We start from the raw sequence: 461,373 nt of genomic DNA on the forward strand, positions 1-461,373 counted from the left end.
TTGAGCAGCATCGGGAACGCCCCGGCGTAGCCGATGAACGACCCGAACGTCCCGATGTAGAGGAACGAGATGATCCACGTGTGCTTGTTCCGGGTCGCGGCGGCGAACGACTTCGGGTCGGCCTTGGCGGTGGACAGGTTGTCCATGAAGCGCCACGCGAGGAACGCCGCGAGCAGGATGAACGGGATCATCATGAGGCCCGCGCGCTCGAGCGCGACGCCCGCACCGGCGACGATGACGAGCGGCACCGCGAGCTGGACGACCGCCGTCCCCAGGTTGCCGCCCGCGGCGTTGAGGCCCAGCGCCTTGCCCTTCTCCCTCTCCGGGTAGAAGAACGAGATGTTCGCCATCGACGACGCGAAGTTCCCGCCGCCGAACCCGGCGAGCGCTGCGACCGCGAGCATCACGCCGAAAGGCGTCCCCGGGTCCTGCACCGCGACCGCGAGCGCCGTCGTCGGGAGCAGGAGCAGGAGCGCGGAGACCACGGTCCAGTTGCGGCCGCCGAACAGCGGCACCGCGAACGTGTACGGGATGCGCAGCGTCGCGCCGACGAGGCTCGGCACGGCGATGAGCCAGAACTGCTGGTCGACCGTGAACGCGAACCCGGCCGCGGGGAGCTGCGGTACGACGATCGACCACAGGGCCCAGACCGCGAAGCCGAGGAACTCCGCGAACACCGAGATCCACAGGTTGCGCGTCGCGACCCTCCGGCCGCCGTCGCGCCAGAACGTCGGGTCCTCCGGGTCCCAGCGGTCGATCCAGCGGCCCGAACGACGGGCCGGGGCGGCCGTCGTGCGGTCGGCCGTCGTGGCCGTCGTCGGCCCGACGGCGGTCGTGGCCTCGGACGCGGACGTCCCGACGGTCGCGGTGGTCGCGGCGCCGGAGGGGTGCTCTGCGGACTGCTCACCCTCGTGAGTGGTGGGGCTCGTGGGCGCGGACATGGCGGCTCCTTCAGCAGGTCCCGGTCAGTACCCAGGACGCTAGGAACGCCGTGTTTCCCCGGCGCGCGACCACCGTTAAGCCCGTGTGAGGTCTTCCGCACACCACCGGCCCGCCCCTTGTGAGAGGCCGGTGCGCGGTCCCGCGAAGGCGAACCCTGATCGCGCGAGGTAGAACCCTGGTCGGCTGGAAGAAGCGGGGGTCAGCCCCAGACGAGGCCTCGGGCCGGGTCTTCCAGGACCTTCGCGACGTCGGCCAGGACGCGCGCGCCGAGCTCGCCGTCGACGAGGCGGTGGTCGAAGCTCAGGGCGAGCTGCGTGACCCAGCGCTTCTTGATCTTGCCCTTGTGGACCCACGGCTGCTCGCGGATCGCGCCGAACGCGAGTATCGCGGCCTCGCCGGGGTTGAGGATCGGCGTGCCGGTGTCGATGCCGAACACGCCGACGTTCGTGATGGTGATGGTGCCGTCGGACATGTCGGTGGGCGACGTGCGGCCCGCGCGCGCGGTCGCGGTGAGGTCCGCGATCTCGCCCGCGAGGCCGTGCAGGTCGAGGCGGTGCGCGTCCTTGATGTTCGGCACGACGAGCCCGCGCGGCGTCGCGGCCGCGATCCCCAGGTTCACGTAGTGCTTGTAGACGATCTCCTGCGCGGCGTCGTCCCAGCTCGCGTTGATCTCCGGGTGGCGGCGCACCGCGAGGAGCAGCGCCTTCGCCGTGACGAGCAGCGGGGTGACACGCACGTCGGCGAACTCGCGGTCCTCGCGCAGGGTGTGGACGAGGCGCATGGTCTTGGTGACGTCGACGGTGTGGAACACGGTGACGTGCGGGGCGGTGAACGCGCTCGTCACCATCGCCTCGGCCGTGCGCTTGCGCACCGACTTCACGGGGACGCGCGTCTGGCGGCCGTCGGGCGTGACGGCGCCGGTCGCGAGCCACGGTTGGTCGTCGTCGGCGTACGTCGCGAGCGGCTGCGCCTTCGCCTGCTCGTGGTACGCCTGCACGTCCTCGCGCGTGACGATCCCGCCCGGACCCGTGCCCGCGACGCTCGCGAGGTCGACCCCGAGATCTTTGGCGAGCTTGCGGACCGGCGGCTTGGCGAGCACGGGCAGGTGCACGTGCCCGACGGCGGCGCTCGCCGGCGCCGGTGCGGTCGCGCGGGGTGCCGCGGCGGGCACGCTGGGTGCTGCGGGTTCGGGGGCGCTGTGCACGGGGCCCGACGCCGCGGGCGGGGCCGTCGGGGCGGGTTCCGTGGCGCGGCGACGGCGACGCGCCGAGCCCGGCTCGACCGTGCCGTAGCCGACGAGCACCGAGCCGGACCCGCCCGCCGCCGGAGCAGCGCTCGCCGCCGGGCCGTCGACACCCGCGCCGGTCGCGGCGGGCGACGCCGCGCCGTCGGGCCGGTCACCCGCGGAGGGCGAGGCGGGAGCCGGAGCCGCGTCCGCGCCGTCGGGCACGACGCCAGCCGGCGCCTTGGGTGCAGACGGTGCCGACCCCGTGGGGTCGGTGTCCACGACGATGATCGGCACGCCGACCTCGACCGTCGTCCCCTCGGGCGTGAGGATCTCCGTGACGACGCCCGTGTACGGCGACGGGAGCTCGACGAGCGACTTCGCCGTCTCGATCTCGACGATCGTCTGGTTGACCGTCACGGCGTCGCCGACGGCGACGTGCCACTGCACGATCTCGGCCTCGGTGAGACCCTCGCCCGCGTCGGGGAGGTTGAACTTCTCGAAGGTGGGCACTGCGTGGTCCTCCTGGGGGATCCCGGTCGGCGCTGTCGAGGTCGCTCGATGTCGCTACGGCCGCGTCAGAACGCGAACGCGCGGTCGACGGCGTCGAGCACGCGGTCGAGGCTCGGCAGGTAGTCGTGCTCGATCTTGGCGACGGGGTACGGGGTGTGGAACCCGCCGACGCGCAGCACGGGCGCCTCGAGCGAGTAGAAGCACTCCTCGGTCACGCGGGCCGCGACCTCGGCGCCCGAGCCCAGGTAGGTCGGGGCCTCGTGCACGACGACGCAGCGCCCGGTCCGGCGCACGGACTCCACGACGGTCGCGGTGTCGAGCGGGGAGATGCTGCGCAGGTCCACGACCTCGATGCTCCGGCCCTCCTGCTCGGCGGCCGCGGCGACGCGCAGGGCGGTCGCGACGGTGGGGCCGTACGCGACCAGGGTGAGGTCCGTGCCGGGTCGCACGACCTGCGCGCGGTCGAGCACGGTCGAGCCCTCGCCCCGGCCGGAGGCGGCGACGGGGCCCTTCTCCCAGTAGCGCCCCTTGGGCTCGAAGAACAGCACGGGGTCCGGTGAGGCGATGGCCTCCTGGATCATCGTGAACGCGTCCTGCGGGGTGGACGGCGAGACGACGCGCAGGCCGGCGGTGTGCGCGAACAGCGCCTCGGGGCTCTCGCTGTGGTGCTCGACGGCGCCGATCCCGCCGCCGTACGGCACGCGGATCACGACGGGGACCTGGAGCTTCCCGCCCGAGCGGTAGCCCATCTTGGCCAGCTGCGTGGTGATCTGGTCGTACGCCGGGAAGATGAACCCGTCGAACTGGATCTCGCACACGGGGCGGTAGCCGCGCAGCGCGAGGCCGATCGCGGTGCCGAGGATGCCCGACTCGGCGAGGGGCGTGTCGACGACGCGGTCCTCGCCGAAGTCCTTCTGCAGCCCGTCCGTCACGCGGAACACGCCGCCGAGCGCGCCGATGTCCTCGCCCATGAGCAGGACCTTGGGGTCGTTCTCCAGCGACCGGCGCAGGCCTTCGTTGATCGCGCGGGCGAGGGTCAGGGTCTTGGTCTCGCTCATCGGGCCACCTCCGCGGCCGGCTCCTCGAAGGACTGCTGGTAGTCGGCGAACCACGCCTTCTCGCGCTCGACCACGGCGTTCGGGGTCGCGTAGACGTGGTCGAACATGGTCGACGGGTCGGGCGCGGCGAGCGCGCGCACCTCGTCGCGCAGCCGCTCGCCGAGCGCGTCGGCCTCGGCCGCGACGTCGGCGGCGAACGCGTCGTCCCACGCGCCCTCGGCGCGGAGCAGGTTCTCGAGCCGGTCGATCGGGTCGCGACGGCGCCAATACTCCTCCTGGGCCCGCGAGCGGTACTTGGTCGGGTCGTCCGACGTCGTGTGCGCGCCCATGCGGTACGTGAACGCCTCGACGAACGTCGGGCCGCCCCCGGTGCGCGCCCGCTCGAGCGCCTCGGCGGTGACGGCGTAGCACGCGAGGACGTCGTTGCCGTCGACCCGGACGCTCGGGATGCCGAACCCGCCGCCGCGGCGGTAGAGCGGCACGCGCGACTGCTTGGTCGTCGGCTCGGAGATCGCCCACTGGTTGTTCTGGCAGAAGAACACGACGGGCGCGTTGTTCACCGCCGCGAACACGAGCGCCTCGTTGACGTCGCCCTGCGAGGTCGCGCCGTCGCCGAAGTACGTGACGACGGCCGTGTCACGCCCCGGGTCGCCCGAGCCGACGAGGCCGTCGCGCTGGACGCCCATCGCGTACCCGGTCGCGTGCAACGCGTGCGACCCGATGACGAGCGTGTACAGGTGCACGTTGTGCTCCGTCGGGTCCCACCCGCCGTGGTCGACGCCGCGGAAGAGTCGCAGGCGCGCCGTCGGGTCGATGCCGCGCACGTGCGAGACACCGTGCTCGCGGTAGGACGGGAAGACGTAGTCCTGCGGGGCGAGCGCGCGGCCGGAGCCGATCTGCGCGGCCTCCTGGCCCTTCGACTGCGCGAACAGGCCGAGCTCGCCCTGGCGCTGGAGCGACGTCGCCTCGTCGTCGAAGCGGCGCGTGAGCACCATGTCGCGGTAGAGACCGCGCAGCGCGGCGGCGTCGAGGTGGGCGACGCGCTCGCGGTAGGCGTCGGTCTCGGGGGTCGTGACCCGGGCGCCGGCCGGGGTCACGAGCTGGAGCAGGGGGGCGTCGTCGGGGCCGCCGGCGACGTCCGGAAGGTCGGGGGGCGTGCTCACGCCGTCCGCTGCGTCGTGGTGCGTCACGCGGATCTCCTTCGGTGCGCACCTGCCGGTGGCGGCGCGCTCGGGGGCAAGGAGACGCCCGGGTGACCGGGCGTCGTCGGAACCTACGTCTCCGTAGCCTACGCAAGCGTAGGCTACGACACCGTAGGGAAGGCCCCCGACGCGTCGGCCAACGTCCCCCCGGACGCTTTGGAGGGAACCTCCAATCCCGCTGCCCTGCGGCGGCAAGCCCGCGCTACCGCGAGTACGCACCGCCCGACCGCAGCGCGTCGCGCTCCCGGAGCACGGGCCAGCGCGAGAACGCGAACACGAGGAACATGACGACGTTGAGGATCGGCACGAGGCCGACGAGGATCCACCAGCCCGAGTAGCCGGCCTTCTGGATGATCCGGATGTAGGCGATGAAGAAGATCACCGCCACCGCGACGTAGACGACGAGCGCGGCGGTGCCGAAGGCCCAGCCGTACTGGTCCACGAACTGGTCGTACTCCACGTTGTCCATGCCGCGAGTGTTCTCGCGCCGTCGGCCCACGGCAACCCGGGCCGCCCAGGGATGTAGACCAACGTCTACATCCGGTCGTAGCCTGGACGTATGGAGACCGTCGGCACCCGCGAGCTCAAGCAGAACCCGAACGCCGTCATCCGCCGCGTCCTGGACACGGGCCAGGAGATCGAGGTCACGGCGTACGGAACCCCGACCGGTGTCCGACTCGTCCCCGACCGCGGCCGACGCAGCGCCCGGTGGGTCCCGGGGAGCGACCTCGTCGGCGTCCCCCCGATGAGCCCGGCGAACGCCGAGGACCTGGTGAGCCAGATCGAGCATGCACGCGAGGACGACCTCGTCCGCGACCCGTGGGAGGACCGGCCGTGATCGTCCTGCTCGACACGAACGTCCTCGTCGACCTGGCCCGCCACGATCTCGATCCGCAGGCGTCGTACGGCGCGAGCATCTTCTCCCGGGCCGAGCTCGAGCTCGGGATCCGCGCCGCACGCTCCTCCGTCCAGGCGGCCGAGCGCCGTCGGCACCTCAACGACCTCGACGACCGGTTCGACTGGATCGATTTCGATCTCGACTGCACCCGCTCCTACGGCCTGCTCGCAGCACACGCCAAGGGCCGCGTCACCGGCGCCCGGGTCCGCGGCAAGGACGCGCTCATCGCCGCGCAGGCGCACCGGCACGGCGCCGCGGTGATGACCGCGAACCGCGACGACTTCCGCCCTTTCGAAGAGCTCGTCCAGGTCCTGTCGCCGCGTCGGGCGGAGGCCTGACCTACAACCAGGTGGCGCTCACGCGGAGGAAGAGGTCAGTCGCCTCGGGTTCGCCGACGCTCACGCGCAGGCCCTCGCCCGCGAACGGGCGCACGATCGCCCCCGCCGCGCGGGCTTCCTCCGCCCGCTGCATCGTGCGCTCGCCCAGGTCGAACCACACGAAGTTCGCCTGCGACTCCGGCAGCGCCCAGCCCTGGTCGCGCAGGCCCTCGACGAGGCGCGTGCGGTCGGCCACCAGGTGCTCGACCCGCTGGAGCAGCTCGTCGCGCGCCGCGAGCGACGCGAGCGCGGCGCGCTGCGCGACGTGCGAGACGCCGAACGGCGTCGACACGGCACGGATCCCCGCCGCGAGGCGCGGCCGCGCGACGGCGTACCCGACGCGCAGGCCCGCCAGGCCGTACGCCTTGGAGAACGTGCGCAGCAGGACGACGTTCGGGTGCTGGGCGTGCACGGCGAGGCCGTCGGGCGCCTCCGGGTCGCGCACGAACTCGAGGTACGCCTCGTCGAGCACGACGAGCACGTCCGACGGGACGGCCGCGAGGAACGTCTCGAGCTCGTCGCGGTGCACGACCGGGCCGGTCGGGTTGTTGGGCGTGCACACCATCACGACGCGCGTGCGCTCGGTGATCGCGGCGGCCATGGCGGGCAGGTCGAGCCGGCCTGCGTCCGCCCCGGTCCGCAGCGGCACCTGCACCGACGTGCCGCCCGCGACCGCGACCGCGATCGGGTACGCCTCGAACGACCGCCACGGGTAGACGACCTCGTCGCCCGGCCCGACGACCGTCTGGAGCACGTGCGCGAGCACCGCGACGGAACCGTTGCCCACGACGACCTCGTCCGCGCCGACACCCAGGTCGGCCGCGAGCGCCTCCGTGAGCTCGGTCGCGTACATGTCCGGGTAGCGGTTCACGTCCGCGGCGGCGTCGGCGATCGCCGCGACGACGGACGCCAGCGGCGGGTACGGGTTCTCGTTCGAGGAGAGCTTGAAGGCCGCCGCACCGGGGGCGACGCGGGCTCCCGGGACGTAGGCCGGCAGCGCGGCGACGGCGGGACGCAGGGGGACGCGGGGTTCGTGGGCCACGGTCCTCGATCATGCCACCCGGTCGCGCCGGTGCGGGAGCAGCGACGGGCCGAGGGGCGCTCGCCGGGTGAAACCTCGGCCCGGACCGTCCCGCGACGGGAGGTGCTTCGCTCCCTATCATGAGAGGTCCGGACTCGAGGGACGGGGGCGTCGACACGGATGACTGCCACGCCCGAAGGCGCCGCGCTCCCGCCCCGACACCCCGCCCCGGACGTGCCGGGGCTCGCCCGTCCACGGCTCCTGCGGCAGCTCGACGGCGCACGCGTCGCCCTCGTCGTCGGCGCCCAGGGCTCGGGCAAGTCGACGCTGCTCGCGCAGGCGGCGGCGCTCAGCGGTCGTGACGTCGCCTGGGTGCGCTACGGGCCCGACGGCCGCGGGGTCCTGCGGGCGACGACGACGCCGCCCCCGCGGCCCGTGCGGGAGGTCGCCGGCCTCGGTCACGTGACCGACCCGGCGCAGGTCGCGCGGCTCGCCCGCGAGCCGCTCCTCCTCGTCGTGGACGACGCCCACCACGCCATCGGGACTCCCGACGAGGCCGCGCTCGCCAGCCTGCTCGCCGACGCTCCGCCGCAGGTCTCGGTGCTCGTCGCGGCCCGTCGGCCCCTGCCCCGCAACCTCGCCCGGTACGAGCTCGCGCCCCCCGTCGTGCTGACCGACCCCGCGCTCCGGTTCCGGTCGTGGGAGGTGGAGCGCCTGTACCGGGAGGAGTACGGCATCGCGCTGGAGCACGAGGACGTCGCCGCGCTCACGTGGCACACGGACGGGTGGGCGGCCGCCCTGCACCTGTTCCACCTCGCCGTCGCGGACGACCTGCCGGGCGAGTGCCGACGGGCGATCCGCCGGCTGGCGCACCGCCAGCGGTTCGCGTGGGAGTACCTGACGACCCAGGTGCTCGCGACGCTGCCCGTCGAGATCCAGCGGTTCCTCCACACCACCTCGCCCCTGGAGCTGCTCACACCGGCGCGGTGCGACGCGCTGTGCGGGACGGACGACTCCGCGGAGCTCCTGCGCGACGCCGCGCGGGCCACGTCGCTCCTGCGACCCGTGGGCGACGGGTACCGCCTCCACCGCGTGCTGCGCCGCCACCTGCTCACCGCGCTCGCGGACGAGATGTCCGTCGAGCAGGCCCGCGCGGTGCACGCGCACGCGGCCGACGTCCTCGAGCGCGAGGGTGCGCGGACCGAGGCGCTGCGCGCACGCGCACGCGCCCACGACGTCGAGGGCGTGCGCCGCCTGCTGCCCTTCATGACCGTGGGCGCGCTCGACGGGGGCGAGCGCGACTTCGGTCCGACGTTCGGTCCCGACCTCGTCGACGCCGACGGCGGGGTGCTCCTCGCCCACGTGCGCGAGCTCGTCGCCGACGGCCGGGTCGCGACAGCGATCCGCGTCCTCGACGGGGCCACCGGCCGCACGGACGTGGACCCGGTCGACCTCGCCGTCGTCCGCCACGCGATCGTCGGCCTGCACGGCGACGACCCGGCCGAGCCACCGGTGCCCGTCGACGTCGGCGGGCCGCTCACCTGGTCCCAGGTGGTCGTCTCCGCCGCGCTGGGCCAGCCCGCGTCGGCGGTCCCCCACGCGCGGACCCTGCGTCAGGGCGGCGCGCTCGCTGAGGGGGTCGCGCGCCTCCTGGGCGGCGACCAGCGCGCGGGTCGCGAGCTGCTGCGGGAGGCCGCGGGCGACGTCGACGCGGACGCGACGATGATGCTCCTGGCTCAGCTCCTGGCGGCGACCCTCGCGGGCGAGCGACCGCCCGACGGCCTGGCCCCGCATCTCGACCGCCTCCACGCGGAGGCCGAGCGCCGCGGGAGCATCTGGCTCGCACGGATCATGCACGGCGTGGTCGCGGCGTTCGACGGCGACGCAGCTCCGGCGGAGGTGGACCGTGTCGTGGCCGCGTGCGAGCGCGACCAGGACCTCTGGAGCGCCCTGCTCGTCACGGGGGCGCGCGTCGTCGCCCGGGCACGCTCGGGGCACGCGACCCCCGCCGACTGGGAAACGCTCGCGCTGCGGTGCCGCTCGCGCGGCGCGGGCACGCTCGAGGCCTGGGCGCGGGCCTGGCTCGCGGTCGCGGCCGTGGAGGCGGGGCTGCCCGACGCCGGCACGCTCGCCGCGCAGGCGGAGTCTCTCGCGCGCACGGCGGCGGTGCCGGGAGCGCTCGCGGTGGCGTACGTCGCCCTCGCCGGGTGCACGCCGCACGCGCGAGGAGAGCTCCTGCGGCTCGCCTCGTCGACCGCCCGGGAGGCAGGGATGGCGACGGACCCGGGGGCGGGACGGTGGGCACCGGAGGCACCGGAGGCACCGCGCGTCGGCGACGGTCCGCGCCCGGCCGAGCCCGCGCACTCGCCCGGTGGCGAGCACGAGGACACCGTCGGGCAGCACTCGGTCGAGGAGACACGGCCGACGCTCGTCCACCTGCGCGAGGGTTCGTCCGTGCTCACGGTCCGCTGCTTCGGGCGGTTCGAGGTCGCCGTCGAGGGGCGGGTCGTGGACCAGGGCCGGCTGCGCCCGATGGCCCGCCGCACGCTGCGCTTCCTGGCCGTCCACGCGGGACGGGCGGTGCACCGCGAGCAGCTCGCCGCCGCGCTGTGGGGCGAGCGCGACCCGGGGGGCGCGCTGCACGGTCTGCACGTCAACGTCTCCGCCGTGCGCCGCGCGCTCGTGCCCGACGGCGCGCCGCGCTCCGAGGGCCTGCTGCGCCGGGACGGGGAGAGCTACCTGCTGCGGCTGCCACCCGGGTCGGACTGCGACGTGAGCAGGTTCGACCAGCGCGTCTCGCGCGCACGCCGGCTCGAGCGCGAGGACCCGACCGGCGCCGTCGACGCGTGGCAGCTCGCGCTCGACGCCTACGGCGGCGAGCTGCTCCCCGAGGAGGGGACGGCGGAGTGGATCCTGCCGCTGCGCGAGCGGTACGTCGTGCAGGCGGCCGCGGCGGCCGGGGGGCTGGCGGTCGCGGCCGCGCGGGTCGGCGACCCGGGCCGTGCCGCGCACGCCGCACGCCGCAGCGTCGAGCTCGACCCGTGGGCGGACGCGCCGTGGCGCGTGCTCGTCTCGTCGCTCACGGACCTCGGCGACCACGCGGCCGCGGCGCGGGCGGCGCGCGAGTACGCCGCCGTCCTGCGCGAGCTGGGCGTGGCCGACTCGACGGGTCCTACCGACCCCGGAACTCCACCTCCGCGACGGCCACCGACGTCTCGGGCGTCGCCCGGTAGGTCGACACGATCGTGAACCGCACCGCGGCGACGTCGTCCTCGGGCACCTCGACCCGCTGCGGTCCCGGCACGTCGTCGAGCGTGACGCGGTGCTGCGCGGTCGTGCCGTCGGCGCGCGTCACGGTGACGTCGAGCGCACGGGGGCTCGACCCCAGCAGGTACTCCTCCTGCACCGTCGACGTCCCGCCCGTCACGACGACGTGGACGAGGCGGAAGGGCTGGTCGAACGCGAAGTCCACGGTCTGCCCGACGCCGTCGCCCGGCGCCGCGGGCGACCACGCCTGGTCGTTGGTGCCGTCGACGAGCCGCGTGGCGGGTCGGTCGGGCGCCTCGCTCGACGCGGTCACCGTGACGGGGTTGTGGACCTCGCCGCCCTGCAGCCTGTCCTGCACGGTGACGACGCCGCCCCCGACCGTGTCGCGCAGCTGGTAGGCGGCGAACCCGAGCCCGCCGAGGACGAGGACGGTGACGACCGTCTTGGTCGGGAACCGGCGACGGCCCCGGGGGCGGGTCCCGGCGACCGGGCTCGGCCGCGGGTCGGGGTGCCGGAGCCGCTGCCACCACGACCTGCGGCCCTGGACGCGGGCGTCGGCGAGGGCGGCGCCGCAGCGACGGCAGAAGTGCCGGGTCGGCACGTTGCCCGCGCCGCACGACCCGCACACGAGGTCGCCGGCCTCCGGGGGCGGCTCCGCGGGCTCGGCCGTGCGGGGCGCCGGCCGCGCGAGCGGGGCGCCCGGCGGCACGGCGGTGCGGGTCCTCGCAGCGCCCGGTGCGCCCGGGTCCGACGAGGCCGGACCCGGCTCGGTCTGTCGCGGGGCGTCCGGCGGGGTCGCGCCGACCGGCGCGGGCTCCGACGATGCCGGGGCGGTCGCACCCGCGACCGCAGGCGCCGCGGCCGCCGCCGCCCCCGGGGCCGGAGCGGCTGGGACGGCCGCCGCCGCCGTGGTGGGTGGCCCGGATCTCGTGGAGGTCGCGGACGCGGTCGCCTGCGCCGGGTCCTCGTCCCAGACGAGGTAGGTGCCGCACGCCCCGCAGAACGCCTCTCCCTGCTCGTTCGCCTGCCCGCAGGCCGGGCACGTCGTCGTCATCGGTCCTCCACCACCTCGAGCGTGAACGGGACATGGGCCGGGCACGCGTGCGCGACGACGTCGCGCACGCGACGTTCGTCGACGGCCGTCCCGGACGGGACGAGCACCCGGACGTGGAACGCGGGCCCGGGCTCCCCGGGGAGCTCCGCACCGGCCACGGTCGACGCCGTGACCCCGCCGGTGTCGGCGACCTCGACCTCGCCCCCGGTCACGGCCCGGACTGCCTCGGCGACGCCCAGGGCCGTGCCGCGCAGCCGGTGGGTCCGGGCCGCGTGCGCGACGACCGGGCGGCACCGCGCCGTCGGCCACTCCGGGTCGAGGTCGACGCCCACCCACCGGGCGACCCCGTCCAGGTGGTCGCGCGGGGCGAGCCACGGGTCCACGTAGCCGTCCAGACCGTCGAGGGTGAGGAAGACGGGCGCGAGCGCGTCGTCGAACGCCGCGACGAACCGGCCGAGCAGCTCGTCGTCCTGGAGCACGCCCGGCAGGAGCGAGGCGAGCGGCACCGGGCTCGTGAGGCCGGGGACCGCCCCGCGCCCGGTCACGACCCCTCCACGACGCGCACCTGGTGCTGGTAGGAGAACGCGAGCGCCTCGGGCTCGACCTCGACGCGCTGCACCGGGTCGCCCCGGTCCCCGGTGATCGGGTCGGCGGCGAAGAGCTTGACGTCCTCGACCGTCTCGACGCCGTCGACGCGCTGCAGGGCCGCGAACACCTCGCCCGCGTGGATCGCGCGCCCGAACGGCCAGCCCCGCCCGTCGCGCCCGCCGCCCAGCGGGTCGACGTACGTGTACAGGGCGCGCAGCGCCGCGGCCTCGACGGTCGCCCGGCGTGCCCGCGACCGTGCCGACACGCGGGCCACGACGGTGACGCCCTGGTACCGGGGCGGCTCGACGACCACCCGGGCCCCGAGCGTCCGGCGGGGTTCCAGGTGCTCGACCACGCGGGCCAGCAGGTCCGGGTCGGGCACGAGGTCCTCGAACCGGCGCCGCCCGTCGTCGTCCGCAGGCGCCGCCGGGACGACGAGCACCCGCACGCCCTCCGCGACACCCGGGGCGGCGACGCACCGGACCCGCGCGAGGCCGGGCGCCGCCACGCGCGTCAGGTGCTCGTAGTCCTCGGCCGTGACGGCGCGGTCCCGCGTGCGCAGGGCCAGCGGGCCGCGGACGCGCGCCTCGTCGACCGTCTCGGCGTCGACGCCCCCGCGCCCGGCCCGGCGGTTCTCCACCCGGTCGACGAACCCGATGGTCCCGCGCAGCACGCGGATCGCGCCCGCCGCGACGTTCCCCGCGGGGCCGCCGCCCACCTGGTACCGCGGGACGCGCAGGAGAGCGCCCGCGGGGGGCACGGCGCCGTGCAGGACGAGCGTCCCGTCCGCGTCCCGGACCGCGGGCGGCAGGCGGACCTCGCCCGCCGTGCGGTCCACGACGAACACCGCGTCCTGCGGCCCCGCCTCGGCGAAGGACCCGGTCTCGGTCCACGTCTGCCACCCCTCGGCCGTCGCGACCTCCAGCGTCAGGGGGTCCGCGCCGACGACGACGGGCCGGTGGGCGAGCGGGAACGCCTGGCCGGGGACGCCCTCCGACGTGCCCAGCACCTCGTCGGTCACCGTCTCGGCGTGCACGGCCCCGACGGTCCCGCCGACCGTGAACGCGACGACGTCCTTGACGACGGGCGGGGCGCTGTACGCCCGCGCGCCCTCGCCGGGCTCGACGACGCGGCAGCGCAGCCACCCGGCCCGCAGCCCGTCCTCGACCGACGTCGCGTGCGTCGCGGGGACGTGCAGCACGACGTCGCCCGCCCGGTTCAGCCCGCCCGTCCCGTCCGCGTCGACGTCGCACCGCTCCCAGCGGGAGCCGCCCCACGCCTCCCACACGAGCGGTGGCCGCCGCGGGTCGACGCCCACCCCCTGGACGTCGCAGTCGAACCGCAGCGCCACGACGCACCCCGGCGCGGCGTCGTCGAGCCCGACGAGGAGCACGTCCCCGACGGCCGGGGTCTCGGCGAACGCGGGGAACCGCTCACCTGACGTCACGGCGTCGGTCCGGCGCCGCACCTCGCCCTTCGCGCCCCGGGTGCCGAGGTAGGTGCGCTCGCGGGGCGGGATCGTGAGCGTCGCGGTCGTGCGGAACACCACCGCCTCGTCCTGGTCGGTGCGGACCGTCGACACCTCCGTCCCGGCCGGGACCACGACCGGCTCCGGGCGCGGCGCGGAGAGCCGGAAGACGACGTCCACGGTCGCGGCCGTCGCGGGGTGGAGGGTGACGCCGATGAGGTCGAGGAACGCGAGGTACAGCCTGTCCGGCACCCGGTTGAGCCGGTACAGGAGCTGGTCGGTCATGAACGCGAACGTCTCGATGAGCGTCACGCCCGGGTCCGACACGTTGTGGTCGGTCCACTCGGGGCAGCGGGCCTGCACCATCCGCTTCGCGTCGTCGACGAGGTCCTGGAAGCGGCGGTCGTCGAGGTCGGGTGAGGGCAGCACGTCAGGCACCTCCGGCCGTCGTCCCGGGCGCGACGTCGAGCGGGTGGTCGCGCGGGATGACGTAGAACGGGAACACGAGGTTGCGCGGGTCGTTCGTGCCGCGCAGCACGTACCGCAGGTCGATGTGGAGCACGCCCTGGTCGGCCTGGTCGAAGTGGACCAGCACGTCGTGCAGCTCGACGCGCGGCTCCCAGCGGTCGAGCGCGACCCGCACCGCGTACGCGATGTCGCCCGCCGTCCCGGCGTCCGCCGGGGCGAACACGTAGTCGTGGACGGTGCACCCGAACTCCGGGCGCATCGGGCGCTCGCCGGGCGCCGTCGCGAGGATCAGCCGGATGCTCTCCTCGATCTCCTGGGTGCGGCGCACGAGCGCGACCCGCCCCGTGCGGTCGGTGCGCAGCGGGAACCCGATCCCTGCGCCGACGAACTCCTCGCCCACGGCTCCTCCTCCCGGTCTGCTGCCCTGTCCGTCCCGCCCTGCGGGCGTCAGTTGATCTTCACGAGCGACCCCTTGACCGTCGTGACGCCCGCGGACGTCACCTCCGCCGTCGCGCTGCCGTCGAGGGTCGCGGTGGCGCCCTTCAGCGCGAGCTGGGCGTCGGCGCTGATCGCGACCTTCGGTGCCTTGAGCTCGATCGCGCTCGTGCCCTCGAGCGTCACCCGGGTGCCCTTGACCGTGACGTTCCCCGACGTCGACGTGCAGGTCACGTCCTTCGCGGCGGTGATCTCGACCGTGTCGTCCGCCGCGACCGTCACCGGGCCGGACGACCGGATCTCGACCGCGGCCTGCGGCTTCTGCACGAGCACGACCTGTTGCTTGCCGTCCTTGTCGGACACGACGAGCCGCACGTCGTCGGGGGTCTCGACGAACTGCACGTGCATCCCCGTGCGAGAGACGAGCGCGCGCCGCGTCACGGCGCCGTCGCCGTCGCCCACGTACGCCGCGACCCCGGCGGGCGCGGGCGGGCGGTCCTTGCGGTTGAACAGCCCGCCGAGCACGTACGGCTGGTCGAGGTCGCCCTCGGCGAACGCGACCAGCACCTCGTCCCCGACCTCGGGGAGCACGAACAGGCCGCGGTCCTTGCCCGCCCCGGGCTGCACGACGCGCGCCCACCACGTCTCGAGGCCGTCGTCGAGCACGGGGAGCTTCACCGTGACCCGCCCCAGCCCGTCGGGGTCCTTCACACCCGTCACCACGCCCGGCAGCAGGCCCGGCCACGGGTCCCCCGGGCCGGCGCCGCCCGCGAGCACGCCGTGGGTGGAGCGGTCGGACGCGTCCGAGACGGTCAGGTAGGTGCGGTATCCCAGGTCGGCCCCGATCTCGTGCCGTACCGCGCTGACGACGTAGCGCCCGTCGAACGGCTCGCCGCACCCGACGAGCGCGATCGGCCGCCCGACGTCGATCCGCGGGTTCCCGAGCACGGTCGCCTCGATTTCCGCGAAGCCGCTGCCGAGCCGGTCCGCGACCCCCTTCGCCCCCGCGCTCGCCTGCGCCGCGGTCGCGTACCGCGTGCTCGACACGACGAGCGCGGGCGCCGCGACCTTCGCGGCGAGGTCGCCGGGGGCGACGCCCGGTACCTGCGCCCCGCGGGCGGCGGCGCCCGCCCGGCCGACCACGGCCTGCTTCTCCTGCCGGTCCCATCCCCGGACCTCGACCCTCGGCACCTGGGAGGCGGCGGAGACCGTGGCCCGCAGCGCGAGGAGGTTCACGCCCTGCTCGACGACGAACGGGTCGCGCCGTGCGCTCGCGCCCGCCCCGGGCGCGCCGCTCGACTCGGGCGGGAGCCGGAAGTCGAGGCGCCCCTGCCGCACCCCGACCGTGGCCCCGTAGCGGTCGGCGAGCCGCACCAGCAGGTCCCAGTCGGAGATGTTCGGCTGCCACACGTGGTCGAGCACCTCCCCCACCGCGTCGACCGTCCCGACCGTGACGCCCGCGTCGCGCGCGACCTTGCGGACCACGTCGGACGGCGAGACGTTGACGAACGTCGCGGTGCGGCGTCGGCCCACGAGACGGTGCGCCCGGTCGTACCCCCGGACCGTCGTCCGCCGCCCGCCAGGGCCGAGGTCCGCCTCCAGCGACGTGACCTCGCCGGTGAGGAGCGCCGTCGGGCCGCCCGACCCGGCGAGCTGCACGGACAGGTCGACCGTCGACCCGACCCGGATGCCCGCCTTGTCGAGGACGGTCCCGTGCTCGTCCGACAGGTCGAGCACGAACACGGACGGGGCGTCGCGGCGCGCGTCGACGACGGCCGCCGTGAGCAGCGGTGCGACGTCCGCGGCGAGCTCGCGCCCGTCGACCCGGACGACGAGACGCGCGCTGTGCTCCTCACCCGGCACGGCGCACCTCCTGCGCCCGCCGCCCGACCGCGGGGTCGCGCAGGTCCTCCACCGACGGCAGCAGCACCCGGTCGCCCGGCCGCAGGCGGAACGGGTCGTCGATGCGGTTGGCCCGCGCGACCGCGCGCCACAGCGCCGGGTCTCCGTACTCCCCGTATGCGATGCCCGCGAGCGTCTCGCCGTGCACGACGACGTGCTCGCGGTGCGGGACCAGCCCGCCGGACGTCGGGTTCTGCCGCGGCGCCTCGCCCGCGATCTCCTCCAGCGTCACCGTGCACACGGCCCGGATCGGCAGCCCGCCCGACGTGAAGAGCGTGTACCGGACGTCGACGCTGCTCACGTAGGCGAGGAACCCCGTGAGGCTCCCCCACCGGAACAGCACCCACGGGGGCGAGTCCTTGTGCTGGTCGTGCGACGCCGACGTGGGGACGCAGCTCGCGAAGAGCTTGTCCGCGGCCTTGACGACGGCGTCGTCGTGCTCCTGCGACGCGTCGAGGAACATCTCGAGGCTGAGCCGCGACGGCTCGGGGCCCTGGAACTGCGGCGGGCTCGACCGCCGGTTGCCCGGGTTCGTCGGCCGCGTCCACGAGGCCGCCTTCTGCATCGACAGCTCCGTGGGGTTGAACTGGAACGCGATCCGCCCCAGCTCCGGACCCGGCTTCGCGAGCGAGCCGTCCTTCGACGGCTCGAACAGCAGCAGGTACGCGTGCTCGAGCTTCGAGCCGGAGCCCGGCCCCCCGGCCGCGGCGTCGAGACCCACCGGTGCGGTCATGGCCGGATCACCCCGCGGCCTTCGGCGGGACGAACCCGTGGTGCGCGATCTCGACGGACTCCACCACGACGTTCGAGTCCGTCGTCGACAGCGTCGGCCCCGACCACCGCACCGGGACCACGCCCATGAGGCCGAAGCGCGCGACCTCCGTCCCGGACGCCGTCATCGCGTCGATCGTGGCCGTCCCGAACCGGTAGCCGGACGTCACCATCGTCGTGAACCACTCCCCGATCCGGGCGCTGTCCCGGTTGAGCGGCCGCGTCAGGGTGATGTTCGGAAACCGCAGACGCGTCGGGAGCTGCCAGACCGACCCGTTGTTCCCGCCCTCCTCCCGCGTCTCGACCGTCACCTCGGCGCCGAGGCCCGAGCAGGAGCTGAAGAACCCGAGGTTCTTGTCGTCGAGCAGGATCCGGTACCGGATCCCGACGGCGAGCGTGGTCTCGTCGTGGATCGTGCTCATCGCGCCCACCTCCGGTCGATGCGCAGGCCCGTCCGCTCGCGGTCGACCAGCACCTCGTGCCGCAGGCGCCGCAGCAGCGGGCCCGTGAGCCGCCGCGCCAGGTCGTCGAGCTCCGGCTCGCTGAGCGCGCCCCGGGTCGCCGTTGCCGCGCCCGGAGTTCGCGCGGCAGCCGCCGTGACGGAGCCCGTCGCCGCGGCCGACGGCGGCGCGACCGGCACCGCGTCGTGCCCGCCGTTCTGCGCACCGTTCTGCGCACCGTTCTGCGCGGCGGTCTGCGCTCCGGTCGCGTGGACGGCCGGGGTGGGCACCTGCACGCCGGGCTGCGCTCGTCCGGTGCCCGACGCCGCGCCCACGGGGATGCCGATCGCCGCGCCGGGGCCCTGGGCCGGGCGCGGGGACGTCGCCAGCGGGGCGAGCAGCGGCACGGCCGACGACCCGACGACCGGTGCTGCGACGGGCGGCAGCGGCCCGACCGCGAGCGCCGCCGGTGCCTGGCCGGGGGCGAGAGCCGTGGTCGACGTGGCCGAGCCGGACCGGTGCCCCCCGAGTACCGGTCGGAGCCGCTGGGGCGCGCGCCACGCCGCACCGCGGACGGAATCACGCGCCACGACCGGACCCGCCGCGAGAGCCGTGGCGGAGGTCGCCACCGAAGCCGGCCGCCCCGGCGCCGGTGCCGGACCCAGGACCGCGAGGGACGACACCATGGCCTGAGCCGTGACCGTCGCGGGTGGTACCGCGAGAGACGGCGCCACTGCCCGGACCGGAGCCGTCGTGCGCGCCGGGGCCGGGGTCATGTCCGGGTCCGGGGCGGACCGCACCGCGACGACGCTGCCGACGGAGGGCGAAGACGCGATCGTCTGCACAGGCACAGGCATGGATGCGGACCGGAGAGCCGTCGGGAGCGCCGCCGCCACCTGCGCCGTCGCGGGAGCGAGCGCCGTCGCGGGCGGCCCGGCGATCGGGCGGACGGACGCGCCGAACCCTCCCGGCGAACCGGGGTGTTCGGGAGGGCTCGCGACGCCGAGGACCGGCGCGACGACACCGGGATCGTCGAGCCCGCTCGCGGAGCCGAGCGTCGGTGCGCCAGCAACGGGCTGGACGAGACCGTCCGGTCCGCCGAGGGTCGGTGCGGGCGGGCCGGGCAGTCTGCCCGGACTGGACGTCGGTCCGACGGCTCGCGCAACGACGGCCTCGGGTCGGGCAGCGCGCGCGACGGCCTGGGGTCCGGTGGTTCTCTCGACGGCGGCCCCCGGTCCGGTGTCGAGCGCCCCGAGACGCCCGGGTCGAGTGTCGCGCGGACCGAGGCGCCCGGGTCCGGCGGCTCGGGAGGTGGCGATGCCGGGGTCGACGGATCGCGAGACGCCGGAACCTGGCCCAGCCCTCCGGGGTGCTGCCGCTCCCGGGAGCGGACCGCGTCCCGTCGCCGGGGCCGACCCTCCGGCCGGTCGGTCGACCGGTGCGCCCGTGACGGTCGCCCGCGTGCCGAGGGCGCGGCCGGGGTCCGCACCCCCGCGAGAGCCGCTCGGAGCGTGCCAGGCCGGCGCGCCGTCGTCCGACGGTCCAGGAGCCAGGTGTCGCTGCACCGCGAGGGTCCCCGTGTCCCCGGAGTCGTTCGGCCCTCCCGCTGCGCTCCGGTCCGCCACAGGGTCGGGACGAGGACCGCTCCCGGTCGAGGACCGGGACTCGACGGCGGACCCGGAGACACGTGCGGCGGCTCCTTCGTCCTCCGACCGCGCGACCACCGGGAGCGGCCCTGCCGCACCCACCCGACCACCCGGCCCCGACCCAGCCGACACGGACGCCGAAACGGCCTGCCCGATCGCCGAGACGTGAGGATCGGCCCCGGAGTGCCCGGAACCCGGGGCCAGAACTCCCCTCTCGGCGCGTGCCACGTGCGGCGTACCGGTCGGGGCGTCCGACGGCGTCGGGACGGGGCGTCCCGGAGCTCCGGCGGCGAGGGGCGCGCCGAGGCCGAGCCGACGGGTCGCGGGCGGGGGCGACGACTCGAACGGGGGCGAGAGCGAAGACGCGGGCGAGTGCGAGGGCGAGGGCGAGGGAGGGCTGACGGGCGAGGGCAGAACGGTCCCCGGGGCCGTCGCTGGGCGGCTCGGGGACGACGCGACATCGTCGGTGACGCGCTGGACCAGCGGCGCCGCGATCACCGGGAGGACGGTTCCGCCCTCAGCGCCCGCGGACGGCACCGGGACCGGCCCTGCCCCTCGAATCGTGCGCTCCGACAGCGGTTCGCTCGGCGGGGTCGCCGCGACCGGTGGAACAGGGTCCGACGGGGAGACGGAGCCCGGCCGCACCGGGACCGACGGAACACCCGGGACCGGTACGCCGGCGGACCGAGCGGCGAGCGGCGCGGCGGGCGAGTCGATCCCGGCCGACCGTGCGGGGGCCGGGCCGGTCCCGACGGAAAGTGCGGAGGCCGCGCCCGTCCCCGTCGATCGCGCGGGTTCTGAGCCCGTCCCGGTGACCGCTGCGGTGCGCGCGACGGTCAGCAGGACCCCGGTCGCACTCGTCGCCGCGGTCCCCGACGTGCTCCCCGGGGAGACCCGGGGTGCGAGGTCGGGCAGGTTCTCCGGCCGGGCACCGGGGGCGACGGCAGGGACGACGCCACCACCGCCGTCGGGCAGTGCCCCGGGCGCCGGGGCGACGGCGCGGGCGACCACGACCGCGCTGCGCACGGGGACGGCTCTCGCCGAGGTGGACGCGCTCGTGAAGCGGCCCGCGGGTGCTGGGCCCGCCGGGACGGGGAGCCCCGCGACGTCAGGCGCGGCCGGGGTCAGCAACGACAGCTCGTCGGCCGCCGCGACGGTGACCCGCTGGACGTGGCGGTGACCGTCGCCGTCGACCACGCCCGCGGGTGCGCGGGGGTCGACCGCGTGGCTCATCGCCCCGAGGAAGCGGGGGCTCGTCCACGCGGCGAGGCGCTCCGGGAACGTGCGGGGCGCCGTCGTCAGCGCGATCTCCCCGACCGTGCGCTGCAGGGGCGGGACGAACGCCCAGCCGACGGGCGGCGTCGTCGTCCCCCGCCCGGGACCCGGCGCGGGCGGCCCGGCCTCGTCCGCGGACGCCCGGCGGCGCTGCCACGGCCAGCGCACGTCACCCTCCCTCGGACAGGCGCGTGTTGATCTTCGCGATCTCCCGCACGTACCGCTGCCGCGCCCCGTGCTCGAGGTCGAGGATGTCGTCGGGCGCCCAGTGGAAGTGGTAGGCCACGTACGCGATCTCCTCGTACAGCCGGTCGGTCGCGTACGTCACGATTCCCCCAGGCGGCCACCGGCGAGGTCGATCGTGAACCGGTGCTCGCACTCGGGGCACGTCACCGCGGCCAGCGCGTGCCCCTCCGCGTTGACGCGGCGGTAGAAGTCCTGGAGGAACGCGACGTCGGACGCGAACATGTTCTCCACCACGCTGGTCGACACGCTCGACAACGAGCCCAGCGACGTGATGACCCGGCTCAGCAGGACGACGGTGGTGAAGGCCGCGTTCTCCTGGACGCGTGAGTCGTACAGCGGCAGGAGCTCGTCCCGCGCCGTCGCGAGCCGCATCGTGCCGCGCGTGTGCCGCACGCCGTCCGCGTCGACGTACCCGCGGGGCAGCTCGAAGTCGAACTCCGTCCGCAGCGGCTCGGGCCCGACCCGGCCCGGCACACCGCGGCCCTCCTGGTCCCCGCGGTCGCGGTCCAGGGTGTCGAGGGCCGGGCCGCGCTGCATCAGCCGACCTGCATCTCGTCGTACGCGACGGTGAACTTCTCCGTCGCGGGCTCGGTCGCGCCCGCCTTCATCGCGGAGACCTCGACGCTCGACACCCAGCAGTTCGTGAAGTTGTACGTCTGCAGCTTCGTGCCCGCGTAGTCGAGGAACTGGACCGACGCCGTCTTGCGCGACCCCTTCACGTCACCCTGCATGACCGTCTTGAGCCAGTCGGAGATGGTCTTGCTGTCCGTGAGGCCGCGCGTCACGGTGAACTCGCCCGCCTTCGGCCGGCCCATGAGCTGCCGGATCACGTACTTGCCGTCGGACGTCTGCTGCTTGTGCTCGATCTTCTCGACCTCGGCCTTGATGCCGCTGACCTCGATGACCTTCGGGACCTGGATCCCGTCGATCGTCACGATGAAGGCGTTCGCGGTCGAGGAGTCGAGGGCGTCGGGGAGAGGCATGGTGCGCTCCTTCTGTCAGGTGAGGAACCGGTGTGCGTGGGTGCCGGTCGGCGGCCGCTCGGCCGCTACTCGGCGACGAGGCTCGTGCCGCCCGAGAACTGGGACAGCTGGAAGATCACGAACTCCGCCGGCTTGACCGGCGCGATCCCGACCTGGCACACGACCTGCCCCGCGTCGATCCCCTCCGCGGGGTTCGTCTCCTCGTCGCACTTGACGAAGAACGCCTCCTCCGCCGTGAGTCCGAACAGGGCGCCCTTGCGCCACTCGTTGACGAGGAAGCTCGCGATCGTGCGGCGGATGCGCGCCCACAGCGCCGGGTCGTTGGGCTCGAACACGACCCACTGCGTCCCCAGGAGGATCGACTCCTCGATGTAGTTGAACAGCCGCCGCACGTTGACGTACCGCCAGGCCGGGTCGGACGAGAGCGTCCGCGCACCCCACACCCGCACGCCCCGGCCGGGGAACGTCCGGATGCAGTTCACGCCCACCGGGTTCAGCAGGTCGTTCTCCGCGCGCGTGATCGTCGTCGCGAGCGTGATCGCGCCGCGCACCACCTCGTTCGCCGGCGCCTTGTGCACGCCGCGCTCGCCGTCGTTGCGCGCCCACAGCCCGGCCACGTGACCCGACGGCGGCACGAACACGTTGCTGCCCGACAGCGGGTCGAAGATCTTCACGTACGGCCAGTACAGGGTCGCGTACCTCGAGTCGTAGCCCGCGCCGTCCGTGCGCCACTCCTTCACCTGCTGCGCGTTCAGCCCCGGCGGCGGGTCGAGGATCGCCATGCGGTCCCCCATGAGCTCGCAGTGCGCGATCATCGCGAGCTGCACCGCCTGGAACGTCTCCAGGTCGATCGCGCCCTGCTCGAGCGCGGCCACGAGGTCCGGGACGGCGACGATCGTCACGTCGTCGACCGCCTCCAGGCCGCTGAAGCCCGTGCGGTCCGCCGAGTCGCCGATGTAGTCGTCCGCGCTCAGGTCGGCCGTCGACGGGGGCAGCGGCTCCGGCTCCGGGACGACGAGCTCGACCGTCCCCTTCTCCGGGCGCATGAGCGCGCTGCCCTGGGCCACCTCCTCCAGGAGGATGACCTTCGACTCCTGCTTGACCTTCGTCGCGACGTTGTCCGCGCCCCGCTTCGTCGTCACGTTGTCGAACGACTCCGCCTCCTTGCCGTCGACCTTGACGACGAGGCGGAACTGGTCGTCCGACGGCGAGTCCCCGCCGGCGTCCGCGACCTCGACCGAGATCTTCTTCGGCTTCCCCGACGACGCGCCGTCGAGCGCCGTCACCCGGTAGCCGCCCAGGGCCGCCTCCGGCGGGCCTGCTGCGATCGCCTTCGGGGTGTTCTTGCCGCGGCCGGACGTCGGGGCCGCCCCGCCGACCCGCACCACGTAGCAGTTGCCGCCGCCGTTGAGGAAGTACCCGTACACCGCGTGCGCGAGGTACGAGCCGGCCACGAAGTCACCGAACGTCTGCGAGAACTGGGACCAGTTCGACACCAGGGTCGGCTCGTTCACCGGCCCCTTCGCCGCGAGACCGACGAACGCCGCGACCGACGTGCCGACCCCCTCGATGGGCCGCGAGCCGGCCTCGACCTCTTCCACGTACACGCCGGGCGAGAGATACGTCGTCATGTCGTCGTCGCCTCCTAGGGAACACGCTGGTGAGGACCAGCGTGGCCCGGCGACGACCGCGTGCTCAGGGCCGGACGGCTACCTGCCGGGGCAGAGGGTGCTGCCCGATCGGGCCGACGCTCTCGTCCAGGTTCGAGAGCCGCACCATCAGGCCCCGTATCACCGGTGATACGCTTACCCCATGACCGAGACCGTTTCCGTGCGAGAGCTCAGGAACCACGGCGGACGTGTTCTGGATGACGTCGCCCGTGGGCACGCCGTGACGGTCACGCGCGACGGCGAGCCGGTCGCCGAGCTCCGACCGGCAGCGCGTCGTGGACTCGGTGCCGCCGAGCTCATCGCGCGTCGACAGCACCTGCCCGACGTGGATCCAGCGGCGCTCCGCACCGACGTCGACTCCGTCGTCGACATGTCGCTGTGACCGCCGCGGATCCACGGCGGCGCACTCGACCGGCCCAAGGGCTGATCGACACCAACGTCGTGATCCTGCTCAAGCACCTCGACGCGACCGAGCTGCCTGACGAGCCACTGGTCAGCGCGGTCACGATTGCCGAGCTCTCCGCCGGCCCGCACCTGACCGACGACCCGCACGAGCGCGCCGCGCGGCAGGCTCATCTGCAGCAGGCCGAGGCGGACTTCGAGTCGATCCCGTTCGACACCCAGGCGGCACGCGCGTTCGGACGGGTTGCGGCCGACCTCCGGCGTGCCGGGCGCAAGAGCACCGCTCAGGCGCTCGACGCACTCATCGCGGCGACCGCCGTCGCCCACGGCCTTCCCGTGTACACGACCAACGCCGCCGACTTCACCGGGATCGAGAACCTCGATGTGCGCACCGTGGCGCGGCCGCGGACAGACCTCCCCGACGGCTGAGGCACGGACGACGGTGATCGGGGCCCTGCTCGCCGCGAGTCATGCGAAATGGAAGACGAAGAGCGATTCACTCACGTCGATCGTCGCTCCGGTGATCGCCTTGATTGCCAGGAGCGCTCCCTGCTGGAGGACCAGGTGCAGCGCGGCAGCGCCGTTCGCGCTTCCCAGCATGGCGTAGAACAGGTCGCGATGCTGGGCCTCCGTCGAGAACGGCCCGACCTCGGCGCGGGCCGAACGCCCGTACCACGACCTTGCGTACCCCAGCACGACAACTCCGTCGTTCGACACGACCGCTTCCCGTCGCAGCTCTTTCGGGGCAGCCTCAGAGAACATGGCGCGATACGCGGCGAACAACAGGTCGTTGAGTCGGATCTTCTTTCCAGGGCCTTCCCCGTGCTTGTTGTTCGTCGCCACCATCCCTGCGGGACCAACTCGACCCTCGTACTTCCCCGAGTACGCGCCCTCGAATCGCCCGGATCCGCGCGCGTTGGACGGAGCCTCGACCTTGTGGACCAGGGACAAGGAAAAGTCGAACTCACCGTCCTTCGCCGGAGTGAACTTTATTGCTTCGACCATCTCGGGAGGCAGAGTGCCCCGATTTTCCCCGCCGGAGCTCATAGCGAGCAGTTTGCCGTGTCTGAGAAGTCCTGTTTCTACCAGCACAGAGAGGGCCGGCACATTTCCTTGGATTGTGCGCCGCATATCAGGGTCTACCTTCGCCCAAGCCTCCCCCTCCGGCGCCTTTTTGAGGATCGCCACCCTCTTCGCGCGCTCCTCCAAGTCCGCAAAGTTTCTGAAGGTGTACGTTTCCTCCGATGAATGCCAGGCGCGCGCATCCTCTTCCCATGGTTCGTTTCCGAGCTTCGCCAGCCGATGACTGTCGTCCTGCGCGGTGAACGCGACGGTTCTCTGGATCGCGCGTCCTGAGATCCGCCCTCCGGAGAGAACGGTGTCCGCCATCCGCACCGGTACACGCATCACGCGCGCGGCGGTCGCCTCGGCCTCGCGTTCGAACCGGTCACCGGGGTCGGAGATGCTCACGCCGTCGCCGGTCGGCGTGCCGGAGACCGGGCCGCTGCGCTGCTGCACGACATGGGTCAGCTCATGGGCGAGCATCGTGCGACCGGCCGTCGACGTCGTATCGAACTTCCCAGCGCCGAACACCACGTCCCTCCCCACCGTGTAGGCGTGCGCCCCGACGGTTGCGGCGGACGACGCGGCGGTGCCGCCGGTGTGGACGCGCACGTCCGAGAAGTCCGCGCCGAGGCGGGACTCCATGTCTTCGCGCACGTCCGGAGCGAGGGGCGAGCCGCCACCGCGCCCGACGACGTCGAGCACAGGTGACCGGGCGCCGTCGAGGACGCGTTGCAGAGCCTCGTTGCCGAGGTGCCGTTGCAGCGCCGCGACGTCCTCGACGCCGAGTGCTCCGACGTCCACGGTGGCGAGAGTCGCGGCACCGTTCGCCGGACCATTGTCCGTGGTTCGGAGGTCTGGCGGCCCGACAGCCCGGCCGGGCAGGCGCGGGCGCGCTTCGTGGTGGGCGTCGGGCTTGTGTTCGCGTGTCATTGCGTCGTCTCCTTGGAGCTCGCGCCGACCTTCTTCCGTCCCACTCCCCCGGTGCGGCCGAGGATCTCCTCGGGCACGACCTCGTCGATCCGTGCCGCGGTGCGGAAGTCGGAGGCGTCCCGAAAGTAGTAGTCGACGAGCCCCGGGGCGTCGATCCCGGTCCACGCCATTACCTCGCGGATCTCGGTGACGTTCTTCGCGTAGAACTCGCCCGACTTCTCCTTCTTCAGCGCCATGAGCACCAGCGTCGTGACGAGTTCCGTCGCACCCTCGACGAGCCCCGGCCACCCCCGGGCGTCGCCGTCGCCCACGTGCTTGTCCCAGCCCGCTCCCGAGAGGATGTGCAGGGCCTCGTGGATGGCGTGATGTGGCTGGACCACGCCGGCGCGCAGGTTGAGGTGTCGTGGCGCGCCGTAGCGTTCCGCGAACGCGAGGGCGCGCCAGCTCCCCATGACGATCTGGAGCGTCCGGGTGTCGGTGACCTGGACCCCGGGGATGGCCAGCCACTCGGCCAGTCGCAGCCGTGCGAACTCGGCCGAGCCGACGACACGGACCCGGCCGACGAGGGCGGTCACGAGGCGGCCACGTGCGGACTGCGGGAGCCAGCTCACGCCGGCGAGGTCTCGGAGCAGCTCGACCTCCACGGCTCGGCGGTACGCGTCCGGGTCTCGACGCTGCCGGTCCAGTTCGGCCGCGGCGTCGCGGATCTGTCCCTCGAGCTGGAGGTAGTGCCGGGCGTCCGTCTCGACCGTCGCGAGGTCCTTCGCCGCGTCGAGGACCTCCCGGGCCGGGACCGTTCGGCCGAGCACCTCGGACAGGACGCGAGGAAAGTCGAGCACGATCGCGCGCTGGACGTCTTCGGGCAGCGTCTTCACCTCCGCCACCGTCACCGCCCGCTGCACGACGGCACCCGCGGTGGGCGCGAGCGCCCGTGACACCCCCGCGTTGCCCACGTCGTGCTGGAACGCGGTCACCGCGGCGAGGTGCCGCGGACTTTCGTGCCCGTGCGTCGTCGCGTGGCGTGGTGTGCTCGCGGGCGCCTGACGCGGCGAGGCGGGGCGGGGGCGTTCGTCGTGCTCGGTCATCGCTCCACCAGCTCCCAGTACGGTCCGAACTCGGACGGCTGGGTGAGCCGGCCGAGCTTGCGGTGCTCGCGGTGCACCGCGGTGACGAGGTGCCGCATCTCGACGACGCCGGAGCCGGCGGCGGCGAGGTAGGCGGCGGTGACGGCGGCGGAGCGGATGGCCCCGCCGGCGAGCTCGAAGGCCTTGGCGCAGAAGTCGAGGTCGAGGTCGTCCCCGCGCGGGACCGCGGGACCGAGGCACCGGTCCCACAGGAGGCGGCGCGCGGCGTCGTCGGGCACGGGGAAGTCGACGACGACGTCGAGGCGGCGCGTGAACGCCTCGTCGATGTTGGCGCGCAGGTTGGTGGAGAGGATCACGAGCCCGTCGAACGTCTCCAGTCGCTGCAGCAGGTAGGCGCTCTCGATGTTGGCGTAGCGGTCGTGGGCGTCCTTCACCTCGGAGCGGCGGCCGAACACGGCGTCGGCCTCGTCGAACAGGAGGACTGCGTTCACGCCCGCGGCGCCGGCGAAGATGCGTTCGAGGTTCTTCTCCGTCTCGCCCACGTACTTGTCGACGACGGCAGCGAGGTCGACGACGTACAGGTCGAGGCCGAGGTCGTGCGCGACGACCTCGGCGGACATGGTCTTGCCTGTCCCGGACCCGCCCGCGAACAGGGCGGCGACGCCGCGACCGCGCGCGCCGCCGGGCCGCATGCCCCACTCGCCGAGGACGCGGTCGCGGTGCCGGGCGCGCTGCGACACCTCGCGCAGGGTCCGCAGCGGGGCGTCGGCGAGCACGAGGTCGTCCCACCCGACGGCGGGTTCGACGCGCCGCGCGAGGCGGTCGAGGCCGGTCCCGTTCTCGGCGCGCGCGCCACGTCGCACGTCGTCGGCGGTCACGCGGCCGTCGGGCCGCAGCACCGCCTGCGCGACGGCGGACCGCGCCGCCCGCGCGACCTGCTCGGGCCGCAGCCGGAACGGTGCGGTGACGGCGCCGACGTCGACCCCGGACCCGGGTAGCCCGAGCGCCACGGACCAGAGGGTGGTGCGCTGTGTCGTGGTGGTGGCCGGCTCGTCCACGAGCAGCGGCGCGGCACCGGCCCAGGCCGGGTCCCAGGCGCGCTCGCCCACGAGGACGGTGACGCCGGGGTCGCCGGTCAGCGCCTCGACCGCGCCGGGGGTGTCGCACACCGCGTCGACCGGCTCCGCGACGAGCGCGGCCCCGCGCAACGTCGCCTCCAGGACCGCGGCGCGGACGGTCGCCACAGGGTCCGCGCCCGCGCGTCGCAGGTCCAGCCCCACGACCTCCCTCGCGGGGCTTCCGTGCGCGAGCGCCGCAGCCGCCGACGACGCCGCCGCGCCCCCCGCGGGCTGACGGACGTGCACGAGCCGCACCCCGGCGTCGAGCACGGCACGCAGCCGCGCGGTCCCGCCGGTCTCGACGGGCACCGGGTCGGTGAGCGCGTCCGCGAGCGCCGGGTCGGGCGTGTCGTCGCCGAGCAGGTGCGCGACGACACGGTCCGGCACGCGCAGCGCTCGCCCGGGCAGGGGCCGGTCGCCGTCCTCGACGACGACGAGGCCGAGGTCGACGAGTGGCCCGTGCGTCACGCGGTGCCGCGCCGACGCGGACGTGAGCGACACCCCGCACAGCGCGAACCCCGTCGCGACGGACGGGCGGCGGCGCGACACGTCGTCGTTGAGGTAGCCGAAGAGCTGCTCGAACCGGTGGTCGATCTCCCCGGCAAGCGCGACGACGAGCAGCCCGGTGTCGAGGTCGGTGAGGTCGGCGGACCGCGCGAGCGCGCGCAGCCGCACCGTCTCGCCCGCCCTCTCCGCGGCATGAGCCGCGGCCTCGACCCGGGCGGCGAGGTCGGCGGCGACGTCGGGGTCGGCGGCGGGGCGCGGCCCGGCGAGCAGGTGGTCCACGGCCGCGTCGGTCAGGTAGAGGCCGCGGAACGGGTCGTCCGCGGCGGGGTCGCCGACCCGGCGGCGGGTGACGAGTTCGCGCACCTGCTCCTCGAGGACGGCGAGCCGTCCGGCGAGGTGCGCGACGCTCGCCGCGGTCACGACGGCCTCCGGTGCCGCCGACGCCGCGGGTCCGCACCGCCGTCGGGCAGGGTGCTGCTCGCGGCGAGCAGGAGCTCGTCGCGCACGGGCGGCCCGACCTCCGGCCGCTCGGGACGCAGCAGCGGGGCGGTGACGGCGACCTCGACGGAGGGCTTGAGCTCGCCGCCGAGCGACGACCACACGTCGGTGACGCTCCGGTCCTCCGCGGGCGGCATGCCGACGGTCACCGGCACGGGGCCGCCGACCTCCGCGAGCGACCCCACGACGTGCTCCGCGGGCAGCGCGTCCAGGCCGATGAGCGCGGCGAGCACGCGATCGAGCAACCGGTGCTCGTCCTCGGGGCGCTGCGTCCAGGCGGTCACGAGGTAGGACAGCCGGAAGTGCCGCGGCGGTTCGACGCGCGCGACGACCGTGCCGTCCGTGCCGCGGCGGTCGACCAGCCCGTGCGCGCGACGCTTCACGTCCTCGCGCACGTCGTACAGGTAGACGTCGACCGTCGGGGCGTTGCGGCGGGCCGCCCAGTCCTTCGTGGGCGCGTCGAACGCGACGTCGATCTCGCCCAGCGCACCCCGCACGAGCGCGCGCAGCGCGTCGTCCACCTCGGTGATCATCGCGTCATCCCCTCTCCAGGAAGTCGGGCGCGCCGAGGTTCGGCGTCACGACGAGCATCGGGACGTCGAGCTCGCACCAGGCCGGGCCGAGCGTCACCGCCTCGGGCGGCTGCTCTCCCGGGGCCGGTCCGCGCGCGGGGTCGTCGAGGCACGGCGGCGCGACCGGCACGCCGTCGGCCCCCTCGGGGACGTCGACCTCGCGCGGGAACCCGGCGTCGAGCAGCGGGAGCAGGTCCGTCGCGGGGCCGCTCGTGACGCGCAGCCAGCGTTCCCCGCGCAGGTCGTTCGCCACCACGACGACGGGCACGCTCAGCCTGCCGTCGGTGTTCGTCCGGTACGGGCCGGGCGCCGTCGTGATCCCCGCCGACCACGTCAGGTAGACCTCGGCGTCGGGCGGGAAGTCCTCCCCGTACGCGAGCACGACCTTGCCCGGCCGGAGCACCTCGGGCAGGAGGCGCACCCAGGGCTGCAGCACCTCCAGGCCCGCGGAGCCCTCCGCGGTCAGGGGTTCGAGGACCGGCACGGGCGCGGCGAGGTCGCTCGCCCCGCCGGGCGTCGTGGCGAGGCCGGCGAGGCCCGACGGCGCGTCGGGGCCCAGGCCCGGCCCGTCGCGTCCCGTGACGCTCGCCGTGACCGCGCCCATGCCCGCCGGGCCCACGACGTCGAGCGTCGAGACGACGGCGGTCTCGCCCCCGGGCGCGAGGTCCGCCAGCGGGCAGGTCCCCCACGCGCCGCGGCAGTCGTCGGTCGTCGCCACCCCCGGGCTCTCGGCAGCGGCTGCGTCGCCCGGCGGTGCGCCCTCGCCGTCGGCGTTCGGCGGGGCGGGAGCCGACGGGGCGGCGGTCGGCGTCGTGCCGGGCGGGTAGGTGGTGGCGAGGACGAGACCGCTCGCCGTCGTCCCGCCCGTGTTGCGGACCGTCACGACGACCTCGACCTCGGCGCCACCCACCCACGCGCGCGGCTGCGACACCTCGACCGTCACCGCGAGCGCCGCCGGAGTCCCGTCGCCGTCGTCGGGCGCGAGCGCCGTGATCCGGGCCGTCGCGGAGTTGTCCTCGACGTCGTCCTCTGCGCCCGGGTTGACGACGACTGCGGTGACGTCGAGCGCGCCCGCCGCAGTCGCGGCCACGGGCAGCGTGACGGCGACCCGGTCTCCCGGCACGAGGGTGGTGGTCCCCGGGCGGCACGTCACCAGGGTCGTGCCCGCGCCCGCGCCCGGCTCGGCCGCGCAGCCGGTCGGCAGGTCACCGGCGCGCAGCCCCGCGGGCAGCCCGACGACGACGTCCGGCGTGGCGGGGACGCGGCCGGGGTTCGTCACGGTCACCGTGACCGTCGAGGCCACGCCCACGGCGAGCCGCGCCGGTGCCGCGGAGACGGCGACCGCCAGGTCCCCCACGGGCTGGAGGTCGGGCTCGGTCAGGGGTTCGGTGCGGTCGACCACCGTGCGCAGACCGGTCCCGTCCGCGGCGGCCACCGTGTAGAGGTTCCGGTCCGCGGGCCGCCCCACGGGCTGCCCGCTGAAGACGACCCGGGTCCCGTCCGCCGACCACGCGGGGCCGTCGGAGAGCTCGATCTCGTCGCGGCTCGGGGTCGGGCCGGGCTCCGGGTCCGGCGTCGGCGGGGCGGACGGGTCGGGTGCCGGACCCACCGGGGGCTGGGTCGTGCGGACCAGGGCGTCGGCGTCCGTGCCCGTGAGCGCCCGCACGCCGACGACGCGCGGCACCTCCCGGTTCGGGTCCGCGTCGTCGGCCGGCTCGACGTCGAGGATCGCGATCCCTCCCGGCGCCACCTCGACCCCACCGACGCTGAGGTGGGTGACGGCGATCCTCGTCCCGTCCGGCGACCACGCGGGCTCGCGCGCGAGGACCGGCTGGCGGAACACCTCGCACCGGTCCTGCTCGCTGGGCCGGACGCAGTCGTCCACGACGTCCACCGCCAGCGGTTCCCACGTCCCGGTGTCGACGTGGAGCGCGGAGAGCGACGGCGTCACCTCGTCCCCCTCCATCCCCGCCTCGGCGACGACCCACCGCCCGTCCGGGGACCACGACGGATGCAGGGGCTCCCACGTGCCGACGCCGTCGTCGACCGTCCAGCCCTGCTGCCCGTCACCCACGTCGACCCACCCCACGCCGACCCGCTCGGCGGACCCTGAGACCGACGAGTACGCGACCCGTGACCCATCCGGCGACCAGTCCGGGTTGGCCGCGCCGTACGGCACCTCCGGCTCCAGGGACGTGAGCGTGCGCGTCGCCGGGTCGACCACCACGACGTCGCCGAGCTCGACCTCCGGGGGTGGATCGGACGCCGACGGCAGGCCGGAGGCGAACGCGAGCCGGGTGCCGTCCGGTGCGTACGCGGGGGCGCGGTCGTCCGGGCGGTCCTCGCCCGAGGGCGTGAGGACGCGGACGTCCGAACCGTCCGCCGTACGCGCGTCCGCGACCGCACCCGTCCGCTGCGTGACGCGCAGCCGCGCCGCTGCCGGGGTCGCGCTCTCGGCGTCCGTCACGGTCACCCACGCGGGGTGCGACGCCCCGTGCGGCGCCGGCACCGGCCACGCGTCGGCCACGACAGGGGCCTCGAAGCCGTCGAGGAACGCCACCCACACCTGGGCGACGCCCGTCTCTTCGTCGACGACCGTCCAGGCCAGCAGGACGCCCTCGTTCCCGGAACCGAGGTCGACGAGATGGGCCGCGGGCTCGCTCCCCACCACCGGGACGCCTGGATCGAGGTCCACGCACTGCGACGACTGCTCCCCCCAGTTCGGGCACCACGGGTACCGGACGGTGGGCACCGGCGTCAGGTCGTCGCCCGGGTCCCAGTCGGCGTCGAGCGTGAGCGTCGCGATCGACCCCTCGGCACGGAACCGTGTCGTCGTGAAGATCACCAGCACGGTCCGGTCCTGGGTCAGCGCCGTCGGCATCGTGTCGGCACCGGGGTCGTCCGTGAGACGCGCGACCGGGCTCGTGGCCACGGGACCACCGGGACAAGGCGTCGGGGTCGGGGTCGGGGTCGGGGTCGGGGTCGGGCTCGGCTTCGTGCCCCCGTCGTCGTGCCCACCCCGCCGCTGCGACTGCCCGGACGCAGGCTCGGAGGCCGTCCCGGACGCCGGTCCTGACGCGTTCGCGGGGCACTCGGCGTCCGGGTCGAGCGCGACGGCGTAGAGATCGCCGCGCGGGTCGTCCCGGGTCGAGGAGAAGACGAGCACGGTGCCGTCGCGGGCCCACGCGGGCGACGTCTCGTCCGACGTCGGTCCCGGGACGGGCGACACCACGTCGTCTCCCGCGCACCGTTCGCCCACCGGTGCGACGACGACCTCCCAGTCCCCCGAGACGTCCGTCGCGTACGCGACGAGCGTGAGGTCGGGCGAGAGCACCGGGTGCGACTCCTGCGCGAGGTCGCACGTCACCGGGACGACGTCCCAGGTGGGCGGCCCGCCGTCGGGATCCTCCGCGGGGCGGCGGACCTCGACGTCGGTCCGGCCGTCCTCGTCCCTCGTGACGACGGCGTACGCCGCCTCGGTGTCGCGTGGCGCGGGCACCGGGGACGGCTCGCTCTCGTGCAGGCTCGTCCCGGGGACGCGGACCGGAGGGGTCACGCTCGCCTCGTAGGGGAGATCGTCCGGGGGTGTCTCCGGCTCCTCCGGGAACGTGATCTCGACGTCTGCCAGCGCGTCGCGGCCGAGCGTGAACGCGACGCGCGGATCGGCGGCGAGCGCCGTGGGCAGGCCCGCGGGATGGGTCGCGGCGGTCGGGAGCACATCGGTCGCGAGCACGTCGGTCGGGAGCATGTCGGTCGGGAGCACGGAGGGCTGCAGGCCCGCGGCCCCACCGGGCACCGGCAGCCCGACCGCGGCGGCCATGACGACGCACGCCACGACCGACGACGCGGCGACGACCCGGACCCGGTCCACGTCCACCTCCCGTCGCGCGGCACGGCACGGACGCGCCCCGACCGCCCTTCCACGCTCGCGGACGGCACGCCCGGTCCGCAGCGGAATCGGACCCGCCGATCGCGCACCGACCCGTGCCCGAAGGGGCAGATCGGCCCTCTCCCGAGAGAGCGCCCCCGGGACCGAGGACAGCGTCGCCCAGCACCTCCTCTGGGCTCCCGGTGCAGGAGGTCGCTATCCCGCGAGGCCCTCCTGGCTCAGATGAGGCCCTCGCGCAGCGCATACGCGACGGCGTGGACCCGGTTGCGCAGCTGGAGTCGGGACGTGATGTCGTGCAGGACGTTCTTCACCGTGCGCTCCGAGTAGGCGAGGTGGCGGGCGACCTCCGCCGTGTCGCAGCCGTCCGCGATGAGACGCAGCACCTCCACCTCGCGGGCCGCGAGGCCGGAGAACGTCAGCCCGCGGGGCTGCAGCACCTGGCGCTGCAGCGACCCCACCTGGTCGAGGAGCCGGCCCAGCAGGTCGGGCGGCAGGCTCCCCTCGCCCGTCGCCGCGCCACGGATCACCGCGACCAGCCGCTCCGGCGTCGCGTCCGACCGCCGGACCATCCCCACCACGCCCGCCTCGACCGCGGTGACGACGTCCCGGTCGTCGAGGTGCCCCGCGACGAGGACCACCCGCCCCGCGCCCTGCCGGTGGGCCGCCCGCACGAACCGCAGCGCGTCGTCGTCGAGCCTGTCCGCGACGACGACCGTCACCTCCGCGTCGGCCGCGCGCTCGTCACGCCCCTGCACCCGCACCTCGGGCCGGGGCCGGAGCGCGCCGACCACCCCGCCCTCCGAGATCGGGTCCTGCGCCGTCACCGCAACCGTGATCCGTCCCGTGCTCATGGCTCCCCCGCCCGTCGTCCGCCGTGACCCGGGCCTCGTCGCCCGGACGACCAGTGTCCGCAGGTCGCTCACCGGGCACTCATCAAGGACTCAACGGGCACGAGGTCTGCCCGGACGGACGCCCGGCCGCCGCTGCCCACCCCGCGCCGGTCTCCCTAGCGTCTGTGGCATGGGGACGTTGGCGACGGTGGAGGCGCAGGGGATCGAGCTGAACCCGGGCGAGGAGGTCAGCGTGCCGCTGACGGTCCGGAACACCGGGACGATCGTCGAGGCGTACCGGTTCGAGGTGCTGGGCGTCCCCGCCGGGTGGACGACGATCGAGCCCGCGAGCGTCGACGGCCTCTACCCGCAGACCGCCACCACGGCGTCCGTGACCTTCCGTCCGCCGCGCAGCGCCGAGGTCCCCGCCGGGCCCCTCGACTTCGGCATCCGTGTCGTCCCGCTGGAGCACCCGGACGACGCCGTCGTCCCGGAGGGCGTGGTCGAGGTCCTCCCGTTCCTCGACACGACCGCCGAGCTCGTCCCCCGCACCACGCACGGACGCCGTTCCGGGCGTCACCAGGTCGCCGTCGACAACCGCGGGAACACTCCCGTGTCCGTCCTGCTGGCGTGCGCCGACGGGACCGACGAGCTGACGTTCCGCGTACCGGACTCCCACCTCGTCGTGGACCCCGGGACGGCCCGGTTCGCGTCGGTCCGGGTCCGCCCGCGCGACACGGCCTGGCGCGGGCCGGACAAGACGATGCCGTTCGTCGTCCAGGTCGCCGCCGAGAACACGGTGCCCGTCACCCTGGACGGCACGTTCGTGCGGACAGCGATCCTGCCGAGGTGGTTCCTCAAGGCGCTGCTCGCCCTCCTCGCCCTGGTCGCGCTCCTCGCGGTCCTGTGGTTCACGCTCCTCAAGCCGACGATCACCTCGGCAGCCCAGGCCGCGGTGCGTGACGACATCGCCGAGGCCGAGGAGGCGGCGCAGGCCGCCCAGCAGGCAGCCCAGCAGGCGGCGTCCGCGGCGCAGCAGGCCGCGGGCGACGCCTCGGACGCGAAGGTCGCCGCGACCGAGGCCGGGACGACGCTCGCCGACACCGAGGAGGCGGTCGCGGGCTTCGTCCCCCCGTCGGGGACGTCCGTGCCCGTGCGGCAGCGGCTCGACGCGGCGCCCGCCGCCGGTGAGACCGAGGAGGTCCCGTTCGAGGTCCCCGAGGGCGCGACCCTGACGATCGACGACGTCATCCTCAGCAACCCGCAGGGCGACTTCGGCCGCCTGCTCATCTCCCAGGACGACGAGGTGATCCTCGACTTCGCGCTCGAGAACTTCCGCGACCTCGACTACCACTTCCAGTCGCCCATCAGCCTGGAGGCAGGCACGGAACTCGTCATGGCGGTCACGTGCCGCCAGCCCGGCGCGCCCCTGGGCCAGGACCCGCCGCCGGACGCGTGCGACACGTCGATGTACTTCGGCGGCACGCTCTTCACCCCGGACGAGGCCGCCGCCCCGGCCTCCGCCCCCTGATGCCCACGGGTCCGGCAGCCTGCGCCGGCGACCAGGTCGTGTGCCCGCTCGTCGACGGGGTCACGCCGCACGTCGGCGGACCGATCACCCCGGCGGCGTGCGTCCCGACCGTCCTCGTGGGCAACCGCCCCGCCGCGGTCGCCAACGGGCTCGGGGTCGTGTGCGCGTCCCCCGCCCCCAACGGCATCGCCGTCGGCAGCGCGACCGTGCTCGTCGGCGGGCTCCCCGCCGCGCGCGTCGGCGACACGGCCGTCCACGGCGGGAACGTCGTCGGACCGGGCTGTCCCACGGTGATCGTCGGCGGTTGATGATTGGATGGCGGCATGAGCTTCGTCGTCCGCGTCCTCGTCACCGGCCTCGCGATCTGGCTCACGAGCCTGTTCATCGACGAGCACTTCCAGATCGTCGGCTCCGACACCGCCGGCGGGCAGGTCGTCATCATCCTCGTGGTGGCGCTGCTCTACTCGCTGGTGAACGCCGTCATCAAGCCGATCGTGCAGATCCTGTCCATCCCGCTCTACATCCTCACGCTGGGCCTGTTCTCGCTCGTCGTGAACGCGCTGATGCTCATGCTCACCGCGTGGATCACCGAGCAGACGGACTGGGGCATCCGCATCATCGGCGGGTTCTGGTGGGCCCTGCTCGCGGCGCTGATCATCGGCCTCATCAACTTCGCCGTCTCGGCCGTAGTGCCGAAGGCGCAGGAGCGCTGACCGGGACCACGTCCGACCGACACGGCACCGTCCGCCACGGCCGCCGATCGCGACGGCCACCGGCCGTCACCGCGACTCGCCGTCGCCCGTACCGTCGCCCGCGCCGTCCGGGCCCGGCGCGGTGAGGTCGCCGGCACCGGGGCCGCCGGTCGCCGGGAACCCCGGCAGCGCCGGTAGCCCGGGCGACGGCGGCGCCGGCGACGGCACCCCGGGCAGCGGGACGCCGGGCGCGCCCGGGAACGGCGTGCCCGGTAACCACGGCGGCGTGAGCGACCGTGGGATCGCCACGTCGCCGATGCAGAACGTGGTGTCCGGGTCGGGCACCAGTCGCGCCTCGTAGACCAGCGGCTCGTCGGCCTCCCCGTCGAGCAGCGCCTCGAACCCGGTGAGGTGCTCCTCCAGCCCCCGGTCGCCCACCTCGACCGCGGCGTCCAGGACCTCCTGGTGGAAGGGCACGCTGTGCGGCCACTCGGCCGTCGGCCCGCCGCCCGGTGCCACGAAGGCCCCCGTGACCGTGACCTGGTCCGCCGTCGCACGGTTCTCCGCGCCGTCGGTGTCGGAGATCCCCTCCCCCTGGGTCTCGAGGTGCGTGCCCTTGACACCAGGAGGGAGGTCGTGGCCGCCGATGGGCGACCCGGCCGTCACGACGTGCCGCACGTTGTAGGTGCCGACCGTCGCCGCCGCGACCGTCGACGCGATAATTCCCCCCTGGCTGTGCCCTACGAGCACGACGTCGTCGTCCGGAGCGATCCCGGCCTGCCGCATCGCGTCCATCACGGCACGTGCGCTGTCGGCCTGCGCCCGCACCGCCGGGTCGTCGTCCATGAGCTGGTAGTTGGACGTCATGTTGAAGACCGACCTGAGGTTGAAGGGCTGCGTTCCGGGGATCGCGACGACCCACGTGGGCGTGCCGTCGTCCTTGACGATCCTCTGGATGCTGAGCGTGGAGTCAGTCTTGAGTGCCTCCACCGCTCCCAGCGCGGACCGCACGTCCGTGGGGGTCGGCAGGTCGTAGGTCGGGTCGACGAGGCGGACCTCGGGGTCCCGCAGGAACCGGTCGCGCAGGGGCTGCAGCAGCCCGCGCAGCACCGACGCTCCGTTGCCCACCGTGGGCATCTGGTACCACGGGCGGTCCACGTCGAAGACGCCGATCGCACGGCTCAGCGCGCGGATCGTGGCGGGGTGCAGGGACTGCCCCGAGGTGATGAACGGGTACACGGAAGGTCGGCCCTGCTTGAGCGAGACCCAGGCCCCGACCGTCCCCATGGCCAGGAGGGAAGCGACCCCGGCGACTGCCGCCCCGACCGGGCTCAGACCCCCCGCGACCAGGAGCGCGATGTCCTGCCACAGGGCAGTCGCGGCGGCGTCCGCGTCGTCGTACACACGCACGGCCTGGTGCAGTCGCGCTGCGAGGAGTCGCAGTCCTTGCTCCTGCTGCTCCGCGACCCCGATCGCGAGGTCGAACGCCTCGAGCGCGGCGGCGCGCGCGGCACGCACCTCGGCCGACCAGAACGGCGTGGCGTGGACGTCCCAGCCCGTGGTGGCCCGGAGCGGGGCGGGACCCGCGAGGCGGCCCCCGAACGAGGTGGGGCTGGCGGTCACGACGTCCACCGACTCTCGCGCGTCCCGGAGCGCCGCGAGGCTCCCGGCGACGAGGTCCGCTCGCGCACCCAGCGCGACCGCCTGCGCGACGACCGCCGCCGTCTCGACGGCGGTCGCTTCCGCGCCACCGCGCACCACGACCACGGGCGCCGGGCCGGGACCGCTCATGCCAGGCCCGCCGCGGCCTCGGCCTCGATCCGCGCGAGGTCGGCCTCGGCCCGCACCGTGAGCGCGTCGAGCCGCACGAGGCAGCTGTCGAGGAGCATGTCGAGCCGCAGCAGCCCGCTCCGGCGCTCGGACGCGGCGTCGTCGTACGACGCGCGGGCGTGGCCCGCCCACGGCAGGTCGGGCGCGACGAGCGCGGCGCCCGCCCGGGCGACGTCGTCGAGCGCGGACAGCACCTGGGAGCGAGCGGCGGTGACGGCGAAGGGGGCGGCGACGCACGGCGGGGGCGGCGGAGGCGACGAGGACATGGCGGGGACCGTACGCACGCCGCTCCCCCGGACGCGGCGATCCCGTCCGCCGCTGTGGACGGACGCCCTGGAGGGTGGCCCTGGGGACGGCCACGAACCGCGCGACGCCACGGGTCGTCCGCCCGCACCGGACCCCAGGCCGGATCAGCGTGCCCGGACTACGGGAGGCGCGGGCCGCCGTCGGGCACGCGTGGGAGAATCAGGGGCGTGCCCGAGAACCCTGCCGCAGACGCCCCTGCCCGCGTGTCGCTCGCCGAGGTGACCCCGCCGATCGCGCTCGGCCCCCTCGACGGCCGCTACCGCGCCGCGGTCGCCCCGCTCGTCGACCACCTCAGCGAGGCGGCGCTCAACCGCGAGCGCGTCCACGTCGAGGTCGAGTGGCTGATCACGCTGTGCAACGGCGTGCAGGCGGTCGACGAGAACGCGGTCCGCCCGGTCGTGCCCGGCGCCCCCCAGCTCTCCGACGCGGAGGTCGCGTACCTGCGTCAGATCCCCGCGACGTTCGGCGGCGAGGAGATCGCCGAGCTCGCCGCGATCGAGCGCGAGACGGTGCACGACGTCAAGGCGGTCGAGTACTTCGTCAAGCGCCGCCTGGCCGCCGCGCCCGAGGCTCTGGGCGCGGAGACCGTGCTGCCCGGCGTCGGCGAGCTCGTGCACTTCGCGTGCACGAGCGAGGACGTGAACAACCTGTCGTACGCGCTCATGGTGCGCGGCGCCGTCGAGCACGTGTGGCTGCCCGCCGCGACGGCGCTCGCCGACCAGCTCGCGGACATGGCGCGCGACCTCGCTGACGTGCCGATGCTCTCGCGCACGCACGGCCAGCCCGCGACGCCGACGACGCTCGGCAAGGAGCTCGCCGTCCTCGCGCACCGCCTGCGCCGCCAGCTCCGCCGGGTCGGCGCCGCGGAGTACCTGGGCAAGCTCAACGGCGCGACGGGCACGTACGGCGCGCACACCGTCGCCGTCCCGGGCGTGGACTGGCCGTCGGTCTCGAAGCACTTCGTCGAGGGCCTGGGCCTCACCTGGAACCCGCTGACGACGCAGATCGAGTCGCACGACTGGCAGGCCGAGCTGTACGCCGACGTCGCGCGGTTCAACCGCATCCTGCACAACCTCGCGACCGACGTGTGGACGTACATCTCCCTCGGGTTCTTCACGCAGATCCCCGTGCCGGGCGCGACCGGGTCGTCGACCATGCCGCACAAGGTCAACCCGATCCGGTTCGAGAACGCCGAGGCCAACCTCGAGATCTCGTCCGCGCTGCTCGACACGCTCGGGGCCACCCTGGTGACGTCCCGGCTCCAGCGCGACCTCACCGACTCGACGACGCAGCGCAACGTCGGCCCCGCGTTCGGCCACTCGCTCCTCGCGATCGACAACGTGCGCCGCGGCCTCAAGGCCCTCGCCGCGAACGCCGACCTCATGGCAGCAGACCTCGACGAGAACTGGGAGGTGCTCGGCGAGCCCATCCAGTCGGCCATGCGCGCGGCGTCGGTCGCGGGCGTGCCGGGCATGGAGAACCCGTACGAGCGCCTCAAGGACCTCACGCGTGGCCAGCGCGTCGACGCGACCCGCCTGCGCGAGTTCGTCGCAGGCCTCGGCCTGCCCGACGACGTCGCGCAGCGCCTCGCGAACCTCACCCCGGCGACATACACGGGCCTGGCGTCCCGCCTGGTGACGACCTACCTGGACTGACCCGCTCCCCGGAGGGCGCCGGTTCCCCGGCCCCGCGCCGAACACGACATGAGGGTCGTTATCCGCTGGATAGCGACCCTCGTGTCGTTCTCGCGGGCGGGCGAGGTCGTGCTCGACGGCGCGCGTGTCAGACGGCGGTCGGCTCGCCCGGGTGCGGCGCGGCCGGTCCCGGCATCGCACCCACGAGCAGGGCGCGGTGCGTGGCCCGCGACGCGGCGAGCTCGTCGAGACGGTTGACGACCCACCGGGACGCGGGCGTGACGGCGGCCGACAGCGCGACCGCCCCGAGCAGGTTGCCGAGGTTCACGGCCGTGGCGTCGACCGCGCCGGACCAGAAGAGGTCCGAAGAGCTGAGGATCAGCGCGGTGAGCACCCCGGCCAGCACGGGTGCCGCCTGCCGCACGGGGCGGACGGCCACCAGCAGCACCGCCACGCCCGCGAGGATCGCGACGTCCGCCGCGAGCGTGAGGGGGTGGCCCGGGGCCGTGACCCAGTCGCCCTCCTGGAACGCAACGGACGCGCGCTCCGCAGCGACGAGGGCGCCGACCGCGACGACGCCCGCTGCTGCCGCGAGGCAGGCGAGCACGAGACCCGTGCGCCGGAGTCCCGCGGCGAGCGCCACGACCGAGCCGACCCAGAACAGCCAGGCCGGGGCGAGGGGAACTGCGACGAGCACCGTCGCGGCGTGGAGCCACCCCGGCGAGGTGGCCGTCCCCAGCACCGGTCGTGCCGGGTCGTCACCGACCGCGAGCCCCGCGCGCAGGAGGTCCTGGGACGCGGGCGCGGCGCGGACCAGGTCCTACCGCTCGGCGCGGCTCGCGCGCGACTGACCTGGCTGCGCGCCGTCGAGCAGGTGTCGCGGCGAACCTATGCCCAGCGCCCCGCGGCCCGCCATGGTCGTCGAGCACACCCCTGCCCGCGGTCGAGCACGACATGGCGGCCGCCATCCGCGCGAGAACGACCGCCATGTCATGTTCGGCGGGATGGTTCTGGCGGAAACCTTCACAGATTGATGGTTTCATGAAACTATCTGCCACATATTCGACGACCCGGAGGTTCAGCAATGACGCTCGACGGCTCCCCCACGTCCCCCGCCCCGGCGCCGGCCGGTGTCGGACGACGCCAGTTCCTCACGCTCGCGACGGCCGGTGTCGCGGCGAGCACGCTCACCGTGACGGTCGGCTCGCTCACTCCCGCCGCCGCTCTCACCGCACCCGGAGGCGCTGCCCACGCCGCCGCAGCCGGGGGCCCCACGCCCCGCAAGCGCGAGCTGCGCGCGATGTGGATCTCCAGCGTCGTCAACATCGACTGGCCGTCCGCGTCCGGCCTGTCGGCAGACCAGCAGAAGGCCGAGCTCCTCCACTGGCTCGACGTCGCGCGCGACTTCCGGCTCAACGCCGTGTTCGTCCAGGTCCGCCCGACGGCGGACGCGTTCTGGCCGAGCCCGTACGAGCCGTGGTCGCAGTACCTCACGGGCGTCCAGGGCCAGGACCCGGGCTACGACCCCCTGGGGTTCGTCGTCGAGGAGTGCCACCGCCGCAACCTGGAGATCCACGCCTGGTACAACCCGTACCGCGTGTCGATGCAGGCGGACCCGGCGCAGCTCGTCCCGGAGCACCCCGCGCGGCAGCACCCCGAGTGGGTGTGGGCGTACGGGGGCAAGCTCTACTTCGACCCGGGCCTGCCCGAGGCGCAGGAGCACATCAAGAACGCGATCCTGCACAGCGTCGAGCACTACGACATCGACGGCGTGCACTTCGACGACTACTTCTACCCGTACGCCGTCGCCGGTCAGACGATCCCGGACGCGGCGACGTTCGCGTCGCACGGCGCGGGCTTCGACCGCGTCGAGGACTGGCGACGCCACAACGTCGACACGTTCGTGCAGTCGATCTCCCAGCGCATCAAGCAGGCGAAGCCGTGGGTCAAGTTCGGCATCAGCCCGTTCGGCATCTGGCGCAACGCCTCCACGGACCCGCGCGGCTCCGAGACCGGAGGGTCGCAGTCGTACGACATGCAGTTCGCGGACACGCGCAAGTGGGTCCTGGAGGGCTGGCTCGACTACATCAACCCGCAGATCTACTGGCAGTTCGGCCTCGCCGTCGCGGACTACGCGAAGCTCGTGCCCTGGTGGGCCGACGTCGCCGCGCAGTCGGGGACCCACCTGTACATCGGCGAGGCCCTGTACAAGGTGACGTCCGGCGTCTTCACGGACCCGGCCGAGCTGTCGAACCACCTGACCTTCTGCGGCGAGCAGGAGCATCCCGTGCACGGCAACGTGTACTTCTCGGCCAAGCACGTCCCGGCCGACCCGCAGGGCTCGATGACGCGCGTCCGCGACGACCACTACCGGTACTCGGCCCTCGTCCCCGCGATGCCGCACCTGCCGGGCACGAAGGTCCGCACGCCCGTGCTCGCGTGGGCGGGCTGGCGCGACGACGGCGTCCGCGTCCACTGGACCGACGCCGGTGGCCGTCGGTTCGCGGCGACGTCGTTCGCGATCTACCGTGCTGACGGGTGGGTGAAGCACGTGGACACCGAGGACCCGGCGAACCTCGTCGCGACGCAGCGGGCGGAGGGACGGGTGCTCCAGGACTTCCTCGACCCGACCGCGGTGCGGGGGCGCCGCTACACGTACGCCGTGACCGCGCTCGACCGGGTCTGGAACGAGTCCGCACCGAGCACGGTCCGCTGGTCGGTGTGACGATCGTCGTGCCGGGCCTCGGCCCGGCACGATCGCCCTTCGCCGGAACTGGGGCCGCGCGAGGGGCAGCCGACGGCGCGTGGCTCGCTGGGTGCGCCACGCGCCGTCGGGCCCCGGGTGGCAGGGTGGGGGCGTGACGACCCCCGACCTCCCCGACCCTTCCTCCCCCGACGACGGCGCACCCGAGCCCGCGACACTCCCGCCGCTGCGCACCGTGGGGTGGCTGAACGTCCGCGACGGCCGACTGCTCGCCGTCCGGACGACCGGCAAGGACCGCTTCTTCGTGCCGGGCGGCAAGGTCGAGCCCGGCGAGTCCGACGCCGAGGCGCTGGTCCGCGAGATCCGCGAGGAGCTCGGCGTGCGGCTCGACCCGGCGTCGGTCCGGCCGGGCTTCGTCGCCGAGGCGCCCGGTCACGGGCTGGGCGGCCGGATGGTCCGGATGCACTGCCTGTACGCGGAGCCCGCGCCCGGGTCCCCCGAGCCGACCCCGAGCGCGGAGATCGCCGAGCTCGCGTGGCTCACCCCGGCGGACGCGCACCGCGTGCCGCCAGCGGGACGGATCGTCCTCGACCGCCTCGAGGACGTCCTCCTCGCCGTCTGAGCAGAGCATCGCGGGACGCCCCATGGGGACCTCGCCCCATGAGCACCGTGCGACGGGGAGCCGTCCTCGCGCATACGCTCCGGGGGCACGATCCGCCGCGACAGAGGGACGACCATGGGGTTCTACGGTGCCGACATCGCCGAGCTGCGCAGGCTCGCGCAGGCACTCACGACGGCGTCCGAGTCCCTGACGACGACGCGCGGCTCGCTCGACTCGACCGTGAGCGGCGCCCGCTGGGCCGGGCCGGACGGCGACGAGCTGCGCGGTCGCTGGTCGTCCGAGCTGGGCCCGGCCCTGGCCGCCGCCGCCGTGACGCTGCGCGACGCCGCGGACAAGGTGCGCACGAACGCCGAGCAGCAGGAGAGCGCCAGCTCGGACGGCTCGGACGGCTCGGGCGGTCCGGGCGGTCCGGGCGGCGGCAGCCCCGGCGGTCCGGGCTCCGGCGGTTCGGGCGGCACCGGCGGCTCGGGGGGTTCAGGCGGTTCGGGCGGGGACGGCCCGGACGACCCGGGCCCCGGCGGCCCGACCGTGTCGGTGAAGGGGTCGGGCACGGACTCGACCGACAACGGCACACCGGGAAGTCCCGCGACCGAGGGGACCGACGCGAAGGTCGGGTTCGGCGTCTCCCACGACCCGGGCAGCGGCGAGACGACGTACTCGGGGAGCGGCTCGCTCTCCGACTGGATGTCGACGACGAACGGGTCGAAGATCTCCTTCGGCGTCAACGGCGGTGCGGAGTACACGGTCGGGGAGAAGTCCGAGGACGGCTTCACCACGTACACGTCGAAGTCGGACGTCTCGATCGGCGTCGAGGGCGGCGTGTCCAAGGGCGGCACCGGCGTGAGCGGCGGGTACACGACCGGCGTCACGTCCGAGTACACGGTCAAGGTGCCCGACGGCGCAGGCGTCACCGACCCCGGGAGCATCAACCCGTTCGACCCGCGGAGCATGCCGGTCGGCTCGTCGGTGACGATGGACGGCGGCAGCTACTCGGAGACCGAGCTCAACGCGGCGTTCCGCCACATCGCCGTCGAGTCGTCCGTCAAGGACGCCGACGGCGTGACGAGCCTCATCGAGCGCACGGGCGACGACACGGTGCGCGTGACCGCCGGCCCGACCGAGGCGATCGCGAACCACGCGGGCCTCGGTCTCGACTTCGACGCCGTGAAGGTGATGCTCGGCAACACGACGTCGCTCGACGGCGCGTCGTTGCGCAGCGCGGAGTTCGACCTGTCGACGCCGGAGGGCCAGGCCGCGTACGACACCTACCTCGTCACCGGTGAGATTCCCGCCGACCCGTCGACCGGCATCTCCGGCACCACGAAGATCGAGCGCGTCGGGTTCGACTCGACGTCGACCGTCGGCTTCGACACGCCCGTCGGCGGGGCCGAGTGGGAGATCGGCAAGAACACGGGCTCTCTCGTCGCGACGACCAACCCCGACGGCAGCACCGAGCAGCTCATGACGGCGACGTACGGCGAGCGCGGCGACTTCCGCATGTCGCAGTCCTTCGACGCGTCCGGGGCGGAGGACGTGTCGGCGCGCACCTACTCGTTCGACGTGACGGCCGACGACATGTCGTCCCAGTACTTCAACACGGAGGAGTTCTCGGGCTTCTCGCCGTCGAGCGAGGTGTCGTCCGGCCAGCAGGTGACGATGACGTTCACCGAGTCGCAGATGGACCGTCTGATCCACCACGTGCGCACCGCTGCGGAGGACCCCTTCTACCACTCGACCAAGGTCGGGATGATCACGACCGACTACGACATGAACCCGCTCTCGGAGCCCTACCAGCTCGCGACCAGCCTCGCGCGGTCGGCGAGCTCCGACGGCGAGCTCGTCCAGCTCATCTCCGACATCAACGCCGCCGGCGACGGCTCGGTCACGGACCGCTCGGCCGCGCGCTTCCCGGGGACGCTGACGGTCCACGACTGACGCGCGGGGCGACGAGGTCGCCGCGGCTCCCGGCGGCGTATCGTCGCGGCATGGGTGCCGGGACGTTCCTCGCCGCGACGCTGCCCGTCCTGGACCTCGCGGTCGCGTCGGTCGTCGCCGTGCGCGACGCCGCCGCCCGCGCGGGCGGGTTCGACGCCGGGCCGGCGCCCGACCCGGAGCGCGTCGCCGCGGCGTTCGCGAGCGACCGGCTGCTCCGCGTCGACGGCGCGCCGGTGGACGGCTTCGCCCCGCTGTCCGGCTTCTTCCCGTGCACGGACGGCTGGGTCCGAACGCACGCCAACTACCCGCACCACCGCGCGCGTCTGCTCGCGCTCCTCGGGCTGCCCGACGACGAGGCGACCGCTCCGACGCGCGACGACGTCGGCGCCGCCCTCGCCGGACGATCGGCCCAGGACGTGGAGGACCGCGCCGCCGAGGTCGGTGCGATCGCGGTGCGCGTCCGCACCGAGGACGCGTGGCGGGCGTCTGCGGCGGGCCGTGCCGCGGCGTCGGGCGCACCGGTGCAGGTCTCGGTGCGCGACGACGCCGCTCCCCTGCGCACCCTCGCGCCCGGCCCGCGCCCGCTCGCGGGCGTGCGGGTGCTCGACCTCACGCGGGTGATCGCCGGTCCGGTCGCGACGCGCACGCTCGCCCTGCTCGGCGCGGACGTCCTGCGCGTGGACCCTCCAGGGCTGCCCGAGATCGCGGTCCAGCACCTCGACACGGGGCAGGGCAAGCGGTCGACGCTGCTCGACCTCGCGACGCGCGACGGCCGCGCCCGCGCGCAGGAGCTGCTCGACGGCGCGGACGTCCTCGTGACCGGCTACCGCCCCGGAGCGGTCGAGGCGTTCGGTCTGCGGCTCCCGCACGGCGCGGTGCACGCGCGGGTCACCGCGTGGGGCGACGACGGCCCGTGGGCCGGGCGGCGCGGCTTCGACTCGATCGTCCAGGCAGCGAGCGGGATCGCGCTCGTGGAGGGATCACGGGACGGCACCGCGAGCGCACCCGAGGAGGCGCCGCCCGGCGCCCTGCCCGCCCAGGCGCTCGACCACGCGACCGGCTACCTCGTCGCGGCCGCCGTCGTCGACGCGCTCGCCGACCGCGCGACCGACGGCCGGGGCCGGGAGGTCGACGGCGCGCTCGCCCGGACCGCTCACGCCCTCCTCACGGCCCCCGGTCGCGACCCCGCGCACGACGCACCGCGCACGCCCGGGCCGAGCTGCGTCGTCGCGCACCCGGCACGCCTCGACGGCCGGGAGGTCGAGGCGACGACGACGCGGCCGGCGCTCGACCGCCTCGCCGGCGCCCCGCTCGACGACTACCCCGCCCCCGCCCGTCCGTGGGGCGCGGACGAGCCGCGGTGGACGGCGTGAGCGTGGAGCCCGAGGTCGCGGTCCACCTGCGACGGGCGCGTGACCACATGGACGCGCACTTCACGGACCCGCTCACCCTCGCCGAGGTCGCCGACGTCGCGGGCTACTCGCCGTTCCACTTCGCGCGCGCGTTCGCCGCCGCGTTCGGCACGAGCCCGATGGCCTACCTCGCTACGCGCCGGGTGGAGCGCGCGAAGACCCTGCTGCGCACCGCGAACCTCACCGTGACGGAGGTCTGCCACGCCGTGGGCTTCACGAGCCTCGGGACGTTCTCCGCACGCTTCCGCGCGATCGTCGGTGTCACGCCGACCGCGTACCGGGCGGAGCACGTCCGCGCGGGCGGGCCGCCCGTCCCCGGGTGCTTCGCGCTCGCGTGGGGGCAGCCGCAGCCGTCGACCCGGCCGCCGTCGGGCACAGCACGATCGGAGAAGCAGGGCCACGGCGACGCGTCGTAGCGTCGAGAGCGACGGCCGGGAGGGTCGTCGCCCCGCGCCGGGAGACGGCGCCCGAGAGGAGACCCCGTGCTCACGCTGTCCCACACCACCGTGTTCGTGCTCGACCAGGACTCGGCCAAGGAGTTCTACACGACCGTGCTCGGCTTCGAGCTGCGCGACGACTTCTCCATGGGCGCGGACTTCGAGGGCGGCGGCGCGGGGTTCCGGTGGCTCACCGTCGGGCCGCAGGGCGACCCGACGCGCACGATCATCCTGGCCGACTGCGCCATGGGCCGGGACCCCGAGTCGGCGGCGCAGCTCCGGTCGCTCGTCGCCAAGGGCTCGATGGGCGCCGGGGTCCTCCGGACCGACGACTGCGAGGCCACCTATCGCGACCTCGTCGCGAAGGGCGTCACGTTCCGCCAGCCGCCCGCGCACCGCCCCTACGGCGTCGAGGCGGTCTTCGTCGACGACTCCGGCAACTGGTTCAGCCTCACCGAGCCGAAGCCCGCCACCGGCGACTGACGGCCTCGGACCAGGACTGGACCCGATCGACTGGAGCATGCCCATGGCATGCTAGCATCATGCCATGGGCATGCTCCAGGTGAAGAACCTCCCCGACGAGATGCACGCCGCGCTCGCGGCGCGCGCCCGCGCGGACGGCACGACGATGTCCGAGTACGTGACGCGGCTCATCCGGCGCGACCTGGCTCGGCCGACGCTCACGGAGTGGGTCGCCGAGCAGCGCTCCGACGCACCGCGTGCGGAGGTCGACGTCGCCCACGTTCTCGACGAGGTGCGGGTCGAGTACGACGCGACGGCCGCCGGTGCGCACACCCCCGAGCGCTCCCCGGCGCCCGAGGCCCGAGCACGGCGGTGAGGGTTGTCCTCGACGCGAGCGCCGCGGTCGACGCGCTCCTGCCCACCGCACGGCACGACGCGGTGCTCGACCAGCTCGACCGCCTCGTCGCGGCCGAGCTCGTCACACCCTCCCTCGTCGACACGGAGGTGCTCTCGGCGCTCGCGCGGCTCGAGCGCGCGGGGACGATCACCGCGGCGGTCGCGGACGCCGCCGTCGCGCGGTGGTCACGGCTCCCGTGCGAGCGGGTCGACACGACCGCGCTCCTGCCCGACGTCTGGTCGCTCCGGGGTGGCCTGCGCGTGAGCGACGCGCACTACGTGGCACTCGCGCTGCGCCTCGACGCGACGCTGCTCACCACCGACGCGCGGCTCGCGCGCAGCCCGGTCGCGGGGCTCTCGGTGCTCCTGGCAGGGTGAGCACCCCGGGGCGGAGCCGTCAGAAGTGGTCGAGGCGACGCAGGATCGCGCCCTCGCGCAGCGCCCACGGGCAGATCTCGACCTCGTCGACGTCGAGCGCACGCATCGTCTCGACCGCGACGACGCCGCCCGCGACGATCTGGAACGTCCGCTCGGGAGTGATGCCGGGCAGGGCCGTCCGCCCCTCGGCCGTGATGCGCGCCAGGCGCGGCACCCAGTCGGCGAGCTGCGAGCGCCGCATGCGCCACCGGTCGTCCGGGCCGACGGACTCGGTCTGCATCCCCGCGAGGCGCGCGAGCGAGCGGAACGTCTTGGACGTCGCGACGACGTGGTCGGGCGCGGGGAGAGCCTTGAAGGCCTCGACGGTGGGCGCGAGCGTCGCGCGCACGTGCTCGCGCAGTGCCTCGACGTGCTCGGGAGCGGGCGGGTCGTCGGGCAGGAACGCCATGGTCATCCGCCCCGCGCCGAGGGGGACGGACGCCGCGAGGTCGGGCTCCTCGTCGACGCCCGACGCGATCTCCAGCGAGCCGCCGCCGATGTCGAGGACGAGCAGGCGGCCCGCGGCCCAGCCGTGCCACCGCCGCGCGGCGAGGAACGTCAGGCGCGACTCGTCCTCACCGGACAGCACGCGCACCGGCTGGCCCACGCGTTCGCCGATCGCGGCCAGCACCTCGGGCCCGTTGGTCGCGTCGCGCAGCGCCGACGTCGCCATGGGCAGCATCTCGTCGACGGCGGACTCGCGCGCGAGCGCCATCGCGTCGTCGACCGCGGTGAGCATCGCGGCGACGCCCTCGGGCGAGAGCGACCCGTCGGGCTGGAGGTAGCGCATGATGCGCACGACCGTGCGCGCCCCTGCGGCCTGCACGGGGCGCGCCGCGTACGCGGCGTCCACGACGGCGAGGTGCACGGTGTTCGAACCGATGTCGAGGACGCCCAGGCGCGTGGTGGTGCTCACGCGCCGAGCCTAGCGGCGCGGCGAGGGCCGCCGCCGGGCGGGTTGCCCGACGACGGCCCTCGTCCGGTGCGCGGCGCGCACCCGCGGTGACCTGCCGGTCAGTCGCAGGCCAGCGCGTCGTACGCCGCGTCGACCGTCGACGTCGTGCCGTCCGGGGCGACGACCGTGACGGTCGCCGTGCCTGCCTCGACGGACGTGGCGCGCGTCGTGAACGACTGGTAGGCGTTCTTGCCCGGCTGCACGTGCCGGACCGTCCGCTCGCCGAACGGCGTCGTGAGCGTCGCGTCGACAGGCTCCTCGGCCGTGCTGGTCGCTCGGACGGCGACGAACGCCCGGCCGCCGAGGCAGCGCGCGCTCGCGTCGACCGTGACCGGTGCGGGCGGGGCCGCCTCCGAGACCGACGGGATGCGGTCGGCCGCCCCGGTGCCCCACGTGAGGCCCGCGCTCGTGTCGGACAGGTCGAAGTCGAGCGTGCCGCCGTCCTGGAGCGCCGCGACGTCGAGCCACGCCGCGGTGTGCGCGACGCCGTCGACCTCGAGACCGGCGACGTAGCTCGGGAGCTTCTCGTTCGCGCCCGCCGCGTCGATGCGCAGCGTCGCCCCGGCGTCGGTCGTGAGCGTGGCGGCCTGCACCTTGGGGGCGTTCAGCGCGAGGATGCCGGAGCCCGGCATGACGGGCTCGAACCCGAGCGACGCCATGACGTACCAGGCTGCGAGCGTGCCGAGGTCGTCGTTCCCGACGCCGCCGCCCGGGGTGTCCGGGAAGCGGTTGAGGTTCGCGGCGAGCACGTCGTTCGTCTTCCACGGCTGGCCCACGTACCCGTAGAGCCACGCGTTCGTGATCGTGGGCTCGTTGCCCGGGTTGTAGCGGATCGTCGTGTAGTACGAGCTGCCGCCCTTGGCCCACGTGCTCGGCGAGACGCCGGGGTTCGCGGCGAGCGCCGGCTGGTCGAAGTAGTAGTCGAGGCGCTCGACGAAGCCGTCCTCGCCGCCCATGACCTCCTGGAGGCCGGTGACGTCCTGCGGCACCATCCACTGGTACTGCCACGGCACGCCCTCGTGGAAGCCGGAACGCGTGACGTCGGTCAGCTCGGGCAGCGTGACGAACTCGCCCGTCGGGCGCTTCGCGTTGACCATGCCCTGGAAGCCGCCCGAGAGCTCGACGTCCGGGTTCCACAGGTTGCGCCAGTTGCGGCCCTTGTCGAGGAACGCCTCGCCGCCGTCGCGGCCCGTGCGCTCCGCCGCGGCACCGAGGCTCGCGTCGGCGAGCGCGAGCTCGAGCGTGGCGGAGCCGCCGTGACGGTACTCCTCGAACTGGCCGCCGAGGCCGCCCTCGTTCTCGGGGTAGAACGGCACGTGGCCGTGCTCGGCGTAGAACTCGGTGCTGCGTCGGCCGACGGACGCGACGTCCGCGGGGGGCGTCGTCGTGGCGTTCTCCACGAGGTAGTCCCACAGCTCGTCCGCGATGTCGTCGGGGACGGTGCCGAGCGCGAAGTTCTCCGCGAGCCACGGCGTCACGGGGTCGCCCGCCATGATGTTGGTCTCCAGCGCGCCGAGCGACCAGCGCGGCAGCCAGCCGCCCTCGACGCGGTGCTGGTACATCGAGCGCACGATGTCCTGCGCGCGCTCGGGCAGCAGGAGCGCGTGCAGCGTCGCCTGCGTGCGGTACGTGTCCCAGAGCGAGAAGTTCTGGTAGTAGTCCCAGCCGTCGGCCTGGTGGACCTCGAGGTCCATGCCGCGGTACCGGCCGTCGACGTCGCTGCCGATCGTCGGGGACAGCAGGGTCTTGTAGAGCTGGGTGTAGAAGATCCGGCGCTGGTCGGGCGACGCGTCGATCGTGGCACGGCCCAGCTCGGCGTTCCACGCGTCGCGGGCCTCCTCGCGCACGGTGTCGAACGCGACCTGCCCGCCCTCGTCGGTGGCCTCGGCCTCGCGGTTGGCGCGCGCGCCGTCGACGCTCACGAAGGACACGCCCACGCTCACCTCGACGTCGCGGTCGGTCGTGGTGTCGAACACCGCGACGGCGCCGTTGTCGCCGCCCGCGACCTCGCTCGTCGTGGAGCCCGCGACGTAGCGCGCGTCGGTGCCCCACGTGCCGCTCGACGCGACCGGGCGGTCGAACGTCGCGCTGAAGAAGTACCGCTGCTTGTCCGGCGTGCCGCCGCAGAAGCCGCCGTTGTCGACCCAGCCCTCGAGCGTGCGGTCGTCGACCCACGTCACGAAGCTCGCGCCGGCGTCGCGCAGGGTCTGGCCCACGTTGAACGACAGGTGCGACGTCGTCGAGGCGGGGAACGTGTAGCGGTGCGCGCCGACGCGCGTGGTCGCGGTGAGCTCGGCGTGCACGTCGTTCGCGAGCGTCACCTCGTAGAACCCGGCCGACGCGCGCTCCGTGCTCTTCTGGTCCTTGATCGCGATGAAGGAGCGCGACGTGCGCGGGGTCGCGCTTGTGTCCGGCGTGACGAGCAGCTCGCCCGCCGCGGGGCAGCCCGCGCTGTTCACGTGCCGGTGGCTGAAGCCCCACACGCGCCCGGCGTTCGTGCTGTACGACGTCGAGGCGTAGGAGTTCGTGTTGTCCGGGCTGAGCTGGACCATGCCGAACGGCACGGTCGCGCCCGGGTAGGCGTTGCCCTCGCTCTCGGTGCCGACGAACGGGTTGACCTCGAGCGTGAGGTCGTCGCCCGCGGCGCCGGTGACGGTGCCCTCGTCGGCGGGGGCGGCGCCCGCGGCGGCGGGCAGCAGCGTGCCCGGCGCGACGGCGAGCGCGAGCCCCGCGGCGAGCAGGGCGAGTCGTGGTCGTCTCATGCCATGTCCTCTTCGACGTGCGACCGGGCGTCGTCGCCCGGGGTGCCCCGGGTCCGTCGAGCAGGCGCCGCCCGGGCCGCTCGTGGCGGGGCGACGGTTCTCCTCGTCGACGACGGGCGACCGCCAGCCACTCTCCCCCGGCTATGACTGCGCTGTCAATTGGGTGCTTCGGCGAACCGGTCGGGCAGACGGGAGGCGCTCCGTCGCGAGCCGGACGCCACCCCTCCGAGCGGCCCTGCGGTGCCCGACGACGCGCGCCCGGCGGCGCACCGGTCGCACCGAATGCCTGATGTGGCCGATGGCACAGCGACCTGTCAGATAAATAAGGTTAGGCTCCCCTAACGGGCCGCCCGGCCTGATCCTTCGACTCCTGGGAGACCTCGTCATGCCCTCGCGCACCACGAACCGACGCCTCGTGGCCGTCCTCACGGCCGCCCCGCTCGCCCTCGCCCTGGCTGCGTGTAGCTCGGGCGACGAGAGCGTCGCGGGAGGTACCGAGGAGACCGCCGAGTCCGCGCCGTCGACAGTGACGATCGAGGACAACCACGGGTCCGTCGAGGTGCCGGTGAACCCGGAGCGGGTCGTCGCGCTCGACAACCACGTCTTCGAGACGCTCTCCGCGTGGGAGGTCCCGCTCGTCGCTGCGCCGAAGGGCATCATGGGCGACGGGCTGTGGCCCGAGTACACCGAGGACGACGCCGTGCTCGACGTGGGGATGCACCGCGAGCCGAACCTCGAGTCCATCGTCGCGGCGGAGCCCGACCTGATCATCGGCGGGTACCGGTTCTCGGACAGCTACGACGACATCAAGGCCCAGAACCCCGACGCGGTGGTCGTCGAGCTCGCCCCGCGCGACGGCGAGGACCAGTCCTCGGAGCTGGTCCGGCAGATCGAGATCCTCGGTCAGATCTTCGACCGCGAGGACGCGGCCGACGCGATCGTCGCCGACTACGAGGCGGCCGTCGCCGACGCGAAGGATGCGTACGACGGCGAGAGCACGGTCGTCGGCCTCATCACGTCGGGCGGCGAGATCTCCTACAGCGCGCCGGTGACGGGGCGCAGCATCGGCACCCTCTTCCCGACCCTCGGGCTCGAGCCGGCGATCGAGCAGGCCGCCGAGGACACCTCGCACGGTGACGACATCAGCGTCGAGGCGATCGCTGCCGCGAACCCGGACTGGATCGTCGTGCTCGATCGCGACGGTGCGGGCGTCGGCGAGGGTGAGTACCGCCCGGCGTCCGAGCTCATCGGGGGCTCGGAGGCCCTCGCGGGGGTGACGGCCGTCGCGAAGGGCCAGGTGGTCTACCTCGACCCGGACTTCTACCTCACCGAGGACATCCAGGCGTACACCGCGCTGTACGAGCAGATCGCCCAGGCGTTCTCCGGCGCCGCGTGACCTGCCCAGCCGTCTCGTGAACCGCAGCGCCTCCGCGACGCGGGCCGCGTCGGCCGCCGCCCCGGGTCGACCGCACCGGGGGCGGCGGCCGTCGCCCGGCCTGCTCGTCGCCGTCCTCGTGACGCTCGCCCTCGTCGTGACGTCCCTCTTCGTCGGGGTCTACGACCTGGGCGCCGCGGGCGGCGGCGAGATGTTCCTCATCACGCGGCTCCCGCGGACGCTCGCCCTCGTGCTGGCCGGGAGCGCGATGGCCGTGAGCGGCCTGGTGCTCCAGCAGCTCACGCAGAACCGGTTCGTCGAACCGACCACGAGCGGGACGAGCGAGTGGGCGGCGCTCGGCCTGCTGCTCTCCGTCGTCCTCCTGCCGACGGCCGGCATCGCGACCCGCATGGTGCTCGCGAGCGTCGCCGCGTTCGCCGGGACCATGGTGTTCATGGCGATCCTGCGCCGCGTTCAGGTGCGGAGCACGCTCGTCGTGCCCGTCGTCGGCATCATGCTCGGCGCGGTGGTCAGCGCGGTGACGACGCTCCTGGCGATCTCGACGAACTACCTCCAGCTGCTCGGGACCTGGTTCCTGGGCAGCTTCACGAGCGTCGTCCGGGGGCAGTACGAGGTGCTGTGGGTCGTCGCGGCGGTGTGCGCGGCGATCTTCGTCCTGTCCGACCGGCTCACGGTCGCCGGCCTCGGCCGCGACGTCGCGACGAACCTCGGCCTGGGCTACGAGCGGGTCGTCCTCCTCGGGACGGCGCTCGTCTCCGTCGCGTCGGGCGTCACGACCGTCGTGGTCGGGTTCCTCCCGTTCCTCGGGCTGATCGTGCCCAACGTCGTCTCGATGCTGCGCGGGGACGACCTGCGCTCGAACCTCCCCTGGGTGTGCGTGGGCGGCGTCGCGCTCGTCACGGCCTGCGACATCGTCGGTCGCGTGGTCCGGATGCCCTTCGAGGTCCCCGTCGCGATGATCCTCGGGGTCGTCGGCGCGGCGGCGTTCGTGGCCCTGGTCCTGCGGGTGCAGCGCCGTGGTTGAGCTGACGAGCACGCCCCGGCGCGTCCGGCCCGCGACCGCGCCCGCACGGGTGGAGCGCCCGTGGCGCGCGGTCGTCCGTTCGTACGGGTTCCGGCTAGGCGTCGTCCTCGCCGTCGCGCTCGCCGCCGCGGCGGGGATCCTCACCTACGGCAACCCGGCCGCGCCCGGCTCGTCGGGCTTCTGGGTCATCGTCGGCAGCCGCCTCGCGTCGGTCGGGACGATCCTCGTCGTCGCGTTCTGCCAGGGCGTGGCGACCGTCGTCTTCCACGCGGTGACGAACAACCGGATCCTCACCCCGTCGATCCTCGGGTTCGACGCGCTCTACCGCGTCGTCCAGACCGGCCTGGTGTTCCTCTTCGGCGCGGGCAGCCTCGCCGCGACGGACGGCCTGCCCAAGATCGCGCTCCAGAGCCTCCTCATGGTCGGGTTCGCGTCGCTCCTCTACGGCTGGCTCTTCACCGGGACCCGGGCGAACCTGCACCTGCTGCTCCTCGTCGGAGTCGTCCTCGGCATGGGGTTCGGGGCGCTCTCCACGTTCATGCAGCGTCTCCTCACCCCCAGCGAGTTCGACATCCTCTCGGCGCGGCTGTTCGGCAACATCAGCGCCTCGGACGCGTCCTACCTGCCGTGGGGCGCCCTCGTGTGCGTCGTGGTCGGCGTGGTGCTCTGGCGCCGCCGCCACGTCCTGGACGTCGTGTCGCTCGGCCGGGAGACCGCCACGAGCCTCGGAGTCCGCCACCAGCGCGAGGTCATGCTGGCCCTGTTCCTCGTCGCGGTGCTCGTCTCCGTGTCCACCTCCCTCGTCGGGCCGATGACGTTCTTCGGGTTCGTCGTCGCGATGCTCACCTACCAGGTCGTCGGCACGAGCAGGCACACCCGCACGCTGCCGATGGTCGTCGCCGTCGCCGTCGCGACCCTGCTGCTCGCCTACTTCGTGCTGCGGCACGTCTTCTACGCGGCGGGGCTCGTGTCCGTCATCATCGAGCTCGGCGGCGGGCTCGTGTTCCTCGTCTACCTCCTCAGGAAGGGCCTGCGGTGATCACCCTCCACGACGTCACCAAGACCTACGGCGACGTCCACGCCCTCGGGCCGGTCGACCTCGAGATCCCGACCGGTGGCGTCACGGCGCTGGTGGGCCCGAACGGCGCCGGGAAGTCCACGATGCTCACGATCGTCGGCCGGCTGCTGTCTGCCGACGCCGGGAGGGTCACCGTCGGCGGTCTCGACGTGGTCACGGCCCACCCGCGGGCGCTCGCCCAGCGGCTCGCGATCCTGCGCCAGGAGAACCACTTCGTCGCGCGGCTCACCGTCCGCCAGCTGGTGCGGCTCGGCCGGTTCCCGCACACCCAGGGCCGCCTCACACGGGACGACGAGGCGGCGGTGGACACCGCGCTCGGCTTCCTCGACCTCGTCGACCTCCAGCAACGGTTCCTCGACGAGCTCTCGGGCGGGCAGCGGCAGCGGGCCTACGTCGCGATGGTCCTGGCCCAGGAGACGGAGTACGTGCTCCTCGACGAACCGCTCAACAACCTCGACATGCAGCACGCGGTGGCGATGATGGCGCGCCTGCGCCGGGCTGCGGACGAGCTCGGCAAGACCGTGGTGCTCGTCGTGCACGACGTCAACTTCGCGGCGGCGTACGCGGACCGGATCGTCGCGATGACCGACGGGACGATCCGCTACGTCGGCAGCCCCGACGAGATCATGACGAGCGAGGTCCTCACCGACGTGTTCGCGACGCCCGTGACGGTCGTCGACGGTCCGGGCCACCCCCTGGCGGTCTACTACCGCCCCTGAGCGTCGCGTCGCCCGAGCACGACTCGCACCGTCGGACGATGCCCGTCCACACGCCGTGCGGTGACGCCTATCTCGGCAGGGCGCCCGACACCGCGCCGTCGATCAGGTCCTCCGCGTCCGCGACGACCGCGCGCTCCTGCGCCTGCGCGGCCGCGACGGCCTCGGCGCGGGCCTCGACGATCGCGCGGTGCAGGTCGGCGTGGACGCGGCGTCGCACGTCGCGCGCGATCTCGTCGGCCTCGTCCGGCTCGACCGGGTCGCCGTCCGCCTCGCGCAGCCCGACGACGTCTGCCACCTCGAGCGCGACGCGCCGCTCCGCGTCGGCGAGCAGCGCGACGACCGCGGTGTCCGCCGCGCGGCCGAGCCGCGTCTCCTCGAACGCGCGCGTCGCGTCGTCGACGATCGCTCGCGCCTGCGCGACGAGCTCCGACGCGATGGACGGCGAGTGGGCGGCGAGCGTCGCGAGGTCGTAGAGCAGGACGCCCTCGACGTCCGCGACGCGCGGGTCGACGTCGCGGTGCAGCGCGAGGTCGAGCACGACGGTCGGCCGGGCCTCGGGCTCGTCGCCCGCCCGGACGGCGGCGCGCTCGCGCGCCCGGACCACCGCGGCGGCGTCGAGCACGTGCTCGATGGCCTGCTCGCGGCGGGTCGTCGCCGGGCCGTCGTCGCCCGCGAGCGCGCGACCCCGCGCCCCGCTGCACGACACGACGAGGTCGGCGTCCTCGAGCGCGGCGACGAGGTCGGTCACGGCCTCGACCCCGCGCGCGGCGGCGAACTCCTCGGCCCGGCCGGACTGCGAGTAGACGCGCACGTCGTCGCACCCGAGCGCGCGCAGCGCGGCGAGGCTCGCGCCCGCGTACGACCCGGTCCCGATGAGGACGGCGCGCACCTGGTGCCACGGCGGCAGCTCGGCCGCCGCGAGGTCGAGGCCCAGCGCGACGACGGAGCGGCCCGCGCCGCCGAGCGTCGTGGAGGTGCTGACCTTCTTGGACGTGCGCGACGCCGTCTGGAACAGGAGCTCGAGCGTCGAGGAGGTGACGCCGTCGGCGTGCGCGGTCTCCAGGGCGCGCTTGACCTGGCCGGCGATCTCGCGCTCGCCCACGACCATGGAGTCCAGGCCCGACGCGACCGCGAACAGGTGCTCGGCGACCTCGGTCCCGGCGCGCGTGCGGAACGAGGCGAGCGCCTCGGCGGGCGCGACGCCCGACGCGTCGGCGACCATGCGCGCGACGTGCTCGGTCGCGTGCTGCACGCCTGTCCCGTCGAGGGGCGCGTCCACGTCGAGGTACAGCTCGAACCGGTTGCACGTCGCGAGGACGACGGCACCGGTGATCACGTCGCACGCCGCGACCGCGGAGCCGCCGATCGAGTGCGCCCCGGTGGAGAGTCGCTCCAGGGCGTCGAGGTCGAGCTCGTGGTGGCTGGCCGTGAGGGAGAGAAGAGCCACAGTGCCTCCGATTTAATCATTCCACCGGGAGGGAGGCAGAATCGGTAGCTGTGATTCCTGTCGCCCTTTCCCCGGGCCATCCCCTGACCGACGGCCGCACGGACCGTTCGCCGCTCGTGCAGGCCCTGCGCGCGGGCACGACCGGAAATCGCCCGGAAATCACACCGGTGTGGTTCATGCGCCAGGCGGGCCGCTCGCTGCCCGAGTACCGCGCGGCGCGCGAGGGTGTGAGCATGCTCGACTCGTGCCTGCGCCCGGACCTCGCGTCGGAGATCACGCTCCAGCCGGTGCGCCGGCACGGCGTCGACGCGGGCATCTTCTTCTCCGACATCGTCGTGCCGCTGCGGCTCGCGGGCGTCGAGGTCGACATCGCGCCGGGCGTCGGCCCGGTCATGGGCCAGGCGTACCGGACGCGCGACGACGTCGCGCGCCTCGTGGAGACCGAGCTCACCGAGGAGTCGCTGGCCCCGATCCGGGAGGCCGTCGCGCTGACCGTCGACGCGCTCGGCACGACGCCGCTCATCGGGTTCGCGGGCGCGCCGTTCACGCTCGCGGCCTACCTCGTCGAGGGCCGGCCGTCGCGCGACCACCTCGCGGCCCGCGCGCTGCTGCGCGGCGACCCGGAGACGTGGCAGCGCCTCGTCGACTGGGCCGCCGACCTCACCGGCACGTTCCTGCGCGCCCAGGTCCAGGCGGGCGCGAGCGCCGCCCAGCTCTTCGACTCCTGGGCGGGCTCGCTCTCCCTCGCCGACTACGCCGCGGGCGCCGCCCCGGCGAGCACGCGCGCGCTGACCCACGTCGCCGACCTCGACGTGCCGGTCGTGCACTTCGGCACCGGCACGGGTCACCTGCTGCCCGCGATGCGCGACGCCGTCACCGCGGCCGGGGTGCGCGACGTCGCCGTGGGCGTCGACTACCGCACGCCGCTCGACGACGCCGCCCGGCTCCTCGCCGACGGGCACGCCCCCGTCCCGGTCCAGGGCAACATCGACCCCGCCCTGCTCGCCGCGCCGTGGGACGTGCTGGAGGCGCACGTGCGCGACGTCGTGCGGCGCGGGCGCACCGCGCCCGGGCACGTGGTGAACCTCGGCCACGGCGTCCCGCCGGACACCGACCCGGACGTCCTCACGCGTGTCGTCGGCCTGGTCCACGCGCTCGGCGCAGACTGGACGGGACAGGACGACGCGCACGAGGAGGCGACCCGACGGTGAGCACCGAGCCGACGACGTCCCGCACCTCCCCCGGGACCGTCCCCGAGGAGGTGGACGCGGTCGTCGTCGGCGCGGGGGTCGCGGGGCTCACCGCGGCCCGGACCCTGCGCGAGCAGGGGCTGCGCGTCGTCGTGCTCGAGGCCGCGGACGTCCCCGGCGGGCCCGTCCGCGGCGGCGACCTGCCCGGGCTCGACGGCGTGCGCGTCGACCTGGGGGCAGAGTCCTTCGCCGCCCGCGGTGCGGCGGTCGGCGACCTCGTCCGCGACCTCGGCCTCGACGTCGTCGAGCCGTCGGGGGCGGGCGCGTGGGGCTACGCCGCCGGGCGCGCCTACCCGCTGCCGCGCGCGGGCGTGCTCGGGATCCCGGCCCACCCCTGGTCCTCCGACGTGCGCCGCGCGGTCGGCGTCGGCGGTGCGCTGCGCGCGAGCCTCGACCGCGTCCTGCCGCGCCGCGTCACGGACCTGCGCACGCTCGAGACCTTCGCGCGCTCGCGCATGGGGTCGCGCGTCACGGAACGCCTCGTGGCGCCCGTCGCGGCGGGCGTCCACTCCGCCCCGCTCGACCGTCTGGACGTCGCCGCGGTCGCGCCCGGGCTCCGTGAGGCGTTCGAGCGCGAGGGCTCGCTCGCGGGCGCGGTCGCGTCGCTGCGCGCGCTCGCCCCGGCAGGCTCGGCCGTGCGCGGGATCGACGGCGGCATGCACCGCCTCGTCGAGCACCTCGCGGCGGGCACGGACGTGCGCGTCCGCCACGAGGTCACCGACCTGACCCACCGTGAAGCACCCCGTCGAGAAGTGGAGATCCGGCCCGGATCCGACGCGGACAGGGGCGGGAACCCGCGTCTCGGCGGCTGGGTGGTCCGTGCGCAGACGCCCGACGGGCCGGTCGAGCTCGCCGCGCCCCGGCTCGTCGTGACGACCCCGGCGCTCGTCGACGCGCTCGGGCCGCTCGTCGGCACCGCGGCGGACCTGCTGCCCGACCCCGAGCCCGGTGCGGACGTCCGCCTCGTCACGCTCCTGCTCCGCGCTCCCGAGCTCGACGACGCGCCGCGCGGGACGGGCCTGCTCGTCGCCCCGCCGCACCGCGACGCCGGGCGGGCCGCGCCGCCGTCGGACGTCGAGGCCAAGGCCCTGACGCACTCGACGGCCAAGTGGCCGTGGCTGCGCGAGCGCGTGCGCGCCGCCGTCGGCCCGGGCCACCACGTGGTGCGGCTCAGCTACGGGCGCATCGGCGCGACGACGGAGCCAGGGCTCGATCGTGTCGTCGCCGACGCGTCGCGGCTGTTCGGCGTCGACCTGCACGGCCGCGTGCTCGGGCACGTCGTGACCCGCTGGAACGGCGCGCTGCCCCCGCCGACGCCCGCGTTCCGCCGCGAGGTCGCGGCGTTCGTCGAGCGGGTCGACGCCGTCCCCGGGCTCGCGGTGACGGGTGGCTGGATCGCCGGCACGGGCCTCGCGTCGATCGTCGGGCACGCCCAGGAATGCGCGCGCGGCCTCGTCGCCGAGCAGTGAGGTAATCCTTACCGGAATCCCGAAGAATTCCGAGGGCAATTGCGGGCGAATTGACCTGACACATTGTCGGCACGTTCCTGACCGGGCGTCAGGACCGCGTCACTCCCCCGGACATTTCCGCCGTCGTGACGTGCGCATTTCCGTGGACCGCCGAAGTGGGGAGAGACTGGGACCGTGAGCCCTGCAGGTACCCCTCCCCTCCGTGTGGGCACGCGCGGCAGCGCCCTCGCGACCACCCAGACCGGCCACGTCGCCCGACGCCTCGAGGAGCTGACCGGCCGGGAGATCGAGATCGTGCGCATCCGCACCGACGGCGACGTCCTCACCGGGTCGCTCGCCCAGATGGGCGGCACCGGCGTCTTCGTCACCGCGCTGCGCGAGGCGCTGCTCGACGAGCGGTGCGACGTCGCCGTCCACTCCCTCAAGGACCTCCCGACCGGGCACGCGCCCGGCCTGACGATCGTCACGCCCGAGCGCGAGAACCCGCGCGACGTCCTCTGCGCGCGCGGCGGCCTCACCATCGCGACGCTCCCGCGCGGGGCCCGCGTGGGCACCGGGTCGCCCCGCCGGGCCGCGCAGCTCCGCTCCGTCCGGCCCGACCTCGACGTCGTCGACATCCGCGGCAACGTCGACACACGCCTCGCCCGCGCGCTCGGCCCCGACGCGGACCTCGACGCCGTCGTGCTCGCCTACGCCGGGCTCGCGCGGCTCGGCCGGCTCGACGCCGTGTCCGAGGTGGTCGACACCGCGATCATGGCGCCCGCCGCCGGGCAGGGCGCCCTCGCGGTGGAGGTGCGGACGTCGTCGCTCGACGACCCCGTGCTCGCGCGCGCCCTGCGCGACCTCGACCACGAGCCGACCCGCCTCGCCGTCCTCGCCGAGCGCTCGCTCCTCGCACGGCTCGAGGCCGGCTGCGCCGCCCCCGTCGGCGCGCACGCCGTGGTCGAGGAGGACGAGATCGTGCTGACGGCGGTCGTGGCACGCGTCGACGGCGCGGAACAGCTCACGCACTCGGCGCGCGCCGCGCTCCCCGGCGGGAACGCCCCGTCGGCCGCTGCACGGTCGGGACGGGACGACGTCGCCCGCGACCTGGGCGCGCGCGTCGCCGACGCGCTCCTCGCCGACGGCGCCGCACGCCTCGCCCCGTTGCGCGAGACCGGCGGCCTCGCGACCGGGTCCCCGTCCGGCCCGGCCGCCGGGGACGTCACGCCCACCGACGCGGCCCCCTCGTCCGAACGGGCGGTCGAGGCCGCTCGACAGCAGCTCCGCGACGGCGGCTACCGCGGCGAGACCCGATGACCCCGGGACCCCTGCGCGACCCGTCGCGCGGCCCCGCGCCCGTCGTCCCTCCGCCGCCGGCCCGGGCGACCCCGCGAGGCGAGGCCGAGCCCGCCGGACCGGTGCCGCCCCCGGAGGTCGCGGGCAGCCCGCTCGCCGGCCGGACGGTCCTCGTCCCCCGATCGCCCGAGCGCGCCGCCGGGCTCGCCGCGACGCTCCGCGACGCCGGGGCGCGCGTCCTCGTCAGCCCCGCGATCGAGCGCGCCCGGGTCGAGGACACCGCGCCTGTGGACGGCGCCGTCGCCCGCCTCGCGCACGGCGACTTCTCCTGGGTCGTCGTGACGAGCGTCAACGCGATCGACGAGCTCCTCGCCGCCGCCGCCCGCCAGGGCGTCGACCTGGGCGACGCCGCCCGCCGGTCCCGCTGGGCCGCCGTCGGCCCCGCGACCCGCCGCGCCCTCGAAGTCGTCGGCATCCACGTGGACCTCGAGCCGACCGAGAACTCGGCCCGGGGCCTCGTCGCCGCCTTCGCCACGCTCGCCCCGGCGGACCAGGGTTCTCCCTCGGCGGACCGGGGTTCTGTCTCGGCAGGCCAGGGTTCTCCCGCGCGAGGGAGGGCCGGGGTCCTGCTCCCGCAGGGGGACCTCGCGGCTCCGACGATGCACGACGGCCTGCACGACCTCGGGTACGTCCCGCACGTCGTCACCGTCTACCGCACCGTCACGCACACCCTCGACCCCGAGGTCGTCGCGGCCTGGCGCGCGGGTGACGTGGACGCCGTCGTGCTGACCTCGGGGAGCGTCGCGCGCGAGATCGCGGAGCAGCTCGGGTCGCGCGACGACGTCGCGGGAGTCGCGATCGGCGACCCGACCGCCCGCGCGGCGCGCGACGTCGGGCTGCGGCTCGACGCGGTGGCCGAGCGGCCCACGGACTCCGCGCTCGCCGCCGCACTGACCACCGTCCTGTCGGGCGCCCCGGCCGCTCTCCCGACCATCGACCCGACCGACGCTGCCGCGACCGACGAAGGAGATCCCTCGTGACCCACCCGCTTCCCGTCGGCCACCACCGGCCGCGCCGCCTGCGCACGAGCCCGCGCGTGCGGCGGCTCGTGTCCGAGACGCGCGTGCACGCGTCGGACCTCGTGCTGCCGCTGTTCGTCAAGGAGGGCCTGGACGCGCCGCGCCCGATCTCGTCGATGCCGGGCGTCGTGCAGCACACGGAGGCGACGCTCGCGGACGCGGTGCGCGACGCCGCACGCGCCGGGGTCGGTGGCGTCATGCTGTTCGGCATCCCCGCCGAGCGCGACGCCACGGGGACGCAGGCGGACGCGGAGGACGGCATCCTCCAGCGCGGGATCCGGGTCGCTGTCGAGGCCGCGAGGGAGCACGCCGGCGGCGGGCCGGTCGTCATGGCCGACACGTGCCTCGACGAGTTCACCGACCACGGGCACTGCGGCGTGCTGACCACGGGACGTGACGGGGCGATCGTCGTCGACAACGACGCGACGCTCGACCGCTATGCGTCCATGGCCGTCGCCCAGGCGAGGGCGGGCACGGACGTCGTGGCGCCGTCGGGCATGATGGACGGCCACGTCGGCGTGATCCGCGAGGCGCTCGACGCCGCCGGGTTCGACGACGTGGGCATCCTCGCCTACTCCGCGAAGTACGCGAGCGCGTTCTACGGCCCGTTCCGCGAGGCCGTGGACTCGGCGCTCCAGGGTGACCGCCGGACGTACCAGATGGACGCGGGCAACGCCCGCGAGGGCCTGCGCGAGGCGGACCTCGACCTCGCGGAGGGCGCTGACATGGTCATGGTGAAGCCCGCGGGGTCGTACCTGGACGTGCTGGCGGCGGTCGCGGAGATGTCGTCGGTGCCGGTGGCGGCGTACCAGGTGTCGGGCGAGTACGCGATGATCGAGGCCGCCGCGGCGAACGGCTGGATCGACCGGCGCGCGGCGGTCACGGAGTCGGTGCTGGGCATCAAGCGCGCCGGCGCGGACGTGATCCTCACCTACTGGGCGACGGAGCTCGCGGGCTGGCTGGACGAGAACGACGGAAGGACGCGGGCATGACGGACACCGGAGGCTTCGGGACGGCGGAGGCCGTGCAGGCGGAGAACGCGGCGCTCTTCGGCGCCCCGGGCGCGGGCGGGGCGGACAACCACGCCGCGTTCGTGCGCGCGCAGGCCGTGCTGCCGGGCGGGGTGAGCTCGCCGGTCCGCGCCTACGGGTCCGTCGGCGGCGACCCGCGGTTCCTGGCCTCGGCCCGCGGCCCGTACGTCACCGACGTCGCAGGGCGCGAGTACGTCGACCTCGTGTGCTCGTGGGGCCCGGCGCTGCTCGGGCACGCGCACCCCGACGTCGTCGCGGCGGTCCAGGAGGCCGCCGCGCGCGGGCTGTCGTTCGGCGCGCCGACGCTCGGCGAGGTCGAGCTCGCGGAGGAGATCCGCCGTCGGGTGCCCGCCGCGGAGCGCGTGCGCCTCGTGTCGACCGGCACCGAGGCGACCATGACCGCGATCCGGCTGGCGCGCGGCGTGACCGGGCGGGACGTCGTCGTGAAGTTCGCGGGCTGCTACCACGGGCACGTCGACGCGCTGCTCGCGGAGGCGGGCTCCGGCGTCGCGACGCTCGCCCTGCCCGGCTCGGCCGGGGTCACCGAGGCGACGGCGGCCGAGACACTCGTGCTCCCGTACAACGACCTCGCCGCCGTCGAGGCGGCGTTCGCGGAGCGCGGCTCCGAGATCGCGGCCGTCATCACGGAGGCGTCGCCCGCCAACATGGGCGTCGTCCCGCCCGCGGAGGGCTTCAACGAGGGCCTGCGCCGCATCACCGCGGCGCACGGCGCGCTGCTCGTCCTCGACGAGGTGCTCACGGGCTTCCGCGTCGGGCCGAGCGGCTGGTGGGGCCTCGAGAACGCGGCCCTGCGCGGCCAGGGCGCGGACGGGTACACGCCGGACCTGTTCACCTTCGGCAAGGTCGTCGGCGGCGGGATGCCGGTCGCCGCGGTCGGCGGCCCGGCGACCGTCATGGACCAGCTCGCGCCGCTCGGCCCGGTGTACCAGGCGGGCACGCTGTCCGGGAACCCGGTCGCGGTCGCGGCGGGTCTCGCGACGCTCCGCCTCGCCGACGACGCGGTCTACGCGCGCGTCGACGAGGTCGCGGGAGTGCTGTCGTCGGCCGTGGGCGCGGCGCTCGACGCCGCGGGCCTCCCGCACCGCGTGCAGCGCGCAGGGTCGCTCTTCTCGGTGTTCTTCGGCGACCTCGCGGCGAGCGCCGGCGTGCGCGACTACGCGCAGGCCCAGGCGCAGGAGACGTTCCGGTACCGCGCGTTCTTCCACGCGATGCTCGACGCGGGCGTCAGCCTCCCGCCGTCGGTGTTCGAGGCGTGGTTCGTCTCCGCGGCCCACGACGACGCCGCGGTGACGCGCATCCTCGACGCCTTCCCCGCGGCGGCCCGAGCCGCGGCCAAGGCGACCCCCGACTGACGAGTCGCCCACCCCGGTCGGTGGTGGGCCTCAGTACGTCGTGGCGCGGCCTGCCTGCTTGCCGAGCGAGCGGATCTGGAAGCCGAAGGCGATGAGCATGACGCCCCAGACGATCGCGAAGAGCGCGAGCAGCCACACGATCGAGACCAGCCCGGCGTTGACGTTGAACAGCACGAGCAGACCGAAGACGAGGCCGAGGACTCCGGCGAACACGCCCCAGCCCCACCCGCTGCCGGGGATCTTGCGCAGGTCGAGGCTCGCGACGGTCTGGAACAACCCGTAGACCACGGCCCAGAACCCGACGATCCACGTGAGGACGATCGCGGTCTTGCCCGGCCAGACGAGCAGCACGATACCGACGGCCAGGCTGAGGACGCCCATGGTCACGAGGAACGCGGTGCCGCTGCCCGTGCCGCGTCGCCGGATGCCCTCGATGATCTCGACGAGCCCGTCCACGACCGCGAAGACACCGATCACCCAGATGACGACGGCCGCGGTCTTGTCCGGCCACGACAGCGCGACCACGCCGAACAGGATCGCGAGGACGCCGCGGAGCACTGGCCAGTACCAGACCTGCTTCGCGGTGCTGGAGAAGGCGGTGAGGATCGGGTCCTGCGTCGTCATGGTCACTCCCCGTGCCGAGGTGACGGGCCGGCGCCCCGACGGCCTGGGCCGGTGACGCCTCCCGCTTCGCCTCCATGGAACACCCGGAAATCCTGCGTGTCGCGGCGAAGCGCGCGTTTCGCCCGCTCGGGCCGACCGGGTCAGGCGCGCGCCGGACGCGGCGCGAGGGCCGGAGCGGGCGCGCGCCGGCGTCGGCCCGACCAGATCACGAGGACGGCGAGCGCCAGCACGCCCGCGAACGCGAGGACCGGTCCGGCGAAGAAGGGGCCGATCCGCTTGTCGGCGACGACGGCGACCGTCGGCGTGTAGGCGACGTCGGCCGCGGCCGGCGAGAACGTGAAGTCGGAGACGATCTGCGTCCCCGGCTCGGTGAAGACCTGCTCGTGCGACGTGACGAAGCTGCCGGACGCGAGGAGCGCCGCGAGCTCGTCGGACGACACCGACCCCGGGTCGACCCGGCCGGCGAACCGCACGGTCGGCTCCTGCGCCTCGGCGGTGGCGTCGACGCGGTCGACGCGGTGGTCGGCGAGGACGTACGTGCGCGTGCTCTGCGTCTCGTCGGCGACGGCGGACATGCGCATCGGGTAGACGAGCGAGCCGCTCGGGAACGTCACCCGCAGGGGCTGCAGCGTCCCGTCGAACGCGGTGGCCTCCTCGGGCGCGAGCCGGGCCGCGACGAAGGACCACCCCTCGGCGACGTACGGGGCGAGCGCGGTCTGGATCTCCTCGGGGAGCTGGAACCCCCGCTCCGTGAGCCAGGCGCCGAGGGCGGCGGGGTCGGTCGCGCCGAGGGTCGTGACGTCGAGCGGCCCGAGCCGGACCTCGTCGAGGACCGCGACGCCCGCCGGAGCGCCGGCGCCGTCGCTGCCGGCGGTGCCGAATCCCAGCTCGGGCCACCACCGGTGGTCCGTGGCGACGGCGCGCGGCTGCGTGAGGTCGTCGAGCTCACGGAAGACCTGGGGGTCGGCGAGCGCGACCTCGGCCGGTGCCGGCGTGGGCAGGATCAGACCGACCTCCGGCGCGTTCGACAGGGCGTCGAGCTCGATCAGCATCGTCTCGGTCGTCCCGTCCCACTGGAGCACCGCCGCCTCCTGCGAGACCGAGGTGTCGTAGGCGGGTCCGTCGACGAGCCCGCCGCACGCGCACGCGCCGGCGGGCGGCGCCGCGACCACGGCCCCGCCCGCCAGCGCGAGCGTGGCCGCTGCCGCGCGGACCGCCCGTCGTGCTCCGGTTCCCCCGCCCATGCTTGGGAGGTTAGGTGTGCGTCCCCTGCCTCGCGCGCCGAGGACCGAATCGTGATGGTGCTGTGACAGCACCGTGATCCGGCCGCCCGACGAGCCTCCGTCGGCGCGGTGGCGGGCCACGTCAGGCGACGGCCGCGCTCACGCCGAGGTGGACGACGACGCCCAGCACGATCGCCCAGAGGGAGACCGCGATGACGCCCCAGACGAACACGCGGGACCGGGGCGCGCCGAACCCGACCATCGCGGCGGCGGTGACGTGGCTCGGCAGCAGGAGCGGCCCGAGGAGGCTCACGCCGGGCACGCCGTACCGGTCGAACACGCGCCGCATGCGCTGCCGCTTGGGGCTCTTCTCCGCGACGCGGTGTCGCGTGACACCGGACCTCGCGGCACCGATGAGCCAGATCACGACGGCGAGGGCGATCGCGTTGCCCACGATCCCGGCGAGGATCGCGACCACCGGGTTGACGCCGGCGACGACGCCCAGGACCGCCGCACCCTCCGCCTCGACGTAGGGGACGGCGCCGGCGAGCAGCACCCCGACCCAGCGCAGCAGGGGCGGAAGACTCTGGGTGAGCTCCTGGAGCCCGGTGACGATGTCGGTCATGGTGTGCCTCTCGTGTCGTGGTGCTCCTAGCCTCGCGGCGGACCTGCGGTCGGGGCAGTGCACCCCGTCACCGGGTCGGGTGGAGCCGTCACGGTGCGGGCGTGACAGGTGTCATGCCCCTGCCGTGGCGGGAGGCGACGTCGGCGGCCGGCTTGACCGGAATATACCCACTGGGGGTATGCTTGAGGTACCCTGGCGGGGTATCGCGACGAGCGACCGCCGCGGTGGGCGCGACCCCGCGCCGGGACGAGGAGGACACCATGACCGACACCACCGAGGCGCCCGCCGTCGAGCACGAGCACGCGGGCCCGCACGGCTACGCGTCCGACAAGGACGCGTACCTCAAGCGGATGCGCCGCATCGAGGGCCAGGTGCGCGGCATCGCTCGCATGATCGACGAGGACGTCTACTGCATCGACATCCTCACGCAGGTCTCGGCCGTCACCAAGGCGCTGCAGGCCGTGAGCATCGGCCTCGTCGAGGACCACCTGGGCCACTGCGTCGTCGACGCGGCCCGCCAGTCCGAGGAGGAGGGCGCGGCCAAGGTCAAGGAGGCCGCCGACGCCATCGCCCGCCTCGTCCGCAGCTGACCCACCCATCACCCGAGGAGCACCATGAGCACCGTCACCACCCTGGGCGTCACCGGCATGACCTGCGGCAACTGCGTCGCGCACGTCACCAAGGACCTCGAGGCCGTAGCCGGCGTCGAGAACGTGAGCGTCGAGCTGCGCGTCGGCGGCGCGTCCGAGGTCACCGTCTTCTCCGACGACCCCCTGGACGAGGCAGCGCTGCGCGAGGCCGTCGACGAGGCCGGCTACGAGGTCGCGTCGCTCGAGGTCCAGGAGGACGCGCTGGCAGCCCAGTACGCCGAGCAGGCGGCCGAGAAGCAGGAGGCGCACAACTGCGCCTGCGGCTGCGGCACCGCCCCGAGCGGCGACGCCACCCCCGCGACCAAGACCTACGACCTCCAGGTCCCGCCCGTCTCCTGACCCGGTTCGCGACCTGTCAGCGGCTCGCCGCCGTCGAGCGCGAGCAGCCGCTGACAGGTCGCACCACCCCGCGGACCGCCCGCCGACCGTCGCCACCGCGACCCGGGCCCTCCGCGCCGCGCCCGCCCGCACCGACCGGGCGCCCCCGCCGCGACGTCCGCCACCCCGGACCGCCGCCGGTGACCTCCACCCGAGCACCCGTCGAGGAGTCACCCTGATGACCGCCCAGCCCACACCCGCACCGGCCCCGACCGCCCCGCCCGGCGGCGTCGTCGACGGTCGACCGTTCGCCGAGGTCGACCTCGCGATCGAGGGCATGACCTGCGCGTCGTGCGTCGCGCGCGTCGAGAAGCGGCTCAACCGCGTCGACGGCGTCACCGCCACCGTCAACCTCCCGCTCGAGAGCGCGCACGTCGTCCTCGCGTCCGACGTCGCCGACGCCGACCTCGTCGCCGCCGTCGAGAAGGCCGGCTACACCGCCCACGTCACCACCCGCCGCACCCCGAACCACGGTTCTCCCTCGGCCGACCAGGGTTCTACCTCGGTCAACCACGGTTCTACCTCGGCAGACGGGGGCGAGACGGCCGCGGAGGCGGTGGGGGCGGCGTCGGATGCGGAGGGCGTAGAAGCCGCGCTCGAGACCCCCCGGCCGAACGACCACGGCGACGGCGCGGCCAGCCCGAGCACCGACGCCGCCCCCGCCGCCGGACCCGACCAGCGTTCTACCTCGCGCAACCAGAGTTCTCTCTCGCGCAACCGGGGTTCTCTCTCGCCGGACCGAGGTTCGACCTCGACGGACCGGGGGGCCGTGCTGCTGCAGCGCCTGCGCGTCGCGGCCGTCCTCACCGTGCCCGTCGTCGCGCTGTCGATGATCCCGGCGCTGCAGTTCGCGGGCTGGCAGTGGGTCGTCGCGGCGCTGGCGCTGCCGGTCGTGACGTGGGCGGCGTGGCCGTTCCACACGGCGGCGTTCCGGGCCGCGCGGCACGGCGCGTCGACGATGGACACGCTCGTGTCGCTCGGGGTGGTCGCGGCGACGCTCTGGTCGCTGTGGGCCCTGCTGCTCGGCGGTGCGGGCGAGATCGGCATGCAGATGCAGCCGACGTTGATCCCCTCGCGCGACCATATGGGCCCGCCCGAGCTCTACTTCGAGGTCGCCGCCGTCGTCACGACGTTCCTGCTGGCCGGCCGGTACGCGGAGCACCGGTCGAAGCGACGGGCCGGCGACGCGCTGCGCTCGCTCCTGGAGCTGGGCGCGAAGGACGCGGAACGTGTCGCGCTCCGGCCGGACGGCTCTCCCCTCACGGGGCCTGACGGCGCGCGGGTCACCGAGCGCGTGCCGGTCGCGGAGCTCGCCGTCGGGGACGTGTTCGTCGTGCGGCCGGGCGAGAAGGTCGCGACGGACGGCGTGGTGCTGGAGGGGTCGAGCGCGGTCGACACGTCGCTGCTCACGGGCGAGCCGGTGCCGGTGGACGTCGGCCCGGGCGACGACGTGACGGGCGCGACGGTCAACGCGGCGGGTGCGCTGCTGGTCCGGGCGACGCGCGTGGGAGAGGAGACGACGCTCGCGCAGATCGGGCGGCTCGTCACGCAGGCGCAGACGGGCAAGGCGCCGGTGCAGCGACTCGCGGACCGCATCTCGGCCGTGTTCGTGCCGATCGTGCTGGTGCTCGCGGTCGCGACGCTCGTCGGCTGGCTGCTCGCCGGCGCAGGCACGCAGTTCGCGTTCACGGCCGCCGTCGCGGTGCTCATCATCGCGTGCCCGTGCGCCCTGGGCCTGGCCACGCCGACGGCCCTGCTGGTCGGCACGGGGCGCGGCGCGCAGCTCGGCGTCCTCATCAAGGGGCCGGAGATCCTCGAGTCGACGCGGCGCGTGGACACGGTCGTGCTCGACAAGACCGGCACCGTCACCCAGGGCGCGATGGCGGTCGAGGCGGTCGTGACGCCGTCGGGCCGCGTGCCGCTCGACGACCTGTCGGCAGATGGTCGCGCCCCGGCGCGACGCGGTGCTGACAGGTCGGGCCAGGAGGTCGAGGACGCGCGCGACGCTCTGCGGCACGCGGGCGCGGTCGAGGCGCTGAGCGAGCACCCGATCGCACGCGCGATCACCGCGGCAGCGCGCGAGCTGGCGACGCCGAGGACCGCCTCGGCGCCGTCCGGCTCCGACACGGGGGACGCGGCGAGCACGGTGCCGCCCCGGACCGTCGGCGCCGGGACAGGCGTGGGAGCCGACGGCGTCGCGATCGGCTCGCTGCAGACGTTCGACTTCCGCAGCGCGCCGGGCGGCGGGGTCGAGGCCGTCGTCCGCACGGCGCACTCCGGCCTCTCGCTGGCCGACGGCGGCGGGCTCACCGCGCGGCGCGTGCTCGTCGGGCAGCCGTCGTGGCTCGCCCGCGAGGGCGTCGCGAGCGACCCCGCGCTCGACGAGGCGTTCGGCGCCGCCGAGGCGACGGGGGCGAGCGCCGTCGTGGTCGCGTGGGACGGCCGGGCCCGCGGGGTGCTCGTGCTGCGCGACCCGGTGAAGCCCACCTCGGCCGAGGCGGTGCAGGAGCTCAAGGACCTGGGCCTGCGGCCGTACCTGCTCACGGGCGACGGCGAGGGCGCGGCCCGCGAGGCCGCACGCGCCGTCGGGATCGCGGAGGCGGACGTCGTCGCGCGCGTGCTCCCCGACCAGAAGGTCGACGTCGTCGCGCGGCTCCAGCGCGAGGGCCGCGTCGTCGCGATGGTCGGGGACGGCGTGAACGACGCCGCCGCGCTCGCGACGGCGGACCTCGGGCTCGCGATGGGTACGGGGACGGACGTCGCGATCGAGGCGAGCGACCTCACTCTCGTGCGGGGCGACCTGCGCAGCGCGGCGACGGCGATCCGGCTCTCGCGCCGGACGCTGCGGATCGTCAAGCAGAACCTGTTCTGGGCGTTCGCGTACAACGTCGCGGCGATCCCGCTCGCGGCGGCGGGCCTGCTCAACCCGATGATCGCCGGTGCGGCGATGGCCGCGAGCTCGGTCCTCGTCGTCGGCAACTCGCTGCGCCTGCGCCGCGCCGCCTAACCCCCGCCCCCTGCCCCCTGGCCGCCCACCGACCCCCACCCGGCGCCGAGCACGACATGAGGGTCGATATCCCGGGGATATCGACCCTCATGTCGTGCTCGGCGCCTGGCGGGGGGCGCGGGGGGGCGGGATGGGTCAGCGGAAGCGGCGGCCCTCGTCGCGGCGGTAGGCGCCGACCGCCAGGGCGGCGAACAGCGCCGTCCAGCCGAGGAGGACGAACCATGCGCCCGCGTAGGCGGGCTCGCCCGTGAGCGCCTGGACGAGCAGGTCACGGCCGGCGCGCGTCGGCGTGGCCATCGAGATCGCGTCCAGCCACGGCGGGAAGAGGAACGGCGGGAGGAACAGGCCGCCGGCGAACGCGAGCGGGAAGAGGATCACCTGCACGACCGGCAGCGCGGCCTTCGCGGACAGCGAGTACCCGATCGCCATGCCGAGCAGCACGAACGGCACGGACACGAGCAGGACCGTCCCGACGCCCGCGAGGAGCTGGCTCCACGTCACCGTCGCCGACGTGAACAGCCAGCCGATGAGGATGAGCGGCACGAGGCCGAACAGCGAGAAGATGCCGCCGTTGAGCACGCGCGCCGCCATGCGCGGCGTCGGGCCCGCGGGGAGCGAGCGGACGAACGGGTCGAACGGGAGCTGCCGGTCCTCCGCGACGCCGAGCCCGTACGTGAACAGGCTCGCGGAGCAGATCGCGAAGAGTCCGAGCGACGCGACAGCCATCGTCGCGTACACGGGGTTGCCCGCGGTCGCCTCCTGCGGCACGACGAAGAAGAACATCGCGAGCGCGGGGAACAGCAGGTTGCCCAGCACCGCGATCGGTACGCGCACCGTCTCGAGGAACTGGTACTTGAGGTGCAGCCAGGTGAGGTGCAGGGGGCCGGGCAGCGCCGCGGCGGGCGCGGCGCCCCGGGTGGTCGTGGTGGTCATCGTGACCGTGCCTCCGTCGTCGGGGCCGCGTCGCGCGCGACCATCTGCTCGAACGCCTCCTCGAGGCTCGCGCCCCGGATCTCGAGGTCGTGGAAGTCGACGCCCGAGGTGACGAGCTCCCGGACGAGCGCGTCGGCGTCGGGCGTGTACAGCTCCTGGCGGCCGTCGCCGAGACGGTCGGACCGCACGACGCCGGGCCGGTCGGCGAGGTCGGCCGTCGACCCGACGACGACGCGGCGCAGCGACACGCGGCGCAGGATCGCGTCGAGCGAGTCGTCGGCCTTGACCACGCCCTGGTCGATGACGACGACCCGCTGCGCGAGCGCCTGCACCTCCTCCAGGTAGTGGCTGGTCAGGAGGACCGTGCCGCCGTCCGCGTGGTACGCGCGGATCGCGTCCCACAGGGCCTGGCGGGCGCTCACGTCGAGGCCGGTCGTCGGCTCGTCGAGCAGGACGACGCGCGGGCGGCCCACGAGGGACAGCGCCACGGCGAGGCGCCGCTTCTGCCCGCCGGACATCGCGCCGGTCTGGCGACCCGCAAGCTCGGTGAGGCCGAACTGCTCCAGCAGCTCCGCCGTCGGGACGGGGTCCGGGTAGTGGCCGCCGACGAAGTCGACGACCTCCCGCACCTTGAGCGTCGCCGGCAGCCCGGTCTCCTGGGGGGTGATGCCGAGCGACACCCGGCTGCGCGCGTCGCGCGGGTCGCCCCCGAACAGGCGGACCGTCCCGGCGTCGGGCTTGCGCTGACCGCTGATCAGGGAGAGCAGCGTCGACTTCCCGGCCCCGTTCGGGCCGAGCAGGCCGACGAGCTCGCCCGCCCCCACTGTCAGGGACACGTCGTCGAGCGCGACGACCTCGCCGAAGCGGCGGGTCACGTGGTCGGCGACGACGACCGGTCGGGCGGGGTCGGTGCCCGACGGCGCGGGGTCGGGCCGGGTGGCCCGGGAGACCCCGGTGCGGGGTGCGTGGTCGGTGCTCATCCTGCGGCTCCCTTCAGGAGGCTGTTCAGGGCGGTCGTGTAGTCCTCGAACGCTCCGCGACCGCGGGCGGTGAGGGTGAGATAGGTGGCCGGCGTGCGGCCCTCGTGAGTCTTGGTGACGGTCACGTAGCCGGCGTCCTCGAGCTTGCGCAGGTGGGTCGAGAGGTTCCCGGCGGTCATGTCGAGGAGCTTCTGCAGCTTGGGGAAGGACAGCTCGTCCCCGGTGGGGAGGGTGGCGAGCGTCGCGACCACGCGCAGTCGTGCGGGTGCGTGGATGACGGGGTCGAGCTCGGTCTCAGGCATCGGCGGCCCTCTCCCCCACCGCCGGAGCGGTCACGCCCCCGGCGGCGAGGCGCCGCCGTCGGACCTTGAGGACGTGCTCGACCACGGCCATGGTGAGGAAGCCACCGCCGCCGAGCGCGCCCATGACGAGGTAGGTGAGCGGGAGACCGGCGATCGTCGCGACCCCGGCCACGAGCAGGATCCAGACGCCGACGACGTAGAGCCGGTTCTCGCAGAACGCGACACCGCCACCGAGGTACAGCAGGCCGACGACGACGCACGCCAGCGCGTTGCTCGCGAGCGCGATGACCTCCTCCGACGCCCCGGCGCGCGCGAGGCCGCCGAGGATGAAGCCGTAGGAGACGAACCCGAGGGTCCACGACCAGCCGTACAGCGTGCCCTGCCGGGCGCTGACCCCGCGGGTGCCGACCGTCCGCGTCACGGTGTGGACGATCGTGAAGGCGATGGCCGCGGCGATCAGGCTGAAGAAGACCCAGAACGCCCACGGCTCGGGCTGTGCGCCCGCCATGCTCCCGGTACCGGCGCTGCCGTGCACGGCGCTCGTCCACAGGCACAGGTAGCCGACGAGCCAGGCGATGCCCCACGCGAGGAAGAGCAGCCGGGCGTCGGGCTCGGTCGCGTCCCGCGCGCGGTCCTGCTGCTCGCGGATGAGGCGGAGCGTCTCGGCGACGTCGAGCGCGGGCTCGTCGGGACCGTCCTGCTCGGCTGTCCCGTCACGGGAGCCGTCGCCGTGGTCCGTGGTCATGATGTCCCCTTCTGGATTCTGGAAACTACTTTGCGCTGCAAACCTGTTTGTAGGATTCCACGCCGCCGCCGATCGCACAACCCCCTCTTGCCCACCCACCCCCCACCCCCGCTCGCCGAGCACGACACGAGGGCCGCCATCCGGCCGATGTCGACCCCCTGTCGTGCTCGACAGCGAGCAGGGTCGTGGTCGACGGGCCGCGATTAATGTGATATCACTTTGCTATACATCATCGCAGGCGGCCGACGGCCGCACGAGAGGACGGCCCCCGTGACCGAGAGCGCAGCACCCCCGCAGGAGTCCGTCGGCGGTGAGCCGACCGGCCGTCCCGTCGGCCACGACGGCACGCGCGTCGACGTCACCGAGCAGCCCGCCTGGTCGCTCGGCGCAGGCGGGGGCGGCCTCGTGATCCTGCTCCTCCTCACCGCCTTCGCCGCGTCGGTCCCCCTGTTCGCGACCGGCACCCCGGGCGGTGTCGTGCTGGGCGTCGTCGCGGTCCTGCTGGGGTTCTTCCTGCTCACGATGGTCAAGGTCATCAACCCCGGGCAGACGCTCGTCGTCCAGTTCTTCGGCCGGTACCTCGGGACCATCCGGCGCACCGGGCTCGTCGCGACGGTGCCGTTCTCGACGCGCAAGCGCGTGTCGGTCCGCGTGCGCAACTTCGAGACGAGCGAGCTCAAGGTCAACGACGCCGACGGCAACCCGATCAACATCGCCGCGATCGTCGTCTGGCAGGTCGCGGACACCGCGAAGGCGAGCTTCGCCGTCGAGGACTACACCGACTTCGTCCGCGTCCAGGCGGAGTCGGCGCTGCGCCACGTCGCGATGTCGCACCCCTACGACGCCGAGGCCGGCGAGCAGTCGCTTCGCGGGGCCACCGAGGTCGTGTCGGCGGAGATCGCCACGGAGGTCGCGGCGCGCGTGGTCGTTGCTGGCGTCGAGGTCATCGAGGCCCGCATCTCCAACCTCGCCTACGCGCCCGAGATCGCCCAGGCGATGCTCCAGCGCCAGCAGGCCGGGGCGATCATCGCGGCGCGGTCGCGCATCGTCGAGGGAGCCGTGTCCATGGTCGAGGACGCGCTCTCGCGCCTCGAGGCCGAGGACATCGTCACGCTCGACGACGAGCGCCGCGCGACCATGGTCTCCAACCTCCTCGTCGTGCTGTGCGGCGACAGCCGCGTGACGCCCGTCGTCAACACGGGGTCGCTCTACCAGTGACCCCTCGCACCCCGGCCGTGCCCGGCGACGGCGAGCAGCCGTCGTCGGGCAGCGGCGTGCCCAAGGGCGGCGACCCCGAGGTCGGCGCGACGGACGCGCGAGCGACGGACGCCCGAGCGACCGCGGACGCTGCGGACGCGGACGACGGCGGCGCCCGGGCGCGCCGACCGCAGCGCAAGTCGGTGCTCCTGCGCCTCGACCCCGCCGTCCACGACGCGCTCACCCGCTGGGCCGGCGACGACCTGCGCAGCGTCAACGCGCAGATCGAGATGCTGCTGCGCCGCGCGCTCGACGACGCCGGCCGCCTCCCCCGCGACGTCCGCCCGCCCCGCCGCCCGGGCCGCCCGCGCCAACCCTGACCCCGCCGAGCACGACGTGAGGGACGTTCTGAGCCGGATGGCGACCCCCAGGTCGTGCTCGACCGCGCACGACCGCATGGTCGGCGGACAGCGCGCATCCAGGCAGCGTCCGGATCGCTCCCCGCGAGCGGTGCTATAACCGGACGGTGCGCGACCGGACCGATCCCCTCCCCGCTACCCCGCCCGAGCCTGCTCCCGGACAGGGGACGACGACGGCCACGACCACCCCGGACGCCGTCGCCCGCGCGCGCCCGGACCGGGCGGCACGACGCCGCATCGGCGCGGAGATCTGGATCGTCCTCGGCCTGAGCCTCGGCAAGTCGGCCGTCTACGCGATCATCAACATCGTCGCGCGCCTCACCGCCGGGACCCCGCTCGGCGAGCAGTCCGCGAGCCTCAACGTCAGCCGGTCCGCGCGCCCGTACCTCGACCTCACATACCAGCTCGTGGGCATCTTCTTCGCGGTGCTGCCCGTCGCGCTCGCGCTGTACCTGCTCAGCGCACGGGGCAGGTCCGCGGTCCGCGCGATCGGTCTCGACGGCGCCCGGCCGCTGCGCGACGTCGGCTGGGGCTTCGCGCTCGCCGCGGCGATCGGCATCCCCGGGCTCGGGTTCTACGCGCTCGGGCGCGTCCTGGGCATCACGGTCGAGGTGCAGGCGTCGGCGCTCAACGCCGCGTGGTGGACCGTTCCCGTGCTGATCCTCGCGGCCCTGCAGAACGGGCTGCTGGAAGAGGTCATCGCGGTCGGGTACCTCTTCGAGCGCACGCGCGACCTCGGCTGGGGTCGCGTGAAGTTCGTCGTGTGGAGCTCGCTGCTGCGCGGGTCGTACCACCTGTACCAGGGGTTCGGCCCGTTCGTCGGGAACGTCGTCATGGGCGTCGTCTTCTCGTGGTTCTACACGTCCCGCTGGGGACGGCACCGCGTCATGCCGCTCGTGATCGCCCACACCCTGCTCGACGTCGTCGCGTTCGTCGGGTACGCGCTCCTCCCCCTGGAGTGGAAGCAGTCCCTCGGCCTCGCGTGACGTCTGGGCCAGTCGACGGCCAGTCGACGGCCAGTCGATGGCCAGTCGACGGCCACGCGAGGGCCGCCGCGACAGCCGTGTTCAGGCGATCCCGAACGCGCCCGTCTCGAGGTCGACCAGGTGGGTCTCGCGGTTGCCGTAGTCGACGCCCCACGTGGGCGTGGACAGCTCCAGGTAGTGCGGCGTGAAGTCGCCCTCCAGGGAGTCGACCATCGCCTCGGACGTCCCGCCGAGGTGGTCGTCCGCCCAGGGGCTCTCGCCCTCCGCGAACCCGGTCCACTCCTCGTCCCACGGCGAGACCCAGCCGGACTCCTCGTCACCGGGGGCGGTGCCTGCGTTCGGGTCGCCGGTCCTCGGGACGAGGTAGGCCCAGCGGGTGACCGTCATGTCCTCGCCGCGACGCGTGCCGAGCGGCGGGTCCCACGCGTTCTGCCCCTCGTCCGTCGCGACGTGCTCGCCCGCCCGGCGCGTGTCGGGCGGGGCGGGGGTCGGGCCGGCCGCGAGCTCCTGCTCGGTGAGCCAGACCAGGGCGAACCGCTGGCCGATGATGTCGCTGAGCACGAGCGCGTGCGGGTGCTCCTGGGCCGCGCGCAGGTCGACCACGAACGGGTCGTCCGGGTCGCTCGCGTCGAGCTCGTCGGCGAACTGTCCCTCACCGAGGAAGTACGCGATGCCCGGGAGCCCGGGGCCACGGCGCTGGTACTCGGCCGGCAGCCGCAGCGTGACCGCGTGCCGCATCGGCAGCCCGGTGCTCGGGCTCCTCGGCCACGTGCGCGGCTCGATCCCGGGGCCGGCGTCGCCGATCCAGCCCCAGGCCGCCTCGCCCCAGGGGGCGACGGGCGGCGACGCGAGGTCCGTCGTCCCGACGGGCGCCCCGTCCACCGCGTCCTGCGGGGTGAGGCCGAACAGGATGTCGTACGCAGTGACCACAGGTGCTCCTCGTGCGGGACGGACGGGGAGTCACATCCTAGGGTCGTCCGCCCACGGCCCTGACGGGTCAGGCGCCGCGCAGGGCGCGGAGCTCTTCGCGGCGCTCGGCCTGGAGGACCGGGTCGGGGACGGGCAGCGAGGCGAGGAGCCGCCTGGTGTACTCCTCGCGCGGGTTGCCCAGGACCTCCGCACCGGTGCCCTCCTCGACGAGCCGCCCGCGGTAGAGCACCGCGATGCGGTCGGAGAGCAGGTCGACGACGGCGAGGTCGTGCGACACGAACAAGCTCGCGAAGCCCAGCTCGCGCTGGAGCTCGGCGAACAGGTCGAGCACGCGCGCCTGGACCGAGACGTCGAGCGCGGAGGTCGGCTCGTCGGCCACGAGCAGCTCCGGGTCGAGCGCGAGCGCGCGCGCCAGCGACGCGCGCTGGCGCTGCCCGCCGGAGAGCTCGTGCGGGAACCGGTCGCCGTACGACCGCGGGAGCTGCACGGCCTCCAGCAGCTCGTCCACGCGCCCGCGCGCCGCCTGCGGCGACTCCGCGCGCCCGTGCACGACGAGCGGCTCCGCGACGCAGTCCGCGATCGTGAGCAGGGGGTTGAAGCTCGTCGCCGGGTCCTGGAACACGAACCCGATGCGTGGGCGCACGGGGCGCAGGTCGCGCTCCTTGACCCCGTTCATCTCGACGCCGAGCACCCGCAGCGACCCGCCCGTGACCTTGGTGAGGCCCGCGACGGCGCGCGCGAACGTCGTCTTGCCCGAGCCGGACTCGCCCACGAGGCCGAGCACCTCGCCGGGACGGATCGTGAGCGAGACGTCGTCGACGGCGGTGAAGCCGGGACGACGCAGGCGGCCCGGGTAGGTGACGGTCAGTCCCTGCGCGGCCACCACGGGCTCCGCGTCGGCCCAGCCCGCGTCCCGGGCGGACGCGCGGGCCTCGGCGCGTGCCGTGCCCTCGCCGACGCGCGGCACGGAGTCCAGCAGGGCGCGCGTGTACGCGGCCTGCGGCGCCGCGAAGAGGTCGCGCGCGCTCGCCTGCTCGACGACCTTGCCCTGGTACATGACGGCGACGCGGTCCGCGAGGTCCGCGACGACGCCCATGTTGTGCGTGATGAGCACGATCGCGGTGCCGAACTCGTCGCGGCAGCGGCGCAGCAGGTCGAGGATCTCGGCCTGCACGGTGACGTCGAGAGCGGTCGTCGGCTCGTCGGCGACGATGAGCCCCGGGTCGAGCACGAGGGCCATGGCGATGACGATGCGCTGCTTCTGCCCGCCCGAGAACTGGTGCGGGTAGTGGTCGACGCGCGTCTCCGGGTCCGGGATGCCGACGCGCCGGAGCACGTCGACGGCGCGCCTGCGCGCCTCGCGCCGCGACACCTTGGTGTGCGCGCGGATGCCCTCCATGATCTGCCAGCCGACCGTGTACACGGGGTTGAGCGCGGCGGACGGCTCCTGGAACACCATCGCGACGTCGGTCCCGCGGACCTGGCGCAGCCGCTCGCCCCCGAGCGAGACGACGTCGTGCTCGTCCGTCCCGCCCTTGTTCGTCAGCACGACGGCGCCGCGCGCCGTCGCGGTCGACGGCAGCAGCCCGAGGATCGTCTTGGCGGTGACCGTCTTGCCGGAGCCGGACTCGCCGACGACGGCGAGCACCTCCCCGGGCGCGACCTCCAGGTCGACCCCGTCGACCGCACGCACGGACCCGGCGTCGGTCGCGAAGGACACCGCGAGGTCGCGGATCGTCACGACGGGCCGCGCGGCGCCCTCGTCGGCCCGGCGGGTCGTCTGGTCCGTCACGGCGCTCATCGCCGGTCCTCCGTCTCGTCGTGGGGTCCCGCGTCGTCGGCCACGACGGGCGCGGTCCCGGGGACCGCCTCGTCCGGCCCGGCGGCGGGCCTCCCGTCCAGCCCGACCGCGTCGGGGTCGCGGCGCCCGGGGACGGCGGCGAGCTCGTCGGAGCGCGAGCCCGCGCCCTCGATCGCGTCGAGCCCGCCGGGTCCCGCGGTGAGCGTCCCGCCCGGCACGACCGACGTCTCCGCGACCTCGCCCGACACCTCGGCGGCCGCGCGGCGCGAGCGCAGTCGCGGGTCCGCGAGGTCGTTGAGGCTCTCGCCGACGAGCGTGATGCCGAGCACGACGAGCACGATCGCCAGACCCGGGAAGAGCGCGGTCCACCAGATGCCGCTCGTCACGTCGGACACGGCCTTGTTGAGGTCGTAGCCCCACTCGGCGGCCGCCGTCGGCTCGATGCCGAACCCGAGGAACCCGAGGCCGGCGAGGGTGAGGATCGCCTCGGACGCGTTGAGCGTCACGATGAGCGGGAGCGTGCGCGTCGAGTTCCGCAGCACGTGGCGGAACATGATGCGGCGGTGCGGCGTGCCGAGCACGCGCGCCGAGTCGACGAACGCCTCGCCCTTGATCCGCACGACCTCCGCGCGCGTGACGCGGAAGTACTGCGGCACGAACACCACGGTGATCGACAGCGCGGCGGCGAGGATGCCGCCCCACATGCTCGACTGCCCGCCCGAGATGACGATCGCCATGAGGATCGCCAGGAGCAGGGACGGGAAGGCGTAGATCGCATCGCAGACCACCACGAGCAGCCGGTCGGCCCAGCCGCCGAAGTAGCCCGACACGAGACCGAGCAGCACGCCGACCACGATCGAGGCGAGGATCGCGACGACGATGACGAGCAGCGCGGTCTGGGCGCCCCAGATGACGCGCGACAGCACGTCGTACCCGCCGACGGTCGTGCCGAGCAGGTGCTCGGCGGACGGCGGCTGCTGCGCGCCGAACGGCCCGTCCGCGGAGCGGAGCTGGCTGTACCCGTACGGGGCGAGCACGGGCGCGAGCGCCGCGGTGAGCAGGAAGATCCCCGAGATGACGAGCCCCGCGACGAGCATGCCGCGCTGCAGCCCGACGCTCTGCCGGAGCTGGTGCACGACGGGCAGGCGCTTCCACCACGCGACGCGCCCGCGCTCGGGGACGACGGCGGGGGCGGGGCTCCCGGTGCCCGGCCCTGCCGGGACGACGGTCTCCGCGACCATGTCAGTACCTCACCCTCGGGTCGATGAGCGCCGCGATGATGTCGACGAGGAAGTTCGTCACCGCGACGATCACGGCCATGAGCACGACGATCCCCTGCACGGCGACGAAGTCGCGCGCCTGCAGGTACTCGGCGAGCTGGAAGCCGAGGCCCTTCCACTCGAACGTCGTCTCGGTGAGGACGGCGCCCGCGAGGAGCATCGCGACCTGGAGCCCGATGACGGTGATGATGGGGATCAGCGCGGGGCGCCACGCGTGGGCCCGCACGAGCCGCGACTCGCGGACGCCGCGCGAGCGCGCGGCGGTCACGTAGTCGGTGGAGAGCGTCCCGATGACGTTGGTGCGCACGAGCCGCAGGAACACGCCCGCCGTGAGCAGCCCGAGCGCGAGCGCCGGCAGGACGGCGTGCTGGAGCACGTCGCCCACGATCGCCGGGTCGCCGGTGCGGATCGCGTCGATCAGGTAGAAACCGGTGGGGTCGTCGAGGAACTGCAGCTCGATCTCCGCGTCGGTGGACGCCCGCCCGGAGACGGGGAGCCAGCCGAGCCACACGGAGAAGACGAGCTTGAGCATGAGCCCGGCGAAGAACACGGGCGTCGCGTAGGCGAGGATCGCGGAGACGCGCAGCATCGCGTCGGGCACGCGGTCGCGCAGGTAGCCCGCGAGCAAGCCCAGCGGGATCCCGACGACGAACGCCACGAGCAGCGCGTAGGTGGCCAGCTCGAGCGTCGCGGTGCCGTAGGTCAGGAGCACCTCGGTGACGGGGCGGTTGTCGCTGATCGTCGTGCCGAAGTCGCCGCGCACGATGCCGCCGAGGTACTCGAGGTACTGCACCACCACCGGGCGGTCGTACCCGGCCTCGTGGATGCGCTCGGCGAGCTGGTCGGGCGTGAGGCGGCCCCCGAGGGCGGCGGTGATCGGGTCACCGGTCGCCCGCATGACCACGAAGACCGTGGTCACGAGGATGAAGACGGTGGGGATGATGAGCAGCGCGCGGACCAGGATGTAGCTCCCGAGCCCGCCGCCGCCCCCGCGGCGACGACGCGCGCGCGAGGTCGTCGTCGACCCCGTGCCCGCGGAGCCCTCGCCGACGGTGGTGTCGGTGGTGGTGGTCGTCATGTCGTCTCTTCCTCGGTGCCCGGGTGGCGCGGTCCGCGTCCCGGGCGAGCGGTGCCCGGCCCTCCCCGCGGGTCGCGCGGGGAGGGCCGGGCGGAGGCTGCTCGTCAGCCCTTGGACAGCGCCGCGTAGCGGAACTTGAAGGACGGGTCGAGCGTGTCCTCGGCCCCCGCCACGTCCGCGCCGACGACCGCGACCTGCGCACCCTGGAGGTACGGGAGGGTCGACAGGTCGGCCGCGACCTTGTTCTGGATCTCCTCGATGAGCGCGGTGCGCTCGTCGGCGTCGGGCGTCGCCGCCTGCTGGAGGATGAGGTCGTTGACCTCCTGGTTGGCGTAGTGGTTCACCAGGAAGTTCTCCGTGAGGAAGAACGGCGTGAGGTAGTTGTCCGCGTCGGAGTAGTCCGGGAACCAGCCGAGCTGGTACGCCGGGTAGACGTCGGCGGTGCGCTCCTCGGCGTACGTGACCCACTCGGTGGTCTGCAGGTTGACCGTGAAGAGGCCGTCCTTCTCGAGCTGGTCCTTGATGAGCGCGTACTCGTCGGCCGACGACGGACCGTAGTGGTCGTTCGAGTACTGCAGGTTGAGCGTCACGGGCGTCTCGATGCCCGCGTCCGCGAGGAGCTGCTCCGCCTTCGCGGCGTCGGGCTTGCCCGCGCCGTCGCCGTACATCTCCTTGAGCGGCTCGACCGCACCGGTCAGGCCCGCAGGGACGTACGAGTACAGCGGGGTGTAGGTGCCCTTGTAGACCTGCTCCGACAGCTCGTCGCGGTCGACGAGCGACGCGGCCGCCTGGCGCACGGCGAGCGCCTTGGCCGGGTCGGCCTCGGGCGTCTTGGCGCCGAACGGCTGGGTGTCGAAGTTGAACGTGATGTAGCGGATCTCGCCGCCCGGCCCGTCGACGACCTTGACGTCGTCGTTGCCGCGCAGGTCCTCGATGTCCGTCGCGGACAGGCTGCGCCACGCGACGTCGATCTTGCCCTGCTGGATCTCGAGCTTCATGTTCGACGCCTCGGCGAAGTACTTCACCGCGACCTTGTCGGTCTTCGCCGCGCCGAGCAGGCCCTCGTAGCCCTCGTACGCCTCGTAGGAGACGAGCTCGTTGAACTTGTAGCCCGTGATCGTGTACTGGCCGGCGAACGCGTTGCCGTCGACGATGTCCTGGTCCGAGGTGAGCGCGTCGGCCGCGAAGACGTCCTCGTCGACGATCGGGCCGGCCGGGCTGGACAGGATCTGCGGGAAGAGCTGGTCGTTCTCGCTCTTGAGGTGGAAGACGACGGTCGTGTCGTCCGGCGTGTCGACGCTGTCGAGGTTGTACAGCAGCGACGCCGGACCGTTGGGGTCGTTGATCGCGACCTGACGGTCGAACGTGAACTTCACGTCGGACGACGTGAGGTCGTTGCCGTTGGCCCACTTGAGACCCGGCTTGAGCTTGACCGTGTACTCCGTCGGCGAGGTGAACTCGGCCGACTCCGCGATGTCGGGCTCGACGTCGGGGCTCCCGTACGGGGTGTTCATGAGGAACGGGAAGACCTGGTTCATCACGGCGAACGAGCCGTTGTCGTACGAGCCGGCCGGGTCGAGCACCGTGACCTTGTCGGTGGTGCCGATGACGAGCGAGCCGCTCGCGGAGCCGCCCCCGTCGCCGCCGTCGTCCTCGCCACCGTTCGAGCCCCCGCCGCACGCGGTCAGGGTCAGCGTCACCGCCGTGATGCCGGCGGCCGCGGCGAGGAGCCGCTTCTTGGACACCGCTGTCATGTGTCTACCTCTTTCTCGGGTTTCTCGGGGTGCGAGACACCGGTGGCGCGACCTTGCACGCACCAGGACCCCGACCTGTCGGCGGAGTGCCGTGATTTCTAGCACAGCGCCGTGTCGCGCACGTGTCAGGATCGGCAGAAAACCGGACAGAACGCCAGCGTTGTTACCCGGTCGTAACCCAGAGCCTCGGGCAACGATCGTGACGTGAGACACACACACGGCATCTGTCGCACAGGTGTAGAGTCCGCCCCTTTTCGGGCCGTCCGGCCCTGGCGGGACGCACGCCCGTCGAGCGAGGTCAGCGGCCCTCGCGCCCCCCGGCCTCGTCGGCGCCAGGTCCGCCCGAGGCGCCCGGGCCGGGACCGCGCGACGCCAGGTCGTCGTCCGCGAGCCCGCCCGCGCCGGGACCACCCTCGGCCCGGTCCGTGGAGGTCGAGCCGTCCGTGACGGGCGACGACGCAGGCGCGGCCGGGGCGGGAGCGTGCGGGTCCGGCGCGGCCGCGTCGGGCATGGCCGGGTCGGGCACGCCAGGGCTGGGCGCGGCCGGGTCCGGCGCGGCCGGGGAACCGGCGGACGTGCCGCTCACGGCCGACGGCGGCGCGACGACCGGGTGGGCGGCGGGCGCACCGAGCACGGACCCGCCCGTCACGACGACGCCGGCCGCCACGGCCTGCGCGCGCAGGTCGGCGAGCTCGCGGGCGACCGCACGGACCGCGAAGCCGGACACCACGTGGATCGCACCCGTCACGAACGCGTACAGCGCGAACACGACGGTCACGAGCCGCAGCACGTCGAAGGAGTCGAGCGGCCTCGTGACGAGCAGGACCCCGAACAGCACCGAGACGATCCCGACGGCGAGCATCCACGCCCAGCCCAGGTCGCGGTTGCGGACGAGCGCGGCCGCCCCGGCGATCGTCGTGATGCCGAGCACGAGCACCCACACCGCGAGCACGTAGTAGAGCGCGGTCGCGGTGAGGTCGGGCCAGAGCGCCACGACGACGCCGAACACGACGTTGACGCCCGCCTGGGCGAGCCACCACGCCGACCCCACCTGCTTGCGGTGCACGAACCCCTGCACGGCGACCAGCACGCCGTCGGCCACGAGGAACGCGCCGAGCACGACGCGCAGCGTCCCGAGCTCCTCCAGCGGCTCGATCATGAGGAGGAGCCCGAGGACGACGAGCAGGGTCCCCCGCACGACGGGGAGCCACCACACCTTGCGGAACGGGTTGCGCTCCTGGCCCGTCTCCTCCGGCGTCGCGGGGCCGGGTCCCGCCGCGGAGCCGGACCGGTCCGCCGCGCCGCGCGCCGTCGTCGTCCCACGTGCCATGCCGACCTCCCGGGTCCGTCGCTCTGCTCATGCTAGGGAGGCCTTGCTCACACACGCCCGCCGAAACCCCCATCCCCGGAACCCGCGAGCACCTGTCGAGTGCTGGGGTATTTGCCCTCGAAACAGGTCAGGAACGACAAATGGCCAGCACTCACGCGGGTGCTCGCGCCAGGACGAAGCGGGCGAATCACCCGGAGGAATCGGCCAAATACCGCGCTTGCTCGACCCCCCCGACCTAGACTCGCCGCATGGCCTCCCCCGCCCCCGAGCCGACCGAGCGCGACGCTCCGCACGTCGGCGCGGTCGTCGAGGTCGGCTCGCTCGCGGCGTCCTCGCGCGCCGACCCGCGCCCGCAGACCGGGGCGCTCGAGGCGCTGCTCGCGCCACGGGACCGCCACGACGAGGGCACCGTCCGCGTCGTCGACACCGCGGAGCAGCGGGTCCGGCACCCGTTCGACCTCGTCAACCTCGTGCTGTGCGCGGTGGCCGTCGCGGTCGTCATGCTCATGTCGGTCTACGCGCACGGGACGACCGAGGGCGTCGCCGAGGACGTGCAGAACTTCTCCGACGTGCTCGCGCGCGTGCTGTTCCTGCCGGTCGCCGTGCTCGAGGGCCTCATCACGCTCTTCGTCCCGCTGGCGGTGCTCGTCGAGCTGGGGATCCGCCGCCTCGGGCGGCAGGTCGTCGAGTCGATCGTCGCCGCGGCGCTCGGGCTCCTGCTCGGGGTGCTCGTCGTGCTCGCGCTGCGCACGTGGGGGTCGGACGAGCTGATCCGCGGGCTCTCCGCGTTCATCGACGGCTCGTGGCAGCTGACGATCCCCGACTACCTCTACGTCGCCGCGATCGGCGGGCTGCTCACCGCCGCGGGCACCCGCACGCGACGTCGCACGGTGAAGTGGTCCTGGAACCTGCTGTTCGTCGCGATCGGCGTCGTGCTCATCACGGGCCAGGTGTCGCTGCCGGGCATCATCATCACGCTCCTCCTCGGCCGCATCGCCGGCCTCGCCGTGCGCTACGTCTCGGGCGTGCGCAGCGAGCGCGCGTACGGCCCCGACCTCGTCGCGGGCGTCCGACGGGCCGGGTTCTCCCCCACCGCGCTCGTGCGCGTGCGCGACGTCACCGACGACGAAGAGCTCGCGGAGGCGGCGGAGGACCCCATCACGGAGGTCGACGCGGAGGGCCGCATCACCGCCGAGGTGCACGTCGGCGTCCTGCGGGCACCCGGGGCGACGGGCGACGCCGGGACGGTCCTCACCGCCGACGCCGCCCTCGCGGCGCAGCACCTCGGGCCGACCCCCCACACCGACGAGCCCGCACCGTCGAACGGATCCTCCGGCCACGCCCCCGCGTCCGGGTCCCCGGGCGCGCCGTCCGACCCCGCCGCCATCGCTCTCGCCCGCGCGGGCGACAACCGCGTCTACGCGATGCTCACCGAGGACGGGGTGCGCCGCGACGTCGTCGTGCTCGACGGCGACCGGCAGGTCGTCGGCTTCCTCACCCGGTTCTGGCGGTCGCTGCGGCTGCGCGGCAGCGAGGGCCGTGCGGCCATCTCGCTCCGCGCCGCGGCGGAGCGCACCGCGCTGCTCTCCTACGCCGCGCGCGCGGCGGGCGTCCGCACGCCGCGCCTCGTCGGCGTCGCCGAGTCCGCCGACTCGATGGTGCTCGTCCAGGAGCACGCGACCGGCGCCGTCTCCCTGCGCGACCTCCCCGTCGACGACCTCACTGACTCGGTGCTCAACGAGGCCTGGCGCCAGCTCCGCCTCGCCCACTCGGCGGGGATCGCGCACCGCGCCCTGACGTCGGACGTCATGCTCGTGTCGCACGAGCCCGCCACCGGGGCCCCGCAGGTCTGGATCACGGGCTGGGAGCAGGGCGACATCGCGTCGCTCGAGCTCGCGCGCCGCATGGACCTCGCGCAGATGGTCGCGCTCCTCGCGCTGCGCGTCGGGGCGAGCCGCGCCGTCGAGTCCGCCGTGAGCATCCTGCCCGACGACGACATCGCCGCCATCGGTCCGCTGCTCCAGTCCGTCGCGCTCCCCCCGAGCACGCGCGAGGAGATCCGGCAGAACAAGGAGCTCCTCAAGGAGCTGCGAGCCGCGCTCGTCGACCGGCTGCCCGAGGCCGACGTCGAGCCGCAGCGCATCACCCGGTTCGGCGCGCGCACGGTCCTGACCATCGCGCTCGTGATCGCCGCGGTGACGGCCCTGGTCACCTCGTTCAACTTCGAGCAGATCGCCGAGGCGGTGACCGAGGCGAACCCGTGGTTCGCCGTCCTGTCGTTCGTGCTCGGCATCCTCACGTGGGTCGGGGCCGCGCTCACGCTCACCGCGTTCTCGCCGAAGCGGCTGCCGTTCTGGCGCGTCAACCTGACCCAGGCGGCCGGCTCCTACGTCGCGCTGGCCGCGCCCGCCGGCATCGGCCCGGCCGCGCTCAACCTGCGTCTGCTCACCCGGCGCGGCATCTCGACGCCCATGGCCGTCGCCACGGTCGCGCTCGTCCAGGTGTCGCAGTTCGTCGTGACGATCCTCATCCTGGTGGTCCTGTCGATCTTCACCGGCGAGGGTGGCCTCGTCCAGCTCCCCTCGACCACGGTCCTCCTCGCGATCGGCGGCGTCGCCCTCGCCGTGCTCGCGACGCTGCTCGTGCCGGCGGTGCGGACCTGGGCGCTCGCCAAGATCCGGCCGACGATCCAGCAGGTGTGGCCGCGCCTGTCGGAGATGCTGGGCCAGCCCGGGCGGCTCGCCGTCGGGTTCGCCGGCAACATCGTCATGACGCTGGGCTACGTGCTCGCGTTCGACGCGGCGCTCGCCGCGTTCGGGCAGGAGCTCGACCTGGTCGACGTCGCGGTGATCTACCTGGTGGGCAACGCCGCCGGGGCCGCCGTCCCGACGCCGGGCGGCCTCGGCACGATCGAGCTCGCCCTCACCGCCGGCCTCACGGCGGCCGGTGTTCCCGTCGCGCTCGCCACGTCCGCGACCCTCCTGTTCCGCGTCGCGACCTACTGGGCGCGCATCCCCATCGGGTGGGTCGCGATGCGGTACCTGCAGAAGAAGGGCGACCTGTAGACCGGACGGTCGGGCCCGGGTCGGGCCTGAGCCGAGCCTCGGCGTCAGCCCTGCGGGGCGTCGGCGACCTTGACGTCGACGTGGTAGTTCGTCCCGTCGACGTCGGACAGCGTGACGGTCGTGTCGTAGACGTTCCCGGACGCGGGGTCGGTGAGCTCGCACCCGACGACCTCGCCGTCCACGAGGTCGACGTTCCCGGTGCCGCAGTCGACGTCCGCCTCACCGATCTCGGCGAGCGCGCCCTCGGCGTCCGCGGCGATCTTCGAGGCCGGCACGGTGAGGTTCGCGTCCACGGAGCACGCGGCGAGCGCGACGGCGCACAGCGCGACGGCGGGCGCGAGGACGACGGTACGGACGGTGGTGCGGCGCACGGGTTCCCCCTGGGTCGGAGCGGATGTGGCCCCGATCCTCGCGGACCCGGCGCCCGGGGCGCCACCTCGCGCGATGGTGAGAACTCCCCGCTGCTCCGCGGGGCGCGACGAGCGCCGTGCGGGCGAGGCTCGCCCGCTCGGGGACGTTCGGCCCGGGACGGCGGGGGCGGCCCCCGATAGGCTCGCCGCGCACCCGCCGTCTCCGGTCGCGCGGGCGCCCACGATGCTCGACGAGGTGAGGAGCCCGCACGTGAGGATCGGTGTCCCCCGCGAGGTGAGGGACGGGGAGCGGCTCGTCGCCGCGACCCCGCGCACGGTCGGGCGCCTGCGGGCGCTCGGGTACGACGTGGTCGTCGAGCACGACGCCGGGGCGGGGGCCACGTTCTCCGACGCCGCGTACGTGGCGGCGGGCGCCACGGTCGTGGACGCTGCGACCGCGTGGGGGGCCGACGTCGTCACGGCGGTCAACGCGCCCACCGACGCCCAGGTCGCGCTCCTGCGCCCGGGCGCGACGCTCGTCGCGATGCTCGGTCCCGCGAACGACCCCGACCTCGTGCAGCGTCTCGCGGACCACGGCGTGACCGCGCTCGCGCTCGATGCCGTGCCCCGCATCTCGCGCGCGCAGGCCCTCGACGTGCTGAGCACGCTGTCGAACGTCGCGGGGTACCGCGCCGTCGTGGAGGCGGCGGGCGAGTACGGCGGCATGTTCGCCGGGCAGGTCACCGCCGCGGGCAAGACGCCGCCCGCGAAGGTCTTCGTCATCGGCGGCGGCGTCGCGGGGCTCGCCGCGGTCGGCGCGGCGGCGAGCCTCGGCGCGCAGGTGCGCGCGTTCGACGTGCGCTCCGAGGCGGCCGAGCAGATCGAGTCCCTGGGCGGCACCGCCGTCCGCGAGCCCGCCGCGCAGCAGGGCATGTCCGCCGACGGCTACGCGAAGCCGCTCACGCCCGAGCAGGAGGCCGCGGCCCTCGCCGTCTACGCGCGCGAGGCCGCCGAGGCCGACGTCGTCGTCACGACGGCGCTCGTGCGCGGCCGCGCGCCGCGCACGCTCACGGCCGAGGCGGTCGCGGGGATGCGACCCGGGAGCGTCGTCGTGGACCTCGCGGCCTCGGGCGGCGGGAACTGCGCGCTCACGGTGCCGGGCGAACGGGTCGTCACGGACAACGGCGTCGTGGTCGTCGGCTGGACGGACCTCGCCGGGCGCCTGCCCCAGCACACGTCGCAGCTCCTCGGGACGAACGTCGTGCACCTGCTCGAGCTGCTCACGCCCGGCAAGGACGGCGAGCTCGTGCTCGACCTCGACGACCCGGTGCAGCGCGGCATGACCGTCGCGCGCGACGGCGACGTGCTGTGGCCGCCGCCGCCCGTCGCGGTGAGCGCGGCGCCCGCCCCGGGGTCGACCGTGCCCCCACCACCACCTGACCCGGCCCGGGAGGCTGCGGAGCGGGAGCGGGCCGCCGCGGAGGCGGCGTCGGCCGCGAGCCTGCGCCGTCGGCGTCGGACCGTGGGCGCCGCGCTCGCCGCGGTGCTCGTGACGCTCGCGCTGTCGTTCGCTCCGCCGTCGCTCGTCGGACACGTCACGGTGTTCACGCTCGCGGTGATCGTCGGGTACTACGTCATCTCGAACGTCACCCACTCGCTGCACACGCCGCTCATGGCCCAGACCAACGCGATCTCCGGCATCATCCTCGTCGGCGCGCTCCTGCAGATCGGCTCGGACGACTGGGTCGTCACGACCCTCGCGCTGCTCGCCGCGACCGTCGCGAGCATCAACATCTTCGGTGGCTTCCTCGTGGCGAACCGCATGATCCGCATGTTCCGCAAGGACGCCCCGGCGCGCGCGCAGGGGGTGGCCCGATGACCGCGACGTCCGTCGCCCAGGCGGTCTACGTCCTCGCCGCCGTCCTGTTCGTGCTCAGCCTCGCAGGGCTGTCGAAGCAGGAGTCCGCGCGCCGCGGCAACCTGCTCGGCATGGTCGGCATGGTCCTCGCGCTCGCCGCGACGATCGTCCTCGCGCTCGGCACGAGCGCCCGTCCCGTGCTGGTCACGGCCCTGCTCATCGCGCTCGTGCTCCTCGTGGGCGCCGGGGTCGGGGTGTGGCGCGCGCGTCGCGTCGAGATGACGCAGATGCCCGAGCTCATCGCGATCCTGCACAGCTTCGTGGGTGCCGCGGCGGTGCTCGTCGGCTTCAACTCGTACCTCACCGCCCACGCCGCGGGCCACGACGACGTCGCGCACCTGGTCGAGGTCTCCCTCGGCGTGCTCGTCGGCGCCGTGACCTTCACGGGTTCGGTCGTCGCGTTCCTCAAGCTGTCCGGGCGCACACGCTCGGCCCCGCTCCAGCTCCCGGGGCGCAACGTGCTCAACCTCGCGGCGCTCGTCGTGAGCCTCGGGCTCGTGGTCTGGTTCGTCGTCGCACCGTCGATCTGGCCGCTGCTCCTGCTCACGGTCGTGTCGCTCGCGCTGGGCTGGCACCTCGTCGCGTCGATCGGCGGCGGCGACATGCCCGTCGTCGTGTCGATGCTCAACTCGTACTCCGGCTGGGCAGCCGCCGCGGCGGGCTTCATGCTCGGCAACGACCTGCTGATCGTCACGGGCGCGCTCGTCGGGTCCTCGGGTGCGATCCTCAGCTACATCATGTGCAAGGCCATGAACCGGTCGTTCGTGTCCGTCATCCTCGGTGGGTTCGGTGCCGAGGAGGGCGCGGCGCCCGCCGGGGGCGGCGAGGGCCCGCAGGGCGAGCACCGCGAGGTGCGCGCCGACGAGGTCGCGGCCCTCCTGCGCGACGCCCGGAGCGTCGTCATCACGCCGGGCTACGGGATGGCGGTCGCCAAGGCGCAGTACCCCGTCGCCGAGCTCGTCGAGCTCCTGCGCGACGGCGGCGTGGAGGTCCGCTTCGGGGTGCACCCGGTCGCGGGCCGCCTGCCGGGGCACATGAACGTCCTGCTCGCCGAGGCGCGCGTGCCGTACGACATCGTGCTGGAGATGGACGAGATCAACGACGACCTGGCGGACACCGACGTCGTGCTCGTCATCGGCGCGAACGACACCGTGAACCCCGCCGCGCTCGACGACCCCGGATCCCCCATCGCGGGCATGCCCGTGCTGCACGTGTGGGAGGCCAAGCAGGTCGTCGTGTTCAAGCGGTCCATGGCCGCGGGGTACGCGGGCGTGCAGAACCCGCTGTTCTTCCGCGAGAACACCGGGATGCTGTTCGGCGACGCGAAGCAGCGGGTCGAGGACATCGTGGCGGCACTGCGCCTCGGCTGAGCCGGCCCGACGTCCTCGACCGCCTGGCGTCTACGACGCGCTCGCGCAGCGCTCCAGGCGCCCCGGCCGCCTAGAGCGCCCGCTCGAGCGCGCCCGTCAGCGCGACGGGTGTGACCTCCAGGCGGTCGAAGCGCCATCCGTCGGCCGTGCGCCGCGCGCCGTAGCGGTGGACCGCCGCGGCGATCGACTCGGTGTCCTCGTCGAGGACGAAGACGGCGAGGTCGTGCGCGCGCACCGTCGCGGTGTCGCCGTCGATCTCGACGACGAGGTTCCCCTTGTGGTGCAGGGTTCGGGCGTAGCCGTCGTGGCCGCGTCGCACGAGCGCGACGAGAGCGTCGAGCCCGCGTGCCTCGCCGCGCCGCGAGGTGACGACGACGTCGTCGGTGAAGAGCCGGTCGGTCTCGTCGTACCGGTGCTCGTCGATCCACAGGCTGTGGCGGGCGACGAGGTCGGCCAGCTCGGCACGGTCGGCGAGCTCGCGGACGAGCGTCTCGGTCGTGGTCGTGCGCTCGGTCGTGGTCATGTCTCCTCCTCGAATCGTGAGAGCAACTAACGTTTGCTCGCCTCACGAAATCTAGATCGTTAGATCAACTAACGCAAGAGGTAGGATCGAGCCGTGGACACCGAGGACGACCTCCGCTTCGACCGCGGCGACGAGACGCCGGAACGACTCAAGGGCCAGTTCTCGCGCCTCGTCGGGATGACCGCGGCCCAGACCCGTCGCGTCGCCGGCGACGCGCTGCGGAGCGTCGGCGCGCACAAGGACCACTTCGTCGTGCTCGCCGCGCTCGCGGAGCTCGGTCCCGCGAGCCAGTCGACCTTGTCGGACCGCACGCGCGTCTACCGCAGCGACCTCGTCACGGTGCTCAACGAGCTCACCGACGGCGGGTGGGTCCGCCGCTCACCCGACCCGGCGGACAAGCGCCGCAACGTCGTCTCGATCACGACCGCGGGGCAACGTCGCCTCGACGAGTTGGACGCGATCCTCCGCGAGGTCAACGACCGGGTCCTGGCGCCGCTCTCCGCCGACGACCGCGCACGGCTCTTCCGGCTCCTGGAGCAGGTCAACGCCCATCTCGTCGCCGAGGCCGACGTCTCCTGAGGTGCAGGGCGTCGGTGCTCAGCCGGGCACGCGCTCCCGGGCGAGGCCGAACGTGAGCGACGGCAGCATCTCGAGCGCCCCGTGCGCCGCGGCGTAGTCCTTGAGGTCGCCGCGGAACACGACGCGGCCCGGCAGGTCGAGCAACGTCTGCGGCCGCACCTGCCACCGCTCCACACCGAGGTCGCACACCCCGGCGCCGTGCAGCACGTGGTAGACGAACTCCGAGCAGAAGAAGCGGTCCTCCGCCTCGTGCCCCCGGCCGAACCGGGCCCCGACCAGCCCGCGCACGTTGTAGGAGAACGCGTGCGAGTCCAGCAGGAACTCGGTGATCCGCACGCGGATCGCCTCGTGCTGCTCGGGCGTGACGGGGACCTCGAGCACGACCCCCGGCACGGCGTCCATGCCGCGGTAGAGACCGTCGTCGAACCGCTCGCGCCGGAAGCACCCGACGAACGGGTTCCCGGCGCGCCGGCGCCCGAAGCTGAACATGAGGTCGAGTCCCGGGTCGAGCGCCAGGGAGGAGTGCGTGAACTCGTCGCGGGTCGCCAGCGCGATGGTCCGGGAGAGGACCGTACGGCTGCGGGACAGGACGACGTAGACGTTCACGCGAGTGACCATACGATGCCCGGGCCCGCAAGTGGAACGTCCCGGGCGAGTAATTTGTCCGGTCAGCCCTCGGCGAGCGCCCCGAGGACCTGCTCGGCGAGCCGCGGGGGGAACTGCGCCACGGCGTCACGCACGTCGAAACCGAGGTCCTCGGCGTCCCGGAACGCACCGGACGCCCGGGCCGGGTCCGGGAGCGAACCGTCGCCGGTGAGCAGCATGACGCCCGCGGTGAAGGCCGCGCGCCCGTTGCCCTTCTCGCCCGCCGCGAGGTACAGCTCGAGGGCCCGAGCCGAGTCCCGCGGACGACCACGGCCCGTCGCGTGCTCCGCGGCGAGGTTGTAGAGCGCGCGCGGGTGGCCGGCCTCCGCCGCCCGCTCGAGGAGCGCGCGCGAGCGCACCTCGTCCACCGGCGTGCCCTGCCCGGTCGCGGTGAGGACGGACAGCTCGAAGAGCGCGTCGGCGTTCCCCCGGCGCGCCGCCTCGTCGTGGTCGGACACGGCGCCCGCGGCGTCCTGCGCGAACCCGTAGCCGTTGTAGCGCATCCACCCGCGCAGCACGTGCGCGGTGCCGTCGGGGTCGTCCTCGCACAGGCGGTCGACCCGGGCGGCCGCCTCCGACGCGACCGGGAGCCGGCGGAAGTACGCCTCGCGCACCCACGCCGTCGCGGCCTCGCGCGACACCGGGTCCGCGCCACCGGCGTCCGCCTTGCGGTACGTGTCGACGAGCACCTGGCCCGCGTCCCCCGGCAGCAGCCCGATCATGTGCTCGTTGCGGACGAACGCGTCGCGGAGCCCGTGCGCCGCGGCCAGGACCCGCTCGCGGCTCGCGGCGCGGTCGTCGAGCGCGTCGCGCGCGGCCTCGTACGCCACGCTGCCGCGCGGGCGGGACGTGCCCGACGTCGCCGCGCCCGCAGGTGCGTCACTCGCCGTGCCGTCGCCCGCCGGGGCGGGCGCCCCCGTCGTCGGCTCCTGCCGCGCGGCCGCCCGCGCCGCGTCCTGTGCGTCGGCGTCCCAGACGAGCTCGCCGTCGGGATTCCAGATCTGGTTCGTCCGGTTCTTCGCCCACACCGCACGGAAGCCGACGGGGAGCGAGAGGTACCGCACCAGGTGCGGTGCGGAGCGGTACACCTCGTGCGCCGGCACGTCGACCACGCCTCCCCGCGGCTGCGCGGCGGACGGCTTGACGACCCACCCCGACGCGGTGTCGGTGGGTTCGTAGCGGTGCACGTGAACCTCCGGTGCGTCGTACACGCCCTGGAACACCTTGACCGTCTGGACGAACCGGGTCGGCCGCGGGTCGACCTTGCAGAACGCCGCCATCTCACGGGTTCGCCGGTACGCGTCGAGCATCGGGTCGACGTCGCTGGTGAGCGTCGTGACGCCGTCCTTCGTCAGGTCCGTCGCCGAGACCCGCAGGTCGTCGCCGTCCGCAGCCAGGACGGTCCACCAGAACCCGTACCAGCTTCCGCGCCCCGCGGTGACGGCCGCGGGGTCCGTCGACCCGTAGTAGCCGAGGAGATCCGCCGCCCACGGCAGGAGCTCGGGCGTCGTCCGCAGCCACACCCGACGCCCGTGGCGCGAGCGGGTCTCCGCGGTGACCGTCTCCGGCCTGCGTGTCGGGGAGCCGTTCGCCCACCAGCGCACGGCGTCCGCCGCCGGGGGCCATGCCGCCCGCCCGTTCGCGATCGGGTCGAGCGCCTGCACCGACTCGCCGTCGAAGTACGCGACGTACCAGTGGCCCGGCCCGTGCGCGCGGTCGATGCCGACGACGAGGTACGAGCCCTTCCCCTGGGCACGGAGCCGCTCGGCGATCTCGTCGGGGGTCGTCTGCTCGAAGGTGCCCCCGACGAGCTCCGCGAGCTCCGCCTCGCTCGGGCCGGAGGGGGTCGCAGGCTGCGCCGGCTCGCCGCGCAGGATCCCGACCATCGAGGCCACCGCGGACGCCGCGTGGTTCACGGGGAGCGTGGCGGCGTTCGCCTCGTTGCGGTGGCCCGCGGCGAACGCCTCCACCATCTGCGCCTGCGTGAAGCAGGACTCGCGCACGTACGCCGCCCCGTCGAACCCGACGACGGCCTGCGCACCACCGCGGCCCGGGGTCCACACGTGGAACCCGCCCGGGACGACCTTGTTCAGCCGCGCGACCGTGGCGACGTCGACGCCGAGGAGGGCCGCGGCCCGGTCGGCGAGGTGCGGGAAGCCCTCGGTCCAGTGCTGGTCCTGCGGGGCTTGGGCGTTCGCGTCGGTCACGGGGAGAGGGTAGCGGCGGGCCCCCGCGCACCGCACCGCCCCGGCATGGGGACCGGTCCCCATGACAGCGTGCGCCGGGTGCCGGGCGGGGGTCGGCGAGAGGTCGGCCGGGTGCCGGTCAGCCGCGCGCCCGGCGCAGCACGGCCTCCGCGTGGCGCAGGACGGGGCCGTCGACCATGCGGCCGTCGTGGGTGAAGACGGCGTCCGGTCCGCCGGGGTTCGCGGCCGCCGCGTCGAGCAGCGCCCGCGCCACGGCCACCTCGTCGGGCGTCGGGGCGTAGGCGGCGCGGATCACGGGGACGTGGCTGGGGTGGATGCACGCGGTCGCGGCGAACCCCGACGCGGCCGCGTCCTCCGCCTCGTCCTGGAGCCCGTCGAGGTCGCCGACGTCGACGTGCACGGCGTCGACCGCAGCCTTGCCCGCCGCGCCGGCCGCGAGCAGGACCGCGGACCGCGCGTGCCGCGCGACGTCCCGGTACGACCCGTCCGGGAGTCGGCTCGACGTCCCACCGAGCGACGCGACGAGGTCCTCCGCACCCCACATCAGCGCGACGACCTCGGGCCGTCGGGCGAGCTCCGGTGCCGCGAGCACGCCGGCCGCCGTCTCGCACAGCGCGAGGACCCGCGCGCCCGGGAGGCTCGCCGCGAGCGCCCCCAGCGAGCCGAGCAGCTCCGGCCCGGCCTTGGGGACCATGACCGTCCGCAGCCGCGTGTCCGCGAGCGCCGCCACGTCGAGCGCGTGCTCGGGCGTCCCGACGGCGTTGACCCGCACGACCGTCCGCGCCGGGTCGAGCGTCGCGGACGCCTCGACGACCGCGCGCCGAGCGGCGTCCTTCGCAGGCGCGGCGACGGCGTCCTCGAGGTCGAGGATCACGGCGTCGGCGCGGTCGGCGGCCTTGCCGAACCGGTCGGGCCGGTCGCCGGGGCAGAACAGCAGCGCGGGCCCGAGCCCGAACCCGGGCTCGCTCACCACGCGCCCTCCTCGTCGCCGCGCTCGAGAACCGGCTCGTGCACCCCCGCCGCGTGCTCGCCGAACCCGGGCTCGTCGTCCCGCCCGGTGCCGAGCCCTGGGATGTCGCCGGGCTCGGCGGCCTGGGTGACCACAGACCCGGGTTGGGCGGAGGCGCCAGACGACCGGGCGCCGTCGGGCACCGCAGTGGACGCCGCCTCGTGGGCGGCGCGGGTCCAGAAGAGGGCGGTGCGGACGGCGCGCGCGACGAGGACGCCGTCCTGGTTGAGGCCGCGGTGCTCGAGCGTCACGACGCCCTGGCCGGGGCGCGACGCCGACAACCGCTTCTCGACGACCTCCGTCTCCGCGTAGAGCGTGTCGCCATGGAACAGCGGCTTGGGGAACTCGACCTCGCGGAAACCGAGGTTCGCGACGATCGTCCCCTGCGTGACCTGCCCGACCGACAGCCCGACGAGCGTGGACAGCGTCATCATCGAGTTCACGAGCCGCTGCCCGAACGGCTGCGTCGCGGCCCACGCGGCGTCGAGGTGCAACGCCTGGTGGTTCATCGTGAGCGTCGAGAAGACGACGTCGTCCGCCTCCGTGAGCGTGCGGCCGGGCCGGTGGCGGTACACCACGCCCGTCTCCAGCTCGTCGTAGTACAGGCCCCGCTGGACCACCTCGCGCATCGCTGCTCCCTTCCTCGCCCCGGTCTCGACCGGCCGTCCGCCGAGAACGCCCCCACCCGCCGTCGAGCACGACATGAGGGACGGAAAAGGCCGGAAAACGTCCGTCATGTCGTGCTCGGCCTTCACCGTGTTTAACCGTCCAGTCCCAGGCTCCTCGCGATGATCATGAGCTGCACCTCGGTGGTCCCCTCCCCGACCTCGAGCACCTTGGCGTCGCGGTAGTGGCGGGCGACCGGGTTCTCGTTGAGGAAGCCGTAGCCGCCGAAGATCTGGGAGGCGTCGCGCGCGTTCGCCATCGCGGCCTCGCCACCGACGAGCTTCGCGACCGACGCCTCCGCCTTGAACGGCTTGCCCGCGACGAGCTTGTGCGCGGCGTCGAGCCACGCGAGCCGGGCCGTGTGGACGCGGGCCTGCATGCGCGCGAGCGTGAACGCGACGTGCTGGTTCTCCCCGATCGACCGCCCGAACACGACCCGTTCCTTCGCGTACCGCAGCGCCTCCTCGAGGCAGCCCTGCGCGGCACCGGTCGCGAGCGCGGCGAACGCGATGCGGCCCTCGTCGAGCGCGCGCAGGAAGTTCGCGTACCCGCGGCCGCGCTCGCCGAGCAGGTTGCCCTCCGGGACCCTGACGTCGGTCAGCGTGAGGGGGTGCGTGTCGGACGTGTGCCAGCCGACCTTGTCGTACGACGGCCCGACCTCGAGCCCCGGCGTCCCCGCCGGCACGATGATGCTCGACAGCTCCTTGCGCACCTCGCCGTCCTGGCTGACGTGCTCGCCCGTGACAGCCGTGATCGTCACGAGGCTCGTGATCGGCGTCCCGGAGTTGGTGATGAACTGCTTGGACCCGTCGATCACCCACTCGTCGCCGTCCAGCCGCGCGGTCGTGCGGGTGCCGCCCGCGTCGGAGCCGGCGTCGGCCTCCGTGAGCCCGAACGCCGCGAGCGCCCGCCCCGCGAGCAGGTCGGGCAGCCAGCGCTCCTGCTGCTCGCGCGACCCGTGCCGGTAGATCGGCACGATCCCCAGCCCCACGCCCGCCTCGAGCGTCACGGCGATGGACTGGTCGACGCGCGCGAGCGCCTCCACCGCGAGGCACAGCGACACGTAGTCCTTGCCCTGCCCGCCGATCTCTCGCGGGAACGGCAGCCCGAACAGCCCCAGCTCCCCCATCTGCGCGATGATCTCCATCGGCAGGCGGCGCTCGGTGTCGTACCGGTAGGCGGCGGGCGCGACGACGCTGTCCGCGAAGTCGCGCACCACCTGGCTGAGCTTCCGCTGCTCGTCGTCGAGCAGGACGTCGGCCTCGATCATTGATGCTCCCTGGGTGTCGGAGTGGTGCCGAGAGAGCGACGACCGGTCGGGGTAGCGACCGGCGACCGCTCTCTCGGCGGGTGGTCGCTATCTCGGTGGTGCGGGCTCGGGTGTCGGTGCGGGCACGGGACGGACGACGGCGACCACCTGGTCCCGGCGCACGAGGTCGCCGGGGCGCACGCGCACGGTCGCGACGCCGTCGTGCGGGGCGAGCACGGGGTGCTCCATCTTCATGGCCTCGACCGTGACGAGGACGGCGCCCGCGGCGACGGGCTCGCCGTCCGCGACGGCCGTCACGACCGTGCCGGGCATGGCGGCGCGCACCTCGGGGTCGGTCGCGCCGGTCGCGTCGCCCCGTGCTCGACGGCGGTCGTCCCGCGCCCGCGCCGCGCGCTGCTCGCGGTCAGGGGCGGCCAGGGCGACGGTCCGCCCGCTGCGCCACAGCCACACCGTCGCGGGCTCGCCGTCGGCGGACGGCACGTCGAGAGCGAGCCGCACGCGCTCCCGGACGCCGTCGACGGTGACCCACCACGCGCCCTCGGCGCCGGGTTCGTGCTCGAGCGACGCCCGCACCGCCCGCGGGCGAGCGGCGCCGGGGTCCCACCCACCGCCGTCGGGCTCGCGCTCCTGCGGCCACTGCACGACGGCGTCCCCCGCCACCCCGCTGACCCGCACCTCGTGCATGCCCCCGGCGGCATCGACGAGCACGACCCGCCGCGCCGCCGCGGGCCCGTTGAGCCGCCACCCGTCGCCCATCCGCCACGGGTCGCCGGCCGCCGCCACTCCGCCGTCGAGCAGGCGGTCGTGGTCCGTCCCGCCGCCCGGACGAGCCGCAACCACCTGCTCGACGAGGAACAGCGCCGCGGCGACGAACTCGACCCAGTCCGCGCCGTCGGACGGCGAGCGGACCACCGAGGCGAGGGGGCGGGGGGTGTGCGCGCCGTCGTGGTCGGGCCTGGCGGGAGCGCCCGAGGAACGAGGGCGCGGATGGTAGACGGCGCGCACACCCCCCGCCCCCTCGCCGGACCCGACCACAGACCCGACCACAGACCCAGCCCCAGCCCCAGCCCCAGCCCCAGCCGACACGAGCCGGTCGATCAGCCCGGTGTCGAGCCGCCCCGCCCGCACGTCACCGTCCGCGAGCAGAGACCGCAGGAACGCCGTGTTCGTCTCGACCCCCAGCACCACGGTCCGCGCGAGCAGCCCGTCGAGCTGGTCGACGGCTTCGTCGCGCGTCTCTCCCCACGCGACGGCCTTCGCGAGCATGGGGTCGTAGTGCCCGCCCACGACGGCACCGGGGGAGATCCCCGAGTCGAGGCGCAGCGGAGAGGCGCCGGGCCCGGCGGGGACGTCGGCGTCGTCGTACACGAGGACCGACCCGGTGGCCGGGAGGAACCCGCGCTCGGGCGACTCGGCGTAGAGCCGGGCCTCGACGGCGTGGCCGCGGAGCACGACGTCGTCCTGGGCGATCCCGAGCGGCGCGCCCGCCGCGACGCGGAGCTGGAGCTCGACGAGGTCGAGGCCGGTGACCATCTCGGTGACGGGGTGCTCGACCTGGAGCCGCGTGTTCATCTCGATGAAGAAGAACTCGTCCGGGCGCGCGGCGGGGACGAGGAACTCGACCGTCCCGGCGCCGACGTACCCGACGGACCGCGCGACCTCGCACGCGGCCTCGCCCATCCGGGCACGCTGCGCCTCGGTGAGGAGCGGCGACGGTGCCTCCTCGACGACCTTCTGGTGGCGGCGCTGGAGCGAGCACTCGCGCTCGCCGAGGTGGACGACGGTCCCGTGCGTGTCGGCCAGCACCTGCACCTCGATGTGGCGCGGTGCCTCGACGAGCCGTTCGAGGAGGAGCGTGTCGTCGCCGAACGACGACGCGGCGACCCGTCGGGCGGAGGCCAGCGCTCCGGGCAGGTCGTCGGCCGTGTGGACGACGACCATCCCCTTGCCCCCGCCCCCGGCGGAGGGCTTGACGAGCAGCGGGAAGCCGACGGCGCCGGCGGCGGCGACCAGGTCGTCGTCGCCCATCCCGGGCTCGCCAGCGCCGGGCACGAGGGGGACGCCCCGCGCGCCGACGATGCTCTTGGCGGCCAGCTTGTCGGCCATCGCCTCGAGCGCGTCGACGCCCGGACCCACGAACGCGATCCCGGCGCGCTCGCACGCGCGGGCGAGGGCGGGGTTCTCGGACAGGAACCCGTAGCCGGGGTGGACCGCATCGGCACCGGTCGCGACGGCGGCGGCGACGACGGCGTCGACGTCGAGGTAGCTGCGCGCCGCGGGCGCGGGCCCGAGCCGGACCGCGACGTCGGCCTCGCGCACGTGGCGGGCGTCGGCGTCGGCGTCGGAGAACACGGCGACCGACCGGACGCCGAGCCGCCGCAGCGTGCCGATCACGCGGCACGCGATCTCCCCGCGGTTCGCGACGAGGACCGCGCGGAACCCGGGACCGCCGGTCGGGCGGTCCGCCGGCCGGTCCGTCGGGCGCGCGGACGGCTGGTCCGCCGGGTGGGTGCTCGCGCCGTGGGGGCTGTCGGAGGTCATCGGCTCACATCCGGAAGAGCCCGAACCGGTCACCGGTCCAGGTCTCGGCGAGGGGCGTGCGCGCGCACACGCCGAGGGCGAGGCCGAGCACGCGGCGCGTGTCGGCGGGGTCGATCACGCCGTCGTCCCAGAGGCGCGCGGTCGCGTAGTAGGGGTTGCCGTGCTCGTCGTAGTCCGCGCGGATCCCCGCGGTGAACGCGGCCTCGTCGTCGGGGTCCCACGTCTCGCCGCGGGCGGCGAGCTGGTCGCGCTTGACGGTCGAGAGCACCGACGCGGCCTGCGGCCCGCCCATGACGGAGATGCGGCTCGCGGGCCACGACCACAGGAACCGCGGCGAGTACGCGCGCCCGCACATCGAGTAGTTCCCCGCGCCGAACGACCCGCCGACGATCACGGTGAGCTTCGGGACACGCGTCGTCGCGACGGCCGTGACCATCTTGGCGCCGTCCTTCGCGATCCCGCCCGCCTCGGCGTCCGTACCGACCATGAACCCGGAGATGTTCTGGAGGAACAGCAGCGGGATGCCGCGCTGGTCGCACAGCTCGATGAAGTGCGCGCCCTTGAGCGCCGATGCGCCGAACAGCACGCCCCGGTTCGCGAGGATGCCCACCGGGTGCCCGTGGATCCGCGCGAACCCGGTGACGAGCGTGTCGCCGTACTCGCGCTTGAACTCGTCGAACCGGCTGCCGTCGACGAGCCGCGCGATGATCTCGCGCGGGTCGTACGGTGCTTGTACATCGGTCGGGACGGCGCTGTACATGCCTGCGCCGTCGTGGTCGGGCGCACCGTCGGCCCGGGGCGAGCGGGCGCCGTCGTGCCCGACGGCGGGCGGCTCGCCCGGCACGACGACCCACGCGGGCGCCGGGTCGGGCGGGAGCGTCGCGACGATGCGACGCACGGTGTCGAGCGCGTCCTCGTCGTCCTCGGCGAGGTGGTCGACGACGCCGCTGCGCCGCGCGTGCAGCTCGCCGCCGCCGAGCTCCTCGGCCGTGACGACCTCGCCGATCGCCGCCTTCACGAGCGGCGGACCGCCGAGGAAGATCGTGCCCTGGTCGCGCACGATGACGGTCTCGTCGCTCATCGCGGGCACGTACGCGCCACCCGCGGTGCACGACCCGAGCACCGCGGAGATCTGCGGGATCCCCGCCGCGGAGAGCCGCGCCTGGTGGTAGAAGATGCGGCCGAAGTGGTCGCGGTCCGGGAACACCTCGGCCTGACGCGGCAGGAACGCACCGCCCGAGTCGACGAGGTAGACGCACGGCAGCCGGTTCTCGAACGCGATCTCCTGCGCCCGCAGGTGCTTCTTCACCGTCAGCGGGTGGTACGTCCCGCCCTTCACGGTCGCGTCGTTGCACACGACCATGACCTGCCGCCGGCTCACCACCCCGATCCCGGCGACGACCCCGGCGGCCGGCCACGCGCCGTCGTCCACGCCGTACCCGGCGAGCGGCGCGATCTCGAGGAACGGGCTGCCCTCGTCGAGCAGGCGGTCGACGCGGTCGCGCGGCAGCAGCTTGCCGCGCGCGACGTGCCGGTCGCGCGCCGACGCCGGGCCCCCGCGCGCGACGTCCGCGGTGCGCGCACGCAGCTCGTCGGCGAGCGCCCGCTGGCCGGCGTCGTTCGCCCGGGCCGTCTCCGACCCGGGGTCGACGGCGCTCGTCAGGATCGTCATCCGGCCACCCCTCCCTGCCGAACCCGGGATCGCTCCTCACCCGCGGCCGATCCTGGGGAGGGATCCAGGGTTCGGCCGGGCGCGGTACCGCCGCCGGGCGACGAGCCACCAGCCAGGAGCGCGAGGGCCGGGTCCTCGAGCAGCGCGCCGAGGTCGGCGAGGAAGCGCGCGCCCTGCTCGCCGTCGACCACGCGGTGGTCGAACGACAGGCTCAGGGTGACGACGTCGCGCAGCGCGACCTCGCCGTCGTGCTCCCACGGCCGACGACGCACGGCGCCCAGGCCGAGGATCGCCGCCTCTCCCGGCACGAGGATCGGCGTGCCCGCGTCGACGCCGAACACCCCGACGTTGGTGATCGAGATCGTCCCGCCGGTGAGTCGCTCGGGCGTCGTCCGGCCGTCGCGCGCCGTGACCGTGAGGTCGGTGAGCGCGGCGGCGAGGTCGGGCAGGTCGAGGTCCTGCGCGTCGGGGACGTGGGGCACGACGAGCCCCCGGTCCGTCGCGACCGCGATGCCCAGGTGCACGCGACGGTGCCGCACGATCTCCGCCGAACCGTCGGGGAGGTCGCGCCACGCGCTGTTGAGCGCGGGGTGGCGCGGCAGCACGAGGCACAGCGCACGCGCCGCGAGCGCCAGGACGGTGATCCGCTCGCCGCGTGCGAGACGGTGCGTGCGCAGGCGTTCCAGGAGCTCGACGCTGCGCGTCACGTCGAGGGTGAGGAACACCGTGGCGTGCGGCGCGGTGAACGCGCTCGCCACCATGGCCGCCGCGGTGTGCTTGCGCACCCCGCGCACCGGCACGACCTCGGGCTCGAGCCCGGCCCGCGCGTCGGCACCGACGGCCGCCGAGACAGGAGACGTTGCCCCTCGACCGGGCCCTCGCGGGGCCATGGCTCCCCTCTCGTCCGCGAGCGCCGTCGGGGTGGCGGGCGTCGCGGGCATCGCGGTCGACGCGGTCGACGCGGGCAACGCGGTCGACGCGGTCGACGCGGTCGACGCGGTCGACGCGGCGAGCGTGGCGTAGACGTCGCGCGGCTGCCGCACGACGTCGCGGTGGCAGCTCACCGCCGCGAGGACGTCCTCGCGCGTGATGAGGCCGTCCCGTCCCGTCCCCTCGACACGGTCGATGCGCACGCCGAGCTTCTTCGCGAGCGCCCGCACCGGTGGCGTCGACCGCGGCCGCTCGCCGACCCAGCCGGACGTCCCGCCGGCGTCGCCCCCCGTGCCGAGCCCGGGATCCGTCCCCACGATCGGGACCGCCTGAGGAGCGACCCCGGGTCCCGCCGGCTCGGGCCGGCCCCCGGCGCGCCCGGCAGCAGCCACGGGGGCCCGACGGCGGCGCGCGGGCCTGCCCGCACGCTCCGGCGCGGCCCCGTAGCCGACGAGGTTCGGCTCCGGCCCGTCGTCCTCCCCCTGCTCGCCGAGCCCGGGCTCTCTCCTCACGGGGACGGCCGTCTGAGCAGCGACCCCGGGTTCGGCAGCCCGAGGCGTCGGGTGAGGGGCACTGTCCGGGGTCGGGGCGGCGGGGGTGCCGTCGTCGACCTCGAACGTCACCAGGGGCTCGCCGACGGTGACGGTCTGGCCCTCCTCGGCGTGCAGCGACGCGACGACGCCCGCGTACGGGGACGGGAGGTCGACGAGGGCCTTGGCCGTCTCGACCTCGGCGATCACCTGGTTGAGCTCGACGCGGTCGCCCGCGTGGACGTGCCAGCTCACGATGTCGGACTCGGTGAGCCCCTCCCCGAGGTCGGGGAGGCGGAACTCGCGCATCGTCATCATCGAGCCACCGCCTCGACGGTGCGGGTCGCGCCGGGCGACCCGGGAGCCCCGCCCGGCGCCGCGGCGTCGGGCACAGGAGCCGGCACGAACGTCTCGACCCGTCCCAGCACGCGGTCGACGCCGTCGAGGATGCGGTCGAGGTCGGGCAGGTAGTGCCCCTCGAGCTTGGCGGGCGGGTACGGCATGCCGTGGCCGGTGACGCGCACGGGCGCGGCCTCGAGGTACTCGAAGCAGCGGTCGGTCACGGTCGCGGCGATCTCCGCGCCGAGCCCGGCCTGCCGCGGCGCCTCGTGCGTCACGACGACGCGCCCCGTCTTGCGCACCGACGCCGCGACGGTGTCGTGGTCGATCGGCGAGAGGGACCGCAGGTCGATCACCTCGACGGACACGCCGTCGTCGGACGCGGCGACGGCGGCGTCGAGCGCGGTCCCGACGAGCCCGCCCCACGTGACGAGCGTGACGTCGTGGCCCTCGCGCACGACGCGCGCGCGGTCCATGGGCAGCGGGTCCACCGGGTCGAGGTCGACCTCGCCCTTGAGGTGGTACCGGCGCTTGGGCTCGAAGAAGATCACGGGGTCGTCGCACGCGACGGCCTGGCGCAGCACGGTGTACGCGTCCTGGGGGTTCGCGACCGACACCACGCGCAGCCCGGCCGTGTGCGCGAACAGCGCCTCGGGCGACTCCGAGTGGTGCTCGGCCGCGCCGATGCCGCCGCCGACCGGGATGCGGATCGTGATCGGCAGGCGCACCTTCCCGCCCGTGCGCGCGTGCATCTTGGCGAGCTGCGACAGGATCTGGTCGAACGCGACGAACACGAAGCCGTCGAACTGGATCTCGCACACCGGCCGGTAGCCGCGGTACGCGAGCCCGACGGCGGTCCCGATGATCCCGGACTCCGCGAGCGGGGTGTCGAGCACGCGGCGCGGGCCGAACTCCGCCTGGAGCCCGTCCGTCACGCGGTAGACGCCGCCGAGCCGGCCGACGTCCTCGCCCATGACGACCACGCGGTCGTCGTCCGTCATCGCGCGGCGCAGCCCCGCGCCGAGCGCCTTCGCCACGGTGAGGGTGCTCATCGCGCCACCCCCGTCACGCTCGTCGCCGCGCCGGACGCCGCCCGGTCACCCGCCGCGCCCGGCCCACCCGCGCCGTCGTCCCCGTCCTCGCCGTCGCCGAACGACTCGAGGTAGTGCGCGTACTCGGCTCGCTCGCGCTCCAGCGCGTGGTGCGGCTCCGCGTAGACGTGCTCGAAGAGCGACAGCGGCGGCGGGTCGGTGAGCGCGACGCACCCGGCGCGCAGCTCGGCCGCCGCGGCGTCGGCGACGCCCTGCACCCGGGCCGCCCCCGCGTCGTCGAGCACACCGACGGAGCGCAGGTACGCCTCGAACCGCGCGAGCGGGTCGCGCCCGGTCCACTCCTCGACCTCGGCCGCGTCGCGGTACCGCTTCGGGTCGTCGGCCGTGGTGTGCGGGCCCATGCGGTAGGTGACGGCCTCGATCAGCGTCGGGCCGCCGTCGTGCCGTGCGCGGTCGAGCGCCGCGCGCGTCACCGCGAGCACGGCGAGCACGTCGTTGCCGTCCACGCGCACGCCGGGCATGCCGAACCCGCGGGCGCGCTCGGCGAGCGGGACGCGCGACTGGAGCGCGACCGGCTCGGAGATGGCCCACTGGTTGTTCTGGCAGAAGAAGACGACCGGCGAGCGGTACGTGGACGCGAAGACGAACGCCTCGTTGACGTCGCCCTGGCTCATCGCGCCGTCGCCGAGGTACGCGACCCCCACGGGGAGCCCGGCGGACGCGTCGACCCGACCGGCGTCGACGTCGTTCTGCACGCCCATCGCCCAGCCCGTCGCGTGGAGCGTCTGCGCACCGATGATGACCTGCGGCGACGCCATCCCGATCGCGTACGGGTCCCACCCGGAGACCGCGACGCCGCGCCACACGCGCACGAGGTCGACGAGCTCGGCGCCGCGCACGCGCGCGACCGCGTGCTCGCGGTAGGAGGAGAAGACGAAGTCGTCGTCGCGCAGCGCGCGCGCCGAGCCGACCTGAGCCGCCTCCTGCCCGAGCAGCGGGGGCCACAGCGCGAGCTCCCCCTGCCGCTGGAGGGCCGTCGCCTCGGCGTCGATGCGCCGCGCCACGACCATGTCCTCGAACAGCCGCAGGAGCGTCGTCCGGGCGGCCTCGCGCGCGTCGTCGTCGAGTGCCGCGGGGTCGAGGTCGGCGAGCCACCGGTCGAGGTCGGGGTCCGGGAGCCGCGTGCCGTCCTCGGTCAGCACGCGCAGGGTCGGCGTCGACGCGCCGTCCCCCGGGTCCTGCCGCGGCACGTCGGTACGCGCGTCGGCACGCCCGTCCTCGCGCACGTCCTTGCGCACGTCGTGCGCCACGTTCTTCCGGTCTGCTCGTGCGTCGCGCGGGGTTGCCGCCCGGTGACCGTTCTGCGCCTTCGGCGGGGTCGCCGCCGTCGGTCCGGTCCGCACCGCAGGTTCGCTGGGCATCGTCGCCACCTCACCTCGGGGAGCCGGTCCTCTCCGTCGAGGACCGAGGTAGGGCGAACGTAACCCCTGCCGCGCACATGGCTCCACCGACGTCCGACACGCTGTGCAGTGTGACCGCTGTCACTCGGCTAGGGTGAGCACCATGCACAGCGCCGACGCTGTCGACCTCGACCTCCTGCTCGCCCTCGCCGACGACCCGCGGGCGACGATCGTCGCGCTCGCCGACCGCCTCCGGCTCTCGCGCAACACCGTGGCGGCACGGCTCGCCCGGCTCGAGGCCGAGGGCGCGTTCCTCGACCTCGACCGGCGCATCGACCCGCACGTGCTCGGGCACCCGCTCACGGCGTTCGTCGAGGTCCAGGTGCGGCAGAAGGAGCTCGCCCGGATCGTCGACGACGTGGCGCGCATCCCCGAGGTCGTGCAGGCGTTCGGCCGCAGCGGGACCGCCGACCTGCGCGTCACCGTCGCGTGCCGCGACACCGACCACCTGTTCCGCATCGACGCCGCGATCCTCGCGATCGACGGCGTCGAGCGCACGGAGACCTCGCTGTCGATGGGCGAGCTCATCCCCTACCGACTGCGCCCGCTCATCGAGCAGCAGCGGCGCGGCGAGCGCTGAGCGGAGACGACGACGGTCGCCCGCCGTCGAGGGCGAGCCGACCGGAGCCTATGCCGCGCTGCGGGCGAGGAACGCCTTCCGCCGGGTAGTGAGCGCCGTCCGCGGGCAGGCCGTGAACCAGGGCCGCACCCGGGACCCGCGGTCAGCGGAGGTCGCGCACGTACGCCGCGGCGCCGTCGTACGCGGCGATCCGGCGCTCGTAGTACGTCGCGATGATGAGCAGCAGGCCGCCCGCCGCCGCGAGCGTGAGCATCCACGGCCCGGCGGAGATGCGCGTGCCGAGCTGGGACACGAACACGACGAGGATCTCGACCGGCAGCACCGCGACCCCGAGCAGGAACGGCGCCGCGAGGTGCGTGCGGGTCCCGACGAGCACCGCGGCCAGTGCGAGCGCGATGACCAGGACGGCACGCCACGTGCGTGCGTCGGTGTACGTCGCGAGGACCGACGGCCCGAGGAGCGCGAGGATGCCCGGGGCGAGCGTCCGCCACGACCCGGCCAGACCGACCGGCCATCCGGCGAGGGTCGACGTCGTCCGCACCGGAGCGGTGACCCCACCGGCCGTTCCCGCCGCGGCGCCCTCGGCGTCGGGGTTCCCGGCCCCGGTGCCCCGGGCTGACGTCGTGCCGGCCGCGAGCGCGAGGTACCCCGCCACGAGCAGGCCCGCGCCGAGCGGGAGCGAGAAGACCTCGACGCGCAGCTCGCGCGGCGACCAGGCACCGATGGCGGCGGCGAGCGCGAGGAGCCACGTGAACCAGGCGGGCGGGAGGTCGAGCCGCCCGCGGACCGCCCGGCGCACCCCGAGCACGAGGAGCACCAGGAGCAGCACCTCGACGGCCCACACCGTCGCGATGACGCCCCAGACCGGCCGCACGTTCGCGACGGCCCCGACCACGACGAGCACGGCCGCGGGCGCGACGGCCCAGCGCCGCACGACCGCGGTCGCGCGTCCCGACGCCCCACGGGCGGCGACGAGGCCACCGCCCAGCGCGACCGCGCCCGCGGCGAGCGCCCACGCGAACCCGACGAGGAACACGGCACCACCGCCCGCGGCGTGCGCGACGTGCACGGACTCGACGGTCCCCGCCGTCGCCGCGAGCACGCCCGCCCCGGCGAGCCGCAGGGCCGCGGCACGCCGCCACGCACCGCCGGCCGCGTCCGCCCGCCGCAGCGTCGCGGCCACGACGACGCACCCCGCCCCGGCCGCGACCAGCAGCAGCGCCCGCATGTCGCCCGCCCCCGGCGACGCTCCCAGCGCGAGCACCGACGGCACGACGAGCAGCACGAGCCCGGCGCTCGCGAGCTCCCACCAGCGCCGCGACCGGCGCGCGAGCAGGGCCCCCGTGACGACCGCCGCGAGCGCGGGCGGCGCCGTGTACGCCTCGACGAGCCCCACCTCCGCGGCGGCGAGCGCCGTCCACAGGGCGGCGGTGGTCAGGGCCGCGGCGAGCCACCACTCCGCACGCCGGTCCCGGTCGCGCGCCGCGAGCCCCGCGCCCGCGGCGAGGAGGAGGAGGACCGCGACCGCGACGTCCGGCCCGGCCGCGGGTCGGGCGAACGCGAGCCCGACGGCGATCGCCCCCGTCAGCGCAGCGGCCGCCTCGACCGCGACCCGGCCGGCGCCCAGGCCGATCCTCTCGGTGACCGGGCGAGCACCCGCGAGCGCCGCCGCGACGAGCACCGCGACCACGGGCAGGACGACGGGAGACCCGCTCCCCGGGAGGACGAGCGCACCGGCGCCGACGACGGCCACGGCCGCCGTCGGCAGGACGAGCGCGGCGGCGAGCACGCGCAGCCCCGTGACCGTCCCGGGGCGGCGGGAGCCGACGAGCACGACCTCGAGCGCGAGCATCGCGACGCACGCCGCGACGGACCACGCGCTGCGCTCGTCCACGACGGTGAGGACGCCCAGACCGAACGGCACGGCCGTCACGCCGAGCACGGCCCACCACGAGTCCCGGTCGACGCGCGGGACGAGCGTCACGGTGAGCGCCACGAGCGACGCGACGCCCGACACGACGCACAGGACGGCGACCGTCCCGATGCCGCCCCACGCGAGCGTCACGCCGAGCACGAGCAGCGCGTAGCCGTACGCCGTCCCGACCAGGACGGCGTGCAGACCACGCGGCGCGCAAGCACGGGCCGCCAGGAGGAGCACACCGACGACGACCGCACCGACGGTCGCGGTCGGGCGCGCGACCCACGACCCGGCGACGAGGAGCAGCAGTGCGGCGATCGTGCCCGCGACGGCGGCGGCACGCCAGACCCTCCGCTCGGCCCGTCCCACGGGGAGCACGCCGTGGCGGATCGCGGCGCGCGGGTCGGGCAGGAGCCGGGCGGCAGGGCGCAAGACGTGCACGAGCACGCGTCGGACCGCACGCACGACGGCGCCCGGCGCGGACCCGGCGGCGACGTCCGACGCGGTGCCGCTCGGGACCGGGGCCGAGGCCGGGGCCGGGGACACGGCAGGCACGGCAGGCACGGCGACGGGTCGCGCGGTGGCGACGACCAGCGCCGCGGCGAGGACCGCGAGCAGGGCGAGCGACGTGACGCCCGCGAGGCGCGGGTCGAGCGCCAGCGTGAGCACGAGCGCGAGCAGCAGCCACGGGCCGAACGCTCGCCCGGTCCGCACGACCGGCGCGGCCCCGAGCCGCGACACTGCGGGTGCCCAGCCGCCGGGGGCCGGCGCGGACCGGGCACCGGTCGGGAGCGGCACGGGCCGGGCACCGGTCGGGAGCGGCACGGGTCGCACCCCGGGCGGGAGCGGCGCGGGCACCGGCTGCGGCGTGCGGAGCGCGAGCCTCCCGGCGACCGAGACGACCGCGAGCACGGCAGTAAGACCGAGGAGCGTCCCGCCGAGGATCTCTGCGCCGTCGGAGCCAACGCCCAGCCCGTCGTCCCGCGACGCCGCGGTGAGCACCCCGACGCCCAGCGGTGCGGTGCCGAGCTCCGCGTCCGTGCCGGTGGTCGCCGTCATGAGCACCTCCGCGGCGCGCAGCCCGGCGATCGCGACCGCGGGGACCGCCGCCACGATCGCGACGACGGCCCCGCCGAGGAGGGTGTCGGACCGACCCACAGCCGGCGTCGGTGCCGCCCGCACGGCCTGCACGACGCGCGGCGTCGTGAGCGCCAGGACGACGAACCAGGCGAGCGCGGCGAACGCGGGCGCGAGGCCGACCCACACGACGTCCCCGCCCGTCCCGAGCAGCGCGCCCGCGAGGACGGCCGACGCGCCACCGATCGCGTACCAGCGCCGCTCCGCGGTCGAGACGCGCAGCAGGGCGGCCGCGAGCGCCGCCCCGAGCGCGACGGCCGCGGAGCCCGAGCCGGTCGGCAGCCCGGGCGGGGCGGTGACCGTCAGCCCCACGACCACGGCGAGCGGGACGGCGACCGTGCGCACGACGCCGAGGACCGCCTGCTCGCCGCGGAGCGCGCTGCCGACCCGCGCGCCGGAGCGCGCCGCGACGGGCGCGGCGAGCGCCGTGAGGCACGCCGTCGCGAGGAGCGCGACCGCCCAGCCCCAGGGCGCCCCCGCGGCGGGTGCCGCGACGAGCGGCACGAGGGGCCCGAGCACGACGGCGCTCGTCACCCAGGCGCGCACGCGCGCGCGGTCGCCGACCAGGCCGAGTCCGACCACGACCGCGGCGAGCAGCGACGCGCGCGCCACCGCGGTCCCGACGGGGTCGAGCGCCCCGGCGCGCGCCCACGCGCTCAGCGCGAGCTCGACGTCCACGACCGCGAGCACGACGGCGAGCGCCGCGACCGCCTCGGCGGACGAGCGCAGTCCCCGCGACCGCAGGAGCACCGCCGCCCCGACGGTGAGCACCGTGACGACCCCGGTCACGAGGGCGCGCAGGGCGAGGTCGTCGGCGAAGGTGAAGAAGACGAAGACGACCGTCGCGACGGCCAGGAGCCCGGCCCCCGCCCCGGCGAGGACCGGCTGGAGACCCACCGAGCGAGCCGGTGCCGCGCCGGGCACGACGGCACCGGCGGGCGACCCCGCGGACCCCGGCGGGACCGGCCCGACCGTGGCGGGACGGACCGGGACCGGACCGCGAACGGGACCGCGAACGGGACCGGGCGGCTGCGCGACCGGCGACGTGCGCGGTCCGGCCTGACCGCGGCCGGTCGCGTCGAGCGGGCGCATCGCGCGCGGCGGTCCCGACGGGACCGCGCGGACGCCGGGCGGCGCATCGCCGGGCGGTGTCGCGACGACCGCGCGGGCCGCCCACGCGGCGGCCTCGGGCTGGCTCGCGCGCAGGGCGTCGAGCGCGACCTGGCGCCGCGAGAGCGCGTCGGCGGCCTCGGTCGACGCGGCGGCGACCTCGAACGCGAGGGGGCCGGTGAGGTCGAGCAGGCACCGGTCGCAGCGGGAGGACCGCAGCGTCGCGGCGCACGCGGGGCAGGAACGCGTCTCGGGCAGCCGCGCCAGCGCGACGTCGACCCACGGCTCTCTCATGACGGACATCCTGGCGAACCTGTGAGGCCCCTGGGGACGCGTCCACAGGGGGTCACGTGGCGGTCCGGTGAAGGCTCCCGGCGGGCGCGTCCCCGGGTCGCGCGACCGGCGGCCGCACGTCCCGGGTGCGCCCCTCAGCCGCCGAGGCCGGCGACGAGCGCGCGCGTGAGGGGCGCGTCCACGCCTGCCCGGTCGGCGGCGCGGACGATCGCGCCGCCGATCGCGTCGACCTCGAGCGGGCGACCGGCCTCGGCGTCGCGCAGCATCGAGGACTTGGCCTCGGGGGCGAAGCGGTCGTAGAACGTGAGCGTGCGGTCCGGGTCGGACGGCGCGCCGCTCGCCGCGGCGACGGAAGCGACCTCGCGCACGAGCGCCTCGAGCTCGGCGCGGTGGACGGTGCGGACCTCGCCGATCGGGGCGCGGTACGTCGTGGTGAGGAGCGCGAACGGGGCGAGGAAGCCCAGCTTGGCCCACATCAGCGCCGTCTCGTCCGCGTGGACCGTGGTCGAGATCCCCGCCCCCTCCAGGAGCGCGCGCACGGCCTCCACGCGCTCCGGCGCGACGCCGCCGGGCGCGAGGTCGACGTCGACGAACGCGCTCGTGTGCTCGATCTCGCCCGGTGCGACGCGCGTCGACTCGACGCGGATCGTCGCGGGGAGCACGCGCTCGGCCCCGTACCGCGCGCGCAGCACGTCGAGGTGGTCGAGCCCGTTGAGGAACGGCACGACGACGCCGTCGCCGAGCACCTCGGGCGGGACGCGGTCGAGCGCGGCGTCGAGCGCGGTCTGCTTGACCGCCACGAGGACGACGTCGACCGCCCCGTCGAGCCGCGTCGCAGCCCGCGCGGGGACGTGGAGCTCGCCCACCTGGCGGCTGCGGACGTGCACCCCGTGCTCGGTCAGCGCCGCCGCCGTCGCGTCCCCCGCGAGGAACGTCACGTCGACGCCGGACCGCGCGAGCAGCGCGCCGACCAGCCCGCCGACCCCGCCCGGCCCGAGCACCGCTGCGCGCTGACCGGCCTGCCCGCTCGTCGTCCCCATCGTCGTCGTCCTCTCGTCGCCCTGTCGCACGCCCCGGTCGCCGCGTCGTCGCCGGGTCGCCCGCCGTCGTCAGACCGCGGGGGCCTCGACCCTACCCACGGGGACGGACCGCACGGCCGCCGTGCCCGGCACGGTGAGCGCCGCGATCCCGGTCGTGATGGGGATCGCGAGGACGAGGCCGATCGACCCGACGAGCGTGCGCACGACCTCCTCGGCGATCTCCCCCGAGGTGAGGCTCGTCGCGAGGCTCTGGTCCGAGAGGTAGACCGCCATGAGCAGGGGCAGCGCCGCGCCGACGTACGCGAACGCGATCGTGTAGACGGTCGAGGCGATGTGGTCGCGCCCGATCCGCATCGCCCGCGTGAACAGCTCGCGCCGCGTCGCGAGGGGTGCCACGGCCCGCAGCTCCCACACCGCCGACGCCTGGGTGATGGTCACGTCGTTGAGCACGCCCATGCCGGCGAGCACGATGCCGCACAGGACGACGCCCTGGATGTCGAGCGCGGGCGCGTACTGCGGGATCCACAGGGACTCCTCCGACGTGAGCCCCGTGATGTTCGCCGCCCCCGACCCCCACCACCCCAGGAGGGCCGTGAGGGCGAGCCCGGCGAGCGTGCCGAGCAGCGCCGTCGACGTGCGCGCGGTGAAACCGTGCGCGACGTACAGCACGACGAACATGACGAGCGACGACGTCACGAGCGCGACGCCCAGCGCGTCCTGCCCGGTGAGCAGCGCGGGCAGCGTGAACCAGGTGATGACGACGAACGCGCCCGCGAGACCCGCGAGCGCCGCGAGGCCGCGCCAGCGCGCGACGGCGAGCACGACCACGGCGTACGCGATCGCGAGGAGGCCGATGGGCAGCCCGCGCTCGAAGTCCATGAACACGTACGGGCTCGCACCGGCCCCCGCGGCCTCGGCGATGTAGAGGACGCGGAGCCGGTCGCCCTCGTCGAACCCGTAGGCGAGGTACTCGGGCGGCGCGTTGACGGTGATCGCGTCCCCGCCGACGTCCTCGCCGCCCGCGCGCGACCCGGCGTCGAGGCGGGCCGGCACCTCGCTCGTCGCCTCGTCGACCGGGCCCGTGACCGTGGCCCGCAGGACGGAGCTCCCCTCCGCCGCGACGGGGATGCGGTCGGGCACGTCCGCGGACGCGGGCCACAGCGCGGCCAGGCCCGCGAGCGTCACGAGGAGCGCCGGGACGAGGAACGCCGCGAGCGTGAGACGCACGCGCCGCGTCGCCGGGGCCGCGGGTCCGTGGGCGTGGGTGTGGGCGTGGGCACCCGCGGACGGCGACCCGTTCCGCTCGCTCTCGCGGCGCTCCCGGCGCCCGGGGGCCGGGTCGGGGGCCGGCGCGGAAGTGACGGCGGACGACGGGTCGGGGGTGGGCTCGCTCACCCGAGGATGCTGTCACGGCGTGCCGACGGCGCGGGGCGGCACGCGCCGTCGGGCACCGGTCGCGACCCCGGCGGGTGCGCCGCGGGCCCGACGCCGCGCGCCCGGCTCACTCGGGGAGCGTCACGTAGCCGCGGCGCACGCCCGCGACGAGCCGTCGCGGGAGGGTGACCTCGCGGCCGTCGACGACGACGGTGACGAGCTCGGGGACCTGCGCCTTCCACTGCGAGCGGCGGGCACGGGTGTTCGATCGGGAGAGCTTGCGCTTGGGCACGGCCATGAGAGGTCCTTCCGGTGGGTGGAGGCCCAGCCTAGCGCTCATTGAGAACGCTTCTCAAGACAGTCGGAGGAGGCGACGCCGGACGGCGGTAGCATCCCGGGGGCCGCCCGCCCGTCCGCGGCGACGCTGCCGCACCGCCACCACGACGCAACGAGACGCACGAGGAGCCGCCATGGCCACGGTCGACTACTTCCTGTCCGGCGACCCTGAGGTCGCCAAGCAGCACCTGCACGCCGCGCTCCAGGAGCAGGGCTTCGCCGTCACCACCCGCCCGACCGGCCAGTGGGCCGCCGAGCGCGGGAGCAAGCAGAAGACGTTCTGGCTCGGCGCGTTCGCGGGCAAGGCGCAGCACCTCGTCTTCACCGTCGACTTCATGCTCCACGGCGACCAGCTCGTCGCGCGCATCGACCGCCCGACCGGGCACGGCGCCATGGCCGGCGCGATCGGCGTCGCGCGCTCCAACAAGGCATTCTCCGAGGTCGACCAGGCGATCGGCTCGCGCCTGACGAACCACGGCGTCCTCGCGAACGTCGTCCACGCCTGACCTCCCCCCACCCCCTCGCGCCGAACACGCCTCCACCCCGCGTCGAGCACGACGTGAGGGTCGCTGTCGGGCGCAGAACGACCCTCATGTCGTGTCGGCGCAGCGCCGGGGGACGGGGACGACGAAGGCCCGGAGCCCCTCGCGGGGTTCCGGGCCTTCGTGCTGCTGACCGGACCGACAGCGGCCGGTCAGCGAGACGTCACTTGGCGACGGCCTTCTTGAGCAGGCTGCCGGCGCTGATCTTCACGCCGAAGCCGGCCGGGATCGAGATCTCCTCGCCCGTGCGGGGGTTGCGGCCCGTGCGGGCGGCACGCTCGACGCGCTCGACGGACAGGAGACCCGTGACCTTGACGGCCTCGCCCTTGCCCAGCGACTCGATGAGCACCTCCTGGAAGGCGTTGAGAGCCTTCTCGGCGTCCGCCTTCGACAGGTCGGCCTTGCCGGCGATGGCCGAGACGAGCTCGGACTTGTTGAGCGACATGCGAATCCCTTCTTCGGTTCACGACGCGCGGTGGTCACCACCCGTCGTCACGGTCTCAGTGTGCCAGCCGCGAGGCCGTGCACCGGGGACAACACTAGGGAACACGCGGAGTTTCGCGCGACTTCTCGCGGCCTCCGGGCGTCGCGTGTCTGCGCTCAGCCCTCGTCGTGCTCGTGGTCGTGGCCCTCGTGGCCGTCCTCGGCGGGCTCGTCGTGACCGTGCTCGCCCTCCTCGTGGGCGTGCTCGTGGTCCTCGTGCGCGTCCGCCGCGACCGGCTTCCCGGTGACCCCGTTGAGCTCGTTCGGCACGACGTCGAGTTCGGCGCTCTTCCACACCTCGCCGCCGACGTAGTCGACCGCGTGGATGGCGCGGCCGGCCGGGTCGGTGACGTACGCGATGCCGTCCTGGACGAGCAGCGCGGGGCGCGGATCCTGCCACTCCTCGGGCTCCTCCCACGCGTCGACGACCGGGATGGACCGCACGACCGTGCCCGTCTCCGGGTCGATGACGTGCAGCGACCCGTCCGTGCCGAGCACGAGCGCCTCGCCCGCGTCGCCGCGGCCGAGCGAGCGGAACGTGTAGCTCGCGGGCAGGTCGACGAGGCGCAGGCTGGCGTCGCGCGTGTCGATGAGCGAGACGCGCGTCGGCCGCTCGAGGTCCGCGTCGGGGTCGGACTTGTAGTCGCCCAGGACGAAGGGCGACTCCTCGCTGCCCGCCTGGTTGCCGATGCGCCCGTAGGCGTCCGGGGCCGCGACCTTGGTGATCGCACCGCCCGCGACGACGACTGCGCCGTCCTCGCAGCCGATGACGACGGCCTCGCCCGCGGCGACGGCCTCGCCGTGCACGCCGGGGCACTGGTCGGTCGCCGCGACCTCCTCGCCCGCGGCGTCGAGCAGGCGGACTCCTGTGCGCGCGTCCTCGGTGCCCTCCGAGACGACGAGCAAGCCGTCGGACAGCTCGACCGCGACGCCGTGGTGCGCCTCGGGGGTCGTCAGGGTGCGCGCGTCGTCGACGCCGTGCGGGTCGGCGACCGCGGCCGAGTCGAGCACGGTGATCTCACCCGTGCCGTCGTCGAAGAGGGCCGTGCGCCCCTCGTGCACGACGACGTGGCCCGGCTTCTCGGCCGCGTACGTCACGTCCGTGAGGACGGGGTCCGCCGTGTAGTAGTGGGAGTGGTCGCCGTGCGGCTCGGCCCACGTGCCGACGTCGAGCACCTGGAACCCGCCGGACGTGGAGACCAGCAGGTGGCGGCCGTCGCCCGCGGGGTTGAGGCGGTTGAAGCCGGCGAGCTCGAGGTCGTCGACGACCTCGAGCGTCGTCGCGTCGAGGACCTGGACGCCACCGTCGTACGTGATCGCGAGGCGCGGCGTGAGCGCGGCCGCCTCGCTGACGTCGGACGTGGCCGACGGCGCGGGCTCCGCGGGGTCCGCCTGCTCGCCCTCGGAGCCCGCCCCCTGCGCGCACGCCGCGACGAGCGTGAGCGGGAGGGCGAGTCCGAGCGCGAGGGCGAGCGGGCGCCGTCGGGCCCGCGCCCCGGGAGGAGCGTCACCGGAGGGGGGACTCGCCCCGGCGGGATCGGCGTGGGCGTCGGTCGGGTCGGGTGCGGTGTGGTGCATGCGTGGTCGGCCGCCCGGGGCCCGGACGGCCGCTCCTCTCCGGTGGTGGTGGGTGCGCCGGTCAGCCCTGACGGGCCTTCCAGCGCGGGTTGGCCTTGTTGATGACGAAGGTCTTGCCGTGGCGGCGTACGACCTTCGCCCCGGGCTTGTCCTTGAGCGACCGCAGCGAGGCGCGGACCTTCATCGCGCACCCCCGCCCTGCGCGCCGCCCGCGCCGTAGCGGCGGCGGAACTTCTCGACGCGGCCGGCGGTGTCCACGACGCGCTGCGTGCCCGTGTAGAACGGGTGGCTCGCGCTCGAGATCTCGACGTCGACGACCGGGTAGGTGTTCCCGTCCGTCCAGGTCACGGTCTCGCGCGGGACGCCCGGGCCCTGCGGGTGGTCGCCCGCGAGGGTCGAGCGGGTCAGGAACGCGAAGTCCGCGGACTTGTCGCGGTAGACGACGGGCCCGTACACGGGGTGGATGTCCTTCTTCATGGTGGTCTCTCCTTGCTGAGCCGGTGACAGGCCGGGGACGGCCGTGGTCACCAGCTCGACTTCGTGACTCCGGGCAGCTCGCCGCGGTGCGCCTGCGAGCGCAGGCGGACGCGGGAGAGCCCGAACTTCCTCAGGTAGCCGCGCGGGCGGCCGTCGACGACGTCGCGGTTGCGGACGCGCGTGGCGCTCGCGTCGCGGGGCTGGCGCTGGAGCTCGCGCACCGCGGCCGCCGTCTCCTCGGGCGAGGAGGTCGGAGACGCGACGACGCGCTTCAGCTCCGCGCGGCGCTCGGCGTAGCGAGCGACGACGACGGCGCGCTGCTCGTTGCGGGCGATCTTGGACGTCTTCGCCATCAGCGCTCCTCGCGGAAGTCGACGTGGCGGCGCACGACGGGGTCGAACTTGCGCAGGACGAGGCGGTCCGGGTCGTTGCGCCGGTTCTTGCGGGTCACGTACATGAACCCGGTGCCGGCGGTCGAGCGCAGCTTGATGACGGGACGGAGGTCGGTACGGCTGGCCACTAGAGCTTCTCCCCTCGGGCGAGGATCTCCGCCACGACGACGTCGATCCCCTTGCGGTCGATGGTCTTGATGCCCCGGGCGCTGACGCGCAGGGTCACGTGGCGACCCAGCGACGGCACCCAGTAGCGCTTCTTCTGGATGTTCGGGTCGAAGCGGCGCTTGGTCCGCACGTGGGAGTGCGAGATCGAGTGCCCGAACCCGGGGGTGGTGCCGAGCACCTGACAGACGGCGGACATGGGCGGTTCCTCTCAGGGCCTGACTGAGCGACGGAGGCCGACTCTAGATAGTGAGAATCATTCCCGTCAAGACGCTATGCTGACCCGCTGTCGAGAACAGTTCTCAGGAGCAGGTTGTTCCCGAGCCGGTCACGAGGCCGCGCGGGACGCCCCAGACCACGGATCGGAGCGCTTCATGCCCTTCTCGTCGCCCCTCTCACCGGACCCCTCGCAGGATCCGTCGGCCGACCCGACGCCCGGCGACGACCACGACCTCGCCGCCGAGGGGACCAGACCTGCCGGCACCGGCGACGCCCGTGTCGCCCTGAGCGTCCTCGCGACGATCGACCCTGTGCTGCGCGACAGCGCGGTGTTCGGGCTCGTCGTCGGGACGCCGCGCGTCGTCGCGCTCCGGCACGACATCCACGCCGCGGACGGCGCGCTGCGGCGCGTCGTCGTCGACGCGACCGGAGTGATCGAGGACGAGACCGTCCCGCTCGAGCACGCGTGCCTGTCCTGCGCCGTCCGGGAGGACGCCGTCCCGACGCTGCGCCGGCTCGCCGAGGACGACCGGTGGGACCACGTCGTCCTCGCGCTGCCCGTCGCCGCCGAGTCGCTGCCGGTCGTCCGCGCGCTCGCCGCGCAGTCCACGCCCGGCAACGAGCTCCAACGGCTGCGCCTCGCGACCGCCGTCTGCGTCGTGGACCTCGACACTCTCGAGCACGACCTGCTCGACGACGACGGCGTCGACGGGCGCGGCGTCGGGCTCACCGAGGACGACCAGCGCGCGGTCGGCGAGGTGCTCGCCGCCCAGCTGGAGCACGCCGACCTCGTCGTCACGACCGGCGAGCCGTCGGACGCGCCGACCGGCTCCACGCTCGTCGACCGCGTCCGCGGCACCGACTCGCTGCGCCTCGACGGCCTCCACGCGCTCACCGCCGGGCACCTCGCCCGCCGCACCCACGACCCGGTGGCCGGCGAGCGCCGCGCTCACCCGCTCGGGGTGCGCGGTCCGCTCCGCCACCGCCTGCGCGTGCCGGGAGACCGCAGCTGGACGATCGAGCTGCGCTCGTCGCGGCCCTTCGACCCCGAGCGCCTGCTGCGTCGCATCGAGGACCTCGGCACCGGCCGCGTCCGGGCCCGCGGCGTGTTCCACGTCGCGAACCGCCCCGACTCGCTGTGCGCGTGGGACGGCGCGGGCGGCCAGCTCTGCATCGGCACGCTCGGCACGTGGCAGGACGCGACCGACGACATAGGTCTCCCGGTCGAGCCGCGCACGCGCATCGTCGTCGTCGGGGCGACGGACACGGACGGCGACGACGACGAGCGCGGCCGGATCCTCGCCGCGTTCCGCGACGTGCTCGCGACGCCGGACGAGCTCGCCGACGGCGGGCTGCGCTGGCTCGGCCGCACCGACGTCCTCGCGCCCTGGCTCGGGGCGCGCAGCGACGCGGTGTGACCGGCCCCAGCCGGCCGCTCCGAGGTCGTGGAGCCGACTCAGTACGGTGGCCTCGTGGGGGACGACGAGGTGGTCGGGTCGAAGATCGCGCTGATCGAGGCACAGCTGCGCGCTCTGCGCACGATCGCGCTCGCGCAGTCGCGGTGGCGCGAGGTCGCCGCAGCGGTCGCCGCGGGCACGCCGCTGCCGTTGGACGGCCTGACGCCGGAGCAGGAGGAGACGGTCCGCAACCTCCAGCTCCGGCGCCTCTCGCCGCAGGACCGCGAACGGGTCCGCGCCGAGATCGACGCGCTGGAGGCCGCGCTGAGGCGGCTGACGTCGGACGACGACGCTCCGGAACCCGACCGCCCCAGGCCGGACGGAGGCCCGGAACGCGCTCACGAGGACGCGCCCCCGGACGCGAGGTGGTTCGCCGTCGCGCCCCTGTCAGGGACCGTCTTCCGCCCGGGACGCGCGTCCGCGACAGGACTGCCGCGGCCACGGCTCCGCCGTGAGGAGCACGCGCTCCGCCTGATGAACGACTACGCGGCGGACTGGCCGCTGTGGCCCGCGACCTCCGCGACCGCGGAGGAGCTGGAACCGCTCCTCGGATCACCGCTGACCGCTCGGCTCCGCCGATGGGCCCGGACGTTCAACGACCACTACAGCCACGTCGACGGTTGGGACGACCCTGCGGTCGCCGCGGGGCACCGCGCCGAGGCCGATCGTCTGCTCGCCGCGCTCCGGGAGGCCCTCCCGCCGCCGTGGACGGTCAGCCTCGACTACTGGGAGACGACGGGCGACGGCCGCTGAGGCGTCACCCGACGACGCGGCGGACGAGCTCGTCGACGCGGCGCTCGTGGTTCTCGGCGGAGAACCTGCCCGCGCGCTGTAGCGTCGCGACCCCGTGCATCGCACCCCACACGACCTCGGCTGCCGTCCCGACGTCCGACGGCGGCCGGTCGAGCGCGAGGAGCGTGCCGACGATGGCCTCGTACCCCTCGCGCATCGCGCGCGGGGTCTCGTCCGAGGCGAAGGCCGCCCCGATCGGCAGGTGGAACATCGCCTCGTACGTCGCCGGGTGGCGCGCGGCGAAGTCGAGGTAGGCCACGACCAGAGCGCGGACCCGGTCCTCGCCGCGCACCTCCGCGCCGGGTGCCGGGCTGGCCGCGGACAGCGCGGCGGCGAGCTCCTCGAAGCCGAGCAGCGCCACCGCGGTGACGATCTGGGACCTGCCCTCCGGGAAGTGCCCGTAGAGGACGGGCTGGCTGTACCCGATCGCGTCCGCGAGCCGGCGCGTGGTGACGGCCTCCCACCCCTGCTCCTCGGCGAGCACACGCGCCGCCGCGACGATCTGCGCCTCCCGCTCCGCGAGGAGCCGTGCCTTGCGCGCTGCTGCCGGTGTGCTCATGCCACGAGTCTAGCGCCGCTAGATTGTCTGTGCTAGTTTTCCTAGCGTTGCTAGATTCCCTGGACCGAAGGAGCCGGACATGCAGTGGTTGCCGATCGTCGCAGTGGTCGTCCTGGGCGTGATGGTGGGGGTCGAGGTGTCGGTCGCGTTCGTCGTGAACCCGATCGTCGACCGCCTGCCAGGGAACGCCGGACTGCTCGCCCGGGCCGACGGCGGGCGGATGCTCGGGCGGGCGATGCCGTTCTGGTACTTCGGGTCGCTCGCGCTCACCGCCGCGTCCGCCCTCGTGCTGTCCGCCGGCGCGTGGGCGGCCTGGACCGCGGCCGCCCTCCTGGCGCTGAGCGTCGTCCTGTCGGTCGCCGTGCTCGTGCCCATCAACAACCGCGGCAAGACGTGGACCCCCGAGACCGCACCCGCCGACTGGCGCGAGCAGGCCCACCGCTGGGACCGGTACCACCTCGTCCGCATCACCCTGCTCGTCGCGGCGTTCGCGCTGCTGGCCGTCGCGGTCGCGGCCTGACACCGAACGGGCCCGGACGCGGAAGAACCGGTGGCGATCCGCCGCGAGAGCTCCCCCCAGCGAAGCTCTCGTCGCGGACCGCCACCGGTCCAGGTGTCGCCGCGTGACCCGTCGCGACGACGTCCCCCACCAGTGCGAGAGGCGGTGGGCGCATGTTCGGGACGTTCACGAACAGTGATCTGGATCACAGTACGCCGGACGTCGCCCCGACGCCCGGCGGCCCGGTCGACCAGCGGGGCGGCCGGTCGGTCGTCACCGGACCGTCGGGGTCGTCCTCACGTCGTCCGCGCTCGCCGTCGGGCCGCCCACCCGCCCGCGACGCCGACGACGACGGCCCCCACCACGACGGCCGCGACGAGGGGCGCCGTCGGCGTCGGGGACGCTGCCGCGGCGACGGGCGCCGGGGCGAGCGACGCCGACGTCGCGACGAACGTCGGCGCGGGGCGCGCGCCGGACGGGTCGGTGTCCGTCCACGCGTACGACGCGCCCGACGGGCACTCCTGCACCGCTGGGAAGACGAACGCCTGCCCCACCTCCCCCGTGACCCGGACGTCGAGCGTGAACGCCGCGCGCTCGCCGTCGGGCACGGGCTCGCCGGACCACTCCACAGAGTCGGTGCCGACCTCGGACTCCCACCCGTCGGGCTGGCCCGCCGCGAGCGCCTCGACGCCCTCGGGGAGGGTGACGCGCAGGGCGTCGGTGGGCTCGCCGTCGCACCCGTGGTCGAACGTGAAGGTGAGCGTCGACGTGCCGTCGCCGTGCGGCTCCACGGTCTCGATGAGCACGTGCGCGGCCGCGGGGCCGGCGGTCAGCGCGGCGAGCGCTCCGGCCGCGACCGCGGCGAGGACGACGCGCGTGCCGCGCCGACCGGGGCGCGACCGCCGGGGACCGGTCATGAGGACACCTCCACGGGGATCTCGACGATCGGGTTCTCGTACTTGGACGTCCGGACGCTCACGTGCAGGGTCCAGTCGCCCGCCATCGGCAGGTCGAGCGTCGCCTCGTACGCGCCCGTCCCGGTCTGCGTGAGGGGCCGGGTGAACGGCCCGAGCGCGGGGTCGGCGAGCGTCGTGGACAGCTCGGGCACGGCGACGGGCTCCAGGGGCTGCCCGTCGGCGTCGAGCAGCTCGATCTCGAGCGCGTTGACGCCGACCCGGCCGGGGGTGACCCGAGCGCGGAGCGTCCCGTCGCCGAGCTCCTCGACCACCTCGACCGCCGGGGTCGCGGCCTCCTCGGCGGACGGGTCCGTCGCCGCGACCGGGCTGCGCGAGACGAGCACGCCCGTCACCGCGAGCACGAGCACGAGCAGCGCGGCCTCGGCGGCGACCGTCCGGCCGAGCCGACGGCGCGCGACCGCCCCGGTCGTGCCGCCCGACCCGGCGCTCCCGCCACCGGGGGGACCGTCCCCCACGACGGCCGGGACGAGCCGGTAGCGGTTCCAGGCCGCGATGCCGACGAGGCACAGTGCGACGCCGACCTTGACGAGCAGGGTCTGGCCGTAGGTCGTCGACACGAGCGCGTCGAGCGTCCCGAGGATGCGCCAGCCGAGCACGGTCCCGGTGACGGCGAGCGCGAGGACGACCCACGCGCCGAGCGCCGAGAACCGCGCGACGGTGACCGCGGCACGCCGGGCGTCCACGTGCGCGGACGGCGCGAGCAGGAGCGCGAGCCCGACGACGCCGCCGAGCCACACCGCCCCGGCCGCGACGTGCAGGGCGTCCGCCGTGACGACGAGCCACGGCGGGCCGAACGTGCGCGTGTGCCCGACGAGCACGAGCGACCCCAGCGCGAGCGCGGCGGCGCCGAGGACGACCCCGGCGGGCCACGCCGCCCGGGTCTCGCGCGCCGCGCGGGGCGCGAGCAGGGTCGCGACGACCAGCCCGGCGAGCCCCAGCGCGCCAGCGCGCGTGGAGTCGGTCGCGAGGCCCGCCGCCCAGGTCGCCGGGTCGACGAGCGCCCCCAGCCCGCCGCCCGCCTGCCAGGCCGGGGTGAGCGGGACCGCGAGCACGATCCCCGCTGCCGCGACGACGAGTGAGCCGCGCCGCACGCGCTGCAGCCGGCGCCGCAGCACCGGCGCGGCACCGGGCGAGACGTGCAGCACGAGGAGCTCGAACCCGACGAGCCCCGCCACGAGGAACGTGCCCGCGTAGACCGCGGCCTGGTCGAGCGCGCGGACGGCGACGAGCGCCGCCGTCGGCTCGGCCACCCGGGCCTCGACCGACGTCGCGCTCGGCGCGCCCACGGAGAACGTGAACGCGCCCGCGACGGGGTGCGTGTCGAGGGAGACGACGCGCCAGCTCACGACGTACGTGCCGTCGTCGAGCGTCGTGGCCGGGGTGACGACGAGCGCGTCGTCGACCGCGGCGACGTCCACGTCGACGGGCGAGCCGTCGGCCGCGAGGACCGTGGTCCCGCCGGTCACGGCCTGGACGGGCTCGTTGAAGGTGATGGTCAGCGCGTCGGGCGGGGCGTCGAGGACGGTGCCGTCCCGCGGGTCGGTGCCCACGAGGACGGCGTGGGCCGCGGCCGGGCCGCTCGCGAGGATCGCGAGCAGGACCGCGGCCGCGGCACCGACGACGACGGCCACCACCCGGCGCAGGGCCGAGGGGCGGCTCACGGTGTCAGTCCCCGGCGCGGCGCGTGCGCAGGAAGGCGAGCAGGCCGAGCACCAGCCCGGCCGCACCGAGCCCGAGCGCGACCCAGGTCGCGACGGGAGTCGCCGCCTCGGCCGACGTCGCGGCGGGCGCACCGTCCGCGCTCGCGGCCTGAGCGTCGGTCCCGCCGTCCGCCGCCTCGTCCTCGGGCGCGGTCTCGGCCGACGTCCCGTGGCCGTCGCCCTCCGCCGCGGTGAGCTCGAACATCGGCGCCGGCAGCTCGAGCGCGTCGGCGTCCTCGCCCTCGGCGGGGACCTGCACCCAGGCACTCTCACCCTCCTCGCACGCCTGGACGGTCGGGAAGACGAGCGTCTCGCCCTCCGCCTCCGGCAGCTTGAGGGAGAGCACGAACGCATCCCGGTACCCGTCGGGCAGCGGGGTCTTCGCCGTGTAGACGACCTCGGCGACGCGCTCGGTGTACTCGCCGCCGTGGCCGTCGTCGACGGGCTCGGCGAGGTCCTCCATGACCTTCTCGACGTCCCAGCCGGGGTTCACGCTCGGGGTGACCGCGACGATCTGCTCGGGCATCTGGATGGAGACCTTCGTGGTGGACGACTCTCCGCAGCCGTGCGGGACGCCGAAGGTGAGGAGCGCGTAGGCGCCCGCCTCGGTCGTGTCGGGCTTCACGGTGACGTGCGCCGAGGCGGCGCCCGCGCCGACGACGACGAGCCCGGTGGCGAGGGCGGTGGCGCCGAGGGCGCGCAGGGTCTTTCGCATGGTGGTGCCTTTCGGGGAGAAGAGGTGAGGGGGCTCCGGCGCACACGACGGCACGCTGCGGGCACACCCCGGTGCGGCCGGTCCGGGCCGGCCGAGGGGGTGGCGCACAGGTCGCGCGGGCACGCGGGAGCGGACGCCGCGGACAGGTCCGCCGACGGCGTCGGGAGGGGTCAGGCGACGGCGGGCGGACCGCGCCCGGGCGCGGCACCGCGCACGAGCAGGTCGCGGACCGTCGGCAGCGCGCCGACGGCGGGCGGGGCCGCGAGGACGACGAGGCTCCGCGGGCGGCCGGGGACCCGGCGACCTGCGAGCCACCTCCACAGCCGCCACAGGACGGCGTCGCCGTACCGCAGGACGAGCGCGACGACGAGCGTCGCCACGGCGTGCGCGCCGAGCATGGCGAGCGGCGAGGAGGCGTGCGCGTGTGCGGCCGCGTCAGCCGGGGACAGCGCGGCGCAGCGGTCGAAGACCACGTGCAGCACGAGCTGGCCCGCGCCGAGGAGCCCGAGCAGCCGCGGGAGCCCGACCTGACGCCGGGTGAGGGGTCGCACCGCGACGGCGGTGAGGACGGCGAGCACGCCCAGCGGGACGGCTCCCGGGTCGGTGCCGCCGGCGAGGCCGTGGGCGACGACGGACAGCCCGACGACCGCGGCGGCGAGCAGCAGCACCCGCACGCCGCGGAGCACCCCTGCTCCGGGCGACGTCACGGACGCACCCTAGCGGCAGGAGGGGTACGCGCGGGAGGGTCGGCCGCCGTCCTCCCCGCTGCGGGGAGGACGGCGTGGGCCGGCACGGTCAGTCCTCGGGGTCGTGCGGGGTGTCGTCACCCGTCGCGCCACGGCGGCGCAGCACGACCACGACGACGACCGCGGCGGCGACGACGAGCGCGCCGAGCCCCACGAGCACGGGGACGATCGACGAGCCGCCGTCCTCCGCGTCCGTGGCGGCAGGCGTCGCGGACTCCGACGTCGTGTCCTCGGCCGCGTCGGCCGGAGCGTCCTCGGACGCGGTCTCCTCGGGCGTCGCCTCGTCCGTCGTGGGCTCCTCGGAGACCGGCGCCTCAGGCTGGGCAGCGACGGTGAAGGCGAACGTGCCCTCGATGGGGTGGCCGTCGGACGAGACGACGCGCCACGCGACGGTGTACGTGTCGCCGCCGAGCGCGACGGCGGGGTCGAGCGCGAGCGTCGCGGTGCTGCCGTCGATCGTCGGCGCACCCTGCGTGACGACCGTCCCCGCCGAGTCGGACACCACGACCTGCGGCTCGACCGGCAGCGGCTCGGTGTTGAACGTCAGGGTGATCGCCCCCGGGGGCGTCGCGAGCTGGGCGCCGTCGGCCGGGTCCGAGGAGAGGAGCCGGTCGTGCGCGGACGCCGGAGCGGCCGCGAGCGTCGTGAACGTCGCGGTCAGGCCCAGGGTGAGCGCGGCGGTCGCGAGGAGCGCGAGGAGGGCGGTGACTGCCGACAGGGGTCGGCGCAGGGAGAGCGTCATGGGGGTCTTCCGTCCGAGGCGCGGCGGTCGCCGCACGGTGGTGCCCGTGGCCCGGCCGTCGCCGGGGCGGCCTCGTCGGGGGCCGCGTCAGGACGCGGCGAGGGGGCGCAGCAGTGCTCCCGACGGACCGGCGGGCCGAGGCGGTCCGCGGGTCGGGGCGCGGCGCGAGCGCCACCGGGACGCGACGTGCACCGTCCGGACGGGCGCGACGCCGGGGCGCGCCCCGGACCGCACGGGCACGGGGGCGCGGAGGGCCGCGAGGGGGGTCACCCAGGCGAGGAATCGTTCGAGCGCCCGCTCCCCGCGCGCGAGGACGAGCGCGAGCACGACGGTCGCCGTCCCGTGCGCGAGGACCATCCACAGCCCCGCGGTGCCCGACGTCGTCAGGTGCTCCGGGTGCACGAGGCTCGCCCCGCCGTCCGACAGGACCGGCGTGCCGACGGGCGCCGCGCACACGACGTCGCCGACCGACGCGGCGTGCGCGCCGTGGCCGGAGGTCACGCCCGTCGGGACGCACGACGCCCCGGGTGCGAGCACGACGAGCGCCTGGTGCAGCGCGACCTGCGCGCCGCCGAGGAGGACGACGAGCCGGGCGGGCGTGAACCGCAGGCGTGCGGCCGCGGTCGTGCCCGCGAGCGTGAACGCGGCGAGCGCGGCGAGGACCAGCGGGTCCGGGAGGGCTCCCCCGGCGACGCGGTGCGCGAACGCCGTCAGCGCGAGCACGAGGGTCGCCACGAGCGCGGCGCGGGCGACGCGCAGCGGACCGACGACCAGGGAGGGCACGACGGCCACCTTAGCGCGACGCGGGCGCGTCGTCCGGGCTGCCCGCCGCCCCCCTCGTCTCCGGGGACGCCGCGGCGGGCGAACGGTCCGTGTACCGGCCGACGGCGGGGCCGGTGGGCAGGAGCCGGTCGATCCCGACGATGACGAGGCCGAGCACGAGGAAGCCCGCCCCGTACAGCACGACGTTGACGAGCAGACCGGTCCACCCCAGCGCGTCGAGGTCGACGAACCCGTACGGGTACTCGCTGCCGGGGCTGACGAACCCGCGGATCGTCGTGAACGCGAAGTACGCCAGCGGGTACAGCAGCCAGCGCGCGGCGTCGAGGCCGCGCAGGCGCCGGTGGGCGTCGAGCAGGAGGAAGTCGACGAAGACGGCGAGCGGCAGCAGCTCGTGCTCGATCTGGCCGTCGGTCAGGCCGAGGAGCACGGCCGGGGCGTCGGGGTCCTCGGGCGCGAGCACGAGGTTCGCGACGAGCCCGGTGATCGCGGCGAACAGCGTCACGCCGCCCTTGAGCCACCCCGGCGGCTGCCGCCGGCGCAGGAGCGACGCCACACCGGCCCACGTGAACACGACGGCGATGAGGAAGCCCGTCTGGTTCGTGAAGTAGATCAGCCCCTCGACGTCGCCGTCGCGCCAGATGGCGCGCGTCCCGACGAGGGCGAGGACGACGAGGAACAGCCGGAACAGTCCGACGACGACGTGCATGCGAGCTCCTTCGCGCGCGGTGCGGTGGTGCGCTCAGGAGCCTAGTGCGCCCTGCCCACCCCGGCGCTACCGTCACCTCGTCCGTGCCCGGGAACGCCGAAGGGCCGTGCGACTGCACGGCCCTCCGGGACGTCGTCGCCCGCACGGCGCTGCGCGCCGTGCGGGTGGGACGTCAGAGCGACTGGATGTTCGTCGCCTGCGGGCCCTTGGGACCCTGGGTGACGTCGAACGAGACGCTCTGGTTCTCCTCGAGCGAGCGGTAGCCGCTCGAGGCGATCTCGCTGTAGTGGGCGAACACGTCGGCGGTGCCGTCGGAGGGGGCGATGAAGCCGAACCCCTTCTCCGCGTTGAACCACTTCACGGTGCCTGTAGCCATGGTGTCTTCTCTCGTTGATGCGACGGACCCACGAGCGCGGGTCCGGTGGTCGCGCCCCGCAGGGCGCCGACGGTCGTGGGGGCGGGACCCGCGAGGGCCCGCCGGGCGTTCACGCGGGGCGACGAGGTGCCGCTTCGCGTGGTGCAGGTCGGCGACGACGCCCACCGGCCGCGTGTAGCGGTCGTGGACGTGGAAGCCGTCGGGGAGTCGGGTGACCAGACCGGCGTACTCGCCGTCCGCCGTCGCGACCCACAGGTCGCCGTCGGCGCGGCGCAGCACCAGGTCTGGTCCGGGCGTACCCGCGACCGGCACAGCGGTCTCGGGGCGTTCAGATGGGGAAGAAAGGATGTTCTCTGCTCTCGCTCCGCGCTCCGTGGGCGGAGATCTCGACGGCAGCGTCTGCTGCCGGGCGCGCACGGTCGTGCTTCGATGCTGAGGACCGAAGATCGTCGCAGGACCGCGTCCCGCGACCTGAGCGCGACCTCCAGGATACCTCAGGAGCGTCGGCCTGCGGGCGACGGGCCGCGACGACGCTTGCCCGGGGCGATGATGGGGGCATGACGACCTCATCCACCCCCGCACCTTCCTCCCGTCCCGTCCCGCGCACCGCACGCTGCAGCGTCGCCGTCGTGAACGGCTACGTCGTGCCCGTCGCCGCGGAACCGATCGAGAACGGGACCGTCCTCGTCGAGGACGGGGTCATCACCGCGGTCGGGGCGGACGTCGTCGTGCCCGACGGCGTCCCCACCCTCGACGCGCGCGGCCGCTGGGTGCTGCCCGGCTTCGTCGAGGCGCACGCGCACATGGGCGTCATGGAGGAGGCCGAGGGCTGGGCCGGCAACGACACGAACGAGATGACCGACCCGAACGGCGCGGCGCTGCGCGCGATCGACGCGATCAACGTCGAGGACGAGGGCTTCCGCGACGCGCTCGTGGGCGGTGTGACGAGCGCCGTCGTGAAGCCGGGCTCGGGCAACCCGATCGGGGGCCAGACGGTCGCGATCAAGACGTGGGGCGGGCGCACGGTCGACGAGCAGGTGATCCGCGAGGCGGTCTCGGTGAAGTCGGCGCTCGGCGAGAACCCCAAGCGCGTGTACGGGGACCAGAAGAAGACGCCGTCCACGCGCCTCGGGGTCGCGAAGGTCATCCGCGCCGCGTTCGTCGACGCGCAGAACTACGCCGCGAAGCGCGACGCGGCCGAGGCGAAGGGCGAGCCGTTCGACCGCGACCTCGCCAAGGAGGCGCTCGCGCGCGTCCTCGCGGGCGAGCTCTACTGGGACCAGCACACGCACCGCGCCGACGACATCGCGACCGCCCTGCGTCTCGCGGACGAGTTCGGCTACCGGCTCGTCGTCAACCACGGGACCGACGGCGCCGCCGTCGCCGATGTGCTGGCCGAGCGCGACGTGCCGGTGATCTTCGGCCCGCTGTTCACGTCGCGCTCCAAGATCGAGCTGCGCCACCGCGACATCGCGAACCTCGGCGCGCTGGCGCGCGCGGGCGTGCGCGTCGCGATCACGACCGACCACCCCGTCGTGCCGATCAACTTCCTGGTCCACCAGGCGTCGCTCGCGGTGAAGGAGGGCCTCGACCGCGACACCGCGCTGCGGGCGCTCACCGTCAACCCCGCGTCGTTCCTGGGGCTCGACGACCGGGTCGGCGCCCTCGCCCCGGGCCTCGACGGCGACGTCGTCGTGTGGTCGGGCGACCCCCTGGACGTGACGTCGCGCGCCGAGCACGTGCTGATCACGGGTGCCGAGGTCTACACGTGGGACGCGACGGCGAACGAGGGCCGCGGCGCGGGCCGCGTCGTCGAGCGCGGCGAGCGCTTCCACGCCTGACCCGAGACCGGCTCCGCGCACGCTCGGCACCGCTCGCCGGGGAACGGGGGCGCCGCTACCGTTCCCCTGAGGGCGCACCGCGCCCGCCCGAGGGGGCGCCATGTCACGGCAGGACACCCGGCAGGGACCCCGACGGTCCGCGGTCCGCCCGGCGGCCGCGATCACGGTCACCTCGCTGGTCATGCTCAACGTGGCGGCGGTCGTCAGCCTCCGCGGACTGCCCGCCGAGGCCGAGTACGGGCTCTCCTCGGCGTTCTACTACCTCCTCGCGGCCCTGTTCTTCCTCGCCCCCGTCGCGATCGTCGCGGCCGAGCTCGCGTCCGCGTGGCCGGCGGAGGGCGGCATGTTCCGGTGGGTCGGCGAGGCGTTCGGGAGCAGATGGGGGTTCCTCGCGATCGCGATGGTGTTCATCGAGGGCTGCATCTGGTTCCCGACCGTCCTCACGTTCGCCGCGGTCACGCTCGCGTACACCGGGCCGGACGCCGGGCTCGACCAGCAGGTCGCGGACGACCGGGTCTTCGTCCTGGCGATCGTCCTCGTGGTGTTCTGGCTGGCGACCCTGATCTCCCTGCGCGGGGCGTCCGCGTTCGCGCGGACCGCGCGCTGGGGCGGCATCGTCGGGACGCTCGTCCCCGCGGCGCTGCTCATCGGGCTCGGCGCGGCCTACCTCCTCGGCGGCGAGCCGTCGAGCACGCCGCTCACCTGGGGCGCGTTCGTCCCCGACCTCTCGCAGCTCGACAACATCGTCCTGGCCGCCGGGATCTTCCTGTTCTACGCCGGGATCGAGGTGAACGCCGTGCACGTGGGCTCGATCCGCAACCCGGAGCGGACCTACCCGGTCGCGATCCTCGTCGCCGCGCTCGTCGCCGTCGTCGTGCTCACGCTCGGCACCCTGACGGTCGCCGTCGTCGTCCCGCAGGACGACATCAGCCTCACCACGAGCCTCCTGCAGGCGTTCGACCACCTGCTCGCCTGGGCCGGGATCTCCTGGGCGGGGCCGGTCGTCGCGGCGATGCTCGCCGTCGGCGTGCTGGCGGGCGTCACGACGTGGGTCGCGGGGCCCGCGACCGGTCTGCACGCCGTCGCGCGGGCGGGGTTCCTGCCGCGGTGGTTCCACCGCACCAACCGGCACGGGATGGCCACGAACATCCTGCTCGTGCAGGCGCTCGTCGTCACCGTGCTGTCGGTGATGTTCGTCGTGATGCCGTCCGTGCAGTCGGCGTACCAGCTCCTCAGCCAGCTCACCGTGATCCTGTACCTCGTCGCCTACCTGCTCATGTTCGCCGCGGTCGTGGCGCTGCGCCGCAGCCAGCCGGGGCGCCCGCGACCGTACCGCGTCCCTGGCGGTCGCGCCGGGGTGTGGGTCGTCGGCGGCGTCGGCTTCGTGGCGTCGCTCCTCGCGCTGGTCACGAGCTTCGCGCCGCCCGGCCAGGTCGCGGTGGGCAGCCCGGTCACGTACGTCGTGCTCCTCGTCGTGCTGTCGGTCCTCTTCGTCGCGCTCCCCCTGCTCGTCTACCGGGCGCGCACGCCCGGGTGGCGGGACGCCGAGTCGTCGTTCGAGCCGTTCACCTGGCAGACGAGCGGGTCCACGGACGACCCCCGGCAACGACCCGGCGCTCCCGACCACGCTCCGCACGGGCCCTGACCTGCCCCGCTCCCGTGGCGCGATCCGGGACGACGGCGGACCATCGAGTCATGCGCACCCGACCCGGTTCCTCGTCCCGTCGACCCGTACGAGCACCCCTCGCCGGCCTCGTCGTGCTCGCCGGGTTCCTCGCCGCGTGCTCCGGCCCGGGGCCCGGTGAGAAGGACGTGGAGTACGACTCGCTCGACGCGCTCCACGAGGCTGCGACGACCGCCGGGCTGACGTGCCTGTCGTTCACGCCCGAGGAGTCCGGGTCGCCCGACGTCGAGCTCGGTGAGTGCGACGACACGACGCTCCTGGCCGTCTTCGCCGACGGCGTCGAGGAGGACGAGTTCCTCGGCCTGCTGCCGGTCGAGCCGACCGAGGAGGACCAGGCCGCGCTCGCCGGGCCGAACTGGGTGGTCCTCGGCGACACCGGCGACCTCCTGGAGACCCAGGCGGGGATCGGCGGCGACTTCCTGTCCGACCTCTGAGGCCGCGCCTCACCCGCCGTCGCCCGCGTCCATCTGCCGCTGGGCGAAGACGAGGCCGTACGGGAGCGCGGTCGCGGCCATCGACCAGGTGTGCGCCTCGCCGGGCTCCTCGCGCAGCTCGACCGTCTGCCCCTGCTTCTCGAGGTCGGCCGCCATCTGCCGCACGGTCGTGAGGGCCTCCTCGGGCGCGTCCTCGCCGGAGTCGAGGAAGACGGGCATCGGGTGGGTGAACGTCATCGTGGGCAGGTAGGTGGTCGGCGTGTTGGCGTCGATCTCCGCCTGCGTCGAGAGCATCGTCCTCTCGGGCCCCGGCCCGGGGTTCCCGTACGGCTCGATCCCGAGGATCGTCCCGTACAGGTCGAGGTGGCGCAGTCCGACGTTGAGCGCGCAGAACCCGCCCGACGACATGCCGCCGATGATCCGGTGCTCCCGGTCCGTGAGCGTCGGGTACGTCGCGTCGACCGTGTCGACGACCGTCTTCGTCAGGTACGTCTCGACCTGCTCGCCGCCCTTCGTCGAGTCCAGGCACTCGGTGTCCAGGCCGCCGGGGCCCGTCCCGTTGACGGTGGGCGCGACGACGATCATCGGGTCGACCAGCCCCTCCCGGACCAGCACGTCCATCGTGCGCGGCACCCGGCCGGCGGCGAACCAGCTGCTCGGCTCGTCGGGCGACCCGTGGATCAGGTAGACGACGGGGTAGCGCGTCGGCCCGTCCGGGTCGAACCCGGGCGGCAGGTAGACCCAGGCGTCCTGGTCGTCGATCTGCTCGGCCGCCGTGCCCGGGATCGCGAGGGTGCGCACCTGGCCGCGGTGCGCGCCGCCCGGCGAGCGCGACGAGAGGTCGGCCAGCCCGAGCCCGACGAGCTGTACGCGGGCGGCGTCCCACGTCGGCACGTACCCGACGTACGCGTTGACGCCGATCGCGAGCCCCAGCACGAGGGACAGCACGCCGACGACGGCGAGGCCCGCCGTCGCGAACCGGGAGCGCAGGGGCCGGCGCGCGGCCTCGCCGCGCTCCCGCTGCTCCCGGCGACGGCGACGGGCGCGGCGCGCCCGCACGACCGCCCACACGACGACCGCCACCCCGAGCAGCGCGAGCCCGACGGCGACCGGGTAGCTCGTGAGGTACGTGCCCGTCGGCTGGAGGTCGCGCAGGACGTCCGCCGGGAGCGCCGGGTCCGTTTCCGGGGTCGGGAGGTCGGCGCTCACGGTCAGGACCGGCGCTGGGGCTTCACGAACGGGAACGCGAGGGTCTCGCGGATCGACGCCCCGATGATCGTCATGTAGATCCGGTCGACGCCGAGGCCGAGGCCACCCGTGGGCGGCATGGCGAACTCGAGCGCCGACAGGAAGTCCTCGTCGATCTCCATCGCCTCGGGGTCGCCCGCCGCCGCGAGGAGCGACTGCTGCGTGAACCGCTCGCGCTGGTCGATCGGGTCGATGAGCTCGGAGTACGCCGTGCCCAGCTCGGCACCGAACCCGACGAGGTCCCACCGCTCCGCGAGCCGGGGGTCGCGGCGGTGGACGCGCGTGAGCGGCGACGTCTCGACCGGGAAGTCGGTGTAGAACGTGGGCTCGACGGTCTGGCCCTCCACGAGGCGGTCGTACATCTCGTTGACGACGGCGCCGTGCGTCTCGTCCTCGCCGACCTCGATGCCGAACCGCGCGCACAGGGCGTGCAGCTCGGGCTCGGGGGTGTCGGGCGTGACCTCGGCGCCGACGGCGCGCGAGACCGCGTCGTGCACGGTGACGACGGGCCACTCGCCGTCGAGCCGGACCTCGCTCCCGTCGGGGCGGCGCGAGACGGCGTCACCGTGCACCGCGACCGCCGCCGCGACGACGAGCTCGCGCGTGAGGTGGCGCATCGTCGTGTAGTCGCCGAACGCCTGGTAGGCCTCGAGCGACGTGAACTCGGGGTTGTGCGTCGCGTCCGCCCCCTCGTTGCGGAAGTTGCGGCCGAGCTCGAAGACGCGCTCGATACCGCCGATCGCGAGCTGCTTGAGGAACAGCTCGGGCGCGATGCGCAGGTACAGGTCCATGTCGTACGCGTTGATGTGCGTGCGGAACGGGCGCGCGTTCGCCCCGCCGTGGACGCGTTGCAGGATGGGCGTCTCGACCTCGATGAACCCGCGCTCGACGAGCGACGTCCGCAGCGCGTGGACCGCCGCGGACCGGCCCCGGAGCGTCACGGACGCCGTGGTGTCGAGCGCGAGGTCGACGTGCCGCAGGCGCATGCGCGTCTCGGGGTCGGCGAGCCCGCGGAACTTGTCCGGCGGGGCCTTGAGCGACTTGGACGCCATGACCCACGACTCCGCGTGCACGGAGAGCTCCCCGGTGCGGCTGCGCACGACCGTCCCGGTGACGCTCACCTGGTCCGCGAGGTCGACGACGCGCCGCCACAGCGCGAGGTCCGCGGCGCCGTCGGCCGTGAGCAGCACCTGGCGCTCGTGGTTCTCCTCGCGCAGGACGGCGAAGCACACGCCGCCGAGGTCGCGCAGCCGCACGACCCTCCCGGAGACGGACACGACGTGGCCGAGCAGCAGCTCGTCGACCTGCACGAGCCGGTGCGTGCGCGGGACGCCCACCGGGTAGGCCGGCATGCCGGCGGCCGCGAGCACGTCGAGCTTCGCGCGGCGCGCGCGCTCCTGGTCGGTGAGCCGCTGCGTCGGGACGTCGAGAGCGAGGAGCGCGTCCTCCTGCTCCCGCACGGCCGTGCCGAGCTCGGCGTCGGCGGACGCACCAGCCCCGGCCCGGGCGGTCCGCGGGGCCGGCCACAGCGGGACGAAGCCCTCCGCCTGCCCGGCCGCGACCGTCACGGAGGTGAGCTGCGCGGGCGCCGCGTAGCAGAGGTAGCGCGTGCGCCACCGCGGTTCGTACTTCTGGTTGGACCGGTAGAGCTGGTCGAGCTGCCACCACCGCGACGCGGCCAGCACGAGCCGGCGCAGGAACCGTTGCCACGGGTTCGCGGCGACCGACTCGCCCTGCTCGATGAGCCCGCGGAACATCGCGAAGTTCAGGGAGACCCGGTCGATCGCCATCCCGGCGCCCTCGCTCGCCAGCGTCGAGATCATGAGCTCCGTGACCCCGGGGAGCGCGTCCGGCGAGCGGCGCATGTAGTCGAGCGAGACGCCCTTGCGCCCCCACGGCACGAAGGTGAGCAGGCCGCGCGGCTCGCCGTCGCGGTCGTGCGCGGTGACGACGAGGACGCGCGGGTCGCGCGGGCTGCCGAGCCGTTCGAGCGCCATCGAGAACCCGCGCTCGTCCTCACCGTGCCGCCACTCGTCGGCGGCGCGCGCGAGGGCCGCGAGCTCGTCCGCCGGGATCTCGCGCTGGCGGCGCAGCCGCACCGTGTACCCCTCGCGCCGAGGGCGGGCGACGGCGTGCCGCACGGGACGCATCGACGTCGCCGCGAGGTCGAACTCGCGCGTCTCGACGATCGCCTCGTCGCCCATCGTGAGCACGGCGAGCCCCGCGTCGCGATAGGCGCGCGCACCCTTCTCGCTCGCGGACACCACGCCGGGCGCCCAGCCGTTGCGACGGGCGAAGGTCAGGGTCCGGTCGATCGCGTCGGGCCAGGACGCCGGGTCGCCGAGCGGGTCGCCCGCGGCGAGCACGACCCCGCTCACGACCCGGTAGGAGACGGCGGCGCGGCCGTCGGCGGAGAAGATGGCGTCGCGGTCGTCGCGCGTCGCGAAGTACTCGAGCGAGTCGTCGCTCGGGTGCTCCAGCAGCAGGCGACGCAGGGCGAGCTCCTCGTCGGGCGGGCGGGCCGCGTCGCGCGGACCGGTGCGCAGGAACACGACGACGGCCAGCAGGAGCGCCGCCCCGGCGACGAGGCCGCCCACGAGCGCGAGCCAGCCCGGCGCGCTGCCGTCGATGGCGAACGGCTCCTCGTGCGGCGACAGGCCGACCGACACACCCGTCGCCCACCCGATCCGCTCCGCCGGCGTGTCGAGGCTCGACGGGACGACCCACAGGAGCGCGGTGACGATCGCCGCGGCGAGCGAGATGCCGAGCAGGAGGACGAGACCCGCGGCCCACCACGCGCCGCGCGCGATGCGGGCGGGGAAGGCGCGGCGGGCGGCGATCAGCACGACGGTCAGGACGAGGCCGACGGCGCCGCCCGCGTACGCGGTCCAGTGCACGTCGTCGAGGACCCCGGCGGTGGGGTCGGCGCGGTCGAGCACGACCGCGAGCAGCATGACGAGCGCCGACGGGAGCTGCCAGACGAGGATCACGAACCACAGCGCGACGCGCCGTCGGCGCAGGAACCCGCTCGCGACGAGGCCGACGACGACCGCGGAGAAGAGCGACGGGTACGACGGGACGTTGAGGACCGACAGCACCTCCGCCACGGGGCGCTCGGCGTGCCGCGCGACCGGCCGGAAGAGCAGCCCGAGCAGGAGCCAGAGGGCGTAGAGCTGCAGCACCCGCCCACCCCAGCGGGCGACGGCCTCGGCCCACGGCGACGCGCCGTCGGGCCGCTCACGGCGGGTGGGCGACGGTCCGGGACGTGGCGCGTTCGTGACCATGCTCGACCCCCGGTCCGGTCCGCCCGCGGGCGCGGGCCGCTCGTCCGAAGGTACGACGGCGCGACGCGTCCCGCCCGGCGACCCGCGTCCTGGGCGAGGTGACGCGTGGCGGCTCCCGCGGAGCCCGGTCGCGCGCCGCGAGCGGCGGTTCAGCGGGACGCGCACCCGACGCAGGTCCGCGCCGTCGGGCGGGCCTCCAGGCGCCCGACGGCGATCGGCAGCCCGCACCCCTCGCACACGCCGTACGTGCCCGCGTCGAGGCGGGCGAGCGCGGCGTCGGCCTCCTCGACCCGCCCCGCGGCGTCGCGCGCGAGCGCGTCCACCTGGGCGCGCTCGAACGCGATGGTCGCGCCGTCCGGGTCGTGCTCGTCGTCGGCGTTCGAGTCGCGCGAGGCCTCGACGATGCCCGCGACCTCCGCACGCAACGCACGCAGGCGCGCGGCGGCGTCGGCCCGGACGGCGCGCAGCCGCGCGCGGGCGTCGTCGTCCGGGACGGGCGCCCGGCGGTCTGGTGTCGTCATCTCGTACCCCTCAACGTCGCCGAGGGGGTGAATCCGTCCCGGACGGGCAGTCCTGCCCGTCGTCGTCGCATGACATCCGTGGGCGGCGGATGGAAGAGTGGAACCTGCCCGGCCGCCCGGGCCCGCCGCGATCTCGCGCTCGCGGCGTGCGACCGACGTCCGACGACGAGACCACAGGGGGTCCGCATGAGCACGGTCGTCGTCTTCGAGGCCTTCGGCGGGCCGGAGACGCTGCGGGTCGACGACGAGGAGGTCGGGGAACCCGGGCCCGGTCAGGTCCGCGTCGCGAACCGCGTCGTCGGGGTCAACCCCGCGGACCTCAAGCGGCTCGCCGGGTCGTTCGGGGGCCGCGTGCCCGGCGTCCTGGGGTTCGAGGCCGCGGGCGTGGTCGACGCCGTCGGGCCCGACGTGCCCGACCTCGTCCCGGGTGACGAGGTCGTGTGGCACGGGACCGGCGCGCAGCGCGAGCTGTCGCTCGTGCGCGCCGACCACGTCCGGCGCAAGCCCGCGTCCGTGCCCTTCGCGCAGGCGGCCGTGCTGCCGGTCGCCGCGGCGACCGCGTTCTCGGCGCTCGTCCAGGCCGACGTGGGCGAGGGCGACGTGGTGCTGCTGCACGGCGCGAGCGGGGGCGTCGGCTCGGCCGCGGTCCAGATCGCGACCGCGCTGGGGGCGCGCGTCGTCGGGACGGCGTCCCCGGCGAACCACGACTACCTGCGCGGGCTCGGCGCGACCCCGGTGGCGTACGGCCCGGGCCTGGTCGACGCGGTGCGCGGCCTGCCGGACGGCCTGGACGAGGTGAGCGTCGTCGTCGACCTGGTCGGCTCCGCCGAGACGGTCGCGGCGACGGTCGCGCTGCTCGGCGACGACCTCGCCCCGGCGAGCGCCGAGGACCCGCCGAGCGCGGTGACGATCGTCGGGACGGACGCGTCGCGCGCCGCGGGCGTCGTCGACAAGGTCGACGCGAAGGGCGCGCTCGACGAGGTGCTCGCGCTCGCGGAGGACGGGCGGCTCCGCGCCGAGGTCTCCGCGCGGTTCGCCCTGGCCGACGCAGCGGAGGCGCTCCGCCTCGTCGCCGGCGGGCACGTCCGGGGCAAGGTCGTCCTCGACGTCGGGTGACCGGGCCGGAGGTCCCGATCGTTTGTGACGCTGGGCACAAGCTTGGCCGAGGAACGGCGGAATCCCGCCGTTCCCGGGCGGACCGGCCGGGAATCTCCTTGCGCCCCCCGCGCGCGAGAGTGTGAAATCGTTACCATGCGTAAGCTTCTTGCCGCTACCGCGGCGCTTTCCTGTGCCCTCCTGCTGGCGTCCTGCGCCTCGCCGACCGACCCGGCGAGCGACGACACGGCGACCACCCCCGCGACCGAGACCACGACCGAGGCGGCCCCGGAGGTCACGCCGACCGTCGTCGCCGTGACCACCACGTGCAACACGTTCTACAGCGGCGAGTACTCCGCCGAGCGCCTCGTCACCGAGACGACGCCGCTCCTCGCCACGCCGGACGACGAGACCGCCGCCGCCGCGATCTACACCACGCGCGAGCGCCTGGCCGCCGTCCAGAACTTCGCGGACCCGGAGCTCCAGCAGAACCTCAACGGGATCAAGGCACCGTTCGAGGCCGCCGTCCAGGGCGAGACGATCAACACGTCGACGCTCCAGGACTCTCTCGACGCCTTCCGTGCGCAGTGCGTCGAGGCCGGGTACGCGTTCGCGTCCTGACCACCCGCGCCGCGGTCCGAGCGGCCCGTCCCTCACCGAGGGGCGGGCCGTTCGTGCGTCCGGGACCGACCGCACCTCGGCGCACCCTCCGGCGCGGGGCGGGGCGGCGGCGTCCGTGGGAGCATCCGAGGATGCCCGTGGTCGAGTCCTCGCTCGTGGTCCCCGTCGACCCCGCGACCGCGTTCGCGGTCTCGCAGACGACCGGAGTCGTCCGCCTGCGATGGGACCCGTTCATCCGGAACCAGCGCTTCCTCGACGGCGCGACGACGCCCGCGAAGGGCGTGCGCACCTTCACCCGGCACCGCAGCGGGCTGTCGATGGTGAGCGAGTACGTCTCCTACAACCCGCCGACGAACGTCGGGATGCGCATGGTCCGCGGGTCGTGGTTCTTCGAGAACCTCGCGGGCGGGTGGCGCTTCGCCCCCGACCCGTCCGGCGGCACGCGCGCCACGTGGCGGTACTCCTTCCGGTGCCGTCCTCGCTGGCTCGCGCCCCTCGCCGAGCGCGTCGGCTCGTGGGTCCTCGGTCGCGACGTCGACCACCGGATCGCGGGCTTCGCGCGCGGCTGCGCCGACCCGGTCGTCCTCGCCGCGGTGCGCGACAGCCCTCGACCGTCGCCCTGATCGGGCACCGCTGCCGACAGCGACGCGCGTGCTCGCCGCCGCCCGGATCCGTCACCGCGCCAGGACCGCCTCGGCGGCGACGCGCTCGAGCTTGTGCGGGTTGGCGACCGCGAAGAGGTGCGTGATGCGGCCGCCATCGACGGTCACGGCGACCGCCGTGGCCAGCTCGCCGTCCAGCTCCAGCAGCAGCCCTGGCGCACCGTTCAGCCAGACCGTCGCCGCCGTGAGCACGCCCGGGGTCTTGCGCACGCCGCCCACGAGGAACGCCGCGACCCGCTCGGCGCCGACGACCGGCTTGCGTGCCGCCCTGGCGAGGCCACCGCCGTCGGCCACGGCGATGACGTCGGGAGCGAGGACGTCGAGGAGGCCCTGGAGGTCGCCCGTGAGGACGGACGCGAGGAACCGTTCGACGACGCGCTCCTGCTCGGTCCGGTCGACCTGGACGCGCGGGCGCCGCGCGGCGACGTGGCCGCGCGCCCGGTGCGCCACCTGCCGCACGGCGGCCGGCGACTTGCCGACCGCCTCGGCGATCTCGTCGAACGGCACGTCGAACACCTCGCGCAGCACGAAGACCGCGCGCTCGGTCGGGCCGAGCGTCTCGAGCACCGTGAGCATCGCCATCGAGACGCTCTCCGCGAGCTCGACGTCCTCGGCGACGTCCGGGCTGGTGAGCAGCGGCTCGGGCAGCCACTCCCCGACGTAGTCCTCCCGGCGCCGGGCCAGGGTCCGCAGCCGGTTGAGCGACTGCCGCGTGACGATCCGTACGAGGTACGCGCGGGCGTCCCGCACCTGCTCACGGTCGACGTCCGCCCACCGCAGCCACGTCTCCTGGACGACGTCCTCCGCGTCGGCGGCGGAGCCGAGCATCTCGTAGGCGACGGTGAAGAGCAGGCTGCGGTGGCGGACGAAGGGGTCGTCGCTCATGCGTCCGACCCTACGGCCGGAGCCGCCGCGAGCGACCGGGGCGCGAGCGGGGGCAGCCCGCACGACGCCGCGAAGTGCTCGGACCTGATGCCGAGCGCGATGTTGGAGCGTGCCGTGGCGTTCATCAGCCCGACACGGGCGGCGAGCTCGACGAGCCCGGCCGGCCCGAGGTCGTCGAGGAGCGCGGCGGACAGCTCGTCCGTCACGGTCGGGGGCGTCTGGCACATCGCCTCCGCGTACTCCAGCACCCGCCGCTCGACGGGCGTGAACAGCGCCGACTCGCGCCAGCGAGGAACCTCGCGCGCCTTCACCTCGTCCAGCCCCTCGTTCCGGGACCGGAAGTAGTGCAGGTCGAGGCAGAACTCGCAGCCGATGGTCGCCGCGGACGCCATGGCCGCGAACGTCGCGAGGTTCGGGTCGAGCCGGTCCCACTTCTCGGACTTCCGCCCCACCCCCATGAGGTCCTTGAAGACCGCGGGGTGGTGCCAGAGCACGCCGATCGACTCCGGCACCTCGCCGAACATCGAGCGGGTCGCGCGCTTGACCAGGGAGCCGTAGAGCCCGGTGACCTCGGTAGGCGGCACTCGTGTCGTCATGTCTCCTCCTGCGTGTCTCGGTCGTCCCCGCGCCGCGCCGACGGGGTGTCGGGCATGAGACACCGACCGAGGTGCGGGTGTGACATGACGCCGAGAACGACATGGGTGCCGTTATCCCGTGGATAACGGCACCCATGTCGTGTTCGGGCGAGGAATCGCCTGGTCGGGGTCAGGCGGGGGCGCCTACCGGCTCCTTCTCGCCCGACGGCGTGGGCTTCGTGGTCTCGGCCGGTGCCGTGGCCTCGGTGGTCGCCTCGGACGACGCGTCGTCCTCGTCCACGAAGAGGTCCTCGGCCGTGGCGGCCTCGTACTGCTCGAGGTCGAGGATGCCCTCGCGCTTGGCCACGATGGTCGGCACGAGCGCCTGGCCCGCGACGTTCACCGCGGTGCGGCCCATGTCGAGGATCGGGTCGATCGCGAGCAGCAGGCCGACGCCCGCGAGCGGCAGGCCCACGGTCGAGAGCGTGAGGGTCAGCATGACGATCGCGCCGGTGAGGCCCGCGGTCGCGGCGGAGCCGACGACGGACACGAACGCGATGAGCAGGTAGTCGGTGATCGACAGGTCGATGCCGAAGATCTGCGCGACGAAGATCGCCGAGATGGCCGGGTAGATCGAGGCGCAACCGTCCATCTTGGTGGTCGCGGCCAGCGGCACGGCGAACGACGCGTACTCGCTCGGGACACCGAGGTTGCGCTCGGTGACGCGCTGCGTCACGGGCAGCGTGCCGATCGAGGAGCGCGAGACGAACGCGAGCTGGATCGCGGGCCACGCGCCCTTGAAGTAGCTCGAGATCTTCAGACCGTTGGTGCGCAGCAGGATCGGGTAGACCACGAACAGCACGACCGCGAGGCCGACGTAGATCGCGACGGCGAACCACGCGAGCGACGCGAGCGACGTCCAGCCGTACGCCGCGATGGCGTAGCCGATGAGGCCGGCGGTGCCGATCGGCGCGAGGCGGATGATCCACCACAGGACCTTCTGCACGATCGCGAGCGCGGAGCGGTTGAACGCGAGGAACGGGTCGGCCTTCTTGCCCGACTTGAGCGCGGCGATGCCGATGACGAGCGCGACGACGAGGATCTGGAGCACGTTGAAGCTCACCGACGTGCTGGCGCTCGCACCGGCGTCGGTCACCTCGACCTGCGTGCTCGCGCCGAGGCCCAGGACGTTGCCCGGGATGAGGCCGTTGAGGAAGTCGAGCCACGTGCCGGTGCGGCCCGGCTCGGACGCGGCGTCGAGCGAGACCGACGCGCGGTTGCCCGGCTGGAACAGCAGGCCCAGGCCGATGCCGACGGCCACGGAGATCGCGGCGGTGATGGCGAACCACAGGAGCGTCTGGCCGGCGAGGCGCGCGGCGTTGGTGACGGTGCGCAGGTTCGCGATCGACGCGACGATCGCTGTGAAGATCAGCGGCGGCACGACGGCCTTGAGCAGCGTGACGAACGACGAGCCGATGGTGTCGAGCGTGGTCGTCAGGCCGTTGGGGACCTCACCGGCCGCGTCCTGCGGGCCCATCGCGAGGGCGACGGCGCCGAGGCCGACGCCGACCGCGAGGCCGAGCAGGATCTGGACGCTGAACGAGGGGAACCGGCGCTTCTTCTTCGCGGGCGGCGTCGCGGACGACGCGTCGTCGGTCCGGTCGGTGGAGGTCGCCTGCGGCGAGGCGGCCTTCGAGGGTGTCGAGGACACGGGTGACCTTTCGGGGTGTCGCGGGCGCACGAGCGCCCGCACTCGGGAGAGGGGCTCGGGACGTCGTCGCGGGGTGCCGGCAGCAGCGGACCCAGGCAGGCCGGCCGGACGACGAGAGGTCGTCCAGGAGGTCCTGACGGTGCGGGGCGCGCGGGTCAGCGGCTCAGGTCACGAGCGTGACCCGGGTCCTGACGAAGGCTGCGGAGGCGGAGGTGTCAGCGGCGACGGGGGGTCAGCGACACAGCGCGCTGGCGACTCGACGGAGGTCGACGTCGCGGCGCTGGGTGAGCTGCCAGGCAGGCACGCTGACGAACACGAAGGTTCTCCCGGAACGGTGGGTTCTCGCTGAAACACGGGCAGACGGACGCCCGCGGCAACCGATCATACCTGCTCGTACCCAACGACCCGCCCACGGCTCGGTATTCCCCTCGACCCACGCTCGCGCCGCGAGACGGCGACCACCGGCCGAGAGAGCGACGCCCAGCACCGATCTCAGGGGTCGGGATGCTGGGTGTCGCTCTCTCGAGAGGTCAGGCGTTGGGTGCGTCGAGGAAGGCGTGCATCAGGGGGCCCGCGGTGACGGCGCCGCCCTCGCCCGTCTCGACGAACACGGCCACCGCGAGGTCGCCCTGGGTCGCGATCATCCACGCGTGCGACTGGCTGCCGTCGCCGTACTGCGCGGTCCCCGTCTTCGCGCCGGGCTCGCTCGGGAGGTCCTGGAGGATCGACGCCGATCCCTCGGTGACGACGGCGCGCATGAGGCCGCGCAGCGTCGCCGCCTCCTCCTCGGTGAGGGTCCCGGCGGGCTCCTCGTCGGCGACGGTCTGCACGTCCGGGTGCACGAGGACGGGCGACACCGTGCGCCCGGCGGCGACGCTCGCCGCCACGGTCGCCATCGCGAGCGGCGAGGCCTGGACCTTGCCCTGCCCGATCATCGACGCCGCGTGCTCGGTGCCCTGCGCGTCGGTCGGCACGTCGCCGAGGAACGCGGGTGCCCCCAGCTCGGACTCGACACCGAGCCCGAGCGACGCCGCGGCGTCGTGCAGCGCCTGCTGCGTGACCGTGTCCCGCTGCCCGATCATCGCGGTGTTGCACGAGTTCGCGAACGCGGTGCGCAGTGGGACGTCGCCGAGCGCCGCCGTCGGGTACCCCGGGACGTTCTGGAACTCGCGACCCTCGACCGTGATCGTGGGCGGGCACGCGACGGTCGTGTCGGGCGTGAGCCCCGCGCGCAGCATCGCGAGGGTCGTCGCGACCTTGAACGTCGAGCCCGGCGCGTACTGGCCGGTCGTCGCGGTCGAGAGCCCCTCCCCCGCGGTCGAGCTCGCCGCGGCCAGCACCTCGCCCGTCGACGGCTGGATCGCGACGATCGCGCTCGGTCCCTGCCCCGCGAGCACCGCCTCGGCGGCCACCTGCATGTCGGGCCGGAGGGTCGTGCTCAGCGGGGTGCCGTCCACCGGGTCGACCGCGAAGACCTCGGTCGGCTCGCCCTCCGCACCCTCGCCCGGCACGATCTCGATCGACAGGCCCGGGACGCCCCGGAGCTGCTCGTCGTACTGGCGCTGCAGACCGGAGAGCCCGACCTGGTCGCCCGCCGCGACCGCGCCCTCGGACTCCTCGACGATCTCGGCCGTCGCGTCCCCCACACGGCCGAGGATCGGTCGCGCGAACTCGCGCGTCGGCGCGAGCGGCATCTCGTCGTCGACCACGCGGACGCCGTCGACGGCCCGCGCCGCCTCCACGTCGACGCCCGCCGTGTCCTCCGTCCGGACGGTGATCGCCTCGACGAAGGCCTTCTCGCCCGCGCCGACGACGCGCTGCGCGTACTCCTCGGGGTCGAGGCCGACGACGCCGGCGAGGTCCCGTGCCGCCCGGTCCCACGCGCCCGAGGCCACCAGCGTCTTGTCGACGCCGATCCGGTAGACCGGGCGGTCCTGGACGATCGGGACGTCGGCGGCGCCGAGGATGCCCGCCCGCACGGCGGCGACCCGGTTCACGGCGATCCGGTCACCCTGGCCGAGCTCGGGGACGAGCACGTCCGGCTCCCACACGACGTCCCAGGCCCCGGGGCCCTCCTCGCCGCCGGACGCCTCCGCGAACGTCAGCTCCGCCGTCGTCGTGTACTCCCAGGCCTGCTCGCCCGCGACCTCCCAGGTGTAGGCGAGCGTCGCCGTCGCGCGGTCGCCCGCGTCGTCGCCCTCCTCGACCACGTCGACCGCCGAGACCTCGACCGTGCGCTCGAACGGTGCGAGCGGCTCGAGCACCGCCTCGAGGTGACCCTGGACGTCCTTCGCGGCGCCGTTGCGGAACTCCAGCCCGCTCACGTCGCCCGCCTCGATCGCCTGCGCGAGCGCGGCCGCCGCGTCCTTCGCCTCCGGCCGGTCGGGAGTGCACGCCGCGAGCGGCAGGGCGAGGACGGGCGCGAGCGCCGCGGCGCTCGCCCAGCGCACGCCCCGGCGCCGGAGGCGAGGGCGCCCCTGCCTGGTCGTCCGGCCGTGGTCGTGCGCGACGCTGCTCACTCTCTGCTCCCCTGCTCCGTGCCTTTCGGGACGGGAGGGACGCTACCCCACGCCCCGGACGACCCGGACGACCGGGGCGAACCGGCCCGGTTCGTCCCCGGCTTCTTCACGCCCGGGCCGCTCAACCCCGGCCTTCCGGGTCGTCAGTCCGGGGTGACCGGGCTGATCGCGTACCAGAGGCGGATGCTCTCGTCGCCGCCCGGCCCGGGCTCGTGGCTGATCTGCACGGACGTGACGACGTCGCCGTTCGAGCCGTTGATGCCCGTGCGCTCGCGCGTCCCGCCCGCGCGCGAGGCGTCGAGGGACGCGGGCAGCTCGTCGAGCCACCGGTCGACCTGCGACCGCGGGAAGCCGAGGACCTCGGCGTCGGCGACGAGCTGGTCGTGGACCGCCTGCCCGCCGGACAGCGTGCGGAACACGTTGACCGTGCTCACGTAGCCGCGGCGCGGCTGGATCGTCAGCTCCTCGGCCGTCGTCGACCACGTGCCGTCGGGGAGCGTCAGCTCGACCTGCGCCGCGCCGTCCGGCACCTGCACGACGGCCTGCGACTCCCCCAGCCCCACGGACTCCGCGGTGATCGGCCTGCTCACGTCCCAGCGCATGGGCTCGCCCCTCTCGATGTCCTCGATCGTCGTCGTCCCGGCCTCGCCGCCCGACGACGTCCCGCCGGTCGCCGCGCTCGTCCCGCCAGGGCTCGTGGTCGCGTCGTCCGGGTCGCCGAACGTCACCGTGCACGCCGTCAGGACGAGAGACCCGGCGAGCACGGCCGCCGCGACGCCGCCGAGGCTCCGCGCGGTCCGGCGTGCACGCCCCCCGGGCCGGCTCACTGGTCCACGTCCACGTCCCACTCGGTCAGTCTGTCAAGGATGCGACCGATGCGTGCGGGGTTCGTGAGCCGGTAGTCGTCGATCCGGTCGGACACGTCGGTGCCGATGATCTGCGCGGCCTGGTCCGGGTGCTGCGTGACGAGCTCCTGGTAGGCGGGGAGCGTGTCGTTCGCGATGTACTCCCAGCGGGCCCCCTGGTCGGCGATGTTGCCGCCCGGGAGCGGCGTCTCGACCGTGACGGTCCCCTGCACGGGGTTGTCGAACGAGATGCCCGTGAACGGGATGCCGACGTTCTCCGGGCCCGGCGTCTCGACGCTCACCGTGAACGGGTCGTACTGCGCGTACGTGCCGGCGCCGGGGATGGACGGCTCGCCGACGAGCGTCATGACGTAGGTGAAGGCCTCGCCCGTGACCGGGTGGTCGCGCATGGTCTGCCAGTCGTCGGCGATGATCTGGTTCTGCTCGCGCCACAGCAGCGCCGTGTTGCCGTCCGCGAGCGCCTGCGCGTCGCCCGCGCGCCCGGCCTCGATGTCCGCCCAGGCCTGGTAAGCGGCGTCGTCGATGACGCCGGCCTCGAGCAGCCGCTCCATCTCCTCCATGCCGCCGTTCAGGTACGCCTCGTGCATGACGGCCTGGTCGACGAAGATCTCGCGCTGCATCGAGAGGAACTGGTTCTCGTAGAACCCGAGCTCGGCGTCGGACAGGTGAGCGATCGCCTCGAGCGCCGCGCGGTCCACGCCGGGCGGCAGCGCCTGCGCGCCGGTCGCGACCGCCTGCGCGAGCTGGCGCATCTGGTCGAGGTCGAAGAACCCCGCGGCGAACGACGGACCGATCATCGCCGCCATGCCCGCCCACTGCATCCACGGGTTGTCGAGGTACAGCTCGCCGTAATAGGTGTAGACGCCCTCGATGATCTCGCGGTTGGCCGACGCCCCGGCGGACGGGTCCCAGTCGGCGAAGTCGAAGCCCGCCTCGGCGGCGGCGACACGCGTCCAGTGCGCGACGGCGAGGTCGGAGAAGCCGGGCGAGTCGGGGTCGACGCCGAGGCGCACGAGCTGCGCGTACAGGGCGGCGACCTGCTCGTCCGTCGCGTTCGCGAGCCAGTCCGCGCGCTCGCCCGCGTCCATCGCGGCGTACTCGCCCGGGGTGGGCGTGGGGACGGTCGGCTGCTGCCCGCCGGGTCCGGACGTCGGGCCTCCCGGCCCGCCCCCTGGCCCGCCGACGGACCCGCCGTCGTCGCTGCTCGCGGACTCCTGCTGGTCGGCGTCGGCCGCGAGCTGGTCGGCAGCGGTGTCGAGCAGGGTCGCGGCGCCCGCGAGCGCCGGGGCGAGGCTCGCGGTCCAGTCGCTGCGGAACTGCGCGGCGTCGGGCCCGTCCCACCTGGTGGAGCCCTCGACGAGCGATGCCACCTGGGCGCGATGGGCCCGCAGCGTGTCGGCGCCCGACCGTAGGCCTGACGAGAGCGTGCGCAACGCCTGGACGTCGGCGCCCCACATCCCGCTCATGCCGCTCCTCCCAGCGCCCGCGCGTCTCCTCGCGCGCACGTGTCGACAGCCTCGTCGTGACGGTCGCACGCCGACGCTACGCGGAGCGGGCATCCGACGCGATGGGGAGGGCTGCCCATCCCCGGCGCGGCTCCGGTCGACGCGGCGGGCTCCGTCGACGACGCGACCGGGCGTGTGGCTAGGCTGGGCGCGACATGAAGCCGGTCGCCGCCCTCCGCTCGTCCCTCGCCGGACCCCGGCGGGGTCTCGCGAGCGTGCTCGCGATCGCGGTGCTGATCCTCGGCGTCGTGACGATGCACCAGTTGAGCGGGTCGCCGGTCGCCCACGGGTCGCCCGTGACCGTCACCACCGGGTCGGTGGGGACCGCGCCGACGTCCGCGGCCCACGGGGCCGAGGTGGCCGATCCCGCGACCCCGTCCGCCGACCACGGGTGCGACCCGTCCTGCGGCGGCGGGCACGAGATGGCCGCGGCGATGTGCCTCATGGTGCTGGTCGTCCTGCTGACGTTGGCAGCGCCTCGGGCGGGTCTCGTCCGCGTCGCGCACCCTGCGGCGACGGCGGCAGCCGACCGGCTGCGGGGTGTCGTGTCGCGCACGGCGCCCGCACCGTCGCTGCTCGCGCTGGGCATCTCGAGGACGTAGGAACCGACGACCGCCGGCGCGCCGGAGCGCCGACCGTCACGCGGACCCGTGGGTCCGCGCCGTGGGACCTCCACCTTCCTCGAGCACGAAAGGCCTTCTGTCATGAAGCGCATGCTGGTCACCGGTCTTGCCCTGGTCACGGTCGCGACCCTCGCGGCCTGCTCCTCCCCGGAGGACGAGCCGGGCACGGACCCGTCGGTCACGACGAGCCAGGCACCGGACGACGACGCGGAGTCGTCGACCGAGTTCAACGACGCGGACGTGATGTTCGCGCAGATGATGATCCCCCACCACGAGCAGGCGATCGAGATGTCGGACGTCGTGCTCGCCACCGAGGGGGTCGACCCGCAGGTCACGGAGCTCGCGACCCGGATCAAGGAGGCCCAGGGCCCCGAGATCGAGCAGCTCCAGGAGTGGATGGGGGCGTGGGGCGCGGACGGCGCCGGCGACCACTCCGGCCACGGGGGCATGGACGGCATGATGAGCGAGGACGACGTGCAGGCCCTCGACGACGCCGAGGGCGCCGACGCGGGCCGGCTCTTCCTGGAGCAGATGATCGTGCACCACGAGGGCGCGATCGAGATGGCGGAGGTCGAGGTCGAGGACGGCCTGCACCCCGGCGCGGTCGAGATGGCCCAGGCCGTCGTCGACACGCAGTCCGAGGAGATCCGCACCATGCAGGACCTGCTCGCCTCCCTCTGACCGCCAGGCGGTGCGCCGGCGGTCGCGCCGGCGCACCACCTCTCCGGCGAACGACCTCCGACGCGTCCTGCCCTGCGGTCTCAGCTCAGGCGGCGCTCGAGCCGGACCGTGACCGTGTCGCCCACGTCCTTGCCGAGCCGTTTGCGCACGGCGGCGTTGAGCGACAGCATCAGGCCGCCGGAGCCCGTCGGCATGAGCCCGACGTTCCGCAGGGGAACGTCGTCGACGGTCGCGTCGACCCGCACCGACCGGAGCGAGCCGAAGAGGCCGCGCGCGTCGGGCACCTCGACGCAGGGCCACGTGTCGCCCTTCACGTCGACGCCGACGGGCGCGGTGAACGTACGGTCGAGGGCGACGGGGTCGAACGGCACGAGGTCCTCCAGGTGGATCGGGATGCTGGTCGAGGTGGTGACCGTGCGCCTCGCGCGAAGTCGTCGGTCGCTGCCGCGCCGGGCCGTCACCGCCGCCCGAGGGAGGCGCCCATGCGCTCGACGGCCTCCGTGAGCACGTCGATCCCGGTCGCGAGGTTGAGCCGCACGTGCCCCTCGCCGCCGGAGCCGAACCGGCGACCCTCCTCCAGCGCGACGCGCGCGCGGTCGAGGAACCAGCCGCGCGGGTCCTGCGCGGGCGCCGGGCCGCCGACGCCCCCGACCGGGTCGACGCCCGCCACAGCGCCGTCGATCTCCCGACAGTCGAGCCACGCGAGGTACGTCGCCTCGCCGGGGCGGTAGCCGACCTCCGGCAGGTGCTCCGCGAGGAGGTCGGCGAGGAGCCAGGCGTTGCGCTCGACCCCGGCGAGCACGTCGTCGAGCCACGACTCTCCGTGGTCGAGCGCGGCGACGTGCGCGAGCACCGACACGTGCTGCACGCCGTGCCCCGCCTCCTCGGGGATCCGGCGCAGGTCGTCGACCGCGGCCGGGCCGCCGACCGCTGCCGCGGCCTTGAGCCCGGGGAGGTTCCAGGCCTTGGACGCGGAGACGATCGCGACGGCCGACCCCGACCCCGGGACGGACAGGAGCGGCGTGTGGGTCGTGGGCGCCCGCCCGTCGAGACCCGGCCGGGTGAGCGGGGCGTGGATCTCGTCCGCGACGACTCGGACGCCGTACCGCGTGGCGAGCGCCAGTCCCGCCTCGAGCTCGCCGGGCGTGTGCACCGTGCCCGTCGGGTTCTGCGGGTTGCACACGAGCCAGACGGCGCGGCGCCCGCTCCCGGGGCCGCGACCGTTCGCGGCGGCGCCCGTCGCGACGGCGAACGCGCGCTCCAGCGCGTCGAGGTCCAGCCGGCCGTCGGCACCGAGCGGGGCGTCGACGACGCGCCGCCCCTCGTTCATGGTGAAGCCGTAGAACGGCGGGTAGACCGGCGGGTTCACCACGACCGCGTCGCCGGGGGACGTGAGCACGCGCAGCACCTCGACGATCGCGAGCATGACGTCGGGCAGCGTGCGCGACGTCGACGCGTCGAACGACCAGCCCCACCGGCGCTCGGCGAACCGCGCGTACGCCTCGCCGTAGGTGGTGCCGACGTCGTACCCGGTGTCGCCCGCGCGCAGCGCCGCGGTCACGGCGTCGACCACGGCCTCGCACGGCGCGACGTCCATCTCCGCGACGAACAGCGGCAGCACGTCGGGCGGGAAGGCGCGCCACTTCACCGACGTCCGACGGCGCAGCTCGTCGAGCGTGAGGACGTCCAGCGGTGTGGTCATCGTGCTCCTCCCTCGGTGCCGAACCCCGAACGGCTCGTCGTCAGATCGTCCAGCTGGGAGGGCCGGGTTCGGCGGGTCGCCCCGGACCACCCTAGGTGGTCTCCGGCGCCGCGCCCTCGGGTTCAGGATCCGTGGGGGCGGGCTCCTCCGCGGCGGCGTTCGCCGGGCTCGCCGCGAGGACGACGCACCCGCCCACGGCGGCGAGGGTCGCGACCACCGCGGGCACGGCCCAGCCCGAGCGGACGACGTCGCCGAGCACCGCGAGCCCGACCGCTCCGGGGACGAGGACCTCGAGGACGGACACGGTCGCCGCGACCGTTCCCACCGCGCCGCGCTCGAGCGCGCGCAGGTACGCGAGCGCCCCGGCGACGCCCCCGAGGACGATCGCGACGGCCAGCGGCTGGAGCACCGTGTCGAGCAGGTCGCCGGACGCGTGGGCGCCGCGCGCGGCGACGGCGGCGACCGAGTAGCCGAGCCCGCCGAGCACGGCGAGGAGCACCGGGTGCCCGCGCCGATAGGCAGCGACCGTGCCGACGGCGACGGCGGCACCGGCGACGTTGACCCACGTCACGAAGCCCGCCGGCGGGTGCGTCGCGGGCTGCTCCCCCGCGGCGAGCGCGAGCACGACGAGGCCCGCCACGACGACGCCCATCGCCACGAGGTCCGTGCGCCGCAGGGTCGCACCGAGCACGAGCCGCGCGAGCAGCACGACGACGACCAGCGACGCCGCGACGACGGCCTGCACGACGAAGAGCGGCAGGTGGTCGAGGGCGAGGAGCGACAGGAGCCACGCGACGCCGTCGACGAGGAGCCCGCCGATGACGAGCGGCTGCGCGACGGCCGCGAGGCCGTGCGCCCGCCGCGTCGCGACCGCCTGCATGATCGTGCTCGCCGCGTACAGGACGCTCGCGGCGACGGCGGCGAGCAGCGACAGGATCACGAGGCCTCCTCCCGGGGTGCCGTGGGTTCGGCCGTCGGCGCGGCAGGAGCGGCCTCTGCCGGGGCGGCGCCCACCCCGCGCAGGAACCGGCCGATCACGGGGATCTCGGTGACGCCCTCCGCGCCGGCCATGACGAGCGCCTGCACGGCCGCCTGCTCCGCCGAGTCGAGGACGACGTACCGCCGCGTCCAGCCGGGGTCGAACTTGTCGTTGAACGTCGCGAGCGTCTCCACCTGCGTCCCCTCGGAGAACTTCTTGACCACCGGTCGCACGAGCTGGTCGAGCCGCGAGTCGCGCTCGCCCTCCATGAGCTCGCGCAGGACGGCGAAGTTCAGGCCCAGCCCGCGCTCCCCCCGCGCGACGAGCTCCGCGATCGTCGCGACGATCGTCGCGTCCACGAGGCCGTTCGGCAGGTCGGGTACGTCGAGGCGGCGGCGCATGACGTCGAGCGACCAGCCGCCGATGTCGCTCGCGGGCACCCACTGGCAGAACGCGTCGACGCGGCCCTCTGCGGACCGCGTCACGGAGAGCATGAGGCCCGTGTCGTGGGGGTCGAACAGGCGCGAGAGCGTCATGGAGAACCCGCGCTCGTCCTCGCCCCGCCGGGACTCGTCGCTCATCGCGGCGATCTCGGCGCGCAGTGCGGGGTCGAGGGTCGTCGGGTCGTGGAAGGTCGTCGTGTACCCGGCGCGCGCGACGCGGTTCACGGCCTGCCGCAGCGACTTGTGGGCCTTCCCCTCGAGAGAGAACGACGGGCAGTCGACGGTCGCCTCGTCACCGAGGTAGGCGGGCAGCAGGCCCGAGGCCTCGTAGACCGGCAGCCACGGCTCGCCCGCGGCGACGACCGCGACCTTCCAGCCGTTGCGTCCCACGTGGTCGAGGAACTCCGCCCAGACGAGCTCGCGCTCGTCGGCCGGGCACACCGGGTCGGGCGACACGAGGCACACCCCGTTGCGCACCGAGTGGGCGACGACGCCGTGGCCGACGAAGAACCAGTCCTTGTCGTCGCGCAGCGCGAAGTAGTCGAGCGTGCCGCCCCCGTGCGCGGCGACGACGGCGCGCGCCCGCTCCCGCTCGGCGAGGTGCTCGGCGGGGGTCGCAGGGCGGGGCGACCGTGGCGAGAGCAGCCACCACAGCACGAGGACCACGAGCAGGAGGTTGAGCACGGTCGCGACCGCGGCGAGCACCCGCGCGGTGCTCTCCAGCTCGGCGTCGCCCGCGTCGCGTGCCGCGAGCACGACGGCGACGCCCACCACGACGAGCACGAGCGCCACGCCCGCCGCGACGAGGAGCAGCACGGCACGCCGCACCGCGCGCCGGTTGGGCAGCACGGGGAACGCGCGCCACTGCGTGAGCAGCCAGACGACGGCGGCCAGCACGACGACGGCCGGCACCGCGTGGCGGTGGTGCAGGAGGTGGGCGACCGCCGTGATCCCCAGGACCACGCAGGTCACGAGCCACGCCAGCCGGTGCCCGTTGCGCAGCCCGCGCGCCGTGAGGAAGAGGACGACCGCGGCGAGGAGGATGCTCGACGTGTGGCTCCCCGCCTCGACGCCCGGGACCACGTCCTGGTAGAGCGTCAGCCGCGTCCACAGTCCGCGGGCCACGACCCCGACGAGGGAGAGGACGGCCAGGGCCACGACCACGGTCGAGGCGGCCCGCCGCACCCGGACGCGGTGCCGCTGGGCGGCGAGCGGGGAGTGCCGTCCCGTCGCGACGAGCTCGTTCGACGCGGCCCGGGACGCGCCGGACGACGCGCTCGGGGACTGGCTCTCCGGCGCGCTCTCCGGCGCAGCCGGTCGGGGGGTCTCGTCGGGCACGCTCCGATCATCCGCCAGGCCCGCCCCGGCCGCGCGGGCGGACGACCTCGGACGTCGCGGCGACCCGAGCGTCGAGGCTCGGGGGCGCCGGGACCGTCAGGCGTCGCGGAACATCAGGCGTCGAGGAGCGTCAGGCGTCGTCGCGGGCCTGCGACGACGACGAACCGCGGCGCGCGTGGGCGGGGCGCTCGTGGTCGTTCACCCATCGCCAGACGCGCGTCACGACGAACCACACGACCGCGGCGGCGACGACGGCGATGACGATCTTCTGGAGCACGCCCGCGTACTCCTCGACCACGTGCCACTGCTCGCCGAGCGCGTACCCGGCGTACACGAAGATCGTGTTCCAGACCGCGCTCCCCGCAGTCGTCAGCCCGGCGAACTTCCACAGCGGCATGCGCTCGACGCCCGCGGGGATCGAGATGAGGCTGCGGAAGATCGGGATGAAGCGGCCGAAGAACACGGTCGCGCCGCCGTGCTTGAGGAAGAACTGCTCCGTGCGGTCCACGTCCTCGACCTTGACGAGCGGCAGGCGCTCCGCGATCCAGCGCGTGCGCTCGCGCCCGACGATCGCCCCCACGGCGTAGAGCGCGAGCGCCCCGACGACCGACCCGGCCGTCGTCCACAGGATGGCCTCGACGAGCCCGAAGCTCCCCTGGCTCGCGGTGAAGCCCGCGAGCGGCAGGATGATCTCGCTGGGCAGCGGCGGGAACAGGTTCTCGAGCGCGATCGCGATGGCGGCGCCGACCGGGCCGAGCGTCTCCATGAGGCCGACGGCCCACCCGGCGACGCCGTCGAGCGCCGGCTCCGCCGTCGACGCGGTGGGCAGGGCGGCCGAGAGGGCGGCGGAGAGTTCGGTGGGCACGGCTCACGAGCCTAGGCGAGCGACCGGGCGAACGAGGGCCGATGAGTTCGAGACCGTGTGGAGGTCTCGTGGGGAGCGTCGCGTGACCTCAGCCCAGGACGAGCGCGTCGATGCGGCGCACGGTCTCCCACGCGTCCGACTCGGCGTTGCAGACGACGGCGACCGTCACCCCGGGTGCCGCGGCGGGAGGGAGACCGGCAGGGACCGGCGCGCCCGCTTCGGGGTAGTGGCGCAGCATCGCGCTCGACCCGGTGTTGATGCCCTCCTTGTACGCGGAGCGGACGGAGCCATCGGCACGCAGCTCGAACTCGACGCCGAACCCGTAGTGCACGCTCGCGGCGCGCTCCACGCCCTCGGCGTCCTTGTCGTCCGTCTCGTCCGTGTCCCCGTCGTCGTGCTTGACCTGCGGAGTGAGGAACGCGCGCGTGAGATCGGGCGGCAGGAGGTCGCCGCCGCGGACCGCCGCCCAGAACCGGGTGAGGTCGGCCGCCGTGACGTGCGCGCCGCCGTCGGGCGAGCCGACGGGCGGGTAGGAGTAGATGTTCTGCCGCCACCCGGTGATGCGGCCGTCGCTCCGCGGGCCGTCGAAGACGGGCTCCCAGCCCTCGGCGACGTCGGGCTCGGCCTCGTCCATGCGGAAGAACCCGGAGCGGTCCATGCCCGCCCGCGCGAACACGTGCTCGCGGACGTGGTCGCGGTAGGTGGTCCCGGTGACGGCCTCCAGAGCGAGGCCGGCGAGCACGAACCCCACGTTGCAGTACCGGCACCCCTCGCCGGGCGCGAAGTTCGGCTCCTTGTGGACGAATCCGGGAAGGAAGTCCTCCGTGCGCGTCACGGAGTAGTTCGGACGCTCGACCCAGAGCGCCTCGTACGACTCGCCCGCCTCCTCGTCCGCGTCGTCCGCGATGCCGGACGTGTGCGTGAGCAGGTGGCGGATCGTCACCTCGCGCGGGATCGTCGTGCCGACGAGGTCGACGTGGTCGTGGACGCGGTCGTCGAGCCCGAGCCGCCCCTCCCCGACCTGCTGGAGCACCGCGACGGCGGTGAACAGCTTGGTCACGGACGCGACGTCGAACCGCGTGCTCGTCCGGACCGGGACGCCCCAGCGTCGCGACGCGATCCCGTACGCGCGCTCGAAGAGCGCCTCGCCGTGCCGTTCGAGGCGCACGACCCCGGAGAACGCGTCGGCGTCGGCCGCCGCGCGCAGGTGGGTGTCGAGAGTGGTGAGTGCGGCGTCGTCGAGCGTGGTCATGCCTCGACGGTAGGCGCGGCGCCCTGGCCGCGGCCAGGTCTTTGCCGCATCCGCCGGGAGACCTCTCGGGAGGGAGCGCTGTCAGAGTACGGTCGCGGCATGGCGACCTCCACGACGACCCCTGCCCTGGGCGTGATCCTGCCGCGCGAGCTGCCCGCCGACCGGATCGTGCCGTTCGCGCGGCGCGCCGAGGAGGTGGGCCTGGACGAGGTGTGGGTCGTCGAGGACCTCACGTTCCACGGCGGGATCGCCCAGGCGGCGACGGTGCTCGCCGCGACCCGGCACCTCACGGTGGGCATCGGGATCCTCCCCGCGGCGACGCGCGCGCCGTCGACCGCCGCGATGGAGGCCGCGACCCTCGCCGCCCTGCACCCCGGCCGCCTGCACCTGGGGATCGGGCACGGCATGCCCGCGTGGATGCGGCAGATCGGCGTCTGGCCCGCGAGCCCGCTCGCGATGCTCGAGGAGACGACGTCGGCCGTGCGCGCCCTGCTGCACGGCGAGCGCGTGAGCGTCTCGGGCCGCTACGTCGCGGTCGACGACGTCGCGCTGCACGCCCCGCCCGCCTCGCCGCCGCCCGTGCTCGCCGGGGTGCGCGGCCCGCGCTCGCTCGAGATCTCCGGCCGGGTCGCGGACGGGACGATCCTCGACATGCCCGTGACCCCGGAGTACCTGGCCGTCGCGCGTGCCGCGATCGACGCGGGGCGCACGAGCGCGGGCGGCGCCGCTCCGCCGGAGCACCGCGTCGTCGCCTTCGCGGTGGGTGCCGTGCACGACGACGTCGCGACGGCCCGCGCGATCGTCCGCCCGTCCCTCGCCGTGCTGGGCGAGACGGACTGGTCGGCGCAGATCGACCCGCTGCCGTTCGCCGACGACCTCCGCGCCCTGCGCGACGCGAGCGACAGCCCCGAGGCCTTCGCCACCGCGATGCCGGACGCCTGGGTCGACGCGCTCGCCGTCGTCGGGACGCCCGACACCTTCCGTGCCCGGCTCGCCGAGCTCGGCGCGGGCGGGGTGTCGAGCATCGTGCTCCTCGCGACGAGCCCGGACCCGGCCCGCCCGGACGACCCGTTCGCAGCGCTCGACGCGCTGCACGAGATCACCAGGTCTGCACCGAGACCGCGAACAGCGTGACCACGACCGTCAGGGCTCCGAAGCTGAGCAGGACGATCTTTCGGAGTCGGGCCTCGTCGAGACCTGTCGTCAGCCTTGGCAGCGACGTCGACGCGGACCGCAGCCGGCGCTCCGCCACCGACCAGACCGGCGACGTGTCGAGCAGGCCGCAGACCTCTGCGACGTCGGCGAGGACACTGCGCCAACGGCGGCCCGAGCCGGTCGACACGGGCCACCGTGCGTGCAGGAACACCGTGTCCCCCATGATCTCGACGCAGTACCGGCGGCTCAGCCGCGCGAACGCCTCGAGCGCCTGAGCCGTGAGCATCGACCGCACGACGTGCGCCGTCTCCTCGCGCGCGTACACCCGCAGAGCGCTGTCGGACCGCAGCTCGACCCGGTCCTCGGGACGCGGGTGGAACGCGACCCGCATGCCCGGCACGCTCCTCGACGTCATGACGACGTGCGGGAGCCGGGCCGGCAGCCGGACGGCCACGTAGCCGGACTGGATGAGCGGCGCGCGACGGTGACCGATCCTGTACCGCAGGTTGCCGATCTCGACCTGGTAGCCGTGGATCGTCCCCCGGACCACCATGAGACGCTGCTGATCGGTGCCCACCCGGAAGCTGCTCCCGGTGTAGCCCGGCGAGTCCTTGAGCGCGTCGAAGCCGCACCCGTTGTCCTCGGCGAACCGGCTGATCCGAGCCGCTGCCGACCTGCTGACCTGCAGGAGGTTCACGGCGCCCGTCGACGCAGCCACGACGCCCCCGAGCACCAGCATCGTGGTCAGCCTGGTCCACCCCTGCAGCCCGAAGGCCAGCAGCGCCGCACCGACGAGTCCTGCGAGCACGCTGCCCACGACGACGACGACACCGGTGCGGCGCTCCCTGCGCAACGGAGCGGGCAGGGTCACCCGGGAGCCGGGACGACGCCCGGCCTCGAAGGCGCTGAGGTCGAGCTGCGCGGTGCTCAACGGGCGGACCGGGCAGCGGACAGACTCACACGCGCACGATAGCGGAGGGCGCTGTCCCCGTCCGTCGGGGTCTTCGCCGACCGGTGGCCGGTGGGCGCACGACCGTCGTCGCGGCGGGTCAGTAGCGCCACGCGCGCATGTCGTCCTGGTAGGTGCGCTGCACGGTCGGGGACAGCAGGGTCGACGGCGGCAGGTCCTGCGGCGGGTTGTCGGCGGGCAGGTGCGTCGTCGCGGCGAGCGACGCGGCGTCGTGGAACCGCAGCCCCTCGGGGAGGGGCGTGCGCGCGAAGAGCCCGGGGACGTCGTCGGGCCTCTGGGCGCTCCCCGTGACCCCGCCGGGACCGCCCGGGAGCGAGAGCGCGAAGCCCCACTCGCCGAACGACGGCACGTTGACCGTGAGCGGCACGACGGTGCGGTCGGGCGCCGCGGCGCGGACCGTGGAGGCGACCTGCCAGAACGCGTCCGGCGTGAAGTAGGTCGACGTCGCCTGCGTCGCGAACACGCCGCCCGGGCGCAGGTGCGCGGCGACCATGCCGTAGAACTCCTGCGAGTACAGCTTGGCCACGCGCTCGGTGGACGGGTCGACGAGGTCGACCAGCACGACGTCGAACGTCTGCGGGGTGTCCTCGACCCACCGGAACGCGTCGGCGTTGACGACGGTGACGCGCGGGTCGTCGAGCGCGTGCTCGTTGAGGTCGGTGAGGAGCCGGTTCTCGCGCGCGAGGTCGGTGACCGCCGGGTCGAGGTCGACGAGGGCGACCTCCTGCACCGAGTCGTACCGCAGCACCTCGCGCGCGAGGAGCCCGTCGCCGCCCCCGAGGATCGCGACCGACGCGGGTGCCGCGACGGACGTCATCGCCGCGTGCGCGAGGGTCTCGTGGTACCGGGCCTCGTCGACGGAGGAGAACTGGAGCTGGTTGTCCAGGTAGAGGCGGGTGTCGCCGCGGTACTCGGTGACGACGACCTGCTGGTAGGCGCTGCGCTCCTGCGCGACGACCGGGTCCTGGTACATCCCCGCGCTGATGCGCGTCTCCAGCCACGTCGAGGCCGCGAACCCGGTGACGAGCACGACGAGCGTCACGGCGGCGAGGGCGGTCCAGCGCGGCGGGTGGCCCATGCGCGCGAGCATGAACGCCGCGACGGCGACGTTCAGCACCGCGACGGCGAACGCGGTGCGGACGAGGCCCAGGTACGGCAGCAGGAGGAACGGGAACAGCAGCGACGCCGCGAGCGCGCCGAAGTAGTCGAGCGCGAGCACCTTGGACAGCAGCGAGACGGAGCCCTCGCTCCCCCGCTCCTTGAGCACGGCCACGAGCAGCGGGATCTCGATGCCGATCGCCGTGCCGATCGCGAGCGACAGCAGGACGAACACGACCCACGCGAGCTCGGTCTGGGCGTACGCCCAGAACAGCGCGAGCACGGACGTGCCCCCCAGGAGCGAGAGCACGAGCTCGTTGCGCACGAAGCTCATCCCCGCCGTGCGCTGGAGCCGGGGCGCGAGGAGGGAGCCGAGGCCCATGCCGAACAGGGTCAGCCCCGTCGCGACGGAGAACGCGACGACGGAGTCGCCGAACAGGTACGACGCCGCCGTCCCGAGGATGAGCTCGTAGACCAGCCCGCCGACGGCGACGAGCAGCGCGGCGGCGAAGACGGTCGGGCGGTCCAGGCTCCGCGCGCGCCCGGCGGGGGTCGCCACGTCCGGGGCCCGGTCAGCCCCGGGCACGGGACCGGACCCGGGACCGGACGGGGCGGGCGCGGTGTCCTGCCCTGTGTCCTGCTCGACGGACATGCTCAGGAGGTGATGGTCCCCGCGATGATCAGGCCGATCGCGATGGCGAGGCCGGCGATCATCACGCCGAACGCGGTGTTGTGCTCGTCGACGAGCTCGCGGTGAAGGTTCAGGCGGAACACCTTGTTCGCGACGACGAGCGTGAGCAGCAGCAGGACGATGCCGAGCGCGGAGTAGAGGATCGTCGAGAAGAAGGACCAGAGGAACGCGAGCGGGGCGGCGGTGGCGATCACGGGGACTCCCGGGGTCAGGTGGTGGGACGGGCGGACGGGTGGCGGACGGTCGCACGCGCGCGGCCGACGGTCGGGCGGGTCACTTGCCGAGCCCTCCGCCACCGCCGCCGTACACGGAGCGGCGCACGCACGTGCCGCTCTGCTCGGTGGTGACCACCTCGCCGGAGGGCGCGACGGTCTCGACGGTGCGGGGCGTGCAGGACGAGTCGCCCGTGGCGGTGCGGGCGGAGCACGACGCGAAGAAGCCGACGAGCACGACGGCGGCGACCGCGAAGGCGACGAACCGCCCGCCGGGGAACGCGAGCGGGGCGAGGCGTCGCCCGAAGAGACGGCGCTGCTCCGCGGTGTCGAGCCGCCGACCGCGGTAGACGGCAGTCACGGGCCCGAGCGGGCCGGTGGTGCGTTCGACCGAGACGACCGTGCCGTGTGCGGAGAGGTCGGCGTACTCGACCTGCTGGCCGACCACGAACGGTTCGGCGAACTGTCCCTCGACGTGCTCCACGCGCCCCGTGCCGCGCTCGCGCACCGTCAGCGAGTACTGCCGCCCGTCGAGGCGCAGGCCCAGGGTGCGCCCGGTCTGCAGGCTCGACATGTCGACGACGGGGGGCCACGCCTCGACCGGGTGGTAGAGCGTGACGTCGCGCGTGTCGTGGTCGTACTCGACCCACACGTCCGAGCCGTCGTGCGCGAGGAGCTGCCACTCCTCCCACGTGTACGTCGAACCGCCCTGGTTCGTCGACAGGACCGCGACGGCGCGCGGCGTGGCCCGCTGCGGCGGTGCGCCGACGAGCTCCTCGCCGACGCGCATCGCGAGACGGGGGCGGGCGCTCACACGAGGCTCCGCACCGCGACGTCGGCCGCGCCGAGGGCGTCGGCGAGCAGGGCGCGCACGTCGTCGGCAAAGGTCGTGGACGCCGGGGGGCGGCACGTCGTGAGCGTCACGTACGCGGTCCCGTGCTCGGGCCACGTGTGGACGGCGAGGTGCGACTCGGCGAGCAGGATCACGACGCTCGTGCCCTGGGGCTCGAAGCGGTGCGAGGCCTCGCCGAGCGGGGTCATCCCGGCGTGCCGGACGATCGCGTCGAGGCACCGGCGGACGGTCGGGTCGTCGTCGAGCAGGGCCGGGTCTGCTCCCGTCACGTCGAAGACGTGGACGAGGTTGCGCTGCACGCCCGATCCCCCTGTCGTGCTCGTCGGATCGTGGGCCGCACGCGGGTGAGCGGCCCGCGGTCCGGTGGCCCCGCCGTCGGGCCGCGCACACCCTAGCCGATCTGCCGGGACCGGACGGACGAGTCCACCCGACCGGGGGCGAACGAGACGAGTTGCACGTATCGTCGTCGCGCTCGCGGGACGGGAGAACGACCAGGGAGGGCGCGATGGCCGGAGGAGTGCAGATCGAGGACGACGCGCGACGCTGGGTGATGTGGGGCGAGATCGACTTCTCCGTCGCCCACGCGGTCAAGGAGCGCCTCGCGGCGACCGTCGCCCACGGGCCCTGGACCATCGACCTCTCGCGGGTCACTTTCATGGACTCGGGCGGCCTGCACCTCGTCCTCCTCGGGGCGAGGAGGGGGCACCGGCCCCGGCTCCTGCGCACGCCGGAGCACGTGCTCCAGCTCCTCGAGTTCAGCGGAGCTCTCGACCTGGTCGAGCTGGTCGAGACCGCCCCGGAGGCTCCGCACCCGGAGCCGCCGCACGAGCGCTCGGCCGGCTGAGCCGCCCGCCCCTCCCCTCCCCGCCCCCGTCAGGACACCCGACATGACACCCGACAGGACACCGATGAGAGCCTGGACGCCCACGACCGAGATGGTTCGTCAGCTGTACGTCTCCGGACGCGAGGCACGCAGCCCCGCCGAGACGCTCCGCATGCACCCCGACGAGATCGCGGCGGAGTTCGACCGCTGGCTCGCGTCCCTCCGCGAGCCCGGCGCGCGCGTCGCGACGACGCGTGAGGACGACGCCTCGTAGGAACCCGTCCGGCGTGCGAGCCCACGTGACCGCTGACATCCTGGCGGACCTGGGGGCAAAGTTCTTATAGCACGCATACAGGAGGAATCACATGGGTTGGCTGGCATACATCGTGCTCGGACTCGTCGCAGGTCTCATCGCCCGCGCGGTGCTTCCCGGGAAGCAGACGAGCTCCCTGATCGTCACGATCCTTCTGGGCATCCTCGGCGCGCTGCTCGGCGGGTGGCTCGGTTCCGTCCTGTTCGGGACGCCGCTCGGGGACCTGGGCGACTTCCGGACCTGGATCCTCGCGATCCTCGGCTCCCTCATCACGCTGGGGGTCTACGGCGCCGTCACCAAGGGGAGCCGCCGCCGCGCCTGACGCGGAGCGACCGGTCCCGGCGGTGCGCGGCAGGCTCCTGGCGCGCACCGCCACCCGCCCTCTCGAACGGAGGCACCATGGACGACCTGCCGACCATCGCCGTCCCGAGCAGCGACGACGAGATCTCGACGTCCTTCCCGCCTGCGGGCTACCGGCCCGTCCGGGAGTGGGTGCTGAGCACCACCGAACAGCTCTCCGCCCTCCGGTCGGGGGTGGTCCGGGCGCTCGAGGCCGAGGGCGTGGTCACGACCGGGCGGCTGTCCGCCACCCCGGACACGCTCGTCCTCATCGCGTCCGAGCTGGCGACCAACGCGCTCCGTCACGGCCTGCCGCCGACGATCGTGCGGCTCGCTCGCACCGACGAGCGCTTCCTCCTCGAGGTCGCCGACCACGACGTCTCGCACGAGCCCGTCTACGCCGGGCGCCGCATCCCCGGTGCCGGCGGCGTCGGCCTCCACATGGCCCGCCAGCTCTCGCTGGACGTCGGGTGGTACCGCACCGAGACGGTCAAGACCGTGTGGGCGACGTTCGCCGCCTGACCGACGGCTTCCCGCACGGCACGACGCCAGGCCCGCCCCGCCCGGAGAACCGGACGGGGCGGGCCTGTCGTCTGCCGTCAGCGCGTGCGGGTCAGTCGCAGGTAGTCGCGTCGTACGGTGCGACGACCTCCGTGGAGACCTGCTCGCCGTCGACCGTCGCCGTGGCGGGGACGGTCGCCTCGCCCGCCTCGACGGACGTGCCGCGCACCGCGAACGACTGGTACGCGTTCGCGCCCGGGGCCACGGCGGTGAACGCCTTGGTCCCGAACGGCGTGGCGAGGGTGACGTCCACCGGGACGTCCTCGCCGTTCGTCGCGCGCACCGCCACGTAGGCCTTGCCCGCGAGGCAGCGCGTCTGTGCGGTGACCGTCACGTCGAGCACCGGCTCCTCGCCGTCGTCGCCGGCGTAGACCTGGGCGACCTCGGCGTCGGACAGCGCCCGGTCGAAGACGCGCACGTCGTCGATCGTGCCCGGCCAGTAGTCGACGGGGTTGCCGCTCCACTGCCCGCGCCCGATCGTCAGCGGGCCGGACGGCGTGGTGCCGCCGCACACGTCGGACTGGCCGACGAGCTCGCCGTTGACGTAGAGCTTGAGCTTCTGGTCGGCCGCGTCGCGGACGCCCACGACGTGGTACCAGTCACCCAGCACGGGCTGCACGACGTACTCGGCGCGCGGCTCGCCCTCGTAGGAGAAGGCCCACCGGCCGCCCCCGCCGTACTGGAGGTAGAACGCGCTCGAGCCGAGCGACGAGTCCTGGCCGACGATCGTCGACCACGCGCCGCCGGGCGTCTTGTCGAGCTGCGCCCAGGCCGAGATCGTGTACGAGCCGGTCGTGTCGACGACGGGCCCCTCGGTCGTGAACGACTGGTTCGTGCCGTTGAGCCTGATCGCGGACCCGCTGTCGCCGTGGCCGGCGACCCACGTGCCCGTGCCCGACGCCGCGTGGTCGCCGACGCCGTCGGCCGCCGTCGTGCCCTGGCCCTCGTCGAACGACCAGCGGCCCGTGCCCGTGAGGCCCGGGGTGCCCGGGTCGACGGGTGCGGAGCCCTGCTTCGCCGCCTCGATGACCCGCTCGTTGACGTCCTTGACGCGCGCGGCGTCCATCTTGAGCACGCGGCGGTCGTACGTGTAGAAGCCGTTGAGCTCGTTCTCGACGTCGGAGATCTCCGTGTACACCGAGCCGGACAGGTAGCACTGCGCCGGTCGCACGAGCTTCTCCGTGTTCTGCACGTACGCGTCGGTCAGCGCCTCGCTGTTCGCGACCCCGCCGTACGGGTTGGCCGACACGCCCGGCCACATGTGGCCCGGGACGCTCATCGAGAAGCCGCCGTGCTCGCCGTCGATCGCGGCGCGCGTGGCGTCCGGCTTCGGCAGCGCCGGGCCGGTGTACTGGTGCCAGTCGATGATGTCGCCCGTCTTGGAGTCACCCTTGGACGCACAGCAGTTGTAGCCGGAGTGCGTGTTGAGGATGCGGCTCGGGTCGTACTCGTCGATCACGTTGCCGATCCGCGCCGTGTCGGCGAGGTTCCACTCGCCCCAGCCCTCGTTGAACGTGACCCATCCGACGATCGACGGCACCGAGCGGTGCTGGTCGATGATGTCCTTCATCTCCTGCTCCCAGAAGACGCGGGACGCCGGGTTCGTGTCGCCGTTGTTGAACCAGCCGCTCGGGATGTCCTGCCAGATCATCAGGCCCAGCGTGTCGGCGTGGTAGTAGAACCGCGCGGGCTCGACCTTGATGTGCTTGCGCAGCGTGTTGAAGCCCAGGTCCTTGTGGGCCTGGATGTCGAACACGTACGCCTCGTCGGACGCGGGCGTGTAGATGCCGTCCGGCCAGTAGCCCTGGTCGAGTGTCGACATGAGGAACGTCTTCTCGCCGTTGAGCAGGATGCGCTGGACGCCGTCCACCTCGGAGACCTCGATCGAGCGCATGCCCGCGTAGGAGGCCACGGTGTCGGTCGCGCCGCCGTCGGTCAGGGTGACGTCGACGTCGTAGAGGTACGGGTCCTCGGGCGACCACAGGTGCGCGTCCGGGATCTCGACCGTGAGCAGCTCGTTCGCCGCGCCGGTCACGGTGCCGACCTCGGTGCCCTCGGCGTCCCGCACGACGGCGGTCACCTCGGCGTCGTCGGACGCGGAGGCCGACTGCGCGGTCACCGCGAGGACGCCCGCCTCGACGTCGGGGGTCGTGACGACGGCGTCGATCGCCGCGGTCGGGACCGGCTCCATCCACACCGTCTGCCAGATGCCCGACGTCGGGGTGTAGAAGATGCCGCCCGGGTTGAGCGTCTGCTTGCCGACGGCCTGGTTGCTGCCGTCCGTCGTGTCGACGACGCGCACGACGAGCTCCTGCTCCGCGCCCGCGACGAGCGCGTCGGTGACGTCGAACGAGAACGCGTCGTACCCGCCGCGGTGCGTGCCGACCTCCTGGCCGTTCACGTACGCCGTCGCGACGTAGTCGACCGCGCCGAAGTTCAGGCGCAGCCGGTTGTCGCTCCCGACCGCCCAGTCCTGCGGCACCTCGAACGTCCGGCGGTAGAACATGTCGTCCTCGCGGCGCTCGATGCCCGACAGCGCGGACTCGACGGCGTACGGGACGACGATCTCCTCGTCGAGGTCGCGGCCGCTCGGCACGGCGTCGTCGGACTCCGCCGCCTCGAACTGCCAGACGCCGTTGAGGTTCTGCCACGCGTCGCGCGTGAGCTGCGGGCGCGGGTACTCCGGCAGGGGGTTGGTCGGGTCGAAGTCGTCGGCCCACGGGGTCTGGATCCGGAAGTCGGACCCGTTGGTGACCGGCAGGTTGAGCGAGCCGACCTTCTCGCCGCCGACGGTGAGGTCGCCCTCGCCGTCGTAGACCAGGCGGGCGGTCGACGCGCGGTCGACGGGCTCGGCGAGCGTGATGCCGAGGACGTCGCCCTGAGCCTCGACCTGCGCGACGGGCCACGCGAGCTGGTCCACCTGGACCTTGAGGTGGTCGACGAGGCTCGCGTCGACACCGCCCGCCGCGCCCTGGAACGTCACGTTGAGGCTCTTGCCGTCGCTCTCGAGCGCAGCCTGGGCGGGGAAGACGACGAAGTCGTCCGGGTAGGTGAACGCGTCGGTCGGCACGATCTCACGTTGCTGCGAAGGGCTCTGCCACCGCAACCGGAGGTGCGCGCCGCCGGTGTTCTGGAACATCTCCATGCGGAACGCGTACTCCTGGCCCGCCTGGAGCTGGACGGGCGCAGAAGTCTGCTCGACGTCCCAGTCGTCGACCCAGTGGTCGATGACGAGCTGGTCGTCGATCCACAGCCGGAAGCCGTTGTCGCCGATCGCGGAGAACGTGTACGCCTCGCTGAAGTCGGGCGTGATCTTGCCCGTCCAGCGCGCGGAGGTGCGCTCGCCGCGGCCCGTGAGCTCGGCGAACGTCGGGACCAGGTTGGGGAACTCGATCCGCTGGTCGGGGATCGTGGCCTTGAGGTCGGTGAGCGGCCAGCCGGGGCCGCCGGACAGGAAGTACTCGCCCTTGAGGCCGTTGTCGAGCGCGAGGTCCTGGGCCGCGACGTCGGTCGCTCCCGCCTCGTCCGTGGTCGTGGCCGCCGGCGTCGCGCTCGCCCCGACCGCCGTCGCCAAGGCCAGGGGGACGGTCAGCGCGGCGGCCAGCGCCGCCGCGACGATCCTCGCCGGTCTGCCCCGTGGTGGTGCTACCGCTGTCATGGACTGCATCCGTGCTTCCTCCTCGTCGAGTGAATCCAAGGACTGCTCCGACGCGGCGGCGTACCGGGCTCCCGTGTCCGGCGGTCGCCCTCCTTGGCGCACCGCGACGTCTCCCCAGAATCAAACAACTTCCACCAGAAAAAGACAACAGGTAACAGCACACGACATCGCGTGGCGGCGCCCACGGACCCGAGAAACGCCGAACCCGGGGTCGCTCCTCACCTGACGGCTCAGGTGAGGAGCGACCCCGGGTTCGGCGACGGGTGCGGGTGGGTCAGCGGTGGATGAGCGAGGTCCAGTCGGACGGCACGCGGTCGGCCGGCGCGGGCGAGCCCTGCTCCGGCGGGCGCGAGAGCGGCGCGGCGAGGTGCGGACCGTCGAGCACCTGCGACGTCTCGTAGTCCCAGTACCAGTCCTCGCCGGGCTCGAACGAGCGCATGAGGCGGTGGCCGGTCTCCTGGAAGTGCGCCGTCGCGTGCTGGGCCGGCGACGTGTCGCAGCACCCCACGTGGCCGCACGTCGCGCAGCGGCGCAGGTGGACCCACCACCCGCCGGCCGCGTCGCACTCCGCGCAGCCCGTCCCGCTGGGCGGGACCGCCGGGTCCACGGCGGCCCGGAGCTGCGCGCCCAGGGCCTCGTCGAGCCCGTCCCCCGTGACGCTCACCGGCGGCTCACCGGGTCCCGACGGCGGACGGCCGCACGACGGGGGCCCACGACTCGGGGTCGAGCGCCGGTGCGGGCTCGGCGTCGTCCCAGGCCCGGCAGTCGTCGATCGTCGCAGCGAGCAGCGCGCGCAGACGCTCGTCCGGGTCCGGCACGCACGCCTCGGCGATGCCCTGCACCGCCGCGGAGATGATGCTCGGCGCGGCGTCGCGCACGAACCGGCTCGGCCGCAGCCGCGCGCCCTCGCAGAACCGCTGCGCCCAGCGCGCCGTGCGCGGGCAGCTCGCGAGCGCGTCCGCCGACTCGGCGCTCAGCGTGCCCGCGGGGCGGTCGTCGAGGACGTCGAGCATCTTCTCCGCCCCGATGATCGCGACGGCGAGCGTCTGCTGCCGGTCCGCCGGGGCGATCGGCAGCGCCGCGACGGCGGCGCGCAACGAGATGCGCACGTCCCAGTGCGGGTCGTCGCTCGTCAGCCCGATGACGGACGGGATGAGCGGCGCGAGCTTGGGGCGCTCCGGGTCGACCGTGAGGTCGTTCACGGCGCGCGCGAGCATAGCGAGCAGCGGGTGCGTGCACCGTGGATGGTCGCTCCACCGCTCCCCCGCGAGGTAGGACGCGAGCTCCATGAAGCACGCGCCCTTCTTCGGGTTACGGTGCTTGCCACGGCCCAGCATCGGCAGCATGTCGTAGGTGTCGGTCACGAGGTCACCCCCACAGGCGGGTCCGGTCCTTCGTCCAGTCTGCGCCGGGGCCGGGTCGTTGGCAACGGGAAGAGTGACCCCGGTCACGTCGGGCGGCGAGGACGGCTCAGAAGATCTCCGCGGTGTGCGCGGTCGGCGACCACGACCAGGCCGCGGAGGCGGCGGCGACCGCGCCGGACGTGTGCTCGACGACGCGCCCCGCGAGCGCGAGGACGTGCAGCGGCGTGGCGCCCAGGTGGGCCGCGCCGAGGTCGCCGACGTCCAGCGACAGGTCGGGCCGCGCGTCGGTCCGGCGCACGACGGCGGTGCCGCCCGCCTCGGCGACGACCACGTGCCACCGCCCAGCGTTGGCGGGGACGACGTCGTCGGTCACGTCGAGGACGAGGTCGACGGGCGCGGCGAAGGCACGGGCCCCGAGCGCGCGCTCGACGTCGACGACGCGGACCCACAGTGCCTCGTCGAGGCGCGCGTGCATCCGCCGGTGGTCGACGAGCAGGTGGGCCAGCGGGTCCGGCACAGGACGCGACTCGCACACGAGGGTGCTCAGGAGGTCGAGGTCGAGCAGGTAGCGCCAGAGCTGGGCGTGGGTGGCCGGGTCCGTGGCGCTCACCTCCTGGACGGCGACGACGCCCGTCGGCACCAGCCCGGGCTTCCCCTCGCGGACCCGGTACGCCGCGTACCCGGTCGGGCCGTCGGGGCCGATCGCGACGACGACCTCCGCCGGCGGCCTCCCGTCCCCGCCGCCCAGGAGGAACTGCCAGCGGTCCGCGTCGCGCGCGAGGGTCCCGGGTCGCGCGCCCAGGATGCCGTCGTGGATCGCGGTCAGGTGGGGCAGGGCGTCGTCCGGAGACATCAGGTGCAGGCGGGCCGGCGACCGTGCCGCGAGATCTCGCGCGTGCGGCGTGAACGCGGCGCGCGAGAGGTCGACCTCGATCGGCTGCCGCCACGACGCGATCCCGTAGCCGTAGCGTCCGTAGACGCCGGCCTCCGTCGCCCAGAGCGCGGCCACGGCCTCGCCCCCGGCCGCGAGGTCGGCGAGCTGGCGGCGCATCATCGCCGTCATGACCCCGCGACGGCGGTGCGTGGGGGCCACGGTCACCATCCACACCCCGGCGACGGGCTGGAGGTCTCCGCCGGGCATGGTCATCCGCAGCGAGTACGCGCTCGCGGTCCCGACGACGTCGCTCGACGCGTCGACGGCGACGAGGGTGCGGTCGGCCTCGATCGACCGGCCGGCGAAGACGTCGTCGACCGAGTCCTGCCGGTACCCCCACCCGAAGGCCCGCCACACCACGTCCAGGGCCTGGTCGCGGTCCTCCCGCTCCAGCGGCCGGACGTCGAACGAGGAGGGCGCGGGGGTCGTCATGCCCTGGTGATAGTCCGCGCGGGTCGGCCCCGTCCACCGGAATTCGGGGCGCGGGCGTCGACGGGAGGGTCTGGTGCCTTAGTCGCGACGACCCACCTCAGACGCCGCAGGACCGCGGGCGGGCACCGCCTAAGGCCCCCACCCCCGAACCGTGCGCGGTCGTCCGATGCGACGCCCCGGTGCTCAGGACGAACGTGAGTGTCGGACAGGCAGGGTGCCTGCAGAGACGGGGACGACCATGAGCGCACAGTTCGATCCGACCTTCGAGGCGGATCTCACCTACCGCACGCAGCGACTGCGTGACGAGTTCCGGCACGACGAGCCCTCGCTGCTGCACTGGTGGCGTGGACGCCGTCAGCGCCACGACCGCCCGGCGCGGTGACCGCGCCGCCCGACGCCGTCGACGAGAACCCTCTCGTCGGCGGCGTCGTCGTGTCCGGGAAGGTAAGCAGTGGTCACGTGTCGGTGCACGCTGCGAGGATGGGAGCCGTGCCACGCCCCTCCTCGCGCGCGCCCTTCGTGGCCCGCGCCGCCGAGCTCGACGCGCTCTCCGCGGCGGTCGAGCGCGCACGCCGCGGCGAGCCGGGCGTCGTGCTCGTCGGGGCGGATGCCGGGGTCGGCAAGACCCGCCTGCTCACGCGCGCGGCCGAGCTGGCCGTCGGGAGCGGCGCGACCGTCGTCTGGAGCCACTGCGTGGACCTCGGCGAGGTCGGCCTCCCCTACCTCCCCTTCTCCGAGGCGCTGACGACGCTGCGCGCCCAGCACCCCGCGGTCGACGAGACCGTGGCCGCACGACCCGCACTCGCGCGCCTGCTCGACGCCGGCACGCCGGCGGACGACGAGCAGAGCCAGGGCGAGCGCCTCCAGCTCTTCGAGAGCGTCGCTGCCGCGCTCGCCGCGTCCGGGACGGCCGAGGCCCCGCTCGTGCTCGTCGTCGAGGACCTGCACTGGGCGGACCCGTCGAGCCGCGACGTCCTGCGCTTCGTCGTCGCACGCCTGCGGGCGGAGCACGTGCTCGTCGTCGCGAGCTACCGCGCGGACGACCTGCACCGCCGTCACCCCCTGCGCCCCGTGCTCGCGGAGCTGCTGCGCCACCCGCGCGTCGAGCACGTGCAGCTCTCCCCCTTCACGGAGGGCGAGCTGCGCGAGTTCACCACCGCGCTCGCAGGCGCTCCCCTGCTGCCCGACGCGTTCGAGTCCGTCCGGACGCGCTCCGAGGGCAACGCGTACTTCGCCGAGGAGCTTGTCGAGTCGGGCCTCGACGACGAGCTCCCCTGGTCCCTCGCGGACGTGCTGCGCGCGCGCCTCGAGGTGCTCGACCCCGCCGTGCAGCACCTGGTGCGCGTCGCGTCGGTGTCCGGGCGCCAGGTGAGCGAGCCGCTCCTGCGCGCCGCGCTCGCGCGCGACGCCGCGGACGGCGAGACGGCCACCGGGCGCTCGTTCGACGCGGCGCTGCGCGAGGCCATCGCCCACCACGTCCTCGCGGTGGAGGGCGACGGCGCGCGCGACACGGTCGTGTTCCGTCACGCCCTGCTCGCCGAGGCGGTCGCGTCCGACCTGCTGCCGGGCGAGCGCGTGGGCGTGCACCGCGCGTACCTCGCCGCGCTCGACGACGACCCCGCGCTCGGCTCCCCCGCGCTGCGCGCCCACCACGCGCTCGCCGCGCACGACCTCCCGGCCGCGCTCACGGCGTCGCGCGCCGCCGCCCGCAAGGCCGCGCGCGTGCTCGCGCCCGCGGAGGAGCTGCGGCACCTCGAGCAGGTGCTCGCGCTCTGGCAGGCGGTGCCCGACGCCGCGGACCTCCTCGGTGAGGACCGTGTCACCGTCGCGCTCGCCGCGGCCGGTGCGGCGAGCCGCGCCGGTGAGCCGGACCGCGCGGTCGCGCTCGCGCGCCGGGTCGTCGAGGGCACGGCGGGCGACCCGCTGCGCCAGGCGTCGCTGCGCCACGTGCTGTCCCGGTACCTGCTCGGTACGGAGGAGGTCGAGGAGACCCTCGCCCACACCGAGGCCGCGCTCGCCGTGCTCCCGGAGGAGCCGCCGTCGCTCGACCGCGCGTGGACGCTCGCGATGCGGGCGCGCGCCGCGATGAACGCGGACCTGGACGACCTCGCCGCCACGGTCGCCGCCGAGGCGCTCGACGTCGCGCACCGGCTCGACGCCCCGGACGTCGAGGCCGACGTCCTCACCACCATGGCCGTCCTCGAGGTCGAGGACGACGACCGGGCCGCGGTGCTGCTCGCCCAGGCGCGCGAGCGGGCCGTCGAGGCGGGCGACATCCTCACCGAGCTCCGCTGCTGGTACAACATCGCGGCGAACCGCTACTACGCGGGCCGCGTCGAGGAGTCCCTGCAGGTCACGCGCGACGGCCTCGACCGGGCGCGCGCGACCGGCCTCGGCTGGAGCGCCTACGGCGTCGAGCTCCGCCTGTTCCGCGACCTCGTGCGGTACGTCCTCGGCGACCTCACGCCGACCGAGACCGCGGGCGAGACCATGCCGGAGGGGTCCGCCCCGCAGCTCTCGTGCGTCCAGCTCTACGCGGCCGTGGCCCGGGGCGACGCCGATGCGCTCGCCCGCGGCACGGCCCTGCGGCGGGACTGGTTCCGGGACGGGCAGATCGCGCTCATCTCCGGCGGGTGCTCGATCGACGCGCTCACGTGGGCCGGGCGCCGCGAGGAGGCCGTCGCGCTCGCCGTCGAGCTCGTGACCCACCTCGGCCGCACGTGGAGCGACTACTTCCTCGGGCGCATCTGGATCTCGGCTCTCGCCCTCGCGGCGCTCGCCGACGCCGCGGACGCGGCGCGCCTCCAGGGTGCGGCGGGCGCGGCGGAGGTCGTGGACCTCGTCGCGCGCGGCGACGAGCTGCTCGACGCCGCCCGCACCACGGCGGAGCGTGGCCGCCCCCGCGGGGGGCGGCTCGGTCCGGAGGGACAGGCGTGGCTCGCACGCGCCGCGGCCGAGCACTCGCGGCTGACGGGTGACGGGGACCCCGCGCTGTGGGAGGAGACGACGCGCCTCTTCGACTACGGCTACCGGTATGAGGTCGCGCGCTCGCGCTTCCGGTGGGCCCAGTCCCTGCTCGGGTCGGGCGACCGCAACGCGGCCGAGATCGAGGCGGCGCAGGCGCTCGAGGAGGCCGAGTCCATGGGCGCGGCCCCGCTGGCGGATTCGGTGCGCGCGCTCGGGCGGCGCGGCCGGCTCGACCTGCCCGGGGTCCGGCGGTCCACGACGGCGGTCCTCACGGAGCGCGAGGAGGAGGTCCTGCTGCTCGTCGCGCAGGGCCTGACCAACCGGCAGATCGGCGAGCGCCTGTTCATCTCCGCGAAGACGGTGAGCGTGCACGTGTCGAACGTCCTGGCCAAGCTCGGCGCGTCCGGGCGCGCCGAGGCCGTCTCGCTCGCGCACCAGCGCGGGCTGCTCGAGGTCTGACGCGCGATGGTCTCGTCGTCGGACCGGTCCTCGGGAGCGTCGCCCGGACCAGCGGACGGCTCGTCGGACGGCTCGTCCGACGGCGGTGCGGACGGCAGGTCGCGCGGGACGCTCGTGCTCGTGCGGCACGGGCAGAGCACGTACAACGCGGGCGACCGCTTCACGGGACTCCTCGACGTGCCGCTCTCCGACGTCGGGGTCGCGGAGGCCGGTCGCGCGGCCCGGCTCCTCGCGGACGCCGTCGCGCGCGAGCCCGCGCTCGTGCCCCGGCGCGTCGTGACGTCCCCGCTCGTGCGCGCGTCGACGACGGCCGCGATCGTCGCCGACGCGCTGCCCGGCCCGCCGCCGCTCGCCGTCGAGTGGCGGCTCGTCGAGCGCCACTACGGCGCGTTCACGGACAAGCCGCGCGACGTCGTCCGGCGCGACTACGGCGAGGCCGCCTACTGGCGCTACCGCCGCTCGTACCTGCACCGCCCGCCGCCGCTCGCGGCGGACGACCCCGCGCGCCCGCTCGTCGACGACACGCTGCTGCGCCTGCCCGACGCCGCGCGCGCCGCCCTGCGTCCCGACGCGGAGTCCCTCGCGGACGTCGTCGAGCGGCTGCGCCCCTTCTGGGCCGCGACGCGCGAGGCGCTCGCCCGGGGCGAGGCGGTCCTCGTCGTCGGGCACGGCAACTCGCTGCGCGCCCTGTCGGTGCTCGTGGACGACCTCACGCCCGAGGAGGTCCAGGACCTCGACGTGCCCACCGGCCACCCGCTCGTCCACCGCTTCACGGCGGGGACCGACGGCGCCCTCGTCCCCGAGGTCCGCGGCGGCACGTACCTCGACGCGCACGGCGCCGAGCACGCGCTCGGCGACCTCAGGTCGCGCGGGGGGACCTGACCCCGTCCGTGTCAGGCGCGGCCGAGCACCCCGACCTCGGTGGCGTCGAGCAGGCAGCGCCGCCACGCGTCGGCCCGAGGGCCCTCGCCCGTCGGCCGGACGTCGGACGACCACGGGTCGGCGATGCCGCGCGCCTCGAGGCACGGTGTGAGCAGGTCGGGAGCGGCGAGCGGGTCGTCGAGCCCCGCGACCTCCGCGCGCAGCGCGTCGAGCACCGGGTCCGCGGTCACCGTGGGGTAGTCCCGGTCTGCCTCGACGCGTCCCGTCGCCGCGTCGTACCGCACGGCGCACGCCTCGGAGTCCGGCCGGTCCGGGGCCGGCGGCGAGCACGTGGCGTACATGTGCTCGAACTCGGTGAAGCCGAGGTACCCCCGCACGTCGGGCAGGGGCGTGCCGTCCCCGCCCAGCACGGCCGCGTAGACCTCGAAGTCGACGAGTGAGCCGTCCTGCACCTGGGCCGTGGGCAGCTCGAGGGTCGTCGCCCGAACGCCCGCGGTGTCCGTGACCTCGCCGGTCAGGCCGAGGAAGCTGCGGGTCGTCGCCGTCCCGACGAGCGCGCCGTCCGGCATGACGCCGACCACCAGGGTCCGGCCGCTCGCCGGGTCGACGACGACGGAGTGCGAGCCGTCGTCGACCACCGTGCCCGCCGGCCGCCCGGCGCGCAGCGCGGCGAGGTCGTCGTCGTCGCCCACGCGGAGCGTGACGTCGGTCGTGAGGTGGCCCAGGTCGTTCACGACGCCCGCCTCCACGAGGAAGCGGTCGTCGCCGTCCCACGCGGGCAGGCCGAGGTCGAGGACGTAGGTGTCGTCCTCGCGCAGGTATGCCGCGGGCTCGGAGACCGCGACGACCCCCGGCGCGACGTCGACGAGCGTCGCCTCCGCGGTGACGACCTCGTACCCGGGCGACCCGGTGACGACCTCCCGCGCCAGCTCGCGGAGGCCGCCGGGGCCGCCCGCCGTCACGACGCCCGTCCCGACGAGCCCCAGCGCGACGACCCCCGCGACGCCCGCGAACGACCGGCGGCGCCGCACGCCGCGCCGGCTCGACCGGAGCACGACGTCGAGGTCGAGCGTCGAGGGCGGGACGGCGTCGTCGGCCGTGCGGCGCAGCCGGGCGAGGAAGTCGTCCTCGGGCGGGGTCGGCGCCGGGTTCCCGGTCGCGGGGCTCATGGGGTCGTCCTTCCGCTGGTCGGGGCGCCCGGGATCGTCCGGGTGCCCGGTGGGTTCGAGGTGGCGGCGGCAGGCGTGCCGTCCGGCGCACCGAGCAGGGCGCGGAGACGGGCGAGGCCCCGGGACGCCGTGGACTTCACGGTGCCGACGGGCATGCCGAGCTCGGCCGCGACCTCGCTCTCGCCGAGGTCGAGCAGGTACCGCAGCACGACGACCCGGCGCTGCCGGACCGGGAGCGTCAGGAGCGCGCGCACGACGGCGTCGCGGTCGTCGACGGACCCGGTCGCCTCCGTGGTGGCCCGCCGTCCCGGGCGCGTCCCGCCCTCGGCGTGCGCGATCTCGTCCGGCCCGGCGAGCACCTCGCGCCGGGTGCGGCGCCACGTGTCGACGCGCAGGTTCGCCAGCACGCGGCGGGCGTAGGCGAGGGGGTCACGCTCGCGAGCTGCCGACCACGCACGGTAGGTCCGCTCGAGGGCGTGCTGGGTGAGCTCCTCGGCCCGGTGGCGGTCCCCGCACAGCAGGTACGCCATGCGGTGCAACGGGTCGCGCGCCTCGCGCATGAACACCGAGAACTCCTCGTCGCGCGTGCGGCGCGTGACGAGGTCGACCTCGACCTGCCCGGGGCCCTCGGGCACGTCGTCCTCGCGGCCGCCGCGCCGGGGGCCGTCGGTGCCCGCGCGGTCCTCGGCGCCACCCCACGAGGCGACGTCGAGCAACAGCTCGACCCTGCCGGCCCGGTCTGCCGCCGTCACGTCGTCGCCCCGAGCGGGCCGCGCCCGCCGTCGTCCTGTCGTCTCACGAGCAGTACACGCAGCAGCCGCACCCGACGTTCCCTTCCGCCCGATTTCACCCCGTCGGCACGTCCGGCTCGCGCGGCTCGCACTGTTTGACCGGCCTCGTCCTGGTGATACTGGACCATGACCGACGCCCAGGCGATCATCGAGCTCGCGCAGGCGGGTCTCGCCGAGCCCGCGGCGGACGAGTCGTTCGACCGGTTCGCCCGGCTCGTGCACCGGCAGCTCGGGGTGCCGTCGGCCCTGGTCACCCTCGTCCTCGACGGCGAGGCCGTGCTGCCGGGCGCCCTGGGCCTGCCCGAGCCGTACCAGTCGGAGCGTCGCACACCCCTGAGCCACACGTTCTGCCAGTTCGTGACGACCGACGGCCGCCCGCTCGTGGTCGAGGACGCGCGCGTCGTGCCGCGCCTCGCGTCGCTCCGGGCGGTCGACGACGTCGGGGTCGTCGCCTACGCCGGCTTCCCGATCTTCGACCCCCACGGCCGCGCGGTGGGGTCGTTGTGCGCGTTCGACGCGCGGCCCCGCCCGTGGTCCGCCGAGGACCTGGCGACGCTCGCCGACCTCGCGTCGGCGTGCACCTCCGAGCTCCGGCTGCGCCTCGCCCGGGCGCGCGCGAAGCGGATGCAGCGCGTCGCGCTCGCCGCCAACCGGCGGTCACGCCTGCTGCTCGAGCTCTCCGAGTCGTTCGCCGCGGCGACGTCCGTGCGGGACGTCGCGGAGCGGCTCTCCGTGGTCGGCGCCGCGATCGGCGCCCGCTACGCGGGCCTCGCGATGCTCGACCCGAGCGGCAGCAGGCTCGAGTACACGACGCTCGACCACCTGGAGCCGGGCGTCCCCGCGACGTTCCGCCGGATGCGCGTCGACGCGGAGCGCGGCTCGTCGATCGCCGCCCGGACGCGCGAGCCGCTGTTCTTCCGCGACCACGCCGCGTACTCCGAGCGGCTCCCCGAGGCCGCGGCGCTCATCGCGTCCGACGACGTGGAGGCGCGTGCCTTCCTGCCCGTGCTGGCGGGCGACCGGCTGCTCGGCGTCGTCTCGCTCGCGTGGGACGTGGCGCGCGAGTTCGACGACGAGGCGGTCCAGACGAAGACCGCGATCGCGTCGTACGTCGCGCACGCGCTCGACCGCGTCCGCCTGCTCGAGGAGCGGCACCGCGTGGCGACGACCCTCCAGGCCGCGATGCTCACCGAGCTCCCGTCGGTCCGCGCCGCGGAGCTGGCGGCGACGTACGCGTCCGCGACCCGCACCGACCAGGTCGGCGGCGACTGGTACGACGCGGTGGTGCTCGACGACGACGCGTGCGTCCTCATGATCGGTGACGTCACCGGCCACGACATGCGCGCGGCGGCGCAGATGGGCCAGCTCCGCTCGATGCTGCGGACCTTCGCCTGGTGTCAGGACGAGCCGCCCGCGACCCTCCTCCGGCTCCTGGACCGGGCCAACCGCGGTCTCGCGCTGCACTCGAGCGGCACGGCCGCCGTCGTGCGGCTGGACCGCACCCCGGGCGGGTTCGACGTCCTGTGGTCGAACGCCGGGCATCCCTCCCCGCTCGTCCTGCGGGCCGACGGGTCCGTCGAGACGCTCGACGCGCCGCCCGACCTCATGCTCGGCGTGGTCCCGGGGACGCCGCGGCGCGACCACCGCGCCCACCTCGCACACGGGGACACCCTCCTCCTCTACACCGACGGTCTCGTCGAGCGGCGCGGCACGTCCTACGCCGAGCGGCTCGCCGGCCTGCGCTCCGTCCTCGCCGAGCACGCGGCGACGGCGACCTCGGCCCTCCCCGACGCGCTGGTGCGCCGCCTCGTCTCGGACCAGCGCGACGACGTCGCGGTCCTCGCCCTGCGCGTGCGGCACACGGTCGTCCGCGCGCCGGGGCCCGGCCGTCCCGCGGTGCTGACCCGCGCGGTCGAGCACACGTCCACGGCGATCGGCCCCGCGCGGCGCTGGGTGGACGACGTCCTCGAGAGCTGCGACGTGTCGCCCGCGGTCCGCCGTGTCGCGATGCTGCTCACGAGCGAGGTGCTGACCAACGCGGTGCAGCACGCGTCGGGGCCGGTCGAGGCGCGCCTGGAGATCGCGCACCGGGTGCTGCACGTGGGCGTGCGCGACGGGTCGACGACCCTCCCCCGGCTCCGCTCCCCGCGCCCGGAGGAGACGGGCGGGCGCGGCGTGCAGTTCCTCGAGCGCTGCGCCACACGCTGGGGTGTCGAGGTGCACGACGACGCCCCCGGCAAGACCGTGTGGTTCGAGCTCGACCTCGACGACTGACGTCGGCGTCCGCCCCCGCGGGGGGGGTGGGCCCCCTGTGCGGTGTCGGAGGGCGGGGGTAGCGTGTGTGAGGTGGGCCACTCCCCAGGCTCGCACGACCACGTGACCCCTCATGAACCCCTCATGAACCTCGCCACGTCGAGGCCCTCGAGTCCTGAGAGGCAGCATCATGACCGACCTCGCCACCCCGACGAGCCTTCGTCCGGACGCCACCGCGACCGGCCCCGCGCCCCTGCCCGACCGCGCCGACCTCGACGCCGTCCTCGACTCGCACCGACGCGAGATCACCGGCTACTGCTACCGGATGCTCGGCTCGGCGTTCGAGGCGGACGACGCCGTGCAGGAGACGTTCCTGCGCGCGTGGCGCGCGTACGACCGCTTCGAGGGCCGCTCGTCGCTGCGCTCCTGGCTGTACCGCATCGCGACCAACGTCTGCTTCGACCTGCTCGGCACCCGCAAGCGGCGTGAGCGCCCGATGGGGCTCGGGGGGCCGCAGCCCGCGGAGATCGAGTACCTCGGTCAGGTCCTGCCCGAGGAGACGTGGGTCGAGCCCGTGCCGGACGACCGCGTCCTCCCGCACGACGGAGACCCCGCCCAGGTCGCGCTGGGCCGCGAGAGCATCCGGCTCGCGTTCGTGGCGGCGCTGCAGTACCTGCCTCCGCGCCAGCGGGCCGTGCTGCTGCTCCGGGAGGTGCTCCGCTGGCAGGCGAGCGAGGTGGCGGAGCTGCTCGACACGACGGTCGCGTCCGTGAACAGCGCTCTGCAGCGCGCCCGCGCGACGCTCGCGGCGCGCACCCACTGGGACAGCTCCGGCCTGGACGACGGCCGGGACGCCGACGTCCCCGACGACGGGGGCGACGCCCCCGCGCTCGTGACCGACCAGGCCCTCGGCGCGGAGGAGAAGATCCTCCTGGAGCGCTACCTGGACGCGTTCGAGCGGTACGACATGGACGCGCTCGTCGCGATCCTGCACGCGGACGCGACGCTCTCCATGCCGCCGTACCCGCTGTGGATGCGCGGTACGGCCGACATCGTGTCGTGGATGACCGGCCCCGGCTGGGAGTGCGAGGGGTCGCGCCTGGTCCCGGTCGCGGTGAACGGCACGTTCGGGTTCGGTCAGTACCGGCGCGCGGACGGCGGCGGGTACGAGGCGTGGGCGCTGCAGGTGATCGAGACGGACCGCGGGCGCGTCACCGCGATCAACGCCTTCCTCGACACCGCCGCGTGGTTCCCGCTGTTCGGGCTCCCCACGCGGCTGGACGACTGAGCCCGCTCGTCGCGTGCCCTGACGGCCGCTCGTACCTCCCCGGGCCACGCCGCCGCGCCCCGGGGAGGGCTGCGGCGCTCAGTCGAACGTCTCCAGGAGGGTGCTGCGCTCCGCGTCGGTGAGGTTGGTCGCGACGAGCGTGCCGTGCGCGCCGTGGAACCTCTCGCCGACGCGGTCGAGGTCACCGTCCTCCGTGACGACGAACAGCGCGGACGACCCGGGCGTGACGCCCTCCCGGATGCGGCTGAGCTGGTCCTTGTCGATCCCCACCGCGGCCATGGCCTTGGTCGACGCCCCGATCGCGGCGCCGGCCGCAGCGCCGAGGACGGGCGCGAAGAACAGCGACCCGAGGAGCAGGCCCCAGAACGCGCCCCACCCGGTGCCGCGCCACTCGTCCTGGTGGCCGTGGCGCGTCGTCGGCTTGGCAGCACCCTCGGGCCAGGACACGACCGCGGTGTCGATGATGCGGATCGCGTGCTCGGCGGCGGAGTCGTGCAGGATCCGGGACGCCGTGTCGGCGCCCTCGGGAGAGTCGAACTTCCAGACGGTGAACGTGGCCATCGCTCTCTCCTCCTTCGTCAGCCGAGCAGCTTGGCCTTGGCCGCGGCGAACTCGGCGTCGCTCAGCACGCCTGAGGCGTGGAGCTGGCCGAGCCGCTCGATCTGCCCGAGCAGGTCGTCCTGGGCAGGGGCCCCGGCCGGTGCTGCGGCGGGTGCCGCGGGCGCGGGCTGCGCGTACTGGGCGGCGGCCTGCTGGGCCGCGGCCTCGATCCGTGCCTGCTCCTGGGCGGCCTCGGCCTGCTGCGCCTCCCAGGACTGCTGGGCGCGGTTCGCCTGACGGCGTTGCACGGCACCCGCGGTCGCGGAGGCGGTCCCCGCGATCACCGCGGTGCGGGCGGCGGTCCCGATGAGTCCGGGGCGGCCGATGCGGCGGATGGGCATGATGTTCTCCTCGTTCCTCGGTCTTCCGTGCGCTGGTGCGGCCGCCGGAGGCGACCGGGTGCGGCTCAGTCCTCGACGAGCGCGAGGTCCGCGACCTCGTTGACGACCTCGGCGGGGATCCGCTCGCTGAGCAGGACGACGCCGTCGGCGGCGCTCGTCGCGGCGACCATCCCGCGCGCCCACGTGTGCTCCACCACGAGCACGAGGGCCGAGGTGCCCGGCGCGAGCCCGGCCGCGACCGCGTCGAGGTCCTCCTCGCCCGCGAGCCCGGAGGCGGTGAGCTCGACGTCGGTGATCTCGAGCTCGTCGCCGAGGTCGGTCACCTCCACGAACTCGACGTCGCCGTCGTCGGAGCGCCGCACGACCGCGAGGTCGAGCAGCGTCACCGTCCCCTCCGCGAGCACCTCGAGGACGGACGCCTGGACGCCGGCGGGGATGCGGTCGGTCGGGAAGGCGACGGCGACGATCTCGACGGGGCCGAAGGTGGACGTGGCCATGAGCGGGCTCCTTCTCCAGGGAGGTGAGGCGAGCGGGACGGTGGTGCGGGACGGTGGTGCGACGACGACGTTCAGCGCGCGGCGCGCTCGGCCTCGTCGCCGTGGACGACGAGGGCCCACAGGACGAAGACGTCGAGCGCGATCGTCACGACCGACCACCAGGGCGTCACCTGGAGGGTCGTGAACTGCGCGATCGCGTTGAGGACGACGAGGACGATGGCGACCATCCGCGCCCAGCCCTTGCCCGAGAGCAGCGCGAAGCCGGTCAGGACGAGCAGCACGCCGATGACGAGGTGGATCCACCCCCACGTCGAGACGTCGAGGACGACGACGCCCGCGTCGGTGACGCCGACGAGGCTCTTCGGCGAGAACACGGCGACGAGGCCGCTGATCGCGTTGAAGAAGCCGATCGTGACGAGCACGATCCCGGCGAACCAGACCCAGCCGACCCATGCGGTGACCTGAGACGAGCGTGCCATGCGAGTCCTCCCGAGATGCGAGTCGAGCGCCGACGGTCTGCCCGGACCGGGCGTGCGCGTCGATCGTGGCACCGCTCGCGAGGTTCGGCATCCGGAAGCGGCGGCGGCGTGCCCGCGGGCCCTCGCCGGGCGCGCGGCGCTAGGTTCGACCCATGACGACGCCCCGCGCGGCCGACGGTCCCGACACCCCCGGTCACGACGTGCCCGGCGAGGGCACCGCGCGCCCGGCCACCGGGGACGCGCCGCCCCTCGCGCACCGCGACGACCCCTGGTCGGGACTGCCCGACGCCGGGACGCGACCCGTCCAGCACGACTCCCGCCGGCCGCCCCGCTGGGTGCCGCGCGCGCTCGCGATGTCGGTGGTGGCCGTCTTCGTCGGGGTCTTCGCGTGGTACGCCCTGGGCCGCCTGGAGGGCCTGGGCGTCAACGTCCTCATCGCGTTCTTCATCGCGCTCGCGCTCGAGCCGATCGTGGTGTGGCTCGTGCGGCACGGCTGGCGGCGCGGCGTCGCCGCCGGCGTCTCGCTCATCGGGTCCATCGTCGTGGTGCTCGTCGTCCTCGCGCTCTTCGGCAACCTCTTCGTCCAGCAGCTCATCCAGCTCGTCCAGTCCCTGCCCGCGCTGTACGAGCAGGTCCGCGACTGGGTGCAGCAGCAGTTCGACGTCGCCCTGCCGGAGTCCGACGACCTGCTCCGCCAGGCGTTCGAGGAGTTCGGCCAGGACGTGGCGTCCGGCGCGATCCTCGTGGGGACGACGGTCGTCGGGGTGATCTTCGCCGCGCTGACCGTCCTGCTCGTCACGTACTACCTGCTGGCGGCGGGGCCCCGGTTCCGGGCGGCCGTGTGCCGCTGGCTCACGCCGAACCGGCAGGAGGAGGTGCTGCGCCTGTGGGAGATCACGCAGATCAAGGTCTCCGACTTCATCAACTCGCGCATCGTCCTCGCCGCGCTGTCGAGCGTGTTCACCTTCGTGTTCCTGCTGATCGTGCAGACGCCGTACGCGCTGCCGCTCGCGGTCTTCACCGGCGTCGTCTCGCAGTTCGTCCCGACGATCGGCACGTACATCGGCGGCGCGCTGCCGGTCGCGGTCGCGCTCACCTCGCAGGGGCTTCCCCAGGCGTTGGCGGTCCTCGCGTTCATCATCGGCTACCAGCAGCTCGAGAACCTCTACTTCTCGCCCAAGGTCTCGGCGCGCGCGCTCGAGATGAACCCCGCGGTCAGCTTCGTCGTCGTGCTGGCGTTCGGCGCGGTCTTCGGCGCGCTGGGCGCCTTCCTGGCGCTGCCGATCGCCGCGACGATCCAGGCGGTGGCGAACACCTACCTGCAGCGGCACGAGCTCATCGACTCGCACATGCTGCACGACCCCGGCACCGTCGGCACGGACGAGAAGGGCAAGGGGAACGGCAGGGGCCGCGGCAAGGACGACGGCGGTCCCGCGCGCCGCCGGCGCAAGAACCGAGAGGCGAACCTGGAGGCCGAGCGCACGGTCGACGAGCGCCGCGCGGAGGGTGTCGAGTAGCCGCACCGCGCGGTCAGCGGCTCACGAGCTCCGCGCGGCGCCACCACGTCGCGGTCGCCCACCAGCTCGCGGCCGCGACGGCCGGGGCCGCCGCGAGCTGCCAGCCCGAGACGTGCACGTCGGGCCCGCCCATCCCGAGCCAGAGGCTCGGGGCGGCCCACGGGAACCAGGCCCCGGCACCGACCACGGTGAAGACCTGGGTCACGACGACCATCCCCAGGACGGTGCCCACCCCGGCGAGGGCGTCCCGGCCCCAGGTCGCGACGAGCGCGCACGGGAGCGCGAGGAGGGCCGCGAGGACCGCACCGGTCACGGCACGCGTGAATCCCGGCCAGGGTGAACCGGCGTCGGGACCGAGCGCGAGACCGAGGAGGACCGCGACCCCCACGCTCGCGGTGCCCGCCGCCGCGGCCCACCCGGTGACGACGCCGAGCTTGGCCGTCACGACGGCGGCGCGTGAGGGCAGGGACGTGAGCAGCGGCTCGATCGTCCCCTGGGTGATCTCGCGGCCGAAGGTCCAGCTCACGACGAAGCCGGTGGCGAGCAGCGAGGCCACGGTCAGGACCTGGCCCGTGGTCCCGGTGACGGCGTCCCAGCCAGTCCCGGGAACCAGCGGGCGGACCTTGAGCGCGAGGGCGCTCGTCCCGCCGTGCTCGGCGGCGGCGGCGAACCCGACCGCGAGCACGGGGACGACGACCACGATCGCGACCGTCGCGATCCGGGCGACCGCCGAGCGGGCGAGCTTGAGGGCCTCGGCCTCGAGCGCCGCCCTCATCGTCCTGCCTCCGCGGCGGCGTGCACCGTCCGGAAGAACTGGCGCTCGAGGTCGGCGCCGTCCGGAGGCAGGCGGCCGACCACGCGACCCTCGTGCACGACGTCGATGGTCGTGGCGACGCGGGCCATCTCGTCCAGGTGATGGCTCGAGACCAGGACGGCGGCCCCACCCGCGGCGCGGCGCAGCACGCTCTCGCGGATCTCGACGACGCCTGCGGGGTCCAGGGCGTTGGTGGGCTCGTCGAGCACGAGCAGGTCCGCGTCGTGCACGAGCGCGCACGCGAGCTCGACCCGACGCCGGTTGCCGTCGGAGAGGGTCCGCACCCGGCGGCCCGCCCAGCGGCCGAGCGCGAGCGACTCGACGAGCGCGTCGGCGCGGGCCGTGGCCTCGCGTGCGCAGGAGCCGTGCAGGCGCGCCGCCGTGCGCAGGTTCTCCCGGACGGTGAGCTCGCCGTACGCGTGCCCGGAGCCCACGAAGCCGACCCGGGCACGGACGTCGGCGGGCGCGCCCCAGGCGGGCACGCCGAAGAGCTCGGCGGAGCCCGAGCCGGGCCGGAGGAGACCGACGAGCAGCCGTAGGAGCGTGGACTTCCCGGCACCGTTGAGCCCGACGAGAGCGTGCACCTGCCCGGGAAGCACCTCGATGTCGATCCCCCGCACCGCGTCGACGTCCCCGAACGACCGGGCCAGCCGTCCGGCCCGGACCGCGGGCACCGGTCCCCTAGCCATCGTGCGCACCCGACCGTCGGGTGCCGTCGGGCACGAGGACGCCCAGGGCGCGGTCGACGGCGGCCGCGAGGTCGTCGGTCCCGCCGTCGGCCCAGTGCAGGAGGGCGGCGGTCAGCGCGGCGAGCGTCGCCACCACCGCCGCGCGCGCCTCGAGGGGTTCGCACCCGTCCGCGACGAGCCGGGCGACGACCGCCTCCTCCGTGCGCAGGTTGTTCTGCCCGACGGCGCCGCGCAGGACGGGCGTCGCCGCCACGACCCGCGTCCGGCGCCGCACGACGTCGACGGCCTCGGCCGGGATGCCGGACCACGCGGACCGCAGGCCGGCGACGGTACGGACCAGGGCCGGCTCGGTGCGCGGGCGTCTCGCCACGGCCTCCACCAGGACGGGGTCGTACGGGTCGTCGAGGACGGTGCGCTCCTTGGCGGGGAAGTGCCGGAAGAACGTCATCTCCGACACGCCCGCCGCGGCGGCGATCTGCGCGGCCGACGTCGCCTCGTAGCCCTGCCGTTCGAACAGCTCCAGCGCGCACGCGGCCAGACGGGCGTGCGTGCGGGCGGCGCGCGTGGTCGACGTCTCGGGACGGTTCACCCTCTCATGTTAGTCACTAACATGAGTGTCTCGCACCACCCTCCGACCCGCTAGAGCGCCGAGATCCCGTCACCGAGCATCTTCGCGCCGAGGACCAGCAGGAGGACCGCCATGATGACGGCGTTGTTGTGGGTCATCCAGCCCTTGAGCTCGTCGAGCATCGTGGCCGCTCGGGACCCCATGAACAGGTAGACGAAGACCGGCGCCGCGACGCCGATGCTCGCGACGAGCGCGAACACGACCGCGGCGACGACCTGGGCGTTCGTGTCGTCGGGCGCAGCCGACGCGATCGCCGCCCCGCCGGAGACGACGAGCAGCAGGTTCTTGGGGTTGACCGCACCCAGCAGCACGGCGAGCCCGGCGGCCTTGACCGGCGTGAACGCGTCGATCGCCGCCATCCACTTCGGCGCCGGCGGCTCGAACCCGGCGCGTGGGCGACCCCGCCACTGCTTCACCGCGAGGAGCAGCAGCAGGACGCCGAGGACGATCTTGACGATCGCGGCCCACAGGGGCGGGCCCTCGTCGTCCGGCGTGGCGGCCCCCGCGAGCATCGCGACGAGCAGCGTCACCGCGCCGACCGCGACGAACCACGCGGCGAGGAACGCGAAGGCGTTCGCCTTCGCCCGCCCGCTCACGAGCATGAGCACGACCGCCACGATCGGCAGCGGGCTGATGAGCACGCCCACCGCGACGGGGAGGGACTGGCCGATCGCCGCACCCATGGGCGGCCTCCTTCGTGGTCCGGTCCCGGGGCGGGACGACGGGGACGGTGCCGGCTACGACACCGGTGCCGTGACGTGCGGGCGGGCGAGGTGCCCGACGGTCGCGCGTGACGTCGTCGGGCACCTCACCCGCAGCGGCCGGAGCCGTTCAGGCGTTCTCGTCGAAGGCGGCGCGGAGCTTGGCCTCCTCGTCCGCGGAGAGGTTGGTCTGGATGAGCTCGCCGTGGACACCCTCGGCCTGCAGGGCCTCGTGCACCCGGTCGATCACGGCGCCGGACGTGAGCACGAACAGCGCCGACGTGCCCGGCGTGACCTTGCTGCGCACGGAGTCGATGAAGTCGTCGTCGATGCCGACGTCGGTCAGCGCGCCCGCGATGGCGCCGGACGCCGCACCGATCGCGGCCCCGAGCAGCGGGACGAAGAACAGCAGCCCGAAGAGCAGCCCCCAGAACGTCCCACCGAGCGCCCCGACCGCCGTCGTGCTGTTGCCCTGCCGCGTCCTCGGCTTCTTCTTGCCCTCCTCCCAGGACACGACCGCCGCGTCCTGGACCTGGATCAGCTCCTGCTTCTGGAGCGCGAGCAGCGCGTCCTCGGCGCGCTGCGCGCCCTCGGGGGTGTCGAACTTCCACACGGTGAGCGTTGCCACGTCAGACCTCTCGTTCCGGTTTCGTGCGTTCGGGAGCGCGGCGCTGCGCACCCCGGGACGCGTCGAACGTATCCCCGGGCGTCGGGTTCCGCGCGGGGAGCGACGGCGTCCGGATCTCCGGTGGCGGTTCGGCCTGATCCCGGGATGATCGTTCGCGGAGCACGCCGGGACGGACGGAGGACGGTCGATGTCGGGTTCGCGAACACCCTCGGTGCCGGCGGGGGGCCGGGCGCGCGCACGGACCCCGCTCCTCTTCGGCTCGTTGCGCGGCTACCAGAAGGCGTGGCTCCAGGGCGATCTCGTCGCGGGGCTCACCGTCTGGGCAGTGCTCGTCCCGGAGTCGCTCGCCTACGCGACGATCGCGGGCGTCTCTCCGGTGGTGGGCCTCTACGCGGCCGTCCCGTCGCTCGTCCTCTACACCGCGTTCGGCAGCTCGCGGCACCTCGTCGTCGGGCCCATGTCCGCGACGGCCGCGCTCTCGGCCGCGGTCGTGGCGGTGTTCGCGCCGGGGGACGCGGCGTTCTACGCCGCGCTCACGACCGGGGTCGCGCTCGTCACGGGGCTGCTGTGCCTCGTCGCGGGGATCGCCCGGCTCGGGTTCGTCGCGTCGTTCATCTCCGAGCCCGTGCTCAAGGGCTTCATCGTCGGCATGGCGCTGGTGATCATTATCGGCCAGGTCCCGGCGCTGCTCGGCGTCGAGAAGGGTGAGGGCAACTTCTTCGAGAAGCTCTGGACGATCCTCACCGAGCTCGGCACCGCGAACGGCCCGACGGTCCTGCTCGGGCTCGGCACGCTCGCGGCGCTGCTCGCGATCAAGCGGTGGGCGCCGAAGGTCCCCGGTTCGCTCGTCGCGGTCGTCATCGGGATCGTCGCGATCCTGGCGCTGTCGCTCGACGACGACGGTGTGGAGATCGTCGGCCCGATCGACGCGGGCCTCCCCGCGCTCGGGTTCCCCGACATGGACTGGGGCAACTACACGGCCCTGATCGGACCGTGCGCGGGCGTCATGCTCGTCGGGTTCGCCGAGGCGCTCGGCGCCGCGAAGACGTACGCCGCGCGCGAGGGCTACGACATCGACCCCAACCGCGAGCTGATCGGCATGGGCGCCGCCAACCTCGGGTCGGGCCTCGCGTCAGGGATGGTCGTGAACGGCAGCCTGTCCAAGACCGCGGTCAACGGCGGTGCGGGCGCCAAGAGCCAGGTCTCGGGCCTCACCGCGGCGGTCCTCGTCGTCCTCACCCTGCTCTTCCTCACCCCCGTCTTCGAGTCGCTGCCGGAGGCGACGCTCGCCGCGGTCGTCATCGCGGCCGTGACCGAGCTCGTCGACGTCCGCGCGCTGCGCCGCCTCTACGGCCTGCGCACCCCGACCATGCGCCGCCTGTACGGCAACGCGGCCCGCGACGACTTCTACGCCGCCGCGGCGACCACGGCGGGCGTCCTCCTCCTCGACACGCTGCCCGGGCTCGTCATCGGGGTCGTGCTGTCGCTGCTGCTCCTCCTCGCGCGCGCGTCGCGCCCGCACGTCGCGGTCCTGGTGCGCTCCGCGCACGGGCTGTGGGTCGACGCCGACCGTCGGGCGCTCCTCGGGAAGGACGGCGGCACGTCCGTCCCCGGTGTCCTCGTGGTCCGGCCCGAGTCCGGGCTGTTCTTCGCGAACGCCGAGGCCCTGCGCCACCACGTCCGCGACCTCGCCGCCGCGGCCTCCCCGCGGCTCGTCGTCCTCGACACCGAGACCGTCCCGTTCATCGACGTGGACGCCGCCGAGATGCTCGCCACGTTGCGGACCGACCTGGCCCGCCACGGCACGCGCCTCGTCCTCGCCCGCGACGTCGGTCAGGTCCGCGACGAGCTGCGCGCCGCCGTCGGACGGGACGAGCGCCCGCCGGTCTACGCGGACGTCGACGCCGCGATCGCGGCCGAGGGTGCCGGGACCCCCGACGCCCCCGGCGCGGGGGGATAGGGTCCCGCGATCGCGGCCCTCCGTGGAAGGCACGCCGGAGCGGTCTGCTTCACGTCCGGCGCCCCCCACGGCACCTCGGCCGCACCCCCACCGTAGGAAGCCTCCACGGAACTCGCCATCGCTCACCGGGTCGTGCGGGCGGTACGCTCAGGGGGTCGAGTCTGGACCTGGCTCCTCATCCACCGGATATCCGGAGGCCAGTGTGACCGTAGACGACCACGCCATCGAGCAGGCACTCGCCCGTGGCGCGCACCAGCAGATCGGGCAGTACCGCCTCGACCTCGCCACCGGCGTCTGGTGGTGGTCGCCCGAGACGTACCGTCTGCACGGGTTCGAGCCGGGCGACGTCGTCCCGACGACCGCCCTCGTCCTCGCGCACAAGCACCCCGACGACCGCGAGCGGGTCGGCACGATCCTCGAGGAGGCGCGCCGCACCGGCGCGCCGTTCTCGAGCGTGCACCGGATCATGGACGCGCACGGCGGCGAACGCTTCCTCGTCGTGGTCGGCCAGGGTCGCCGCGACCGCGAGACGGGGGAGGTCACCGAGCTCGTCGGGTACTTCGTGGACGTCACGCGGACCGTCACCGAGCATGCGCAGGATCGCGCCCGGCACGACATCGCCGCCGCGGCCGCGACCCGGGGGACGATCGAGCAGGCCAAGGGCGTCGTCATGACCGCCTACGGCGTGCGTCCCGACGAGGCGTTCGCGCGCCTCCGACGCGCGTCCAACGACCGGAACGTGCCGTTGCGCGAGATCGCGCTGCTCGTCGCGGACGAGGCCGCACGAGGCGGCTCGGACGTCCTCGCCCGCGTCGACGCGCTCCTGCGCCGACGCTGAGCCACGCCGGCGAGCCGTCGCGCGGGCCGGCCGCGGTCAGCCCTTGCTCGTGGCCTCGCGGATCCTCTTCTGCTCCTGGCGACCGTCCCACCAGCGGGTGAGGACGAGCCACCCGAGGAGCCAGCCCCCCAGCGCGCCGACCAGCCAGACGACGACCGTCACGCCGACCCAGGTGGCGGCGCCCGAGATCTCGAGCCCGTCCCCGATCAGCGTCGCGACCCACAGCGCGAGGAACGTCGACACGAGGCCGATGCCGCCCAGGATCGCCGACGCGTACTTGCGCGCCACGTTGAACACGAACGGCGCAAGGATCGCCTGGGCCACCGCGAAGATCAGCACGGCGACGACGAACCCCGACGCGTGCACGGTCACCCCGTCGAACAGGCTCGAGGCGAGGAGGAGGCCCAGTGCGGCGAGGACCACGTTGATCGCGAAGCTCAGCAGGAAGCGGATCATGCGGCAACGGTCCCGCCCCCGGGCACCTTCCGCAACCGCAGGAGGGCACCCGTCCCGGTGAGGAGGACGGCGAGCACCACGAGCGCCCCGACGCCTGCCCCGGTCGGCGGGAGGCTGCCCCCGCCGGTGGGCCGGAACGCGTTGGTCACGGTCGCGTCGACCTCGGACGCGTCGCCCGTCGGGACGGTGAACGTCCCGGACGTCGGCGTCGCGTCGTCGGGGTCGACCGTCACGTCGGTCCCGGCGACGGAGAGCGTCACCGCTTCGGCGTCGCCCGCGTCGGTCTCCGCGAGCGTGCACTCGGCCCCCTGGGGGACCTGCTCGTAGACGGCGGTCCAGTCGTCGCCGGCCGAGAGTGTCCGCTCGGCGCCGCCCGGGATCACGACGTCCGTCGCGGCACCGTCGACGTCCCACGTGCAGGCGAGAGTGACGACGAACGCGTCGCCCCGGTGCTGGGACGCGCCCGGCCCGGCGAGCTCCTTCGTCACGACGACCCGACCGACGTCGAAGACGTTGGTCACGGTGACCTGCGCCGGTCCGGCCCCGACGACGGCCGCACCCGGCTCGCCGCCCTCGACGGCGGTGGAGACCGTCGTCGACGACGCCCCGCCCGTCGCGGTCTCGGTGACGACGCACTCCGCGCCGAAGGGAAGGCCGTCGTAGACGGCGACCTCGCCCCCGGAGATCATGCGCTCCGCACCGCCCGGGACCTCGATCGGCTCGCCCAGGAACGTGCAGGCCGCGCTCACCGTGAACGGCCCCCCGCCGAACGCCTCGGCACCGTCTCCGGCCACGACCTTGGTGACCTCGATCGACCCCGCGTCGTAGGTGTTGGTGACGGTGAGCTCGACGGGATCCTGGATCGTCGCCTCCCCGTCCACGACGACCGGGTTCGGGGCGATCGCGACGTCGGTCGCGCCGCCCTGCTCCGTCTCCGTGACGGTGCACGTGTCACCGTCCTGGAGACCGAAGTAGAGCGCGGGGAAGCCGGGGCCGAACCGGCGGTCGGGCCCGCCCGGGATGACCGTCACGGGGGCGCCCTGGTTCGTGGTGCACTCGAGGGTCACCGCGTACGGGAACTCCTCGAACGGCACGGACGACAGGTACTGCTCGAGCTGCTCCAGGAGCGCGGGGAGGTCGGCCGGGTCGATCGGGCCGTCCGGCACCTCGGGCAGCGGCGGCAGCTCCGGCATCGGCGGGGCGAACCCCGCCGCGTCGCCGTCGACCACCTTGCGCACCACGAGGGGTGCGGTGAGGAACGTGTTGGTCACCTGCACGGTCACCGTCGTCGGCGCGCCCTGGTCCGCCGGCGGGACGACGATGCCGTCGACGGTCGTCCCGGCGACCGGCTCGCCGCCGTCGACGACGATCGCGGTCGACGACGCCCCGAAGTCGTCGGTCTCCGTCAGGGAGCAGACCGCTCCGACCGGCAGGCCGTCGTAGACGACGCTCGCACCGCCGTCGATCTCCCGGACGGCACCCCCGGGGACGGTCAGCTCCACGCCCTCGTACGTGCACGCGAGCGTCACCTCGAACGGTCCCGGGCCGTAGAGCGCGCCGATGCCGGCGAGCTCCTTGTCGACCTGGATCGACCCGACGTCGAACGTGTTGGTGATGACGACGTTCGCGACGTCGCCGCTGCCGACCGTCACGGTGTCCGGCACGACGACGACGTCCTCGTCGGGGTTCGTCGCCCCGCCGTCGTCGGTCTCCTCGACGTCGCACACCGCGCCCGTCGGCAGGTTGGCGATCTGCGCGTCGAGCGGCCCGGCGCCGCCGAGCACGACCTCGCCGTCGTAGACCGTGCGCGGCTCGCCCGGACCGTCGCCGTCGTCGTCGTACGTGCAGACCACGGAGATCGTGAAGGGACCCTGGCCGTAGGCGGGGCCGCCCTCGCCGGTGACCACCTTCTGGAGCCCGATCGCCCCGACGTCGTACGTGTTGGTGAGCGTGACGTCGTTCGTGCCCACCCCGAGCACGTCGGGCGTGAGAGTGACGTCCGTCGTGGGTCCCTCGGTGGTCACCGGGTGACCGGGCAGACCCTGGTCCACCGTGATCGTGACCGACGACGCGTTGCCCGTGCCCGACTCGGTGACGGTGCAGACCGAGCCGACGGGAAGCCCCGTGAGCTCGATCGTCTCGCCGTCCTCGATCGGGATGTCGGTCATCGGGTTCTCGGCGTCGTAGCCGTCGGCGTAGACGTCCTCGCCGAGGAACGTGCACGCGACGTCGACCGCGAACGGCCCGAACGGCACGGGGTTCCCGTCCTGGTCGACGGCGTCCGTGACGACCTCCTTCGAGATCTCGATGCTCGACAGCTCGTAGACGTTGGTCGCGGTGATCGAGACGGGGTTCTCCGGGTCCTCGCTGTCGATCGTCACCGTGCCGACGAGCAGCTGGGTCTCCCCGTTGGACCCGTCCTCGGTGATGGTGCACTCGGCGCCGTACGGGAGGTTCGGCACGACGGTCGGCGTCCCGGGGACGACCGTGACCGGGATCGGGTCGAGCGGCGTCTCGAGCCACGACCCGACGGCGGAGGTGCACTGCACGAACAGCGAGAACGAGTCGGGCGCGTACTGCGCGCCCTCACCCGTGACGACCTTGTTCACCTCGAGCGGCCCGGACGCCGTCGCGACGCCGACCTTCTGCCCCTCGGTGGGCAGGAGGTTGTGCATGGTGCCGTCCGACCGCTCGTAGGCCGCCGACACCGCGGCCGAGTTCCACGCGATCGACCGGTCGCCCGCGGCGGGGACCTGCGGCGGCGTCGTCGACGTCGCCTCGACGGCCACGAACTCGCCCGGCTCGAACGGCTGGTCCTCGGGGAACGTGACGACGAACTTGATCGCCGTGATCTCCTCGGGGTTCGTGACCGGCACACCGGGGACGTACGGCTGCCACCCGGTCTCGGCGTCCGCCGGGCAGATCGGCTCGTTCAGCGGGTCCTCGATGTCGTCGTTGCAGAGCGCGTCCGCGGTCGTGTACGAGAACTGCACCTGCGTCCCCGGTGGCGCGTTGACGAGCGTCGGGGGCTGGTCGGCTCGGAGGACCGGCTGCCACGCGGACCCCCGCGGGGACGTGTCGTAGGAGCCCGTGTCGCCCGGGGTCGGGAACTTGTCGTACCCCACGATCTTGGTGAACGGGTTGTTTCCGACGTTGTCGACGCGCACGTGCCACGTCTCGTCGTGCCCCGGGGCGATGACGGGGACGCACGGGTAGGAGTAGAAGCCCTCGGCGTCCGGCTCGCAGACGACCGGCTCGCCCGTGTAGTCCGGGTCCACGAACACGTCGAGCTCGTCGTCGTTCGTCGCCTTGACGAACTTCGACTGGGCGATGACGGCGGTCTCCGTGGGCCGCACGTCGGCGTCCGCCTCGCACGCACCGGTCTCCTCGTCCAGGCGCGTCACGCACTCGTCCCAGGGCCGGTCCCCGGTCACGCCGGCCGTGTTGGCGACGAGCGTGTTCGGCGCGAGCCCGACGCGGAACTTCACGAGCACCGTGATCGTGTACGTCTGGTCCGGCTCCAGCACCGAGCCGGGCGGGAACGAGAACCGCAGGCTCTCGAGGTCCCCCACCTGGTCGACCGTCACCAGCGCCGCGTCCGTGGGGAGGTCTGGCGTCGTCGGGTCCGGGTCGGTACCGCTCAGCGCGTACACGAACGGCTGCTCCGCGTCGGCCAGGGTGAGCAGGGGGCCGAGCGCGTCCGCGGGCATGGGGTCGTCGACCACGACGGGGTCGACGACCGGCCGGTCGCCCGTGTTCGTGATCGCGACGTTCATCGGGATCACCGCGTTCGGCGGCTTGAGGCTCCCGGAGACCACGCCGTCGAAGTCCTTGACGATCTGCACGCCGTTGGTCGCGTGCTCGTAGAGGAGCGACGCGTCCGCGGAGGCCTCCGCGCTCACCGGGACCAGCTCACCGGACCCGGGGTCGACGACGAGGTCCGCCCCCGTCGTGCTGCCCTGCACCGAGTTGCTCGCGGCGCCGGGCGCGGTCTCACCGGGGGCCGGCGGGTTCTCGGCGAGGTCCGGGAGCACCGGGCCTCCCGAGCGCATCTCCTCGCGGCGCTCCACGGACATCGGCACGGTCTGCACTGGCGTCGCCGGGTTCTCCCAGATCGAGCCGTCGGTGCGGCTGAACGTGAACCGCAGACCCTGCACGTCGGCCGGGTCGACGGAGGCCGGGAGCTCGAAGAAGGTCTGCTCCTGGCCGAGGACCCAGGCGCCCCCGGTCACGGTCACCGGGTCGGCCGAGCCCGGGTCGCCGGAGAACGTGCCGCCGACGAACGCGTCGACCCGCACCTGCTGGATCGGCGGGACGAGAGCGGCCCCAACGAACCCGACGAAGTCGTACTGGTTCCAGAACTGCGGGTCGTCGTCCGTCAGCACCATCTCGACGCTGCGCGACGGACCGAGCGGCTGACCGGTGATCGTCATCGTCACCGGGCCCGTCCCGGGCTCGACGATCGTGTCGGGGCTGAACGACTTGCCCACCGCCATGTCCATACCGGCGGTCTGGAGCTCCATGGTGGCGTCGTCGTACGCCTGGCGGTCGTCCTGGCCCGGGACGCCGCCGGGGTCCGTGATCGTGGCGACGGCACCGTTCGGCACGGGGCTGTACCCCGCGACCGTCACCGGGTCACCGGTGTACCGGTCGAGCTCGCGGAGCTGGAGCGTGAGGTCGAGCGTCCCGCTCGCTCCGGGCTCGACGAGCCCGTCGAACTCGACGACCACCCCGACGACGTCGGCGAGCTCTCCGACGGACAGCGCCTCGGCCTCGGCCTCGGTGAAGGTGGCGGTCTCCCCGGCCGCGTCGGTCAGAAGGACCGTCGTGCTCGTGGCACCGTCGGGCGGGCTGACGTCGATCGCCCGCAGCGTGAACGCGTCGAACGGCTTCGTCCCCGGAGCGGTCTGCACGTCGTTCGAGTCGACGGCACCGGGTTCGACGATGCGCAGCTGGTCCACCTTCGCGGCGGACGCGTTCGTCGCCGTGACCACCACGTCCGTCGTCGGGTAGAACTGCGCCGGAGTGCCCGCCGGGGGCACCGAGATCGGCCCGCCCGTCCAGTCCTTGGCCACGGTCACGTTGAGCGGCTGGTCGATGATGAGGACGTCGTCGAAGTCGGTGTCCGTGTAGTCCTCGCCCCCGAACGTGCCGGTCGCCCGTGCGGTGTCGCGGACCAGACCGGCGTCGTCGGGAAGGTTGTAGATCGTCCCGTTCGTCGACCCGAGGACGGGGCTGCCGTCGCTGCGCTTGTAGTCCCGTACCTCGAACGTCAGGTCGAGGTGCCGACCGCTCGAGAGGGTCGAGCGCGCGACGCCGTCCCCGACGGCCGGGGTGGTGGGGTCGCTCGGCGTCGCGCTGCGCGACGGCGACTCCGTGTAGGTGAGCCGGACCGAGGTCGCGGACTCCTGCTCGTCGGCCGACAGCGTGTAGCCGGGGAAGCCCCCGTCGCACGCCTCCGGGCACGGATCATCGGACGCCGGAACCCAGGCGCCGTCGATGAAGAGCTCGACGCTCTCGATCTGGTCGTACTGCATCAGGGGGTCCAGGGTCGCGTCGATCGCCTCGACACGAACCAGGTCGAACGCCTCGTAGAACGACCCGGCGATCGCCGGGTCGTCCGCTGCGACGGCGTCGGCGACGTCGGAGAGGACCAGCGGGTTCACCCCGGAGAAGCCGTTGGTCGACCACGTGATCTGCGCCGTGACCTGGTCGTCGGACCGGGCGAGGACGCTCGGCGGGTCGCCCCCCAGGAAGGTCTTGTCGATGAGGTCGAGGTCGCCCTCGCCGTCCACGGGGAACGGGTCGACGGTGTCACAGCCCTCGGCGGGGGGCGTCGCCGGGACGGTCGAGGAGGTCGCGCTCGAGGCGCCGCAGTTCTCGATCGGGTCGTCGCGGTCGGTGGCGCCCGTGTACTCGGCCACGAAGTTCGGCTGGAAGCTCGTCCCGGGCGGGAACCCGCCGTCCGTCGAGTCGTAGACGAACTGGACGCCCTCCGCGTCGCCCGGCAGGTCGCAGGTCACGGTGTCGGGTCCGGTGTACGGGCCGCAGCCAGGTGCCGGCACCCAGGCTGTGCCGTCCCAGTAGTTGATCGTCAGGGTGGAGCCGGCCGGGACGTCGGTGCTGCGCACCTGGGTCGGGACGAAGCTGTCCGACCACTCGTTCGGCGTCGTCGGGTCCGTCGGGTCGGAGATCACGATCTGGTCGGCGTTCGTCGTCGACCCGTCGGGGCCGAACGGCAGGAGCTGGGTCGGGAGCTGGACGATGACGCTCTGCCCGGGGATCGCGGGGATCGTGCTCGGGGAGATGAGCTTGTCGGTGGTCGTCGCGAGCCGGTCGACGAGCGTCACCAGGTTCGCGGTGGAGTCGGCCGGGTCCGCGCTCGGCACCGTCGCCTCGACGGTGTTGGGGTGCGTGACGTCCTCGACGTCCTGGTCGGGGTCGGTGTCGGCCGTGAACGGGATCGACGTCGTCGCGCCGTTGGGCAGGTCGCCGGTGAAGACGACCGTGAAGCCGAGGACGACGCAGCCGTCCGGCGGGTTCGGCAGCGTGTTGGGTGCCGCCGCGTCGATCTCCGGGGTGGAGCCGTCGGCGCAGGTGAAGGTGACCGTCGCCCCGCTCGCCCCGCTCGGCCACTGCACCCCCGTGCCGTCGCCCGTCGGCCCGAACCCGGTGAACGTCAGCGGGTCGTCGCCCTCGAACGGGTTGGTGGTCCCCGGTGCGGGCTCCGTGACGGTCAGCGTGTCGACGGGCGTGCCGGTGTTCGTCGCGCCGATGGTCACCGTGGTCGGGTCGCCCGCGCTCACCGTCGCGGGGTCGAAGCTCTTGGAGGCGGTCACGCCGGTGTCCGGCGGCGTGACGACGTACGTGTCGTCCGCGGTCGTGGGCTCGGACTCGCCCTGGGGGTGGGTGACGTACGACGAGGTGTCGTTGGTGATCGTCGTGGGCTCGGTCAGGTCCTCGACCGTGTCGCTCTGCTGCACGTCCACCGGGACGCTCGCCGTGGCGCCCGGCTGGATGTCGCCGCTGAACGTGTACCGGACGCCCTGGACCGTCGCCGGGTCGACGGTGTCGTCGAGCGGCTCCCACGAGTCCCCGTCCCAGTACTCCTCGGTGACCGTCGTCGCGTTCGGCGGCAGCGTCACGTCGCCCGTGCTCACGTACTCGAGGTAGGTGAACGGGTTCGGGTCCGCGGTCGGGTCGACCGGGTCCTGGACCACGAGCGTGTCGACCGGGTCGTTCGACGTGTTCGTCGCGCCGATCGTCATGGTCGCGGGCGTCCCCGGGGCGGCGAGCGCCCCCTCGGGCACGATCGTCTTCGTCGTCTCGGAGCCCAGGACGAGCTCGACGTCCGGCGTGATCGTCGCGTCCGCGGTGTTCTGCGGGGCGTTGTCCGCGACGACGGACGCGGTGTTCGTGATCGGTACGCCGTTCGCGCTGTACGGCAGGTCGGGATCGATCTGGACGGTGATGGAGATCGTCGCCTGCTGACCGTTGGTGAACGACGGCCACGTGGCCGTGACGACATCGCCGGTGGTGTCGGCCGTGAGGTTGCCCGTGGTCCCGCTCGGCTGGCTGATGATCTCGGCCGAGACGAGCTGGAGCCCGTCCGGCAGGTCGTCGGTGAAGACCGTGCTCTGGCACGCGGTGCTCGGGTCGGAGCAGGAGATCTGCACCTCGTACGTGACGAGCTGTCCCGGGCTGTACGGTCCGGGCGTCGTCGCCTCCTTGCCGATGCTCCACGTGGCGGCCGAGGCCGGCACGGCGGGCACGAGGACGAGCGGGAGCGCGAGGAGGAACGTCCCGACGACGGCCCACGCCCGGCGCAGTCGTCTCGCGTGCCGCGCGGCCCACGCTCGCGTCCCCCGTGTCGCCTGCGTCGTCCGCCCGTCCGCCATGCCGTCGCCCTCCGGTCATGTCCAGCCCCACGGCGCGTGCCGACGCACGCCCGCCGTCACGACCTTGACACAGCGCCTCGGGTTCGTCGCGGCGAACGGGGACGGCCGTCCAGGTAGGTCCGGGCACGACGACGCCCGCGCCACCGCCGTGCGGCTGCGACGCGGGCGTCGGCAGGCTCAGGGCGTGACGATCGCGAAGTTCTTGTCGCCGGGGTCGAGCACGGCGGCGAGCCGTCCGAGGACCGAGGCGTCACCGGAGAGCTCGATGCCCGCCTGCGCGAGCCCTTCAGCGGTGAGGGCGCCGGTGGCAAGCGCCGGGAGGGCACGCTTGGTCGTGGTGAGCGTGACGTCGGCGTCGCCCTTCTGCGGCGCCGCGCTGTAGGTGAGGACGCCGTTGGCGAGCCGGAGGCGGTAGCGCTCGTCGACGTCGGTGAGCGCGACGTCGATCGAGAGCTTCTCGTCCCACGCCTTCGGGCCGTTCACCGTGATGGCGATGGCGTCGAACAGCATCGCCGGCGTGAGCTGACCGATGACGTCGGGGGCCGTCGTCTCGGTCGGGGTACCGAACTGGCCGTCGCGCAGCTCGGTCGCGCCCGACAGGTAGAAGTCACGCCACGTGCCGTTCTCCGAGCCGTAGCCGAGCTGCTCGTACGTGTCGGCGAGCACCTCGCGTGCGTCCGCGTGGTCCGGCTCGGCGAACACGGCGTGGTTGGCGACCTCCGCGGCCCACCGGTAGTCGCCGGCGTCGAAGGCCTCGCGGGCGTTCGCGACGAGGGCGTCCACACCTCCGGCGAGCTTGGCGTAGCGCTTGGCCCGCTCGACGGGGACGTGCTCCCACAGGTGCGCCGGGTTGCCGTCGAACCAGCCCAGGTAACGCTGGTAGATCGCCTTGACGTTGTGGCTCACCGAACCGTAGTAGCCGCGCGTGCTCCAGGCGTTCTCGAGGGCGGGCGGGAGGACCATCTCCTCCGCGATCTCGGGTCCCGTGAGCCCCTTGTTGAGCAGCCGCAGCGTCTGGTCGTGCAGGTAGCCGTACAGGTCGCGCTGGAGGGAGAGGAACTCGACCACGCGCTCGCGGCCCCACGTCGGCCAGTGGTGGGACGCGAAGACGACCTCGACGTCGGCGCCCCACAGGTCGATCGTCTCGGTGAGGTAGTTCGACCACGCCTTCGGGTCGCGCACGACGGCGCCGCGCAGCGTCAGCAGGTTGTGCAGGTTGTGCGTCGCGTCCTCGGCAGCGCACAGCGCCCTGAAGTCCGGCAGGTAGATGAGCATCTCCGAAGGGGCCTCGGTACCCGGTGCCATCTGGAACACCATGCGGACGCCGTCGACGACCTCCTCGTGCCCCGTCGTCGTGACGAGGTCCGTCGGGGCGATGAGCGAGACCAGACCGATCGACAGCGTCTGGCCGAGGCCCGCGCCCACACCGCCCTGCGGACCTCGCGCGAGCGCGGCGCCGTACATGTACCCGGCGCGGCGGTTCATCGCCGTGCCGGCGTACACGTTCTCGGACACCGCGTGCTCGATGAACCCCTCCGGCGCGAAGATCTTCACCGCTCCGGCGTCGACCTCCTCCTGCGAGACGAAGCCCTTCACCCCGCCGAAGTGGTCGGCGTGGGAGTGGGTGTAGATCACTGCCTTGACCGGGCGGTCGCCGCGGTGCTTGCGGTAGAGCGCGAGCGCCGCCGCCCCCGTCTCGGCCGACAGGAGCGTGTCGATGACGACGACTCCCTCGTCCCCCTCGACGAACGAGGTGTTGGAGAGGTCCATCCCCCGCACCTGGTAGATGCCCGGCACGACCTCGAACAGGCCGTCCGTGGCGGCGAGCGTCGACTGCCGCCAGAGGCTCGGGTTCACCGTGTCGGGCGCCTCGCCCGTCACGAAGTCGTAGGTCGAGTTGTCCCAGAGTACGGTGCCGTCGTCGGCAAGGACCGGAGCCTCGATGGCGGCGACGAGGCCCCGGTTCGCATCCTCGAAATCGCGGGTGTCCGAGAAGGGGAGCGACTGCTTCAGTGCCTGCTGCTGCTGGACGATCGTGGGCGTTGCTGGCTTCGGAGTCGACATGGTTCGGAGCATGGCAGCGCCGTCGGAGGACCGCATCCGGAAGGACGCGCCCGTCGGACCGATCGGTCCGCGGGCTGTGACCCGTAGGTGCCGTGCCGGGCCGACGACCGGACTCAGCCCGCAGGGTCGACGCGCTCACCGACCGTGTGGACGACGACGACCTGCGGGTCCCAGGGGACGAGCTCGTCCACCTGCTCCTGGAGCGTCGCGACGTCGGGCAGGCTCCCGGGGCTGCGCACCTCGACGACGAGGTCCTGCCCCTCCCACCGCACGGTGTCGACGGACGCGTCGTCCGTCCCGGACAGCCACTCCTCCGCGGCGGCGCGCGTCTGGCCGAGCCAGAGGTCCGCGAGCGCCGCCTGCACCGTGTTCGCCACCATGGGGACGGCGACGACGAGGACCGCGACGAGGGCGACGACCGCAGCGACGCGGCGCCGCGGGGCGGGCGCGCCCCGGCGCGCGGCGCGCGCCTCCCGGAGGTACCCGGCGCCGGAGAAGACGACGGTCGCTGCCACGACGAGAGCGACGGCGTTCGAGGCGAAGAGCAGCAGGGCGCCCGCGGCGAGCGAGGGCTGCCCCTCCCCCAGGCAGACCCCGACGACGCCGAGCGGCGGGACGAGGGAGATCGCGATGGCGATGCCGGGTAGCACGTCGCCCAGGTCCCGACGGGCGAGCGCGATCGCTCCCGCGAAGCCGGTCGCGAACGCGGCGGCCAGGTCGCCGACGCCGGGCGACGTCCGGCCGGTCACCTGGGAGTTGGCCAGGACGTCGGTGGTCGCGGGGAGCACGAGGGTCACGAGCATCCCGATCGCGACGACGAGGGCGAGGCCGCCGACGACGTACGCCGCGGACCGCCCGACCTTGCTCGGCGCACCGGCGACGACGCCCAGCCCGACCCCGAGGATCGGCGTGGAGAGCGGGGCGATGATCATCGCGCCGATGACGGTCGCTGTGGAGTCGGTGACGACCCCCGCGACGGCGATCACGCCGGAGAGCACGAGCATGGTCCAGAACGCGGACCGCTTGGCCCGCACGTCGCCGACGTCGAGGTCGAGCCGGTCCGCGACCTCGGCGAGGGGTCGGCGCTGCGCGGCGGGCACGAGCAGCCGGAGCGTGCGGCCCTCGTCACGGGTCGGAGGGTGCGGGACGTGGTCGGTCCCTGGCTCGGCGGGCGGGGACATGGGCGCCTCCAGCGACGTGGGCTCCGGGGCGACCCGGCGCGGGGAAACAGTAGGCGCGCGACCAGGTCGCTGCCAGCGGAGCAGGACGCCGGTCGGGTCCCCGCGAGGCGTGGGTCAGTGCCCGGTCCCGAGCCTGCCCGCGAGCCGGTCGAGGCGTGCCGTGGTGTCGGCGTTCGCACCGACGACGACGACGGACTTGCCCCGGGCCTCGTACCTCGTCCTGATCGCGTCGAGGGTCGCGACGGTCGAGGCGTCCCAGACGTGGGCGTGCGTCACGTCGATGACGACGTGGCGCGGGTCGCCGGCGTAGTCGAACTGGTGGACGAGGTCGTTGGACGAGGCGAAGAAGAGCTCGCCCTCGACGGCGTAGACGCGCTGGTCGTCCTCGTCGGAGACGTCGAGCCGGGTGACGGTGGTGAGGTGGGCGACGCGGCGCGCGAAGAGCAGCGTCGCGACGAGGACGCCGACGACGACGCCGTACGCGAGGTTGTGGGTCCACACCGTGACGACGACGGTGGCGAGCATGACGGCCGTCTCGGACCTCGGCATGCGACGCAGCGTCGTCGGGCGGACGGAGTGCCAGTCGAAGGTGCCGACCGACACCATGATCATCACGGCGACCAGTGCAGCCATGGGGATGGTCGCGACGACGTCGCCGAGCCCGACGACGAGGACCAGGAGGAACACCCCGGCGAGGAACGTCGAGACGCGTGTGCGAGCGCCCGACACCTTCACGTTGATCATCGTCTGGCCGATCATGGCGCAGCCGCCCATGCCGCCGAAGAGGCCGGTGACGATGTTCGAGGCGCCCTGGCCCCACGCCTCGCGGGTCTTGTTCGAGCGGGTGTCCGTGACGTCGTCGACGAGCTTGGCCGTGAGCAGGGACTCGAGGATGCCGACCAGGGCCATGGCGAGCGCGAACGGCGCGATGATCCGCAGCGTCTCGACGCTCAGGGGGACGTCGGGGAGGAGCAGCGAGGGCAGCGAGTCCGGCAGCGCACCCTCGTCGCCGACGGTCGGGACGTGGATCGCCGCGGTCGTCGTCGCGGCGGTGAGGAGCACGATCGCCACTAGCGGTGCCGGGACGACCGTCGTCCAGCGCGGCAGGAGCACCATGATCGCGATGCCGACGGCGACCAGGGGGTACACCGCCCAGGGCACGCCCTGGAGGTGCGGGAGCTGGGACAGGAAGATGAGGATCGCGAGCGCGTTGACGAACCCGACCATCACCGAGCGCGGGATGAACCGCATGAGGCGAGCGACGCCGAGCAGCCCGAGCACGACCTGGATCACGCCGGCGAGGATCACCGTGGCGACGAGGTAGTCGACGCCGTGGTCGCGGGCGACCGGGGCGACGACGAGCGCGACGGCTCCGGTGGCGGCGGAGATCATCGCCGGCCGGCCGCCGAGGAAGGCGATCGACACCGCCATGGTGAACGACGCGAAGAGCCCGAGGCGTGGGTCGACGCCCGCGATGATCGAGAACGCGATGGCCTCGGGGATGAGCGCGAGCGCGACGACGAGGCCGGCGAGCACCTCGGTCTTGAGCCGGCGCGGGGACCGCAGCGCGGCCAGGACGGAGTACGACGCATCGGCCTCCGTCGCGCCGGTCGCAGGTCGGGGCGCCGGAGCAGCTTCGGGCGGGGTGACGCGGTCGTCGTTCGGCACGGCGTTCCTTCGGGTCGGGGGCACGCCCCGAGGACCGGACCGAGCGGTCCAGAACTCTACCCTCACGTTAGGGTAGAGTTCCACCTGCCCGGGCCCGCGCGCCGACGCGAGAGACTTGCCTCCATGAGCGACCGCCCCGCACCGGCCACGATGCATATCGGCGCCGTGGCCTCCCGCACCGGCCTGTCGCTGCGCACGCTGCGCCACTACGACGAGGTCGGGCTCGTGCGCCCGTCGGGGCGTACCGACGGCGGCTTCCGGCTCTACACCGAGCGGGACGTGGAGCGGCTGCTCGTCGTCCGTCGCATGAAGCCGCTCGGGTTCACGCTCGAGGAGATGGCCGACCTGCTGGAGATCTCCGACCGGCTCGCCGCGGGCGACGTCGACGCCCGGCTGCGCGAGCGCCTCGCCGTGTACGTCGAGACCGCCGGGGAGCGCCGGGCCGACCTCGCGCGCAAGCTCGCCATGGCCGACGAGTTCATCGCGGTCCTCACGGCGCGCTGAGGCAGGGGTCCCGGCCTCCCTCGCCCCCCGCCCGCGAGGTCGGGACACCTGCCCCTGGGGCCCGGGACGCCGCCCGGTCGAGCCTGCGGGGACCGCCGCGGCACGTGGCGGGCCCCGGCCGCGGGATGGGCGGCCCGAACGGAAGGTCGTCCCATGCAGGACAGCTCGCTCACCACCCCGTCGCCGCTCGCCGGCGACCCGACCCGCCGCTCGCGCGGCACGACGCCCCGCGCGTGGGCCTGGACCGGCGTCGTCGCCGGGGTCCTGGGCCTGGTCTCGATCCAGTCCTCGATGGCGCTCGGCGTGAACTGGGAGGAGACCGCCGGCGACGCCGACGCGATCGTCGCCGACCTCGCCGGCCGCACGGGGACCCAGATCCTCTTCCACACCGCGACGATCGCGTGCGCGCTGCTCGCGCTCGTGTTCGCCGCGGGCCTCAAGCGCCGGCTCGACGCGCAGGCGCCCGCCGGGTCGCTCCTGCCGACCGTCGCGGGCTGGGGCCTCGTGCTCGTCTCGGTCGCCGGGCTGCTCGGCTCGGGCCTGGACACGCAGTTCCTCTTCGGCCTCGGCGACACGGCGCTCATCGTCCCCGAGTCGGGCGCGTTCTACAGCGACTGGGTCGCGACGATCCCCTGGCTGTGGGTCGGCGCGGGCGTCGCGGGCGTCGCGCTCGGCGTCGCCGCCCTGCGGCACGCCGCCGCGCCGCGCTGGATCGGCGTCGTCGGGTTCGTGCTCGGCGGGATCGCGCTGCTCGCGGGAGTGTCGCCGCTGCAGTACATGGCGGGCTTCGTCGGGCCGGTCTGGCTCCTCGTCACCGCGCTCGGCTTCGCGCTCGGGGACCGGCGCTGAGCGCGACGTGCGAGATCGGCAGCTCCTGGCGAGATCGGCACGTCCGGTCGAGGTCGGCGGTCCGGGCCGCCGACCTCGCGACGGACCGCCGATCTCGCCGTCGGCCGCGGCCGGGTGATCTCCCGCCCGGGCCCTTCTCGCCGCGGGTGCCCCGGCCCTACCGTGGGCCCGTGGCCGACCCCGGGCCCGGCCGCGCCGGGATGCCCCGCACGGGCTGGACGATCGGCGTCCTCGCCTGGGTGCTCGGCGTGTCCGCGCTCGCGCTCCAGCTCACGTCCGGGGTGCCGCTGCTGCTGGGCGACCTGCTGTTCGTCGTCGTCGACGCGACGGTCGCCCTCGTCTACGGGACCGTCGCCGCGGTGATCCTCGTGCGCCGGCCGCACGTCGTCGGGTGGCTCGTCGCGCTCGCCGGGATCGGCGGCGGGGTCGCCGCCCTGGGCGGCGCGTGGCGCAGCTACGCCTCGACCCACCCCGGCCTGCCGCCGCTGACGCCGCTCGCGGACGCCTACGGGTGGGCGTGGGTCCCCGGGACGGTCGGGCTGTTCGTCCTCGTCCCGTGGTTCGTGCGCGGCGGGCGCCTCGGAGCCGTCGCGTGGTGCGGCGTCGCGGGCGGCGTCGCGTCCATCGCCTTCTTCTTCCTCGCCCCCACCGACGACCCGCGCCCGGCGATCGTCGGCGTCGTCGTCATGGGGCTCGTCACCGCCGCCGCCACCGCGTGGCGCTGGCGCCGCGGACCGGTCGAGGAACGCCGCGGCCTCGGTCTGCTCGCGCTCGGGACCGCGCTCATGGCGCTGTCGTTCCTCCCGCTGCTGGGAACCTGGTCGAGCCCCGACGTGATCCTCGCGCTCCCCCTCACGCACCTCGCGTGCCAGGCGCTGTTCCCCGCCGCGATCCTCGTGTGCGTGCTGCGCAACCGGCTCTGGGGCATCGACCTCGTGCTGTCGCGCGCGACGGTCGCCGCGATGCTGGCCGTCGGGCTCGCCGTCGTCTACGCCGTCGTCGTCGTGCTCGCGACGGCGGTCGTCGAGGGCCCCGCCGCGCAGGTCGTCGCGGCGGTCGGGGTGGCGCTCGCGGTGCAGCCCCTGCACACGTGGCTCCGGCACCGGGTGCGCACGCTCGTCTACGGGGAGGGCAACGACCCCGGGCGGGCGGCACTGAGCGTCGGCCGCCACCTGTCGTCCGCGTCGACCACGGCCGACCTCGTCGTGAGCCTCGCCGTCGGCGTGCGGGAGGCGCTGCGCCTGGAGAGCGTGACGATCGAGCGTGCCCCGGACGGCCCGACGGCGCCCGACGCTCCCGCGGACCGGCCCGGTGCGTCGTGGGACGGGCCGGCGTCGCGCCCCACCGGGCAGACGGCCTCGCTGCCCGTCGCGCACGGTGGCCGGGTGCTCGGCCGCGTCCACGTCGTCGCCCGCGCGGGCGAGCGGCTCGACGCCCGTACGCGTGCCGCGCTCGACCAGCTCCTGCCCGTGCTCGGCGCGGGCCTCGCCCTCGCGCAGGGCGCCCGAGAGCTCGAGGAGGCGCGCGACGCCACGACCCGTGCGCGCCTCGCCGAGCGGCGGGTGATCCGCCGCGAGCTGCACGACGGCGTCGGCCCGTGGCTCGTCGGGCTGCGGCTCGGCCTGCAAGGCGCCCGCAACTCGCTGGCCACCGACCCCGAGGGTGCCGCCGCGGTGCTCGACGCCCTCGGCGCCGAGGTCGCCCAGCGCGTCGAGGACGTGCGCGCCCTCTCGCGCAGCCTGCTGCCGCCGTCGCTCGACGAGCACGGGCTCGAGGTCGCGCTCGGAGAGCTCGCCGGCCGCCAGGCGCTCGGCGGGTTCGTCGTGGACGTGCGCTGCGACCCGTGCGACGGCCTCGACCCGCGCGTCGCCGCGGCCGCCTACGCGATCGCGAGCGAGAGCGTCGTCAACGCCGCGCGGCACTCCGGGGCCGGGGAGTGCCGCCTGACCGTCCGGCTCGGCGACCGCTGTGTCGTCGTCACGTGCGAGGACGACGGGCGCGGCATCGCGCCCGACGCGACCCGCGGCGTCGGCTCCCGGTCGCTGCGCGAGCGCACCGACGAGCTCGGCGGGCGGCTCGAGGTCACCGCCGTGCGGACCGACGGCGAGCGCCCGGGCACGCGCGTGCGCGCGACCCTCCCGCTCGTCCCGGCCGGGTCGCTCGCGCACGAGGGCGCGTCGTGATCCGCGTCGCAGTGGTGGACGACCACCCCGTGTTCCGGCTCGGGATGGCGGCGCTGCTCGACTCGTTCGACGGCGTCCGCGTCGTCGGGCAGGCCGCGTCGGCCGCCGAGGCACGCGCCCTGCTCGGGCTGCACCCGGGCGCGGAGGCCGCGCCCGGGGCGGGGCCCGACGTCGTGCTCATGGATCTCGACCTCGGGGGCGGCTCCGGCGTGGACGTGACGCGCGAGCTCGTGCGCGCGGACCCGGCCGCGCGCGTGCTCGTCGTGACGATGCACGAGGACGACGACGCCGTCGTCGCGGCCGTCCGGGCCGGGGCGCGCGGGTTCCTCGTGAAGTCCGCGAGCCCCGCCGAGGTCGAGCGGGCCGTCCGCGCCGTGGCCGACGGCGCGATGATCCTCTCCCCGTCCGTCGCCGACCGGGCCATGGCGTACGTCGTGGGCGGGCGCGCCGCCGCACGCGTGCCGTTCCCGCAGCTCACGGACCGCGAGCGCGAGGTGCTCGACCTCGTCGCGGCCGGGCTCGACAACGCGTCCATCTCGCGGCGCCTCGTGCTCAGCCCCAAGACCGTGCGCAACCACGTCGCGAACGTGCTCGCCAAGCTCGCGGTCCGCGACCGGTCCGCCGCGATCGTCCGGGCCCGCGAGGAGGGCCTCGGCACCGCGAGGTAGAACCCTGGTCGCGCGAGATAGAACCGTGGTCGCGCGAAGTAGAACCGTGGTCGCGCGAGGTAGAACCCTGGTCGCCTCAGGCCTCGTCGTCCTGGATGACCGAGAGCACGTTGCCGGCGGGGTCGGTGAACCACGCGATGAGCGGGCCGCCGCCGCGGAACACGAAGTCGTCGTCCGTCTCGACCGGCGTCCCCGCGTACTTCTCGAACACGACGCCGCGCTCGCGCAGGGCGGCAACGGTCCCGGGGACGTCGGCGACCGGGAAGTTGAGGACGGTGAACGACGCCGGCTCGTGCGCGTCGCCCTTCGGGTAGACGAGCACGCCCGAGTCACCGGTCACCCGGAGCCACAGCATGTCGTCGCCCTCGACGGTGAGCCCGAGCCGGTCGCGGTAGAACTGCCGCGCCGCCTCGACGTCGTCGACCGAGAACCCGCTGAACGCCTTGCCGAGCATGTCGCCTCCTGGGGTCGGGGCGGGCCGGGCGGCCCGCTCTCCCCAGGGTCGACCGGAGAGGGTTCACCCGCTCATCGGTCGAGCGCCTGGTGGCTGCCCTGGCTCGGCCGGTTCACGCGGGTCGCCGCCTCGCCACGGGGAGGCCGCGGGAGTCGAGCAGCCCGACGCCGCGCCGAGCACCTCGACGTCAGGGACCACTCAGAGGGGTTCGACGTCGCCGGGGCGCCAGGTGCCGTCGAACCAGCTCTCGAGCGGGCCGTAGAGACGCAGAAGGACGAACCAGCCCTTGCCCGGCACGGTCTGGACCCAGTTCGCGGCGAGGCCTCTCGGCTCCTCAGGGCCGAAGACGACGTCCACCGAGCCGTCGTCGTTGGGGACGAGGTCGTCCCGCTTGCTGTTCCGGCTCGGGAGCGGCTGGCCCGTCTGGAGCTCCGAGCGGGTCTGGGGGTCGTACACCACGACCGACCAGAAGTCCGCGGCGGGCACGTCGGCCGGGAGCCGGAGCCGGTACGTCTTCCCACCGTCGAGCGGCGCGTCGTCCACGTCCACGGTGGCCAGGGCGTACTGCGACCCCTTGCCGACCATCTTCAGCGCCATCGCGGGCGTGTTCACGGTCGCGAGGTAGAAGAACGTGGTGCGGGCGTCGAGGTAGCGGCCGCCCGCGCCGCCGTCGCGCAGGAACCGGTAGTCGCCGCCGGGGAAGGGGCTCAGCCACCGGCGGTCCTCGTAGAGGAAGAACGCGGGCTCGCGGGACCGGAACGCCATGGCGCGCGCCGTGGCGTTCCCCACCGCGGCCGCGTCGGTGAGGATGCGGCGCATCCGGTCGTCCGGGGCGAACGGCGCGTCCTTGGTGATGCCGATCGAGGCGAGCAGGCCTCGCGTCTCCGGGTCGACGACCCCGATCGGCTCCTTGGCCACCACGTGGGCGACCTCCTCGTAGAACGAGAAGTCGTTCGCGTGGACCGTGTTCACCGTGACGCCCGACAACGACGCCCACTCCATCGCCGGCGGGTCGTCCCGCCGCGACAGGGGGTAGACCCTGACGCCCGTCTCGAACAGCCGCACCGCGGCGTCGGGCCGTCCGTCGACCAGGAAGCCGCGCAGGATGACGAGGTTCACCGCGCTCGGCGACTCGGCGACGAACCAGCCCTCGGGCCGCTCCCCGTCGTAGCCCGGCGGGACGATCAGGTACATTCCGCCGGCGCCCCGGTCCGGGCCGGGCGCGCCGAGGTCCACGACGAACCGGAACCACGCGTCGTCGACCGTACCGGGACCGCACCCCGGCGGCACCTCGATGACCGTCGGGCCGTCGCGCTCGACGTCGAGCATGACGATCGCGTACACCGTGTCGGTGTTGCCGGTGAGGAACAGCGGGTCGGAGTCGAGCAGGCGGTCCGCGATCGCGCCCTGGTGGCACGCCTCCCCCGCGACCTCGACGATCCCCCGGCGGAGCGCCTCCAACGACGCGGCCGGGATGCAGCCGAGGAACGCCTCGACGCCCCGCACCAGGTCGAGATGGTCGAAGACCCGCGACGCCGTCTCCGGTGTGGGGACGCCGTCGACGAACCGCAGCTCGCCGATGCTCGTCGCCACCCGGTCCGGTGTGGTGATCTGGGCCGGGATCGGCGTGTTGTAGCCGGGCCGGACGTCGAGACCCATGCGCGTTCCCCTCTCGTTCCGACGGCACCCGTCAGAAGCCCATCCGAACCGGTGGGTGCACCCCGCGCCATCACGTGATCCGCGTGATCCGCGGCCTCGTCCCGCGCCAGGAGCAGCGCCCCGAGGCTTGCGCGCCCATATAGATGAGTGTCAACATAGAAGGACGTCGATACAAGAGGTGAGGACATGACCACCACCCCCCTGACCGTCGCGAACCCCGACTGCACTCCGCAGGTCGAGTCCCACGCCATCGGCGCGCAGGTCGCCGGCGCCGTGGCCACGACGCTCAAGGCCCTCGCCGAGCCGCTGCGGCTGCGCATGCTCTCCTTCGTCGCGACCTCCGCGGCCGGCGAGGCGTGCGTGTGCGACCTCGCCGCGCTCACGGACGTGTCCCAGCCGACCGTCTCCCACCACCTGAAGGTGCTGCGCGACGTCGGCGTCCTGACCTCCGAGCGGCGCGGCACCTGGGTCTGGTACCGCATCGCGCCCGGGTACAAGGCCGCGGTCTCCACCCTGCTGGAGTCGTTCGCCCCCGCCGCGCTCGACGCCCTGGTCAGACCGCACGAGCTCACCGGGCTGGAGGACGTCGACGCGGCGCTCGACCGCCTCGCGACCGACCTCGCCCCCCGGCACCCGGCCCTGGAGCCCGGCGTCGTGCTCCGCACCGTGCGCGAGTCCTACACGGCCCTGGCCCGCTCGGCCACGGTCTCCGCGCACCTGCTCACCCTCACCGATCGCTTCGCCCGCCAGCGCCTGGCCGACCTCACCCGAGAGGCCGGCGCACGCCCGCAGGTGCTGTTCGTCTGCGTCGCCAACGCCGGCCGCTCCCAGCTCGCCGCCGCCCTGGTCCGCCGATACGCGGGCGAGAGGGTCGTGGTGCGCTCGGCCGGGTCGACCCCGGCCGCGGACGTGCACCCCGCGGTGCGTCCCGAGCTCGCCGCGCTCGGCACCGTCGAGGGCGAGGCCTACCCCAAGCCGCTGACCGACGACGCCGTCCGCGCCGCCGACGTCGTGATCACGATGGGCTGCGGCGACGTGTGCCCGGTCCTGCCCGGCACGCGGTACGAGGACTGGCTCGTGGGCGACCCCGCCCTGGCCTCCCCGGCCGGGGTCGCCGCGATCCGCGACGAGCTCGACACCCGCGTGCGCGCCCTCCTCACCGACCTCCTGCCCGACCTCGACCTGCCCGCCGCCTGAACCACCGCTGAACCACCGGAGACCACCATGACCGAGAACGCCACCCCCACGCCGTCCGCCCTGTTCGTGTGCGTCCACAACGCCGGCCGCTCCCAGATGGCCGCCGCGTACCTGCGCGCCCTGTCCGGCGGCGCCGTCGAGGTCCGCTCCGCCGGGTCCGCCCCGGCGGACCAGATCAACCCCGTCGCCGTCAAGGCCATGCTCGAGGAGGGCATCGACATCCGAGCCGAGCAGCCCAAGGTCCTCACGACCGAGGCCGTCCAGGCGTCCGACGTCGTCATCACCATGGGCTGCGGCGACGCGTGCCCGATCTTCCCCGGCAAGCGCTACGAGGACTGGGCCCTGGAGGACCCGGCCGGGCAGGGCATCGACGCCGTGCGCCCCATCCGCGACGAGATCCGCGGCCGCGTGCTCACCCTCCTCGACGAGCTCGGCGTCGCACCCGTCGTCGTCCCGCGCGGCTGAGACGTCGGCCGCGCGCCGTTCCCGCCCGGGCCCGACGCGCGGCCGAGCGTTCAGCCCTGGTCCCCGTCGCCCGAGCGGCCGTGCACGACGCCGGTCGCGAACCCCACACCACGGGGCGCCCCGACCCCGAGGGTGACGAGCTGCGGCTCGGCGGGTGCGGTGCCGCAGCACGACCCGGCCGCGCTCGCGCCGTCGGCCTCCAGGGCCAGGTCGGTCGAGCAGACGCCGGTCGCGGGCAGGTTCAGCTCGACCGCGTCGGCCGCGGCTCGGTCCCCGGCCAGCGCCGCGGCGATCGAGCGCACCTGCTCGTAGCCCGTGGCGAGCAGGAACGTCGGCGCACGGCCGTAGGACTTCATGCCGGCGAGGTAGAACCCGTCGTCCGGGTGGGACAGCAGCTGCTCGCCGTGCGGCGGCACGGTGCCGCACGAGTGCTGGTTCGGGTCGATGAGCGGAGCGAGCGCCGCGGGCGCCTCCACGATCGGGTCCAGGTCGAGGCGCACCTCGCGCAGCATGTCCAGGTCGGGCCGGAACCCGGTGGCGTTCACGATCTGGTGCACCTCGAGGTTCAGCGCCCCGTCGCGCGCGGTCCCCACCACCTGCACCGCCTCCCCCGCGGGCACGAGACGCTCGATCGACACCCGGGTCAGCAGCGTCAGGCGCCCAGCCTCCACGGCGGCCCGCAGGCGCGTCCCGAGCAGCCCGCGCGCCGGGAGCTCGTCGTCCGTACCGCCGCCGAACAGGCGCCGCGCGGAACCCCCGCGGATCGCCCACGTGATCGTGGTGCTCGGCTCGGACTCGGACAGCTCGACCAGGCTCAGGAGCGTGTTCGCCGCGGAGTGCCCCATCCCGACGACGAGGGTGTCCCTGCCCGCGAACCGGTCACGCTGGGACCCGAGCACGTCCGGCAACGGACCCGTCACGTGTCCGGCGGCCTGCGCTTCGCCGGCGGCCGGGAGCCCGGAGACACCCAGCGGGTTCGGGGTCGAGAACGTGCCCGAGGCGTCGATCACCGCACGGGCGAGCACGTCGGTCACCACGCCGGCCCCGTCCACGGTCCGTACCCGGTACCCGCGACGCTCCCGCCCGAGCGAGCGCGTCTTGTCCGCCCCGTCGCGCGCGACCGCCAGCACCCGCGCCCCGGTGCGCAGTCGCGACCCGATCTCCGGCGTGGCGGCCAGCGGCGTCAGGTACCGCCCCACGAGCTCCCCGCCGGTCGGCAGGGTGTCCAGGTCGGGTTCCACCCAGCCTGTCGGCCCCAGCAGGCGTCGTGCCGCGGCGTCGATGTCGTAGCGCCACGGCGAGAACAGCCGCACGTGACCCCACGACGCGATCGCCGCGCCCGGGCCCTCGCCCGCCTCCAGCACCACCGGCTCGAGCCCGCGCTCGAGCAGGTGCGCCGCCGCCGCCAGACCCACCGGACCCGCCCCGATCACCACGACCGGGAGCTCGTCCCGCACCACCTCGACCATCACCGCTCCTCGCATTGAAGGTTGTCGATGTGAGCATCGTGGGTCACGCATCGACGGTTGTCAATCTGTGGGAGGATGGCGGCATGACGACGACCGCGCTCACCCTCACGCCCACCGACGGCGGAGCCGGCTGCTGCGGTCCCGCCGTCACGCAGGCCGTCGACCCCGAGGTCGCGCGCGAGCTCGCGCGCACCTTCAAGGCCCTCGCGGACCCTGCCCGGGTCCAGCTCCTCGCGATCGTCGCCGCGCAGGACGGCAGCGAGGCGTGCGTGTGCGACCTCACCGAACCGGTCGGCCTCTCCCAGCCCACCGTCAGCCACCACCTCAAGATCCTGGTCGACGCCGGTCTGCTCACCCGCGAGCAGCGCGGCCGCTGGGCGTACTACTCGCTCGTCCCGGGCGCGCTCGCGCGGCTCGCGGGTGCCCTCACCGACGCCACCTCCGACTGAGGAGCCGTTCGCCGCGCGCACCACGCCCCCGCTCCCTACGCTCGGCGTGTCGGTCGAGCCCGCTCGCACCGATCGGTCGGCACCGACGGCCGTGCGACGACGGGCGAGGAGCACCCATGGCCGAGGTGACGGGATCGATCGAGCACACCCCGCGGTCGGGCTGGCAGCGGTTCTGGGACCGGGGCGGGTGGTGGCGCGCACTCCTCTTCGCGGTGCTCTACGTCGCGGTGTACCTCGGCGTCGGGTGGCTCCTGGGCGCCACGGGCCTGGGCCCGGACAGCGGCGAGGAGCTCCTCGACTCGTCGGACACCGTGTTCTTCGGTCTGCTGCTGCCGATCCTCGTCATGAGCCTGCTGCTCGTCGCCTTCCTGTCGACGATGCGCTGGCGGCGCGAGGTGTTCGGCCCGCAGCCGGTCGCGGGGCGTCCGTGGATGTGGGTCGCGGTGGTCCTCGTGCTCGTCCCGGTCGTGCTGCACCTCGTCGCGACGGACTGGTCGTCCTACGACGTCACGGTGGTCCTCACCGTCCTCGCGCTCGGCCTGTGCATCGGGTTCGCGGAGGAGGTCCTGACGCGCGGCGTCGCCGTGACGATGCTCCGCCGGGCGGGGTACGGCGAGAAGGTCGTGATGGTGCTCTCGTCGCTCCTCTTCGCGCTCCTGCACGCGTCGAACCTGGTCTCCGGGCAGGACCTCCTGACCGTGGGCACGACGGTCGTCTACGCGTTCGGGTTCGGCACCATGATGTACCTCTCGATGCGTGTCACCGGCAGCATCGTGCCCGCGATCCTCCTGCACGCCGCGACCGACCCGACGACGATCCTCGCGACGAGCGGCGTCGACACGCACGGCGCGCACGCCGGGTCGGACGCGCTCAACACGTTCGCGGGGACGTTCAACGTCCTCTTCGTCGCCGTCGCGATCCTGGCGGTCTTCCTCGTCTCGGGCCGCGCCGGGAAGTCGGCGGCACCGACGCAGGGCTGAGGGCTCCGGCGGTCTACCGACGCCCGCGCAGGGCGATGACGGGGCCCGAGAACAGCGCGATACCGAGCATGAACCCGACGTCGTACCAGTTCCCGTTGTTGTCGACCTCGTAGATGCTCACGGTGTCCGTGAAGAGCGACACGATGAACGTGATCGGCAGGATCATCCCCTGCCACAGTCCCCACCAGAACCCGTAGCCACCGGGGTTCGCGGCGACGTTCGGCCCGGCGGCGCAGGCCCCCAGGAGCAGGATCACCGCGATGGCGAGAGCCGCACCGGCTGCTCGTCGCGCCGTCGTGGACATGACGCTCACCTCCGTGGACAGGTCGACGGCACCAGTGAACCGCGCGCGCCGCCCGACGGCGAGGGCAGGACAGCGCGGCGCCACGGGGAGCCCCGTGTCGGGGCCGTGCGGCAGGATGGCGGCATGACGCAGAGCACGGACGACGGCGCCCCCTCGAGCCCTCCCGCGACGGCGGGTGGCGAGCTCATGCTGCTCGACACCGCGAGCCTGTACTTCCGCGCGTTCTTCGGGGTCCCCGACTCGATCAAGGCCCCGGACGGGACGCCGGTCAACGCGGTGCGCGGTCTGCTCGACATGGTCGCGACGCTCGTCACCGACCGCCGCCCGTCGCGGCTCGTCGCGTGCTGGGACGTCGACTGGCGCCCCGCGTTCCGCGTCGAGGCCATCCCCTCCTACAAGGCGCACCGGGTCGCGGAGAAGGTCCCCGGGACCACGGGGGTCGAGGAGGTCCCGGAGAAGCTCGTCCCGCAGGTCCCGGTGATCGTCGACGTCCTCGCCGCGCTGGGGATCGCGCGCGTCGGCGCGGCGGGCTACGAGGCCGACGACGTCATCGGCACGCTCACGGCGCGCGAGGTCGCGCGGCGGGCCACGAGCGGGACGACCCGCGACCCGGACGGCCGGGCCGCCGTCGAGGTCGTCACCGGCGACCGCGACCTGTTCCAGCTCGTCGACGACGCCGCGGGCGTGCGCGTCCTCTACCCGACGAAGGGCGTGAAGAACCTCGACGTCGTCGACCAGGCGCGCCTCGCCGAGCGGTACGGCACCCCGACCGGCGCGGCCTACGCGGACATGGCGGTGCTGCGCGGCGACCCGAGCGACGGCCTGCCGGGCGTCCCCGGCATCGGGGAGAAGACGGCGGTCGCCCTCCTCGCGAGGTACGGCGACCTCGCGGGCGTGCTCGCCGCGCGCGACGCCGGCGACCCTGGCCTGACGGCGACGCAGCGGCGCCGGCTCACCGAGGCGGCCCCCTACCTGCAGGTCGCGCCGCTCGTCGTGCGCGTCGCCCCGGACGCGCCCGTCGGGGAGGTCCACGACGCGCTGCCCACCGCCCCCGCGGACCCCGACGCGCTCGACGAGCTCACCGAGCGGTGGGGCCTCGGGACGTCGGTCCGGCGCCTGCTGGACGCCCTGGGCGGCTGAGGATCCGGGCGCCGGGTGCCGGCGAGACGGGACCCGGACTCGTCGGCGGGCACAGTCCGCTCGGTCGGCGCGGTGGCTCGCCGCAGGCAGACTGGGGACGCCGGGCACACGCCGGGCGAACCCGATACCCCGAGACCCGCCGGGAGGCGACACCGTGGCCCTCGTCCGCTGCAGCTTCTACTCCGACGTGCTCGAGGTGAGCACGACGATGACCGTGCTGCTCCCGCAGGCCACGACGACCCAGATCGGCATGTCCGGGTCCGCGAGCGCCCGCGCCGAGGGCGCGCCGGTGCTCTACCTGCTGCACGGCATGAGCGACGACGAGACGATCTGGACGCGGCGGACGTCGATCGAGCGGTACGTCGCGGACCGTGGGCTGGCGGTCGTCATGCCGCGCGTCGAGCGCAGCTTCTACGCCGACGAGGTGCACGGGCACCGGTACTGGACGTTCCTGTCCGAGGAGCTGCCGAGCCTGGTCGACCAGTTCTTCCGGGTGTCGTCGCGCCGCGAGGACACGTTCGTGGCGGGCCTGTCGATGGGAGGCTACGGCGCGTTCCGGTGGGCGCTGCGCCACCCCGAGCGGTTCGCGGCCGCGGCGAGCCTGTCGGGCGTGCTCGACCTCGCCGACGAGTCGTACCGCGAGCGCCGCCTGCCCGACATCGAGCGCGTGTTCGGCGACCGCGAGATCGCGGGCTCGGACGACGACCTGCTCGCGCTGCTGCGCCGGGCCGCCGCCGAGGGCCGGACGACGGACCTCCCGGACCTGTTCCTCGCGTGCGGGACCGAGGACTTCCTCGTCGACGGCAACCGGGCGTTCGAGCAGGTCGCGCGCGAGTCCGGCGTCCCGCTGCGGTCGGAGTTCTCGCCCGGCACGCACGAGTGGGGCTTCTGGGACCGCACGATCCCGGACGTCCTCGACTGGCTGCCGGCCAGATGAGGGTGTCGTCGGTACGCGGCAACAATGGGTGAATTATCAACAAGTCGGGTGTCCAGCTCTTTCGCCGCGCGACCCTGGGACGTAGTTTTCGGGCAGTCGTCACGAAGGAGGACGAATGTCGGCCGCCAAAGCCATCGTCGCGGGTATCACGGCCATCGTGATCGCCGCGCTCGCAGTCCCGCAGATCACCAGGCTGCAGAACGACAGCCCGGTGGACCAGGGAGACCGAGCTCTCCTGGTCTTCTCGAGCCGTGGTAGCGACCGTGACTACAGCCTCCGCGTGCGGTCCTTCGTCGACACCGACGGCTCGTACAGGTTCGTCTTCTACTTCACGAGTCCGGCCACGACCTACGGGGCAGAGGGCAATACCCAACAGATCTCGGCATCCGTGTCACTCGTCACGGCGGACGGCGATGTCGCCATGCGCTGCGGGGAAAGCCTCGACCCGGTACCGAGGCTCGGCTTCGACGACCTCTCGTCGGGCACCCGGCACGCCATCGAGGTGGACGCGAACGAGGGCAGCGGCTCGGCGACGAACTATCGTGCGGCCGGAGCAGTCGCCTCGTCGGCACCGACCCCCGGCGACCTCAGTCCGGACGTCGTGCCGCTCACGCAGACGAGCCATCAGACCTATGCCGTCGACATGTGGCTCAATGACGAGGAGACGGCCTTCTACTCGAGCCGCTCGCAGAACAGCGACGGCGGCGCGATCTGGGCAGAAGAATGCGCTGTCGACCGCACGCTCCTGTGGAAAGGCACGACATCACGGGAGCCTTTCGAACAGCGGGATGCCACCCTGTTCCTCCCCCAGATCAACTGGACCTCGCTTGACGAGGCGACGGACCACCACGACACCCTGACAGTCTCCGCGAACATCCGGCGCGCAGAAGGGGCCACTCTTCAGGAGGCGTATCCGAGCCCCCAGACGTACTCGTCGTACTGGTACTACGAACCGGCGACGTGGTGGTACGGCGAGCGCCGCCAGCCCGGCGGCTTCCTCTACACCGACCAGCCAGTCTTCCTGTTCGCCAATCGAGACGTCGAGCGCCGCGACGAGGTCTATCTCGTGTGGGCAGGACTCGCCCTCGGTGTCGCCGCGTCGTTGATCGGTGTCTCCGTCTCCGCGACGTTCGACTCCCTGGCGAGAGGACGGATCGATCGGCGCCGTCGGGCGCAACCTCCGGGCTGACCTCGCGACGAGCCGTCCGTGTGTCCGTATCACTGGACGCACCTGCGGTCTCCCTACCCCTCGGGGCACGTGTCACACACCGTGCCCGCGCGTCGTCGTGTGGGTGAGCGCACCTGCTGTCGGGAGGCGCGCACACAGCGACGAAGGGGACCACCGATGACCACCTCTGCCACCACGCTCCCGCCCACCGAGGTCGCCGCGCTGCGCGACCGCGTCGCGGGGCGAGTCCTCGCCCGCGGCGACCTGCCCGACGGCGGCCCGACCGCCGCCGAGGTGGTCGCCGCCCACAGCACGCTCGTCACGCACGACCCGGACATCGCGGTGCTCGCCGCGACCGAGGCCGACGTCGTCGAGGCGGTGCGGTTCGCCGCGCTGCACGGACTCCAGGTCCGCGCCCACGCGACGGGCCACGGTGCGGCGTCGCCGATCGCGGACGGCCTGGTCCTCGGCACGGGCGACCTTGCCGGGGTCGAGGTCGACCCGGAGACGCGGATCGCGCGCATCTCCGCCGGCACGCGCTGGAAGGCCGTCGTCGAGGCGGGCGCGGCGCACGGGCTCGCCCCGGTCACGGGGTCGTCGACGGGCGTCGGGGTCGTCGGGTACACGCTCGGCGGCGGGTTCGGCCCGCTCACGCGCAGCCACGGGCTGACGACGGACTGGGTGCGCGGCTTCCGGGTCGTGCTGGCCGACGGTTCGGTGGTCGAGGCGAACCCGGTCGACGAGCCGGAGCTCTACTGGGCGCTGCGCGGAGGCAAGGGCGGGCTGGGCGTCGTGACGCGCGTCGACGTCGAGCTCGTACCGCTGCGCACCCTGTACGCGGGGGCGCTCACGTTCGACGCGCCGCACATCGAGGACGTGCTGCGCGGCTGGGTCGACTGGACCGCGACCGCGCCCGACGACGTCACGACCTCGGTCGTCATTCTCGCCCTCCCGGACCTGCCCTTCCTCCCCGAGCACCTGCGCGGTCGCACGGTGCTCAACCTGCGCTTCGCCTACCCGGGCGACGCCACGGAAGGCGAGCGCCTCGCCGCGCCGCTGCGGGAGCTCGCCCCCGTCCTGGCCGACGCCGTGGGCGAGATTCCCGCGGCCGCCGTCGGGAGCATCCACGCCGACCCGGAGGACCCGGGCCCGTCGTGGGTCTTCGGTGCCGGGCTGCGCGCCGTCGACGGGGAGTTCCTCGACCGGTTCCTCGCCGACCTCGGGCCGGGCAGCGGGGCACCGTTCCTCGGTCTCGAGCTGCGTCACGTCGGGGCGGCCGGCGCACGCGACGTCGACGGCGGGTCCGCGGCGGGTGGCCGGACCGCGGGGTTCCTGGTCACCCTGCTCGGCCTGGACCCGTCCCGTGTACCCGACATGATCGACGCCGCCGCGGCGTTCTCGCGGTGGTCGCAGCCGTGGGCCGCGACGGAGACGAACATCAACTTCCTGCCCGGTCCGTGGACGGACGAGACGCTCGCACGGGCCTGGTCCCCCGAGACGGCGGCACGGCTCGCGTCGGCGCGGTCGGCCTACGACCCGGCGGGGCTGTTCGCCTGGCGCGTGTGACACCGCTGCCTCCCCCGGCGCACCCCGGGGGAGGCGCCCGACCGGTCCGTGCGGACCGGTGCCGTGGCGTCAGGCGGCGAAGAGGGCCGTGAGCCGCGGGAGGCGGCGCGCGTTCTCCTCGTCGTCGTCGAAGTCCCAGTCCTCCCCGGCCGGCTCGCTGCGCGCGTGACCGGTCGACGACGCCTCGCGCGCCGCGTAGTACGCCTCGTCGTCCTCGCGCGTCGCGCGCGACCACGCGTCGCCGACGAGCGAGTCCAGGGACTCGTACCCGAACCAGGCCGACCCGCCCTGGGCCATGGCCGCGACGACGGGGTGGTCGGCGAGCGAGTCCGGGTCGGCCAGCGCACGCTCGAACGTCGCCCTGCCGGCGAGGACGAGCCCGTCGCGGAAGTCCATGAAGCCGTCGTCGCTGCACCCGCCCTCGACGAGGTACGCGGCGCCCCACACGGGCCACGCGTACGCGTCGTGCGCGAGGTCGCCCGCCACGTCGACGAACGCCAGCATCTCGTCGGCGGTGAGCCGTTCGACGAGGAGGTCGGTCAGGACGGCGGGCAGCGGGTCGTCGTCGGGGCCGCGGTCGTCGGCACCCGTGCCCGCCCGGTCGCGGGCGGCCTCGACGATCTCCCAGAAGGTCTCTCGGTCCATGGCCCGGACGGTACGGCCGGGCACCCACAGACCTGTCGGGCGGCGTCAGGGGCGCGCGTGCTCGAAGATGACCGTCGTGCTCGTCCCCGCGACCTCCGGCCGCACGCTGAGCGTCTTGGAGACCAGGTCGCGCAGCGCGTCGGAGTCGGCGACGGCGACGTGCAGGAGGAAGTCGCGGTCGCCGGTGACGAAGAAGACGCCCTCGACGTCGGGCAGCGTGAGCAGGTAGTCGCGGAAGGCCTCGAGGCCCTTGCGCGCGCCCGCCTGGAGCCGGATCGCGATGAGCGCCTCGAGCCCGCGCCCCAGCGCCGCGGGGTCGACGTCGGCCCGGAAGCCGCGGATCACGCCGCGCTCCACGAGGGCGCGGACGCGCGCGTGGCACGTCGACGCGGCGATCCCGACGCGGGCAGCGATCGCGGCGTTCGTGGCCCGCGCGTCGGTCGCGAGGACGTCGAGGATGCGGCGGTCCACGTCGTCCAGGACGGCGGGTCGAAGATCCTTCGGCACGGGGAGCCTCCTCAGCCGGTTCGATGAAGGTCGCGACGACGGTATCGGATCGTCACGACGATCCTTCGGCACATCTTGCCGCACACCGAAGGATCGACCACGCTGACTGTCGTGCGACACCATCCCGTCGCACACCAGCCACGCGCCCGCCTCGCCACCCGCGAGGCGGGCGTCGGTCGAAGGAGCCCGGCGTGAGCACGACCTCTCGTCCCCGTCCCCGCACCCGCGACGCCCGGTCCGCGTCGCCGGTCCGAGCGCCCCGCACGGCGGTCGTCGTCGGCGCCGGCATGGTAGGCCTCGCCACCGCGTGGCACCTGCAGGAGCAGGGCGTCGAGGTCACCGTCGTCGACCGCGAGGGAGTCGCCGCCGGGTCGTCATGGGGCAACGCCGGGTGGCTCACACCCGGCATGGCGATGCCGCTCGCCGACCCGTCCCTGTGGACGTACGGACCGCGCGCCCTCCTCGACCCTGCCGCACCCCTCCACGTGCCGCTGCGGTTCGACCCGCGCCTGTGGTCGTTCTTCGCGCGCTTCATGGCGCACGCGACGCAGGCCCGCTGGGACCGCGCGATGGCGGCCCTCACACCCATCGACCGCGTCGCCCTCGACGCGTTCGACGAGCTCGCCGCCGGCGGGCGCCTCGGGAACGGCGTCGAGGCCGGGACCACGCCCGGGCCGTTCACGGTCGCGTTCGAGCACGTGCGCGAGGCGCGGCCGTTCCTCCGCGAGCTCGAGCACGTCGCCGCGGCCGGGCAGACCGTCCCCGTCCGGCGCGTCGAGGCCGGCGAGCGCGCGCACCAGCTCACCGACAGCGTCTCCACCGTCTACGCCCTCGAGGGTCAGCGGTTCCTCGAGCCGGGACCGTTCGTCCACGCCCTGGCCGACTCCGTACGCGCCCGCGGCGGCCGGATCCTCACCGGGCTGGAGGTGCTCGACGTCGAGCCCGGCCGGCTCGGTGCATGCGTCTTCGCGCGCGCCGTGCACCCCGACGCCGCCGCGCACCCGGCTCTCGTCGGCGCGGCCGGGGGGCGCCGGGAGCCCGGCGCGAGTGACGCCGTCGGGCAGGACGCCGGGGCACCGCGCCGGGCCGGGTCCCCGACCGAGCGCGAGGAGGGGGTCGTGCTGCGGGGCGACGCCGTCGTGCTCGCGACCGGGGCGTGGCTGCCGACGCTCGCCGCGCCGCTCGGCGTGCGCACCCGCGTCCAGGCCGGGCGCGGCTACTCGTTCACCGTGAAGACCGACGAGCCCGTCGAGACCCCGATCTACCTGCCCGCGCGCCGCGTCGCGTGCACGCCGTACCAGGGCCGGTTCCGCATCGCGGGGACCATGGAGTTCCGTGGCCCGGACGAGCCGCTCCAGCCGCGCCGGATCGAGGCGATCCTCGCGTCCGTGCGGCACCTGTTCCAGGGCGTCGACCTCGACGACCGCCACGACGAGTGGGTCGGGTCGCGCCCCGTCACGCCCGACGGGCTCCCGCTCGTCGGCGCGACGCGCACCCCCGGCGTCTACGTCGCGGGCGGCCACGGCATGTGGGGCATCGTCCTCGGCCCGGCGACCGGCCGCGCGCTCGCCCACCTCGTCACGACCGGCGAGACCCCGGACGAGATCCGTCCGTTCTCCCCGCTGCGCTGACCCGCCAGCCCCCTCCCGTCGAACACGGCATGGGGGTCGTTCTCCGGCGCATACCGACCCTCAAGTCGTGCTCGACGGCGGGTCAGGTCGTGGTCGACGGCGGAACCCTCGCGCGGGCGGGTGGGCGCGACGCCTCCGGGCACGCGGCACCTACCCTGGCGCGCATGGACCTCGTGCGCTCGATCCCGCTGTTCGTGCTCGCCGCGCTGCTGGAGATCGGCGGGGCGTGGCTCGTGTGGCAGGGGCTGCGCGAGCACCGCGGGTGGCTGTGGATCGGGGCGGGCGTCGTCGCGCTCGGGCTCTACGGCGTCGTCGCGACGCTCCAGCCGGACGCGAACTTCGGTCGGATCCTCGCCGCGTACGGCGGCGTGTTCGTCGCCGGGTCGCTCGCGTGGGGCATGGTCGTGGACGGGTTCCGACCCGACCGCTGGGACGTCGTCGGCGCGCTGCTCTGCCTCGCCGGCGTCGCGGTCATCATGTACGCGCCGCGCCCGGAGTAGCCGGTCAGGGGCCGACGGCGCCCGGTGCGGCCGTGAGGGGACGCGCCGGGACGCGGTCCTCGGGGCGCTGGGCGAACGGGCGGATGCGCTCCAGGTAGTCGGCGATGGCGTCGCGGTTCTTCTCGAGGATGCGGACGCGGTCCTCCAGGCGCGCGAGCTCGGTCTCCAGGAGCGCGATCTTGTCCGGGTACGCGTTGTGCAGGTGGATCTCGGGAGCGTTGCCGAGGCAGGGCAGGAACTCCTTGATGATCTTGGTCGTGAACCCGACCTCGAGGAGCCCGCGGATCTGGACCACGCGGTCAACGAGGTGCTCGCCGTACTCGCGGTACCCGTTCTCGGCCCGCTCGGGCGTGAACAGACCCTGCTCCTCGTAGTACCGCAGGAGCCGCGTCGGGGTCCCGGTGCGCCGGGACAGCTCGCCGATCCGCACGTGATCCACCTCACCTGGTCGCGTCGCTTGACCTTCACATCAATGTCAGACATCCATGCTAACCCCATGTCCACGACGAGCACACCCACCTCCGGCCCCACGCTCACCGCCGCCGTCCCGGACCCCGGCACCACCTCGGCCGGCGCCCCGACCTCCCCCGGCACCCGCCGCACGGGCGCCCTCCCCGTCGGCGCGCTCCTCGCGCTCGCGGCGTCGGGGTTCCTCACGCTGCTCACCGAGATCCTCCCCGCGGGCGTGCTGCCCGCGATGGCGGCCGACCTCGGCGTCGGGCCCGGCGCCGCGGGGCAGACCGTCACCGCGTTCGCGGTCGGTGCGATCGTCGCCGCGATCCCGCTCACGCGCGCCACGGCGCGGTGGGACCGTCGCACCCTGCTGCTCGTGACCGTCGCCGGGTTCGTCGTCGCCAACACCGTCACCGCGGTCTCCTCGTCGTTCGCGCTGACGCTCGTCGCGCGCTTCGCCGCCGGGCTCGTCGCCGGGCTCACCTGGGCTCTCCTGCCCGGGTACGTGCGCCGGATCGTGCCCGCCGACCGCGTCGGGCGCGCCATGACGATCGCCATGGCCGGTGGCCCGCTCGCCCTCACGCTCGGCGTCCCTGCGGGCGCGGTGCTCGGTGCCGCCGTCGGGTGGCGGTGGACGTTCGGCGTCCTCTCGCTCGTCGGGCTCGGCCTGCTCGCCTGGGTCCGGCTCGGCGTCCCCGCCGCGGCGGGCACCCCGCGGGGCGCACAGCTCGCGATCCGCACCGTGCTCCCCCGGCCCGGGCTGCGACCCGTCCTGCTCGTGACCGGGCTCAACGTGCTCGCCAACACGTCGCTGTACACGTACGTCGCGATCCACCTCGCCGACCTCGGGCAGGGCGCGCGCACCAGCACGCTGCTGCTCGTCCTCGGGGCCGCGTCGGCGGGCGCCCTCGTGCTCGTGGGGGCGCTCATCGACCACCGGCTGCGCGCTCTCACCCTCGGCTCGGTCGTCGTGTTCACCCTCGCGATGCTCGTGCTCGGCCTCGCACCCGCGTCGACGGTCGTCGTCGTGCTCGCCGTCGCCGCGTGGGGCGCCGCGTTCGGCGGTGTCGGCACCCTCTACACGACCGCCGCCGCCCGAGTCGCGGGTGACGGCGCCGACGTCGCCCAGTCCGCGCTCGTCACCGTCTGGAACACGTCCGTCGCGCTCGGCGGCGCCGTAGGCGGGGCGGCGCTCGCCGTCGCGGGCCCCGGCGGGCTGCCGTGGGTCTCCCTCGCACTCATGTTCCCCGTCCTCGCGACGGTCGTCGCGGGCCGGAGACACGCGTTCCACTGACCCACCTCCCGGCCGGCCGCGCTCGGCAGGCCCGCCGACCACGACACCACCCGCTGCCGAGCACGACATGAGGGTCGTTCTCCGTCCGAGAACGACCCCGTGTCGTGTCGGCGCGCGGGTGACCGGGCTTTTCGCCGTCGACGTTCCCTGCCAGGATCGGCGCGTGGCCATCGACGCCCCGACCGGCAGGGGGCCGACGCACGACGTCGGAGCCGGAGAGCTCGAGCCCGTCCTGCCCGGCCTCGGTCCGGAACCGACGCGCGAGGACTACGCGAGCTGGTCCCGCCGCGTCGTCGCCTACCTGCTCGACACCGCGATCGTCGCGACGGTGCTGTTCCTCGCGGTCGGGCCCGCGTACGACGTCGCCTGGCTGCCCGGGATCAGCTTCGGCGTGACCGCGGAGACCGTCGTCCCCGGCGGGACCTGGTGGGCCCTCGGCACGACGGCCGTGCTCGTCGCCCTCCAGGCCTGGACGGGTGCGACGCCGGGCAAGCGGACGGTCGGGATCGTCGTCGTGCACGCCGCCACCGAGCGGCCCGCAGGCCTCGTCCGGACCGTCCTGCGAGACCTGGCCCACGTCCTCGACCTGATCCTGTACATCGGGCTCCTCCGCCCGTTGTGGCACCCGCAGCGTCGGACCTTCGCCGACTCGATCTGCGGCACCGTCGTCCTGCGCCGGGTCCGCCCGCCCGTGCCGTTCCTCGGCCCCGGGACCGGCATCGGCGGGCCGACGCCGTCGCGCGCCGTCACGGGTGCGGCGACGGTCCTGTCGGTGGGGAGCGCCGTCTTCGTCCTCGGCCCGGCCACGTACACCGGCGGCGACGCGTGGACGGCGACGTGCACCCCGGAGGTGTCGGTCGAGTCCCCGCTGACCCTGGGCGACGTGCGGGTCGTCCTCTGGTCGACGCCGGGCACGGTGTCACGGTGGGGTGTGACCCGGACGGCGCCCGCCCCGGACGGGGCCGGCGACGCGCCCGGGCTCGAGGCGTCGTTCCCGGTCGATCTCGACCCTGGTGCCGTGACCGACGAGCCGCTGGACGCCGCGCTGGTGCTGCGGTTCGAGACCTGGCAGGGCGACGACCTCGGCGAGCTCACGTCCCCGTTCCGGGTGGAGCAGCACGCGGACGGCAGCAGCGGGTGGGAGGTCGTCGACCCCACGCCGGACGGTGCGGGTCTCGACCAGGTCTACGTCCCGGCGTCGGCGGTCGCCGCGCTCCCGACCGCGTGGCACTGGGAGGCCTCGGTCGTGGTCGAGGACGAGACCGTCGCGTCGTGCGGGGGCCGCGGCCCGTCCTGAGCACGCCATCACCCGCCGTCGAACACGACATGAGCGTCGCTCTATGGACGACAACGGCCCTCATGTCGTGTTCGACGCCGCACGTGTGGCGCGTCCGTGGGCCGGGAGCTCGGCTGCAACACTGCCGAAACGCCTCGGACGACCAGGGGAAACGTCGCGGTCGCACGATGGGGGTGCGCCGGGCCCCGAGCCCGGCGCACCAGCATCCGTCCCGACCTCGCGGCCGCCCTGCGCGACCGCGGCCCGAGGAGGCCCCCGTGCCGGACAACCGCCCGCTCTTCTCCGCCCCGACGACGACCGGGAGCACGACCGGCCCGACCGCGACCGCCACGTACTCTTCCGCCGACCACGGCGCGACGGTCGACGTGAACGTCCACGGCGAGCCTCGTCGTCGGGCGAACCCCGGCGACGAGCTCACCGTGGACCCGACCGACCGGCGCCGTCGTGCCCGCGCCGCGCTGCTGGACCTGCGCCGCGACGTCATCCGCCGCAGCGCCAACGGGTGGTGAGCCGGGCCTCGTCCTCCAGAGGCACCGCGGTGCCACCGTGGTCGCACGCGCGACGGCGCGCGCCGCGACCGTGCACGCGCCGGACCCGTCGACCGGTTGTCCGCACAACCCCCGCGGGACGACGTGTCCCGTTCACCAGGTCGTCCTCGCCGCGCCTCCGGTGCGTCGACGCCGTCGGGAACGCTCAGGCGGTCACCCGACGAAAGGACGACCATGCGACCACGCAACGGAGCTGCGATCGCGATCGCGAGCTGTCTCGCGGCGATGCTCCTGCCGACGCTCCCGGCCACGGCCGGGACGGAACCCGACCACACGCACGGCACGGAGGAGGCCGGCGGCACGGTCCTCGCGCGTGAGGACTTCGACTCCCTGACCCCCTCGCTACGACCGCGCGTCGACGAGACGCACGTGCCGACCGGCCTGCTCGGCTGGACGCCCGACGCACCGACGGGCTGGACGGTCACGAACGACCCGTCCATGGTCGGCAAGGGCAAGGCCGAGTGGCTCGGCTGGACCTTCGCCACCCCGGACTTCTGGACGGCCGCGCAGACCGGGCAGGGCCGCGAGCAGTTCACCAAGGCTTCCGGCGTGCTCGCCGTCGCGGACGACGACGAGTGGGACGACGGCAACTCCCCCGGCGAGCAGCTCTTCGCCAGCACGCTCACGTCGCCGGGCATCGCCGTGACCGGAGGCTCGACGGTGCACGTGAGCTTCGACTCGAGCTATCGCCAGACCGGACCGCAGGTCGCCGCGCTCGAGGTGTCGTTCGACGGCGACGCCCCGCAGCGCCTGTTCGAGTACTCGACCGCCGTGCTCGGCGACCAGGTCTACCTCCAGGACCGCACGCTGACCCAGCCGGTCGAGGTCCCCGCCGGCGCGTCGACCATGCGGCTCTCGTGGGTCGTCGAGAAAGCGACCAACGACTGGTACTGGGCGATCGACGACGTCGCCGTCACCGACACCCCGCTGCCGGGCACCGAGGCGCCCCTGCCGCCGCCCCCGCTCGGCCCGGCGGACGTCCCGGACGGGATCAGCGACCGCAAGGTCCTGTTCCTCGACTTCGACGGCGTCCGGCTCGACAAGCTGCGCGAGTACGACACCCCGAACCTCGACGCGCTCGCCGCGCGCGGGCAGCTCGGCGTCTCGTACCTCCAGGACAACCTGCTCGGCCCGACGGTCTCCGGCCACGGCCACGCGAACCTGCTGACCGGCGTCTGGGTGGACAAGCACCGCTCGCCCGACAACAACTTCACCGACCCGAACTTTGACGAGTACCCGGACGTCCTCACCCGGCTGGAGCAGGTGAACCCGGGGTTCTCGACCTTCTCGACCGCCGACTGGGTGCCGGTCAACCAGCACCTCATCCAGTCCTCGGACGTGGAGATCACGCAGCGGGGCCCCTCCGCGGCGGCGACGGACCAGCAGAGCGTGGCCGACGCCGTCGAGGTGCTCTCGACGCGCAACCCCGACGCGATGGTCGTCTACCTCCACGACGGCGACGCGACCGGGCACGCGTACACGGCAGAGTCGCCGCAGTACAAGGAGACGATCGAGCGCCTCGACCGGCAGGTCGGCGAGCTCGTCGCGGCCGTCGAGGCGCGCGAGACCTACGCCGCGGAGGACTGGCTGGTCGTCGCCTCCACCGACCACGGCTTCACCGGGTACGGGCACGGCGGTGACCAGCACCTCACGCGCAAGATCTGGGTCCTCGCCGCGGGCGGGGACGTCCCGGTCACGGGCACGGCGCCGCGCGAGTGGCGCGGCGTCGACGTCGTGCCCACGATCCTGCGCCACCTCGGCGTGGAGATCGACCCGGCGTGGGGGCTCGACGGCATCCCGATCGGCACGCCGTCGACCGACCCGTTCGACACCGTCGCGCCGTCCTTCCAGGGCGTGGTCGACGAGCCGACCAAGCCGCAGGACACCGCCGGCTGGACCAAGGAGACCCCCGCCGGCTGGACGGTCGACGAGCGCACCGAGGGCGGCGTGGCCGAGTACCGCGGCTGGTCGTTCATGACGGGCGAGTTCTGGACCACGAGCGAGGAGGGCCAGGGCCGCGGCTCGTTCGTCCGGGGGCGGGACGTGATCGCCGTGGCCGACCCCGACGAGTGGAACGACAAGGGCAACCCCGTGGGCTCGGGCAAGCGGTTCGACTCGACGCTCTGGTCGCCGTGGCAGGACGTCGCCGCCGGCGGCGCCGTCGACCTCGCGTTCACGCACCACTACCGCCAGGTCGCCACGGGCGAGCCGCAGCGCGCCGAGGTCGTCGCCCAGTTCGACGACGGGACGCAGCAGGTGTTGTGGAGCCGGGACGCCACCCAGGGCGCCGCGCTCGAGACGAGCCAGGAGGTCGCGCTCTCGACGACGGCCCCCGCGTCGGGAGCCCAGCAGGTGCGCATCGGCTGGCGCCTGCACGACGGCGGCAACAACGGCTACTGGGCGGTCGACGCGCCCGAGGTCCGGGCGGACGCCCCCGAGGGCCCCGTGGTCGACGTCGCCGTCGAGGCGGCGCCGCGCTGCCTCGCGGGCAAGGTGTACGTCGCCGTGCGGGCGGTCAACGCGGGCGACGCCCCGGTGGACGTCACGCTCGCCACCCCGTTCGGCACCCGCCGCGTCGAGGACGTCGCGCCCGGCGCGAGCGCGTACCAGTCGTTCGCGAGCCGCGCGACGGCGGTCCCGGACGGCGAGGCCGTCGTCACCGGCAGCGTCGCGGCAGCCCGGGACGGGGACGGCCCCGGCCGCGCCGACGCGACGAGCACGGAGGTGGTCGTCGACTACGCGGCGACCACCTGCTGACCTGCGGGTCCCCCGCCGCGCGGGGCGGGAGCGGTGTCGGACACCCGCTCCCGCCGCGCGCCCGGCGCTACCCGCAGGTGTGGGCGGGATAGCTCACGGTGACGCTCCGCCCCGCGGCCGAGGCGGTGGCCTCACCGGCGGGCAGGTCGGCCGCGCGTACGGCGAACGACTGGTACGCGCTCGCTCCCGGCTCCACCCCCGCGACCGCGCGAGTGCCGAAGGCCGTGGCGAGCTCGACGTCGAGCACGTCGTCCGAGACGTTCTCTGCCCGGACGGCGACGTACGCCTTGCCCGCGAGGCAGCGCGGCTGCGCCGTGACCTCGACCGCCGGCTCGACGTCCTCGACGGCGTCGAGGAAGACGCCTCCGAGCACGGCGTTCGGCCCGCTCACCCGGTCCGCCACGACGCGGACGGGCCTCTCGACGCGGTACGTCAGCCAGGCACCCTGCCCCGCGTCGGAGACGGTGTACGCGGGGTAGAGGACCGCACCGTCCGCGTCCTGGACTCGCACCGCCTGGGTGCGCGACCCGTCGTGGCTGTAGACGTAGACCGAGAGGTCGTAGACCTGACCGTCCGGCAGACCGACGTCGACCGCCGCGCTGGACCCGAACCAGGTCGACGCCCGACGCGCGGTCCCGTCCGGCGGAAGCTGCAACGCGCCCCCGCTCGTCGCCGTCTGCTGCCACGTGTACGCCGTCGTCCCGGCGACCGGGGCGACCGTCACTCCCTCGGGCAGGTCCTCGCCCACCTCCGGGATCGACCAGCCCGCGTCGCCGTAGGCCCCGATCCAGTCGCCTCGCGTCGTCTGGTCCACCCGGGGCGAGCCCTCCGGCGGGACGCCGACGCCCGCACCGACGGCCTCGAACACGTCGAGCGTCATCGACCAGTTCACCCCGGGGTCGGAGCGGAAGACGAGGTACACGTCGTGCGTGCCCTCGGGAGCCGTGACCGGCGCCGGGGCGGTCTCCGCGAACGTGAACCACCCTCCCGTGCTGTCGACCTTGGTCTGCGACACGAGCTCGCCGTCCGGCGCGCCGATCCGCATCTCGATGGTGCCGCCGCCCTCCGGGCCCGCCGACACGCGGTAGCGCACCGCGTCGATGCCCTGGAAGTTCATGTCGTCGTAGCGCACCCAGTCGCCGTCCTGGATCGCCCCCACGTACTGGCCGTTCTCCGCGGCGGCGTTGTTCTCCACGGCGACGCCGTCCTGGGCGTCGTGGTAGTGCGCCTGGAACCGCTTCGCGCGGTAGACGTGGGTGTCGCTCGAGGTGATCGGCTGGGCGCCGTCGACCCCGCCCTTGTCCGTGTAGCGGGCGTCGATCACCCAGAACGCGTCGGCCTCGGCGTGCCCCTCGTCGAGCAGGGTGGTCGCCTCGCCCTCGCACGCGTGCACGGGCGAGGTCGGGTGGGCGTGGTCGTCGTGCCCGAGCGCCGGCTGCACCGACAGGTCGGCGCAGTCGATCGTGCCGTCCTCCGGGTCGGTGACCTCGACCGACCACGGGATGACGTCGTTCCACCCGAAGAACGCCCCGTTCGGCGGAGACGTGATCTCGACCGTCGGCGCGGTGTTGCCGACCACGACGGCCACGGTCGCCGTACCCGTCTTCGCGTGCTCGGTGTCCTCGGTCACGGTCAGGCGCGCCTCGTAGTTGCCGTTCGCCGTGTACGTGTGGGTCGGGTTCGGCTCCGTCGAGGTCTCGCCGTCGCCGAACTCCCACAGGAAGGAGATGTCGTCCCCGTCCCCGTCGACGCTGCCCTCGCTCGTGAACGCGACCTCCAGCGGGGCCGTGCCGGACGTGACGTCCGCCCCTGCGACCGCCGTCGGCGCCTTGCCCGTGTCGGAGTAGTCGATGCGGTAGAGACCCGAGTTCGGGTTGTCGCGCCCGAAGCCGCCACCCCACTCGAGCAGGTAGAGCGCACCGTCGGGACCGAACTGGAGGTCGAGCGGCGCGAGGTAGGTGTTGTTGGTCAGGATCCGGTTGATCGCCAGGAGCTCTCCGTCCGCGTCGAGCGGGAGCTCGGCGATGAAGTTGCGCGCCCACTCGAAGAAGAGCGGCGTGCCGTCGTAGTACTCGGGCCACTTGCGGTCCGACTCGAGGTCCGGGTCGTAGTGGTAGGCGGGACCCGCCATGGGGGCACCACCACCGCTGCCGAGCTGCGGGAACTCGGCCGACTCACCGTAGGAGTAGTACACCTCGGGCGAGACCGACGCGGGCAGCTCGGTCAGGCCCGTGTTGTGGGGCGAGTCGTTCACCGGGTTCGCGCAGTCGAACTTCGGCCCGGACGTGTTCGTGGCGAAGTCGAAGTCGTTGTACGCGAGGTCGTTCGCGTGGCAGTACGGCCACCCGTAGTTGCCCGGTGCGTCGATGACCTGCCACTCGACGTAGCCCGCCGGGCCGCGGTTCGGGTTCGGGCTGCCCGCGTCGGGGCCGTAGTCGGCGAGGAAGACCGTGCCGTCGGGCTCGACGCTGAAGCGGAACGGGTTGCGGAAGCCCATGGCGTAGATCTCGGGCCGGGTCTTGTCGGCGCTGTCCTCGGCCTCCGGGAACATGTTGCCCTCCGGGACGGAGTACGTGCCGTCGGGCTCCGGGGTGATGCGCAGGAGCTTGCCGCGCAGGTCGTTCGTGTTCGCCGAGGTGCCCTGCGCGTCGAAGTGCTGACGACCGGGTCGCTCGTCGATCGGGGTGTACCCCGACGACTGGAACGGGTTGACGTCGTCGCCGACGGAGAGCCAGAGGTTGCCCTCGGCGTCGAAGCGCAGCGTCCCACCGGTGTGGCCGATGTCGTTCGGGTCGGCCGCCCGGGTCGCGGGGACCTCGAGCATGACCTTCTCGGTCGAGAGCTCCATCGTGTTGCCGTCCATGGTGAACCGGGAGAGCCGGTTGAACCCGTCCGGGGCCGGGGTGTCGGCCGGCGAGTAGTAGACGTAGACCCACTGGTTCGTGGCGAACTCGGGGTCCAGCGCGAGGCCGAGGAGGCCGTTCTCACCCCCGCCGTAGACCGGGAGCGTCGCTGCCGTCACGGTCGAGCGCTGCTCGGGGTCGTAGATGCGCACCTGCCCGCGCACGAGCTCCGTGAAGAACACCCGGCCGTCGTCGGCGATCGCGATTCCCCACGGAGCAGAGGTGTTCGTGTCGAGCGCGACCTTGTCGAAGTTGCTCCAGTCGGTCGCGCCGCAGTCACCCTCGGCCACACCGGCCGCGTAACGGGCACCGCCCAGGGCGTGCGCACGCACGGCGGGCTCCGCGTACGCGGACTTCGCGTGCCCGATCGACGTGATCCACGTGCGACCGCCCTCGTAGGCGGAGCACCACGTGACCGGGTGGTCCGTCATCCGGCCGGGCGTCGAGGCCGGGACCGAGGTCGGGTCGAGCTGGGCGAGGACGTGCTTGTCGCCGCGTACCGACTGGGTGAACCCGTACCACTCCTCGTCCCGCTGCAGGCGGTCCGGGAGCTCCGCCGTGGAGGGGTGCTCGTGGTCGACGACCGTCAGCTCGCCCGGCGTGCCCGCGGCGGAGTGCGCGGTGAACTCCGTACCGATGAGGTTGCGGTAGAACGTGTTGCCCTGCTCCATGTCGAGCGGGTTGTGCATCGCGACGACCCCGCCGCCGCCCCGGACGTAGCGCTCGAACGCGCCCTCCTCCGCAGCGTTCCAGACATCGCCCGACGCGTTCGCGAGCACGACGACGTCGAAGTCGGCCAGGCCCTCGTCGGTGAACGCCGTGGAGTCCGTCGCCTGGACCGCCTCGAAGCCGTGCGCCGCGGCGAGCTCGTCCCACATCGCCCGCGCCTCGGGCACCGAGTCGTGGACGAACCCCGCGGTCTCGGAGAAGATCAGCGCCCGGAACTCGGGCCCCTCCGCGTGCTCGTGGCCGGGGTGGGCCTGGGCGGTGAGCCCCGCCCCCGCGACCAGCCCTGTGGTGATGGCGAGGCCGGCGACGGCCGCCACGCCTCTTCTTCGCATCCTCATGCCTGCTCCTTCGTGTCGCACCGTTGCGTGTGAGTCAGGGGGCCTGTCGATCAGGTGGCAACTTTCGCCTGCCTGTCGTCAGAACCTGCGGAGGATGCTACTGTCGGCGACGACACATCGCAATACTAGTCAGTATGGTGACCTCATCAAAAGGCTGGCATCGCAACACAGACACGGAATCGCGGCCCCGACCAGACGGTACGGAGACGCTGAACAAGGGAGTTCTTCCATGGCAGAGATCGGGATCGGTTTCCACACCGATGCCTTCAACTCGACGCACAAGTCGTTCGAGGACGCCCTCGCCTGGGCGCAGGAGAACGGGGTGCACTACATCGAGCCGGGCGTGATCGAGGGAGCGTGCTGGATCCACGGCCTCGGGTACTTCCCGCACGTCTCCCTGCTCGAGGACCCCGCGCTCCTGCGGCGGAAGATGGAGACGTACGGCGTCCAGCTCTCGCAGATCGACGCGGCCTACCCGCTCTCCGGCCGCGACGGCATGAGCATCGGCGTCCCGTACGTGCAGAAGGCCATCGCCTGGGCCGCCCTGGCCGGGTCGCCCCGCGTCGCGACGACCGACGGTCTGCACAAGCCCGAGGGCCTGGACGACCGCGAGGCGCTGGACCTCATGAAGCGCAGCTACCAGGAGATCATGCGGGTCGCGGAGGCGCACGAGGTCGTGGTGAACATCGAGGTGCACGGCTACTTCACGACCAGGGCCGACTGGCTCGAGGAGATGCTCGACTACTGCGGGGACACGCCGTGGCTCCGCCTGAACCTCGACACCGGCAACACGTTCATCGCGGGCAACGACCCGGTCGAGTTCGCGACCCGGTTCCTCGACAAGATCGACCACGTCCACATCAAGGACGTGTCTCCCTCGCTGGCCGAGTCGCTGCGCGGCGGGGCGACCGGGATCGCACTGAGCCACGTCGCGGCCGGCGACGGTGTCAACGCCGAGAACATCAGCAAGATCCTGCGCCTGCTGAGCGACCGTGAGTTCGACGGCGTGCTGAGCATCGAGTGCGAGGGGCAGGGCGGCCCCATGCTCGCCGACTCGCTGGCGTGGCTGCGGAGGGAGGTGGCCGAGGCCGGGTTCACCGAGCGCGCACCGGCGCTGCCCCGGGCCGCGTGAGGCCGCGCCGAGCCCTCGCTCGCCCTCCTCGCGGCGTGCTGCTCCGTACCGCGCGGTACGGAGCAGCACGGTAGCCTGGGCACGTGACCGAGACGACCACCGCTACGGCCGCACGGAGCGACGAGCTCGCCCTCGCGGCGTTCCGCCTGTTCTCGACGCGCGGGATCGTCGGCGTGAACATGGATGCGATCGCCGCGGAGGCGGGTGTCACCAAGGGCAGCCTCTACTGGCACTACTCCTCCAAGAAGGAGGTCGTCCTGGCTGCGTGCGCCGTGTACTACCGACGGTGGCGCGACAACATGGCGAGTGCCACGGAGGGTGCGTCGAGCAGGCTCGCTGCCGTGGAGGCCGCCGTCGCCTACTCGGTCCGGGACTGCCTCCTGGACGACGAGAACCGGGTGTTCACCACGGAGATCGTCGCGCAGGCGCTCTACGACACGGACGTCCGCGCGAGCTGGGCGGGGTTCCTCGACGAGGCCGAGCGGTACTTCCTCGGGTTGGTCCACCGCGCCGTCGGCGCCGGTGAGATCGAGCTGGACGACGTCGACGGGGCCGTCGAGCTGATGTTCTCCGCCATGGAGGGCATCAAGCAGACCGCGCTGTTCCGCCCGCTGTCCGGCACGAGCGAGAGCGAGACGCGCATCCGTCGGCAGCTCATGTCGCTCCTCGGCCGCTGAGCCGCGCCCGGTAGCACCTCCTCGCGCCCCTACCCGCGTCGCACACGCACACCCATCGGCTCCGCTCCCGCGGACGCCCCACCGACCCCGTCCGGACCGACCAGGCCGCGGGTCTCCCCGTCGCGCGGTCTTCGGCCGCGCCTACCCGCCTCCGGCGGGACGACGACGTCTCACCTAGGAGAACCACCTCATGAAGAACCCCCGAGTCCTCACCACCGGAGCGGCGCTCGGCGCGCTCCTCCTCCTCGCCGCATGCACCACGGACTCCCCGACCGCCGGCTCCGAGACCGCCCCGGCGCCGTCGGAGAGCACGGACGCCGGTGGCGCCGGCTCCGAGTGGTTCGTCCAGGCGGACTACGACCGTCAGCTCGCCCAGCGCGAGATCGTGCCCGAGGGCCCGGCCGACCAGCCGTGGCTGCAGGCCATCGAGCCGGAGTACGTGGACACGGCTGAGTTCGCGAGCGCGGAGGGCGGCAACACGCTGTGCTTCTCGAACGCCTCGGTGTCCAACCCGTGGCGCGTGACCGGCTGGATCACGATGCAGCAGCAGGTCGACGTACTGAAGTCCGAGGGCGTGATCGGCGAGTTCCGTGTCTCGGACGCGGCGGACGACGACAACAAGCAGATCTCCGACATCCAGGCGTTCGTCAACGCCGGCGACTGCGACGCGATCATCATCTCGCCGTCCACGACGGCGACCCTGACGCCGGCGGTCGAGGCCGCGTGCGAGTCGGGCAAGCCCGTCATCGTGTTCGACCGCGGCGTGAACACCGACTGCATGGTCACGTTCATCCACCCGATCGGCGGCTACGCCTACGGCGCGGCGGGCGCGGACTTCCTCGTCGAGAACCTCGAGCCCGGGTCCACCGTCCTCGGTCTCCGCGTGGCACCGGGCGTCGACGTGCTGGAGAACCGCTGGGCCGCGGCCGACAAGATCTTCTCGGAGTCCGAGCTCGAGGTCGTGGGCGCGGAGTTCACCGGTGGTGACGGCGCGAAGATCAAGGACATCGTCACGCAGTACCTCCAGCGCGGCGACGTGGACGGCATCTGGATGGACGCGGGCGACGGGGCCGTCGCGGCGGTCGAGGCGTTCGAGGACGCCGGCAAGCCCTACCCGGTGATGGTCGGAGAGGACGAGATGTCCTTCCTGCGCACCTGGAAGGAGTCCGACCTCACGGCGGTGGCCCCGGTGTACTCGAACTTCCAGTGGCGCACCCCGATCCTCGCGGCGCAGATGATCTGGGCCGGCGAGCAGGTGCCGTCGGAGTGGGTCCTGCCGCAGTCGCCGATCGAGGCCGAGGAGCTGGACGCGTACCTCGAGGCGAACAAGGACATGCCGTCCCTGCACTACGCGAAGTTCGGCGGCGAGGACCTGCCCGGGTTCCCCGAGGCCTGGACCGACCGCTGACCGACCGCTGACCGACCGCTGACCGACCCGCACCCGCAGCGCGGCGCCGAGCCTGACGAGCACAGGCTCGGCGCCGTCATGCGGAGTCGGACCGGTGAGCACCACAGCCATCGGCCGGGCACGAGCCGCGACCGCGCGCGGCGGTCACGGAATCCTGGGACGCTGTGCTGGCTCTGGAAGGACGTCTACCGCGTGAAGGAGTCGAGATGATGCGTGTGCGGCCTCGGGCGTGGGTCGGTGTGGCCGTGTGGGTCGTCTACGGCCTGGTGGTGGTCGTGCTGCAGAAGTCCAGCGGCATCCCCTACACCGACTTTGGCGACTCCCCGTCGAACCTGTGGCGCGGTGCGGTCCTGTCCCTGGTCGTCGGCGCAGTCGTCCTGGTCGCCGTCACGACATGGCTCGGCTGGTGGCGTCCCGCCCTGCGCGAGCGTCGCACCACGAGAGCGCGGTGGACGATCATCGCGCCGGCGCTGCTGGTCGTCGCCGTGGTCGGCAACCTCGTGAGCACGACGTGGTCAGCAGTGAGCCTGGAGTTCGTCCTGGCCGCCCTGGCACTGGGTGTCTTCGTCGGGTTCACCGAGGAGCTGACCACACGCGGCGTGCTGCTCGTGGGCCTGCGCGGAAGCGTCGCGGAGATCGGGGTCGCCCTGATCTCGAGCCTGTGCTTCGGCCTCATGCACGGGATCAACATCTTCCTCGGCCAGTCGGTGGCCGCCACCCTGCCGCAGATCGGCCAGGCGTTCCTGCACGGACTGACGTTCTACATCCTGCGCCGGGTGACCGGGTCCTTGATCGCCGCGATGGCCCTGCACGGCGCGTGGGACTTCTCCGTCTTCAGCCTCGAGCAGGCCGGCGGATCGAACCCGTTGGCGATCCTGGCGATCGTCTCCGGCGTCCTTGCGCTCGTCTTCTTCTGGTTCGCCGCCCGGGACGCCCAAGAAGCCGTCGAGGGCCGCGAACCCGACCCCGCCGCCGCGACCGCCTGAGCGGCGAGCATGGACAGGAACGGGCCGGACTCGACCGGCACCAATCTCGCAGAGACCGCCGTGCCCTTCCGGGTCCGCCCGACGGTGTGGGTAGGTCTGGCCGTGGTCGCGGCCTACGCGGTCCTCATCACGATCGACGACCTCCTTCCCGGAGGGAGCGACGGGGACATCGCGGACCCCACGCTCTCCTTCCTGCGCACCCACGTCCTGCCCCTGACGATCATCGCCGTCCTGCTGGTGGCGTTCGTGCGCCGGGCAGGCTGGTGGACTCCGGTCTGGCACGACCCGCCCGACCGCCGCGCGCCGCGGTGGTGGTGGGTGTTCCCCGGCGTCTACCTGGTGGTGATCGCCGGGAACCTGAGCCAGGTCGACTGGGGCCAGGCGACCGGCTACCTGCTCGTCGTGGCGGCCGGCACCCTCCTCGTCGGGTTCACCGAGGAGCTCGCTCTGCGCGGGATCCTGCTCACCGGTGCTCGCGGCTCGTGGCCAGAGCTGCCCGCGTTCTTCCTGACGTGCTTCGTGTTCGGGGCGCTGCACTCCCTGAACCTCGTGCACGGCGCCCCGTTGGTGCCGACCCTGATCCAGGTCGGGGTGACGTCGTTCCTCGGGGCCGTCTACTACGCGGCCCGCCGCACGGGGGGCTTGTGGCTCGCCGTCGTGCTGCACTTCCTGGCCGACTTCGCCCTCTACGCCGCCGGCTACTCCGACTCGAGCAACGGCAACCCGCCCGCCTGGGGAGCGCTGTCGCTGACGCTGCTCGCCGTGCTGAGCATCCCGCTCATCGTCTCGATCGCCCGCGGCACGCGACGACCAGCCTGACCGCCGACCAGAAGAGTCCTCGGGGCCCGCAGTCCTGCGAGCTCCACGCGCGAGCCTTTCAGTACGTCCAGCGCAGCGCCTTCGTGGCCAGGCCGCGCCACTAGCCGACGGTGCGGGCGCGCAGCGTCGCCGCGACCGACGACCAGCCGCCGCGCGACCGCACCAGAACGAGGTCGGCGACCGCGCCGGGGACGAGCGCACCGCGGTCGGAGAGACCCGCCGCCCGCGCGGGGCCGGAGGTGACGAGCGCGACCGCCGCCGGGAGCGAGGCCAGGCCCTCGCGCACGAGCACGTCGACGGCGGCGAGCATCGCCGACGGCACGTAGTCGGACGCGAGCGCGTCGACCAGGCCGAGGGCGACGAGCTCGCGCGCGGAGACGTTGGCCGCGTGCGACCCGCCGCGCACCGCGTTCGGGGCACCTGCGACCACCACGAGACCGGCGGCCCGCGCCGCGCGCGCCGCCTCGACCGTCGTGGGGAACTCTGCGACCGCACCGCCCCGCGCGACGAGGGCCTCGACGTCCGCCGCGGTCTCCGGGTCGTGCCCGGCGAGCCGCACCCGTCCGGCCCGGGCGAGGCCGCCGAGCCAGTCCAGCGAGGCCGCCGCGACGTCCGCACGGGCCTCCCGGTCCGCGCGCCACCGGGCCACGTGGTCGCGCGCGGCGTCCGCGGACATGCCGGCGCGCTCGACGAGCCACCGCTCCATCGTCGCCGGCCGTGCGTACTGCCCGATGCCCGGGGTGTGGTCCTCGTGCGAGACCAGCGGCACCCCGTCCGCCGCGGTGAGCTCCGGCTCGGACGCCGCCTCGTCGAGGACGGCGCGCAGCTCGGCCACCGCGGCGGGGCACCGCACGTCAAGGCGGTGCAGCGCGCGGGCGCCGTCGGCACGGGCCGCGTCGTCCGCGAGCGCCGCGAGCACCTCGCGCGGCTCGGGCTCGCCCGCCGGCAGCCCGACGGGCGTCCGCTCCCCGTAGGCGACGCCGTGGAAGGCGGTGAGGACGCCCCCGGCGGCGAGCCGCGCGGTCGCGGTGCGCACCGCGAGCGGGACGGGCAGCCGCGCGCCGGGGCGGGGGCGCACCTCGTGGCCGAGGACGTCGGTGTGCACGTCGACGAGGCCGGGCAGGAGCAGGGCGCCGCCGCCGTGGAGGTCGGGGCGGGAGCCGCGCGGCGCGGGCCCGACCTCGACGACGCGGCCCGCGCGCACGACGACGCGCGCGTCGTCGACGACGGCGTCGGGTAGCACGGCGGTCACGCCGCCCAGCACGTAGTCGGCCGGAGCACGGGTGAGGTCACGGGCCCCGTGCCCGGCCGCCGGTGCGGGCCGTCCCGCGGCGCCGGGCTCGGCGGTGGTCACAGACATGGACGCATGTTGTCCGGACGACCTGGCGAGACGGTGAACGACAGTTCACCGTCGGTTCACCCGCGCAGGGCCGTCGGTTCGTCCGCACCTTCCAGACTCCAGTCGGCGCCGGCCCCGGTGCCGCCTCGGACGTCACCCCCCGGAGTCGACATGAAGACCACCACCTCCCCCTTCGTCGCCGTGGCCCTCGCGGGCGTCGCGGCGCTCGCCCTGTCCGCGTGCGGGGGGTCGAGCGAGGCCGCCGACGCGTCCGCGACCGGCACGACCGAGAGCGGCTTCCCGGAGGTCCTGCGCCTCGGCGCCATCCCGGCGGAGAACTCGACCGACCTCGCCGCCGGGTACGAGCCGATCATCGCGATGCTCGAGGCCGAGACCGGGTCGGAGGTCGAGGTGAGCCAGGCGTCCGACTACGCGGGCGTCATCGAGGGCCTCATCGCCGACAAGGTCGACATCGCGTTCCTCGGCTCGTTCGCGTACGTCATCGCGACGCACAACGACGCGGCGATCACGCCGCTCGGCGCGGTGATCGAGGAGAAGGGCGCCGAGCCCGGCTACTACTCGCTCGGCATCACGCAGGGCGACAACGCCGAGATCGACGGGCTCGAGGACTTCGCGGGCCGCAGCGTGTGCTTCGTCGACCCGGGCTCCACGTCGGGGTTCCTCTACCCCAGCTCGGGCCTCATCGACGCGGGCGTCATCACGTCGGGCACCGAGAAGGACCTCGCCGCGGGCGTGCAGCCCGTGTTCGCGGGCGGGCACGACGCGTCGGCGCTCGCCGTCGCGGCCGGCGACTGCGAGGCCGGTTTCGCGATGCAGTCGATGGTCGAGGACACGCTGCCCGCGGCGGGCGACCTCGCCGAGGGTGATCTCAAGGAGGTCTGGAAGTCGCCGAAGATCTCGGGCTCGCTGTTCGTCGGCAACGACGCGCTCGGCGAGGAGAACATCGCCACGCTCACGTCGCTCATCACGGAGAAGGCCAACTCGGAGTACCTGCTCTCGCAGGGGTTCTGCGACGGCGAGTGCCTGCTGACGGACGAGGACGCGTGGGGCTTCGCGCCCGCGCAGGACTCCGACTACGACGGCACGCGCGAGGTCTGCACGCTCACGAAGTCGGACAAGTGCCAGGGCTGACCGTGCCCGCCGCGCCGGTGGCGACGGAGCCGCTCGTCCGGGTGCGTGGTCTGGTCAAGGAGTTCGACGGGACCACGGCCCTGGCGGGCGTCGACCTCGACGTCGCGCGCGGCGAGCTGCTCGTCCTGCTGGGCCTGTCGGGCTCCGGCAAGTCGACGCTCCTGCGCTGCCTCAACGGGCTCCAGCGCCCGACCGCGGGCGAGGTGACAGTCGCGGGGACGCGCGTGGACCGCGCGTCGTCGCGCGAGCTGCGCCGGCTGCGCACCGAGGTGGGCTTCGTGTTCCAGCAGTTCAACCTCGTCGCCCGCCTCACGTGCCTGGAGAACGTCCTCGTCGGCGGGCTCGGGCGCGTGCGCGGCCCGCGGTACGGGATCTCGACGTACTCGCGCCGCATGCGCGCCGAGGCGCTCGCCCACATCGAGCGCGTCGGCCTCGCGGACCAGGCGTACCAGCGCGCGGACACGCTCTCGGGCGGGCAGCAGCAGCGGGTCGCGATCGCGCGCACGCTGATGCAGCGGCCCCAGCTCGTGCTCGCGGACGAGCCGGTCGCGTCCCTCGACCCGGAGAACGCGGGCGCGGTCATGGACCTGTTCGTGCGCGTGTGCGCCGAGGAAGGGCTGACCGTGGTGTGCACGCTGCACCAGGTCGACCTCGCGCTCGGCTGGGCGGACCGCCTCGTGGGGCTGCGGCACGGGGAGAAGGTCCTCGACCGTCCCGCCGCAGGCCTCACGCGGGACGAGGCGCTGGCCATCTACCGGCGCGTCGAGCCGGGCACCGGCGCGAGCGAGGTCGTGGCCGGGTCGGGCGCGGCCGCCGACCTCGCCGGCGACACCGCGCGGCGCTCCCGCGCGCGGGTACCGGCGTGACCGCGCCCGCGCCCGCACCGGAGGCGACGCGCGCGGTCCGGGAGGCCCACGCCCCGACGACTCCCCCGCCGCTCCCCGCGCGCCCGCGCACCCCACGCCGGCAGCTCGTGCTGCGCGGGCTGGCCGGGGGCGCGGTGGTCGCGACGCTCGTCGCGGCGTCGTCCATCGGGCTCGACCTGCCCACGCTGGTCGCCGGCGGCGAGGACGTCGCGAACCTCGTCGAACGCATGCTGCCGCCGCGCGTCGACGACCCCGCCCGGATCGCGACGCTCGCCCTGGACACGGTCCTCATGGCGTTCCTCGGCACGGTGCTCGCGACGGTCCTGTCGGTCCCGCTCGCGTTCCTCGCCGCCCGCACGACGACGCCGCACCCCGCCGTAGCGGCCGTCGCGCGCGCGGTCATCACGTTCTGCCGCGCCGTGCCCGACCTCGTCTTCGCCGTGCTGTTCGTCCGGGCCCTCGGCCTCGGCGTCCTGCCCGGGGTCCTCGCGCTCGCGCTGCACTCCGTGGGCATGCTCGGCAAGCTCTTCGCGGACGCGATCGAGGATGCCGACCCAGGCCCGCGCGAGGCCGTGCGCAGCGTGGGCGTCGGGAGGCTGCGCGAGCTGCTGAACGGCGTCGTGCCGCAGGTCGTGCCGGCGTGGGTGTCGGCGTTCGTCTACCGGGTCGACATCAACCTGCGGACGTCGGTGGTGCTCGGGTTCGTCGGCGCGGGCGGCATCGGGTTCGCCCTCCAGGACGCCCTGCGGGGCCTCGTGTACCCCAAGGCGCTCGGGATCGTCGCCGTCATCCTGGTGCTGATCGCCGTCATGGAGCTGCTGGCGGTCGCGGTCCGGCGGACGCTGCTCGCACCGCGCCGGCCGCGGTTCCGCCGCGACCGGGCCGTGCGCTGGGTCTCGGGAGGCGCTGCGGCGGCCCTCGTCGTCGTCTCCTTCGTCCGCCTCGACATCGACCCGCTCGCCGTCGTCACCTCGGTCCCCAGCCTGCTCGAGGTCGCCGGCCGCACGTTCCCGCCCGACCTCACCTCGCTCGGTCCCGCGCTGTGGGAGGCGATGCTCCAGACGCTCGCGATCGGGCTCGTCGCCACGGGGATCGGGGTCGTGCTGTCCCTGCCGCTGGGCCTGCTCGCCGCGCGCACCGTGGCCCCGCACCCCGTCGTCTACGCGGCCGCGCGCACGACCATCCTCGTCGTCCGGGCGATCCCCGAGCTCATCCTCGCCGTCGTCTTCGTCGCCGCCGTGGGCCTCGGGCCCGTCGCCGGGGCGATGGCCCTCGGCATCGGCTCGATCGGGTTCCTCGGCAAGCTCGTCGCCGACGCGGTCGAGGAGATCCCGCCGGGCCCCGCGGAGGCGGTGCGTTCGGTCGGCGGCGGCTGGTGGAAGGTCCTCTTCTCCGCCGTCCTGCCGCAGGGGATGCCGTCGATCGTCGGGTCGGGCCTGTACCTGCTCGACGTCAACATCCGCACCTCGACGATCCTCGGGATCGTCGGCGCGGGCGGCGTCGGGTTCCTCCTCTTCGAGGCGGTCCGCACCCTCCACTTCGAGGTGGCCGGCGGGATCGTCCTCCTCGTGTTCCTCGTCGTCCTCGTCATCGAGAGGCTCTCCGGATGGATCCGCGCACAGCTGACCTGACCACCGTCGCGCTCTGGGAGGGAGGCACCGCCGTACGGCTCGCCGAGGTCCCGCTGCCCGACCTCATGCCGGGCGAGGTCCTCGTCCGGGTCCGGCTCGCGACCGTGTGCGGCAGCGACCGGCACACCGTCACCGGACGACGGCGCTCGCCGGCACCGTCCGTCCTCGGCCACGAGGCCGTGGGCGAGGTCGTGGGTCTCGGGCCCGACGGCGCCCGCTCCGTGGACGGGCGCCCGCTCCGCCCGGGCGACCGCGTGGTCCCCGGCGTCGCCGTCGCGTGCGGCGCGTGCGACCGCTGCCTCGCCGGCCGGACCGCGAAGTGCCGCGCCGTCCGCAAGGTGGGGCACGAGTCCTTCGAGTCCGAGTGGGCGCTGAGCGGCACCTACGCCCGGCACCTCGTGCTGCCCGCCGGCGCGACCCTCGCCCGGGTACCCGCCCGGCTGCCCGACGAGCTCGCCGCGCCCGCGGCGTGCGCGACCGCGACCGTGATGGCGGTCGTCGAGGCCGCCGGCCCGCTCGCGGGCCGGCGGGTGCTCGTGAGCGGGGCCGGGATGCTCGGCATCACGGCCGTGGCCGCCGCGCGCGACGCCGGGGCGGCCGAGGTCGTCGTGACCGACCCGGACCCCGCGCGGCGCGGGCTCGCGCTCCGGTTCGGCGCGACCTCCGCGCGCGCCGTCGACGAGCCCGTCGGCCTCGTCGACGTCGCGATCGAGCTCTCCGGGGCGAGCCCCGCCGTCGCGCGCTGCCTCGACGTGCTCGACGTCGGCGGCCGCCTCGTGCTCGCCGGGTCCGTGGCGCCCGCGCCCGCCGTCGCGGTCGACCCGGAGCGCGTCGTGCGGGGATGGCTCACGGTCACGGGCGTCCACAACTACGAGCCGCGGCACCTGGGCGCGGCGCTCGACCTGCTCGACCGCACGCGCGACGTCGTCCCGTGGCGCGAGCTCGTGTCGGCGCCCGTCCCGCTCGACGCCCTGGGCGACGTGCTCGCCGGATCTCCCGGCACGGCCCCCCGCGTCGCGGTCCGCCCGTGACGGACGGGTCAGGCCTCGCCGAGCTCCAGCACGACGCGGACCGCGTCGGCGCGCACCCACCGCTCCGTGGACAGCAACGGGCGACCGCCGACGCCGTCGCGCGCGAGGCTCGCGATGAGCCACGCCGGGTCGCCGGGGCGGCAGCCGAGCCCTGCGCTCGCGTCGTCCGGTACCGACTCCATGCTCGCCCGGGTCCAGGCGCGCTCCGGCACCACGCGCGCGGACTGGCGCAGGATCGTGTCGAGCGACTCCTCGTGCCGCAGCGCCGCCGGCAGCTCGGGCACGAGCGCGGCTGCCAGCCACTCGACGCCCCACGCCGCGGGCATGCCGTCGATGAACGACCGGCGCACGAGGCGGAAGCCCGCCGTGCCGGGCGCGGTCTCCAGGGCCGCCGCGACGTCGTCGGGCAGCGGCACCTCGTCGCACGCGAGCACGACGGCGCGCGGCTCCGCGCCCACGGCGCGCAGCGTCCGGCTCCACGACGGCGCGCGACCCGGTGCCACCAGGTAGTCGACCCGGCGCCGGGTGAACGTGCCCTGGCCCTGGATCCGGCTCACGAGCATGCGCCGCTCGAGCTCGGCGAGCGCCGCGCGCGCTGCGGCCCGCCCGACGCCGAACCGCTGCCCCACCTCCGCCTCGGACGCCACGCGCGTCCCGGGCGGGAGCCGCGTGAGCTCCTCGGCGAGCACGCGCACGATCTCGGTCGACCTCGTCACGGGCGGACCGTACCGCCCGCAGGTGGACCCCCGGTGAACTCGACCCCTGACGGAAGGACCCTCATGCCCCGCCCCACCCCCGCCCACGTCGTCGTCGTCGGGGCCGGAGTCGTCGGCCTCGGCGCCGCTGCCGAGGCGCACCGGCGCGGCCACCGCGTGACCGTCGTCGAGCAGGCGTCCGCCGTCGTCGGCTCCTCGGTGCAGAACTTTGGCCACGTCTGCACGACGGCGCAGGCCGGCCAGGCGCGCACGTACGCGCTCGCCGCCCGCGAGCGCTGGCTCGCGCTCGGTGCCGCGGCCGGGTTCGCGGTCGCCCCGGTCGGCACGCACGTCGTCGCCCGCACGGCGGCCGAGCTGCGCCTGCTCGGCGAGCTCGCGGACGAGCGCGGCGCGGACGAGGTGCGCCTGCTCGGAGCCGACGAGGCCCGGGCCGCGCTTCCCGTCCGGGCGGCGGACGTCGTCGGCGCGGCGCACCTGCCGCTCGACCTCCAGGTGGACCCGCGCGCGGCCGCGCCGGCGCTCGCGGCCTGGCTGGCGTCGCAGGGCGTCGAGTTCCGGTGGCGCACCGCCGCGCGCACCGTGCGCACGGGACGGGTCGAGACGACGCGCGGGCCGCTCGACGCGGACGTTGTCGTCGTGGCCACGCACCACGACCTCGACCGCCTCCTGCCGGACGTCGCCGCGTCCGTGGGGCTGCGCCGCTGCCGGCTCCACATGCTCCGCGTCCGCCCCGGGTCGCCGCTCGGGCTCCGCACCCCGCTGCTCACCGGCTGGTCGACCGTGCGCTACGCGGCGCTCACCGCGTGCCCCTCCGCGCCGGACGTCGCCGCGGAGCTGTCCGCGGCCGACCCCGACGCGGCGCGGTGGGACGTCAATCTCATGGCGACGCCGCAGGCCGACGGCACGCTCCTCCTCGGCGACACGCACGCGCGCGGCAACGACGCGCCCGTCTTCCAGGACGAGGCGGGCTTCGAGGTGCTGCTGCGCCTCGCCCGCGACCTGTTCGGCCGCGACGACCTCGCCGTCGTCGAGCGCTGGCAGGGCACGTACGCCTCGGCGCCCGACCGCGAGCTCCTCCTGGCCGAGCCCGAGCCCGGCGTCCACGTCGCGACGGTGACGACCGGCATCGGCATGACCACGGGCCTCGGGCTCGCCGCCGACGCCCTCGACCGCGCAGGCCTCCCCGACCTCTCCTGACGGCGCGCGACCTCCGCCCGCCCCCGCAACGCACCACCCCATCGGAAGGACACCACCGTGATCGCTCTCGCAGCCTTCGACATCGCCGGCACGACCGTGGAGGAGGGAGGGGCCGTCTACCGCGCGCTGCACGACGCGGTGCGCCGGCACGGCAGCACCGCCGACGTCGACGACGTCGCGCGCTGGATGGGCGCCGACAAGCGCACCGCCATCCGCGCGCTGCTCGCGCTCGGCGGCGACTCGACGGCCGTCGAGGAGACCTTCGCCGACTTCGAGCGGATCCTGCGCGAGACGTACGACGCGACCCCGCCCGTCGCGATGCCCGGGGCGCTCGAGACGTTCGCCTCCCTCCGGGAGCAGGGGGCGCGGATCGCCCTCACGACCGGCTTCTCCGCCGTCGTCACCGGGCTCCTGCTCGACCGGCTCGGGTGGCGGGCGGGCGTCGTCGACGCCGTCGTCACGACCGACGACGTCCCCGCCGGCCGCCCAGCGCCGTACATGGTGCACCGGGCGATGGAGCGCACGGGCATCACCGACGTCGCGCAGGTCCTCACCGTGGGCGACACGGTGCTCGACCTGCGCGCCGGGACGCAGGCCGGTGCGCGCGTCGTCGTCGGCGTGCTCAGCGGCGGGGTCCCGCGCGCGGTCCTCGAGGCGGCGCCGCACACCCACGTCGTCGACAGCGTGGCCGACCTGCCCGCCGTGCTCGACGAGGTCGCGGACGGGGCTCACGAGCCCGAGCCCGCGCGCTGACGTGCCCGGGGCGGTCCGCGGTCCCTCTCGGACCGCCCCGGCACCGCTCCACGTTCGTGGGCGGCTCCGCGTAGGTTGGTCCCATGCGGATCGGAGCCCACCTCGACCAGTCGGACGTCGTCGCGCAGGCAGCGAGCATCGGCGCGGACGTCGCCCAGGTCTTCCTCGGCGACCCCCAGTCCTGGAAGGGACCGGAGTTCACCTTCCCCGGCGGGGCGGAGGCGCTGAAGGCCGCGGCGGCGGCGGCCGACCTCGAGCTCGTCGTGCACGCGCCGTACGTCATCAACGTCGCGAGCCCCAACAACCGCATCCGCATCCCGAGCCGCAAGCTGCTCCAGCAGATCGTCGACGGCGCGGCGGCGGTCGGGGCGACGGGCGTCGTGGTCCACGGCGGTCACGTCACCGCGAAGGAGGACCCGGAGAAGGGGTTCGACAACTGGCGCAAGGCGATCGACGCGCTCCAGACGGACGTCACGGTCTACGTCGAGAACACCGCGGGCGGTGACTTCTCCATGGCCCGGCGCCTCGAGCGCATCGAGGGCCTGTGGGCCGCGATCCAGCAGGCCGACGGCGCGGACACCGTGGGCTTCTGCCTCGACACGTGCCACGCGTGGGCGGGCGGCATCGACCTCACGACGGCGGTCGACCAGGTCCGCGCGATCACGGGCCGGGTGGACCTCGTGCACCTCAACAACAGCCGCGACACCGCCGGGTCCGGCGCCGACCGCCACGCGGGCCTCACGGCCGGCACGATCGACCCGGAGCTCCTGCTCGGCGTCGTCCGGGCGGCCGGGACGTCGGTCGTGTGCGAGACGCACGCGGACGTCCCCGCCGACGTCGCGTGGCTGCGCGAGCAGCTCGGCTGACCGTGACCGACCCGCGGCCGATGCGGCTCCGCAACGCGACGGTGGACGCGCGCGACCCGCGCGCGCTCGCCGAGTTCTACCGCCGCCTCACCGGCTGGGAGTACACCCCCGGGCACGAGCAGAGCGACCCGGCCGGCGACGACTGGCTGTCGCTCCAGATCCCCGGCGGCGCGTCGCGCCTCGCCTTCCAGCGGTCCGACGCCGACGTCCCGCCGTGGCCCGGCGGCGCCCGGGTGCACGTCGACCTCGACGTGCCCGACCTTGCCGCGGCGCACGAGCACGCACTCGCGTGCGGCGCGCGCCCGCTGACGGGGACGCCGGAGGAGGAGGGCCACCCCGACGACCTCTTCCGCGTCTACGCCGACCCCGAGGGCCACCCGTTCTGCCTCAGCTCGCCGCCGCTCGACCACGCCTGACGGTGATGACGTGAGCGAGCCCCGCAGCGGTCCTCCGGACTCCCGACGCCGCGGGGCCCAGGGTCAGCGCGAGCCTGCGCCCCACCTCGGGCAGAGACTGGTCCCATGGCCTCGACGTCGGGTTCGAGCACCGCGCGCACCGTCGTGGCGCTCGGGCTGCTCCTGAGCGCGAGCCTGCTCGTCGCCTGCTCGTCCGGGCTCGACCCGAGCCCGACGCCCGCGGGGAGCTCCTCGGCCACACCCGCCCCCGGGCCGTCGGACCGCTCGACACCGCCCGAGCCGACGGCATCCGCTCCCGCCGCTGCGGCGGACCAGGGCGGCCCCGCGGCGCAGGACGTCCCCGCGTCGGCGCCGCCCGCGGTCCCGCAGGCGCCCGTCTTCGAGAGCACCGTCTCCGAGATCGACGCCGGCCTCGCGGCGCGCATGACTCCCTCGTCCTGGCGCGAGGGCTGCCCGGTGCCCCTCTCCGACCTGCGGTACCTGACGCTGAGCCACCGCACGTTCGAGGGTGGCGTCGCGACGGGCGAGCTCGTCGTCCACGCGGACGTCGCGGACGGGGTGGTGACCGTGTTCCGCACGCTCTTCGACGCCGGGTACCCGATCCGGTCGATGCGCCTCGTCGACGACTTCGGCGGGGACGACGACGCGAGCATGGCGGCGGACAACACGTCGGCCTTCAACTGCCGCCCCGTCGCGGGCACGGACCGGTGGTCCGAGCACTCCTTCGGGCGCGCGATCGACGTCAATCCCGTCGAGAACCCGTGGGTCCGCGGCACGGCGGTCGCTCCGCCCGCCGGTGCCGCCTTCGTCGCACGCGAGCCCGCACCCGGCGTCGTCCTGCCCGACGACGTCGTGGTGCGGGCGTTCGCCGCTGCCGGCTGGTCGTGGGGCGGGGCCTGGGAGAGCCCCGTGGACTACCAGCACTTCTCGACGACCGGACGGTAGCGGGAGGGACGCGGCTCGCCCGCGCCCGGGCGGGCCGGTCAGTAACCCGACCCGGCTGCGGGGGCGGCGTCCATGATCTCGGTGCCGTCCGGCGCGACGACGTACCAGACGCCGTTGACCCCCTGACCCGACACGTCGCCCGGGGCCTGGTCGGCCGCGTACGTGTAGACGGGGCGGCCGTCGACCGTGACCTGGAGCTCGCCGTCGACGCCGGTGATGGTGCCGACCTCGGCCGTGACGCCCTCGACCTCGGGCTCCGCGCTCGCCGCGTGGACCGCGGGCCACGCGGCGGCGCACTCGCCCTCGCACGCGCTCGTCCCGGAGCCCTTCGTGTCCTTGTCGTAGTAGTAGACGGTCATCCCCTCGCCGTCGACGACGATGGTGCCCAGCGAGGAGTCCGCCGTGCCGAGAACGGCCCCGGCGCCGCCGGGCGAGCCGTCGTCGGTCGACCCGGAGGTGCTGTCGCCCGTCGGGCCGGAGGGCGTGGCGTCGTCGTCACCGCCCCCGTACAGGCCGCCTCCCCCGCCGGAGCACCCGGCGAGAGCGGCCACGAGGAGTGCTGCGGCAGCCCCGGCAGCCCAGCCCCTGACGGTCGGGGCGGCCATGGCGGTGGTGGTCAGGGTGCGTCGCATGTCGACTCCTCGAGAGGACGGTCGGGGTCGCGAGCACGGCCCCTACTCTCACGACGGCGCGGCTCGCCGTGCGGTTCATCGGGTCGCACGGCGAGACTCGACTGAACCGATCGGGTGGCTGCCTCGTCTCCCTGGGTGACGGGGTCGACGGAGGATGATCGGAAGGAGCGGACGTGCGCAGGAGGACGAAGGTGCTGGTGGGGGTCGGGGTCGGCGTCGTGGTGCTGGGCGGTGCGGTGGTCGCGTTCGGCCCCGGTCTGTACGCGGACTGGAACAACCGCGCCGCGGCCGAGGAGCCGACGCTCGACGCGTCGTCGGGCGACGCGGGAGCGCTGGACCCGGCGAGCCTCGCGGGCGACTGGACCGTGGCCGACGGCTCCTACGCCGGGTACCGCGTCCACGAGGTGCTGCAGGGCGAGGACGTCACGGTGACCGGCCGGACCGACGAGGTCACCGGGTCGTTCACCGTCGCCGACGGCGCGCTCACGGAGGCGACGATCGAGGTCGACATGGCGAGCGTCGCGACCGACGAGCCGCCGCGCGACGCGTACTTCCGCGGCGACGCGCTCGAGGTCGGGACCTACCCGACCGCGACGTTCGCGCTCACGTCCCCCGTCGAGCTCCCCTCCGGCTCGGCAGACGTCGAGCTCGCGGGCGACCTGACGATCCACGGCGTGACGCAGGCCGTCACGGTCGAGGCGCAGGTCGGCACAACCGCCGACGGCGTCCAGGTGGTCGGCAGCGTGCCGATCACGTTCTCCGACTACGACGTCGCGGCGCCGAGCCTCGGGTTCGTCACGGTCGACGACACGGGCAGCGTCGAGTTCGGTCTCGACCTCGTGCCGGCGTCCGGGTCGTGACGGACGGGGAGGTGCCGCGCGTGCGCGCCGACGCCGACGACCTGCTGCGGGCGGTCCACGCCGCGCACGGTCCCGCGCTGGAGCGTTACGTCGCGCGCCTCACCGACGACCCCGCGCAGGCGCAGGACGTGGTCCAGGAGACGCTGCTGCGCGCGTGGCGCCACCCCGAGGTGCTCGAGCGCCCGGAGGGCTCGGTGCGCGCCTGGCTCTTCACGGTCGCGCGCAACCTCGTCGTCGACGAGCTGCGCAGCGCGCACCACCGGCGCGAGCTCGCGAGCGCCGACGTGCCCGACCACGGCGAGGCGGACGCGACGCAGGCCGTCCTCGACGCGTGGCTCGTCGCGGACGCCCTGGTGTCGTTGTCCCCCGAGCACCGGGCGGTCGTCGTCGACGCGTACTACCACGGGCGTTCCGTGGCCGAGATGGCAACGGCGCACGGCGTCCCGCCCGGGACGGTGAAGTCCCGCATGCACTACGCGCTCCGCGCGCTGAGGCTCGCGCTGCAGGAGAAGGGAGTCTCGTCATGACCACCACCCCTCCCCCGGACCCGTACCGCGAGTGGGACGCGGCCTACGTGCTGGGCGCGCTGAGCCCGCACGACCGCCGCACGTTCGAGCAGCACCTGGCCACGTGCCCGGCGTGCCGCGAGGCCGTCGGCGAGCTCGCCGGCATGCCAGGGATCCTTGGCATGCTCACCGCGGAGCACGCCGACGCGCTCGTGGACGGCACGGGCGACGCGGGCGCCCGGGGCGATGCGAACGGCGCGTCCGACGAGGGCGTCGTCGTCCCGCTCGCCGTCGTCGCGGCCGGTGCGCGGCGCCGTCAGGTCCGACGCCGGGCGCTGCTCGGGGCAGCCGCCGCCGGGCTGGTCGTGGCGGGCGTAGCGGGCGGCATGGCCGTCACCCGCCCGGACGACGCCTCGCCGCCGGTCGCGGCCGGGACGACGGAGGTCGCGCTGGAGCCGGTCGGCGCGACCGACGTGCGCGCCGACCTCACGCTCACCTCGGCAGCGTGGGGCACGCGCCTCGACTGGTCGTGCTCGTACCCCGTCGGGGAGTGGGAGGACGGCGCGACGTACCAGCTCGTCCTCGTGGACGACGCCGGCGCCCGGGAGGTCGTCGCCACGTGGTCGTCCACGGAGGCGGGGAGCTCCGACGGGCTCGGCGCGTCGTCCGCCGTCCCGGTCGACGGGATCGCGCGCCTCGAGCTCGGGGTCGTGGGCGTGGACGGCGCGCTGGCCGCCGCCGACGTCTGATCCACCGGCGGCGCGTCAGGCCACCGGGACCGCGACCTCCAGGACCGGGCCGGGGCCGCCCGCCGCCCACGTGGGGAGGTAGATCTCCCGGTTGTCCCCCGCGGGCGCGCCGTCTGTCAGCGCGTGCCCCGACGACAGGTGGTCGTGGACCAGGACGAGCCGGGCCTGGTCGTCCGCCTCGGCGGCGGTCAGCGCGACGTACGCCTCGTCGTGCGGGCCGTCCGTGGTGAGGACGAACCCCGGGGGCGGCCGCACGGCGTCGACCACGGGGACCTGCACGGTGACGCGCGCGGCGAACTCCTCGGTCGCGCGCTCGTGGTACTCGACGTACGGGTGCCCGGCGAGCACGGACCGCACGTACTCGCCGGTCGCGAGCGACTCCGGGACGGAGGACCGCCGCGCGCCCCACACCGTGTCGAAGGCCGCGACGGCGTCCGGTGCGCCCAGCACCTCCTCGACCTCGGCAAGGGACAGGTCGACCTCCCGCAGGAGCCGTACCTGCCGGGCCCGCGCCACCTGACCGTCGTCGAGCAGGCGCGGCCCGCCGTCCGTGTCCCGCCGGGCGGTGAGCAGCCCCCGGTCCACGTACAGGCGGACCGCCTTCTCGCTCAGTCCCGTGGCGCGGGCCACCTGGCCCGTCGTGTGCATGTCCATGTTCGCGACGCTAGGTCCTTCCCCAGGGGAAGGCGCAAGCGTCGGGGTGCTCGGGGCCGACCGGTCAGTCGTCGTCGCCCGGGACGTAGGGGCCGCGGCGCAGCTCGAGGTCGATCTGCTCGGCGTCCAGCAGGTCGAGCGCGTGCCGCAGGGCCTGCGAGCTGTACGCGCCGGAGGTCCGCGCGGCGAGCAGCGCGACGCGCTGCGCGGCGATCGCGCGCAGGCGCAGCTCCTTGTACTGGGCGAACAGGTCGGCCGACGTCGCGGCGTCGGTGTCGCGGTTCTCCAGCTCGCGCACGACGTCGCGGCGCACGCGGGCGACGACGTCGCCGTCGTACGTGCTCCCGTCGGGCCGCCGCAGGTCGGGCGCGTCGATGACGGCCACGGCGGCGGCGTCGAGCTCGACGCGGACCGCGCCGCGGTCCTCGTCGGCCCGGGACGACCCGCCGGCCAGCCCCAGCCGGCGCACGACCCACGGCAGCGTGCCGCCCTGGACCACGAGCGTGCCCGCGGCGACGCCGAACGCGACGAGCACGAGGAACGACCGCTGCGGGGTGTCGGTGGGCAGGGTCTGCGCCGCGGCCAGCGTCACGACGCCGCGCATGCCGGCCCAGACGAGGAGCGCGCCCTCGCGCCACCCCAACGGCTCCGCCGTGAGGTAGTCGATGTCGGCCGCGCGTCGGCGCAGCGACGACCGCAGTCGGCCGACTCGCTCCGGGGGCGCCTTGGCGACCATCGCGGCACCACGGCGCTCCGGGGTCCCGGGCGCCGGCTTCTCTCCCACGACGGGCGCGACGGGCGTCCCGTCGGCCGCGAAGCGCGCGTCGAGCTTCTCCTGCATCCCCTCGATGACCCCGCGCATCGACTCGCCGCGGCGCGCACGGCGGGCGAGCGAGCGCAGGAGCGTCGCGACGTACGCCGAGCGCACCACCAGGATGACGACCGCCGCGAGCGCCGCGATGCCGACGGCCCGCCACAGGCTCCCGTGCGCCTCCTGCACGTCGGTGACGAGCGCGAACAGCTCGAGCCCCATGAGGAGGAAGACCGTGCCCTCGAGAAGCAGCTCGACGGTGCGCCAGTTCGACTCCTCGGCGAGCCGGTGCTGCGGCCGCAGGTACTTGGCGGCGCCGTTGCCGGTGACGAGCCCGGCGGTCACGACCGCGACGAGGCCCGACGCGCCGAGCTCCTCCGTGGGGAGGTACGCGATGAAGGGGACGACGAACGAGACGGCGGTGCTCAGCGCCGGGTTGGCGAGCCTGCGCCGGACGGTGAGGCCGAGGAACCCGACGAGGGACCCCACGAGCACGGCGACGACGACGGCGAAGACGAAGTCGCCCGCGACCGCCCACAGCGAGAACGCGGGGGCGACCCCGTCGCTGGCCACCGTGAGCGCGATGGCAGCGATCGCCGAGCGCAGGAGCACGAGCGCGGAGGCGTCGTTGAGCAGGCTCTCGCCCTCCAGCAGCGTCACGACGCGCGGCGACGCCCCGAGCCGTTTGACGATCGACGTCGCGACGGCGTCCGTCGGGCTGACGATGGCGCCGAGCGCGAAGCCCGCCGCGAGCGGGATGCCGGGGATCAGCCACGTGAAGAGGTACCCGAGCAGCACCGTGCTGAGCAGGACGAGCACGACCGAGAGCCCGCTGATCGCGGTGAAGTCGCGCCGGAAGTCCATCGTCGGCAGACCTACCGCGGCCGAGTAGAGGAGCGGCGGCAGGATGCCCGCGAGGATCCACTCGGGCTCGAACTCGATCTCCGGTACCGCGGGGACGAAGCTCACCGCGACGCCCACCGCGACGAGGACCAGCGGCGCCGCCACCCCGGCCTTGGGCGCGAGGATGTTCACGCCGACGATCGCGACGACCGCGAGCGTGCCCACGACGATCAGCGAGAGGATCTGCTCCTCGGTCAGGTTGAACGGGAACTCCATCGCCACCTCCGGCCACCGCGGCGCGGCGCCCGGGTCGGCGCGCGCAGGGACGGGACCACGCTAGCCGTCGAGCCGCCGCGGGGCCGCCCGCCGCCGGACGAGCAGCTCGGCGACGACGAGGTTGGGCACCCAGGAGAGGAACGGCGCGAGCGCGTACGCGCGGTCGAAGGCGACGTCGGGGTCGACCGTGTCGCCGAGGGCGAGCGCCTGGGCGACGACGAGCACCGTCGTCCACAGCCGCAGCGTCACGCCGGCATAGGTGAGCGCGAAGCTGCGCGTCATCCAGTCCTGGTGCGTGGCGACGTCGCCGCCGCGGACGGCACGGTAGCCGCGCCACGTCGTCCACAGCCACAGGACGGCGAGCGCCCCGAAGCCGAGCGTGCCGACGAGCCCGGCCTGGTTGACTGGCACGAGGACGAGCCCGGCGGCACCGCCGACCGCGACCGCCGCGACGTAGACGCGGCCCGTCCAGCGGTGCACGCCCGGGCGCCGGCGGCGCAGTCCCGCCCAGAGCTGGAGCGGGGCGCACACGAGCGCGACCCCGCCCGCGACGACGTGGGCGTAGAACGCGCCGAGGACGAACCCCGGCGCCCCGGCGTACGCGGCGGCGAGCCCGACGTCGTCGCGGGCCAGCGCGGGGAGGGACGCCGTGAGGTAGGGCAGGACGGCGAACGCGACGACGGCGAGCGAGGTGAGCGTCAGCGTCGCGACGACAGCACGAGCGCCGCGGGCGCGACGGGCGACGGGCGCGGGGCGGACGAGCCGGGTGGTGGTCATGACGGCACCGAACCACGGTGGCTCCCCCGACGGATCCGGGATCGCCCTGGTCGTGGCCCTGACCGCTCCCTGAGCGGCGCGGCGCGGCGCGGACCCAGAGGACCGTACGCGCGCCACCCAGGCGCTCGCGCTCGGGTCGTCCGGCGCGCTGCGCGCGGTCGTCGACCACGAGTACCCGCTCGACCGGATCTCTGACGCGCACCGCCACGTCGAGCGCGGGCACAAGGCCGGGACCGTCGTCGTCACCCTCGGCTGAGGCATCGTTCGGGTCGCGCCCGCGCACAGGTCGTCGGAGGCTGCTGAGGACGGTGCCCGACGACGAGAGGGAGACACGTGGACGCGCGCACGGTGCTGGAGGACCTGTTCGGCCGGATCGGACCGACGACGACCCGCGCCGTCGACGGGCTCGCGGAGGACATGCTGACCGCGCGCCTCGACCCGGGCGCCAACACGATCGCGTGGCTCGCGTGGCACCTCGCGCGCGGCCAGGACGCGCAGGTCGCCGCCGCCGTCGGGCGGGAGCAGGTCTGGACGCGCGACGGCTGGGCACGCCGGTTCGACCTGCCGTTCGGCGACGGCGCGACGGGCTACGGGCAGTCGGCCCAGGACGTCGCCCGCGTGCGCGCGAGCGACGACCTCCTGCTCGGCTACGTGCTCGCCGTCCAGGTCGAGTCCCACGACGTGCTCGCCGCGCTGACCGACGACGACCTCGACCGCGTCGTCGACGAGGCGTGGGACCCGCCCGTCACGCTCGGCGTCCGGCTCGTGAGCATCGCCGTGGACAGCCTCCAGCACGCGGGCCAGGCCGCCTACCTGCGCGGCGTCCTCGAGCGCACGGGTCGCGCCTGACGCGTCCGGTCGACGCACGTCCGCACGGTCCCGCTCACGACCGTTGCTCGAGCTCGTCCGCGACCACCGCCTGGAGCTCCGCCACGCTCGGCAGGGCGCCGCGCGCCTCGTCGGGGAGCCCCTGGAGGTCCGCGACGGCGACGGGCGCGTTCGTGCTGGCCAGCGAGTAGCGCACGACGGCGCCGCTCCGGCCCGTGCACAGGAGGATCCCGACGGTCGGGGCGTGGATCTCGTGCCGGCGGTACTGGTCGTCGACGATCGCGACGTAGGTACCGAGCTGACCGAGATGGGCGGGCTCGAACTTCCCGATCTTCAGCTCGACGACGACGTAGCGCAGCTGCTCGACGTGGAAGAACAGCAGGTCGACGAAGAACTCGTCGACGGCGTGGCTCTCGTCGTCGTGGACCGTGAGCCGGACCTGCCGCCCGACGAACGCCATCCCCCGCCCGAGCTCGAGCAACGTGTCCTGGAGCCTGTCCATGAGCGCCTGCTCGACCTCACGCTCAGCGCGCTTCTTGACGAGGCCGAGGTGCTCGAAGACGTACGGATCCTTGACCATTGCCTGTGCCAGCTCAGAATCCGCGGCGTCGAGCGCCGCGGTGAAGTTCGTCGGCGCGGCCCCGAGAACATGGCGCCGGCGGAACTTGATCTGGTACTCGAGCACGGGTCGGGTCCAGCCGTTCTCCGCGGCCTCCGCGGCGTACCAGTCACGCTCGTCACGGGTGGTGAGCCGCTCGAGGAGGGTGATCACGTGCCCCCAGGGCAATCGGCCAACGGGACGTTGGCCGAACTCCTCGAGCGTCGGCCAGACCTCGGCGACCCTGCGCATGTTCTTCAGGTTCGAGGGCGACCAGCCGCGCTGTTCCGGGAACTCCCGCTGCAGGTCAGCGGCAAGTCGGGTCACGACCTTTGCGCCCCAGCCCGCGGTGCGCTGGCGCTCGAGGATGTCGTGGCCGATCGACCAGTACAGCCGCAGCACCTCGGTGTTCGCGGCACGTGCGGCGCGGAACTGCGTCGCGCGCACGCGCGCCTTGAGGTCAGTCAGCAGCTCGGCGTACCCCGCCGGCTCGAGGTCGTCGTGCGGTGATGCCATGTCGTGTCCCCCTGACGGCTCGTCGCGCCTGCCCGGCGCGTTGCGCCAGACCGTAGGGCATCGCGACTTTGCACTGTCAAGGGGTCGTGCGGACGAGTTCAGCCGGGCGTCGGGAACGCGTCCACGAACCACGACGTGAGGGTCGTGGGATGAGTGATCGCCGTGCCGACGCAGACGCTGAACGCACCCCGTGCCATCGCCTCGGCCGCCTGCGCGGGCGTGTGGACACGCCCTTCGACGACGACGGGCAGCGAGCACGCCGCGACCACCTCGTCGACGAGCTCGAGGTCCGGTCCGGGTGTCTTCGGCCGCTCGCCCGTGTACCCGGCGAGCGTCGTGCCGAGCAGGTCGACGCCCGCGTCCTGTGCGGCGAGCGCATCGTGGAGCGACCCGCAGTCCGCCATGACCAGTGCGTCCGTCGTCTCGCGCAGGCGCGCCACGGTCTCGGCGAGCGTGAGCCCGTCCGGGCGGGGCCGGCGCGTGCCGTCGAGCGCGACGACGTGCGCGCCCGCGTCGGCGACGGCGCGCGCGTGGCGCAGCGTCGGCGTGATGAAGACCCCGCCGTCGCCGTCCTTCCACAGCCCGACGACCGGGACGTCCACCGCGGCGACGACCGCCGCGACGTCGTCCAGGCCCTGCGCCCGCACGGCCGCCGCTCCTCCGGCGACGACGGCGCGCGCCATCTGGGCCGTCGTGCGCGGGTCGCGCAGCGGCTCGCCCGGGTAGGCCTGGCACGACACGGTGAGCCGGCCGCGCATCGCGTCGAGCACGCGTTCGCGCGTCCAGGTCGTCCGCGTCTCCTGCGGTCCGGTCATGTCGTCGTCCTCTCTCGGTGGGTCTCCTCGCCCAGCCCGCCGGGTCGCGTCCCAGGTTGGTCACCGGAGGGGCCGACGAGGCTCCACGCTCCGCGGGCCGCCCCGACGATCGCCGCCTCGTTGCCGAGCGCCGCACGGCGCAGGGGCAGGTCGGCGAGGACGTCGACGACCTCCGCACGCAGCGCGCCCTCGAGCGCCGACCACCAGAGGTCGCCCGCGCCCGCCAGTCCTCCGCCGACCACGACGACCTCCGGGTCGAGCACGGTCACGACGCCCGCCACGGCACGGCCCACGGCCTGCGCCGCGTCCCGCACGACCGTCGCCGCGAGCTCGTCGCCCGCACCTGCTCGTGCGACGACGTCGCGCGTGTCCGGGCTCGCCGCGTCGCCGCCGAGCGCGAGGTAGCGACGATGGATCGCCGGCCCCGCACCGATCGCCTCGAGGTGACCGGTGCGCCCGCACGGGCAGCGCAGGAGTTCCGCCCCGGGGACCGGCATGTGGCCCAGCTCCCCGGCGACGTGGTGGGCCCCGCGCAGGGGACGACCGTCGAGCACGACGGCGGCACCCACGCCCGTCCCGACCGCGACGAGCAGCGCGCTGCGCGCCCCGGCCGCCGCGCCGAGCCAGACCTCGCCGGCGGCGTGCGCGTCGACGTCGTTCTCGACGAACACCGGCACCGCGGGCGCGTCCCCGGACGGCCCGTCGGACGCGAGGTCGGCGAGCCGACGGCGCAGGCCGCCGGCGACGTCGGTCCCGGGCCAGCCGGGCAGGGTGTCGGTGGCCGAGACGATCACGCCGCGACCGACGTCGACGACCCCGGCCGTGCCCACGCCGAGCCCACGCAGCCGTGCCCCGCCCGGCAGCGCGGCGACGACCTCGCGCACGAGCCCCGCGACGGCGTCGAGCACCGCGTCGGGGCCGGCCGCGGCCGGGGTCGGCACGGCGCGCACGGGACCGAGGGTCCCGTCGGCCGCGACCGTCGCCGCGGCGATCTTGGTGCCACCGAGGTCGACCCCGACGACGACCGACCGTGCCGCGGCGTCCGGGGAGGCCTCAGCCACGCAGGAGCCCTGCCGCGCGCGTGAGCTTCTCGACGCGGTCGGCGACCTCGCCGTCGAGCGCCTCGACGGGGAACGCCATGGTCGCGGTGTCGATGAGGCCCTGGCGCTGCGCGGCGACCTTGAACGCGCCGACGCCCGCGGCGTCGCCCGAGCGTCCGCGCGCCTGGAAGACGATCTCGAAGAGTGCGGCGATGCGGTCCTGCTCCACCCGGGCATCGTCCCACTTGCCCGCCTGCGCGAGGTCCCACAGGCGCACGTAGCCGCCGGCGTCGACGTTCGCGAGGCCCGGGACCACGCCGTCGGCCCCGAGCAGGAGCATCCCGTCGACCACGACCTCGTGACCCGTGAACAGCGCGAGGGGCGAGCCGGCAGCCGCGTTGGCGGCGACGAGGCGGCGGAACGCGACGTCGTCGCCCGACGAGTCCTTGACGCCCGCGAGCACGCCCTCCGTGCCGAGGCGCACGAGCAGGTCGGCCGGGAGCTTGGTGCGCACGCGCACCGGGATGTCGTAGGCGAAGAGCGGGACGTCCACGGCGGCCGCGACGGTGCGCAGGTGACGCTCGATCTCGTCGAGGTCGTTGAGCGCGTAGACGGGCGCGGTCGCGACGACCGCGTCCGCCCCGGCGGCCACGAGGGCCTTCGCCTGCTCGACGACGCGCGGCGTCGTCAGGTCGATCGCTCCGCCCATGACGGGCACCCGGCCGGCCGCCGCGCGCACGACCGTGCGCACCACGAGGTCCCGCTGCGCGTCGGTGAGGTAGGCGACCTCGCCGGTCGACCCGAGCACGAAGACGCCGTGCACGCCCTCGGTGACGAGGTGGTCCACGAGGCGCTCGAGCGACGCGACGTCGACCTCGCCGTCGGTCGTGAAGGGGGTGAGGACGGGCGGGACGATCCCGTGGAAGGAGGGGGTGGTCACGAGGTGCTCCGGTTCTGGTTCAGCGGTGGTTCGGTCTGGGTGGTCGACGGCGCGGCCACGGCGGGGCGCGGCTCCGCACCGCTCACAGCAGCGCGGGCGCCGCGGCGAGCAGGGTGCGGGTGTAGTCGTCCTGGGGGTCGTCGAGCACGCGTGCCGCAGGGCCCGACTCGACGATGCGGCCGCCCTGCATGACGACGATCTCGTCGGAGACGTGGCGGACGGTCTGGATGTCGTGCGAGATGAAGACCATCCCCAGGTCGAGCTCGGCCTTGAGGTCGGCGAGCAGGTTGAGGATCTGGGCGCGCACGGACACGTCGAGGGCCGACGTCGGCTCGTCGGCGACGATGACGTCCGGCGCGAGCGCGAGGGCGCGCGCGATGGCGACGCGCTGGCGCTGCCCGCCCGAGAGCTGGCCGGGCAGCGCGTCCAGCGCCGACTCCGGCAGGCCCACGAGGTGCACGAGCTCGCGCACCCGCGCCTCGCGGGAAACGGCGTCGCCCACGCGGTGCACGTCGAGCGGGTCGCGCAGCGCGTCCCGGACCCGCATCCGCGCGTTGAGCGCGGTCGCGGGGTCCTGGAAGACGACGGACACGACCCGGCCGACGTCGCGCCGCACGCGCGTCGTGTAGCTCTGCACGGGCTGCCCGCGGAAGCGGATCTCGCCCGACGTCGGCGCCTGGAGCCCGACGAGCACCTTCGCCATGGTCGACTTGCCCGAGCCGGACTCGCCGACGATCCCGAGCGTGCTGCCGCGGCGGACCGCGACGCTCACGTCGTTCACGGCGTGCACCCGCTGGGCCTTGAACAGCGTGCCCGTGCGGGCCTTGAAGACGACGTGCACGCCGCGCAGCTCGACGACGGGCGTGTCGCGGTCGGTCGCGGACACCCGCTCCGCGGCGGGCGGGGTCTGGTCGGTGGCGCTCATCGCGTCCCTCCGGTCGTGATCGGGGCGGCGGTGCGGCCGCCCGCGGCGGCGCCGACCGGCTCGTCCGGCGGCATCGCGACGAGGTGCTGCCCGTCGGCGTCCACGGCGCGCAGCACGGGACGCACGTCCAGGCCGCGCTCGGGGCGCGACGAGCGCGGCGCGAACCGGTCGCCCTTCGGGAAGTCACGCGGCGACGGGACGGTGCCGGGGATCTGGTGCAGGCGCGTGGAGCGCTGCTCGATCGAGAGCACCGCGCCGAGCAGGCCCTGCGTGTACTCGTGGCGCGGGTCGGCGAGGAGCTCGCTCGTCGGCGCCTGCTCCACGACCTGCCCCGCGTACATGACCGTGATGCGGTGCGCGATCTCGGCGACGAGCGCGAGGTCGTGGCTGACGAACACCATCGCGAAGCCGAGCTTCTGGCGCAGCTCGTCGAGCAGCGCCACGACCTGGGCCTGGACCGTGACGTCGAGCGCCGTGGTCGGCTCGTCGGCGATGACCAGCTTCGGGTCGCGCGTGAGCGCCATGGCGATGAGCACGCGCTGGCGCTGCCCGCCGGACAGCTCGTGCGGGTAGCTCTTGAGCGTGCGCTGCGGGTCGAGGCCCACGAGCTCGAGGAGCTCCTCGGCCGTGCGGGTCCCGCCGCGGCGCGTGAGCTGCTTCATCTGCGACCGGATGAGCATCGACGGGTTGAGCGAGCTCAGCGCGTCCTGGTAGATCATCGCGATGTCCCTGCCGCGCAGGGAGGCGCGCTCGCGGTTGCCCATCGCGAGCAGGTCCTTGCCGTCGTAGCGGATCTCCCCGCTGATCTCGGCGGACGCGTCGAGCAGGCCCATGACGGCGAGCGACGTGATCGACTTGCCGCAGCCGGACTCGCCGACGAGGGCCATCGTCTCGCCCGGGCGGACCGAGAACGAGACGTCGTCGACGACCGCGACGTCGCCGTGGCGCGGGAACCGGATGGACAGGTTCCGCACCTCGAGCAGGGGCGCGGCGTCGCCGTCGTAGACGGGGCGGTCGGTGCGCGCGGCCTCGGCCGTGCGGAGCGTCGCGAGGCGCGCGGCGAGCGGGACCTCGCGGCCGACGTGCCGGACCTCCGGCTCGACGTCCTGCACGACCGGCTCCGACTCGACGAGGCGGTCCTCGTCCGCGGTCTCGACCGGCTCGTCGGCGTCCATCGCCGTGAGCTCGGCGGCGACTGCCGCGTCGTCCGAGTCCGTCGCGACGGCCTTGGCCGGGGTGGCGCGGGTCGCCCGCGGGGCCGCCACCATCGCGTCGGTCATGCCCTCGGACAGGATGTTGAGGCACAGGACCGTGAGCATGATCGCGAGGCCGGGGAAGAACGTCGCCCACCAGTACCCGCCCATGACGAGGTCGCGGCCCGCGGCGATGATGTTGCCCCACGAGGGCTCCGGATCGGGCACGCCCGCCTGGATGAACGACAGCGACGCCTCGAAGACGATCGCGTCGGCCACGAGCACCGTGGTGAACACGAGCACGGGCGCCGCGCAGTTGCGCGCGACGTGCTTGGCGAGGATCCAGGCCGTGCGCGCGCCCATGACGCGGGTCGCGGCCACGTAGTCCTCGCCGTACTGGTCGAGGATGTTGGCGCGCACCACGCGCGTGAGCTGCGGCGTGTAGAGGAACGCGATCGTCAGGACGAGCACCGGCAGCGAGCGGCCGAAGACGGACACGAACACGGCGGCGAGCGCGATGCCCGGGAACGACATGATGATGTCGAGGACGCGCATGAGGGTCTCGGAGACGCTCTTGCGCGCGGTCGCCGCGACCGAGCCGAGCACGGCCGCCGCGGCGAGCGCGATCGCCGTCGCCCCGAGGCCGATGACGAGCGAGTACCGCGCGCCGTAGACGACGCGGGAGAAGATGTCGCGCCCCTGGCGGTCGGTGCCGAACCAGTTCTCCGCGCTCGGCGGCTGGACCGGCGTACCGGTAGCGAGCGGGTCGTGGCTCGCGACGAGCGGCGCGAAGACCGCTGCGAGCGCCACGAGGAGCACGAACGCGAGGGAGATCTTGGACCCGAGGGGCAGCGCGCGCAGGCGCAGCCCGGGGGTCGAGAGTCGTTCGGTGAGCTGTCGGCGCACGTCACACCGTCCTGATCCGCGGGTTGACGAGCACGTAGAGCATGTCGACCACGATGTTGATGAGCACGAAGGCGAGCGCCACGGTGAGGGTCACGCCCTGCACGAGGTTGGGCTCGTTGTTGGTGACGCCGTTGAGGATGAGCGTGCCCATGCCGGGCAGCGCGAAGATGATCTCGATGACGACGGCGCCGCCGATGAGGTAGCCGACGCGCAGGCCGAGCACCGTGATGGGCGTGATGAGCGCGTTGCGCAGCACGTTGCGCCCGACGACGACGTGGCGCGGGATGCCGGCGCCGATCGCGGTGCGGACGTAGTCCTTGTCGAGCTCCTCGACGACGGACGTGCGCACGACGCGCGTGAGCTGGCCGACGACGGGGATCGCGAGCGCGATCGCGGGCAGCGCCATGCGGGCGAGGTAGCCGCCGAGGTCCTCGGACGGGTCGGGCAGCGGCCCGCTCGCAGGGAGCCAGCCGGCCCCGAGGGTGACGACCTGGATGAGCAGCACGGCGAGCCAGAACGACGGCGTCGCGAGCGACGCGACGGACACGACGCGGATCGCCTTGTCGGGCCAGCGGTCGCGGTAGAGCGCCGCGAGGATGCCCATGACGAGGGCGAGCACGACGGCGATGACGAGGCCCATGAGCGTGAGCTGGAGCGTGATGGGCAGGGCGCGCGCGACCTCGTCGGCGACGGGCACCTGGCGCGCGCTGAACGTGCCGAGGTCGCCGTGCAGCAGACCGCCGAGGAACGCGACGTACCGGACGAGGAGCGGGTCGTTCAGGCCGTTGGCCTCGCGGTACGCCTCGCGCGCCTCGACGGACGCGCCCTCGCCGAGGGCCTGGATCGCCGGGTCGACCTGCGAGAACGACATCACGAGGAACACGAGGAACGTGATGCCGAGGATCATGATCGGCAGCTGCAGGAGGCGGCGTCCGACGAGTCGCAGCAGTGCGCTCACGGTCGGCCTCCCGGTGCGTCGGGGGTGCGGTGCATGGTCTGTCCGTTCTGGGTGCCGGGCGGGTACCGGGCCTCTCGCCCGAGGGGGCGGGCGAGAGGCCCGGTGGTCGGTCGGCGCCGAGGGCTACGAGCCCGCGGCTACTTGACGAGGCCGGCGTCGAGGAACGACAGGCCGGTGATCGGCAGGGGCGAGAATCCGGAGAGCGTGGTGCCGTCCCACGCGGTCGGGAGCTGACGGTGCAGCAGCGGGTAGAGCGGCACCTCGTCGGAGATCAGGTCGAACGCCTGGTCCCACAGCTCCTGCTGCTCGTCGCCGGACGTGCGCACGGCGGCGTCAAGGATCGTCTGGAGCTCGGCGAACTTCGGGTCGTCGTTCCAGCGGTAGCGCGACTGGGACCACACGTTGTCGCCGTACCACCAGCGCATGAGCAGGTCGGGGTCGTTGCCGAAGACCGACGGGTCGCCGGGGGCGACCATGACCTGCAGGTCGCCGTTGTCGACCTTGGTGTACTGGCCGCCGGACTGGCCGATGTCGAGCGTCGTGTCGACGCCGATCGCGTCGAGGTTCTCCTTGAGGAGCGGCGCGATGTCCGCGACCCAGCCGGTGTCGGTCGTCATGAGCGTGATCGACAGGTCGCTCACGCCGGCCTCGGCGAGCAGGTCCTTCGCCTTCTCCGGGTCGTACGAGTAGACGGTCGACGCCTCGTGGTAGTTCGGGTGGCTCTGCGGCAGGAAGCTCGTGGCCGGCGCGCCGTTGCCGAGCAGCCCGTTGTCGATGATCTTGTCCATGTCGAGCGCGTAGAAGAACGCCTGGCGCACGCGGACGTCGTCGAACGGGGGCATGTCCGTGTTGAACATCATGAAGAGCGTCCCGAACGACTGGACGGACTCGACGTCCACGGCGCCCTCGAGGGTCGGGACGTCGATGTAGGGGACGTCCTCGATCGCGCTGACCGTGCCGGAGCTCATCGCGGTGACGCGCGCGGCGGGGTCGGAGAGGAGGTTCCACACGAGGCCCGCGGCGAGCGCGGGACGGGTGCCGCTGTAGTCGTCGAAGCGCTCGAACGTGATCTTGTCGTCCGGCGTGGCCTGGGTCATCTTGAACGGGCCGGTGCCGACGGGCAGCGCGTTGAACGCCTCGTAGTCGGACTCGACGAGCGCCTTCGGCACGACCTTGACGACCGACAGACGCTCGGGCACGAGGCTGAACGGGTACTTGAGGTTGATCGAGACCGTGTCGTCGTCGACAGGGGTGACGGACTCGAGGAAGTCGATGAAGCCGGCGTAGAGCGACTCGCTCGCCGGGTCGAGCACGCGGTCGAAGCTGAACACGACGTCGTCGACGGTGACGGGGGTGCCGTCGTGGAAGACCGCGCCCTCGCGGAGGTCCACCTCGTAGTGCGTGTCGTCGACCTGCTTCGGCAGCTCGGTGCCGAGCGCGGGGTACACCTCGCGCGTCGCGGGGTCGAGCTCGGTGAGCCCCTCGAACACGTGCCAGTTCGCCGCTACTGTCACGGCACCGGTGGTGATCATCGGGTCGAAGCCACCGGAGAGGGAGTACGAGATGCCTGCCTCGATCACGGCGTCCGGGTCGATCTCCCCCTGGGCGGCGCTGCCCTCGGTCGGGTCGTCCTGCGCAGCGCCGCCCCCGGAGCACGCCGCGAGGCCGAGCGCGAGCACGACGCCCGCGGCGACCGCAGCGACTCCCCGGCGACGGGGAGGTGAGCTGACGTGAAGCTTCATTGGTTCTCCTGACATGAGACCGACATCGTCCCGGAGAGAAGATGTCTGATGTCTGACGTTGTGTAGCATGACACTAGGACCAGAAACCGAAGGGGTCAAGATGGCGACACCACGGCGCAGGAGCTTCACCACGCTCGACGCGTCCCGCGACGGCGGAACCGGCGCGACCGCTCCGCGGCGCACCACCACCGCCGACCGGATCAAGGAGTTCATCCTCGGCGAGGGGCTGCGCCCCGGGGACCCGCTCCCCACCGAGGCGGAGCTCTGCGAGCACCTGGGCGTGTCCCGGTCGAGCGTGCGCGAGGCGATCCGCACCCTGTCGACGCTCGACATCGTCGAGGTGCGCCACGGGCACGGCACGTTCGTCGGCAACATGTCCCTGGACGCGCTCGTCGAGGCGCTCGTGTTCCGCGGCGTCCTCTCCCCCGGCGACGACCTGCGGGCGCTGCGCGACGTCGTCGAGATCCGCCAGGCCCTCGACCTCGCCATGGCCGACGTCATCGTCGCGAGCCTGGCCGGGACCTCGAACCCCGACCTGCACGGCCTCGTGGAGGAGATGGTGGCCGCCGCGGCCGACGGCCTGAGCTTCCCCAAGCAGGACCGTGCGTTCCACACCGGCCTGCTCGCGCGCCTCGACAACTCCCTCGTCGGCCAGCTCGTCGCCGCGTTCTGGGACGTGCACACCGCCGTCGTGCCGAAGCTCGGCATCTCCGTCGCGGCCGACCTCGACCAGACCGCCCGCGCGCACGGCGAGATGCTCGACGCCGCCGAGGCGGGCGACGTCGCGGCGTTCCGCGCCGCCGTCGTCTCGCACTACGAGCCGATCGACCGCGCCCTCGGGGTGACCACCGCGTGAGACCCGCCCTGCCGCCCGACCTTCCCCGCACCCGGGACTCCGCCCGGACGCCCGTCGGCATCGCCGTCGTCGGCATCGGCGCGTTCGCGCGCGAGCACCTCGTCGCGCTCGCCGGCCTGCCCGGCGCCGACGTGCGGTGGGTCGTCGGGCACGACCTCGCCCGCGCCCGCGCGCTCGCCGCGCTCGTGCCCGGCGCCCGCGCGACGACCTCGCTCGACGACGCGCTCGCGGACGACGCGGTCCACGCGGTCGACGTCGTCACCGCGACGCCCGCCCACGCGCGCGACACGATCGCGGCCGGCGAGGCGGGCAAGCACGTCCAGGTCGAGAAGCCGGCCGCTCTGTCGCTCGCGCAGCTCGACGCGATGGTCGCGGCGACGGAGGGACGGGGCACGACCCTCGTCGTCGGGCAGACCGTGCGGTTCCAGCCCGCCGTGACCGCGCTCGCCGCGGCGGCCCGGCGCGGCGAGATCGGGGTACCGCGCCTCGCGCACGTCTCCTGGTACACGGGCCACGCGTGGCCCGGGGGGTGGCGCGGCTGGCAGCTCGACCCCGAGCTCTCGGGCGGACACCCCGTGCACAACGGCACGCACATCATGGACGTCGCGACGTGGCTGCTCGACGACGAGCCCGTCGAGGTCTTCGCGCGCGGCTTCCGCACGTTCTCGCCCGAGATGGAGTCGCCCGACTCGTTCCACGTGCAGCTCCGCACGGCGACCGGCGCGCTCGCGACGCTCGAGCTCTGCTACGCCCTGCGGCGCCGCGGGGAGCTCGTGCGGCGCCTCGTGCTCGTCGGCACCGAGGGCACGCTCGCGCACTCGACCACCGAGGAGGACGGCCTGCACTCCGACGCGACGAGCGCGCCACCCGTGTCCGTCGAGGGCGCGCTGAGCCTCCAGCTCGCGCACTGGCTCGACGTCGTGTGCGGCGACGCGGCGCCGGTCGTCACCACGCCGCAGGTCCGCGCGGCGCTCGCGACCGCGCTCGCCGCGCAGCGCTCGCTCGTCTCCGGCCGCCGGGAGCGCGTCGCCGACGTGCCCGGGTACGCGCCCGACGGCGGCACGCACCCCGGTGCGCCGGCCCACCGCGCGGGGGCGGTCGCATGAGCGGCGTCCTGCGCGTCGCGCTCGCGTCGGCGGTGCGCCATGCGGCCGACTACCTGCGCGTCCTCGGCGCGGACGAGCGCGTCGAGCTCGTCGGCGTCGTCGAGGAGGCGGACGCGCCCGGCTGGGTGCGCGAGGACTCGCGCGCCGTCGCCGAGCGGGCGCACGTGCCGTACGCGGAGGTCGCCGACGTGGCGTCGGTCGCCGACGCCCTGGGTGCGCCCGTGGACCTCGTCGTCGTGTGCGCCGAGCCGACCCGGCACGCGCGCCTCGCCGTCACGCTCCTGGAGGCGGGCCACGACGTGCTCGTCGACAAGCCCGTCGCGACGACGCTCGCCGACGCCGACCGCCTCGCCGAGGTGGCCGCGCGCACGGGCCGCACGTGCGCCGTCGTCAACCGCACGCACGCGCCCGCCCTGCGCCGCCTGCGGGGCTGGGTCGACGCCGGGCACGTGGGTCTGCCGCGCCACCTCGACCTCGAGTTCTTCGCGTCCGGCGCGCACTTCGCGACCTCGGTCGAGCGGCCCGCGCTCGTCGTCGACCGCGCGCTGTCCGGCGGCGGGGAGCTGCTCAACTTCCTCGGCTACTGCGCCGACGCGGCCCACCACCTCACCGGGCTGCGGACGGTCGAGGTGCACGCGTTCACCGGCTCGCTCTTCCTCGAGCCCCACCGCGAGGCCGGGGTCGAGGACACGGCCGTCGTCACGCTCGGGCTCGAGCGCGGCGTGACCGCGACGGTCACCCTCGGGCGCGTCCCGTTCGCGCCCGGCGGGACGCCGACCACGTCGTCGGTGCGGCTGCTCGGGTCGCACGGCCACGCCGTCGCCGACGACGACGCCCCCGCGGTCGCGCGGTTCGGCGCGGACGGGCGCACGACGCTCGCCGCCGACGCCGGGCAGGTGGCCGCCGCGGCGTACCTGCGGCACGTCGTCGGGGCGGTCCTGGCGGGCGAGCGACCGGACTACGGCATCGACGAGGCGCGCGCGACGCTCGCCGTGATCGACGCGGCGTACCGCTCGGTCGAGGCGGGCGACGTCGTCGCGGTGGAGCACCGGACGGTGCACGAGGAGACGAGGGTCTGATGGAGGTCGTGATCGCTCCTGCGGAGCGGTTGGCGGTGCTGGCTGCGGACGCGATCGAGGCGGTGGTGCGGTCGCGGCCTCGGGCGGTGCTGGGGCTGGCGACGGGCTCGTCGCCGTTGAAGGTGTACGACGAGCTGGCGCGCCGGCACCGTGAGGACGGGTTGTCGTTCGCCCGGGTGAAGGCGTTCACGCTCGACGAGTACGTGGGCCTGCCCGCGGAGCACCCCGAGCGGTACCGGAACGTGATCGAGACCGAGATCGCGTCGCGGGTGGACTTCGCCGAGGGCGCGGTCCAGGGCCCGGACGGCAACGCGGCGGACCTGGTGGCGGCGTGCGCGGCGTACGAGGAGTCGATCGCGGCCGCGGGGGGTGTGGACGTGCAGATCCTGGGGATCGGCACCGACGGGCACATCGCGTTCAACGAGCCGGGGTCGTCGCTGGCGTCGCGGACGCGGATCAAGACGTTGACGGCGCAGACGCGGGTGGACAACGCGCGGTTCTTCGGGGACGACGTGGACCGGGTGCCGCGGCACTGCCTGACGCAGGGGCTGGCGACGATCATGTCGGCGCGGCACCTGGTGCTGCTGGCCACGGGCAGGGGCAAGGCGGAGGCGGTGCACCAGCTCGTGGAGGGCCCGGTCAGCGCGTTGTGGCCCGCGACGATCATGCAGATGCACCCGCACGCGACGGTGCTGGTCGACGACGCGGCGGCCTCGCGCCTGCAGCTCGGGGACTACTACCGCCAGACCTACGCGTCCAAGCCCGACTGGCAGGGCCTGTAGGGGCACGGTGGTGCCGTGAGGACGCGATCCTCACGGCACCACCGGCATCGGCACGACCTCGACGGGTCAGGGCAGGTCGAGGTCCACGACCTCGGTGGTCGTGCGGGTCAGCCCGTCCACCTCGACGCTCGCGACGACCGTCACCCGGGACGGTGTCGCGGGCCCGCGGACCTTGAACGCCACGTAGGCGGACGCGCCCGACGCGACCGACTCGAACGCCTTCGACCCGAACGGGCTCTCGACCTCGACGCGCATCGGCACGTCCTCGCCGTTCACGGCGCGCACCACGACGTAGGGCGCGCCGCCCATCGGTCGCACCTCGGCCGTGACGTCGACGGCGACGTCACCGCCGACGAGCGGGTCGTCGCCGACCGGACCGCCGGGCCGCACGACGAGCTCGTGCACGACCGGGGCGGGGCTCCCGGGCGCGAAGAGGATCCGCACGCCCGACACCTCGTCCGCGACCGCCGCTTCCTGGAAGGTGCGCTCCGGGTCGAGCGGCCCGAGGGAGCGCCAGCCGTCAGCGGTCCGCACCTGGAGCTCGCCCGCGACCGAGCCGACCACCGCGACGGAGCCGACCTCCTCGTCCGGGCCCACCTCGCGGGTGAGGTGCGACGCCTCGACGGGCGCGGCCGCGCTGACGAACGCCGTCGTGACGTCGGCGTCGACGGCGTTCGCCGGTGCCGACCCGGTGGCTGCGGCAAGGTCGGTCGTGAGGCCGCCCTCGGGAGCGAAGACCTGCAGCTCGCGGACCTTGACCCACTTGCCGCCCGGGTTCGTCGCCGAGGCCGCGAGCCGGACGTACCGCGCGTCCACGGGCGCGGCGGGTGCGGCGTCGATCCGGGGAGCGGTGTCGTACGTGCCGAGCTCCGTCCACGTCGACCCGTCCACGGAGACCTCGAGACGCGCGTGGTACAGCATGTCGCCCGACGTCGCCGTGTCGGAGTCGGACTGGTGGACGCGGACCGCCCCGACGGGCACGACCGCGCCGAGGTCGACCGTGACGGCGCTGCCCACGGCGGGCGCCTGGTTCGACCAGTACAGCGTGCCGAGGTCGCCGTCGGTCATGCGCGCCGGCGTGTTGCTGCCGTACGTCCCCATGGTCGTGGCCGCCGTGGCCGGGTACGGCGCGGTCCCCGCGAGCGGGACCGCCGCGAGCCAGTCGTCGTAGCGCGTTCCCGCCTCGTCGAGGAACGTCTGGAACACGCCGTCCCCCACCGTGGGAGTGATGACGTCGTCGGTGACGACGCCGCCCACGAGGTCCGGGACCGCCGGCGCCAGCGCGGCGGCGCGCTCGGTCGCGGCGGCGAGCACCGCGTCCGTCGCGACCTCGCCGCGACGCTCGCGGACCGCGGTCAGCGCGTCGACCTGGTGGCTCGCCGCGCGCGCCCAGGCGGCGGCGGCCTCCAGCCACGGGAGCGCGTCGGCGTGGAAGCCCGGCTCGGCCATGGCCGCGAGGGTCTGCGGCAGGTCCTCGATCGTCGCGAGGCGGTCGAGGAGCGGCTGGCCCGCCACGTCCTCGCCCGCGTCGTACGCCTGCCAGAAAGCCGCGACGTCAGCGGCGAGGTCGGGCGCGGACTCCGAGCTCGGACGGTACGGCTTCCACCCCTGGTTGAGGTCGACGAAGACGTCGAGGGCGTCCCGGACCCGCGGGTCGGGGCCCGCGAGCTCGAGGACCGCCGCGTCCATCGACGTGGCCGGGTCGTAGGCCGGGCCGTTCCACGTGTAGTCGCCGTACCCCGCGAGCGCGAGCATCGACGCGTAGGGCTCGATCATCGGGTTCGCCGTGAACCCGTCGATCAGCTGGTGCAGGTTCGGGTCCCGGCCGTCGAGCGGGTTGAGGAACAGCCGACCACGCTGGCCGTCGTTCACCGGGAAGTTGTCCCAGATGTAGAGGTGGTCGGTCCGGTAGCTCTGGGTCGCGCGCTGCACCGACTCGTAGGTGATCCGGTCCGAGAAGACGCCCTCGCCCGTCCACTGGATGCGCACGGAGGGGTCCACCTGCTCGCCGAACTGCGCCTTGTAGGGGTCCTCGCCCGACCCGGAGTAGTTCGTCGGGACCGTCTGCAGCGGCTCGAGCCCGAGCGGCTCGACGTACTCGTCGACGATCCGGTTGAGGTAGAACGCCTGCGCGTCGGCGAGGTAGCGGTAGCTGCCCGCCGTGAACCGCTCGCGGTCCGAGGCGCAGCGCAGCTCGAGCGGGATGTCGTCGAGGGCGACGTAGAACGACGTCACGCCGATGGAGCGCAGCTGGTCGAACTTCGCCGTCGTGGCGTCGAGGTCCGCGTCCGACGAGTAGCAGACGTCGTTGCCCGGGGAGAGCGCGAACGTGAAGTTCACGTGGTGGGCGTTCGCCTGGTCGACGAGCTCGGCGAGCTTCTCGAGCTCGGCCTGCGGGTAGGGGTCACGCCACCGGCCGCGCAGGTAGTCGTCGTCCTTGGGCGTGTACACGTACGTGTTCATCTTGTGGTCGCCGTAGAACGCGAGCTGGTCGAGGCGGGCCTGGTGCGACCACGGGATCCCGTAGAAGCCTTCGATCGCGCCGCGGACCGGCATGAGCGGCCAGTCGCGCACGTGCACGGCAGGGACGGTCCCGTCGGCTGCGAGCGCGCGCAGGGTCTGCGCCGCGTAGTAGGTCCCCCGCGCGTCGACGCCCTGGAGGACGAGCGCGGCGGCGCCGGCGACCCGGCCGCTCGCGAGGACGTAGCCCTCGGCGTCGAGACCCTCGGCGCCGCTCACCCCGAACCCGGCGAGGACTGCGGCCGAGGCGGGGTTGTCCTGCGCGGTCCCGAGGTACAGCGTCGCGGCACCGGGCCGCGCCTCGGCGGAGAAGCGGACGGTCCCGCCGGAGGCCTCGACCACCTCAGCCACGAGCCGTCGCGCCGCGGCGTCCGTCCCCTCGCCGACGACGACGTCCACGTCGCCGGTGAGCGCGAACGGGACGCCCGCCTCGCTCATCTCCTGCGGGGGCGGGAGCAGCTCGGGGTCGGCGGCGGCGGGGACGACGGGCGCCGCCGCGGGTGGAGCCGGGGGGGCTGCGGTGGCCACGGACGGCGCGAGGAGCCCGGCTCCCGCGAGGGCGGCGACGACGCCGGCGGCGACGTGTGGACGGAACAGGCGCATGCGTTCACCTCTCGTGATCCGCGAGCGGGTGCCCGCGGACGTGGTGGGCCGGCCGGGGACCGGCGGCAGCCGCGACCTGGAGGAGTCGCCGTCCACCACGACATCGACATTGATGACTCTTGCGTGAATCAGTGCTGTATCACGCAGATTGCATCATCGCTCGGGAGTATGCAAGGGCTGCGGCGCAACCGGCTCACCCTTGACCCCGCCCACGCCGCCCGCTACCGTCACCAACGTCAGACATCTGACATCATCTGTCCAACTCGGCAGCGTCGCCGCGTTCCACCCTGGGACCCGTCCCGCCCGCGCCGAGTGCACACGACCGGAAGGAACGGCATGATCGGACACCTCCGCAGACCCGCGCACCGCGCGCTGACCCTCGCCACCGCGCTCGCGCTCGGCGTGGGCGGCGCGGTCGTCCCCGTCACGACGGCGGCCGCGCACCACGCCACCCTCGCGCCGGACCACGACCTCGCTCCCGCGACCGGCGGCCCGGGCACGTACACCGAGCAGCAGCTCGCGACCAACGGCCAGGGCGGCTTCCCCAACTACCGCATCCCGGCGCTCACGGTCGCGCCCAACGGCGACGTCCTCGCGTCCTACGACGGACGCCCCACCGCGGCCGACTCCCCCGGGCCGAACTCGATCCTCCAGCGCCGCTCCACCGACGCGGGCGTCACGTGGGGACCGCAGGAGGTCGTCGCGGCCGGGAAGGCCTCGGCACCGATCGAGGGTTACTCGGACCCGAGCTACGTCGTCGACCGCGAGACCGGCACGATCTTCAACTTTCACGTGAAGTCGTACGACCAGGGCTTCGGCGGCTCCCAGCCCGGCGTCGACCCGACCGCACGCAACGTCATCCACGCGAACGTCTCCACCTCGACCGACGACGGGCGCACGTGGACGCACCGCACCATCACCGCGGACGTCACGGCCGACCTGGGGTGGCGCTCGCGCTTCGCCGCGTCGGGCCAGGGCATCCAGCTCCGCTACGGCGAGCACGCCGGCCGCCTGGTGCAGCAGTACACGATCATCAACGGCTCGGGGCAGTTCCAGGCCGTGTCCGTGTACTCCGACGACCACGGCGCGACGTGGCAGGTCGGGACGCCCGTCGGCACGGGCATGGACGAGAACAAGACCGTCGAGCTCTCGGACGGGCGGGTCATGCTCAACTCGCGCGACTCGGCGCGCTCGGGCTTCCGCAAGGTGGCCTACTCGACCGACGGCGGTGTCACGTACGGTGCCGTGACCCTCGACCGCGACCTGCCGGACCCGACGAACAACGCCGCGATCGTGCGCGCGTACCCGAACGCTCCGCAGGGCTCCGCCGAGGCCAAGGTGCTGCTCTTCTCGAACGCCGCGTCGCAGTCCGGCCGCGTCAACGGCACCGTCCGCGTCAGCTACGACGACGGCGAGACGTGGCCCGTCGCACGCGTGTTCCAGCCGGGAGGCATGGCGTACTCGACGCTCGCGACGCTCCCCGACGGGACCGTCGGCCTGCTCTACGAGCCCGACGGCGGGAACGGCGGCATCCGGTTCGCCAAGCTGGACCACGACTGGCTCCTCGCCGCGCCGAGCGGCACGCCGGGCGACATCGAGGTCACGCGTGCGAGCGTGACGAGCACGGCCCCCGCGGGCGGGTACGGCGTCGGCGACGTCGTCACGTACTCGTTCACCGTGACGAACCTGTCCGACGCCGTCACGACGGTCTCCCCGACAGGGGACCTCGAGCGGTTCGACCCGGCCCAGGGCGCGCCGAACTGCCGCTTCCGCGACCTCGCGGCGCGCGCGGCGTACACGTGCACGTCGGCGCGGCACACGGTCACGCAGGCCGACCTCGACGCCGGGTTCTTCGCGCCGAGCACGACCTGGACCTCGACCTCCGGCGCGACCGTCACGACGGTCGAGCACGAGGGTCCCGGCGTCTACTTCGGGGCGCCCGGGAACATCTCGGTGCAGGGCGCGCACGCGAACCCGCAGGACACGTACGCCGTCGGCGACGTCCTGCGCTTCACGTACACGGTCCGCAACCTGTCCACGGCGGCGACGTCGGTGGTCCCGACCGGGAACCTCGCCGGCCTCGACCCCGCGAACGCGGCCCAGAACTGCCGCTACCGCACGCTGCCGGCCGAGGGGTCGTACACGTGCACGTTCGCGCACCACGTGGTGACGCAGGCCGACCTGGACCGCGGGTCGTTCACGCCGGACACGACGTGGACCTCGACGTCGGGGTCGAGCGTGACCGTCGTCGAGCTCGACGGTCCGACGGTCGAGCTCGGCCGCGCCGTCTCGCTCGACGTGCAGGCGGCGAGCCGCTGCCTCGCAGGCCGTGCGTACGTCGCCGTCACCGCGCGCAACACCGGGGACGCCCCCGCCGACGTCACGCTGCGCACGCCGTACGGCGAGCGCACGGTCGCGGGCGTGGCTCCCGGGAGCTCGGCCTACCAGTCGTTCGCGGTGCGCACGACGTCGGTCGACGCCGGGACGGCGAGCGCCGCGTCCGGGTCCGGGTCGGTCGACGCGGGCTACGTGGCAGCGACCTGCGCCTGATCCCCGAGCGCCGGACCCCCGGCCGGGCGACGCACCCGCGTCACCCGGCCGGGAGCGTCGTGCCCGGCACGGGCACGGCGACCGACCGCCGCGAGAGCAGCGCCGCCACGAGGAAGCACACCGCCCCGACGAGCGTGCCGGCGTCGTCCCACCACGCGCTCACGTACGTGCCGGTGGCGGGCGAGACGTACGCCCCGACCGCCGACGCGCCGAACGCGACGGACCCGACCAGGTTGAGCCACGTGCCGTGCCAGGTGCGGGCGTCCGTGTCCCACAGGTGCCCGCGGTCGCGCGTCGCGACGACGGCGAACGCGGACGACACGAGGAACGCGACGGAGCCGTACGCGTCCGGCTTCCAGCCCGCACCGAGCGCCGTCGGGTCGTCGACCGCGGCGAGGAGCGCCGCCGTCGTGCTCACGTTGAAGCACAACGTCCCGACGAGCTGGACGGCCGCCGCCCACCAGTCCCACCGGTCGGCCGGGTGCGTCCCGGCGCGCGGCGGACGCCTCCCGCTCAGGCCGAGCTGCACGAACGCCGCGGCGGTGAAGAACACGGCGCCGACGACGAACGTCACGTTCGTCGCGACCGCGCCGACGGCGTCGGCGTACGGCGGGAGCGCCCCGACGAGGAAGCACAGGGAGCCGACGGCGAACCCACAGGCCTCGCGCCGCAGCCGGCGCGCGCTCCCGTCCACGACCGTCAGTGGTGGAAGCCCGAGCGCTTGCCCTCGGCGGGCATGGGGGACGTGAGGCCGTCGAGCCACTCCGTCTCGACCCGGATGTCCTCCAGCAGGTCGTCGGCGAGGTCCCGGCTCACCCCGTTGCGCACGACGATCCGCTGGACGGTGAGGTCCGCGAGGTCGTCGGGCATGGGGTAGGCCGGGACCAGCCAGCCCTTCATGCGCAGCCGGTCCGAGAGGTGGTACAGGTCCCAGTTCTCGGTGTGTCCGGGCTTGAGGCGCCACGCGAACACCGGGATGTCGGACCCGTCGTTCCACAGGTCGAACGCGCCGATGTCCTCGATGCCGTGCGCGAGGTACTTCGCGACGTCCTGGCACTCCTGCTGGATCGCGGTGTAGCCCTCCCGGCCCAGCCGCAGGAACTGGTAGTACTGCAGCAGCACCTGGGCGCCCGGCCGGGAGAAGTTGAGCGCGAGCGTCGGCATGTCCCCACCGAGGTAGCTCACCCGGAAGATCAGCTCCTCGGGCAGGGCGTCGAGCGTGCGCCACACGACCCAGCCGACCCCGGGGTACACGAGCCCGTACTTGTGGCCCGACGTGCTGATCGAGTGGACGCGCTCCAGGCGGAAGTCCCACTCGACCTCCGGCTGGAGGAACGGCGCGATCATGGCGCCGGACGCGCCGTCGACGTGGATCGGGACGTCGTGGCCGGTGCGCTCCTGGAGCGCGTCGAGCGCCGCGGCGATCTCCTTCACCGGCTCGTACATGCCCGTGTACGTGACACCCATGATCGCGACGACGCCGATCGTGTTCTCGTCGACGTACTTCTCCAGGTCGCTGGCGTCGAGGCACGGGTGCTCCTCGGTGATGGGCACGTAGCGCGCCTCGACCTCGAAGTAGTTGCAGAACTTCTCCCAGCACACCTGCACGGCCGAGCTCATGACGAGGTTCGGCCGGTCGGCCGGCCTGCCCGCCGCGCGGCGCGCGAGCTGCCACCGCCGCTTGAGCGCGAGGCCCCCGAGCATGCACGCCTCGGACGACCCGATGGTCGAGGTGCCGATGCACGCCTTCACGTCAGGCACGTTCCACAGCGACGCGAGGATGCGCCAGCAGTTCTCCTCGACCGCCGCGGTGCGCGGGTACTCGTCCTTGTCGACCATGTTCTTGTCGTAGACCTCGGCGTAGAGCCGGTCGGCCTCGTCGCCCATCCACGTCGCGACGAACGTCGCGAGGTTGAGGCGCGAGTTGCCGTCGAGCATCACCTCGTCGTGGACGACCTGGTACGCGGACGTCGGCTCCATCTCGGCGTCCGGCATCGTGAACCGCGGGGCGACCGCCCGGACACCCGCCCGGGTGTAGGTCGGTCGGAGGACGTGCTGCTCGTCGGTCATGCTGGTCCCTTTCCGCGCACGCCGGTCAGCCGGCGAGGATGCGCGCCTTCTGTGCCTCGAACTCCTCGGGGCTGAGCACCCCCTGGTCGCGCAGCGCGCCGAGCTGCGTGAGCTGCGCGATGCGCGCGTCCATGTCCGGCGCCGCGGGAGCGGGCGCCGGGGGCGGCGAGTAGGTCGGCTGCGGGGCCGCGTACTGCTGGGGGGGCGGGGCGTACTGCGGCGCCGGCTCCGGAGCCTCCTGTGCGGCCCAGCGCCCCGCCTGGCGGCGGGACACGCGGTTGGACACGGCGGTCGCGGTTCCGGCGACGACGGCGGTGCGGGCGACGCCGCGGAGCAGTCCTGGCACGGTGTTCTCCTCTCCGAGAGCCGGCTCAGTCGACCGGCTCGGTGGCGTCCAGGGACGCGAGCAGCGCCTGGACCGGGATGCGCCCGCTCGCGACGAGCTGGGCGCCGTTGCGGCGCAGGGCGGTCGCGAACGGCGCCGCCCAGACGTTCTCGTAGACCAGCACGACCGCGGTCGTGCCGGGCTCGACGGCGCTCGCCGCCTCGTCGAGGTCGTCGCCGTCGAGCAGGCCCGACCGGGCGCCCGCGAACACGGCGAGCTCGGTCGACCCGTCGTCGAGCTCCTCGAGACCCAGGCCGACGACGCTGCCGTCGTCCTCGCGGCGCACGACCACGAGGTCGAGCACCCGGATGATCCCGCGGTCCACGAGGTCGACGAGGTGCGGGAAGGCCTTGTCGCCCGTCGCTCGGTCGGTCGGCAGCTCGATGACCAGGAAGTCGATCGGTCCGCTCTCCTGGAGGTCACCGAGCTCGTCCGCGAGCCGGTCGTCGGTCCCTTGCGTCATCGTCTCGTCCTCTCGCCCCTGCCCGCGTGGTCCGCGGGCCAGTCCTCAGGTTTGCCTCCGTGTCCCGACGCGTCCTCACCCCGTGGGTGTGAGATCGCGCGGTGCGCCTCTCGTCCGGCGCTGCCCGCGGGCGGCAGGTACTCCACGTGCACGGCGTCGATGCGCCCGTCGAGCGCGAACGGCATGCGGTCCGCGTAGGCGCGCGAGACCGGTCCGCCGTACGCCCGCCCGACGTCGAGGCAGTCGTTCGCGGAGAACAGCAGCGCCGCGCTCACGGGTACCGTCCCCGTCCCGACCTCCTCGCCGTCGACCCGCAGCACGACCCGGAGCGGGCCTCCCGGCCGGGGCTCCACGTACGTCGTCTCGATCTCCACGACGTGGTCCCCCGCCGCGAGCGGTGAGGCCGACCGGACGACGGTCCGCTGGATCAGGAAGAGGTTGTACTCGTAGGTGAGGACGCCGTCGAGCAGGAAGCACGTGAGACCACCTCCCGAGCCGCCGAGCTTGTAGAGCACGCCGTCCGCGGCATCGGGCACGGTGAGGCGGATCTCGACCAGGTTGGGCCGGTTGCCGAGCGCCGGGGCGCAGAACTCCGGGACGCGCACCGTGTCTCCCGCGAAGTCCCACGCCGTGTACGGCGGGCTGATCCGGTCCTCGGGGTGCATGGCGACCACCCAGAGGCCGCCGCCGACGGGCAGCACGTCGTTGCGCGCCGCCTCGATCGCGAAGAGCTCCCTGAGCTCGGCGAGCTTCTCCGGGTGCTCGGCGGCGAGGTCGTGCGCCTGGCTCCAGTCCTCGTCGAGGTGGTACAGCTCCCACGGGTCGTGGTCCGGGGTCCAGGTGTGGATCCCGGGCGGCATCCCCTGCACCCACGGAAGCCGTGGGCCGGTCGCCGAGGCCATCCAGCCGTCGGCGTAGATCGAGCGGCTGCCCATGATCTCGAAGTACTGCGTCCGACGGCGGCCCTCGGCCCCGGCGTCGTCGATCGAGTAGGCGAAGCTCGTCCCGTCGATCGGGTCCTGCGGGACGCCGTTCACCGTCTCGGGGTGGGAGATGCCGAGGATCTCGTAGAGCGTCGGCACGAGGTCGACGACGTGGTGGAACTGCGTGCGCGGCACCGGGTCGGGCTCGATGCGCCCCGGCCAGCTCACGAACATCGGGTTCCGCGTGCCCCCGAGGTGGGACGCGAGGAGCTTCATGCCCTGGTAGGGCGACGACCCGGCCCACGCCCACGCCGCGTGGTACTGGTTGTCCGTCGCGGGCGTGCCGAGCGCGTCGAGCCCGCCGAGCTCCTCGAGCGCCGCGATGTGCTGCTCGACGGTCGACGGGATCCCGTTCTGGGCGAGCAGCTCGCTGATCGTCCCGTTCTGCCCCTCGCCCGACGAGCCGTTGTCGCCCCAGACGTAGACGACGATCGTGTCGTCGCCGTAGCCGAGCCGCTCGACCTCGTCGAGCAGGCGCCCGGCCTGCACGTCGGCGTGCTCGCCGAACCCCGCCGCGACCTCCATGAGCCGCGCCTGGAACGCCTTCTGGTCGTCGGGGATCTCGTCCCACCCGGCGAGGCTCTCGGGCCGGGGCGTGAGCTCGGCGTCCTCGGGCACCCAGCCCGCCGCCTTCGCGCCCGCGAGCGCCCGCTCCCGGTAGACGTCCCACCCGTCGTCGAACGCCCCGGCGTACCTGTCCGCCCACTCCTTCATGACGTGGTGCGGCCCGTGCAGCGCGCCGGTCGCCCAGTAGACGAAGAACGGCTTGTCCGGCGCGTTCGCCTTGTGCTCGCGCAGCCAGCGCATCGCGTCGTCGGCGATGTCCTCGCTGAGGTGGTACCCCTCCTCCGGGGTCTTCGGCGGCAGCGTCGGGACCGTGTTGCGGACGAGGTGCGGCTCGTACTGCGACGCCTCGCCCGCGAGGAAGCCGTAGAAGTACTCGAACCCGTACCCGGTGGGCCACCGGTCGAACGGGCCGGACGACGTCGTCTCCTCCGCCGGCGTGTTGTGCCACTTGCCCCACGCGCCCGTCGCGTAGCCGTACTGGCGCAGCACCTCGGCGATCGTCGCGCTGCTCTTCGGGATGTGGCCTGAGTACCCGTCCCAGTCGTTCGCGAGCTCGGCGATCTGCCCGTTGCCGACGCGGTGGTGGTTGCGCCCGGTGAGCAGGGAAGCGCGGGTCGGGGAGCACATCGCGGTCGTGTGGAACCGGTTGTACCCGATGCCGTTCGCACGGACCCGGTCGAGCGTCGGGGTGCGCACGGCGCCGCCGAGCGTCGTGGGGAGCGCGGGACCGGCGTCGTCGATGAGGATCACGACGATGTTCGGCGCGTCCGCCGGCAGGTGTCGCTCGGGTGGTCGCGGGGAGTACGTGGACTCCTGGATCGTCCGTCCGGCGACGCTCCCGGAGCGACGCGGCGGGAAGGGCAGGGACCGCTCTGCGGGCAGCGGCGGTCCGACGACCGTCCGTCGGGGCTCGTCACTCATCGTGCCTCTCCTGTCTGTCCAGGACCTCACGGGCGGCGCGGGCACGGCCTCGCCGACGACGCGTCGACCGTAGGTCCGCCGCCGCCGGGAGGGCATCACGCAGATCGCGCGAACGGCGCCGCGGTGGTTCGCCCCGGCACCGGGCGGCGGTCAGCTTCCGAGCAGACCGAGCGTGACGGCGCGCTCGACGGCGGCGCCGCGGGTCGTGGCGCCGAGCTTGCGGTAGATCGCGCCGACCTGCGTGCTCACGGTGTTCCGGGAGACGAAGAGCCGGCGGCCGATCTCCGCCATCGTGAGGTGGGTCTGCAGGTAGGGCAGCAGCCGGAGCTCGGCCGGGGTGAGCGGCGGGGCGCCGCGCGTCGCCGCGACGGTCTCGAGGCGGGCCCGGAAGGCTGTGACCTCGCCCGCCAGCAGCCCGACGCGCGGGCGGCGGCGCAGCACCTCGGCCGCCTCGGCGGCGAGGTGCGCCGCCGTCGTGCGGTCGCCGAGGGCGAGGCACGCGTAGCCGAGCTGGAGCCGGACGCGCAGCGCGAGGAACGGCATGACGTACGTGCAGGGCACCCGGGCGCGCATCCCGCGCGCGACGAACCGCTCCGCCGCCGTGCGCTCGCCGCGGTGGGCGGCGACGCGGGCGCGCACGGCCAGCGCGATGGCGGTCGTGGAGTAGCCCTCCATGTGGTGGTCGTCGACCGTGTCGACCGCGGCGCGCGCGTGGCTCTGCGCGTCGTCCCACCGCCCGTCGTCCAGCGCGAGGACGGCGAGCTCCGCCTCGCTGAGCAGCACCGAGTCCGGGTTCCCCGCCTCGGCGCCGCAGGCCACGGCCTCGACGAACGCCTCGCGCGCCGCGTCCCGGTCGCCCACCATCAGGTGGGCCGAGCCCAGGAGGTGGAGCGCCTGGTCGCGCCACGAGCTCCACACGGGCTCGTGCTCGACGGCGTAGGCCGCGCACGCGAGGGACGCCTCCGGGCCGTCGAGGCACATGGCCGCCCGCACCTGGCACCGGGCGGACTCGAGCGCGACGCGGTCCTCCTCGGGGAAGAGGGAGGCGTCGAAACCCTCCAGGACGGCAGCCCACCGCTCGGCCGTCGAGGACTCGCCGAGCAGCAGCGCGCGCCACGCGGCGACGACCGTGAGCTCGGGGAGCGCCTCGACCACGGCCTCGCCGAGGGTGTCGAGCCAGCGCGTCACGACGGCCACCCCGCCCTCCTGGTACGTCGGCAGCGCGAGGCGCCCGACGAGGACCGCCGCCTCCTCCACGTCGCCTGCCGCGAGCAGGTGCTCGACCGCCCGGGCCTCCAGCCCCTCCTCGACGTGCCAGGCGGCGGCGCGGCGGTGGAGCGGCGCGACGGCGGCGGGCTCGACCCGGTCGAGCTCCGCGAGCAGGAACTCGCGGAACAGCGCGTGGTAGCGGAACCAGCCGCGGTGGTGGTCGAGCGGGACGAGGAACAGGTTCGCGTCCTCCAGCTCGCGCAGCCGCTCCGCGGCGTCGGAGGTGCCGAGCACGGCGTCGCACGTCGCCGCCGAGAGCTGGTCGAGCACGGCCGTGGCGCGCAGGAAGTGCTGCGTCCGCGCGGGGAGGAGGGTCATGCACTCGCGGTACAGGTAGTCGGCGACGAACCGGTCGGTCCCCATGAGGGACGCCGGGTCCTCGCCGTCGCGCACGAGCAGCGCGCAGAGGAAGACGCCCGTCGGCCAGCCCTCGCACCGCTCGACCACGCGGTCCAGCGCCTCGCCCTGCTCGACCCCCGCGGCGCGGAAGATCTCGCGCGCGCCGGCCGCGTCGACCCGCAGGTCGTCGGGGCCGATCTCGACGAGGTCACCCTCCACGCGCCGCCGCGCGTCGTGCCCGGGCGCGCGACGGCTCGCGAGCACGACCTGCGACCCCGGCGGGACGCCGCCGAGCACGATCTCGAGCGCGTCCCGGCAGGCCTCCGACCCCGCCTCGTGCAGGTCGTCGACGAACAGCACGAACGGCGTGCGCGTACGGGCCAGCGCCGACGCGAGCAGGGGTGCGGACCTCCCGAGCATCGCCGCGCCCGTGCCGCGCATCTCCGCCGCGACGGCCCCGACGTCGGACGAGAACGGGGTGCAGGCGAGCGCGAGGAGGGTGAGGAGGGCGCCGGGGTCGTCGTCGAGCCGATCGAGGCCGACCCACGCGACCGCGCGGTCCTCGACGCTCGCCCACTCCGCGAGCATGGTCGTCTTGCCGTAGCCCGGCGGAGCCGTCACCACGACGAGCCGCGCGCCGTCCCGCCGCGCCCGGTCGACGAGAGCGCGCCGGGAGACCGCGCCCCGGCGCGGCGCCGGCGGCTCGACCTTGCCCGCGAGCAGCGCCGTGCTGAGATCCGGTCGCGCGGTGACCGCCTGACGGCTCCCGTCGGACACTCCAGCAGACTAGGAGCGGCCCGCCGGGCCCTCAACCGGGACCGGGGAAATCACCCGGTACGCCCGGCGTCGTCCGGGGGGTCCCGACGGGCATGCCGGACCCGGCAGGTTCGTCGTCCCATCCCTCGACGGGTTCGAGGCCGAGCGCGAGCGCGACCCGAGGTGCCGCCGCCACCACGCGCGGCAGCCCGACGAGGGGGACCACCGCCGCGAGCACCCCGACCACCTCGGCGGCGTCGACGCCGGCCTCGACCGCCGCGTCGATCTCGGCGCCGTACGTGGGGACCGGCGCCCCGACCGCGACGGTGGCCGCGATCCGCACGAGGGCGCGCTCCCGCCTGGAGAGCGCGTCGTCACCCAGCCCGGCGCCGTCGGCGAGGCGCTCCTCGTTGATCGTGAGCCGCCGGAGCACTTCCGCGTGGTCCACGCCGACCACCCCACCTTTCCGACGCGGGCCCGGTCCGGGCCGGCGGGCCCGGGCCTGTCCCCCTGCCCGATCGCCCTTCCCCGCCAGCATGACGACGGCACGGCGCGGGGTCGTCACACAGAACGCATGACGGCCACGAGGGGTGGGACCGGTCCTCGCCTCGCGGCGGTGTCGCGGTGGTCAGGCCGACGCGTAGTGCGCGGCGAGCAGGTCGTAGCCGTCCCAGACGTCGTCCCAGGATCGCCCGTCGGCGTAGCGGTCGAGCGTGTCGAGGATGACGTGCCAGCCGATCGTGAACTCGGTGGCCGGCTCGCGGAGCACCTCGCGGTGCGTGAGGTGCAGCCGCGTCCCGGACCCCGAGGGCTCGAGGTGCCAGGTGACGGCCGAGACCGGCAGCCCTTCCCAGCGCCAGGTGTGCTCCAGCTCTGCGGTGGGGTCGGACGCGCTCGGGGCGCGCACCGAGGTCACCTCGCCCGTCGCGGACCCCTCCTCGCCGAAGTCGTAGCGGACCTCGCCCCCGACGCGCGGATCGATGCGGCTGCCGGGCATCCAGACCCCCAGCTTCTCCGGATCGGTCAGGGCGGCCCAGACGCGGTCCACCGGATGATCGAGGACACGGTCGAACCGGATGCGGAAGGTCCCGTCCGTGCCGATGCCGAGCGTCCCGGCACCCGTGGGTGTCGTCGTCATATCTCTCCTTCGTCCAGTGCCGACTCCAGGGAGTCGAGCACGCGTTCCCAGCGCGATGCCTGGGCGGTGAGCCAGTCGCCGGCCTCGGTCAACGCCTCCGGGCGCAGCGAGTAGATGCGGCGCGTCCCCGCCCGCCGCACGTCGAGCACCCCGCCGCCGACGAGGATGCCGAGGTGCTGGGAGACGGCGGGTCTGCTCGAGTCGAAGTGCACGGCGATCTCGCCCGCGCTGAGCGGGCCCCCGGCCAGGAGCTCCACCACGCGGCGTCGGCTGGGATCTGCGAGGACGTCGAGCGCGGACATGGCCACAGCGTAAGCGGATGCTTACAGATGTGCCACCCCTCGCGTCCGCGCTGGTTGCGAGCGAGCCGCCGACGGCCCAGCCTGGAGAAGGTCCGGGACCGGGCCGACGGCGGCCCAGCCGGGAGCGGGCCGTCGCGACGTCGACCGAGGAGGCCGCATGACCAGCACCCGCCCTGCTCCCGAGGCGGAGCCGTCACCCGGTGACCGTCCCGCGCCCGACGCCGACGTCAAGCCCGGCTCCCCCACCGACCTGCACCGGCCGTCGTGGGGGTTCGCCCTCAAGGGCGCGGTGCGCGAGTTCATGGACGACCAGTGCACCGACCTCGCGGCGGCGCTGACGTACTACGCCGTGCTCGCGGCGGCGCCCGCGCTCCTCGCGCTCGTGTCGATCCTCGGGCTCGTCGGCGACGGCGAGAAGGCGGTCGACTCGGTCCTCACGAGCGTCGAGGGCGTGGTGCCCTCGACGACCCTCGACATGATCCGGCCGCTCGTCGAGCAGGCCGCGAACACCGACCGCGCGGGGTTCGCGCTCGTCATCGGTGTCGTGCTGGCCCTGTGGTCCGCGTCGGGGTACGTGGGGGCGTTCAGCCGGTCCATGAACCGCATCTACGAGGTCGAGGAGGGCCGCCCGATCTGGAAGCTGCGGCCGGTGATGCTCGGCGTGACGGTCGTCGTGGTGGTCCTCGCGGCGCTCGTCGTCGCGAGCCTCGTGCTCTCGGGCCCGATCGCCCGGCAGGTCGGCGAGCTCGTCGGGCTCGGGGACACGGCGATCGCCGTCTGGCAGGTCGCCAAGTGGCCGGTCGCGATCCTGCTCGTGGTGGTCCTCGTGGCACTGCTGTTCCACCTCACGCCCAACGTGAAGCAGCCACGGTTTCGGTGGGTCAGCCCGGGCGCGCTCCTCGCGATCCTCGTGTGGGCGCTCGCCTCCGCGGCGTTCGGGCTCTACCTGGGCAGCGGCCTCAGCAGCTACGGCGCGACGTACGGGACCCTGGCCGGCGTCATCATCTTCCTGCTGTGGCTGTGGATCACGAACCTCGCCCTGCTGCTCGGCGCCGAGCTCGACGCGGAGGTCGAGCGCAGCCGCGAGCTCCAGGGCGGGATCCCCGCGGAGGAACGCCTCCAGCTCCCGCCGCGCGACACGAGCGCGAGCGACAAGAAGGCGGCCAAGCGCGAGGAGGCCGTCGCCCAGGCGCGCGCCCTGCGCGAGAGCCGGGGCCGCTCGGCCGACTCGGACGGCTCCGACGACACGGACGGCTCCGACGGCACGGGCTCGGGGACCGGGACGGGACGACGCACGCGCGACGACGCGTCGTGACCCCGGCGCCCTGGGCTACCGGGCGGGTGCCGGGTCGGGGATCTCGTCGGGCCGGTACCGGGGCAGCCGGCTCGCGGGCAGGATCGCCGTCGCGCTGACCCCGGCCAGGACGAGCAGCCCGATCTTCAGGGTGCCCAGGCGCGCCTCCTCGTTGAGCGCGACGGCGGCGTCCACCTGGGCAGGCGTGGCGTCGGTGCCCGCGAGGACCGAGCGCAGGTCGTCGTTGCTCACGAAGTTCACCGTGTCGAGGTCGACCTGGGCGACGAGAGCGGGCGGCAGCTCGGGGTGCTCGACGACGGCGCGCCCGACGCTGAACGACAGGATCGTCACGAGCAGCGCCCCCGCGAGCGCGGTGCCGACCGCCGAGGCGAGGTTCTGCGTCGTGCCGCGGATCGAGCCGACGTCGCCGGCGAGCGTCTTGGGCGCAGCCGTGACGAGCACGTTGAACACGAGCGTCACCAGGGCGCCCTGCCCGACCCCGAAGACGACGAGGCCGAGGATCGTGGGCAGCGTCTCCCAGTTGTTCGTCACGACGAACGACAGCCAGAGCAGCGCGACGGTCGTCAGCGTGAAGCCGAAGACGCCGATCGTGCGCGGCGGGTAGCGCGTGTAGAAGCGCACGACGAGCGTCGCGGTGACGAACACGGTGAGGTTGAACGGCATCATCGCGAGCGCGGTGTCGAACGGCGTCCGACCCTGCACGATCTGGATGTACAGCGGGACGGTGAAGTTCAGCGCGGCCTCGAGCGCCACGACGACGAACATCGCGTAGACCGCCGCGCGCTCGCTGGGGCGAGCGAGGACGGACAGGTCCACGAGCGGCACCTTGCCCGCCGCGGTGCGTCGCCTGGTCCACCAGAAGAACGTCTGCCCGAGCACGACGCCGAGCAGCACGAGCACCGGCGCGGGCGAGACCCCGACGAGGTCGAACGGCGCGCCCGGCGAGGCGAAGAACAGCCCCCAGGCGTTGAGGTTGTTGAACCCGAGGGTGAGCGCGACGACCGCCGCACCGATGAGCACCGCGGCGACGAGGTCGATCCTGATGCCGGGGTCGCCGCCGTCGGACCGCAGCCGGAAGCTGAGGACGAAGACGGCGACGGCGAGCGCCAGCACGATGACGAAGGTGGGTCGCCAGCCGATGAGCGTCCCGAGCGCGCCGCCGATGAAGAACGCGCTCATGCCCGACACCGCGCGGGCCGACCCGAGCGACCCGATCGCCGTCGCCTGCTGGGCTCCGCGGTAGTTCTCCGCGATGAGCGCGACCAGCGCCGGCACGATGATCGCGGCCGAGGCCCCGGCGACGGCCTGGCCCGTGATCGCCCACCCCACGCTCGGGGAGAAGATCATGAGGAGCGCCGACCCGGCGAACGTCGCCACGACGACGCGGAAGATCGCGACCCACCCGACCCGCTGCCCGAGCTTCGCGCCGGTCATGACGAGCGCCGCGACCGCGAGGCCGTAGACGACGATCGTCGAGCTCGCGACGGTCGGCGGGACACCGAAGTCCTCGACCATCCCGCCCAGCGACACGGGCAGCGCCGCGACGTTGAACGACATGAGGACCTGGGCGAGGAAGAGCCCGACCATCGGGACCCACGACGTGCGGTCCTCGGTCGCCGGTGCGGCGGCGTCGTCGACGGCGTCACGAGTGCTCATGAGGTGGGGTCCTTTCTCCCGGTCGGGCGGGCGGTGGTCTCGGGGACGTGCGGGGACGACGCGAAGAGGTTGAGCCCGAGCGTCCGCGACAGGTACGCGGTCGCGCGCTGCCCGCGCACGCTGTTCCCGGCCGGGTCGAGGGGCGGTGAGTACGTACCGATCGCCCCCTTGCCGGGGGCGACGGCGACGATGCCTCCTGCCACGCCGGACTTGGCAGGCAGGCCGATCTCGAACAGCCACTCCCCGGAGCGCTCATACATCCCGGTCGAGGCGAGCACGGCGAGCGTGTCCCGGCACACCTGCGCGGAGACCACGCGCTCTCCGGTGACCGGGTTGACCCCGCCGTCCGCGAGCGTCGCCCCCATGACCGCGAGGTCGCGCGCGCTCACCCGCAGCGCGCACTGCTTGGTGTAGACGTCGACGACCTCCAGCGGGTCGACCTCGATCCGGCCATAGCTCTCCAGGAGCCGCGCGATCGCCTTGTTGCGCATGTTCGTCGCGGACTCCGACCGGTACACGACCCCGTCGAGCTCGAGCGACCGCCCGGCGAACCGGGACAGGCCGGTGCGCACGTTCTCCCACTTCTCGGCGAACGACGCACCCGGCACGAGGGCCGTCGTCGCGAGGGCGCCCGCGTTGACCATGGGGTTGCGCGGGTGGCCGTCGTGGAGCTCGACCGCCATCACCGAGTTGAAGGCGAGCCCCGTGCTGTCCACACCGACCCGTTCGAGCACGTCCTCGTGGCCGTAGGCCTCGCACACCAGCGCGTACACGAACGCCTTGGAGATGGACTGCACGGAGAACTCGACGTCGGCGTCGCCCACGGCGTGGACCGCGCCCCCCGACTCGGCGACGCACACCCCGAACAGCGACCGGTCGGCCTCGGCGAGCACGGGGATGTAGTCGGCGACCGCGCCGTCGTCGTTCCCGCGGTAGCGCTCGTGGGCCGCACGGACGTGCTCCTCGACGCGGTCCCAGCCCGGGAGCGAGCCGGTCGCGACCTCCTGCTCGACATCGTCGACGCCCAGTCCCATCGCGTCCTCTCCGTCCGGATCGTCCGTGCCGACCACGCGCGATGCTGCCACGTCGGTCGGGGTGGCGCAGGGCGAGGCGCGAGGTGGCCGACCCGTCGACCTCTCGCGGTCGACCGCGTCCGCGCCCGGGCGAACGGTCCCGGTCTCCGGGAATCAGGGCTCGTGGCCGCTCAGGAGCGGTAGGACGCCGCGTGCCAGTCGTGGTAGAGCGAGACGTGGGTGTGCTCGGCGCCCGTCTGACGCAGCACCATGTACACGTCCCACCGGAGCTGCTCCTGGCCGAACCTGTCGTCCGTGACCTGGATCCGGGCCAGGTGCTCGTCCGGCATCCCGAGCGCGGTGCCGACGCACTCGACGTCGTCCCAGGTCGGCCCGACCCCCGTCCCGACGGCGTCGAAGTCGATCGACCCGTTGTCGGCGTCGAGGGTCGCCCACGTGCGGGCGAGGCCGCACTCGTCGTAGGCGACCGCCACCGCGTCGATGTTCGGCTGCCGCTCGAGACGTGGCCGCTGGTCGAGGTACGCGAAGACCGCGACCACGCCGACGAGGACGAGCACGAGGACGGCGACGACGAGGAGGACCACGCGGCGTCGTCGTCGGTCCGGGCTCGGGGCGACCGCGACGGGCGCGGTCGGGGACGGGTCGGGCGGCTGCGTCACGGTTCCCCCTGAGGCTCGGTAGCACCGCCGGTCGGCACCGAGCGCCGACCCTATCGCTCCCCCGAGCCTCGCCGTCGGTGGGTCTCGCGCGGGATCTCGCGCACGGGACGGCGCACCTCAGGCGCTCGTGCGGCGGACGACGACGGACGGGAACGTGCGCTCGTCGTCCCGGCGGCGACGGTCCAGGAGCGCCGCCGTGGCGGCGGCCGCGATCCGCTCCACGGGGTGGGTCGCGGTCGTCAGGCCCGGGCCGGCCTGCTCCGCGAACGGCTGGTCGTCGAACCCGGTGACGGCGACGTCGTCGGGCACACGGACGCCGTCCTCCGCGAGCGCGCGCATCGCGCCGACGGCGAGCGTGTCGCTCATCGCGACGAGCGCGTCGACGCCGGGCCAGCGGCGACGAGCCTCGCGCGCCGCCTCCGCGCCCGCGAGGGCCGTGAGGTCGGCGGCCACGACGCGGCGCGGGACGCCGGCGGCGCGCACGACCGCGTCGTACGCCTCGACGGCCCGCTGTGCGCCGGGGAGCCAGCCGGGCCCGGTGAGCATGACGACGTCGCGGCGCCCGTCGGCGAGCACGTGCTCGACGAGCGCGGCGATCCCGGCCGCGGCGTCGACGTCGTACGAGGGCACGCGGCCGTCGGCGGGACCGATCGCCGCCACGCGGGAGAGCAGCGTGCGGGGCACGCTCGCGAGCACCTCGGCCGAGTAGTCGACGAGGAGCACGCCGCCCACGCCCGGGTCGCGCGCGAGCCGGGCCAGCTCGTCGCGCGGGTCGCGCCCGAGCCAGCGCAGGGCGACGCCGACGCCCTGCGTGTCGGCCGCGCGGCTGGCCGCCGCGACGACGCGCGCGACGTAGGGGTCGCCCAGCAGGTCGGCGGACGGCGACCCGACCGCGACCACGACCCGCTCGCCCCGCCCGCTCGCGAGGGACCGCGCGCCGGGGTGCGGCACGTACCCGAGCTCCTCGACGGCGGTGAGGACCGCGCGGCGCGCCGCGTCGGACACGGGACCGGTGCCGCGCACGACGCGCGAGGCCGTGGACCGCGAGACGCGGGCCGCCGCGGCGACGTCGTCGAGCGTGGTGGGCGGCATGGCGATCTCCTGAGCAGGTCCTGTCGGCGGTGACGGGCGGCGCCCGGAGCACCACGCTAACCCGCAGAGGGCGGTCGGTGGAAGCGTTCCCACGCCGGTGTCGGCGCAGGGGTCGTCGCCGAACCCGGGATCGCTCCTCAGGACCACCGAGAGCTGGGGACCGAGCCCGGGTTCGTCGCGCGGTCCCGGCGAGCCGCGAGCCGCAGCGCCACCACGGCGAGGCCCGCGCCGAGCAGCGCGCCGATCGAGTTGGAGAGCCAGTCGTTCGTGTCGCACGACCGCCCGAGCGCCGGGACCAGCGCCTGGAACACCTCGATGAGCGCGGAGGCGACGACGCCGCCGAGGAGCGCGACGAGCGGCCTGCCCAGCGCGACCGCGGCGAGCAGCACCGGCGGCACGAACAGCACGACGTTCGCCAGGAGCTCCACGCGTCCCGGTGTCGGCAGCGACCAGCTCACGGTGCAGACGGCGAAGAGCTCGCGGTCGACCGGCACGAGCGTGAGCAGGAGCACCGGGAGCAGGGAGACGCCGAACAGCACCCACGCGAGCGGACGGCGGCCCGCCAGCCATGCGCCCACGAGCGGTCCGGCGACGGCGAGGACGAGGAGGGCGAGCGGCGACAGCCAGGGGTGCGCGACGAGGAGCGTGGAGATCATGGGGGCGCCAGTCTCGCAGGTCGACGGGTGCGGCTACCGCGTGTCGGCGGGGCACGGTAGACCTGTGCCCATGACGACGACGCCGTCCCCCGAGCCCCTCGCGCCCGACGCCGCTGCCTCCCCCGAGGAATGGTGGATCTGCCGCACGTGCGCGGTCGAGCACGCCGAGCGACCCGACGTGTGCGCCATCTGCGCCGACGAGCGCCAGTGGGTCCCCGCGAGCGGGCAGGCGTGGACCACGCTCGCCGAGCTCGCCGCGGCCGGCGAGCGCCTCGTGCTGGAGGAGCTCGAGCCCGACCTGTTCGGCCTGTCGAGCGAGCCGAGCGTCGGCATCGGGCAGCAGGCCAAGATCGTGCGCACCCCCGCGGGCAACCTGCTCTGGGACCCGCCCGGCTACGTGGACGACGACGCCGTCGCTCGGGTGCGCGCGCTCGGCCCGGTCGTCGCGATCGCCGCGAGCCACCCGCACATGTTCGGCGTCCAGGTCGCGTGGAGCCGCGCCCTCGGCGACGTCCCCGTGCTCGTCGCCGAGGCCGACGCGCACTGGGTCGCGCGCCCCGACCCAGTCATCGAGACCTGGACCGGCGAGCGCGAGGTGCTGCCCGGCGTCGTCCTGTCACAACCAGGCGGCCACTTCCCCGGCAGCGCCGTCGTGCACTGGGCGGCCGGCGCCGAGGGCCGGGGCGTGCTCCTGTCCGGGGACACGATCTTCGCCAACCCCGACCGCACGTCCGTGAGCTTCATGCGCTCCTACCCCAACCGCATCCCGCTGTCCGCCGCCGTCGTGCTGCGCGTCGCCGAGCACGTCGCGCGGCGCCCGTTCGAGCGGCTCTACAACAACTTCGAGGGCGTCGTCCCCGCCGACGCACGGGAGGTCGTGCTTCGCTCCGCGCAGCGCCACGCCGCCTGGGTCCGCGGCGACTTCGACCACCTCACCTGACCGGTCGCCACGAGCATGTCCGCCGTACAGGGTCATGGCACCGTGACAGGGAGGAACGTCATGGCACCGTGACTTCTCGAGCGCTGGGCCAGGAAGGCGGGCGTACGCCCGGGCAACACCCTCGGTCTGATCGCCCATGTCGGCATGGACGTGTCCGGCGGTGCGATCTTCGCACCTGAGGGCGAGATCGTCGACGCGATGTCCCGTCCCGGGACGCTCGTGCCGGCGAGCGAGGCCGACATCGCCGAGCGCCTGCGCCGCGTCCGTCAGGACGAGGCCGCCTGGCAGGACGACGAGGGCGGAGAATCGCCGGATGGCGGACATCGTCGAGCACGACCGAGCCGTACTTCGCCTCGGACACCCTGTTCGTTGTGGTCACCGACCGCTGACCGAGGGCGCGTCCCTGTGGGTGGCCCGCGCGACGATGATGGTATGAGCAGCCACGCGCACGGCATCCACCACTCGATCGACTACGTCGAGCTCCCCGTGACCGACCTCGCGGCGGCGCAGGCGTTCTACGGCGCGGCGTTCGGCTGGGAGTTCGTCCCCTACGGCCCCGGGTACGCGGGCATCCGCACGTCCGCGGAGTCGGGCGCCGACGAGGCGGGCGGTCTGCGGCTCGCCGAGGCGGGCGACGTGTCGCGCGGCGGGCCGTTCGTCCTGATGTTCTCCGCGGACCTCGACGCGACCCTCGCCGCCGTGCAGGGCGCGGGCGGCCGGGTGGTCGAGGGGCCGTACGAGTTCCCCGGCGGTCGGCGCTTCCACTTCCTCGACCCGAGCGGCAACGAGCTGGGGGTCTGGGCGACGGCCTGAGGGCGCCGCCTCACCCGCCGAGCAGGAGCGACACCCCGATCGTCGCCATGACGGCGGCGATCACGCCGTCGAGCACGCGCCACGCGCCGGGACGCGCGAACACGGGTGCGAGCAGGCGTGCCCCGAAGCCGAGCGCGGTGAACCACACGAGGCTCGCGACCATCGCGCCCGCCCCGAAGAGCCATCGCGCGGTGTCGGGGTCGCCCGCTCCGGCGTAGGCGGCGGTTCCCCCGGCGTGCGCGGCGGCGTAGCCCGCCGCGAGCGACCCGAGGAGCAGCACGGTGTCGAGGTAGACGTGCGGGTTGAGCCACGTGAGGGCGAGCGACGTCCCGACGGCGGAGCGCGCGCTCGTCGCGCCGGCGCCCGACGCCGGGTCGAGCCCGCCGGGCCGCAGTGCGCGCCGGGCGGCGAGCGCCCCGAGCGTGAGGAGGAACGCGGCGCCGCCCCAGCGCACCACGGTGAGGAGCGTCGGCGCACCGGTCACGAGCGCGCCGAGCCCCGCCGTCCCCGCGGCGATGAGGACGAGGTCGGAGAGCGCGCAGACGAGCACGACCGGCAGGACGTGCTCGCGGCGCAGCCCCTGGCGCAGCACGAACGCGTTCTGCGCACCGATCGCGACGATGAGGGACAACCCGGCGGCGAGACCGGCGGCGAGGGGCGAGAGAGCGGCGAGCACGTCTCGACGGTAGGGATTCGCCCTGATGAAGGCCAGCGAAAGATTCTGCACTTCCCTAAGATCTACTTCATGGTGGACCTTCAGCCCGACCAGCTCCGCACGCTCGCCACGATCGCCGCCGCCGGGACGTTCGAGGCCGCCGCCCACCGGCTCGGGGTCACCCCGTCCGCCGTGAGCCAGCGCGTGCGCGCGCTCGAGTCCGCGGTGGGTCAGGTGCTCGTGCGGCGCGGGAAGCCCGCCGAGCTGACAGGGCCGGGCGAGGTGCTCGTGCGGCACGCGCGCCACCTCGCGCTCCAGCAGGCCGACGTGCTCGCGGAGCTGGGGATCGGGGCAACGGAGCCGGCGCGCGACCCGTCGACGGACGACGACGGTGCGCCGCTGCCCGAGATCACGCTCGTCGTCTCCGGCGACGCCCTCACGACCTGGGCGCTGCCCGCACTCGTCGAGGCGTCGGGGTGGGCCCGGCTCGAGATCCTGCGAGAGGACGAGGAGCACTCCATCGGCCTGCTGCGTGACGGGACCGCGGTCGCCGCGGTGACGTCGGTCGCGGAGGCCGTCCCCGGCTGCCGCTCGACCCTGCTCGGCCGGATGCGCTACCGCCCCATGGCGAGCCCCGCGTTCGCGGCGCGCTGGTTCCCGGACGGCCCGACCCCCGCCGCGCTCTCCCGTGCGCCCGTCCTCGCGTTCGACCGCAAGGACGACCTGCAGGAGCGCTACCTGCGCGTGCGCGCCCAGGGAGCGGGGGCCTCGGCCGGGACGGCGGCCGGGGTGGCGTTCGACCCGCCCCGCCACCACGTCCCCGCGTCGAACGAGTTCCGCCGCGCGATCGAGCTCGGCATGGGCTGGGGCATGCTCCCCGACCTCCAGAGCGCGCGGGCCGAGCGCGCGGGACGCCTCGTGGGCTTCGACGACGCCCGGGCGGTGGACGTGCCGCAGCACTGGCAGCAGTGGCGGCTGCACTCGACGTCGCTCGACCGCCTCGCGACCGCCGTCGCCCGCGCGGCCCGCGCCGCGCTCGGCGCTCCCTGACGCCGCGACGCCCCGATCGGGCACACTCGTGCCGGTCCCGCTCGTCCTCGGACGAGCGAGCACCCAGCACCCAGCACCTGAGGGGCATGATGGCGTACTTCTTCCGCACGGGCACGACGACGTTCCGCGCGACCGCGCACGTCGGCGGGGCGTGGCGCACCGACGAGCAGCACGTCGCACCGGCCCTCGGCCTGCTCGCGCACGTCGTCGAGACCGACCGGGCGGCCCGCGGGCGCGACGGCCTCGCGGTGTCACGCCTGTCCTACGACGTCTGGGGCGTCTTCCCGATCGGCGAGGTGGAGACGCAGGTCCGCGTGCTCCGCCCCGGGCGGGGCGTCGAGCTCGTCGAGGCGACGCTCTGGTGCGCGGGCCGCTGCGCCGTCTCCCTCCGAGCCTGGCTCGCGCGGGTCGGGGACACCGCCGACCTCGCCGGCGGTGCGCCGGGACCTGTGCCCGGACCGGACCGGACGCCGCCATGGGACCCCGCGAACGTCTGGCCCGGCGGCTTCATCGACTCCATCGAGGTCCGCCGCAGCGCGGTCGAGCCCGGTCGCGCGACGGTCTGGGTGCGCAGCGACGTCCCGCTCGTCGCCGACGAGGAGGTCGGACCGCTCGCCCGTACGGCCGGGCTGCTCGACGCCGCCAACGGCATGGCCGTCCGCGCCGACCCGCGGGAGGTCGCGTTCCCCAACGTCGACCTCACCGCCCACCTCTTCCGGGCACCGCTCGGCGGCTGGGTCGGCCTCGACACCACCGTCGTGTTCGGTGCGTCGGGGACGGGCGTCACGCACGCGACGCTCCACGACGAGGACGGCCCGTTCGGGACGCTCGCGCAGTCGCTCGTCGTCCGCTCGCTGGTCCCGCGCGATGGCGCGGCACCTACCGACGCGTGACCGCCTCGCCGGGGCTCGTCCCGGCACGCGAAGCGTCCAGGACGCAGCGCTCGACCTCCCGCACGACCCGCTCCGCCGTCGTGTCGTCCAGGCGTGACGTGTCCGCGGTGAGGACGACGTCGATGCCGCCGCCCGGCGCGTCGACCAGGTGCAGCGTGAGGGTGACACCCCCCTGCTCGTCGGACGCGTCGGCGCGCGCGAGCCGTCGCGACCGCGTGGGGCGGGCGCGCAGGGTCCGGTCGGGGCCGGTGCCGCGACGGTCGTTGTACCAGCACGTGCCGTCGTGGGCGGTCGACGGGTCGGCGGCCGCGTCCGCCTGGAGCCGGTCCTTGTCGTAGTACGCCGACCGGTACGCCGTCATCGCGGCGCGCCAGACCCGCGTACCCACCTCGTCGAACGGCGCGTCGAGGCCGTCCACGTGCACCAGGCCCTCCATCGCCGTCGTCACGACGGCCTCGCCGAGCTCCCGGCGGAAGCGGTTGCTCACCATGACCTGGAGCGCGAGGTCGTCGCGACCGGCGGCGGCGGCGAGCGCCCGGCACGACGCCGCGAGCAGGACCCCCGACGTGCTCGTGCGCCACCGCGCGGCCACGCGCTCCGCCGCCGGGCCCAGTCGTCGCGAGCGCAGGACCGTCTGCCGGTAGCGCGCGGCCTCCGGCGGCGCCGGGTCGTGCGCGACGTCCAGGCGGGTCGGGAAGATCTCGACCGGGGCGGCACGCATCGTGCGCACCGTCCGCGCCCGCGCGGCGGCGTCGTGCCGCCGCCCCTCGTCGGACGTCTGCCACGCCGCCTCGTCGAGCGGCGTCCACGCGTCGGGCGCGGGGAGGGTCGTGCCCGCCGCGAGGGCCGTGAGGTCCGCGTCGACGACCGGCAGTCCCCACCCGTCGAGCGCGGTGTGCGCGAGCACGACCACGGTGTGGTGCACCGCGCCGTCCACCGTGACGAGACCCGCCCGCACGGGCAGCTCGCGACGGTAGTCGAACGCCCGGCCCCACAGCTCGTCGCGCAGCCGGGCGCCGTGCGCGGCGACCTCCGCCACGTCGGTCACGCGCTCCTCGACGACCTCGACCGTCCCCTCCCCGCACAGCTCCTGGACGAAGCCGTCGCCGAGCGGGTGGACCCGGGTCCGCAAGGAGTCGTGCCGCTCGACGAGCGCCCGCACGACGGCGGTCGCGGCGTCGGCCGGCACGGGCTCGTCGAGCGGTCCGCCCCACACGAGGTTGAACTGGTGGTCCAGCGGCTCCAGGGCGGCGAGCGCCCGCCGGATGGCGGTCTGGCCCCACGTCGCGGGCCCCTCGCCCGCGCGCCCGCCGACCTCGACGCGGTGCACGACCCTCACCGCGCACCCCCCGCGGCGCCCCGCACGGAGACGGGCGACGGGGTGTCCGCGCCCCAGACGTGGGTGCGGTGCGCGTGCGCTCGCGGCCCGGGCGTCGCGCACGCCGCGACGGCGCCGGCCGGTGCGGCCACGTCGCTCACCCACCACTCCTGCCCGTGCCACGGGCCGCCGTCGGCTCGCACGAGACCGGGGGCCCCGACGTCGAGCCCGAGCACGTCGAGCAGCCGACCGCCGACCGCCTTCGCGCACGCCTCCAGCCGCGAGAGGCAGCGCCACAGGTCGGGGTCCGCGCCCGACCGCGCGACCGCCGGGGCGAGGAACCGCGCGGCGAGGCGGTGGACGTCGACGCGCGGGTCGCGCACCTGCACGTCGACGCCCACGTCCGTCTCCGCGAGCGCCACGAGCGCGTGGTCACCGCTGCGGCTGAGGTTCCACCGCTGCCCGACGACGGGCCCCGGCTTCCCGTGCGGCCCCACCTCCCAGCGCACGTCGGCGGGCGACAGGCCGGTGCGCGCCGCGAGGACCTCGTGCGCCGCGACGTGCGCGCGGACGTAGCGCGCGGCGTCGGCGGGCGAGGCGAGGCGGCGGGCACGGTCACGCTCCGCCGCACCCAGCACCGCCGCGCCCAGCACCTCGGTCCCCAGCACGTCGCCACCCGCCGTCGAGCACGACCTGACGGTCGGGACGGGGCTCAGAACGACTCTCATGTCGCGCTCGGCGGGGGGTGGGGTCGTGTCGACGAACCACAGCTCGACCTCGGTCTCCGGGTCGACGACGCTCATGCGACGAACTCCGGCAGGTCGTCGACGGGGGCCTTCAGCGGGGCGGCGGCGCGCGTCGTCACGACGACCTCCACCTCGCGGCCGACGGCGCGGGCCACCACCGGGCGCAGGTCCGCCACGGCGTGGTGCGCGCCGGGGACGTCGTCGGGGCCGACCGCGAGCACGGTCGCCGTCGCGTCCCGGCCTGCGGCGACGCCCGCGGCGGAGTCCTCCAGGACGAGGCAGCGTCGCGGGTCGACGCCGAGTAGTCGCGCCCCGGCGAGGAACCCCTCCGGGTCGGGCTTGCCGCGGGCCACGTCCTCCGCGCACACGAACCGCGCCGGCACCGGCAGCCCTGCCGCCGTCAGCCGCGCGAGCGCGACCTCGCGCGCCGCCGACGTCACGACGGTCCAGGCCCGCGGGTCCAGGTCGTCCAGGAGCTCCGCCGCGCCGGGCACCGCGACGACCCCCTCGGTGTCGTCGCACGAGATGCGGTGCAGCCACTCGACCTCACGTGCGACGTCGGCGCCCGGCGCAACGAGGCGGACCACCTCGACGTCGCGGCGGCCGTGCGACGCCGCGACGACCGCGTCGCCGTCGAGCCCGAGCCGTGCCGCCCAGGCGAGCGTGTGGCGGTCGATCGCCGCCGTCGAGTCGACGAGCGTGCCGTCGAGGTCGAGCAGCAGCGCCGCGCCACGCCACGCCCAGGTGTCGGGCGCGGTCACGGGGCCGGTCGGGGTCACGTTCACAGCAGCTCCCTCGCCCGCGCGGTCCGCGCCTCCGCGTGAAGGTCTACGTACTGCCGCACCGGTCCGGTCACGTGCTGGAGCCCCAGCGCGGCCGGGCTCGGACGGCCGGGCGCGTCACCGACCGCGCGTGCCACGACCGGGAGGGCGTCCGCGGCGCCCGCGAGCGCGACCAGGAGGTCCGCGGCGGAGGGCTCGGGCGCGTCGGGTGCGGTCGCCCGGCGCGGCTCGGACGTCGTCGGGCTCCCCGGCGTGAGCGCCGTCGCACGCGACACCCACAGGCCGCGCGAGACGTACCGGCCGCCCGGCTCGACGCCGAGCAGCCCGCGCCTCTCGACCTGCTCGCACGCGAGGACCTCGACGGTCGCCCGGGAACGAGGACCGCCGGTCTCCGCGGGCAGGTCGCCCGTGGAGGGCGCGTCGGGACGGCCGGACAGCGAGGGCAGGTCGGACGCCTCGGGACGGCCGGACAGCGAGGGCAGGTCGGACGCCTCGGGACGGCCAGACGGAGCGGGAAGGTCGGACCGGTCGGGACACCCGGACCGACCGGTGCGCGTCCCGCCCGAGGCCGCAGCGTCGTCGGCCCCGGCGACCCGGTGCTCGGCGGCACCGTCGAGGTCGACCTGCGCCGCGAGACGCCGCACCGCGTCGTCGGCGCGCGCACCGCACGCCGGGCAGTCGTGCACGACGACGCGCACCGGCGCCGCGGGACCCGCCGCCTGGCACACGACCTCGGCGTCGCGCTCCGCAAGGCGTCCCACAGCCGCCAGCACGGCAGGGTCGAGCTCCGCGTCAGCTTCGGCGTCGCTCGCCGAACCCGGGGTCACTCCCCACGCGGCAGTCGAGGTAGGGAGCGACCCCGGGTTCGGCGCGGTGCGGGTCACCGTCTCGCCCGCGCGGAGCGCGTCGAGGCCGAACGCGACGAGCTCGTCGACGAGGGCCTCCGGGCGGTCCGCCGGGAGCAGCCCCGAGAGCACCCAGGTCCGGACGGCGGCCGCGCGGTGAGCCGTGCCGCCCGGCCCGGCGGGCGGCCAGTCCTGGTGCGCGACGTCGTGCCCGAGCAGCCAGCACGCGGCACCGAGCTCGACGAGCGCCTCGCACGGCACGCGCCCGAGCTCCGGGGACGCCCCCGCGACGAGGACCGCGACGTCGTGCGCGACGACCGCCGGGTCGACGCCGAGCCACCACGACCAGTCGTCCCAGCCCCAGCCGAACGGGTGCTCGAGCGGCTCGCCCGCGTCGGGGCGGAGCAGGCGCAGCGTGCAGCGCGACCGTTCGAGCATGACCGCGACCGGCCGCGGCGTGGCGGGTGAGCGGGCCGGCTCGCGGTCGAGCCCGGGGAGGTCCCACGCGTCCGGGTCGACGGCGTCGCCCGCGGGGACGGTCGCGTGCCGGGCGCCGTGCGCGTCGTTGCCCGCGAGGCTCGGGCCGTCACCGTGCTCCAGCAGGTGCGGCAGCGTCGCGACGACCGGGTAGCCCTCGCGGGCGCAGAACGTCACGACGGCCTCGTCGTCGTCGCGCTCGTCGTCGGGCAGGGTCGCGAGGTGCGCGGCGAGGCGCAGCGCGCCGTCGGCCGGGAGCACGAGGCCGAGCGTGGGCACCCACTCGTCGTGCCCGAGTGGCGCCCACGCCTGCCCGGCGGCGGCCGCGGCACGCACGAGGTACGCGTTGCGCGGGCTGTTCCAGTTCGAGTAGAGCGCGACGGCGTGCCGGTCCCGTGCACGCACCGCGCGCAGGACGAGCTCCGCGAACCCGGGGACCGGCGTGACGTCGTCCTGCAGCACGAGGTGGTGCGTCGCCCCCGGAGCCACGGCCGCCCACGCACGCTTCGCGGTGCGCAGCGGGCTCGGCGGGCCGTCCGGGTCCGGGTCCTCGACGACCCGGACGTCGAGCGGCGCGCACGCGCGGACCAGCTCCGAGACGTCACCCCGCGCCGGGTGGTGCATGACGACGACACTGAGCACGGGCCCGGGAGCGTCCGGGCCGGGACCGGCCGTCGCCACCGGGACCACGTCCACCGCACCACGAACCGGCAGGTCCTCGACCTCGGGCGTCGCACCCCGCGCGGTCACCGCGCGACCTCCGCGACCGTGTCCGCCGGCTCGACCGGCTCGGCCGGCTCGGCCGTGGCACGCCGTCGGACGAGGCGGACGGCGACGGGCAGCATGACGGCGAGACCGACGACGTTCGTCACGGCGATCGTCGTGTACAGCGCGACCGGTCCCCCGCCCGTGCGCGCGAGGACGCCGCCGACGCCGAGCGAGACGGCGTGGTAGAGCACGTTGAGCGTCACGGCGACGCGCCCGTACCCGAGCTGCTCCAGCAGGGTCAGCAGGTACAGCACGAGCCCGACGCCCGCGTACGACGGGCCGACCACCCGCAGGTACAGAGCCGCCTGCGCGGCGACATCGGGGTCGGCGGAGAGCCGACCCGCGACGAGCGGCGCCGTGAGCAGGACGAGCACCCCCACGACGACGTACACGCCCGCGACGACGACCGTGCCCGCGCGCAGCGTGCGCGGCAGGAGGGAGAGCCCGCCCGCGCCCCACTGCTGGTTCATGACGATGCTCACGGCCGCGGCGAGCCCGATCGCGGGCACGATGACGAGCGTCTGGACCGTCGCGGCGCCGCCGTAGCCGGCGACCACGTCGGTGCCCGACGGCCCGAGCACCCAGACCATGACGAGGTTCGTCACGGTGAGCAGCAGGTAGGACAGGCCGACCGGCAGGCCGACGCCGAGCAGCAGCGCGCGCACGTCGACGCGCTCGTCGACATCGCCCGCGGCAGGCGCGGCCGACGCCGACGGGGCCTGCACGGAGGACGCCGCACCGCCCGGTGGCGGCGGCACGGGGTCGGCAGCCGGACGGGACGACGGCGGCGGCGGGGGAGGCGGCGGTGGCGGCGGGACCGGCGGCTGCGCGGTCGGCGTCGTCCACGACCCGGCGGGCAGCGCGCGGAGGGCCCTGCGCCACCAGGCGGCGAGGCGCTGCGGTGCCGGGTGACGACGCAGCGCGAGCAGCCGCCGCAGCCCCGGGACGTGCCCGGGCCGCGGGAGGAGGCGGGCGCGGACGAGGAGCGCCCAGGCGACGCCCGCGCCGACGAGCGTGGAGCCCGTGATCGCGACGGGGACCGCGAGCACGCCGAACCCGCCCACGAGCCCGACGACCCACACGACGAGCACCTGCAGACCCGCGACGAGCAGCGCCACGGTCGCCGACGCGCCCGTGCGCGCCCACCCCCGCAGCGCTGCAGCGGCGACCGCCGTCGGGACGGAGAGCACGCTCGCGACGACGGTCCACCGGGCGAACGCGACGAACTCCGCGACGAGCGGCTCCGGCACGGACAGCACGTCGGCGAGCGCCGGCGCGACCAGGACCACGAGCAGCGCGACCCCGCCGAGCACCGCCGCGCCCGCCGCGACGAACCGTCCCAGCAGTGCCGTGGTGGCCGACGTCGGGACGGTCGCGCCGTCGTCGCCCGCGTCACCCCCGGCGCCCTCCCCCGCGTCGCCACCCGAGCCGTCTCCCGCGCTCCGGGCACGGGACCCGTGCAGGCGCGCGAATCCGACCTGGGTCGAGACGTCGAGCCCCTCCTGGACCGCGAGGACGAGGAACGTCACGGGGATGAAGAGGGAGCGCACGTAGAGCGCGTCGTCGCCCATGTGCCCGAGCAGCGCCGCGATGACGAGCTGCGCGAGCGCCCCCACGACGAGCGCCGCGCAGATCGGGGCGGCGAGCCGGACGACCCGACGGCGCAGCGCCCCGACCGTCGGGCCGGGGTCCGTCGTGCCCGCGCCGGGCGGCGGGGGGACGGGCGGCAGGTCGCCAGCCGCCGGCGAGGCCGTCGCGACCGAGGTCGCGCCCGCCTCCTCAGACGAGCTCGGCATGCCGTGCCCTGCCCTGCAGCCAGCCCTGCGCGAGGGTGAGCCGCTGCACGGTCCGCGTGCCCTCCATCATCTCGAGGCCGGGCACGTCACGGACGAGCTTGTCGAGGTACGGGTGCTCCCAGCGCGCGCCGGGGCCGAGCAGCGGCGGCACCGCGTGGGTGACCTCCTCCGCGAGGTCGAGCGCGGCGGCCTTCGCCGCCGCGGGCAGCGTCCCGTCGGCCGGGTCGTCGTCGGCGGCGCGCGCCGCCTGCAGCACGAGGGCGCGCGCGGCGTGGAGCCGGTCGTCGAACGTCTCCAGGCGCCACCGCTCGTCGGCGGTGAACGACGACCGCTCGGCGCGCACGTAGTCGAGCGCGGCCTGCGTGACGCCCACGGCGAGCGACGCGACGACCGGACGCAGCCGGTTGAACGTGCGCACGGCGCCCAGGAGCCCGCGGCGCGACGGCGACAGGTGCCGCCCGAGCGTGTCCTCGGGGCGCAGCGGGACGTCGCGCAGCCGCACCTCGCCGAGCTGGATCGAGCGCATGCCCGTGAGGACGAGCGGCGCGGCGTCGAAGCCCGGCCGGTCGGTGTCGACGAGGTAGACCCCGACGCCCAGCGGGCCCGGGCGGTGCCGCGCGAAGACGACGCCGAGGCTCGCGCGCGCGACGTTCCCCACGTACTTCTTGTGGCCGCGCAGGACCGTCCGGGGGCTGCCGTGCCCGGGCGCGGACCCGTCGTCGGGCCCGCCCGGGAGCTCCACGACGGCGGTCTCCAGCGCCGCCGCGTCCGAGCCGCGGTCCGGCTCGGTGAGGCCGAAGAACGTCCACGTGCGCGGCTCGGCGACCCTCCGGTAGAAGCGGTCGCGCTGCTCGTCGTCGGCGAGGTCGTCCACGACGATCCCGGACATCGACGGCCCCGGCGCCCCGACGACGACGGACGCGTCGCCCCACGCGAGCGTCTCCGCGACGACGGCACGCTCCACGCACGTGCGCACGTGCACCGGGACGCCCCGCACGCGCAGCGGGTCGTCGAGGTACCCGGGCGGGAAGCCGCCGAGCTGCCGGTACGGCAGGACGCCGGAGTCGAGGAGCGTGTGCAGCGCGCCCGGGTCGGCGTCGATCGCGAGGGCGTGCTCACGGAGCGCCGCGCCGACGGGACGCAGGTGGTCGCGCAGCGCGACGAGGTCGACGGTGGTCATGCGTCGTGTCCTTCCCGGCCGGCGGTCCCGCCCGGCAGCGTCCCGCCGGCGTGGCCGAGCAGGTCGATCGTGCGGGCGAGGCGCGCGGGCTCGCCGTCGACGAACCCCGACGCGCCGAACAGGTTGTGGACGGCGCGCGACGACCGGTCGAGCACCGCGGTGACGCGAGCGAGCGACACCCCGGAGATCGACGCCCCGCCGTCCGGTGCCGCGTCCCGTGCGGCGGCCCCGCCCAGGAGCGCCTGCGCCTCGAGGTGGGCGAGCGCCGCGTCCGCGAGCACCAGGCGGACCGGCGGCAGGTTCACGGTCGCCGTGCCGCCGAGCGTGCGTCCGCGCAGCCGCTCGACGGCCCGGTCGGTCAGGCGCTCGCACAGGCCGGCCCGGACCCACGCGACGCCGATGCGCCAGGCGGCGTCGGCCGCCCTGGTCGCCGCGGTCTCCCCCGCGACGGGCGCGGCGTCGGCCGCACCGGTCGCGGCCTCCCCTGCGGCGGGCGCGGCGTCCGCCACGGCGGGCGCCGCAGCGTCGTGTGCCTCGGCCACCTGCCGTGCCGCGCCGGCTCGCGGCGCCCGCCACACGAGCAGCGGGCCGGTGTCCGACGCCACCTCGCCGACCTGCGCCCAGTCACCCGGGGGCGGGACGTCGTCGGGCAGCAGGACGTACTCGCCGGGCAGCGCCGCGACGGGCAGCAGCCCCGCGAGCGCGGTGAGCGCCGCGACCGGGCCGAGCTCGCGCGCGACGGCGCGAAGGCCGGCCGGGCCGTCCGCGCGGACAGGCGCGCCGCCCTCCTCGGGCGACACCTCGACGGCCTCGGCGGGGGCAGGCGCGACGACGTCCGTGCTCATGCGAGGACCGCCTCTCGGGTCAGGTCGTCGACGTCCGGGGACGTCGCCGCGACGGAGCGTGGGCCGAGGACGAGCGAGCAGCGGTAGCCCAGCTCGAGGCACCGCTCGTGCAGGACGACCGGCGCGTCCGGCACGGCGTCGCACGCGGCGAGCACCTCCCAGACGCCCGTCGCCGCCGCGCCCGGGTCGGCGTGCAGCACGACGCCGCCGAGGTCGGGCGCCTCGCCCGGGTCCACGTCCACGCCGAGGACGACGCGCCGGGCGTCCGGTCCCGGAGCCACGGCCGGTGCCGTCGAGGGAGCGCCGTCGCGCGGGGGCGCCGCCTGGTCCGGACGAGGGCCGCGCGGGGCGCGTGCGACCGACAGCGCCTCGACCGGTCGGCCCGCTCCGTCGTGCCCGACGACGAGCGCGACGACCCGGTCGCGGGCGGGGACGCGCGTCGCCGTCGGCGGCAGCGTGCACTGCTCCAGGACGAGGACGAGGGCGTCGCCCCCGAGCCCGACACCCTGCGGGCCGCCGTGGGCGAGCTCCTCGTGCGCGAGGCGCAGCGCCGTGAACGGGCCCGCGAGGCCCTGCTCGGTCACGCAGAAGGTGTACGGCCGGTCGTCGAACAGGTCGGCGACGAACCCGCCGAGCAGGCGCTCGTGCTGGAGGTCGGGGGTCGTGACGACGAGGACGACGAGGCGCACGTCGTCGAGCAGACCCCGCTCCGCGAGCGCGGAGCGCGCCGCACGGATCATCGTCGGGTAGTCACGACCCGGCCCGGTCTCGAGCCAGTCCGTCGGCTGGCCCTCCCCGTACACGTACCGCAGGTCCTCGGCGACCGACCGGCGCGTCCCGTCCCCGACGGGGACGAGGTCGTCGACCGGGACGTCGACGACGCCCCGCACGCGCAGGACGGCGCCGCCCGGCCCCGCCCAGGACGCCGCCTGGCTCCCGCCCCCGAGCGCCACGTCAGTTCCGGGTCGAGTGCTCGACGACGAAGTCCGTCAGCGAGCCCACGCTCTCGAGGTGGTGCTGCTCGAGCGACTCCGGGTCGACCTCCATGTCGAGCGAGTCCTCCAGGGCCATGAGGAGGCCGAGGACGCTCGTCGAGTCGAGGTCGAGGTCGTCGAACAGGCGGGTCGCGTCGGTGACGTCGGGCAGCGGGCGCCCGAGGACGCTCGACAGCGCCTCGACGACGGCGCCGACGACGCGCTCGCGCCCGAGGGCCTCCTGGGACTCGGTGTTCGTGGGGGTGCCGATGCTCACGGTGTTCCTCCGGGGTGGTGGGTCGGGCGCCCGCGGTGCGGGCGGCGGCTGGGTGGCGGCTTCCGCCGTCGGTCAGGGGGCGGCGACGACGGGCTGGACGCGCGCGCCGAGGTCGTGGAAGACCTGGCGGGACAGGAGGTCGTCGGGCGTGTCGGCGTGCCGCACGAGGAACGTGTCCGCACCCAGGGTCAGGACCTCGGCGGGGTACCCGTGGCTGAGGAAGTGCACGGGCGACGCCGTCGCGCCGTACGCCCCCGACCGGTCCACGGCGACGAGGTCGCCCGGCGCCAGGTCGGCGGGGAGCGGGACGGCCTTGCCGATCGTGTCGTTGGGCGTGCACAGCGGGCCGGTGACGTTCCACGGCACGACCTCGGCGCCGGGCGCGGCGCCCACCTTGCGCATCGGGAAGTTGCGCTTGACGAACGACCCGATGCCGACGGCCGCCATGTGGTGGTTCGTGCCGCCGTCGGCGACGGCGAAGCGCTCGCCCATCGACTCCTTGACGTAGCGCACGCGCGCGACGTAGGTGCCGCACAGCGCCACGAGGTAGCGGCCGAGCTCCATGACGAGGTCGGTCGCGGGGTGCCGCTCGACGAACGCCTCGATCACGGGGTTGAGCGCCGTGGTGAGGACGTCGACGTCCAGGTCGCGCTCCCGCTCGAAGTACGCGACGCCCAGCCCGCCGCCGACGTCGACGAGCTCGAGCGGGAAGCCCAGCCGCTCCGCGAGCCGCTCCGCGAGCTCGAAGATGCGCGTCGTGTTCTCGACGATCGTGCTCTCGTCGAGGATGCGCGTGCCCATGTACACCTGGACCCCGACCACACGGGCCGTCGTGAGCCCGGCGCACAGGTCCGGCGCGTCGAGGAGCTGCTGCTCGTCGATGCCGAACTGGCGCGGCTTGCCGCCCATCGTCAGGCCGGAGCCCTTGACGGAGAACGACGGGTTGACGCGCAGCACGACGCGCGCCGGGCGCCCGGTCGCGCGCGCGAGCTCGTCCACGAGGGCCAGCTCCGGGAGCGACTCGACGATGATCGCCCGCACCCCCGAGTTGAGGCACGCCATGAGCTCGTCGCGGCTCTTGCCCGGGCCGAGGAACAGGATGTCCTGGGGCTCCACGCCCGCCGCGAGCGCGGTGCGCAGCTCCGTCAGCGACGACACCTCGGCGTTCGCGCCGAGCGAGTGCAGCAGCCCGCAGACGCTGACGTTGGGGTTCGCCTTGAGCGAGTAGAAGATCCCCAGCGCGGGGTGCAGGCGGTCGCGCAGGGCGCGGTAGTTCGCGGCGAGCACGTCGCCGTCGTAGACGTACACGGGCGTCCCGTACTCCTGCGCGACCGCGGCGAGGTCCGCGCTCCCGGGCGTCGTCGGGCTCGGAGTCGGGGTCATCGGGGATCTCCTTCGATCGGGGTCGCGGCCGCCGGCGCCGTCGTGCGCCGGGCGGGCCGTTCCGTCAGCCGCTCCGTCACGGCGCGGTCGAGGCGGGCGAGGGCGTCGTCGTCGGGCGCGACGAGGAGGCCGTGGAGCCGGCCGGCGAACGTGCCGCCCGGTGTCGCGGACGACGCGCCGGCGTTGACCGTGCCCGTCCCCTGGACGACGAGCCCCGCCTCCCCGACGGCGCCGGGGAGCAGGTCGCCGAGGACGTCGTGGAGCGCCGCGAACGACAGCGGGGCGTCGAGCACGAGCGGGTACTGGCGCGCGAGCGCGACCCACCCCTCCGGCTGGAACCGCTCCTGCAGCGGCACGGTGTACGTGGACATGTTGCTGCGCGCGTTGATCTCCAGGACCGGCAGCAGCGAGCCGTCCGTGCGCACGAGCGCGTCGACCCCGACGAGGCCGTGGAAGCCGTCGGCGGCGAGCCGCGCACCGAGGCGACCCGACAGCTCGGCCAGCGTGTCGACCTGCACCGCGGGCAGTCGCGACGGGATGCGGTGGCCCTTGTGGACGCCGCCCTCGGTGATCGCCTCCTTGACGAAGTCGAACGCGACCGAGCCGTCCTGGCCCACGGTGAAGTGGTAGTTGAGGTCGGCCGCCTTGTCGGCCCAGACCTCCACGACCACGGCGAGGCGGTCGTCGCCCGAGCGCGCGGCGCGGCGCGTCACCATGCGCACGAGCTGGTCGAGCCGGCGCGGGTCCTCGACGACGAGGATCCCCTTGCCGGAGACGCCGTACGCGTCCTTGACGCCCACGGTCGCGCCGTCCGCGACGAGCCGGGCCGCCTCGGCGCACGCGCGCTCGAAGTCCTCGACGGTCCGGCACGCCCAGCCGCGCGCCTGCTCGATCCCGAGCTCGTCGCACAGCCCGCGGCTGTAGACCTTGCTGTTGACGGCCTTCGTCGTCGCGGCGTCCGTGAGCACCGAGCGCAGCCCGGTCGCGGTCGCGAGGTCCTCCTCCGCCGACGACGTCCCGTGCGCGAGGAGCCGCACGCCGTCCGTCGCGAGGTCGCGCAGGCGAGCGAGCAGCACGGGCGAGTCGAGCGCGTCGAGCGTGACGGTGCGCAGGGGGTCGCTCGACTCGGCGACGTGCACGGTCGGGAGCCCGACGCCGAGCGCGTCCAGGTGGGCGAGGTGGTCCGGGTCGGGCTCCGCCTTGAGCACCACGTGGTCGTCGGGGCCCGCGAGGAGCAGCGCGAGCTCGTCCATGCGGTTGACGAGCGCGGCCGTCGCGGACGCGCCCCCGACCGAGGGCAGGCCGACCTCCCCGACCGCCCACGCGTCCTCGACCTCGAAGTTCCCGAGCAGCACCAGCGGCGCGTCGGGCGCGCCCGCGAGCGCGCGCTTGGTCCGTGCGAGGAACGGCTCGGCGCCGGCTGCCGTCACGGCATCCGGGGCAGCGTCCGGGGCGGCGGCCTCCGCCACCTGCTCGACCGTCATGCGGGCTCCTCCGTCTCGTGGGGCGCGTAGCGCAGGACCATGGCGGAGAACGTGGCACCCAGCCCGACCGCCACCATGAGGAACGGGTCGCCGGGACGCAGCCGGCCCTCGGCGCGCGCGGCGGCGTACCCGATGAACGAGTCGGCGCCGAAGCAGTGCCCGGTGACGGGGACGTCGTCGAGGCGGACGCGCGCGATCGGCAGCCCGAGGCGCGAGCACAGGCGCCGCCACGACACCCGGTTCACGTTGTGCGGCAGGACGAGCGCGAGGTCGTCCAGCGTCAGGCCCGCCCGCTCGACGGCCTCGACCACGACCTCCGCGAGCACCTCGGTGTACGCGACGCCGAACGGTCCGGCCAGGTCCTCCGGGAGCGGGACCTGGTGGTACTCGCCGAGCGTGCGCGTCGCGTAGGAGAGCACCGGGCTGCCGGCCGCGCGCGCGGGCCCGGCGGCGGACGTGCCCGTCGGTGCGGCCGCCAGGACTGAGGCCGCCACGAGGACGGCGGCCGTGCCCTCGCCCATGATCGTCGTGCCCTCGATGAGGCGGGAGCCCGGGCTGAACGCCTTCTCGCCCGTGAGGACGAGCGCGAGCGCGTCGGGGTCGCCGTCCGCGGCGAGCAGGCGCCCGGCGACGTCGACCGCGAGCAGCGCGGACGCGCACGCGTGCTGGGTGAGGGTCCACACGACCGCGTGGTCCAGCCCGAGGCGGTCCGCGGCGTCGTGCAGGGGGTTCACGCCGACCGGGGCGACCGTCGCGATGGTCCGCGCGCCCAGCACGTAGCGGACGCGGTGCTCGTTGCCGGCGAGGCCGGGCACGGCGCGGGCCGCGGCGACGAGGAGGTCCGTGAGGCTCTCGCCCGGCGCGGTGCAGACCTCGCGCAGCCCGAAGAATCGCTCGAACACGCCGAGCTCGAGGTGGTCGAGGCCCAGCTCGTCCGCGAGGTCGCGGATGGGCACGCGCGTCGCGGGGACGTGCGCGCCGACGTCGACGAGGGTCGTCATGCCGCGGTCCCGGGGACGTCCACGACGCCGCGCAGGTGCTCGGCGAGCGCGCGGGGCGTCGGGTTGTCGACGACCGCCTCCGGGTCCAGGTCCACGCCGAGCGCGTCCTCCAGGTCGCCCAGCAGGGCCAGCACCTGGACCGAACCGAGGCCGAGCCCGGCGAGGTCGCCCTCAGGGTCGACGTCCGCCGGGGCGACCCCCAGGGCGGCGGCGACGTGGCGCAGCACGAGGTCGTCGAGAGTTCCGGGAAGCGGTGAGGTCATGAGCGGGTCCCTGCGAGCTCGGTGCGCGCGCGGTCCCGGGACGCGCGCAGGGAGTGGAGCGCGGCGAGCTCGCCGCGGCCGTGCAGTTCGCGCGCCCGACCGCGCTGGATCTTGCCGCTCGTGGTCCGCGGCACCTGGCCGGGCCGCACGAGGACGACGTCGTGCACCGCGGCACCCGAGACGGAGGCCAGGTGGGCGGCCATCTGCCGCACCACCTCGTCGAGCTCGTCCTCGGCGCTCGCGCCGTCGAGCCGGGCGCCCGGCGTGGGACGGAACTCCTGGACCGCGCACAGCGTGCCCGGCAGGCCGTCGGCCTCGAACACCGCGCCCGGACGGCCCTCGGCCCCGGGGTGCAGACGGCGCAGCTCGCGCTCGAGGTCGTAGGGGTAGAGGTTGCGCCCCGCGACGATGAGGAGCTCCTTGATCCGGCCCGTGACGACGAGCTGGCCGCCGTGCAGAGCCCCCAGGTCCCCGGTCCGCAACCACGGGCCGGTGCCGTCGGCGGCGACGGCACCGAACGTCTCGGCGGTCGCGGCCGCCGCGGCGTCGCCCCAGTACCCGGCCGCGACCGTGCCGCCGCGCAGCCAGACCTCCCCGACCGCGCCGTCGGGCACCTCGGCACCCTCGGAGTCCACGAGGCGCAGCTCCACCCCGCTCGGCAGTCCGCAGCACACGAGGCGCGCGCCCGGGACGCTGCCCTGACCTCGCGCCGCGGCGTCCGGGAGGGCGGACAGGAACGACGCCTCCTCGAGCACCACGAGCCGGCCGTCGGCGAGCGCCGCGTCGTCCGCCGTGATGACGAGCGGGAGACGGCGGTCCGGGTACGTGGCCGTGAGCGTCGCCTCCGCGAGCCCGTACCCCGGGCCGTGCGCCGACCCGCGGAAGCCCACGGGCTCGAACCTGCGCGTGAAGGCGTCGACGACGGCGGGGTCCACCGGCTCGGCCCCGCCGAGAGCCCAGCGCAGGCGCGAGAGGTCGAGATCGGCGAGCTGGTCGTCACGCACGCGCCGCGCGCACTGGTCGTAGCCGAAGTTCGGCGACGCCGTGACGGTGGCCCCGGTCTCGGTGATCGCGGAGAGCCAGCGAACCGGACGCTTGAGGAACGCCGTGGACGGGACGATGACGGCCGTCGCGCCGAGGCCCAGCGGGACGAGCAGCATCCCGACGAGACCGAAGTCGTGGTACCCCGGCAGCCAGCTGCAGAAGACGTCCTCCGGGACGAGGCCGAGGGTCGTCGAGAACGCGTCGTGGTGGTGCAGCACGTTCGCGTGCGTGACGACGACGCCCTTGGGGCTGCTCGTCGACCCGGAGGTGTACTGGAGGAACGCGACGTCCCGCGGGCCGGGGCGGTCGCGCCGGGCCGGGCCGTCCGTGGCGCCGTCGACCACGGTCACGACGACGGGTCCGCCGGCGGCGCGCCGCAGCGGCTCCGCCCACTCCGCGGTCTCGGCTGCCGCGGTCGGGTCGACGAGCACGACGGCGGCGTCGCAGTCCGCGAGCATGCCGCGCACGCGCTCGCGCTGGTAGGCCTGACCGCCCGGGAGCGGGGACGGGACCGGGATCAGGCGTGCGTAGAAGCAGGCCAGGAGACCGACGACGAACGACGCGGTCGCCGAGTAGAGCACCAGGGCGCGGTCGCCGGGCTCGTGGTGCTCGGCGAGGTCGGCCGCGAGCGCGGCCGCCTGCGCGTCGAGCTCGGCGTAGGTGAGCGTGCGCCGCTCCCCCACCTCCGGCACGACCACCACCGCGGCGTGGTCCGGCCGCTCGTGCACGTGCTCGCGGACGAGGTCCACGAGGGTCAGGTCGTCCGGCTGCGCGCCCAACGTGGCCCCCTCCGTCACCGGCGCCGGGACCCTCCCGGCGCGGAGACACCGGGCAGCACGAAGCCCCACCCGGCGGTCCGGGGGAAGCCTCGCAGCGGATGTCCGCGGTGTAAACAAATCGGACGTGTCCGGAAGAGGACAAATACCCGCTGACCTCCCCGTTCGTCACATCGGTCCGGTCGTCGGGACTCCCCGGGAGGGCCTCGGAGGGGTCGGCTAGAGTCACACCGCGTGACGTCGTCGGAGCGGGACCCGGTGCTCGGCGCCCGGCGCTCCGCGCGGGCCGTCGCGCTGCGTCGCGCGCACGACGTGCTCGTCCTCGACGGCGGGGACGGGTCCGCCGAGCCGCTGTGGGTGCGCGTGCGGGACCGGGCGCGGCCCGACGCCCGCGTCCGGGTCGTGACGGTCGAGCCCCCGAGGGCCGCCGACGAGGAGGCACCCGAGCCGTTCGACGCGGACGCACCGGCGTACGCGGACGGCACCGGCGACGCGGGCGCACCCGTCACCGCGGCCGGCCCGGGCCCCGGAGGTCCCGAGGGACCCCCCGCCGTCGACCGCCGGGTCGCACCGACGCTGCGGCTGTCGCTCGTCGCGCTCGACGACACGGTCGTCCTCGTCGCCCGTCCCGCGCGGACGCGGGCCGTGACGGACCGGGACGCGGTCCTCGCGCTCCGGGCGCTCGCCGAGTCGCAGTGGGACCACGCCCGCCCGCTGGGCGACGCGCTCGGCCCGCGGGAGGACACGCTGCTGCGGCTCCTCGCGGAGGGCAAGACGGACACGGCCGTCGCCGCACGGCTCGGGGTGTCGCCCCGCACCGTCCGGCGGCACGCCGCGGGCCTCATGGGCCGGCTCGGTGCGACCAGCCGGTTCGAGGCCGGCGTCCGGGCCGCCCAGCGGGGCTGGATCCGGATGACGAACCGCTAGCGCGCAGCCGCCGCGAGCTCGGCGTCGCTGCGCAGGACGCAGAACTCGTTGCCCTCCGGGTCGGCGAGCACGACCCAGCCCCCGCCGTCGGGCGTGCGTCGGTCCGCGACCTGCGTCGCCCCGAGCGCGAGCACGCGCTCGACCTCCTCCTCGCGCGTGCGGTCGGTGGGCCGCAGGTCGAGGTGGACGCGGTTCTTGAGCTCCTTGTCGTCGGGCACCTCGACGAAGAGGACGTGGCCGCGGCTCTCCGCGGGCGTCGTCGCGTCGGCGGGCGGGACGATCATGCACTCCTCGTGGCCGGGGAGGTTGGGGTCGCCGGGCACGTCGGTGTACCCGAGGACCTGGGCCCAGAAGACGGACTGCGCGTAGGAGTCGCGCGCGTCGAACGTGGTGTGGGAGATGCGAGAGGTCATGGGCGCGACCCTGCCACGCCCCCGCCGCGCGAGCACCGACTTTTCGACCCACACTGGCGGGCGTGAGCGCACGGACGCGGCACGTCTCCTGGACCGGCTGGGACGACGACCCGGACCGCCTCGAGGCGGCGACCGTCACCGTGCGCGGCGACCGGCTGGCGGCGCTGGGCACGTCGCGGGCGACGGCGTACGCGACCGCGTGGGCGCTGCGCACCGGTCCCGGCTGGGTCACCGAGCACCTCGACGTCTCGGTGCGCGGGCTCGGGTGGTCGCGCCACCTCGACCTCGTCCGGACCCCCGACGGTGCCTGGCGCGCCGACGTGCGCGAGTCGGGGACGCCGCCGTCGGGCCTCGCCGCGCCGGGGATCGCCGACCCGGCCTCGCTCGACGACGCGCTCGACTGCGACGTCGCGCTGTGCCCGGTCACCAACACCATGCCGATCCTGCGGCTCGGGCTGCTCGGCGAGAGCCCGGCGGCGCGCGAGACGGCGCTCGTCATGGCGTGGGTCGACCTGCCGTCCCTGGCGGTCCTGCGCAGCGACCAGGTCTACGCCGCACGCGAGCCGCTCGACCCCGCGACCGGGCAGGGTGTCGTCACGTACACGAGCGCGACGCGCGACTTCACCGCCGACCTCACGGTCGACGCCGACGGCCTCGTCGTGGACTACCCGCACCTCGCCCGCCGCCTCTGACCCCCGCCGAGCACGACATGTGGGTCGCTACCCGGCCCTCTCCGTCCGTCAGGTCGTGCTCGACGGCGGGTGACGACGTGCTCGGGTCAGTCCTGCGGCGGGCGGCGCAGACGCTTGACCTCGGTGCGCCGCTTCTTCGCACCGATCCGACGCTCGACCGAGCCCCGCGTGGGCCGGGTCGCGCGGCGCGGCGGCCCGGGCGGCGCGACGGCGTCGGCCACCAGCGCGGCGAGGCGCGTCCGCGCGGCGTCCCGGTTGCGCCGCTGCTCCCGGTGCTCCGATGCCGCGACCGTGACGACGCCGTCCACGACCCGCCGGCCCAGACGGTCCAGCACGCGTGCACGCTGGGACTCGGTGAGGACCGCCGACCGGGCGACGTCCCACGACAGCTCGACGCGCGAGTCCGTCGTGTTGACGCCCTGCCCGCCCGGGCCGGACGAGCGCGAGAACCGCCACGACAGCTCCGCCTCGGGGACGACCAGGGTGGTCGTCACGCGCAGGCCGGGGCGGGCGTCGTCGGGCATCCCTCCCATCGTGCCCGACGGCGCCCGCGCGGCCCAGGCGATTCGCGCACCCTCCGCGCGCTGCGGCGAGCGACGCCGTCAGCGGTCGAGCTGCGCGTCGATCTGCGCGACCCGGGTCGCGACGAGGTCGCGGACGACGTCGTCCGGCAGCGGGTGCTCGGTCGAGAAGCGGACGGTCCCCTTCGCGTGGGAGAACCCGTCGAGCCGCGGCTCGACCGCGGTCACCGCGGCCGGGCTGAACGGGTAGACGGCGAGGTGCTGCGCCGACGCCATGGCGCTGAGCAGCGCCTTGCCGCGGTAGAGCAGCGCGGGCATGCCGTAGCTCGTCCCCTCGGTGGCGTCGGGCACGACGTCACGGGCGACGTCCACGACGTGCGCGAGCGTCGTCCGGTCCGGCTCGTCGACGCCGGCCAGGTAGTCCGCGACGGTCCCCATCGCCCCATCGTCGCGCGACGGGCCGGGGGCCGCCCGTCGACCGGGATCGGCCCCCGGGCGGGCGTGGGACGCGTCCGGCCTGCAAGATCACAGTGTGCCCACCTTGACCTCAACCGTGGTCGAGGTCCTAGCGTGGCTGCATACCGACGGAAGGAACCTGAGGAACCATGCCTGTCTACACTCTCCCCGAGCTGTCCTACGACTACGGTGCGCTCGAGCCGCACATCTCCGGGCGGATCATGGAGCTGCACCACTCCAAGCACCACCAGGCCTACGTCACGGGCGCGAACACCGCCCTGGAGAAGCTCGCCGAGGCCCGCGAGACCGGCGACTTCGCCGCGATCAACCTGCACGAGAAGAACCTCGCGTTCAACCTCGGCGGCCACGTCAACCACTCCGCCTTCTGGACCAACCTCTCCCCCGAGGGCGGCGGCGAGCCCACCGGTGAGATCGGCGCCGCGATCGACGAGCACTTCGGCTCCTTCGACGCGTTCAAGAAGCAGTTCGCCGCCGTCGCGGCCGGCGTCCAGGGCTCGGGCTGGGCCATCCTCGCCTGGGACTCCATCGGCTCCAAGCTCGTCACCGTCCAGCTCTACGACCAGCAGGGCAACCTCACCCTCGGCCTGACGCCGATCGTGCTGCTCGACGTCTGGGAGCACGCCTACTACCTCGACTACCAGAACGTGCGCGCCGACTACGTCACCGCCTGGTGGAACCTCGTCAACTGGTCCGACGCCGAGGCCCGCCTCCAGCGCGCCAAGACCCAGACGGCCGGGCTCATCGTCCCCTGACGACCCCGCCCGCCCGCAAGAACGACATGAGGGCCGCTATCCACCGGATAGCGGCCCTCCTGTCGTTCTCGGCGCCCTGCCGGACGTGAATCAGTCCGCGGTCACGAAGAGGTGGCGCGCGACGTCGTCGGGCAGGTCCAGGACGGTCTCGGAGCCGTCGCCCGCGACCGTGACGACGCCGTCGTCCACCGTCACGACGAGGGTCCGGCGCGGGAGGACGCCCGCGTCGGCGAGGCGTGCGAGCAGCTCGACGTCGACCTGGACCGGCTCGGCGATGCGCTGGAGGACGACGCGCGCCTTTCCGCCCGCCCCGACGCCGTGGGCGGCGAGGTGCGCGGGCAGCGACACGACGCCGTCGAGGTACACGACCTCCGGCAGGTCCTCGCCCAGCTCGCGCAGACCCGGGATCGGGTTGCCGTAGGGGTCGTGCGCCGGGTGGTCGAGGAGCGCGACGAGGCGCTGCTCGACGAGGTCGCTCATCACGTGCTCCCAGCGGCAGGCCTCGGTGTGCACCTGCTCCCAGTCGAGCTTGATGACGTCGGTGAGGAGCCGCTCGGCGAGGCGGTGCTTGCGCATGACGCGCACCGCGGTCTGCTGCCCGAGCGCCGTGAGCTCGAGCTGGCGGTCGCCGCCGACGACGACGAGGCCGTCCCGCTCCATGCGCGCGACGGTCTGGGAGACGGTCGGACCCGAGTGCCCGAGGCGCTCGGCGATCCGCGCGCGCAGCGGGGGGATCCCCTCCTCCTGCAGCTCGTAGATCGACTTCAGGTACATCTCGGTGGTGTCGATCAGGTCGGTCACTCGGCCTCCCGCGGCAGGTACGCACTCTTCTCTGGAACCGTTCCAGTCTAGCGCCCTCGGGGCGACACGATGATGTGCCTCTTGCGCATACTGTGTGACGCACACTATGGTGTCAGTCATGACCGATCCCGAGATCTTCGCCGGGCACAGCCAGGAGGTGCGACGCGGCTCCGTCGTCGTCGCGAGCCTCCTGCTGCTGCGCACCCCCGGCTACGGCTACGGGCTCCTCGAGGCGCTCGCCGCCGCGGGCGTCCCCGTCGACGCCAACACGCTCTACCCGCTCCTGCGCCGGCTCGAGAAGCAGGGCCTCCTCGGGAGCGAGTGGAACACCGACGAGGCGCGGCCTCGCAAGTTCTACCGGACCTCCCCCGCGGGCGAGCGCCTCGCCCGCGACCTGCTCGACGAGTGGCTCGCGATCGCGCGGAGCCTGCAGACCATCGACTCCCCGGAAGGCACGTCATGACGCTCACCGACCGCTACGTCAGCGCCACGCTGCGCCGCGTCCCCGCCGACCAGCACCCCGACCTCGAGCAGGAGCTCCGCGCGTCCGTCGCCGACGCCGTCGAGGCCAAGGTCGAGGGCGGCACGGACCCGGCACGGGCCGAGACCGACGTCCTCAACGACCTCGGCGACCCCGACCGGCTCGCCGCCGACCTCGCCGGGCGCCCGCTCCACCTCATCGGCCCGGCGTACTACCTCGACTGGCTGCGTCTGCTCAAGGTGCTGCTGTGGATCAGCCTGATCCCCGGCGCCGTCGTCCTCACCGTCGACCTCGTCGACGGCGACGCGGTGGGGTCGGCCATCTGGAGCGGCATCTGGACGACCGCCTCGGTCGCCCTCCAGATCGCGTTCTGGACGACGCTCGTCTTCGTCGCGCTCGAGCGCTACGGCTCCCCGCGGGACAAGGGCGACCTCACGGGTCCCTGGACGGTCGACCGCCTCCCGGCCGAGCGGCCCGCGCGCGAGGCATCGCTCGTCGACACCGTCGTCTCCGTGGGCCTCCTCGTGCTGGTCGCCGCCGTCCTCCTCCTCCAGAACGTCGCGACGTACCGGGCTCCCGACGGCACCGCGGTCCCCGTGCTGCAGCCCGACCTGTGGCCGGTCTGGACCGGCGTGCTCGTCGCGCTCGTCGCGATCGAGATCGTGCTCACGATCCTGGTGTACGCGCGCGGCCGGTGGACCGTCGGCCTCGCCGTCGCCAATACCGTCGTCGGGGCGCTGTTCGCCGGTGCGGTCGTCTGGCTCGCGAGCGCCGACCGCCTCGTCAACCCCGCGTTCCTCGACGTCACGGGCGGTGACTCGCTCGCCTGGCTCTCGAACGGGATCATCGCGGCGACCGTCGTCATCGCCGGCTGGGACGTCGTGAGCGTCTGGGTCAAGGCCCTCCGCGTCCCCCGCGCCTAGGCTGTCCCGGTGACCCGCCCCCGCCTCGACCGCACCCGACGTGCGGTCGAGGCGGCGGCGTCTCGCGAGGGATTCGCGCTCGACCCGGACCAGTCCGCGCTCCTCGACCGGCTCGCCCGGCTCGGCGACGAGCTCTCCGGGACACGACGACGGCCCCCCGTCCGCGGGCTGTACGTGTGGGGGCCCGCGGGGCGGGGGAAGTCCTGGCTCGCGGGAGCGTTCCTCGCGGCCGTCGCAACCGAGCTCCCCGCGGGCGCGGCCACGCGGGTCCACGTGTACGACCTGTTCCGCGCGCTGCACGCCGCGATCCACGCCCAGCGGGTGAGCGCCCTCGCCGGGCCGCGGTCCGCCGTCGGGCAGGGTGGCCCGACACGCGGGTGGCGCACCCGGGCGAGCGCGCCGGTCGCGGAGCCGACGCCGCCCGGGCCGCCCGAGGAGTCACCGGAACCACGCCCCGGCGCCGTCGACGCCGCGATCGACGACCTCCTGCGCGGGACGACGCTGCTCTACCTCGACGAGCTCCACCTCCACGACACCGGCGACGCGACCCTGCTCACGCGGCTCCTGCGCCGGGCGTTCGAGGCGGGGGTCGTCGTGCTCGCGACGTCCAACGACGAGCCGGGCACGCTCCTGCCGAACCCGCTGTGGCACCACGTCGCCGAGCCGGGGATCGCGCTCCTGCGGGCGCACCTCGACGTCGTCGAGCTCGCGGGACCCACCGACTACCGGGCTCTCGGCGGGCGCGGGCGCGGCGGGTTCGCCGGCGGTGCGTGGCTCTCCCCCGGGACGACGGCGCAGCTCGCCGCCCGCGGCCTGGTCGCCCCCGCACCCGGGTCGACGGCGACGATCAGCACCCGGACGAGGACGTTCGCCGTGACCGCGGCGCGAGAAGCCGGCGGACGTAGCGAGCTGTGGGTGACGTTCGACGACCTGGCGACCCGGCCGACGTCGACCCTCGAGTACCTCGACTGGGCGACGCGGTTCGCACGGTGGGTCGTGACCGACGTCCCGCTCCTCACCGACACGGACCGCGAGTCACAGCAGCGGTTCATCGCAGTCGTCGACGTGCTGGCCGACGCCGACGTCGAGCTCGTCGTCACCTCTCCGCACCGCCTCGCCGCGTTCCGGGGCGCGCTCCCGGACCGCCCGGACGCCTTCCGCATGACGAGCCGCCTCCTGCTGCTCGCGGAGTGAGCCGCAGGTGGCCCGTGCGCGCCCTCCCCGCGCCGCCGTACGCCGCGGGTGCCAGGATCCGCCGTGAGCGCACGGACCCGGTGGCGCCGACGCACCCGGGGTGTCGTCGGTGCGGGCTACGATCGGCCTCGGTCGACCGCATCCCCCACCGACTGGAGGCCCCTGTGGCACGCTCCGACGGCACCGACGACGGCACTCCCCGCGGACCCCGCGCGGCGGACGCGCTCACGTGCTCGTTCTGCGGCAAGTCCCAGCGCCAGGTCAAGAGGCTCATCGCCGGGCCCGCGGGCGTGTTCATCTGCGACGAGTGCGTCGCGCTGTGCCTCGAGATGGTCGAGGAGGACCGCGAGGCCGAGACCGCGACGCAGGACGTCGTCACCGGCGACGGACCGCTGCCGACACCGCACGAGATCTTCGCGCACCTCACGCGCTACGTCGTCGGGCAGGACGGCGCGAAGCGCGCGCTCGCCGTCGCGGTGCACAACCACTACAAGCGGATCCGTGCCGCCCTGGCTGCCGAGGAGGCGGGCGAGTCCGTCACCGCCGACGACCCGGACTTCGTGGAGCTGGCGAAGTCGAACATTCTGTTGATCGGTCCGACGGGTACGGGGAAGACGTATCTGGCGCAGACGTTGGCGCGGATGTTGAACGTGCCGTTCGCGATCGCGGACGCGACGGCGCTCACCGAGGCGGGGTATGTCGGTGAGGACGTGGAGAACATCTTGTTGAAGCTGGTGCAGGCGGCGGACTTCGATGTGAAGAAGGCTGAGACGGGCATCATCTATATCGACGAGATCGACAAGGTGGCTCGCAAGGCGGAGAACCCGTCGATCACGCGTGACGTGTCGGGTGAGGGTGTGCAGCAGGCGTTGTTGAAGATCATCGAGGGGACGTCGGCGTCGGTGCCGCCGCAGGGTGGTCGGAAGCATCCGCATCAGGAGTTCATCCAGGTGGACACGTCGAACGTGTTGTTCATCGTGGCGGGGGCTTTTGCGGGGTTGGACGAGATCGTGGCGGCGCGGGCGCGTAAGCGGGGGGTGGGGTTTGGTGCGCCGATCGAGACGGGTGCGGGGGAGGATCTGTTCGCGCAGGTGCGTCCGGAGGATCTGCATCGGTTCGGGTTGATCCCGGAGTTCATCGGGCGTCTTCCGGTGGTCGCGTCGGTGTCGGCGTTGGATGCGGAGGCGTTGGTGCGGATCTTGACGCAGCCCAGGAATGCGTTGGTGAAGCAGTATCAGCGGATGTTCGCGATCGACGGGGTGGAGCTGGAGTTCACCGAGGGGGCGGTGGAGGCGGTCGCGGAGCAGGCGTTGTTGCGGGGGACGGGGGCGCGGGGGTTGCGGGCGATCATGGAGGAGGTGTTGCAGCAGGTGATGTTCGACGTGCCGTCGCGTGATGACGTGGAGCGGGTCGTGATCACGCGTGAGGTCGTGCTGGACAACGTGAACCCCACGATCGTGCCGCGCACCTCGACCGCGCGCAGCCGTACCCCGCGGGAGAAGTCCGCCTGACCCCCTGCCCGCCGAAGCAGACCCGCAGTCAGCCGAAGTAGAACCCTGGTCGGCCGAGGTAGAACCCTGAACCCTACGTGCCGCCGGGGGGCCGATCAGCCCACGAACACGCAGAACGGGTGACCGGCGGGGTCGGCGTAGACGCGCAGCGGCTCCTCGGGGTCGTCCGAGCGGTCCCGGAGCAGCCGGGCCCCGAGCTCGAGGGCGCGACGGTGCTGTCGGTCGAGCTCCGCGACGTCCGGCACGGTGCAGTCGAGGTGCATCTGCTGCGGGACCCCGCCCTCGGGCCACGTCGACGGCGGGAGCGAGGCGACCTGCTGGAACGCGAGCTGGATCCCGCCGGGAGGAGGCCGGAGCACGAGCCAGTCCTCGCCAGCGGGGTCCGGCTCGCCCGGTGCGGGCGGCTCGTCGCCCGCGCGGTACTCGAGCCCGAGGAGCGCGCGGTAGAACTCGGCGAGCGCGCGGGCGTCGGTCGTGTCGAGCACGACCTGGGCGACCCGAGGAACCCCGTCCGCCACGTCGACCACCTCCGCCCTCCACCGTCCCGCCGCACGCGGCCGCTCGCAAGCAGGTCGCCGCCCGGCACGGGAGGATGAGCCGTGAGAGACCCGACGACCCGCCCGGAGGCGAACCCGACGTGACGGACAAGGACGGACGCCTCGCACGACACGTCGCCGAGGCTGCGGACGCATGGCTGCGCGACCCGCTCGACGCCGGCGTCTACCGTCGCCTCGTCGAGGCGACGCTCGCGTGGCGCTCGGGGGGTGGTCGCGTGGTGCAGGGCGCCGGCGGCGGAACCCTGGACCGGGACGGGGCCTCGTCGGCAGCCGCAGATCCCGACGCACGCCCGGACTCCTGGGTCGACGAGCGGCTCGACGCCGAGCCCGATCCCCGGCGGGGCGGCCCTCCCGAGACGGGACACGACGTGGGCAGGGTGGACGACGATGCGAGGTACCTCCGCCCCGAGCGCGCGCCGCGGGCGTTGGGCAGCACGCTCGCCGACGTCGCGAGCATGCTCCGCGCCCGGGCCGCCGCTCCGGACAGCGGAAGCGGCAGCGACACCTCGACGGAGCCGACGGAGCCGACGGAGCTGACGGAGCCGACGGCCGAGGGTGACGACGCTCCCTGACGTCTCCGGCGCGCGCACGTCTGCACCCTCGGAGCCTGCCTCCTCGCCGCCCGGACCGCGCAGCCGGGTGTCGTGGCGCTCCGGGACGGTGCCCTGCGATGCTGCGCAAGAAGTGAACTGCACAACGCAAGATCACCGCATCCCCTTGTGCTCATTGTGACCACGGCCTAGTGTTCGGCACGAACGGCCCTGTGCGGAGGTGCGACCGCACAGCGGACCGGCGGGTCAGCACGCCCGCCGGTGAGCACGGAGGCGTCTCGCCTCCCGAGAGAAGACGGGTCAACGATGATTCGCAGCACGAACCACCCCGCGACGCGGCGACACCGCGCCCGGGTCGCGACGGCCACGGCGGTCGCTCTCACGCTCGTCGCGGGCACCGCGTCGTCGGCCCTCGCCCACGGCACGCCCCCACCCCCGACCCCCGCCGTGGTGACACGGGCCGCCGTCGACCCGTCGCTCGTCGAGGGGCGCGGCGCAGCGGTCCCGTTCCTCGAGCAGGAGGCGGAGAACGCCGTGACGACCGGCACGGTCATCGGCCCGGGGCGCGACGCGTACACCATCGAGGCCGAGGCCTCGGGTCGTTCGGCCGTCCGCCTCGAGCCCGGGCAGAACGTCGAGTTCACGCTCCCCGCGGACGCGAACGCGATCACGGTCCGGTACGCGATCCCCGACGCGCCCGCGGGCGGCGGCATCACGTCACCGCTCGACGTGTCGGTGCTGCGCGGCGGCAAGAAGGTCGGCCTCGACCGGCGCATGACGCTGACGTCCGAGTACTCCTACCTGTACAACCAGTACCCGTTCACGAACGACCCGACGGCCGACCTGCTCCAGCCCGGCTGGTGGGTCACCGAGTGCGCGTGCGTCCCCGCGGAGACGACGCCGGCCCCGACGTTCGAGAAGCCGTTCCGGCCCATGAAGTTCTACGACGAGCAGCGCCTGCTGCTGGGCCAGACGTACAGGAAGGGCGACGTCGTCCGCCTCGCGGTGCCCACGCGCGGCGCCGCGGAGTGGACCGTCGTCGACCTGCTCGACTCGGAGAAGGTCGCGCCGCCCAAGATCCGGCTGCTCGCGGCGAACGCGCTGCTGTTCGGGGCCGACCCGACCGGCCGCCGCGACTCCGCCGACGCGCTCGACAGGGCGATCGCGTTCGCCAAGAAGCACCGCCTCGAGGTGTACGTCCCGCCAGGCGTCTACCAGGTGAACCGGCACGTCCTCGTCGACGGCGTGACCATCCAGGGTGCCGGCAGCTGGTACACGATCTTCAAGGGCACGGAGGTCGCGCTCGACACGCCGGCCCCGGACGGCTCGGTGCACACCGGCGTCGGGTTCTACGGGAAGTACTCGGACGAGGGTGGCAGCAAGAACGTCCACCTGCGCGACTTCGCGATCGTCGGGGACGTGCGCGAGCGCATCGACACCGACCAGGTCAACGGCGTCGGCGGTGCGCTCAGCGACTCGTCGATCTCCGGTCTGTACCTCCAGCACACCAAGGTCGGCCTGTGGTTCGACGGTCCGATGAACAACCTGAGGGTCGAGAACAACGTGATCGTCGACCAGATCGCCGACGCGCTGAACTTCCACGGGGGCGTGACGGACTCGGTCGTGCGGAACAACTTCGTCCGGAGCACGGGCGACGACGGCCTCGCCATGTGGTCCGAGAAGCTCCAGAACACCGGCAACGTGTTCGAGCGGAACACGATCCAGTCCAACACCCTCGCCAACGGCATCGCGATCTACGGCGGCACGGACAACACCGTCCGCGCGAACCTCGTCGCCGACCCCGTGCGCGAGGGCAGCGGGCTGCACGTCGGGTCGCGGTTCGGGGCGGAGCCGTTCGCGGGCTACCTCGACCTCACCGACAACACGGCCGTCCGGGCGGGCACGTACGAGCTCAACTGGAACGTCGGGCTCGGCGCGATCTGGTTCTACGCGCTCGACCGCGACATCGACGCCGACGTCCGCGTCACCGGCGACCACTACCTCGACAGCACGTACAACGCGATCATGCTCGTGTCCGACTGGGGCGTGAAGGACCAGGTCGCGATCGAGGGCGTCGCGTTCAAGGACGTGCGGGTCGACGGCACCGGGACGTCCGTCGTGAGCGCGCGCGTGCGCGGCGAAGCGTCGTTCGAGAACGTCGACGCGCGCAACGTCGGCTGGGCGGGCGTGAACAACTGCGGCGCGTTCAACTTCCCCGACGGCGGCACCGAGTTCACGCTCACCGACCTCGGCGGCAACGACGGCACGTCGCTCAGCCCGTGGGAGCCGGGCACCGTGAACTGGCTCGGCCGGTTCGCCCCCAACGCACCGAGCTGCAACGACCGCCCGCCGGTCGTCGCTCCCCCGGCCCCGTCCCCCTGGGTCCAGCCGGTCGGCTGACCCCACCCCCGCTGAGTGCATGAAATAGTCGCGGTCGAATCGATTCTGCCGCGACTATTTCATGCACTCACGGGTGGGGGGGCGGGTAGGGTCGGCCGGTGCTGCTTCTCGGACCGGACGACGACGTCGTCGCGCGCCTCGGGCGGGTGCCGCGGCGGATCGCGGTGGCCGGAGTGTCCGGCGCGGGGAAGACGACGCTCGCGCGGAGCCTCGGCGCGCGGCTGGGGATCCCGTACACCGAGCTCGACGCGCTCCACCACGGGCCCGCGTGGACGCCGCGGCCCGCGTTCCTCGACGACGTCCGCACGCTCGTCGCGCAAGACGCGTTCGTCACGGAGTGGCAGTACACGACCGCGCGACCGCTCGTCCTCGCGCGAGCCGAGGTGCTGGTCTGGCTCGACCTGCCCACCCGTGTGACGATGCGGCAGGTCGTGACCCGCACGGTGCGCCGGTCGGTGCGGCGCGAGGTGCTGTGGAACGGCAACGTCGAGCCGCCGCTGTGGCGCACCTGGTACAAGGCACCGGATGAGAACATCGTCCGGTGGGCCTGGTCGACGCGCCACCAGTACCGCGACCTGCCCGCGGTGGTCGCGCGCGACGCACCGGACGTCGTCGTGGTGCGGCTCCGCACGCGACGGGAGTCGGCCCAGTGGCTCGCGGGGCTGCCGGCCGACGCCCGCTGAGGCGACCACCAGACCGGCCGAGGTCGCACATCAACGTCAGCGGCATGATCAGCCCGGCAATGTCAGCCCAGCAAACGTCAGACCGGCACCGTCAGACCGGCGTCGTGTCGGCAGGCAGCGTCGGACGCCCCCGTCAGACCGCCTCGGGCGCGACCTGACGCGTCAGCTCCTCGACGATCCGCACGTCGGCGTCGAGCCAGGGCACCGAAAGCCAGCTGCCGGCGTCGAGCCAGGTCAGCTCGTCGTGCTCCACGAGCGGCTGCGGCTCCCCCGCGGTGATGCGGGCGAACCACAGGCGCATGACGTGGCGGTCCGTGATGATCCACGCCCCGTGGTCGGGGCCTACGATCTCGTCGCCGAGCTCGACCTCGACGCCGAGCTCCTCGCGCAGCTCGCGGTGCAGCGCCTCGGTCGGGGTCTCCCCGGGGTCGACCTTGCCCCCGGGGAACTCCCAGCGGCCTGCGAGGTGCGACGGTCGTGACCGGCGCGCGCTGAGCAGGAGCCGCGGAGCGACGAGATCGTCGACGATCGCCGCGGCCACCACCAGTCTGCGCAGAGTCATACGCGGAGTGTCGCACGACGCTGTGTCGTGCGGGTGACGCGGTCACGCCGACGGCGCGACCGGGCCGCCCCGCCGTTCGATCAGCGCAGGCCGGCGGCCCGCGCCCAGGCCACGGCCTCGGCGCGCGTCGAGACGCCGAGCTTGCGGTAGAGGCTGCGGACCTGCGACTTGACCGTGTTGCGCGTGACGAAGAGCTTGGTGGCGATCTGCTCGAGCGTGACGTCCTCAGACAGGTTGGACAGGACGACCCGCTCACGGCGGGTCAGCGGGGCGATCGGCGCGGCGATCAGCTCCGACGGGGCCGCCATGGGGCGGACCAGCTCGATGGTGCTCATGTTCTCCTCCAGATGCTCTCCGGTCACGTCATCCCCACGTGGCGAGTTCCGGTGTGTTGCTACAAGAAGAGATGGGCGAAGGTCCCGTTCATGACGCGACTTTTCACCCCGGACTTTCGCGAGAGGTCCCGCAGCCCGTGCGCATCATCGACTTCTGTGCATCAGTGCAGGTAGGGGCGCCTTTCGTGGCACACGGAACCGGCGCCGGAGAGGCCCGAGCACGGGCTCGGGACGCCCTCTGACGCCGGTTCCAGGGTGTGATCTACGTCACACTTTACCGGGAGATCAGTTCCCGACGTGCGCCGCGTACTGGTCCGGGGTGAGCAGGTCACCGGTCTCCTGGACGTCGACCTTGAACAGCCAGCCGTCGGTGTACGGGTCCGAGTTGACGACCGCCGGGTCGTCGATCGCGGCCTGGTTCACCTCGACGACGGTCCCCGTGACGGGCGAGAACAGCTCCGACACGGACTTGGTGGACTCCACCTCGCCGATGACGCTCCCCGCCGTCACCTCGGCACCTACCTCCGGCAGCTCCAGGTAGACGATGTCGCCGAGGGCCTCGGCAGCGGTCGCGGTGATGCCGATGACGGCCGGGTTCGAGCCGTCGATCCACTCGTGCTCCGCCGTGTACTGCAGGTGGGCCGGGAACTGGGCCTCGGTCATGGGGTTCTCCTTCGAGATGTTCGGGACGAGGGGGCGGGTCAGGACTGCTGAGGACGACGGTAGAACGGGAGCGGTACGACCACCACGGGCTCGGCCCGGCCGCGCACGTCGACGGCGAGCTCCGTGCCCTCGGCGGAGAGCTCCGGCGTCACGTAGGCCATCGCGATCGGGTGGCCCAGCGTGGGCGAGGGCGCCCCCGACGTCACGGTGCCGATGCGACGCGCGGACTCCCCCACCGCTCCCCCGGGCTCACCGTCGGGGATCACGACGGCGTACCCCGCCCGGGCAGGTCGACGGCCCAGGCCCTTCAGCCCGACGAGCACGCGTGCGGGAGCCGACGCCCGACGCGCGGCGAGCGCGGCCCGGCCGACGAACTCGAGCGGCGCGCCGTCGTCGTCCGTCTTGTCGAGCTTCACCACGCGACCGAGACCCGCCTCGTACGGCGTGGTCGTGGTGTCGAGCTCGTGCCCGTAGAGCGGCATGCCCGCCTCGAGACGCAGCGAGTCGCGCGCGGACAGGCCCGCCGGCACGAGGCCGAGCGGCGCACCCGCCGCGAGCACCGTGCGCCACAGGTCGGCGGCGCGGCCCGCGGGGACGAACAGCTCGAAGCCGTCCTCCCCCGTGTAGCCCGTGCGCGCGACGAGCGCGTCGACCGGCCCGGCGTCGGTGCGCAGCACGAGGGGGACCGCGGCGTAGTACTTGAGGTCGCGCACCGCCTGCGCCGCGGCGACGTCGGCCGCGTCGGTCAGACCCGCGACGATCTGCTCCGCGCGCGGACCCTGGACCGCGACGAGCGCGGTCGCGGCACCCTGGTCCGTGACGGTGGCGTCGAAGCCCGCGGCGCGGGTCACGAGCTCGCGCGCGACCAGCTCCGCGTTCCCCGCGTTCGCGACGACGAGGAAGCGCTCCTCCCCCAGGCGGTACACGACGAGGTCGTCCAGGACCGCACCGTCCTCCTGGCAGATCATCGTGTAGCGCGCCCGCCCCGGCGTGACCGCCGTGAGGTTGCCGACGAGCGCGTGGTCCAGCGCGGCCGCCGCCTGCGGCCCCGCGACCTCGATCTCGCCCATGTGCGACAGGTCGAACAGGCCCGCGGCCTCCCTGACCGCGCGGTGCTCCGCGAGGTCCGACGTGTAGCGCAGCGCCATCAGCCACCCGCCGAAGCTCGTGAGGTTCGCGCCCAGCGCGACGTGCTCGTCGTGCAGCGGGCTGTGCCGGTCGGTCTGCCCGTCCGTCGGCGCGTCGGTCGGCTGGTCGGTCGGCTGGTCGGTCATACGAGGTCTCCCGTCACGTAGGACTCCAGGGGCGGGCACGAGCACACGAGGTTGCGGTCGCCCCGGGCACCGTCGATGCGGCGCACCGGCGGCCAGTACTTGCCGGACCGCAGGCTCGCGACCGGGTACGCCGCGAGCTCGCGCGAGTACGGCTTGTCCCACGACTCGGCGACGAGGGCCGCCGCGGTGTGCGGGGCGCCGCGCAGCGGAGACTCCTCGACGCCCCAACGGCCCGCGGCGACGGCGTCGATCTCGCCGCGGATCGCGATCAGGGCCTCGACGAACCGGTCGAGCTCGGCCAGGTCCTCGCTCTCGGTCGGCTCGACCATGAGCGTGCCGGCCACCGGGAACGACAGCGTCGGCGCGTGGAACCCGTAGTCCATGAGGCGCTTCGCGACGTCCTCCGCCGTCACGCCCGTCTCCGCCGTGATCCCGCGCAGGTCGAGGATGCACTCGTGCGCGACGAGGCCGTTCGGGCCCGTGTAGAGCACCGGGTAGTGGTCGGCGAGGCGGCTCGCGACGTAGTTCGCCGTGAGGACCGCCGTCTTCGTCGCCTCGGTCAGCCCGTCCGGGCCCATGAGCGCGACGTACGCGTACGAGATCGGCAGGATCCCCGCCGACCCGTACCGCGTCGCCGAGACGGGGGTCGCGGTGGACGCGCCCGGCGCGAGCGGGTCGCCGGGGAGGAACGGGACGAGGTGCTCGGCGACGGCGACCGGGCCGACGCCGGGCCCTCCCCCGCCGTGCGGGATGCAGAACGTCTTGTGCAGGTTCAGGTGCGAGACGTCGCCGCCGAACTCTCCCGGGCGGGCCAGGCCGACGAGCGCGTTGAGGTTCGCCCCGTCGATGTACACCTGACCCCCGGCGTCGTGTACGAGGTCGCACACCTCGCGCACGTGCTCCTCGTAGACGCCGTGCGTCGACGGGTAGGTGATCATGATCGCCGCGACCCGCGTACCGTGGTCGGCCAGCTTCGCACGCAGGTCGTCGAGGTCGACCTCACCGCTCTCGGCCGTCCTGACCACGTCGACCCGCAGGCCCGCCAGCGCCGCCGACGCCGCGTTCGTCCCGTGCGCCGACGCCGGGATGAGGCACACGTCGCGCTCCGTGTCGCCGCGCGACACGTGGTAGTCACGGATCGCGAGCAGGCCCGCGAACTCACCCTGCGAGCCCGCGTTCGGCTGCACCGACACCCCGGCGTAGCCCGTGATCTCCGCGAGCGCGGACTCCAGGCCGCCGATGAGCTCCTCGTAGCCGAGCGCCTGGTCAGCAGGCACGAACGGGTGGATGTTCGCGAACTCCGGCCACGAGATCGCCTCCATCTCGGCCGTCGCGTTGAGCTTCATCGTGCACGAGCCCAGCGGGATCATCGTGCGGTCCAGCGCCAGGTCCTTGTCCGAGAGGCGGCGCAGGTAGCGGAGCATCGAGGTCTCGGAGCGGTGCAGGTGGAAGATGGGGTGCTGGAGGTATCCGGTCGTGCGTCGTGCCCACGTCGGGAGCTCGTGGTCGGGTCCGGTGGGGGAGGCGGCGTCGGTGGGCGCCGACGCGGCGAAAGCCTGCAGCACCGCGGTGAGGGTCGCGGGGGTGGTGGTCTCGTCGCAGGCGATCTGTACATGGTCTGCGTCGGGGTTGTACAGGTTGATGCCTGCGGCTGCCGCGGCGCGCACGATGTCGTCGGCGCGGCCCGGGACGACGGTGCGGACGGTGTCGAAGAAGGTGTCGTGCTCGACGGTGATGCCGCCGGCGCGGAGGGCGCTTGCCAGGGTGACGGCGTGGGCGTGGGTGCGCTCGGCGATCGCGCGGAGGCCGTCGGGGCCGTGGTAGACCGCGTACATCGACGCGACGATCGCGAGGAGCGCCTGCGCGGTGCAGATGTTGCTCGTCGCCTTCTCGCGGCGGATGTGCTGCTCGCGCGTCTGGAGCGCGAGGCGGTAGGCCGTGTCGCCGTCGGCGTCGATCGAGACGCCCACGAGGCGGCCGGGGAGCGAGCGCTCGAGACCCTTGCGGACCGCCATGAAGGCCGCGTGCGGGCCGCCGTAGAACAGCGGGACGCCGAACCGCTGGGCCGAGCCGACGGCCACGTCGGCGCCGAGCTCGCCGGGGGAGACCAGCAGCGTCAGGGCCAGGAGGTCGCTCGCGACCGTCACGAGCGCACCCGCCGCCTTCGCCTCCGCGACCACGGGGCGCCAGTCCACGACGCGTCCCGACGCCCCGGACTGCTGGACGACGACGCCCACGAGCTGCGCGTCGTCGTCCACCCCGGCGGGGAAGGCCCCCGCCGCCCGCGCGGCGGCGAGCCCGGCGTCGAGCCCACCCGACAGGTCCGCGACCACCACGGGCAGCCCGACGGCGTGCGCGCGGCCCAGCGTCACCGCGAGCGTCTGCGGGAAGAGGTCGGCGTCGAGCGCGACATAGCCGCTCTTCGCGCGCGACGCGCGCCACATCAGCGCGACCGCCTCGGCCACCGCGGTCGCCTCGTCGAGGAGCGACGCGTTCGCGACGTCGAGGCCCGTGAGGTCCTCGACGACCTGCTGGAAGTTGAGGAGCGCCTCGAGACGACCCTGCGAGATCTCCGGCTGGTACGGCGTGTACGCCGTGTACCAGGCGGGGGACTCGAGGACGTTGCGGCGGATCACCGGGGGAGTGACGGTGCCGTAGTAGCCGAGCCCGATCATCTGCGTCTTGACGACGTTCTTGCCGGCCAGCGCGCGCAGGTGGTCCAGCACCTCGGTCTCCGTGCGCGCCGCGGGCAGGTCGAGCGGGCGGTCGGTGCGGATCGCCGCCGGGACGGCCGCGTCGACGAGCGCGTCGAGCGAGTCGTACCCGAGCTGGTCGAGCATGACACCCACCTCGCGACCGCGCGGGCCGAGGTGGCGCGGTGCGAAGGCACCGGTCGCGGCGTTGTGCCGCGAGCTGGGGTCGAAGGACGGCTGGGTCACGAGGGACTCCCGGTGGAGGGGACGACGGCGGGTCCCTCCCCGCTCTGTCATCGGACGCACGCGTCGACCTGAGAGTTTTGCCGGTCCGCCGTGCCGCGAGGGCCGGGGCGCGCCGACTTGCACCGTCGGTGGGCCGAGGCCGCCGGAGATCCGACGAGCGCACGGCCGCTTTCCAGAGTTGCCTCACCTCGACGGTACGGGGGCCTGAGAGATTCCCGGGGAGGAGTTGCTCCTTCGGCGCCGGCACCAGGTCCGCCGGACCGTGGCGCCGAGCTCTCCCGTCGTGGTTCGGGCGGCAGTACTGCAGTTGTGGGCTCGATCATACCGGTCGGGTCGCCGTTCGCGCCGAGGCGTCCGGGCCGCCGTCGTCTCATCCGACGGGTAATAACTACGGACCCCGAACGATCCGCGCTAGCGTCGCAGCGACGAGGCGACGACGCGACGTGGGGGAGTCATGACGACCGAGGGAACGGTGCAGCAGCCGTCACGGCGGGAGCGGGTCCGGCGCTGGACCACGATGTGGGGGCTGCTGCGGCACGCGGGGATCCCGATCGTGGCGGTCGGCCTCATCCTGAGCGTCGTCCTCGCGCTCCTGCCGCTCGTGTCCATCGTCGCCCTGGGCCGCGTGCTCTTCCTCCTGCCGAGCATGACCGACGGCGCCGCGAGCGCCGGGTGGGGCGACCTCCTCGCCGTGTTCGGCGTCGCGGTCGGCGCGCTCGTCGTGCAGCAGCTCCTCGCGCCCTTCCAGACCGGGATCGTCGAGACGATCGGGCGGCGGGTCGACCAGCGCTGCATCGACCGGCTCCTCGACGCGGCGCTCTCCGACGCCCCGCTCGCGCTCCTGGACGACTCCGAGGTGCTGGACGTCGTCGCCGACGCGCGCGCCGCGTTCGCGCGGCAGAGCATGAGCCCCGGCGACGCTGCCGGGGCGCTGGTCCCGCTCGTCGGCCGCTACGTGCAGCTCGTCGGCGCGGCCGTGCTCGTCGCGGTCGTCGTCTCGCCCCTCGCCGGTGCCGTGATCCTCGCGACGGCCCTCGCGATGCGCGCGGGGGTGCGGGGCACGTTCAGCAAGCTCACCCCGATCTGGAAGACCCTGCACCCCCAGCGGCGCCGGATGTACTACCTGCGGGAGCTCGCGACCACGCCGGGGGTCACCAAGGAGGTCCGACTCCTCGGCATCCTCGGGTGGTTGCGCGACCGCCTGCGTCGCGAGTCGATGGGCTACCTCGAACCCCAGTGGGCGGTCAACCGCCGGCTCCAGCTCTGGCCCTTCGTGGGCTTCTCGGTGATCGGCCTGGTCGGTGGCGCGATCGTCCTGGTCCTGGTCGCGCTCGACGACTCGCTCGACCTCTTCGCGCTCGGGGTCGCGATCCAGGCGGTGCTCATCCCGCTGCGGTTCGGCGTGTACTTCCCCGAGTGCGACATGCGCACGCAGTTCGGCCTGCTGTCGTTCGACGCGTTGGAGCGGTTCGAGCAGAGACTGCGGTCGGCCACGCCCGAGCGCACGGGCGAGGACGACGACGCCCCCGTCCCGCGGGGCGTGATCCGGTTCGAGGACGTGTGGTTCCGGTACGCCGACGACGGCGCGTGGGTCCTGCGGGGCCTCGACCTCGAGCTCGTCCCTGGCACGTCGACGGCGATCGTCGGGCTCAACGGCGCCGGCAAGACGACGACGACCAAGCTCCTCGCGCGCCTGTACGAGCCGACGCGGGGGCGCATCACGGTCGACGGCGTGGACGTGCGCGACCTGCCGGTCGAGGCGTGGCGACGGCGCCTCGCGCTGATCTTCCAGGACTATGTCCGTCTCGAGCTCTCCGTCGCCGACAACGTCGGGCTCGGCGCGCCCGGGCTGCGCGACGACGCCGACCGGCTGCGCGAGGCGGTCAGCGCCGCGGGGGCGGACGGCGTCGTGGACGGCCTCGCCGACGGTCTCGACACCGTGCTCTCGGGCGGGTACGCGGGCGGCCGCGACCTGTCGGGCGGGCAGTGGCAGCGCGTCGCGCTCGCGCGCGCCCTGCTCGCGGTCTCGGGCGGGGCGGACGTCCTCGTGCTCGACGAGCCGACGGCGCAGCTCGACGTCCGCGCCGAGGCCGAGTTCTTCGAGCGCTTCCTCGCCCACGGCGCGGTCGCCTCGGTGGCGCGCGAGCGCGCGGTGACGTCCGTCGTCATCTCGCACCGCTTCTCGACCGTCCGCCCGGCCGACCAGATCGTCGTGATCGCGGAGGGCCGCGTCGTCGAGCAGGGCACCCACGACGAGCTGCTCGCCGCCGACGGCCGCTACGCCGAGCTCTTCGTCCTCCAGGCCCGCCGGTTCCGCAGCGACTCGCCCGACGACCCGGACCTCGACCCAGACCACGAGCTCGACGCGACCGGCCCCGCGACGGCCCTGACCTCCGGAGGTGCCCGATGAAGCGCGTCGCGCTCGCCGCCCGGTTCATGCTCGCCCACGCCTGGCGGACGGACCGGCGCCGCCTGCTGGTCGCGTGCGTGCTCCTGACGGTCGGGTTCCTCGCGGGCCCGCTGGTCGGCGTCGGGCTGGGGCTGTTCACCGACGCGATGGTCGACGCGGACGTCGCGCGCGCCGTCGGGCTCGCGTGCGCGGTCGTGGCGCTCGTCGTCGCCGAGCTCATGCTGGGCCACTTCGCCCACCTGTCGTACTTCGAGGTCGCGGACCTCCAGCAGCTCTACCTGCTGGACGAGGTCGCGGAGCTCACGCACGGGTCGACGGACCTCGCCGAGCTGGAGGACCCGGAGCGCGTCCGGCTCCTCACGTCGGTGACGGAGGGGCTGCAGCGTGTCCGGCTGGCGCTCGAGGGCACGCTCCAGCTCGGCGGCATGGTGCTCCAGGTCCTGGTCACCACCGTCATCCTCGGCCTCGTCGAGCCGTGGCTGCTCCTGCTGCCCCTCGCGGCCCTGCCGCCCGTCTGGTTCGCCGACCGCGCGCAACGGGTGCTCGACGCCGCGCGCGACGCCGCGGCCGACGACGTCCGCCTCTCCCGGCACCTCGTCACCGCCGGGACGTCGGGATCGTCGGCCAAGGAGATCCGGCTCTTCGGCGCACGGAACCTCGTCGCGGACCGGCAGCGCGCCGCGTGGGACCGGACGACGACGGTCCTGTGGAGCGCGCACCGGCGCTCCGCGCTGCTGCGGGCCGCGGGCCAGGTGTGGTTCGCGCTCGCCTACGGGGCTGCTGTCCTGCTCGTGCTCCGCAGCGCCGCGTCCGGCACGGCGGCCATCGGCCAGGTCGTGCTCGTCGTCACGCTCGCGATCCAGGTCAGCACCCAGGTCGCGGGCGCGCTGTCGCTGTTCGGCAACCTCCAGGACGCCGGGCGGACGGTCGAGAAGCTCCTCCAGCTGCGCGCGACGGCGACGCCTCCTGGCGCGGTGGGCACCCCGGGCGGTGTGGCCGCCGAGGGCGAGCCCGCCGTCGGGCGGCTCCCCGCGCGCCTCGCGCACGGGCTGCGCGTCGAGGACCTGACGTTCACCTACCCCGGCGCGGACCGTCCCGTGCTCGACGGCGTCACGCTCGACCTCCCCGCGGGGGCGACCGTCGCGCTCGTGGGGGAGAACGGCGCCGGCAAGTCCACCCTGGTCAAGCTCCTGTGCGGGCTGTACCGGCCGACGTCGGGCCGCGTCCTCGCCGACGGCGTCGACCTCGCCGAGGTAGCGCCCACCGCGTGGCAGTCGCGCGTCGCGACGCTGTTCCAGGACTTCGCGCGCCTCGAGCTCTCGCTGCGCGAGGACGTCGGGATCGGGCGCGTGGACGCGCTCGGCGACGACGACGTCCTGTGGGCCGCGCTCGACGCGGCCCGGGCGCGCCCGATCGCCGAGCGCTCGCCCGACGGCCTGGACCAGGTGCTCGGCACGAGCTACGCCGACGGCACCCAGCTCTCGGGCGGGCAGTGGCAGACACTCGGGCTCGCCCGCACGCTGCTGCGCGACGACCCGCTCCTGCTCGCGCTCGACGAGCCCGCGTCCGCGCTCGACGCGACCGCGGAGCACGCGCTGTTCGAGCGGTTCACGGAGACCGCGCGGCGGACGGGCACGACGTCCGGCGGTGTCACGCTGTTCGTCTCGCACCGCTTCTCGACCGTGCGCGACGCCGACCTCATCGTCGTCCTGGACGGCGGGCGCGTCGCCGAGATCGGCACCCACGACGAGCTCGCCGCCGCGGGCGGGTCGTACGCCGAGATGTACGCGCTCCAGGCCGCCGCCTACCGGTAGCCGCGGTCTGACAGGGTGGAGCCATGACCGCCGACACGATCGCCGACGTCGCCCTCCTGCTCGTGCTCGCCGGCGCCGGGATCCTGCTCGTCTGGTGCGCCCGGGCGACGGCGTCCGGGCGCATCGGTCGCAACCAGCTCGCCGGGATCCGCACCGCGACGACGCTCGCGAGCGACGAGGCGTGGCGGACGGCCCACCGCGCGGCCCGGCCGCTGAGCGAGGCCGCGGGCTGGGTGCTCGTCGCGGCCTCGCCGGTGCTGTTCCTCGTCGACGCGGAGGTGGGCCTCGTCGTCGTGCTGGTCGCCACGGGCCTGACGCTCGCCCTCACGGTCGGCGGGCTCGTCGTGGGAACGCGCGCCGTGCGACGCGAGGTCCGCCGCTGACCCGGCCCGCGGGTCAGGCGGGCTCGGAGACCAGCTCACGCTCCGTCGTCGGCTCCGCACCCGACGCGGGAGCCGTCGGCTGCCCGCCGCGACGCGCCGCCGGGCGGCCGTGCGTGAGGTAGAGCGGGAGGCCGGTGAGGAGCAGCCCGCCGACGAGGTTGCCGAGGACGGTCGGGATCTCGTTCCAGATCAGGTAGTCCATGATCGTGAACTCGCCACCGAGCAGCAGGCCGGACGGGAACAGGAACATGTTGACGATCGAGTGCTCGAACGCCATGAAGAAGAACAGCATGACCGGCATCCACATCGCGATCGCCTTGCCGGGCACGTCCTTCGCGACCATCGCGCCGATGACGCCCATGGAGACCATCCAGTTGCACAGCATGCCGCGCACGAACAGCGTGAGCATGCCCGACGCCCCGTGCTCGGCGTACCCGACCGTGCGGCCCTCGCCGATGTGCCCGATCGCCTGACCGACCTCGTTGGGCGGGGTGTCGAACCCGTAGGTCACGACGATCGCCATCATCACCGCGACGGCGAACGCGCCGAGGAAGTTCCCGACGAACACCAGGCCCCAGTTGCGCAGGACTCCGCGCACCGTGATCCCGGGCCGCTTGTCGAGCCAGGCGAGCGGGCCGAGGACGAACATGCCGGTGAGCAGGTCGTACCCGAGCAGGTACAGCAGGATGAACCCGACGGGGAAGAGGACGGCGCCGAGGATCGCGTGGCCCGTCGTCACCGTGACCGTCACGGCGAACGCGGCGGCGATCGCGAGGATCGCGCCGCCCATCGTGGAGCGCACGAGCGTGTCACGCGTGGACAGCAGGACCTTGTTGGCACCGGCGTCGATGATCGTCGGGACGAGCTCGGCGGGCTTGACGTAGGACATGGGCGGGCTCCGGTCTCTGGGGCGACGTCGCGGCAGGGGAGTGCCCGACGGCGCGCCCCACGCTAGGAACCCGCGGTTTCGCCCGCGTTCCCGCCGGGGAGCGGCTTCGTTACCGGGGTCGCTCAGCCGGTCGTGGAGCCCTGTGAGAACTCGGGGTGGGGTGCGGGGTCGACGACGACGGCGTGCACGGTCGCGAGGCGTCGGACCGCGCGCTCGAGGGCCCGCGCGCGCCGCGGGGTCGCGCGGAACGTCACGACGATCCGGCCCGCCCGGCCGTCGTCGTCCACCGCCTCGGTCGCGAGCGAGTCGAAGCTGACCCCGCGCGTCGAGAAGACCCCCGTCAGCGCCGTGAGCGTGCCCGGCTGGTCGAGGCCGTGCACGGTCGCGACCCACGCGGTCTCCGCCCCGCCCCGGCCCGACGGCGCCCGGTCGCCGGTCGCGGTCGACGCCCCCGGGGCGGGCGCGCCGGTCCCGGCCCGCTCCCCTCCGGCCGACCGGGCGTCGTCCGCCGGCGCCGTGCTCGCGGCGACCATGCGCCCGACGCCGTCCGCCGCGTCGGTCAGGCGGCGCGCCTCGTCGTCGGGGAGGTCGTCGAGGAGCACGCGCGTCCACCCGCCCGGTCCGAGAACCACCGGGACGCCGAGCACGCCGCGGAACGGGCCGCCGTCGGGCGCCCCGCGGCCGCCGGTCGGGCCGGCGAGCCGTCCCCCGAGCTCCCCGTCGAGGGCCACCTGCCCGGCGACGACGATCTCGCGGCCGTCGAGGATCACCTCGAGCAGGTCGACCGTGGCGCTCGCCGTCCCCGCCGGCGTCTTCGCGCCCGACTGGTGCGTCATCCACGGCCGAGTGACGAGCCGCAGGTCCGCGGGCCACGTGTCGATGAGGTCGAACGCCGCGCCCATGTCCTCGGCCGCGACGCGCGCCAGCTCGGTCTTCGCCGACGCGATCTCGTCGGGCAGCGCGTCGAGCGTGCGGCCCCGCCGCAGCGCCGCGACGGCCCGCGCGCGCTCGTCGGCGTCGAGCCCGCTCACCCGGACCGTCGACCACAGCGGCACGGCGTCCTCGCCGTGCTGGCCCCCGACGAACCCGCCGACACGGTGCCGCCGCACGCCCAGCTCCACCGCGAGCTCGCGCCGGAACCGCAGCGTGTCGAGCCACGCGCCCATCCCGAGCACGCGGTGCCGCCCGAGCCGCTCCGCCATGACGGCGACCCCGAGCTCCACGGGGTTCGTCACCACGACGACCACCTCGTGCCCCGAGCCGTGCCGCGCGATCGCGTCGGCGTACTCGGCGAGCACGGCGCCGTTCGTGGCGGCGAGGACCCGACGGTCGGGGTCGGCTCCCGTCCGGGCCGGGGGCGTCAGGCCCGCGGCGACCACGATCACGTCGGCCGTGACGTCCTCGGGGGAGTGCGCGACGTCGAGCAGGGGCGCGTGCTCGTCGTACGCGTCCACGAGGTCGGCGCGCAGCCCGTGCACCGCCCGGCCCGACGCCCCGCCCGCGCGTCCCACGAGCTGGAGCCGGGCCGTCGGCGGGAGCACCCGTCGCTCGACGATCTGCGTGCACACCTGCCGGCCGACGTCTCCCGTCGCCCCCACCACCGCTACGTCCACCCCGGCAGGCTACGTCGCCGACCGATGAGTCCGGGCGACAGGGTGCGTCATGACCGTGAGGACGCACCGGACGAGAGGAGCAGGACGATGACGACCACCGACCCGACGGTGAAGAACCTCGACGGCTACGGCACGCCGCCGATCGAGTGGGCGCGCGTGCACGACACGCTGTTCGGCAGGCTCCCCCAGGAGCCCGGTGCCGGCGGGCCGAACCGGCACACGACGTGGCTCGCGACGACGGACCCCGACGGGAAGCCGCACGTGGTGCCGTTCGGCGCGCTCGTGCTCGACGAGGAGATCTTCCTGTGCTCCGGCGAGGGCACGCGCAAGAACCGCAACCTGCACCGCGACCCGCGCTGCACGCTGACCGTCGCGACGGAGCCGTTCGACCTCACCGTCGAGGGCCGGGCCGAGCGCGTCAGGGACCCCGAGACCCTGGAACGCGCGGCGGCGGGGTTCCGCGCCGACGGCTGGCCCGCGACCGTCGACGGCGACGCGCTCACCGCGGAGTTCAGCGCACCGTCCGCCGGCCCACCGCCATGGGCGGTCTACCGCCTCGTCCCCGAGCGCGTGTTCGCCTTCGGCACGGCCGAGCCCTACGGCGCCACCCGCTTCGACCTCCCGCCGAGGGAGAACCGCGGTCTGCCGAGGTAGAACCGTGGTCTCCCTCGGCGTCAGGCGAACTCGATGCCCGCCGCGGCGGCGACCATCTCGTCGAGGACTGCCGCGACCACGGGCCGTGGCTCGTGGCGGGTCGCGCGGTGGCGTGCGACGAGCCGACGGGACCCGAGACCGGGCAGGCCGACGACCCGGACGCCGTCGGGCACCTCGTCGGACGCGCCGCCCTCGACGGCGAGCGCCGGGAGCATCGCGACGCCGAGCCCGGCCGCGACCAGCGAGAGGGCCACGTCGAAGTCGTAGTAGTTGTGCCGCGTGCGCAGGGTCCCACCCAGGCCACGCTCGAGCCTGCGCAGAGCTCGGGCCGCAGCGGTGCCGGGCTCGGGCCCGAGCCAGACGGCGTCGCGCACGTCGTCGAGCCGGGTCGGCGTGGGCATCGTGGCGGGTACGACGAGGCGCCACGGCTCGTCGAGCAGCACGATCTCGCGCGTCCCGCGCGGCGCGGGGGAGTCGGCCTCGTAGTCGCGCTCGAGGAGCACGACGTCGAGCTCGCCCGCGCGCAGGAGGCGCAGCGCCTCGGTGGGCTCGCGCTCCTGCACGTCGAGCTCGACGCCCGGCGCCGTCTCGGCCAGCCGTCCCGCGACGGGTGCGACGACGGCGCGGATCGCCGACTGGAACGAGCCGACCGCGACGCGGCCCGTGACCTCGTCCCCGAGCGCGGCGAGGGCCTTGCGCGCCTCGACGAGCTCGGTCTCGATGCGCTCGGCCGTCTCGGCGAGCACGCGGCCCGCCGGGGTGAGGGTGACGCCGCGCGGGCCGCGGTCGAGCACGACGACGCCCTCCTCCGCCTCGAGCCGCTGGATCTGCTGGGACACCGCGGACGGGGTGACGTGCAGAAGATCTGCTGCCGCGAGAATGCCTCCGCCGCGGTGCACGGCAAGGAGGAAACCAAGCCTGCGTGGGTCCGTCGCCATGTAGAGATACTAAACGGCCGGTGCAGAGATGTTCGATTGTGCTGAAGCCTCCGAGCCCTCACACTTGTCGTGGCGCCGGTCGGTTACCTCCTCCTCCTTACGGGTCGGCGCCCGAGCTTTCGCACCACCCGCGCCACCAGCCACAAGCCCGGAGCGCACAGCCACCGCAGCGTCGCGGTACCCCCCTCCACCCCTCTTCGTCACCGGAGTACCGCTGTGCCCGTCACCCTCGACTCGATCGTCATGTTCCTCGGTTGGATCGGCGCCGCCGCCGGCGTCGTCGCGTACGCGATGGTCAGCCGCGGCCGCTGGGCGGCCTCGTCCGCGCCCTTCCAGCTCACCAACCTCACCGCCGCCGGCCTCATGGGCATGGTCGCCGCGGCGAACGGCGTGTGGCCGTCCGTCGCCGCGAACCTCGTGTGGATCGTCATCGGCGTCCAGGCCGTCGTCGTGCTCCTGCGCGCGCGGGCACGGCGCCGTGCGGCCGTCGTCGACGGGCGTGCGACCGGGGCCGTCGTCCCCGTCCTGACGTCGAGCGACCTCGCACCCGCCACCGAGGCCGTCGTCGTCCCCGACGTGGCCCTGCCCGACGACGAGCCCTCGCCGCGCGAGGTCGGCCTCGCCGCCTGAAGGACCCAGCGACGACGTCGGACGGTCAGACCCCGGCGGGCGTGATGAGCCCGACCAGCAGGCCCATCACGAGCACGGTGACCAGCTCGTGCGCGACGTTGAGCACGGTCAGCCCGGCCGGTCTGCCCTCGAAGGCGTCGTGGGTGACGAACCGCGCCGCGGTGAAGCCTGCCCACAGCACGACGGCGGTCAGCAGCGCGTTGCCGAGGTAGCCACCGCCGTAGAACGACCACGCGAGGTAGGTCGCGCCGGCGAGCACCCACGCGGTCACGAAGCTGACGACGACGGTCACGAGGATCGGCACGACGGCGTCGCGTCCCTCGCCCGACGGATCGACCTTCGCGACGCGCATCCAGTACGCGCCGAAGACCTTCGGCGTGTACCAGACGGACCCCACGAGCATGCTCGACGCGGTGGCCGCCAGCACCGCCCAGTAGTTGATCTCCGGGACCATCGGACCCCTCCTTCTCTCCTCCGCGCCTGCGCTCGGCGTGGTGTCCTCGCCCGCTATCCGGCGGCGTCGCCCGGTGCGGCGAGACGCGCGGCCGCCTCGTCGCCCACGGGTGGGGGAACGGCACTCTCGCCGCGCGCGTCCCGCACGGCCGTGCCCGTCGCGAACCCGCCGACGAGCAGGACGACGCCCGCGACGACGAGGTACAGGCCGATGAGCAGCGCCGCGGTCGCGACCGACGTCGTGGGGCGCGCGAGCATGACGACGCCGAGCACGAGCCAGAGCGCCGCGTTGACGAGCTGCCAGTCCCACCCGGTGGCGCGCGACGTCCGTGCCCGGAGCGCGCCCACGACCCCGAGCACCCCGGCGAGGCACGCCCACACCCCGACGACACGGAACAGGATCGGGCCGGTCATGGACGGCCAGGCCACGACGAGCACCCCGGCGACGACGCTCACGACCCCGGCGACGAGCCGCCAGGTCGCGCCACCACCCTCCGGTGTGCGGTCGGGGCGGCCCTCGACGACGAGCAGCACGCCCTGCGCGACGATCACGGCGCCGACGAGCCAGCGCAGCCACGTCAGACCCTCCTCGGGGCGCCAGAGGAGGACGACCCCGACGACCAGGTAGGCGGCACCGCGCAGATAGACCAGCCCCCAGAGCCTGCGTGCCGTGCCGATCGTGCGCCCCGACATCCGACCGTCGCCCATCCGAGCCTCCGCGTCCGCGCGTGCCGTCGCGCCGATCCTAGGCCGGGGGACCGGGGGCCGCGATCCGCACGTCCACGACGACGGCGCGGTGGTCGGACAGGCCCGTGTCGACGGCCGTCGCGGGTCCCGCCGCGACGACGGTGCCGCCGCCCGGGCCGGGGTCCACGAGTACGTGGTCGATCTGCCGCGCGGGGTGGTCGGCGGGGTGGGTGAGCACGTCGGCGAGGGACGCCCAGCCGCTGATCTCGGTCGGCTCGGGCGGGCGCAGGTTGAGGTCGCCGAGCAGGACGAGCGGGCGCGGGAGTGGCCCGCACGCCCGCACGAGGGACCGGAGCTGGTCCGCCGTGAACTCGGGGCGGGACGTCGTGTGGGTCGTCACCACGGTGAGGGGGCCCCACGGCGTGCGCACGGCAGCCGCGAGCGCCGCGCGCGGCTCGTCGGGGACGACGCGGAACGGGACGACCCGCGCGGCACCGGAGGTCGCGCCCGTCGCCCGACGGCGGACGCGCGACCGCCAGGGCATCCGGTCGAGCTCGAGGCGCGACCAGCGCGCGACCGGGAACCGGCTGACCAGCCCGATCCCGTAGGACGCGACGCCGGTCACGCGCCGCACCCCGCGGCCCGGGCGTCCGGCGCGCACCCAGGCGCCCCCGACCCCGCGCAGCGTCGGGGAGAAGTGCCGGTGGTCGGCGCGCAACGCCTCGGCGGCGACGGCCACGAGGTCGGCGTGCCCCGAGCGTGGCGAGTCGCGCTCCACCTCCTGCAGCGCGAGCACGTCCGCGTCGAGGGACGCGACGGCGAGCGCGAACCGCTCGACGTCGACCGTCCCGTCGAGCGCGGCCCCGTGCAGCGTGTTGAACGTCGCGAGGCGCAGCACGCCGTCGGGTCGGGGGGCGGTCCCTGGTGCGGTGGGGTCGGCAGGCACCGCACGATCCTCGCGCGGCCGGGTGGTCGTCGCGACCTGGTCAGAGGGTGCGCCGCCAGGCGACGATGCGGTCCACCGCCTCGGCGACGGTCGCCGGGGCGGCCGCGAAGGAGAGGCGGACCCAGTCGCCGCCGCGGACGCCGTCGAAGTCCGTGCCCGGGGTGAGCGCGACGCCCGCCTCGGCGAGCAGCCGCTCGCACCACGTCACGGAGTCCAGGCCGTCGCCGGAGACGTCCGCGTAGACGTAGAACGCGCCGTCCGCGGGGGCGACGCGCGACCAGCCGAGGTCGTCGAGCCGTGACAGCACGAGCTCGCGCGACGCCGCGTACCGCGCCACGTTCTCGGCCGCGGCCGCGTACCCCTCGGGGGAGAACGCCGCGACGCCCGCATGCTGCGCGAGCGCGGGCGGGGACAGCGCGACGTTGCCGGCGAGCGCGTCGACCGGGCCGACGAGCTCGTCGGGCAGCACGAGCCACCCCAGCCGCCAGCCCGTCATGGCCCAGTACTTGGAGAACGAGTTGACGACGACCGCACCCTCGCCGACGTACCGTGCCGCGGTCGGCAGCGCCGCGGGGGCCGTGTCCGCCGCGTCGGCGTACGTGATGCCGTGGTAGATCTCGTCGCTCACGAGCCGCACGTCGTGGTCGGCGCACCAGGTCGCGACGGCGTCGAGCTCGGCGGGCAGGATCATCGTCCCGGTCGGGTTCGCGGGGCTCGCGACGACCAGCCCGTCGAGGCCGCCGCCGTAGTACGCCTCCATGAGCTGGGAGACCGTGGGCTGGTAGCGCGTCTCGGGGCCGCAGTCGAGCTCGACGACCTCGCAGCCCAGCGCGCGCAGGATGTTCTTGTACGCGGGGTAGCCGGGGCGGGCGAGCGCGACGCGGTCGCCGACGTCGAACGCGGCCAGGAACGCGAGCAGGAACCCGCCGGACGACCCGGTCGTCACCGCGACGCGCGCGGGGTCGACCTCGACGCCGTACCAGCGGTCGTAGTGCTCTGCGATCGCGCGGCGCAGGGCCGGGACGCCGAGCGACTCCGTGTAGCCGAGGTCGCCGTGCTCCAGCAGCTCGATCGCGCGGCGCCGGACGACGTCCGAGGCCCCCGTCGACGGCTCGCCCGCGCACAGGTTGAGGACGGACGCCCCCGCGTCGCGCAGCCGGTTCGCCTCGGCGAGGACCTCCATGACCGCGAACGGCGGCACGTGCGAGCGGCGAGAGACCTTCATCGACCCAGACATGGGGCCATCATGCCGGGTCGCCGGGGGCCGGTCCCCGAACCCGGGGTTACGGGCACCCGCGGTGCCGAACCCGGGGATGCGGGCGGGTTCGACGGCCGCACCGCCCACGACCCCGGGTTCGGCGTGGGTCATTCGTTCGGGGGACGTCGTCGGGGCCGACGGCGCGGGGTCGGTCGTCCGGGCGACGCGGCCGCGCGGGGCGACAGGTTCGGATGGGGACGTGAGCGACGACGTGTGGGACGGAGCCGACAGGCGGGCGGAAGACGGCAGGGCGGACGACGGGCGGTCGCGACGCGACGCGACCTTCCGACCCGTCCGGGGGTGGGCCGTGCTGTGGCGCAGCGCGTTCGTGCTGTGGCACGGCGGGCACGAGTACGTCGTCGACGTGGACTTCCTCGACTGGGACGAGCGGATCCGGCTCTACCGCGATCGCCGCCTCGTCGACGAGCAGCGCTCCCGGGCGCGCTTCGAGCTCGCCGGCGCGCGGGTCGAGGCCCGGATGAGCCTCTACGGGATGCGGTACGTGCGCGTCGTCGACGCGGTGGGAGACGTCCAGGACGTCCCGCCGATGCCGGGGACCGCGGAGGCGTGGCGCGACCGCATGGACCGCGAGCGGCCGACGGCGAGCCGCGCCGTCGGGGTCGTCGCGTGGGTCGTGCTCGTGGTCGCGCTCGTGACGCAGGTGCCGCAGCTCCTCGACCTCGTCTCGGGGTTCACGGGCTGGACGCCGCCGTTCGTGCCCGACCTGCCCGCCCCGGCGAACACGGTGCTGGCCGTCGCCGGGGTGGTCGCGGCGGTCGACCGCGGGCTGCGGCGCCGCTACCACCCCCTCCTCGACGACTGACCGACGGCTCGGCCCGCGATGCGGGATGCCTACGCTGGAGAGTCACCGACAGAGGAGGTTCCCGTGTTCCGACGACGGTCCCGCAGCATCCCCGACGACGACCCGGTCCGGCGCGCTGCCCAGTACCGGGTCGACCGCGAGATCGCGCGCGAGGAGGCGGAGCACGGTGCCGCGCCCGGCGGAGCCTCGCCCGCCGCCGACACGCGACCGACGACGGAGGCGTCATCGACCGACGAGGAGGCCGCCCTCCGGACCCCACGCCGTGTACGACCGGAGGACCACGCGATGTACGTCGACACGGTGATCGACCAGGCGATCCGGCGCGGCGAGTTCGACGACCTCCCGCTCGCGGGCAAGCCGATCCCCGGGCTGACGGGCACGCACGACCCCGACTGGTGGCTCCGGTCGGTCATCGAGCGCGAGCAGCTCACCGGGCTCGGGCCACCCGCGATGCTGCTCAAGCAGGAGGACCGCGAGCTCGACGACCGGCTCGACCGCGAGCTCGACGAGCAGGTCGTCCGCGAGCTCCTGACGGACTTCAACGCACGCGTCGTCGACGCCCGCCGCCAGCTCCTGGGCGGCCCGCCCGTGGTCACGCCGACGCGCGACGTCGAGCACGAGGTCGCACGCTGGCGCACCCGCCGCGGACGGACCGGCTAGCCCGTACGGACGGACCCGCCGTCGAACACGACATGGGGGTCGCTATCGGGCTGATAACGACCCCCACGTCGTGCTCGGCGAGGGATCGGGGGCGGGCCCCGGTTTGCTAGCGGTTCTGGAGGGCTCGGACGTTGTCGCCGAACGTCCAGCCCTTCGAGCCGTCCCAGTTGATCGACCACGTCATGAGGCCCTTGAGCCGCGACGTGTACGGCTGGTAGGCCTGCGTGACGAGGGACGGCGTCATGTACCCGCCCCCGGCACCCTGCTGCGCGGGCAGGCCGGGCACCTGCTTGTCGTAGGGGACGCGGATCGTGACGCCCTGGATCGTGAGCCCGGCGTTCAGGCAGTCGGTCTGCGCCTGGAAGCCCTGGACCGTCCCGGCGGCGTACGAGTCGCCGCTGCACCCGTACATCGACCCGTTGTAGTACTGCATGTTGAGCCACCACAGCCGACCGTTGTCGGCGTACTTCTTGATGATCGGCAGGTACGAGCCCCAGATCGAGCCGTACACGACGCTGCCGCCCGTGACGTACGCCGTCTCGGGCGCCATGGTGAGCCCGAAGTTGCTCGGCATCTCGGCGAGGACGCCGTCGATGATCCGGATCAGGTTCGCCTGGGACGTCGAGAGCTGGTTGATGTTCCCGCTCCCGGTCAGCCCCGTCTCGATGTCGATGTCGATGCCGTCGAAGTGGTGGTCGCGCAGGAGGGGCACGACCGTCTGGACGAAGCGGTCCGCGACGGCCTGGCTGGACAGGTCGATCCCGGCCGTGGCTCCGCCGATCGACAGGAGGAGGCGCGTCCCGTCCGCCTTCGCGGCGCACATCTGCGCGGGGGTGGGCACGTCGACCCCGACGTCCATGCCGTCCTCCCACAGCACCGTGCCGTCGGGCAGGATCACGGGGAACGCGAGGTTGACGACGTTGTACCCGTGCTGGTCGATGCGGGGGTCGTCGATCGGGATGTGCCCCAGGCCGGGGTGGACGCCGTTGGACGCGCCGTCCCAGTTCTCCCAGTACCCGTGGAGGACCTTGCCCGTGGGCCGGGACTGCACGCCGCACCCGGCCGGCGGGTCGGTGGGCGGGTCGGTCGGGGGATCCGTCGGAGGGTCGGTCGGGGGATCCGTCGGCGGGTCGGTGGGCGGGGTCGTCGGGTCGCACGCGCCGCCGTCCGTCCACAGGGTCGGTGTGGCGGCCGGGTTCCAGCCCGTGCCCACGTACGCGGTGTGCGTGACGCGCGCGGTGTAGCTCCGGCCGCCGTACGTCACGACCGTGCCCGCCGGGTACGACGAGCCCTCCGCCCAGACGGTGGCGGAGCACGTGGCGGCGGCCGCGGGTGCGAGCGCGCCCGGGACGGCGGCGGCGCCGGCCAGGAGCGCGGCCGCCAGGGCGACGGTCGCCGTCGCGGCGGTCAGCGGTCGGGGACGAGATCTCACGAGGGCACCTCGGTTCGGTCGCACGACGGCCGGGGCGGGCGCCGTCGGCCGGGACACCGCCAGTCTGCGAGCGCCTGACGACGTCGCGCATGAGGGATCACCACACACCTCCCGCCGCTGGGGTACGGGTGGTCACGGACCGCCGTCCCGCGGGCCACGGACGCCCGCGCGGCGAGCGGTCGGCCGCTCGCCCGCCTAGGGTCGGCCGCATGGCCGACTGGCAGCCCGACGTCCTCGGCGACGACTACGAGCAGCTCACGCTGCCGCTCGCCCCCGACGACGAGGGCGAGGTCGTCGCGACGCTCGTGCGCCGCCGTCGGGCCGGGGGAGCCGGTACGGTCGACCCCCACGCAGGGGGCCAGTACCTCGACGTCCTGTACGTCCACGGCTGGTCCGACTACTTCTTCCAGACCGAGCTCGCGGACTTCTGGGAGGCGCACGGTGCGCGGTTCCACGCGCTCGACCTGCGCAAGTACGGGCGGAGCCTGCGGCCCGGGCAGACGCCGGGCTTCGTCACCGACCTCACGACGTACGACGAGGACCTCGCCGCGGCGCTCGCCGCGATCGGTCACCGGGGCGACGGGAGGTCGCCCCGCCGGCTGCTGCTCATGGGCCACTCGACGGGCGGGCTGACGCTCAGCCTGTGGCTCGCCCGGAACCCCGGACGCGCGTCGGCCCTCGTCCTCAACAGCCCGTGGCTGGAGTTCCAGACGCGCGAGGTCGGGCGCCTCCTGCTCGAACCCGTCATCGGAGCGCGTGCACGCCTCACGCCGACGCGCCCGCTGCCGAACGTCGACCTCGGCTTCTACACGCGCTCCGTGAGCAAGGACTTCGGCGGGGAGTGGACGTACGACCTCGCGTGGCGTCCGCAGCACGGGTTCCGCACGACGCCCGCGTGGCTGTCCGCCGTCTTCCACGGGCAGCAGGCCGTGGCGCGCGGCCTGTCGATCGGTGCGCCCGTGCTCGTGCTGCTCTCCGCCCGCAGCACCCTGCTGCCACGCTGGACGCCCGAGATGAGGCACACGGACACGGCGATCGACGTGGACGGGGTCGCGCAGCGGTCCGTCCAGCTCGGCGACCTCGTCACGGTCGTCCGGCTCGACGGCGCGCTGCACGACGTGGTGCTCTCGGCCCGGCCCGTTCGGTCGCTCGCGTACGGCCGGATCGCGCAGTGGGTCGGCGCGTACCTCCCGCGCCCCGCGCCTGTCCGGCCCGACGTCGTCGCGGCCACCCCGCCGGGCGACGCACCACCGGCGTCGGGCGGCCTGGGTCGGGTGCTCTCCCGCCTCGGCGCCGGCGCGCACCGGGCAGGGCGGGCCGTCGCCCGCACGGTGGGAGCCGCCGTCGGGACCGTGCGCGGGCGTCGGTCCCGCACCCGCTGACCGTCGCGAGCCGGACGGTCGGGTCGTGGCCGTCAGTCGTCGAGGTGCGCCCGCACGTACGCCACGATCCCGTCGGCCGCAGCCTCGACCTCCTCCAGGCAGTCCTCGAACTCCCGGCGACCGCCGTACCACGGGTCGGCGATGTCGAGCGCGTGCTCGGGGTCGCCGGGCGCCACCTGCGGCGCGGCCGGGTCGAACGATCGGTACATCCGCACCGGGGCCGCGGCGTCGAGCCGGCGCAGGGCGCGCGCGTGCTGGGACGTCATCGCGAGGACGAGGTCGCGCGCGGCGAGGTCGCCCGCGCGCACCTGGCGTGCGCGGTGCGTCCCGTCGACGACGTAGCCGTGCTCCGTGAGCACGTCGCGGGCCCGCCGGTCCACGGGGTGGCCCTGCTCCTCGTCGCTGATCCCCGTCGAGTCCACCACCACCCGGCCGCCGAGGCCCGCGGCCTCGAAGCGGTCGCGCAGCACCACCTCGGCCATGGGGGACCGGCAGATGTTGCCGGTGCAGACGGTCATGACGCGGTACGGCCCGGGGGCCTCGGCACTGGTCATGACCCCATTCTGCGGGAGGCGCACGCGCGGCTCACGTGCGCGACCGGTCGCCGGGCGTCCGGAGACCGCCGCGTCTACCGTGAGGTCATGATGATCGGGGCGGGGTCGGGGCGGATCGCCGTGACGGGCGCGAGCGGGCTCCTGGGGTCGAAGCTGGCGTACCGCCTCGCCGCCGAGGGCGCGTCGCAGCGGCTCGTCGTGCGCGACGCCGCGCGGGCTCCCGGCCTCGGGGACGACCCCCTCCCGGGGTCGGACGTGGCCGTGGTCGCCGGGTACACCGACACGCGCGGGATGGTCGCGGCGTTCACGGGCGTCGACACCGTGCTCCTCGTGTCCGCGCGCGAGGACCGGGACCGCGTCGCGCAGCACCGTGCGGCGGTCGATGCGGCCATCGCGGCGGGTGTGGGGCGCATCGTCTACGTGTCGTTCGTCGGTGCGGCGCCGGACGCCGTCTTCACGTTCGCGCGCGACCACTGGCGCACCGAGGAGTACATCCGCGCGACGGGCGTGCGCCACACGTTCCTGCGCGACAACCTCTACCACCGCGGGCTCGCGCTCATGGTCGGCGACGACGGCGTGATCCGCGGGCCGGCGGGCGACGGCCGGGTCGCGTCGGTGTCGCACGACGACATCGCCGACGTCGCGACCGTCGTCCTGCTCGACGCCGAGGCCCACCGCCACGACGGCGTCACGTACGACGTCACCGGGCCGGAGGCGCTCACGCTCGGCGAGGTCGCCGACGCCCTGTCGGCCGCGACGGGGCGCGAGATCACCTACCACCCCGAGACCGTCGCCGAGGCGTACGCGTCGCGCGAGCACTACGGGGTGCCACGCTTCGAGGTCGACGGGTGGGTGTCGTCGTACACGGCGATCGCGGCGGGGGAGCTCGCGCACGTGAGCGACACGGTGCCGCGGCTCGTGGAGCGCCCGGCGCAGTCGTTCGCCGCGTGGCTCGACGACTACCCCGACGAGTGGGCGCACCTGCGCCCCGCCTGACGTTCCACGCCGTGCGCGAAAACCCCTGGCGCGGTCCGCGGGGGCGGACGTACCGTCGTCGTACACGCGAAAGGAGGTGGTCCTGGAAGTGAAGATTCTTCGGACTCGTGAGGTGGTTGCGCGCTAGTCGTCGCGCAACCGATCCAGCAACGGACCGGCTGCGGTGAGCCCGTGAACCGGGCGGGGTCTCCCGAGGGGAGGCGCCCGACGGCGAGCGAGTACCACGCAACCACCGGAGCCCGCGGGTGTCGTGCCCTCGTCCAGCACGACAGGAGGAACCCTCCAGCCCGCGGGCTTCCTGCTGCCCACCCCCACCGCTGAGTGCATGAAATAGTCGCGTCCGGCACGTCCGGACGCGACTATTTCATGCACTCAGCGGGTGGCGGGGGTCGGGGTCGGGAGGTCGGCCTCGGCGGCGGGCGCCGCGGCGGGCGACGGCGGGTCGGTGGCCGGGCGCCGGCGGCGCGGGGCTCCCATCGCGACGGCGGCGAGGGCGAAGGCCGCGACGGGGACCCACAGCGCGGTGTGGAACGCCGCGAGACCCGCCTGCGGGCCCGTGCCGTCCCCGAGGGCGAGGACGCTGACCGCCGTCGCGGCGGAGATGCCGATCGCCGCGCCGAGCTGGAACGACGTGTTGAGCACCCCGCCCGCCACGCCCTGCTCCGCGTCGCTCACGCCCGTGGTCGCGGCGATCGCGATCGGCCCGTAGACCAGCGCGAACGCGACCCCGACGAGCGCCATCGACGGGACCATGACGGCGTACGTCCAGTCGAGCCCCGACGCGAGGAACCACGCCGCGGCGAGCGTGCCGGCGACGAGACCCCCGACGATCACGCGCGGCACCCCGAACCGCTCCACGAGGCGCGGCGTGAGCACGGGGGCGAGGACGACGTCGACCGCCATGAGCAGCATCGCGAGCCCCGTCTCGAGCGGCGTCCAGCCGCGGAGCTCCTGGAGGTAGAGCGTGAGGAGCACCTGGAACCCGTAGAACCCGCCCGCGAAGAGCACCGCCGTGACGTTCGCCCGCACGAGCTCGGTCGAGCGGAAGAGGCGCAGCGGCAGGAGCGGGTGCGGGGCCTGGCGCTGCCGTGCGACGAACGCCGCGAGGAGCACGGCCCCGCCCCCGAGCGCGGCGGCCGTCCACGCGACCCCCTCGCCCGGGTGCTCGAGGCGCACGATGCCGACGGCGAGCAGGACCATCGCGCTCGTCGCCAGGATGGCGCCGAGCACGTCGAGCGCGCCGCGTACGCGGCCGGCCGTGTCGCGCGGGACCGTGACCAGGGCGAGCACGAGGAGCACGACGGCGAGCAGCACCGGGGCGAAGAAGACCCACCGCCAGTGGATCGCGGCCAGGAGCCCGCCCACGACGAGCCCGAGCGAGAAGCCCGCCGCCCCGGCGGCGCCGTAGACGACGAGCGCGCGGTTGCGGCGCGGCCCCTCGGCGAACGACGTCGTGATGAGAGACATCCCCGCCGGCGTGAGGAAGCCTGCCGCGACCCCGGTGACGAAGCGCGACAGGAGGAGCATCCAGCCGTCGGTCGCGAACCCGCCGAGCCCGGAGAACAGCAGGAACACGAGCAGCCAGAGGAGGAACATGCGGCGGCGGCCGTAGAGGTCCGCGGCGCGGCCACCGAGCAGCATGAACCCGCCGTACCCGACGACGTACGCCGTCACGACCCCGCCGAGCTCGCCGGTCGCGAGCCCGAGGTCGGCGCGGATGCCGGGGAGCGCGACGGAGAGCATCGCGATGTCGCTGCCCTCCAGGAAGATCGCCCCGCACAGCACGAGCAGCAGCCCCCAGTCGCGCAGCGTGAAGCGCGCGACCGCGCGTGCGCCCTCGCCGGCCCGGGTGGTGGGCAGGTCGGTCATGTCGTCCCCTCTCCTGAGCACCTACCGGTACTCGGTTACCTCTTGATACCGAGCCCATCGTGGGACAGGATCAGGAGGCATGGAAGACGGCACATTCGGCACACCTGGTATCACTGCGGATACCGTGGCGGCGCGAGGCGGCCCCGCGGAGCGGGGCAACGCCCCCTCCCCGGCCGCGGACCGCCACGGCTGCACACCGTCCAGGTGGGAGTCCGACGTCGAGGTCTGGCAGTGGGACTCGCGCGAGGACTGCGAGGTGCGGCAGATCCTCGACCGCATCGCGGACAAGTGGTCGCTGCTCGCCATCGCGCTGCTCGACCGGCGCGTCATGCGCTTCACCGAGCTCAAGCGCGAGATCGACGGGATCAGCCAGCGCATGCTGTCGCGCACGCTGCGCCAGCTCGAGCGCGACGGCATCGTGGAGCGCACGGTCTACCCGACCGTCCCGCCGCGCGTCGACTACGCCCTCACCGAGATGGGGCGGTCGCTCCACGCCACGACCAAGGCGCTCGTCGTGTGGACCGAGGCGCACCAGGAGCGCATCGCGGCCGCGCGCAGCGCCTACGACGAGCGCGAGGCGTCGCTCCAGGACCTCTGAGAAGGGTGGTGGTCAGGCGACCGCGGTCGCCAGCACCCCGAACGTCGGGTCGGGCGTGATCGGCGACGGCGCGGGCTCGTCGCCCGCCGGCCCGCTCGTCATCTCCCACGTCCCGTCACCCTCGACCCGCACGGCGGCGGTGCGTGCCCCCGACGCGTCCACGACCTTGATGCTCCCGCCGAACGGACGACCGGGGAGCTGAGCGAACGCCGCCCGGACGAACCGGGACGCGGCGTCCGCGAGCGCGTCGCCCATCTGGAGCGGGCGCACGTGCCAGATGCCGAACGGGCGCGGTTCGAGCACGACCGCCCCGCCCTGCGCGCCCACGAGCAGCGCCGCGTTGGTGCGCTCGTCGGCGATCGCCGCGGCCTCGACCCACTCCGTCGCGGTCGTGAGGATGCGCGTCAGCGGGACGACGTTCCCGACCGGCGCGAGCACCTCGCCCTCGACCCGGGCGAGCCGGCGCACGACGAGCGAGCTGAGCCCCGCGGCGAGGAGCGGCGAGTCGGCCGGGACGTCGGGCAGGCGCAGGTTCTCGCGCGTCCGCGTGGCGGCCGGGCCCTCGTTGAGGGAGAGGAGCACGAGCAGCTCCGGTCCCGTGAGCTCGATGAGCCCGTCGTCCGGACGGTTGGCCGTCTCGGTCTGCGTGGTCATCGGTCGTCCCTCTCCTCGTGCGGACCGTGAGCACGGTCCGGCGCGTGCGCCGCGGTCACCACGGCCATGCCTTCTTCAGCGTCTCGGTCGCCCCGTCGACGAAGTCCCCGCCCGCGTCCCACACGTCGGCGGCGAGGTCGCCGGCACCGTCGACGAGGTCGCCCCCACGATCCCACAGCCAGCCCGCGCCGTCGGCGATGCGCTTGGTCACCGGGACGTCGCCGGAGAGCAGGGTCGCGATGCCCCACACGGCCCCCGCGCCCGCGATCGCCCAGCCGACGGGGTTGCTCGCGAGGAAGATCGCCGCCCCGATGCCGGCGGCGCCGAGACCGGCGGTGATGAGGCCGTCGGTCCCCTTGAACCCGTCGCCCTCCGCGAAGCCCTCCCAGGCCTGCATCGAGCCGGAGTACACCGAGTAGCCGTCGAACAGGAAGCCCGCGCCCTTGAGGACGGTCCCGGCGGAGGCCAGGTTGTCCGCGAGCCCGAGCGCGTTGAGCGGGTCGTCGAGCTTGTTCATCGCGGCCCAGGCGTCGACGCCCTGGGACGCGATCCAGTTGAGGACGCCGCCCTGCGTCATGTCCGTCGACAACCACGACGGCGGGACGAGCCAGTCGGGCGGGCCACCCTCGCCGTTCTGGCTCCCCGGGCCCCCGGGTCCGCCCGGGCCACCGGGACCGCCGGGCCCGCCCGGTCCACCGGGGCCACCGGGGCCACCGGGGCCACCGGGACCACCAGGGCCGCCGTCACGGCTCGTCGAGTCCTGCTGCTCCGCGTTGCCCCGCAGCAGGTCCGCGGCGTCGGTGAGGAGCGCGGCCGTGCCGGTCAGGCTCGGTCGCAGCGTCGAGGTCCACGCGGTGCGGAAGTCCGCCGCGTCGGACCCCTCCCAGCGTGCGCCGCCGACGGCCGTCTCGATCGCCGCCGCGGCCAGCTCCAGCGCCTGCGCGCCGTCCGCCACCCGGCCCGCGAGCGAGCGCAGGGCCTCGACGTCCGCCCCGTACATCCCGCTGCTCATTCGTCGCCTCTCCGCGCTTTCACCCACCACGCCCGGACGCTCACCGGCCGGGCACGCCGTCGCGGCGCCGACCACAGGGTACGGACGAGCAGGAGCGACCGTCGATGGTGACCGGTCCCCATCCGGGTCAGGAGGGCCGCGTGCCGCGCCGACGGTCGTCGGCCACGAGCGCGCGGTACCGGCGCCACTGGCGGACGGCGAAGCGCGCGAGGAACGCGCAGGACAGCAGCCCGACGGCGACCCAACCCCACGGGAACGGGTCGCCCGCGTGGTAGCTGCGCAGGCTCTCGGTCCAGCCGTAGACCTGCGCGCGGTACCAGCCCAGCACGAAGATCGCGACGACCGCGGGAGGTACGGCGGCGGCGAAGGTCAGGAACCAGGCATACGTGCGCGCCTGCTTCGTGTCGCCCACGAACCGCGTCCGCGGTGCCCCATGCATCCGTCCACCTCCGTGCTCGAGCCTCCGGGAACCCTACCCGGCGACGGCGAGCCTCCCGAGGCTGCTCTCGACCCGGAGCACCACGCTCAGGGGGCGAGGTGCGGCTCGACGAGCTCGACGTACCGGCGGGCGAGCGTGGCGAGCACGTCGGCGCCGGGTGCGGCCCAGACGTCGGCGTGGAAGATCTCGACCTCGACGTCGCCCGTGTACCCGGCGGCGGCCACCGAGCGCGTGAACGCCGCGAAGTCGACGTGGCCGTCGCCCATCATGCCGCGGCCGAGCAGCGTGTCGGCCGGCAGCGGCGTGATCCAGTCGCACACCTGGTAGCTGACGATCCGCCCCGCGGCACCCGCGCGCGCGATCTGCTCGTGGACCTTCGGCTCCCACCACAGGTGGTAGGTGTCGACGACGACGCCCACCTCCTCGGGCGCGAACGGCTCGGCGAGGTCGAGCGCCTGCTCGAGCGTCGACACGACCCCGCGGTCTGCCGCGAAGATCGGGTTCATGGGCTCGATCCCGAGCGTCACGCCCGCGTCGCGCGCGGCCGGGACGAGCGCCGCGACCGCGTCCGCCGCCCGTTGCCGGGCCCCGACGAGGTCGCGGTCGCCGTCGGGCAGCCCGCCCGGGACGAGGACGAGCGTGCGCGCACCGAGCGCGGCCGTCTCGGCGATCGCGGCGAGGTTGCTCGCGTGCGCGGCCGCGCGGGCGTCGGGGTCGCTCGCGGTGAAGAACCCGCCGCGGCACACGGACGAGACGCGCAGCCCGGCGTCGCGCACCCACCGCACCGCCGTGTCGAGGCCGACCTCCGCGACCGGCTCGCGCCACACCCCGATCGCCGGGACCCCCGCGGCGACGCACCCGTCGATCGCCTCCTGCAGCGACCAGTGCGCCGTGGTCCGCTGGTTGAGCGAGAGCCGCGAGAGCCGCGGATCGCCGGCCACCGGCGTCGGCACCCGCGCAACGACCCCACTCGGCACATCAACGCCCCCCCGCTCCCCGCCGAACAGGCCATCTTGGTCCGTCCCGGCACCAGGACGAGCCGAGACCGCCTGGTCGGCGGGCAGGATGGCCTGGTCGGCCGACGAGGTCGACCGCGACGCCCCGGACGGGAACTCGGAGATCTCGGTGCTCATGCGACCACCTCGTCGGCGTCGGCCCGGGCGGACGCGGGCGTGGCGTCCGGGCCTGTCCCGGAGGCGGCGACGTGATCCACCTCGATGCCCGCCGCCGCGAGCACGAGGCCGAGGCGGTGGGCGGCGAGGTCCGGGTCCGGAAGGAGGCGTGCCTCGTTCGCGAGCTCGAACGCGCGCGCGAGATGCACGACGCTCCGGGCGGACTGCAGGCCGCCGACCATGGTGAAGCCGGGCTGGTGGCCCGACAGCCACGCGAGGAACGCGATCCCGGTCTTGTAGTAGTACGTCGGCGCCTCGAACACGTGCCGCGAGAGCGCGAGAGTCGGGGCCATCTCGGCGTCGTACCGCGCGAGGTCGCCCTCGTCGAGGGCGGCGAGCGCCGCCGACGCCGCGGGGGCGACCGCCGCGAACGCGCCGAGCAGTGCGTCGGAGTGCCGCTCGCCGTCGCCGCGGATCAGCTCCGGGTAGTGGAAGTCGTCTCCGGTGTACAACCGCACACCCTCGGGAAGTACGGCACGCAGGCCGACCTCGTGCGAGGCCGAGAGGAGCGAGACCTTGACCCCGTCGACGCGGTCGGCGTGCGCCCGGACGAGGTCGACGAACGTCGCGGTCGCGGTGTCGACGTCCGCCGACCCCCAGTACCCCGCGAGGTGCGGGTCGAACGCCTCGCCGAGCCAGTGCAGGATGACCGGTTCGCGCACCTGGGACAGGATCGCGTCGTACACGCGCACGTAGTCGTCCGCGGAGGTCGCGACGCGCGCGAGGTGCCGCGACGCCATGAGGATGACCTGCGACCCCGTGCCCTCGACGAACTCGACCTGCTCCGTGTACGCCGCGATCACGTCGTCCACGGTCCGCAGGTCGTCGACCCCGCGGTGGTCCGTCCCCGCGCCCGACGCGATCCGCGCCCCGAGCTCGTGGGCCTGGGCCGCGCTGCGCGACACGAGCTCCTGGACCGCGGGCCAGTCGAGGCCCATGTTCCGCTGCGCGGTGTCCATCGCCTCGGCGACGCCCAGGCCGTAGCGGAAGAGGTGCCGCCGGAACGCGAGCGTCGAGTCCCAGTCGACGACGGCCGGCGCGCCGGGGACGTTCTCGCCCCGCGGGTCCGCGACGACGTGCGCCGCCGCGAACGCGACGCGCGACGCGTAGGGGCCGGGGTGGTCCGCCCACTGCCGCGGCGCGCGCAGCTCGACGAGCCGCGACCCGCCGTCGGGCACGGGGATGCGGACCGCGCCACCCCCGGCCGCGCTCACGCTCCCGCCTCGGCGTCGGGACCGACGGCTGCCGCGTCACCCGACCCGGAGACCGGGCCGGAACCGTCGAGCTCGACCCGCCGTCCCTCGCGCGACGACGTGTACCCCGCGTCCACGAGGCGCAGGCCGCGCACGCCGGCGTCGAAGTCGTAGGGGTGCGGCCGCCCGGCGTGGACGTCGCGCAGGAACTCCTCCCACTGCGCGCGGAACCCGTTGACGAACTCCTGGTTGTCCGGGATCTGCTCCCACTGGGCGCGGAAGTCCTGGTCGGTCGGCAAATCCGGGTTCCACACGGGCTTGGGCGTGCGGGCCCGGGACTGGATGCGGCACCCGAACAGCCCTGCCACCGCGGACCCGTGCGTCCCGTCGACCTGGAACTCGACGAGCTCGCCCCGGTCCACGCGCACCGCCCACGACGAGTTCACCTGCGCGAGGATCGGGCCGTCCGCCCCGGCGAGCTCGAAGATCCCGTACGCCGCGTCGTCGGCCGTCGCGGCGTAGGGCTTGCCGTGCTCGTCCCAGCGCTCGGGGATGTGGGTCACGGCCTTCGCCATGACCGCCTCGACCGGCCCGAACAGGTTCTCCAGCACGTAGTTCCAGTGGCAGAACATGTCGAGGACCATCCCGCCGCCGTCCTCGGCGCGGTAGTTCCAGCTCGGGCGCTGCGCGGGCTGCCAGTCGCCCTCGAACACCCAGTACCCGAACTCGCCGCGCACGGACAGGATGCGGCCGAAGAAGTCGCCGTCGATCAGGCGCTTGAGCTTGAGCAGTCCGGGCAGGTACAGCTTGTCGTGCACGACGCCGTGGATCACCCCGGCCGCGCGCGCCGCCTCGGCGAGCTCCTCGCCCTCGGCGACGGACTCCGCGATGGGCTTCTCCGTGTAGACGTGCTTGCCCGCCGCGAGCGCCTTGAGGATCGCCTTGGTCCGCTCCGACGTGACCTGCGCGTCGAAGTAGATCGTGGCCGTGTCGTCCGCGAGCGCCGCGTCGAGGTCGGTCGTGAACTCGGCGACGTCGTGGCGGGCCGCGAGCTCGGCGAGCTTGGCGCGGTTGCGGCCCACGAGCACGGGCTCCACCTGGAGGCGCGTGCCGTCGTCGAGCTCGACGCCGCCGTCGTCCCGGATCGCGAGGATGGAGCGCACGAGGTGCTGGCGGTACCCCATACGACCCGTCACGCCGTTCATGACGATGCGCACGGTGCGGGTGGTCGGTCGGTCGGCCCCTGCGGCGCCGGTGGTCTGGCTGGTCATGCTGGCGGTCATCCGTCCTTCGAGAGCGAGCGCTCGGCGGGTCGTCCGCCGAGGTAGAGCTCGGAGAGCTGGGGGTCGGCGAGGAGCTCGGGCGCGGGGCCGGTGATGTGGACGCGGCCGAGGTCGAGCACGCACCCGATGTCGGCCGTCTCGAGCGCACGGCGCGCGTTCTGCTCGACGAGCAGCACCGCGACGCCCGCGTCGCGCATGCGCACGACCTGCTCGAACACCGTCGACGTCGTCTTCGGGTCGAGGCCCATGGACGGCTCGTCGAGCAGCACGACCTGCGGGCTCACCATGAGCGACCGCGCGAACTCGACCTGCTTCTGCTGCCCTCCGGACAGCAGGCCCGCGAGCTGCTTCCACCGCTCGCCCACGATGGGGAAGAGGTTCTGCACGAACGCGACCCGCTCCGCGATCTTCTGCTTGTCGCGCAGCGTGTACGCGCCGAGCAGCACGTTCTCCGCGACCGTCATCTCACGGAACACGCTGTGCCCCTGGAGCACGTGCGCCAGGCCGGACTGCAGCATCTCCTGCGGCCCCTGGCCCGTGACGTCGCGACCGCCGACGAGGATGCGGCCCGAGCGCGGCTTGAGCAGCCCGCTCGCGACCTTGAGCACCGTCGACTTGCCCGCGCCGTTCGGCCCGACGAGGCACACGACCGTGGCCGCCGGGACCTTGATCGTCAGCCCGCGCAGCACCATCGCGGCGCGGCCGTACCCGGCCTGGACGTCGTCCAGCTCGAGGAGGTACTCCTGCTTCGCCCCCGTCCCGGGGGTCGGGTCAGACACCAAGGTAGGCCTCCAGCACTCGCGGGTCGGCTTGCACGACGGCGGGGGTGCCCTCGGCGATCGGCCGGCCCCGGTCGAACACGATGACGTGGTGGGACAGGCTCATGACCATGTCCATGTTGTGCTCGACGACGAGGAACGTCTTGCCCTCGGCGTTGAGCTCCTGCACGAGCGTCCCGATGCGGCCGATGAGCGCCGGGTTCACGCCGCCGGCGGGTTCGTCGAGCATGATCGTGTCCGGGTCGCCCATGAGCACGCCCGCGAGCTCGAGCAGCTTCTGCTGCCCGTAGGACAGGTTGCGCGCCTCGACGTTCTCCAGGTGGTCGATGCCGACGCGCACGAGCAGCGCGCGCGCCTTGTCGATCTCCTCCGGGTTGCGCGCCCCGGCCAGCAGCTCGCGCACCTTCGTGCGCCGCACCGCGACGAGCATGTTCTCCAGGACCGTCATGCGCGGGAACACCCGGCAGAGCTGGAAGCTGCGCCCGATGCCGGCCCGCGCGATCTTGTGCGGCGCGCGGCGCGTGATGTCCTCGCCGCGGAACGTGACCGTGCCGGAGTCCGGCTTGATCATGCCCGTCACGCAGTTGAAGAACGTCGTCTTGCCCGAGCCGTTCGGGCCGATGAGCGCGTTGATCCTGCCGTGCTGGAACGTGACCGTCGCGTCGCGGACGGCGTGGACGCCGCCGAACGACTTGGTGAGGCCGACGGTCTCGAGGTTCCGGGTCGTCTGTTGCGTAGTCGTCGTCATCGGTCCTCCTCGCTCGGGTTGGTGGCGTCCGGGGTGGCGTCCGGGCCCGTCCGAGGACGAGGGGCCTCTGCGGTCGGGTCACCTTCGCGTCGTTGCTGCACGACGGCGGTCGTCGGGTCCGCGGTCGGGTCGTCTTCGCGTCGTTGCTGCGCGACGGCGGTCGTCGGGTCCGCTGTCGCTGTCGCGTCGCCCGCGGCGGCGGGGGTGGCGGCGGCGCGGTTGCGCTCGAGGAGCTCGGCGGCCGTCATCTCGCGGATGGAGGAGTCCTGCGGGCCGAAGCGCTTGAGGAGCGACTGGGCCGCGGGGATGATCCCGTCCGGCATGAAGAGGACGACGATGCCGAGGAGCAGGGCGGTGGCGACGAGGTGGAACTGGGTGTCGCCGAACTCGAGCTTGAAGTACTCCAGGCCCGTGCCGACGACGATGGCGCCGAGGAGCGGACCGAAGAGGTGCCGGACGCCGCCGAAGAGGGCCATGAGCACCATGTACGAGCCGAGCATGATGGAGAACTGGAAGATCGGGTCGAGGTCGCCGAACCACAGGGCGTACATGCCGCCGGCGAGGCCGGTGAACGTCGCCGAGACGACGTAGGCGACGAGCTTGTAGTTGCGCGTCGGGACGCCGAGGGCCTGGGCCTTGTCCTCGTCCTCGCGGATCGCCTTGAGCCCGGTGCCGAAGCGCGACCGGTCGATCGCCCACCATGCGACGAGCATGACGGCGAGCAGCCCGGCGAACAGGTAGAAGAAGACGCGGTGGTGCTCGGGTCGCAGCAGGTCGGGGAACGGGCGCGGGACGACGAGGCCGTCCGAGCCGCCCGTGAAGGATCCCCATGCCTGGAAGACGAGCAGCAGGATGAGGACGAACGAGATCGACACGATGACGAACGACGCGCCGCGCACGCGCAACGCCGCGATCCCGACGGGGATCGTGATGAGCAGGACGATCACGCCCGCCACGAGCCACGCGACGAAGCTCGGGAGCCCCACGTCGCGGATGAGCAGCCCGGTCCCGTAGGCGCCGAGCCCGAAGAACGCGGCGTGCCCGAGCGAGACGTAGCCGGTGAAGCCGCCCATGAAGTTCCAGGCGGTCGCGGTGCACGCGTAGCTCGCGACGACGATGCCCGCCGAGAGGATGTACGCGTTGGGGGCCATCGTGGGGAACGCGAGGACGAGGACGACGCCGACGACGAGCGCGGCGAGGCGGACGACGCGGCCCCAGGGGCGGCGTGCGGAAGGTGCGGCGGGAGCGGTGGCCGACCCTGCGCCGTCGGGCACCGCGCCGGCGGCGGCACCCCCGGCGCGGCCGGCGGAGCGGCTCGCGGGACGGGTGTCAGAAGCGTTGGGCAAGGCGACCTCCGAAGAATCCCTGGGGCCGCAGCATCAGCGTCGCGAAGAGGGCGACGTAGAAGATGGTCTGCGCCCACGTGGTGCCGAGCGGCACCTGGAGCAGGCTCTGGCCGATGCCGAGCACCATGGCGGCGATTGCGGCGCCGGGGATCGACCCCAGGCCGCCGACGACGATGATCGCCATGAGCGGGCCGATCCAGTGCCAGTGCAACGACGGGTAGATCGTCGCGTCGAGCGACAGCGCGGTCCCGCCGATCGCGGCGGTCGCGAGGCCGAGGCCGAAGCCGTAGCCCGCGACGCGGTCGGTCTTGATGCCGACGAGCTGCGCGGCCTCGCGGTGCTGGATCGTCGCGCGCAGCGCCTGGCCGAACCGGCTGTGCTTCATGAGCAGGTACAGCAGCGCGAGCGAGAGCGCCGCGAGCCCAAAGGCGACGAGCTTCACGACGGCGATCCGGGCCCCGAAGAACTCGATGCTCGTCCCGGAGTACGGGAGCTGGATGCGCCGCTGCGTGCCGCTCCAGACGAAGCCGATCATGCCCTCGATGAAGAGCGCGACGGCGAACGTGAGGAGGACGGACATCATCGTGAGCGTCGCGGGCCGCAGGCGCGTGATGAGCAGGCGCTGCATGCCCACGCCGACGAGGAAGAACAGCGGCACGGTGATGACGAGCGACAGCAGCGGGTCCATGCCGGTCTGCTGGTTGAAGAACCAGGCGAGGTACGCGGCGAGGATGAGGAACGCCGAGTGGGCGATCATCACGACGCGCATCACGCCGAAGTACAGGGTGAGGCCCGCTGCCAGGAGGGCGTAGAGCCCTCCCAGCAGCACGCCGAGCACGAGGCTCTGGAAGAGGAGCGTTCCTGTCACGAGGTGATCACCAGGCCGGCTTGGGGAAGACGAAGTCGGCTTCCTTGGCGTCCTGCGGCAGGACGATCTGGATCTCGCCGTCCACGTACTGCTGGATGAGGTGGGCGCCCTGCGGCTTGCCCGTCTCGTCCCAGGTCAGCGGCCCGACGACGGTCTCGACCTCGTTGCTGCGCAGCCACGAGATGAGCTCCTGCTGGCACTCGCCCTGCTCGGCGCACCCGACGGCCTCGACCGCGGCGGCGACGACCTGGCCGGTCGTGTACGCGTTGGCCTCGTCCTCGCCGGGCGGGTTGCCGTGCAGCTCGGTGTACCGCTCGACGAAGTCGACGTTGGACGGCCAGCTCGCGGTCTCCGTGTAGCCGGTGGGCGAGAGGATGCCCTCGGTCTTGGCGCCGATCGCGGCCGAGAACTCGGGGTTGGTCGGCGCGGTGGAGAACGCCGCGAGCGTGGGCTGGTAGTTGAGCTGCTGCAGCGCCACGATGAGGTTCACCGCGTCCTGGTACTGCGTGCCGCCGATGACCATGTCCGCGCCGGAGTCGTTGATCTTCGCGGCGATCGACGAGAAGTCGGTCGTGTTGGGCGGGTAGACCTCGTCGACGACGATCTCGAGCCCGGCGTCGGCGAGCTTGTCGCGCAGGCCGTAGGCCGTGCCCTGGGCGAACGGGTCGTCCATCGAGGCGACGGCGACCGTCTGCGGGCGCTCGCCCTCGGGCATGTCGAGGATGTGGTCCGCGAGGTAGTTGTAGTGGTCGTCCGCGACGGCCGGGGCGGCGTAGAACAGGTTCTCGAAGCCCTGCTCGAACACCTCGGCCGCGGCGCCCGCCGGCTCGACGAAGAGCATCCCGTACTCCTCGGCGACGCGGGCGCTGGGGACGACCAGGCGCGTCGAGAACGGCCCGAACACGAGGTCGACCTCGTCCTGGGCGATGAGCGCCTCGTAGTCCTGGACCACGCGGTCCGCGTTGGACTGGTCGTCGAGGATCTTGAGCTCGACCTGTCGCCCGAGGAGGCCCCCGTCCTCGTTGACGAACTGCGCCCAGGCCTCGTAGCCGCGCTGGACGCCCTTGCCGGGCTCGGAGAAGTCGCCGGTGAGCGGGAGGGAGATGCCGATGACGATCGGGTCGTCGGACCCGCCGCCTCCGCCCTCGCCGTCGGACCCGCCGGAGCACGCCGTGAGGACGAGCGCCGTCGCGGTCGCACCGGCCGCGAGGGCGAGCGCGCGCTGCGAGCGGGTGCGGGTGGACATCCGTGGAGTCGACCGAGAATGCATGGACGTGACTCTCCCTACTTCGTCGTAGTGAAGACCTGAGGCCGTACTGCTCCGTACGAGACCGCTTGTTTACGAAAGCGCTTTCGTAAGCGCTTCCGCTAGAGTACGGTGCGGACAGCGGATGTGGCAAGCGTCACGTCGGGGAGGGTCGTTCGGCCACCGACCGGGCGACGCACGGACGAGCGGAGCAGGGGTGCGTCGAGAGGGTCGGACCACGAAGGGTCGCAGCGCGCTGCGGCTGGTCGACGTCGCCGAGCGGGCGGGCGTCTCGCTCGCGACCGCGTCGCGCGCGCTGTCGGGCAGCGACGGCGTCTCCGAGGTGCTCGCGGAGCACGTCCGCGAGGTCGCGACGGAGATGGGCTACATCGCCAACCCGCACGCGCGCACGCTCGCCGGGGGCACGACGTCGGTCGCCGGCCTGCTCGTCTACGAGATCGGCGACCCGTACTTCTCCGAGATCGCGAGCGGCGTCGTCCGGGTCGCGACCGAGCACGGGTGGAGCGTCCAGATCAGCCACACCGAGCGCGAGCCGAGCGCCGAGGTCACGCAGATCCGGCTCATGCGCGCGCACCGCGTCGGCGCGATCCTCGTCGCCGGGTCGGGGTACGTCGACCCGGCGATGGAGGCCGACGCCGCGCGCGAGCTCGCGGCGTTCCAGGAGGCCGGGGGCCGGGTCGTCGTCATCGGGCGCCACCACCTGCACTGCGACGCCGTGCTGCCGGACAGCGAGGCCGCCGCGGCGAGCCTCACCGACCACGTGCTCGGCCTGGGCCACCGCCGGATCGCCGTCGCCGCCGGTCCCGAGCGGCTCACGACCGTCGCCGACCGCACCGCCGGGATCCGGAGCGCCGTCGCGGCCCACGGGCTCGACCCCGACGACCTGTTCGTCGTGCACGCGCCGTTCACGCGCGAGGGCGGTCGCGACGCGACGCAGCGCATCCTCGCCCAGCGCCCGGACACCACCGCGATCCTCGCGCTCAACGACGCCATGGCCACCGGGGTGCTGTCGCTGCTGCGCGAGCGCGGCGTCGTCGTACCGCGCGACATGTCCGTCACGGGGTTCGACGACATCCAGGTCGCCCAGGACCTCGCGCCCGCCCTGACGACCGTGCGCCTGCCGATGAGCGAGATGGGGGCGACGGCGTTCGAGCTGGCCCTCCGGCCGCCGTCGGCCCGCCCGCGCCGCCGCCGCACCGACCACGAGCTCGTCGTCCGCGACTCCACGGCCGCACCCCGCCCGGACACCCCGGTGGGTGCATGAAATAGTCGCGCCGCAGTCGCCCGGACGCGACTATTTCATGCACTCACGCCTGGCGTGGGGCGTTCCGCGGCGGGGGTGGGAGCAGCGGCTCAGAAGGGCTTGCGGGCCACGACGAGGAAGCGCGGGGACTCGTCGACGAACTCGTGGCCCGCGGCGAGGTGCAGGTGCAGGGCGCGCAGCGGCGCCTCGTACCGCGCGACCGCCTCGGGCGAGAGCGACTCCAGGTCGGGTACCTGCCACGCCATGATCTTGAGGTACCAGAGCACCGAGGACAGGTCCCGGAACCGGCGCAGTCCCTCGTGCTCGCGCGCGACGTCGACGACGAACCCCGCGTCGCGCAGCACCTCGACCGCGGCGTCGAGCGTCACGGAGTCCGGGTCCCACGGCAGGTCGACGCCGAGAGCGGTGTTCAGGCGGACGCCGTCCCGCGAGTCGACCTGCTCGGTGAGAAAAACCCCGCCCGGCTCCAGGACGCGCAGCACCTCGTCCGGGTCGAACTCCTCGTGCCGGTCCAGCACGACCGCGAACTGACCGTCGAAGAACGGCAGGAGCTGCTCCTCGTCGCCCTCGACAGGCCGGACGTCGACGCCCAGGGGCTCGAGCCGGCGTCGGGCCACGGGCAGGTTGGGCGCCCAGCCCTCCGTCGCCGCCGACCCGGCGGGCAGCGGCCCGAGCGTCGAGAACAGCTCGCCGCCCCCGGTCCCGAGGTCGAGCACCGGACCGCGCCCGCTGCCGACCAGCTCGCGCGCGAGCGCGGCGTAGTCCCACGGGAGCGCGTCCTCGACGACCCGGCCCGCCACGGGGGAGAGGTCGGACCCGACCACGGTCACGGCACGGGCCCAGGCGACGTGCTCCTCGAACGAGGCGTCGCGCGCGGGGACGGGCACGTCGGCCCTCGGGTCGGACGTGGCGGGGGAGTCGGGTACCACGGCAGGCATGGGTCGATTGTCACCCGCAGCGGCGCCGTCGCCGAACGCGCGCGCCGCACCGGTGCCGACGCGACGGGGAGTCCTCCCCATCGCGTCGGGGCGGGTGCAGGCGATAACCTCCCCGGTGCCCGTTTCGTGCGCTCCGGGACCCCGGGGCGGTGGCGGGCGACCTACCGACGACGGGGGACGAGGACGACGTGAGCGGGATGTGGGGCGCCGACGTCACCGAGCTGAGGAGGCTCGCGCAGTCGCTGCGCTCCGCCTCCGACCAGCTCGTCAGCACGACGTCCGAGGTCAGCGGCCTCGTGGAGGCCGCGGGCCGGTGGCAGGGTGGCGACGCCGACCAGTTCCGTGGTGAGTGGACCGGGACGTCGGTGGCGCTGCTGCGCGGCGTGAGCCAGACGCTCGCCGAGGCGTCGCAGGCGGTGCTCCGCAACGCCGACGAGCAGTACATGACGAGCACCGAGGGCGGTGCGATCCCGTCGCCGGGCGTCCCCGGGCCCCCGACCGGCCCCGGCGGAGGCCCGCCCGGCGCGGGCGACCCGCTCGCCGGGTCGATCTGGGGCGTCGGCGAGACGGCCTGGGGCGCCTGGGGCGCGGGGAGCGGTGCCTGGATCGCCTACCGGACGTTCCTCGCCGCACGAGGGTTCCTCGACGCGAGCCGGCTCGCGGCCCTGTCCCCCGCGGCAGCGAGCGCCGTCACGCTCACCCGCGGCATGGCGGTCGGCGACGCGCTCAGCGTGCTCGGCCGGGCCACGACCTTCTCCCGGTTCATGGGTTTCGCCGGCGGCGCCGCGGGCGTCGTCGGCGGCATCAACCAGATCGTCAACACCCAGTACGACGGCGTGCGGGGCGGGGTGGACCGGGGCATGGGCGTGCTGTCGGTGATCGGTGGCGCGGGGACCATGGCGATCGCCGCGGGCTTGCTCACCAACCCGGTCGGCATCGCCGTCGTCGCCGGGGCGGCGGCCGTCGCCGGCGTCTGGGCGCTCGGCAACCTCGTGTACGACAACTGGGACTCGATCAGCGGGTTCTTCTCGGACCCCGGTCCGTACCTCGCCGACGGCTGGAACGACGTCAAGGACTTCGCGGGGAACGCGGCCGATACCATCGAGGACGTCGCGTCCGACGTCGGGGACGCGATCGGCGACGGGCTGTCCGCCGCCGGTGACTTCGTCGGAGGGCTCTTCTCGTGACCCAGCAGCAGACCATGCGGTGGTCCGCCGCCGACATCGCCGCTGCCGAGCAGACGCTCGCACGCACCGCCCCCGGCGAGGTGACGCACGTCGTCACGCTCACGGACGAGGAGGTCGCGATCCTCGACGGCCTCCCGAACGTCCAGATCGTCCCGCTTCCCTGGCTCGACGCCCAGGAGGGCGCCGACCGTACGCTCGTCGGGCGCGTCGCCCTGCGCTCGCTGCTCGCCCGGGGTCTCGTGGTCCCGTCGGACGAGGAGCGGCCGCCCGGGCCGGACGGCCAGCCGCAGGTCGGGATCGACGCCGTACCCGAGGTGACGGGACCGCTCGTCCTGCGCCGCACCGCGAACGCCATCCTGTCCGCCGAACGGACGACGGCGCTCGGCAAGCACTGGGTCTTCGTCTACCTGCACGAGGACGACCAGGTGCTGGAGGAGGAGATCGGGCCGAGCGGCCACCACTCCTTCAGCGTCTACCCGCTCGCCGAGGTCACCGGTCGCCTCGCGGTCTTCCTCGACCCGGCCGCGAAGGCGGTGCTCGACGGCCGCACGCAGACGTTCACGACCGACGAGTTCGCCGCCTCGGCCCGGACCTCGCCCGAGCTCGCGGAGGCCGTCGCCGTCACGGTGCTCGGCGCCGTCCGCGCCGGGTCCGACGTCCTGGTCCAGGTGAGCGTCTACGCGACCCCCGACGGCGTGTACGCCGTCCGCGGCGGCGAGCACGGGGCGGACGGCGCTCCCGTCACCCTCGAGATGTCAGAGATCGGGCCCGCGACGCTCCGCCGCCTGCCGACCGAGCTCCTCGGCCGATGACGCCGGCGCCCCTGTCCGGGGACCGTGCGACGCGCAAGGTGCGCCACTGGGCCGAGGCGTCCCGGCTCGGGCGCCTGCGGCACGTGGAGTCCGCGACGCCGAACGGCCCCGCGTGGGCCGTGACCGCCGCGCTCGTCCTCCTCGCGCCCGTGGCCAGCCTCCTCGACGGCGAACCGGTGATCGCCGCGACCCTGCTGGTGTCCGTCGGGGCCGTCCTCGGACTTCTCCTGTGGTTCCTCGGCTCGGAGAAGCTCCTCGTGCTCGACGGCGGGATCGTCGTCGGCTCCTTCGCGCCGTTCCTGCGCCCCACGGTGATCCCGTGGTCGGGCCTCGACGCCCGGACGGTGACCGCGGTCGTGGGGAACCAGCGCACGATCGGCCTCCTGCTGGCCGACCGCGGGGTCGGCGGGGCGTCGCGCACCGTGCTGTGGTCCCGGCGTCCCGTCACGTTCATCGCCGTGTCGCCCCTGGTCGCGCGGCACGCGTGGGCGCAGCGCCAGCCGGTCGACCTCGCGACCGCCCCGGGGTTCGACCTGTGGGTCTTCTCGACCCGGAGGCCCTCACGCCAGGAGCCGCTCGTCCGCGCGCTCGCCGCGGCGATGCACGACGCGCGGGTCCCGGGCGCCGACGCCGTCGTGGCGCACGCACTGCCGCCCCGGCGGCTGCGCTCGACCGTCGAGGACGCCGACCACCTCGGCATCCCGGAGCGGTTCCGCCGGGCGCCGCTGCGTCGCGCCTAGCCGCACACCTGCCAGGACGCGGGCCGCGGCGCCGGACGCCGGGTCAGTCGTGCTCGGGCGCGAACGCCGCGGCGAGGCGCGCCGTCGGGCCGTCGCCCCCGGTGCTCACGGTGCCGAGGGCGGCGACCTGGAGCACCATCCACGGGCTGAAGGCCCAGGGCGTCGCGGCGACGGCGAGGGCGACGTCGCGCGGGTCCGCCCAGGCGGTCTCCATGACCTCGTCCGGGTTCGGCTCGACCCCGCCCACGGCGTGCGCCGTGTAGACGGGACAGATCTCGTTCTCGACGACGCCGGAGGCGTCGACCGCGCGGTAGCGGAACCCCGGCACCGCGACCTCGAGGCCCGCGATCTCCAGGCCGAGCTCGTGGCCCGCGTGCCGGACGATCGACTCCTCGGTCGTCTCGGTCCAGCGGGGATGGCCGCAGAACGAGTTGGTCCACACGCCCGGCCACGTGCGCTTCGCGAGCGCGCGCCGCGTGAGCAGGAGGCGGCCCGCGTCGTCGAGCACGTAGCAGGAGAAGGCGAGGTGGAGGGGCGTCTCGGTCGTGTGGACGGCGGCGCGCTCGAAGGTGCCGGTCCGACGGCCCTGGTCGTCGACGGTGACGACGTGGTCGGCGGCGACGGGGACGTGCGAGGTCATGCGGCCACTCTCGCACACGCGCGGCGGGGCCCGGCAACCGTCGGCCGGGCTGCTCCTGGGCGACCGGCGATCTTGGCGGGCACACGGGTGCGTGACCTAAGGTGAGGGTACCCTCACTCGTCATCGACCCGACCGGGCACGCGCCCCCGAGCAGATCCGAGCACCATGACCTCGCCCGCGACCGCCGACGCGCCGGCCGGCGCCCCCGACGGCGCCTCGCCCGCGACGACCGACCGCGACGACCGTCCCGCGGGGCTCGCCCGCACCAACGCTGGTCGCAGCCTCGGGCTCCTCGTGGCGGTCGGGGTGCTCGTCCTGGCGGTCGCGCTGAGCCTCGTCGTCGGCTCCAAGCCGGTCCCGCTCGGCACGGTGTGGGACGCGCTGACCGGCTACGACGGCTCGGGCGACCACGTGATCGTCCGCGACCTGCGGCTGCCGCGCACGATCGTCGGCCTGCTCGTCGGGACGGCGCTCGGCGTCTCGGGCGCCCTCATCCAGGCCATGACGCGCAACCCGCTCGCCGACCCGGGCATCCTCGGCGTCAACGCGGGCGCCGCGTTCGCGGTGGTGCTCGCGGTCGCGTTCCTCGGGTTCACGGACATCCAGTCCTTCATCTGGTTCGCGTTCGCCGGGGCGGTCGTCGCGACCGTCGCGGTCTACGCCATCGGGTCGCAGGGGCGCGGGGGAGCGACGCCGGTGCGCCTGACCCTCGCGGGCGTCGCGCTCGGGGCCGTCCTGGGCGGCATCTCGCAGGGCATCACGCTGCTCGACCCCGCGGCGTTCGACCGCATGCGCTTCTGGGGTGCGGGCTCGCTGGCCGGCCGCACGATGGAGATGTCCGGCACGATCGCGCCGTTCGTCGTGGTCGGGCTCGTCATCGCGCTCGTGGTCGCGCGCCCGCTCAACACCATCGCGCTCGGCGACGACCTCGCGAGCTCGCTCGGCGCCCACGTCGGGCGCACGCGCATCCTCGTCGGCGTCGCGGTGATGCTCCTGTGCGGCGCCGCGACGGCGGCCGCCGGGCCGATCGCGTTCGTCGGGCTCATGGTGCCGCACGTCGCGCGCTGGACGGTCGGCCCCGACCAGCGCTGGATCCTCCCGTACTCGGCCGTGCTCGCGCCGGTCCTGCTGCTCGTGTCCGACGTCGTCGGCCGCGTCGTCGTCACGCCGGGCGAGCTCCAGGTCGGGATCGTCACCGCGTTCGTCGGCGCCCCCGTCCTCATCGCGCTCGTGCGCCGCTCGAAGGCGAGCGGGCTGTGAGCGCCCCCGTCCGGGGCGACGCGCCCGTGGACCCGTCCGTGCGCGGCGGCGGCGCGCACCGCGTCGACTTCGGCCGCCCCACGCGCGTCGTGCGCGGGCTCGGCGGCCGCGTGAGCCACCGGCTCGACCTGCGCACGCTCGCGGTGTGCGGGGCGCTGCTGCTCGTCGCGCTCGCGATCGGCGTGGTCGCGCTGACCACGGGCGACTACCCGCTCACCGTCTCGCAGGTCCTCCAGGCGCTCGTCGGCGCGGCCGACGGTCCGGTGCACATGGTCGTCGTCGAGTGGCGCCTGCCGCGCGCGCTCATGGCGCTCGTGCTCGGCGCGGCGCTCGGCGCGAGCGGCGCGATCTTCCAGTCCCTCACGCGCAACCCGCTCGGCAGCCCCGACGTCATCGGCTTCAACACCGGCGCCTACACGGGCGCGCTCGTCGTCATCATGCTGCTCGGCGGCGGGTACGTCGGCGTCGCGGCGGGCGCGCTCGTCGGCGGCATCGTCACCGCGGGGGTCGTGTACGTCCTCGCGTACCGGCGCGGCGTCCAGGGCTTCCGGCTCATCATCGTCGGCATCGCCGTCTCGGCGATGCTCGCGTCCGTCAACCAGTGGCTCATCATCAAGGCCGACCTCGAGACCGCGATGGCCGCCGCCGTGTGGGGCGCCGGGTCGCTCAACGGCATGACGTGGGCGCAGGCCGTCCCCGCGGCCGTGCTCGCCGCGCTCATCGCGCTGCCGCTCGTCTGGCTCGCGCCGCGCATGGGCATGCTCGAGCTCGGGGACGACGCCGCGGCCGCCCTCGGCCTGCGCAGCGAACGGGTGCGCCTCGCCCTCGTGGTCGTCGGCGTCGCGCTCACCGCCCTCGTCACCGCCGCCGCCGGACCGATCACGTTCGTGGCCCTCGCCGCCCCGCAGCTCGCGCGCCGCCTCACGGGCGCCGCGGGCGTGCGGATCCTCCCCGCCGCCGCCATGGGCGCCGTGCTGCTCGCCGCGAGCGACCTCGTGGCGCAGCGCGCGTTCGCGCCCACCCAGCTCCCGGTCGGCGTCGTGACCGTGAGCGTCGGCGGCGCCTACCTCGTCTGGCTCCTCGTGCGCGAGGCCCGCAAGTGACCACGAACCCGCAGACCGGAAGGAACCCGGTGGCACTCACGAACCTCGCGTCCGCCCCGAGCGTCGCCGACGCGCCGAGCGACGCGCCGAGCGACGCGCCGAGCGACGCGCACGCCGACCGCGTCCCGCCCGCGGACCGCCTGCACGCCGAGGGGATCACGGTCGGCTACGACGACCGCGTCATCTCGTCCGACCTCGACGTGAGCATCCCCGACGAGTCGTTCACGGTGATCGTCGGGCCGAACGCGTGCGGCAAGTCGACGCTGCTGCGCGCGCTGTCGCGCCTGCTCAAGCCGTCGCGGGGGCAGGTCGTGCTCGACGGCCGCTCGATCTCGTCGATCCCCGCGAAGGAGGTCGCGCGCCGGCTCGGCCTCCTGCCGCAGACGTCGATCGCGCCCGAGGGCATCACCGTCGCCGACCTCGTCGCGCGCGGGCGCTACCCCCACCAGAAGCTCCTGCGGCAGTGGTCGCGCGAGGACGAGGCCGCGGTGGTCGGCGCGCTCGCCGCGACCGGGACGACCGAGCTCTCGGGCCGCCTCGTCGACGAGCTCTCCGGCGGCCAGCGCCAGCGCGTCTGGGTCGCCATGGTCCTCGCGCAGGAGACCCCGATCCTCCTGCTCGACGAGCCGACGACGTTCCTCGACATCGCGCACCAGATCGAGCTGCTGGAGCTGTGCGCCGACCTCAACCGCGACCGCGGCCACACGCTCGTCGCGGTGCTGCACGACCTCAACCACGCGTGCCGGTACGCGACGCACCTCATCGCCATGAAGGACGGCGCGATCGTCGCCGAGGGCGCGCCGGCCGACGTCGTGACGGCCGAGCTCGTCGAGGACGTGTTCGGCCTGCCGTGCCGCATCATCGCCGACCCCGTGACGGGCACCCCGCTCGTGGTGCCCGAAGGTCGTCCCCGCCGCGCCTGAGACGCGCCTGAGAGGGTGTCGGCTCATCCGGCCATCCGCTCCTCGACGGCCCAGCCGATGGCCTTGCGCACCTCCTTGCGCGACCCGACGCCGAGCTTGGAGAAGATCTTCCGCAGGTGCCACTCGACGGTCCGCGGGCTGAGGAACAGGCGTGCGGCGATCTCCGGGTTCGTGTGCCCCAGCGCGGTGAGCCGGGCGATCTCGGCCTCCTGCTCGGTCAGCTCCGTCGCGGCCGCGCCGGAGCGGCGCAGCGCGTGCACGCCCGCCGCGACGAGCTCGCGCCGGGCGCGGTCGGCGAAGCCCTGGGCCCCCATCTCGGCGAACATCTCGTGGGCCCGGCCGAGCTGCTCGCGGGCGTCCGCGCGCCGGTCGGCGCCGCGCAGCCACTCGCCGTAGAGCAGGTGGGCACGCGCCAGGACGAAACGCAGCGGGGTGCGCGACAGCCGGTCGATCGCCCCGCGGTAGCCCTTCTCGGCCTCGGTCCCGGCGGAGACGAGGGCGCGGCACAGCTCCGCCGCGCCGGCCGCCCAGTCCGTCCCGGACGCCGATGCCACCTCGGCGACGCGGCGGGCGGCGTCCCGCCCCCGCGCGGGCGCCCCGGCCCGTGCGGCCGCCTCGACCAGCTCGACCGCCGACCAGGTCGCGACCGGGAGCTCCTCCGGGTGCGCGCTGCCCTCCTCCGCCGCGGCGAGCGCCCGGGCGTGGTCGCGTCGGGCGTTGTGCAGCACGGCCGAGGACCAGGACCGCAAGGTCGACCAGGCACCGTCACCCGAGTCGGCCGCACGACCGGCATCGTCCACCACGAGCGCGGCCACCTCGTGCTCGTCGCCGCGCCACGCCGCGACGAGCAGGTCGCCGGACGAGGGGTGCTCGCCGTGCGTGGCGGTCGCGACGGCCGCGGCCTCCCGCGCGAGAAGCTGTGCTGCCGGGAGGTCCCCGGACAGGAGCTCGAGGGTGGTACGGGACGTCAGCGCGTCGAGCAGCACCGGGAGCCGGCCGTTCGCGCGAGCGACGGTGATCGTCCGCGCGGACAGGTCGCGCCACACCGCGTCGTCCCAGAGGGCACCGGCGGCGAGGGTCGCGAGCGCGAGCCACCCGGCGGGGTCCTCGGACGGCACGGCCCCACCGACGAAGGCGTCGAGGGCGGCCCGCAGCTCCGGTGCACCCTCGCCCGGGCCGCTGACCACCGTGGAGGCGAGGCCCCCGAGCAGGGCGCACGTCGGGTCGTCGTCGGACGACGACCGGGCACGCGCGGCACCGACCGCACGAGCGACGGCGACCACCCCGTCCCGACGCGCGAGGCGCCCGCGGACCAGGGCGGTCGCGAACGCGTCGCGGTAGACCGTGCGGGCCCGCGTCGGGTCGACGGGCTCGAGACGACGCGCCGCGGCGAGCAGCGACTCCGCCTCCTGGTCGCCCTGCAAGGCTGCGAGGTGCGCGCGCAGGCGGTACACGTCCGCGGCGTGGCGGGTTCCGGACCCGGTCGCCTCCGCGACGGCCAGGAGCTGCCGCGCCCGTGCGAGCGCCCCGGACCGGAGCATGTCCTCGGCCGCGCGCAACGCCCGCTCGGCACGGAGCCCGGGCTCTCGCGTCACCCCGACGGCGAGCTCGCGGATCGCCGCGGCCGCCGCGAGACCGCCGTGCGCGACCGCGCGCTCCGCCGACCGTTCCAGCGCGACCGCCACGTCTTCGTCGTACCCGGCCGTCGCGTGGGCGAGGTGCCACACGTGACGGTCGGGGTCGAGCTCGGGGTCGGTCGTCCCCGCGAGCGCCTGGTGGGCGGCACGGCGCTCGTCGGCGGCGGCGTGGCGGTAGACGGCGGAGCGCACCAGGGGGTTGTCGAACCGGGCTCCGCCGACGTCGAGCAGACCGTCGGCCTCCGCGGGCGCGGCGTCCGCGGGGCCGAGGCCCAGGGAGGACGCGGCGCGCCAGATCGCGACGGGGTCGTGCCGCGGCTCGGCGGCGACGACGAGGAGCAGCCGCCGGGCGGGCTCCGGCAGGCGCTCGATCCGGTCGATCAGGGCCGTCGGCACCTCGCGCGGCCGAGCCCCCGGGGCCCCCGTCGCGATGCCGCCCCCCAGCCGGTCGACGGCGAGCCCGTGCGACACGTCGAGCAGGACGCGCGGGTTGCCTCCCGCCTCGGAGACGACCCGACGCAGGACCCCGTCGTCGAGCGGTCCGGGGACGACCGTCTGCAGCAGCCGTCGGGCGTCCCGGTCCGCGAGACCGGTGACCTCCAGCTCGGGGAAGCCCTCGAGCACGTCGGACTCGGGCCAGGTCGACGTCGCGAGGGCGACGAGGACGGCGTCCCCGGCGAGCCGCCTGCACACGAAGGCGAGCACGTCGATCGACGCGGGATCGAGCCGGTGGGCGTCGTCGACCAGGCAGACCGTCGGGCGCCGGGCGCCCGAGTCCGTGAGCAGCCCCAGGACGGCGAGCCCCACGAGGAACGGGTCGGGGGCTCGGCCGTCGTCCCCGAGACCGAGCGCGGCGCGCAGGGCGGCCGCCTGCGGTCGGGGCAGGCGGTCGAACCGGCTCGACATCGGCGCCACGAGCTGGTGCAGCCCGGCGTAGGCCAGGCCCGACTCCGACCGTGCGCCCGTCACCCGCAGCACGGTGCAGCCGTGCGCCACGACCTCGAGCCGTCGCAGCAGGGCCGTCTTGCCGACTCCCGCGTCGCCCCGCAGCACCACGACCTGGGCGTGCCCGGCGCGCGCGCCGGCGAGGAGGTCGTCGAGCACGTGCAGCTCGCGCTCCCGACCCACCAGATCCTGACCCAGCACCTCCGCGGTCCGCGTCCCCATCGCGTGCTCCTGTCGTCCGTGGCCGGGCCAGTCCCCGGCCGTGCCAGCATCGCGCCGGCCGGTCCGGTCGCGCGTCGCCGTCACCGGCAGTCCCGAGGTCGTGACCGCCACCAGGCCCGCTACCGGCTACCCGGTAGTCCACCGCCGCGCCCCCGCGCGTCCTTCCGGCTACCCGCAATGCGCACCGCCCCGCGGCGACCGCATGCTGGAGCCATGGAGACCACAGTCGTGATCGTGGACGACAGCACGGTCTACATCGCAGCCGCGCAGGCACTGCTCGAGCGCGAGGGGATGCAGGTCGTCGGACACGCGGGAGGGAGCGCCGAGGCCGTCGACCTCTGCGCGCGGGTGCAGCCCGACGTCGTGCTCGTCGACGTCGCGCTCGGGGGCGAGAGCGGGTTCGACGTCGTGCGCCGGCTCGCGCGCGAGGGCGGGCCGACCCTCGTCCTCATCTCGACCCGCACCGCGGACGAGGTCGACGAGATGCTCGACGCGTCGCCCGCCGCCGGTTTCGTGACGAAGTCCGCGCTCTCGGCGGACGTCATCCGCTCCCTCATGCCGTCGGCAGGCTGAACTCCAGCGTCGTGCCGGCACCGGGGGCGCTCGTGACGTCCATCCGGCCGCCGAGAGCGTGCACGCGGTCCTCCATGCCGACGAGACCCGACCCGCGCCGGGGGTCCGCACCGCCCACCCCGTCGTCCGACACGACGACGGCGAGCTCGGCGTCGTCGTGCGCGACCCGGACGTGCACCTCGGTGGCGCGCGCGTGCTTGGTGACGTTGGTGAGGGCCTCGGAGACCAGGTAGTACGCCGCGACCTCCACGCTCGCCGGGAGCGACCGGTCGAGGTCGACCTCGAGGACGACGGGCACCGCCGAGCGTCGCGCGAGGGACCGGAGCGCCGCCCGCAGCCCTCCGGTCTCGAGGATCGCCGGGTGGATGCCGCGCGCGAGCTCGCGCAGCTCGTCGACCGCCTCCGAGAGGTTCCCACCGATGGCCGCGAGATCCCCGCGCACCTCCGTGAGCTCCGGGGGGACCCGCGACTGCGCTCGCCGCACGTCGAGCGCGAGCGACACGAGGCGCTGCTGGATGCCGTCGTGCAGGTCGCGTTCGAGGCGTCGTCGGGTCTCGTCCACCGCGACGACGATCCGCGTGCGCGACGCCACGAGCGCCGCCCGGTCGCGCGCGTTGGAGAACACCATGGCGACCAGGTCGGTGAGGTCGGCCAGCCGCTTCTCGACGGCGTCCGTGACGGGCGTGCCGTGCCGCGACCCGACCGCCAGGACGCCCCAGAGGCGACCGCCGAGGTAGACCGGGAACCCGACGGCCGCGCTGATGCCGCCGGACGTGACCCGTTCCGCCATCGCGCCGCGCGGGGCCACGTAGCGGTCGAGCCGGGCACGCTCGCCCGTGCGCAGCACCCGGAGCGTCACGCTGTCGCCGTCGAGCGGCATCCGCTCGCCGACGTCGAGCAGGCCGGGGTCGCCCCAGGCCGCCACGACGGTCGCCGTCCCGTCGGGCCCGTACTCGAGGACGCGCACCGCGTCCACCGCACCGAGCCGGCCGACCTCCTCGGCCGTGGTCGCGAAGACCTCCGCCGGCGACGCGTCGGCCGTGGACAGCCGCGCGATCCGCCGCAGCGCCGCCAGCTCGTCGGAGAGGGCGACCTGGGCGCGGTCGAGGGACCCCAGCCGACGTCTGGTGCGCGCGCTCACCGCGCACACCAGGACGATCACGACCAGGTACAGCGCGAGCGCACCCCAGTTCTCGTAGTCGCGGAGCCGGAAGGTCCGCAGCGGTTTGAGGTAGAAGAAGTCGAAGGCGAGGATCGTGCCGAGGGCGAGCGGGACCGCGTAGAGGTCGAGTCCGGCGTGGGCGGTCCGCAGGATCAGCGCCACGCAGGCCAGCGCGAGCACGGTCGCGACGACCGGCCCGCCGACGAGCACGAGGACCGCCGACGCGATGCCGAAGAGCAGCAGGGCCAGCCCGACCGCGACCAGCGCCAGGACGGGGACGGGCCACGCGACGTCCGCGCGCCGTGGGTCCCCGGGCAGCAGGAGCCGCCGCCACACCGCCCCGCGGCGGGGCGCCTGCACGACCGCGGCGTCGTCCGTCGTCGTCACTGCCGCACCCTCCGCCGTCGTGAGCCGGTCCCTGACCGTCACCGGCTCTCGAGGAACCGCATGACCGCCAGGACCCGACGGTTGTCCGTCTCGGCCTCCGGCAGGTCGAGCTTGAGCAGGATGCTCCGGACGTGCTTCTCGACCGTTCCCTCGGTCACCCACAGCTGCTGGGCGATGCCGGCGTTCGAGCGTCCCTGCGCCATGAGCGCCAGGACGTCACGCTCGCGGCTGCTGAGGGCGTCGAGGGGATCCTCCCGGTGCTGGGCGGACACGAGCTCCTGGACCAGCGCCGGGTCGACGACCGACCCGCCGCGAGCGATCCGCTCGAGCGAGTCGAGGAAGTCCTCGAGGTCGACGACGCGGCTCTTCAGCAGGTAGCCGACCCGACGCCCGCTCCCGAGCAGGGTCATCGCGTGGTCCACCTCCACGTACGCGGAGAGCACCAGGATCCCCGTCTCCGGGAGCTCCTCGCGGATCGCCGCCGCGGCGTCCAGACCCTCCGTCGTGAACGTGGGCGGCATCCGGATGTCGACGAGCACGAGGTCGGGCCGGTGCTCCCGGACGAGCCGCAGGAGCTCGTCCCCGTCGGCCGCCTGCCCGACGACCTCGTAGTCCGGCGCGGAGAGCAGGCTGGCCAGCCCCTCGCGGAGCAGGACGTCGTCGTCGGCGACCACGACGCGGAGCCCGCTCACGGGCGTCCCGTCACTGCACATGTCGGCATGGCGCCGAGTATCGCACCGCCGCGGCGCGGCGGGCGGCGCGCTCCTCCTCCCGAGACGGCCGCCCGGTGGAGCAGTCGCGCCACCCCCCGCCCGCGGTCCGTCACGCGGTCGTCACGCTCGCCGCGGCGGAGACCGCCGCGAGGACCGTGTCGGCCACCACGTCAGGGTGGGACACCGCGACGGCGTGCGACGCCCCGGGCACCTCGAGGACGTCGGCGCCGGCGCGCGAGGCCATCCACCGGACGGCCTCCGCGGGGATGTTGCGGTCGTCGCCGGCGAGCACGAACCGCGACGGGACCCGCCGCCACGCAGGGTCGGGCGTCGGGAGGCCCTCCGTGAGCGCGGCCTCCAGCACCGGCCGCTGGGTCGCCGCCATGAGCGCCGCGGTGTCAGGGTCGACGTCGGCGGCGAACTGGGCGGGGAACAGGTCCTGCCTGATCGCGAGCTCGGTCGCGCCCTCGACCGGGTACATGGTCAGGGTGTCACCGAGCGTGCTGCCCGGGAACCGGCCCGACAGCTCGAGCGCGCTCTCGCCCGTGTCGGGCGCGAAGGCGGCGACGTAGACGAGCCCCACGACCTGGGGGGCGTCGGCGGCGGCCTGCGTGATGACGCTGCCGCCGTAGGAGTGGCCGACGAGGACGACCGGCCCGCCCACGGCGTCGACGACGTCGCGGACGTAGCGGGCGTCGCCCGCGAGCGAGCGGAGCGGGTTGGCCGCGGCGACGGCCGGCACGTCGCGACGACGCAGCCGGTCGAGGACGCCGTTCCAGCTCGACGAGCCGGCGAACGCGCCGTGGACGAGGACGACGGTGGGGACGGACATGGTGCTCTCCTTCGGTCGGGTGATGCGACCCCGGTCGGGCGACCGGGATGTTCCGGGCGGGCGACGGCGACGGGTCGTCAGCCGACGCTGTGCGCGAGCGCGTCGAGCGCCGCGACGTAGACCTCCGAGAAGGTCGGGAAGGGCTGGATGGTGTCGCGCAGGACGTCGAGCGGCACCTGCGCGCGGATCGCCAGCGTCGCCTGCTGGATCCACTCGCCGGCCTCCGGCCCGACGGCGTGCGCACCCGTGAGGCGGGTGCCGTCGCTCAGCAGCGTCAGGTACCCGTCGGAGCCGGACGCGCGGGTGTACGTGGCGAGCCGGGCGCCGTCCCGCAGGCGTGCCGTGCCGCTGTGCCGGTCCTGCGTCGTCCCCACGGCCGCCACCTGCGGATCGGTGAAGACGACGCGCGGGACCGCGTCGTAGGAGGCCCGGCGGTCCCCGCCGAGGATGTTCGCGACGGCCACGTCGGCCTGGTACTTGCCGACGTGCGTGAAGGCCCAGAGACCGGTCACGTCGCCGATCGCCCAGAGACCGTCGCGGACGCGCATGCGCGCGTCGACCGCGACGCCTCGCGGGTCAGGGGCTACCCCGACCGCCTCGAGCCCGAGGCCCTGGACCCGAGGACGACGCCCTGTCGCGGCGAGGACACGGTCGCCCCGCAGCTCGCGGCCGTCCGCGAGCGTCAGCAGCAGCTCCCGCCCGTCCCGCCGCGCGGCGACGGTCGTCGCCGCGAGGACGAGCTCGATGCCGTCGCGGCGCAGGCTCGCCCCGACGACGTCACCGACCGGGGCGGGCTCGCGGGGAAGGACACGGTCCGCGTCGCTCACGAGGACGACCTCGGCTCCGAGGCGGCGCACCGCCTGCGCCATCTCGACGCCGACCGGTCCGGCGCCGAGCACGACGAGGCGGCCCGGCACCTCCCGGAGCGCCGTGACCTCGCGGGTCGTCCACACCCCGTCGACGTCGCGCAGGACCGGCGGCAGGTAGGGCTCCGACCCGGTCGCGACCACCACGTGCTCCGCGGTGACCGGGACGCCGTCGACCTCCACCGTGCCGGGCGCGACGATCCGGCCGTCGCCCCGGAGGAGCTCGATGCCGGACTCGGCCAGCCACTTCTCCTGGCCGACGTCGGAGTAGCCCGACACGACCGCGTCGCGCCAGGCCAGCGCCTCGGCGACGTCGACCCGTGCCTCGACGGCCGCCTCCGTGGCGGCGTGCGCCGCCTCACCGGGCCGCAGCAGCGTCTTGGACGGGATGCAGGCCCAGTACGAGCACTCCCCGCCGACGAGCTCGCGCTCGACGACCGCGACCCGTGCGCCGCCGGCCGCGGCCGCGGCGGCGCAGTGCTCGCCCGCCGGGCCGCCACCGAGGACGACGACGTCGAACGCTCCCCGGCCGGCGCCACGACCGTTCATCGGGGGAGCTCCTCCGTTCATCGGGGGAGCTCCTCGCCGCTGCGCTCGCGGACCATGTAGCTCGCGTACCAGACCGGCCAGTCGGCGTCGGGCGCGCCGAGCCGGAGCTCGTGCTCGCCGTGCGCCGTCGCCGCTCGGCGCAGCGCCGCCTCGAGGTCGTCCTGGGACTCGTACGTCGTGACCACCGTTCCTCCTCCTGTTCGTCCCGTGCTCGGGCCCGGGCTCCCGGTCAGCGGCCGGGCCGCCGCTCGCGGACCTCCTGCAGGTACCAGCGGTTGCCGTCCGGGTCCTGGAAGGACGCCCACGACGCGTAGCTGCGGCGCTCCGGGTCCGGGCCCGCGACGCGACCCTCCTCGCCCGCGCGGTGGAACGCCCCGACGGCGTCGTGGAACACCTCGCTCACGTCGACGCCGCGCTCCGCGAGGTCGGTGCGGGCCTGCTCGACGTCGCGGACGGCGAGGACGAGCCCGTCGGTGCCGCCGGCCGCCGCGGCGGAGATCCAGCGCCCGAAGATCACGGAGGTCGGCGAGCCGGGGGGCGTCACCTGGACCACGCTCAGGCCGTCGGGAAGGGTGAAGTCGGCGTCGAGCCGCCAGCCGAGCGTCCCGGCGTAGAACTCCTTGGCCACGTCGACGTCGGACACGGGGACGACGACGACCTCGATCCGGAGCTCACCGTCCAGCGGCGGGGGCGTGGGGGCGGTGGTCGCTGCTGCCTGCGGGGTGGTCGTGCTCATGATGGTCCTCCTCCGTCGGACGGGTACGGCTCCACCGTCGCTGCGGCGCGTGCCTCGTCGCGCCCGTAGGACTCACGGGTGCGGCCCCCCAGGGACCCTTGCCTCCCCGGGCCGCCACCGACCCGGGACGACCCGTGGCCCTGCCCGGGACCCTCCCTGGTTCGGCGCCGTGCACGCCGGGACCAGCGTGGTGGTGCCCCCCGTTCCGCGGTGCGGCCGGGCACGACGTCCCCCACGGAGGTGACCCCATGACCACGTTCGACCCGCGCGCCCTCGCGCGCGCCACCCCATTGCCGACCCGCGCCGAGACGCCGGGCGCCGTGCTCGTCGCCCTCGACGGCGACCCCGCCGGGAGGCCCGCGCTCGAGTGGGCCGCGGCCGAGGCCGCCGTCCGTGGGAGCGCCCTGCACGTCCGACGGTCGGTGCCGTCACCGCTGCTCGCGGTCAGCCCCTGGGTGTGGGCGCACCACAGCCCGTGGTTGTGGACCTACCAGCCGGAGGTCGCCGAGGCGGCGCTCACGGCGGGCCGCGACGAGCTGACGGCGGCCGTGCGGGCCGCGCACGAGGTCGTGCCGGCGCTCGACGTCTTCACGGACCTCGTCGCCGGGGCCGCTCCCGCGAGCGGGCTCGAGCGCGATGGCGCCGCACTCGTCGTCGTCGGGCGGCCGCGGAGGTCCAGGAGACAGCCCGCGACCGTGCGCGAGGCCCTGAGGCCGCGCCGGAGCCGTCCCCGGCTGCCGGTCGTCGTGGTCGACCTGGCGGTACGCGGCGTCGACGGCCCGTCCGTGGGCCGCGTCGTCGTGGCGCTCGGTGCGCGCGACGACCCGGCACCCGTGCTCGAGACCGCCTACCGTGCCGCCGCGCGACGCGGCGTCGGCCTCACGCTGCTGCACGCGTGGGGCCGCGGGATCGTCCCCGACGTCGTGGACGAGGTGCTCGGCCCGTACCAGGACGTGTTCCCCGAGGTCGGCGTGCTGGCGCGACCGGTGACCTCGGTCGCGCGCGCCCTCGCCGAGGAGTCGCGGGGCGCGGCGCTCGTGGTGGTCGCGGCCCCCGGGCGACCGACAGACGTCGTCGGGCGGATCGTGAGCCGCCGGGTGGTGCGGGCGGTCGCATGCCCGGTCGTCCTCGTCCCCGTCGAGGGTGCCCGGCTCCGACGGACGCGAGCGCCTCGGCCACGGTGACGGTGCCGCGCGCCGCACGCACCGCGGGTTCACGGTCGGGCGCGCGCACCCGCACCCTCGCCGTGCTGCACGGCCAGCGCCGCCGTGCCGACGAGGACGGCGGTCACGACGAGCGTCGCGAACGCGGGGACGGCGAGGGCGACGACCCCGAGAACCACCGTCACCGCCGCGGCGACGACCGGCACCCGGCCCCAGCGACCCCCCATGACCCGGGGGAACAGACCGAGGCCCCCGTAGTAGCACGCCAGACCGCCCGTCAGGGCGAGGACCGCGACGGTGCGGGCGGGCGCACCGGGAGCGGCGAGCACGTCGTCGAGGAGCAGCCGGGTCCCGAGCGCGACGTAGACCACACCGGCGACCAGAGGGAGGTGCCCGAGCGTGTACCCGTCGCGCGCGAGCGCGGGTCGGCGCGCGGCGCCGGCACGCGACAGCGCCTCGTGGGCGGACGCCGACGGCCCGCGGAAGTACGTCCACCAGAGCCCGACCACGACCGCGAACCCGAGGGTCCCGACGCCCAGCGTCGGGAGGGTGGGGCCGCCATCTGCTGTCGGGAGGCCCGAGCCCGCCGAGAGCACGGTCTCGCCCAGGGCGATGATGAGGACGAGACCGTGCCGCTCCACGAAGTGGGCCGGGCTCGCGACCCGCCACCCGTTGTACCGCGAGAGCAGCCACCCCACCCCGAAGTCGAGCGCGAACGCGAGCGCCCAGCAGATGCCCTGCGCGGTCCCGCCGAGCACCGCCCCGACGACCAGCAGCACGCACGACGCGCTCTGCGGGGCGAGGTCGATCAGCACCTGGGTGCGGAGCCTGCCGTCGCCCCGCGCGCTCCACAGGAACGCCGAGACGTAGGCCGCCCGGACCACGGTGATGGCGAGCGCCAGGACGAGCGCGGGGCCCCACGGGCCGTGGTGCGCGTCCCACGCCGACGGGATGACCAGCGCGGCCACGAACAGCGCCGTCATCGCGGCGAGCACCGCCCCGACCACGGCGCCCCGGTCGAGGCGCACACGGTTGCCCAGCCAGATGAACGCGCTCCACGCCCACCAGAGCAGGAGCAGGAGCAGGAGGCCCCGACCCAGGGACACCGCCCCCGGGCCCTCCTCCATGAGGGCGATCACCCGCATGAGGGCGAAGACGAAGACGAGGTCGAAGAAGATCTCGAACATCGTCACGCGATCGCCCTCACGCCGGAACGCGCGCGCGGGCCCGCGCGCCTCGCTGCGCCCGCGCGGGGCGGGCTCACGGGGCGGGCGGACCCGGACGACCGGCTTCCTTCTCACAGCACGGCCGGTCCGCTGCCCGGGAAGTCGGTGGACGCCGCGAGCTCACGCCCTGTGTCGAGCTCGGTCGTGGACCGCGCGAGCCGGTCGCCGATGCGCCGGTACGCGTCGCTGCCGAGGACGAGCCGACGCCGCGGCTCGGCCGCGCGCACGTTGCGGACGATCTCCTCGGCCGCGCGCCGGGGGTCGCCGGGGAACTGCTCGGGCCGCACGGCCGAGACCGTGCGGACGAACGCCCCGACCGTCGCGTCGTAGTCCGGGATGGGACGTCCCGACACGTGCGTGCGGCCCTCGATGCCCGTGCGGAACGACCCCGGCTCGACGAGGAAGGCCCGCAGACCGATCGGCTCGATCTCCTGCCAGAGCGACTCCGTGAGCCCTTCGAGCGCGAACTTCGTCGCGGAGTAGTACCCGTTCGCGGGCAGGGCGGCGATGCCGTCCATCGAGGAGACGTTGACGATCGTGCCGCGTCGGCGCGCCCGCATGCCGGGCAGCACCAGCCGGACCAGCGCGACCGGTGCGAAGACGTTCACCTCGAACTGCGCCCGGACGTCGGCCTCGTCCTGCTCCTCGATCGCGCCGAGGAAGTCGATCGCCGCGTTGTTCACGAGCACGTCGACGCCGCCGGCCCACGCCTCGGCCGCGGCCACGGCCTCCTGCCGCTGCGCGGCGTCGACGACGTCGAGCTCGACCGTCAGGGCGGTGTCCGGGAACCGGGCGCGGACGCCCGAGAGGTCGTGGGCGCTCCGCGCCGCGAGCACGACGCGGTCGCCGGACTCGAGCGCGTGCTCCGCGAGCGCCGCGCCGAGCCCGGTGGCGGCCCCGGTGACGAACCAGGTCGGCTTCTCGTCCATCGTCCGCTCCTCAGGCAGTCTCGGCGAGGTCCGCCGCGAAGTCGGTCGCCCGGCTGACGTCCGCCCAGGCCCGCGCCTCGTCCGCCCGACGCCGCTCGCCCTCCAGGACTCGCGCGACGGCGTCGCTCCCCAGCGGCAGCCGGAGCGGCAGGTCGCTGCCGTCCCGGGCGAGGTCCCCGTGCGCGAGCCCGACGAGCACGCGGGCTCCGCGGACCGGGTCGCCCGGCTGGCGCCCGTCGCCCTCCCGACGCAGGGCGTGCATCGCCCCGACCGTCTCCTCGTAGTCGGCCCCGACCGGGTGCATCGTCATCGAGCCGCCCTGCCAGTCGGTGCGGAACGCGCCGGGCTCGACGATCACGACCCGGACCCCCAGCGGCGCCAGCTCGGCGGCGAGCACCTCGGAGAAGCCCTCGACCGCGAACTTCGCCGCCTGGTAGGCGCCGAGCCCGGGCGTGCCGCCGATCCGGCCACCCACCGACGAGAACTGCAGGAACAGCCCGGAGCGCTGCGCCCGGAGCACGGGGAGCGCCGCCCGCGTGACGTTGACGACGCCGTAGAAGTTGGTCTCGACCTGGGACCGGAAGTCGTCGTCCGGCATCTCCTCGATCGACCCGCTGTTCGCGTAGCCCGCGTTGTCGACCACCACGTCGAGCCGTCCGAACCGGTCGACCGCCTGCCGGACGACGTCGCGCGCCGCCTCGGCGTCGGTGACGTCGAGGTCGACGGCGAGGACCTGCCCGGGACCGTACCGCTCGACGAGGTCGTCGAGCGCCGACGCGCGGCGCGCGGTCGCGACGACCAGGTCGCCACGGTCCAGGGCCGCCTCGGCGATCCGCCTCCCGAAGCCCCGCGAGCTCCCGGTCACCAGCCATACCAGGGTGCCGTCCGGTCGAGTCATGTCCATGCCCCTCTCCTGCGTCGGACCACCTCCGACGCTCCCCTCGATCGTGTCTCCGGGCCTGCCTCCGTCGCGCCCGTGCGCATGCCTGGGGTCGGACCCGGGGGTGCACCGGTGACGCACCCGGGCGCGTCGGCGGAGCCGTCCCCGCGAGGCTGGCCGGGTGCCGCCCGACGGCGCACCAGCCCGTCCCCAGAGAGAAGGAACTGCCATGACGACCATCCGATTCGACCTGAGGTCCACGCTCGGGGCACCGCAGCTCATGGCGGTGCTCACCGACTTCGGGCCCGCACGCGCCGAGCTCTGGCCGACGATCGACGCCGACCACCTCGAGGTGCACGCGCGCGGCGACCACTGGGCCGAGGTGACCGAGGGGACCGCCTCGGCGTGGGAGCGCGCCCGCTACGAGTGGGACGACGACGCGTACCGGGTCACCGTCTCCACCCTCGACTCGAAGGTCTTCGGGCCCGGCGGCGGCTGGGTGTTCCAGCTCACGCCCGAGGGCGACGCGACGCGTGTCGACGTCGAGCTCACCCGCGAGCCGACCGCGCTCAAGGCTCGGGTGCTCGCCCTGCTCCTGCCCCTGGTGGCCCCGCGGTCGCTGCGGAAGGCCTTCAGCGTGCCCTTCCAGGCGGTGCCCTCCGGTGAGGCCCGGGCCCCGCAGGACTGAGGACGCCCGGCGAGAGCACTGAGTACGATCGGGGCAGGCCATCCCGGAAGGACGCACCCGATGAGCACAGCCTTCCCCACGGCGGCAGGTCTGGTCGGTCGCGAACCGGAGTGCGCCACGCTCGACGCCCTGCTCGCGGACGTCCGCGCGGGCCACGGGCGGACCCTGGCGGTCCGCGGCGAGGCAGGGTCGGGGAAGACCTCGCTGCTGGCGTACGCCGAGGCGGGGGCCGCCGGCTGCACGGTCGTCCACGTCACGGGCGTCGAGTCGGAGATGGAGCTGGCGTACGCGGGCCTCCACCAGCTCTGCGCGCCGCTGCTGCACCTCCTCACGAGGCTGCCCTCACCGCAGCAGCAGGCCCTCGGGTCGGCGTTCGGGTTGTCGGCGGGCCCTCCGCCCGACCGGTTCCTCACCGGTCTCGCGACGCTCGGCCTGCTCTCGGAGGCGGCGAGGGAGCGACCGCTGGTCTGCCTCGTCGACGACGTGCACTGGCTCGACGACGCGTCGGACCAGGTGCTGGCCTTCGTCGTCCGGCGGATCGACGCGGAGCCTGTCGGCGTCATCACCGCGAGCCGCGCCTCGCCGGGTGACGCGGTCGAGCACGGCCTGCCCGAGCTCCGGCTCGGGCGGCTACGAGACCGGGACGCCAGGGTCCTGCTCCGCTCGGTCGTCCCGGGCCGCCTCGACGAGGACGTCGTGCGGCGGCTGCTCGCCGAGGCCGACGGCAACCCGCTGGCGCTGCTGGAGCTGCCGCGCGAGCTCTCCCCGGACCAGCTCGCGGGCGGGTACCACGTCCCGGACCTCCGCTCCCTGCGCGGGCGGATCGAGCAGAGCTACGCGCGCCGGGTCGCCGCACTGCCCGGGCGGACGCGTCAGCTCCTCCTCGTCGCCGCGGCGGAGCCGCGACAGGACCCGGCGCTGATCTGGCGGGCCGCGACGGCCCTGCGGCTGAGCGTCGCCGACGCCGCTCCCGCCGAGGCGGAAGAGCTCGCCGACTTCACGGGCGACGTGCGGTTCCGGCACCCGCTCGTGCGGTCGGCCGTCTACACGTCGGCCGCCGCTCCGGAGCGGCGGCTCGTGCACCGCGCCCTGGCCGAGGCCACCGCCGCCGCGGGCGACTCCGACCGGCGCGCCTGGCACCTCGCGCATGCCGCCGACGGGCTCGACGACGCGGTGGCCGTCGAGCTCGAGCGGTCCGCGGGCCGGGCGCTGGCCCGTGGAGGTCTGGCCGCGGCCGCGGCGTTCTGGGAGCGTGCCGCCGAGCTCACCGGTGACCCACGGGCACGTGTCGAGCGAGCGCTGGCTGCCGCGCAGGCCAAGTTCGACGCCGGCGCGCCCGAGGCGGCGCTCCGGCTCCTCGCCATCGCCGAGACCGGCCCGCTCGACGAGCGGGCCATGGCCCGGGCGCAGCTCCTTCGCGCGCAGATCGCCGTGGCGACGGGGAACGGCGCCGAGGCGTCGCTGCTCGACGCCGCCCGACGCCTGGAGCCGGTGGACGCCGAGCTCGCGCGCGAGACCTACCGCGACGCGTTCTACGCCGCGGGCACGGCCGGGCGCCTCGCGCGGGGCGACGGGATGCTCCCGGTCGCGCGGGAGGTGCGCCGGTCCGGCGTGCTCCCGGCACCCGGCTCCGCTCCGACGGACCTCCTCCTCGCCGGCCTCGCAGCCCTGCTCGTCGACGGGCCCGCGCAGGGAGCGCCGCTGCTGCGCGAGGCGCTCCAGGGCGTGCTCGCCGACCCGGACCCGTCGGAGGCGGCGATGCACTGGCACCCGCTCGCGGCGCGCGTGGCCCACGACCTGTGGGACGACCGGGCGTGGGAGGCCGTCACCGAACGGACGATCGAGGTCGCGCGGGACCAGGGGCGGCTCCGGATGCTCCGCGCGGCGCTCATGTCGGGGATGGCGCTGCAGCTCTTCGCCGGCAGGCTTCCCCGAGCCGAGGCCATGTCGGACGAGTGCGCGGTCCTGGTCCACACGACGGGCGACATCATGCCCCCGTACGGTCCGCTCGTCCTGGCCGCCTGGCGGGGGCAGGAGCAGCCGCTCGCCGGGCTGGTGGCGGACCTGGAGCGCGAGGCCGCACGACGGCACGAGGGTCAGTGGATCTCCGCGTGCGCCTGGGCGAGCGCCATGCTCCAGAACGGTCACGGGCGCTACGAGGAGGCGCTCGTCGCCGCCGAGCGCGCGGCGGCGCACCCCGAGGAGCTCGGCATCGCCACGTGGGCGATGGTCGAGCTCGTCGAGGCGGCCGCCCGGAGCGGTGCCCCGGAGCGTGCCGACGCGGCGATGGCACGCGTGGCCGCGATCGCCGACGCGTCCGGCACCGACTGGGCGCTCGGGACGGCGGCGCGCAGCCGCGGCCTGCTCGCGCACGGGGACGACGCCGAGGCGCACTTCCGGGCGGCGCTCGAGCACCTGTCCCGGACCCCGATGGAGTGGTTCACCGCGCGCACGCGCCTCGTGTACGGCGAGTGGCTGCGACGCGAGGGCCGTCGCGTCGACGCGCGCGCCCAGCTCGGCCCGGCCCACGAGCTGCTCGACGCGATGGGCGCGCACGCGTTCGCGGAGCGCGCCCGGCGCGAGCTCGCGGCGACCGGCGCGACGGCCCGCCGACGGTCCGTCGAGGCACCGGTGAGCCTGACGGAGCAGGAGGCCCAGATCGCCCGGCTGGCCGCGGACGGGCTCTCCAACCCGCAGATCGCCGGCCGCCTGTTCCTCAGCCCCCGCACCGTCGAGTGGCACCTGCGGAAGGTCTACACCAAGCTCGGCATCGCGACGCGCACCGAGATCGGCCCCGTGCTCCCGCGGCAGGCGCGCGAGACCACGGGGCCGTGAGCCCGAGGGCTCAGAGCGTGCCGAGCACCGCGACGGCCGCCCAGACGCCGCACCGGTGCGTGAGCGCGAAGTCCTTCTCGACCTGCGTCGCCGGGGTCTCGAGCGAGAGCACCCGCGGCGTCAGCGGCCGGAACCTCGCCCACGGCGTCTCCGCCGTCGAGGGGTCACCGGACGTCGCGAACTGCACCCACGAGGCGCGCATCGTCGACGCGAGCTGCTCCTGCTCCGGAGACAGCGACCCGGGCAGGGGTGCCGCGGGGAGGTCGAACAGGTACTGCAGCTCCGACTGGTGCGTGGCGGCGAGAGGTGCGCCGAGCGAGTCCGGGACGAACCGCTCGGGCGCGTCCGCGTCGTTGAACTCGTAGGCGAACGTGGGGACGTACCGCGACGCCGCGACGTCGAGCGCGTAGGCGGGGCAGGAGAAGTTCGCGTCCGAGTTCAGCGTGGAGAACGCATGGGCCGCAGAGGCGTACCGCGACAGCGGGTACGCCGCGGCGACGAGAGCCGCCTTCGACCGGCTGATGCCGAAGTTGGTCGCGATCGTCGACACGTAGCTCGACGCGTCGACCGGGCCTGCGAGCGGGACGGTCGCGCCCTGCGTCACGCTGAGACCCAGGGTCGTGAAGATCCGCTCCTCCTGGGTGTTCGACCCGTTGACGATCGGCACGCGGTGGAAGCGACCGCTCGCGACGGCCGTGCCGACCGACTCGCGCAGGACGGCCCCGTCCACGTACCCCGGGGTGATGGAGACCGGGGCGTTGGCGACCAGCACGTCGACAGGAACCTGACGCAGGCAGTCGGCCGACTGGTCCGCGCACCCGACGGCGGACGCGCTGGCCCGGCCGGCAGCCTCGGCCTCGGCGAGCGTCTGCTGCTCGAGCGCGAAGGCCCCGCTCTGGATCACCGCGCGGTGGAACAGCCCCTTCGCCCCCGGCGACGCGAGCTGCGCGAGCACCGAGAGCCCCCCGGCGGACTGGCCGGCGATCGTGACGTTCCCCGGGTCGCCGCCGAACTGCGCGACGTTCTCCCGGACCCACCGGAGCGCCGCCTGCTGGTCCTGGTAGCCGAAGTTCCCGGTCGGGCCGCCGGGCGTGCCGGCGAGCGCCGGGTGGGCGAGAAAGCCGAGCAGCCCGAGCCGGTAGTCGACCGTCACGACGACGGCGCCCTCGCCCGCGAGCTTCGACGCGTCGTAGTCCGCGCCCTCGCCGATCGAGAGCCCGCCACCGTGGAACCAGACGATCACGGGCAGCGCACCTGACGCCCCCGGGTCACGGTGCGGCACCGTGACGTTGAGGTACAGGCAGTCCTCGCTCTGCCCGTACGGGCTCGGCGGAGCCTGCGGGCAGACCGGGGGGAAGGTCGTCGCGTCGCGGGTCGTGGACCAGCGCGCGGGAGGCTGCGGGGGCGTCCAGCGGAGCTCGCCGACGGGCGGCGCCGCGTACGGGACGCCGCGGAACTCGACCCCCGAGGCGGTCACGACGCCGCGGAGTGCTCCGTCGGCGGTCTGCACGACCGGAGGCGGGGCGGTCGCGCCGACGCGGCTCGACGCCGTCGGCCCGGTCGTGGCGGCGTGGGCGGTGGGGACGATCGACGCCCAGCAGGCGACGAGGACGACGATCGCCGCGGCGATCGCGAGGGCCGGGCGGACGACGTGCGCCCGGGTGCGCGGAGCTCGGTGTGCGGGGTGAGTGTTCATGAGCCCACGCTGTCGTCCCGCCCACCGGAAAGCGCCCGTGCCGCACCCTGGTGCCCGCCCCGGGGTCCACGGGCGCTCGTCGGCGGTGCAGCTCGCCCGCGAGCACGTCGACCTCGAGACCAGACGGGCGCCGACCCCCTCCGTCGCGCCACGCTCCGCCGGGGCGTCGCCGCTCGCCGTCCGTCAGACGAACCCGAAGACCGGAGGGAACACGACGGCGACGATCGCCGCCCACGCGGCGTACACCGGCAGGAACCGGGTCTGCCACGCCACGAGGTCGGCGAACGGTCGTCGCCCGCGCAGGAACGCCGTCGCGAGGACGGCGGACCACACGAGGTGCACGAGCAGGAGCAGGTTGAGCCCGAGCGCGGCGGCCTTGTTGGGGCTGACGCCGAACTCCGCGATGCGCGTGAGCATCGCGGTGAGCGCGACGGCGTCGACCGCGAGCGCCGCGACGACGAGGACGACCTGGAGCCCGTCGAAGAACGACCGCGGCGCGAGCGGGTCGCGCGCCGAGACGGAGTACAGCAGCAGGCACAGGACGAGCACGAGGATCGCGTCCATGAGGATGAGCAGCTCGCGGTCGACGGCCGCGAGGTTCCCCGCGGTCGCGAGGACGACGAACACGGCGAGCAGCATGACGAGCGTCAGCGGCGTGAAGACGCGCGTGAGGACGGGCGCGATGTTCTCGACGACGTTCTGCTTGGCCTCGACGAGCCACGCGGCGACGATCAGCGCCGCCGGGACGCACAGCGGCAGGATCCAGTCCTCGAGGTAGGGCTCGAGGTCGACGTCGGCGAGGGAGAAGACGCCCGCGGTGAGGCCGAGCAGGACGCCGCCGCCGAGCGCGAGCAGCGTGTAGTACACGGCGAGCTCGCCGGTGAAGCGCGCGAAGTCCATGCGGCGCGCGTCCGAGCGCCAGCGGCCCCCGACGTACGCGAGCCCGACGACGGCCCACAGCGTCACGGGCGCGGCGAGCGCCGCGAGCACCAGGGTCGAGCCCGTGGGCTCGAACGGGTACACGTTGAGCACGACGCCGAGCACCACGAACGGCACGGCGAGCGCCCCGACGATCCGCGCGGTGACCTGTCGCTTCCACGCGAGGTAGGCCGTGAGGAACGGCAGGACGAGGAGCCCGACGTTGAGCGCGACCGTCATCTCGTCGAGGACCGCCGTCGCGACCTTGACCGCGACGCCCGCCGCGACGGCGAGCCCGAGCACGACCGCGAGCTCGCGCCACGACCGCGTGCGGCCGGGCTGCTCGCCGACGAGGACGAGCTGCTTCCACAGCCGCTCGGAGTGCTCCTGCGCGAACTCGCGCGACAGGTCGTCGAGCGTGCCCATGCGCTTCACCGCGACGAGGAACGCCTCGTCGTCGTCGAGACCGGTCGCGCGCAGGTCCTCGACCCGCTCGCGCAGGTGGTCCTCCATCTCGTCGACGTCCGACGCGGAGATGGCCTCACGGCGACGGACGTACCCGCGCCACTGGTCGATCTGGGCCTCGAGCGCGGCGTGCGGGCCGGGGCTCGCCCCGTCGGTCGGCGCGGTCGCGGCGCCCATCAGGCCCACCCCTCCGCGACGCGCGGCGGGGTCAGCAGCCCGTCCTGCGCCGTGCGCCAGACCTGGTGGAGCGCGTGCGCGACGACGTCCCACTGCGCCTGGCGCTCGACGAGCGCCTCGCGTCCGGCCGGGGTGATCGCGTAGTGCTTGCGGCGCCGCCCGACGTCGGACGTGCCCCACGACGCCTCGACGAACCCGAGCCGCTCCAGCCGGTGCAGCAGCGGGTACAGCATGCCGTCGGTCCACTGCATGCGACCGCCCGAGAGCTCGTCGACGCGCTTGAGGATCGCGTACCCGTACGACTCGCCGTCGGCGAGGATCCCGAGCACGAGCGGGGTGGCCGACGCGGCCACGAGGTCCTTGTCGATACGCATGGCACTCCTATGCCTAGTTCTTCTAGGGGTACTGACCCTAGCAGATCTAGGGTTGGATGCCGTCGGCGGCGACGGACGGGGAGGCGATGGCACGACGACGGGCCTGGCGGAGGGACTGGGGGACCACGATCGCCCTCGTGCTCGTCGCCCTGTTCCCCGTAGCGGTCCTGGGGGCGCTGCGGACCTGGCGACTGGACGACCGGGGGGAGCTCTCGGCGACCGGCCTCCTGTGGACGGGCGTCGGGGTCGTCGTCCTGGCCGCCGTGGTGGGTGTCGTCGTCGGTGGAGCTCGCGGCGCTCGACCTCTTCGAGGTGGAGGAGCTGTTGACGCTCCGGCTCACGCGAGGTGACGCCCGCCTCGAGGTCGCCGTGCAGGGACTCGTCGGCTCGCGCGCGTGGGGCCACCGCGGTGCCCGCGACGGGCTCGACGAGGTGCTTCGCGCCCTCGGCTACGCGATCCGGCCCACTGCCGACACGGAGCCGGGTCGTCCGGGCCGCGTCGCGGAGCAGCCTCAGGGCTAGCGTGGTCCCACGGACGCGCGCCGCCCGGTCGGCCCGCGGAACGACAGGGGAGGGCCCATGCCTCGCACGTACCTCTTCGCCCTGACCGACGGCGGCGGGACGGTCCCGCCCGAGGTGGGGGCCGTGCGTCGGCTCGTGGAGCGCGGGCACCGCGTCCGCGTGCTGGCCGAGGACTCGATGGCGCCCGAGGTGCGAGCGACGGGCGCGACGCTCGTCCCGTGGGCCACCGCGCCGAACCGCCCCGACCGGGACCCGGCGCACGACCCCCTCAAGGACTGGGAGGCGTCGAGCCTGCTCGCGCAGGCGCGCGACATGGGGGACCGCATGATCGCCGGCCCGGCTCCGGACTACGCGCACGACGTCCTCGGCGCCGTCGACGCCGAGCAGCCCGACCTCGTCGTCACGTCCGTCTTCGCGTTCGGCGCGATGGTCGCGGCGCAGTCGCGCGGGATCCCGTTCGACGTCCTGATCCCCAACGTCTACGCCCTGCCCACCCCGGGCCGCACGCCGTTCGGGGCCGGGCTGAAGCCGGCGCGCGGCCCGTTCGGCCGGGTGCGCGACCGCGCGATGACGGGCCTCTCGACGCGCGTGTTCGACCGCTTCACGCGCGACCGGCTCAACGCCCTGCGCGCCGACCTCGGCCTCGACCCGCTCGCGCGCTCGTGGGAGCAGATGAGCGCCGCGAGGCGCCAGCTCGTCATGACGAGCCCGGCGTTCGACCTCCCCGGCCCGCTCCCGGCGAACGCCCGGTACGTGGGGCCCGTGCTCGACGACCCAGCGTGGGCCGACGACGTCCCGTGGGCCGCGCCCCCGGGCGACGACCCGCTCGTCCTCGTCGCGCTGTCGTCCACGTTCCAGGACCAGGCCGCGCTCCTGCGGCGGATCGTCGCGGCGCTCGCGACGCTGCCCGTGCGTGGCGTCGTCACGACCGGCCAGGGGCTCGCGCCCGACGCGGTACCGGGCGCGGCGAACGTCACCGTGGTCGCGTCCGCTCCCCACCACGTCGTGCTGCGCGACGCCGCGCTCGTCGTCACGCACGGCGGGCACGGCACGCTCCTCAAGGCGTTCGCGGCGGGCTGCCCCGTCGTCGTGCTGCCGCACGGGCGCGACCAGGGCGACAACGCCGTGCGCGTCACGCTGCGCGGCGCGGGCGTCGCGCTCTCGCGGAAGGCGTCGGACGAGAAGGTCGCGCGCGCCGTCCGGCAGGTCCTCGACGACCCCGCGTACCGGCGCCGGGCCGCCGCGCTCGGCGACGCGGTCCGGCGCGACGCCGAGCACAGCACGCTCGTCGCCGAGCTCGAGGACCTCGCACCCTGACCTGTCAGCCCTGGGCGGGGCGCGCGTGGGCCAGCGCCCACTCGAGCGCGTGGTCGGCGATCTCCTCCCAGCCCTCCTGCGACGTCATGAGATGGGCCTTCCCGGGGTAGGTCTCGTGCTCCGTCACCGTGCCCTCGCCGTGGTACTTCGCGGCGTTCGACCGCTGCACCGACGGCGGCATGATGTGGTCCTCCTCGCCGGAGAGGAACAGCAGCGGCGCACGACCGGCGTTCGCGTAGTCGACCCAGATGTCCTGCGGCCCGGGCTGGAAGTTCGCCAGGACGCTGTTCCACAGGATGCCGCCGGACGCGGGGATCGCGTACCGCTCGTAGACGCGGCGCGCCTGCTCGGGCGTGAACCCGACGTTCGTGAACGCGTACTGGAACTGCTCGAACGTGAGGGGCACGGCCTTGTGGCGGTTGGCGGGCGAGCGCAGCACCGGGAACGTCGAGCGGACCTGGGAGAGCGGGATGGTCCGCACGCCCTCGGTCGGCGCCGAGTTGAGCGCGACGCCCGCGGCGCCGAGGCCGTGGTCGAGCAGCACCTGGGTGAACGCGCCGCCCGCCGAGTGGCCGATGATGATCGGCGGCGTCTCGACCTCCTTGACGACAGCCTCCAGGTGCTCGACGACGGCCTGCGCGGTGAGCCGGACGAGCGGCGACGGGTCGGCGTTGAGCGACTCGACCTCGACCTCCAGGCCGGGGTACGCCGGGGTGAGGACGCGGTACCCCTGCGCCTCGTAGCGGCTCTTCCAGTCCTCCCAGCTGCGGGGGGTCATCCAGAAGCCGTGGACCAGGACGATGGTGTCGGGAGAGGTGGTCATGCCTCCGACGCTAGGGACGGCAGCGTGCCGGGCGCATCGGTCACGTGACTGCTGTGGACGCCGGGCACCTCGCGACGGGATCATGCTCGGGTGCGGGAGCTCGTCGGGAGGGCGGCGGAACGTCGGGCGTTGCACGACGCCCTGACCTCGGCGCGCGCGGGCGGCGTCCGCGTCGTGCTCCACGGCGAGCCCGGGATCGGCAAGACGTCCCTCCTCGACGACCTGGTCGCGACCGCGCGGGCCGAGGGGGTGCTCGCACTACGGTGCGTGGGCGTGCCGTCCGAGACGCACGTCCCCTACGCGGCGCTGCACCAGCTCCTCCAGCCCCTCCTCACCGAGCCCGCGCCCGACGCGCGCACCGCGCTCGTGCGGCGCGTCGTCGGGGCCGTCGCCACGCGCGACGACCCGACCGGTCCCGCGCCCGAGCCGGTCGCCGTCGCGCTCGCCACGCTGGACCTGCTGCGCGAGCGAGCCGCGGCGACCCCGCTGCTGCTCGGCGTCGAGGACGTCCAGTGGCTCGACGCGTCGAGCGCGCTCGTGCTCGCGTTCGTCGCCCGCCGGATCGACGACGACCCGGTGCTGCTCGCCTGCTCGAGTCGCGAGCCGCTGCACCCGCCGCTCGACGACGTCCTGTTCCTCCCCGTGGACCTCGCGCCGCTCGACGAGGACGCCGCAGCGGTGCTCGCGCGCCACGCCGCCCCCGACCTCCACCCCGTCCTGCGCGACCGGCTCCTGACCGAGGCGCAGGGCAACCCGCTCGCGATCGTCGAGCTCGCGCGGGCCTGGCGCCGGCTGCCCGACGGCGCACTGGTCACCTCCCCCGTGCCCGTCACCGCGCGGGTCGAGGCGGCGTTCGCCGCGCGGGTCGACGGCCTGCCCGCCGACTGTCGCACCCTGCTCCTGCTCGCGGCCCTCCACCCGGTCGACGGGCGGACGGGCGAGCTCGTCGCCGCGGCCCGCGCGCTCGGGCACGACGTCCGGGACACGCTCGCCCTCACGCCCGCCGTCGACGCCGGGCTCGTCGCCGTCGCGCCGCACGCCGTCACGTTCCGCCACCCCCTCGTCCGCGCCGCCGTCCACAGCCGGGCCGGGACGGCCGCGCGACGCGACGCCCACGCCGCCCTGGCGGGAGTGACGACCGATGTCGACCGCGCGGCCTGGCACCGCGCCTGGGCCGCGACCGCTCCCGACGAGACGGTCGCCGGGGCGCTCGAGTCGAGCGCCGACCGCGCGCGACGGCGCGGTGCCGTCCTCGAGTCGGTCGCGACGCTCGAGCTCGCCGCGGCGCACACACCCGACCCCGCCGTCCGTGGGCGGCGCCTGGTGCGTGCCGCCTTCCACGCGTCCGACGTGGGGCACGACGCCGCCCTCGCCCGCCTGCTCGACGAGGCGGACGTCCTCCCGCTCGCGGAGTCCGACCGTGCCCGGGCGACCTGGCTGCGGTACCGGCCTCAGGACGCCGTCGGCGACTTCGAGCGGATGTCGCGGCTCGTCGAGGTGCTGGGCGACCTCCACGCCGCGGGCCAGGCCGAGGCCGCGCTCGACTCGCTCGCACCGGCGGCGGACATCGCCTTCTGGCGCGGTGTCGAGCCGCGGTGCCGCGACCTGTTCTGCGGCGCCGTCGAGCGCCTCACGTCCACCCCCGACCCCCGTCTGCTCGCGGCGCTCGCGCTGACCGCGCCGGTGTCGCGCTCGCAGACCGTCCGCCTCGGCGTCGCCGCGCTCGGCGCGGGGTCGATCACGGACGCCGAGGCGCTCGCCCTCGCCGGACGCGCGGCCTCGGTGGTCGGCGACGTCGGGGGCGGCACGGCGCTGCTCGGGAGGGCGATCCGGCCGCTGCACACCCAGGGCCGTCTCGGTCTGCTCACGGCCAGCCTCGTGACCTATGCCTGGAACTGCTGGCACCTGGGGCGCTGGGCCGACGCCGCCGTGGCGGCCGAGGAGGTCCGCGACGTCGGACGCGCCCGCGAGCGCCCCCTCGTCTCGGCCGTCCTCGTCGAGTCGCTGCTCCTCGCCGTGCGCGGCGACGGCGACGAGGCGCTCCGGGCCTGGGGGAGCACGCAGGACGCCGTCGCCGCCACGGGGTCGCCCACGCTCACGGCGGTCGCGACGTGCGCCCGCGCCACGGCCCTGCTCGTGCTCGACCGGGTCGACGAGGCGTACGAGGCGCTGCGGCCCGGCTTCGAGGACGTCGACCACGACCGGCGCCCGGAGTCGGTCGCGAGCCTGCACCACGGCATCCTGCCCCTGTACGCCGACGCCGCCCGGCGCGCGGGCCGCGAGGCGGCCGCCCGCGCCGCCGTCGAGCCGCTGCGCGCCACCCTGCGGCAACACGGGTCGCCGCTGCTCGCCGCGTCGGTCTCCTACGCCGACGCCGTGCTCGCCCCGGAGGACGACGCCGAGCCTCTCCTGCGCGCTGCGGGCGACGATCTCGCGGGCTGGCCGTTCCTGCGAGCCCGGGCGCGGCTCGCGCACGGCCGGTGGCTGCGGCGGCAGCGCCGGGTCGCCGAGTCGCGCGCCGTCCTGCGGGCGGCGCGCGACGGCTTCGACGCGCTCGGCGCGGTCCCGTGGTCGCAGGCGGCGCGCCAGGAGCTCCGGGCCGCGGGGGAGTCGGTGGCCGGGTCGACCGCGTCGTCGCTCGCGCTGCTCACCGCCCAGGAGCGCGAGATCGTCGCGCTCGCGGCGCAGGGACTCACCAACCGGGAGATCGGCAACCGGCTCTACCTGTCACCCCGGACGGTCGGGTCGCACCTGTACCACGTGTTCCCCAAGCTGGGCGTCGCGTCGCGGTCCGAGCTCGCCCGTGCGCTGGACGACGGGAGGGGAGGCGGCGCCGGAGCCGGGTGACCCCGGTCGCGGCGCCGCCGTTGTCCCCGGTCAGGCGACGGCGGTCGCCTCGAGCTCGACGAGCTGTCCGGAGACCGCCAGGCGGGTCACCCCGAGCATCGTCGTCGCCGGGGCCACGCGCGCGGCCCCGAGCCGTGCGGCGAGCACCCCGTAGTGCTGGAAGAGCGCGTCGACGTCCGTCGTGTAGACGTTCAACCGGACGACGTCCGCGAGCGTCATGCGCGCCTCCGCCAGCACCGACTCCAGGTTGTCCAGGCTCAGGGTGAGCTGCGCGGCGAGATCCCCGTCGTGCTGGGGACGACCCTCGTGCGACATCGCCGTCTGCCCGGAGCAGTACAGGGTCCGGGTCTGCCCGGAGACCAGCACCGCCTGGTCGAACCCCAGGCCCTTCGACCACTCCACGGGGTTGATCGCCTCTCGTTCCAGCGTCATCGCGACTCCGTCCGTCCGTTCGTGCCCGGGCGCGCGTCGACCCTGGTGGCCGACGTCCCGCACGCCCGTCCTCCGAGCCTCGTGGGGATAGACGACACCCCCTGTCATGTATCGCGGTACGTTTCTCGGGTGCGCGCCGACCGGCTGGTCTCCCTGGTGCTGCTGCTGCGGCAGCGTGGCCGCCTGTCCGCGACCGTCCTGGCGCGCGAGCTCGAGGTGTCGACGCGGACGGTCCTGCGCGACGTCGAGGCGCTCTCCGCCGCGGGCGTGCCGATCTACGCCGAGCGCGGCCGGCACGGCGGATTCGCGCTCCTGCCCGGGTTCCGCACGGAGCTCACGGGCCTCAACCCGGACGAGGCGCTCGCCGTGCTCGCCGCGTCGGGGCGTGGCGAGCACGTGCTCGGCCTCGGACCCGCGCTCGCGTCGGCCGTCCGCAAGATCGTCGACGCTCTTCCCGAGGCCCACCGCGACGCCGCCGACCACGCGGCCCGACGGATCCTCGTCGAGCCGGCGATCGACCTGCTCGCTCGCCGTCAGGCAGCCGAGGAGATCCCCGCGGCAGTCCTGCACGAGGTCCGGCGTGCCGTGCTCGACGGACGGAGGCTCCGGATCCGCTACGCCGCCGTCGACCGGCCGCCGACCTCGCGCGAGGTCGACCCGGTGGGCATGGTCACCTCCCGCGGCACGGGCTACCTGCTCGCCACCGTCGGCGGGTCCGACCGTACCTACCGGCTGTCCCGGATCCTTGCCGCCGAGGCGCTCGCCGAACCGGCGGACCGGCCCGACGTCGTCGACCTCGATCAGCTCTGGCGCGAGCGCAGCGCCCGGTTCCGGGCAGGTGACGACCAGGTCGTCGCGCGCGTCCGGCTCGTGCCGGACCGCCGGGAAGCGCTCGTGGGCACCGCGGTCTCCGTCCACGCCGAGTCCGTCGCCGACGACGGCCTGCTGGTGCTCGACGTCACCTTCCAGGACCTCCGGCACGCCGTCTGGGCGGTGTGGCAGCTCGGGCCCGACGCCGAGGTCCTGGACCCGGGACCGCTGCGGGACCTGCTGCGGGACCGCGCCGTCGCGACCGCCCGACGCTACGAGGCACCCGGCGCCACGGCAGAAGGACGGCCCCGCCGCGGACGGCGCGGCGGGGCCGTCGTCGAGCCCGGGCGGGACCAGGTGGTCCCGCCCGGGGTCGTGCACGGGTCTCCCGGAGGAGGGTCGGGCTACCCGGCGTAGGTCTCGAGCTCGGCGACGCGGGGCGTGCCCGACGCGCCGGTGATCTCGAGGTTGATCTTCTTGAGCGACGTCGCGGGGAACGTGATGGTCCCCGCTCCGGATCCCGTCTTCAGGACGGCGCCCGTGTCGTTGTTCACGAGGCGCCACGTCCCGATGCTGCCCCCGCCCGCGGCCTCCTTGACGACGACCCGGCCGACGGTCGTCGCGGTGCCCCACTTGACGGAGATGGTCCCCGTCGAGCCGCTGGGCGACCACCAGGTCGCGGTGCTGCCGTCGATCGCGTTGCCGTAGCTCGTCCCGCTGCCCTTGCTCGAACCGTCCGCGCCGGCCCCGATGCTGAGGTTGGTGCCCGACGGCGGGTCGGTCGGGTCGGTCGGGTCCGTCGGGTCGGTGGGGTCCGTCGGGTCGGTCGGGTTCGTCGGCTCGCCGCCGAAGGTGACCCGGAGCGAGCCGTCCGCCGCGAACGACCAGCCGAGCTCGCCGTCGTAGGCGGAGCACGCCGACCCGTTCGAGCCGGACCAGAACGAGTTCCCGCCCGCGTTCGTGCCGACCGTCTTGTCGTTCGCCCCGGAGTCGCACGACACGTTGCCGCTGAAGCGGTGGGTCCCGGCGTCGAAGCTGAAGTTGCGCTCCTCGTTGCCGACCGCGACGTTGCCGCTGACCGTGATGGAGCCCGGGTTCGAGTTGTAGGTGAACCCGTGCTTGCCGTTGTCCACGGCGAACGAGTTCCGCACGACGTGGTCGACCTTGATGTCCTCGCCACCGAGCTTGTACCCGTTGCGGTCGCCGTTGCCGGCCTGGCCGCCGTCGGACAGCGTGCCGTTCTCGTAGGCGAGCGAGTCCTCGATGGTCACCGCACCGATGGGCCCGGTGTCGGACTTCGTGTACAGGTCCCAGCCGTCGTCGATGTTGTTGTGGGCGACGGTGTCACGGAACACGTTGCCCGGACCCGACGTGAGCTTCGCGGCGAAGCCGTCCGCGTCCTCGCCGTCGGAGTCCGCGTTGTCGTGCGACTCGCTGCTGACGACGAGGTTGTTCGACGGCCACTCGCTCGCCGGGGCGCCCGCCACGAGGCGGGAGAGCTGGAGGCCCGTGTCGTGGTTGTAGCGGGTCACGACGCGCTCGACGACGTTGTCGCTGCCGCCGAGCAGGATGCCGTTGTCGCCCGCGTGCTCGACCACGATGCCGTAGACGTGCCACCAGTCGCCGCCGATCGCGAGACCGCGGTTCGCCGGGTCCTCCGCCTGCGCCGAGAAGTTCAGCACCGGCCGCTCACCGGGGTACGCCGACAGCAGGGTGCGGTCGCCCGACGTTCCGTCGTTGCCCGGCTCGATCGTGACGGTCGACGACAGGTCGTACCTTCCGCCGCGCAGGAAGATCTCGCCGCCCGAGGCGACGCGCTCGATCGCGACAGGGAGCGTCGTCGGCGCCGACAGCGTGCCGGCCGCGCTCGCGGTGCCGTTCGGCGCGACGTAGATCGTCTCGGCGCTCGGCTCCGGCGGGTCCGTCGGGTCGACCGGACCCGGGTCTGTCGGGTCGGTGGGGTCCGTCGGGTCGGTGGGGTCGGGGTCCGGCGTCTGCGGCGTGCACGAGCCGTCGGAGACCCTGAGCCCCTTGTTCGCGCCGGCGGTCTGGTTCACGAGGTTCGGCACGCAGCTCGCCCCGTCGAGCGTGTAGGAGTAGGGGATGCTGACCGACGTCGTCGAGGTCAGGTTCGGGCCGGCCGGCTGGATGTCACCGCTCGGGCTCGACCACGTGACGTTGTCGAGCACGTTCCCGGCGACCTGCCAGGTGCCCTTCTGGTCGGTGTAGAACGTGCCGAGGACGTCCTTCGAGTCCTCGAAGTAGTTGTTCTCGACCTTCGCCCTCGCCCCGGCCCGCGAGTTGATCCCGGACTCGTTGAGGTGCACGTAGTGGTTGTTGTAGATGTGGGCGACGCCGCCGCGCAGCAGCGGCGTGCGCGAGTCGAGGTTCTCGTACTTGTTGTGGTGGAACGTCACGAACCCGTTGGACGTGTCGCTCTCGCTCGAGCCGATGAGGCCGCCGCGGCCGGAGTTGCGCAGGATGCTGTAGGACAGGGTCACGTACTGGACGCCCGCCTTCATGTCGAACAGTCCGTCGTAGCCCTCGGACTCCCCGCCCGACGCCTCGAGCGTCACGTGGTCCACCCACACGTTGCGGACGCCGCTCTCCATGCCGATCGCGTCGCCGCCGTTCGACGTGGGAGAGCCGGACTTCTTGACGTTCTTCACGGTGACGTTCTGGATGATGATGTTGCTGGCCTCGCGGAGGTGGATGCCCAGCTGGTCGAACGTCGCTCCGTTGCCGACGCCGACGATCGTCACGTTGCTGATCTGCTTGAGCTCGATCACGCCGGCGGCCGTGTTGCAGCTGTCGCCCGAGACCTTGGCCGTGTTGCCGTGGTTGATGGTGCCCTCGACCTCGATGACGATCGGGGTGTCGTCGCTGGCCCTGCTGCACAGGGCCGCGTGGATCTGGGTGCCGGTCGTGGCGCGGACGGTCTGGCCGCCGGCGCCACCGGTCGTGCCGCCGTTCTGGGTCGCGTAGCCGGTCGGGCTGCCGGTCACGGCCGCGCTCGCGGTCGTGGTCAGGGCCGTCACGCCCATCGTGGCCGCCAGGGTCGTCGCGGCGGTGGCCGCGAGCAGTCGTCGTGCGACGGGTCGTCTCATCGTGGTGCCTCACCTTTCGTCATCGAACCGGGGGCAGTGCGTGGTGACTCGCGGTCCCAGGTCCGCGCCGGCGTCGGTCGACGCGGCGACCTCCTCCGAACGCGGGCGGGCGCTGGGTCGTGCGCCCTGCGCAGGCCCCGACGACGACGTCGGGCAGCCCGCCTCGACGAGCTCGTCAAGGCACCCGGAAGAGATGGAGACGTGGGTAACCGGTTTCTCGATCCTAGGATACCGGTTTCCCATGACGCAACCCCGACGCGCTTGGACTGTTCATGACCAGGCGATGACACTGGTTCGAGGAAGCGAACACCGGGCAAGCCTTCACGGGCGACGCGACCACGCGGGGCGCCGGAGGCCGGAACCACGAAGTCCCAGCCGGAGACGAGAAAGTCCCGGTCAGGACCTGCCTGACCGGGACTTCGTCACGTGCGCGAGGGGGGACTTGAACCCCCACGCCCTTTCGGACACTGGCACCTGAAGCCAGCGCGTCTGCCATTCCGCCACTCGCGCGTGCCGCAGAAGACTAGCACGACGCACGAGGACGCCTGGAACCGCGCGGCCGGACGTGACGGCCGCCACGTGCCGTCCGTCGCGCACCCCCACAGGCACCGACGGCTGCGCGCCCGACGTTCACACGGTCCACCACGAACGCGCCACATCCGTCCGGAGATCGTGCGACGAATCGGGCCTCCGGCGCAGACGTGATCGATACGATCTAGGTAGTCTGCCCGGGACGCGGGCGTGCACGAGGGGGCCACGGGGAGCACGGCCGACGGGGCAGACGAGAACCATGCGGCACGAGCCGCGGCACGATCGAGCACGAGGGAGGAGGTGGCATGGGAGTCCTGGACCGCTTCGAGAAGGGCGTCGAGCGCGTGGTGAACAACGCGTTCGCCAAGGTCGGGCGCAGCGAGGTCAAGCCCGTCGAGCTGGCGAGCGCGCTGCGGCGCGAGGTCGACGACCGCGCCGCCGTCGTCGACCGCGAGCGCACGGTCGTGCCCAACGAGTTCACCATCGAGCTGTCGGTGGACGACTTCGGCCAGGTCGAGGGGTGGGGCGCGGAGACGCTCGCCGACGAGCTGGCGTCGAACGTCACGCAGTACGCGGCGTCGCAGCACTACGCGTTCGTCGGCCCCGTCAGCGTGAGCTTCGAGCAGAACGACGTGCTCGACGTCGGGCGCTTCCAGCTCCGCTCGGCGAGCGTGCGCGGCAACGTCGCCCCCGCGACGTCCGCGTCCCCGAGCACCCGGCACCCGCTCGTCGACATCGACGGGCAGCGCTACCTGCTCACGGGCCCGGTCACCGTCATCGGCCGCGGCTCGGAGGCCGACATCGTCGTCGACGACCCGGGCGTCTCGCGCCGCCACCTCGAGATCCGCGTGACCCCCGAGGGCGTCATCGCGAGCGACCTCGGCTCGACCAACGGCCTGTTCGTCGAGGGCCACCAGGTCCCGGCCGCGACGCTGCTCGACGGCAACTCCCTGACGATCGGCCGTACCCGCATCATGTTCTGGACCGGCGCGTCCGACAACGAGGAGTGGTGATCCGGCCCGCATGACCGATCTCACGTTCACCCTGCTGCGGCTGGGCTACCTGGTGCTGCTCTGGGTGTTCGTGCTCTCCGCGATCGGGGTGCTGCGGCGGGACCTGTACGGCACCAAGATCACTCCGCGCCGCGGCCGCAAGGACTCCGCGCAGGCCGCGCGCCCGACGTCGGGCCCCACGCCGGCGGCCGCGCCGGAGCCCGCCCGGGCGGCGGCGGGGCCTTCGCGGCTCGTCGTCACCGCAGGCCCGCTGACCGGCACGACGATCCCCCTCACGACGTCGTCGATCCTCATCGGCAGGGCGCCGAGCTGCACGCTCGTGCTCGACGACGACTACTCCTCGTCGCGCCACGCGCGCATCTTCCCGCAGCACGGGTCCTGGTTCGTCGAGGACCTCGGCTCCACCAACGGCACCTACGTCGAGGACCAGCGCATCGGCCAGGTGACGCCGCTGGGCCCGGGGACGCGGGTGCGGATCGGTCAGTCCGTCGTCGAGCTGCAGAGGTAGCCCGCAGTGAACATCGCCCTGCGCTACGCCGCGCGCTCCGACGTCGGGCTCGTGCGCTCCAACAACCAGGACTCCGGCTACGCGGGCCCGCACCTGCTGGTCGTCGCGGACGGCATGGGCGGTCACGCGGGGGGCGACGTCGCCTCCTCCATCGCCATCGCGGCGCTCGCGCCGCTCGACGGCGAGTCGCACGGCCCCGACGACGCGCTGGCGGAGCTCGAGCGCTCGATCGACCACGCGCGCCAGGACCTCGTCGAGCGCAGCGTGACCGACCCCGAGCTCGTCGGCATGGGCACGACCGTGACCGCGATCCTGCGCGCGGGCAACAAGCTCGCGATGGCGCACCTCGGCGACTCGCGCGCATACCTGCTGCGTGACGGCGAGCTCACCCAGGTCACGACCGACCACACGTTCGTGCAGCACCTCGTGGACACGGGCCGCATCTCGCCCGACGAGGCGGAGACCCACCCGCAGCGCAACGTCGTCATGCGCGTGCTCGGCGACTTCGACATCGACCTCACGCCGGACATGTCGGTGCGCGAGGCGAAGCCGGGGGACCGCTGGCTCCTGTGCTCCGACGGCCTCTCGGGCTTCGTCAGCCCGGAGACCATCGCCCAGACGCTCGCGGACACGCCCGACGTCGACGAGTGCGCGGACCACCTGCTGCAGCTCGCGCTGCGCGCCGGGAGCACGGACAACGTGACCGTCGTGGTGGCGGACGTCGTCGACGTCGACGGGCTGCCCGACGGTTCCGCGCCCGGGACGGGCGCGCAGGTCGTCGGATCGGCCGCGATCGACCGCGACGCCCCGACGTCGGCCGCGGACGGGCCCGCGGCGCGCGCCGCGGCGCTCATGGCGAGCGCGAAGGCCGCCGCGACGGAGGACCCCGCCACGAACGACGCATCGGAGCCCGAGGCGGGCGACGCGGCGCCGGGCGAGACCTCGGGCGAGGGCGACGACGACGTGCGGCCCGGTCGCGCGCCCCGCCGCTGGGTCACGGTCGTCGCGATCCTGCTCGTCGTCGCCGGCCTGGGCGTGGCCGCGTGGGCGGGCTACCGCTGGACGCAGACGCAGTACTACGTCGGTGTCGCCGACGGCCAGGTCGCGGTGTTCCGCGGCATCCCGGAGAACGCGGGGCCGGTCACGCTGTCGACGCCGATCGAGCTCACGGGGACGCGCGTCGCGGACCTGCCGGGCTACGTCGTCGACCGCCTGGAGACCACGATCCCGGCGGAGTCTCTCGACGACGCGCGGGCGCGTGCGGAGCGCCTCGTGGCCGACGCCGCAGCGGACACCTCGACCGGCACGACGGACGAGCCCACCGACACCTCGACGGAGGAGTCGACCGGCTCCTCGGAGCCGGAGGCGCCCGCGGTGACCCCGGCACCCACCGACGGCGCGGGCTCGGGGGCCTGATGGCCACGGTGGAGACCACCGAGGTGCGCCCCGGCCGGGGCGCGGAGCTCGGTCTGCTCGTCCTCGCGCTCGCGCTGGGCATCGGGGCGTACGCGCTCGTGGGCCTCCAGCTCACGGGCGAGCTCCCGGGCCGCTTCTACCTGTACAGCATCGGCACCGTGGTCCTCGCGGGGGCCGCCCACGTGCTGCTGCGGTTCAAGGCGCCGTACGCGGACCCGGTGATCCTGCCGATCGCGGTCGCGCTCAACGGCATCGGCCTCGCCATGATCTTCCGCCTCGACCTCGGTTCGCAGGTCACGGGCGGCACCCAGGACCTCGCCCCGCGCCAGCTCCAGTGGACCGCGCTCGGCATCCTCTGCGCGTTCGCCGTGATCTGGTTCCTGCGCGACCACCGCACCCTGCGCCGCTACACGTACACCGCGATGATCGCGGGCATCGTGCTCGTCGCGCTGCCGCTCGTCCCGGGCCTGGGCACGCGCATCAACGGCGCGCAGATCTGGATCAACGTCTTCGGCTTCTCGCTGCAGCCCGCCGAGTTCGCGAAGATCGCCTTCGCGATCTTCTTCGCTGGCTACCTCGTGACGAACCGGGACACGCTCGCGCTCGCCGGGCCCAAGGTGCTCGGCCTGCAGCTCCCGCGCCTGCGCGACCTCGGGCCGATCATCATCGTCTGGCTCGTCTCGCTCGCCATCCTCGTGTTCGAGCGCGACCTCGGCACGTCCCTGCTGTTCTTCGGCCTGTTCGTCGCGATGCTGTACATCGCGACCGAGCGCGTGAGCTGGGTCGTCATCGGTCTGCTGCTCATCGCGGTCGGCGCGGTCCTCGCGGCGTCGACGTTCGGCCACGTGCAGGCGCGCGTCGACGTGTGGCTGCACCCGTTCGTCCCCGAGATCTACGGCCGCAGCCCCGGCGGCTCCGGCCAGCTCGTGGGCGGTCTGTTCTCGCTCGGCAACGGCGGCCTGTTCGGCACCGGCTGGGGCGCCGGCTACCCGCGCACCGTCCCGTACGCGTTCTCCGACTTCATCTACGCGTCGCTGGGCGAGGAGCTCGGCCTCACGGGCCTGATCGGCATCCTGCTCGCCTACCTCATCCTCGTGGAGCGTGGCCTGCGCACCGCGATCGGCGTGCGCGACGGCTTCGGCAAGCTGCTCGCGGGCGGTCTCGCGTTCGTCATGGCGTGGCAGCTCTTCGTCGTCGTCGGCGGGATCACGCGGATCATCCCGCTCACGGGGCTCACCATGCCGTTCGTCGCCCAGGGCGGGTCGTCGCTCCTCGCGAACTGGCTGGTCGTGGGCCTGCTGCTCCGCATCTCCGACGACGCGCGGCGGCCCTCGTCCCTGCCCGTGCGCGGGCAGGTCGCGCCCGGCGGCGCACGCACGCGCCCCGACTCCGACCCGGTCGAGGTCGTGGGCGGCGGCGCTCCCGCCGTCGGCGCCCTGCCTGACGACGCCCCCACCACGGTCGGCGCGCCGGTCCCCGCGGGCCCCGGCACGGGTCCGGCCCGTGCGTCGACGGGCGTCCAGCCGGCGGTCGGGCGGACCGGCGACGTGCCGGACCACGCCGACGACCTGCGCACCGAGGTCGTCCGACGCCCCGACGGCACCGCGGACGACGGCCGCGACCCCTGGGGAGGAGCCCGGTGAACGTCCCCCTGCGTCGCGTCGCGACGGTCGTCCTCGTCATGTTCCTCGCGCTCATGGTGTCGACGACCTACATCCAGTTCGTCCAGGCGGACTCGCTGAACAACGACCCGCGCAACGCCCGCACGATCTACCGCGAGTACGACAAGTTCCGTGGGCCGATCGTCGTCGCGGGCGACGCCATCGCGTCGTCGACCCCCGTGGACGACGCGTTCGGCTTCCAGCGCCAGTACGCGAACGGTCCGATCTACGCCCCGGTCTCCGGCTTCCTGTCGGTCACCAACGGGCGCACGGAGATCGAGGACAAGGAGAACGACTACCTCAACGGGGAGGCGAGCTCGCTGTGGCTCGACCGCCTCAGCGCGCTGTTCACGGGCCAGCAGCCGCAGGGCGCGTCCGTCGAGCTGACGATCGACCCGGCCGCCCAGCAGGCCGCGTGGGACGCCCTCGGCGACCAGCGGGGCGCCGTCGTCGCGATCGAGCCGAAGACCGGGCGCGTCCTCGCGCTCGTGTCGAAGCCGAGCTACGACCCCAACGAGCTCGCGACGCACGACACCGCGGCCGCGCGCGACCGCTACCAGGAGCTCCTCAACGCCGACGGCAACCCGATGTCGAACCGGGCCATCCGCGGCAACACCTACCCGCCCGGGTCGACGTTCAAGATCGTCACGTCGGCCGCGGCGATCGAGAGCGGGCAGTACACGTCGGAGAGCGTCATCCCGGCGCCCGACGAGTACCAGTACCCGCAGTCCGACCGGACCATGAAGAACTTCGGCGGGTCGCGCTGCTCCCCGTCGGGCGAGATGACGCTCGCGGACGCGCTGCGCATCTCCTGCAACACCGCGTTCGCCGAGCTCGGCGTGACGCTCGGCGACGACGTGCTGCGCGACCAGGCCGAGGACTTCGGCTTCGACGAGTCCCTCCAGATCCCGATGGACGTCACCGCGAGCCACTTCCCGACCGAGGAGGAGGCGACGCCCGACGCGACCGCCCGTGCCGCGATCGGGCAGGGCGACGTCCGCGTCACTCCGCTGCAGATGGCGATGGTCGCGGCCGCGATCGCGAACGACGGCGTGCAGATGGCGCCCTACACGGTCGAGACGATCCGCAACCCCGATCTCGACGTCGTCCGGCAGTCCGAGCCGCGGCGCCTGCGGACCTCGGTGTCACCGTCGACCGCCGACCAGCTCACGCAGATGATGCTCGGCGTCGTCGACAACGGGTCCGGCAAGTCGGCCCAGATCCCAGGCGTCCAGGTCGCGGGCAAGACCGGCACCGCGGAGACGGGCGGCGAGGCCGCCCCGCACGCGTGGTTCACGAGCTTCGCGCCCGCCGACGACCCCCAGGTCGCGGTCGCGGTCATCGTCGAGAACGGCGGCTCGATGGGCAGCGAGGCGACGGGCGGTGCGATCGCGGCACCGATCGCGCGCGCCGTCATGGAGGCGGTGTTGAACGGATGAAGCCCGTCAGGGGGCTGACGCTCGGCAACCGCTACCGCCTCGTGCGGCGCATCGCCGTCGGCGGCATGGGCGAGGTGTGGGTCGCGGCCGACGACGCGCTCGGGCGCGAGGTCGCCGTGAAGGTCCTGCGCTCCGAGTACGCGGGCAACGAGGACTTCCTCAACCGCCTGCGCACCGAGGCGCGCAACAGCGCCGCGCTCTCGCACCCGAACATCGCCCAGATGTACGACTACGGCGAGGCGAACGGCTCCGGGTACCTCGTCATGGAGCTCGTGGTCGGCGAGCCGATGGCGGACCTGCTGGAGCGCGAGCCCGTGCTCCCGCCCGCGCGGCTCCTGCCGATCCTCGCGCAGACGGCGCGCGGCCTGCACGCGGCCCACCTGTCGGCCGTCGTGCACCGTGACGTCAAGCCGGGCAACATCCTCATCGACCGTGCCGGCACCGTGAAGATCACCGACTTCGGGGTCTCCCTCGCGGCGAACCAGGTCCCCATGACGGCCACGGGCATGGTCATGGGCACGGCCCAGTACCTGTCTCCCGAGCAGGCCGTGGGTCAGGCGGCGACGGGCGCGTCGGACATCTACGCGCTCGGCATCGTCGCCTACGAGTCCCTCGTGGGGAACCGTCCCTTCACCGGGTCCACCCCCGTCGACATCGCCGTCGCGCACGTCAACGAGCCCGTGCCGCCCCTGCCGTCGTCGGTCGACCGCGAGCTCGCCGAGCTCGTCATGGTGATGCTCGCCAAGGACCCGCTCGCCCGACCGCACCCCGCGGACGCCCTCGCGCGCGTCTTCGAGGAGATCCAGGCCCGCCTCGCGGCCGACCCGTGGTCGTCCCGGTCCGGCGCGTCCGCCAACACCCGGCGGGCGCGGCGAGCCCGCGCGACGGCGGACGAGGCTCCCGTCCCCGAGCCGGACCCGGCACCCGTGATCACCCCGCTCGTCATCCCGGCCGCGGTCCGCGACCCGCACCCCGCGGACCCCGCGACGCCGTGGGTCGCGCCGCCCGCGGCGCCGGGGGACGGCGCCGCGGACCCCGCCGCGGGGTACCACGACGACCCCGGCGCACCCGGCGACCAGCCCGCCCCCGACGCGGCTACCGCGCACGGCCCGGCGCTCCCGTGGGAGCGTCCCGTCCCGGGCGGGGCCTCGCCCGACGACGCCGCCGGCCCCCGTGCGTACCCGCCGCGTCGCGAGATGCACGGCGGGACCCGCTCCTCCCGCCGCCCGCAGCCCGCCCGCGGGGGTGCGCGCCCCGCCGGACGCCCGGCGGCCCCGGTCCCTCCCGCGCCCGCGACCACGCGCGCGGAGGCACGACGTCAGTCGCAGGCGACGCCGTCCCGGTCGTCGGGCGGACGCCGCACGTCGACGACGACGGGCCGTCGGCTGGGCGGCCTGCCCAACGGGCTGACCTGGCCGCTCGTGGCGCTTCTCGGCCTGCTCCTCGTGCTCGTGATCGCGACCGTCGCCAGCCTCGGCGACCGCGGGACGGACGACGGCGCCGCCGCGGCCCCGGACGCCGTCACCTCGGCGCACCCGGTCGGCGCGAGCGGTCCCGCGACGGGCGCGACCCCGGCCCGGACGCCCTCCGAACGGGTGACATCGTGACGACATCGTTGTGTTCCCGGCTCTCCCGGAACCCCCTGGGTGGGATGATTGCGCCAGATGTGCCGCGTGCGGACGCGCCCGCGGCTCCGACGACACCGAAGGACGAATGAGTGGTGGACAACGCTCCCCGAGTGCTTGCCGGGCGCTACCAGGTCGGTGAGCTCATCGGCCGTGGTGGCATGGCCGAGGTGCACATCGGGCACGACAACCGCCTCGGACGTACCGTCGCGATCAAGATCCTGCGCTCCGACCTCGCGCGGGACCCCACGTTCCTGGCGCGCTTCCGGCGCGAGGCCCAGGCGGCGGCGTCGCTCAACCACCCGGCCATCGTCGCGGTGTACGACACGGGCGAGGACGTCCACGAGGACCCCACGGGCAACTCGGTGCACGTCCCGTTCATCGTCATGGAGTACGTCGAGGGCCACACGGTCCGCGACATCCTGCGCGACGGCCAGGCCGTCCCGATCGACGAGGCCGTCGAGATCACCGCAGGCGTGCTCGCGGCGCTCGAGTACTCGCACCACGCCGGCATCGTGCACCGCGACATCAAGCCCGCGAACGTCATGATCACGCCCACGGGCGCGGTCAAGGTCATGGACTTCGGCATCGCCCGCGCCATGGCGGACTCCGCGGCGACGATGACGCAGACGCAGGCCGTCATCGGCACCGCGCAGTACCTCTCGCCGGAGCAGGCGCGCGGAGAGACCGTCGACGCGCGCTCCGACCTGTACTCGACCGGCTGCCTGCTCTACGAGCTGCTCACCGGCCGCCCGCCGTTCATCGGCGACTCGCCCGTCGCGGTGGCCTACCAGCACGTGCGCGAGGCCCCGGCGACGCCGAGCGCCGTCGCGCCCGACGTCCCCGAGGTCCTGGACCGCATCACGCTCAAGGCGCTCGCGAAGGACCGGACGGCGCGCTACTCGAACGCCGCGGAGTTCCGCGCCGACCTGGAGAACGCCGTGCGCGGAGGGTCGATCACGGCACCCGCGCTCGGGGTCGCCGCCGCGGCCGCGGGCCTCGGTGCCGCCGCCGCGGCCGCCGACCTCCAGCCCACGATGGTGGAGTCCGCCACGCAGGTCATGGCCCCCACGGCCGCCGCCCCCAACCCGTGGGCGACGAGCGTGGCGCCGGCCGTCCCGCCCGGCGACCCGGTCCCGGGCGAGGACGAGGAGGAGCCCAAGAGCCGCAAGGGGCTCATGTGGACACTCATCGCGATCGGCGTCCTCGCTCTCGCGGCGATCATCACGATGCTCGTCATCAACAGCCAGGGCGAGGAGGAGCCGACGACCGGCACGGTCCCGACACTCTCAGCAGGGGTGACGCCCGAAGAGGCCGAGCAGAGGATCACCGACGCCGGCTTCGAGTACGCCGAGGCCATCGACCAGGAGTCGACCGAGGCGGAGGGGACGTTCACGAAGACCGACCCGGCCGGCGGCACCGAGGCCGACCTCGGCTCGACCGTCACGGCCTTCTTCTCCGCCGGACCCGACGCCGTGGTGATCCAGGACGTCAGGGGGAAGTCTCAGGACGAGGCGCGCCAGATCCTCGAGGCGCAGGGCCTGCAGGTCACCTCCGGTGGCTCCGAGGACTCGAAGGACGTCGCGAAGGACGCGGCGACTCGGACGGAGCCCGCCGCTGGGCAGTCCGTCGCGGGCGGCTCGACCGTCACGCTCTTCACCTCGTCCGGTCTCGTCGCCCTCCCCGAGCTCGTGGGGAACCAGCGCCAGGCCGCCGAGCAGACGATCACCGAGCTCGGCCTCACACCGGTCGTCAACGAGGTGGAGTCCGACGAGCCCGAGGGCCAGGTCGTCGCACAGCGGCCCAACGCCGGCAGCGTGCCGCAGGGCTCGGAGGTGACCATCGACGTCGCCATCCCGCGTGCCGCGGACACCACGAACGTCCCGAACAACCTCGTCGGCATGACCCTGGACCAGGCTGCGGACGCGCTCGGCGGCGCGGGGCTCAACCCCGGCAGGCAGCAGAACCAGGAGTCCGACCAGTGGCCTGCCGGTGTGGTCATCGGCTCGGACCCCGGCGGCGGCACCGAGGTCGAGGTCGGCACGGAGGTGTCGCTCATCGTCTCGACGGGCCCTGGTCCGTCGAACGGCGGCGGCGGCAACGGCGGCGGTAACGGCGGCGGCGGCAACGGCGGCGACGGCAACGGCGGCTGACCGCGGTCGCGCCCGGCACGGACGACGACGGGCCCTCACCTCGCGAGGTGAGGGCCCGTCGTCGTGCGGGAGAGAGCGTGAGCGCGACGTGCCGGCGGCGCCGGGACCTCCCGGTGCCTGGGGGAGGGCTGCCGGTCCGTGCGGCCTACTGCCGGACGAGCGGAGCCATGCCCGCCGAGCGCTCGACGGCGCCCTCCAGGCCGCACGCCTCGAGCCAGTTCGCGAGCAGGCGGTGGCCGCCCTCGGTGAGCACGGACTCGGGGTGGAACTGGACGCCGTGCAGGGGAAGGTCACGGTGCTGGAGGCCCATGATCACACCGCCCGCGGTGGCCGAGGTGACCTCGAGCTCGGCGGGCACGGTGTCGTTCACGACGGCGAGCGAGTGGTAGCGCGTCGCGGTGAACGGGCTGGGCAGCCCCGCGAGGACACCTTCGCCGTCGTGCTCGACGAGGCTCGTCTTGCCGTGCATGAGCTCGGGCGCGTGCGTGACCGTCGCGCCGTACACCTCGGCGAGCGCCTGGTGGCCGAGGCACACGCCGAGCATCGGGGTGCGCGACGCGGCGCACGCGCGGATGACCTGCTCGCTCTGCCCGGCCTCCTTCGGGGTGCCCGGCCCGGGGGATACGAGCACGCCGTCGAACGCGGTGCCGTCGGCGTCGCGGAACCGGCCCTCGGCGTCCGGCTCGGGGACGGCGTCGTTCCGCACCACGACGGTCTCGGCGCCGAGCTGGTCGAGGTAGCCGACGATCGTGTAGACGAACGAGTCGTAGTTGTCCACGACGAGGATGCGGGTCTGGTGGGTCATCGCGGGGCCTCCACGGACACTGCGCCGGCGGCGCCGGTCTGGATGTTGGGGTCGTTGAACGGCATGTACTCGGACACGAGCGGGAACAGCCACTCGAAGCACGCGAGCACGACGGCCGCGGCGAGGACGAGCAGGATCAGCACGCGGACCCATGCCGGGCCGGGCAGCACGCGCCAGAGCGCCCCGTACATCACGCACTCCCTTCGGCGGCCGGCGCGGTCTGACCGACCAGGTCCGGCGGCGTGCCGTCCTCGACGGGCATCCAGTAGTCCAGCTTCGCGTTGACGATGAACCGGGCCACGAGCGAGTTCAGCCCGATCGGGTGGCACGTCGTCAGGGTGAGGTACCGCTCGGTGGGCTCGGCACCGGGCTGCCACGGCACCGGTGCGATGGCCTCCACCTGGTCGGGCTTCACGGCCTGCAGGTGGTCCACGCGGTACACGTACCAGACCCCGCCGGCCTCGACGACGATCGGGTCGCCGACCTGCAGCTCCTCCACGTCGTGGAAGATCTTGCCGTACGTCTGGCGGTGGCCCGCGAGGGAGAAGTTGCCGACGTCGCCCGGCATGACGGTCTCGGGGTAGTGCCCGGCCATCGCCTGGTCGAGGATGGAGCGCTTGTCCGTCCCCTCGGCGATCGGCATCATCTTGCCGTCCCAGCGGGGAACGTAGAGCGTGCCCCACACGTCGCCCGGCGCGGGAGCCTCCATGACCGGGGGCGCGTCCCGCCGGACGGTCGTCGCGACGTCCGCCGCGTCCGGCACGGGCGCGGCGATCTCCTCGAGCACCTGCGCCTGCACGCGGTCGGCCTGCACGTCCGTCCACCAGAGCTGCCAGACGACGTACAGCCCGAGCAGGATCCCGAGCGTGATGAGGAGCTCGCCGACGAGGCCCACGGTCGCGGAGACCGGACCGCGCCCCGCGCGACGGCCTGCGTGCCGGACGGGGGCGGTCGCGGTCACGACGACACCGACGGGCTCGCGTACCGGAGCTCGAGCGCACCCTCGTAGCCGGGCAGCTCGAGGTCGCTCTGGTCCTCGACCGACCAGCCCAGGTTCACGGCGTCGACGTACTCCTGGTACACCTGCACGCCCGGGTTCCGCTCGAGCGCGTCGCGCAGCGCGTCGGGGTCGCCCACGGCCTCGACGACGTACGGCGGGGAGTACACGCGGCCGTGCAGCAGGAGGATGTTCCCCGCGCAACGGAACGCCGACGTCGCGGTGACCCGCTGACCCTGGAGCGTCATGGCCTCGGCACCGCCCGCCCACAGGGCGTTCACGACGGACTGGATGTCCTGCTGGTGCACCACGAGGTCGTCGGGGCGGATCTGCGGCGGGTAGTTGCCCTCCGGCGGGGCGTCGTCGAGCGTGACCGACAGTCCCGTGCCGCTCACGGGCGTCGTCCCGGCGGCGACGGCGGTGCGCGACGCGAGATCCGGGTCGACCCCCGCCGGGGCGTCGCCCGTCTGCGACAGACCGTCGATCTCCTCCGTGAGCGCGTCGACCTGGGCGGCGAGCCCGGCGACGCGGTCGGACTCGCGGTCGACGAGCTGGGCCAGGTTCTCGGGGTGCCGGGACTCCTCGCCGCGCGCGAGGCGCGCGTTGGCGGTGAACATGACGCCGGCGAGGGCGAGGACGAGCGCCACGGTCACGGCGGACCGGACGCGGCGCGAGCGCGGGGGCGCGGCGGGCGTCGGGCCGGGTGCGGCAGTGCCGTCCGGCGTCGCGGGCGCCGTGGAGGCGGGGTCGGTGCTGCTCACCCGGCCGTCTCCTTCCTGGTGCGGACGACGTCGTCGACCGTGTCTCGCGTGCGTCTGTCGTGGATCCGGCACCCCGGTCGGGGCGTTGCCCGCGCGCGATGTCCGTGCCTATTGTGTGCGCCCACTACGCTAGTCGACGAACGTCGTCCACGATCGTGACGGACCTGTGCTCCGACGGAGCCCCGCAACGCGTCGACGACCTTCGCCCGAGCCATGCACGGTTCCTGCACGACGACGGCAGGCGTCCGCTCCCGCGGTGCGTCCCGACGCCGTCGGCAGCGGACCCCACCAGGACAGGAGCCCACCCTCGTGCCCGAGTCGAAGTCGCGCAAGAAGCCGAAGCCGCAGCGCCCGCCGAGCGTGCCCAAGCCGGAGTCGGGCAACCCGCGCTGGCTCGTGCCCACGATGCTCGGGCTCATGCTCCTGGGGCTCGCGTGGATCGTGCTGTTCTACCTCAGCGGGCCCAAGCAGCTCCCGATCCCGCCGCTCGGCGCGTGGAACCTCGCCGTCGGGTTCGCCTTCATCATCGCGGGCTTCGCGCTCACCACGCGCTGGAAGTAGCCCGCACGACGTCGGTTCCCCCCGGGGTGCGCGCCGCACCGGAGCGTCGCGCGCCCCGACCGGGCGAAAGACACCCGTGTAGTTCGTTCCACACCTGTGAACAAGCCTGTGGAAAACTCGTCGGGTGACACCCGACGAGGTGTCACCCGACGAGGTGGCCGAACTGGTCGGCGGAGGCGTACGTCAGCCACGCGGCGACGACGAGCGCCACCACGACGACGACCGTCGCTCCCACGGACACGAGGGCGCGGCGCTCCTTCGGCGCGTACGCGTACGCGGCCCCCAGGGCGAGCCCGACCACGAGGCCGCCGAGGTGGGCCTGCCAGGCGATCCCGGGGAAGAAGAGGCCGATCGCGAAGTTGATGCCGATGAGCACGACGATCTGCATCGCGTTGCGGCCCGTGCGACGCAGGACGAGCAGGATCGCGCCGAACAGCCCGAACACCGCGCCCGAGGCGCCGACGACCGGGGTGAGCCACGCGTCCGACGTCGGGCCGCCCGCGAGCACGAGGTAGCCGACCGACCCGCCGAGCGCCGAGAGCAGGTACAGGGCGGTAAAGCGCCAGCGCCCGAGCATCTGCTCGAGGAACGGGCCCGTGATCCACAGGGCGTACATGTTGAACAGGATGTGGACAGGGCTCGTCGAGTGCAGGAACGCCGCCGTGAGGAACCGGTAGGGCTGCAGCTCGCCGATCCAGGGCGCGAACGCGAGCATGCTCGTCCACGTACCCCCGGTGACGAGCTGGAGGATCCAGCTCACGACGCACAGGCCGATGATCGTGAACGTCACGACCGGCGGGCCGCCGCGGACCTTCCCGCCGAGCACCGTGCGCTGGGTCGGCGCCTGCCGCGCCGCGTCCCGCACGCAGTCGACGCACTGCACGCCCACCGCGGCGGGACGCTGGCACTCCGGGCACGCCGGACGCCCGCAGCGCTGGCACCGCACGTACGACACCCGGTCCGGGTGCCGCGGGCACACGGGCGGGACGGCGGGACCGTCGTGCGGTCCGGCCGTCCCGTACGCCGGCGGGCCGGGCGGCCCGGGAGGTGTCGTCGAGATGGTCAGTCCTCGATCGTGACGGACGTGATGACGATGTCCTCCTGCGGACGGTCGCCCGGGCGCGTCGGCGTGGTGTTGATCGCGTCGACGACCGCGCGGGACGCGTCGTCCGCGACCTCGCCGAAGATCGTGTGCTTGCCGTTGAGCCACGGCGTGGGCACGGTCGAGACGAAGAACTGCGACCCGTTGGTGCCCTCGGCCTCGCCCGTGACCGGGTTGCGGCGCAGGCCCGCGTTCGCCATCGCCAGGAGGTACGGGCGGTCGAACTGCAGCTCGGGGTGGATCTCGTCGTTGAACGTGTAGCCGGGACCGCCCGTGCCGGTGCCCAGCGGGCAGCCGCCCTGGATCATGAAGTCCTGGATCACGCGGTGGAAGATCAGGCCGTCGTAGAACGGCTCGGTGCGCTCCGCGCCGGTGCGAGGGTCGGACCACGTCGTGGTGCCCTGCGCGAGCCCGACGAAGTTCGCCACCGTCTTCGGGGCGTGGTTCGGCAGGAGCTCGATCCGGATGTCACCTGCGGTCGTGTGGAGGGTTGCGAACATGGGCACCATCCTCCCACGAGACCCGCGCGCGACCCGTCGGGCGCGACGTCTCGCGGGCGAGGCACGGTGGTGGCAGAGTGGGCGGAAACGCCCATCGCATCCGCCCTTTCGTCCCGTCGGACGACGACCCCGGGGAGCACGCATGACCCGTTCTCGCTCAGCGAGCGACTCCGTCAAGGACACGCTCGAGTCGATCGACACCGAGAAGCTCAAGGACCAGGCCGCGCAGGCCGCCGCGACCGCGCAGAATGCCGCCAACCAGCTCGCGGACCAGGCCAAGGACGCGGCCACGCAGGCCAAGGAGTGGGGGACTCCCAAGGTCGAGGCGTTCCTCGAGTGGCTCCAACCGCGCGTCGAGAAGGCCTGGCAGGACAGCATCCAGGCCGCGGCGCCGCGCGTCGAGAAGGCCGCCGGCAAGGCGGCGCCCGCCATCGACACCGCGCACGACAAGCTCGTCGAGGAGGTGCTGCCCAAGATCGTCGCGAGCTTCAACGCCGCCGCTGCCAGCGCCGCCGACGCGGCGCAGCGTGCGGCGGACAGCGCTGCGGAGGCGACCGCCGCAGCCTCGGCGGCGACCGCGGAGGCGACGGGCAAGAAGGCCCGCAAGCTCGCCAAGGACGCGAAGAAGGCCGCCGCGGAGGCGGCGAAGCAGGCCCAGAAGTCCGCGGGCAAGGCCGGCAAGAAGGCCGCGAAGCACGCGGACAAGGCAGCCGAGAAGGCCGCCGCCAAGCTCGCTGCGGCAGCCGACAAGGCAGCGGCGAAGGCGGCCGAGGCCGACGCCTCGAAGGGCAAGGGCCGCACGCTCTGGTGGATCGCGGGCGGCGTCACCGCGGCCGGCGTCGGCTACGTCCTCTACCGTCGTGCCCAGCCCACGACCGACCCCTGGGCCGAGCCCTGGGAGCAGGAGGAGCAGCAGGTCCACTTCGACGACGTCGTCGGTGACGCCCGGCACGCCGTCGGCGACGCCGCCGAGTCGCTCGGCGAGGCTGCCGGCGTCGCGGTCGCGAAGGGCCGCGAGGCGACCGACAAGCTCGCCGAGCGCGCCGCCGAGGTCCGCGACGACGTCAGCGACCGGGTGACGGACGCCGTCTCCGACGCCAAGGACGCGGCCAAGAAGGCCACCAGCCGCGCCCGCAGCACCACCCGCAGCGCGGCGTCGTCCGCGAAGGACGCCGCCGCGGACGCGAAGGACGACCTCGGCGACGCCGGCAAGAAGGCCCGCGAGGCGGCCGAGGACGCGGCAGAGGACGCCGCCAAGAAGGCCGACGACGTCTGAGTCGTCCACCTCACCACCGGGCAGCACAGCCCGTCCCCGAAGGGCCCGCACTGTCGGTGCGGGCCCGTCGGCGTACGGCGCTCCGACGGGGCAGTTCCGCCATGTCGCACCGGAGGAGCGACCTACGTCGGCATCGACTGGATGACGATGGCTGCTAGACGGACTCCTCGGTCAGGTCCGGGTGCTCCCAGAGTGCTGCGATGGGAAGCGCCCAGATCCTGTCACCGAAGGGCAGTGCCCGAGTCCCGGTGTGCAGCACGACGCCGGCGACGAACCTGTCGCCTACCCGGTCTCGCAAGACCTCGAGTCCCCGCGCGTGCTTCCCGGTCACGGACACCGTTGCCTTGACCTCGATCCCGACGACCTGGCGGCGTCGGTTCTCCAGGACGACGTCGACCTCGTTGCCGTCGCGGTCGCGATAGTGGTTGAGCGAGAAGTCGATGGCTGACCACCCACGCTGCTTGGCAAGTTCGGAGACGACGAGCCCCTCGACAAGTCCACCCGTGGCCGTGCTGGAGATGTCGCGTTCGAGACCGTCGACGTCGGCCCCGCAGAGAAACGCTGCGAGGCCGGTGTCCGCAAGGATGACCTTGGGTCGGGACACTGCCCGAGCGGTGAGGTTGTTTCCCCATGCGGGCACCTGCGACACCAGGAACACGTCGCGCAGCGCCTTGACGTATGCGGGTACGGAGCGCACAGGGACGTCAAGCAACCGGGAGATCTGCGCGGCCGCGAACTCGGTCGCGTTCTGTGCTGCGAGCACCCGGAGCAGCGGGCCAAGACGGTCCGGGAACTGAACCCCCGAGATGTCGGTCGTGTCCTTGCCGAGCACCCGGTCGACGTAGTTGCCGAGCCACTGGTCACGGCGCCGTTCGGAGGCGTCATAGACCTCCGGAAAGGAGCTCCGTGTCGCGAGCTCGAGGTAGTCACGGCGGGTCCACTCGGGGAGGTCTGCGAGACTGCGCGTCTGCGGAAGCGACCAGAGGTAGCGAGCGAAGTCTTCCGCGCGGCCGACGATCTCGCCGCGACTCAGCCCGTGCAGTGCGATGGTCTCCGCTCGGCCTGCGAGACTCTCCTGCGAACCTCGCAGGGTGAGCAGGTCCGCCGAGCCTGTGATCAGAAACCGACCCGGCCTTCGATCGGTCTCGAGCGAGTTCTTCAGCGCCAACAGGAGCTCGGGGACACGCTGGATCTCGTCGATCGCCAGGATGCCTTGGGGGAACTGGCTCGCGAACCCGTCCGGATCACGCTCGGCTGCCGCGCGATCGACCGCGGAGTCGAGGTTCACGATCCGCGCCTCACGATCAGCGACGAGCTGCCGCATGAGGGTGCTCTTACCGACCTGTCGAGCTCCCGAGATCACCGTGATCGGCGCATGAGCGAGCGTCTCCTCCGCGAGGGGGCGGAGGTTGCGCCGGACGAGTTCAGCGGCCACATGCCGAGCGTAGCAATGGGGCTGCCGATTCGCGATCATGTCTTCGCCGATCTGCGACCGTTTGACCGCCGATCCGCCGAACCCGGGGCCGCGTACGTCCGACGAGTACCCGAACGCGCTGATCCACGCCCACCTCCCGGTGGGGAACCCGCGACCACCACCCTTCGCTTGCTGTGAGCGGTCCAGGTGCGGAAAGCTCTGGCCATGGCCACCAGGGAGCCCCGCCGGGCGTGGTTGCTGATGGCTGCGGGCGACGACCGAGGCTACGGCGGCAACGAGGGCTACGACGACGAATACGGCGCCTACTACTCATGGGACAGCAAGGTCGTCAACCACAAGAACCTCACGGTCGGTGACCCGGTAGCGCTGTGGGACAAGCGGCGGCTGCTCGGAGTGTCCGTCATCGAGGAGATCGAGCGGTCCACGGGCCACAAGCTGCAGAACCGGTGTCCCGTCTGCCGGACGACGGCAATCAAGCCCCGCAAGACCAAGTTGCCCCGGTTCCGCTGCGACGACTGCAAGGCCGAGTTCGACACACCGCGGTCCGAGGTGGTCGAGGTCGAGATCTACCGGGCTCGGTACGACGCCGCGTGGACGGACCTCGATGGTCTCCTGGACGACCGGGAGATCCGCGGGGTTCAAGCGAACAAGGGAGAGTTCAACGCGATGCGGCGGTTGGACTGGGCCGCGTTCAGCGACGTCCTGGAGCGCAAGCATGCCGACCGCGCCCTCAGGCGGGTGGTCGGACGACTCCCAGACGTGGCATGGGGTCCGACGCTCGACATCGCGGTCGACGTGCCTCAGGGCTTCCGGGAGTCTCTCGTCCGCGTCCGCCGCGGCCAGCGAGAGTTCCGAGAGGCACTGCTCACGGCCCAGGGCCACAGGTGCGCGTTCACGGGGGCGGCGCCCGCACGAGTCCTTGAAGCCGGTCACCTCTACAGCTACGCCAGGATCGGCGAGCACCGCGCACACGGCGGCCTGATGCTCCGTCGCGACATTCATCGACTCTTCGACGACGGTCTGCTCGCCGTCGACCCCGAGCACGGTCGGGTCGACGTCGCCGAGGATCTCGAGTCCTGTCCACAGTACGCGCGCCTGCACCAGCAGCCGTTGACGCTCCACCTCCGCGACGAACAGGTGGACTGGCTCACCCAGCATTGGACCGAGCATCGCACCGTCGCTGATTGATCCCCCGCCCGTCGGTCAGCGAGGGGCGATGACGGCCTTCGCGACACTCGCGCTGGCGACGAGGAGAGGTCGTCGACCTCGAGCACGGTCGACGATGAGAACACGGTCATCGATGGTGGAGCCAGGGGGACTCGAACCCCCAACCCCCTGCTTGCAAAGCAGGTGCGCTACCAATTGCGCCATGGCCCCGGGTGACGCGGCCAGGGGCCGGTCAGGTGTGGTGAGTGCTCACTCGAACGTGTCGGTGACCTCTGCCCAGAGGTCGCGCTCGGCGTTGTCCTCCGTGTACTTGCGCCACAGGAGGTACCCGGCGCCGGCGGCGAGGAGCAGGACCAGAATCTTCTTCATGACGTTCCCCCTCGAGTGGGTTCGGCAGTGGGCCTAAGAGGACTTGAACCTCTGACCTCTTCCTTATCAGGGAAGCGCTCTAACCGTCTGAGCTATAGGCCCGTACGCGCCTCGCCGGGCAGGCCCCTGGGGGCCGCTCCGCTCGCAGGCAGCGCTTGAGATTACCCCACCGGGAGCCGCAGACCCAAACTGAGAGGTCCGTGGCCCCCGATCCGGGGCTCATGAGTCGTCAGTCGTCCGTGAGCGTGAGGTGCACGCCGCCCACGAGCGCCGCGACGATGTTGTACAGGAACGCCATGATCGTCGAGAGCGCGGTGATGATGACCACGTTCACCACACCGAGCAGCGTCGCGATCGAGATCACGCGCCCGAACGCCACGTACTGCTGGATGTCGACGTCCGTCTCCGTGCCGACGACCTGCGTGAAGAGCTCCTCGATCTTGAAGAACACCTGCATGCCGTCCAGGACGTACCAGACGACCGCCGTCGCGACGACCGTCATGATGCCGATCGCGACCGCCAGGAGGAACCCGAGCTTCATCGCGGACCAGGGGTCGATGCGCGACACCGCGAGCCGGACGCGGCGCGGGCCGCCCTCTCCGCGGACCGCGGGGGTCGCCCCGGTCGCGGTCCCGACGGCGGGCGTGGCGCCCGTCAGCGGGGTCGCCGAGCCGGTCACCCCGGCCGCGGAGTAGTGCATCGAGGTCGCCGTCGGGGCCTGGGCCGTGTGGCCGGCAGCCGAGGCGGCCGGAGCCGCCGCCGTGGTCGTGGGCACGCGCCTCACCGTCTCGTCGTCGATCTCGTCGTGGGCGGGCTCGGTGCCCGTCTCCGCAGGGGCGGCCGGGACCGCGGCGGACACCTTCTTCGCGGCGGTCTTCGCCGCGGCGATCGCGGCGGCGGCGGCCTTCACGGCGCCCGCCCGGGCGACCGCGACCCGGCTCTCGCCGGAGGCACGCTCCATGCCGTCGTCGTCCACGCCCTGGCTCGGGGGAGGCGGCGGGGGAGGCGGCGGGACCGCACCGGACGCCGCCCCGTTCGAGGAGCCGTTCTGCGTCCCGTTCGAGGAGCCGTTCGCCTCGCCGTGCTTGCTCGTCGACGTCGCGCTCTCCGAGCGTGCGGTCGCGCCCGTGTCCGGGCGCGGCACGGTCAGTCGCGGCGTGATCGTCGGCGGTGCGTTGTTCTCGCTGCTCATCTGGTTTCCTCGGTGGTTCCGGGGGCCGGCTCGGTCCCGCTCGCCCCGTCGGACGAGGCGGCCGGGTCGGTGGTCGGTGCACTGCTCGTGTCGGTGACGCCAGGGGCCGTGCCGGTCCCGTCCTCGCCCTCCACGGTATCCCGATCCTCTCCGAGGCGACGCTCGACGTTCCGCGCGACCGCGATGATGCGGTCGCCCTTGTCGGGCTTCGCGAACGTCACCCCCTGCGTGTTGCGGCCCGTGAGGTTCACCTCGGCGACCGCGGACCGCACGATCTTCCCGCGTTCCATGATCACCAGCACCTCGTCGTCGGCCTCTGTGACCAGAGCCCCCACGAGATCTCCACGAGCCTCCACCAGGTTCGCGACCTTGATCCCCAGTCCGCCGCGCCCCTGGACCCGGTACTCGTCGACGCGCGTGCGCTTCGCGAACCCGCCCTCGGTCACGACGAAGAGGTCGGATCCCTCCTCGACCACGTCGGCCGAGAGCAGCTCGTCGCCGTCGCGGAACTTCATGCCCGTCACGCCCGACGTCGCGCGGCCCAGCGGTCGCATCGTGTCGTCGCTCGCCGGGAACCGGATCGACTGCCCCTTGCGCGACACGAGGATGAGGTCGTCGTCGGCGTCCACGAGGAGCGCCGCGACGAGCTCGTCGGGCGTGCCCGACTCGTCCTCGCGCAGGTTGATCGCGATGAGGCCTCCCGAGCGCGGGGAGTCGTACTCCGACAGCCGCGTCTTCTTGACGAGACCGCGGCGCGTCGCCAGCACCAGGTACTCCGCCGCGGCGTAGTCGCGCAGGTCGAGCACCTGCGCGATCTTCTCGCCGGGCTGGAACGCGAGCAGGTTCGCGACGTGCTGACCCTTCGCGTCGCGGCCGCCCTCGGGCAGCTCGTACGCCTTGGCGCGGTAGACCCGCCCGAGGTTCGTGAAGAACAGCAGCCAGTGGTGCGTCGTCGTCACGAAGAAGTGGTCGACGATGTCGTCCTCGCGCAGCTGCGCGCCGCGCACACCCTTGCCGCCGCGCTTCTGGGCGCGGTAGTTGTCCGACCGCGTGCGCTTCACGTAGCCGCCGCGCGTGATGGTGACGACCATCTCCTCCTCGGCGATGAGGTCCTCGATCGAGACCTCGCCGTCGAACGGCAGGATCGTCGTGCGTCGCTCGTCCCCGTAGCGTCCGACGAGCTCCGCGAGCTCCTCGCCCACGATGGCGCGCTGCCGCTCCGGCTTGGCGAGGATGTCCTCGTAGTCGAGGATCCGACGCTCGAGCTCGTCGTGCTCGTCCGTGATCTTCTGCCGCTCCAGCGCGGCCAGACGCCGCAGCTGGAGGTTGAGGATCGCCGTCGCCTGGACCTCGTCCACGTCGAGCAGCGCCATGAGCCCCGAGCGTGCCTCCTCGACGTCGGGCGACCGGCGGATGAGCGCGATGACCTCGTCCAGCGCGTCGAGCGCCTTGAGGTAGCCACGCAGGATGTGGATCTGCTTCTGCGCCTCGCGCAGCAGGTACTGCGTGCGGCGCACGACGACGTCGAGCTGGTGCGTCGTCCAGTGCCGGACGAACGCGTCGAGGCTCAGCGTGCGGGGGACGCCGTCGACGAGCGCGAGCATGTTGGCGCCGAACGTGTCCTGGAGCTGCGTGTGCTTGTAGAGGTTGTTGAGCACGACCTTCGCCACCGCGTCGCGCTTGAGCACGATCACGAGGCGCTGGCCCGTGCGGCCCGACGTCTCGTCACGGATGTCCGCGATGCCCTGCATGCGGCCGTCCTTGACGAGGTCCGCGATCTTGGCCGCCAGGTTGTCCGGGTTGACCTGGTAGGGCAGCTCCGTGACGACCAGGCACACGCGGCCCTGGATCTCCTCGACGTTGACGACCGCGCGCATCGTGATCGAGCCACGACCCGTCCGGTACGCCTCCTCGATGCCCTTGTGGCCGAGGATCGTCGCGCCCGTCGGGAAGTCCGGGCCCTTGATGCGCAGCAGCAGGGCCGCGAGGAGCTCCTCGCGGCTCGCGTCGGGGTTGTCGAGGTGCCACTGCACGCCCTCGGCGACCTCGCGCAGGTTGTGCGGCGGGATGTTCGTCGCCATGCCGACGGCGATGCCCGCCGAGCCGTTGACCAGCAGGTTCGGGAACCGCGCGGGCAGCACGGCCGGCTCCTGCGTGCGGCCGTCGTAGTTGTCCTGGAAGTCGACCGTGTCCTTGTCGATGTCCCGGACCATCTCCATGGCCAGGGGCGCCATGCGGCACTCCGTGTACCGCGGGGCGGCCGCCGGGTCGTTGCCGGGCGAGCCGAAGTTGCCCTGGCCCGCGACGAGCGGGTAGCGCAACGACCAGTCCTGCACGAGGCGCACGAGCGCGTCGTAGATCGCGCTGTCGCCGTGCGGGTGGAACTTGCCCATGACGTCGCCGACGACGCGCGAGCACTTCGAGTACGAACGGTCGGGCCGGTAGCCGCCGTCGTACATCGCGTACAGCACGCGGCGGTGCACGGGCTTGAGCCCGTCACGGACGTCGGGCAGCGCGCGCCCGACGATGACGCTCATCGCGTAGTCGAGGTACGACCGCTGCATCTCGAGCTGCAGGTCCACCTGCTCGATGCGCCCGTGGTGCACCGCGACCGCCGTCCCGTCCGCGTGCGCGATCTCGTCGGCCCCGTCGCCGGGAGCCGTCGGCTCGATCTCGGGGTTCTGGTCGTCGGTCACGGTCTACCTCGTTCGTTCGTTCCTGCGTGCTCGCTGCGCTCGTCGTCTGCCGCGGTCCGCGCCGCCGGGGCACGTTCGCGGGCCGGTCGCCCGCGCGGGGCGGACGCCGGCCGGTCAGATGTCAAGGAACCGCACGTCCTTCGCGTTGCGCTGGATGAAGCTGCGGCGAGACTCGACGTCCTCGCCCATGAGGACGGAGAAGATCTCGTCCGCGGCGGCGGCGTCGTCCAGGGTGACCTGGTTCAGGGTGCGGTGCTCGGGGTCCATGGTCGTGTCCCACAGCTCCGAGTAGTCCATCTCGCCCAGACCCTTGTAGCGCTGGATCCCGTTCTCCTTGGGGATCCGCTTGCCGGCGGCCTGCCCGGACGTGAGGAACGCGTCGCGCTCCTTGTCCGAGTAGACGTAGTCGTGCGGGGCGTTGGACCACTTGAGCCGGTACAGCGGCGGCTGCGCGAGGTAGACGTGCCCGTTCTCGATGAGGGGGCGCATGTACCGGAAGAGCAGCGTGAGCAGGAGCGTCGCGATGTGCTGGCCGTCGACGTCGGCGTCGGCCATGAGGACGATCTTGTGGTACCGGAGCTTCGCGAGGTCGAAGTCCTCGCCGATGCCCGTGCCGAACGCCGTGATGATCGACTGGACCTCCTGGTTGGACAGGGCCCGGTCGAGGCGCGCGCGTTCGACGTTGAGGATCTTGCCGCGGATCGGGAGGATCGCCTGCGTCTGCGGGTTGCGACCGCGGACGGCGGAGCCGCCGGCGGAGTCACCCTCCACGATGAAGATCTCGCACTCCTCGGCGCGGTTCGACTGGCAGTCCCGCAGCTTGCCGGGCATGCCCCCGGACTCCAGCAGGCCCTTGCGGCGCGTCGCCTCGCGCGCCTTGCGCGCGGCGAGGCGGGCCTGCGACGCCTGGATCGCCTTGCGCAGGACGTCGCGCGCCTCGTTCGGGTGCGAGTCGAACCAGTCGTTGAGACGCTCGTTGACAACGCGCTGGACGAACGTCTTCGCCTCGGTGTTGCCGAGCTTCGTCTTCGTCTGCCCCTCGAACTGCGGCTCGCCCAGCTTGACGGAGATGACCGCCGTCAGGCCCTCGCGGATGTCGTCGCCCGTGAGGTTGTCGTCCTTCTCCTTGAGGATGCCCTTGTCGCGCGCGTAGCGGTTGACCAGCGAGGTCATCGCCGCGCGGAAGCCCTCCTCGTGCGTGCCGCCCTCGGTCGTGGAGATCGTGTTGGCGAACGTGTGGACGGACTCCGAGTAGGCGCTCGTCCACTGCATCGCGATCTCGACGGAGATGCGCCTCTCGGTGTCCTCCGACTCGATGTCGATGACGTCGGGGTGGACGAGCTCGACCTTCTTGGCGCCGTTGAGGTGCTTCACGTAGTCGATGAGGCCGCCGTCGTACTTGTAGCTCACCGTGCGCGCAGCGGACGAGGCGTCCGACGACGTCTCGTCTCCGCTCGCGGGCGTGCCGTCCTCGGCCTCGCCCGTGACCTCGTCCCCGGTGTCGAGGTGCGCAGGGCGCTCGTCGGTCAGCGTGATCCGCAGGCCCTTGTTGAGGAACGCGTACTGCTGGAACCGCGCGCGCAGGGTCTCGAAGTCGTACTCGGTGGTCTCGAAGATGGTCGGGTCGGCCCAGAACGTCTGCGTCGTGCCTGTCGCCTGCGTCGCCTCGCCGCGGTGCAGCTCGCCCACGGGCTTGCCGCCGTCGGCGAACTCCTGGCGCCAGGCGTAGCCGTCACGCTGGACCTCGGTGACCACGCGGGACGAGAGCGCGTTGACGACCGAGATGCCGACACCGTGCAGACCGCCCGAGACGGCGTACCCGCCACCGCCGAACTTACCGCCCGCGTGCAGGATCGTCATGACGACCTCGACCGTGGGACGGCCCTCGGTCGGGTGGATCGCGACGGGGATGCCGCGCCCGTTGTCGACGACGCGCACGCCCCCGTCAGCGAGGAGCGTCACGTCGATCGTGTCCGCGTGGCCGGCGAGAGCCTCGTCCACAGAGTTATCCACAACCTCGTACACAAGGTGGTGGAGGCCTCGCTCACCCGTCGAGCCGATGTACATGCCCGGACGCTTGCGGACCGCCTCGAGGCCCTCGAGGACGGTGATGTTGCTCGCGTCGTAGCCGCCACCCGCCGCGGGTGCCGCCTCCGCGGACGCCGTCGGGTCGGAGATGGCGGTGTCGGTGTGGTCTGCCACGGGCAGTACTGCTCCTCGTCGTCGTGCACGCAGCACCCGCGTTCGTGCGAAGGCGGTCGCCGCTGCTCAAGGGTTCCGGGCCCGCACCACGACCGGCCTCGGCCGCCTCCGCGACGACGGACGGTCGGCCGTGGACGGCTGGCCGCGCCTTCTCGGAAGGGCTGCGCGCACGGGTGGTGAACAGACCCGGAATGACCTCCCCAGTCTACCCGCCACGAGCCGAATTCCGCGGATTGTGGCCCCCCTGGGGACGACGTCCTCGGCTTTCACGACTCGATCCGCGCGCCGCCGTCGAGACTCCTCCACAAGGTTGTCCACAGGCGTTGTCCACCGGTCGGGGAGCTGCCTCGGCGCGGGCGTCGCAGCCGTCCGCGCGGGACTCGCCGCACGCATCGTGGGAACGCTCCCTTCAGGACAAGTCGGGAATCGGTATTTCACGTGGAAAGTGGTCTAATACCACACACAATCATGATTCGCGCGTCGTCCCGCGCAGGAGTGATCGGCGTGCGGGCGGCCTCACCCCCGAAGGGACCCTCACCTCGTGAAGAGACTCCTCGCGAGCGTCGCGACGACAGCGCTCGCACTCGGTGGCCTGCTCGTGGCCACCGCGGCACCCGCCTCCGCCCACAGCGGCGGACCCGTCGCCGACTGCCAGAGCCTGAAGGTCGATCTCTGGGCCTACGCGCCCGGGAACGGCCTGACCGTCGTCGTCGACGGCACGACGCTCGAGCCCCGCAGCTTCGACGGGCACTTCAAGAAGACCTACGAGCTGGACCCGACCCAGGACCACACCTGGAGCGTCGCCGTCGACGCCTCGGACAACAGCCGGTACGACAAGTCCTGGAAGGGCTCCACGACCGCCTGCGAGGCTCCCGAGGAGGAGAGCCCAGTCCAGGTCGGCGTCTACGTCTACCCCAAGCTCGACGCCGGACGGCCCGCAGCCTGGGAGAACTCCGGACCTCAGAAGATCGTCGCGAGCGACGAGGTCGCGCTGCCCGAGAAGCCGTGGGACAAGACCTGGCTCGTGGCGCCCCTCGACCTGGAGGCCGTGCGCGAGGTCGCGAAGACGATCGAGCCCGACGTGACCACCGAGGACCTGTGCACCGCGTGGGGCGTCCAGCAGGATCTCGTCGACCTTCCCGGCGGGCTCGACGACCTCCCGACGGACATCCGCTACTCGCCGGACGGCAAGCACCTCGGCGACTTCCCCGCCGGCACGCTCATCGCCTGGGACCACCAGGACCTGGCGAACCTGTTCCCCGAGGGCGCGTGCGACACGCCTGAGCCGGTCGACGAGCCCGTCGTCGCCCCCGCGACGCCGGTCGTCCCGACCGCGGTCGAGGTGTGCGGTGCTGAGCTCACCGAGCGGAACCTCCCGGCGGAGTCGGCGCAGTTCCGGTACACGGCGACGGCCGAGGGGGTCGTTGCCGAGCCCAAGGACGCCTCCGTCGAGTTCTCCACCGAGACGGCGGGGCTCGGCTACGTCGTCGCCGAGGACGGTCGCAGCGCGTTGTTCCCGATCGCGGACCTGCTGCCGTCGGAGGAGGCGTGCGCGCTCGTCCCGGGCACGATCGAGGCGGTCTGCCAGGGCGACGTCCCCTACCTCGGCTACGCGGTCGCGCTGCCCGAGGGCGTGACGGTCGACGAGGAGAACCCGCTGACGATCACGTTCCTGCACCCGACCGGTGGCGAGGACTACGTCGTGAGCGACCAGGCCCTCAGCGGCACGCTCCTGTGGCCCGGCGCCTCCGCGGAGGAGCCGAAGCAGTGGCCCGGGTTCGTCCGCAACGAGGACGGCTCGTACACCGAGACCGAGGGCAACTACGCGTGGACGCGTGACGGCGTCCAGGTGCTCTTCGAGGTGAACCCGTCGTACTCGACGGTCGTCTCCTACCCGCCCGCGACCAGCGCCTGCGCGAACCCGCCCGTCGCGCCCGTCGCGGCCGAGGACGTCCCCGCGCCGGGGCAGGCGAGCGGCCCCGCGCTCGCCACCACCGGCGCGACGGTCGCGGGCGCCGCGGCGTTCGCCGCCCTGCTCGTCGGCGGCGGTGCCCTGGTGTTCTGGCTCCGCCGTCGCGTGCAGTCCTGACCCCATGACGTGGTGACCTGCGCCTCGGTCACCACCCGCGAGGCCCGCCGTGCCCCGGTCACGGCGGGCCTCGCCGTCCCCTGCGCCCGCGTCCTGGTGGCGAGTCCTGGTGGTGCGCTCAGGACGTCCGGAGGACGCGCCGTCGGGCTCTCAGCCCCAGGTGTCGCGCGGACCGGGCCCCCGGACCGACTTCTTGCCGCGCCGGAAGCTCGGACCCGCCGGTCCGAGGACCGTGACGGTCTCCACGACGCCCTCGCCGACCTCGCGCGAGAGCCGTTCGAGGAGCTGCGGCGCGAGGAGCCTCACCTGCGTCGCCCACGCCGTCGAGTCGGCCCGGACGACGAGCACCTTGTCCTCGAACGTCTCCGGCTCGCAGTGGTCGGCGACCTGGTCGCCGACCACCTCGCGCCAGCGTCCGACGACGCCCCCCACCGACACGTCCGCGACCCAGTCCCGCTCGCGCAGCAGGTGCGCGACGACGTCGCCCAGGAGCTGCGGGTCGCGCCCGCCCGGGCGCGCGCCCGACGTCGGCGGGTCGGCCAGGATCCGGCGTCGAGGCTCCTGACCCGGTCGCAGGCCCTTGGCACGCGCCGCCGCCTTCGCGCGGTTGAGCGCCTGCCGCGCCACCTCCGCCGGCGGCGTCAGCTCGACGACGTCGCCCACCGGCACCCCCGTCGCCCGCGGCTCCGCGCCCGCCCCGTCCCCGACGACCGAGCTCGAGGACGAGGTCGGGTGATCGGGGTCGCCCTCGCCGAGGTGAGAGGACATCGCGGGGGGAGGAGACGATGCCGGGTCGTGGCGGGCCTGGCGGGAGCCCGCGAGGGACGAGCGGGCGGATGGTAGACCCGGCGTCGTCTCCTCCCCCCGCTCCCAGCGTGACCCCGGGACGCCACCCTCAGTCCTCGACACGGCTGACCGTCCCCTCCTGCACGACGAACCGCGCCCCGTCCAGGAGGGCGGGGACGTCGTCGGGCACGGCCGCCGTGATGATGACCTGGCCCGCGTCGGCGACGAGCTCGGCCAGTCGCTCGCGGCGCCGGACGTCGAGCTCGGCGAACACGTCGTCGAGCACGAGGATCGGCTCGCCGTCGGGTCCCCACTGGTCCGCCCACAGGAGGGAGTCGAGGCCTTCCGGTGCGCCGTCCTTGAGGAGTCGGTAGGACGCGAGGCGCAGCGCGAGGGCGAACGACCACGACTCGCCGTGGCTCGCGTAGCCCTTCGCGGGGAGCCCGCCGAGGGTGAGGACGACGTCGTCGCGGTGCGGCCCGACGAGGTTCACCCCGCGCTCGATCTCCCTCGCCCGTACCGTCCGCATGGCATCCAGCATGCGCTTCTCGAGCGTCGGCGCGTCGGGGAGGCCCGACGGCGGCCCGTCGCCGTCGGGGTGCACCTCGCCCGGGGCGGGCTCCACGTCTGCGACCCCGTCCTGGTCCAGCGCCTCGTCGACCGAGGAGCGGTAGGCGATCCGCGCGTCGCCCTGCCCCGCGCTGACCTGCGCGTACGCCTCCGCGACGTACGGGGTGAGGGCAGCCACGAGCTGCAGTCTGAGCGCCGTGATCTCGGCGCCCAGGCTCGCGAGCCGCGCGTCCCAGACCTCGAGCGTGGCGAGGGGTGAGCTCTCGGACGCGTCGTCGTCGGTCGGGGGCTCCGCGGCCACGGGACGTCGGGCTCCCCGGCCGCGACCGCGGAGGGCCGTCGCGGACTTGAGGAGCGCACCGCGCTGCCGCAGCACGCGCTCGTAGTCCGCGAGGAGCGCGGCGACCCGCGGCACGAGGAGGACCGCGAGCTGGTCGAGGAAGCGTCGGCGGCCGTCCGGGTCGCCCTTGACGAGCGCGAGGTCCTCGGGAGCGAAGAGGACGGTGCGCACGATGCCGAGCACGTCTCGCGGTCGCTTCGCGGGGGACCGGTTGATGCGTGCGCGGTTCGCCCGACCCGTGGCGATCTCGAGCTCGACCGTGCTCGCCCGGTCACCCCGGACGACGCGCGTGCGCACGACCGCCCGCTCGGCGCCCGCGCGGACGAGCGCGGCGTCCCCGGCGACGCGGTGGCTCGCGAGCGTCGCCACGTACCCGATCGCCTCGACGAGGTTCGTCTTGCCCTGCCCGTTCTGCCCGACGAGCGCGTTCACGCCCGGCACGAGCTCGAGGTCGACCGCCGCGTAGGACCGGAAGTCGACGAGGGACAGGTGGGAGACGTACATCGCGGGAGGACGTGCCGGAGCGAGGCGACCGACCGTCAGGCCGGGTCGGCGGCCTTCACGGCGTGCCCGCCGAACTGCTGGCGCAGGGCCGCGACGGCCTTGAGCGCCGGGGACTGCTCCTGCCGCGAGGCGAAGCGGGCGAACAGCGCGGCGGAGATGACGGGAAGCGGGACGGCGTTGTCGATGGCCTCGTCCACGGTCCACCGGCCCTCGCCCGAGTCGTCGACCCAGTCGTCGATCGCGGCGAGCTGCGGGTCCTCCTCGAGCGCCTTGACGAACAGGTCGAGGAGCCAGGACCGCACGACCGTGCCGCGCGTCCACGCCTTCATCGTGCCGTGCACGTCCGTGACGAGCCCGCTCTTCGCGGCCAGGAGCTCGTAGCCCTCGGCGTACGCCTGCATGAGGCCGTACTCGATGCCGTTGTGGACCATCTTCGCGAAGTGGCCCGCGCCGACCTCGCCCGCGTGGACGAAGCCTTCCTCGCGGGGCCCCTCCGGGCGCAGCGCGTCGAACACCGGCATGGCGGCCTCGACGTGGACCGCGTCCCCGCCGACCATGAGGCCGTAGCCGTTCTCCAGGCCCCAGACGCCGCCGGAGACGCCGACGTCGAGGTAGCCCACGCCCTTCTCGCTCAGCTCGGCGGCGCGCGCCTGGTCCTCGGCGTAGTACGAGTTGCCGCCCTCGATGACGAAGTCGCCCGTGCCGAGCAGACCGCCGAGCTCGGTGACGACGCCCCGCGTCGGCTCGCCCGCGGGGACCATGACCCACACGATGCGCGGACCGTCGTCGGGCAGGGCCGCGACGAGGTCGGCCAGGGTGGCGACGTCCGACACCTCGGGGCGGGGGTCGTACCCGACGACCTCGATGCCGGCCGCGCGGATACGCGCCCGCATGTTGTTGCCCATCTTGCCGAGACCGACGAGTCCGATGCGCGTGACCATGCGAGTCCTCCGGGTGGGTGGTGCGGTGGGAGCCGTCCGGCTCCGGCGGGATCAGCCGGCGAAGCGGATCGGCACGAGCAGGTAGCGGTAGTGCGAGGAGTCCTCGCCGTCCAACGAGTCCTGCCCGGTGAACTCCACGGGCTTGTTGGGGTGCGTGAAGCTCAGGCGGACGAAGTCCGTGCCGAGCGCGCCGAGTCCGTCGAGGAGGAACTGCGGGTTGAACGCCACCGAGATGTCCTCACCCACGAGCACGGCCTCGAGCGCCTCGGACGCCTGCGCGTCGTCACCCTGGCCGGCGTCGAGGACGACCTGCCCGTCCGTGAAGGACAGCCGGATCGGGGTGTTGCGCTCCGCGACGAGCGACACGCGCTTGGCCGCGTCGATGAGCGGGGCCGTGGGGACGACCGCGTGGATCGGGGTCTCGTCCGGGAACAGGCGGCGCACGGCGGGGTAGTCGCCGTCGACGAGCTGTGACGTCGTGTGGCGGCCGCCTGCCTCGAACCCGATGAGGTCCACCCCGGCGCCGGTGTTCAGGCCGACGTTGACGAGGCCCGAGCCGCCGAGGGACTTCGCCACGTCGTTGAGCGTGCGGGCCCGGACGAGCGCGACCGCCGAGTAGCTGGGCGTGACCGGGGTCCAGGTGAGCTCACGGAGCGCGAGGCGGTAGCGGTCCGTGGCGAGGAGGGTGATCTTCTCGCCCTCGATCTCGACCCGGACGCCGGTGAGCAGCGGGAGCGTGTCGTCGCGGCTCGCGGCGACGGTGACCTGGGCCACCGCGTTCGTGAGCTCGTCACCGGACACCGTGCCGGAGAGCTCGGGCATCGCAGGGAGCGCGGGGTACTCGTCCACCGGCATGGTGAGGAGCGTGAAGCGGCTGGCGCCGCACGTGACCGTCACCTTGCTGCCCTCGAGGACGACGTCCACGGGCTTGGCGGGGAGCGCGCGGGAGATCTCGGCGAGCAGGCGGCCGGAGACGAGGACCGTGCCGGGCTCGCTCACCTCGGCGGGGATCTCGGAACGTGCGGACACCTCGTAGTCGAAGCTCGACAGGCCGATCGTCCCGGACGCGTCCGCCTCGAGCCGGACACCGGCGAGCACGGGCGCCGGCGGGCGGGTCGGCAGGGTCCGCGCCGTCCAGGTCACCGCGTCGGCCAGGACATCACGCTCAACCCGGAACTTCATCCCACACCCTCTCGTCCCAACGTCCAGATCGGACCCGATCCTCACACGTGCCGTCCTTCGGCGCCCGATGCTCGGGCTCGTCGTCGGGCCGGGCGTCCGTGCGTCCGGTGCAGCGATCCCGGGCGAGGGACGTGACGAGCTCGGGTCGCAGGTCCGTGCACACGTGTCGTGCAGAACCCTACGCGAGGACACGGGCGGGAGGAACTGGAACGACGTGCTCGTGGACGATCCTGCGCGTGCGTCGTCGCCCGGCTGGCGTGGGCGGTTCCCACCCCGGGCGAAGAGATCGGGTGGTGGCGTCGAGGTGCCCGGGGGACGAGGCTGGGTGTCGGGTCCCGGCGTCGTGGTCGGTCGCTCGGTCGAAGCCTGATGAAGGCGTGTGAATTCCCCCTCTGAGAACACCTTCATCGTCGTAGTAGGGGTTGTGGATCTCGTGGAAAACGCCTGTCTTCCCAGGTCACGCGGCAGAAATGGTTGTGGACGGACCGGTGGCCTCGCTGTGGGAAAGTCGCACACCCTGTGGGTCGCCGTTCTGTCCCCACACGCTGTCCACCGAAGTGGTGGGACTCGTCCACACGGATCGGGCCGTCGTCCACAGTTGTCCACAGGTCCGTGCACAACGAGGGCTTGTGCAGGCCTTCCACAAACTGTGCACGGAGCTCCGTTTCCACAGCGTGTTCGGGACAAACTGGCGAGCGGACGCGGTTCCGGGCCGTCCCGGACGACCTGTGGTCATGGAGCGATCCCGAGATCACGCGGATGTCACAACCCACAGGATCTCTGTGGATGACTGTGGACAACTCCGCCCACACGTTGTGTACGAGTGGGCGTCGCGCGGTCCATCTCACCGAGCGCGGGGGACGGAGGGCTGCTGTCCACAGGCTGGTGCACGCCGGTGCACATCTCTGTGGACGGACGGGGACCTGCCCGTGCAGGACGGGAGGCCCGACCGCAACCCGTCCGAGGAAGCACGGCGAACGCCTCGGGGCGGGTGGGTCAGCAGGAGAGGAGGCCCGTGAGAAGGGGGCGTGCGGAGGTGAGCAGGGTCTCACCCGTCCGGTTCTCGATGCTCGGTACCGACGGTCGGGGAGCGGGCTGCAGCGCGCGCTCCTCCGCAGGCTGTGCGGTCCGCCCGCGGACGCCTCGTCCGGGCAGCGCCGGAACGCGTGGGGGTGGTACGCGGCGTGGTGCGTCAGCCGCGATGCTGCTGCTTGATCCGGCTGGTCAGCTCGGTGACCTGGTTGTAGGTCGAGCGTCGCTCTGCCATCTGCTCCGTGATCTTGCGGTTCGCATGCATCACCGTCGTGTGGTCGCGACCACCGAACTGCTGGCCGATCTTGGGCAACGAGAGGTCGGTGAGCTCCCGGCACAGGTACATGGCGATCTGTCGTGCGGTGACGAGGACCCGTGATCGCGAGCTCCCGCAGAGGTCGTCGATGGTGAGGCCGAAGTACGCGGCCGTCTGGGCGATGATCGCCGCCGGGGTGATCTCGGCGCTGTCCTCGTCCGTGATGAGGTCCTTGAGCACGATCTCGGCGAGAGGAAGGTCGACCTGCTGCCGGTTCAGGTTCGCGAAGGCCGTCACACGGATCAGCGCGCCCTCGAGCTCGCGGATGTTCGTCGAGATACGGGAGCCGATGTAGGAGAGCACGTCGTCCGGGGCGGCGAGCCGCTCGCTCGACGCCTTCTTACGGAGGATCGCGATGCGCGTCTCGAGGTCCGGTGGCTGGACGTCGGTGATGAGGCCCCACTCGAAGCGCGACCGGAGCCGGTCCTCGAAGCCGTTGAGCTGCTTGGGCGGCAGGTCGGACGTGATGACGACCTGCTTGTTGGCGTTGTGCAGGGCGTTGAAGGTGTGGAAGAACTCCTCCATCGTCTGTTCCTTCCCTTGGAGGAACTGGATGTCGTCGATGAGCAGGACGTCGACGTCGCGGTAGCGGCGCTGGAAGGCGCCGGCCTTGCCCTCCCCGATGGAGTTGATGAAGTCGTTCGTGAACTCCTCCGAGTTCACGTACCGCACCCGGACGTTCGGGTACAGGTTGTGCGCGTAGTGGCCGATCGCGTGCAGCAGGTGCGTCTTGCCCAGGCCGGAGTCCCCGTAGATGAATAGCGGGTTGTACGCCTTGGCCGGCGCCTCGGCGACCGCGACGGCGGCGGCGTGCGCGAACCTGTTCGAGGACCCGATGACGAACGTCTCGAAGACGTACTTGGGGTTGAGCCGGCTCGGCTCCGCCTGCGGGCGGGGCGGAGGCGGCGGGGGAAGGTCGGGGAGCCCGTCGTCGGGCTCGATGTAGGGACGCTCGACGGCCGGCCGGGACGCGGGAGCGATCACCGGGTCCGAGCTCAGCTCCGGGTCCACCGTGATACCGAAGCGCACGTCGCGACCGAGGCACGAGGACATCGCCGTGACGAGCTCGTCCCGCACGCGTGTCTCGAGGTAGGTGCGGGTCTGCTCGTGCGGCACCGCGATGAAGACGGTGTCGTCGAGGATCGCGAGCGGCTTCGCGAGCCGGATGAACGCGATCTGCCGGGGCGTGATGTCCGGGCTCGCTTCGAGGATGCTCAGGGTCTGCACCCAGACGTCGGCGATGTTCTCGTCCGGGTTGGCCACGGGCAGTTCCTCACGGGTCGAGGGTGTGCGTCGGGCACGGAGCCTGCCGTCGAGCGCGCGCTGACGGGCCGGGCGGGGTGCGCTCGACGAAAGAGGTCACGGGTGTGGTGATGCTGAGGTCGATCGTGCCATGGGAACCCCTCGTCCACATAGTTGTCCACAGGCTGTGGGTTGTAGGGTGGGCCCTCTCGTCTCCCGATCAGGACGGGCCGGCATCGCGACGCCGCGGAGCCTGCGATGCGGCGAACGTCACCCGTCGTGGTTTGACCCGGAGGGGACCGACAGCGTACCGTCAGACAGCCGTTCCAGGTGTTCTTGGCGCGCCCGCGTAGAGGAGACTCGACACGAGGCCACGCGTCGTGAGCAGCCCGCAGGATCCGTTGTCCCCAGCAATGGCCCACTCGATCCGCGTGCCTGGACGGCGACCGCGCGGGCGACCGCGCGGCGAACGACCCGAACCACCGACAGGCTCCAACCGGGACCTGTCACTGCATCGTCGAGGACATAGACGGTGTACCTCCCCGACGTTCTTGGAGTACCTCGTGAGCAAGCGGACCTTCCAGCCGAACAACCGGCGCCGGGCGAAGACCCACGGCTTCCGGCTGCGCATGCGTACCCGCGCCGGCCGCGCCATCCTGGCTGCCCGCCGTCGCAAGGGCCGCACCGAGCTCTCTGCCTGATCCCACGTGCTCCCCGCGGCGCACCGATTGCGCCGTTCCGTCGATTTCGAGCGGGCGGTGCGCCGCGGCGTGCGTGCTGGAAGGTCGACCGTGGTCGTGCACCTCTCGGAGGATCCCGAGGGTGACGCACGACCACAGGTCGGCTTTGTCGTCTCCAAGGCAGTGGGGAACGCGGTGCACCGCAACCTCGTGAAGCGTCGCCTGCGGGCCGCGACAGCCGCGCGCCTCGATGCGCTGCCCGCTCACGGCCGCGCGGTGGTCCGCGCCCTGCCCGCCTCCGCCACGGCGTCCTTCGACGCCCTGAGCGTCGACCTCGACCGCGGGCTGGAACGCGCCGCGCGGCGCCTTCACGAGAGAGCGGGCGTGGGTCGATGACGACCGTCCGCGCGATCGACGAACCTCGTACGAGCACCGGCGCGAGCACGGAGGGCCAGGCGCCCCCTGGCGTGCTCCGTCGCGTTGCCGCCGTCCTGCGGCGCGTCCCGGCGCTCACGCTCATCGGCATGATCAGGGCCTACCAGTCGGTGATCTCGCCGATGACGGGCCCCACGTGCAAGTACTACCCGTCCTGCTCCCAGTACGCCCTCACGGCGGTGCGTCGTCATGGCGCCCTGCGCGGAACGGGCCTCGCCCTCTGGCGGCTGCTGCGCTGCAACCCCTGGAGCCTCGGTGGGGTCGACGACGTTCCGCCGGCACGACACACGCACTAGTCCGTAGCCCGGGTCCGGGCGATTCATACGCTTGTCCGAAGTTGAGGGAGCAGTCACCGATGGACTTCTTCGCGTTCCTCGCCCCGATCGAGTGGGTCGTGGCGTGGATCATGTACCTGTGTCACCAGGGTCTGGTGTTCCTCGGGTTCTCCGACGGTCCTGGGCCCGCGTGGGTCCTGTCGATCGTCGGTCTCGTCATCATCATCCGCATCCTGCTGATCCCGCTGTTCTTCAAGCAGATCAAGGCCTCGCGCGGCATGCAGATGCTGCAGCCCGAGATGCAGGCGATCCAGAAGAAGTACAAGGGGAAGACGGACCCTGCGTCCCGCGAGGCCATGAGCCGCGAGACGATGGATCTGTACCGCAAGCACGGCACCAACCCCTTCGCCTCGTGCATGCCGATCCTGCTGCAGTCGCCGATCTTCTTCGCACTCTTCCGCGTCCTGAACGGGCTCGTGCCCATCTCGACCGGCAAGGACGACCCGATCGGTCCCATCGACGCCTCTGTCGCCGGTGACATCGAGAGCTCGTCGGTCTTCGGAGCGCAGCTCTCGGACATCTTCCTGCGGACCGACGACCTCCAGACCAAGATCGTCATCGGCGTGCTCATCCTCGCGATGTGCGCGACGACGTTCTTCACGCAGCGTCAGCTGACCATGAAGAACATGCCCAAGGCCGCGCTCGAAGGCCCCATGGCCTCGACGCAGAAGATGATGCTGTACGTCTTCCCGTTCATCTTCGCCGTCTCAGGTGTCAACTTCCCCGTGGGTGTGCTGGTCTACTGGACGACGACGAACCTCTGGTCGATGGGGCAGCAGTTCTACACGATCCGGCGTATGCCGGCCCCGGGCTCCGAGGCGGAGCGACTCCTCAAGGAGCGTCAGGCGCGCAAGCGTGCCTCGAAGGGCGTCGTCGAGGACACCACACCCGTGATCGAGCAGCCTCGCGGCCAGCGGCAGCAGCCGAAGCGCAAGGACCGCCAGAAGGGTGCCCCGCGACCTGCTGAGACCTCCCCTGCGGCAGCCTCTGAGGACGCACCGGTGCAGGACGCGCCCGTGAGCGAGGCCGACTCCAGGACGAGCGACGGTGCGAAGGACTCGTCGTCCACCGCCGCGCCCAAGCCCGCGCCCAAGAAGAAGAAGCAGAAGTAGACCCGCGCCCGAGCGCGCCCCTGCCGTGAGGAGCACCGTCATGACGCCTACCGAGACCCCTGCGCCCGAAGAGGCCGCCACCGACGAGTCGACGCGCGAGAGCACCAGCCTGGAGGAGGAGGGTGAGATCGCGGCGGACTACCTCGAGGAGCTGCTCGACATCGCCGACCTCGACGGGGACATCGACATCGACGTCGAGCACGACCGTGCGGCGGTCGAGATCGTGGCCGACGATCCCGCGGCGCTGCGTCCGCTCGTGGGCGACGACGGCGACGTCCTGGACGCGCTCCAGGAGCTCACCCGCCTCGCGGTCCAGGCGCGGACGGGGGAGCGGAGTCGGCTGATGCTGGACGTCGCGGGGTTCCGGGCTGACCGTCGTCGCGAGCTCACCGCGCTGGCGGAGGACGCGATCGCGCGCGTTCGTGACTCGGGTGCCAAGGTGTCGCTCGATCCGCTCAATGCCTTCGAGCGGAAGGTCGTGCACGACGCCGTCGCGGCGGCTGGGCTGCGGAGTGACTCGGAAGGAGTCGAACCCCAGCGCTTCGTGGTGATCTACCCCACCGACTGACGGCAGACCTGCTGACTCTCCACTCGCCCCGTGTTTCACGTGAAACACGGGGCGAGTGTCGTTCGGAGGCCTCGTGGTCTCTTCACGACCGCACACCACGATCTCCAGGTGTCCCGGAACCGGAAGCCGCGACCGCTGGCCGGCTCGCGTATCGCTTTCGCCTCCGCCGGCCTGCCGACAATCAGTAGTGCGACACGGGGACGTTGCTGGCGGCCGATCGCCCGATACGGCGGTCGCCGGTGGATCGGTCACGCCGTCCTCGGTTTCACGTGAAACGATGTGACGTGTCCCGTGACGAGGAGGAAGACCAGCAGATGCACGACGCGGCGGACGGCAACGCGGAACCGGAGATCCCGAAGGAGGCCTTGGCCGAGTACTTCGGGGCGTCGTATCCGACGATCGCGCAGTTCGCGGACCGCCTGCGCGAGGAGGGTGAGCTTCGCGGACTCATCGGGCCCCGCGAAGTACCGCGCATCTGGGACCGGCACATCCTGAACTCAGCAGCGGTCGTCCCGTTCCTGCCGGAGCGAGGTCTGATCGCTGACATCGGGTCCGGGGCTGGGCTGCCGGGCGTGGTCGTCGCGGCGATGCGACCCGACGCGACGGTGTACCTCGTGGAACCGATGGAACGGCGGTGTGCGTGGCTCGCCGAGATCGCGTCCGACCTTGCGCTGTCGAACATCGAGATCAAGCGCGGCCGCGCCGAGGAGTACCACGGGGCGTTCGAGTGCGACGCGGTCACTTCTCGTGCCGTCGCGGCACTCGACAAGCTGGTCCGCCTGTCACTTCCGCTGGTGCGCCCGGGCGGCGAGATGATCGTCCTCAAGGGCCGCAACGTCGCGCGAGAGATCGAGCCTGCGCGGAAGGCCTTGCGGCGTCTCAGGGGCGCCGAGCCCGAGATCGTCGACGCGGCGACGATTCCTGGTGTGGAGACCACGACTGTGGTGCGCATCGTGCGGCAGACTGGGTCACGCTGACTCGGCGGCCGCGTTTGCGCTAGCGGCCCCCTGGCGACACCGAGCGCCGAGAGCCTGACGTCCCACGCCTGGGTCGCGGTGTAGCGCATGCTGGAACTGACGACGGAAAGGATGAGACGCGTGACGGAGAGTCCTGTCGATCCCTCGAACGCTCAGGATCGGGCGACCGCAGTCCCGCTCTCGCAGGGTGGGGGAGGGATGCCGAGTTTCGGTGTCGAGGACGACCGCCGCGCTGCGCTGATGGCGAGCCTGCCGGAGACCGACGAGTCGACCCCGCTCGCCGCCCAGCTTGCCGAGGACGCGCGCCGTCGGATCGACCTTCAGGGGCGGCGCTTTCCGCGTCCAGCATCGACCCGCATCATCACGGTGGCGAATCAGAAGGGCGGCGTCGGCAAGACGACGACCACCGTCAACCTCGCCGCTGGCCTGGCCATGTCAGGGTTGAACGTCCTGGTCATCGACAACGATCCGCAAGGCAACGCCTCGACCGCCCTCGGGGTGGAGCACCGAGCAGGTACGCCGTCCGTGTATGAGGTCCTGGTCGACGGCGACCCGCTGGCGACTGCGGTTCAGCAGTGTCCCGACATCCCGACGCTTTGGTGCGTTCCGGCAACCATCGACTTGTCTGGCGCGGAGATCGAGCTCGTCTCCTTGGTTTCACGTGAAACACGCCTCCGTCGCGCGTTGGACGAATACCTGGATTCCCGAGAACGGGACGGACTGGAACCCATCGACTACGTCCTCGTGGACTGCCCGCCGAGCCTGGGGCTTCTCACGGTCAACGCGTTCGTCGTGGGTCGCGAGGTCCTGATTCCGATCCAGTGCGAGTACTACGCACTGGAAGGCCTGAGCCAGCTCCTCAAGACGATCGAGCTCATCAAGTCGCACCTGAACCCTGGCCTTCATGTCTCGACGATTCTCCTGACGATGTACGACGGACGGACCAACCTCGCGCAGCAGGTGGCCGCTGAGGTGCGCGAGCACTTCCCGGACCAGACGCTGCGGACGACCGTCCCGAGGTCGGTGCGCATCTCGGAAGCGCCCAGTCACGGCCAGACGGTGATGACCTACGATCCTGGCTCGACCGGCGCACTCGCGTACCTAGAGGCTGCCCGTGAGGTGACGCAGCGCTCCGCGAACCGTTCCCACGATCACGACCTCGAGAATCTCCCGCAGAACGTACCCACTCCGGCAGCGCAGGGCGCACCGACGGGGTCGAACGCGGTGCGCACCGATCATGAGTTCGCCGGCACCATCGGTGGTCCCGGCATGCGGCAGGAGGAGCAGCGATGAGCGAGAAGCGTCGGGGACTCGGTCGAGGCCTGGGTGCACTGATCCCCACAAGCTCTGAGGGAAAGCGCCCGGTCGACGTGTTCTTCCCGAGCCCCGCTCCCGAGGACGGGGGGCGCGAAGAGGCGCAGGTAGGTCCGTCGACGAGTCTGGCGTCGCCGACTGTCGCGACCGGTGCGGAGGGGGAGCGCGTCGGGGTGACCACCCTCGTCGCGGACGACGATGCAGGGCCGTCGAACATCGGGACCCTGACCTCGATCGCACCCGCGGATCACGATGGTCTTGACGCACCCGCGGGTTCTTCAGAGTCCTGGGACGACGCAATCGTCCTCGACAGAGGTGCTCCCTCGCGCGAGGTCGAAGGTGGGTCGGCGAGCAGCGAGGACTCGAGCTTCTCGGAGCCGCGCGAGCTCGAGGTTTCACGTGAAACGGTCGGCGAGGCCGCCATCCCTGCGCAGTCGGAGCTGAGACGAGGTGTCGCACCGACCGGACCGACGAGTGGGGCCAGCGAAGACTCGACCGCACCATCCGCGGACTCGACCACGACACAGGCGGTCTCCGCTGACTGGACCGGGCAGCCCGGAGACGATCTCGTTCCCGTCCCGGGCGCGCGCTTCGCCGAACTGCCGACAGCCTCGATTCGACCGAACCCGCGCCAGCCGCGCAGCGTCTTCGACGAAGGCGAGCTCGACGAACTCGTCGGCTCGATTCGGGAGATCGGCGTGCTGCAGCCCGTGGTGGTGCGCCCGGTCACGGGGAGCGAGGGCCAGTACGAGCTGATCATGGGTGAGCGGCGCTGGCGCGCGACCCAGGCCGCCGGCCTCGATGTGATCCCGGCGATCGTCCGTGAGACCGACGATGGCGATCTCCTCCGCGATGCACTTCTGGAGAACCTGCACCGCAGCGCTCTGAACCCGCTTGAGGAGGCTGCTGCCTACCGCCAGCTCCTCGACGACTTCGGGTGCACGCACGAGGAGCTTGCCGATCGCATCTCTCGGAGCCGCCCGCAGATCTCCAACACGCTGCGGCTCCTGCGCCTGCCTCCCCTGGTGCAGCGTCGTGTCGCTGCGGGAGTGCTGTCGGCAGGACACGCACGCGCTCTCCTCGGACTGACCGACGGCGCCGAGATCGAGCGCCTCGCGCAGCGGATCGTGGCGGAAGGTCTCTCTGTGCGGGCGACCGAGGAGATCGTCGCGATGGGCGGACTCGACGGGGAGCGGCGGGCGCCGCGGGCTCCGCGGGCCGGTCAGCGCTCGGCGGCCATCGACGAGCTCGCGCACCGGCTCTCTGATCGCTTCGAGACTCGGGTCAAGGTGGACCTCGGGAAGAATAAGGGCCGCCTCACGGTCGAGTTTGCCTCGGTCGAGGATCTCAACAGGATCCTCGACGTCATGGTTCCGGACGATCCGGGCCTCTTGCGCAACTAGCGCGCGCTCCGCGGAGCACGTGACGGATCAACAGCGGGCGGGGTCACTCTCGGCACAGTACGGAGCCGGGAGCGACCTCGCCCGTCGTCGCCTCCGGCCGTGTGGACCACCCACCGTCGTCCTCTGCGCTGGGAGCGCTGAGTGCTCTGTTTCACGTGAAACACGGATCGTCCGCGGGTCTCTCCTTCACGCGAGTGGCCAGCGCTCCTGTTTCACGTGAAACACGGATCGTCCGCAGGTCTCTCCTTCACGCGAGTCACCAGCGCTCCTGCTTCACGTGAAACACTCCTCCAGCACCGCCGCCCTGACCCAACGTCCGTCGCCGGACCAGGTGCCGCTACGGATTGCGCGCGCGACCACCCCACTCCCTCCCCGAGAAGTGACAGCTCCCGAGTCGGTGTCGGGGGCTCCGTCACGTTCCTCGCGTCGTGCGCGCGGAACGGAGGGTTCGCCGAGTTGATGGAAGCACGAGGGTCGATACGGCAAGGAGACCTCGACACCCGTTCCCGGCAGCGAGAACTCCGTGTGCGCTGTCACTGGGTGCAAGGCGATCGAACCTTCGGAGCCTTGCCCGCGCGACGGCGCGGTGGCCTGCCGACCTGGTGAGCGCCAAGGACGCAGGTACCGACGGCCATGGCAGCGACTGGTCACGCGAGCCGTGACGGACGAGGAGCGTAGCGCGTTGCCGCTGGCTGGGTGAGGTTGCGGCGGCGCAGACCGTCGAAGCATCGCAGACACGCGCGGAAGCGAAGCATGGCGCGGAAGGGGCTGTGCGTGGGGACTCTGCCACGAGCCGGGCGCACCGCACGCAGCAACATCGCCCAAGGGACGGGGGAGGGTTATGTGCGCATCAGATGAGGCTCGCAGAGGGGTGCAGCGCGTTCGCCGGGAACTTCGTCGGCGAGACGTGGCGGCGGTGACGCGGCGGAGCACGCCGGGGGGCACCTGAAGCGGCCACTGCGTCATGATGCGAGCGAACCCTTCGCAGCGCTCTCGAACAGAGAATCGCGATGTCCGCAACCCACCTTGTCGACCTGCCTGCCCGCTAGGCGAGGCTCTCACCGAGGCCTCGCCCGATCTCATGCGTGACTTGTCGCGGACCGTGATCAACGCGCTGCTCGCTGCTCGATTCTCCTCTTCGTTGCTCGCTCCTCGTTGCTCGCTCCTCGCTCCTCGCTGCGGATGCGGCAGCGGTCGTCGGTGTCGAATGGGCCCGCGTACGGCGACGCACACAGCTCCGTGCAACCGATTCCGCCACCAGGACTTGGATACCCGGCCGGCACGACCGATGTTTCGGTCCCGAGGCTGCGAACCGGGACGTCCTACCCGCCCGGCTCCTCGAGCGCAGGACGCGGGCTGAGACGGCGCTGATCACGGTCGTCGCGGACTGCAACCTGCAACCTCGCCAGGCGTCTGGACCCGCCGTGTAGACAAGCTGGGTACGGCGCTCGGCATCGAATCGCTGAGCATGTAGCAGGCCTCGCGCATAGCGGCCGAGACGAGCAGGTCGAGGTCCTTCGCTACCGTCCACTGGAGTCGGAAGGACCGTCTACGTTCGCGACCGACGAGGCTCTGACCAGGAAGGTCCGTGAGACCGGCCGGGTGATCAACGCCGTGGTCCTGGTCGCTACGGGCGAGAACGGGGACGGGCACGGCGAGGTCCTGACCATGCGCGTCGCCACCAGCGAGACCGGGGCGGCGTCGAACGAGTTCTTCGCCGACCTGGTCGCCCGCGGCTTGGCTGGCGTGGAGATCGTGAAGAGCGATGCGCGCGGGCCTGGTGGAGGCCATCATTGCGAACCTGCCCAGCGCGACGTCTGGCAGCACAACGCGGCGGACCGGACAGAAATCCATCCCCAGCGCCATGTCCTGCGGGTCATGGGCCACTCAACGTGAACCCGATCGGGTCTCCCGACTCCGAGTCCACAAGCACGAACTCCTCGCCACTGTCCGCGAGCTGCGCGCACGTTTCACGTGAAACACGGACTCCGTGCCTGCGAGGCCACCAGCGCATCGAGCGGCGCCGCGCCCAGACCTACCCGTGGTGCGAGCGGGTAGAAGCATCCGTGAACCGACGCACGCCCGCCACCGAGCATGTGGGGACGTCTCGACAGATCGCGAGCCGGGCGGGTCAGGTGCGAGGACGTCTCGTGACGGAACGCCGTGGAGAGGATCAGACGACGCGTCGTAGAACGACGTTCCACGTGAAACGTCGTCCCCGACGTCAGCGCCGAACGTGCCGGACGACGAGCGAACGGTAGAGCGCGGCGAGGTCGAGGCCGGCGGCGCGTGCAGCCTGCGGGAGCAGGGAGGTCTCGGTCATTCCTGGCGCCACGTTCACCTCGAGGAAGTGGACGACACCGTCCGGATCGAGGATGACGTCGGTCCTCGACAGGTCGCGGAGGCCGAGTGCGACGTGCGCACGCACGGCAACCTCGCGCACGACCTGGAGCACGTCGTCGTCGAGGCGCGCCGGAGCGAAGTACTCGGTGCGTCCCGGGTTGTATCGCGCGTCGAAGTCGTACGGGCCTGAGGTGACGATCTCGACCGGGGGGAGGGACTCGGGGCCTCGGCCCAGGTCCACCACGCTCACGGCGAGCTCGACCCCTCGGACGGCGCGCTCGATGAGGGCGACGTCGCCGTACGCGAAGCAGTCGACCATCGCGCGGGGGAGCTGGTCCGCCCGCTCGACGAGCGTTACCCCGAGTGCGGACCCGCCGTGGGTCGGCTTGACGACGAGGGGGAGTCCGAGCCTGCTGACCACCGCGTCCAGGACCGGTTGCGCGCCAAGCTCGCGGAACAGGCTCTGGGGGAGTGTCACGTACTCGGGTGTGCAGAGCCCGGCCCCGAGCGCGACACTCTTGGCGACGGGCTTGCTCCAGGCGGCACGGCTCTCGCGAGGCCCTGTGCCGACGTACGGCACACCGACGAGCTCGAGCACGTCGCGGACGGAACCGTCCTCGCCGCTCGCACCGTGGAGGAGGGGCCACACGACGTCCGGGCGGGCGGAGTCGAGGAAGGGCAGGAGGTCGGCGTCGACGTCGTGGACGGTCACCTCGAGGCCCGCTGCCCGGAGGCTCTCGGCCACCCGACGCCCCGACCGCAGAGAGACGTCGCGCTCGTGCGAGAGGCCTCCCGCGAGGATCGCGACATGCCCTCCCGGGGGAGCCACGTCGTCCGGCCCCAGAAGGTGGAAGGGCTGGTCAGGGCGCTGCTGACCGGTAGGCGAGGTGGTGTCCCGCCCGGTCGCCGTCGGGTTTCCCGTGGTCGTGTCCACTGTGCTGACGGACTCCTGTTCGGTGCCGGGCGCCGCCGGTCGGGCAGGGCTCGGGGAAGGGGTGAGGTGCTTCAGGCCAGGTTGGGCGAGGGGTTCTCGACGTCCGTGACGTCGGGGTCGAGCTCCGCGTTCGTCCCGAAGATCTCGACGAGCTCCTGCTCGGCGTTGACGACGCCGGCGAGGCGTCGCACCCCCTCGCGGATGCGCTCCGGGGTGGGGAAGCAGTAGGACAGCCTGACGTGGCTCGATCCCGTTCCGTCCGCGTAGAACGCGGTGCCCGGGACGTAGGCGACCCGTGCGGTGACTGCCCGCGGCAGCATGGAGCGTGCGTCGAGGCCGTCGGGGAGCTGGACCCAGGTGTAGAAGCCGCCGTCCGGCACCGTCCATCGTGCGGAGGGGAGGTGCTCCGCGAGGGCACCGATCATCGCGTCGCGCCGCTCCCGGTAGAGCTCGCGGAACTGCTTGATCTGTCCCTTCCAGTCGCACGTCTCCAGGTAGGCCGCGATGGCTAGCTGGGAGGCGTTGGACGGGCACAGGATCGCTGACTCGCTCGCCAGCACCAGCTTCTCGCGGACGGCGTGCGGGGCGACGACCCACCCCACCCGGTAGCCCGGCGCGAACGTCTTCGAGAACGACCCGAGGTAGAGGACGCCCTCGTCGTCGAGCGAGCGAAGAGCGGGGAGGGTCTGACCGTCGAACCCGAGGAGCCCGTACGGGTTGTCCTCGATGACGAGCACCCCGTACCGCTGAGCGATCTCCAGGATCCGCGGCCGACGCTCCGCGGTCAGGGTCACCCCGGCCGGGTTGTGGAAGTTCGGCACGGTGTAGAGCAGCTTGACGCGACGTCCCTCGGCGGCGAGGTGTCCGAGCGTCTCCTCGAGCGCCTCAGGGACGAGGCCGTGCTCGTCGAGCGGCACGTGGACGACGTCGGCCTGGTACGACCGGAACACCCCCAGGGCACCGACATAGCTGGGCGCCTCGGCCACGACGACGTCGCCCGGGTCGACGAAGATCCTGGTCACGAGGTCCAGGGCCTGCTGGGATCCCGTCGTCACGACCACGTCGTCGGGGTGGCACTCGATACCTTCGAGCCGGACGACGTCGAGGATCTTCTCGCGGAGCGTCTCGTCGCCCTGGCCCGACCCGTACTGGAGCGCCGTCGCACCTCGGGTCGCGACGAGCCGCTGCATGGTGTCGGCGATCTGGTCGAGGGGAAGGCCCTCGAGGTAGGGCATGCCGCCCGCGAGCGAGACGACCTCCGGACGGTTCGCGACGGCGAACAGCGCGCGGATCTCCGACGCGCGCATCCCGTGCGCTCGCTCCGCGTAGGCACCGAACCAGGGGTCGAGCCGGGTGCCGCCGGGGGCGGGCTGCTGCGGGGGAGTCGTCGGTCCAGTCACGCACCCCAGTCTCGCACGGGGTTCGGGGGATCCCGTGAAGACGCCGGAGGGCGGACCACCGCGCAGGGTGGCCCGCCCTCCGGCGAAGCGGTGTCGTGGGTTCGGGCGGGTGGACCGCCCGAGCGGTCTCAGACCGTGGTGCCGAGGACGGCGTCGATCTCCTCCGTGAGCGCGCGCTTGGGGCGTGCGCCGATGATCGACTTCTGCAGCTCCCCGCCGACGTACACGTTGAGCGTCGGGATCGACACGATGCCGTAGGCGCCGGTCGTCTCGGGGTTCGCGTCGGTGTCGAGCTTGGCGATCTTGATCTTGCCGTCGTACTCCTCGGCCAGCTCCTCGAGGATCGGCGCGACCTGGCGGCACGGGCCGCACCAGGTGGCCCAGAAGTCGACCAGGACGGGGACCTCGGACTCGAGGACCTCGGCACGGAAGGTGTCGTCGGTGACCGGGACGGTCGGCATGGAGACCTCCTGCGGGACGGGGGCGGTCGGTGTGCACCGCCGGGGTGGACCGGGATCGGGAGAGCCCGGTTCGCCGGGTGGGTGAGGGGCGGGGATCAGGCCTGGAGCTCGGCGAGCGCTTCGGGCAGCTCGTCGGGGTTGGGGGTCTGCGGGGTGCCGGCGAGGTCCTCCAGGCCGGCGGCGTCGGCGAGCTCGGTGAGGTAGCGCTGCGCGTCGAGCGCTGCCGCGCACCCGGAGCCGGCCGCGGTGATGGCCTGGCGGTAGGTGTGGTCGACCGCGTCGCCGCACGCGAACACGCCGTCGAGGTTGGTCGCGGTGGTGCGTCCGACGACCTGGATGTAGCCCTCGTCGTCCAGGTCGATCTGGCCCTTGACGAGCTCGGTGCGCGGTTCGTGACCGATCGCGACGAACAGGCCGGTCGCGGGCAGCTCGCGCTCCTCACCGGTCACGGTGTCGCGCAGAGTCACGCCCTCGACCTTGTTCTCGCCGCCGATCCCGGCGACCTCGCTGTTCCAGGCGAAGTCGATCTTCGGGTCGTTCAGCGCGCGGTCGGCCATGATCTTGGAGGCGCGCAGCTCGTCGCGACGGTGCACCAGGGTGACCTTCTCGGCGAACCGGGTGAGGAACGTGGCCTCCTCCATCGCGGAGTCGCCACCGCCGACGACGGCGATGTGCTGGTCGCGGAAGAAGAACCCGTCGCACGTCGCGCACCAGGAGACACCGCGGCCGGACAGGCGCTTCTCGTCGTCCAGGCCGAGCTCGCGGTAGGCGGACCCGGTCGCGAGGATGACCGCACGCGCGCGGTAGGTCTCGCCGTTGCCCGTCACGACGGTCTTCACGGGCCCTTCGAGGTCGAGCAGCGTGGCGTCGTCCCACTCGATGCGCGCGCCGAACCGCTCGGCCTGCTTGCGCATGTTCTCCATGAGGTCGGGGCCCATGATCCCGTCGGGGAAGCCCGGAAAGTTCTCCACGTCGGTCGTGTTCATCAGGGCACCGCCGGCGGTGACCGAGCCTGCGAGAACGAGCGGGGCCAGGCCCGCGCGCGCGGCGTAGATCGCCGCGGTGTACCCCGCGGGACCCGACCCGACGACGATCAGGTTCTGGACGGCTGACTGCTCGGTCACGTGCTGCTCCTCGGATGCTCGGTGCGTGGTGGCCGACCACGCGAGAGTGTGAACGCCGCCGGGGCGACTTCTGTTCCACGGTACGGGGGATGGTGACCCTCGCCTGACGGGGCGCGCGGCTCGCGCCCCGATCCACCGACCCCGGTGCACGCACCGGGGCCCGCCCCCGCCCATCCATCGCGTCCGGCGCGTTGTCGCGCCGCGCCCGGGAGGCAGCAGAGCACCGACGCTCCCGGGCGGGTCAGCGTCAGGAGACGAGGATCTCGTTGATCTCCGCGCGGTACTCGCCCGCCGGGTTCTGCGGGAGCTCCGTGAACCACAGGACGATCGACTCGGCCTCCACCGGCTGGTCGAACGTGAACTCCACGCCCGGGGCGAGCGGTCCGGACGCGAGCACCTCACCATCGGTCGGCGTGCTCGGGCTCGTGGCCCGGATCTCGACGTTGCCGCCGGTGACGGCCGTGTCGAGCACGATCGAGGAGACCGGTGCCTTCTGCTCGAGCGTGACCGCGAAGCCGATCCCGGACCGCAGACCGGCGAAGTCGGCCGCGTTGTACCGCCGCGAGATCCAGGTCGTGTCCGGCTGCTGGTCGTAGGCGAGCCCGACGAGCTCGGGGTGCTCCCCGGCGTTGTTGCCGGCGGCGTCCCCCTCGGGGTCGAGTGCGGCGCCCGACGCGATGACGGGGCGGACGTCGGCCGGTGGGGCCTCCTCCTCGCCGCCGTCCGCGTCGCCGCTGCCGTCGCCCTCGCTCGGCGCGGTCGAGCCGTCGCTCGTGGTCTGCTCGCCCGCCTGGAGCGCGGGGCCGAAGCCGTCGAACGCGGTGTTCACGGCCCAGACGACGCCCCAGACCACGAGGCCGAGCACCAGCACGAGGACGATGGGGGTGGCGTTGAAGCGGCGAGGTCCGCGGCGGGGCGCGGGCTCGCTCCAGCCCTGGGGGGTCTCCGCCGTCGTCGGGGGGCCGGGCGGGGGAGCGGCGGTCGCGTACTGGGCGGTCGCGCCGGCGTCGTAGGCCGCAGGGGGCGGAGGGACCGCGTACGCGCCGGTCGCCGGACCGGCGGTCGGGGGGACGACGGCCGTGGCCCCGGAGGCGGGGTCCATGGCGTAGGCCGCGCCGGGACCGGCCGAGCCGGGCACCGCTCCGACGCGGTGGATGCGGCCCGTCGTCGGACGCCGCACCGGGGGTGCGGGCGGGGGCGTCCCGGGGGGCGCGCTCGTCGACCCGTCGAACGCCGAGCGCACGGACTGGCGGCTCACCCCGGCCGTCGCGGGCTGGACGAACGTGGGCAGCGCCGCGACGACGGAGACCTCGCCCCACGGCTCGACGGCGCTCACGACGTCGGCCGGGGAGCGTGGCCCGTCCGCGGCGTCCGCGGCGTCGGTCCACTCCTGCGCCGTGCCCTGGGCGCCGGTGAAGGTCTGCGCGCAGAGCGTGTCGAGCTCGGCGGGGACGTCGGGCCGGACCGCTGACAGGGGCTGGACGGTGTCGCCCGCGCGCTGCGCGGGGAGGGGGTGGATCGCGTCGCTCGCGATCCAGGGGACGTCCAGGGACGGCCCCGCCCACCGTGCGGTCATGGCGTAGTAGAGGAGGGCGACGAGACCGACGGCGTCGGCGCGCGAGGTCCGGTCGGCGTCGTGCTGGTCGTGGCCCGCGACCCCGGCGTCGAGGCCGAGGCCGGTGACGAGCACGCGGCTGCCGTCGACCCGGACGGCGTCGGGGCGCAGCGCGAGGTGGTGGACCCCGCGCCGTCGGGCGACCTCGAGCGCGGCCGCGGCCTCGCCGACGATGGCGCGCGCCTGCTGGGGGTCGACGATCCCGCCGGCGACGACCTCGCTCAGCGTGACGCCCGTGTACCGCTCCGTCACGACGTACGCGACGCCGTCCTCGGCCCCGACGTCGAGGACGCGCGTGAGGCGGGGGTCGACGACGAGCGCGGCGCGGCGGGCGGAGTCGAGCGCCTCGGCGACGTGCTCACCGGAGACGACCGAAATCCTTACCGGTCGGTCGAGGATCTGGTCGTGCGCCGACCATGCGGTGACGTCCGACAGGTCGGACGGGAGCTGCTCGTCAAGCCGGTAGCGCGCGACGAGCAGCGTTCCTGGGGCCACGCCGTTCACCGGACCTCCTCCGTGGGACTCGTGGTCGACACACCATGGTACGCGGGCACCGAATGCCCCGATTTCACCCGATCCCTGGGAGCGCCGCCCGGTGCGCTCATCGCCGGACGAGCCGGCGCACGCGGCTCACGAGCGGGCCTGCGAGCTGGTCGAGCTCGCGCACCCGCATGAGCTTCAGACCGCCCGCGTAGACGAGGGTCATCACGGTGCCGGCGAGCGTCACGACGACGACTGCCTGCCACCACGAGAGCCCGTAGATCCCGTCGGGCGGGTCGCCCGTGACGAGGACGAAGGCGCGCAGCACGCCCCACCCCGCGACGGCGCTCACGGCGGCCGCGAGGACGGCCTTCACGTGCATCCGCAGGATCCGGGCGCCGTCGAGCCCGTGGAGCGTCCTGCGCAGGCCGACGGTGCGCAGCGCGACCGCCACGAGGTTGGACAGGCTCATCGCGAGGCCGATCCCCACCACCCAGAGCGCGGGGTCGAGCACCGTGGTCGCGAGCCAGGAGACACCGACCAGGACGAGCGTGCCCGGGACCTGGATCCAGAAGACCGTCCGACCGTCCTCGAACGCGTAGTAGACCCACTTCATGAGGACCATGCCCCCGAGGGGCACGAGTCCTAGCGCCATCGCGCGCAGCACGTCCGCGACGGCGGCCCCCGACGCGGGGTCCACGGACGGGACGAGGAGCTTCGTGACGGGGAGCGCGAGCACGACGAGCACGGCGGTGGCGAACACCGTGAACACGCCGACGGTGCGCACGCCGCGCGAGAGGTCGTGCCGCACGCGCGCGAGGTCCCCCGCGTGGGCGGCGGCGCTCATGCCCGTGAAGAGCGCCGTCGCGATCGACACCGTGACGAGCGAGTGCGGCAGCAGGTAGATCATGAGGGCCTGCGTGTACGCCGCGTTGCCGGCCACGGCGAGGGCGCCGGAGAACGCGTCGGGCGCTCCGGTGACGAGGCCTGTGACGGCTCCGAGCGACCCGGGGTCGTCGCGGTAGGGCCCGAAGGTCTGGGCGAGGGCGGCGCGGGGTGCCTCGCTCGCGAAACGGGTCGTGAAGAGCACGCCCACCTGCTCGAGGAGGACCGCCGCGAACGTCCACAGCGCCACCTGGCCCGCGGACCGCAGCCCGATCCCGTGCAGGCCGAACCGCAGGTGCCAGCGGAAGCCCGCGCGCCACAGCGGGACCACGAGGATGAGCGCCTGCGCCGCGACCCCGAGCGTCGCGGTGCCCGCGAGCAGCGCGATCTTGGGCCCGTCCCACTGCGTGAGGTCGTCGACGTTCCCCGACACCGCGGGGCCGTAGATCGCGATGAAGGCCGCGAACCCCGCGATGGACACCACGTTGTTGAGCACCGGCGCCCACATGAACGGCCCGAACTGGCCGCGCGCGTTGAGCACCTGCCCGAGCAGCGTGTACAGCCCGTAGAAGAAGAGCTGTGGCGTGCACCAGAAGGCGAACGCGACGGCGAGGGAGGTCTGCGGTGCGGTCCACCCCGGCCCGGTGTACAGCGCGACGAGGATGCTCGACCCGGCCGTGAGCAGCGCCGACAGCGCGAGCAGGATGACGCCCGACAGGGTGAGCAGCTTGTCGAGCCGCTCCTGCGTGTTGCGCGCGCGGTAGGCGCGGACGATCTGCGGCACGAGCACCGCGTTGAGGACGCCGCCCGCGAGGATCGCGAACAGGACGTTGGGAATCTTGTTCGCGACGTCGAACGCGTCGGCGACGAGGCCCGTCGTCCCGATGGCCGCGACGAGGAGGACGTTGCGGACGAGCCCGAGCCCGCGCGAGACGAACGTGCCCGACGCCATGAGCGCCGACGAGCGGCCCAGCCCGCCCGAGCGGGCCGCGGGCGGCTCCGTGGTCCCGGCCTCCGCCGCCTCGTCCGGGGTGCCCGTCGCCGCGGGGTCGCCCGGGAGGGCGCCCTCGGACGGTACGACGTCGCGCGTCGTCCCGGGACGGGGGCCCCGACCTGCACCGGTGCGCCGGACGTGCCGCGGCTGGTCCGGGCTCACTCGACACGCTCCTCGTCCCGGGACCGGGAGGCGTCGGCCGTCGCCGAACCGTCCGGCCCGGGCCCCTGCGGCGCGGGCTGGTCGAGCGTGGCGCCCGCCACGCGACGGGGCGACCGGCCGCGACGCACGGTGCGCCAGATCCCGGCGAGGAGCGCGATCCCGAGGAGCACGGCGACGACGACCGTGCCGACCGACTCCCAGTCCGCGCGGACGCGCACGACGAACTCCTCGGGCTCGGCCACCCGGACCTGCGGCTGCGCCGCGCTGACGAGCTCGACCTCGACGGTCACGTTGCCGCTCCCGAAGCCCTCGACCGGGACGGCGACGCTCGTCTCGGTGGGTACGAGGTCACCGTCCGCGTCCCGGGTCGCCGCCGGGATCGTCACCGTCCTGCGCTCGGGGGCCCGCAGCCGCGGGTCGTCGGGGCGCAGCACGACCTGCACGGTCGCGTCCTGCTCGAGGGTGCTGCGGACGCGCACCGGGAGGTCCTCCTCCTCGGCGATGAAGAGGAACGGGGCGCGCGTCTCGACGGAGAGGCTTCCCCGGACGTTCGCGGACCGCTGCTCGGCGGCCTGCACCGCGAGCACGCGCGACGGCTCGGACGCCCGGAACGCGACCGCCGTCGGGGTCACGAAGGCCGGCTCGAGGGGACGCGTGATCGTCGCGGGATCTGCGGCGACGGTCGCGAACGCGGCGAGGTCCGTGCGGGACCGGTCGAGGCTCCGGAGCTGGGTCGCGGAGATCTCGCCCGCACCGGGAGCGTCGTCCGGCAGGGGGGTGCGGTCGACGGCGGGCGGCGCGACCGCCAGCAGGTCCTCCACCGGGGCGAGGTCGACCCAGGCGGCCGCACGCAGCGCGTCGAGGCGGGCGGTGAACCGCGCGGGGTCCGGCCCCCAGGTCCGGGGCAGCGCGACGAGCACGTGACGCTGCTCGGCGGGCCGTTCGCGGGCGATCACGGCGGTCTCGGCGAGGAGCCGCTGCGTCGCGGTCACGCCCGACCCGTCGCCGGCCGAGAGCAGCGCGGTGAGCACCGGGTCGGCCACGAGCGCCGTGACGGGGCCGGCGGTCGTCGTGACCTGGGCGACGCCGGACGGCGTGTACGTCAGCGAACCGTCGGGGACGAGCCCGCCCGGTCCGACGATCGTCGCGGTCGCGCCGGACGCCGCCGCGAGCGTCGTCGTGGAGAGGTCGGGGACGGCGTCGGCCGGCCACGCGAGATCGGTGCGCCACCCCGCGGTCAGCGCGGACGCCGACGTCTCGTCCACCGTCCCGGCGCCGGACCCGGCGGAGTCCTGGTCGTCTGCGGTGCCCTGAACGCCCGCAGCGTCCTGCCCGTCCGTGTCCTCGGGCGCCGTGCTCCCGGAAGGTGCGCCCCCGGAGGTCGAACCGCCGGTGACGGCCTCGTCCGACGTCCCGGGGCCGGACGGGAGCGGCGTCCCCGCGGGCAGCGCGAGGCCCGCGTGCGCGAAGGCCGCGACGTCCGGGTCGTAGGCGTGCAGCGCGAAGGTCGACCGACCGGCGGACACCGTCGCGACCTCCTCGGCCCACGCGTTCACGGCAGGGTCGGCCGCGCCCGCCGCAGCGGCGAGGAGCGCGGGGTCGGCGACCCACCCCACGTCGGTCGTGCCTCCGGTCGCCGCGAGCACCCGGCCGAGCCGCCCGTCCGCACCGACGGCGGCCGAGAGGGCGTCGTCGTAGGCGACGGGGTCGGGGTCCACGGCAGGGCCTGTCAGGGCGGCGACGACGCTGAGGCGGACCGGCGTCACCTCGCCCGACGGCGCCCACAGCACGAAGGTGCGCTGCACGGCCTGGCGCGACCCGCCGTCGGACACCGTGACCGAGAGCCCGCGCGGCCCCCAGTCGCTCGACGCGTTGAGGTTGAGCTCCGCGACGGGCACCGTGAACGTGACCTCCGTGCTCGCGCCGGGCGCGAGGGGCTGCCCGAGGTCCTCGGTCGCGACGCGGACGCCGACGCGTCCGTCGAGCGGCGTCGTGGCCCAGCTCTCGAGGGCGGAGCGCGTGCTCAGCGCGCGACCGTCGATCCCCAGGGCGACGGACGGCGACTCGAGCGTCCCCGCCGTCCCGTTCGTCACGCGGGCCGAGACCGAGAGGGTGTCGCCGGGGCCCAGTGCCTCCGGCCCGAGGGAGGTCACCTCCAGCACGACGGCCTCCTCGGACTCCGCCGTGTCGGCGGCGGCGGGCCGGGCCGTCGGCACCCCGCCCAGCACGAGCGCGAACGTCACGGCGAGCAGGAGGGTCAGGACGACGAGGAGCCGGGCCGGCGGCACGGCGCACGGGCGCGCGCCGCTGTGGGGGGAGGGCGTCATGAGTGGTCGGTCGAGCTCCGTGGGGCGGGCGGTTCCGGCCCGCCCCGGCCGTCGTGCGGACGGTCGGGCGGGCGGACGATCGTCCGGGTCACCCTACTCTCGACGACACCGTGGAACCGCGCCGGCCGGCCCTCGAGGACGCTCTGCGCGACGGCGGCGATGCGCCGCTCGTTGGGGTAGGCGAGCCGGTCCGTGAGATCGACGACGGGGATCCACGCGACGTCCTCCGCCTCGCCGTCGGGGTCGCCCTCGACCGTGAGGTGACCGCCTGTCGCGCGCAGCAGGAAGTGGTGGACGACCTTGTGCACGCGACGGTCGTCGCCGGTGAACCAGTAGTCGATGACCCCGAGCGGCTCCTGGACCGCACCCCGGATGCCGGTCTCCTCGGCGATCTCGCGGACGGCTGCCTGCTCCGGGGTCTCCTCGCCCTCGAGGTGGCCCTTGGGCAGGCACCACTCGAGGCGGCCGCCCCGGTTGCGCCGCGCGATGATCGCCGCGGACGGACGCCCGTCCGCGACCGTGATGACGAGCCCGCCTGCGGAGACCTCGTCGACCACGGGGAGCGGCGCCGGCGCCGGGGCGGGGCGGGCCCGGGGGTCGATGCGCAGGGCGTGCCCTCCGGGCGGAGCGGGGACCGGGGCGGGGCGTCCGCGACCGCTGCCACGCCCGCCCGCCGGATCCCTCCGGGGCTCGTCGGCGTGCGCAGGGGTGGACATGTCCCAACTTTACCGAGTGCGCGTACGCTCCCCGGGGACCGGCTCCCCGGCGCGGGGACGGGATCTGGCAGGCTTGGGTGTCGTGCCCCAGCCTTCGACACCCGAGCCCGCCACCCCGTCGACGCCGCCGTCGCTCGAGCTGCAGCGCCGCGCCCTCGCGGTGCTCACCGAGATGGCGCCCGCGGCGATCGAGCTCGGCGAGGCGTTCCGCGCCGCCGGCCACGAGCTCGCGCTCGTCGGAGGCCCGGTCCGCGACGCGTTCCTCGGCCGGGCGAGCAACGACCTCGACTTCGCGACGTCGGCGTCCCCCGACGAGACCGAGGCGATCCTCGCGCGCTGGGGCGACGCGCACTGGGACATCGGCAAGGAGTTCGGCACGATCGGCGCGAAGCGCTTCGGGCGCGGCGCCCCGGGGGACGACCTCGTCGTCGAGGTGACGACGTACCGCACGGACGCCTACGACCCGACGTCCCGCAAGCCCGTCGTGGCGTTCGGCGACTCGCTCGAGGGCGACCTGTCGCGCCGTGACTTCACGGTCAACGCGATGGCCGTGCGCGTGCCCGACATGACGTTCGTCGACCCGTTCGACGGCCTCGGCGACCTCGCGCGCCGCGTGCTGCGCACCCCGATCGCGCCCGAGCGGTCGTTCGACGACGACCCGCTGCGCATGATGCGTGCCGCGCGGTTCGCGGCCCAGCTCGAGTTCGTCGTCGACGGCGGGACGCTCGCCGCGCTCGTCCTCATGACCGACCGCATCGAGATCGTGTCCGCGGAGCGCGTGCGGGACGAGCTCTCGAAGCTGCTCTGCGCGGCGGCACCGCGTCGCGGGCTCGAGGTGCTCGTGGACACGGGCCTCGCGGACCACGTGCTGCCGGAGCTGCCGGCGCTCAAGCTCGAGATCGACGAGCACCACCGGCACAAGGACGTGTACGAGCACTCGCTCACGGTGCTCGACCAGGCGATCGCGCAGGAGACCGGGCCCGACGGCGCGGTCCCGGCCCCCGACCTCGTGCTCCGCCTCGCCGCGCTGCTGCACGACGTCGGCAAGCCGCCGACGCGGCGCTTCGAGGACGGGGGAGGCGTGAGCTTCCACCACCACGAGGTGGTCGGCGCGAAGATGGTCGCCAAGCGTCTCAAGGCGTTGCGGTACGACAAGCAGGTGGTCAAGGACGTCGCGCGCCTGGTCGAGCTGCACCTGCGGTTCCACGGCTACGGCGACGGCGCCTGGACCGACTCGGCGGTGCGCCGGTACGTGACCGACGCCGGGCCGCTGCTGGAGCGCCTGCACCGCCTGACGCGCGCCGACTGCACCACGCGCAACCGGCGCAAGGCCCAGCGCCTGCGCGAGTCGTACGACGACCTCGAGCGCCGGATCGCCGACCTCCAGGCGAAGGAGGAGCTCGACGCGGTCCGTCCGGACCTCGACGGCCAGCAGATCATGGCGATCCTCGGGATCCGGCCGGGCCCTGTCGTCGGGAAGGCGTACAAGCACCTGCTCGAGCGCCGTCTCGACCGCGGACCGGTCGACGAGGAGACGGCGCGCTCGGAGCTCCTGGCCTGGTGGTCGGAGCAGCCGGAGTCGTCGGCCTCCTGAGCGGGATGCGCCCGGTGTCGGTCCGGTCGAGACCTCCGGGGTGGTCGTGCCGAGGCACGGCCCCCGCCCGCCGAGGTAGAACCATGGCTCCCCGACGTGATGCGCTCGTCCGCCGCGAACGACATGGGTGCCGCTGTCGCGTGGACAGCGGCACCCATGTCGTCCTCGACGGCGCGGGAGGTCGTGCTCGGCTCGACCTCCCGCGCCCGAGTCAGACCTCGTCGTCGGCGAAGACCACGTCTTCCTTCGCGCGGGCTGCGCTCGGGGGGGCGACGTCCGGCTCGGTGGGGCCGTGGTCGTGGCCCGGCGCCTGGGCCGGGGACTTGCGCAGGAGGAACGAGAGGCCGACGGCGACGAGCATGACCGCGGTGCCCCAGACGAACGCGTCGCCGACGCCCTCGGCGAGCGCGGACTGCGGCGACGCGCCCGCCTCGCCGTAGGCGATGGAGCGGGTCGTCATGACGGCGACGAACATCGCCGTGCCGGCGGCGCCTGCGAGCTGCTGCGCGGTGCCGATCGACGCGGAGCCGTGCGAGTACTGGTGCGGCTCGAGCGCCGAGAGCGCGGTCGTGAACAGCGGCGTGAACATGAACGCCAGGCCCAGGCTCAGCGTGACGTGCAGCGCGAGGACGAACCACGGCGACGAGTCCGCGTGGATGGTCGTGAACGCCGCGAGCGCGACGGCGACGACGCTCACGCCGGGGATGACGAGCGGGCGCGGACCGACCCGGTCGTAGAGCCGGCCGACGGTCGGGCCGAGCAGACCCATGAGGAGCCCACCGGGCAGCACGATGAGGCCGGTCGCGAGCGGCTCCAGACCCATCGCGTCCTGCAGGAACAGCGGCAGGAGGATGAGGGAGCCGAACATCGCGACCATGCCGACGGCCATGATGCCGAGCGGCACGCTGAACCCGCGGTGCGTGAAGACGCGCAGGTCGAGCAGCGCCCGGTCCTCGCGCTGGAGGACGAGCTGGCGCCACACGAACGCGCCGAGCGCGAGCACACCGAACGCGACGGGCACGACCGGCGGCACGACGGGCGTGTGGCGTGCGGCCTCGCCGATGCTCGACAACCCGTAGACCAGGCCGCCGAACGCGAACGCGGCGAGCACGAGCGAGAACGGGTCGAGGCGCGAGTGCGTACGGTCGGCGACGTCCCGGATGTACAGGAACCCCAGGACGAGCGCGACGAGGGCGATCGGGAGCACGATCCCGAACACCCACCGCCAGCTCAGCGAGTTGAGGATGAGACCGGAGAGCGACGGGCCGAGCGCCGGGGCGGCGGCCATGACGATCGAGATGTTGCCCATGACCTTGCCGCGGATCGACGGCGGGACGAGCGTCATGATCGTCGTCATGAGGAGCGGCATCATGATCGCCGTGCCGGACGCCTGCACCACGCGGCCGGTCAGCAGCCACGCGAAGCCGGGGGAGAGCGCGGCGAGCAGGGTGCCTGCACTGAACAGCGACATCGCGAGCAGGTAGGCCCCGCGCGTCCCGAGCCGCTGCAGCAGGAACCCGGTCGCCGGGATGACGACGGCCATCGTGAGCATGAAGGCCGTCGTGAGCCACTGCCCGGTGCTCGCCGTGATGCCGAGGTCCTCCATGAGCGGCGCGAGCGCCACGCTCATGGTGGTCTCGTTGAGGATCACGACGAACGCAGAGCCGAGCAGCAGCGCGATGACGAGGAGGTCCGCGCGGGGCAGACGGTCGACGGGGGCCGAGGTGTCGTGGATGGGGGAGGCTGTCACGGGGTGTCTCCGCTCGCGTCGGGGGCGGCCCGGGCCGTGGTTCGGACCCGGTCGGGGCAGGGCAGGCTGCGTGGGGGCAGCACGGGGTCGCGTGCGGGGCACGCGACGACGGTGTCGGTTCTCGGTCGGCGGGCCACGGCGCGAGCGTGGGTGACCCGGGTGAGTCGGCGCGGCGCTGCCACGACGATCCGTACCCTGTACGACCATCCACCATCCTGCGATATTCCCGCCGTCCGTGACGACCCCTTTTCCACCCCCGACTCATCGATGCTGCCGACAGCAGATCTCCGCCCCGGTTCGACGTGCGAGAGAGGGTCGCAGCGAGCCGCGAGTGGAGGACGGGAGCTGACCGCTACCGCGCGTAGCGTCCGGGCCGCACCCACCGCCCAGGAACAGGAGGCCCTCATGGAGTTCCGACCCTTCACGATCGACGCCCCGCAGGCAGAGCTCGACGACCTGCACGAACGGCTCGCCCGCACCCGCTGGCCCTCCGAGCTCCAGGAGCGCGGCTGGGAGCGCGGCACCGAGCTGTCGACGATGCGTCGTCTCGTCGCGCACTGGCTCGACGGCTACGACTGGCGCGCGCAGGAGGAGCGCCTCAACCGCTTCCACCACGTCGTGACCACGGTCGACGGCCGCGACCTCCACGCGATCCACGAGCGTGCGGTGCGCCCGGGTGCCCCGGCGATCCTGCTGCTGCACGGCTGGGCGGACTCGTTCCACCGGTTCGCGCACGTGATCGACCGGCTCACGGGTCGTGACCCCGCGACCGGCCCGGACGAGCCCGTGTTCGACGTCGTCGTCCCGTCCCTGCCGGGCTTCGACTTCTCCGAGCAGCCCGAGGCGGGGACGGTGAGCGGGCGCCAGAGCGCCGAGGCGGTCGCGCGCCTCGTGGAAGGTCTCGGCTACGAGCGCTACCTCGTGCACGGGGGCGACTGGGGCGGCGTCGTCGCGCAGGAGGTGGCGCGCGCCCACCCCGACCGTGTCGTCGGTCTCCACCTCACCGACGTCCCGTTCCCCAACCTGTTCCTCGTCGACCGGGAGTCGGCGAGCGAGGCGGAGCGCGCGATGTTCGCCGCCGTCGACGCGTGGGGCGAGACGCACGGCGGATACGTCGGGATCCAGTCGTCGCGCCCGCTCACGCTGTCCTACGGCCTGAGCGACTCGCCCGTCGGCCTCGCCGCGTGGCTCGTCGACCACTTCGGGTACCTCTCCGACTCCCTGCCGTCGGACGACGACCTGCTCACCAACGTGATGCTCTACTGGCTCGGCAACTCCATCCGCTCGTCGATGCGCCTCTACAACGAAGGGCTCGACGGTGACTGGGGCGACGAGACGGGCGACGCCGCGTGGTCGGGCGGAGAGGACGACGGGGCGGGCGACGCCGAGTGGTCGGGCGGGGAGAGTGACGGGGCCGGCTGGTCGGCGCGCATCGAGGTGCCGACGGCGGTCGCGGTCTTCCCGCGCGACATCTCGCAGCCGCCGCGCGAGTACGCGGAGCGCTTCTTCGACGTCCGGCGGTTCACGACGATGCCGCGGGGCGGACACTTCGCGGCGCTCGAGGAGCCGCAGCTCGTCGTCGACGACCTCCGGGCGTTCGCCGCCGGGCTCGACTGAGTCCGGCGAGTCCGGGCCAGTCCGGGCGAGTCCGGAGGACGCGGGTGCGCCCGGTCAGGCGCCCTGCCGCCCGGCCGGGACACCGCCGTCGGTCGCCGAGCCGTCGTCGGGCGAGGTGTCCTCCCGGGCCGACGGCCCGTCGTCCGGCACGACGGCGGACCCCACCACGGTGGGCGTGCGCGCGCCGCGGGTCCACATCACCAGGGCGGCGAGCGCGTACGCCACCGCGAGGCCGACGAACACGCCGCGCGACCAGCCCGTGTCGGGCAGCGTGAACGCGGCCAGGGCGGCGGCGCCCACGAACGCCGCGTTGTACAGGACGTCGTAGAAGGCGAAGGCCCGGCCGCGGAACGCGTCGTCGGTGTCGCGCTGGACGATCGTGTCCACCGCGATCTTGGTGCCCTGCGCGGCGAGACCGAGCAGCGCCGCGCCCGTGTACACGACCGCGCGCTCCGGCGCGGTCACGAGCAGGAGCTGGCTCGCCGCGGCGAGCAGCAGCATGATCGCGATCCACGCCTGCGGCCCCGTGTAGCGGGAGAGCGTCGGCGTGAGCACCATCGCGCCCGCGCCACCGAGGCCCGTGAGCCCGACGACGATCGCGAACGTCGCCATGCCGGCCGTCTGGCTCGCCGGGTCGAGGAGGTTCCGTGAGATGAGGATCGACGCGATGAAGACGACCCCGTAGAGGAAGCGGTGCGTCGCCATCGCGAGCAGCGCCTGCCCCGGGGTGCGCCGTGCGACCAGGTACCGGGCGCCGTCTGCCAGCCCGCGCGCCACGCGTGCGATCTCCGACCGGATCGCCGCCTCGGCCGGGTGCTCCGGACCGAGCTGCGTGCGCCCGAGGCGCAGCGCCAGGAGCGACGCGACCCCGAACACGAGCGCGGCGCAGACCAGCGCGGACGAGTCCTTGACCCGGCCCGGCTCGAACGCGAGCCCGAGCAGGAGGCCGATCCCGCCCCCGAGGAACGCCGCACCCGCGCCGAGCGTGGGCGTGAGCGAGTTCGCGGTGAGGAGCAGCGGGCCGTCGACGACCCGGGGCAGACCCGCTGACAGGCCCGCGAGGAGGAAGCGGTTCACCGACAGGGCCGCGAGACCGAGGGCGTAGATCCATCCGCTCACGCCGCCCGAGAGCATGAGGACCGCCATGCCCAGCGTGATGACGACCCGCACCGCGTTGCCCCACGCGAGGACCTGACGGCGCTGCCAGCGGTCGAGGAACACGCCCGCGAACGGCCCCACGATCGTGAACGGCGCCAGCATCACGGCGAACGCGCCCGCGATGGCGGCCGCCGTGCCCTGCGACTCCGGCGAGAAAAAGAGCAGCGACGCCAGCCCCACCTGGAACATGCCGTCCCCGGCCTGGGAGACGAGACGGACGGCGAACAGCCTGCGGAATCCGCGCAGCCGCAGCAGCGCGCGCAGCTCGGCGACGACACTCACCCGTCAACACTAGGCGGTCGCGCGCACCACGGGCGCCGACGCCGGTGCGCGCGACCCGCCCCCCGGGTCGCGCGCACCTTCTCGCATCCTGGGAAACCCCTGGTCAGAAACCCTTAGGAAGGTTACCTTTGTGTTTTCGTCACGACCCGCCGCAGAGGCCGGGCCCGGAGAAGCAGTGAGGCATTCTCGATGACACGAACCCCCAGGACGGCGGCCGCAGGGCTCGCCCTCGCCACCACCGCGGCACTCGTCGCCGGCACCGTCGGTGCGGCGCACGCCGCACCGGCACCCGCCGGCGGAGACGGTGCCAACGGCTACAAGACCGTCGGCTACTACCCCGCGTGGGACGCCGGCAACGCGGACGGCTACCAGGTCGCCGACCTCCAGACGACGGGCGCGGCGTCCGACCTGACGCACCTCAACTACGCGTTCGGCAACGTCACGACCGACCTGGTCTGCGACATCACCGACCGGGAGGACCCCGTCGACGGCGGGCTCCAGGGCGACCCGCTCAACGACTACGTGCAGCT

At 74.1% G+C, this 461,373-nt stretch carries 408 protein-coding genes, 3 tRNA genes, 3 pseudogenes and 1 riboswitch (2 of these 415 running past the window's edge); of the genes and pseudogenes, 169 read left to right on the top strand and 245 right to left on the bottom strand.

The window, feature by feature from the left end:
• The 5 genes from FIC82_RS00235 to FIC82_RS00255 all read right to left on the bottom strand — a co-directional run.
• On the bottom strand, positions 1-941 hold the 5' portion of the coding sequence (locus FIC82_RS00235; protein ID WP_154797111.1) for an MFS transporter. It extends 568 nt beyond the left edge of the window; only the first 941 of its 1,509 coding nucleotides appear in the window; the start codon lies at positions 939-941; its stop codon lies beyond the left edge, outside the window.
• A 200-nt stretch (positions 942-1,141) separates the two neighbouring features.
• Entirely contained in the window at positions 1,142-2,680 is a 1,539-nt protein-coding gene (locus FIC82_RS00240; RefSeq protein WP_168731342.1) for a dihydrolipoamide acetyltransferase family protein, read from the bottom strand.
• A 65-nt stretch (positions 2,681-2,745) separates the two neighbouring features.
• A complete protein-coding gene (locus tag FIC82_RS00245) occupies positions 2,746-3,738 on the bottom strand; it encodes an alpha-ketoacid dehydrogenase subunit beta (RefSeq protein WP_154797112.1) in 993 nt (330 codons plus the stop codon).
• Positions 3,735-4,928 (bottom strand): pyruvate dehydrogenase (acetyl-transferring) E1 component subunit alpha, encoded by a 1,194-nt coding sequence (gene pdhA, locus FIC82_RS00250; RefSeq protein WP_418884339.1) that lies wholly within the window; start codon positions 4,926-4,928, stop codon positions 3,735-3,737. The genes FIC82_RS00245 and pdhA overlap by 4 nt, the downstream gene beginning before the upstream one ends.
• 214 nt (positions 4,929-5,142) lie before the next feature.
• The gene (locus tag FIC82_RS00255; RefSeq protein WP_154797113.1) at positions 5,143-5,409 is read right to left on the bottom strand and encodes a DUF805 domain-containing protein; all 267 of its coding nucleotides are present in this window, start codon (positions 5,407-5,409) and stop codon (positions 5,143-5,145) included.
• A gap of 90 nt (positions 5,410-5,499) precedes the next feature.
• Between FIC82_RS00255 and FIC82_RS00260 the strand changes: the two genes are divergently transcribed.
• Together FIC82_RS00260 and FIC82_RS00265 are read left to right on the top strand one after the other, a co-directional pair.
• Complete coding sequence (locus FIC82_RS00260; protein WP_154797114.1) at positions 5,500-5,778, top strand: type II toxin-antitoxin system Phd/YefM family antitoxin; 279 nt, start codon at positions 5,500-5,502, stop codon at positions 5,776-5,778.
• Positions 5,775-6,176, top strand: coding sequence for a PIN domain-containing protein (locus FIC82_RS00265; protein WP_253691301.1), 402 nt, complete (start codon positions 5,775-5,777; stop codon positions 6,174-6,176). The genes FIC82_RS00260 and FIC82_RS00265 overlap by 4 nt, the downstream gene beginning before the upstream one ends.
• Position 6,177: 1 nt before the next feature.
• On the opposite strand, the gene hisC is transcribed toward FIC82_RS00265, so the two are convergent.
• Positions 6,178-7,257, bottom strand: a complete 1,080-nt coding sequence (gene hisC / locus FIC82_RS00270) for a histidinol-phosphate transaminase (protein WP_168731343.1) — start codon at positions 7,255-7,257, stop codon at positions 6,178-6,180.
• A 159-nt stretch (positions 7,258-7,416) separates the two neighbouring features.
• Between hisC and FIC82_RS00275 the strand changes: the two genes are divergently transcribed.
• Positions 7,417-10,485: a winged helix-turn-helix domain-containing protein gene (locus tag FIC82_RS00275; RefSeq protein WP_154797115.1), complete on the top strand. Its 3,069-nt coding sequence runs from the start codon at positions 7,417-7,419 to the stop codon at positions 10,483-10,485.
• Here the strand turns inward: FIC82_RS00275 and FIC82_RS00280 are convergent.
• Genes FIC82_RS00280 through FIC82_RS00315 form a run of 8 tightly spaced genes read right to left on the bottom strand, consistent with a single transcriptional unit; the run spans position 10,409 to position 18,219 of the window.
• Positions 10,409-11,557, bottom strand: a complete 1,149-nt coding sequence (locus tag FIC82_RS00280; RefSeq protein WP_154797116.1) for a zinc ribbon domain-containing protein — start codon at positions 11,555-11,557, stop codon at positions 10,409-10,411. The genes FIC82_RS00275 and FIC82_RS00280 overlap by 77 nt on opposite strands.
• Positions 11,554-12,102, bottom strand: coding sequence for a phage tail protein (locus FIC82_RS00285; protein WP_168731344.1), 549 nt, complete (start codon positions 12,100-12,102; stop codon positions 11,554-11,556). The genes FIC82_RS00280 and FIC82_RS00285 overlap by 4 nt, the downstream gene beginning before the upstream one ends.
• On the bottom strand, positions 12,099-14,042 hold the full coding sequence (locus tag FIC82_RS00290) for a putative baseplate assembly protein (protein WP_168731345.1): 1,944 nt from the start codon (positions 14,040-14,042) through the stop codon (positions 12,099-12,101). Before FIC82_RS00290 ends, FIC82_RS00285 begins: the two co-directional genes overlap by 4 nt.
• A 1-nt stretch (position 14,043) precedes the next feature.
• Positions 14,044-14,481 (bottom strand): GPW/gp25 family protein, encoded by a 438-nt coding sequence (locus FIC82_RS00295; RefSeq protein WP_168731346.1) that lies wholly within the window; start codon positions 14,479-14,481, stop codon positions 14,044-14,046.
• A gap of 47 nt (positions 14,482-14,528) precedes the next feature.
• Complete coding sequence (locus tag FIC82_RS00300; protein ID WP_168731347.1) at positions 14,529-16,379, bottom strand: VgrG-related protein; 1,851 nt, start codon at positions 16,377-16,379, stop codon at positions 14,529-14,531.
• Positions 16,369-17,151, bottom strand: coding sequence for a CIS tube protein (locus tag FIC82_RS00305; protein ID WP_154797117.1), 783 nt, complete (start codon positions 17,149-17,151; stop codon positions 16,369-16,371). The genes FIC82_RS00300 and FIC82_RS00305 overlap by 11 nt, the downstream gene beginning before the upstream one ends.
• Positions 17,152-17,158: 7 nt before the next feature.
• The gene (locus FIC82_RS00310) at positions 17,159-17,611 is read right to left on the bottom strand and encodes a phage tail protein (protein ID WP_154797118.1); all 453 of its coding nucleotides are present in this window, start codon (positions 17,609-17,611) and stop codon (positions 17,159-17,161) included.
• A complete protein-coding gene (locus FIC82_RS00315; protein WP_154797119.1) occupies positions 17,608-18,219 on the bottom strand; it encodes a hypothetical protein in 612 nt (203 codons plus the stop codon). Before FIC82_RS00315 ends, FIC82_RS00310 begins: the two co-directional genes overlap by 4 nt.
• Before the next feature lie 1,618 nt (positions 18,220-19,837).
• Between FIC82_RS00315 and FIC82_RS00320 the strand changes: the two genes are divergently transcribed.
• On the top strand, positions 19,838-20,455 hold the full coding sequence (locus FIC82_RS00320; protein WP_171445683.1) for a hypothetical protein: 618 nt from the start codon (positions 19,838-19,840) through the stop codon (positions 20,453-20,455).
• A gap of 264 nt (positions 20,456-20,719) precedes the next feature.
• Here the strand turns inward: FIC82_RS00320 and FIC82_RS00325 are convergent, their stop codons facing one another.
• The 4 genes from FIC82_RS00325 to FIC82_RS00340 form a co-directional block, all read right to left on the bottom strand.
• Entirely contained in the window at positions 20,720-20,878 is a 159-nt protein-coding gene (locus FIC82_RS00325) for a DUF6760 family protein (RefSeq protein ID WP_154797121.1), read from the bottom strand.
• Positions 20,875-21,333 (bottom strand): hypothetical protein, encoded by a 459-nt coding sequence (locus tag FIC82_RS00330; protein ID WP_253691302.1) that lies wholly within the window; start codon positions 21,331-21,333, stop codon positions 20,875-20,877. Before FIC82_RS00330 ends, FIC82_RS00325 begins: the two co-directional genes overlap by 4 nt.
• Positions 21,333-21,779: a phage tail protein gene (locus FIC82_RS00335; RefSeq protein ID WP_154797122.1), complete on the bottom strand. Its 447-nt coding sequence runs from the start codon at positions 21,777-21,779 to the stop codon at positions 21,333-21,335. Before FIC82_RS00335 ends, FIC82_RS00330 begins: the two co-directional genes overlap by 1 nt.
• A gap of 65 nt (positions 21,780-21,844) precedes the next feature.
• The gene (locus FIC82_RS00340; RefSeq protein WP_154797123.1) at positions 21,845-23,410 is read right to left on the bottom strand and encodes a phage tail sheath family protein; all 1,566 of its coding nucleotides are present in this window, start codon (positions 23,408-23,410) and stop codon (positions 21,845-21,847) included.
• A gap of 181 nt (positions 23,411-23,591) precedes the next feature.
• Here FIC82_RS00340 and FIC82_RS00345 point away from each other — a divergent pair, with 181 nt between their 5' ends.
• Entirely contained in the window at positions 23,592-23,831 is a 240-nt protein-coding gene (locus FIC82_RS00345) for a type II toxin-antitoxin system Phd/YefM family antitoxin (RefSeq protein WP_154797124.1), read from the top strand.
• Complete coding sequence (locus FIC82_RS00350; protein WP_216609949.1) at positions 23,828-24,280, top strand: type II toxin-antitoxin system VapC family toxin; 453 nt, start codon at positions 23,828-23,830, stop codon at positions 24,278-24,280. The genes FIC82_RS00345 and FIC82_RS00350 overlap by 4 nt, the downstream gene beginning before the upstream one ends.
• Positions 24,281-24,319: 39 nt before the next feature.
• Here the strand turns inward: FIC82_RS00350 and FIC82_RS00355 are convergent, their stop codons facing one another.
• The 6 genes from FIC82_RS00355 to FIC82_RS00380 form a co-directional block, all read right to left on the bottom strand.
• Entirely contained in the window at positions 24,320-25,717 is a 1,398-nt protein-coding gene (locus FIC82_RS00355) for an eCIS core domain-containing protein (protein ID WP_253691304.1), read from the bottom strand.
• A 125-nt stretch (positions 25,718-25,842) separates the two neighbouring features.
• Entirely contained in the window at positions 25,843-26,820 is a 978-nt protein-coding gene (locus FIC82_RS00360) for a hypothetical protein (RefSeq protein WP_154797126.1), read from the bottom strand.
• A 107-nt stretch (positions 26,821-26,927) separates the two neighbouring features.
• On the bottom strand, positions 26,928-28,976 hold the full coding sequence (locus FIC82_RS00365) for an ATP-binding protein (protein WP_168731348.1): 2,049 nt from the start codon (positions 28,974-28,976) through the stop codon (positions 26,928-26,930).
• The gene (locus FIC82_RS00370; RefSeq protein WP_154797127.1) at positions 28,973-29,587 is read right to left on the bottom strand and encodes a Pvc16 family protein; all 615 of its coding nucleotides are present in this window, start codon (positions 29,585-29,587) and stop codon (positions 28,973-28,975) included. Before FIC82_RS00370 ends, FIC82_RS00365 begins: the two co-directional genes overlap by 4 nt.
• A gap of 4 nt (positions 29,588-29,591) precedes the next feature.
• Positions 29,592-33,497, bottom strand: coding sequence for a TolB-like translocation protein (locus FIC82_RS21230; protein ID WP_154797128.1), 3,906 nt, complete (start codon positions 33,495-33,497; stop codon positions 29,592-29,594).
• Positions 33,498-33,733: 236 nt separating this feature from the next.
• Positions 33,734-34,366 carry a LuxR C-terminal-related transcriptional regulator gene (locus FIC82_RS00380; protein ID WP_154797129.1) on the bottom strand — a complete coding sequence of 211 codons (633 nt, stop codon included), beginning with the start codon at positions 34,364-34,366 and terminating at the stop codon, positions 33,734-33,736.
• A 169-nt stretch (positions 34,367-34,535) separates the two neighbouring features.
• Between FIC82_RS00380 and FIC82_RS00385 the strand changes: the two genes are divergently transcribed.
• From FIC82_RS00385 to FIC82_RS00395, 3 genes are read left to right on the top strand one after another with little or no spacing between them, the layout of a single operon-like run.
• The gene (locus FIC82_RS00385) at positions 34,536-35,876 is read left to right on the top strand and encodes a COG1470 family protein (protein WP_154797130.1); all 1,341 of its coding nucleotides are present in this window, start codon (positions 34,536-34,538) and stop codon (positions 35,874-35,876) included.
• Complete coding sequence (locus FIC82_RS00390) at positions 35,876-36,184, top strand: PAAR domain-containing protein (protein WP_154797131.1); 309 nt, start codon at positions 35,876-35,878, stop codon at positions 36,182-36,184. Before FIC82_RS00385 ends, FIC82_RS00390 begins: the two co-directional genes overlap by 1 nt.
• Before the next feature lie 15 nt (positions 36,185-36,199).
• The gene (locus tag FIC82_RS00395) at positions 36,200-36,589 is read left to right on the top strand and encodes a phage holin family protein (RefSeq protein ID WP_154797132.1); all 390 of its coding nucleotides are present in this window, start codon (positions 36,200-36,202) and stop codon (positions 36,587-36,589) included.
• A gap of 66 nt (positions 36,590-36,655) precedes the next feature.
• Here FIC82_RS00395 and FIC82_RS00400 read toward each other — a convergent pair whose 3' ends face one another.
• Positions 36,656-38,359: an esterase/lipase family protein gene (locus FIC82_RS00400; protein ID WP_154797133.1), complete on the bottom strand. Its 1,704-nt coding sequence runs from the start codon at positions 38,357-38,359 to the stop codon at positions 36,656-36,658.
• Positions 38,356-38,664 carry a hypothetical protein gene (locus tag FIC82_RS00405; protein WP_154797134.1) on the bottom strand — a complete coding sequence of 103 codons (309 nt, stop codon included), beginning with the start codon at positions 38,662-38,664 and terminating at the stop codon, positions 38,356-38,358. The genes FIC82_RS00400 and FIC82_RS00405 overlap by 4 nt, the downstream gene beginning before the upstream one ends.
• 207 nt (positions 38,665-38,871) lie before the next feature.
• Here FIC82_RS00405 and purB point away from each other — a divergent pair, with 207 nt between their 5' ends.
• Positions 38,872-40,359 carry an adenylosuccinate lyase gene (gene purB / locus FIC82_RS00410; protein ID WP_168731349.1) on the top strand — a complete coding sequence of 496 codons (1,488 nt, stop codon included), beginning with the start codon at positions 38,872-38,874 and terminating at the stop codon, positions 40,357-40,359.
• A 127-nt stretch (positions 40,360-40,486) separates the two neighbouring features.
• Here purB and FIC82_RS00415 read toward each other — a convergent pair whose 3' ends face one another.
• Positions 40,487-41,035, bottom strand: a complete 549-nt coding sequence (locus tag FIC82_RS00415) for a hypothetical protein (protein WP_154797135.1) — start codon at positions 41,033-41,035, stop codon at positions 40,487-40,489.
• Positions 41,036-41,422: 387 nt separating this feature from the next.
• On the opposite strand from FIC82_RS00415, the gene FIC82_RS00420 reads away from it, so the two are divergent.
• From FIC82_RS00420 to FIC82_RS00455, 8 genes are all read left to right on the top strand, one after another.
• A complete protein-coding gene (locus tag FIC82_RS00420) occupies positions 41,423-43,063 on the top strand; it encodes a glycoside hydrolase family 10-like protein (protein WP_154797136.1) in 1,641 nt (546 codons plus the stop codon).
• A 133-nt stretch (positions 43,064-43,196) separates the two neighbouring features.
• Positions 43,197-43,664 (top strand): NUDIX hydrolase, encoded by a 468-nt coding sequence (locus FIC82_RS00425; RefSeq protein ID WP_171445684.1) that lies wholly within the window; start codon positions 43,197-43,199, stop codon positions 43,662-43,664.
• A 114-nt stretch (positions 43,665-43,778) separates the two neighbouring features.
• Positions 43,779-45,599, top strand: coding sequence for a WXG100 family type VII secretion target (locus tag FIC82_RS00430; RefSeq protein WP_154797137.1), 1,821 nt, complete (start codon positions 43,779-43,781; stop codon positions 45,597-45,599).
• Between the two features lie 50 nt (positions 45,600-45,649).
• Complete coding sequence (locus FIC82_RS00435; protein ID WP_154797138.1) at positions 45,650-46,972, top strand: CoA transferase; 1,323 nt, start codon at positions 45,650-45,652, stop codon at positions 46,970-46,972.
• Positions 46,969-47,427: a helix-turn-helix transcriptional regulator gene (locus FIC82_RS00440; protein WP_253691305.1), complete on the top strand. Its 459-nt coding sequence runs from the start codon at positions 46,969-46,971 to the stop codon at positions 47,425-47,427. The genes FIC82_RS00435 and FIC82_RS00440 overlap by 4 nt, the downstream gene beginning before the upstream one ends.
• A 66-nt stretch (positions 47,428-47,493) precedes the next feature.
• Entirely contained in the window at positions 47,494-47,931 is a 438-nt protein-coding gene (locus FIC82_RS00445) for a VOC family protein (RefSeq protein ID WP_168731350.1), read from the top strand.
• A 64-nt stretch (positions 47,932-47,995) separates the two neighbouring features.
• Positions 47,996-48,286, top strand: coding sequence for a FitA-like ribbon-helix-helix domain-containing protein (locus FIC82_RS00450; RefSeq protein WP_154797139.1), 291 nt, complete (start codon positions 47,996-47,998; stop codon positions 48,284-48,286).
• Positions 48,283-48,684 (top strand): type II toxin-antitoxin system VapC family toxin, encoded by a 402-nt coding sequence (locus FIC82_RS00455; RefSeq protein ID WP_154797140.1) that lies wholly within the window; start codon positions 48,283-48,285, stop codon positions 48,682-48,684. The genes FIC82_RS00450 and FIC82_RS00455 overlap by 4 nt, the downstream gene beginning before the upstream one ends.
• Before the next feature lie 19 nt (positions 48,685-48,703).
• Here FIC82_RS00455 and FIC82_RS00460 read toward each other — a convergent pair whose 3' ends face one another.
• Positions 48,704-49,639, bottom strand: coding sequence for a Ppx/GppA phosphatase family protein (locus tag FIC82_RS00460; protein ID WP_253691306.1), 936 nt, complete (start codon positions 49,637-49,639; stop codon positions 48,704-48,706).
• 98 nt (positions 49,640-49,737) lie between these two features.
• Positions 49,738-52,440: a GH92 family glycosyl hydrolase gene (locus FIC82_RS00465; protein ID WP_154797141.1), complete on the bottom strand. Its 2,703-nt coding sequence runs from the start codon at positions 52,438-52,440 to the stop codon at positions 49,738-49,740.
• 385 nt (positions 52,441-52,825) lie between these two features.
• Between FIC82_RS00465 and FIC82_RS00470 the strand changes: the two genes are divergently transcribed.
• The 4 genes from FIC82_RS00470 to FIC82_RS00485 are packed head-to-tail and all read left to right on the top strand — an operon-like array spanning position 52,826 to position 56,657.
• Entirely contained in the window at positions 52,826-53,836 is a 1,011-nt protein-coding gene (locus tag FIC82_RS00470) for a siderophore ABC transporter substrate-binding protein (protein WP_154797142.1), read from the top strand.
• A 16-nt stretch (positions 53,837-53,852) separates the two neighbouring features.
• Positions 53,853-54,860: an ABC transporter permease gene (locus FIC82_RS00475; protein ID WP_171445685.1), complete on the top strand. Its 1,008-nt coding sequence runs from the start codon at positions 53,853-53,855 to the stop codon at positions 54,858-54,860.
• On the top strand, positions 54,853-55,899 hold the full coding sequence (locus FIC82_RS00480; RefSeq protein ID WP_253691307.1) for an iron chelate uptake ABC transporter family permease subunit: 1,047 nt from the start codon (positions 54,853-54,855) through the stop codon (positions 55,897-55,899). The genes FIC82_RS00475 and FIC82_RS00480 overlap by 8 nt, the downstream gene beginning before the upstream one ends.
• Entirely contained in the window at positions 55,896-56,657 is a 762-nt protein-coding gene (locus FIC82_RS00485) for an iron ABC transporter ATP-binding protein (RefSeq protein WP_168731351.1), read from the top strand. Before FIC82_RS00480 ends, FIC82_RS00485 begins: the two co-directional genes overlap by 4 nt.
• Before the next feature lie 67 nt (positions 56,658-56,724).
• On the opposite strand, the gene FIC82_RS00490 is transcribed toward FIC82_RS00485, so the two are convergent.
• On the bottom strand, positions 56,725-58,104 hold the full coding sequence (locus FIC82_RS00490; protein ID WP_168731352.1) for a glutamyl-tRNA reductase: 1,380 nt from the start codon (positions 58,102-58,104) through the stop codon (positions 56,725-56,727).
• A gap of 50 nt (positions 58,105-58,154) precedes the next feature.
• Here FIC82_RS00490 and hemE point away from each other — a divergent pair, with 50 nt between their 5' ends.
• The 6 genes from hemE to hemL all read left to right on the top strand — a co-directional run bounded on the left by hemE (position 58,155) and on the right by hemL (position 65,584).
• Complete coding sequence (gene hemE, locus FIC82_RS00495) at positions 58,155-59,315, top strand: uroporphyrinogen decarboxylase (protein ID WP_168731353.1); 1,161 nt, start codon at positions 58,155-58,157, stop codon at positions 59,313-59,315.
• Entirely contained in the window at positions 59,312-60,823 is a 1,512-nt protein-coding gene (locus FIC82_RS00500) for a protoporphyrinogen/coproporphyrinogen oxidase (RefSeq protein ID WP_253691308.1), read from the top strand. Before hemE ends, FIC82_RS00500 begins: the two co-directional genes overlap by 4 nt.
• Before the next feature lie 174 nt (positions 60,824-60,997).
• Positions 60,998-62,122 (top strand): hydroxymethylbilane synthase, encoded by a 1,125-nt coding sequence (hemC, locus tag FIC82_RS00505; protein WP_168731354.1) that lies wholly within the window; start codon positions 60,998-61,000, stop codon positions 62,120-62,122.
• Complete coding sequence (locus tag FIC82_RS00510; RefSeq protein WP_154797143.1) at positions 62,119-63,141, top strand: uroporphyrinogen-III synthase; 1,023 nt, start codon at positions 62,119-62,121, stop codon at positions 63,139-63,141. The genes hemC and FIC82_RS00510 overlap by 4 nt, the downstream gene beginning before the upstream one ends.
• Positions 63,138-64,172, top strand: a complete 1,035-nt coding sequence (gene hemB, locus FIC82_RS00515; RefSeq protein ID WP_168731355.1) for a porphobilinogen synthase — start codon at positions 63,138-63,140, stop codon at positions 64,170-64,172. Before FIC82_RS00510 ends, hemB begins: the two co-directional genes overlap by 4 nt.
• A complete protein-coding gene (gene hemL, locus FIC82_RS00520) occupies positions 64,169-65,584 on the top strand; it encodes a glutamate-1-semialdehyde 2,1-aminomutase (protein WP_154797144.1) in 1,416 nt (471 codons plus the stop codon). The genes hemB and hemL overlap by 4 nt, the downstream gene beginning before the upstream one ends.
• A 30-nt stretch (positions 65,585-65,614) precedes the next feature.
• On the opposite strand, the gene FIC82_RS00525 is transcribed toward hemL, so the two are convergent.
• From FIC82_RS00525 to FIC82_RS00535, 3 genes are all read right to left on the bottom strand, one after another.
• Positions 65,615-66,208: an HdeD family acid-resistance protein gene (locus tag FIC82_RS00525; protein ID WP_154797145.1), complete on the bottom strand. Its 594-nt coding sequence runs from the start codon at positions 66,206-66,208 to the stop codon at positions 65,615-65,617.
• A 140-nt stretch (positions 66,209-66,348) separates the two neighbouring features.
• The gene (locus FIC82_RS00530) at positions 66,349-67,452 is read right to left on the bottom strand and encodes a DUF2330 domain-containing protein (RefSeq protein WP_154797146.1); all 1,104 of its coding nucleotides are present in this window, start codon (positions 67,450-67,452) and stop codon (positions 66,349-66,351) included.
• 121 nt (positions 67,453-67,573) lie between these two features.
• Positions 67,574-68,056, bottom strand: coding sequence for a hypothetical protein (locus FIC82_RS00535; RefSeq protein WP_154797147.1), 483 nt, complete (start codon positions 68,054-68,056; stop codon positions 67,574-67,576).
• 260 nt (positions 68,057-68,316) lie between these two features.
• Here FIC82_RS00535 and FIC82_RS00540 point away from each other — a divergent pair, with 260 nt between their 5' ends.
• The 3 genes from FIC82_RS00540 (at position 68,317) to FIC82_RS00550 (ending at position 72,091) form a co-directional block, all read left to right on the top strand.
• Positions 68,317-68,646: a metal-sensitive transcriptional regulator gene (locus FIC82_RS00540; protein ID WP_154797148.1), complete on the top strand. Its 330-nt coding sequence runs from the start codon at positions 68,317-68,319 to the stop codon at positions 68,644-68,646.
• 24 nt (positions 68,647-68,670) lie between these two features.
• Positions 68,671-69,045, top strand: coding sequence for a heavy-metal-associated domain-containing protein (locus FIC82_RS00545; protein WP_154797149.1), 375 nt, complete (start codon positions 68,671-68,673; stop codon positions 69,043-69,045).
• 217 nt (positions 69,046-69,262) lie between these two features.
• Positions 69,263-72,091: a heavy metal translocating P-type ATPase gene (locus tag FIC82_RS00550; protein WP_256390404.1), complete on the top strand. Its 2,829-nt coding sequence runs from the start codon at positions 69,263-69,265 to the stop codon at positions 72,089-72,091.
• Between the two features lie 135 nt (positions 72,092-72,226).
• On the opposite strand, the gene FIC82_RS00555 is transcribed toward FIC82_RS00550, so the two are convergent.
• The 4 genes from FIC82_RS00555 to FIC82_RS00570 are packed head-to-tail and all read right to left on the bottom strand — an operon-like array spanning position 72,227 to position 75,051.
• A complete protein-coding gene (locus FIC82_RS00555) occupies positions 72,227-73,024 on the bottom strand; it encodes an ABC transporter permease (RefSeq protein WP_154797150.1) in 798 nt (265 codons plus the stop codon).
• Positions 73,021-74,004, bottom strand: a complete 984-nt coding sequence (locus FIC82_RS00560; RefSeq protein WP_154797151.1) for an ABC transporter ATP-binding protein — start codon at positions 74,002-74,004, stop codon at positions 73,021-73,023. The genes FIC82_RS00555 and FIC82_RS00560 overlap by 4 nt, the downstream gene beginning before the upstream one ends.
• Positions 74,001-74,306 carry a transcriptional regulator gene (locus FIC82_RS00565; protein WP_154797152.1) on the bottom strand — a complete coding sequence of 102 codons (306 nt, stop codon included), beginning with the start codon at positions 74,304-74,306 and terminating at the stop codon, positions 74,001-74,003. Before FIC82_RS00565 ends, FIC82_RS00560 begins: the two co-directional genes overlap by 4 nt.
• Positions 74,299-75,051: a hypothetical protein gene (locus tag FIC82_RS00570; protein WP_216609950.1), complete on the bottom strand. Its 753-nt coding sequence runs from the start codon at positions 75,049-75,051 to the stop codon at positions 74,299-74,301. Before FIC82_RS00570 ends, FIC82_RS00565 begins: the two co-directional genes overlap by 8 nt.
• A 270-nt stretch (positions 75,052-75,321) precedes the next feature.
• Between FIC82_RS00570 and FIC82_RS00575 the strand changes: the two genes are divergently transcribed.
• The 3 genes from FIC82_RS00575 (at position 75,322) to FIC82_RS00585 (ending at position 77,653) form a co-directional block, all read left to right on the top strand.
• The gene (locus FIC82_RS00575; RefSeq protein ID WP_168731356.1) at positions 75,322-76,269 is read left to right on the top strand and encodes an SPFH domain-containing protein; all 948 of its coding nucleotides are present in this window, start codon (positions 75,322-75,324) and stop codon (positions 76,267-76,269) included.
• Positions 76,266-76,628, top strand: a complete 363-nt coding sequence (locus FIC82_RS00580; protein ID WP_154797154.1) for a type II toxin-antitoxin system antitoxin — start codon at positions 76,266-76,268, stop codon at positions 76,626-76,628. The genes FIC82_RS00575 and FIC82_RS00580 overlap by 4 nt, the downstream gene beginning before the upstream one ends.
• 146 nt (positions 76,629-76,774) lie before the next feature.
• Complete coding sequence (locus FIC82_RS00585; protein ID WP_168731357.1) at positions 76,775-77,653, top strand: CPBP family intramembrane glutamic endopeptidase; 879 nt, start codon at positions 76,775-76,777, stop codon at positions 77,651-77,653.
• 81 nt (positions 77,654-77,734) lie between these two features.
• Here FIC82_RS00585 and FIC82_RS00590 read toward each other — a convergent pair whose 3' ends face one another.
• The 6 genes from FIC82_RS00590 to FIC82_RS00615 all read right to left on the bottom strand — a co-directional run bounded on the left by FIC82_RS00590 (position 77,735) and on the right by FIC82_RS00615 (position 85,826).
• Positions 77,735-78,583 carry a hypothetical protein gene (locus tag FIC82_RS00590; RefSeq protein ID WP_154797155.1) on the bottom strand — a complete coding sequence of 283 codons (849 nt, stop codon included), beginning with the start codon at positions 78,581-78,583 and terminating at the stop codon, positions 77,735-77,737.
• Positions 78,584-78,650: 67 nt separating this feature from the next.
• Positions 78,651-80,384 carry a dipeptide ABC transporter ATP-binding protein gene (locus FIC82_RS00595; protein WP_154797156.1) on the bottom strand — a complete coding sequence of 578 codons (1,734 nt, stop codon included), beginning with the start codon at positions 80,382-80,384 and terminating at the stop codon, positions 78,651-78,653.
• Positions 80,381-81,481 carry an ABC transporter permease gene (locus FIC82_RS00600; RefSeq protein WP_253691924.1) on the bottom strand — a complete coding sequence of 367 codons (1,101 nt, stop codon included), beginning with the start codon at positions 81,479-81,481 and terminating at the stop codon, positions 80,381-80,383. The genes FIC82_RS00595 and FIC82_RS00600 overlap by 4 nt, the downstream gene beginning before the upstream one ends.
• A gap of 145 nt (positions 81,482-81,626) precedes the next feature.
• Positions 81,627-82,742: an ABC transporter permease gene (locus FIC82_RS00605; RefSeq protein WP_154797158.1), complete on the bottom strand. Its 1,116-nt coding sequence runs from the start codon at positions 82,740-82,742 to the stop codon at positions 81,627-81,629.
• A 104-nt stretch (positions 82,743-82,846) separates the two neighbouring features.
• Positions 82,847-84,496 (bottom strand): ABC transporter substrate-binding protein, encoded by a 1,650-nt coding sequence (locus FIC82_RS00610; RefSeq protein WP_154797159.1) that lies wholly within the window; start codon positions 84,494-84,496, stop codon positions 82,847-82,849.
• Positions 84,497-84,794: 298 nt separating this feature from the next.
• Complete coding sequence (locus tag FIC82_RS00615; RefSeq protein WP_154797160.1) at positions 84,795-85,826, bottom strand: HdeD family acid-resistance protein; 1,032 nt, start codon at positions 85,824-85,826, stop codon at positions 84,795-84,797.
• A gap of 248 nt (positions 85,827-86,074) precedes the next feature.
• Here FIC82_RS00615 and FIC82_RS00620 point away from each other — a divergent pair, with 248 nt between their 5' ends.
• On the top strand, positions 86,075-88,891 hold the full coding sequence (locus tag FIC82_RS00620) for a flippase-like domain-containing protein (protein WP_253691309.1): 2,817 nt from the start codon (positions 86,075-86,077) through the stop codon (positions 88,889-88,891).
• A 44-nt stretch (positions 88,892-88,935) separates the two neighbouring features.
• Here FIC82_RS00620 and FIC82_RS00625 read toward each other — a convergent pair whose 3' ends face one another.
• Positions 88,936-89,262 carry a hypothetical protein gene (locus tag FIC82_RS00625; RefSeq protein WP_253691310.1) on the bottom strand — a complete coding sequence of 109 codons (327 nt, stop codon included), beginning with the start codon at positions 89,260-89,262 and terminating at the stop codon, positions 88,936-88,938.
• Positions 89,263-89,512: 250 nt separating this feature from the next.
• On the opposite strand from FIC82_RS00625, the gene FIC82_RS00630 reads away from it, so the two are divergent.
• Positions 89,513-91,120, top strand: a complete 1,608-nt coding sequence (locus tag FIC82_RS00630; RefSeq protein WP_168731358.1) for a Re/Si-specific NAD(P)(+) transhydrogenase subunit alpha — start codon at positions 89,513-89,515, stop codon at positions 91,118-91,120.
• Complete coding sequence (gene pntB / locus FIC82_RS00635; RefSeq protein ID WP_154797162.1) at positions 91,117-92,529, top strand: Re/Si-specific NAD(P)(+) transhydrogenase subunit beta; 1,413 nt, start codon at positions 91,117-91,119, stop codon at positions 92,527-92,529. The genes FIC82_RS00630 and pntB overlap by 4 nt, the downstream gene beginning before the upstream one ends.
• A 70-nt stretch (positions 92,530-92,599) precedes the next feature.
• Here the strand turns inward: pntB and FIC82_RS00640 are convergent, their stop codons facing one another.
• On the bottom strand, positions 92,600-93,052 hold the full coding sequence (locus tag FIC82_RS00640) for a nuclear transport factor 2 family protein (protein WP_154797163.1): 453 nt from the start codon (positions 93,050-93,052) through the stop codon (positions 92,600-92,602).
• A 93-nt stretch (positions 93,053-93,145) separates the two neighbouring features.
• On the opposite strand from FIC82_RS00640, the gene FIC82_RS00645 reads away from it, so the two are divergent.
• Positions 93,146-93,631, top strand: a complete 486-nt coding sequence (locus FIC82_RS00645; RefSeq protein ID WP_168731359.1) for a MarR family winged helix-turn-helix transcriptional regulator — start codon at positions 93,146-93,148, stop codon at positions 93,629-93,631.
• A gap of 18 nt (positions 93,632-93,649) precedes the next feature.
• Here the strand turns inward: FIC82_RS00645 and FIC82_RS00650 are convergent, their stop codons facing one another.
• The 10 genes and pseudogenes from FIC82_RS00650 to FIC82_RS00695 all read right to left on the bottom strand — a co-directional run bounded on the left by FIC82_RS00650 (position 93,650) and on the right by FIC82_RS00695 (position 107,913).
• Positions 93,650-94,237 carry a hypothetical protein gene (locus FIC82_RS00650; protein WP_154797164.1) on the bottom strand — a complete coding sequence of 196 codons (588 nt, stop codon included), beginning with the start codon at positions 94,235-94,237 and terminating at the stop codon, positions 93,650-93,652.
• A 62-nt stretch (positions 94,238-94,299) separates the two neighbouring features.
• The gene (locus FIC82_RS00655) at positions 94,300-96,483 is read right to left on the bottom strand and encodes a tetratricopeptide repeat protein (RefSeq protein WP_154797165.1); all 2,184 of its coding nucleotides are present in this window, start codon (positions 96,481-96,483) and stop codon (positions 94,300-94,302) included.
• A 118-nt stretch (positions 96,484-96,601) separates the two neighbouring features.
• A complete protein-coding gene (locus FIC82_RS00660; protein ID WP_168731360.1) occupies positions 96,602-97,453 on the bottom strand; it encodes an HpcH/HpaI aldolase/citrate lyase family protein in 852 nt (283 codons plus the stop codon).
• 191 nt (positions 97,454-97,644) lie between these two features.
• Positions 97,645-98,121, bottom strand: a pseudogene (locus FIC82_RS00665) (MaoC family dehydratase); the annotation flags it as partial.
• Between the two features lie 131 nt (positions 98,122-98,252).
• Positions 98,253-99,428 carry an acyl-CoA dehydrogenase family protein gene (locus tag FIC82_RS00670; protein WP_154797166.1) on the bottom strand — a complete coding sequence of 392 codons (1,176 nt, stop codon included), beginning with the start codon at positions 99,426-99,428 and terminating at the stop codon, positions 98,253-98,255.
• Positions 99,429-99,515: 87 nt separating this feature from the next.
• Entirely contained in the window at positions 99,516-101,969 is a 2,454-nt protein-coding gene (locus FIC82_RS00675) for an acetyl/propionyl/methylcrotonyl-CoA carboxylase subunit alpha (RefSeq protein ID WP_154797167.1), read from the bottom strand.
• Between the two features lie 4 nt (positions 101,970-101,973).
• Positions 101,974-103,641, bottom strand: a complete 1,668-nt coding sequence (locus FIC82_RS00680) for a carboxyl transferase domain-containing protein (protein WP_154797168.1) — start codon at positions 103,639-103,641, stop codon at positions 101,974-101,976.
• Positions 103,638-105,419 (bottom strand): dihydrolipoamide acetyltransferase family protein, encoded by a 1,782-nt coding sequence (locus FIC82_RS00685; protein WP_168731361.1) that lies wholly within the window; start codon positions 105,417-105,419, stop codon positions 103,638-103,640. Before FIC82_RS00685 ends, FIC82_RS00680 begins: the two co-directional genes overlap by 4 nt.
• Positions 105,416-106,492, bottom strand: coding sequence for an alpha-ketoacid dehydrogenase subunit beta (locus tag FIC82_RS00690; protein WP_154797169.1), 1,077 nt, complete (start codon positions 106,490-106,492; stop codon positions 105,416-105,418). The genes FIC82_RS00685 and FIC82_RS00690 overlap by 4 nt, the downstream gene beginning before the upstream one ends.
• Positions 106,489-107,913, bottom strand: a complete 1,425-nt coding sequence (locus tag FIC82_RS00695) for a thiamine pyrophosphate-dependent dehydrogenase E1 component subunit alpha (RefSeq protein WP_154797170.1) — start codon at positions 107,911-107,913, stop codon at positions 106,489-106,491. The genes FIC82_RS00690 and FIC82_RS00695 overlap by 4 nt, the downstream gene beginning before the upstream one ends.
• 142 nt (positions 107,914-108,055) lie before the next feature.
• On the opposite strand from FIC82_RS00695, the gene FIC82_RS00700 reads away from it, so the two are divergent.
• A complete protein-coding gene (locus FIC82_RS00700) occupies positions 108,056-108,532 on the top strand; it encodes an Lrp/AsnC family transcriptional regulator (protein WP_154797171.1) in 477 nt (158 codons plus the stop codon).
• A gap of 142 nt (positions 108,533-108,674) precedes the next feature.
• Here the strand turns inward: FIC82_RS00700 and FIC82_RS00705 are convergent, their stop codons facing one another.
• From FIC82_RS00705 to rpmF, 4 genes are all read right to left on the bottom strand, one after another.
• Positions 108,675-112,991, bottom strand: coding sequence for an SCO7613 C-terminal domain-containing membrane protein (locus FIC82_RS00705; RefSeq protein WP_154797172.1), 4,317 nt, complete (start codon positions 112,989-112,991; stop codon positions 108,675-108,677).
• Between the two features lie 134 nt (positions 112,992-113,125).
• Positions 113,126-114,031 carry a ketopantoate reductase family protein gene (locus FIC82_RS00710; protein WP_154797173.1) on the bottom strand — a complete coding sequence of 302 codons (906 nt, stop codon included), beginning with the start codon at positions 114,029-114,031 and terminating at the stop codon, positions 113,126-113,128.
• A gap of 69 nt (positions 114,032-114,100) precedes the next feature.
• A complete protein-coding gene (locus tag FIC82_RS00715) occupies positions 114,101-115,426 on the bottom strand; it encodes a YibE/F family protein (RefSeq protein WP_253691311.1) in 1,326 nt (441 codons plus the stop codon).
• A gap of 106 nt (positions 115,427-115,532) precedes the next feature.
• Positions 115,533-115,703 (bottom strand): 50S ribosomal protein L32, encoded by a 171-nt coding sequence (gene rpmF, locus FIC82_RS00720; RefSeq protein ID WP_154797174.1) that lies wholly within the window; start codon positions 115,701-115,703, stop codon positions 115,533-115,535.
• Between the two features lie 172 nt (positions 115,704-115,875).
• Here rpmF and FIC82_RS00725 point away from each other — a divergent pair, with 172 nt between their 5' ends.
• The gene (locus tag FIC82_RS00725) at positions 115,876-116,247 is read left to right on the top strand and encodes a hypothetical protein (protein ID WP_154797175.1); all 372 of its coding nucleotides are present in this window, start codon (positions 115,876-115,878) and stop codon (positions 116,245-116,247) included.
• Positions 116,248-116,446: 199 nt separating this feature from the next.
• On the opposite strand, the gene FIC82_RS00730 is transcribed toward FIC82_RS00725, so the two are convergent.
• The 7 genes from FIC82_RS00730 to rpmB form a co-directional block, all read right to left on the bottom strand.
• A complete protein-coding gene (locus FIC82_RS00730) occupies positions 116,447-116,728 on the bottom strand; it encodes an HU family DNA-binding protein (RefSeq protein ID WP_154797176.1) in 282 nt (93 codons plus the stop codon).
• Between the two features lie 155 nt (positions 116,729-116,883).
• Positions 116,884-118,344: a zinc metallochaperone AztD gene (aztD, locus tag FIC82_RS00735; protein ID WP_253691312.1), complete on the bottom strand. Its 1,461-nt coding sequence runs from the start codon at positions 118,342-118,344 to the stop codon at positions 116,884-116,886.
• Between the two features lie 61 nt (positions 118,345-118,405).
• A complete protein-coding gene (gene ykgO / locus FIC82_RS00740; protein WP_047231790.1) occupies positions 118,406-118,528 on the bottom strand; it encodes a type B 50S ribosomal protein L36 in 123 nt (40 codons plus the stop codon).
• Positions 118,525-118,821 carry a type B 50S ribosomal protein L31 gene (locus FIC82_RS00745; protein WP_154797177.1) on the bottom strand — a complete coding sequence of 99 codons (297 nt, stop codon included), beginning with the start codon at positions 118,819-118,821 and terminating at the stop codon, positions 118,525-118,527. Before FIC82_RS00745 ends, ykgO begins: the two co-directional genes overlap by 4 nt.
• Positions 118,822-118,868: 47 nt before the next feature.
• Entirely contained in the window at positions 118,869-119,174 is a 306-nt protein-coding gene (gene rpsN, locus FIC82_RS00750) for a 30S ribosomal protein S14 (RefSeq protein WP_154797178.1), read from the bottom strand.
• On the bottom strand, positions 119,174-119,341 hold the full coding sequence (gene rpmG, locus FIC82_RS00755; protein ID WP_168731362.1) for a 50S ribosomal protein L33: 168 nt from the start codon (positions 119,339-119,341) through the stop codon (positions 119,174-119,176). The genes rpsN and rpmG overlap by 1 nt, the downstream gene beginning before the upstream one ends.
• Positions 119,341-119,577, bottom strand: coding sequence for a 50S ribosomal protein L28 (rpmB, locus tag FIC82_RS00760; protein WP_154797179.1), 237 nt, complete (start codon positions 119,575-119,577; stop codon positions 119,341-119,343). The genes rpmG and rpmB overlap by 1 nt, the downstream gene beginning before the upstream one ends.
• Positions 119,578-119,752: 175 nt before the next feature.
• Between rpmB and FIC82_RS00765 the strand changes: the two genes are divergently transcribed.
• Positions 119,753-121,015, top strand: coding sequence for a GTP-binding protein (locus tag FIC82_RS00765; protein ID WP_154797180.1), 1,263 nt, complete (start codon positions 119,753-119,755; stop codon positions 121,013-121,015).
• A 54-nt stretch (positions 121,016-121,069) separates the two neighbouring features.
• Positions 121,070-121,807 carry a hypothetical protein gene (locus FIC82_RS00770; protein ID WP_154797181.1) on the top strand — a complete coding sequence of 246 codons (738 nt, stop codon included), beginning with the start codon at positions 121,070-121,072 and terminating at the stop codon, positions 121,805-121,807.
• A gap of 4 nt (positions 121,808-121,811) precedes the next feature.
• Here the strand turns inward: FIC82_RS00770 and FIC82_RS00775 are convergent, their stop codons facing one another.
• Positions 121,812-122,405 carry a TetR/AcrR family transcriptional regulator gene (locus tag FIC82_RS00775; RefSeq protein WP_154797182.1) on the bottom strand — a complete coding sequence of 198 codons (594 nt, stop codon included), beginning with the start codon at positions 122,403-122,405 and terminating at the stop codon, positions 121,812-121,814.
• Between the two features lie 79 nt (positions 122,406-122,484).
• On the opposite strand from FIC82_RS00775, the gene FIC82_RS00780 reads away from it, so the two are divergent.
• Positions 122,485-122,925, top strand: coding sequence for an anthrone oxygenase family protein (locus tag FIC82_RS00780; RefSeq protein WP_154797183.1), 441 nt, complete (start codon positions 122,485-122,487; stop codon positions 122,923-122,925).
• Between the two features lie 275 nt (positions 122,926-123,200).
• Here FIC82_RS00780 and FIC82_RS00785 read toward each other — a convergent pair whose 3' ends face one another.
• The 8 genes from FIC82_RS00785 to FIC82_RS00820 all read right to left on the bottom strand — a co-directional run bounded on the left by FIC82_RS00785 (position 123,201) and on the right by FIC82_RS00820 (position 129,649).
• Positions 123,201-123,821, bottom strand: a complete 621-nt coding sequence (locus FIC82_RS00785; RefSeq protein WP_154797184.1) for a DUF1775 domain-containing protein — start codon at positions 123,819-123,821, stop codon at positions 123,201-123,203.
• On the bottom strand, positions 123,818-125,542 hold the full coding sequence (locus tag FIC82_RS00790; protein WP_154797185.1) for a copper resistance CopC/CopD family protein: 1,725 nt from the start codon (positions 125,540-125,542) through the stop codon (positions 123,818-123,820). Before FIC82_RS00790 ends, FIC82_RS00785 begins: the two co-directional genes overlap by 4 nt.
• 4 nt (positions 125,543-125,546) lie before the next feature.
• Positions 125,547-126,296, bottom strand: coding sequence for a YcnI family copper-binding membrane protein (locus FIC82_RS00795; protein WP_154797186.1), 750 nt, complete (start codon positions 126,294-126,296; stop codon positions 125,547-125,549).
• A gap of 170 nt (positions 126,297-126,466) precedes the next feature.
• Positions 126,467-127,003 carry a hypothetical protein gene (locus tag FIC82_RS00800; RefSeq protein ID WP_154797187.1) on the bottom strand — a complete coding sequence of 179 codons (537 nt, stop codon included), beginning with the start codon at positions 127,001-127,003 and terminating at the stop codon, positions 126,467-126,469.
• A gap of 88 nt (positions 127,004-127,091) precedes the next feature.
• On the bottom strand, positions 127,092-127,784 hold the full coding sequence (locus FIC82_RS00805) for a copper resistance CopC family protein (protein WP_154797188.1): 693 nt from the start codon (positions 127,782-127,784) through the stop codon (positions 127,092-127,094).
• Between the two features lie 87 nt (positions 127,785-127,871).
• On the bottom strand, positions 127,872-128,567 hold the full coding sequence (locus FIC82_RS00810; RefSeq protein WP_154797189.1) for a hypothetical protein: 696 nt from the start codon (positions 128,565-128,567) through the stop codon (positions 127,872-127,874).
• Between the two features lie 10 nt (positions 128,568-128,577).
• A complete protein-coding gene (locus FIC82_RS00815; RefSeq protein ID WP_168731363.1) occupies positions 128,578-129,273 on the bottom strand; it encodes a Pr6Pr family membrane protein in 696 nt (231 codons plus the stop codon).
• A gap of 172 nt (positions 129,274-129,445) precedes the next feature.
• Positions 129,446-129,649 (bottom strand): cold-shock protein, encoded by a 204-nt coding sequence (locus tag FIC82_RS00820; RefSeq protein ID WP_154797190.1) that lies wholly within the window; start codon positions 129,647-129,649, stop codon positions 129,446-129,448.
• Between the two features lie 557 nt (positions 129,650-130,206).
• Between FIC82_RS00820 and FIC82_RS00825 the strand changes: the two genes are divergently transcribed.
• From FIC82_RS00825 to FIC82_RS00835, 3 genes are all read left to right on the top strand, one after another.
• Positions 130,207-131,490, top strand: a complete 1,284-nt coding sequence (locus tag FIC82_RS00825; RefSeq protein WP_154797191.1) for an amidohydrolase — start codon at positions 130,207-130,209, stop codon at positions 131,488-131,490.
• Positions 131,491-131,590: 100 nt separating this feature from the next.
• Positions 131,591-133,135, top strand: a complete 1,545-nt coding sequence (gene gadC / locus FIC82_RS00830) for a glutamine/gamma-aminobutyrate antiporter GadC (RefSeq protein WP_154797192.1) — start codon at positions 131,591-131,593, stop codon at positions 133,133-133,135.
• 50 nt (positions 133,136-133,185) lie between these two features.
• Positions 133,186-133,608 (top strand): hypothetical protein, encoded by a 423-nt coding sequence (locus FIC82_RS00835; protein WP_154797193.1) that lies wholly within the window; start codon positions 133,186-133,188, stop codon positions 133,606-133,608.
• 9 nt (positions 133,609-133,617) lie between these two features.
• Here the strand turns inward: FIC82_RS00835 and FIC82_RS00840 are convergent, their stop codons facing one another.
• From FIC82_RS00840 to FIC82_RS00850, 3 genes are all read right to left on the bottom strand, one after another.
• On the bottom strand, positions 133,618-134,817 hold the full coding sequence (locus tag FIC82_RS00840; RefSeq protein WP_168731364.1) for an alpha/beta hydrolase: 1,200 nt from the start codon (positions 134,815-134,817) through the stop codon (positions 133,618-133,620).
• 2 nt (positions 134,818-134,819) lie between these two features.
• A complete protein-coding gene (lysX, locus tag FIC82_RS00845; protein WP_154797195.1) occupies positions 134,820-138,140 on the bottom strand; it encodes a bifunctional lysylphosphatidylglycerol synthetase/lysine--tRNA ligase LysX in 3,321 nt (1,106 codons plus the stop codon).
• A 149-nt stretch (positions 138,141-138,289) separates the two neighbouring features.
• Positions 138,290-138,661, bottom strand: a complete 372-nt coding sequence (locus tag FIC82_RS00850) for a TraR/DksA family transcriptional regulator (protein ID WP_154797196.1) — start codon at positions 138,659-138,661, stop codon at positions 138,290-138,292.
• Between the two features lie 186 nt (positions 138,662-138,847).
• Here FIC82_RS00850 and FIC82_RS00855 point away from each other — a divergent pair, with 186 nt between their 5' ends.
• From FIC82_RS00855 to FIC82_RS00865, 3 genes are all read left to right on the top strand, one after another.
• Complete coding sequence (locus tag FIC82_RS00855; protein WP_154797197.1) at positions 138,848-139,777, top strand: quinone oxidoreductase family protein; 930 nt, start codon at positions 138,848-138,850, stop codon at positions 139,775-139,777.
• A gap of 135 nt (positions 139,778-139,912) precedes the next feature.
• The gene (locus FIC82_RS00860; RefSeq protein ID WP_154797198.1) at positions 139,913-140,377 is read left to right on the top strand and encodes a hypothetical protein; all 465 of its coding nucleotides are present in this window, start codon (positions 139,913-139,915) and stop codon (positions 140,375-140,377) included.
• Positions 140,378-140,508: 131 nt separating this feature from the next.
• Complete coding sequence (locus FIC82_RS00865; protein WP_154797199.1) at positions 140,509-141,000, top strand: type II toxin-antitoxin system RatA family toxin; 492 nt, start codon at positions 140,509-140,511, stop codon at positions 140,998-141,000.
• Between the two features lie 51 nt (positions 141,001-141,051).
• On the opposite strand, the gene FIC82_RS00870 is transcribed toward FIC82_RS00865, so the two are convergent.
• The 6 genes from FIC82_RS00870 to FIC82_RS00895 all read right to left on the bottom strand — a co-directional run bounded on the left by FIC82_RS00870 (position 141,052) and on the right by FIC82_RS00895 (position 149,061).
• A complete protein-coding gene (locus FIC82_RS00870) occupies positions 141,052-141,924 on the bottom strand; it encodes an RNA polymerase sigma-70 factor (RefSeq protein WP_154797200.1) in 873 nt (290 codons plus the stop codon).
• Complete coding sequence (locus FIC82_RS00875; protein WP_154797201.1) at positions 141,921-142,520, bottom strand: carboxymuconolactone decarboxylase family protein; 600 nt, start codon at positions 142,518-142,520, stop codon at positions 141,921-141,923. Before FIC82_RS00875 ends, FIC82_RS00870 begins: the two co-directional genes overlap by 4 nt.
• Before the next feature lie 169 nt (positions 142,521-142,689).
• Positions 142,690-144,036 carry a dicarboxylate/amino acid:cation symporter gene (locus FIC82_RS00880; RefSeq protein ID WP_418884365.1) on the bottom strand — a complete coding sequence of 449 codons (1,347 nt, stop codon included), beginning with the start codon at positions 144,034-144,036 and terminating at the stop codon, positions 142,690-142,692.
• Between the two features lie 704 nt (positions 144,037-144,740).
• Positions 144,741-146,729, bottom strand: a complete 1,989-nt coding sequence (locus FIC82_RS00885; RefSeq protein WP_253691313.1) for a penicillin-binding transpeptidase domain-containing protein — start codon at positions 146,727-146,729, stop codon at positions 144,741-144,743.
• Between the two features lie 143 nt (positions 146,730-146,872).
• A complete protein-coding gene (locus FIC82_RS00890) occupies positions 146,873-147,556 on the bottom strand; it encodes a hypothetical protein (protein WP_154797202.1) in 684 nt (227 codons plus the stop codon).
• Positions 147,553-149,061 (bottom strand): WXG100 family type VII secretion target, encoded by a 1,509-nt coding sequence (locus FIC82_RS00895; protein WP_154797203.1) that lies wholly within the window; start codon positions 149,059-149,061, stop codon positions 147,553-147,555. Before FIC82_RS00895 ends, FIC82_RS00890 begins: the two co-directional genes overlap by 4 nt.
• A gap of 194 nt (positions 149,062-149,255) precedes the next feature.
• Between FIC82_RS00895 and FIC82_RS00900 the strand changes: the two genes are divergently transcribed.
• On the top strand, positions 149,256-149,702 hold the full coding sequence (locus tag FIC82_RS00900; protein ID WP_154797204.1) for a DUF6153 family protein: 447 nt from the start codon (positions 149,256-149,258) through the stop codon (positions 149,700-149,702).
• A 102-nt stretch (positions 149,703-149,804) separates the two neighbouring features.
• Positions 149,805-150,404 (top strand): DUF305 domain-containing protein, encoded by a 600-nt coding sequence (locus FIC82_RS00905; RefSeq protein ID WP_154797205.1) that lies wholly within the window; start codon positions 149,805-149,807, stop codon positions 150,402-150,404.
• Between the two features lie 80 nt (positions 150,405-150,484).
• On the opposite strand, the gene FIC82_RS00910 is transcribed toward FIC82_RS00905, so the two are convergent.
• The 6 genes from FIC82_RS00910 to FIC82_RS00935 all read right to left on the bottom strand — a co-directional run bounded on the left by FIC82_RS00910 (position 150,485) and on the right by FIC82_RS00935 (position 156,983).
• Positions 150,485-150,775 carry a DUF1905 domain-containing protein gene (locus tag FIC82_RS00910; RefSeq protein WP_168731365.1) on the bottom strand — a complete coding sequence of 97 codons (291 nt, stop codon included), beginning with the start codon at positions 150,773-150,775 and terminating at the stop codon, positions 150,485-150,487.
• Between the two features lie 86 nt (positions 150,776-150,861).
• A complete protein-coding gene (locus tag FIC82_RS00915) occupies positions 150,862-152,106 on the bottom strand; it encodes a MalY/PatB family protein (protein ID WP_154797206.1) in 1,245 nt (414 codons plus the stop codon).
• 91 nt (positions 152,107-152,197) lie between these two features.
• Positions 152,198-153,046 carry a hypothetical protein gene (locus FIC82_RS00920; protein ID WP_154797207.1) on the bottom strand — a complete coding sequence of 283 codons (849 nt, stop codon included), beginning with the start codon at positions 153,044-153,046 and terminating at the stop codon, positions 152,198-152,200.
• Positions 153,043-154,866, bottom strand: a complete 1,824-nt coding sequence (locus FIC82_RS00925; RefSeq protein ID WP_154797208.1) for a bifunctional lysylphosphatidylglycerol flippase/synthetase MprF — start codon at positions 154,864-154,866, stop codon at positions 153,043-153,045. Before FIC82_RS00925 ends, FIC82_RS00920 begins: the two co-directional genes overlap by 4 nt.
• A gap of 130 nt (positions 154,867-154,996) precedes the next feature.
• Complete coding sequence (locus FIC82_RS00930) at positions 154,997-155,731, bottom strand: DedA family protein (RefSeq protein WP_418884340.1); 735 nt, start codon at positions 155,729-155,731, stop codon at positions 154,997-154,999.
• A gap of 88 nt (positions 155,732-155,819) precedes the next feature.
• Positions 155,820-156,983 (bottom strand): serine hydrolase domain-containing protein, encoded by a 1,164-nt coding sequence (locus FIC82_RS00935; protein ID WP_154797209.1) that lies wholly within the window; start codon positions 156,981-156,983, stop codon positions 155,820-155,822.
• 99 nt (positions 156,984-157,082) lie between these two features.
• On the opposite strand from FIC82_RS00935, the gene FIC82_RS00940 reads away from it, so the two are divergent.
• Positions 157,083-158,117 carry an LLM class flavin-dependent oxidoreductase gene (locus tag FIC82_RS00940; protein WP_154797210.1) on the top strand — a complete coding sequence of 345 codons (1,035 nt, stop codon included), beginning with the start codon at positions 157,083-157,085 and terminating at the stop codon, positions 158,115-158,117.
• Here FIC82_RS00940 and FIC82_RS00945 read toward each other — a convergent pair.
• From FIC82_RS00945 to FIC82_RS00965, 5 genes are all read right to left on the bottom strand, one after another.
• Positions 158,083-159,069, bottom strand: coding sequence for a hypothetical protein (locus FIC82_RS00945; protein ID WP_154797211.1), 987 nt, complete (start codon positions 159,067-159,069; stop codon positions 158,083-158,085). The two genes, FIC82_RS00940 and FIC82_RS00945, sit on opposite strands and share 35 nt — an antisense overlap.
• Before the next feature lie 118 nt (positions 159,070-159,187).
• On the bottom strand, positions 159,188-160,858 hold the full coding sequence (locus tag FIC82_RS00950) for a polyamine aminopropyltransferase (protein WP_154797212.1): 1,671 nt from the start codon (positions 160,856-160,858) through the stop codon (positions 159,188-159,190).
• 2 nt (positions 160,859-160,860) lie between these two features.
• Positions 160,861-161,091: a DUF350 domain-containing protein gene (locus tag FIC82_RS00955; protein ID WP_253691314.1), complete on the bottom strand. Its 231-nt coding sequence runs from the start codon at positions 161,089-161,091 to the stop codon at positions 160,861-160,863.
• A 79-nt stretch (positions 161,092-161,170) separates the two neighbouring features.
• Positions 161,171-161,923 carry a DUF4178 domain-containing protein gene (locus FIC82_RS00960; protein ID WP_154797213.1) on the bottom strand — a complete coding sequence of 251 codons (753 nt, stop codon included), beginning with the start codon at positions 161,921-161,923 and terminating at the stop codon, positions 161,171-161,173.
• Positions 161,920-162,261: an S-adenosylmethionine decarboxylase family protein gene (locus FIC82_RS00965; protein ID WP_168731366.1), complete on the bottom strand. Its 342-nt coding sequence runs from the start codon at positions 162,259-162,261 to the stop codon at positions 161,920-161,922. The genes FIC82_RS00960 and FIC82_RS00965 overlap by 4 nt, the downstream gene beginning before the upstream one ends.
• 206 nt (positions 162,262-162,467) lie before the next feature.
• On the opposite strand from FIC82_RS00965, the gene FIC82_RS00970 reads away from it, so the two are divergent.
• The 4 genes from FIC82_RS00970 to FIC82_RS00985 all read left to right on the top strand — a co-directional run bounded on the left by FIC82_RS00970 (position 162,468) and on the right by FIC82_RS00985 (position 163,959).
• Positions 162,468-162,806, top strand: coding sequence for an STAS domain-containing protein (locus tag FIC82_RS00970; protein WP_154797214.1), 339 nt, complete (start codon positions 162,468-162,470; stop codon positions 162,804-162,806).
• 64 nt (positions 162,807-162,870) lie between these two features.
• On the top strand, positions 162,871-163,059 hold the full coding sequence (locus FIC82_RS00975; RefSeq protein WP_154797215.1) for a hypothetical protein: 189 nt from the start codon (positions 162,871-162,873) through the stop codon (positions 163,057-163,059).
• Between the two features lie 91 nt (positions 163,060-163,150).
• Positions 163,151-163,420, top strand: coding sequence for a GlsB/YeaQ/YmgE family stress response membrane protein (locus FIC82_RS00980; RefSeq protein ID WP_154797216.1), 270 nt, complete (start codon positions 163,151-163,153; stop codon positions 163,418-163,420).
• Between the two features lie 77 nt (positions 163,421-163,497).
• Positions 163,498-163,959 carry an ATP-binding protein gene (locus tag FIC82_RS00985; RefSeq protein ID WP_154797217.1) on the top strand — a complete coding sequence of 154 codons (462 nt, stop codon included), beginning with the start codon at positions 163,498-163,500 and terminating at the stop codon, positions 163,957-163,959.
• A gap of 91 nt (positions 163,960-164,050) precedes the next feature.
• On the opposite strand, the gene FIC82_RS00990 is transcribed toward FIC82_RS00985, so the two are convergent.
• The 4 genes from FIC82_RS00990 to FIC82_RS01005 all read right to left on the bottom strand — a co-directional run bounded on the left by FIC82_RS00990 (position 164,051) and on the right by FIC82_RS01005 (position 170,386).
• Positions 164,051-167,665, bottom strand: coding sequence for a LamG-like jellyroll fold domain-containing protein (locus FIC82_RS00990; RefSeq protein ID WP_216609951.1), 3,615 nt, complete (start codon positions 167,663-167,665; stop codon positions 164,051-164,053).
• A 265-nt stretch (positions 167,666-167,930) separates the two neighbouring features.
• A complete protein-coding gene (locus tag FIC82_RS00995) occupies positions 167,931-168,320 on the bottom strand; it encodes a UBP-type zinc finger domain-containing protein (RefSeq protein ID WP_168731367.1) in 390 nt (129 codons plus the stop codon).
• 7 nt (positions 168,321-168,327) lie between these two features.
• Positions 168,328-169,020: a hypothetical protein gene (locus FIC82_RS01000; protein ID WP_253691315.1), complete on the bottom strand. Its 693-nt coding sequence runs from the start codon at positions 169,018-169,020 to the stop codon at positions 168,328-168,330.
• A 106-nt stretch (positions 169,021-169,126) separates the two neighbouring features.
• Positions 169,127-170,386: a GNAT family N-acetyltransferase gene (locus FIC82_RS01005; protein ID WP_154797218.1), complete on the bottom strand. Its 1,260-nt coding sequence runs from the start codon at positions 170,384-170,386 to the stop codon at positions 169,127-169,129.
• 238 nt (positions 170,387-170,624) lie between these two features.
• Between FIC82_RS01005 and FIC82_RS01010 the strand changes: the two genes are divergently transcribed.
• From FIC82_RS01010 to FIC82_RS01020, 3 genes are all read left to right on the top strand, one after another.
• Positions 170,625-170,768 carry a hypothetical protein gene (locus FIC82_RS01010; RefSeq protein WP_154797219.1) on the top strand — a complete coding sequence of 48 codons (144 nt, stop codon included), beginning with the start codon at positions 170,625-170,627 and terminating at the stop codon, positions 170,766-170,768.
• A 107-nt stretch (positions 170,769-170,875) separates the two neighbouring features.
• A complete protein-coding gene (locus FIC82_RS21235) occupies positions 170,876-173,812 on the top strand; it encodes a helix-turn-helix transcriptional regulator (protein ID WP_269808398.1) in 2,937 nt (978 codons plus the stop codon).
• A gap of 6 nt (positions 173,813-173,818) precedes the next feature.
• Entirely contained in the window at positions 173,819-174,694 is an 876-nt protein-coding gene (locus tag FIC82_RS01020) for a 2,3-bisphosphoglycerate-dependent phosphoglycerate mutase (RefSeq protein WP_154797221.1), read from the top strand.
• An 11-nt stretch (positions 174,695-174,705) separates the two neighbouring features.
• On the opposite strand, the gene FIC82_RS01025 is transcribed toward FIC82_RS01020, so the two are convergent.
• Both FIC82_RS01025 and FIC82_RS01030 read right to left on the bottom strand, forming a co-directional pair.
• A complete protein-coding gene (locus FIC82_RS01025; protein WP_154797222.1) occupies positions 174,706-175,863 on the bottom strand; it encodes a hypothetical protein in 1,158 nt (385 codons plus the stop codon).
• Entirely contained in the window at positions 175,860-176,615 is a 756-nt protein-coding gene (locus FIC82_RS01030) for a SigE family RNA polymerase sigma factor (RefSeq protein WP_253691316.1), read from the bottom strand. Before FIC82_RS01030 ends, FIC82_RS01025 begins: the two co-directional genes overlap by 4 nt.
• 165 nt (positions 176,616-176,780) lie before the next feature.
• On the opposite strand from FIC82_RS01030, the gene FIC82_RS01035 reads away from it, so the two are divergent.
• Together FIC82_RS01035 and FIC82_RS01040 are read left to right on the top strand one after the other, a co-directional pair.
• Positions 176,781-178,928 carry a SpoIIE family protein phosphatase gene (locus tag FIC82_RS01035; protein ID WP_154797223.1) on the top strand — a complete coding sequence of 716 codons (2,148 nt, stop codon included), beginning with the start codon at positions 176,781-176,783 and terminating at the stop codon, positions 178,926-178,928.
• A 169-nt stretch (positions 178,929-179,097) separates the two neighbouring features.
• The gene (locus FIC82_RS01040) at positions 179,098-180,195 is read left to right on the top strand and encodes a sigma-70 family RNA polymerase sigma factor (protein ID WP_154797224.1); all 1,098 of its coding nucleotides are present in this window, start codon (positions 179,098-179,100) and stop codon (positions 180,193-180,195) included.
• Positions 180,196-180,273: 78 nt separating this feature from the next.
• On the opposite strand, the gene FIC82_RS01045 is transcribed toward FIC82_RS01040, so the two are convergent.
• The 4 genes from FIC82_RS01045 to FIC82_RS01060 form a co-directional block, all read right to left on the bottom strand.
• A complete protein-coding gene (locus FIC82_RS01045) occupies positions 180,274-180,756 on the bottom strand; it encodes a DUF1269 domain-containing protein (RefSeq protein WP_154797225.1) in 483 nt (160 codons plus the stop codon).
• Between the two features lie 17 nt (positions 180,757-180,773).
• Positions 180,774-181,136: an SHOCT domain-containing protein gene (locus tag FIC82_RS01050; RefSeq protein ID WP_154797226.1), complete on the bottom strand. Its 363-nt coding sequence runs from the start codon at positions 181,134-181,136 to the stop codon at positions 180,774-180,776.
• Between the two features lie 65 nt (positions 181,137-181,201).
• Positions 181,202-181,633, bottom strand: coding sequence for a DUF6325 family protein (locus tag FIC82_RS01055; protein WP_154797227.1), 432 nt, complete (start codon positions 181,631-181,633; stop codon positions 181,202-181,204).
• A 71-nt stretch (positions 181,634-181,704) separates the two neighbouring features.
• Positions 181,705-182,112 carry a DUF7144 family membrane protein gene (locus FIC82_RS01060; RefSeq protein WP_154797228.1) on the bottom strand — a complete coding sequence of 136 codons (408 nt, stop codon included), beginning with the start codon at positions 182,110-182,112 and terminating at the stop codon, positions 181,705-181,707.
• A 152-nt stretch (positions 182,113-182,264) separates the two neighbouring features.
• Here FIC82_RS01060 and FIC82_RS01065 point away from each other — a divergent pair, with 152 nt between their 5' ends.
• Positions 182,265-183,629 carry an AI-2E family transporter gene (locus FIC82_RS01065; RefSeq protein ID WP_253691317.1) on the top strand — a complete coding sequence of 455 codons (1,365 nt, stop codon included), beginning with the start codon at positions 182,265-182,267 and terminating at the stop codon, positions 183,627-183,629.
• Between the two features lie 13 nt (positions 183,630-183,642).
• Here the strand turns inward: FIC82_RS01065 and FIC82_RS01070 are convergent, their stop codons facing one another.
• The 5 genes from FIC82_RS01070 to FIC82_RS01090 form a co-directional block, all read right to left on the bottom strand.
• Positions 183,643-184,404: an ABC transporter permease gene (locus tag FIC82_RS01070; RefSeq protein WP_154797229.1), complete on the bottom strand. Its 762-nt coding sequence runs from the start codon at positions 184,402-184,404 to the stop codon at positions 183,643-183,645.
• A complete protein-coding gene (locus tag FIC82_RS01075; protein WP_154797230.1) occupies positions 184,401-185,132 on the bottom strand; it encodes an ABC transporter ATP-binding protein in 732 nt (243 codons plus the stop codon). Before FIC82_RS01075 ends, FIC82_RS01070 begins: the two co-directional genes overlap by 4 nt.
• Entirely contained in the window at positions 185,125-185,721 is a 597-nt protein-coding gene (locus FIC82_RS01080) for a TetR/AcrR family transcriptional regulator (protein ID WP_168731368.1), read from the bottom strand. Before FIC82_RS01080 ends, FIC82_RS01075 begins: the two co-directional genes overlap by 8 nt.
• 50 nt (positions 185,722-185,771) lie before the next feature.
• A complete protein-coding gene (locus FIC82_RS01085; protein WP_154797231.1) occupies positions 185,772-186,443 on the bottom strand; it encodes a GAP family protein in 672 nt (223 codons plus the stop codon).
• Between the two features lie 148 nt (positions 186,444-186,591).
• Positions 186,592-187,089 (bottom strand): DUF1269 domain-containing protein, encoded by a 498-nt coding sequence (locus tag FIC82_RS01090; protein WP_168731369.1) that lies wholly within the window; start codon positions 187,087-187,089, stop codon positions 186,592-186,594.
• Positions 187,090-187,276: 187 nt separating this feature from the next.
• Here FIC82_RS01090 and FIC82_RS01095 point away from each other — a divergent pair, with 187 nt between their 5' ends.
• Complete coding sequence (locus tag FIC82_RS01095; protein ID WP_154797232.1) at positions 187,277-189,049, top strand: SulP family inorganic anion transporter; 1,773 nt, start codon at positions 187,277-187,279, stop codon at positions 189,047-189,049.
• 202 nt (positions 189,050-189,251) lie between these two features.
• The gene (locus FIC82_RS01100; RefSeq protein ID WP_168731370.1) at positions 189,252-189,887 is read left to right on the top strand and encodes a PAS and ANTAR domain-containing protein; all 636 of its coding nucleotides are present in this window, start codon (positions 189,252-189,254) and stop codon (positions 189,885-189,887) included.
• A gap of 36 nt (positions 189,888-189,923) precedes the next feature.
• Here the strand turns inward: FIC82_RS01100 and FIC82_RS01105 are convergent, their stop codons facing one another.
• The 5 genes from FIC82_RS01105 to FIC82_RS01125 form a co-directional block, all read right to left on the bottom strand.
• Positions 189,924-190,343: a phage holin family protein gene (locus FIC82_RS01105; RefSeq protein WP_154797233.1), complete on the bottom strand. Its 420-nt coding sequence runs from the start codon at positions 190,341-190,343 to the stop codon at positions 189,924-189,926.
• Positions 190,340-198,241, bottom strand: a complete 7,902-nt coding sequence (locus FIC82_RS01110; RefSeq protein ID WP_154797234.1) for a DUF5979 domain-containing protein — start codon at positions 198,239-198,241, stop codon at positions 190,340-190,342. The genes FIC82_RS01105 and FIC82_RS01110 overlap by 4 nt, the downstream gene beginning before the upstream one ends.
• Positions 198,242-198,418: 177 nt before the next feature.
• Entirely contained in the window at positions 198,419-200,305 is a 1,887-nt protein-coding gene (locus tag FIC82_RS01115) for an alkyl/aryl-sulfatase (protein ID WP_216609952.1), read from the bottom strand.
• A 113-nt stretch (positions 200,306-200,418) separates the two neighbouring features.
• Positions 200,419-201,486, bottom strand: a complete 1,068-nt coding sequence (locus FIC82_RS01120) for a DUF389 domain-containing protein (protein WP_154797236.1) — start codon at positions 201,484-201,486, stop codon at positions 200,419-200,421.
• A gap of 114 nt (positions 201,487-201,600) precedes the next feature.
• The gene (locus FIC82_RS01125; protein ID WP_168731371.1) at positions 201,601-203,154 is read right to left on the bottom strand and encodes a SulP family inorganic anion transporter; all 1,554 of its coding nucleotides are present in this window, start codon (positions 203,152-203,154) and stop codon (positions 201,601-201,603) included.
• 123 nt (positions 203,155-203,277) lie between these two features.
• Between FIC82_RS01125 and FIC82_RS01130 the strand changes: the two genes are divergently transcribed.
• The 4 genes from FIC82_RS01130 (at position 203,278) to FIC82_RS01145 (ending at position 207,358) form a co-directional block, all read left to right on the top strand.
• Positions 203,278-203,658, top strand: coding sequence for a MerR family transcriptional regulator (locus FIC82_RS01130; protein ID WP_154797237.1), 381 nt, complete (start codon positions 203,278-203,280; stop codon positions 203,656-203,658).
• A gap of 153 nt (positions 203,659-203,811) precedes the next feature.
• Entirely contained in the window at positions 203,812-204,507 is a 696-nt protein-coding gene (locus FIC82_RS01135; protein WP_154797238.1) for a hypothetical protein, read from the top strand.
• A 170-nt stretch (positions 204,508-204,677) separates the two neighbouring features.
• A complete protein-coding gene (locus tag FIC82_RS01140; RefSeq protein WP_154797239.1) occupies positions 204,678-206,690 on the top strand; it encodes a sensor histidine kinase in 2,013 nt (670 codons plus the stop codon).
• Positions 206,687-207,358 (top strand): response regulator transcription factor, encoded by a 672-nt coding sequence (locus FIC82_RS01145; protein WP_168731372.1) that lies wholly within the window; start codon positions 206,687-206,689, stop codon positions 207,356-207,358. The genes FIC82_RS01140 and FIC82_RS01145 overlap by 4 nt, the downstream gene beginning before the upstream one ends.
• Before the next feature lie 76 nt (positions 207,359-207,434).
• Here FIC82_RS01145 and FIC82_RS01150 read toward each other — a convergent pair whose 3' ends face one another.
• Both FIC82_RS01150 and FIC82_RS01155 read right to left on the bottom strand, forming a co-directional pair.
• Complete coding sequence (locus tag FIC82_RS01150; RefSeq protein WP_154797240.1) at positions 207,435-207,812, bottom strand: VOC family protein; 378 nt, start codon at positions 207,810-207,812, stop codon at positions 207,435-207,437.
• A gap of 198 nt (positions 207,813-208,010) precedes the next feature.
• Positions 208,011-209,471, bottom strand: coding sequence for a DUF1254 domain-containing protein (locus tag FIC82_RS01155; RefSeq protein WP_154797241.1), 1,461 nt, complete (start codon positions 209,469-209,471; stop codon positions 208,011-208,013).
• Between the two features lie 186 nt (positions 209,472-209,657).
• Between FIC82_RS01155 and FIC82_RS01160 the strand changes: the two genes are divergently transcribed.
• The gene (locus FIC82_RS01160; protein ID WP_154797242.1) at positions 209,658-210,668 is read left to right on the top strand and encodes a metalloregulator ArsR/SmtB family transcription factor; all 1,011 of its coding nucleotides are present in this window, start codon (positions 209,658-209,660) and stop codon (positions 210,666-210,668) included.
• 27 nt (positions 210,669-210,695) lie between these two features.
• Positions 210,696-211,133 carry an arsenate reductase ArsC gene (locus FIC82_RS01165; RefSeq protein WP_154797243.1) on the top strand — a complete coding sequence of 146 codons (438 nt, stop codon included), beginning with the start codon at positions 210,696-210,698 and terminating at the stop codon, positions 211,131-211,133.
• 50 nt (positions 211,134-211,183) lie between these two features.
• On the opposite strand, the gene FIC82_RS01170 is transcribed toward FIC82_RS01165, so the two are convergent.
• On the bottom strand, positions 211,184-212,602 hold the full coding sequence (locus tag FIC82_RS01170) for an FAD-dependent oxidoreductase (protein WP_154797244.1): 1,419 nt from the start codon (positions 212,600-212,602) through the stop codon (positions 211,184-211,186).
• Between the two features lie 83 nt (positions 212,603-212,685).
• On the opposite strand from FIC82_RS01170, the gene FIC82_RS01175 reads away from it, so the two are divergent.
• Both FIC82_RS01175 and FIC82_RS01180 read left to right on the top strand, forming a co-directional pair.
• Positions 212,686-213,051 carry an ArsR/SmtB family transcription factor gene (locus FIC82_RS01175; protein WP_154797245.1) on the top strand — a complete coding sequence of 122 codons (366 nt, stop codon included), beginning with the start codon at positions 212,686-212,688 and terminating at the stop codon, positions 213,049-213,051.
• A 116-nt stretch (positions 213,052-213,167) separates the two neighbouring features.
• Entirely contained in the window at positions 213,168-214,031 is an 864-nt protein-coding gene (locus FIC82_RS01180; protein WP_154797246.1) for a CPBP family intramembrane glutamic endopeptidase, read from the top strand.
• A 13-nt stretch (positions 214,032-214,044) separates the two neighbouring features.
• On the opposite strand, the gene FIC82_RS01185 is transcribed toward FIC82_RS01180, so the two are convergent.
• Positions 214,045-214,335 carry a hypothetical protein gene (locus FIC82_RS01185; protein ID WP_154797247.1) on the bottom strand — a complete coding sequence of 97 codons (291 nt, stop codon included), beginning with the start codon at positions 214,333-214,335 and terminating at the stop codon, positions 214,045-214,047.
• A gap of 123 nt (positions 214,336-214,458) precedes the next feature.
• Here FIC82_RS01185 and FIC82_RS01190 point away from each other — a divergent pair, with 123 nt between their 5' ends.
• The 4 genes from FIC82_RS01190 to FIC82_RS01205 all read left to right on the top strand — a co-directional run bounded on the left by FIC82_RS01190 (position 214,459) and on the right by FIC82_RS01205 (position 219,146).
• A complete protein-coding gene (locus FIC82_RS01190; protein ID WP_168731373.1) occupies positions 214,459-215,475 on the top strand; it encodes a 5'-3' exonuclease in 1,017 nt (338 codons plus the stop codon).
• A gap of 154 nt (positions 215,476-215,629) precedes the next feature.
• The gene (locus FIC82_RS01195; protein WP_168731374.1) at positions 215,630-216,412 is read left to right on the top strand and encodes an alpha/beta hydrolase; all 783 of its coding nucleotides are present in this window, start codon (positions 215,630-215,632) and stop codon (positions 216,410-216,412) included.
• 115 nt (positions 216,413-216,527) lie between these two features.
• Positions 216,528-217,601: a hypothetical protein gene (locus tag FIC82_RS01200; protein WP_154797248.1), complete on the top strand. Its 1,074-nt coding sequence runs from the start codon at positions 216,528-216,530 to the stop codon at positions 217,599-217,601.
• A 156-nt stretch (positions 217,602-217,757) separates the two neighbouring features.
• Entirely contained in the window at positions 217,758-219,146 is a 1,389-nt protein-coding gene (locus tag FIC82_RS01205) for an FAD-binding oxidoreductase (protein WP_154797249.1), read from the top strand.
• A 69-nt stretch (positions 219,147-219,215) separates the two neighbouring features.
• On the opposite strand, the gene FIC82_RS01210 is transcribed toward FIC82_RS01205, so the two are convergent.
• Positions 219,216-219,791, bottom strand: a complete 576-nt coding sequence (locus tag FIC82_RS01210) for a DUF4240 domain-containing protein (RefSeq protein WP_154797250.1) — start codon at positions 219,789-219,791, stop codon at positions 219,216-219,218.
• Between the two features lie 45 nt (positions 219,792-219,836).
• On the bottom strand, positions 219,837-220,298 hold the full coding sequence (locus FIC82_RS01215) for an Lrp/AsnC family transcriptional regulator (RefSeq protein ID WP_047231713.1): 462 nt from the start codon (positions 220,296-220,298) through the stop codon (positions 219,837-219,839).
• A gap of 191 nt (positions 220,299-220,489) precedes the next feature.
• Here FIC82_RS01215 and FIC82_RS01220 point away from each other — a divergent pair, with 191 nt between their 5' ends.
• Positions 220,490-221,929 (top strand): NAD(P)/FAD-dependent oxidoreductase, encoded by a 1,440-nt coding sequence (locus FIC82_RS01220; RefSeq protein ID WP_256390405.1) that lies wholly within the window; start codon positions 220,490-220,492, stop codon positions 221,927-221,929.
• A 164-nt stretch (positions 221,930-222,093) separates the two neighbouring features.
• Positions 222,094-222,429, top strand: a complete 336-nt coding sequence (locus tag FIC82_RS01225; RefSeq protein WP_154797253.1) for a YnfA family protein — start codon at positions 222,094-222,096, stop codon at positions 222,427-222,429.
• Positions 222,430-222,433: 4 nt separating this feature from the next.
• Here FIC82_RS01225 and FIC82_RS01230 read toward each other — a convergent pair whose 3' ends face one another.
• Positions 222,434-222,859, bottom strand: a complete 426-nt coding sequence (locus FIC82_RS01230; protein WP_168731375.1) for a MerR family transcriptional regulator — start codon at positions 222,857-222,859, stop codon at positions 222,434-222,436.
• Between the two features lie 66 nt (positions 222,860-222,925).
• Here FIC82_RS01230 and FIC82_RS01235 point away from each other — a divergent pair, with 66 nt between their 5' ends.
• The 4 genes from FIC82_RS01235 to FIC82_RS01250 all read left to right on the top strand — a co-directional run bounded on the left by FIC82_RS01235 (position 222,926) and on the right by FIC82_RS01250 (position 228,778).
• A complete protein-coding gene (locus tag FIC82_RS01235) occupies positions 222,926-224,176 on the top strand; it encodes an MFS transporter (protein WP_154797254.1) in 1,251 nt (416 codons plus the stop codon).
• Positions 224,177-224,339: 163 nt separating this feature from the next.
• On the top strand, positions 224,340-225,473 hold the full coding sequence (locus tag FIC82_RS01240; RefSeq protein ID WP_168731376.1) for an RDD family protein: 1,134 nt from the start codon (positions 224,340-224,342) through the stop codon (positions 225,471-225,473).
• A 257-nt stretch (positions 225,474-225,730) separates the two neighbouring features.
• Positions 225,731-225,982, top strand: coding sequence for a hypothetical protein (locus tag FIC82_RS01245; protein WP_154797256.1), 252 nt, complete (start codon positions 225,731-225,733; stop codon positions 225,980-225,982).
• 213 nt (positions 225,983-226,195) lie between these two features.
• The gene (locus FIC82_RS01250) at positions 226,196-228,778 is read left to right on the top strand and encodes an alkaline phosphatase family protein (protein WP_154797257.1); all 2,583 of its coding nucleotides are present in this window, start codon (positions 226,196-226,198) and stop codon (positions 228,776-228,778) included.
• A 67-nt stretch (positions 228,779-228,845) separates the two neighbouring features.
• Here FIC82_RS01250 and FIC82_RS01255 read toward each other — a convergent pair whose 3' ends face one another.
• Positions 228,846-232,727, bottom strand: coding sequence for a ThuA domain-containing protein (locus tag FIC82_RS01255; RefSeq protein WP_168731377.1), 3,882 nt, complete (start codon positions 232,725-232,727; stop codon positions 228,846-228,848).
• A 250-nt stretch (positions 232,728-232,977) separates the two neighbouring features.
• Between FIC82_RS01255 and FIC82_RS01260 the strand changes: the two genes are divergently transcribed.
• From FIC82_RS01260 to FIC82_RS01280, 5 genes are all read left to right on the top strand, one after another.
• Entirely contained in the window at positions 232,978-233,880 is a 903-nt protein-coding gene (locus FIC82_RS01260; RefSeq protein WP_168731378.1) for a sugar phosphate isomerase/epimerase family protein, read from the top strand.
• A gap of 83 nt (positions 233,881-233,963) precedes the next feature.
• Positions 233,964-234,557: a TetR/AcrR family transcriptional regulator gene (locus FIC82_RS01265; RefSeq protein ID WP_154797260.1), complete on the top strand. Its 594-nt coding sequence runs from the start codon at positions 233,964-233,966 to the stop codon at positions 234,555-234,557.
• Between the two features lie 190 nt (positions 234,558-234,747).
• Entirely contained in the window at positions 234,748-235,965 is a 1,218-nt protein-coding gene (locus tag FIC82_RS01270) for a substrate-binding domain-containing protein (RefSeq protein WP_154797261.1), read from the top strand.
• Positions 235,966-236,174: 209 nt separating this feature from the next.
• Positions 236,175-236,951, top strand: coding sequence for a CPBP family intramembrane glutamic endopeptidase (locus tag FIC82_RS01275; RefSeq protein ID WP_168731379.1), 777 nt, complete (start codon positions 236,175-236,177; stop codon positions 236,949-236,951).
• A 9-nt stretch (positions 236,952-236,960) separates the two neighbouring features.
• Entirely contained in the window at positions 236,961-237,770 is an 810-nt protein-coding gene (locus tag FIC82_RS01280) for a CPBP family intramembrane glutamic endopeptidase (protein ID WP_154797263.1), read from the top strand.
• A gap of 100 nt (positions 237,771-237,870) precedes the next feature.
• On the opposite strand, the gene FIC82_RS01285 is transcribed toward FIC82_RS01280, so the two are convergent.
• Positions 237,871-239,130, bottom strand: coding sequence for an alpha-D-ribose 1-methylphosphonate 5-triphosphate diphosphatase (locus FIC82_RS01285; RefSeq protein ID WP_154797264.1), 1,260 nt, complete (start codon positions 239,128-239,130; stop codon positions 237,871-237,873).
• Between the two features lie 150 nt (positions 239,131-239,280).
• Between FIC82_RS01285 and FIC82_RS01290 the strand changes: the two genes are divergently transcribed.
• From FIC82_RS01290 to FIC82_RS01305, 4 genes are read left to right on the top strand one after another with little or no spacing between them, the layout of a single operon-like run.
• Positions 239,281-240,261 carry a phosphate/phosphite/phosphonate ABC transporter substrate-binding protein gene (locus FIC82_RS01290; protein WP_154797265.1) on the top strand — a complete coding sequence of 327 codons (981 nt, stop codon included), beginning with the start codon at positions 239,281-239,283 and terminating at the stop codon, positions 240,259-240,261.
• 2 nt (positions 240,262-240,263) lie between these two features.
• The gene (gene phnC, locus FIC82_RS01295) at positions 240,264-241,127 is read left to right on the top strand and encodes a phosphonate ABC transporter ATP-binding protein (protein WP_253691319.1); all 864 of its coding nucleotides are present in this window, start codon (positions 240,264-240,266) and stop codon (positions 241,125-241,127) included.
• Positions 241,124-242,758, top strand: coding sequence for a phosphonate ABC transporter, permease protein PhnE (phnE, locus tag FIC82_RS01300; protein ID WP_168731380.1), 1,635 nt, complete (start codon positions 241,124-241,126; stop codon positions 242,756-242,758). The genes phnC and phnE overlap by 4 nt, the downstream gene beginning before the upstream one ends.
• The gene (locus FIC82_RS01305) at positions 242,734-243,789 is read left to right on the top strand and encodes a zinc-binding dehydrogenase (RefSeq protein WP_154797266.1); all 1,056 of its coding nucleotides are present in this window, start codon (positions 242,734-242,736) and stop codon (positions 243,787-243,789) included. The genes phnE and FIC82_RS01305 overlap by 25 nt, the downstream gene beginning before the upstream one ends.
• 8 nt (positions 243,790-243,797) lie before the next feature.
• Here FIC82_RS01305 and FIC82_RS01310 read toward each other — a convergent pair whose 3' ends face one another.
• Complete coding sequence (locus FIC82_RS01310; protein WP_168731381.1) at positions 243,798-244,505, bottom strand: GntR family transcriptional regulator; 708 nt, start codon at positions 244,503-244,505, stop codon at positions 243,798-243,800.
• A 63-nt stretch (positions 244,506-244,568) separates the two neighbouring features.
• On the opposite strand from FIC82_RS01310, the gene FIC82_RS01315 reads away from it, so the two are divergent.
• The 5 genes from FIC82_RS01315 to FIC82_RS01335 all read left to right on the top strand — a co-directional run bounded on the left by FIC82_RS01315 (position 244,569) and on the right by FIC82_RS01335 (position 248,682).
• Positions 244,569-245,702, top strand: coding sequence for a TIGR03364 family FAD-dependent oxidoreductase (locus tag FIC82_RS01315; protein WP_154797268.1), 1,134 nt, complete (start codon positions 244,569-244,571; stop codon positions 245,700-245,702).
• Between the two features lie 57 nt (positions 245,703-245,759).
• On the top strand, positions 245,760-246,455 hold the full coding sequence (locus FIC82_RS01320) for a phosphonatase-like hydrolase (RefSeq protein WP_168731382.1): 696 nt from the start codon (positions 245,760-245,762) through the stop codon (positions 246,453-246,455).
• 83 nt (positions 246,456-246,538) lie between these two features.
• Positions 246,539-247,321: a deoxyribonuclease IV gene (locus FIC82_RS01325; RefSeq protein ID WP_154797269.1), complete on the top strand. Its 783-nt coding sequence runs from the start codon at positions 246,539-246,541 to the stop codon at positions 247,319-247,321.
• A 2-nt stretch (positions 247,322-247,323) separates the two neighbouring features.
• Entirely contained in the window at positions 247,324-247,737 is a 414-nt protein-coding gene (locus FIC82_RS01330; protein WP_253691320.1) for a VOC family protein, read from the top strand.
• Positions 247,738-247,842: 105 nt separating this feature from the next.
• Positions 247,843-248,682 (top strand): M15 family metallopeptidase, encoded by an 840-nt coding sequence (locus FIC82_RS01335; RefSeq protein WP_154797270.1) that lies wholly within the window; start codon positions 247,843-247,845, stop codon positions 248,680-248,682.
• 38 nt (positions 248,683-248,720) lie between these two features.
• On the opposite strand, the gene FIC82_RS01340 is transcribed toward FIC82_RS01335, so the two are convergent.
• Entirely contained in the window at positions 248,721-249,314 is a 594-nt protein-coding gene (locus tag FIC82_RS01340) for a COG4315 family predicted lipoprotein (RefSeq protein WP_253691322.1), read from the bottom strand.
• Between the two features lie 173 nt (positions 249,315-249,487).
• On the opposite strand from FIC82_RS01340, the gene FIC82_RS20720 reads away from it, so the two are divergent.
• Genes FIC82_RS20720 through FIC82_RS01350 form a run of 3 tightly spaced genes read left to right on the top strand, consistent with a single transcriptional unit; the run spans position 249,488 to position 251,429 of the window.
• Positions 249,488-250,174, top strand: a complete 687-nt coding sequence (locus FIC82_RS20720; RefSeq protein WP_216609953.1) for a YceI family protein — start codon at positions 249,488-249,490, stop codon at positions 250,172-250,174.
• A gap of 20 nt (positions 250,175-250,194) precedes the next feature.
• Positions 250,195-250,701 carry a sigma-70 family RNA polymerase sigma factor gene (locus FIC82_RS20725; RefSeq protein WP_269808399.1) on the top strand — a complete coding sequence of 169 codons (507 nt, stop codon included), beginning with the start codon at positions 250,195-250,197 and terminating at the stop codon, positions 250,699-250,701.
• Positions 250,698-251,429, top strand: a complete 732-nt coding sequence (locus tag FIC82_RS01350; RefSeq protein ID WP_154797271.1) for an anti-sigma factor family protein — start codon at positions 250,698-250,700, stop codon at positions 251,427-251,429. The genes FIC82_RS20725 and FIC82_RS01350 overlap by 4 nt, the downstream gene beginning before the upstream one ends.
• Before the next feature lie 15 nt (positions 251,430-251,444).
• On the opposite strand, the gene FIC82_RS01355 is transcribed toward FIC82_RS01350, so the two are convergent.
• From FIC82_RS01355 to FIC82_RS01365, 3 genes are all read right to left on the bottom strand, one after another.
• Positions 251,445-252,083, bottom strand: coding sequence for a MerR family transcriptional regulator (locus tag FIC82_RS01355; protein WP_154797272.1), 639 nt, complete (start codon positions 252,081-252,083; stop codon positions 251,445-251,447).
• A gap of 64 nt (positions 252,084-252,147) precedes the next feature.
• Positions 252,148-254,013: a cation:proton antiporter gene (locus tag FIC82_RS01360; RefSeq protein WP_154797273.1), complete on the bottom strand. Its 1,866-nt coding sequence runs from the start codon at positions 254,011-254,013 to the stop codon at positions 252,148-252,150.
• A gap of 60 nt (positions 254,014-254,073) precedes the next feature.
• On the bottom strand, positions 254,074-254,790 hold the full coding sequence (locus FIC82_RS01365; RefSeq protein WP_154797274.1) for a DUF2306 domain-containing protein: 717 nt from the start codon (positions 254,788-254,790) through the stop codon (positions 254,074-254,076).
• A gap of 124 nt (positions 254,791-254,914) precedes the next feature.
• On the opposite strand from FIC82_RS01365, the pseudogene FIC82_RS21310 reads away from it, so the two are divergent.
• Positions 254,915-255,046 (top strand): annotated as a pseudogene (locus FIC82_RS21310) (zinc-binding dehydrogenase); the annotation flags it as partial.
• A 77-nt stretch (positions 255,047-255,123) separates the two neighbouring features.
• A complete protein-coding gene (locus FIC82_RS01375; RefSeq protein WP_168731383.1) occupies positions 255,124-255,639 on the top strand; it encodes a mycothiol transferase in 516 nt (171 codons plus the stop codon).
• Between the two features lie 34 nt (positions 255,640-255,673).
• Here the strand turns inward: FIC82_RS01375 and FIC82_RS01380 are convergent, their stop codons facing one another.
• From FIC82_RS01380 to FIC82_RS01415, 8 genes are all read right to left on the bottom strand, one after another.
• Positions 255,674-256,732: a PDDEXK nuclease domain-containing protein gene (locus FIC82_RS01380; protein ID WP_154797275.1), complete on the bottom strand. Its 1,059-nt coding sequence runs from the start codon at positions 256,730-256,732 to the stop codon at positions 255,674-255,676.
• A 98-nt stretch (positions 256,733-256,830) separates the two neighbouring features.
• Positions 256,831-257,547, bottom strand: coding sequence for an N-acetylmannosamine-6-phosphate 2-epimerase (locus tag FIC82_RS01385; RefSeq protein WP_154797276.1), 717 nt, complete (start codon positions 257,545-257,547; stop codon positions 256,831-256,833).
• Complete coding sequence (locus FIC82_RS01390) at positions 257,544-258,608, bottom strand: ROK family protein (RefSeq protein ID WP_168731384.1); 1,065 nt, start codon at positions 258,606-258,608, stop codon at positions 257,544-257,546. The genes FIC82_RS01385 and FIC82_RS01390 overlap by 4 nt, the downstream gene beginning before the upstream one ends.
• On the bottom strand, positions 258,601-259,527 hold the full coding sequence (locus tag FIC82_RS01395; RefSeq protein WP_168731385.1) for a dihydrodipicolinate synthase family protein: 927 nt from the start codon (positions 259,525-259,527) through the stop codon (positions 258,601-258,603). The genes FIC82_RS01390 and FIC82_RS01395 overlap by 8 nt, the downstream gene beginning before the upstream one ends.
• Positions 259,528-259,609: 82 nt before the next feature.
• The gene (locus tag FIC82_RS01400; protein ID WP_154797278.1) at positions 259,610-260,452 is read right to left on the bottom strand and encodes an ABC transporter ATP-binding protein; all 843 of its coding nucleotides are present in this window, start codon (positions 260,450-260,452) and stop codon (positions 259,610-259,612) included.
• Complete coding sequence (locus FIC82_RS01405; RefSeq protein ID WP_168731386.1) at positions 260,449-262,551, bottom strand: dipeptide/oligopeptide/nickel ABC transporter permease/ATP-binding protein; 2,103 nt, start codon at positions 262,549-262,551, stop codon at positions 260,449-260,451. The genes FIC82_RS01400 and FIC82_RS01405 overlap by 4 nt, the downstream gene beginning before the upstream one ends.
• Position 262,552: 1 nt before the next feature.
• On the bottom strand, positions 262,553-263,509 hold the full coding sequence (locus tag FIC82_RS01410) for an ABC transporter permease (protein WP_064316380.1): 957 nt from the start codon (positions 263,507-263,509) through the stop codon (positions 262,553-262,555).
• 137 nt (positions 263,510-263,646) lie between these two features.
• Positions 263,647-265,251, bottom strand: a complete 1,605-nt coding sequence (locus FIC82_RS01415; RefSeq protein WP_154797279.1) for an ABC transporter substrate-binding protein — start codon at positions 265,249-265,251, stop codon at positions 263,647-263,649.
• Positions 265,252-265,351: 100 nt separating this feature from the next.
• On the opposite strand from FIC82_RS01415, the gene FIC82_RS01420 reads away from it, so the two are divergent.
• The 4 genes from FIC82_RS01420 to nagB are packed head-to-tail and all read left to right on the top strand — an operon-like array spanning position 265,352 to position 269,074.
• Entirely contained in the window at positions 265,352-266,107 is a 756-nt protein-coding gene (locus tag FIC82_RS01420) for a FadR/GntR family transcriptional regulator (protein WP_154797280.1), read from the top strand.
• Positions 266,104-267,213 (top strand): Gfo/Idh/MocA family protein, encoded by a 1,110-nt coding sequence (locus tag FIC82_RS01425; RefSeq protein ID WP_216609954.1) that lies wholly within the window; start codon positions 266,104-266,106, stop codon positions 267,211-267,213. Before FIC82_RS01420 ends, FIC82_RS01425 begins: the two co-directional genes overlap by 4 nt.
• On the top strand, positions 267,210-268,292 hold the full coding sequence (locus tag FIC82_RS01430) for a Gfo/Idh/MocA family protein (protein ID WP_154797281.1): 1,083 nt from the start codon (positions 267,210-267,212) through the stop codon (positions 268,290-268,292). Before FIC82_RS01425 ends, FIC82_RS01430 begins: the two co-directional genes overlap by 4 nt.
• The gene (gene nagB / locus FIC82_RS01435; RefSeq protein WP_154797282.1) at positions 268,292-269,074 is read left to right on the top strand and encodes a glucosamine-6-phosphate deaminase; all 783 of its coding nucleotides are present in this window, start codon (positions 268,292-268,294) and stop codon (positions 269,072-269,074) included. The genes FIC82_RS01430 and nagB overlap by 1 nt, the downstream gene beginning before the upstream one ends.
• A 66-nt stretch (positions 269,075-269,140) precedes the next feature.
• Here the strand turns inward: nagB and FIC82_RS01440 are convergent, their stop codons facing one another.
• On the bottom strand, positions 269,141-272,197 hold the full coding sequence (locus tag FIC82_RS01440) for a beta-N-acetylglucosaminidase domain-containing protein (protein WP_154797283.1): 3,057 nt from the start codon (positions 272,195-272,197) through the stop codon (positions 269,141-269,143).
• A gap of 336 nt (positions 272,198-272,533) precedes the next feature.
• Here FIC82_RS01440 and FIC82_RS01445 point away from each other — a divergent pair, with 336 nt between their 5' ends.
• Complete coding sequence (locus FIC82_RS01445; protein WP_168731387.1) at positions 272,534-274,747, top strand: sialidase family protein; 2,214 nt, start codon at positions 272,534-272,536, stop codon at positions 274,745-274,747.
• A 40-nt stretch (positions 274,748-274,787) separates the two neighbouring features.
• Here the strand turns inward: FIC82_RS01445 and FIC82_RS01450 are convergent, their stop codons facing one another.
• The 9 genes from FIC82_RS01450 to FIC82_RS01490 form a co-directional block, all read right to left on the bottom strand.
• On the bottom strand, positions 274,788-275,441 hold the full coding sequence (locus FIC82_RS01450; protein WP_168731388.1) for a YrhK family protein: 654 nt from the start codon (positions 275,439-275,441) through the stop codon (positions 274,788-274,790).
• 5 nt (positions 275,442-275,446) lie between these two features.
• On the bottom strand, positions 275,447-276,817 hold the full coding sequence (locus FIC82_RS01455; protein ID WP_154797285.1) for a glutamate decarboxylase: 1,371 nt from the start codon (positions 276,815-276,817) through the stop codon (positions 275,447-275,449).
• A 25-nt stretch (positions 276,818-276,842) separates the two neighbouring features.
• Positions 276,843-277,163 (bottom strand): SHOCT domain-containing protein, encoded by a 321-nt coding sequence (locus FIC82_RS01460; RefSeq protein ID WP_168731389.1) that lies wholly within the window; start codon positions 277,161-277,163, stop codon positions 276,843-276,845.
• A gap of 25 nt (positions 277,164-277,188) precedes the next feature.
• Positions 277,189-277,665 (bottom strand): DUF6325 family protein, encoded by a 477-nt coding sequence (locus FIC82_RS01465; RefSeq protein WP_154797286.1) that lies wholly within the window; start codon positions 277,663-277,665, stop codon positions 277,189-277,191.
• Positions 277,662-280,136, bottom strand: a complete 2,475-nt coding sequence (locus tag FIC82_RS01470; protein ID WP_154797287.1) for a sulfatase-like hydrolase/transferase — start codon at positions 280,134-280,136, stop codon at positions 277,662-277,664. Before FIC82_RS01470 ends, FIC82_RS01465 begins: the two co-directional genes overlap by 4 nt.
• A 150-nt stretch (positions 280,137-280,286) precedes the next feature.
• Complete coding sequence (locus FIC82_RS01475; RefSeq protein WP_154797288.1) at positions 280,287-282,521, bottom strand: winged helix-turn-helix domain-containing protein; 2,235 nt, start codon at positions 282,519-282,521, stop codon at positions 280,287-280,289.
• 31 nt (positions 282,522-282,552) lie between these two features.
• On the bottom strand, positions 282,553-282,948 hold the full coding sequence (locus FIC82_RS01480; RefSeq protein ID WP_168731390.1) for a carboxymuconolactone decarboxylase family protein: 396 nt from the start codon (positions 282,946-282,948) through the stop codon (positions 282,553-282,555).
• Positions 282,949-283,128: 180 nt separating this feature from the next.
• On the bottom strand, positions 283,129-283,638 hold the full coding sequence (locus FIC82_RS01485; protein WP_154797289.1) for an SRPBCC family protein: 510 nt from the start codon (positions 283,636-283,638) through the stop codon (positions 283,129-283,131).
• Entirely contained in the window at positions 283,635-283,940 is a 306-nt protein-coding gene (locus FIC82_RS01490; protein ID WP_154797290.1) for an ArsR/SmtB family transcription factor, read from the bottom strand. Before FIC82_RS01490 ends, FIC82_RS01485 begins: the two co-directional genes overlap by 4 nt.
• A 157-nt stretch (positions 283,941-284,097) precedes the next feature.
• Between FIC82_RS01490 and FIC82_RS01495 the strand changes: the two genes are divergently transcribed.
• Positions 284,098-285,255, top strand: a complete 1,158-nt coding sequence (locus tag FIC82_RS01495) for a YihY/virulence factor BrkB family protein (RefSeq protein ID WP_154797291.1) — start codon at positions 284,098-284,100, stop codon at positions 285,253-285,255.
• Between the two features lie 15 nt (positions 285,256-285,270).
• Here FIC82_RS01495 and FIC82_RS01500 read toward each other — a convergent pair whose 3' ends face one another.
• The 5 genes from FIC82_RS01500 to FIC82_RS01520 form a co-directional block, all read right to left on the bottom strand.
• Positions 285,271-286,911 carry an MFS transporter gene (locus FIC82_RS01500; protein WP_253691327.1) on the bottom strand — a complete coding sequence of 547 codons (1,641 nt, stop codon included), beginning with the start codon at positions 286,909-286,911 and terminating at the stop codon, positions 285,271-285,273.
• Positions 286,908-287,945 carry a glutaminase A gene (glsA, locus tag FIC82_RS01505; RefSeq protein WP_154799713.1) on the bottom strand — a complete coding sequence of 346 codons (1,038 nt, stop codon included), beginning with the start codon at positions 287,943-287,945 and terminating at the stop codon, positions 286,908-286,910. The genes FIC82_RS01500 and glsA overlap by 4 nt, the downstream gene beginning before the upstream one ends.
• 170 nt (positions 287,946-288,115) lie before the next feature.
• A complete protein-coding gene (locus tag FIC82_RS01510; RefSeq protein WP_154797292.1) occupies positions 288,116-288,604 on the bottom strand; it encodes a hypothetical protein in 489 nt (162 codons plus the stop codon).
• Between the two features lie 117 nt (positions 288,605-288,721).
• Complete coding sequence (locus tag FIC82_RS01515) at positions 288,722-289,696, bottom strand: LacI family DNA-binding transcriptional regulator (RefSeq protein WP_154797293.1); 975 nt, start codon at positions 289,694-289,696, stop codon at positions 288,722-288,724.
• Positions 289,697-289,833: 137 nt separating this feature from the next.
• On the bottom strand, positions 289,834-290,352 hold the full coding sequence (locus FIC82_RS01520; RefSeq protein ID WP_154797294.1) for a VanZ family protein: 519 nt from the start codon (positions 290,350-290,352) through the stop codon (positions 289,834-289,836).
• Positions 290,353-290,422: 70 nt separating this feature from the next.
• On the opposite strand from FIC82_RS01520, the gene FIC82_RS01525 reads away from it, so the two are divergent.
• Positions 290,423-291,292: an MBL fold metallo-hydrolase gene (locus FIC82_RS01525; protein ID WP_154797295.1), complete on the top strand. Its 870-nt coding sequence runs from the start codon at positions 290,423-290,425 to the stop codon at positions 291,290-291,292.
• Between the two features lie 432 nt (positions 291,293-291,724).
• Complete coding sequence (locus FIC82_RS01530; protein ID WP_154797296.1) at positions 291,725-292,105, top strand: VOC family protein; 381 nt, start codon at positions 291,725-291,727, stop codon at positions 292,103-292,105.
• A gap of 10 nt (positions 292,106-292,115) precedes the next feature.
• Here the strand turns inward: FIC82_RS01530 and FIC82_RS01535 are convergent, their stop codons facing one another.
• The gene (locus FIC82_RS01535; RefSeq protein WP_168731391.1) at positions 292,116-292,781 is read right to left on the bottom strand and encodes a LysE/ArgO family amino acid transporter; all 666 of its coding nucleotides are present in this window, start codon (positions 292,779-292,781) and stop codon (positions 292,116-292,118) included.
• Positions 292,782-292,850: 69 nt separating this feature from the next.
• Here FIC82_RS01535 and FIC82_RS01540 point away from each other — a divergent pair, with 69 nt between their 5' ends.
• Positions 292,851-293,810: an ArgP/LysG family DNA-binding transcriptional regulator gene (locus tag FIC82_RS01540; RefSeq protein WP_154797297.1), complete on the top strand. Its 960-nt coding sequence runs from the start codon at positions 292,851-292,853 to the stop codon at positions 293,808-293,810.
• Between the two features lie 89 nt (positions 293,811-293,899).
• Positions 293,900-294,703: a thioesterase family protein gene (locus FIC82_RS01545; RefSeq protein ID WP_154797298.1), complete on the top strand. Its 804-nt coding sequence runs from the start codon at positions 293,900-293,902 to the stop codon at positions 294,701-294,703.
• On the opposite strand, the gene FIC82_RS01550 is transcribed toward FIC82_RS01545, so the two are convergent.
• From FIC82_RS01550 to FIC82_RS01615, 14 genes are all read right to left on the bottom strand, one after another.
• Positions 294,690-296,042: a condensation domain-containing protein gene (locus tag FIC82_RS01550; RefSeq protein WP_168731392.1), complete on the bottom strand. Its 1,353-nt coding sequence runs from the start codon at positions 296,040-296,042 to the stop codon at positions 294,690-294,692. The two genes, FIC82_RS01545 and FIC82_RS01550, sit on opposite strands and share 14 nt — an antisense overlap.
• Complete coding sequence (locus FIC82_RS01555; RefSeq protein WP_168731393.1) at positions 296,039-296,824, bottom strand: 4'-phosphopantetheinyl transferase family protein; 786 nt, start codon at positions 296,822-296,824, stop codon at positions 296,039-296,041. The genes FIC82_RS01550 and FIC82_RS01555 overlap by 4 nt, the downstream gene beginning before the upstream one ends.
• Positions 296,821-297,552 carry an HAD-IA family hydrolase gene (locus tag FIC82_RS01560; protein ID WP_168731394.1) on the bottom strand — a complete coding sequence of 244 codons (732 nt, stop codon included), beginning with the start codon at positions 297,550-297,552 and terminating at the stop codon, positions 296,821-296,823. The genes FIC82_RS01555 and FIC82_RS01560 overlap by 4 nt, the downstream gene beginning before the upstream one ends.
• Complete coding sequence (locus FIC82_RS01565) at positions 297,549-299,621, bottom strand: hypothetical protein (protein ID WP_154797300.1); 2,073 nt, start codon at positions 299,619-299,621, stop codon at positions 297,549-297,551. Before FIC82_RS01565 ends, FIC82_RS01560 begins: the two co-directional genes overlap by 4 nt.
• Positions 299,618-301,435: an MATE family efflux transporter gene (locus FIC82_RS01570; protein ID WP_154797301.1), complete on the bottom strand. Its 1,818-nt coding sequence runs from the start codon at positions 301,433-301,435 to the stop codon at positions 299,618-299,620. Before FIC82_RS01570 ends, FIC82_RS01565 begins: the two co-directional genes overlap by 4 nt.
• Positions 301,419-302,615, bottom strand: coding sequence for an acyl-CoA dehydrogenase family protein (locus tag FIC82_RS01575; RefSeq protein WP_154797302.1), 1,197 nt, complete (start codon positions 302,613-302,615; stop codon positions 301,419-301,421). The genes FIC82_RS01570 and FIC82_RS01575 overlap by 17 nt, the downstream gene beginning before the upstream one ends.
• On the bottom strand, positions 302,612-303,460 hold the full coding sequence (locus tag FIC82_RS01580; protein WP_154797303.1) for an acyl-CoA dehydrogenase family protein: 849 nt from the start codon (positions 303,458-303,460) through the stop codon (positions 302,612-302,614). Before FIC82_RS01580 ends, FIC82_RS01575 begins: the two co-directional genes overlap by 4 nt.
• Positions 303,457-304,413: a hypothetical protein gene (locus FIC82_RS01585; RefSeq protein WP_154797304.1), complete on the bottom strand. Its 957-nt coding sequence runs from the start codon at positions 304,411-304,413 to the stop codon at positions 303,457-303,459. The genes FIC82_RS01580 and FIC82_RS01585 overlap by 4 nt, the downstream gene beginning before the upstream one ends.
• Position 304,414: 1 nt before the next feature.
• Entirely contained in the window at positions 304,415-304,711 is a 297-nt protein-coding gene (locus FIC82_RS01590; RefSeq protein ID WP_205201139.1) for an acyl carrier protein, read from the bottom strand.
• 72 nt (positions 304,712-304,783) lie between these two features.
• A complete protein-coding gene (locus FIC82_RS01595; protein ID WP_154797305.1) occupies positions 304,784-306,094 on the bottom strand; it encodes a type III PLP-dependent enzyme in 1,311 nt (436 codons plus the stop codon).
• Positions 306,091-307,578, bottom strand: a complete 1,488-nt coding sequence (locus FIC82_RS01600) for a preATP grasp domain-containing protein (RefSeq protein ID WP_154797306.1) — start codon at positions 307,576-307,578, stop codon at positions 306,091-306,093. Before FIC82_RS01600 ends, FIC82_RS01595 begins: the two co-directional genes overlap by 4 nt.
• Entirely contained in the window at positions 307,575-308,579 is a 1,005-nt protein-coding gene (locus tag FIC82_RS01605) for a 3-oxoacyl-[acyl-carrier-protein] synthase III C-terminal domain-containing protein (protein ID WP_154797307.1), read from the bottom strand. Before FIC82_RS01605 ends, FIC82_RS01600 begins: the two co-directional genes overlap by 4 nt.
• Complete coding sequence (locus FIC82_RS01610) at positions 308,576-308,842, bottom strand: acyl carrier protein (RefSeq protein WP_154797308.1); 267 nt, start codon at positions 308,840-308,842, stop codon at positions 308,576-308,578. Before FIC82_RS01610 ends, FIC82_RS01605 begins: the two co-directional genes overlap by 4 nt.
• Complete coding sequence (locus FIC82_RS01615) at positions 308,839-310,665, bottom strand: fatty acyl-AMP ligase (RefSeq protein WP_168731395.1); 1,827 nt, start codon at positions 310,663-310,665, stop codon at positions 308,839-308,841. Before FIC82_RS01615 ends, FIC82_RS01610 begins: the two co-directional genes overlap by 4 nt.
• A 231-nt stretch (positions 310,666-310,896) precedes the next feature.
• On the opposite strand from FIC82_RS01615, the gene FIC82_RS01620 reads away from it, so the two are divergent.
• Entirely contained in the window at positions 310,897-311,589 is a 693-nt protein-coding gene (locus FIC82_RS01620; protein WP_171445687.1) for a helix-turn-helix transcriptional regulator, read from the top strand.
• On the opposite strand, the gene FIC82_RS01625 is transcribed toward FIC82_RS01620, so the two are convergent.
• Positions 311,586-312,002, bottom strand: a complete 417-nt coding sequence (locus tag FIC82_RS01625; RefSeq protein ID WP_154797310.1) for a VOC family protein — start codon at positions 312,000-312,002, stop codon at positions 311,586-311,588. The two genes, FIC82_RS01620 and FIC82_RS01625, sit on opposite strands and share 4 nt — an antisense overlap.
• A gap of 62 nt (positions 312,003-312,064) precedes the next feature.
• On the opposite strand from FIC82_RS01625, the gene FIC82_RS01630 reads away from it, so the two are divergent.
• Positions 312,065-312,694 (top strand): putative glycolipid-binding domain-containing protein, encoded by a 630-nt coding sequence (locus FIC82_RS01630; protein WP_168731396.1) that lies wholly within the window; start codon positions 312,065-312,067, stop codon positions 312,692-312,694.
• An 86-nt stretch (positions 312,695-312,780) separates the two neighbouring features.
• Here FIC82_RS01630 and arfB read toward each other — a convergent pair whose 3' ends face one another.
• Entirely contained in the window at positions 312,781-313,218 is a 438-nt protein-coding gene (arfB, locus tag FIC82_RS01635; protein ID WP_154797312.1) for an alternative ribosome rescue aminoacyl-tRNA hydrolase ArfB, read from the bottom strand.
• A gap of 78 nt (positions 313,219-313,296) precedes the next feature.
• Positions 313,297-313,653 (bottom strand): iron chaperone, encoded by a 357-nt coding sequence (locus tag FIC82_RS01640; RefSeq protein WP_154797313.1) that lies wholly within the window; start codon positions 313,651-313,653, stop codon positions 313,297-313,299.
• Between the two features lie 167 nt (positions 313,654-313,820).
• Here FIC82_RS01640 and FIC82_RS01645 point away from each other — a divergent pair, with 167 nt between their 5' ends.
• Positions 313,821-314,444 carry a superoxide dismutase gene (locus tag FIC82_RS01645; RefSeq protein WP_154797314.1) on the top strand — a complete coding sequence of 208 codons (624 nt, stop codon included), beginning with the start codon at positions 313,821-313,823 and terminating at the stop codon, positions 314,442-314,444.
• Between the two features lie 90 nt (positions 314,445-314,534).
• Here FIC82_RS01645 and FIC82_RS01650 read toward each other — a convergent pair whose 3' ends face one another.
• Positions 314,535-315,245, bottom strand: a complete 711-nt coding sequence (locus FIC82_RS01650; RefSeq protein ID WP_168731397.1) for a metal-dependent transcriptional regulator — start codon at positions 315,243-315,245, stop codon at positions 314,535-314,537.
• Between the two features lie 118 nt (positions 315,246-315,363).
• Here FIC82_RS01650 and FIC82_RS01655 point away from each other — a divergent pair, with 118 nt between their 5' ends.
• From FIC82_RS01655 to clpX, 4 genes are all read left to right on the top strand, one after another.
• On the top strand, positions 315,364-315,708 hold the full coding sequence (locus FIC82_RS01655) for a PadR family transcriptional regulator (protein WP_154797316.1): 345 nt from the start codon (positions 315,364-315,366) through the stop codon (positions 315,706-315,708).
• Positions 315,705-316,649 carry a permease prefix domain 1-containing protein gene (locus tag FIC82_RS01660; protein ID WP_154797317.1) on the top strand — a complete coding sequence of 315 codons (945 nt, stop codon included), beginning with the start codon at positions 315,705-315,707 and terminating at the stop codon, positions 316,647-316,649. Before FIC82_RS01655 ends, FIC82_RS01660 begins: the two co-directional genes overlap by 4 nt.
• 9 nt (positions 316,650-316,658) lie before the next feature.
• Positions 316,659-317,843 (top strand): AFG1/ZapE family ATPase, encoded by a 1,185-nt coding sequence (gene zapE, locus FIC82_RS01665; protein ID WP_154797318.1) that lies wholly within the window; start codon positions 316,659-316,661, stop codon positions 317,841-317,843.
• A 164-nt stretch (positions 317,844-318,007) separates the two neighbouring features.
• On the top strand, positions 318,008-319,354 hold the full coding sequence (clpX, locus tag FIC82_RS01670) for an ATP-dependent Clp protease ATP-binding subunit ClpX (protein ID WP_168731398.1): 1,347 nt from the start codon (positions 318,008-318,010) through the stop codon (positions 319,352-319,354).
• 95 nt (positions 319,355-319,449) lie between these two features.
• Here the strand turns inward: clpX and FIC82_RS01675 are convergent, their stop codons facing one another.
• Entirely contained in the window at positions 319,450-319,872 is a 423-nt protein-coding gene (locus FIC82_RS01675; RefSeq protein ID WP_253691927.1) for a VOC family protein, read from the bottom strand.
• 119 nt (positions 319,873-319,991) lie between these two features.
• On the opposite strand from FIC82_RS01675, the gene FIC82_RS01680 reads away from it, so the two are divergent.
• From FIC82_RS01680 to FIC82_RS01690, 3 genes are all read left to right on the top strand, one after another.
• Positions 319,992-320,483, top strand: coding sequence for a hypothetical protein (locus tag FIC82_RS01680; protein ID WP_154797320.1), 492 nt, complete (start codon positions 319,992-319,994; stop codon positions 320,481-320,483).
• A 285-nt stretch (positions 320,484-320,768) separates the two neighbouring features.
• A complete protein-coding gene (locus tag FIC82_RS01685; protein WP_154797321.1) occupies positions 320,769-322,862 on the top strand; it encodes a glycosyl hydrolase family 28-related protein in 2,094 nt (697 codons plus the stop codon).
• Positions 322,863-322,960: 98 nt separating this feature from the next.
• Positions 322,961-323,545, top strand: coding sequence for a P-loop NTPase family protein (locus FIC82_RS01690; protein ID WP_253691330.1), 585 nt, complete (start codon positions 322,961-322,963; stop codon positions 323,543-323,545).
• Between the two features lie 133 nt (positions 323,546-323,678).
• Here the strand turns inward: FIC82_RS01690 and FIC82_RS01695 are convergent, their stop codons facing one another.
• The 5 genes from FIC82_RS01695 to gcvP form a co-directional block, all read right to left on the bottom strand.
• Positions 323,679-324,107: a (deoxy)nucleoside triphosphate pyrophosphohydrolase gene (locus tag FIC82_RS01695; RefSeq protein WP_154797322.1), complete on the bottom strand. Its 429-nt coding sequence runs from the start codon at positions 324,105-324,107 to the stop codon at positions 323,679-323,681.
• Positions 324,108-324,187: 80 nt separating this feature from the next.
• Positions 324,188-324,442 carry a helix-turn-helix domain-containing protein gene (locus tag FIC82_RS01700; RefSeq protein WP_154797323.1) on the bottom strand — a complete coding sequence of 85 codons (255 nt, stop codon included), beginning with the start codon at positions 324,440-324,442 and terminating at the stop codon, positions 324,188-324,190.
• Between the two features lie 285 nt (positions 324,443-324,727).
• On the bottom strand, positions 324,728-325,105 hold the full coding sequence (gcvH, locus tag FIC82_RS01705) for a glycine cleavage system protein GcvH (protein WP_154797324.1): 378 nt from the start codon (positions 325,103-325,105) through the stop codon (positions 324,728-324,730).
• A gap of 38 nt (positions 325,106-325,143) precedes the next feature.
• The gene (gcvT, locus tag FIC82_RS01710) at positions 325,144-326,379 is read right to left on the bottom strand and encodes a glycine cleavage system aminomethyltransferase GcvT (RefSeq protein WP_154797325.1); all 1,236 of its coding nucleotides are present in this window, start codon (positions 326,377-326,379) and stop codon (positions 325,144-325,146) included.
• Positions 326,376-329,369, bottom strand: a complete 2,994-nt coding sequence (gene gcvP, locus FIC82_RS01715) for an aminomethyl-transferring glycine dehydrogenase (RefSeq protein ID WP_154797326.1) — start codon at positions 329,367-329,369, stop codon at positions 326,376-326,378. The genes gcvT and gcvP overlap by 4 nt, the downstream gene beginning before the upstream one ends.
• A 131-nt stretch (positions 329,370-329,500) precedes the next feature.
• Positions 329,501-329,609: riboswitch (glycine riboswitch) on the bottom strand.
• Between the two features lie 163 nt (positions 329,610-329,772).
• Here gcvP and FIC82_RS01720 point away from each other — a divergent pair.
• Genes FIC82_RS01720 through FIC82_RS01730 form a run of 3 tightly spaced genes read left to right on the top strand, consistent with a single transcriptional unit; the run spans position 329,773 to position 333,925 of the window.
• Positions 329,773-331,728 carry an ABC transporter ATP-binding protein gene (locus FIC82_RS01720; protein ID WP_216609955.1) on the top strand — a complete coding sequence of 652 codons (1,956 nt, stop codon included), beginning with the start codon at positions 329,773-329,775 and terminating at the stop codon, positions 331,726-331,728.
• Positions 331,725-333,542 (top strand): ABC transporter ATP-binding protein, encoded by a 1,818-nt coding sequence (locus FIC82_RS01725; RefSeq protein ID WP_154797327.1) that lies wholly within the window; start codon positions 331,725-331,727, stop codon positions 333,540-333,542. Before FIC82_RS01720 ends, FIC82_RS01725 begins: the two co-directional genes overlap by 4 nt.
• Before the next feature lie 23 nt (positions 333,543-333,565).
• Positions 333,566-333,925 (top strand): SdpI family protein, encoded by a 360-nt coding sequence (locus FIC82_RS01730; protein ID WP_154797328.1) that lies wholly within the window; start codon positions 333,566-333,568, stop codon positions 333,923-333,925.
• A 13-nt stretch (positions 333,926-333,938) separates the two neighbouring features.
• Here the strand turns inward: FIC82_RS01730 and FIC82_RS01735 are convergent, their stop codons facing one another.
• Together FIC82_RS01735 and FIC82_RS01740 are read right to left on the bottom strand one after the other, a co-directional pair.
• The gene (locus FIC82_RS01735) at positions 333,939-334,814 is read right to left on the bottom strand and encodes a formate/nitrite transporter family protein (RefSeq protein ID WP_154797329.1); all 876 of its coding nucleotides are present in this window, start codon (positions 334,812-334,814) and stop codon (positions 333,939-333,941) included.
• Between the two features lie 122 nt (positions 334,815-334,936).
• Positions 334,937-336,427 carry a lactate/malate family dehydrogenase gene (locus FIC82_RS01740; RefSeq protein WP_168731399.1) on the bottom strand — a complete coding sequence of 497 codons (1,491 nt, stop codon included), beginning with the start codon at positions 336,425-336,427 and terminating at the stop codon, positions 334,937-334,939.
• An 87-nt stretch (positions 336,428-336,514) separates the two neighbouring features.
• On the opposite strand from FIC82_RS01740, the gene FIC82_RS01745 reads away from it, so the two are divergent.
• Entirely contained in the window at positions 336,515-337,081 is a 567-nt protein-coding gene (locus FIC82_RS01745; protein ID WP_154797330.1) for a pyridoxamine 5'-phosphate oxidase family protein, read from the top strand.
• Positions 337,082-337,101: 20 nt separating this feature from the next.
• On the opposite strand, the gene FIC82_RS01750 is transcribed toward FIC82_RS01745, so the two are convergent.
• Positions 337,102-338,019 (bottom strand): LysR family transcriptional regulator, encoded by a 918-nt coding sequence (locus FIC82_RS01750; protein ID WP_154797331.1) that lies wholly within the window; start codon positions 338,017-338,019, stop codon positions 337,102-337,104.
• 216 nt (positions 338,020-338,235) lie between these two features.
• Between FIC82_RS01750 and FIC82_RS01755 the strand changes: the two genes are divergently transcribed.
• Complete coding sequence (locus FIC82_RS01755; protein ID WP_154797332.1) at positions 338,236-338,649, top strand: CBU_0592 family membrane protein; 414 nt, start codon at positions 338,236-338,238, stop codon at positions 338,647-338,649.
• 25 nt (positions 338,650-338,674) lie between these two features.
• Here FIC82_RS01755 and FIC82_RS01760 read toward each other — a convergent pair whose 3' ends face one another.
• From FIC82_RS01760 to FIC82_RS01775, 4 genes are read right to left on the bottom strand one after another with little or no spacing between them, the layout of a single operon-like run.
• Positions 338,675-339,103, bottom strand: a complete 429-nt coding sequence (locus FIC82_RS01760) for a DUF1761 domain-containing protein (RefSeq protein ID WP_154797333.1) — start codon at positions 339,101-339,103, stop codon at positions 338,675-338,677.
• 53 nt (positions 339,104-339,156) lie between these two features.
• Complete coding sequence (locus FIC82_RS01765; RefSeq protein WP_154797334.1) at positions 339,157-339,810, bottom strand: HdeD family acid-resistance protein; 654 nt, start codon at positions 339,808-339,810, stop codon at positions 339,157-339,159.
• A 37-nt stretch (positions 339,811-339,847) separates the two neighbouring features.
• The gene (locus tag FIC82_RS01770) at positions 339,848-340,735 is read right to left on the bottom strand and encodes an endonuclease/exonuclease/phosphatase family protein (protein ID WP_253691336.1); all 888 of its coding nucleotides are present in this window, start codon (positions 340,733-340,735) and stop codon (positions 339,848-339,850) included.
• Between the two features lie 40 nt (positions 340,736-340,775).
• Positions 340,776-341,960, bottom strand: a complete 1,185-nt coding sequence (locus tag FIC82_RS01775) for a pyridoxal phosphate-dependent aminotransferase (RefSeq protein WP_154799722.1) — start codon at positions 341,958-341,960, stop codon at positions 340,776-340,778.
• A gap of 232 nt (positions 341,961-342,192) precedes the next feature.
• Between FIC82_RS01775 and FIC82_RS01780 the strand changes: the two genes are divergently transcribed.
• Together FIC82_RS01780 and FIC82_RS01785 are read left to right on the top strand one after the other, a co-directional pair.
• A complete protein-coding gene (locus FIC82_RS01780; protein WP_154797335.1) occupies positions 342,193-342,816 on the top strand; it encodes a hypothetical protein in 624 nt (207 codons plus the stop codon).
• Positions 342,817-342,879: 63 nt separating this feature from the next.
• A complete protein-coding gene (locus FIC82_RS01785) occupies positions 342,880-343,476 on the top strand; it encodes a DnaJ family domain-containing protein (protein ID WP_336240244.1) in 597 nt (198 codons plus the stop codon).
• A 106-nt stretch (positions 343,477-343,582) separates the two neighbouring features.
• On the opposite strand, the gene FIC82_RS01790 is transcribed toward FIC82_RS01785, so the two are convergent.
• Positions 343,583-344,908, bottom strand: a complete 1,326-nt coding sequence (locus FIC82_RS01790; RefSeq protein ID WP_216609956.1) for a carbohydrate-binding protein — start codon at positions 344,906-344,908, stop codon at positions 343,583-343,585.
• Between the two features lie 209 nt (positions 344,909-345,117).
• Between FIC82_RS01790 and FIC82_RS01795 the strand changes: the two genes are divergently transcribed.
• Positions 345,118-346,290, top strand: coding sequence for an alpha/beta hydrolase (locus FIC82_RS01795; protein WP_154797337.1), 1,173 nt, complete (start codon positions 345,118-345,120; stop codon positions 346,288-346,290).
• A 32-nt stretch (positions 346,291-346,322) separates the two neighbouring features.
• Here FIC82_RS01795 and FIC82_RS01800 read toward each other — a convergent pair whose 3' ends face one another.
• The gene (locus FIC82_RS01800) at positions 346,323-346,844 is read right to left on the bottom strand and encodes a low molecular weight protein-tyrosine-phosphatase (protein ID WP_253691339.1); all 522 of its coding nucleotides are present in this window, start codon (positions 346,842-346,844) and stop codon (positions 346,323-346,325) included.
• Between the two features lie 87 nt (positions 346,845-346,931).
• Here FIC82_RS01800 and FIC82_RS01805 point away from each other — a divergent pair, with 87 nt between their 5' ends.
• Complete coding sequence (locus FIC82_RS01805) at positions 346,932-347,840, top strand: SDR family oxidoreductase (RefSeq protein ID WP_216609957.1); 909 nt, start codon at positions 346,932-346,934, stop codon at positions 347,838-347,840.
• Between the two features lie 372 nt (positions 347,841-348,212).
• Here FIC82_RS01805 and FIC82_RS01810 read toward each other — a convergent pair whose 3' ends face one another.
• Entirely contained in the window at positions 348,213-349,709 is a 1,497-nt protein-coding gene (locus FIC82_RS01810; protein WP_154797338.1) for an MFS transporter, read from the bottom strand.
• 79 nt (positions 349,710-349,788) lie between these two features.
• Between FIC82_RS01810 and FIC82_RS01815 the strand changes: the two genes are divergently transcribed.
• Entirely contained in the window at positions 349,789-350,307 is a 519-nt protein-coding gene (locus FIC82_RS01815) for a winged helix-turn-helix transcriptional regulator (protein ID WP_154797339.1), read from the top strand.
• Between the two features lie 12 nt (positions 350,308-350,319).
• Here the strand turns inward: FIC82_RS01815 and FIC82_RS01820 are convergent, their stop codons facing one another.
• From FIC82_RS01820 to FIC82_RS01870, 11 genes are all read right to left on the bottom strand, one after another.
• Positions 350,320-350,961, bottom strand: a complete 642-nt coding sequence (locus tag FIC82_RS01820) for a hypothetical protein (RefSeq protein WP_154797340.1) — start codon at positions 350,959-350,961, stop codon at positions 350,320-350,322.
• A gap of 55 nt (positions 350,962-351,016) precedes the next feature.
• Positions 351,017-351,973, bottom strand: coding sequence for a hypothetical protein (locus tag FIC82_RS20730; RefSeq protein WP_154797341.1), 957 nt, complete (start codon positions 351,971-351,973; stop codon positions 351,017-351,019).
• 127 nt (positions 351,974-352,100) lie between these two features.
• Entirely contained in the window at positions 352,101-352,412 is a 312-nt protein-coding gene (locus FIC82_RS01830) for a hypothetical protein (protein WP_154797342.1), read from the bottom strand.
• Positions 352,413-352,498: 86 nt separating this feature from the next.
• Positions 352,499-353,353 (bottom strand): sugar phosphate isomerase/epimerase family protein, encoded by an 855-nt coding sequence (locus FIC82_RS01835; RefSeq protein ID WP_418884352.1) that lies wholly within the window; start codon positions 353,351-353,353, stop codon positions 352,499-352,501.
• A gap of 188 nt (positions 353,354-353,541) precedes the next feature.
• Complete coding sequence (locus FIC82_RS01840; protein ID WP_216609958.1) at positions 353,542-354,798, bottom strand: dihydrodipicolinate synthase family protein; 1,257 nt, start codon at positions 354,796-354,798, stop codon at positions 353,542-353,544.
• Positions 354,795-356,048: a Gfo/Idh/MocA family protein gene (locus FIC82_RS01845; RefSeq protein ID WP_216609959.1), complete on the bottom strand. Its 1,254-nt coding sequence runs from the start codon at positions 356,046-356,048 to the stop codon at positions 354,795-354,797. The genes FIC82_RS01840 and FIC82_RS01845 overlap by 4 nt, the downstream gene beginning before the upstream one ends.
• Before the next feature lie 8 nt (positions 356,049-356,056).
• On the bottom strand, positions 356,057-356,839 hold the full coding sequence (locus FIC82_RS01850; protein ID WP_253691341.1) for an ABC transporter ATP-binding protein: 783 nt from the start codon (positions 356,837-356,839) through the stop codon (positions 356,057-356,059).
• Positions 356,832-357,587 (bottom strand): ABC transporter ATP-binding protein, encoded by a 756-nt coding sequence (locus tag FIC82_RS01855; RefSeq protein ID WP_154797344.1) that lies wholly within the window; start codon positions 357,585-357,587, stop codon positions 356,832-356,834. Before FIC82_RS01855 ends, FIC82_RS01850 begins: the two co-directional genes overlap by 8 nt.
• Positions 357,584-358,933, bottom strand: coding sequence for a branched-chain amino acid ABC transporter permease (locus FIC82_RS01860; RefSeq protein WP_253691342.1), 1,350 nt, complete (start codon positions 358,931-358,933; stop codon positions 357,584-357,586). Before FIC82_RS01860 ends, FIC82_RS01855 begins: the two co-directional genes overlap by 4 nt.
• Positions 358,917-359,801, bottom strand: coding sequence for a branched-chain amino acid ABC transporter permease (locus FIC82_RS01865; RefSeq protein WP_168731400.1), 885 nt, complete (start codon positions 359,799-359,801; stop codon positions 358,917-358,919). The genes FIC82_RS01860 and FIC82_RS01865 overlap by 17 nt, the downstream gene beginning before the upstream one ends.
• A gap of 7 nt (positions 359,802-359,808) precedes the next feature.
• Positions 359,809-361,047 carry an amino acid ABC transporter substrate-binding protein gene (locus FIC82_RS01870; RefSeq protein WP_154797345.1) on the bottom strand — a complete coding sequence of 413 codons (1,239 nt, stop codon included), beginning with the start codon at positions 361,045-361,047 and terminating at the stop codon, positions 359,809-359,811.
• 217 nt (positions 361,048-361,264) lie between these two features.
• Between FIC82_RS01870 and FIC82_RS01875 the strand changes: the two genes are divergently transcribed.
• The gene (locus FIC82_RS01875; RefSeq protein WP_253691343.1) at positions 361,265-362,332 is read left to right on the top strand and encodes a LacI family DNA-binding transcriptional regulator; all 1,068 of its coding nucleotides are present in this window, start codon (positions 361,265-361,267) and stop codon (positions 362,330-362,332) included.
• Between the two features lie 89 nt (positions 362,333-362,421).
• On the opposite strand, the gene FIC82_RS01880 is transcribed toward FIC82_RS01875, so the two are convergent.
• Positions 362,422-363,270, bottom strand: a complete 849-nt coding sequence (locus FIC82_RS01880) for a class I SAM-dependent methyltransferase (RefSeq protein WP_154797347.1) — start codon at positions 363,268-363,270, stop codon at positions 362,422-362,424.
• Positions 363,271-363,458: 188 nt separating this feature from the next.
• Here FIC82_RS01880 and FIC82_RS01885 point away from each other — a divergent pair, with 188 nt between their 5' ends.
• The 3 genes from FIC82_RS01885 to FIC82_RS01895 are packed head-to-tail and all read left to right on the top strand — an operon-like array spanning position 363,459 to position 366,009.
• Complete coding sequence (locus tag FIC82_RS01885) at positions 363,459-364,457, top strand: WXG100 family type VII secretion target (RefSeq protein WP_154797348.1); 999 nt, start codon at positions 363,459-363,461, stop codon at positions 364,455-364,457.
• A complete protein-coding gene (locus tag FIC82_RS01890) occupies positions 364,454-365,269 on the top strand; it encodes a hypothetical protein (protein ID WP_154797349.1) in 816 nt (271 codons plus the stop codon). Before FIC82_RS01885 ends, FIC82_RS01890 begins: the two co-directional genes overlap by 4 nt.
• Positions 365,266-366,009: a hypothetical protein gene (locus FIC82_RS01895; RefSeq protein WP_154797350.1), complete on the top strand. Its 744-nt coding sequence runs from the start codon at positions 365,266-365,268 to the stop codon at positions 366,007-366,009. The genes FIC82_RS01890 and FIC82_RS01895 overlap by 4 nt, the downstream gene beginning before the upstream one ends.
• Before the next feature lie 43 nt (positions 366,010-366,052).
• Here FIC82_RS01895 and idi read toward each other — a convergent pair whose 3' ends face one another.
• Positions 366,053-366,649: an isopentenyl-diphosphate Delta-isomerase gene (gene idi / locus FIC82_RS01900; protein WP_154797351.1), complete on the bottom strand. Its 597-nt coding sequence runs from the start codon at positions 366,647-366,649 to the stop codon at positions 366,053-366,055.
• Positions 366,650-366,814: 165 nt separating this feature from the next.
• Here idi and FIC82_RS20735 point away from each other — a divergent pair, with 165 nt between their 5' ends.
• From FIC82_RS20735 to FIC82_RS01910, 3 genes are all read left to right on the top strand, one after another.
• On the top strand, positions 366,815-367,909 hold the full coding sequence (locus FIC82_RS20735; RefSeq protein ID WP_154797352.1) for an iron chelate uptake ABC transporter family permease subunit: 1,095 nt from the start codon (positions 366,815-366,817) through the stop codon (positions 367,907-367,909).
• A 26-nt stretch (positions 367,910-367,935) separates the two neighbouring features.
• The gene (gene fepG / locus FIC82_RS01905) at positions 367,936-369,012 is read left to right on the top strand and encodes an iron-enterobactin ABC transporter permease (protein WP_216610021.1); all 1,077 of its coding nucleotides are present in this window, start codon (positions 367,936-367,938) and stop codon (positions 369,010-369,012) included.
• Positions 369,013-369,152: 140 nt separating this feature from the next.
• Positions 369,153-369,935: an ABC transporter ATP-binding protein gene (locus tag FIC82_RS01910; protein ID WP_154799732.1), complete on the top strand. Its 783-nt coding sequence runs from the start codon at positions 369,153-369,155 to the stop codon at positions 369,933-369,935.
• A gap of 23 nt (positions 369,936-369,958) precedes the next feature.
• Here FIC82_RS01910 and FIC82_RS01915 read toward each other — a convergent pair whose 3' ends face one another.
• Positions 369,959-372,739, bottom strand: a complete 2,781-nt coding sequence (locus FIC82_RS01915) for an AAA family ATPase (RefSeq protein ID WP_154797353.1) — start codon at positions 372,737-372,739, stop codon at positions 369,959-369,961.
• Between the two features lie 213 nt (positions 372,740-372,952).
• Here FIC82_RS01915 and FIC82_RS01920 point away from each other — a divergent pair, with 213 nt between their 5' ends.
• Positions 372,953-373,312, top strand: a complete 360-nt coding sequence (locus tag FIC82_RS01920; RefSeq protein WP_154797354.1) for a response regulator — start codon at positions 372,953-372,955, stop codon at positions 373,310-373,312.
• On the opposite strand, the gene FIC82_RS01925 is transcribed toward FIC82_RS01920, so the two are convergent.
• From FIC82_RS01925 to FIC82_RS01950, 6 genes are all read right to left on the bottom strand, one after another.
• Positions 373,293-374,861 (bottom strand): sensor histidine kinase, encoded by a 1,569-nt coding sequence (locus FIC82_RS01925; RefSeq protein WP_154797355.1) that lies wholly within the window; start codon positions 374,859-374,861, stop codon positions 373,293-373,295. The two genes, FIC82_RS01920 and FIC82_RS01925, sit on opposite strands and share 20 nt — an antisense overlap.
• A gap of 38 nt (positions 374,862-374,899) precedes the next feature.
• A complete protein-coding gene (locus FIC82_RS01930; RefSeq protein ID WP_168731402.1) occupies positions 374,900-375,553 on the bottom strand; it encodes a response regulator in 654 nt (217 codons plus the stop codon).
• A gap of 130 nt (positions 375,554-375,683) precedes the next feature.
• Positions 375,684-376,406 carry an alpha/beta fold hydrolase gene (locus tag FIC82_RS01935; RefSeq protein ID WP_154797357.1) on the bottom strand — a complete coding sequence of 241 codons (723 nt, stop codon included), beginning with the start codon at positions 376,404-376,406 and terminating at the stop codon, positions 375,684-375,686.
• A gap of 77 nt (positions 376,407-376,483) precedes the next feature.
• Entirely contained in the window at positions 376,484-377,821 is a 1,338-nt protein-coding gene (locus FIC82_RS01940) for a dihydrolipoyl dehydrogenase family protein (protein WP_154797358.1), read from the bottom strand.
• Between the two features lie 17 nt (positions 377,822-377,838).
• Complete coding sequence (locus FIC82_RS01945; RefSeq protein WP_168731403.1) at positions 377,839-378,006, bottom strand: hypothetical protein; 168 nt, start codon at positions 378,004-378,006, stop codon at positions 377,839-377,841.
• A gap of 44 nt (positions 378,007-378,050) precedes the next feature.
• Positions 378,051-378,557: a VOC family protein gene (locus FIC82_RS01950; RefSeq protein WP_168731404.1), complete on the bottom strand. Its 507-nt coding sequence runs from the start codon at positions 378,555-378,557 to the stop codon at positions 378,051-378,053.
• 248 nt (positions 378,558-378,805) lie between these two features.
• Here FIC82_RS01950 and FIC82_RS01955 point away from each other — a divergent pair, with 248 nt between their 5' ends.
• The gene (locus FIC82_RS01955; RefSeq protein ID WP_154797359.1) at positions 378,806-379,741 is read left to right on the top strand and encodes a universal stress protein; all 936 of its coding nucleotides are present in this window, start codon (positions 378,806-378,808) and stop codon (positions 379,739-379,741) included.
• A gap of 29 nt (positions 379,742-379,770) precedes the next feature.
• Here the strand turns inward: FIC82_RS01955 and FIC82_RS01960 are convergent, their stop codons facing one another.
• The 3 genes from FIC82_RS01960 to FIC82_RS01970 form a co-directional block, all read right to left on the bottom strand.
• Positions 379,771-380,907 carry a low temperature requirement protein A gene (locus tag FIC82_RS01960; protein WP_253691703.1) on the bottom strand — a complete coding sequence of 379 codons (1,137 nt, stop codon included), beginning with the start codon at positions 380,905-380,907 and terminating at the stop codon, positions 379,771-379,773.
• A gap of 110 nt (positions 380,908-381,017) precedes the next feature.
• Positions 381,018-381,875 (bottom strand): SDR family NAD(P)-dependent oxidoreductase, encoded by an 858-nt coding sequence (locus FIC82_RS01965; protein ID WP_154797361.1) that lies wholly within the window; start codon positions 381,873-381,875, stop codon positions 381,018-381,020.
• A gap of 10 nt (positions 381,876-381,885) precedes the next feature.
• The gene (locus FIC82_RS01970; RefSeq protein WP_253691344.1) at positions 381,886-382,779 is read right to left on the bottom strand and encodes an SDR family NAD(P)-dependent oxidoreductase; all 894 of its coding nucleotides are present in this window, start codon (positions 382,777-382,779) and stop codon (positions 381,886-381,888) included.
• A 205-nt stretch (positions 382,780-382,984) separates the two neighbouring features.
• Here FIC82_RS01970 and FIC82_RS01975 point away from each other — a divergent pair, with 205 nt between their 5' ends.
• On the top strand, positions 382,985-383,443 hold the full coding sequence (locus tag FIC82_RS01975) for an SRPBCC family protein (protein WP_154797362.1): 459 nt from the start codon (positions 382,985-382,987) through the stop codon (positions 383,441-383,443).
• Between the two features lie 60 nt (positions 383,444-383,503).
• On the top strand, positions 383,504-386,278 hold the full coding sequence (locus FIC82_RS01980; protein ID WP_154797363.1) for an ATP-binding protein: 2,775 nt from the start codon (positions 383,504-383,506) through the stop codon (positions 386,276-386,278).
• 10 nt (positions 386,279-386,288) lie between these two features.
• On the opposite strand, the gene FIC82_RS01985 is transcribed toward FIC82_RS01980, so the two are convergent.
• The 3 genes from FIC82_RS01985 to FIC82_RS01995 all read right to left on the bottom strand — a co-directional run bounded on the left by FIC82_RS01985 (position 386,289) and on the right by FIC82_RS01995 (position 389,908).
• Positions 386,289-387,974, bottom strand: coding sequence for a carboxylesterase/lipase family protein (locus FIC82_RS01985; RefSeq protein WP_154797364.1), 1,686 nt, complete (start codon positions 387,972-387,974; stop codon positions 386,289-386,291).
• A gap of 183 nt (positions 387,975-388,157) precedes the next feature.
• Complete coding sequence (locus tag FIC82_RS01990; RefSeq protein WP_154797365.1) at positions 388,158-389,534, bottom strand: permease prefix domain 1-containing protein; 1,377 nt, start codon at positions 389,532-389,534, stop codon at positions 388,158-388,160.
• Entirely contained in the window at positions 389,534-389,908 is a 375-nt protein-coding gene (locus FIC82_RS01995) for a PadR family transcriptional regulator (protein WP_154797366.1), read from the bottom strand. The genes FIC82_RS01990 and FIC82_RS01995 overlap by 1 nt, the downstream gene beginning before the upstream one ends.
• A gap of 270 nt (positions 389,909-390,178) precedes the next feature.
• On the opposite strand from FIC82_RS01995, the gene FIC82_RS02000 reads away from it, so the two are divergent.
• Both FIC82_RS02000 and FIC82_RS02005 read left to right on the top strand, forming a co-directional pair.
• Positions 390,179-390,430, top strand: a complete 252-nt coding sequence (locus FIC82_RS02000) for a hypothetical protein (protein ID WP_154797367.1) — start codon at positions 390,179-390,181, stop codon at positions 390,428-390,430.
• Between the two features lie 57 nt (positions 390,431-390,487).
• A complete protein-coding gene (locus FIC82_RS02005) occupies positions 390,488-391,747 on the top strand; it encodes a glycosyltransferase (protein WP_154797368.1) in 1,260 nt (419 codons plus the stop codon).
• A 4-nt stretch (positions 391,748-391,751) separates the two neighbouring features.
• Here FIC82_RS02005 and FIC82_RS02010 read toward each other — a convergent pair whose 3' ends face one another.
• Positions 391,752-392,570, bottom strand: a complete 819-nt coding sequence (locus FIC82_RS02010) for an alpha/beta hydrolase (protein ID WP_154797369.1) — start codon at positions 392,568-392,570, stop codon at positions 391,752-391,754.
• A 90-nt stretch (positions 392,571-392,660) separates the two neighbouring features.
• Here FIC82_RS02010 and FIC82_RS02015 point away from each other — a divergent pair, with 90 nt between their 5' ends.
• Positions 392,661-395,417, top strand: a complete 2,757-nt coding sequence (locus FIC82_RS02015) for a helix-turn-helix transcriptional regulator (protein WP_154797370.1) — start codon at positions 392,661-392,663, stop codon at positions 395,415-395,417.
• Positions 395,418-395,447: 30 nt separating this feature from the next.
• On the opposite strand, the gene FIC82_RS02020 is transcribed toward FIC82_RS02015, so the two are convergent.
• Positions 395,448-395,843, bottom strand: a complete 396-nt coding sequence (locus FIC82_RS02020) for a RidA family protein (protein WP_154799734.1) — start codon at positions 395,841-395,843, stop codon at positions 395,448-395,450.
• Between the two features lie 135 nt (positions 395,844-395,978).
• Here FIC82_RS02020 and FIC82_RS02025 point away from each other — a divergent pair, with 135 nt between their 5' ends.
• Positions 395,979-397,076, top strand: a complete 1,098-nt coding sequence (locus FIC82_RS02025) for a helix-turn-helix transcriptional regulator (protein WP_168731405.1) — start codon at positions 395,979-395,981, stop codon at positions 397,074-397,076.
• Here the strand turns inward: FIC82_RS02025 and FIC82_RS02035 are convergent.
• Positions 397,064-399,766, bottom strand: a complete 2,703-nt coding sequence (locus FIC82_RS02035; RefSeq protein ID WP_154797371.1) for a pectate lyase family protein — start codon at positions 399,764-399,766, stop codon at positions 397,064-397,066. The two genes, FIC82_RS02025 and FIC82_RS02035, sit on opposite strands and share 13 nt — an antisense overlap.
• A 427-nt stretch (positions 399,767-400,193) precedes the next feature.
• Positions 400,194-400,276 (bottom strand) — tRNA-Leu (locus FIC82_RS02040).
• Positions 400,277-400,602: 326 nt separating this feature from the next.
• Here FIC82_RS02040 and FIC82_RS02045 point away from each other — a divergent pair.
• From FIC82_RS02045 to pknB, 7 genes are all read left to right on the top strand, one after another.
• The gene (locus tag FIC82_RS02045) at positions 400,603-401,310 is read left to right on the top strand and encodes an FhaA domain-containing protein (RefSeq protein WP_154797372.1); all 708 of its coding nucleotides are present in this window, start codon (positions 400,603-400,605) and stop codon (positions 401,308-401,310) included.
• 10 nt (positions 401,311-401,320) lie between these two features.
• Positions 401,321-401,818 carry an FHA domain-containing protein FhaB/FipA gene (locus FIC82_RS02050; RefSeq protein ID WP_154797373.1) on the top strand — a complete coding sequence of 166 codons (498 nt, stop codon included), beginning with the start codon at positions 401,321-401,323 and terminating at the stop codon, positions 401,816-401,818.
• 6 nt (positions 401,819-401,824) lie between these two features.
• Positions 401,825-403,234: a Stp1/IreP family PP2C-type Ser/Thr phosphatase gene (locus FIC82_RS02055; RefSeq protein ID WP_168731406.1), complete on the top strand. Its 1,410-nt coding sequence runs from the start codon at positions 401,825-401,827 to the stop codon at positions 403,232-403,234.
• A complete protein-coding gene (locus FIC82_RS02060) occupies positions 403,234-404,877 on the top strand; it encodes an FtsW/RodA/SpoVE family cell cycle protein (protein WP_154797374.1) in 1,644 nt (547 codons plus the stop codon). The genes FIC82_RS02055 and FIC82_RS02060 overlap by 1 nt, the downstream gene beginning before the upstream one ends.
• Positions 404,874-406,334 (top strand): peptidoglycan D,D-transpeptidase FtsI family protein, encoded by a 1,461-nt coding sequence (locus FIC82_RS02065; protein WP_168731407.1) that lies wholly within the window; start codon positions 404,874-404,876, stop codon positions 406,332-406,334. The genes FIC82_RS02060 and FIC82_RS02065 overlap by 4 nt, the downstream gene beginning before the upstream one ends.
• A complete protein-coding gene (locus FIC82_RS02070) occupies positions 406,331-407,941 on the top strand; it encodes a serine/threonine-protein kinase (protein ID WP_154797375.1) in 1,611 nt (536 codons plus the stop codon). Before FIC82_RS02065 ends, FIC82_RS02070 begins: the two co-directional genes overlap by 4 nt.
• 110 nt (positions 407,942-408,051) lie before the next feature.
• Positions 408,052-410,112, top strand: a complete 2,061-nt coding sequence (pknB, locus tag FIC82_RS02075) for a Stk1 family PASTA domain-containing Ser/Thr kinase (protein ID WP_168731408.1) — start codon at positions 408,052-408,054, stop codon at positions 410,110-410,112.
• 145 nt (positions 410,113-410,257) lie between these two features.
• On the opposite strand, the gene FIC82_RS02080 is transcribed toward pknB, so the two are convergent.
• From FIC82_RS02080 to FIC82_RS02095, 4 genes are read right to left on the bottom strand one after another with little or no spacing between them, the layout of a single operon-like run.
• Positions 410,258-410,917, bottom strand: coding sequence for an aminodeoxychorismate/anthranilate synthase component II (locus FIC82_RS02080; protein ID WP_154797376.1), 660 nt, complete (start codon positions 410,915-410,917; stop codon positions 410,258-410,260).
• Entirely contained in the window at positions 410,914-411,108 is a 195-nt protein-coding gene (locus FIC82_RS02085; protein ID WP_154797377.1) for a hypothetical protein, read from the bottom strand. The genes FIC82_RS02080 and FIC82_RS02085 overlap by 4 nt, the downstream gene beginning before the upstream one ends.
• Positions 411,108-411,878 carry a class E sortase gene (locus tag FIC82_RS02090; RefSeq protein WP_168731409.1) on the bottom strand — a complete coding sequence of 257 codons (771 nt, stop codon included), beginning with the start codon at positions 411,876-411,878 and terminating at the stop codon, positions 411,108-411,110. Before FIC82_RS02090 ends, FIC82_RS02085 begins: the two co-directional genes overlap by 1 nt.
• On the bottom strand, positions 411,875-412,675 hold the full coding sequence (locus FIC82_RS02095) for a DUF881 domain-containing protein (RefSeq protein WP_253691345.1): 801 nt from the start codon (positions 412,673-412,675) through the stop codon (positions 411,875-411,877). Before FIC82_RS02095 ends, FIC82_RS02090 begins: the two co-directional genes overlap by 4 nt.
• Positions 412,676-412,984: 309 nt before the next feature.
• Between FIC82_RS02095 and FIC82_RS02100 the strand changes: the two genes are divergently transcribed.
• Positions 412,985-413,236, top strand: coding sequence for a cell division protein CrgA (locus FIC82_RS02100; RefSeq protein WP_168731410.1), 252 nt, complete (start codon positions 412,985-412,987; stop codon positions 413,234-413,236).
• A gap of 142 nt (positions 413,237-413,378) precedes the next feature.
• Here FIC82_RS02100 and FIC82_RS02105 read toward each other — a convergent pair whose 3' ends face one another.
• Together FIC82_RS02105 and FIC82_RS02110 are read right to left on the bottom strand one after the other, a co-directional pair.
• Positions 413,379-414,296, bottom strand: coding sequence for a rhomboid family intramembrane serine protease (locus tag FIC82_RS02105; protein WP_168732170.1), 918 nt, complete (start codon positions 414,294-414,296; stop codon positions 413,379-413,381).
• A gap of 2 nt (positions 414,297-414,298) precedes the next feature.
• Positions 414,299-414,838: a peptidylprolyl isomerase gene (locus tag FIC82_RS02110; RefSeq protein ID WP_154797379.1), complete on the bottom strand. Its 540-nt coding sequence runs from the start codon at positions 414,836-414,838 to the stop codon at positions 414,299-414,301.
• A gap of 142 nt (positions 414,839-414,980) precedes the next feature.
• On the opposite strand from FIC82_RS02110, the gene FIC82_RS02115 reads away from it, so the two are divergent.
• Positions 414,981-416,114: a hypothetical protein gene (locus tag FIC82_RS02115; RefSeq protein ID WP_154797380.1), complete on the top strand. Its 1,134-nt coding sequence runs from the start codon at positions 414,981-414,983 to the stop codon at positions 416,112-416,114.
• Between the two features lie 154 nt (positions 416,115-416,268).
• Here the strand turns inward: FIC82_RS02115 and FIC82_RS02120 are convergent, their stop codons facing one another.
• Entirely contained in the window at positions 416,269-417,549 is a 1,281-nt protein-coding gene (locus FIC82_RS02120) for an ATP-binding protein (RefSeq protein WP_216609960.1), read from the bottom strand.
• Between the two features lie 204 nt (positions 417,550-417,753).
• On the opposite strand from FIC82_RS02120, the gene FIC82_RS02125 reads away from it, so the two are divergent.
• Positions 417,754-418,737 carry an HNH endonuclease gene (locus FIC82_RS02125; RefSeq protein ID WP_154797382.1) on the top strand — a complete coding sequence of 328 codons (984 nt, stop codon included), beginning with the start codon at positions 417,754-417,756 and terminating at the stop codon, positions 418,735-418,737.
• Positions 418,738-418,850: 113 nt separating this feature from the next.
• On the opposite strand, the gene FIC82_RS02130 is transcribed toward FIC82_RS02125, so the two are convergent.
• The 6 genes from FIC82_RS02130 to gyrB all read right to left on the bottom strand — a co-directional run bounded on the left by FIC82_RS02130 (position 418,851) and on the right by gyrB (position 425,151).
• Positions 418,851-418,926 (bottom strand) — tRNA-Ala (locus tag FIC82_RS02130).
• A 39-nt stretch (positions 418,927-418,965) separates the two neighbouring features.
• Complete coding sequence (locus FIC82_RS20740) at positions 418,966-419,085, bottom strand: DLW-39 family protein (RefSeq protein ID WP_216609961.1); 120 nt, start codon at positions 419,083-419,085, stop codon at positions 418,966-418,968.
• 28 nt (positions 419,086-419,113) lie between these two features.
• A tRNA-Ile gene (locus tag FIC82_RS02135) sits at positions 419,114-419,187 on the bottom strand.
• 127 nt (positions 419,188-419,314) lie between these two features.
• On the bottom strand, positions 419,315-420,277 hold the full coding sequence (locus FIC82_RS20745) for a DUF3566 domain-containing protein (RefSeq protein WP_253691347.1): 963 nt from the start codon (positions 420,275-420,277) through the stop codon (positions 419,315-419,317).
• Complete coding sequence (gene gyrA / locus FIC82_RS02145; protein ID WP_253691705.1) at positions 420,274-422,913, bottom strand: DNA gyrase subunit A; 2,640 nt, start codon at positions 422,911-422,913, stop codon at positions 420,274-420,276. The genes FIC82_RS20745 and gyrA overlap by 4 nt, the downstream gene beginning before the upstream one ends.
• 174 nt (positions 422,914-423,087) lie before the next feature.
• On the bottom strand, positions 423,088-425,151 hold the full coding sequence (gene gyrB / locus FIC82_RS02150) for a DNA topoisomerase (ATP-hydrolyzing) subunit B (protein ID WP_253691713.1): 2,064 nt from the start codon (positions 425,149-425,151) through the stop codon (positions 423,088-423,090).
• A gap of 565 nt (positions 425,152-425,716) precedes the next feature.
• Here gyrB and FIC82_RS02155 point away from each other — a divergent pair.
• Entirely contained in the window at positions 425,717-427,264 is a 1,548-nt protein-coding gene (locus tag FIC82_RS02155; protein ID WP_154797383.1) for a hypothetical protein, read from the top strand.
• Positions 427,265-427,414: 150 nt separating this feature from the next.
• On the opposite strand, the gene FIC82_RS02160 is transcribed toward FIC82_RS02155, so the two are convergent.
• The 5 genes from FIC82_RS02160 to dnaA all read right to left on the bottom strand — a co-directional run bounded on the left by FIC82_RS02160 (position 427,415) and on the right by dnaA (position 434,198).
• Positions 427,415-428,032: a DciA family protein gene (locus FIC82_RS02160; RefSeq protein WP_154797384.1), complete on the bottom strand. Its 618-nt coding sequence runs from the start codon at positions 428,030-428,032 to the stop codon at positions 427,415-427,417.
• A gap of 127 nt (positions 428,033-428,159) precedes the next feature.
• Entirely contained in the window at positions 428,160-429,464 is a 1,305-nt protein-coding gene (gene recF / locus FIC82_RS02165; RefSeq protein WP_154797385.1) for a DNA replication/repair protein RecF, read from the bottom strand.
• A gap of 35 nt (positions 429,465-429,499) precedes the next feature.
• Complete coding sequence (gene gnd, locus FIC82_RS02170) at positions 429,500-430,405, bottom strand: phosphogluconate dehydrogenase (NAD(+)-dependent, decarboxylating) (RefSeq protein ID WP_154797386.1); 906 nt, start codon at positions 430,403-430,405, stop codon at positions 429,500-429,502.
• Positions 430,406-430,456: 51 nt separating this feature from the next.
• Positions 430,457-431,587 carry a DNA polymerase III subunit beta gene (gene dnaN / locus FIC82_RS02175; RefSeq protein ID WP_154797387.1) on the bottom strand — a complete coding sequence of 377 codons (1,131 nt, stop codon included), beginning with the start codon at positions 431,585-431,587 and terminating at the stop codon, positions 430,457-430,459.
• Positions 431,588-432,779: 1,192 nt separating this feature from the next.
• A complete protein-coding gene (gene dnaA / locus FIC82_RS02180) occupies positions 432,780-434,198 on the bottom strand; it encodes a chromosomal replication initiator protein DnaA (protein WP_168731413.1) in 1,419 nt (472 codons plus the stop codon).
• A 542-nt stretch (positions 434,199-434,740) separates the two neighbouring features.
• On the opposite strand from dnaA, the gene rpmH reads away from it, so the two are divergent.
• The 9 genes from rpmH to FIC82_RS02225 all read left to right on the top strand — a co-directional run bounded on the left by rpmH (position 434,741) and on the right by FIC82_RS02225 (position 442,897).
• Positions 434,741-434,878 (top strand): 50S ribosomal protein L34, encoded by a 138-nt coding sequence (gene rpmH, locus FIC82_RS02185; protein WP_034225701.1) that lies wholly within the window; start codon positions 434,741-434,743, stop codon positions 434,876-434,878.
• A gap of 6 nt (positions 434,879-434,884) precedes the next feature.
• The gene (gene rnpA / locus FIC82_RS02190; RefSeq protein WP_168731414.1) at positions 434,885-435,253 is read left to right on the top strand and encodes a ribonuclease P protein component; all 369 of its coding nucleotides are present in this window, start codon (positions 434,885-434,887) and stop codon (positions 435,251-435,253) included.
• The gene (gene yidD / locus FIC82_RS21315; protein ID WP_154797389.1) at positions 435,250-435,588 is read left to right on the top strand and encodes a membrane protein insertion efficiency factor YidD; all 339 of its coding nucleotides are present in this window, start codon (positions 435,250-435,252) and stop codon (positions 435,586-435,588) included. The genes rnpA and yidD overlap by 4 nt, the downstream gene beginning before the upstream one ends.
• 59 nt (positions 435,589-435,647) lie before the next feature.
• Entirely contained in the window at positions 435,648-436,739 is a 1,092-nt protein-coding gene (gene yidC, locus FIC82_RS02200; protein WP_154797390.1) for a membrane protein insertase YidC, read from the top strand.
• Positions 436,740-436,779: 40 nt separating this feature from the next.
• Positions 436,780-437,307: a Jag family protein gene (locus FIC82_RS02205; protein ID WP_154797391.1), complete on the top strand. Its 528-nt coding sequence runs from the start codon at positions 436,780-436,782 to the stop codon at positions 437,305-437,307.
• A 284-nt stretch (positions 437,308-437,591) separates the two neighbouring features.
• Positions 437,592-438,284: a 16S rRNA (guanine(527)-N(7))-methyltransferase RsmG gene (rsmG, locus tag FIC82_RS02210; protein ID WP_253691349.1), complete on the top strand. Its 693-nt coding sequence runs from the start codon at positions 437,592-437,594 to the stop codon at positions 438,282-438,284.
• A gap of 120 nt (positions 438,285-438,404) precedes the next feature.
• Complete coding sequence (locus FIC82_RS02215) at positions 438,405-439,577, top strand: AAA family ATPase (RefSeq protein WP_269808400.1); 1,173 nt, start codon at positions 438,405-438,407, stop codon at positions 439,575-439,577.
• Positions 439,574-441,001: a ParB/RepB/Spo0J family partition protein gene (locus tag FIC82_RS02220; protein WP_154797392.1), complete on the top strand. Its 1,428-nt coding sequence runs from the start codon at positions 439,574-439,576 to the stop codon at positions 440,999-441,001. Before FIC82_RS02215 ends, FIC82_RS02220 begins: the two co-directional genes overlap by 4 nt.
• Before the next feature lie 1,530 nt (positions 441,002-442,531).
• Positions 442,532-442,897, top strand: coding sequence for a transposase (locus tag FIC82_RS02225; RefSeq protein ID WP_253691722.1), 366 nt, complete (start codon positions 442,532-442,534; stop codon positions 442,895-442,897).
• A gap of 328 nt (positions 442,898-443,225) precedes the next feature.
• Here the strand turns inward: FIC82_RS02225 and FIC82_RS02230 are convergent, their stop codons facing one another.
• From FIC82_RS02230 to FIC82_RS02265, 8 genes and pseudogenes are all read right to left on the bottom strand, one after another.
• Positions 443,226-444,173: a D-alanine--D-alanine ligase family protein gene (locus FIC82_RS02230; protein ID WP_168731415.1), complete on the bottom strand. Its 948-nt coding sequence runs from the start codon at positions 444,171-444,173 to the stop codon at positions 443,226-443,228.
• Positions 444,174-444,349: 176 nt separating this feature from the next.
• Positions 444,350-445,678: an aminotransferase-like domain-containing protein gene (locus FIC82_RS02235; protein ID WP_336240251.1), complete on the bottom strand. Its 1,329-nt coding sequence runs from the start codon at positions 445,676-445,678 to the stop codon at positions 444,350-444,352.
• A 128-nt stretch (positions 445,679-445,806) separates the two neighbouring features.
• Positions 445,807-446,139: a thioredoxin gene (gene trxA / locus FIC82_RS02240; protein WP_154797394.1), complete on the bottom strand. Its 333-nt coding sequence runs from the start codon at positions 446,137-446,139 to the stop codon at positions 445,807-445,809.
• Between the two features lie 95 nt (positions 446,140-446,234).
• The gene (gene trxB / locus FIC82_RS02245) at positions 446,235-447,263 is read right to left on the bottom strand and encodes a thioredoxin-disulfide reductase (protein ID WP_168731416.1); all 1,029 of its coding nucleotides are present in this window, start codon (positions 447,261-447,263) and stop codon (positions 446,235-446,237) included.
• A 247-nt stretch (positions 447,264-447,510) separates the two neighbouring features.
• Complete coding sequence (locus tag FIC82_RS02250; RefSeq protein ID WP_168731417.1) at positions 447,511-449,373, bottom strand: protein kinase family protein; 1,863 nt, start codon at positions 449,371-449,373, stop codon at positions 447,511-447,513.
• A gap of 106 nt (positions 449,374-449,479) precedes the next feature.
• Positions 449,480-451,399 carry a murein biosynthesis integral membrane protein MurJ gene (gene murJ, locus FIC82_RS02255; protein WP_336240253.1) on the bottom strand — a complete coding sequence of 640 codons (1,920 nt, stop codon included), beginning with the start codon at positions 451,397-451,399 and terminating at the stop codon, positions 449,480-449,482.
• Complete coding sequence (locus tag FIC82_RS02260; protein WP_154797396.1) at positions 451,396-453,726, bottom strand: DUF6049 family protein; 2,331 nt, start codon at positions 453,724-453,726, stop codon at positions 451,396-451,398. The genes murJ and FIC82_RS02260 overlap by 4 nt, the downstream gene beginning before the upstream one ends.
• 128 nt (positions 453,727-453,854) lie before the next feature.
• Positions 453,855-454,442 (bottom strand): annotated as a pseudogene (locus FIC82_RS02265) (NUDIX hydrolase); the annotation flags it as partial.
• A gap of 82 nt (positions 454,443-454,524) precedes the next feature.
• Between FIC82_RS02265 and FIC82_RS02270 the strand changes: the two are divergent.
• The gene (locus FIC82_RS02270) at positions 454,525-456,036 is read left to right on the top strand and encodes a CCA tRNA nucleotidyltransferase (RefSeq protein WP_256390406.1); all 1,512 of its coding nucleotides are present in this window, start codon (positions 454,525-454,527) and stop codon (positions 456,034-456,036) included.
• 211 nt (positions 456,037-456,247) lie between these two features.
• Here the strand turns inward: FIC82_RS02270 and FIC82_RS02275 are convergent, their stop codons facing one another.
• Positions 456,248-457,786, bottom strand: a complete 1,539-nt coding sequence (locus FIC82_RS02275) for an MDR family MFS transporter (RefSeq protein WP_253691352.1) — start codon at positions 457,784-457,786, stop codon at positions 456,248-456,250.
• A 405-nt stretch (positions 457,787-458,191) separates the two neighbouring features.
• Here FIC82_RS02275 and FIC82_RS02280 point away from each other — a divergent pair, with 405 nt between their 5' ends.
• Positions 458,192-459,403, top strand: a complete 1,212-nt coding sequence (locus FIC82_RS02280; RefSeq protein WP_154797400.1) for an epoxide hydrolase family protein — start codon at positions 458,192-458,194, stop codon at positions 459,401-459,403.
• Between the two features lie 54 nt (positions 459,404-459,457).
• Here FIC82_RS02280 and FIC82_RS02285 read toward each other — a convergent pair whose 3' ends face one another.
• Positions 459,458-460,843, bottom strand: a complete 1,386-nt coding sequence (locus FIC82_RS02285; RefSeq protein ID WP_253691354.1) for an MFS transporter — start codon at positions 460,841-460,843, stop codon at positions 459,458-459,460.
• A 189-nt stretch (positions 460,844-461,032) separates the two neighbouring features.
• On the opposite strand from FIC82_RS02285, the gene FIC82_RS20950 reads away from it, so the two are divergent.
• A protein-coding gene (locus FIC82_RS20950; protein WP_154797401.1) for a glycosyl hydrolase family 18 protein crosses the window boundary here: on the top strand, positions 461,033-461,373 show its start. The gene runs 1,378 nt beyond the window's last position; only the first 341 of its 1,719 coding nucleotides appear in the window; it begins with the start codon at positions 461,033-461,035; its stop codon lies off the right edge, out of view.

The organism is Cellulosimicrobium protaetiae, assembly GCF_009708005.2.
Lineage (GTDB): Bacteria > Actinomycetota > Actinomycetes > Actinomycetales > Cellulomonadaceae > Cellulosimicrobium > Cellulosimicrobium protaetiae.

Coding starts and splice junctions, on each gene's coding strand:
- FIC82_RS01455 (WP_154797285.1), bottom strand. CDS start 276,817: ATGACCGACGAGCAGCACGTCCTCCGACCGACCTACACCCGGGCGGGT.
- FIC82_RS01810 (WP_154797338.1), bottom strand. CDS start 349,709: ATGACCGACCTGCCCACCACCCGGGCCGGCGAGGGCGCACGCGCGGTC.
- FIC82_RS01260 (WP_168731378.1), top strand. CDS start 232,978: ATGGCAGAGATCGGGATCGGTTTCCACACCGATGCCTTCAACTCGACG.
- FIC82_RS00745 (WP_154797177.1), bottom strand. CDS start 118,821: ATGAAGAAGGACATCCACCCCGTGTACGGGCCCGTCGTCTACCGCGAC.
- trxA (WP_154797394.1), bottom strand. CDS start 446,139: ATGCCGACCGTCCCGGTCACCGACGACACCTTCCGTGCCGAGGTCCTC.
- FIC82_RS00980 (WP_154797216.1), top strand. CDS start 163,151: ATGGGTTGGCTGGCATACATCGTGCTCGGACTCGTCGCAGGTCTCATC.
- FIC82_RS01360 (WP_154797273.1), bottom strand. CDS start 254,013: ATGGAGTTCCCGTTCAACCTGACCGAGGAGCAGATCCTCTCGCTGATC.
- FIC82_RS01965 (WP_154797361.1), bottom strand. CDS start 381,875: ATGGACGAGAAGCCGACCTGGTTCGTCACCGGGGCCGCCACCGGGCTC.
- FIC82_RS00825 (WP_154797191.1), top strand. CDS start 130,207: ATGACGACCTCATCCACCCCCGCACCTTCCTCCCGTCCCGTCCCGCGC.
- rpmF (WP_154797174.1), bottom strand. CDS start 115,703: ATGGCCGTGCCCAAGCGCAAGCTCTCCCGATCGAACACCCGTGCCCGC.
- FIC82_RS01420 (WP_154797280.1), top strand. CDS start 265,352: ATGGCGACACCACGGCGCAGGAGCTTCACCACGCTCGACGCGTCCCGC.
- FIC82_RS00875 (WP_154797201.1), bottom strand. CDS start 142,520: ATGACGACACGAGTGCCGCCTACCGAGGTCACCGGGCTCTACGGCTCC.
- FIC82_RS01340 (WP_253691322.1), bottom strand. CDS start 249,314: ATGCGACGCACCCTGACCACCACCGCCATGGCCGCCCCGACCGTCAGG.
- FIC82_RS00935 (WP_154797209.1), bottom strand. CDS start 156,983: ATGACCACGCTCGACGACGCCGCACTCACCACTCTCGACACCCACCTG.
- FIC82_RS00510 (WP_154797143.1), top strand. CDS start 62,119: ATGACCCCGGGACCCCTGCGCGACCCGTCGCGCGGCCCCGCGCCCGTC.
- gnd (WP_154797386.1), bottom strand. CDS start 430,405: ATGGTCACGCGCATCGGACTCGTCGGTCTCGGCAAGATGGGCAACAAC.
- FIC82_RS01465 (WP_154797286.1), bottom strand. CDS start 277,665: ATGACGCAAGGGACCGACGACCGGCTCGCGGACGAGCTCGGTGACCTC.
- FIC82_RS00465 (WP_154797141.1), bottom strand. CDS start 52,440: ATGAGACGACCACGACTCGCCCTGCTCGCCGCGGGGCTCGCGCTCGCC.
- FIC82_RS02125 (WP_154797382.1), top strand. CDS start 417,754: ATGGCCACCAGGGAGCCCCGCCGGGCGTGGTTGCTGATGGCTGCGGGC.
- FIC82_RS00775 (WP_154797182.1), bottom strand. CDS start 122,405: ATGAGCACACCGGCAGCAGCGCGCAAGGCACGGCTCCTCGCGGAGCGG.
- FIC82_RS01040 (WP_154797224.1), top strand. CDS start 179,098: ATGACCGACCTCGCCACCCCGACGAGCCTTCGTCCGGACGCCACCGCG.
- FIC82_RS02080 (WP_154797376.1), bottom strand. CDS start 410,917: ATGACCCACCAGACCCGCATCCTCGTCGTGGACAACTACGACTCGTTC.
- FIC82_RS00450 (WP_154797139.1), top strand. CDS start 47,996: ATGGGCATGCTCCAGGTGAAGAACCTCCCCGACGAGATGCACGCCGCG.
- FIC82_RS01445 (WP_168731387.1), top strand. CDS start 272,534: ATGATCGGACACCTCCGCAGACCCGCGCACCGCGCGCTGACCCTCGCC.
- FIC82_RS20735 (WP_154797352.1), top strand. CDS start 366,815: ATGACCTCGCCCGCGACCGCCGACGCGCCGGCCGGCGCCCCCGACGGC.
- FIC82_RS00865 (WP_154797199.1), top strand. CDS start 140,509: ATGCCCGTGGTCGAGTCCTCGCTCGTGGTCCCCGTCGACCCCGCGACC.
- FIC82_RS20745 (WP_253691347.1), bottom strand. CDS start 420,277: ATGAGCAGCGAGAACAACGCACCGCCGACGATCACGCCGCGACTGACC.
- FIC82_RS00570 (WP_216609950.1), bottom strand. CDS start 75,051: ATGACCACGGACCACGGCGACGGCTCCCGTGACGGGACAGCCGAGCAG.
- FIC82_RS00850 (WP_154797196.1), bottom strand. CDS start 138,661: ATGACGACACCAGACCGCCGGGCGCCCGTCCCGGACGACGACGCCCGC.
- FIC82_RS01190 (WP_168731373.1), top strand. CDS start 214,459: ATGACGCAGAGCACGGACGACGGCGCCCCCTCGAGCCCTCCCGCGACG.
- FIC82_RS01515 (WP_154797293.1), bottom strand. CDS start 289,696: ATGCCGCCCACCACGCTCGACGACGTCGCCGCGGCGGCCCGCGTCTCG.
- FIC82_RS00345 (WP_154797124.1), top strand. CDS start 23,592: ATGACCGAGACCGTTTCCGTGCGAGAGCTCAGGAACCACGGCGGACGT.
- FIC82_RS01960 (WP_253691703.1), bottom strand. CDS start 380,907: ATGTTCGAGATCTTCTTCGACCTCGTCTTCGTCTTCGCCCTCATGCGG.
- FIC82_RS00765 (WP_154797180.1), top strand. CDS start 119,753: ATGCCCTTCTCGTCGCCCCTCTCACCGGACCCCTCGCAGGATCCGTCG.
- FIC82_RS01270 (WP_154797261.1), top strand. CDS start 234,748: ATGAAGAACCCCCGAGTCCTCACCACCGGAGCGGCGCTCGGCGCGCTC.
- FIC82_RS01175 (WP_154797245.1), top strand. CDS start 212,686: ATGACGACGACCGCGCTCACCCTCACGCCCACCGACGGCGGAGCCGGC.
- FIC82_RS02045 (WP_154797372.1), top strand. CDS start 400,603: ATGGGAGTCCTGGACCGCTTCGAGAAGGGCGTCGAGCGCGTGGTGAAC.
- FIC82_RS00680 (WP_154797168.1), bottom strand. CDS start 103,641: ATGACGATCCTGACGAGCGCCGTCGACCCCGGGTCGGAGACGGCCCGG.
- FIC82_RS00615 (WP_154797160.1), bottom strand. CDS start 85,826: ATGGCACGTGGGACGACGACGGCGCGCGGCGCGGCGGACCGGTCCGGC.
- FIC82_RS01385 (WP_154797276.1), bottom strand. CDS start 257,547: ATGACCGGACCGCAGGAGACGCGGACGACCTGGACGCGCGAACGCGTG.
- recF (WP_154797385.1), bottom strand. CDS start 429,464: ATGTACGTCTCCCACCTGTCCCTCGTCGACTTCCGGTCCTACGCGGCG.
- FIC82_RS00820 (WP_154797190.1), bottom strand. CDS start 129,649: ATGGCTACAGGCACCGTGAAGTGGTTCAACGCGGAGAAGGGGTTCGGC.
- FIC82_RS00815 (WP_168731363.1), bottom strand. CDS start 129,273: ATGCACGTCGTCGTCGGACTGTTCCGGCTGTTCCTCGTCGTCCTCGCC.
- FIC82_RS01005 (WP_154797218.1), bottom strand. CDS start 170,386: ATGACGACCCCCGCGCCCTCCTCGTTCGACGTCCGGCCGCTGGAGCGG.
- FIC82_RS01095 (WP_154797232.1), top strand. CDS start 187,277: ATGTCGGGTTCGCGAACACCCTCGGTGCCGGCGGGGGGCCGGGCGCGC.
- yidC (WP_154797390.1), top strand. CDS start 435,648: ATGGACTTCTTCGCGTTCCTCGCCCCGATCGAGTGGGTCGTGGCGTGG.
- FIC82_RS01495 (WP_154797291.1), top strand. CDS start 284,098: ATGACCAGCACCCGCCCTGCTCCCGAGGCGGAGCCGTCACCCGGTGAC.
- FIC82_RS01160 (WP_154797242.1), top strand. CDS start 209,658: ATGACCACCACCCCCCTGACCGTCGCGAACCCCGACTGCACTCCGCAG.
- FIC82_RS01120 (WP_154797236.1), bottom strand. CDS start 201,486: ATGTCCCCGCCCGCCGAGCCAGGGACCGACCACGTCCCGCACCCTCCG.
- FIC82_RS00255 (WP_154797113.1), bottom strand. CDS start 5,409: ATGGACAACGTGGAGTACGACCAGTTCGTGGACCAGTACGGCTGGGCC.
- FIC82_RS01915 (WP_154797353.1), bottom strand. CDS start 372,739: ATGGGGACGCGGACCGCGGAGGTGCTGGGTCAGGATCTGGTGGGTCGG.
- FIC82_RS02050 (WP_154797373.1), top strand. CDS start 401,321: ATGACCGATCTCACGTTCACCCTGCTGCGGCTGGGCTACCTGGTGCTG.
- FIC82_RS00805 (WP_154797188.1), bottom strand. CDS start 127,784: ATGACGCTCTCCCTGCGCCGACCCCTGTCGGCAGTCACCGCCCTCCTC.
- FIC82_RS00620 (WP_253691309.1), top strand. CDS start 86,075: ATGGCCTCCCCCGCCCCCGAGCCGACCGAGCGCGACGCTCCGCACGTC.
- FIC82_RS01440 (WP_154797283.1), bottom strand. CDS start 272,197: ATGCGCCTGTTCCGTCCACACGTCGCCGCCGGCGTCGTCGCCGCCCTC.
- FIC82_RS01870 (WP_154797345.1), bottom strand. CDS start 361,047: ATGTCCACCCGCACCCGCTCGCAGCGCGCGCTCGCCCTCGCGGCCGGT.
- FIC82_RS01355 (WP_154797272.1), bottom strand. CDS start 252,083: ATGGACATGCACACGACGGGCCAGGTGGCCCGCGCCACGGGACTGAGC.
- FIC82_RS00275 (WP_154797115.1), top strand. CDS start 7,417: ATGACTGCCACGCCCGAAGGCGCCGCGCTCCCGCCCCGACACCCCGCC.
- gadC (WP_154797192.1), top strand. CDS start 131,591: ATGTCACGGCAGGACACCCGGCAGGGACCCCGACGGTCCGCGGTCCGC.
- FIC82_RS01135 (WP_154797238.1), top strand. CDS start 203,812: ATGCAGGACAGCTCGCTCACCACCCCGTCGCCGCTCGCCGGCGACCCG.
- FIC82_RS01920 (WP_154797354.1), top strand. CDS start 372,953: ATGGAGACCACAGTCGTGATCGTGGACGACAGCACGGTCTACATCGCA.
- FIC82_RS00880 (WP_418884365.1), bottom strand. CDS start 144,036: ATGGGCCCGCAGGACGCGGCCGGTGAGGTCCCCAACGGCCTGACGACC.
- FIC82_RS01415 (WP_154797279.1), bottom strand. CDS start 265,251: ATGAAGCTTCACGTCAGCTCACCTCCCCGTCGCCGGGGAGTCGCTGCG.
- FIC82_RS00725 (WP_154797175.1), top strand. CDS start 115,876: ATGGCCACGGTCGACTACTTCCTGTCCGGCGACCCTGAGGTCGCCAAG.
- FIC82_RS01575 (WP_154797302.1), bottom strand. CDS start 302,615: ATGACCACCGTCGACCTCGTCGCGCTGCGCGACCACCTGCGTCCCGTC.
- FIC82_RS01350 (WP_154797271.1), top strand. CDS start 250,698: ATGACCACCACCCCTCCCCCGGACCCGTACCGCGAGTGGGACGCGGCC.
- gcvH (WP_154797324.1), bottom strand. CDS start 325,105: ATGACCGAGGCCCAGTTCCCGGCCCACCTGCAGTACACGGCGGAGCAC.
- FIC82_RS00990 (WP_216609951.1), bottom strand. CDS start 167,665: ATGCAGTCCATGACAGCGGTAGCACCACCACGGGGCAGACCGGCGAGG.
- FIC82_RS01525 (WP_154797295.1), top strand. CDS start 290,423: ATGACGACGACGCCGTCCCCCGAGCCCCTCGCGCCCGACGCCGCTGCC.
- FIC82_RS01275 (WP_168731379.1), top strand. CDS start 236,175: ATGCGTGTGCGGCCTCGGGCGTGGGTCGGTGTGGCCGTGTGGGTCGTC.
- FIC82_RS00560 (WP_154797151.1), bottom strand. CDS start 74,004: ATGAGCACCGACCACGCACCCCGCACCGGGGTCTCCCGGGCCACCCGG.
- FIC82_RS02085 (WP_154797377.1), bottom strand. CDS start 411,108: ATGTACGGGGCGCTCTGGCGCGTGCTGCCCGGCCCGGCATGGGTCCGC.
- FIC82_RS00390 (WP_154797131.1), top strand. CDS start 35,876: ATGCCCACGGGTCCGGCAGCCTGCGCCGGCGACCAGGTCGTGTGCCCG.
- FIC82_RS01210 (WP_154797250.1), bottom strand. CDS start 219,791: ATGGACCGAGAGACCTTCTGGGAGATCGTCGAGGCCGCCCGCGACCGG.
- FIC82_RS00245 (WP_154797112.1), bottom strand. CDS start 3,738: ATGAGCGAGACCAAGACCCTGACCCTCGCCCGCGCGATCAACGAAGGC.
- FIC82_RS01805 (WP_216609957.1), top strand. CDS start 346,932: ATGATGATCGGGGCGGGGTCGGGGCGGATCGCCGTGACGGGCGCGAGC.
- FIC82_RS02070 (WP_154797375.1), top strand. CDS start 406,331: ATGAAGCCCGTCAGGGGGCTGACGCTCGGCAACCGCTACCGCCTCGTG.
- FIC82_RS01180 (WP_154797246.1), top strand. CDS start 213,168: ATGGCCGAGGTGACGGGATCGATCGAGCACACCCCGCGGTCGGGCTGG.
- FIC82_RS01995 (WP_154797366.1), bottom strand. CDS start 389,908: ATGCGTATCGACAAGGACCTCGTGGCCGCGTCGGCCACCCCGCTCGTG.
- FIC82_RS02110 (WP_154797379.1), bottom strand. CDS start 414,838: ATGTTCGCAACCCTCCACACGACCGCAGGTGACATCCGGATCGAGCTC.
- FIC82_RS00705 (WP_154797172.1), bottom strand. CDS start 112,991: ATGAGAGAGCCGTGGGTCGACGTCGCGCTGGCGCGGCTGCCCGAGACG.
- FIC82_RS00970 (WP_154797214.1), top strand. CDS start 162,468: ATGGCCGGAGGAGTGCAGATCGAGGACGACGCGCGACGCTGGGTGATG.
- FIC82_RS02060 (WP_154797374.1), top strand. CDS start 403,234: ATGGCCACGGTGGAGACCACCGAGGTGCGCCCCGGCCGGGGCGCGGAG.
- FIC82_RS01035 (WP_154797223.1), top strand. CDS start 176,781: ATGACCGACGCCCAGGCGATCATCGAGCTCGCGCAGGCGGGTCTCGCC.
- dnaN (WP_154797387.1), bottom strand. CDS start 431,587: ATGAAGTTCCGGGTTGAGCGTGATGTCCTGGCCGACGCGGTGACCTGG.
- FIC82_RS02205 (WP_154797391.1), top strand. CDS start 436,780: ATGACGCCTACCGAGACCCCTGCGCCCGAAGAGGCCGCCACCGACGAG.
- FIC82_RS01880 (WP_154797347.1), bottom strand. CDS start 363,270: ATGCCTGCCGTGGTACCCGACTCCCCCGCCACGTCCGACCCGAGGGCC.
- FIC82_RS20730 (WP_154797341.1), bottom strand. CDS start 351,973: ATGAGCAGCGGGATGTACGGGGCGGACGTCGAGGCCCTGCGCTCGCTC.
- FIC82_RS01520 (WP_154797294.1), bottom strand. CDS start 290,352: ATGATCTCCACGCTCCTCGTCGCGCACCCCTGGCTGTCGCCGCTCGCC.
- yidD (WP_154797389.1), top strand. CDS start 435,250: ATGACGACCGTCCGCGCGATCGACGAACCTCGTACGAGCACCGGCGCG.
- pntB (WP_154797162.1), top strand. CDS start 91,117: ATGACCGCGACGTCCGTCGCCCAGGCGGTCTACGTCCTCGCCGCCGTC.
- FIC82_RS01020 (WP_154797221.1), top strand. CDS start 173,819: ATGGTCTCGTCGTCGGACCGGTCCTCGGGAGCGTCGCCCGGACCAGCG.
- FIC82_RS02005 (WP_154797368.1), top strand. CDS start 390,488: ATGCCTCGCACGTACCTCTTCGCCCTGACCGACGGCGGCGGGACGGTC.
- FIC82_RS01470 (WP_154797287.1), bottom strand. CDS start 280,136: ATGAGTGACGAGCCCCGACGGACGGTCGTCGGACCGCCGCTGCCCGCA.
- FIC82_RS01105 (WP_154797233.1), bottom strand. CDS start 190,343: ATGATCCGCTTCCTGCTGAGCTTCGCGATCAACGTGGTCCTCGCCGCA.
- FIC82_RS01775 (WP_154799722.1), bottom strand. CDS start 341,960: ATGAAGGTCTCTCGCCGCTCGCACGTGCCGCCGTTCGCGGTCATGGAG.
- FIC82_RS01985 (WP_154797364.1), bottom strand. CDS start 387,974: ATGAACACTCACCCCGCACACCGAGCTCCGCGCACCCGGGCGCACGTC.
- FIC82_RS01050 (WP_154797226.1), bottom strand. CDS start 181,136: ATGCCCATCCGCCGCATCGGCCGCCCCGGACTCATCGGGACCGCCGCC.
- FIC82_RS00405 (WP_154797134.1), bottom strand. CDS start 38,664: ATGTCCTCGTCGCCTCCGCCGCCCCCGCCGTGCGTCGCCGCCCCCTTC.
- FIC82_RS00420 (WP_154797136.1), top strand. CDS start 41,423: ATGACGCTCGACGGCTCCCCCACGTCCCCCGCCCCGGCGCCGGCCGGT.
- FIC82_RS01200 (WP_154797248.1), top strand. CDS start 216,528: ATGTCGGCCGCCAAAGCCATCGTCGCGGGTATCACGGCCATCGTGATC.
- FIC82_RS00940 (WP_154797210.1), top strand. CDS start 157,083: ATGGCGACCTCCACGACGACCCCTGCCCTGGGCGTGATCCTGCCGCGC.
- FIC82_RS00555 (WP_154797150.1), bottom strand. CDS start 73,024: ATGACCACCACGACCACCCGGGGCGCCGCGCCCGCCGCGGCGCTGCCC.
- hemL (WP_154797144.1), top strand. CDS start 64,169: ATGACGGACACCGGAGGCTTCGGGACGGCGGAGGCCGTGCAGGCGGAG.
- FIC82_RS00710 (WP_154797173.1), bottom strand. CDS start 114,031: ATGGGGACGACGAGCGGGCAGGCCGGTCAGCGCGCAGCGGTGCTCGGG.
- FIC82_RS01950 (WP_168731404.1), bottom strand. CDS start 378,557: ATGAGCACGACCACCCCGCAGGCAGCAGCGACCACCGCCCCCACGCCC.
- FIC82_RS02260 (WP_154797396.1), bottom strand. CDS start 453,726: ATGACGCCCTCCCCCCACAGCGGCGCGCGCCCGTGCGCCGTGCCGCCG.
- FIC82_RS00550 (WP_256390404.1), top strand. CDS start 69,263: ATGACCGCCCAGCCCACACCCGCACCGGCCCCGACCGCCCCGCCCGGC.
- FIC82_RS01380 (WP_154797275.1), bottom strand. CDS start 256,732: ATGGCATCACCGCACGACGACCTCGAGCCGGCGGGGTACGCCGAGCTG.
- glsA (WP_154799713.1), bottom strand. CDS start 287,945: ATGGGACTGGGCGTCGACGATGTCGAGCAGGAGGTCGCGACCGGCTCG.
- FIC82_RS01845 (WP_216609959.1), bottom strand. CDS start 356,048: ATGACCAGCCAGACCACCGGCGCCGCAGGGGCCGACCGACCGACCACC.
- FIC82_RS01025 (WP_154797222.1), bottom strand. CDS start 175,863: ATGAGCCCCGCGACCGGGAACCCGGCGCCGACCCCGCCCGAGGACGAC.
- FIC82_RS01980 (WP_154797363.1), top strand. CDS start 383,504: ATGAGCACAGCCTTCCCCACGGCGGCAGGTCTGGTCGGTCGCGAACCG.
- FIC82_RS01975 (WP_154797362.1), top strand. CDS start 382,985: ATGACGACCATCCGATTCGACCTGAGGTCCACGCTCGGGGCACCGCAG.
- FIC82_RS00870 (WP_154797200.1), bottom strand. CDS start 141,924: ATGAGCGACGACCCCTTCGTCCGCCACCGCAGCCTGCTCTTCACCGTC.
- FIC82_RS01645 (WP_154797314.1), top strand. CDS start 313,821: ATGCCTGTCTACACTCTCCCCGAGCTGTCCTACGACTACGGTGCGCTC.
- FIC82_RS00835 (WP_154797193.1), top strand. CDS start 133,186: ATGCGCACCCGACCCGGTTCCTCGTCCCGTCGACCCGTACGAGCACCC.
- FIC82_RS00905 (WP_154797205.1), top strand. CDS start 149,805: ATGAAGCGCATGCTGGTCACCGGTCTTGCCCTGGTCACGGTCGCGACC.
- rpmB (WP_154797179.1), bottom strand. CDS start 119,577: ATGTCCGCCGTCTGTCAGGTGCTCGGCACCACCCCCGGGTTCGGGCAC.
- FIC82_RS01155 (WP_154797241.1), bottom strand. CDS start 209,471: ATGGGTCTCGACGTCCGGCCCGGCTACAACACGCCGATCCCGGCCCAG.
- FIC82_RS01720 (WP_216609955.1), top strand. CDS start 329,773: ATGACGACCGAGGGAACGGTGCAGCAGCCGTCACGGCGGGAGCGGGTC.
- FIC82_RS00780 (WP_154797183.1), top strand. CDS start 122,485: ATGCAGTGGTTGCCGATCGTCGCAGTGGTCGTCCTGGGCGTGATGGTG.
- FIC82_RS01150 (WP_154797240.1), bottom strand. CDS start 207,812: ATGCTCGGCAAGGCGTTCAGCGGGTTCTCGGTCGACGACGTCGAGGCG.
- FIC82_RS01490 (WP_154797290.1), bottom strand. CDS start 283,940: ATGTCCGCGCTCGACGTCCTCGCAGATCCCAGCCGACGCCGCGTGGTG.
- FIC82_RS00565 (WP_154797152.1), bottom strand. CDS start 74,306: ATGCCTGAGACCGAGCTCGACCCCGTCATCCACGCACCCGCACGACTG.
- FIC82_RS01545 (WP_154797298.1), top strand. CDS start 293,900: ATGGCGTACTTCTTCCGCACGGGCACGACGACGTTCCGCGCGACCGCG.
- FIC82_RS01895 (WP_154797350.1), top strand. CDS start 365,266: ATGACGCCGGCGCCCCTGTCCGGGGACCGTGCGACGCGCAAGGTGCGC.
- FIC82_RS01685 (WP_154797321.1), top strand. CDS start 320,769: ATGATTCGCAGCACGAACCACCCCGCGACGCGGCGACACCGCGCCCGG.
- FIC82_RS01750 (WP_154797331.1), bottom strand. CDS start 338,019: ATGGCGACGGACCCACGCAGGCTTGGTTTCCTCCTTGCCGTGCACCGC.
- FIC82_RS00335 (WP_154797122.1), bottom strand. CDS start 21,779: ATGCCTCTCCCCGACGCCCTCGACTCCTCGACCGCGAACGCCTTCATC.
- FIC82_RS00685 (WP_168731361.1), bottom strand. CDS start 105,419: ATGATGACGATGCGCGAGTTCCGCCTCCCCGACCTCGGGGAGGGGCTC.
- aztD (WP_253691312.1), bottom strand. CDS start 118,344: ATGCACCACACCGCACCCGACCCGACCGACGCCCACGCCGATCCCGCC.
- FIC82_RS01660 (WP_154797317.1), top strand. CDS start 315,705: ATGACGCTCACCGACCGCTACGTCAGCGCCACGCTGCGCCGCGTCCCC.
- FIC82_RS00380 (WP_154797129.1), bottom strand. CDS start 34,366: ATGAGCACGGGACGGATCACGGTTGCGGTGACGGCGCAGGACCCGATC.
- FIC82_RS00855 (WP_154797197.1), top strand. CDS start 138,848: ATGAGCACGGTCGTCGTCTTCGAGGCCTTCGGCGGGCCGGAGACGCTG.
- FIC82_RS01700 (WP_154797323.1), bottom strand. CDS start 324,442: ATGAGCACCATCGAGCTGGTCCGCCCCATGGCGGCCCCGTCGGAGCTG.
- FIC82_RS01110 (WP_154797234.1), bottom strand. CDS start 198,241: ATGGCGGACGGGCGGACGACGCAGGCGACACGGGGGACGCGAGCGTGG.
- FIC82_RS01580 (WP_154797303.1), bottom strand. CDS start 303,460: ATGAGCACGGACGTCGTCGCGCCTGCCCCCGCCGAGGCCGTCGAGGTG.
- FIC82_RS01940 (WP_154797358.1), bottom strand. CDS start 377,821: ATGAACGGTCGTGGCGCCGGCCGGGGAGCGTTCGACGTCGTCGTCCTC.
- FIC82_RS01165 (WP_154797243.1), top strand. CDS start 210,696: ATGACCGAGAACGCCACCCCCACGCCGTCCGCCCTGTTCGTGTGCGTC.
- FIC82_RS02035 (WP_154797371.1), bottom strand. CDS start 399,766: ATGAGACGACCCGTCGCACGACGACTGCTCGCGGCCACCGCCGCGACG.
- FIC82_RS01325 (WP_154797269.1), top strand. CDS start 246,539: ATGCGGATCGGAGCCCACCTCGACCAGTCGGACGTCGTCGCGCAGGCA.
- FIC82_RS01500 (WP_253691327.1), bottom strand. CDS start 286,911: ATGAGCACTCGTGACGCCGTCGACGACGCCGCCGCACCGGCGACCGAG.
- FIC82_RS01955 (WP_154797359.1), top strand. CDS start 378,806: ATGACCACGTTCGACCCGCGCGCCCTCGCGCGCGCCACCCCATTGCCG.
- FIC82_RS00540 (WP_154797148.1), top strand. CDS start 68,317: ATGACCGACACCACCGAGGCGCCCGCCGTCGAGCACGAGCACGCGGGC.
- FIC82_RS00545 (WP_154797149.1), top strand. CDS start 68,671: ATGAGCACCGTCACCACCCTGGGCGTCACCGGCATGACCTGCGGCAAC.
- FIC82_RS01085 (WP_154797231.1), bottom strand. CDS start 186,443: ATGGGTGCGGCGATCGGCCAGTCCCTCCCCGTCGCGGTGGGCGTGCTC.
- FIC82_RS00915 (WP_154797206.1), bottom strand. CDS start 152,106: ATGACCACACCGCTGGACGTCCTCACGCTCGACGAGCTGCGCCGTCGG.
- FIC82_RS01655 (WP_154797316.1), top strand. CDS start 315,364: ATGACCGATCCCGAGATCTTCGCCGGGCACAGCCAGGAGGTGCGACGC.
- FIC82_RS00860 (WP_154797198.1), top strand. CDS start 139,913: ATGCGTAAGCTTCTTGCCGCTACCGCGGCGCTTTCCTGTGCCCTCCTG.
- FIC82_RS00330 (WP_253691302.1), bottom strand. CDS start 21,333: ATGCAGCGCGGCCCGGCCCTCGACACCCTGGACCGCGACCGCGGGGAC.
- FIC82_RS00260 (WP_154797114.1), top strand. CDS start 5,500: ATGGAGACCGTCGGCACCCGCGAGCTCAAGCAGAACCCGAACGCCGTC.
- FIC82_RS01625 (WP_154797310.1), bottom strand. CDS start 312,002: ATGACCTCTCGCATCTCCCACACCACGTTCGACGCGCGCGACTCCTAC.
- FIC82_RS01065 (WP_253691317.1), top strand. CDS start 182,265: ATGACGACGCCCCGCGCGGCCGACGGTCCCGACACCCCCGGTCACGAC.
- FIC82_RS01335 (WP_154797270.1), top strand. CDS start 247,843: ATGGCCTCGACGTCGGGTTCGAGCACCGCGCGCACCGTCGTGGCGCTC.
- FIC82_RS20740 (WP_216609961.1), bottom strand. CDS start 419,085: ATGAAGAAGATTCTGGTCCTGCTCCTCGCCGCCGGCGCCGGGTACCTC.
- gcvP (WP_154797326.1), bottom strand. CDS start 329,369: ATGACAGAGCGGGGAGGGACCCGCCGTCGTCCCCTCCACCGGGAGTCC.
- FIC82_RS01225 (WP_154797253.1), top strand. CDS start 222,094: ATGGACCTCGTGCGCTCGATCCCGCTGTTCGTGCTCGCCGCGCTGCTG.
- gcvT (WP_154797325.1), bottom strand. CDS start 326,379: ATGACCGACCAGCCGACCGACCAGCCGACCGACGCGCCGACGGACGGG.
- FIC82_RS01540 (WP_154797297.1), top strand. CDS start 292,851: ATGGTGGACCTTCAGCCCGACCAGCTCCGCACGCTCGCCACGATCGCC.
- FIC82_RS00605 (WP_154797158.1), bottom strand. CDS start 82,742: ATGACGACCACCACCACCGACACCACCGTCGGCGAGGGCTCCGCGGGC.
- FIC82_RS00525 (WP_154797145.1), bottom strand. CDS start 66,208: ATGACGACGCAGGACCCGATCCTCACCGCCTTCTCCAGCACCGCGAAG.
- FIC82_RS01285 (WP_154797264.1), bottom strand. CDS start 239,130: ATGTCTGTGACCACCGCCGAGCCCGGCGCCGCGGGACGGCCCGCACCG.
- FIC82_RS01060 (WP_154797228.1), bottom strand. CDS start 182,112: ATGGCACGCTCGTCTCAGGTCACCGCATGGGTCGGCTGGGTCTGGTTC.
- arfB (WP_154797312.1), bottom strand. CDS start 313,218: ATGCCCGACGACGCCCGCCCCGGCCTGCGCGTGACGACCACCCTGGTC.
- FIC82_RS01600 (WP_154797306.1), bottom strand. CDS start 307,578: ATGACGGTCGAGCAGGTGGCGGAGGCCGCCGCCCCGGACGCTGCCCCG.
- idi (WP_154797351.1), bottom strand. CDS start 366,649: ATGACCTCGCACGTCCCCGTCGCCGCCGACCACGTCGTCACCGTCGAC.
- FIC82_RS00690 (WP_154797169.1), bottom strand. CDS start 106,492: ATGAGCACCCTCACCGTGGCGAAGGCGCTCGGCGCGGGGCTGCGCCGC.
- FIC82_RS00700 (WP_154797171.1), top strand. CDS start 108,056: ATGCACAGCGCCGACGCTGTCGACCTCGACCTCCTGCTCGCCCTCGCC.
- FIC82_RS01830 (WP_154797342.1), bottom strand. CDS start 352,412: ATGCATGGGGCACCGCGGACGCGGTTCGTGGGCGACACGAAGCAGGCG.
- FIC82_RS00695 (WP_154797170.1), bottom strand. CDS start 107,913: ATGCCCAGCGAACCTGCGGTGCGGACCGGACCGACGGCGGCGACCCCG.
- FIC82_RS01795 (WP_154797337.1), top strand. CDS start 345,118: ATGGCCGACTGGCAGCCCGACGTCCTCGGCGACGACTACGAGCAGCTC.
- FIC82_RS00610 (WP_154797159.1), bottom strand. CDS start 84,496: ATGACAGCGGTGTCCAAGAAGCGGCTCCTCGCCGCGGCCGCCGGCATC.
- FIC82_RS01185 (WP_154797247.1), bottom strand. CDS start 214,335: ATGTCCACGACGGCGCGACGAGCAGCCGGTGCGGCTCTCGCCATCGCG.
- FIC82_RS01305 (WP_154797266.1), top strand. CDS start 242,734: ATGGATCCGCGCACAGCTGACCTGACCACCGTCGCGCTCTGGGAGGGA.
- FIC82_RS01725 (WP_154797327.1), top strand. CDS start 331,725: ATGAAGCGCGTCGCGCTCGCCGCCCGGTTCATGCTCGCCCACGCCTGG.
- FIC82_RS00675 (WP_154797167.1), bottom strand. CDS start 101,969: ATGACCTCCGACAGCCCCCACGGCGCGAGCACCCACCCGGCGGACCAG.
- FIC82_RS00310 (WP_154797118.1), bottom strand. CDS start 17,611: ATGAGCACGATCCACGACGAGACCACGCTCGCCGTCGGGATCCGGTAC.
- FIC82_RS01610 (WP_154797308.1), bottom strand. CDS start 308,842: ATGACCTCACCGCTTCCCGGAACTCTCGACGACCTCGTGCTGCGCCAC.
- FIC82_RS01970 (WP_253691344.1), bottom strand. CDS start 382,779: ATGGACATGACTCGACCGGACGGCACCCTGGTATGGCTGGTGACCGGG.
- nagB (WP_154797282.1), top strand. CDS start 268,292: ATGGAGGTCGTGATCGCTCCTGCGGAGCGGTTGGCGGTGCTGGCTGCG.
- FIC82_RS01745 (WP_154797330.1), top strand. CDS start 336,515: ATGACGACCACCGACCCGACGGTGAAGAACCTCGACGGCTACGGCACG.
- FIC82_RS01730 (WP_154797328.1), top strand. CDS start 333,566: ATGACCGCCGACACGATCGCCGACGTCGCCCTCCTGCTCGTGCTCGCC.
- FIC82_RS01205 (WP_154797249.1), top strand. CDS start 217,758: ATGACCACCTCTGCCACCACGCTCCCGCCCACCGAGGTCGCCGCGCTG.
- FIC82_RS00395 (WP_154797132.1), top strand. CDS start 36,200: ATGAGCTTCGTCGTCCGCGTCCTCGTCACCGGCCTCGCGATCTGGCTC.
- FIC82_RS01400 (WP_154797278.1), bottom strand. CDS start 260,452: ATGAGCGCCACCGACCAGACCCCGCCCGCCGCGGAGCGGGTGTCCGCG.
- FIC82_RS00370 (WP_154797127.1), bottom strand. CDS start 29,587: ATGATCACCGAGGTGGACGACGCGCTGCGCGCGCTCGTGCGGGGTGCG.
- FIC82_RS00385 (WP_154797130.1), top strand. CDS start 34,536: ATGGGGACGTTGGCGACGGTGGAGGCGCAGGGGATCGAGCTGAACCCG.
- FIC82_RS01280 (WP_154797263.1), top strand. CDS start 236,961: ATGGACAGGAACGGGCCGGACTCGACCGGCACCAATCTCGCAGAGACC.
- FIC82_RS00400 (WP_154797133.1), bottom strand. CDS start 38,359: ATGAGCGGTCCCGGCCCGGCGCCCGTGGTCGTGGTGCGCGGTGGCGCG.
- FIC82_RS01695 (WP_154797322.1), bottom strand. CDS start 324,107: ATGACTCTGCGCAGACTGGTGGTGGCCGCGGCGATCGTCGACGATCTC.
- FIC82_RS00795 (WP_154797186.1), bottom strand. CDS start 126,296: ATGCGAAAGACCCTGCGCGCCCTCGGCGCCACCGCCCTCGCCACCGGG.
- FIC82_RS00340 (WP_154797123.1), bottom strand. CDS start 23,410: ATGACGACGTATCTCTCGCCCGGCGTGTACGTGGAAGAGGTCGAGGCC.
- FIC82_RS01365 (WP_154797274.1), bottom strand. CDS start 254,790: ATGACCACCACCCGGCTCGTCCGCCCCGCGCCCGTCGCCCGTCGCGCC.
- FIC82_RS00280 (WP_154797116.1), bottom strand. CDS start 11,557: ATGACGACGACGTGCCCGGCCTGCGGGCAGGCGAACGAGCAGGGAGAG.
- FIC82_RS01530 (WP_154797296.1), top strand. CDS start 291,725: ATGAGCAGCCACGCGCACGGCATCCACCACTCGATCGACTACGTCGAG.
- FIC82_RS01760 (WP_154797333.1), bottom strand. CDS start 339,103: ATGGTCCCGGAGATCAACTACTGGGCGGTGCTGGCGGCCACCGCGTCG.
- FIC82_RS00470 (WP_154797142.1), top strand. CDS start 52,826: ATGCCCTCGCGCACCACGAACCGACGCCTCGTGGCCGTCCTCACGGCC.
- FIC82_RS01855 (WP_154797344.1), bottom strand. CDS start 357,587: ATGACGACGACTACGCAACAGACGACCCGGAACCTCGAGACCGTCGGC.
- rpsN (WP_154797178.1), bottom strand. CDS start 119,174: ATGGCGAAGACGTCCAAGATCGCCCGCAACGAGCAGCGCGCCGTCGTC.
- FIC82_RS00600 (WP_253691924.1), bottom strand. CDS start 81,481: ATGCTCGTCGCGGGGCTCGTCATCTCGGGGATCTTCCTGCTCACCGCG.
- FIC82_RS00730 (WP_154797176.1), bottom strand. CDS start 116,728: ATGTCGCTCAACAAGTCCGAGCTCGTCTCGGCCATCGCCGGCAAGGCC.
- FIC82_RS01485 (WP_154797289.1), bottom strand. CDS start 283,638: ATGACGACGACACCCACGGGTGCCGGGACGCTCGGCATCGGCACGGAC.
- FIC82_RS00785 (WP_154797184.1), bottom strand. CDS start 123,821: ATGACCGGTCCCCGGCGGTCGCGCCCCGGTCGGCGCGGCACGCGCGTC.
- FIC82_RS01075 (WP_154797230.1), bottom strand. CDS start 185,132: ATGGCTAGGGGACCGGTGCCCGCGGTCCGGGCCGGACGGCTGGCCCGG.
- FIC82_RS00530 (WP_154797146.1), bottom strand. CDS start 67,452: ATGGGCGGGGGAACCGGAGCACGACGGGCGGTCCGCGCGGCAGCGGCC.
- FIC82_RS00900 (WP_154797204.1), top strand. CDS start 149,256: ATGAAGCCGGTCGCCGCCCTCCGCTCGTCCCTCGCCGGACCCCGGCGG.
- FIC82_RS00535 (WP_154797147.1), bottom strand. CDS start 68,056: ATGACCGACATCGTCACCGGGCTCCAGGAGCTCACCCAGAGTCTTCCG.
- FIC82_RS01605 (WP_154797307.1), bottom strand. CDS start 308,579: ATGACGACCCTCGTCGACGTCGGCGCGCACGTCCCCGCGACGCGCGTG.
- FIC82_RS01735 (WP_154797329.1), bottom strand. CDS start 334,814: ATGTCCTACGTCAAGCCCGCCGAGCTCGTCCCGACGATCATCGACGCC.
- FIC82_RS01640 (WP_154797313.1), bottom strand. CDS start 313,653: ATGGGGACCGTCGCGGACTACCTGGCCGGCGTCGACGAGCCGGACCGG.
- FIC82_RS02280 (WP_154797400.1), top strand. CDS start 458,192: ATGGAGTTCCGACCCTTCACGATCGACGCCCCGCAGGCAGAGCTCGAC.
- FIC82_RS00985 (WP_154797217.1), top strand. CDS start 163,498: ATGGACGACCTGCCGACCATCGCCGTCCCGAGCAGCGACGACGAGATC.
- FIC82_RS01800 (WP_253691339.1), bottom strand. CDS start 346,844: ATGACCAGTGCCGAGGCCCCCGGGCCGTACCGCGTCATGACCGTCTGC.
- FIC82_RS01765 (WP_154797334.1), bottom strand. CDS start 339,810: ATGGGCGACGGTCGGATGTCGGGGCGCACGATCGGCACGGCACGCAGG.
- FIC82_RS01820 (WP_154797340.1), bottom strand. CDS start 350,961: ATGACCACGCAGACCGAGACGGCCAACCGTCCGGACGACGGGCTCATC.
- FIC82_RS00430 (WP_154797137.1), top strand. CDS start 43,779: ATGGGGTTCTACGGTGCCGACATCGCCGAGCTGCGCAGGCTCGCGCAG.
- FIC82_RS01315 (WP_154797268.1), top strand. CDS start 244,569: ATGCCCCGCCCCACCCCCGCCCACGTCGTCGTCGTCGGGGCCGGAGTC.
- ykgO (WP_047231790.1), bottom strand. CDS start 118,528: ATGAAGGTCCGCGCCTCGCTGCGGTCGCTCAAGGACAAGCCCGGGGCG.
- FIC82_RS02010 (WP_154797369.1), bottom strand. CDS start 392,570: ATGACCACCTCTCCCGACACCATCGTCCTGGTCCACGGCTTCTGGATG.
- FIC82_RS01070 (WP_154797229.1), bottom strand. CDS start 184,404: ATGAGGGCGGCGCTCGAGGCCGAGGCCCTCAAGCTCGCCCGCTCGGCG.
- lysX (WP_154797195.1), bottom strand. CDS start 138,140: ATGGTCACGAACGCGCCACGTCCCGGACCGTCGCCCACCCGCCGTGAG.
- FIC82_RS00305 (WP_154797117.1), bottom strand. CDS start 17,151: ATGACCGCACCGGTGGGTCTCGACGCCGCGGCCGGGGGGCCGGGCTCC.
- FIC82_RS02115 (WP_154797380.1), top strand. CDS start 414,981: ATGACCCGTTCTCGCTCAGCGAGCGACTCCGTCAAGGACACGCTCGAG.
- FIC82_RS02220 (WP_154797392.1), top strand. CDS start 439,574: ATGAGCGAGAAGCGTCGGGGACTCGGTCGAGGCCTGGGTGCACTGATC.
- FIC82_RS01235 (WP_154797254.1), top strand. CDS start 222,926: ATGTCCACGACGAGCACACCCACCTCCGGCCCCACGCTCACCGCCGCC.
- FIC82_RS00975 (WP_154797215.1), top strand. CDS start 162,871: ATGAGAGCCTGGACGCCCACGACCGAGATGGTTCGTCAGCTGTACGTC.
- FIC82_RS01430 (WP_154797281.1), top strand. CDS start 267,210: ATGAGCGGCGTCCTGCGCGTCGCGCTCGCGTCGGCGGTGCGCCATGCG.
- FIC82_RS01935 (WP_154797357.1), bottom strand. CDS start 376,406: ATGTCCGTCCCCACCGTCGTCCTCGTCCACGGCGCGTTCGCCGGCTCG.
- FIC82_RS01990 (WP_154797365.1), bottom strand. CDS start 389,534: ATGGGCGCCGCGACCGCGCCGACCGACGGGGCGAGCCCCGGCCCGCAC.
- FIC82_RS01045 (WP_154797225.1), bottom strand. CDS start 180,756: ATGGCCACGTTCACCGTCTGGAAGTTCGACTCTCCCGAGGGCGCCGAC.
- FIC82_RS00595 (WP_154797156.1), bottom strand. CDS start 80,384: ATGAGCGCCGTGACGGACCAGACGACCCGCCGGGCCGACGAGGGCGCC.
- FIC82_RS01115 (WP_216609952.1), bottom strand. CDS start 200,305: ATGTCGACTCCGAAGCCAGCAACGCCCACGATCGTCCAGCAGCAGCAG.
- FIC82_RS01815 (WP_154797339.1), top strand. CDS start 349,789: ATGGAAGACGGCACATTCGGCACACCTGGTATCACTGCGGATACCGTG.
- FIC82_RS00640 (WP_154797163.1), bottom strand. CDS start 93,052: ATGACCACGACCGAGCGCACGACCACGACCGAGACGCTCGTCCGCGAG.
- FIC82_RS01250 (WP_154797257.1), top strand. CDS start 226,196: ATGCGACCACGCAACGGAGCTGCGATCGCGATCGCGAGCTGTCTCGCG.
- FIC82_RS01010 (WP_154797219.1), top strand. CDS start 170,625: ATGAGCGCACAGTTCGATCCGACCTTCGAGGCGGATCTCACCTACCGC.
- FIC82_RS01170 (WP_154797244.1), bottom strand. CDS start 212,602: ATGGTCGAGGTGGTGCGGGACGAGCTCCCGGTCGTGGTGATCGGGGCG.
- FIC82_RS00435 (WP_154797138.1), top strand. CDS start 45,650: ATGGGTGCCGGGACGTTCCTCGCCGCGACGCTGCCCGTCCTGGACCTC.
- FIC82_RS01555 (WP_168731393.1), bottom strand. CDS start 296,824: ATGAGCGTCGTCGACCCGGAGACCGAGGTCGAGCTGTGGTTCGTCGAC.
- FIC82_RS00670 (WP_154797166.1), bottom strand. CDS start 99,428: ATGATCGAGGCCGACGTCCTGCTCGACGACGAGCAGCGGAAGCTCAGC.
- FIC82_RS02160 (WP_154797384.1), bottom strand. CDS start 428,032: ATGTCCTCTCACCTCGGCGAGGGCGACCCCGATCACCCGACCTCGTCC.
- FIC82_RS01055 (WP_154797227.1), bottom strand. CDS start 181,633: ATGGCCACGTCCACCTTCGGCCCCGTCGAGATCGTCGCCGTCGCCTTC.
- FIC82_RS01595 (WP_154797305.1), bottom strand. CDS start 306,094: ATGACCCCGACTCCGAGCCCGACGACGCCCGGGAGCGCGGACCTCGCC.
- FIC82_RS00895 (WP_154797203.1), bottom strand. CDS start 149,061: ATGAGCGGGATGTGGGGCGCCGACGTCCAGGCGTTGCGCACGCTCTCG.
- FIC82_RS01130 (WP_154797237.1), top strand. CDS start 203,278: ATGAGCGACCGCCCCGCACCGGCCACGATGCATATCGGCGCCGTGGCC.
- FIC82_RS00950 (WP_154797212.1), bottom strand. CDS start 160,858: ATGTCCGTCGAGCAGGACACAGGGCAGGACACCGCGCCCGCCCCGTCC.
- FIC82_RS01570 (WP_154797301.1), bottom strand. CDS start 301,435: ATGCCGAGCTCGTCTGAGGAGGCGGGCGCGACCTCGGTCGCGACGGCC.
- FIC82_RS01290 (WP_154797265.1), top strand. CDS start 239,281: ATGAAGACCACCACCTCCCCCTTCGTCGCCGTGGCCCTCGCGGGCGTC.